411 protein-coding genes, 7 tRNA genes, 1 rRNA gene, 2 other RNA genes and 3 pseudogenes (1 of these 424 only partly in view) are annotated in these 461,373 nt (G+C 53.7%); 247 read left to right on the forward strand and 177 right to left on the reverse strand.

Annotated elements, in window-relative coordinates; all coding sequences use genetic code 11:
• Window positions 1–162: 162 nt before the first annotated feature.
• Together rrf and ACQE3Y_RS00010 are read left to right on the forward strand one after the other, a co-directional pair.
• A 5S ribosomal RNA gene (gene rrf / locus ACQE3Y_RS00005) occupies window positions 163–278 on the forward strand.
• A 265-nt stretch (window positions 279–543) separates the two neighbouring features.
• Window positions 544–1,848 carry an MFS family transporter gene (locus ACQE3Y_RS00010; RefSeq protein WP_426980599.1) on the forward strand — a complete coding sequence of 435 codons (1,305 nt, stop codon included), beginning with the start codon at window positions 544–546 and terminating at the stop codon, window positions 1,846–1,848.
• A gap of 1 nt (window position 1,849) precedes the next feature.
• Here the strand turns inward: ACQE3Y_RS00010 and ACQE3Y_RS00015 are convergent, their stop codons facing one another.
• The 5 genes from ACQE3Y_RS00015 to trxC all read right to left on the reverse strand — a co-directional run bounded on the left by ACQE3Y_RS00015 (window position 1,850) and on the right by trxC (window position 7,582).
• Window positions 1,850–2,170, reverse strand: coding sequence for a YfiM family lipoprotein (locus tag ACQE3Y_RS00015; protein WP_426980600.1), 321 nt, complete (start codon window positions 2,168–2,170; stop codon window positions 1,850–1,852).
• A 53-nt stretch (window positions 2,171–2,223) separates the two neighbouring features.
• Window positions 2,224–3,579: a CDP-diacylglycerol--serine O-phosphatidyltransferase gene (gene pssA / locus ACQE3Y_RS00020; protein WP_426980601.1), complete on the reverse strand. Its 1,356-nt coding sequence runs from the start codon at window positions 3,577–3,579 to the stop codon at window positions 2,224–2,226.
• A 105-nt stretch (window positions 3,580–3,684) separates the two neighbouring features.
• Window positions 3,685–6,348 carry a bifunctional acetate--CoA ligase family protein/GNAT family N-acetyltransferase gene (locus ACQE3Y_RS00025; RefSeq protein ID WP_426980602.1) on the reverse strand — a complete coding sequence of 888 codons (2,664 nt, stop codon included), beginning with the start codon at window positions 6,346–6,348 and terminating at the stop codon, window positions 3,685–3,687.
• A gap of 32 nt (window positions 6,349–6,380) precedes the next feature.
• Window positions 6,381–7,082, reverse strand: a complete 702-nt coding sequence (locus ACQE3Y_RS00030; RefSeq protein ID WP_426980603.1) for a tRNA-uridine aminocarboxypropyltransferase — start codon at window positions 7,080–7,082, stop codon at window positions 6,381–6,383.
• Window positions 7,083–7,162: 80 nt separating this feature from the next.
• Complete coding sequence (gene trxC / locus ACQE3Y_RS00035; RefSeq protein ID WP_250650708.1) at window positions 7,163–7,582, reverse strand: thioredoxin TrxC; 420 nt, start codon at window positions 7,580–7,582, stop codon at window positions 7,163–7,165.
• Window positions 7,583–7,784: 202 nt separating this feature from the next.
• On the opposite strand from trxC, the gene ACQE3Y_RS00040 reads away from it, so the two are divergent.
• Window positions 7,785–8,858: a tRNA/rRNA methyltransferase gene (locus ACQE3Y_RS00040; RefSeq protein WP_250650707.1), complete on the forward strand. Its 1,074-nt coding sequence runs from the start codon at window positions 7,785–7,787 to the stop codon at window positions 8,856–8,858.
• Window positions 8,859–9,128: 270 nt separating this feature from the next.
• On the opposite strand, the gene ACQE3Y_RS00045 is transcribed toward ACQE3Y_RS00040, so the two are convergent.
• Complete coding sequence (locus ACQE3Y_RS00045) at window positions 9,129–10,067, reverse strand: LysR family transcriptional regulator (RefSeq protein WP_426980604.1); 939 nt, start codon at window positions 10,065–10,067, stop codon at window positions 9,129–9,131.
• Between the two features lie 80 nt (window positions 10,068–10,147).
• Here ACQE3Y_RS00045 and ACQE3Y_RS00050 point away from each other — a divergent pair, with 80 nt between their 5' ends.
• A complete protein-coding gene (locus tag ACQE3Y_RS00050) occupies window positions 10,148–11,101 on the forward strand; it encodes an MBL fold metallo-hydrolase (RefSeq protein WP_426971512.1) in 954 nt (317 codons plus the stop codon).
• Window positions 11,102–11,436: 335 nt separating this feature from the next.
• On the opposite strand, the gene ACQE3Y_RS00055 is transcribed toward ACQE3Y_RS00050, so the two are convergent.
• Window positions 11,437–11,766, reverse strand: a complete 330-nt coding sequence (locus tag ACQE3Y_RS00055) for a hypothetical protein (protein WP_426980605.1) — start codon at window positions 11,764–11,766, stop codon at window positions 11,437–11,439.
• A 272-nt stretch (window positions 11,767–12,038) separates the two neighbouring features.
• Here ACQE3Y_RS00055 and ACQE3Y_RS00060 point away from each other — a divergent pair, with 272 nt between their 5' ends.
• Window positions 12,039–12,722: an O-methyltransferase gene (locus tag ACQE3Y_RS00060; protein ID WP_426980606.1), complete on the forward strand. Its 684-nt coding sequence runs from the start codon at window positions 12,039–12,041 to the stop codon at window positions 12,720–12,722.
• Between the two features lie 160 nt (window positions 12,723–12,882).
• Here ACQE3Y_RS00060 and emrB read toward each other — a convergent pair whose 3' ends face one another.
• The 12 genes from emrB to ACQE3Y_RS00120 form a co-directional block, all read right to left on the reverse strand.
• Window positions 12,883–14,418 carry a multidrug efflux MFS transporter permease subunit EmrB gene (emrB, locus tag ACQE3Y_RS00065; RefSeq protein ID WP_426971515.1) on the reverse strand — a complete coding sequence of 512 codons (1,536 nt, stop codon included), beginning with the start codon at window positions 14,416–14,418 and terminating at the stop codon, window positions 12,883–12,885.
• A gap of 14 nt (window positions 14,419–14,432) precedes the next feature.
• Entirely contained in the window at window positions 14,433–15,608 is a 1,176-nt protein-coding gene (gene emrA / locus ACQE3Y_RS00070) for a multidrug efflux MFS transporter periplasmic adaptor subunit EmrA (RefSeq protein WP_426980607.1), read from the reverse strand.
• A gap of 153 nt (window positions 15,609–15,761) precedes the next feature.
• A complete protein-coding gene (gene mprA, locus ACQE3Y_RS00075; RefSeq protein ID WP_426980609.1) occupies window positions 15,762–16,295 on the reverse strand; it encodes a transcriptional repressor MprA in 534 nt (177 codons plus the stop codon).
• A gap of 439 nt (window positions 16,296–16,734) precedes the next feature.
• Window positions 16,735–17,919 (reverse strand): MFS transporter, encoded by a 1,185-nt coding sequence (locus tag ACQE3Y_RS00080; protein ID WP_426980610.1) that lies wholly within the window; start codon window positions 17,917–17,919, stop codon window positions 16,735–16,737.
• A 252-nt stretch (window positions 17,920–18,171) separates the two neighbouring features.
• Window positions 18,172–19,167: a glycine betaine/L-proline ABC transporter substrate-binding protein ProX gene (gene proX / locus ACQE3Y_RS00085; RefSeq protein WP_426971520.1), complete on the reverse strand. Its 996-nt coding sequence runs from the start codon at window positions 19,165–19,167 to the stop codon at window positions 18,172–18,174.
• Window positions 19,168–19,231: 64 nt separating this feature from the next.
• A complete protein-coding gene (gene proW / locus ACQE3Y_RS00090) occupies window positions 19,232–20,404 on the reverse strand; it encodes a glycine betaine/L-proline ABC transporter permease ProW (RefSeq protein ID WP_426980611.1) in 1,173 nt (390 codons plus the stop codon).
• Window positions 20,401–21,597 carry a glycine betaine/L-proline ABC transporter ATP-binding protein ProV gene (gene proV / locus ACQE3Y_RS00095; protein WP_426980613.1) on the reverse strand — a complete coding sequence of 399 codons (1,197 nt, stop codon included), beginning with the start codon at window positions 21,595–21,597 and terminating at the stop codon, window positions 20,401–20,403. Before proV ends, proW begins: the two co-directional genes overlap by 4 nt.
• 382 nt (window positions 21,598–21,979) lie before the next feature.
• Window positions 21,980–22,942: a class 1b ribonucleoside-diphosphate reductase subunit beta gene (nrdF, locus tag ACQE3Y_RS00100; protein ID WP_426971522.1), complete on the reverse strand. Its 963-nt coding sequence runs from the start codon at window positions 22,940–22,942 to the stop codon at window positions 21,980–21,982.
• A 21-nt stretch (window positions 22,943–22,963) separates the two neighbouring features.
• The gene (nrdE, locus tag ACQE3Y_RS00105) at window positions 22,964–25,099 is read right to left on the reverse strand and encodes a class 1b ribonucleoside-diphosphate reductase subunit alpha (protein ID WP_426980614.1); all 2,136 of its coding nucleotides are present in this window, start codon (window positions 25,097–25,099) and stop codon (window positions 22,964–22,966) included.
• Window positions 25,072–25,476, reverse strand: a complete 405-nt coding sequence (gene nrdI, locus ACQE3Y_RS00110; RefSeq protein WP_426971525.1) for a class Ib ribonucleoside-diphosphate reductase assembly flavoprotein NrdI — start codon at window positions 25,474–25,476, stop codon at window positions 25,072–25,074. The genes nrdE and nrdI overlap by 28 nt, the downstream gene beginning before the upstream one ends.
• A 4-nt stretch (window positions 25,477–25,480) precedes the next feature.
• Window positions 25,481–25,723 (reverse strand): glutaredoxin-like protein NrdH, encoded by a 243-nt coding sequence (gene nrdH / locus ACQE3Y_RS00115; RefSeq protein WP_426971527.1) that lies wholly within the window; start codon window positions 25,721–25,723, stop codon window positions 25,481–25,483.
• 252 nt (window positions 25,724–25,975) lie between these two features.
• Window positions 25,976–26,290: a DUF883 family protein gene (locus ACQE3Y_RS00120; protein ID WP_085070566.1), complete on the reverse strand. Its 315-nt coding sequence runs from the start codon at window positions 26,288–26,290 to the stop codon at window positions 25,976–25,978.
• Window positions 26,291–26,454: 164 nt separating this feature from the next.
• On the opposite strand from ACQE3Y_RS00120, the gene ACQE3Y_RS00125 reads away from it, so the two are divergent.
• The 4 genes from ACQE3Y_RS00125 to ACQE3Y_RS00140 all read left to right on the forward strand — a co-directional run bounded on the left by ACQE3Y_RS00125 (window position 26,455) and on the right by ACQE3Y_RS00140 (window position 29,765).
• Complete coding sequence (locus tag ACQE3Y_RS00125) at window positions 26,455–26,790, forward strand: DUF2002 family protein (protein WP_085070567.1); 336 nt, start codon at window positions 26,455–26,457, stop codon at window positions 26,788–26,790.
• A gap of 114 nt (window positions 26,791–26,904) precedes the next feature.
• Window positions 26,905–28,314 (forward strand): S-methylmethionine permease, encoded by a 1,410-nt coding sequence (gene mmuP, locus ACQE3Y_RS00130; RefSeq protein WP_085070568.1) that lies wholly within the window; start codon window positions 26,905–26,907, stop codon window positions 28,312–28,314.
• Window positions 28,304–29,239, forward strand: coding sequence for a homocysteine S-methyltransferase (gene mmuM / locus ACQE3Y_RS00135; RefSeq protein ID WP_426980615.1), 936 nt, complete (start codon window positions 28,304–28,306; stop codon window positions 29,237–29,239). The genes mmuP and mmuM overlap by 11 nt, the downstream gene beginning before the upstream one ends.
• A gap of 103 nt (window positions 29,240–29,342) precedes the next feature.
• Window positions 29,343–29,765, forward strand: a complete 423-nt coding sequence (locus ACQE3Y_RS00140; RefSeq protein ID WP_426971529.1) for a hypothetical protein — start codon at window positions 29,343–29,345, stop codon at window positions 29,763–29,765.
• 52 nt (window positions 29,766–29,817) lie between these two features.
• On the opposite strand, the gene speG is transcribed toward ACQE3Y_RS00140, so the two are convergent.
• Window positions 29,818–30,366: a spermidine N1-acetyltransferase gene (speG, locus tag ACQE3Y_RS00145; protein WP_085070574.1), complete on the reverse strand. Its 549-nt coding sequence runs from the start codon at window positions 30,364–30,366 to the stop codon at window positions 29,818–29,820.
• A gap of 89 nt (window positions 30,367–30,455) precedes the next feature.
• Window positions 30,456–30,635 carry a DUF2158 domain-containing protein gene (locus ACQE3Y_RS00150; protein WP_426971530.1) on the reverse strand — a complete coding sequence of 60 codons (180 nt, stop codon included), beginning with the start codon at window positions 30,633–30,635 and terminating at the stop codon, window positions 30,456–30,458.
• A gap of 164 nt (window positions 30,636–30,799) precedes the next feature.
• Between ACQE3Y_RS00150 and ACQE3Y_RS00155 the strand changes: the two genes are divergently transcribed.
• The 6 genes from ACQE3Y_RS00155 (at window position 30,800) to ACQE3Y_RS00180 (ending at window position 36,495) form a co-directional block, all read left to right on the forward strand.
• Window positions 30,800–31,231: an OsmC family protein gene (locus ACQE3Y_RS00155; protein WP_250650686.1), complete on the forward strand. Its 432-nt coding sequence runs from the start codon at window positions 30,800–30,802 to the stop codon at window positions 31,229–31,231.
• A gap of 177 nt (window positions 31,232–31,408) precedes the next feature.
• Entirely contained in the window at window positions 31,409–31,885 is a 477-nt protein-coding gene (locus ACQE3Y_RS00160) for a DUF1456 family protein (protein WP_426971531.1), read from the forward strand.
• A 399-nt stretch (window positions 31,886–32,284) separates the two neighbouring features.
• The gene (gene fhuE / locus ACQE3Y_RS00165) at window positions 32,285–34,447 is read left to right on the forward strand and encodes a ferric-rhodotorulic acid/ferric-coprogen receptor FhuE (protein WP_426980922.1); all 2,163 of its coding nucleotides are present in this window, start codon (window positions 32,285–32,287) and stop codon (window positions 34,445–34,447) included.
• Between the two features lie 204 nt (window positions 34,448–34,651).
• A complete protein-coding gene (locus ACQE3Y_RS00170; protein ID WP_426980616.1) occupies window positions 34,652–35,002 on the forward strand; it encodes an antibiotic biosynthesis monooxygenase family protein in 351 nt (116 codons plus the stop codon).
• On the forward strand, window positions 34,992–35,735 hold the full coding sequence (locus ACQE3Y_RS00175) for a sulfite exporter TauE/SafE family protein (protein ID WP_426971534.1): 744 nt from the start codon (window positions 34,992–34,994) through the stop codon (window positions 35,733–35,735). Before ACQE3Y_RS00170 ends, ACQE3Y_RS00175 begins: the two co-directional genes overlap by 11 nt.
• 43 nt (window positions 35,736–35,778) lie before the next feature.
• Window positions 35,779–36,495 (forward strand): ArsR/SmtB family transcription factor, encoded by a 717-nt coding sequence (locus tag ACQE3Y_RS00180; protein ID WP_426980617.1) that lies wholly within the window; start codon window positions 35,779–35,781, stop codon window positions 36,493–36,495.
• A gap of 40 nt (window positions 36,496–36,535) precedes the next feature.
• On the opposite strand, the gene ACQE3Y_RS00185 is transcribed toward ACQE3Y_RS00180, so the two are convergent.
• The 5 genes from ACQE3Y_RS00185 to ACQE3Y_RS00205 all read right to left on the reverse strand — a co-directional run bounded on the left by ACQE3Y_RS00185 (window position 36,536) and on the right by ACQE3Y_RS00205 (window position 40,814).
• A complete protein-coding gene (locus tag ACQE3Y_RS00185; protein ID WP_426971536.1) occupies window positions 36,536–37,273 on the reverse strand; it encodes a CDP-diacylglycerol diphosphatase in 738 nt (245 codons plus the stop codon).
• 240 nt (window positions 37,274–37,513) lie between these two features.
• Window positions 37,514–38,269 (reverse strand): alpha/beta fold hydrolase, encoded by a 756-nt coding sequence (locus ACQE3Y_RS00190; protein ID WP_426980619.1) that lies wholly within the window; start codon window positions 38,267–38,269, stop codon window positions 37,514–37,516.
• Window positions 38,270–38,545: 276 nt separating this feature from the next.
• On the reverse strand, window positions 38,546–39,226 hold the full coding sequence (locus ACQE3Y_RS00195; RefSeq protein ID WP_426980620.1) for a type 1 glutamine amidotransferase domain-containing protein: 681 nt from the start codon (window positions 39,224–39,226) through the stop codon (window positions 38,546–38,548).
• Between the two features lie 112 nt (window positions 39,227–39,338).
• Window positions 39,339–39,944, reverse strand: coding sequence for a TetR/AcrR family transcriptional regulator (locus ACQE3Y_RS00200; RefSeq protein WP_426971537.1), 606 nt, complete (start codon window positions 39,942–39,944; stop codon window positions 39,339–39,341).
• Between the two features lie 114 nt (window positions 39,945–40,058).
• Window positions 40,059–40,814 (reverse strand): DeoR/GlpR family DNA-binding transcription regulator, encoded by a 756-nt coding sequence (locus ACQE3Y_RS00205; protein WP_426971538.1) that lies wholly within the window; start codon window positions 40,812–40,814, stop codon window positions 40,059–40,061.
• A gap of 87 nt (window positions 40,815–40,901) precedes the next feature.
• Here ACQE3Y_RS00205 and ACQE3Y_RS00210 point away from each other — a divergent pair, with 87 nt between their 5' ends.
• Window positions 40,902–41,486 carry an NUDIX domain-containing protein gene (locus tag ACQE3Y_RS00210; protein ID WP_426980621.1) on the forward strand — a complete coding sequence of 195 codons (585 nt, stop codon included), beginning with the start codon at window positions 40,902–40,904 and terminating at the stop codon, window positions 41,484–41,486.
• 7 nt (window positions 41,487–41,493) lie between these two features.
• Window positions 41,494–41,856, forward strand: a complete 363-nt coding sequence (locus ACQE3Y_RS00215) for an NUDIX hydrolase (protein WP_426971540.1) — start codon at window positions 41,494–41,496, stop codon at window positions 41,854–41,856.
• Window positions 41,857–42,024: 168 nt separating this feature from the next.
• Here the strand turns inward: ACQE3Y_RS00215 and ACQE3Y_RS00220 are convergent, their stop codons facing one another.
• Complete coding sequence (locus ACQE3Y_RS00220) at window positions 42,025–42,846, reverse strand: alpha/beta fold hydrolase (protein WP_426980623.1); 822 nt, start codon at window positions 42,844–42,846, stop codon at window positions 42,025–42,027.
• A 702-nt stretch (window positions 42,847–43,548) separates the two neighbouring features.
• Here ACQE3Y_RS00220 and ycgZ point away from each other — a divergent pair.
• The 4 genes and pseudogenes from ycgZ (at window position 43,549) to ACQE3Y_RS00240 (ending at window position 45,466) form a co-directional block, all read left to right on the forward strand.
• Window positions 43,549–43,800: a regulatory protein YcgZ gene (gene ycgZ / locus ACQE3Y_RS00225; RefSeq protein WP_426980624.1), complete on the forward strand. Its 252-nt coding sequence runs from the start codon at window positions 43,549–43,551 to the stop codon at window positions 43,798–43,800.
• A gap of 198 nt (window positions 43,801–43,998) precedes the next feature.
• Complete coding sequence (locus tag ACQE3Y_RS00230; RefSeq protein ID WP_426980625.1) at window positions 43,999–44,310, forward strand: hypothetical protein; 312 nt, start codon at window positions 43,999–44,001, stop codon at window positions 44,308–44,310.
• A 184-nt stretch (window positions 44,311–44,494) separates the two neighbouring features.
• Window positions 44,495–44,939: pseudogene (locus ACQE3Y_RS00235) on the forward strand (AraC family transcriptional regulator); the annotation flags it as partial.
• Between the two features lie 119 nt (window positions 44,940–45,058).
• Entirely contained in the window at window positions 45,059–45,466 is a 408-nt protein-coding gene (locus ACQE3Y_RS00240; RefSeq protein ID WP_426971547.1) for a DUF2000 family protein, read from the forward strand.
• Window positions 45,467–45,586: 120 nt separating this feature from the next.
• On the opposite strand, the gene ACQE3Y_RS00245 is transcribed toward ACQE3Y_RS00240, so the two are convergent.
• Together ACQE3Y_RS00245 and ACQE3Y_RS00250 are read right to left on the reverse strand one after the other, a co-directional pair.
• Window positions 45,587–45,943, reverse strand: a complete 357-nt coding sequence (locus tag ACQE3Y_RS00245; protein WP_426971548.1) for a hypothetical protein — start codon at window positions 45,941–45,943, stop codon at window positions 45,587–45,589.
• A 168-nt stretch (window positions 45,944–46,111) separates the two neighbouring features.
• Window positions 46,112–46,621 (reverse strand): MarR family winged helix-turn-helix transcriptional regulator, encoded by a 510-nt coding sequence (locus ACQE3Y_RS00250; protein WP_426980626.1) that lies wholly within the window; start codon window positions 46,619–46,621, stop codon window positions 46,112–46,114.
• A gap of 147 nt (window positions 46,622–46,768) precedes the next feature.
• On the opposite strand from ACQE3Y_RS00250, the gene ACQE3Y_RS00255 reads away from it, so the two are divergent.
• The 3 genes from ACQE3Y_RS00255 (at window position 46,769) to ACQE3Y_RS00265 (ending at window position 50,453) form a co-directional block, all read left to right on the forward strand.
• On the forward strand, window positions 46,769–47,932 hold the full coding sequence (locus ACQE3Y_RS00255; protein WP_426971551.1) for an MFS transporter: 1,164 nt from the start codon (window positions 46,769–46,771) through the stop codon (window positions 47,930–47,932).
• A 612-nt stretch (window positions 47,933–48,544) separates the two neighbouring features.
• Window positions 48,545–49,555 (forward strand): AI-2E family transporter, encoded by a 1,011-nt coding sequence (locus ACQE3Y_RS00260; RefSeq protein ID WP_426980628.1) that lies wholly within the window; start codon window positions 48,545–48,547, stop codon window positions 49,553–49,555.
• A 319-nt stretch (window positions 49,556–49,874) separates the two neighbouring features.
• Window positions 49,875–50,453, forward strand: a complete 579-nt coding sequence (locus ACQE3Y_RS00265) for a GNAT family N-acetyltransferase (protein WP_426980629.1) — start codon at window positions 49,875–49,877, stop codon at window positions 50,451–50,453.
• Between the two features lie 107 nt (window positions 50,454–50,560).
• Here the strand turns inward: ACQE3Y_RS00265 and arnF are convergent, their stop codons facing one another.
• The 8 genes from arnF to ACQE3Y_RS00305 all read right to left on the reverse strand — a co-directional run bounded on the left by arnF (window position 50,561) and on the right by ACQE3Y_RS00305 (window position 59,877).
• Window positions 50,561–50,941, reverse strand: coding sequence for a 4-amino-4-deoxy-L-arabinose-phosphoundecaprenol flippase subunit ArnF (arnF, locus tag ACQE3Y_RS00270; protein WP_426971554.1), 381 nt, complete (start codon window positions 50,939–50,941; stop codon window positions 50,561–50,563).
• Window positions 50,938–51,270 carry a 4-amino-4-deoxy-L-arabinose-phosphoundecaprenol flippase subunit ArnE gene (gene arnE / locus ACQE3Y_RS00275; RefSeq protein WP_426980630.1) on the reverse strand — a complete coding sequence of 111 codons (333 nt, stop codon included), beginning with the start codon at window positions 51,268–51,270 and terminating at the stop codon, window positions 50,938–50,940. Before arnE ends, arnF begins: the two co-directional genes overlap by 4 nt.
• Entirely contained in the window at window positions 51,267–52,937 is a 1,671-nt protein-coding gene (gene arnT, locus ACQE3Y_RS00280) for a lipid IV(A) 4-amino-4-deoxy-L-arabinosyltransferase (protein ID WP_426980631.1), read from the reverse strand. Before arnT ends, arnE begins: the two co-directional genes overlap by 4 nt.
• Before the next feature lie 19 nt (window positions 52,938–52,956).
• On the reverse strand, window positions 52,957–53,841 hold the full coding sequence (gene arnD / locus ACQE3Y_RS00285; protein WP_426971559.1) for a 4-deoxy-4-formamido-L-arabinose-phosphoundecaprenol deformylase: 885 nt from the start codon (window positions 53,839–53,841) through the stop codon (window positions 52,957–52,959).
• Window positions 53,838–55,817 (reverse strand): bifunctional UDP-4-amino-4-deoxy-L-arabinose formyltransferase/UDP-glucuronic acid oxidase ArnA, encoded by a 1,980-nt coding sequence (gene arnA, locus ACQE3Y_RS00290; RefSeq protein WP_426971561.1) that lies wholly within the window; start codon window positions 55,815–55,817, stop codon window positions 53,838–53,840. The genes arnD and arnA overlap by 4 nt, the downstream gene beginning before the upstream one ends.
• The gene (gene arnC / locus ACQE3Y_RS00295; RefSeq protein WP_426971563.1) at window positions 55,814–56,800 is read right to left on the reverse strand and encodes an undecaprenyl-phosphate 4-deoxy-4-formamido-L-arabinose transferase; all 987 of its coding nucleotides are present in this window, start codon (window positions 56,798–56,800) and stop codon (window positions 55,814–55,816) included. The genes arnA and arnC overlap by 4 nt, the downstream gene beginning before the upstream one ends.
• A gap of 1 nt (window position 56,801) precedes the next feature.
• Window positions 56,802–57,938: a UDP-4-amino-4-deoxy-L-arabinose aminotransferase gene (arnB, locus tag ACQE3Y_RS00300; protein WP_426971564.1), complete on the reverse strand. Its 1,137-nt coding sequence runs from the start codon at window positions 57,936–57,938 to the stop codon at window positions 56,802–56,804.
• Between the two features lie 256 nt (window positions 57,939–58,194).
• Window positions 58,195–59,877 (reverse strand): ArnT family glycosyltransferase, encoded by a 1,683-nt coding sequence (locus ACQE3Y_RS00305; RefSeq protein ID WP_426971565.1) that lies wholly within the window; start codon window positions 59,875–59,877, stop codon window positions 58,195–58,197.
• A gap of 278 nt (window positions 59,878–60,155) precedes the next feature.
• Here ACQE3Y_RS00305 and ACQE3Y_RS00310 point away from each other — a divergent pair, with 278 nt between their 5' ends.
• Both ACQE3Y_RS00310 and ACQE3Y_RS00315 read left to right on the forward strand, forming a co-directional pair.
• The gene (locus ACQE3Y_RS00310) at window positions 60,156–61,100 is read left to right on the forward strand and encodes a formyltransferase family protein (protein ID WP_426980632.1); all 945 of its coding nucleotides are present in this window, start codon (window positions 60,156–60,158) and stop codon (window positions 61,098–61,100) included.
• 602 nt (window positions 61,101–61,702) lie between these two features.
• Complete coding sequence (locus ACQE3Y_RS00315) at window positions 61,703–62,404, forward strand: response regulator (protein WP_426971567.1); 702 nt, start codon at window positions 61,703–61,705, stop codon at window positions 62,402–62,404.
• A gap of 147 nt (window positions 62,405–62,551) precedes the next feature.
• Here ACQE3Y_RS00315 and ACQE3Y_RS00320 read toward each other — a convergent pair whose 3' ends face one another.
• Window positions 62,552–62,710: a hypothetical protein gene (locus ACQE3Y_RS00320; protein WP_426973092.1), complete on the reverse strand. Its 159-nt coding sequence runs from the start codon at window positions 62,708–62,710 to the stop codon at window positions 62,552–62,554.
• Here ACQE3Y_RS00320 and ACQE3Y_RS00325 point away from each other — a divergent pair.
• On the forward strand, window positions 62,670–63,443 hold the full coding sequence (locus ACQE3Y_RS00325; protein ID WP_426973019.1) for an ATP-binding protein: 774 nt from the start codon (window positions 62,670–62,672) through the stop codon (window positions 63,441–63,443). The genes ACQE3Y_RS00320 and ACQE3Y_RS00325 overlap by 41 nt on opposite strands.
• A 30-nt stretch (window positions 63,444–63,473) precedes the next feature.
• Here the strand turns inward: ACQE3Y_RS00325 and ACQE3Y_RS00330 are convergent, their stop codons facing one another.
• The 5 genes from ACQE3Y_RS00330 to smpB form a co-directional block, all read right to left on the reverse strand.
• Window positions 63,474–64,550 carry a porin gene (locus tag ACQE3Y_RS00330; RefSeq protein ID WP_426971569.1) on the reverse strand — a complete coding sequence of 359 codons (1,077 nt, stop codon included), beginning with the start codon at window positions 64,548–64,550 and terminating at the stop codon, window positions 63,474–63,476.
• Between the two features lie 1,336 nt (window positions 64,551–65,886).
• A complete protein-coding gene (locus ACQE3Y_RS00335; RefSeq protein ID WP_426980634.1) occupies window positions 65,887–66,405 on the reverse strand; it encodes a hypothetical protein in 519 nt (172 codons plus the stop codon).
• A 2-nt stretch (window positions 66,406–66,407) separates the two neighbouring features.
• Window positions 66,408–66,845: a hypothetical protein gene (locus tag ACQE3Y_RS00340; RefSeq protein WP_426980635.1), complete on the reverse strand. Its 438-nt coding sequence runs from the start codon at window positions 66,843–66,845 to the stop codon at window positions 66,408–66,410.
• A 367-nt stretch (window positions 66,846–67,212) separates the two neighbouring features.
• Window positions 67,213–67,576: a transfer-messenger RNA gene (ssrA, locus tag ACQE3Y_RS00345) on the reverse strand.
• 44 nt (window positions 67,577–67,620) lie between these two features.
• On the reverse strand, window positions 67,621–68,103 hold the full coding sequence (smpB, locus tag ACQE3Y_RS00350; protein ID WP_085070628.1) for an SsrA-binding protein SmpB: 483 nt from the start codon (window positions 68,101–68,103) through the stop codon (window positions 67,621–67,623).
• Between the two features lie 159 nt (window positions 68,104–68,262).
• Here smpB and ACQE3Y_RS00355 point away from each other — a divergent pair, with 159 nt between their 5' ends.
• Window positions 68,263–68,697: a type II toxin-antitoxin system RatA family toxin gene (locus tag ACQE3Y_RS00355; protein WP_085070630.1), complete on the forward strand. Its 435-nt coding sequence runs from the start codon at window positions 68,263–68,265 to the stop codon at window positions 68,695–68,697.
• Window positions 68,690–68,977 (forward strand): RnfH family protein, encoded by a 288-nt coding sequence (locus ACQE3Y_RS00360; RefSeq protein ID WP_426971602.1) that lies wholly within the window; start codon window positions 68,690–68,692, stop codon window positions 68,975–68,977. Before ACQE3Y_RS00355 ends, ACQE3Y_RS00360 begins: the two co-directional genes overlap by 8 nt.
• A 38-nt stretch (window positions 68,978–69,015) precedes the next feature.
• On the opposite strand, the gene bamE is transcribed toward ACQE3Y_RS00360, so the two are convergent.
• The 3 genes from bamE to nadK form a co-directional block, all read right to left on the reverse strand.
• Window positions 69,016–69,369 carry an outer membrane protein assembly factor BamE gene (bamE, locus tag ACQE3Y_RS00365; RefSeq protein WP_426971604.1) on the reverse strand — a complete coding sequence of 118 codons (354 nt, stop codon included), beginning with the start codon at window positions 69,367–69,369 and terminating at the stop codon, window positions 69,016–69,018.
• 186 nt (window positions 69,370–69,555) lie between these two features.
• Window positions 69,556–71,217 (reverse strand): DNA repair protein RecN, encoded by a 1,662-nt coding sequence (gene recN, locus ACQE3Y_RS00370; protein WP_426971605.1) that lies wholly within the window; start codon window positions 71,215–71,217, stop codon window positions 69,556–69,558.
• Between the two features lie 87 nt (window positions 71,218–71,304).
• Window positions 71,305–72,183 carry an NAD(+) kinase gene (gene nadK, locus ACQE3Y_RS00375; RefSeq protein ID WP_085070638.1) on the reverse strand — a complete coding sequence of 293 codons (879 nt, stop codon included), beginning with the start codon at window positions 72,181–72,183 and terminating at the stop codon, window positions 71,305–71,307.
• Window positions 72,184–72,306: 123 nt separating this feature from the next.
• Here nadK and grpE point away from each other — a divergent pair, with 123 nt between their 5' ends.
• On the forward strand, window positions 72,307–72,900 hold the full coding sequence (gene grpE, locus ACQE3Y_RS00380) for a nucleotide exchange factor GrpE (RefSeq protein WP_426980636.1): 594 nt from the start codon (window positions 72,307–72,309) through the stop codon (window positions 72,898–72,900).
• A 38-nt stretch (window positions 72,901–72,938) separates the two neighbouring features.
• Here grpE and ung read toward each other — a convergent pair whose 3' ends face one another.
• A complete protein-coding gene (gene ung, locus ACQE3Y_RS00385) occupies window positions 72,939–73,616 on the reverse strand; it encodes a uracil-DNA glycosylase (RefSeq protein WP_250650628.1) in 678 nt (225 codons plus the stop codon).
• Between the two features lie 272 nt (window positions 73,617–73,888).
• Here ung and grcA point away from each other — a divergent pair, with 272 nt between their 5' ends.
• On the forward strand, window positions 73,889–74,272 hold the full coding sequence (gene grcA / locus ACQE3Y_RS00390; protein WP_250650627.1) for an autonomous glycyl radical cofactor GrcA: 384 nt from the start codon (window positions 73,889–73,891) through the stop codon (window positions 74,270–74,272).
• Window positions 74,273–74,496: 224 nt separating this feature from the next.
• Here grcA and srmB read toward each other — a convergent pair whose 3' ends face one another.
• Entirely contained in the window at window positions 74,497–75,840 is a 1,344-nt protein-coding gene (gene srmB / locus ACQE3Y_RS00395; RefSeq protein WP_250650626.1) for an ATP-dependent RNA helicase SrmB, read from the reverse strand.
• 99 nt (window positions 75,841–75,939) lie between these two features.
• Here srmB and trmN point away from each other — a divergent pair, with 99 nt between their 5' ends.
• Window positions 75,940–76,710, forward strand: coding sequence for a tRNA(1)(Val) (adenine(37)-N(6))-methyltransferase TrmN (gene trmN / locus ACQE3Y_RS00400; protein WP_426980637.1), 771 nt, complete (start codon window positions 75,940–75,942; stop codon window positions 76,708–76,710).
• Here the strand turns inward: trmN and nadB are convergent.
• Complete coding sequence (gene nadB, locus ACQE3Y_RS00405) at window positions 76,695–78,314, reverse strand: L-aspartate oxidase (protein WP_426980638.1); 1,620 nt, start codon at window positions 78,312–78,314, stop codon at window positions 76,695–76,697. The genes trmN and nadB overlap by 16 nt on opposite strands.
• 474 nt (window positions 78,315–78,788) lie before the next feature.
• Between nadB and rpoE the strand changes: the two genes are divergently transcribed.
• The 11 genes from rpoE (at window position 78,789) to acpS (ending at window position 88,112) form a co-directional block, all read left to right on the forward strand.
• On the forward strand, window positions 78,789–79,364 hold the full coding sequence (gene rpoE, locus ACQE3Y_RS00410; RefSeq protein WP_085070649.1) for an RNA polymerase sigma factor RpoE: 576 nt from the start codon (window positions 78,789–78,791) through the stop codon (window positions 79,362–79,364).
• A gap of 30 nt (window positions 79,365–79,394) precedes the next feature.
• A complete protein-coding gene (rseA, locus tag ACQE3Y_RS00415) occupies window positions 79,395–80,045 on the forward strand; it encodes an anti-sigma-E factor RseA (RefSeq protein ID WP_426980639.1) in 651 nt (216 codons plus the stop codon).
• Complete coding sequence (gene rseB / locus ACQE3Y_RS00420; RefSeq protein ID WP_426971617.1) at window positions 80,045–81,001, forward strand: sigma-E factor regulatory protein RseB; 957 nt, start codon at window positions 80,045–80,047, stop codon at window positions 80,999–81,001. Before rseA ends, rseB begins: the two co-directional genes overlap by 1 nt.
• Window positions 80,998–81,465, forward strand: coding sequence for a SoxR-reducing system protein RseC (rseC, locus tag ACQE3Y_RS00425; RefSeq protein WP_426971619.1), 468 nt, complete (start codon window positions 80,998–81,000; stop codon window positions 81,463–81,465). The genes rseB and rseC overlap by 4 nt, the downstream gene beginning before the upstream one ends.
• A 237-nt stretch (window positions 81,466–81,702) precedes the next feature.
• Complete coding sequence (gene lepA / locus ACQE3Y_RS00430) at window positions 81,703–83,502, forward strand: translation elongation factor 4 (RefSeq protein ID WP_426971621.1); 1,800 nt, start codon at window positions 81,703–81,705, stop codon at window positions 83,500–83,502.
• A gap of 9 nt (window positions 83,503–83,511) precedes the next feature.
• Window positions 83,512–84,486 (forward strand): signal peptidase I, encoded by a 975-nt coding sequence (gene lepB / locus ACQE3Y_RS00435; protein WP_085070657.1) that lies wholly within the window; start codon window positions 83,512–83,514, stop codon window positions 84,484–84,486.
• Window positions 84,487–84,616: 130 nt separating this feature from the next.
• On the forward strand, window positions 84,617–85,297 hold the full coding sequence (rnc, locus tag ACQE3Y_RS00440; RefSeq protein ID WP_085070659.1) for a ribonuclease III: 681 nt from the start codon (window positions 84,617–84,619) through the stop codon (window positions 85,295–85,297).
• Window positions 85,294–86,199, forward strand: coding sequence for a GTPase Era (gene era, locus ACQE3Y_RS00445; RefSeq protein WP_426980641.1), 906 nt, complete (start codon window positions 85,294–85,296; stop codon window positions 86,197–86,199). The genes rnc and era overlap by 4 nt, the downstream gene beginning before the upstream one ends.
• Window positions 86,200–86,206: 7 nt before the next feature.
• Window positions 86,207–86,941, forward strand: coding sequence for a DNA repair protein RecO (gene recO / locus ACQE3Y_RS00450; protein ID WP_250650621.1), 735 nt, complete (start codon window positions 86,207–86,209; stop codon window positions 86,939–86,941).
• 59 nt (window positions 86,942–87,000) lie between these two features.
• Complete coding sequence (pdxJ, locus tag ACQE3Y_RS00455) at window positions 87,001–87,732, forward strand: pyridoxine 5'-phosphate synthase (protein ID WP_426980642.1); 732 nt, start codon at window positions 87,001–87,003, stop codon at window positions 87,730–87,732.
• Complete coding sequence (acpS, locus tag ACQE3Y_RS00460; protein WP_085070666.1) at window positions 87,732–88,112, forward strand: holo-ACP synthase; 381 nt, start codon at window positions 87,732–87,734, stop codon at window positions 88,110–88,112. The genes pdxJ and acpS overlap by 1 nt, the downstream gene beginning before the upstream one ends.
• Before the next feature lie 12 nt (window positions 88,113–88,124).
• Here acpS and ACQE3Y_RS00465 read toward each other — a convergent pair whose 3' ends face one another.
• Complete coding sequence (locus ACQE3Y_RS00465) at window positions 88,125–88,379, reverse strand: YfhL family 4Fe-4S dicluster ferredoxin (RefSeq protein WP_250650618.1); 255 nt, start codon at window positions 88,377–88,379, stop codon at window positions 88,125–88,127.
• 59 nt (window positions 88,380–88,438) lie between these two features.
• Window positions 88,439–89,278 (reverse strand): MurR/RpiR family transcriptional regulator, encoded by an 840-nt coding sequence (locus tag ACQE3Y_RS00470; protein WP_085070670.1) that lies wholly within the window; start codon window positions 89,276–89,278, stop codon window positions 88,439–88,441.
• A gap of 231 nt (window positions 89,279–89,509) precedes the next feature.
• On the opposite strand from ACQE3Y_RS00470, the gene yfhb reads away from it, so the two are divergent.
• The gene (gene yfhb / locus ACQE3Y_RS00475; protein ID WP_426980644.1) at window positions 89,510–90,145 is read left to right on the forward strand and encodes a phosphatidylglycerophosphatase C; all 636 of its coding nucleotides are present in this window, start codon (window positions 89,510–89,512) and stop codon (window positions 90,143–90,145) included.
• Window positions 90,146–90,204: 59 nt separating this feature from the next.
• On the forward strand, window positions 90,205–90,714 hold the full coding sequence (tadA, locus tag ACQE3Y_RS00480) for a tRNA adenosine(34) deaminase TadA (RefSeq protein ID WP_426971626.1): 510 nt from the start codon (window positions 90,205–90,207) through the stop codon (window positions 90,712–90,714).
• Window positions 90,715–90,721: 7 nt separating this feature from the next.
• Here the strand turns inward: tadA and mltF are convergent, their stop codons facing one another.
• Window positions 90,722–92,179: a membrane-bound lytic murein transglycosylase MltF gene (gene mltF, locus ACQE3Y_RS00485; protein ID WP_426980645.1), complete on the reverse strand. Its 1,458-nt coding sequence runs from the start codon at window positions 92,177–92,179 to the stop codon at window positions 90,722–90,724.
• A gap of 267 nt (window positions 92,180–92,446) precedes the next feature.
• Here mltF and purL point away from each other — a divergent pair, with 267 nt between their 5' ends.
• The 5 genes from purL (at window position 92,447) to glnB (ending at window position 100,909) form a co-directional block, all read left to right on the forward strand.
• On the forward strand, window positions 92,447–96,337 hold the full coding sequence (purL, locus tag ACQE3Y_RS00490; protein ID WP_426980646.1) for a phosphoribosylformylglycinamidine synthase: 3,891 nt from the start codon (window positions 92,447–92,449) through the stop codon (window positions 96,335–96,337).
• 623 nt (window positions 96,338–96,960) lie between these two features.
• Complete coding sequence (locus tag ACQE3Y_RS00495) at window positions 96,961–98,385, forward strand: sensor histidine kinase (RefSeq protein WP_426971631.1); 1,425 nt, start codon at window positions 96,961–96,963, stop codon at window positions 98,383–98,385.
• Window positions 98,386–98,391: 6 nt separating this feature from the next.
• Window positions 98,392–99,111: a two-component system QseEF-associated lipoprotein QseG gene (gene qseG / locus ACQE3Y_RS00500; protein ID WP_426980648.1), complete on the forward strand. Its 720-nt coding sequence runs from the start codon at window positions 98,392–98,394 to the stop codon at window positions 99,109–99,111.
• Complete coding sequence (gene glrR, locus ACQE3Y_RS00505; protein WP_426980649.1) at window positions 99,111–100,448, forward strand: two-component system response regulator GlrR; 1,338 nt, start codon at window positions 99,111–99,113, stop codon at window positions 100,446–100,448. The genes qseG and glrR overlap by 1 nt, the downstream gene beginning before the upstream one ends.
• Window positions 100,449–100,570: 122 nt before the next feature.
• Complete coding sequence (gene glnB, locus ACQE3Y_RS00510; protein ID WP_038624670.1) at window positions 100,571–100,909, forward strand: nitrogen regulatory protein P-II; 339 nt, start codon at window positions 100,571–100,573, stop codon at window positions 100,907–100,909.
• 111 nt (window positions 100,910–101,020) lie between these two features.
• On the opposite strand, the gene ACQE3Y_RS00515 is transcribed toward glnB, so the two are convergent.
• Window positions 101,021–101,713: an aspartate/glutamate racemase family protein gene (locus tag ACQE3Y_RS00515; RefSeq protein WP_426971634.1), complete on the reverse strand. Its 693-nt coding sequence runs from the start codon at window positions 101,711–101,713 to the stop codon at window positions 101,021–101,023.
• A 37-nt stretch (window positions 101,714–101,750) separates the two neighbouring features.
• Window positions 101,751–102,935 carry an NO-inducible flavohemoprotein gene (gene hmpA, locus ACQE3Y_RS00520; protein WP_426971635.1) on the reverse strand — a complete coding sequence of 395 codons (1,185 nt, stop codon included), beginning with the start codon at window positions 102,933–102,935 and terminating at the stop codon, window positions 101,751–101,753.
• Between the two features lie 320 nt (window positions 102,936–103,255).
• Between hmpA and glyA the strand changes: the two genes are divergently transcribed.
• Window positions 103,256–104,509: a serine hydroxymethyltransferase gene (gene glyA / locus ACQE3Y_RS00525; RefSeq protein ID WP_426971636.1), complete on the forward strand. Its 1,254-nt coding sequence runs from the start codon at window positions 103,256–103,258 to the stop codon at window positions 104,507–104,509.
• A gap of 127 nt (window positions 104,510–104,636) precedes the next feature.
• A complete protein-coding gene (locus ACQE3Y_RS00530) occupies window positions 104,637–105,791 on the forward strand; it encodes a 3-phenylpropionate MFS transporter (RefSeq protein WP_426980650.1) in 1,155 nt (384 codons plus the stop codon).
• Here ACQE3Y_RS00530 and csiE read toward each other — a convergent pair.
• Window positions 105,774–107,042: a stationary phase inducible protein CsiE gene (gene csiE, locus ACQE3Y_RS00535; protein ID WP_426980923.1), complete on the reverse strand. Its 1,269-nt coding sequence runs from the start codon at window positions 107,040–107,042 to the stop codon at window positions 105,774–105,776. The genes ACQE3Y_RS00530 and csiE overlap by 18 nt on opposite strands.
• A gap of 124 nt (window positions 107,043–107,166) precedes the next feature.
• Between csiE and ACQE3Y_RS00540 the strand changes: the two genes are divergently transcribed.
• On the forward strand, window positions 107,167–107,814 hold the full coding sequence (locus ACQE3Y_RS00540; RefSeq protein WP_426980651.1) for a DUF1007 family protein: 648 nt from the start codon (window positions 107,167–107,169) through the stop codon (window positions 107,812–107,814).
• Window positions 107,805–108,785: a nickel/cobalt transporter gene (locus ACQE3Y_RS00545; RefSeq protein ID WP_426980652.1), complete on the forward strand. Its 981-nt coding sequence runs from the start codon at window positions 107,805–107,807 to the stop codon at window positions 108,783–108,785. Before ACQE3Y_RS00540 ends, ACQE3Y_RS00545 begins: the two co-directional genes overlap by 10 nt.
• 63 nt (window positions 108,786–108,848) lie before the next feature.
• Here ACQE3Y_RS00545 and suhB read toward each other — a convergent pair whose 3' ends face one another.
• On the reverse strand, window positions 108,849–109,652 hold the full coding sequence (suhB, locus tag ACQE3Y_RS00550; protein WP_085070691.1) for an inositol-1-monophosphatase: 804 nt from the start codon (window positions 109,650–109,652) through the stop codon (window positions 108,849–108,851).
• A 122-nt stretch (window positions 109,653–109,774) separates the two neighbouring features.
• Between suhB and trmJ the strand changes: the two genes are divergently transcribed.
• From trmJ to sseB, 11 genes are all read left to right on the forward strand, one after another.
• Window positions 109,775–110,503: a tRNA (cytosine(32)/uridine(32)-2'-O)-methyltransferase TrmJ gene (gene trmJ / locus ACQE3Y_RS00555; RefSeq protein WP_085070692.1), complete on the forward strand. Its 729-nt coding sequence runs from the start codon at window positions 109,775–109,777 to the stop codon at window positions 110,501–110,503.
• A gap of 140 nt (window positions 110,504–110,643) precedes the next feature.
• The gene (gene iscR, locus ACQE3Y_RS00560; protein WP_103060084.1) at window positions 110,644–111,138 is read left to right on the forward strand and encodes a Fe-S cluster assembly transcriptional regulator IscR; all 495 of its coding nucleotides are present in this window, start codon (window positions 110,644–110,646) and stop codon (window positions 111,136–111,138) included.
• Between the two features lie 39 nt (window positions 111,139–111,177).
• The gene (locus ACQE3Y_RS00565; RefSeq protein WP_426980654.1) at window positions 111,178–112,392 is read left to right on the forward strand and encodes an IscS subfamily cysteine desulfurase; all 1,215 of its coding nucleotides are present in this window, start codon (window positions 111,178–111,180) and stop codon (window positions 112,390–112,392) included.
• A 24-nt stretch (window positions 112,393–112,416) separates the two neighbouring features.
• Window positions 112,417–112,803, forward strand: a complete 387-nt coding sequence (iscU, locus tag ACQE3Y_RS00570; protein WP_103060082.1) for a Fe-S cluster assembly scaffold IscU — start codon at window positions 112,417–112,419, stop codon at window positions 112,801–112,803.
• Window positions 112,804–112,812: 9 nt separating this feature from the next.
• Complete coding sequence (iscA, locus tag ACQE3Y_RS00575; RefSeq protein ID WP_085070700.1) at window positions 112,813–113,136, forward strand: iron-sulfur cluster assembly protein IscA; 324 nt, start codon at window positions 112,813–112,815, stop codon at window positions 113,134–113,136.
• Window positions 113,137–113,218: 82 nt separating this feature from the next.
• The gene (hscB, locus tag ACQE3Y_RS00580) at window positions 113,219–113,737 is read left to right on the forward strand and encodes a co-chaperone HscB (RefSeq protein WP_426971644.1); all 519 of its coding nucleotides are present in this window, start codon (window positions 113,219–113,221) and stop codon (window positions 113,735–113,737) included.
• A gap of 14 nt (window positions 113,738–113,751) precedes the next feature.
• On the forward strand, window positions 113,752–115,602 hold the full coding sequence (hscA, locus tag ACQE3Y_RS00585) for a Fe-S protein assembly chaperone HscA (protein WP_426980655.1): 1,851 nt from the start codon (window positions 113,752–113,754) through the stop codon (window positions 115,600–115,602).
• 3 nt (window positions 115,603–115,605) lie between these two features.
• Window positions 115,606–115,941 carry an ISC system 2Fe-2S type ferredoxin gene (gene fdx, locus ACQE3Y_RS00590; protein ID WP_085070706.1) on the forward strand — a complete coding sequence of 112 codons (336 nt, stop codon included), beginning with the start codon at window positions 115,606–115,608 and terminating at the stop codon, window positions 115,939–115,941.
• Between the two features lie 52 nt (window positions 115,942–115,993).
• The gene (gene iscX / locus ACQE3Y_RS00595) at window positions 115,994–116,194 is read left to right on the forward strand and encodes a Fe-S cluster assembly protein IscX (RefSeq protein WP_085070708.1); all 201 of its coding nucleotides are present in this window, start codon (window positions 115,994–115,996) and stop codon (window positions 116,192–116,194) included.
• A 48-nt stretch (window positions 116,195–116,242) separates the two neighbouring features.
• Window positions 116,243–117,529: an aminopeptidase PepB gene (gene pepB, locus ACQE3Y_RS00600; RefSeq protein WP_426971646.1), complete on the forward strand. Its 1,287-nt coding sequence runs from the start codon at window positions 116,243–116,245 to the stop codon at window positions 117,527–117,529.
• 59 nt (window positions 117,530–117,588) lie between these two features.
• Window positions 117,589–118,368, forward strand: a complete 780-nt coding sequence (sseB, locus tag ACQE3Y_RS00605; RefSeq protein WP_426980657.1) for an enhanced serine sensitivity protein SseB — start codon at window positions 117,589–117,591, stop codon at window positions 118,366–118,368.
• Window positions 118,369–118,463: 95 nt separating this feature from the next.
• On the opposite strand, the gene sseA is transcribed toward sseB, so the two are convergent.
• Both sseA and ACQE3Y_RS00615 read right to left on the reverse strand, forming a co-directional pair.
• Window positions 118,464–119,312 carry a 3-mercaptopyruvate sulfurtransferase gene (gene sseA, locus ACQE3Y_RS00610; protein ID WP_426971650.1) on the reverse strand — a complete coding sequence of 283 codons (849 nt, stop codon included), beginning with the start codon at window positions 119,310–119,312 and terminating at the stop codon, window positions 118,464–118,466.
• A gap of 55 nt (window positions 119,313–119,367) precedes the next feature.
• Entirely contained in the window at window positions 119,368–119,622 is a 255-nt protein-coding gene (locus tag ACQE3Y_RS00615) for a hypothetical protein (protein WP_250650597.1), read from the reverse strand.
• Window positions 119,623–119,631: 9 nt separating this feature from the next.
• Between ACQE3Y_RS00615 and ACQE3Y_RS00620 the strand changes: the two genes are divergently transcribed.
• From ACQE3Y_RS00620 to der, 11 genes are all read left to right on the forward strand, one after another.
• Entirely contained in the window at window positions 119,632–124,602 is a 4,971-nt protein-coding gene (locus tag ACQE3Y_RS00620) for an alpha-2-macroglobulin family protein (protein ID WP_426980658.1), read from the forward strand.
• Between the two features lie 34 nt (window positions 124,603–124,636).
• A complete protein-coding gene (gene pbpC, locus ACQE3Y_RS00625) occupies window positions 124,637–126,961 on the forward strand; it encodes a peptidoglycan glycosyltransferase PbpC (protein WP_426980659.1) in 2,325 nt (774 codons plus the stop codon).
• 185 nt (window positions 126,962–127,146) lie between these two features.
• Window positions 127,147–127,578 carry a nucleoside-diphosphate kinase gene (ndk, locus tag ACQE3Y_RS00630; protein ID WP_038624703.1) on the forward strand — a complete coding sequence of 144 codons (432 nt, stop codon included), beginning with the start codon at window positions 127,147–127,149 and terminating at the stop codon, window positions 127,576–127,578.
• A 184-nt stretch (window positions 127,579–127,762) separates the two neighbouring features.
• A complete protein-coding gene (locus ACQE3Y_RS00635) occupies window positions 127,763–128,932 on the forward strand; it encodes a bifunctional tRNA (adenosine(37)-C2)-methyltransferase TrmG/ribosomal RNA large subunit methyltransferase RlmN (protein WP_085070716.1) in 1,170 nt (389 codons plus the stop codon).
• A gap of 94 nt (window positions 128,933–129,026) precedes the next feature.
• Complete coding sequence (pilW, locus tag ACQE3Y_RS00640) at window positions 129,027–129,764, forward strand: type IV pilus biogenesis/stability protein PilW (RefSeq protein ID WP_426971655.1); 738 nt, start codon at window positions 129,027–129,029, stop codon at window positions 129,762–129,764.
• Window positions 129,754–130,800: a cytoskeleton protein RodZ gene (gene rodZ / locus ACQE3Y_RS00645; RefSeq protein WP_426980661.1), complete on the forward strand. Its 1,047-nt coding sequence runs from the start codon at window positions 129,754–129,756 to the stop codon at window positions 130,798–130,800. Before pilW ends, rodZ begins: the two co-directional genes overlap by 11 nt.
• A gap of 39 nt (window positions 130,801–130,839) precedes the next feature.
• Window positions 130,840–131,961, forward strand: a complete 1,122-nt coding sequence (gene ispG, locus ACQE3Y_RS00650) for a flavodoxin-dependent (E)-4-hydroxy-3-methylbut-2-enyl-diphosphate synthase (RefSeq protein ID WP_085070722.1) — start codon at window positions 130,840–130,842, stop codon at window positions 131,959–131,961.
• 141 nt (window positions 131,962–132,102) lie between these two features.
• Window positions 132,103–133,377: a histidine--tRNA ligase gene (hisS, locus tag ACQE3Y_RS00655; RefSeq protein WP_085070724.1), complete on the forward strand. Its 1,275-nt coding sequence runs from the start codon at window positions 132,103–132,105 to the stop codon at window positions 133,375–133,377.
• Between the two features lie 36 nt (window positions 133,378–133,413).
• Window positions 133,414–134,031, forward strand: a complete 618-nt coding sequence (locus tag ACQE3Y_RS00660; RefSeq protein ID WP_250650591.1) for a YfgM family protein — start codon at window positions 133,414–133,416, stop codon at window positions 134,029–134,031.
• A gap of 19 nt (window positions 134,032–134,050) precedes the next feature.
• Window positions 134,051–135,232 (forward strand): outer membrane protein assembly factor BamB, encoded by a 1,182-nt coding sequence (gene bamB / locus ACQE3Y_RS00665; RefSeq protein WP_085070728.1) that lies wholly within the window; start codon window positions 134,051–134,053, stop codon window positions 135,230–135,232.
• 170 nt (window positions 135,233–135,402) lie between these two features.
• Complete coding sequence (gene der, locus ACQE3Y_RS00670; RefSeq protein WP_426980662.1) at window positions 135,403–136,890, forward strand: ribosome biogenesis GTPase Der; 1,488 nt, start codon at window positions 135,403–135,405, stop codon at window positions 136,888–136,890.
• A gap of 36 nt (window positions 136,891–136,926) precedes the next feature.
• Here the strand turns inward: der and ACQE3Y_RS00675 are convergent, their stop codons facing one another.
• Entirely contained in the window at window positions 136,927–137,109 is a 183-nt protein-coding gene (locus tag ACQE3Y_RS00675; RefSeq protein ID WP_426971661.1) for a hypothetical protein, read from the reverse strand.
• Between the two features lie 300 nt (window positions 137,110–137,409).
• Here ACQE3Y_RS00675 and ACQE3Y_RS00680 point away from each other — a divergent pair, with 300 nt between their 5' ends.
• Both ACQE3Y_RS00680 and ACQE3Y_RS00685 read left to right on the forward strand, forming a co-directional pair.
• Window positions 137,410–137,622, forward strand: a complete 213-nt coding sequence (locus ACQE3Y_RS00680; protein ID WP_426971663.1) for a zinc ribbon domain-containing protein — start codon at window positions 137,410–137,412, stop codon at window positions 137,620–137,622.
• A 357-nt stretch (window positions 137,623–137,979) separates the two neighbouring features.
• Window positions 137,980–140,430 carry a glucose/quinate/shikimate family membrane-bound PQQ-dependent dehydrogenase gene (locus ACQE3Y_RS00685; RefSeq protein ID WP_426980663.1) on the forward strand — a complete coding sequence of 817 codons (2,451 nt, stop codon included), beginning with the start codon at window positions 137,980–137,982 and terminating at the stop codon, window positions 140,428–140,430.
• Window positions 140,431–140,464: 34 nt separating this feature from the next.
• On the opposite strand, the gene ACQE3Y_RS00690 is transcribed toward ACQE3Y_RS00685, so the two are convergent.
• The 3 genes from ACQE3Y_RS00690 to ACQE3Y_RS00700 form a co-directional block, all read right to left on the reverse strand.
• On the reverse strand, window positions 140,465–140,797 hold the full coding sequence (locus tag ACQE3Y_RS00690; RefSeq protein WP_085070736.1) for a protealysin inhibitor emfourin: 333 nt from the start codon (window positions 140,795–140,797) through the stop codon (window positions 140,465–140,467).
• Entirely contained in the window at window positions 140,794–141,822 is a 1,029-nt protein-coding gene (locus ACQE3Y_RS00695) for a M4 family metallopeptidase (protein WP_426971666.1), read from the reverse strand. Before ACQE3Y_RS00695 ends, ACQE3Y_RS00690 begins: the two co-directional genes overlap by 4 nt.
• A gap of 119 nt (window positions 141,823–141,941) precedes the next feature.
• Entirely contained in the window at window positions 141,942–143,030 is a 1,089-nt protein-coding gene (locus ACQE3Y_RS00700) for a LacI family DNA-binding transcriptional regulator (RefSeq protein WP_426980664.1), read from the reverse strand.
• A 356-nt stretch (window positions 143,031–143,386) separates the two neighbouring features.
• On the opposite strand from ACQE3Y_RS00700, the gene ACQE3Y_RS00705 reads away from it, so the two are divergent.
• Both ACQE3Y_RS00705 and ACQE3Y_RS00710 read left to right on the forward strand, forming a co-directional pair.
• Window positions 143,387–144,685, forward strand: coding sequence for an MFS transporter (locus ACQE3Y_RS00705; RefSeq protein ID WP_426980665.1), 1,299 nt, complete (start codon window positions 143,387–143,389; stop codon window positions 144,683–144,685).
• Between the two features lie 14 nt (window positions 144,686–144,699).
• Window positions 144,700–147,060 (forward strand): TIM-barrel domain-containing protein, encoded by a 2,361-nt coding sequence (locus ACQE3Y_RS00710; RefSeq protein WP_426980667.1) that lies wholly within the window; start codon window positions 144,700–144,702, stop codon window positions 147,058–147,060.
• 38 nt (window positions 147,061–147,098) lie between these two features.
• Here ACQE3Y_RS00710 and xseA read toward each other — a convergent pair whose 3' ends face one another.
• The gene (gene xseA / locus ACQE3Y_RS00715) at window positions 147,099–148,469 is read right to left on the reverse strand and encodes an exodeoxyribonuclease VII large subunit (RefSeq protein WP_426980669.1); all 1,371 of its coding nucleotides are present in this window, start codon (window positions 148,467–148,469) and stop codon (window positions 147,099–147,101) included.
• Between the two features lie 169 nt (window positions 148,470–148,638).
• On the opposite strand from xseA, the gene guaB reads away from it, so the two are divergent.
• Both guaB and guaA read left to right on the forward strand, forming a co-directional pair.
• Window positions 148,639–150,105: an IMP dehydrogenase gene (gene guaB / locus ACQE3Y_RS00720; protein ID WP_426980671.1), complete on the forward strand. Its 1,467-nt coding sequence runs from the start codon at window positions 148,639–148,641 to the stop codon at window positions 150,103–150,105.
• Between the two features lie 68 nt (window positions 150,106–150,173).
• Window positions 150,174–151,754, forward strand: a complete 1,581-nt coding sequence (gene guaA, locus ACQE3Y_RS00725) for a glutamine-hydrolyzing GMP synthase (RefSeq protein ID WP_085070750.1) — start codon at window positions 150,174–150,176, stop codon at window positions 151,752–151,754.
• A gap of 447 nt (window positions 151,755–152,201) precedes the next feature.
• On the opposite strand, the gene tnaA is transcribed toward guaA, so the two are convergent.
• From tnaA to ACQE3Y_RS00740, 3 genes are all read right to left on the reverse strand, one after another.
• On the reverse strand, window positions 152,202–153,617 hold the full coding sequence (gene tnaA, locus ACQE3Y_RS00730; RefSeq protein ID WP_426971676.1) for a tryptophanase: 1,416 nt from the start codon (window positions 153,615–153,617) through the stop codon (window positions 152,202–152,204).
• A 225-nt stretch (window positions 153,618–153,842) separates the two neighbouring features.
• The gene (gene tnaC, locus ACQE3Y_RS00735) at window positions 153,843–153,917 is read right to left on the reverse strand and encodes a tryptophanase leader peptide (protein ID WP_032257250.1); all 75 of its coding nucleotides are present in this window, start codon (window positions 153,915–153,917) and stop codon (window positions 153,843–153,845) included.
• Between the two features lie 209 nt (window positions 153,918–154,126).
• Window positions 154,127–155,020 carry a LysR substrate-binding domain-containing protein gene (locus tag ACQE3Y_RS00740; RefSeq protein WP_426980672.1) on the reverse strand — a complete coding sequence of 298 codons (894 nt, stop codon included), beginning with the start codon at window positions 155,018–155,020 and terminating at the stop codon, window positions 154,127–154,129.
• 151 nt (window positions 155,021–155,171) lie between these two features.
• On the opposite strand from ACQE3Y_RS00740, the gene ACQE3Y_RS00745 reads away from it, so the two are divergent.
• The 3 genes from ACQE3Y_RS00745 (at window position 155,172) to ACQE3Y_RS00755 (ending at window position 159,769) form a co-directional block, all read left to right on the forward strand.
• Window positions 155,172–156,362, forward strand: coding sequence for an MFS transporter (locus ACQE3Y_RS00745; RefSeq protein ID WP_426980673.1), 1,191 nt, complete (start codon window positions 155,172–155,174; stop codon window positions 156,360–156,362).
• Between the two features lie 220 nt (window positions 156,363–156,582).
• Window positions 156,583–157,650, forward strand: coding sequence for a glycosyltransferase family 4 protein (locus ACQE3Y_RS00750; RefSeq protein WP_426980674.1), 1,068 nt, complete (start codon window positions 156,583–156,585; stop codon window positions 157,648–157,650).
• 16 nt (window positions 157,651–157,666) lie between these two features.
• Entirely contained in the window at window positions 157,667–159,769 is a 2,103-nt protein-coding gene (locus tag ACQE3Y_RS00755; RefSeq protein ID WP_426980676.1) for a glycogen debranching N-terminal domain-containing protein, read from the forward strand.
• Window positions 159,770–159,887: 118 nt separating this feature from the next.
• On the opposite strand, the gene ACQE3Y_RS00760 is transcribed toward ACQE3Y_RS00755, so the two are convergent.
• Window positions 159,888–160,787 (reverse strand): LysR family transcriptional regulator, encoded by a 900-nt coding sequence (locus tag ACQE3Y_RS00760; protein WP_426971684.1) that lies wholly within the window; start codon window positions 160,785–160,787, stop codon window positions 159,888–159,890.
• A gap of 100 nt (window positions 160,788–160,887) precedes the next feature.
• Between ACQE3Y_RS00760 and ACQE3Y_RS00765 the strand changes: the two genes are divergently transcribed.
• Window positions 160,888–161,484, forward strand: a complete 597-nt coding sequence (locus ACQE3Y_RS00765; protein WP_426971685.1) for a short chain dehydrogenase — start codon at window positions 160,888–160,890, stop codon at window positions 161,482–161,484.
• A 36-nt stretch (window positions 161,485–161,520) separates the two neighbouring features.
• Here ACQE3Y_RS00765 and ACQE3Y_RS00770 read toward each other — a convergent pair whose 3' ends face one another.
• Genes ACQE3Y_RS00770 through ACQE3Y_RS00780 form a run of 3 tightly spaced genes read right to left on the reverse strand, consistent with a single transcriptional unit; the run spans window position 161,521 to window position 165,691 of the window.
• On the reverse strand, window positions 161,521–162,816 hold the full coding sequence (locus ACQE3Y_RS00770) for a D-amino acid dehydrogenase (RefSeq protein WP_426971686.1): 1,296 nt from the start codon (window positions 162,814–162,816) through the stop codon (window positions 161,521–161,523).
• Between the two features lie 36 nt (window positions 162,817–162,852).
• The gene (locus ACQE3Y_RS00775; RefSeq protein WP_426971687.1) at window positions 162,853–164,349 is read right to left on the reverse strand and encodes a CoA-acylating methylmalonate-semialdehyde dehydrogenase; all 1,497 of its coding nucleotides are present in this window, start codon (window positions 164,347–164,349) and stop codon (window positions 162,853–162,855) included.
• 10 nt (window positions 164,350–164,359) lie between these two features.
• Window positions 164,360–165,691 carry an aspartate aminotransferase family protein gene (locus tag ACQE3Y_RS00780; protein ID WP_426971689.1) on the reverse strand — a complete coding sequence of 444 codons (1,332 nt, stop codon included), beginning with the start codon at window positions 165,689–165,691 and terminating at the stop codon, window positions 164,360–164,362.
• Between the two features lie 99 nt (window positions 165,692–165,790).
• Here ACQE3Y_RS00780 and ACQE3Y_RS00785 point away from each other — a divergent pair, with 99 nt between their 5' ends.
• The 12 genes from ACQE3Y_RS00785 to ACQE3Y_RS00840 all read left to right on the forward strand — a co-directional run bounded on the left by ACQE3Y_RS00785 (window position 165,791) and on the right by ACQE3Y_RS00840 (window position 179,430).
• On the forward strand, window positions 165,791–166,693 hold the full coding sequence (locus tag ACQE3Y_RS00785; RefSeq protein WP_426971690.1) for a LysR family transcriptional regulator: 903 nt from the start codon (window positions 165,791–165,793) through the stop codon (window positions 166,691–166,693).
• Window positions 166,694–166,904: 211 nt separating this feature from the next.
• Complete coding sequence (locus tag ACQE3Y_RS00790) at window positions 166,905–167,750, forward strand: transporter substrate-binding domain-containing protein (protein ID WP_426971691.1); 846 nt, start codon at window positions 166,905–166,907, stop codon at window positions 167,748–167,750.
• A gap of 185 nt (window positions 167,751–167,935) precedes the next feature.
• A complete protein-coding gene (locus ACQE3Y_RS00795; protein WP_426980924.1) occupies window positions 167,936–168,637 on the forward strand; it encodes an amino acid ABC transporter ATP-binding protein in 702 nt (233 codons plus the stop codon).
• 11 nt (window positions 168,638–168,648) lie between these two features.
• On the forward strand, window positions 168,649–169,320 hold the full coding sequence (locus ACQE3Y_RS00800; protein WP_426971692.1) for an amino acid ABC transporter permease: 672 nt from the start codon (window positions 168,649–168,651) through the stop codon (window positions 169,318–169,320).
• Window positions 169,321–169,330: 10 nt separating this feature from the next.
• Entirely contained in the window at window positions 169,331–169,996 is a 666-nt protein-coding gene (locus ACQE3Y_RS00805) for an amino acid ABC transporter permease (RefSeq protein ID WP_426971693.1), read from the forward strand.
• 23 nt (window positions 169,997–170,019) lie between these two features.
• Window positions 170,020–170,898: a 4-hydroxy-tetrahydrodipicolinate synthase gene (dapA, locus tag ACQE3Y_RS00810; RefSeq protein ID WP_426971694.1), complete on the forward strand. Its 879-nt coding sequence runs from the start codon at window positions 170,020–170,022 to the stop codon at window positions 170,896–170,898.
• Window positions 170,899–170,999: 101 nt separating this feature from the next.
• A complete protein-coding gene (locus ACQE3Y_RS00815) occupies window positions 171,000–172,274 on the forward strand; it encodes an NAD(P)/FAD-dependent oxidoreductase (protein WP_426980677.1) in 1,275 nt (424 codons plus the stop codon).
• Window positions 172,271–173,752, forward strand: a complete 1,482-nt coding sequence (locus tag ACQE3Y_RS00820) for an aldehyde dehydrogenase family protein (RefSeq protein ID WP_426971696.1) — start codon at window positions 172,271–172,273, stop codon at window positions 173,750–173,752. The genes ACQE3Y_RS00815 and ACQE3Y_RS00820 overlap by 4 nt, the downstream gene beginning before the upstream one ends.
• Before the next feature lie 11 nt (window positions 173,753–173,763).
• Window positions 173,764–174,789 carry a proline racemase family protein gene (locus tag ACQE3Y_RS00825; protein WP_426971697.1) on the forward strand — a complete coding sequence of 342 codons (1,026 nt, stop codon included), beginning with the start codon at window positions 173,764–173,766 and terminating at the stop codon, window positions 174,787–174,789.
• Between the two features lie 48 nt (window positions 174,790–174,837).
• A complete protein-coding gene (locus tag ACQE3Y_RS00830) occupies window positions 174,838–175,551 on the forward strand; it encodes a GntR family transcriptional regulator (protein WP_426971699.1) in 714 nt (237 codons plus the stop codon).
• Between the two features lie 150 nt (window positions 175,552–175,701).
• Window positions 175,702–176,454 carry an SDR family NAD(P)-dependent oxidoreductase gene (locus ACQE3Y_RS00835; RefSeq protein WP_426971701.1) on the forward strand — a complete coding sequence of 251 codons (753 nt, stop codon included), beginning with the start codon at window positions 175,702–175,704 and terminating at the stop codon, window positions 176,452–176,454.
• 588 nt (window positions 176,455–177,042) lie between these two features.
• A complete protein-coding gene (locus ACQE3Y_RS00840) occupies window positions 177,043–179,430 on the forward strand; it encodes a membrane-bound PQQ-dependent dehydrogenase, glucose/quinate/shikimate family (RefSeq protein ID WP_426971702.1) in 2,388 nt (795 codons plus the stop codon).
• Between the two features lie 422 nt (window positions 179,431–179,852).
• On the opposite strand, the gene ACQE3Y_RS00845 is transcribed toward ACQE3Y_RS00840, so the two are convergent.
• From ACQE3Y_RS00845 to ACQE3Y_RS00880, 8 genes are all read right to left on the reverse strand, one after another.
• Window positions 179,853–181,238 (reverse strand): amino acid permease, encoded by a 1,386-nt coding sequence (locus ACQE3Y_RS00845; RefSeq protein ID WP_426971704.1) that lies wholly within the window; start codon window positions 181,236–181,238, stop codon window positions 179,853–179,855.
• Between the two features lie 73 nt (window positions 181,239–181,311).
• Window positions 181,312–182,841, reverse strand: coding sequence for a histidine ammonia-lyase (gene hutH, locus ACQE3Y_RS00850; RefSeq protein WP_426971706.1), 1,530 nt, complete (start codon window positions 182,839–182,841; stop codon window positions 181,312–181,314).
• 1 nt (window position 182,842) lies between these two features.
• A complete protein-coding gene (gene hutU / locus ACQE3Y_RS00855; protein WP_426980678.1) occupies window positions 182,843–184,528 on the reverse strand; it encodes a urocanate hydratase in 1,686 nt (561 codons plus the stop codon).
• A gap of 310 nt (window positions 184,529–184,838) precedes the next feature.
• A complete protein-coding gene (locus tag ACQE3Y_RS00860) occupies window positions 184,839–185,576 on the reverse strand; it encodes a histidine utilization repressor (protein WP_426971708.1) in 738 nt (245 codons plus the stop codon).
• Between the two features lie 68 nt (window positions 185,577–185,644).
• Entirely contained in the window at window positions 185,645–186,598 is a 954-nt protein-coding gene (hutG, locus tag ACQE3Y_RS00865) for a formimidoylglutamase (protein WP_426980679.1), read from the reverse strand.
• Entirely contained in the window at window positions 186,595–187,824 is a 1,230-nt protein-coding gene (gene hutI, locus ACQE3Y_RS00870; RefSeq protein ID WP_426980680.1) for an imidazolonepropionase, read from the reverse strand. The genes hutG and hutI overlap by 4 nt, the downstream gene beginning before the upstream one ends.
• A 196-nt stretch (window positions 187,825–188,020) precedes the next feature.
• Complete coding sequence (gene mgtE, locus ACQE3Y_RS00875; protein WP_426980681.1) at window positions 188,021–189,457, reverse strand: magnesium transporter; 1,437 nt, start codon at window positions 189,455–189,457, stop codon at window positions 188,021–188,023.
• A 104-nt stretch (window positions 189,458–189,561) separates the two neighbouring features.
• Window positions 189,562–189,750 (reverse strand): YfgG family protein, encoded by a 189-nt coding sequence (locus ACQE3Y_RS00880; RefSeq protein WP_426971714.1) that lies wholly within the window; start codon window positions 189,748–189,750, stop codon window positions 189,562–189,564.
• A 261-nt stretch (window positions 189,751–190,011) separates the two neighbouring features.
• Between ACQE3Y_RS00880 and ACQE3Y_RS00885 the strand changes: the two genes are divergently transcribed.
• Window positions 190,012–192,222 (forward strand): EAL domain-containing protein, encoded by a 2,211-nt coding sequence (locus tag ACQE3Y_RS00885; protein ID WP_426971715.1) that lies wholly within the window; start codon window positions 190,012–190,014, stop codon window positions 192,220–192,222.
• Here the strand turns inward: ACQE3Y_RS00885 and tehB are convergent, their stop codons facing one another.
• The 3 genes from tehB to ppk1 are packed head-to-tail and all read right to left on the reverse strand — an operon-like array spanning window position 192,223 to window position 196,477.
• Window positions 192,223–192,825 carry a tellurite resistance methyltransferase TehB gene (gene tehB, locus ACQE3Y_RS00890; protein ID WP_426980682.1) on the reverse strand — a complete coding sequence of 201 codons (603 nt, stop codon included), beginning with the start codon at window positions 192,823–192,825 and terminating at the stop codon, window positions 192,223–192,225.
• 58 nt (window positions 192,826–192,883) lie between these two features.
• Window positions 192,884–194,410: an exopolyphosphatase gene (gene ppx, locus ACQE3Y_RS00895; protein WP_426971718.1), complete on the reverse strand. Its 1,527-nt coding sequence runs from the start codon at window positions 194,408–194,410 to the stop codon at window positions 192,884–192,886.
• Window positions 194,411–194,416: 6 nt separating this feature from the next.
• Window positions 194,417–196,477 carry a polyphosphate kinase 1 gene (gene ppk1 / locus ACQE3Y_RS00900; protein WP_085070783.1) on the reverse strand — a complete coding sequence of 687 codons (2,061 nt, stop codon included), beginning with the start codon at window positions 196,475–196,477 and terminating at the stop codon, window positions 194,417–194,419.
• Window positions 196,478–196,628: 151 nt separating this feature from the next.
• Between ppk1 and ACQE3Y_RS00905 the strand changes: the two genes are divergently transcribed.
• From ACQE3Y_RS00905 to pstB, 3 genes are read left to right on the forward strand one after another with little or no spacing between them, the layout of a single operon-like run.
• Window positions 196,629–198,761 (forward strand): ABC transporter permease subunit, encoded by a 2,133-nt coding sequence (locus tag ACQE3Y_RS00905; RefSeq protein WP_426980683.1) that lies wholly within the window; start codon window positions 196,629–196,631, stop codon window positions 198,759–198,761.
• Window positions 198,758–200,407, forward strand: coding sequence for a phosphate ABC transporter permease PstA (gene pstA / locus ACQE3Y_RS00910; RefSeq protein WP_426971720.1), 1,650 nt, complete (start codon window positions 198,758–198,760; stop codon window positions 200,405–200,407). The genes ACQE3Y_RS00905 and pstA overlap by 4 nt, the downstream gene beginning before the upstream one ends.
• Window positions 200,408–200,418: 11 nt before the next feature.
• Entirely contained in the window at window positions 200,419–201,186 is a 768-nt protein-coding gene (gene pstB, locus ACQE3Y_RS00915) for a phosphate ABC transporter ATP-binding protein PstB (protein ID WP_250650565.1), read from the forward strand.
• Window positions 201,187–201,247: 61 nt separating this feature from the next.
• Here pstB and purN read toward each other — a convergent pair whose 3' ends face one another.
• Together purN and purM are read right to left on the reverse strand one after the other, a co-directional pair.
• On the reverse strand, window positions 201,248–201,886 hold the full coding sequence (gene purN / locus ACQE3Y_RS00920) for a phosphoribosylglycinamide formyltransferase (protein WP_426980684.1): 639 nt from the start codon (window positions 201,884–201,886) through the stop codon (window positions 201,248–201,250).
• On the reverse strand, window positions 201,883–202,920 hold the full coding sequence (gene purM / locus ACQE3Y_RS00925) for a phosphoribosylformylglycinamidine cyclo-ligase (RefSeq protein ID WP_250650563.1): 1,038 nt from the start codon (window positions 202,918–202,920) through the stop codon (window positions 201,883–201,885). The genes purN and purM overlap by 4 nt, the downstream gene beginning before the upstream one ends.
• Before the next feature lie 223 nt (window positions 202,921–203,143).
• On the opposite strand from purM, the gene upp reads away from it, so the two are divergent.
• Complete coding sequence (gene upp, locus ACQE3Y_RS00930) at window positions 203,144–203,770, forward strand: uracil phosphoribosyltransferase (RefSeq protein WP_085070795.1); 627 nt, start codon at window positions 203,144–203,146, stop codon at window positions 203,768–203,770.
• 61 nt (window positions 203,771–203,831) lie between these two features.
• Window positions 203,832–205,115 carry a uracil permease gene (gene uraA / locus ACQE3Y_RS00935; RefSeq protein WP_426971722.1) on the forward strand — a complete coding sequence of 428 codons (1,284 nt, stop codon included), beginning with the start codon at window positions 203,832–203,834 and terminating at the stop codon, window positions 205,113–205,115.
• 190 nt (window positions 205,116–205,305) lie between these two features.
• Here the strand turns inward: uraA and ACQE3Y_RS00940 are convergent.
• Together ACQE3Y_RS00940 and ACQE3Y_RS00945 are read right to left on the reverse strand one after the other, a co-directional pair.
• Window positions 205,306–205,658 (reverse strand): annotated as a pseudogene (locus tag ACQE3Y_RS00940) (helix-turn-helix transcriptional regulator); the annotation flags it as partial.
• Window positions 205,659–205,679: 21 nt separating this feature from the next.
• A pseudogene (locus tag ACQE3Y_RS00945) lies at window positions 205,680–205,778 on the reverse strand (GNAT family N-acetyltransferase); the annotation flags it as partial.
• A gap of 222 nt (window positions 205,779–206,000) precedes the next feature.
• On the opposite strand from ACQE3Y_RS00945, the gene hda reads away from it, so the two are divergent.
• A complete protein-coding gene (hda, locus tag ACQE3Y_RS00950) occupies window positions 206,001–206,702 on the forward strand; it encodes a DnaA inactivator Hda (RefSeq protein ID WP_237172496.1) in 702 nt (233 codons plus the stop codon).
• 5 nt (window positions 206,703–206,707) lie between these two features.
• Here the strand turns inward: hda and ACQE3Y_RS00955 are convergent, their stop codons facing one another.
• Window positions 206,708–208,174: a M48 family metalloprotease gene (locus tag ACQE3Y_RS00955; RefSeq protein WP_426980686.1), complete on the reverse strand. Its 1,467-nt coding sequence runs from the start codon at window positions 208,172–208,174 to the stop codon at window positions 206,708–206,710.
• Between the two features lie 966 nt (window positions 208,175–209,140).
• On the opposite strand from ACQE3Y_RS00955, the gene ACQE3Y_RS00960 reads away from it, so the two are divergent.
• Window positions 209,141–209,749, forward strand: coding sequence for a DsrE family protein (locus ACQE3Y_RS00960; RefSeq protein WP_085070808.1), 609 nt, complete (start codon window positions 209,141–209,143; stop codon window positions 209,747–209,749).
• Here ACQE3Y_RS00960 and ACQE3Y_RS00965 read toward each other — a convergent pair whose 3' ends face one another.
• Window positions 209,750–209,941 (reverse strand): hypothetical protein, encoded by a 192-nt coding sequence (locus ACQE3Y_RS00965; protein WP_426971725.1) that lies wholly within the window; start codon window positions 209,939–209,941, stop codon window positions 209,750–209,752. It lies immediately after the preceding gene.
• 89 nt (window positions 209,942–210,030) lie between these two features.
• On the opposite strand from ACQE3Y_RS00965, the gene ACQE3Y_RS00970 reads away from it, so the two are divergent.
• Together ACQE3Y_RS00970 and ACQE3Y_RS00975 are read left to right on the forward strand one after the other, a co-directional pair.
• Complete coding sequence (locus ACQE3Y_RS00970; RefSeq protein WP_426971726.1) at window positions 210,031–211,632, forward strand: sensor domain-containing diguanylate cyclase; 1,602 nt, start codon at window positions 210,031–210,033, stop codon at window positions 211,630–211,632.
• Between the two features lie 75 nt (window positions 211,633–211,707).
• A complete protein-coding gene (locus tag ACQE3Y_RS00975) occupies window positions 211,708–212,775 on the forward strand; it encodes an AI-2E family transporter (protein WP_426971727.1) in 1,068 nt (355 codons plus the stop codon).
• Window positions 212,776–212,808: 33 nt separating this feature from the next.
• On the opposite strand, the gene bcp is transcribed toward ACQE3Y_RS00975, so the two are convergent.
• Both bcp and ACQE3Y_RS00985 read right to left on the reverse strand, forming a co-directional pair.
• Complete coding sequence (bcp, locus tag ACQE3Y_RS00980) at window positions 212,809–213,276, reverse strand: thioredoxin-dependent thiol peroxidase (RefSeq protein ID WP_426971728.1); 468 nt, start codon at window positions 213,274–213,276, stop codon at window positions 212,809–212,811.
• Window positions 213,254–213,847 carry a glycine cleavage system transcriptional repressor gene (locus ACQE3Y_RS00985; RefSeq protein WP_085070818.1) on the reverse strand — a complete coding sequence of 198 codons (594 nt, stop codon included), beginning with the start codon at window positions 213,845–213,847 and terminating at the stop codon, window positions 213,254–213,256. Before ACQE3Y_RS00985 ends, bcp begins: the two co-directional genes overlap by 23 nt.
• Window positions 213,848–214,004: 157 nt before the next feature.
• Here ACQE3Y_RS00985 and dapA (ACQE3Y_RS00990) point away from each other — a divergent pair, with 157 nt between their 5' ends.
• The 6 genes from dapA (ACQE3Y_RS00990) to ypfH all read left to right on the forward strand — a co-directional run bounded on the left by dapA (ACQE3Y_RS00990) (window position 214,005) and on the right by ypfH (window position 220,554).
• Window positions 214,005–214,883, forward strand: coding sequence for a 4-hydroxy-tetrahydrodipicolinate synthase (gene dapA / locus ACQE3Y_RS00990; RefSeq protein ID WP_250650555.1), 879 nt, complete (start codon window positions 214,005–214,007; stop codon window positions 214,881–214,883).
• 14 nt (window positions 214,884–214,897) lie between these two features.
• Window positions 214,898–215,932, forward strand: a complete 1,035-nt coding sequence (gene bamC / locus ACQE3Y_RS00995; protein ID WP_085070822.1) for an outer membrane protein assembly factor BamC — start codon at window positions 214,898–214,900, stop codon at window positions 215,930–215,932.
• Between the two features lie 123 nt (window positions 215,933–216,055).
• The gene (gene purC, locus ACQE3Y_RS01000) at window positions 216,056–216,769 is read left to right on the forward strand and encodes a phosphoribosylaminoimidazolesuccinocarboxamide synthase (RefSeq protein WP_426971729.1); all 714 of its coding nucleotides are present in this window, start codon (window positions 216,056–216,058) and stop codon (window positions 216,767–216,769) included.
• Window positions 216,770–216,937: 168 nt separating this feature from the next.
• Entirely contained in the window at window positions 216,938–217,798 is an 861-nt protein-coding gene (ypfJ, locus tag ACQE3Y_RS01005; protein WP_426971730.1) for a KPN_02809 family neutral zinc metallopeptidase, read from the forward strand.
• 2 nt (window positions 217,799–217,800) lie between these two features.
• Complete coding sequence (locus ACQE3Y_RS01010) at window positions 217,801–219,786, forward strand: tRNA(Met) cytidine acetyltransferase TmcA (RefSeq protein WP_426980687.1); 1,986 nt, start codon at window positions 217,801–217,803, stop codon at window positions 219,784–219,786.
• 72 nt (window positions 219,787–219,858) lie between these two features.
• Complete coding sequence (gene ypfH, locus ACQE3Y_RS01015) at window positions 219,859–220,554, forward strand: esterase (RefSeq protein ID WP_426980688.1); 696 nt, start codon at window positions 219,859–219,861, stop codon at window positions 220,552–220,554.
• 42 nt (window positions 220,555–220,596) lie between these two features.
• Here the strand turns inward: ypfH and ACQE3Y_RS01020 are convergent, their stop codons facing one another.
• The 4 genes from ACQE3Y_RS01020 to ACQE3Y_RS01035 form a co-directional block, all read right to left on the reverse strand.
• Window positions 220,597–220,785, reverse strand: a complete 189-nt coding sequence (locus ACQE3Y_RS01020) for a YpfN family protein (RefSeq protein ID WP_085070830.1) — start codon at window positions 220,783–220,785, stop codon at window positions 220,597–220,599.
• Window positions 220,786–220,807: 22 nt separating this feature from the next.
• Window positions 220,808–221,935, reverse strand: a complete 1,128-nt coding sequence (dapE, locus tag ACQE3Y_RS01025; RefSeq protein WP_426980689.1) for a succinyl-diaminopimelate desuccinylase — start codon at window positions 221,933–221,935, stop codon at window positions 220,808–220,810.
• Between the two features lies 1 nt (window position 221,936).
• Window positions 221,937–222,296 carry an ArsC family reductase gene (locus ACQE3Y_RS01030; protein ID WP_426980690.1) on the reverse strand — a complete coding sequence of 120 codons (360 nt, stop codon included), beginning with the start codon at window positions 222,294–222,296 and terminating at the stop codon, window positions 221,937–221,939.
• A 232-nt stretch (window positions 222,297–222,528) separates the two neighbouring features.
• The gene (locus ACQE3Y_RS01035) at window positions 222,529–223,704 is read right to left on the reverse strand and encodes an MFS transporter (protein WP_426980691.1); all 1,176 of its coding nucleotides are present in this window, start codon (window positions 223,702–223,704) and stop codon (window positions 222,529–222,531) included.
• A gap of 124 nt (window positions 223,705–223,828) precedes the next feature.
• On the opposite strand from ACQE3Y_RS01035, the gene ACQE3Y_RS01040 reads away from it, so the two are divergent.
• Complete coding sequence (locus tag ACQE3Y_RS01040; RefSeq protein ID WP_250650549.1) at window positions 223,829–224,281, forward strand: winged helix-turn-helix transcriptional regulator; 453 nt, start codon at window positions 223,829–223,831, stop codon at window positions 224,279–224,281.
• 135 nt (window positions 224,282–224,416) lie between these two features.
• On the opposite strand, the gene ACQE3Y_RS01045 is transcribed toward ACQE3Y_RS01040, so the two are convergent.
• Window positions 224,417–224,878, reverse strand: a complete 462-nt coding sequence (locus tag ACQE3Y_RS01045; protein WP_426980692.1) for a YlaC family protein — start codon at window positions 224,876–224,878, stop codon at window positions 224,417–224,419.
• Between the two features lie 125 nt (window positions 224,879–225,003).
• The gene (locus ACQE3Y_RS01050; RefSeq protein ID WP_426971736.1) at window positions 225,004–226,407 is read right to left on the reverse strand and encodes a PLP-dependent aminotransferase family protein; all 1,404 of its coding nucleotides are present in this window, start codon (window positions 226,405–226,407) and stop codon (window positions 225,004–225,006) included.
• Between the two features lie 555 nt (window positions 226,408–226,962).
• On the opposite strand from ACQE3Y_RS01050, the gene ACQE3Y_RS01055 reads away from it, so the two are divergent.
• Window positions 226,963–227,976, forward strand: coding sequence for a zinc-dependent alcohol dehydrogenase family protein (locus ACQE3Y_RS01055; RefSeq protein ID WP_426971737.1), 1,014 nt, complete (start codon window positions 226,963–226,965; stop codon window positions 227,974–227,976).
• Between the two features lie 29 nt (window positions 227,977–228,005).
• Here the strand turns inward: ACQE3Y_RS01055 and ACQE3Y_RS01060 are convergent, their stop codons facing one another.
• Window positions 228,006–228,293, reverse strand: coding sequence for a hypothetical protein (locus ACQE3Y_RS01060; protein ID WP_426980694.1), 288 nt, complete (start codon window positions 228,291–228,293; stop codon window positions 228,006–228,008).
• Between the two features lie 386 nt (window positions 228,294–228,679).
• Here ACQE3Y_RS01060 and ypfM point away from each other — a divergent pair, with 386 nt between their 5' ends.
• Window positions 228,680–228,739 (forward strand): protein YpfM, encoded by a 60-nt coding sequence (ypfM, locus tag ACQE3Y_RS01065; protein WP_157130239.1) that lies wholly within the window; start codon window positions 228,680–228,682, stop codon window positions 228,737–228,739.
• Window positions 228,740–228,870: 131 nt separating this feature from the next.
• Here ypfM and acrD read toward each other — a convergent pair whose 3' ends face one another.
• The 5 genes from acrD to ACQE3Y_RS01090 form a co-directional block, all read right to left on the reverse strand.
• A complete protein-coding gene (gene acrD, locus ACQE3Y_RS01070; protein WP_426980695.1) occupies window positions 228,871–231,990 on the reverse strand; it encodes a multidrug efflux RND transporter permease AcrD in 3,120 nt (1,039 codons plus the stop codon).
• A gap of 209 nt (window positions 231,991–232,199) precedes the next feature.
• Window positions 232,200–232,832, reverse strand: coding sequence for a response regulator (locus tag ACQE3Y_RS01075; protein ID WP_250650543.1), 633 nt, complete (start codon window positions 232,830–232,832; stop codon window positions 232,200–232,202).
• A 62-nt stretch (window positions 232,833–232,894) separates the two neighbouring features.
• Window positions 232,895–234,589 (reverse strand): nitrate/nitrite two-component system sensor histidine kinase NarQ, encoded by a 1,695-nt coding sequence (narQ, locus tag ACQE3Y_RS01080; protein WP_426980696.1) that lies wholly within the window; start codon window positions 234,587–234,589, stop codon window positions 232,895–232,897.
• A 94-nt stretch (window positions 234,590–234,683) separates the two neighbouring features.
• Window positions 234,684–235,664: a GlxA family transcriptional regulator gene (locus ACQE3Y_RS01085; RefSeq protein WP_426971743.1), complete on the reverse strand. Its 981-nt coding sequence runs from the start codon at window positions 235,662–235,664 to the stop codon at window positions 234,684–234,686.
• Window positions 235,665–235,781: 117 nt separating this feature from the next.
• A complete protein-coding gene (locus ACQE3Y_RS01090) occupies window positions 235,782–236,558 on the reverse strand; it encodes an MBL fold metallo-hydrolase (protein WP_426980697.1) in 777 nt (258 codons plus the stop codon).
• Window positions 236,559–236,982: 424 nt separating this feature from the next.
• Between ACQE3Y_RS01090 and ansP the strand changes: the two genes are divergently transcribed.
• Window positions 236,983–238,482: an L-asparagine permease gene (gene ansP, locus ACQE3Y_RS01095; RefSeq protein WP_426971745.1), complete on the forward strand. Its 1,500-nt coding sequence runs from the start codon at window positions 236,983–236,985 to the stop codon at window positions 238,480–238,482.
• A 40-nt stretch (window positions 238,483–238,522) separates the two neighbouring features.
• Here the strand turns inward: ansP and narL are convergent, their stop codons facing one another.
• On the reverse strand, window positions 238,523–239,179 hold the full coding sequence (gene narL / locus ACQE3Y_RS01100; protein WP_426971747.1) for a two-component system response regulator NarL: 657 nt from the start codon (window positions 239,177–239,179) through the stop codon (window positions 238,523–238,525).
• A 364-nt stretch (window positions 239,180–239,543) separates the two neighbouring features.
• On the opposite strand from narL, the gene ACQE3Y_RS01105 reads away from it, so the two are divergent.
• The 7 genes from ACQE3Y_RS01105 to ACQE3Y_RS01135 all read left to right on the forward strand — a co-directional run bounded on the left by ACQE3Y_RS01105 (window position 239,544) and on the right by ACQE3Y_RS01135 (window position 250,631).
• Window positions 239,544–240,938, forward strand: a complete 1,395-nt coding sequence (locus ACQE3Y_RS01105; RefSeq protein ID WP_250650539.1) for a NarK family nitrate/nitrite MFS transporter — start codon at window positions 239,544–239,546, stop codon at window positions 240,936–240,938.
• Between the two features lie 323 nt (window positions 240,939–241,261).
• Complete coding sequence (locus tag ACQE3Y_RS01110) at window positions 241,262–245,023, forward strand: nitrate reductase subunit alpha (protein WP_250650538.1); 3,762 nt, start codon at window positions 241,262–241,264, stop codon at window positions 245,021–245,023.
• Window positions 245,020–246,564 carry a nitrate reductase subunit beta gene (gene narH / locus ACQE3Y_RS01115; protein ID WP_085070862.1) on the forward strand — a complete coding sequence of 515 codons (1,545 nt, stop codon included), beginning with the start codon at window positions 245,020–245,022 and terminating at the stop codon, window positions 246,562–246,564. The genes ACQE3Y_RS01110 and narH overlap by 4 nt, the downstream gene beginning before the upstream one ends.
• Window positions 246,561–247,283: a nitrate reductase molybdenum cofactor assembly chaperone gene (gene narJ / locus ACQE3Y_RS01120; RefSeq protein WP_426980698.1), complete on the forward strand. Its 723-nt coding sequence runs from the start codon at window positions 246,561–246,563 to the stop codon at window positions 247,281–247,283. The genes narH and narJ overlap by 4 nt, the downstream gene beginning before the upstream one ends.
• A 2-nt stretch (window positions 247,284–247,285) precedes the next feature.
• The gene (gene narI / locus ACQE3Y_RS01125; RefSeq protein ID WP_250650536.1) at window positions 247,286–247,963 is read left to right on the forward strand and encodes a respiratory nitrate reductase subunit gamma; all 678 of its coding nucleotides are present in this window, start codon (window positions 247,286–247,288) and stop codon (window positions 247,961–247,963) included.
• A 149-nt stretch (window positions 247,964–248,112) separates the two neighbouring features.
• A complete protein-coding gene (nudK, locus tag ACQE3Y_RS01130; protein WP_085072307.1) occupies window positions 248,113–248,691 on the forward strand; it encodes a GDP-mannose pyrophosphatase NudK in 579 nt (192 codons plus the stop codon).
• A gap of 878 nt (window positions 248,692–249,569) precedes the next feature.
• The gene (locus ACQE3Y_RS01135) at window positions 249,570–250,631 is read left to right on the forward strand and encodes a DUF1176 domain-containing protein (RefSeq protein ID WP_426971752.1); all 1,062 of its coding nucleotides are present in this window, start codon (window positions 249,570–249,572) and stop codon (window positions 250,629–250,631) included.
• 27 nt (window positions 250,632–250,658) lie between these two features.
• Here the strand turns inward: ACQE3Y_RS01135 and ampH are convergent, their stop codons facing one another.
• From ampH to ACQE3Y_RS01190, 11 genes are all read right to left on the reverse strand, one after another.
• Window positions 250,659–251,840 carry a D-alanyl-D-alanine-carboxypeptidase/endopeptidase AmpH gene (gene ampH / locus ACQE3Y_RS01140; RefSeq protein WP_426973026.1) on the reverse strand — a complete coding sequence of 394 codons (1,182 nt, stop codon included), beginning with the start codon at window positions 251,838–251,840 and terminating at the stop codon, window positions 250,659–250,661.
• Window positions 251,841–252,167: 327 nt separating this feature from the next.
• Window positions 252,168–252,578 carry a DUF943 family protein gene (locus ACQE3Y_RS01145; RefSeq protein WP_426971754.1) on the reverse strand — a complete coding sequence of 137 codons (411 nt, stop codon included), beginning with the start codon at window positions 252,576–252,578 and terminating at the stop codon, window positions 252,168–252,170.
• On the reverse strand, window positions 252,575–253,480 hold the full coding sequence (locus tag ACQE3Y_RS01150) for a DUF3289 family protein (RefSeq protein ID WP_426980699.1): 906 nt from the start codon (window positions 253,478–253,480) through the stop codon (window positions 252,575–252,577). The genes ACQE3Y_RS01145 and ACQE3Y_RS01150 overlap by 4 nt, the downstream gene beginning before the upstream one ends.
• A 39-nt stretch (window positions 253,481–253,519) precedes the next feature.
• The gene (locus ACQE3Y_RS01155; protein ID WP_426971757.1) at window positions 253,520–253,939 is read right to left on the reverse strand and encodes a DUF943 family protein; all 420 of its coding nucleotides are present in this window, start codon (window positions 253,937–253,939) and stop codon (window positions 253,520–253,522) included.
• Window positions 253,857–254,714, reverse strand: a complete 858-nt coding sequence (locus tag ACQE3Y_RS01160; RefSeq protein WP_426980925.1) for a DUF3289 family protein — start codon at window positions 254,712–254,714, stop codon at window positions 253,857–253,859. Before ACQE3Y_RS01160 ends, ACQE3Y_RS01155 begins: the two co-directional genes overlap by 83 nt.
• Before the next feature lie 67 nt (window positions 254,715–254,781).
• Entirely contained in the window at window positions 254,782–255,264 is a 483-nt protein-coding gene (locus tag ACQE3Y_RS01165) for an Hcp family type VI secretion system effector (protein ID WP_426971758.1), read from the reverse strand.
• A 63-nt stretch (window positions 255,265–255,327) separates the two neighbouring features.
• Entirely contained in the window at window positions 255,328–255,759 is a 432-nt protein-coding gene (locus ACQE3Y_RS01170; protein ID WP_426971759.1) for a DUF943 family protein, read from the reverse strand.
• Window positions 255,746–256,531: a DUF3289 family protein gene (locus tag ACQE3Y_RS01175; RefSeq protein ID WP_426971760.1), complete on the reverse strand. Its 786-nt coding sequence runs from the start codon at window positions 256,529–256,531 to the stop codon at window positions 255,746–255,748. Before ACQE3Y_RS01175 ends, ACQE3Y_RS01170 begins: the two co-directional genes overlap by 14 nt.
• Window positions 256,532–256,893: 362 nt before the next feature.
• Window positions 256,894–258,894, reverse strand: coding sequence for a transketolase (gene tkt, locus ACQE3Y_RS01180; protein WP_426971761.1), 2,001 nt, complete (start codon window positions 258,892–258,894; stop codon window positions 256,894–256,896).
• 79 nt (window positions 258,895–258,973) lie between these two features.
• Window positions 258,974–259,924, reverse strand: coding sequence for a transaldolase (gene tal, locus ACQE3Y_RS01185; protein ID WP_250650530.1), 951 nt, complete (start codon window positions 259,922–259,924; stop codon window positions 258,974–258,976).
• Between the two features lie 77 nt (window positions 259,925–260,001).
• The gene (locus tag ACQE3Y_RS01190) at window positions 260,002–260,316 is read right to left on the reverse strand and encodes a hypothetical protein (RefSeq protein WP_426980700.1); all 315 of its coding nucleotides are present in this window, start codon (window positions 260,314–260,316) and stop codon (window positions 260,002–260,004) included.
• Between the two features lie 118 nt (window positions 260,317–260,434).
• On the opposite strand from ACQE3Y_RS01190, the gene maeB reads away from it, so the two are divergent.
• Complete coding sequence (maeB, locus tag ACQE3Y_RS01195) at window positions 260,435–262,714, forward strand: NADP-dependent oxaloacetate-decarboxylating malate dehydrogenase (RefSeq protein WP_250650529.1); 2,280 nt, start codon at window positions 260,435–260,437, stop codon at window positions 262,712–262,714.
• A gap of 372 nt (window positions 262,715–263,086) precedes the next feature.
• Here maeB and hemF read toward each other — a convergent pair whose 3' ends face one another.
• Both hemF and amiA read right to left on the reverse strand, forming a co-directional pair.
• Complete coding sequence (hemF, locus tag ACQE3Y_RS01200) at window positions 263,087–264,001, reverse strand: oxygen-dependent coproporphyrinogen oxidase (protein WP_426971763.1); 915 nt, start codon at window positions 263,999–264,001, stop codon at window positions 263,087–263,089.
• Window positions 264,002–264,065: 64 nt separating this feature from the next.
• Window positions 264,066–264,926 (reverse strand): N-acetylmuramoyl-L-alanine amidase AmiA, encoded by an 861-nt coding sequence (gene amiA / locus ACQE3Y_RS01205; protein WP_426971764.1) that lies wholly within the window; start codon window positions 264,924–264,926, stop codon window positions 264,066–264,068.
• A 201-nt stretch (window positions 264,927–265,127) separates the two neighbouring features.
• Between amiA and ACQE3Y_RS01210 the strand changes: the two genes are divergently transcribed.
• From ACQE3Y_RS01210 to cysM, 9 genes are all read left to right on the forward strand, one after another.
• Complete coding sequence (locus ACQE3Y_RS01210; protein ID WP_085070892.1) at window positions 265,128–265,553, forward strand: GNAT family acetyltransferase; 426 nt, start codon at window positions 265,128–265,130, stop codon at window positions 265,551–265,553.
• 42 nt (window positions 265,554–265,595) lie between these two features.
• Window positions 265,596–266,048: a DUF2919 domain-containing protein gene (locus ACQE3Y_RS01215; protein WP_426973029.1), complete on the forward strand. Its 453-nt coding sequence runs from the start codon at window positions 265,596–265,598 to the stop codon at window positions 266,046–266,048.
• 66 nt (window positions 266,049–266,114) lie between these two features.
• On the forward strand, window positions 266,115–266,723 hold the full coding sequence (locus tag ACQE3Y_RS01220; RefSeq protein ID WP_426971765.1) for an RpoE-regulated lipoprotein: 609 nt from the start codon (window positions 266,115–266,117) through the stop codon (window positions 266,721–266,723).
• A 240-nt stretch (window positions 266,724–266,963) separates the two neighbouring features.
• Window positions 266,964–267,860 (forward strand): Dyp-type peroxidase, encoded by an 897-nt coding sequence (locus tag ACQE3Y_RS01225; RefSeq protein WP_426971767.1) that lies wholly within the window; start codon window positions 266,964–266,966, stop codon window positions 267,858–267,860.
• A 214-nt stretch (window positions 267,861–268,074) separates the two neighbouring features.
• Complete coding sequence (gene cysP, locus ACQE3Y_RS01230; RefSeq protein ID WP_426971768.1) at window positions 268,075–269,085, forward strand: thiosulfate ABC transporter substrate-binding protein CysP; 1,011 nt, start codon at window positions 268,075–268,077, stop codon at window positions 269,083–269,085.
• Window positions 269,085–269,918: a sulfate/thiosulfate ABC transporter permease CysT gene (gene cysT / locus ACQE3Y_RS01235; protein WP_085070902.1), complete on the forward strand. Its 834-nt coding sequence runs from the start codon at window positions 269,085–269,087 to the stop codon at window positions 269,916–269,918. Before cysP ends, cysT begins: the two co-directional genes overlap by 1 nt.
• A complete protein-coding gene (gene cysW, locus ACQE3Y_RS01240; RefSeq protein ID WP_426971771.1) occupies window positions 269,918–270,793 on the forward strand; it encodes a sulfate/thiosulfate ABC transporter permease CysW in 876 nt (291 codons plus the stop codon). The genes cysT and cysW overlap by 1 nt, the downstream gene beginning before the upstream one ends.
• Complete coding sequence (gene cysA, locus ACQE3Y_RS01245) at window positions 270,783–271,871, forward strand: sulfate/thiosulfate ABC transporter ATP-binding protein CysA (RefSeq protein ID WP_085070906.1); 1,089 nt, start codon at window positions 270,783–270,785, stop codon at window positions 271,869–271,871. The genes cysW and cysA overlap by 11 nt, the downstream gene beginning before the upstream one ends.
• Before the next feature lie 73 nt (window positions 271,872–271,944).
• Window positions 271,945–272,826, forward strand: a complete 882-nt coding sequence (cysM, locus tag ACQE3Y_RS01250; RefSeq protein WP_426971773.1) for a cysteine synthase CysM — start codon at window positions 271,945–271,947, stop codon at window positions 272,824–272,826.
• Window positions 272,827–272,894: 68 nt separating this feature from the next.
• Here cysM and ACQE3Y_RS01255 read toward each other — a convergent pair whose 3' ends face one another.
• Window positions 272,895–274,832 (reverse strand): MacB family efflux pump subunit, encoded by a 1,938-nt coding sequence (locus ACQE3Y_RS01255; RefSeq protein WP_426980701.1) that lies wholly within the window; start codon window positions 274,830–274,832, stop codon window positions 272,895–272,897.
• Window positions 274,832–276,028 (reverse strand): efflux RND transporter periplasmic adaptor subunit, encoded by a 1,197-nt coding sequence (locus tag ACQE3Y_RS01260; protein WP_426980703.1) that lies wholly within the window; start codon window positions 276,026–276,028, stop codon window positions 274,832–274,834. Before ACQE3Y_RS01260 ends, ACQE3Y_RS01255 begins: the two co-directional genes overlap by 1 nt.
• Before the next feature lie 170 nt (window positions 276,029–276,198).
• Between ACQE3Y_RS01260 and ACQE3Y_RS01265 the strand changes: the two genes are divergently transcribed.
• Both ACQE3Y_RS01265 and ACQE3Y_RS01270 read left to right on the forward strand, forming a co-directional pair.
• Entirely contained in the window at window positions 276,199–276,879 is a 681-nt protein-coding gene (locus tag ACQE3Y_RS01265; RefSeq protein ID WP_426971776.1) for a response regulator transcription factor, read from the forward strand.
• Window positions 276,876–278,225, forward strand: coding sequence for an ATP-binding protein (locus ACQE3Y_RS01270; protein ID WP_426971777.1), 1,350 nt, complete (start codon window positions 276,876–276,878; stop codon window positions 278,223–278,225). Before ACQE3Y_RS01265 ends, ACQE3Y_RS01270 begins: the two co-directional genes overlap by 4 nt.
• 65 nt (window positions 278,226–278,290) lie before the next feature.
• Here ACQE3Y_RS01270 and crr read toward each other — a convergent pair whose 3' ends face one another.
• From crr to cysZ, 5 genes are all read right to left on the reverse strand, one after another.
• Window positions 278,291–278,794, reverse strand: coding sequence for a PTS glucose transporter subunit IIA (gene crr, locus ACQE3Y_RS01275; protein WP_250650519.1), 504 nt, complete (start codon window positions 278,792–278,794; stop codon window positions 278,291–278,293).
• 43 nt (window positions 278,795–278,837) lie between these two features.
• Window positions 278,838–280,565, reverse strand: a complete 1,728-nt coding sequence (ptsI, locus tag ACQE3Y_RS01280; protein WP_426971778.1) for a phosphoenolpyruvate-protein phosphotransferase PtsI — start codon at window positions 280,563–280,565, stop codon at window positions 278,838–278,840.
• A gap of 157 nt (window positions 280,566–280,722) precedes the next feature.
• Window positions 280,723–280,980, reverse strand: a complete 258-nt coding sequence (gene ptsH / locus ACQE3Y_RS01285) for a phosphocarrier protein Hpr (RefSeq protein ID WP_038624898.1) — start codon at window positions 280,978–280,980, stop codon at window positions 280,723–280,725.
• A 397-nt stretch (window positions 280,981–281,377) separates the two neighbouring features.
• Entirely contained in the window at window positions 281,378–282,346 is a 969-nt protein-coding gene (cysK, locus tag ACQE3Y_RS01290) for a cysteine synthase A (RefSeq protein WP_085070919.1), read from the reverse strand.
• Between the two features lie 174 nt (window positions 282,347–282,520).
• The gene (cysZ, locus tag ACQE3Y_RS01295) at window positions 282,521–283,285 is read right to left on the reverse strand and encodes a sulfate transporter CysZ (protein ID WP_426980705.1); all 765 of its coding nucleotides are present in this window, start codon (window positions 283,283–283,285) and stop codon (window positions 282,521–282,523) included.
• 218 nt (window positions 283,286–283,503) lie between these two features.
• Here cysZ and zipA point away from each other — a divergent pair, with 218 nt between their 5' ends.
• From zipA to ACQE3Y_RS01310, 3 genes are all read left to right on the forward strand, one after another.
• Window positions 283,504–284,529, forward strand: coding sequence for a cell division protein ZipA (gene zipA, locus ACQE3Y_RS01300; RefSeq protein ID WP_426971782.1), 1,026 nt, complete (start codon window positions 283,504–283,506; stop codon window positions 284,527–284,529).
• Window positions 284,530–284,597: 68 nt separating this feature from the next.
• Window positions 284,598–286,625, forward strand: a complete 2,028-nt coding sequence (gene ligA, locus ACQE3Y_RS01305) for an NAD-dependent DNA ligase LigA (RefSeq protein ID WP_426971784.1) — start codon at window positions 284,598–284,600, stop codon at window positions 286,623–286,625.
• On the forward strand, window positions 286,618–286,830 hold the full coding sequence (locus tag ACQE3Y_RS01310; protein ID WP_085070923.1) for a DUF3820 family protein: 213 nt from the start codon (window positions 286,618–286,620) through the stop codon (window positions 286,828–286,830). Before ligA ends, ACQE3Y_RS01310 begins: the two co-directional genes overlap by 8 nt.
• Window positions 286,831–286,865: 35 nt before the next feature.
• Here the strand turns inward: ACQE3Y_RS01310 and ACQE3Y_RS01315 are convergent, their stop codons facing one another.
• Window positions 286,866–287,882 carry a bile acid:sodium symporter family protein gene (locus tag ACQE3Y_RS01315; RefSeq protein ID WP_426980706.1) on the reverse strand — a complete coding sequence of 339 codons (1,017 nt, stop codon included), beginning with the start codon at window positions 287,880–287,882 and terminating at the stop codon, window positions 286,866–286,868.
• A 93-nt stretch (window positions 287,883–287,975) separates the two neighbouring features.
• Between ACQE3Y_RS01315 and ACQE3Y_RS01320 the strand changes: the two genes are divergently transcribed.
• Window positions 287,976–288,896, forward strand: coding sequence for a LysR family transcriptional regulator (locus tag ACQE3Y_RS01320; RefSeq protein WP_426971788.1), 921 nt, complete (start codon window positions 287,976–287,978; stop codon window positions 288,894–288,896).
• On the opposite strand, the gene ACQE3Y_RS01325 is transcribed toward ACQE3Y_RS01320, so the two are convergent.
• The 6 genes from ACQE3Y_RS01325 to ACQE3Y_RS01350 all read right to left on the reverse strand — a co-directional run bounded on the left by ACQE3Y_RS01325 (window position 288,893) and on the right by ACQE3Y_RS01350 (window position 289,934).
• Window positions 288,893–289,258 (reverse strand): FlxA-like family protein, encoded by a 366-nt coding sequence (locus tag ACQE3Y_RS01325; protein ID WP_426980707.1) that lies wholly within the window; start codon window positions 289,256–289,258, stop codon window positions 288,893–288,895. The two genes, ACQE3Y_RS01320 and ACQE3Y_RS01325, sit on opposite strands and share 4 nt — an antisense overlap.
• 147 nt (window positions 289,259–289,405) lie before the next feature.
• Window positions 289,406–289,531, reverse strand: a non-coding RNA gene (locus ACQE3Y_RS01330) — RtT sRNA.
• A 29-nt stretch (window positions 289,532–289,560) separates the two neighbouring features.
• Window positions 289,561–289,636, reverse strand: a tRNA-Lys gene (locus ACQE3Y_RS01335).
• A 2-nt stretch (window positions 289,637–289,638) separates the two neighbouring features.
• Window positions 289,639–289,714, reverse strand: a tRNA-Val gene (locus tag ACQE3Y_RS01340).
• 27 nt (window positions 289,715–289,741) lie between these two features.
• A tRNA-Val gene (locus tag ACQE3Y_RS01345) sits at window positions 289,742–289,817 on the reverse strand.
• Between the two features lie 41 nt (window positions 289,818–289,858).
• A tRNA-Val gene (locus ACQE3Y_RS01350) sits at window positions 289,859–289,934 on the reverse strand.
• A gap of 271 nt (window positions 289,935–290,205) precedes the next feature.
• Here ACQE3Y_RS01350 and gltX point away from each other — a divergent pair.
• Window positions 290,206–291,621, forward strand: a complete 1,416-nt coding sequence (gene gltX, locus ACQE3Y_RS01355) for a glutamate--tRNA ligase (protein WP_250650513.1) — start codon at window positions 290,206–290,208, stop codon at window positions 291,619–291,621.
• Window positions 291,622–291,670: 49 nt separating this feature from the next.
• Here gltX and ACQE3Y_RS01360 read toward each other — a convergent pair whose 3' ends face one another.
• Both ACQE3Y_RS01360 and ACQE3Y_RS01365 read right to left on the reverse strand, forming a co-directional pair.
• Window positions 291,671–292,024, reverse strand: a complete 354-nt coding sequence (locus ACQE3Y_RS01360) for a YfeC-like transcriptional regulator (RefSeq protein ID WP_426971790.1) — start codon at window positions 292,022–292,024, stop codon at window positions 291,671–291,673.
• A 125-nt stretch (window positions 292,025–292,149) separates the two neighbouring features.
• Window positions 292,150–292,938 (reverse strand): formate/nitrite transporter family protein, encoded by a 789-nt coding sequence (locus ACQE3Y_RS01365; RefSeq protein ID WP_085070928.1) that lies wholly within the window; start codon window positions 292,936–292,938, stop codon window positions 292,150–292,152.
• 418 nt (window positions 292,939–293,356) lie between these two features.
• Between ACQE3Y_RS01365 and ACQE3Y_RS01370 the strand changes: the two genes are divergently transcribed.
• Window positions 293,357–293,432, forward strand: a tRNA-Ala gene (locus ACQE3Y_RS01370).
• A gap of 42 nt (window positions 293,433–293,474) precedes the next feature.
• Window positions 293,475–293,550: transfer RNA gene (locus ACQE3Y_RS01375), tRNA-Ala, on the forward strand.
• 235 nt (window positions 293,551–293,785) lie between these two features.
• Here ACQE3Y_RS01375 and ACQE3Y_RS01380 read toward each other — a convergent pair.
• Window positions 293,786–294,973 (reverse strand): NupC/NupG family nucleoside CNT transporter, encoded by a 1,188-nt coding sequence (locus ACQE3Y_RS01380; RefSeq protein ID WP_085070929.1) that lies wholly within the window; start codon window positions 294,971–294,973, stop codon window positions 293,786–293,788.
• 360 nt (window positions 294,974–295,333) lie between these two features.
• Between ACQE3Y_RS01380 and ACQE3Y_RS01385 the strand changes: the two genes are divergently transcribed.
• Entirely contained in the window at window positions 295,334–296,578 is a 1,245-nt protein-coding gene (locus ACQE3Y_RS01385; protein ID WP_426971791.1) for an Nramp family divalent metal transporter, read from the forward strand.
• Window positions 296,579–296,671: 93 nt separating this feature from the next.
• On the opposite strand, the gene ACQE3Y_RS01390 is transcribed toward ACQE3Y_RS01385, so the two are convergent.
• Together ACQE3Y_RS01390 and mgrA are read right to left on the reverse strand one after the other, a co-directional pair.
• Window positions 296,672–297,082, reverse strand: coding sequence for a DUF2502 domain-containing protein (locus ACQE3Y_RS01390; protein WP_426980708.1), 411 nt, complete (start codon window positions 297,080–297,082; stop codon window positions 296,672–296,674).
• A 146-nt stretch (window positions 297,083–297,228) separates the two neighbouring features.
• Window positions 297,229–298,218, reverse strand: a complete 990-nt coding sequence (mgrA, locus tag ACQE3Y_RS01395; protein ID WP_426971795.1) for an L-glyceraldehyde 3-phosphate reductase — start codon at window positions 298,216–298,218, stop codon at window positions 297,229–297,231.
• A gap of 213 nt (window positions 298,219–298,431) precedes the next feature.
• Between mgrA and ACQE3Y_RS01400 the strand changes: the two genes are divergently transcribed.
• Together ACQE3Y_RS01400 and glk are read left to right on the forward strand one after the other, a co-directional pair.
• Window positions 298,432–300,087: an alpha-keto acid decarboxylase family protein gene (locus ACQE3Y_RS01400; protein WP_426980709.1), complete on the forward strand. Its 1,656-nt coding sequence runs from the start codon at window positions 298,432–298,434 to the stop codon at window positions 300,085–300,087.
• A 152-nt stretch (window positions 300,088–300,239) separates the two neighbouring features.
• Window positions 300,240–301,205, forward strand: a complete 966-nt coding sequence (gene glk / locus ACQE3Y_RS01405; RefSeq protein ID WP_085070934.1) for a glucokinase — start codon at window positions 300,240–300,242, stop codon at window positions 301,203–301,205.
• 73 nt (window positions 301,206–301,278) lie between these two features.
• Here glk and ACQE3Y_RS01410 read toward each other — a convergent pair whose 3' ends face one another.
• Together ACQE3Y_RS01410 and ACQE3Y_RS01415 are read right to left on the reverse strand one after the other, a co-directional pair.
• Entirely contained in the window at window positions 301,279–302,013 is a 735-nt protein-coding gene (locus tag ACQE3Y_RS01410; protein WP_426980710.1) for a LytR/AlgR family response regulator transcription factor, read from the reverse strand.
• A 13-nt stretch (window positions 302,014–302,026) separates the two neighbouring features.
• Entirely contained in the window at window positions 302,027–303,709 is a 1,683-nt protein-coding gene (locus tag ACQE3Y_RS01415) for a LytS/YhcK type 5TM receptor domain-containing protein (protein WP_426980926.1), read from the reverse strand.
• 234 nt (window positions 303,710–303,943) lie between these two features.
• Between ACQE3Y_RS01415 and alaC the strand changes: the two genes are divergently transcribed.
• Window positions 303,944–305,170 carry an alanine transaminase gene (gene alaC, locus ACQE3Y_RS01420; RefSeq protein WP_250650506.1) on the forward strand — a complete coding sequence of 409 codons (1,227 nt, stop codon included), beginning with the start codon at window positions 303,944–303,946 and terminating at the stop codon, window positions 305,168–305,170.
• Window positions 305,171–305,214: 44 nt separating this feature from the next.
• Here alaC and ypdK read toward each other — a convergent pair whose 3' ends face one another.
• The 3 genes from ypdK to ACQE3Y_RS01435 form a co-directional block, all read right to left on the reverse strand.
• Complete coding sequence (gene ypdK, locus ACQE3Y_RS01425; RefSeq protein ID WP_103061073.1) at window positions 305,215–305,286, reverse strand: membrane protein YpdK; 72 nt, start codon at window positions 305,284–305,286, stop codon at window positions 305,215–305,217.
• A gap of 207 nt (window positions 305,287–305,493) precedes the next feature.
• Window positions 305,494–306,522, reverse strand: a complete 1,029-nt coding sequence (locus ACQE3Y_RS01430; protein WP_426980712.1) for an HlyD family secretion protein — start codon at window positions 306,520–306,522, stop codon at window positions 305,494–305,496.
• Between the two features lie 2 nt (window positions 306,523–306,524).
• Entirely contained in the window at window positions 306,525–308,132 is a 1,608-nt protein-coding gene (locus tag ACQE3Y_RS01435) for an MFS transporter (protein ID WP_426980713.1), read from the reverse strand.
• A 169-nt stretch (window positions 308,133–308,301) separates the two neighbouring features.
• On the opposite strand from ACQE3Y_RS01435, the gene ACQE3Y_RS01440 reads away from it, so the two are divergent.
• The 3 genes from ACQE3Y_RS01440 to ACQE3Y_RS01450 all read left to right on the forward strand — a co-directional run bounded on the left by ACQE3Y_RS01440 (window position 308,302) and on the right by ACQE3Y_RS01450 (window position 310,215).
• Entirely contained in the window at window positions 308,302–309,084 is a 783-nt protein-coding gene (locus ACQE3Y_RS01440) for an IclR family transcriptional regulator (protein ID WP_250650503.1), read from the forward strand.
• A gap of 12 nt (window positions 309,085–309,096) precedes the next feature.
• Window positions 309,097–309,549, forward strand: coding sequence for a universal stress protein (locus ACQE3Y_RS01445; protein WP_426971805.1), 453 nt, complete (start codon window positions 309,097–309,099; stop codon window positions 309,547–309,549).
• A gap of 384 nt (window positions 309,550–309,933) precedes the next feature.
• On the forward strand, window positions 309,934–310,215 hold the full coding sequence (locus tag ACQE3Y_RS01450; RefSeq protein ID WP_426971806.1) for a hypothetical protein: 282 nt from the start codon (window positions 309,934–309,936) through the stop codon (window positions 310,213–310,215).
• A gap of 118 nt (window positions 310,216–310,333) precedes the next feature.
• On the opposite strand, the gene ACQE3Y_RS01455 is transcribed toward ACQE3Y_RS01450, so the two are convergent.
• Together ACQE3Y_RS01455 and ACQE3Y_RS01460 are read right to left on the reverse strand one after the other, a co-directional pair.
• Complete coding sequence (locus ACQE3Y_RS01455) at window positions 310,334–310,483, reverse strand: hypothetical protein (RefSeq protein WP_426971807.1); 150 nt, start codon at window positions 310,481–310,483, stop codon at window positions 310,334–310,336.
• 277 nt (window positions 310,484–310,760) lie between these two features.
• Window positions 310,761–310,985, reverse strand: a complete 225-nt coding sequence (locus tag ACQE3Y_RS01460; RefSeq protein ID WP_426980714.1) for a hypothetical protein — start codon at window positions 310,983–310,985, stop codon at window positions 310,761–310,763.
• Window positions 310,986–311,087: 102 nt separating this feature from the next.
• Here ACQE3Y_RS01460 and ACQE3Y_RS01465 point away from each other — a divergent pair, with 102 nt between their 5' ends.
• Entirely contained in the window at window positions 311,088–311,960 is an 873-nt protein-coding gene (locus ACQE3Y_RS01465) for an SMP-30/gluconolactonase/LRE family protein (protein ID WP_426971809.1), read from the forward strand.
• An 81-nt stretch (window positions 311,961–312,041) separates the two neighbouring features.
• Here ACQE3Y_RS01465 and ACQE3Y_RS01470 read toward each other — a convergent pair whose 3' ends face one another.
• Together ACQE3Y_RS01470 and ACQE3Y_RS01475 are read right to left on the reverse strand one after the other, a co-directional pair.
• Window positions 312,042–313,271: an L-lactate MFS transporter gene (locus ACQE3Y_RS01470; protein WP_426980716.1), complete on the reverse strand. Its 1,230-nt coding sequence runs from the start codon at window positions 313,269–313,271 to the stop codon at window positions 312,042–312,044.
• A gap of 264 nt (window positions 313,272–313,535) precedes the next feature.
• Entirely contained in the window at window positions 313,536–313,841 is a 306-nt protein-coding gene (locus ACQE3Y_RS01475; protein WP_426980717.1) for a hypothetical protein, read from the reverse strand.
• Between the two features lie 151 nt (window positions 313,842–313,992).
• On the opposite strand from ACQE3Y_RS01475, the gene ACQE3Y_RS01480 reads away from it, so the two are divergent.
• A complete protein-coding gene (locus ACQE3Y_RS01480; RefSeq protein ID WP_426971814.1) occupies window positions 313,993–314,238 on the forward strand; it encodes a hypothetical protein in 246 nt (81 codons plus the stop codon).
• 527 nt (window positions 314,239–314,765) lie between these two features.
• Here the strand turns inward: ACQE3Y_RS01480 and ACQE3Y_RS01485 are convergent.
• Both ACQE3Y_RS01485 and ACQE3Y_RS01490 read right to left on the reverse strand, forming a co-directional pair.
• Window positions 314,766–314,840, reverse strand: a tRNA-Arg gene (locus tag ACQE3Y_RS01485).
• A gap of 79 nt (window positions 314,841–314,919) precedes the next feature.
• Entirely contained in the window at window positions 314,920–315,849 is a 930-nt protein-coding gene (locus ACQE3Y_RS01490; protein ID WP_426971816.1) for a formate/nitrite transporter family protein, read from the reverse strand.
• Window positions 315,850–316,091: 242 nt separating this feature from the next.
• On the opposite strand from ACQE3Y_RS01490, the gene ccmA reads away from it, so the two are divergent.
• Genes ccmA through mlaA form a run of 10 tightly spaced genes read left to right on the forward strand, consistent with a single transcriptional unit; the run spans window position 316,092 to window position 323,834 of the window.
• Window positions 316,092–316,709 (forward strand): cytochrome c biogenesis heme-transporting ATPase CcmA, encoded by a 618-nt coding sequence (gene ccmA / locus ACQE3Y_RS01495; RefSeq protein WP_426971817.1) that lies wholly within the window; start codon window positions 316,092–316,094, stop codon window positions 316,707–316,709.
• A complete protein-coding gene (gene ccmB, locus ACQE3Y_RS01500; RefSeq protein WP_250650494.1) occupies window positions 316,709–317,368 on the forward strand; it encodes a heme exporter protein CcmB in 660 nt (219 codons plus the stop codon). The genes ccmA and ccmB overlap by 1 nt, the downstream gene beginning before the upstream one ends.
• Window positions 317,369–317,408: 40 nt before the next feature.
• Entirely contained in the window at window positions 317,409–318,152 is a 744-nt protein-coding gene (locus tag ACQE3Y_RS01505; protein WP_085070953.1) for a heme ABC transporter permease, read from the forward strand.
• On the forward strand, window positions 318,149–318,376 hold the full coding sequence (ccmD, locus tag ACQE3Y_RS01510; protein WP_426971819.1) for a heme exporter protein CcmD: 228 nt from the start codon (window positions 318,149–318,151) through the stop codon (window positions 318,374–318,376). Before ACQE3Y_RS01505 ends, ccmD begins: the two co-directional genes overlap by 4 nt.
• 1 nt (window position 318,377) lies before the next feature.
• A complete protein-coding gene (gene ccmE / locus ACQE3Y_RS01515; protein WP_426980719.1) occupies window positions 318,378–318,863 on the forward strand; it encodes a cytochrome c maturation protein CcmE in 486 nt (161 codons plus the stop codon).
• Window positions 318,860–320,815, forward strand: a complete 1,956-nt coding sequence (locus ACQE3Y_RS01520) for a heme lyase CcmF/NrfE family subunit (RefSeq protein ID WP_426971821.1) — start codon at window positions 318,860–318,862, stop codon at window positions 320,813–320,815. The genes ccmE and ACQE3Y_RS01520 overlap by 4 nt, the downstream gene beginning before the upstream one ends.
• Window positions 320,812–321,369, forward strand: coding sequence for a DsbE family thiol:disulfide interchange protein (locus ACQE3Y_RS01525; RefSeq protein ID WP_426980720.1), 558 nt, complete (start codon window positions 320,812–320,814; stop codon window positions 321,367–321,369). Before ACQE3Y_RS01520 ends, ACQE3Y_RS01525 begins: the two co-directional genes overlap by 4 nt.
• Complete coding sequence (locus ACQE3Y_RS01530) at window positions 321,366–321,827, forward strand: cytochrome c-type biogenesis protein (protein WP_426971823.1); 462 nt, start codon at window positions 321,366–321,368, stop codon at window positions 321,825–321,827. The genes ACQE3Y_RS01525 and ACQE3Y_RS01530 overlap by 4 nt, the downstream gene beginning before the upstream one ends.
• Complete coding sequence (ccmI, locus tag ACQE3Y_RS01535; RefSeq protein WP_426971824.1) at window positions 321,824–323,038, forward strand: c-type cytochrome biogenesis protein CcmI; 1,215 nt, start codon at window positions 321,824–321,826, stop codon at window positions 323,036–323,038. The genes ACQE3Y_RS01530 and ccmI overlap by 4 nt, the downstream gene beginning before the upstream one ends.
• 34 nt (window positions 323,039–323,072) lie before the next feature.
• Complete coding sequence (gene mlaA / locus ACQE3Y_RS01540; protein WP_426980721.1) at window positions 323,073–323,834, forward strand: phospholipid-binding lipoprotein MlaA; 762 nt, start codon at window positions 323,073–323,075, stop codon at window positions 323,832–323,834.
• A 154-nt stretch (window positions 323,835–323,988) separates the two neighbouring features.
• Here mlaA and fadL read toward each other — a convergent pair whose 3' ends face one another.
• Window positions 323,989–325,329 (reverse strand): long-chain fatty acid transporter FadL, encoded by a 1,341-nt coding sequence (gene fadL / locus ACQE3Y_RS01545; protein WP_426980723.1) that lies wholly within the window; start codon window positions 325,327–325,329, stop codon window positions 323,989–323,991.
• Between the two features lie 345 nt (window positions 325,330–325,674).
• Between fadL and ACQE3Y_RS01550 the strand changes: the two genes are divergently transcribed.
• From ACQE3Y_RS01550 to sixA, 4 genes are all read left to right on the forward strand, one after another.
• A complete protein-coding gene (locus ACQE3Y_RS01550; RefSeq protein WP_426971827.1) occupies window positions 325,675–325,971 on the forward strand; it encodes a YfcZ/YiiS family protein in 297 nt (98 codons plus the stop codon).
• Between the two features lie 202 nt (window positions 325,972–326,173).
• Complete coding sequence (fadI, locus tag ACQE3Y_RS01555; RefSeq protein ID WP_426971828.1) at window positions 326,174–327,484, forward strand: acetyl-CoA C-acyltransferase FadI; 1,311 nt, start codon at window positions 326,174–326,176, stop codon at window positions 327,482–327,484.
• 4 nt (window positions 327,485–327,488) lie between these two features.
• Window positions 327,489–329,630 carry a fatty acid oxidation complex subunit alpha FadJ gene (gene fadJ / locus ACQE3Y_RS01560; RefSeq protein WP_426971829.1) on the forward strand — a complete coding sequence of 714 codons (2,142 nt, stop codon included), beginning with the start codon at window positions 327,489–327,491 and terminating at the stop codon, window positions 329,628–329,630.
• Window positions 329,631–329,800: 170 nt separating this feature from the next.
• Complete coding sequence (gene sixA / locus ACQE3Y_RS01565; RefSeq protein ID WP_426971831.1) at window positions 329,801–330,283, forward strand: phosphohistidine phosphatase SixA; 483 nt, start codon at window positions 329,801–329,803, stop codon at window positions 330,281–330,283.
• A 12-nt stretch (window positions 330,284–330,295) separates the two neighbouring features.
• On the opposite strand, the gene smrB is transcribed toward sixA, so the two are convergent.
• Complete coding sequence (smrB, locus tag ACQE3Y_RS01570; RefSeq protein WP_250650483.1) at window positions 330,296–330,844, reverse strand: endonuclease SmrB; 549 nt, start codon at window positions 330,842–330,844, stop codon at window positions 330,296–330,298.
• A gap of 166 nt (window positions 330,845–331,010) precedes the next feature.
• Here smrB and prmB point away from each other — a divergent pair, with 166 nt between their 5' ends.
• The 6 genes from prmB (at window position 331,011) to ACQE3Y_RS01600 (ending at window position 335,613) form a co-directional block, all read left to right on the forward strand.
• A complete protein-coding gene (gene prmB, locus ACQE3Y_RS01575; protein WP_085072313.1) occupies window positions 331,011–331,943 on the forward strand; it encodes a 50S ribosomal protein L3 N(5)-glutamine methyltransferase in 933 nt (310 codons plus the stop codon).
• A 21-nt stretch (window positions 331,944–331,964) separates the two neighbouring features.
• Window positions 331,965–333,050 carry a chorismate synthase gene (aroC, locus tag ACQE3Y_RS01580; RefSeq protein WP_426980724.1) on the forward strand — a complete coding sequence of 362 codons (1,086 nt, stop codon included), beginning with the start codon at window positions 331,965–331,967 and terminating at the stop codon, window positions 333,048–333,050.
• 2 nt (window positions 333,051–333,052) lie between these two features.
• Window positions 333,053–333,877 (forward strand): penicillin-insensitive murein endopeptidase, encoded by an 825-nt coding sequence (mepA, locus tag ACQE3Y_RS01585; RefSeq protein WP_426971833.1) that lies wholly within the window; start codon window positions 333,053–333,055, stop codon window positions 333,875–333,877.
• An 8-nt stretch (window positions 333,878–333,885) separates the two neighbouring features.
• Window positions 333,886–334,689, forward strand: a complete 804-nt coding sequence (locus ACQE3Y_RS01590) for a sulfite exporter TauE/SafE family protein (protein ID WP_426971834.1) — start codon at window positions 333,886–333,888, stop codon at window positions 334,687–334,689.
• Window positions 334,690–334,753: 64 nt separating this feature from the next.
• Window positions 334,754–335,302 carry an elongation factor P hydroxylase gene (locus ACQE3Y_RS01595; protein WP_085070970.1) on the forward strand — a complete coding sequence of 183 codons (549 nt, stop codon included), beginning with the start codon at window positions 334,754–334,756 and terminating at the stop codon, window positions 335,300–335,302.
• 29 nt (window positions 335,303–335,331) lie between these two features.
• Entirely contained in the window at window positions 335,332–335,613 is a 282-nt protein-coding gene (locus tag ACQE3Y_RS01600; RefSeq protein ID WP_085070971.1) for a YfcL family protein, read from the forward strand.
• 230 nt (window positions 335,614–335,843) lie between these two features.
• On the opposite strand, the gene mnmC is transcribed toward ACQE3Y_RS01600, so the two are convergent.
• Window positions 335,844–337,853, reverse strand: a complete 2,010-nt coding sequence (mnmC, locus tag ACQE3Y_RS01605; RefSeq protein WP_426980726.1) for a bifunctional tRNA (5-methylaminomethyl-2-thiouridine)(34)-methyltransferase MnmD/FAD-dependent 5-carboxymethylaminomethyl-2-thiouridine(34) oxidoreductase MnmC — start codon at window positions 337,851–337,853, stop codon at window positions 335,844–335,846.
• A gap of 158 nt (window positions 337,854–338,011) precedes the next feature.
• On the opposite strand from mnmC, the gene fabB reads away from it, so the two are divergent.
• Both fabB and ACQE3Y_RS01615 read left to right on the forward strand, forming a co-directional pair.
• Window positions 338,012–339,229: a beta-ketoacyl-ACP synthase I gene (gene fabB, locus ACQE3Y_RS01610; RefSeq protein WP_426973031.1), complete on the forward strand. Its 1,218-nt coding sequence runs from the start codon at window positions 338,012–338,014 to the stop codon at window positions 339,227–339,229.
• Between the two features lie 170 nt (window positions 339,230–339,399).
• Window positions 339,400–340,593 (forward strand): arabinose transporter, encoded by a 1,194-nt coding sequence (locus ACQE3Y_RS01615; RefSeq protein WP_426980727.1) that lies wholly within the window; start codon window positions 339,400–339,402, stop codon window positions 340,591–340,593.
• A 30-nt stretch (window positions 340,594–340,623) separates the two neighbouring features.
• Here the strand turns inward: ACQE3Y_RS01615 and ACQE3Y_RS01620 are convergent, their stop codons facing one another.
• A complete protein-coding gene (locus ACQE3Y_RS01620; protein ID WP_426980928.1) occupies window positions 340,624–342,048 on the reverse strand; it encodes a PLP-dependent aminotransferase family protein in 1,425 nt (474 codons plus the stop codon).
• 87 nt (window positions 342,049–342,135) lie between these two features.
• Between ACQE3Y_RS01620 and ACQE3Y_RS01625 the strand changes: the two genes are divergently transcribed.
• On the forward strand, window positions 342,136–342,588 hold the full coding sequence (locus ACQE3Y_RS01625) for a rhodanese-like domain-containing protein (RefSeq protein WP_426980728.1): 453 nt from the start codon (window positions 342,136–342,138) through the stop codon (window positions 342,586–342,588).
• Here the strand turns inward: ACQE3Y_RS01625 and flk are convergent, their stop codons facing one another.
• Both flk and ACQE3Y_RS01635 read right to left on the reverse strand, forming a co-directional pair.
• Window positions 342,589–343,635 (reverse strand): flagella biosynthesis regulator Flk, encoded by a 1,047-nt coding sequence (gene flk, locus ACQE3Y_RS01630; protein WP_426980729.1) that lies wholly within the window; start codon window positions 343,633–343,635, stop codon window positions 342,589–342,591.
• Window positions 343,636–343,836: 201 nt separating this feature from the next.
• Complete coding sequence (locus ACQE3Y_RS01635; protein ID WP_426971839.1) at window positions 343,837–344,739, reverse strand: DMT family transporter; 903 nt, start codon at window positions 344,737–344,739, stop codon at window positions 343,837–343,839.
• A gap of 128 nt (window positions 344,740–344,867) precedes the next feature.
• On the opposite strand from ACQE3Y_RS01635, the gene ACQE3Y_RS01640 reads away from it, so the two are divergent.
• The 11 genes from ACQE3Y_RS01640 to ACQE3Y_RS01690 all read left to right on the forward strand — a co-directional run bounded on the left by ACQE3Y_RS01640 (window position 344,868) and on the right by ACQE3Y_RS01690 (window position 357,853).
• Entirely contained in the window at window positions 344,868–345,656 is a 789-nt protein-coding gene (locus tag ACQE3Y_RS01640; protein WP_426980730.1) for an AraC family transcriptional regulator, read from the forward strand.
• A gap of 61 nt (window positions 345,657–345,717) precedes the next feature.
• Entirely contained in the window at window positions 345,718–346,851 is a 1,134-nt protein-coding gene (gene pdxB, locus ACQE3Y_RS01645; protein WP_426980731.1) for a 4-phosphoerythronate dehydrogenase PdxB, read from the forward strand.
• Window positions 346,852–346,955: 104 nt separating this feature from the next.
• On the forward strand, window positions 346,956–347,966 hold the full coding sequence (locus tag ACQE3Y_RS01650; RefSeq protein WP_426980732.1) for an aspartate-semialdehyde dehydrogenase: 1,011 nt from the start codon (window positions 346,956–346,958) through the stop codon (window positions 347,964–347,966).
• Window positions 347,966–348,778, forward strand: a complete 813-nt coding sequence (gene truA, locus ACQE3Y_RS01655) for a tRNA pseudouridine(38-40) synthase TruA (protein WP_426971843.1) — start codon at window positions 347,966–347,968, stop codon at window positions 348,776–348,778. Before ACQE3Y_RS01650 ends, truA begins: the two co-directional genes overlap by 1 nt.
• Window positions 348,779–348,811: 33 nt before the next feature.
• Complete coding sequence (locus ACQE3Y_RS01660; protein ID WP_250650471.1) at window positions 348,812–349,474, forward strand: DedA family protein; 663 nt, start codon at window positions 348,812–348,814, stop codon at window positions 349,472–349,474.
• Window positions 349,475–349,621: 147 nt separating this feature from the next.
• Window positions 349,622–350,533: an acetyl-CoA carboxylase, carboxyltransferase subunit beta gene (gene accD, locus ACQE3Y_RS01665; RefSeq protein ID WP_426971844.1), complete on the forward strand. Its 912-nt coding sequence runs from the start codon at window positions 349,622–349,624 to the stop codon at window positions 350,531–350,533.
• Window positions 350,534–350,600: 67 nt separating this feature from the next.
• Complete coding sequence (gene folC / locus ACQE3Y_RS01670) at window positions 350,601–351,875, forward strand: bifunctional tetrahydrofolate synthase/dihydrofolate synthase (RefSeq protein ID WP_426971845.1); 1,275 nt, start codon at window positions 350,601–350,603, stop codon at window positions 351,873–351,875.
• A complete protein-coding gene (gene dedD, locus ACQE3Y_RS01675) occupies window positions 351,865–352,581 on the forward strand; it encodes a cell division protein DedD (RefSeq protein WP_426971846.1) in 717 nt (238 codons plus the stop codon). The genes folC and dedD overlap by 11 nt, the downstream gene beginning before the upstream one ends.
• 177 nt (window positions 352,582–352,758) lie before the next feature.
• Entirely contained in the window at window positions 352,759–353,244 is a 486-nt protein-coding gene (gene cvpA, locus ACQE3Y_RS01680; protein ID WP_085072315.1) for a colicin V production protein, read from the forward strand.
• 36 nt (window positions 353,245–353,280) lie between these two features.
• Entirely contained in the window at window positions 353,281–354,798 is a 1,518-nt protein-coding gene (gene purF, locus ACQE3Y_RS01685) for an amidophosphoribosyltransferase (RefSeq protein WP_426971847.1), read from the forward strand.
• A 1,330-nt stretch (window positions 354,799–356,128) separates the two neighbouring features.
• The gene (locus tag ACQE3Y_RS01690; RefSeq protein ID WP_426980733.1) at window positions 356,129–357,853 is read left to right on the forward strand and encodes an HD domain-containing phosphohydrolase; all 1,725 of its coding nucleotides are present in this window, start codon (window positions 356,129–356,131) and stop codon (window positions 357,851–357,853) included.
• A gap of 187 nt (window positions 357,854–358,040) precedes the next feature.
• Here ACQE3Y_RS01690 and ACQE3Y_RS01695 read toward each other — a convergent pair whose 3' ends face one another.
• Together ACQE3Y_RS01695 and ACQE3Y_RS01700 are read right to left on the reverse strand one after the other, a co-directional pair.
• Window positions 358,041–358,559: an AAA family ATPase gene (locus tag ACQE3Y_RS01695; protein ID WP_426980929.1), complete on the reverse strand. Its 519-nt coding sequence runs from the start codon at window positions 358,557–358,559 to the stop codon at window positions 358,041–358,043.
• Window positions 358,544–358,957: a helix-turn-helix domain-containing protein gene (locus ACQE3Y_RS01700; protein ID WP_426980734.1), complete on the reverse strand. Its 414-nt coding sequence runs from the start codon at window positions 358,955–358,957 to the stop codon at window positions 358,544–358,546. The genes ACQE3Y_RS01695 and ACQE3Y_RS01700 overlap by 16 nt, the downstream gene beginning before the upstream one ends.
• 92 nt (window positions 358,958–359,049) lie before the next feature.
• Between ACQE3Y_RS01700 and ACQE3Y_RS01705 the strand changes: the two genes are divergently transcribed.
• The 3 genes from ACQE3Y_RS01705 to ACQE3Y_RS01715 all read left to right on the forward strand — a co-directional run bounded on the left by ACQE3Y_RS01705 (window position 359,050) and on the right by ACQE3Y_RS01715 (window position 361,112).
• Window positions 359,050–359,538 (forward strand): DUF2938 domain-containing protein, encoded by a 489-nt coding sequence (locus ACQE3Y_RS01705; protein ID WP_426971853.1) that lies wholly within the window; start codon window positions 359,050–359,052, stop codon window positions 359,536–359,538.
• A gap of 156 nt (window positions 359,539–359,694) precedes the next feature.
• Window positions 359,695–360,837, forward strand: a complete 1,143-nt coding sequence (locus tag ACQE3Y_RS01710; RefSeq protein ID WP_426971854.1) for a hypothetical protein — start codon at window positions 359,695–359,697, stop codon at window positions 360,835–360,837.
• Window positions 360,834–361,112: a DUF6966 domain-containing protein gene (locus ACQE3Y_RS01715; RefSeq protein WP_426971855.1), complete on the forward strand. Its 279-nt coding sequence runs from the start codon at window positions 360,834–360,836 to the stop codon at window positions 361,110–361,112. Before ACQE3Y_RS01710 ends, ACQE3Y_RS01715 begins: the two co-directional genes overlap by 4 nt.
• A 56-nt stretch (window positions 361,113–361,168) precedes the next feature.
• On the opposite strand, the gene ACQE3Y_RS01720 is transcribed toward ACQE3Y_RS01715, so the two are convergent.
• Both ACQE3Y_RS01720 and ACQE3Y_RS01725 read right to left on the reverse strand, forming a co-directional pair.
• Complete coding sequence (locus tag ACQE3Y_RS01720; protein WP_426980735.1) at window positions 361,169–362,362, reverse strand: MFS transporter; 1,194 nt, start codon at window positions 362,360–362,362, stop codon at window positions 361,169–361,171.
• Between the two features lie 24 nt (window positions 362,363–362,386).
• On the reverse strand, window positions 362,387–363,370 hold the full coding sequence (locus ACQE3Y_RS01725; protein ID WP_426971857.1) for an aldo/keto reductase: 984 nt from the start codon (window positions 363,368–363,370) through the stop codon (window positions 362,387–362,389).
• A gap of 97 nt (window positions 363,371–363,467) precedes the next feature.
• Between ACQE3Y_RS01725 and ACQE3Y_RS01730 the strand changes: the two genes are divergently transcribed.
• From ACQE3Y_RS01730 to hisP, 6 genes are all read left to right on the forward strand, one after another.
• Window positions 363,468–364,373 (forward strand): LysR family transcriptional regulator, encoded by a 906-nt coding sequence (locus tag ACQE3Y_RS01730; protein ID WP_426980736.1) that lies wholly within the window; start codon window positions 363,468–363,470, stop codon window positions 364,371–364,373.
• A gap of 59 nt (window positions 364,374–364,432) precedes the next feature.
• Window positions 364,433–365,002, forward strand: coding sequence for a UbiX family flavin prenyltransferase (locus ACQE3Y_RS01735; RefSeq protein ID WP_250650458.1), 570 nt, complete (start codon window positions 364,433–364,435; stop codon window positions 365,000–365,002).
• A 273-nt stretch (window positions 365,003–365,275) separates the two neighbouring features.
• The gene (gene argT / locus ACQE3Y_RS01740; RefSeq protein WP_250650457.1) at window positions 365,276–366,052 is read left to right on the forward strand and encodes a lysine/arginine/ornithine ABC transporter substrate-binding protein ArgT; all 777 of its coding nucleotides are present in this window, start codon (window positions 365,276–365,278) and stop codon (window positions 366,050–366,052) included.
• A 72-nt stretch (window positions 366,053–366,124) separates the two neighbouring features.
• Entirely contained in the window at window positions 366,125–366,811 is a 687-nt protein-coding gene (locus ACQE3Y_RS01745; protein ID WP_250650456.1) for a histidine ABC transporter permease HisQ, read from the forward strand.
• Complete coding sequence (locus tag ACQE3Y_RS01750) at window positions 366,808–367,524, forward strand: ABC transporter permease (protein WP_250650455.1); 717 nt, start codon at window positions 366,808–366,810, stop codon at window positions 367,522–367,524. Before ACQE3Y_RS01745 ends, ACQE3Y_RS01750 begins: the two co-directional genes overlap by 4 nt.
• Window positions 367,525–367,532: 8 nt before the next feature.
• A complete protein-coding gene (hisP, locus tag ACQE3Y_RS01755; RefSeq protein WP_426971859.1) occupies window positions 367,533–368,306 on the forward strand; it encodes a histidine ABC transporter ATP-binding protein HisP in 774 nt (257 codons plus the stop codon).
• Between the two features lie 61 nt (window positions 368,307–368,367).
• Here the strand turns inward: hisP and ACQE3Y_RS01760 are convergent, their stop codons facing one another.
• Entirely contained in the window at window positions 368,368–369,258 is an 891-nt protein-coding gene (locus ACQE3Y_RS01760; RefSeq protein ID WP_426971860.1) for a TIGR01777 family oxidoreductase, read from the reverse strand.
• 115 nt (window positions 369,259–369,373) lie between these two features.
• Between ACQE3Y_RS01760 and yfcF the strand changes: the two genes are divergently transcribed.
• Together yfcF and yfcD are read left to right on the forward strand one after the other, a co-directional pair.
• Window positions 369,374–370,015, forward strand: coding sequence for a glutathione transferase (gene yfcF / locus ACQE3Y_RS01765; RefSeq protein ID WP_426971861.1), 642 nt, complete (start codon window positions 369,374–369,376; stop codon window positions 370,013–370,015).
• A gap of 118 nt (window positions 370,016–370,133) precedes the next feature.
• Window positions 370,134–370,688 (forward strand): NUDIX hydrolase YfcD, encoded by a 555-nt coding sequence (yfcD, locus tag ACQE3Y_RS01770; RefSeq protein WP_426971862.1) that lies wholly within the window; start codon window positions 370,134–370,136, stop codon window positions 370,686–370,688.
• A gap of 4 nt (window positions 370,689–370,692) precedes the next feature.
• Here the strand turns inward: yfcD and ACQE3Y_RS01775 are convergent, their stop codons facing one another.
• Window positions 370,693–371,712 carry a LacI family DNA-binding transcriptional regulator gene (locus tag ACQE3Y_RS01775; RefSeq protein ID WP_426971863.1) on the reverse strand — a complete coding sequence of 340 codons (1,020 nt, stop codon included), beginning with the start codon at window positions 371,710–371,712 and terminating at the stop codon, window positions 370,693–370,695.
• A 234-nt stretch (window positions 371,713–371,946) separates the two neighbouring features.
• On the opposite strand from ACQE3Y_RS01775, the gene ACQE3Y_RS01780 reads away from it, so the two are divergent.
• From ACQE3Y_RS01780 to ACQE3Y_RS01800, 5 genes are all read left to right on the forward strand, one after another.
• Window positions 371,947–372,390 carry a PTS sugar transporter subunit IIA gene (locus ACQE3Y_RS01780; RefSeq protein WP_426971864.1) on the forward strand — a complete coding sequence of 148 codons (444 nt, stop codon included), beginning with the start codon at window positions 371,947–371,949 and terminating at the stop codon, window positions 372,388–372,390.
• Between the two features lie 77 nt (window positions 372,391–372,467).
• A complete protein-coding gene (locus ACQE3Y_RS01785) occupies window positions 372,468–372,740 on the forward strand; it encodes a PTS sugar transporter subunit IIB (protein ID WP_250650450.1) in 273 nt (90 codons plus the stop codon).
• A gap of 127 nt (window positions 372,741–372,867) precedes the next feature.
• Window positions 372,868–374,259 (forward strand): PTS ascorbate transporter subunit IIC, encoded by a 1,392-nt coding sequence (locus tag ACQE3Y_RS01790; RefSeq protein WP_426980737.1) that lies wholly within the window; start codon window positions 372,868–372,870, stop codon window positions 374,257–374,259.
• Window positions 374,256–375,086 (forward strand): transketolase, encoded by an 831-nt coding sequence (locus tag ACQE3Y_RS01795; RefSeq protein WP_426971866.1) that lies wholly within the window; start codon window positions 374,256–374,258, stop codon window positions 375,084–375,086. Before ACQE3Y_RS01790 ends, ACQE3Y_RS01795 begins: the two co-directional genes overlap by 4 nt.
• Window positions 375,079–376,032, forward strand: a complete 954-nt coding sequence (locus tag ACQE3Y_RS01800; RefSeq protein ID WP_426971868.1) for a transketolase family protein — start codon at window positions 375,079–375,081, stop codon at window positions 376,030–376,032. Before ACQE3Y_RS01795 ends, ACQE3Y_RS01800 begins: the two co-directional genes overlap by 8 nt.
• Window positions 376,033–376,078: 46 nt before the next feature.
• Here the strand turns inward: ACQE3Y_RS01800 and ACQE3Y_RS01805 are convergent, their stop codons facing one another.
• From ACQE3Y_RS01805 to ackA, 3 genes are all read right to left on the reverse strand, one after another.
• On the reverse strand, window positions 376,079–377,110 hold the full coding sequence (locus tag ACQE3Y_RS01805; protein WP_426971870.1) for a hypothetical protein: 1,032 nt from the start codon (window positions 377,108–377,110) through the stop codon (window positions 376,079–376,081).
• A gap of 407 nt (window positions 377,111–377,517) precedes the next feature.
• A complete protein-coding gene (pta, locus tag ACQE3Y_RS01810; RefSeq protein ID WP_426971871.1) occupies window positions 377,518–379,671 on the reverse strand; it encodes a phosphate acetyltransferase in 2,154 nt (717 codons plus the stop codon).
• Window positions 379,672–379,737: 66 nt separating this feature from the next.
• The gene (gene ackA, locus ACQE3Y_RS01815) at window positions 379,738–380,940 is read right to left on the reverse strand and encodes an acetate kinase (protein WP_426980739.1); all 1,203 of its coding nucleotides are present in this window, start codon (window positions 380,938–380,940) and stop codon (window positions 379,738–379,740) included.
• 334 nt (window positions 380,941–381,274) lie between these two features.
• On the opposite strand from ackA, the gene yfbV reads away from it, so the two are divergent.
• The 4 genes from yfbV to ACQE3Y_RS01835 all read left to right on the forward strand — a co-directional run bounded on the left by yfbV (window position 381,275) and on the right by ACQE3Y_RS01835 (window position 384,942).
• Entirely contained in the window at window positions 381,275–381,724 is a 450-nt protein-coding gene (gene yfbV, locus ACQE3Y_RS01820) for a terminus macrodomain insulation protein YfbV (protein ID WP_426971873.1), read from the forward strand.
• 137 nt (window positions 381,725–381,861) lie between these two features.
• Window positions 381,862–382,356 carry a YfbU family protein gene (locus ACQE3Y_RS01825; protein ID WP_085071013.1) on the forward strand — a complete coding sequence of 165 codons (495 nt, stop codon included), beginning with the start codon at window positions 381,862–381,864 and terminating at the stop codon, window positions 382,354–382,356.
• Window positions 382,357–382,369: 13 nt separating this feature from the next.
• Window positions 382,370–383,029 (forward strand): sugar phosphatase, encoded by a 660-nt coding sequence (locus ACQE3Y_RS01830; RefSeq protein WP_426980740.1) that lies wholly within the window; start codon window positions 382,370–382,372, stop codon window positions 383,027–383,029.
• Between the two features lie 77 nt (window positions 383,030–383,106).
• On the forward strand, window positions 383,107–384,942 hold the full coding sequence (locus ACQE3Y_RS01835) for an SLC13 family permease (protein WP_426980741.1): 1,836 nt from the start codon (window positions 383,107–383,109) through the stop codon (window positions 384,940–384,942).
• A gap of 1 nt (window position 384,943) precedes the next feature.
• On the opposite strand, the gene yfbR is transcribed toward ACQE3Y_RS01835, so the two are convergent.
• Entirely contained in the window at window positions 384,944–385,543 is a 600-nt protein-coding gene (yfbR, locus tag ACQE3Y_RS01840; protein ID WP_426971877.1) for a 5'-deoxynucleotidase, read from the reverse strand.
• A 107-nt stretch (window positions 385,544–385,650) separates the two neighbouring features.
• Window positions 385,651–386,868 carry a pyridoxal phosphate-dependent aminotransferase gene (locus ACQE3Y_RS01845; protein WP_426971878.1) on the reverse strand — a complete coding sequence of 406 codons (1,218 nt, stop codon included), beginning with the start codon at window positions 386,866–386,868 and terminating at the stop codon, window positions 385,651–385,653.
• Here ACQE3Y_RS01845 and ACQE3Y_RS01850 point away from each other — a divergent pair.
• The 15 genes from ACQE3Y_RS01850 (at window position 386,856) to nuoN (ending at window position 404,630) form a co-directional block, all read left to right on the forward strand.
• Window positions 386,856–387,068 (forward strand): hypothetical protein, encoded by a 213-nt coding sequence (locus tag ACQE3Y_RS01850; protein ID WP_426971879.1) that lies wholly within the window; start codon window positions 386,856–386,858, stop codon window positions 387,066–387,068. The genes ACQE3Y_RS01845 and ACQE3Y_RS01850 overlap by 13 nt on opposite strands.
• Window positions 387,069–387,861: 793 nt before the next feature.
• The gene (gene lrhA, locus ACQE3Y_RS01855) at window positions 387,862–388,788 is read left to right on the forward strand and encodes a transcriptional regulator LrhA (RefSeq protein WP_085071017.1); all 927 of its coding nucleotides are present in this window, start codon (window positions 387,862–387,864) and stop codon (window positions 388,786–388,788) included.
• A gap of 661 nt (window positions 388,789–389,449) precedes the next feature.
• Window positions 389,450–389,887: an NADH-quinone oxidoreductase subunit A gene (locus tag ACQE3Y_RS01860; protein WP_085071018.1), complete on the forward strand. Its 438-nt coding sequence runs from the start codon at window positions 389,450–389,452 to the stop codon at window positions 389,885–389,887.
• A gap of 15 nt (window positions 389,888–389,902) precedes the next feature.
• Window positions 389,903–390,577: a NuoB/complex I 20 kDa subunit family protein gene (locus ACQE3Y_RS01865; RefSeq protein ID WP_085071019.1), complete on the forward strand. Its 675-nt coding sequence runs from the start codon at window positions 389,903–389,905 to the stop codon at window positions 390,575–390,577.
• A 118-nt stretch (window positions 390,578–390,695) separates the two neighbouring features.
• Complete coding sequence (nuoC, locus tag ACQE3Y_RS01870; RefSeq protein WP_426971881.1) at window positions 390,696–392,495, forward strand: NADH-quinone oxidoreductase subunit C/D; 1,800 nt, start codon at window positions 390,696–390,698, stop codon at window positions 392,493–392,495.
• A gap of 2 nt (window positions 392,496–392,497) precedes the next feature.
• The gene (gene nuoE, locus ACQE3Y_RS01875) at window positions 392,498–393,013 is read left to right on the forward strand and encodes an NADH-quinone oxidoreductase subunit NuoE (RefSeq protein ID WP_085071021.1); all 516 of its coding nucleotides are present in this window, start codon (window positions 392,498–392,500) and stop codon (window positions 393,011–393,013) included.
• A gap of 2 nt (window positions 393,014–393,015) precedes the next feature.
• The gene (gene nuoF, locus ACQE3Y_RS01880; RefSeq protein ID WP_208615357.1) at window positions 393,016–394,356 is read left to right on the forward strand and encodes an NADH-quinone oxidoreductase subunit NuoF; all 1,341 of its coding nucleotides are present in this window, start codon (window positions 393,016–393,018) and stop codon (window positions 394,354–394,356) included.
• A 210-nt stretch (window positions 394,357–394,566) separates the two neighbouring features.
• The gene (gene nuoG / locus ACQE3Y_RS01885) at window positions 394,567–397,290 is read left to right on the forward strand and encodes an NADH-quinone oxidoreductase subunit NuoG (protein ID WP_426980742.1); all 2,724 of its coding nucleotides are present in this window, start codon (window positions 394,567–394,569) and stop codon (window positions 397,288–397,290) included.
• Window positions 397,287–398,264, forward strand: a complete 978-nt coding sequence (gene nuoH / locus ACQE3Y_RS01890; protein ID WP_426971885.1) for an NADH-quinone oxidoreductase subunit NuoH — start codon at window positions 397,287–397,289, stop codon at window positions 398,262–398,264. Before nuoG ends, nuoH begins: the two co-directional genes overlap by 4 nt.
• Window positions 398,265–398,277: 13 nt before the next feature.
• A complete protein-coding gene (nuoI, locus tag ACQE3Y_RS01895; RefSeq protein WP_426971887.1) occupies window positions 398,278–398,820 on the forward strand; it encodes an NADH-quinone oxidoreductase subunit NuoI in 543 nt (180 codons plus the stop codon).
• A 10-nt stretch (window positions 398,821–398,830) separates the two neighbouring features.
• Complete coding sequence (gene nuoJ / locus ACQE3Y_RS01900; RefSeq protein WP_426971888.1) at window positions 398,831–399,388, forward strand: NADH-quinone oxidoreductase subunit J; 558 nt, start codon at window positions 398,831–398,833, stop codon at window positions 399,386–399,388.
• Window positions 399,385–399,687, forward strand: a complete 303-nt coding sequence (gene nuoK, locus ACQE3Y_RS01905; RefSeq protein ID WP_085071027.1) for an NADH-quinone oxidoreductase subunit NuoK — start codon at window positions 399,385–399,387, stop codon at window positions 399,685–399,687. Before nuoJ ends, nuoK begins: the two co-directional genes overlap by 4 nt.
• Window positions 399,684–401,519, forward strand: coding sequence for an NADH-quinone oxidoreductase subunit L (gene nuoL, locus ACQE3Y_RS01910; protein WP_426971890.1), 1,836 nt, complete (start codon window positions 399,684–399,686; stop codon window positions 401,517–401,519). Before nuoK ends, nuoL begins: the two co-directional genes overlap by 4 nt.
• 126 nt (window positions 401,520–401,645) lie before the next feature.
• Window positions 401,646–403,166 (forward strand): NADH-quinone oxidoreductase subunit M, encoded by a 1,521-nt coding sequence (gene nuoM / locus ACQE3Y_RS01915; RefSeq protein ID WP_085071029.1) that lies wholly within the window; start codon window positions 401,646–401,648, stop codon window positions 403,164–403,166.
• A gap of 6 nt (window positions 403,167–403,172) precedes the next feature.
• Entirely contained in the window at window positions 403,173–404,630 is a 1,458-nt protein-coding gene (gene nuoN / locus ACQE3Y_RS01920) for an NADH-quinone oxidoreductase subunit NuoN (protein WP_426971893.1), read from the forward strand.
• A 51-nt stretch (window positions 404,631–404,681) separates the two neighbouring features.
• Here nuoN and ACQE3Y_RS01925 read toward each other — a convergent pair whose 3' ends face one another.
• Complete coding sequence (locus ACQE3Y_RS01925) at window positions 404,682–405,611, reverse strand: omptin family outer membrane protease (protein ID WP_426980743.1); 930 nt, start codon at window positions 405,609–405,611, stop codon at window positions 404,682–404,684.
• A gap of 173 nt (window positions 405,612–405,784) precedes the next feature.
• On the opposite strand from ACQE3Y_RS01925, the gene ACQE3Y_RS01930 reads away from it, so the two are divergent.
• Window positions 405,785–406,234, forward strand: a complete 450-nt coding sequence (locus ACQE3Y_RS01930; RefSeq protein ID WP_426971897.1) for a GNAT family N-acetyltransferase — start codon at window positions 405,785–405,787, stop codon at window positions 406,232–406,234.
• Window positions 406,235–406,270: 36 nt separating this feature from the next.
• Here ACQE3Y_RS01930 and ACQE3Y_RS01935 read toward each other — a convergent pair whose 3' ends face one another.
• Complete coding sequence (locus ACQE3Y_RS01935; protein WP_426971898.1) at window positions 406,271–407,929, reverse strand: glucan biosynthesis protein D; 1,659 nt, start codon at window positions 407,927–407,929, stop codon at window positions 406,271–406,273.
• Window positions 407,930–408,195: 266 nt separating this feature from the next.
• Here ACQE3Y_RS01935 and elaB point away from each other — a divergent pair, with 266 nt between their 5' ends.
• From elaB to ACQE3Y_RS01975, 8 genes are all read left to right on the forward strand, one after another.
• Window positions 408,196–408,561, forward strand: coding sequence for a stress response protein ElaB (elaB, locus tag ACQE3Y_RS01940; protein WP_250650432.1), 366 nt, complete (start codon window positions 408,196–408,198; stop codon window positions 408,559–408,561).
• Window positions 408,562–408,757: 196 nt separating this feature from the next.
• Window positions 408,758–410,095: an isochorismate synthase gene (locus ACQE3Y_RS01945; protein ID WP_426980745.1), complete on the forward strand. Its 1,338-nt coding sequence runs from the start codon at window positions 408,758–408,760 to the stop codon at window positions 410,093–410,095.
• Window positions 410,096–410,162: 67 nt separating this feature from the next.
• Entirely contained in the window at window positions 410,163–411,827 is a 1,665-nt protein-coding gene (gene menD / locus ACQE3Y_RS01950) for a 2-succinyl-5-enolpyruvyl-6-hydroxy-3-cyclohexene-1-carboxylic-acid synthase (RefSeq protein ID WP_426980746.1), read from the forward strand.
• Window positions 411,824–412,594 carry a 2-succinyl-6-hydroxy-2,4-cyclohexadiene-1-carboxylate synthase gene (gene menH / locus ACQE3Y_RS01955; protein ID WP_426980747.1) on the forward strand — a complete coding sequence of 257 codons (771 nt, stop codon included), beginning with the start codon at window positions 411,824–411,826 and terminating at the stop codon, window positions 412,592–412,594. Before menD ends, menH begins: the two co-directional genes overlap by 4 nt.
• Before the next feature lie 15 nt (window positions 412,595–412,609).
• A complete protein-coding gene (menB, locus tag ACQE3Y_RS01960) occupies window positions 412,610–413,467 on the forward strand; it encodes a 1,4-dihydroxy-2-naphthoyl-CoA synthase (RefSeq protein WP_085071038.1) in 858 nt (285 codons plus the stop codon).
• Window positions 413,467–414,429: an o-succinylbenzoate synthase gene (gene menC, locus ACQE3Y_RS01965; RefSeq protein WP_426980748.1), complete on the forward strand. Its 963-nt coding sequence runs from the start codon at window positions 413,467–413,469 to the stop codon at window positions 414,427–414,429. Before menB ends, menC begins: the two co-directional genes overlap by 1 nt.
• Entirely contained in the window at window positions 414,411–415,814 is a 1,404-nt protein-coding gene (gene menE, locus ACQE3Y_RS01970; RefSeq protein WP_426980750.1) for an o-succinylbenzoate--CoA ligase, read from the forward strand. Before menC ends, menE begins: the two co-directional genes overlap by 19 nt.
• 91 nt (window positions 415,815–415,905) lie before the next feature.
• On the forward strand, window positions 415,906–416,301 hold the full coding sequence (locus ACQE3Y_RS01975; RefSeq protein ID WP_426971905.1) for a VOC family protein: 396 nt from the start codon (window positions 415,906–415,908) through the stop codon (window positions 416,299–416,301).
• 19 nt (window positions 416,302–416,320) lie between these two features.
• On the opposite strand, the gene ACQE3Y_RS01980 is transcribed toward ACQE3Y_RS01975, so the two are convergent.
• Together ACQE3Y_RS01980 and ACQE3Y_RS01985 are read right to left on the reverse strand one after the other, a co-directional pair.
• Window positions 416,321–416,920 carry a LysE family translocator gene (locus tag ACQE3Y_RS01980; protein WP_426980751.1) on the reverse strand — a complete coding sequence of 200 codons (600 nt, stop codon included), beginning with the start codon at window positions 416,918–416,920 and terminating at the stop codon, window positions 416,321–416,323.
• A gap of 116 nt (window positions 416,921–417,036) precedes the next feature.
• Window positions 417,037–418,479, reverse strand: coding sequence for a catalase (locus ACQE3Y_RS01985; RefSeq protein ID WP_426971908.1), 1,443 nt, complete (start codon window positions 418,477–418,479; stop codon window positions 417,037–417,039).
• Window positions 418,480–418,705: 226 nt separating this feature from the next.
• Between ACQE3Y_RS01985 and ACQE3Y_RS01990 the strand changes: the two genes are divergently transcribed.
• Window positions 418,706–419,902 carry a nicotinamide mononucleotide deamidase-related protein YfaY gene (locus ACQE3Y_RS01990; protein ID WP_426980752.1) on the forward strand — a complete coding sequence of 399 codons (1,197 nt, stop codon included), beginning with the start codon at window positions 418,706–418,708 and terminating at the stop codon, window positions 419,900–419,902.
• 48 nt (window positions 419,903–419,950) lie between these two features.
• Here ACQE3Y_RS01990 and yfaE read toward each other — a convergent pair whose 3' ends face one another.
• The 3 genes from yfaE to nrdA all read right to left on the reverse strand — a co-directional run bounded on the left by yfaE (window position 419,951) and on the right by nrdA (window position 423,790).
• Window positions 419,951–420,211 (reverse strand): class I ribonucleotide reductase maintenance protein YfaE, encoded by a 261-nt coding sequence (gene yfaE / locus ACQE3Y_RS01995; protein ID WP_426980754.1) that lies wholly within the window; start codon window positions 420,209–420,211, stop codon window positions 419,951–419,953.
• A gap of 2 nt (window positions 420,212–420,213) precedes the next feature.
• Entirely contained in the window at window positions 420,214–421,344 is a 1,131-nt protein-coding gene (gene nrdB, locus ACQE3Y_RS02000) for a class Ia ribonucleoside-diphosphate reductase subunit beta (RefSeq protein ID WP_085071046.1), read from the reverse strand.
• 160 nt (window positions 421,345–421,504) lie between these two features.
• Window positions 421,505–423,790, reverse strand: a complete 2,286-nt coding sequence (gene nrdA, locus ACQE3Y_RS02005) for a class 1a ribonucleoside-diphosphate reductase subunit alpha (protein ID WP_085071047.1) — start codon at window positions 423,788–423,790, stop codon at window positions 421,505–421,507.
• A 747-nt stretch (window positions 423,791–424,537) separates the two neighbouring features.
• On the opposite strand from nrdA, the gene ACQE3Y_RS02010 reads away from it, so the two are divergent.
• The 3 genes from ACQE3Y_RS02010 (at window position 424,538) to ACQE3Y_RS02020 (ending at window position 428,981) form a co-directional block, all read left to right on the forward strand.
• Entirely contained in the window at window positions 424,538–426,115 is a 1,578-nt protein-coding gene (locus tag ACQE3Y_RS02010) for an MFS transporter (RefSeq protein WP_426971914.1), read from the forward strand.
• A gap of 74 nt (window positions 426,116–426,189) precedes the next feature.
• Entirely contained in the window at window positions 426,190–428,241 is a 2,052-nt protein-coding gene (locus ACQE3Y_RS02015) for a right-handed parallel beta-helix repeat-containing protein (RefSeq protein WP_426980755.1), read from the forward strand.
• A 59-nt stretch (window positions 428,242–428,300) separates the two neighbouring features.
• Window positions 428,301–428,981, forward strand: coding sequence for an oligogalacturonate-specific porin KdgM family protein (locus ACQE3Y_RS02020; protein ID WP_426971916.1), 681 nt, complete (start codon window positions 428,301–428,303; stop codon window positions 428,979–428,981).
• Window positions 428,982–429,030: 49 nt separating this feature from the next.
• On the opposite strand, the gene ACQE3Y_RS02025 is transcribed toward ACQE3Y_RS02020, so the two are convergent.
• From ACQE3Y_RS02025 to ACQE3Y_RS02040, 4 genes are read right to left on the reverse strand one after another with little or no spacing between them, the layout of a single operon-like run.
• The gene (locus ACQE3Y_RS02025; RefSeq protein WP_250650421.1) at window positions 429,031–430,029 is read right to left on the reverse strand and encodes a transketolase family protein; all 999 of its coding nucleotides are present in this window, start codon (window positions 430,027–430,029) and stop codon (window positions 429,031–429,033) included.
• A complete protein-coding gene (locus tag ACQE3Y_RS02030; protein WP_426971919.1) occupies window positions 430,029–430,871 on the reverse strand; it encodes a transketolase in 843 nt (280 codons plus the stop codon). The genes ACQE3Y_RS02025 and ACQE3Y_RS02030 overlap by 1 nt, the downstream gene beginning before the upstream one ends.
• A gap of 21 nt (window positions 430,872–430,892) precedes the next feature.
• On the reverse strand, window positions 430,893–431,642 hold the full coding sequence (locus ACQE3Y_RS02035) for an SDR family NAD(P)-dependent oxidoreductase (protein ID WP_426971921.1): 750 nt from the start codon (window positions 431,640–431,642) through the stop codon (window positions 430,893–430,895).
• Between the two features lie 35 nt (window positions 431,643–431,677).
• The gene (locus ACQE3Y_RS02040) at window positions 431,678–433,006 is read right to left on the reverse strand and encodes an MFS transporter (protein WP_426971922.1); all 1,329 of its coding nucleotides are present in this window, start codon (window positions 433,004–433,006) and stop codon (window positions 431,678–431,680) included.
• Between the two features lie 357 nt (window positions 433,007–433,363).
• On the opposite strand from ACQE3Y_RS02040, the gene ACQE3Y_RS02045 reads away from it, so the two are divergent.
• On the forward strand, window positions 433,364–434,284 hold the full coding sequence (locus tag ACQE3Y_RS02045) for a LysR substrate-binding domain-containing protein (protein ID WP_426971923.1): 921 nt from the start codon (window positions 433,364–433,366) through the stop codon (window positions 434,282–434,284).
• 72 nt (window positions 434,285–434,356) lie between these two features.
• Here ACQE3Y_RS02045 and ubiG read toward each other — a convergent pair whose 3' ends face one another.
• Entirely contained in the window at window positions 434,357–435,079 is a 723-nt protein-coding gene (gene ubiG, locus ACQE3Y_RS02050; protein ID WP_426971924.1) for a bifunctional 2-polyprenyl-6-hydroxyphenol methylase/3-demethylubiquinol 3-O-methyltransferase UbiG, read from the reverse strand.
• A 174-nt stretch (window positions 435,080–435,253) separates the two neighbouring features.
• Between ubiG and gyrA the strand changes: the two genes are divergently transcribed.
• A complete protein-coding gene (gene gyrA, locus ACQE3Y_RS02055; RefSeq protein ID WP_426971925.1) occupies window positions 435,254–437,890 on the forward strand; it encodes a DNA topoisomerase (ATP-hydrolyzing) subunit A in 2,637 nt (878 codons plus the stop codon).
• A 495-nt stretch (window positions 437,891–438,385) separates the two neighbouring features.
• On the forward strand, window positions 438,386–441,238 hold the full coding sequence (gene rcsC / locus ACQE3Y_RS02060) for a two-component system sensor histidine kinase RcsC (RefSeq protein ID WP_426971926.1): 2,853 nt from the start codon (window positions 438,386–438,388) through the stop codon (window positions 441,236–441,238).
• 175 nt (window positions 441,239–441,413) lie between these two features.
• On the opposite strand, the gene rcsB is transcribed toward rcsC, so the two are convergent.
• The 3 genes from rcsB to ACQE3Y_RS02075 are packed head-to-tail and all read right to left on the reverse strand — an operon-like array spanning window position 441,414 to window position 445,904.
• Window positions 441,414–442,067, reverse strand: a complete 654-nt coding sequence (rcsB, locus tag ACQE3Y_RS02065) for a response regulator transcription factor RcsB (RefSeq protein ID WP_085071058.1) — start codon at window positions 442,065–442,067, stop codon at window positions 441,414–441,416.
• Window position 442,068: 1 nt separating this feature from the next.
• Window positions 442,069–444,726 (reverse strand): phosphotransferase RcsD, encoded by a 2,658-nt coding sequence (rcsD, locus tag ACQE3Y_RS02070; protein ID WP_426980756.1) that lies wholly within the window; start codon window positions 444,724–444,726, stop codon window positions 442,069–442,071.
• 23 nt (window positions 444,727–444,749) lie between these two features.
• On the reverse strand, window positions 444,750–445,904 hold the full coding sequence (locus ACQE3Y_RS02075; protein ID WP_426971928.1) for an MFS transporter: 1,155 nt from the start codon (window positions 445,902–445,904) through the stop codon (window positions 444,750–444,752).
• A 986-nt stretch (window positions 445,905–446,890) separates the two neighbouring features.
• Between ACQE3Y_RS02075 and ACQE3Y_RS02080 the strand changes: the two genes are divergently transcribed.
• The 9 genes from ACQE3Y_RS02080 to ACQE3Y_RS02120 all read left to right on the forward strand — a co-directional run.
• The gene (locus ACQE3Y_RS02080) at window positions 446,891–450,187 is read left to right on the forward strand and encodes an Ig-like domain-containing protein (RefSeq protein ID WP_426980757.1); all 3,297 of its coding nucleotides are present in this window, start codon (window positions 446,891–446,893) and stop codon (window positions 450,185–450,187) included.
• A gap of 285 nt (window positions 450,188–450,472) precedes the next feature.
• The gene (locus tag ACQE3Y_RS02085; protein WP_426980759.1) at window positions 450,473–451,828 is read left to right on the forward strand and encodes a TolC family outer membrane protein; all 1,356 of its coding nucleotides are present in this window, start codon (window positions 450,473–450,475) and stop codon (window positions 451,826–451,828) included.
• Between the two features lie 16 nt (window positions 451,829–451,844).
• Window positions 451,845–453,995 carry a type I secretion system permease/ATPase gene (locus ACQE3Y_RS02090; protein ID WP_426971934.1) on the forward strand — a complete coding sequence of 717 codons (2,151 nt, stop codon included), beginning with the start codon at window positions 451,845–451,847 and terminating at the stop codon, window positions 453,993–453,995.
• Window positions 453,992–455,161, forward strand: a complete 1,170-nt coding sequence (locus ACQE3Y_RS02095; protein ID WP_426971936.1) for an HlyD family efflux transporter periplasmic adaptor subunit — start codon at window positions 453,992–453,994, stop codon at window positions 455,159–455,161. The genes ACQE3Y_RS02090 and ACQE3Y_RS02095 overlap by 4 nt, the downstream gene beginning before the upstream one ends.
• Before the next feature lie 162 nt (window positions 455,162–455,323).
• Window positions 455,324–456,184 (forward strand): UilS family quorum-quenching N-acyl-homoserine lactonase, encoded by an 861-nt coding sequence (uilS, locus tag ACQE3Y_RS02100; protein ID WP_426971937.1) that lies wholly within the window; start codon window positions 455,324–455,326, stop codon window positions 456,182–456,184.
• Window positions 456,185–456,673: 489 nt separating this feature from the next.
• Window positions 456,674–457,777, forward strand: a complete 1,104-nt coding sequence (gene ompC, locus ACQE3Y_RS02105; RefSeq protein ID WP_426971938.1) for a porin OmpC — start codon at window positions 456,674–456,676, stop codon at window positions 457,775–457,777.
• A 400-nt stretch (window positions 457,778–458,177) separates the two neighbouring features.
• Window positions 458,178–459,227: an FAD:protein FMN transferase ApbE gene (gene apbE / locus ACQE3Y_RS02110; RefSeq protein WP_426971940.1), complete on the forward strand. Its 1,050-nt coding sequence runs from the start codon at window positions 458,178–458,180 to the stop codon at window positions 459,225–459,227.
• A gap of 36 nt (window positions 459,228–459,263) precedes the next feature.
• The gene (gene alkB / locus ACQE3Y_RS02115) at window positions 459,264–459,905 is read left to right on the forward strand and encodes a DNA oxidative demethylase AlkB (RefSeq protein WP_426971941.1); all 642 of its coding nucleotides are present in this window, start codon (window positions 459,264–459,266) and stop codon (window positions 459,903–459,905) included.
• Between the two features lie 96 nt (window positions 459,906–460,001).
• Window positions 460,002–461,373: the 5' portion of a multidrug ABC transporter permease/ATP-binding protein gene (locus ACQE3Y_RS02120; RefSeq protein WP_426971942.1), read on the forward strand. Its footprint extends 275 nt past the window's final position; the window shows 1,372 of its 1,647 coding nt (coding positions 1–1,372); it begins with the start codon at window positions 460,002–460,004; its stop codon lies off the right edge, out of view.

The following is a 461,373-nucleotide window of genomic DNA, read 5'->3' on the forward strand; positions in this document are numbered from 1 at the left end:
CCGGGTGTGTAAGCGCAGCGATGCGTTGAGCTAACCGGTACTAATGACCCGTGAGGCTTAACCTTACAACGCCGGAAGCGTTTTGGGGAATTGAGAATTTTCAGTGTTGTTGACGGATATGCGTGCGTGGCCCCTGCGGGCGGCGTGCGGAAACAGAATTTGCCTGGCGGCGAGAGCGCGATGGTCCCACCTGACCCCATGCCGAACTCAGAAGTGAAACGCCGCAGCGCCGATGGTAGTGTGGGGCCTCCCCATGCGAGAGTAGGGAACTGCCAGGCATCAGATAACGACGGAGCCTCAGCGAAAGCTGAGGCTTTTTCGTGTCTGCAGTTTACCGCCACTCTGCGACTTTACGCTGCTTTTCATCACTATAGTTCCGAAAACTATCCGTTTCCTTTACTATTTCAGCCTGCCGGGAAGCAATAATATCTGCTACTTCACAAAACCGATCCTTGAAAACAAAACATTTTATTAACATCGCCCTTTAATGCTTTACTGTTTTTTTAGCCTTTTAGGCAGCAAGGAACTACAGTGAGGCACAATATGGCTGATGTTATAACCACCAGTAAGCAAACCGAAGAGCTGGCAGCGGGATCCCACAAAGCCCGTATTCGCGCAATCATCGGTGCATCGTCAGGCAATCTTGTCGAATGGTTTGATTTCTACGTTTACTCTTTTTGCTCCCTCTATTTCGCGCATATTTTTTTCCCAACGGGAAACCCTACCACGCAACTGGTACAAACTGCCGGCGTTTTCGCTGCGGGTTTTTTAATGCGTCCGATTGGTGGATGGCTTTTTGGCTGGATTGGCGATCGTCATGGACGTAAAACCTCCATGCTGATCTCTGTCTGCATGATGTGTTTCGGCTCCCTGGTTATCGCCTGTTTACCTGGCTACGCCACCTTAGGAGTCTGGGCGCCGATACTGCTGCTGCTGGCACGTCTGTTTCAGGGATTATCGGTAGGCGGAGAATATGGCACCAGCGCGACCTATATGAGCGAGGTCGCGATAGAAGGGCGCAAAGGTTATTACGCATCCTTTCAGTATGTTACCCTGATCGGTGGCCAACTGCTGGCACTGCTTACCGTGGTGGTATTACAGCATGTGCTGGAACCGGAAGCGCTGCGTAGCTGGGGATGGCGTATTCCTTTTGCGCTGGGGGCGGTGCTGGCGATCGTTGCGCTCTTTCTGCGGCGTTCGCTAAACGAAACAACCAGCGATAAAACACGACAGCATCAGGATGCCGGTCGGCTACGAGGTTTATGGAAACATCGGCGCGCTTTTTTAATGGTGCTGGGTTTTACCGCTGGCGGCTCCCTGAGTTTCTACACCTTCACCACCTATATGCAAAAATATTTGGTCAATACCGCCGGTATGGATGCCAAAAGCGCCAGTGCATTGATGACCCTGGCGCTGTTTATTTTTATGCTTATTCAGCCGCTGATGGGCGCGTTATCCGACCGAATCGGGCGTCGTAACTCCATGTTGATGTTTGGTGCCGGTGCGACGCTGTGCACGGTGCCGATCCTGACGCTGCTTCAGAATAGCAAAAGCAGCTGGCTGATATTTATATTGGTTATGCTAGCGCTTCTGATTACCAGCTTTTATACCTCTATCAGTGGCATAGTTAAAGCCGAGATGTTTCCACCGGAAGTACGCGCGCTGGGCGTTGGTCTTTCATATGCGGTGGCGAATGCTATTTTTGGCGGCTCGGCGGAATATGTCGCGCTGTCGCTCAAGGCTGCGGGAAACGAGACCTGGTTTTTTTGGTATGTTTCGGTGATGGGCGCGCTGGCGTTGCTGGTATCGCTGATGCTACACCGTAAAGGGCAGGGCATGAAACTCTAAATTACTGACCCGTATTCCACAGCGCAAAGCCGGCCGCTGCGCCGGCAATATCCCAGCTCATGTCCTTCCAGCTCCAGCCGCTTCCTTCCGGGCGGCTGTCATAAAATTCTTTGGCTGCGCCAAGACCAAAGGCAAACATCAATCCGAAACTGTTGCTGTGATGCTGCGACCAGTTTTGCTGCTGCCCATATTCGTTGCCAGCGGCAGAGAGAAGCGCAGAACCAATAAAATGCTGGACTTTATCCTGACCGGTCCAGCGATCCTGCGCCATGTGGCTACATCCCGTACAGCATAAGCATATTAAGATCATTGCTATTCTCATTGCCGCTCCTGAATCAGAAAGAGACATTAAGGCGGGATATCACATCCTGTGGTTTACAGAATACGGCTTATCAGTCGGTCAATTCTGATTCGGCGCAGCCGTCTGATTAGCTTGCGTACCTTTACCGGATAGTCGGCAATACTGTCGAGATCGCGAAAATGTTTGACCACGCTGGTATGCTGGCGAATTAGCGACAGCTCACGCTCGCGCTGCTCCGCCAGCTGCTGTAGAGGATCATGGATCAACACCGCATTTTCCAGATCCAGGCGCCAGGCGCGCGGGTTAAGGTTGTTGCCGGTAATCAGCATCCACTCCTCGTCCACCCACATTCCCTTGAGGTGATAGCTGTTTTCACCATCTTTCCACAGGCGCACGGTCAGCTGACCATTACTCACGTAGTATTGCAGCCTGCTCAGGAAACGTCGCAGATTAATCTCATACAAATAGGGCAGCGCGCCGATAATTTTAAACGGTTGATCTTCGGGAATATAAAAATCATTTGCCGTTTTATCGCCAACGATAATTTCCACTTCTTTCCCCTGACGCAACAGCCAGATAATATTGCGCACCAGAATCGCCGGCAGATTGAAATAAGGCGTACAGAGCGTCAGCTTATGTTCCGTACAGGGCATCAAATGATAGATGGTTTTATTCAGCAGGCTACGCTTTCCCAGCCCAACCAGCGGCGTTACCGCCAGCTCTTCGTTACCGGCATTCGGGGTAAAAATGTAATCAAAACCGCGCAGATCCTGGCGGAACTGGCGGGTTTCATTTTTGATTTCCGGGCTTTTGGGCCGCTCATGACGATCGAGCCGATGGACCGCGACAGCACTTTTCAGGTTGCGATCGATCCATTCAAACATAGTATTGGCTAATTGCGGATTACGAATCAGCTGATAGCGATCGTAGCGATATTTGTCATGTTGGTGCAGATAGACGTCATTGATACTGGCACCGCTGTAGAGCAGCGTATCGTCAATGATAAAGCCTTTCAGATGCAGCACGCCCAACGCTTCCCGGGTATTAACCGGGATCCCGTATACCGGAATAGCAATATCCGGATGCTGGCTGGCCATATCGCAATACCAGTCGGCGTTCGTCACGCCTTTAGCATCACCGATACGGCCACGCTGTGCCCGATGCCAGTCAACCAGGACACTGATATCCAGTTCCGGGCGCGCGCGTCTGGCAGCGTAAAGCGCGGACAGAACGGCGCGTCCGGCATCATCATTTTCCAGATAGAGCGCGACAATGCAGATGCGTTTTGTTGCACTGGCGATTTTTTCCAGCAGCGTAGCGCGGAACTCGGATGGCGAGTAAAGCGTGGTTACATCAGCAACTGACTGAGACAGTTTGGGCAGCTGTGCAAGGTGTTGTTGGTGTTTATTGCGCTTAAATTTGGACAACATCACAGTGCGCTTCTTCTCTATTCATTGAGTGGTCTTCTGCCATAACATCATGGTTCTAACCGACAATATTAACATTAACACGGCGCAAAGGGCGATCTTCACAAGTTAATGTTGCTCGCCAGCGTGAGTAAGAGGCAGATGCAGACTAACGATACCATCCTCCAGCTGCACATCTACGCTGAATCCCAGCTTTTTCGCCAGGGTAATCATGCCCTGGTTATTGGGCATGGTAATACCATTTAACTGCAACAGGCCATGACTACGGGTATAAGCCAGCATTTTTTCCAGCAGGCGTCTGCCAAGCCCCAGACCTTTTAAATCCGAGCGTACCAGGATAGAAAACTCCGCATCAATATTGTCCGCATCAGAAATGGCCCGGGTCACGCCGATAATTGCCTTCTCGCCCTGCTGTTCACGCACGGCAACAAAAGCCATTTCTCGATCGTAGTCGATTTGCGTCATATTGGCTAAATCCTCATGGGTAAACTCATTGATCTCGCTAAAGTAGCGATAGTAGAGATCTTCTTTGGTTACCTGAGCAATAAAGCGCTGCAATAACGGCTCATCTTCCGGCAGGATGGGGCGGAGCAGACAACGTTCACCGTTTTTCATGGTGATCCACTCCTCCAGGGTATGCGGATAAGGGCGAATAGCGAGCCGCGATTCATTGACGCCATTAAATCTGGCCAGCGTCAGGGTGACATCCAGCAGGGTAAACTCATCACCAGCGGCCAGGAGAGGATGTATATCAAGCCGCTGGATCTCCGGGCAATCTACGATCAGGTTAGAAACCTGTACCAGTACCTGGCTTAACGCCGCGATATCCAGCGGTCGCAGTGCGCTGCGACCGCGAATCTTACCCTTCTTAATCGCCTGAATAACCAGATAGCGCGCCAGGGTCATATTAAGCGGCGGCAGCGCCACAGAAGCGTGCCGATCCGCCTGCCACTCTACGCCCCCTTCGCCCAGCATAATCACCGGGCCGAACAGCGGATCCTGTTCAACCACGATCCGCAGCTCCTGAGCTCCGGCGCGATTTGCCATGCTCTGTACCAGCAACCCATGGATCCTTGCCTGCGGCCAGGCCAGCTTCACCCGATCGATAATGGCATTGGCCGCCTGCTGAACCTCACCTGGAGTGCGCAGATAAAGCATAACGCCCTGAACATCAGATTTATGGGGGATATCCGGCGACCGCAGCTTCAGCGCGACGGGATAACCGATTTGACCGGCAATATGCACGGCTTCAGCGCTGTCGCCAGCGATCCAGGTCGGCAGCGTAGTCAGGCCATAAGCCTGCATAATAGCCTGCACCTCATGGGTATCCAGCTGCGTGGCCCCTTCGTCTAACGCCTGCTGAATCAGCTGGTGAGCGTAAGCGGTATCCTGTTTCAGCGTGATCGGCAGGGCAGGAGTTTCACGCAGTTGTTTTTGGTTACGACGGTACTCCACCATATGCATAAAGGCGGTTACCGTACCCTCGGGCGTACGATAGGTGGGGATTGCCGCATCGCTGAACGCCCGACGCGCTTCCAGTGAAGAGTATTCGCCGCACCAGTTGGTCAATAGTGTCAGGCTTTTGCCGCGCGGGTGCTGTTTAATCAGCTCTATCAGCCGAAGTGCGGTTTCGGTAGCGGGCGCGACAGCGCTGGGAGCATGAATAATCATCAGCGCATCCAGCTCATGACAGTCAAGCAGGGCGGCAACCGCCTGCAGATAGCGTTCCGGCGTGGCATCATCTTTCAAATCGAGCGGATTATCCGGGACGATTTCCACAGGAAGCTGAGCGCGTAGCGTTGCCTGCGTCGCGTTATCAAGCTGGGCCAGTTTGCCGCTACGCAGCTGTAACGCATCCAACGCCAGCGCAGCGGGTGCCGCACCATTGCTCACGATCATTAACCGCTCGCCGCGTAGCGGACGCATATGACTTAAGGTTTCCACCGCTGAGAACAGCTCATGCGTATCCTGCACCCGTAGCAGACCCGCTCGCTGAATAGCCGCGTCCCAGGCGGCATCCAGCCCGGCATGCGTTTTCAGTAACGCCTGCGCCTGCGGGCTACGACCACTTTTAATCACCAGAATGGGTTTATTGCGCGAGGCGCTACGGGCGGCGGAAACAAACCGGCGCGCATCGCTGAGATGCTCCAGATAAAGCAGAATTGCGCTGGTTTTGCCGTCACGCGCCAGGAAGTCGAGCAGATCGTCAATATCAGTATCCAGGCTATCCCCCAGGGCGATAAACCAGGAGAAGCCGAGCTGACGCTGCTGCGCCCAGTCAAGAATGGTATTGGAAACGGCCGCCGACTGGGAAACAAAGGCCAGCTTGCCTTTTAAGATGGGAACCGGGGAGAAACTGGCATTCAGTCCCTGCCACGGGGCAAGCAGGCCAAGACTGTTGGGGCCAAGCAGACGAATTTGCCAGCGGCTGGCGCAGGCTTTCAGTTCCGGCTGCTGGCTTTCCGGGGCGGAAAGAATAATACAGGCTTTGCAGCCTTTTTCACCCAGCTGCTGTAGCAGGGCAAGATTACGGCTGGCATTGGTACAGATCACCGCCAGCTCAGGCGCAAAGGGCAAACTGGCAACATCTGGCCAGGCGAGCACACCCGATACTGCCTTATATTTCGGCGTAACGGGCAGAACCGGGCCGCTAAAACCGCCGGCCAGCAGGTTACGCATCATCAGATAACCTGCCCGCCCGGGCTTTATTGAGGCGCCAATAACGGCAATAGATTTAGGGCGTAACAGCGCTTCCAGTCCACGTTGACTCATTTCCTGTCCCTCAGGCGATAGTTAAGCTGAGTCTAAACGCTTTCTGTTTCATCTGCCGTGAGATGAACCGGATGATGAGGTTTTCCTGCCAGATAGCGCTGGCGAAACAGCGTAAAGTGGGCGCTGAGCGCCTGAGCGGCAGCTTCATCGCCTGCCTGGCGCAGCAGTTCAGCTGCCACCTCGGCGGTACAGTGTTGTCCCGCACCGTGGGCCTCACGCAGCGTATAGCCGGAAGGCGTAGTCAGGCGTAACGACATCACCGGCAAGGCATCCAGCCAGGGGCTTTTGCGAAACATTTTCCGCGCCTCGGTCCAGGTGCCGTCCAGCATAATAAACAGCGGCGGCTTGCCGCTTAACGGCGGACTATTTAACACCAGGCGATCGCTATCGGCATAGGATTCGGGAAACACCACCATCGGCTGATAGTCACTATTTGCTACAGCAGCCAGCAATGCCGGATCAGGTTCAATGCGTGACCAGCCGAAAGCCTGTGTATCAGGAAGAATATCGGCAATCAGACGGCCAGTATTGCTTGGCTTCATGGGCTCGGTATCAAACATGACCAGGCAGAAACGGCTGCGTGCGGACTGCACGACAATTTCACTGCACAGACAGAGCTTTTGCGGCAACAGGCAGCCCTGGCAGCGTTGAACACGATTGCCACGAGCGAGAAAAGGACGGGTAGCGCGCGCCAGGCGCTCGGCGCGCAGGCGTAAAACGGCGTTATGGGTCATTACATTGAACTGGCAAAAACGCCATTGTAGCGGGAAGTGGGCAGGAAGCGTAGCGCGGCTGACAGGGCCAGCCGCTATTATTACAGCGCTTCGTCCAGCCACTCATTAAATGGCGCTTTCGGCATCGCGCCGTTCAGCATGTCGGCCAGTTCGCCCTGCTTGAACAGCATAATGGTAGGAATGCTGCGAATGCGGAAACGAGCGCTGAGCGCGGGCTCAGCTTCGGTATTTACTTTTAAAAAGCGCACCTTACCGCTGCGTTCGCTGGCCACATCTTCATAAATGGGGGCGAAGTTAACGCAGGGACCGCACCACGGCGCCCAGAAATCAACCACTACCGGCAGGTCGTCCTGCAGATATTTATCCAGCGTGTTGGCGGTGGCATTGATGACTTCACCATCAAACAGCTCGTTACCGCAGCGACCACACCTGGCTCCATCGGCAATGCGCTCTTCCGGAACGCGGTTCGTTGCCTGACAGGATGCACATACCGTATTCATTTATCACCTCAGGGTTTAATCGTTAACAACGCATTAAACTGCTAATTTTATGCGTAAGCTTAATTATCAGTCGGCTGCTATCGGGCAACAACATGGAATAGTCAATGAATATAATAGTTGGCGACTTTTAGCGGAAGTTGATGGCATACAACCTGTGCTTCAGGTAATCTTCGCGCTTCGCGCTCAGCAGGTGGAGGAACAGATGAACGACGAATTCAAAGGTAAAAGCGGCAAAGTCAAAGTGATGTATGTTCGCGGTGATGATAACAATGATAAACGCGGACAAAATCCCCGTACGGGCAAAGGCAGTAGGCCCGGCGCTGACCGTCAGGAAGGAAGCCGTCGTCCATCGCGTCAGTCTGAAAGCCCGGCACGCGGCGGACGCGACGGTAAGTTCCGTGGCGACCGCGAGCGCGATCGTGATGAGCTGCCGCGTGGCGAGTCGCCGTGGCGCACCGTTTCTCGCGCGCCGAATGAAGAGGCTAAACCCGATCATGGCGGCATCAGCGGCAAAAGTTTTATCGATCCGGGTCAGCTGCGTCGTCAGCGTCTGGAAGAGACTCGCGTCTACGGTGAAAACGCCTGTCAGGCGCTGTTTCTGAGCCGTCCGGAATGCATCGTGCGTGCCTGGTTCGTTCAGAGCGTTACGCCGCGTTTCCGCGAGGCGCTGCGTTGGCTGGCAGCTAACCGCAAAGCCTATCATGTAGTGGATGAAGCCGAACTGGAGAAAGCCTCCGGGACTGAGCATCATGGTGGCGTCTGCTTCCTGATTAAAAAACGCGTTGGCACACCGGTCAGCGACTGGCTGGCAACGGATCGTGAGCAGGATTGCGTTCTGGCGCTGGAAAATGTCGGCAACCCGCACAATATCGGCGGCATTATGCGCAGCAGCGCGCATTTTGGCGTGAAGGGTTTGCTGGTGGATGATGCGGCAGTGCTGGAGTCGGGCGCGGCGGTACGTACCGCTGAAGGCGGCGCCGAGCATGTACAGGCATTGAGCGCGAAGAGCTTTGTTGCGGGTCTGGAAGCATTCCGCAATGCGGGTTACACCATTGTCACCACCTCCAGCCACAAAGGCAGCACGCCGTTAACGCAGGCAAAACTGCCGGCGAAAATGGTGCTGGTGCTGGGGCAGGAGAGCGATGGCCTGACTGAGTCTGCGCTGCAGCAGGGTGATCTGAGCGTGTCGATTGACGGTACCGGCAAAGTAGAAAGCCTGAACGTGTCGGTTGCGACCGGCATTCTGCTGGCGGAGTGGTGGCGTCAGAACCACTAAGCCGCACGCGGGCAGGTAATCAAAAAAAACGGACATTAGGCCCGTAATGCCAGGCAGTTAAGGATCGGTTGAACGATCCCGTGGCTGTATATGAATCCGGAGACATTTCTGTTTCCGGATTTTTTTATACATTTTTTCAGGATAGACGTTGTTCACTGGTACGCTCCGTTTCGTAATCTTCCCGTTTCTCTAAGCGGCTTTAACCCTGAATCATCAACCGCTTTCTTGCCAGGCCTGGCGCCGTGATGCTTAAAACCGTTGCCTGTGCCGTCACTCAGGCCCGAAAGGTAGCGCTTTTATTACTCGCTCTAATACAGTCCGCAGCCACTTCAGCGGCATATCGTTATCGGAACATTTATGCCACAGCAGCGAGAGCGTAATCTCCGGCGTCTCTACCGGAACGGGGCTACAACGTAATCCGTAATGAGAAACCCAATCGGCAGCCAGCCCAGAGGGCACGGTCGCCAACGCGGGTATGCGTTTCAAAAGAGGGGGTAAAGAGGAAAAGTGCGGCGTAACGTAACGAACCCTGCGTGATTTTCCCTGCAATGCTAATTGCTCATCCACAGCGCTCCACGTTGATCCGCGATACGAAACCAGTACGTGATCATGTTCTACATAATTTCCCACTGTCAGCGGCGCTTCCAGCGAAAGCTGTGCAGGGTGCCAGAGCGTACAAAAATTGAGTGAACGGATATTTTCACGCCTTAACGTGGCGGCAGCGCTCTGACCAACCGAAATAGCCAGATCTATCTCCCTTTGGAGAACGTGCTCACTGTCACGGAAAGGATCGCTGGCCTTCACCTGCAGAATTATTCCCGGCGCCTCACGTATTACACATGCCTGCAATTCTGGCATCAGCCAACGCTCAACCCAGTCGCTCATACCAAGACGAAAAACATGGGTTGCATTCGCAGGCGTAAATGAGGGGGGTTGAAACAGAATATGCTGCATCTGTTCCATTAATGGTCCGAGTGCAGCAATAAGCGCTTCGGCACGCGGCGTGGGGATCATCCCTCCTGCGGTGCGAACAAACAGAGGATCGTCAAACATTTCACGCAATCTGGCCAGCGCATTACTGACCGCTGGCTGCCCGAGATGCAGTTTTTCAGCTGTACGTGACACGCTGCCTTCCCGCTGCAGTACGAACAGCACCGTCAGCAAATTTAGATCGATACGATGAAAATCATTTTCTCTGATAGTGAACATTATATTAATCAATTTGAATGATAGTGGTTTGCTGAGGATACTGCCGATCACCTTCAAATGACATTTTAGTGGGGACTTTAATGAAAATTATACTGACGCTGATCGCGACACTTATCTTTTCCAGCCAACTCCTGGCTGCCGAACAGACCAGTGCACTGAATGAACAGGCTCCCGGTTACTATCGTATGAAACTGGGAAAACTGCGCATTACCGCCGTATCTGACGGCACGGTGACGATACCGTTGAATACATTGCTGACTAACATTTCACCAGAAAAATTACGTCAGGCGATGGCCAGAGATGCAATGACGCCGCAAGCAGAGACGTCGATTAATGCCTATGTAATAGACGATGGCAAAAAGCGCATTTTAGTGGATACAGGTGCAGGAGAGCTGTTCGGAAACAGGGGAGGGCATCTGTTGGCAAACCTTGCAGCAGCAGGTTATCCATCTGAATCAATAGATGCCGTCTTGCTTACTCATATTCACGCAGATCACTCCGCTGGCGTGTCACGCTCGGGCAAGCTCGCATTTCCAAATGCTGACGTGTATGTGGATAAACGAGATGTAGATTTCTGGCTTAACCCCTCTAATGTCAATCAGGTAGAGGCGGGTGAGGCACACACTTTTGCTGAAAGTGAACGAACCCTTCGCCCGGTTATCAATGCCGGCCGGTTAAAAACATTTCTGGCACCTGCAACACTGGTAAACGGAATACGTGCTGAGCCCGCTGCTGGTCATACACCAGGAAGTGTGCTGTATCGTGTGGAAAGTGAAGGTCAGACACTGGTGTTATGGGGAGATATTATCCACGCCAGGGCGGTACAGATGTCAGATCCGCACGTTGCAATCCATTTTGACGTAAACCGCCAGCAGGCAATTAAAACGCGGGAACGGATACTCAAACAGGCTGCGGAACAGGGTTATTGGGTAGCTGCCGCACATATTTCGTTTCCGGGACTTGGTCACGTAAAACGTGAGGGTAGCGGTTATCGCTGGGTGGAAAGTAACTATACGACCCAGTTAGGACAATAGCGTTTCAGTTCCGTTTCGAATACTTACGCATTCTGAATACCTGTATCAAGCCGGGCCTCAACCACGGCGTCAGAATTTGCAGCGGTGCGGCTGTTATGAGAATTATCAATGGCCGTAGTTATGCCTGCGTGAATATTTGAGTCAATTGAGCTCTGAATGTATTAGGGCTGTAACAGCAGCCCTGTGCCGGCGAAGACGATTTACACACTGGCGTTTATTTCGATACCTGCACGCCGATTATTACCGGAAAATAAGTACTATGAGCCATCCAAAGCTCACAATGAAAATTGTGGGTTACGATGTTAACGCTAAGGTCATATTTGACCTTATGTCAGTTACTGACTCAGTTCAGAATTAGTTATTAATCTGCGATAGCGCCATGATTTGTAGGCGAGTATAGGCGATTGTATGAATACGACAACCGCAATACCACAAAGTAGACCTATTGAGCCTGCAAATACGCTTTCATCTGAGCCGAAAATAATAAGCAAACCCCAAATGGCTAAACAGCACAATACAACGCTACTGGCTAGAATGAAGCGGTTAGCCAGATCTTGTATGGCTTCAGCTAGTGAGCCACCATAACTCTGGGTATTGGTTTTAATTTTTAGAAGATCAGCGTTGCTAAAACCCGACTTCAATAGATCTGCCTCGCTTACTTTCATAACGTTCTCACCCTTCATCATTAAAATTTTACAAAAAGCACATGGCGAGTAGATATGAAACTTGCCGACAAACTGACCCGCGGCAGGTGGAGCTTTACCCTCCACTTTAATACGTTATGTAACAAACCACACAAACAACCGAGGGCCGCATTACGGCCCTGAACAGAAAGAACCAGGCCCGCTTTTCGCTCATATGAAAGTTAACGTACCATGGGCTGTAACAAACAGCATCCATACTCCTTATAAGGCCACCAAAGGAGAAGAAATTTCGTATGCGAACCCCTGATTATCCTTCCCGGGACTCTGATAAATGGGCACAGGTTGATACCTGGTTTGCTGAAAAGCTCGCCCCTGAAGGAGCAGATTTAAAATACACTCTTATTAATAACGCAGAGCAAGGATTACCTTCGCACGATGTGTCTGCTTTACAGGGAAAAATGCTGGCGCTCTTCATTCAAATGACACGCGCTGTCCGCGTTCTTGAAATAGGAACCCTTGGAGGTTACAGCACGATTTGGATGGCCAAAGCTTTACCCCAACATGGAAGCGTAACAACCATTGAATTCAATAAGCATCATGCAGAGGTTGCCCGCCAGAATATAAACAATGCAGGATTAACTGAGCGCGTTGAGCTTTATACCGGTGCTGCACTTGATGTCTTACCCACGCTTAAAGCCCCCTTTGACCTTATTTTTATCGATGCTGATAAAGTGAATAATCCACGCTATCTGGAATGGGCAATAAAACTGTCCCAACAAAATACGGTTATCGTCGGGGATAATTCAGTACGCGGCGGTAGTGTGATTGAATCCGATAGTGAGGATCCTAATGTACGGGGGCTGAGAGAATTTGTTCAGATGATTTCAGAAGACGAGCGCCTTGAAGCTACAGCAATCCAGACCGTCGGTGAAAAGGGATGGGATGGTTTCGTCATGGCGATAGTTAAAGACAGATAATTATCCAACTGACCAAAACAGGTTCGCTCCTCGCTCAAAGCAGCAGACGAACGCATTCCACGTTCCAATAAAAAAGGCTGCTATCTCAGGTGAGATAGCAGCCTTGAACCATTGTTAATCTTAACTCACCAGCATTAAGCCCATTTTTTATGGCTGAATATCAGTGCGCGCCGCCACCACCGCCGCCAGAGGTGAAAGGCGGACGGGCAAACCAAATCAGCGCCAGCAGAATCAGGAAGATCCCGGCAGAGGCCCAGAATATCTCGTTAGCAGAAATAATCAGCCCCTGATTAGTGATCTGCTGAGCGATATAGCCAGAGGCCTGCTGCTGCGTCATGCCCAGCTGTTCCAGCTGGCGATAGGTTTCCTGCGCATTAGGGTTATAAGGATTAACCGACTCGGCGAGATAGCTGTGATGCATCGATTCGCGATTGGTCCACATAGTGGTGGTAATCGACGTACCAATCGAACCGGCCAGGGTACGCAAAAAGTTCGACAGGCTGGATGCGGCAGCCAGACGTTCCGGCGGCAGTCCCGATAGCGTAATGGTGGTCAGCGGCATAAAGAAGCAGGCTACCGCCAGCCCCTGGATAAACTGCGGCCAGGCAGCTGCGCCGAAATCCATTCCCGGCTCGAAAGTGTAGGCGCGCCAGTAAAAACAGACGGCATACATAATAAAGCTGAAGGCAACCAGGCGGCGCATATCGATCTTATGGGCAAAGCGGCCGATAATCGGCGACAGAAGCACCGGGAAGATGCCCACCGGCGCAGAAGCCAGCCCGGCCCAGGTTGCCGTATAGCCATACACTTCCTGCAGCAGCTGCGGCAGCAGCACGATAGAGCCAAAATAGAGCATATAGGCCAGGCTTATCGACAAACAGCCAATGGTGAAGTTACGCGATTTAAACAGCGTCAGATCCACCACAGGATGATCGTCAGTCATCTCCCAGACAAACAGTACCGCCAGCGCCACCACCGCCACTACCGTAAGCACGATAATTTCAGTAGAGCTAAACCAGTCCAGCTCACGCCCGCGATCCAGCATGATTTGCAGCGCACCGATACCCACCACCAGTAAAACCAGGCCCACCGTATCGATTGGCCTAATTTCAGTTTTGGTTTCACGGTGACGCAGGGTTTGCAGCGTCAGGATCGTGACCACAATGCCGATGGGCACGTTAATAAAGAAGATCCATCCCCAGTGGTAGTTATCGCTGATCCAGCCGCCAAGGATGGGACCGCAGATCGGCGCCACCACCACTGTCATTGCCCACAATGACAGAGCGATACTGCGCTTAGCGGGCGGATAGTTGCTTAGCAGCAAACTCTGCGACAGTGGGATCAGCGGGCCGGCAACCAGCCCCTGAAGCACGCGGAACAGGATCAGCATCGTCAGGCTATCCGCCACTCCGCACAGAAAGGAGGCGGCGGCAAAGGCCACGGTTGACCAGAGAAACAGTTTTACCTCGCCGATGCGTTTCGCCAGCCAGCCGGTAATCGGAATGGAGATCGCATTCGCCACGCCAAACGAAGTAATAACCCAGGTTCCCTGGGAGTTCGACGCGCCGAGGTTACCGGCGATGGTTGGAATGGCAACGTTGGCGATGGTGGAATCCAGCACCTGCATAAAGGTCGCCAGCGACAGCGCGATGGTCATCAGAACCAGCGGAGCGCCTTCAAGCGGCTTTTGCGCCATAACTGCCTCCCGGATTATTCGCCCGCATTGGCGCGAATAATCTCGCTGATTAACTGATTCACCGGCGCCAGATCGATCGCCAGCGCATCGCTCTGATAAGCGGGCGTCTGACGCACCTGGGAAGCCAGCATGCTGCCTTCTTTACTGGAGGTATCCACTTTCACCAGCGTGGAAAGGCCAATGCGCAGCGGATGCTCGGCCACTTCTTTGGTATCCAGCTCAATGCGTACCGGTAAACGCTGAACCACTTTAATCCAGTTACCGGTGGCGTTCTGCGCAGGCAGCAGCGAGAAGGCGCTGCCGGTGCCCATATCCAGGCCCACCACTTTGCCGTGATAGACCACGTCGTCGCCATAAATATCGCTGACCACCGTAGCAGGCTGACCAATGCGCACGCCTGCCAGCTGCGTTTCTTTGAAGTTGGCATCAACCCAAATCCCGGTAGCCGGCACAACGGCCATCAGTGGTGTAGAGGTGGAGATTTGTGCGCCAACCTGCACGCTGCGGCGAGAGACATAACCATCGATAGGGCTGCGGATTTCGGTGCGTTGTAAGGCCAGCCAGGCATCACGCAGCGCGGCGGCGTTCTGCTTCACCGCCGGCTGGTTTTCCAGCGAGGTATTCAGAATCGCGGCCTGGTTTGCATTATATTGCTGTACCGCCACATCCAGTTGCGCTTTTGCGGTAGCGACCGCATCGCGCGCATGTTGCAGCTCTTCGCGACCAATCAGGTTAGAGGCACCCAGCGGCTCGCGGCGTTTTAGATCCGCTTCGGCCTGCGCCAGCGCGGTTTTTTGCAGCTCGATAGTTGCCTGATACTGTTTACTGTTGATCATCTGCTGATGCGTTTGACGCACGCTGGTGGCCAGAGCGGTCTGTGCTTTTTCAAACGCCTGTTCGGCATCGGTTTTATCCAGCGTTACCAGCACATCGCCTTTCTTTACAAAGTCGGTGTTATCAAAGCCAATTTTGTTCACGCTGCCAGCGACCTGAGCCATGATCTGCACCTGATTGCCTGCCACATAGGCATCATCGGTCTCTTCAAAATGGCGCAGTACCAGGGCCCAGTAAATCAAATAAGCAACGCCAACCAGAACAAACAAAACAGCCAGAAAAATCAACGCGCCTTTACGCTTTTTCTTTTTATTGGCTGGCTGTTGCGGTTGTTGCGTTTCCGCATTCGCACTCATGCTTCTCTCCACATTTTCCACGTATACACGTATTTCGGGGTGCGCCTTTCCATGTGTGCAGGGACCCGAGCCTAAAATGCCAGCGTTAGCGCTGGCATGGATAAAAGGGGATCAAAATAACGGTTTCTGAGAGTGATTGTGTCGCAGGAATTGCTATTGGTGGGAGAGGGAAGAAATAACTTCCTCTTCATCCATCTGGTCAAGACGGTTCAATAACTTACGCGTCAGGCTTTCCAGCTGCGCTTTTTCACTGCTGCTCAGTGAGGACCACAGATATTGCAGGCTCTGATGCTGCGGAGGAAGAACCTGACGCAGGAAAGCGTTGCCTTTTTCTGTGAGATGCAGGTGCAGGCAGCGGCGATCGTTATCGCTTTCACGGCGTTCAATCCAGCCGCGTTTTTCCAGCTCATCGGCGATGCGCGTGGCATTGGTACGGGAAGAACCCAGCGCGGCGCTCAGTTCAGAAGGCTGAATGCTCTGGGTTTCCTGCGCATCCAGCGTAATCAATGCCATAAACAGTGTCTCGTTAATCCCCTGAGCTTTCAGCATCTTGTTGCGATTATCCAGCAACTTGCTCTGCATGTGCATACACAGACGCGTCAGTACGATTTCCTGGAGCGGAAAATCTTTATGACGTGTAGCACGAATATTCAGCATCTGTTCAATGGGAGTAAACGAACTTTCCATCTTAAAGGAACCTCATTAGTTGCAACTGGTAGAGTAGTGGTGATGACGAAACAGACATGAACATCTTTACCAGTAGCGATGGCTCATACGATCGCAACGTCATCATCTAAAGTTTCGGCTCACTCCATAAGCCGAAGGTTGGGCAGCATGGCTGGTTCAGCAGATCGTACAGAATCTGTCGAACCAGCCGGGCAAAATAAACCTTAAACGCACCGCTTTTAACGAATAAACATGCTTGTTGCTAATGTAACAAGCGCATGTCAGGCGCCAGTTTTGCGTAGGCTTAATGCCATCTGACAGCGATATTCTTTCCCTGGGCTGAATAATTTCTTACGAAAAAATAACTAACATGAATAAATTTACCGCTAACCATACCAGAGTGGGTTACGGCTTTATAGCCTGCCGGCACTGAAAAAAATGGCTCTTTACACTTTAATGGTTAATTATTGTGATCTTCGTAGCGGTAGCCTTGCCACCAGCTCAACAGATTAAGCAAAGTTAATAACAACCCGGCGATACAGACACCGTACCAGCCAGCAAAATGATAAGCGCTGGCAGAGATAAGCGAACCGGCGGCACCGCCGATAAAATAGCTGGTCATGTAGCCAGCCGTGAGCCGGTTGCGCGCTTCGGGCATGCGCCGATAGATGACGCTCTGGTTAGTGATATGAACGCCCTGTACCGCCAGATCCAGCAGGATAATGCCGGCAATCAGGGCCAGCAGTGAATGCGCGCCCAGGGCGGTCAGGCCCCATGATCCCAGCATTATCAGCAGCCCCAGCGTGGTGGTCAGGCGCGCTTTGCCCTGATCCGCCAGTGAACCAGCCTGACGCGCAGCCAGCGCCCCCGCCGCGCCTGCCAGGCCCAGCAGGCCGATTTCGCCTTCCGAATAGCCATAGGGCGGAGCAGCAAGTAAAAAGGCCATCGAGGTCCAGAGCACGCTGAAGTTGGCGAAGGAGAGACAACCAATAATGGCGCGCGTGCGGATAACGCGTGACTGAGCATAGAGACGGAAAATAGAACCAAGCAGCTGGGGATAGCTAAGCTCTACCGTTTGACGATAGCGTGGCAACCCGCGCCACAGCGCCAGCGCCATCAATACCATGAGCAGGCTGGCGACCCAGAATACGGCGCGCCAGCCGCCCAGTTGTGCCAGCGCACCGGCAACGGTACGTGCCAGCAGAATCCCTAGCAGCAGGCCGCTCATGACGGTACCCACCACTTTGCCTCGCTTTTCCGGCGCGGCGAGCGTGGCGGCCAGTGGCACCAGCAACTGAGCAACAACCGAAAACAGGCCGGTCAGCGCAGTACCAAGCAGCATCATGCCGAGATTATCAGAGAGCGCGGTAATCACCATGCCGCCCGCCGCCAACAGGCTCATGCCAACAATCAGTCCGCGTCGTTCCAGTCGATCGCCAAGCGGCACCAGTAGCAACAGACCGGCGGCATAGCCGAGCTGAGCAGTGGTGATAATGAAACCGGCCTGATTAACCGACAGACTAAAGCTGCGGGCAATAGTATCCAGCAGAGGCTGCGCGTAATAGTTACTGGCCACCGCCAGCCCCGTGGCGATAGACATCAGGGCCACCAGCGTTGGACTAAGCCCCTGGGATGTTGAATTCATAAGCAATAAGCATGGTTGATAAATCGTCGTCGCTAATAGTAACCCAAAAAACTATTTCATTGTTGGTTGTGTTTAACAGGACATACCAGTTTTGTTTACGTTAAACAGCGTTATCGTAACCTTTAACCGATGAAATGAAAGGATAAATAAAAAACGGGCAACATTTGTTGCCCGTCAGACCGCTGACTAGTGGCCAGTGCCGGAAGCCGAAACAATCACGCTAGCGGATCGCACCGGTATCCTGATGTGCTCTTATTTTGCTGCAGCTTTTGCACTGTCTATCCAGCGATCGAACTGCGCCTGATGCGCTTTAATCCAGCCATCAACATGCGCGTTAATCGCCTGTTCAGAAGACTGCCCCTGATGCATACGCGAGTTTTGTGCGTTGATATCGGCAATCGGCAGTTTCATCTCAGCAAACAGTCGCGCCGCCGCCGGGTTTTTCACGGCCCAGGCTTTATTGGCGACAATATGCATGGTGTTAACCGGGAAACCGTAGTTAGCGCCGTTCGGCAATTGGGTGTTCACCTCTTTCTGCGCGCCCGGCATGGAAGAGAAGGGAACCTGCAGCCAAACTACGTCGCGTCCCGGTACCAGAACATCGCTGATCCAGTAAGGGGTCCAGGTATAATAAAGGATCGGTTTGCCTTGCTTATAGCGGGCGAGGGTATCAGCCATCATCGCAGCATAATTTCCCATATTGGGCTCAACGGTCTTGCTCAGGTCAAAGGCCTGGTTCTGATGCAGGATCACCGCCTCGCAACCCCAGCCAGGCGCACAGCCGGTCATATCCGCTTTGCCGTCACCGTTGGTATCAAACAGCCGCGCCAGCTTCTCATCTTTTAGCTGATCGATGCGGGTAATATGATACTTCTCGGCGGTTTTCTTATCGATCAGGTAGCCCTGTGCGGCACCGGTAACGTAGGTTCCCTGACGATAAAACACCTTATCGCCGCCAGCGGCGCGATACATATCATCATGCAGCGGTTGCCAGTTGACGGCGGTAAAGGTGGCGTCGCCGGATGCGATCGAGGTATAACCCACGTTGTAATCTACTTCGCTCGGCTTCTCAACGCGGTAACCCAGCTTTTCCAGCGCGCGGCTAACCAGCAGCGTTTGAAAGCTCTCTTCAGAAATAGTGCTTTGGATCGGTTTAACGGTGATCCCTTTACCCGGTAAATCGGCAGCGAAAGTCGGCAGGGTAGCCAGCGAGGTCAAAGCGGTGGCCAGAAGGGCTATTTTGCGCATAGTGATTCCTTATTAATTGTTATCAGGCAGTAACGTGACGGCGTACAGCGACGCCGTCAGCGCGTTACTTGATCAGGCGGGTCAGTAAACCCAGCGGACCGGTGGCGTACCAGCGTTGGTTGCCACGGCTTCGGCTGTTGCGGCCAAAGGATTGCGTCAGGCGATCGAGGATAATAGCGAGAATAACAATACCGACGCCGCCTACGGTGGCCAGCCCCATATCAAGACGGCCAATACCGCGTAACACCATCTGCCCCAGGCCGCCGACCGCTATCATCGAAGCGATAACCACCATCGACAGCGCCAGCATCAGCGTCTGATTCACGCCAGCCATGATGGTTGGCATCGCCAGCGGCAGCTGAACCTTAAACAGCATTTGCCGTGGGTTCGCGCCAAACGACTCTGCCGCCTCGATCAGATCCGCCGGTACCTGTTTAATGCCAAGAACGGTCAGACGTACAATCGGCGGCAGGGCAAAGATAATGGTCACCACCACGCCCGGCACATTGCCGATACCAAACAGCATCACAATCGGTACCAGATAGACGAAGGCGGGCGTAGTTTGCATGGCATCCAGCAGCGGGCGAATAATACGTCCGGCGCGTTCGCTGCGCGCCAGCCAGATCCCCAGCGGCAGGCCAATAACAATACAGAACAGCAGGGCGGTTAAGACCAACGCCAGCGTAACCATCGCCTGCGACCAGGCACCGATAGCACCAATCAACACCAGGGAAATCAGGGTTGCGATGCCCATGCTGACGCTGGAGAGCTGCCAGGCGATAAGCGCAAACAGCACGATTGCAACCGGCGCAGGCATGCCCAGCAGCAGTTGCTGAAAAGCGCTCAGGATATAATCTACCGGAATGCGGATCCCCTGAAACAGCGGTCGGAAATGGCTGACGATCCAGTCGATCCCATGCGTAACCCAGCTATCAAGCGGGATCAGCGTGTGATGAAAAGGATCCAGTATATTGAAGTGTTCCGCCTGCGGCGCGGGCGCGCTGTTCAGCCAGTCGCTGTTGCTGACAACGGCGTCGTGGCCTTCAGCCGCTCCGGAAGGCGAACCCCAGGCGTCGCCGCTGCTGGGCTGGGCTGCGCCGTTGTCAACAGACGCGCCGCCGCTGGGCTGGACTGCGCCGTTATCAGCAGGCGTGCCGCCCCAGGGATCGCTGGCTGTATCGGTTGCCGCTGGCTGTGATGATGCATTTTCCCACGGATTGTTGTTTGGCTGACTCATTGCTGGCTCCCCTCGCGATCTAATGCCTGTAACAGCGTGCCTTTGGAAATAACCCCGATATACTGATCTTCGTCGCCGATAATCGGCACGGCGCACGGCGCCTGCGCCACATACGACAGCAGCTCATTCAGGGACATATCGCCAGGCACAGCGGCGGGCGCAGCAAGGATCGCGGCGTCAATGCCTGCTCCAGCCGCCAGCGCCGCCTTCAGCGAATCGGTGGAAACCACGCCAACAAACTTTTGTTTTTCCAGCACGTAGCCATATTCCCGATCTTCATCCTGCAGCAGCTTGATTGCCGAGCGTGGACCAAAGCCGGGAGATTTGCGGATCAGCGCGCTGGCGCCGCGACGGGCAATATCTTTGGCGCTAAACACATGGCTAATATCAACGCCACGGAAAAAGGTGCGCACATAGTCATTAGCGGGATTATTTAAAATTTCATCCGGCGTTCCGACCTGCACCACTTCACCGCCCTGCATAATGGCAATGCGATCGCCAATGCGCATCGCTTCATCAAGATCATGGGAAATAAAAATAATGGTGCGCTGATGTTTCGCCTGCAGTTTTACCAGCTCATCCTGCATTTCCGTACGAATTAAGGGATCGAGCGCGGAAAAAGCCTCGTCCATTAATAAAATATCAGGATTAATCGCCAGCGCGCGTGCTAATCCAACGCGCTGTCGCATACCGCCAGATAATTCATCGGGCCAGGCATGCGCATAATTTTCCAGACCGACCTGACGCAGCGCTTCCAGCGCTTTTTCCTGACGCTCCTGCTGTGGAACGCCCGCTAATTCCATACCAAAGGCGGTGTTATTCAGCACATTCATATGCGGCATCAGGGCGAATGACTGAAATACCATACTGATTTTATTTCGTCGTACTTCACGCAGCTCACTGTCAGATATTTTGGCAATATCGACTCCGTCAATGATTACCTGGCCGCGTGTCGGCTCTATCAGACGATTGAGAAGGCGAACCATAGTGGATTTTCCTGAACCGGAAAGCCCCATGATGACAAATATCTCGCCTTCTTCAATGGCCAGACTGGCATTCTTAACGCCTAAAGAGAGTCCGGTTTTTTCCAGTAACGCTTCTTTACTGATGCCCTTATCAATATATTTAAAAGCACGATCGGGATTCTCGCCGAATACTTTATAAAGATTCTTTGCTTCTAATTTAACTGCCATGCAATTTGAATATCCTGGTTGGTTAATTATTTTCGCTAATACTTGTCCTGGTGAAATTAAAGCGGCCTATACCCTAACATACTTAGAATCTCAGGCAACCCTTTGCGCGGCGCTGGGTGTCATGCTTTGAGATACGGATCTCGCGTCAGGTCAGAAGGCTCAGGGGCTACGGGGAAATAATTGCAGGCTAAAAAAAGATGAAATAAGTGAGCAGGGATGCGCGGTTTTGCCATTATTTTCTGCTGGATGCCGGTGATAAATTACAGGCGCAGAAATGGAAAAAAGCCATTATTTATAGCGAAAGTTCGCAGAGAAATAACCGTTATTTTAATGGCTGACGCGTTAGAGAGGAAAAGGGCGCGGAGGTGCGCCCAAACGTTATTTAAAAGTCCCAGTCTTCATCTTCGGTATCCACCGCTTTGCCCATTACATATGAGGAGCCGGAGCCGGAAAAGAAATCGTGATTCTCATCAGCATTTGGTGACAGCGCGCTTAAAATCGCCGGGTTAACCTGGGTCATTTCTGCCGGGAACAGCGCCTCATAACCCAAATTCATTAGCGCCTTATTGGCGTTATAGTGCAGGAAGGCTTTGACCTCCTCCAGCCACGGCGTTTCGCCATATAACGCCTCGGTGTACGCCATCTCGTTGTCATACAGCGCCATCAGCAGCTCAACGGCAAACTGCTGCAGCGCATCACGACGCACCGGATCGGCTTTTTCCAGTGCTTTCTGATATTTATAGCCTATATAGTAACCATGCACCGCTTCATCACGAATAATCAGGCGGATAAGGTCGGCGGTATTCGTAAGCTTGCCACGGCTTGACCAGTACATCGGCAGCCAGAAACCGGAATAGAAAAGAAACGACTCAAGAAAGACGCTGGCGATTTTCTTTTTCAGCGGATCGTCGGCGCAGTAGTGCTGGTGGATCAGATCGGCTTTATTCTGCAACGGGCCGCAGCTTTCGCTCCAGCTATAGGCAGCATCCACTTCGTTAACCGGACAAAGCGTAGAGAAAATCGAGCTGTAAGAGCGCGCATGTACCGCTTCCATAAAGCTGATATTGGACATCACCGCCTCTTCGTGCGGCGTTAGCGCATCAACCATCAGCGCAGGCGCGCCGACGCTGTTTTGCAAGGTGTCCAGTAGCGTCAGGCCGGTAAAAACGCGGATAGTTAACTGCTGCTCTGTTTTGCTCAGGCTATTCCATGCCGGTAAGTCGTTAGAAAGCGGCACCTTCTCCGGCAGCCAGAAATTAGTGGTCAGGCGGTTCCAGACCTCCAAATCTTTCTCATCGTCGATGCGGTTCCAGTTTATCGCCTGGATGCGCTTAAGGTTTTGCATAACTCGATCCATCAATTCAGTTTATAGCGAGCAGGAAACGCAACCCTGCACCTCAGTGCCTTCCAGCGCCATCTGCCGCAGGCGAATGTAATAAAGGGTTTTGATCCCTTTCTTCCATGCGTAGATCTGAGCGCGGTTAATATCGCGCGTGGTGACGTTATCGCGGAAGAATAGCGTCAGCGACAGCCCCTGATCGACATGGCGGGTCGCTTCCGCATAGGTATCGATAATCGCCTCCGGGCCAATCTCATACGCATCCTGCCATTGCGCGAAATTCTCATTGGTCAGGAAGGGAGCCGGATAGTAAACGCGTCCGGTCTTGCCCTCCTTACGGATTTCGATGCGCGAGACGATAGGATGAATGCTCGACGTGGCGTGATTGATATAAGAGATCGATCCGGTTGGCGGAATCGCCTGCAGATTTTGGTTGTAGAGGCCGTCGCGCATCACCGCTTCCCGCAATGCTATCCAGTCCGCCTGGGTCGGCAGGGCGATGCCTGCCCCGGCAAACAGTTGGGCAATGCGCCCGGTACGTGGTAGCCAGGCCTGCTCAATGTAGCGGGTAAAATAGTCGCCGCTGGCGTAGCGCGACTGTTCAAAACCGGCAAAGCGCTGCTTTCTCTCTCGCGCCAGCTGGTTTGACGTGCGCAGCGCATGGTAAGTGATGCAGTAAAAATAGAGGTTGGTAAAATCCAGCGCCTCCGGCGAACCGTAAGCGATCCCTTCCCGCGCCAGATAACCGTGCAGGTTCATCTGTCCAAGGCCAATGGCATGTGATTGCGCGTTGCCATGCTCTATTGAAGGCACCGAGTGAATATGGCTCATATCGGATACGGCGCTCAGGCCGCGCACCGCGATCTCAACGGTACGCGCCAGATTGCCGGAATCCATCGTGTGGGCAATATTTAACGAGCCGAGATTACAGGAGATATCCTTCCCGATATGGCGATAGCTGAGATCGTCATGGTAGCTGGAAGGGCTATTCACCTGCAGGATCTCCGAGCAGAGATTGCTCATATTGATGCGGCCCTGCACCGGGTTGGCGCGGTTAACCGTATCCTCGAACATCAGATAGGGATAACCCGATTCGAACTGGATCTCCGCCAGCGTCTGGAAGAACTCGCGCGCATCGATAAAGGTTTTACGGATACGCTCGTCCACCAGCATCTCATCATATTTTTCGCTGACGCTGATGTCGGCAAACGCCTGGCCATACAGGCGCTCTACGTCATACGGCGAGAAAAGGGCCATGGGCTGATTCTCTTTCGCCAGACGGAAAGTAACATCCGGGATCACCACGCCGAGCGACAACGTTTTGATACGGATTTTCTCATCCGCATTTTCCCGTTTGGTATCAAGAAAGCGCAAAATATCGGGATGATGGGCGTGCAGATAAACTGCGCCTGCACCCTGGCGCGCCCCAAGCTGATTGGCGTAGGAAAAGGCGTCTTCCAGCATTTTCATTACCGGGATCACGCCGGAAGACTGATTTTCAATACGCTTAATCGGTGCGCCCGCTTCACGCAGGTTAGAGAGCAGGAAGGCCACACCGCCGCCGCGTTTTGACAGCTGCAGCGCGGAATTTACCGCGCGACCAATCGACTCCATATTGTCTTCGATACGCAATAAAAAGCAGGAGACCAGCTCGCCGCGCTGCTGCTTGCCGCAGTTAAGAAACGTTGGCGTTGCCGGCTGGAAGCGGCCGGAAAGCATCTCTTCCATCAGCGCCGTGGCTAATTTGCTGTCGCCCTGCGCCAGCGTCAGCGCCACCATACAGACGCGGTCGGGAAAATCTTCGAGGTAGCGTTTGCCGTCGAACGTCTTGAGCGCATAGCTGGTAAAAAATTTCCAGGCGCCTAAAAAGGTGTCAAAGCGAAAACCCCAACCCGCCGCCCGCTCAAACAGCTGGCAGACAAATTCAAAGGGATAAGCGTTCAACACGTCCGCTTCGTAGTAGCCTTCCGCTACCAGATACTGCAGCCGCGCCGTGAGCGAGTCGAAAGACACGCTGTTGGGGATCACCTGCTGCAGCCAGAACTGGCGCGCCGCCTCACGATCTTTATCAAACTGGATATTCCCCTGCTCATCATAAAGATTGAGCATGGCGTTCAGCGCATGATAATCGGGCGCTAGCTGTGGGCTGTCTGTTGTTGCCAAAATTGGGTCACTCCCGCTTTAACGTTGGCGATATCGTCAGGGGTTCCCATTAGCTCGAAGCGGTAAAGGTAGGGAACCTGACATTTTTGCGCAATGATGTCGCCGGCCAGGCAAAAGCCTGCGCCGAAGTTGCGGTTGCCTGCGGCAATCACGCCGCGCAACAGCCGACGATTGGCTGCATCATTAAGAAACTGAATAACCTGAGCGGGTACCGCGCCGCGCACGCTACCACCGCCGTAGCTGGGTACCACCAGAATAAAAGGCCGATCTACCTGCAGGCGTTGCGCTTTATCTAACGGAATGCGGCGCGACGGCAGGCCGAGCCGGGTAACGAACCGGTGGGTGTTTTCCGACTGGCTGGAGAAGTAGACCAGCATGCGATCACCCCAGCGCCCGCTGCGGCTGCGCCAGACGCATCAACTTATCGGGGCGGAAACCGCTCCAGTGTTCACCATCGACCATCACAACCGGTAGCTGACGGTAGCCCAACGCCTTCAGGTTCTCGATAGCGTCAGGCTCGTCGTCCAGATTAATCAACTGCCAGGTCAATCCCAGTTTATCCATCATGTTTTTGGTGGCGGTGCACTGCATACAGTTGTTTTTAGTGTAAATAGTAATGAGCATGATTCGTATTTCCTTTAGGCGTCCTGAAACCCTGTGCTACATTATGCGCCACACGACACGCCTGCCACGTGGTAATTACAAGGTGTTGTGTGGTCTTGATGATTTGAATACTAGATGTAGCGTTTTGGATTTTCAACCATGGAGATTTCAGGCCTAACGGCAAATCATGGCGCAGGGCGCGCCAGCGCTGGAAAAAATTTTCAGACAAAAAAATCCCCGCACGTGGCGGGGAGAGAATGCAGAGCGGGGTGATTAGCGACGAGAAGCCAGCAGCGCGCCGATAAAGATACCGATAGCAGCACCAACGCCTGCGCCGTGCCAGGGCTTATCATGAATCCAGGTATCAACCTGCTGGCCTGCGTCGCGCGCAGCCTGACGTACGCGGCTACGCCCATGAATTTTAGCGCGGGTCTCTTTCAGCAGCGCTTCTGCTTTGCTACGCGCCTCCTCAATATCCTCTTTGGTTTTGCTGCCGTAGGATTTGAGTAAATCGTCCAGCGCATCCGCCAGTACAGAAACGTCCTGATGCACGTCTAATTCGTCATTTTTTACCGTTTGTTTAGACATTTTTCCTCTCCCTTTGCTGAATAACGTAATACTTAGTGTAGACCATTCCCTGTAAGCGCAGCGCTAAAGGTCTCCGGCAGCGGACTTTCTGGATAATTCTGAATGTCCCTGGCTGCTGCGCTGATGTAAGGTTGCGAAGCTTTATAAGATTGAGAGGATCAAGCATGTATTTACGACCAGATGAGGTGGCACGCGTTCTGGAAAAAGCTGGCTTTGAAATGGATACCGTGACGCCGAAAACCTATGGCTACCGCCGTGGCGAAAACTATGTTTACGTCAACCGCGAAGCGCGCCTGGGGCGAACCGCACTGGTCATTCATCCGACGCTGAAAGAAAAAAGCCTGAATTATGCGGACCCGGCGTCAGATATCAAGACCTGCGATCACTACACGCGCTTCCCGATGTACCTTGTGGGTGATACTCAGGATCACTACGGCATTCCGCACGGTTTTAGCTCGCGCGCCGCGCTGGAACGCTATTTACAGAGTATGTTCGATTAACGTCTTTCCCACAGGGCGTTAAGCTATCGCGTTTGCTACGTTGCATTCTGCTGCATGGACAGGTATAAACTTTGCCACATTTAGAAGTTTAGACGTCCATACGGATAAGAAACCATGCAGTCAGAACAGCCGCAAGGCGGACAATTTAAACGCAGTATGAAAGCGCGCCATTTGGTGATGCTTTCCCTGGGCGGTGTGATTGGCACCGGTCTGTTTTTCAATACCGGCTATATCATTTCCACTACCGGTGCGGCAGGAACGCTACTGGCGTACCTGATCGGTGCGCTGGTGGTCTGGCTGGTGATGCAGTCGCTGGGCGAGTTGTCGGTGGCGATGCCGGAAACCGGTGCTTTCCACGTGTATGCTTCCCGCTACCTGAGTCCTGCTACCGGTTATACCGTCGCCTGGCTCTACTGGCTGACCTGGACCGTCGCGCTGGGTTCCAGCCTGACGGCGGCCGGCTTCTGTATGCAGTACTGGTTTCCACAAACGCCGGTCTGGCTCTGGTGCCTGGTTTTTTGTCTGGCGATCTTTCTGCTGAATGTCATTTCTACCCGCTTCTTCGCTGAAGGGGAGTTCTGGTTCTCGCTGATCAAAGTGATCACCATTCTGGCATTTATTGTTCTTGGCGGCGGCGCGGTATTTGGCCTGATCCCGCTAAAAGATGGCACGCCCGCGCCGTTTTTCCATAATCTCACCGCCTCCGGCTGGCTGCCGCACGGCGCGTTGCCGATCCTGATGACCATGGTGGCGGTTAACTTCGCCTTCTCCGGCACCGAGCTGATTGGCATTGCCGCCGGTGAAACGGAAAATCCGCAAAAAGTGCTGCCGCTGGCGATTCGCACTACCGTTGCGCGGCTGATTATTTTCTTTATCGGTACCGTACTGATTCTGGCGGCGCTGATCCCGATGGAGCAGGCGGGCATCGTGAAAAGCCCGTTTGTTCTGGTGTTTGAAAAGATTGGTCTCCCCTGGGCGGCGGATATTTTTAACTTTGTTATCCTGACGGCCATCCTCTCGGCGGCTAATTCCGGTCTCTATGCCTCAGGGCGCATGCTGTGGTCATTGTCTAATGAAGGCACGCTGCCGCGCTGTTTTTCGCGCCTGACGCGGCGGGGTATTCCGCTGGTAGCGATTAGCGCCAGTATGCTGGGCGGTCTGCTGGCGCTGTTCTCCAGCGTGGTGGCGGCCGATACCGTTTATGTGGCGCTTTCCGCTATCTCCGGCTTTGCCGTGGTAGCGGTCTGGCTCAGCATCTGCGCATCCCATTACGCTTTCCGGCGTCAATACCTGCGCGAAGGGCGACCGCTCTCCGGGCTGCAATTTCGCGCGCCCTGGTTTCCGCTGACGCCGATTCTGGGTTTTGCGCTCTGTCTGCTGGCCTGTGTCGGGCTGGCTTTCGATCCGGAACAGCGCATCGCGCTATGGTGTGGTTTGCCTTTTGTGGCGATCTGCTATGGTGCTTACTGGCTAACAAAACGTAACAAGCGGGAAAGCGCTAAGGAAACGGAACATGCTATTTGATCCCATTGCCGATCTTCTCCAGCGTCGCGATACGCTGATTCTGGATGGCGCGCTGGCAACGGAGCTGGAGGCGCGTGGATGCCAGCTGGCCGATGCGCTGTGGTCAGCCAAAGTGCTAATGGAAGATCCGCAGTTGATTTATCAGGTGCACTACGACTATTTTGCCGCCGGGGCGCAGTGCGCCATTACCGCCAGCTATCAGGCGACGCCGCAGGGCTTTGCCGCCCGCGGCCTGAGCGAGCTACAGTCACGCGAGCTGATTATCCGCAGCGCTGAGCTGGCGTTGCGTGCGCGCAACGACTACCTGGCGCAGCAATCGCAGGCGGCACCGCTGCTGGTGGCGGGATCGGTAGGGCCTTACGGCGCTTTCCTCGCCAACGGCGCGGAATATCGCGGCGACTATGCGTTGCCGCAAGAAGAGATGATGGCGTTTCATCGCCCGCGCGTCGAGGCGTTGGCCGGTTCCGGCATCGACCTGCTGGCCTGTGAAACGCTGCCTTCTTATGCCGAGCTTGAGGCGCTGGTGACGCTGCTGGCGGAATTCCCCACCATGCCTGCCTGGTTCTCGTTTACCCTGCGCGACAGTGAACATCTGTCCGACGGTACGCCGTTAACGGCGGTGTCAGCATTACTCAATGATTGTCCGCAGGCGGTGGCGCTGGGCATTAACTGCATCGCACTGGAAAAGGTGACGCCAGCGCTCGTTACGCTGCGCCGTTTAACGTCGAAGCCGCTACTGGTTTATCCCAATTCCGGCGAGCAGTACGATGCGGTCAGCAAAAGCTGGCACAGCGCCCCTGCGGGCTGTTCGTTGCAGGATAAGATGAGTGAATGGCTGCACGCAGGCGCGCAGATTATCGGCGGCTGCTGCCGTACCACGCCGCAGGATATCGCCGCGCTGGCGCGTGGCTGCCTCCATCAATAACGCTTTTTTCCCCTTCTGGTGCCTGGAAAGGAATTCGGGCACTAAGGAAAAGTGACGCGTTGCCGATTAAACTAGTACCAAACCGTAAAATTCAGGAAAGCGTATGAAACGCCTGTTACTGGCGCTGGCGGCGGCAACGCTGCTCAGCGGCTGCGCCACTATTGTCGGCTCGGAAACGCAAAGTGTGCGAATCGATTCGATTCCGCAGGGTGCAACCTTTGTCGTACAGGATGAAACCGGACGTGCGGTGGCGGAGGGGGTGACCCCAAAAACCGTGGTGCTGGAGAAGTCTAACGGCCGCTATTTCGGTAAGAAGAGCTATCTGGTGATGATGGAGCGTCCCGGTTACGTTCCGCTAACGCTGCCGTTAAGAGAGAAGGCGAACCTGTGGTATATCCTGGGTAATATTCCGTTGGGTGGCTTCCCTGGCTGGCTGCTGGTGGATCCGTTTTACGGCGGCATGTATAACATCGTCCCCGACCAGATCCAGCCGGTGATCAACCCGGTCGGCGCACGCGCCGGCTGATAAATCGCTAACGGTTGCAGCGTGCAGGTTTAACCCGCACGCTGCTTATCTTTTACTGGGCGGTGGGTTTTACCATCGCACCGGGATGGGTTTTATGCCTCTCCAGATACTGATGCTGGAAAATACACATGCGAATAGTGTTACGGTATTCACCATTAATAAAAAATTCGTGCCGCAGTACGCCTTCGATCTCAAAGCCCAGCTTGCTGTAAATATGGATCGCCTTTTCATTCTCCTGATCAACAATCAGGTAGAGTTTATACAGGTTCAGCACAGAAAAGCCGTAGTCCATTGCCAGCTTCGCCGCCTGACTCGCCAGCCCTTTGCCCTGGTGCAGGGGATCGATAATGATCTGGAACTCGGCGCGCCGATGCACATGATTGATCTCTACCAGCTCAACCAGTCCCACTTTTTCGCCGCCGTTTTCCACCACAAAGCGGCGCTCGCTCTGATCGTGAATATGTTTGTTATAGAGATCGGACAACTCAACAAACGCCTCGTACGGCTCCTCGAACCAGTAACGCATCACGCTGGCGTTGTTATCCAGCTGATGTACAAAGTGCAGATCCTCCCGCTCAAGCGGACGTAATTTCACGCTCATACCCACATCCTGGTAAAAAAGTTTTTTTATTTTAACGTCGCGGCACGGCGCTAAGAAGGCAGCCCGTTATCATTCAGGCTGCCGGATAGTCAGCACACGCCAAAGTCGCCATCTTCATGATAAGGATTAACCGAACTGGCTGGTATCTCGATCTCTTTTTTATCCGCATCGTCAAGGCGGGCGCACCAGAGCATTTCGCCTTCGACGCGCATTACCTGCATTTTGGGGCCGCCGGTTTTGGCCTGGACGAAATCATCTTTCTGAAACATGTTGTCCCTCCCTCATTCTTTGTTAGTTACATTTTTTCTGCCGCCCGTCAGGCCCGCTGCACGTGGGTTAGCCCTGCATGACAAGGCAATAGCGCCGCCGCCAACAGGCGATACGCAGCGGGTTAACTATACTGATAGTACATTTCAGTAAAACCGGAGGAAAAATGACGATTCATAAGAAGGGTCAGGCACACTGGGAAGGCGATCTAAAACGCGGTAAAGGCACAGTCTCTACTGAAAGCGGCGCGCTGAGCCAGCAACCGTACGGTTTTAATACCCGCTTTGAAGATCAACCGGGCACTAACCCGGAAGAGCTGATTGGCGCAGCGCATGCCGCGTGCTTCTCAATGGCGCTCTCGATGATGCTGGGTCAGGCAGGCCATACGCCGCAGAGTATTGATACCACGGCGGATGTTTCGCTGGATAAGCAGGGCGAAGGCTTTGCTATCACCAAAATTGCTCTCGACAGCCATATTAAGCTACCAGGAATTGATAACGCCGCCTTTGATGAAATCATCAATAAGGCCAAAGCGGGCTGCCCGGTTTCACAGGTGCTGAACGCCGAAATCACCCTGAACTACAAGCTGGAAAACTAATCCTTTTCCCTGGCCGCGCCTGTATCCGCAGGGCGGCTGTTTTACCCTGCCATCCTGCACCAATCCCTGCTGTTACCCACGTTCTTTGAGAGCAAAAGCGTGTAGTTTTACTCGTCATCAGCGCAGAGATCGCTATACTGCCCGCTTTAAATGCCGCAAGGGTAAGGAATCATCGCGATGATAAATAATGACGTACTGCGTAGCCTGCGCTACATGCTAAAGCTCAACAATAATGACATGGTCGCGATCCTGGCGCTGGCCGATATGGCGATTCCCGTTGAGCAGATGGCCAGCTATATGCTGAAAGAGGAAGAAGAGGGCTTTGTTGTGTGTCCCGACGTGCTGATGAGCGGCTTCCTGAACGGCCTGATTTATCATAAGCGCGGCAAAGATGAGAGTATGACGCCGCTGAAAGTTGATCGCCGCATAAATAACAACATTATTCTTAAAAAGCTGCGCATCGCCTTCGCGTTGAAAACTGACGATATTCTGGACATTCTCACTTCTCAGCAATTCCGTATCTCTATGCCGGAAATTACCGCCATGATGCGGGCGCCGGATCACAAAAACTACCGCGAATGCGGCGATCAGTTTCTGCGTTATTTCCTGCGCGGCTTAACCGCACGCCAGCGTCCGGCTTCAGACGCCCGGTAAAAAGCGGCTCCAGCCCAGTTTCTTAAGGTTTCCCCGGTGATGATCGGGGAACAACGTTTTCCCCTCACTAAATCCGCCTCTTTACCTTTTACTGTCACTCATCCGCTTCTCTCCAGACAATTCTGTAATACGCATTTACATCCGTAATGAAAATGATTAAATTTCTCATTCTCATTGTTGGCGGTGAAATGATTTTTTACGTATCCATTGGATCCGCTAAGCCGACAGGGATTGATATTGCGCCAGACATTTACTGGCTCAGGGAAAACTGCCTTAGCGTAGGCCTTATTCAGATTGAGAAAGCGCATACGGTCGGGCAAACGGAAAAATAAAAACTCTCGAAGGTAAAAAATGCGTCTGATTTCAGTTAATACCGGGGAAATCCGCCTTAGCGGAAACATGAAAGCCAAACGGACTATCACTTCTCTGGCCGCGTTGATCGCTATCGCGCTGCACGGCCACGCGGCGTATGCGGCTGTGCAGGAAGAGACGCTGGTGGTGGATGCCGCTGCCGAAAGCGAAGATAACCCAACGCAAAACGATTACAGCGTGCCGGTCACCCAGGCGGGCACCAAAATGACCTTAACCGCGCGTGATATTCCGCAATCGGTTAGCATTGTCAGCAAACAGCGCATGCAGGATCAGCAGATGCAGTCGCTGGGCGACGTATTAAAAAGCACCACCGGCGTATCGGAGAAAGTAGCCGATCTCGATCGCAAAACTTTCTATTCACGCGGGTTTATGATTGATAACTACCTGGTTGATGACATTCCAACCGTGTTTGAAGAGCGCTGGAACCTGAACGACGCCTCTTCCGATACCGCTATGTATGACCGTATCGAAGTAGTACGCGGCGCGACCGGCCTGATGAGCGGCACCGGCAACCCGTCAGCGTCGGTGAATATGATCCGTAAGCATGCCGACAGCCGTGAGTTTGTCGGCAATGTCTCCGCCAGCTACGGCAGCTGGGACAAACAGCGCTACGTGGTTGATCTCTCTGCGCCGTTAACCGAATCAGGCAACGTACGTGGACGCGTGGTGGCCGGTTATCAGGACAGAAACAGTTATATCGATAACTACAGCAACAACAGAAAATTCATTTATGGCGTGGTGGATGCGGATCTTACCGATTCCACCACCTTATCGGTGGGTTACGATTATCAGGAAGATAATGCCGACCGCCCAACCTGGGGCGGCTTACCGCGCTGGTATAGCGATGGCAGCCTGGTCAGCTACGATCGCAGCGACAATACCGCGCCTGACTGGGCCTATCGTAATACCGAATCCCGACGCGTATTCGCCACGCTGAAACAGCGCTTCGACAACGGCTGGCAGTTCACCCTGAACGGCACCCATGCGGAAACCAAACTCGACAGCAAGATGCTCTATCTTGATGGCTTCGTTGATAAAAACAGCGGACGTTTGGTCAGCCCTTACGCGAGTTATCCTGGCTATGACGATCTTGTCGGCGGCACCGGCTATAACACCGGTACGCGCAAAGTGCATGCGCTTGACGCTTTTACCAGCGGCCCTTATCAGCTGTTTGGCCGTCAGCATGAGCTGATGACGGGCATAAGCTACAGCCGTCAAAACAACCGCTATTACAATGCCTACGATAACCTCTCACCGGAGGAAGTCGGCGATTACAACAACTGGAACAGCGGTTTCTCTGAAACTAACTGGGGTGCGCTAAGCCTGGCGCAGGCTGATACGGTGCATCAGAAGTCAGCCTATCTGGCGACGCGCATTTCGCTGGCCGATCCGCTGAACCTGATTGTGGGCGCGCGCTATACCAAGTGGAGCACCAGCACGCTGACCCAGGAGCTGGCGAAGAATCGCGTTACGCCATATGCAGGCCTGGTGTATGACATCAATGATACCTGGTCCGCTTACGCCAGCTATACCTCGATCTTTAATCCGCAGACCAATCGCGATATTAACGGCAGCTATCTGAATCCGGTCACCGGCAAAAACTATGAAACCGGGATCAAAGCGGACTGGCTGAACAGCCGTCTGACCACCTCGCTGGCGCTGTTCCGCATTGAGCAGGATAACGTCGCGCAGACTACCAATCAGATAATCCCGAACACCGCCAACGAGCAGGCTTATTACGCCGCGCAGGGCACGGTCAGCAAAGGCATTGAGTTTGAGATTAACGGCGCGGTCACCGATAACCTGCAAATGACTTTCGGCGCAACGCGCTACGTGGCGGAAGATGGCGACGGCAAAGCCGTGAATCCGATGCTGCCGCGTACCAGCCTGAAGCTGTTTGCCGCTTACAATGTGCCAGCCTTAAGAGAGTTAACGCTGGGCGGCGGCGTTAACTGGCAGACGCATGTCTGGCAGGATGTTGCCGCGCCGCAGGGCAACGGTAACTGGCGGGCAGAGCAGGGCAGCTATGCGCTGGTGGATCTGTTTGGTCGCTACCAGTTCACCAAACAGTTCTCGGTGCAGGCGAACCTGAATAACCTGTTTGATAAATCCTACGATACCAGCGTAAGCCAGTATCAGGTTTACGGCGCGCCGCGTAACTTCTCCGTTACTGCCAACTATAACTTCTAACCCATACTGATGGCTTCGTACAGGAGCTATCGCTTTTCTGCCGCTCCTGAGCCAGGCCGATTCTGGCTCAGGAGCGGCTATTTATCCCTTCTGTGTTGCATCTCTCTACGCTGGCGGCAGCTCAACGTGCATACTTCGTTATCCGGCGAAGCATTCGCTCCGCGCCTGCGGCAAGCTGGCGTTTTCAATCAGAAGGAGCCGACCATGTTTGCCGTGATTTTTGAAGCCGAACCTTATCCATCCCAAAGACAGCGCTATCTTGATCTGGCAGCCGATCTTAAGCCGCGGCTCATGCATATCGATGGATTCATCGCTATCGAACGTTTTCAAAGCCTGACCCGGCCAGAGAGGATCTTATCTCTCTCCTGGTGGCGGGATGAGGAGGCGATTCTCGCCTGGCGGCGTCAGGAAGAACACCGGGCGGCGCAGCAGGCGGGGCGCGTTGATATTTTCAGCCATTACCGACTGCGGGTTGCGGCTGTAATGCGTGATTATGGTAAAAACGAGCGCGGGCAGGCGCCACAGCCGGAGAAGGAACCGCATAATGGAGCTTGATTTCGCCACGCTGCTGCTGGCTGGTACAACCTTTCTGTTAGCTGGTCTGGTTAAGGGCGTAACCGGTATGGGCCTGCCGACGGTAGCGATGGGCGTGCTGGGATCGTTGCTTTCTCCGGCCACTGCCGCCGCGATGCTGCTGTTACCTTCATTTGTCACCAATATTTTCCAGCTAAGCGGCGGCGGTCATTGCGGCGCGCTTATCCGGCGACTGTGGCCAATGCAGTTAGCGATCGTTAGCGCCACACTGTTGAGTTGCGGATGGCTGGCTAAAGGGCAGAGTGATTATACGCAACTGGCATTAGGCGTGGCGCTGATGGTTTATGCGCTCTGGACGCTGACCGGGCGCAGCCTTACCGTTTCGCCGCGCGGTGAATCTCTTTTTTCGCTGCCGGTGGGCATCATGACCGGTCTGTTGACCGGTGCTACCGGCGTTTTTGTTATGCCCGCCGTGCCCTGGCTACAGGCGCTGGGGCTGGAAAAAGATGAGCTGGTGCAGGCGCTGGGGATCTCTTTCACCAGTTCGACGCTGGCTCTGGCCGCCGGGCTATGGTGGCATGGGGCATTGCCCTCTGCCTCTCTGGGCATATCAGGATTAGCGGTGATCCCGGCGCTGATCGGGTTGTTTGCCGGGCAGCGTTTGCGTCGCTTTATTTCTCCGGCAGTGTTTAAACGCTATTTTTTGATTTGCCTGCTGGCGTTGGGGCTTGAGATGGTGGTTCGGATCCTCTGAAATTAATGTATCAGCTCGCGTCACGGTAAAAGGTGAAAACAATATGGCATTACGCAGCGAAAAGAGTACGGACACGCAGGATCTCTGTCAGCCGGAAGATCTGTTGGCAGCAACGGCGGCCATTATGGCAGATAAGTCGCGCGCCCGTATGCTGTGCGTATTGATGGATGGACGCGCCTGGACGGCAACGGAACTGAGCGCCGCGGCGGATATCTCCCCCTCAACGGCCAGCGCTCATCTGGCGAAACTCACCGCGCAACGGTTTGTGGTTTGCCTGGCACAGGGAAGGCATCGCTATTACCGTTTAAGCAGCGTGGCCGTGGCCGATCTGTTAGAAAGGTTGATGGAAATCTCCTGGAGCGGCCAGGCAGCGCCGCGTATTACCACGCCCGATTATCTGCGCCGTGCCCGAACCTGTTATGACCATCTGGCCGGTGAGGTGGCGGTTAACCTGTACCAGGGGCTAACCGAGCGCGGCTGGCTCAGGGTAGATGGCAACAGACTCACCGGGACAGGGAATAGAGAGCTGACAACATTGGGAGTGGCGATGCCGCCCTCTGGTTTGCGCCGAAAATTCAGCTGTGCCTGTCTGGACTGGAGCGAACGCCGTTACCATCTCGGCGGGGCGCTGGGCGCTGCCTTGCTCAGCTGGTTTGAACAGCAGCGCTGGATAGAAAAGGATGTTGGCAGCCGCTGCGTACATATCACTGCCAAAGGCGCAGCGGGCTTAAAGCGGCATTTCGGCGTTAATGCTGTTTAGCGCCGCAACTGCTGAGCGTTATGCTAACCTCGCCCCACGGTTACTTGCCTGCAAGCTGGCATCCATGATCCTGAATCTCTTCCGCTGAGACCCCAGTCGTCTGGGTTCCTGCACCAGCTAACAGGATGAAATCCCCCGGTCCCCGGTTTACCAGCGCCGCTCCCGTATATGCCAGGCTTCCTTTTTCCTGCGCCACTTTGTCTGCTATCGATTTAAAAAGATTTTTACTGCTCAGCTCATTCAGGGTTACTTTTCTGTAATAGTAAGAATAAGGCGGGATAGTTAACTTTTTATCAGACCAGTCGCTGTTTATTTTACCCGGCGCTATATTTGAAAGGATCTCATTTGCCGCGTTGGATAAACAAGATATATGAATGTGAAGCTGGTCCTGGCTGCGGGCGTTGCTGGGGTTTATGGCTAAAGAAATAAAACGTTCCTGAACAGGTTGACCAAGACGCTCTGTTAAGAAGGTTCTGGCCTGCCATGCGTCATAAAGGTAATTTTGCTGGTTATCCTGTTGTAATTTAACATCCTCAATGCCACTAATCTTATCAGTTGGCAACAGAAGGTATTGATATTTATCACTATCCACCTTGTAGATGACAATTTTTTCATTCATGTCCACCAGGCTACATGGCTGGTAAGTATCGTTATTAAGATAGCCCGGTACGCAATGCTCATTCACCTTATTCCATAAAGCATTTCTGTCAGCGTAGGCGGCATGGGCAGTGAGCAGTAACGTCATCAGCGAAATCGATAAAGATATTAAACGTTTCATTGATTATTCACCCTGTATTTACTGACGTTAAGGTGGTCAGGCGGAACTACTCGCCTGGAATAACCCACATTTAATAAATTAACAGTACGATATGGCAACTATTTTTTGATAGGGCAGGGCGGCTCATTAGCGCGATGGAGGGTTATTATCAAACGTTGCAGCAATACCGTTACTTTTTCAAACGCCACCCGGCGCTTTCACCAGGAAAGCGACCGGGACAGGCCAGAGGCCAGACACTGGTTAATGCGATAAACTTTGTGCCGCCTCCTTAATCAGGGCTGCCACCTTCTCCGGCTGTGATGCATAGATGGCATGGCTGCCCTTTATTTCAACAAGGGTACTGTGAGCCCGTTTAGCCATATAACGCTCCAGTTCAGGATTAATGGCCCGATCCTCGGTAGCAACAACCGCCCAGCTTGGTTTGGTTCGCCAGGCCGGCGAGCCTGCCGGGGCGCTGAAGGCCGCCGCTGCAGGCATAACCTGAGATCGCGCCATCATGTCGGTCTGTTTTTTAGGTAAGTCAGCGGTAAAATCTGCCTGAAAATTTTCCGGTTTCAGATAGAGAAAGTGATCCGCTGTTTCAGCGACGGACTTACTGGCTGGCGGAATTTTACCGGCCAGGCTCAGCAGCGTCTCTCCTGTATCCGGCTCGAAGGCGGCTACATAAACCAGGCCTGCAACCGCAGGATCATTTCCCGCATCGCTGATGGTCATTCCTCCATAGCTGTGTCCCACCAGCAGCGTTTTACCGTGCTGCTGAGCCAGAATGCGCCGGGTTGCAGCCACATCATCAGCCAGAGAGGTTTGCGGTTCCTGCACGATGGAAACCTTATAGCCAGCGTTATCAAGAATGGTGGCCACCGGCCCCCAGCTAGAGCCATCAGCAAAAGCGCCATGCACCAGAACCACATTTTTTACCTGCTCAGCCAAAGCGTTCTGCGCGGAGACAGAGAGAACAACACTTAATGCCAGAGCAGCATAGGTTTTCTTCATCATAATCTTCTTCCTTAATCGCCTGATTTTTGAAAAATGGTGGTGACAGCACTGGCCTGTTGATCAGGCTGTGCTGCAGAGTGGGCATTCAGCTGCCCGCATGTTTATCAGCACGTCATAAAATCTGCTCTGACCGCTGCGGCAATCCTGGCTTAGGGCCGCGTAGTTCCTGCCCTGGGGTGAAAGGGCAGGTGGCTCTCTCTTATGAACAGGGAGGACGCCTCAACTTCAACAAGGAGGAAAAAATGCAGAAAGCTGTCACAGCAACGATATTGTCGGTTAGCGAGTAAACTGCCCGATAAGCAGGGCAGCCGTCTCTGCTGAGGATGTTGGATTCTGGCCGGTAATCAGCAGGCCATCGCTGACCACATAAGAGCTCCAGTCTTCACCTTTAGAGTAAATACCGCCTTTAGCGATCAGCTCATCTTCAACCAGGAAAGGAACAACATTCGTCAGCCCTACCGCCTCTTCCTCACTATTGGTAAATCCTGTGACTTTTTTCCCTTCCACCAGCGGCCTGCCGGCAGGCGTTTTCACATGACGCAGCACGCCTGGCGCATGACAGACAAGGGCAACCGGCTTGTTTGCGGCGATAAATGATTCAATCAGAGCGATTGAATGAGCATCCTCCGCCAGATCCCACAGCGGGCCGTGGCCTCCCGGATAAAAAACGGTGTCGTAATCCGCTTGCGATACGCTGTCAAGACGGATCGTCCCGGCCAGTTGGGCGGTAGCGTCTGCATCGGCTTCAAAGCGGCGGGTGATTTCCGTCTGAAACATAGGCTCGTTGCTTTTTGGATCCAGCGGCGGGTTACCACCTTTTGGTGAGGCCAGAGTGATATCGGCACCGGCCTCTTTAAAGGCGTAGTAAGGCGCCGCCAGCTCTTCCAGCCAGAAACCTGTTTTACGTCCGGTATTGCCCAGTTGGTCATGTGAAGTCAGTACGATTAATACTTTCATGGTGTATCTCCTGATTTAGGATGGATAAGCTAACGTGTGTTAAGTAGACCGGTCGTCTTAAAAACTGACCTGAAAAAACGCCACGAAGGCGCTTTTTATCTGCCTGCCCGGGTTAAAGGGCAGGGTGAAGCAATTTCTGCGTGGCTGACAGGGCTGCATCAAACGGCTGTACATCACGCATAATTTTTACCATGACGCTGCTCCCGAGCCAGAGTTGATAGAGGCTTTGGGCCAGCTCTGCAGGATCGCCTTTTGTATCAAGCGAACCGTCAGCAAGACCTGCTTTTATCGCTCCCGCCAGATGCTGCGTAATGGCAGCAGTACCGCGCCTGAGCGATTCGCGCATCGCTTCCGATAAATCGGCAACCTCGGCACCAAGCTTGACCGCCAGACACTTTCCCTGACAATCTTCAAATGACTGGTTATTGCGCCACTGATGAAAATATTCCATTAACCGTTGCGCTGCCGTAAGGTCCTGTCGGGAAAAAAGCACGCTCATCTCCGACAAGTAGTCTTCAAAATAGTAGTCAAGCAACGCTTCACCAAAAGCTTCTTTTGAACTGAAATAGTTATAGAAAGAGCCTTTCGGGACAGAAGCCGCCGTCAGGATTTCATTCAATCCTACGGCAGAAAAACCTTTTGCGGCCATAATACGGTAGCCGGCATCAAGAATATTCTGTCGGGTTCCTGCATTTTTTTGTGCTGTGGTTTTGTTCATGAATTAACCTTAGACCTAATTAGACCGGTCGTCTACATAAATTTTACTTTTTTATTTTTAGCAGGCGAAAAGCTGGCACGCCAGCATGAGTATCAGGCATTCCGGCGCGTTCGGTCAGGCTTTGATTACCGTAACGCCTTTCGCGATAAAGGGCGACAGCAAATGCTCTGCGGTATTCTCTTCCACCACCATGGTATTAATCAGTGAAATATCGCCGATAACCCAGGCGGAAGCACTGTTCAATTTTTCCGGCGAGGCCAGCACGATGGTTTCCGCCGCCTTCTGTGAAAACGCGCGCTTGATGCATGACTCTTCATAGTCGCCGGTACTCAGTCCGGCATCGGCATGAATGCCGGTTACGCCCATAAAGAAAATATCCGCGCGCACGTTAGCGACATTTTCAATGGCTGCCGCGCCTACGGCAACCAGCGAATGTTTAAACAGCCGCCCGCCGATCATAATGACATCAATGAGCGGATGATCCGCCAGGCCAAGCGCAATGCTGGGGCTATGGGTAACCACGGTAATTTGCAGGCTGTGCGGTAAAAAAGTAATCAGCTCGGCGGTGGTGGTACCGCCGTCAATCATCACGACCTGCCCCGGCTCAATCAGCTCCGCTCCCCTTTTCGCAATAACACGCTTCGCATCCAGCCGCAGATTTTTACGTTCGGCAAAGGTTACGGTTGCGGCGGAGGCGGGCAGTGCCCCGCCGTGAACCCGCTGTAGCAGGCCTTCGGCAGAAAGCTCGCGTAAATCACGGCGGATGGTGTCCTCTGACACATTGAAGGCTTCGCTAAGATCTTTAGAGAGCACCTGTCCCTCAGCGGCGAGTTTTTGCAGGATAAGTTGTTTACGTTGCGACGTGAGCATCTGGCCTTTTTCCTGGTTGCACGAATTAACTTGAACATGCATATTTGTGCACGCTAATATGCCGATCTTACCGACGGAGGAGCAATTATGCCAGCTAAACATGCAGAAGTGCGCATTCTTGACAGCAAAATCTTATCGGATGACTGGTATTTACTGAAAAAATATACCTTTGAGCTACAGCGCCGTGACGGCGAGTGGCAGCGGCAAAGCCGTGAGGTTTACGACCGGGGCAACGGAGCGGTGATCCTGCTTTATAACCGCAGTAGGCAAACCGTTATTTTGACGCGTCAGTTTCGTTTTCCCGTTTACGTTAACGATCATCCCGGCCTGTTGCTGGAAGCGCCAGCAGGATTACTGGATAACCTCGATCCTGAAAAGCGTATTAAAGCCGAAGCGGAAGAAGAGACCGGTTATAAAGTTGAACAGGTGCAAAAGGTATTTGAAGCCTTTATGAGTCCAGGGTCGGTCACGGAAAAACTTTATTTCTTTATCGCCGAGTATAACGCCGGGCAGCTTTCCGGCGCAGGCGGCGGCATTAAAGAGGAGGGCGAAGATATTGAAGTGATCGAAATGAATTTTCAGCAGGCAATGAAAGCAATTGATAACGGTGAAATAACAGATGCCAAAACCATTATGTTACTCCAGTATCTTGCCCTGAAGGGCATCATGTGAGGTGAATATGGCTGCAGAATTAATCCTTATTGCCGGACCGTACCGTAGCGGCACGCAGGGCGATGAAACCCTGATCGCCAGGAATCTTCATCGGCTGGAAGCGGCAGCGTTGCAGGTTTATCAACGTGGGCATGTTCCTGTTATTGGCGAGTGGCTTGCGCTTCCTTTAGCCAAAGCGGCGGGTTCAGAATATCTGGGTGATGAAATTAGTGAATCAATGCTTTATCCGGTAGCTCACCGCTTAATTGCACAATGCGATGCGATATATCGTATTGAAGGAGAGTCAAAGGGGGCGGATAAAGATATTGAAGTAGCAGAACAACGGGGCTTAAAGATCTATCGCTCCCTTGCAGAAATAGAACCGGTATAAAAACGTGCGCTGTTACCAACAGATCTCTCAGCCCTGCGCCGGGAAGGTACGTTTTTAAAAAAGCCGGTCTGTCAGGAAAGACTTTTTTACCCGGCTACCATCAGCCTCTATTTCGGATACAAACAGGTTTTTTATTTAAAGAGGATGCCACGCATCCTCTTTTTCCGCTTAGTGCGCCTGCAGGAACGCCAGCAGATCGTTGTTCAGCTGATCCTGATGCGTCACAGCAAAGCCATGCGGCCCATTCTCATAGACTTTCAGTTCGGCATTCGCGATCATTTCTGCCGCTACTTTACCGGTGGTTTCAAACGGCACCACCTGATCGTTGCTGCCGTGGATCACCAGTGTTGGCACATCAATTTTCGCCATATCTGGCCGGAAATCCGTTTCTGAGAAGGCGGTTACGCAGTCCAGCGTGCCTTTCAGCGATGCCAGCAGCGCAATATTCAATGTCTGTGTCAGCACGCCGTCTGAAACCGTTTGTCCGGCATTAATACCATAGAAAGTTGGGGAGAACTCGCTAATGAACTGGGCACGATCTTTAAGCAATGCGCCACGAATTTCGCTGAAAAGACTTAGATCAACGCCCTGCGGATAATCCTCCGCTTTCCCAAAAATTGGCGTAACCGCGCCCAGAAGCACCAGTCCCGCTACGCGTGAAGTGCCGTAACGGCTGATATAACGCGCCACATCGCCGCCGCCCATTGAGAAACCAACCAGCGTTACCTCTTGCAGATCGAGGCTGGTAATTAAATCGTTAATATCAGAGGCAAAGGTATCGTAATCGTAGCCCTGCCACGGTTGATCCGAGCGGCCAAAGCCCCGACGGTCAAAGGCAATAACGCGATAGCCGCGTTCGGCAAGAAAATTGAGCTGGCTATCCCACATATCCGCATCCAGCGGCCAACCGTGACTGAACAGTACCGGCTTACCTGTACCCCAGTCTTTGTAATAGATCCGGGTGCCATCCTGGGTTCTGAAAGTGCTCATAACAATCCTCATTTTGGTTATTTAACAAAAACGGACTCATGATCGTTTGCCAGGCGCGACCAGGTAACGAACGACGGGCAGCTTTCGCCGCGACAAGGCAGCTGGCTTACCTTCTGAATAGAAACGGTAAAGGCATGGGCGTCAACAGAATTGATGTAATAATCATCAGTCCGGAATAGATAACCAATTGATTTTAAGTGTTTACTTTACCGGGATGGCCGTGAATTTTCAGGAAAATGCGTGATAAACAGTGGGAGTAACGCAAAATTGATCGCCGCAGCTTATCCATTTTCATCATGAAACAGGTTTAATTGATCTGCCGCAAGTTCAGTCTTTTCTTACTCTGCCAAATTATGGCGCAGAGGATGTTAAAAACCTTAGCAAGCGTGAGGAAATATTATGACAATGAAAATGGGCTTAGGTGGATTGTTGTTGGTGTGGTTGGTCTACGTAGGTTGGATGGTCAGTTATTACAGCAGCACCTTCAGTCTGTTCCAGTACTAAGGCAACAATGGCCTGCGCAAACAGGCCGTTTTGCTATTCCTTCCTCCCGGGCAGATGCGCATGTATCTCTTCTTCTGTTTCGGATCAAGAACGATCCGTAATACATTCAGCAAAAAATACCTGTACAGCTTTTGTTTTTTTGTATAGTTTAGCCTGCATCAACGCTAGCTTATTTTATAATCTGACCATGAGGCGCCAATGATGCCGCAGCAACGATGGACACCTGAAATCAACAAGGCACTTGCTCCGCGTTTTGAAATGGCAGATATGGATATCCCTACTCAGCAGGAAACGCTGGGACAGATCGTCGCTGATATTTTAAGAGCGGGACAGAGTGTTAATCGCAAAGCGATTTGCGCCAGGCTGCTAACGAAACTGGATGGCGTATCCAGCAAGGAAATGGAAATGCACTATCATGGGCTGTTGGCTCTGGTGCTGGGGCGAGAGTAATGTTCCGACTTAAGTGCGCTCTCCAGTCTGTTTTTTTGTATCAATAATCTGTTTTCACGCTATGTATAGCTGCAATAAAACTCTCCTGATTCTGACGTAGTTGTTGCCGTAAGGAACAGCTGGCGTCTGAAAAGCGCACCCGGTTATTCCGTATCGCCTGAATAACCGGTTTCCTTTAACATCAGCACAGGAGAGAGTTTGGATAAAGACGATTTTAAGAATGTGCATGTAGCCCTTGGCGAAGCGGTGATGTCGATTCTGGACAGCCAGAGTGCTTTAAGTAATCACGCCATCATGGATAAATTACAGCAGCTTGCCAAAAGCGAGACTGATGAAGAAAAAGTCATGTCTTACCGGGAGGCAAGAAAAGCATTCAGACACATCCCGCGGTCAGTGACGGGGCTCCGTCGAAAAGACGCCGGCAACACTGACGCAAAAATGGTTAAAATTCCGCAGAACCGCCTGGTGCTCCGAAGAGCGCGTAGCGAGAATCGCGAGGATAGAGACTAAATAAAATACCGGCAGGCTGCATAGTAGCCTGCCGGTATTTTTTATTAACCGATTGGCTTTTTCCCTGCTGCCAGCGGCACCGCTGAATTTCCTGACAAAGATTTCCTGCTGGCGAAAAATGGATAAGGTGAATATCGGGCCTGGCACTCAGCCAGACGATTTAATCCTCCTGGCGGAATGAAAAATGCCAAAATCCGTAAACAGCGACTGGATAAATTTGCAGCGGGAGCCTGAAACCAGCATCGAAAGCGTACATGCGCATTTCTATGGTCATGCTTATGATCCGCACGATCATGATGAGATGCTGGTGGGCGTGACGCAAACGGGACTGCAGCGCTTTAACTGTCATCGTACGCTGCATACCAGCCGTCCCGGTCGGGTGATCCTGATTGAGCCGGGCGCGGTGCATGACGGCTACGCGCCAGTTTCAGAAGGCATTTGGTCAGTCACCCCATGCTTATCTGGTGCGGCTAGGTACCGCCCGCATGCTGTTAACGCAGGGATTCAATCCGGCAGAGGTGGCAGCTCAGGTAGGCTTTGCCGATCAACGCCACTTTGGCCGCTGGTTCCGGCGCGCCTACCGCATCACTCCAGCCCAGTATCAGCATCAGTGCACAAACGTTCTATATGCGCGGGCACCACGCCGATTCTTTACCGAAAAGCCATTGCATAGCCCAAACGTTCTATACGCGCGGGCACCACTTCTCTGATGATGGCTTCTGTTGCTAATCACCGGAGAGCCTGATTGATGTTTGATACCAAAGTCGCACTTATTGTTCGTCACGATCTGGCGATATGGCAGCGCCTGAACGTGGTGGCATTCCTTGCCAGCGGCGTGGCGTCTGCCGCGCCGGAGATGATGGGTGAACCCTATATTGATGCGCACGGCAATCGCTACGGCAATATGCTGGGCCAGCCGATGCTGATTTTTGAAGCCGATCTTAACGGCCTGCAGAGTGCCCATCGTAAAGGGCTGGAAAAAGAGCTAACGCTGATCCCCTATGTACATGCGATGTTTTCCACCGGGCATGATCATGCTAACCGCGAGGTTTTTCTGGCGGAGGATGCGGATAACCTGGATCTGGTTGGCCTGGCGCTACGCGGCCCTAAAAAGGCGGTAGATAAAGCGATAAAAGGGCTGGCGCTGCATAAGTAAGCCTGACGCGCAGACGGGTTAAAGCATCGCGGCGTTATCGCTGTTGGCAAACACTTATCGACAGCAGCCTAAAAATCAAAAGGCCGCAAAGGCGGCCTTTTATTAACAGGGATTAGGGCGTTATTCGCTGACTTTGTTTTTCAGATCGCTGGCGCCTTCTTTGGTCTTATTCCAGCCTTTCTCGGTGCCTTCTTTGGTAGCGTTCCAGCCTTTTTCGGTGCCTTCTTTGGTTTTATCCCATGCTTTCTGCGTACCTTCGCTGGCTTTGCTGCTCAGGTTATCGCTTTTCCCTTCTGCCGCATGCTCTGACTTCAGCTTCATCTCTTCGCCCTGATGCTGCGTCTGATGCAGCTTTTCTTTTGCGGTATGCGCGCCTTCATGCGCGGTAGCAACGGTGTCATCCGTAGCGTGGGTGGTTGCCGCAAAAACCGGAGAAGCCAGCAGCAGTGCAGATAGTGCCATGATTGTTTTTTTCATCTTTCCCTCACCAAATAAAGGTTATCAATCTAAAAGTATAGTTAACAATGGCACGATAAAGCGGTTTTCGCCTTCAGAATAACCTGTAAAAAACAGATCGCTGTTTCCTCGACGGTCATAAAAACAGGCACTGTTTACGCTGATCATCGCTTGCTGCTGACGTCTTCTTTACCGTCCGACATCGCTTTGCTCATCCGGACATGCCACCAGCAGTTTCCGCAGCAGCGTTTCCAGCACTTTTTGCTGCTCAGGGTTTAGCGTTGCAAGCAGCGTCTGCTGCGTGGCGGTATGTACATAAAGCGCCTGCTCAATCTGGTCTGCGCCATGCCGGGTAAGGCCCACCAGCATGCTTCTGCCATCGGCTGGATCGGCGATGCGCTCGATTAATCCCTCCTGTTCCAGCCTGCTCAGCCGGTTAGTCATGGCACCAGAGGTCACCAGCAATGATTTATACAGCTGCGTTGGTGTAAGGCGGTAAGGTTCCCCGGCTCGCCTGAGCGTGGCCAGCACGTCAAATTCGCCTTCACGGAAGCCGAACGATTCCAGCGCGTTGGCCCGAGCCTTGCTGAGATGCTTTAACAGACGGAGCATACGGCCAAAAATCTTCATCGAAGAGGTATCCAGCTCCGGCATTGTTTCTTCCCACTGCCTGATTACAAAATCAATATGGTCCTGCATTTCTCACCTGCTGATAGTAAAGAGTATTTGTCGATGAATGCGGCGCGGCTTTTATTATTTGCGTATCTATCTTAACGTTAAGATAAATGTCCGGCGCGCTTTCTGCCGGGTTGGCACCTTCCCATAAGCCCTGTAGAGAGGCCCGCTATGAAAAAATCATTATCACTTCCCGTTATATTTGCTCTGACCGCTTTTCTTGTCGGGCTGAATCTGCGACCTGTCCTCTCCGCCGTTGGGCCGCTTTTTTCCCAGCTAAATAGCGCATCCGGGCTATCGGGCATCCAGTTTAGTTTACTCACCACTTTGCCCGTTATCATGATGGGGCTGGCTGCGCTTGGCGGCCCCGAGCTGTTACGACGAACCGGTAGCGTGCGCGGCGTCGCCGCCGGGCTGGCACTGCTGGCATTGGCCTGCCTGTTGAGAAAGTTCAGTCTCTCCTCATCATGGCTAATCGCCACCGCCTTACTGGCTGGCAGCGGCATCGGCATCGTCCAGTCATTACTGCCTGCGCTGATTAAGCAGAATTATGCCAGGTATTCCGCTACGTTAATGTCGTTATTTTCAACCGGCATTATGGCCGGTGCCGCCGTCGCCGCAGCCACCGCAGCGCCAATGTCCAGCGCGATCGGTACGGCAAACACTTTTGCCGCTGCCGGCTTGCCGGTGCTGCTGGCGCTGGGCGTTTGGACGCTGCAGACCAGACGTTCCGCCGCGCTACCGATGATGCAAGGCTATCACGTTCGTCTGACAGGACGCGCATGGCTGTTAATGTTCTTTTTTGGCATCGGAACCGGTGCCTATACGCTGGTGCTGGCCTGGCTGCCGCCTCTTTATATTCAGGCTGGCTGGAGCGCCCGCAGCAGCGGTTATATCCTGGCAGGATTAACGCTGACGGAAGTTGTGGCAGGTTTTATGGTAACGGCGGTTGTCCACCGTTTCCCGGATCGGCGCGGGCTGCTGATTATGGTTCTGCTGTTACTGTTAGCCGGGCTGGTCAGTTTGATCGTTGCGCCTGGCACTACGCCGATTCTTTCAACGTTACTTCTTGGCGCAGGTATTGGCGCACTGTTTCCACTTTCGTTAACAGTTACGCTGGACCACGCCGCTACTCCGTCGGAAGCGGGACGTCTACTGGCCTTCGTGCAGGGCGGCGGCTATCTGCTGGCCGCTCTGATGCCTTTGATCGCGGGAGTGGTGCAGGATCATACTGATTCTTTGGCTACCGCCTGGGTCATTATGAGTGTCGGCGTTATCCTGTTGATCTTTATCGTATCTCATCTTCGTCCAGTTCTTCGTCCAGTGAGGAAATAACAACCTTGTCAGGAGATAAAGCAGAGCTGCCTCCGTCTGCCGGCAGGCCAAATATATAGTCATTGTGCTCGAGGGGCGACGAGCAGGCAGCTCTGCGATTAGCTGATTTATCAAGGCTATTAAACCGACGGCTAATGTTTCAGGAAAAAGCGAGTTTTTTATGAAGCGTTACAGACGGTCATTAATAAAATCGACACGGTACCATAACATTCTGGATAAAATAGAGACGCACTGGGTGAGTGTTTCAGGATACTCAATAATAACCGGCACTTTGTGGTAGCTTAATCATAATAAAATTCAGCATAAAACTCTATTGCAAGTACAATATTGGTGCCTGTTTTTTAAGATAGATAATCATGAGTGTTTTTTACGTTAGCCGTGGTTAGATCATTGATTATAAGGGGAATCCTGCGAAAACAGCTTGTTTAATTTATGTATGAGAGCACGCCCGTGCACTCAACCTGCACATTAGACATATGAAATTACGTTAAATATTTTTTACTGGCTTGACCTTGATAGATATTGCAAACATATTGAACTACTGAGTATTGTTCCTGATTTATATGAATATATAAGGTTAATTTTTAAAACCCCTAAAACATGAAAATGATATTGTCTCTTCCTCAAAATCAAGCCTGTACACTGGCAAGTTTTGCTATGTCAGCAGCAACTCTGATGTTTATAATGCATTTTCATCTGCTCGCTGGCGTTTTTTTTAGTTTTTTTATCTACAGCCTGCTTAGCTATAGTTCTAAAAAGCTAAAGAAATTTTTGCCTGAATCACTGGCTAAGCTTCTGGCGGTTTTAATTGTACTTTGTCTGTTAGGTATTGGTTTTTTTTACCTTTTGACTAAAGGGGTAAACTTTTTTTCATCGGGATTTCCATCCAGCAGTGAACTTATCAACTCTTTTTCAGAAATTTTGAAAAGCGCCGGGAGTACATTTCATCTTTTCTCTGATATGGATATCCCTGAGTCATTTGATGAGTTTAAATATGCTGCAATTAAATTAATAAAGTATCATATTTCTACTTTTGCACTGGTAGGAAAAAATGCATTGCATCTTGCTGCAACAGTGGTGATAGGTTTAATTATCGCTTTAATGATTTTTTTGCAGCATGATTCACCCCCGTATTTCCAGGCACCTTTAACTCAACAGCTATCAAATCGAGTAAGTAATTTTTACCTGGCGTTTAAGGATTTTTTCCATGCTCAGATCAAGATTTCCCTGTTAAATACTTTTTTTACAACCATATTTCTTTTCCTTGTTTTACCTGTTGTAGACATTGCTCTCCCCTATAAAAAAACCATTATTCTGGCCACCTTCTTTTTGGGCTTGCTCCCGGTAGTTGGCAACCTGATATCCAATACCATTATTACCTTTATTGCTTTATCAATATCATTGAAAGCGGCTCTGTTAAGTATTCTTTTTCTTATCATTATTCATAAGCTGGAATACCTTTTTAATGCTAATTTCCTGGGAAAGTCTTCAAAAGTTAACGTGTGGGAAATCATCCTTGCTATGGTTGTCCTGGAAACTGTATGGGGCATAGCGGGGGTTGTGGCAGCACCAGTTTTTTACTCTTACATCAAAACAGAACTTGCCCAACTAAAATTAGTTTAGAGTGTTTTATACAGCTAATGATGTAATGTGGCTAAAATGGCATTAATTAAATTTTGCTTTGGTACACTGCCATACAGGTTACATGGCAGTGTAAACCACAAAATGCCAGTTTGTTAAAACCTGAGCGCAAGTAAAGATATGTCAGTAGTGCTCTGTTTGTAATTAACGAAAATTACAAATATGATCATGCATTCTGCACAATGTAAAAAATCTTATAAGTTATTTTATCTGTTTCTTCCACATACTATTATAATTAGCATTCGTACAAAATAATGTGTTATGAGTAATTTTTTATTAACTAAATATTAAAAGGTGAAAAATGAGTATTTACGCGGTTAAAATCGATGATAACTTCCCTGATTTAAGTATTGTTAGAGAGATTAATGAAGAGGCATTTCCTGTCGATGAGCGTGTTCCTTTTGATAAGTTGATTTTAATGGCTCAGGAAGAGGGCATTAGCTTGTCTGCAGTTTATGATGGGAGTGATTTTATTGGATTTTATATGGTAATCTTTAATGAGGTGAACGCTTATCTGGCCTTTATTGCAATACGGAAGTCACAACGTTCAAAAGGCTACGGTGGCAAATTACTTCAATTCATTGCGTCGCAATACCCTGATAAAAAAATAATTTTGGATATTGAACGTGAGGATCCTCAGGCTACTAATTATGATCAAAGGCTTGCCCGGCAAAAGTTTTATTTAAATAATGGATTTTCCCTGACTGGATTTTTCTTTGATTATGCCAATGTAGAGTTTGAAATACTTGCTAATAAACCACTTTATGACCTGGATGATGCAGTACCATTACTGAATCACATGCGTTTGCTTACACTTAAATATGATATTGAAGAGTTCAAACCTGAAATTTATTCTATGCGTAATGCAAAGAAAAGCTGAGTGTAATTTTCCTGGGCATCTGAATGATGCCCTTTTCCTTATTTTTGTTAATCGTTAATACGATTTCATGAAGTGAATCGCTTTCTTTAACATGTCTGACACAATAGCTATCTTGATTTTTTTGTGGGTAGTGATACACATAATAATCCGATAGCTATCAGCAATACGCCAGTAAAGCTGCTCCACCGAAAGGGCTCGTTAAATGATGGCAATAATATTGCTGCCAGCCAGACCAGAATGTAACTCAGGCTGAGTAACGGATAGAGCCGATTAAGTGGTAGATAGCGCATCGCCATCATCCAGGAAAGCATTGACATTGCATAAGCGCTCAGCCCGATGAACAGCAATAGCAACGGCTTAAGATGCGACAGCGTATCTAAATTTAGCAGCTCAATCAGAGATGGAATATCCTGCATCGCTGCGCGAAATAGCAGTTGTGCCAGTGAAACCAGCAGCACACTGAAAAGCGCAAGAACAATCCCTTTCATAAATGACTTCCCATCATCGCTACGCCCACGACGATAGCAAATGTGCCCATCCATTGCAGTAACGTATAGGTTTCGCGCCAGATTAACCGCGCGGCAATAGCCACCAGCACAAAGTTCAGGCTTAGCATCGGATAAGCGATGCTGACTGGCACCACGCGCAGTACCGCCAGCCATAGTAACATTGCAATGCCGAGCAGGAGAATGCTTGATACCAGCCACAGCATGAACCTTTTCTTATCGCGCTTTATACCGATGTGCGCTGCCTGTTTTTGGCATAACTGAGCAGCGCAGCTCAGGAAGCTAACCAGAAAAATAAGTATAAAATTCATGGTAACGAGTTATATCCATAATAGACCAGACGCCCCTGCTGATAGATATTATCTGGTGTCGGTAGATCCACATTCAGACCATCTTCACTTGCATTAAGCATCATTACCAGAGCAACCGGCCCGTGACGACGATGAGTACGCAACCAGTCAGTAAGTGCCTCTTTGGGGATATAGCGCTGTTGTGCATCGGGGTAGCTAAGGCCATACCTTATCTCCCCTTTATTATCATAAAAAGTGATGTCGCTACGTTGTAATTCCCATGCTATAGCACTGCCTATCCCAGGATTATCGGCTAACAGATAACGGCTTTGCGCGAGTTGATCGTGTATTGCGCTGATAAAGCTCTGTGGTTGCTTCGAATCGCGGATTTTTTGGGGAATGGCAAAACCGATTAAAAGCGCCAACATGAGTGGACAAAGTGCCGCCAATTGCCAACGATATTTACCCGGCCTGAGGCTAAGCCAGCCTGATACGGCCCAGAAGCCAAATGCCAAAACGCCGCATATTACGCGTAACGTTTCGCCACTGGCGTATATTTTTCGATGCACCAGTCCCCAGGGGGCAATAACTATCAGCAATACAACACTAGCAACCACACCAAAAAGAATATTAATCCAGCCATTCGCTTTGAAAGCTTTTATTACCTCTGTACTACCGCTGTGTGCATAATGCGACATCAGCAAGGCCAGCGGTGCGAAACACGGTAAAATATAGGTTGGTAATTTACCTTTAGCGATGCTGAAAAATAGCAATGGCAGCAGTACCCAGCTCAGCAGATAGACTGCGCCCGCCTGCTGATCACGTTTGTCCCAGGCGCACTTCAGTGCGCCTGGCAACAGTGCCAGCCATGGCAAGCAACCGGCCAGCAATACAGGGAAATAATACCAAAAAGGCGCTTTGTGCTGCGCATCCTGATCAGCAAAACGCTGGATATGCTCTACCCAGAAAAAATAGTGCCAGAAATCCCCTTCCTGACGGTTAATCGCCATTGCCCAGGGCGCGCTCAAGAGGATTGCCACCGCGATTGTGAAGGGCCCCCAGCGCAGTAGTTCGCCAAATCGGCGCTGCCAGATTGCCCAGGGCATAATTGCCAGCACCGGCACTACAAGCGCCAGGAAACCTTTGGTCATAAAACCCAGGCCACATGCTGCTCCAAGCAGCAGGTAACCACATAAACGTTGCTGCACACTGATGGCCTGCGCTGCAAACCAATAGCTGCACATGGCCAGCACCAGCCACAGCAGCAGGATAGGATCAAGGACCGCATAAGTGCCGATGCCATATACCAGCAACGAAGTCAGAAAAATCACGCTGCCGGTTAGCGCGATTCTCCGACTGGCAAATATCTCTCTGCCAAGCCAGTAGATCAGGGCAGCGCTTAACAAAGTGCAGAAGATCGATCCTGCACGCACGCCAAAGTTAGTATGACCAAATAGCAACTGACCGATGTTATTAACCCAGTAGCCCAGAATGGGTTTTTCAAAATAACGCAGCTCGAAAAAATGCGGAACCGCCCAGTTTCCACTGCTAATCATTTCACGACTAATTTCCGCATAACGAATTTCGTCAGGCTGCCACAAGGCACGAAGTTCAATGGGAATGAGATAATAAAGCGCAAAAAGCGCAAAAAGCGCAAAAAAAAGCGTAGTTCTGGTACCTATACGCATCCAAAATTCCTTATTAAAATTAGCTCTGGCAGCCTAACCAGCCCTCTCGTCCCGGAATGTTTCCGCGCACGATGTTTCCTTCAGGAAGGGTGCTTAAATCGTTTGGCAGTAACTCGCTTAATGGACAGAAGCAAATGCCTAGCTTTTCTGCCCGCGTTAATAAATCGGCGAACGCAGGCAGGCCGATAATTCCTTCAACTTCGGCATGGATGGTGTATACCGGTAAGCCGTTTGCGGCCTGCATTTTTTCAAGGATAAAGTCGTTGAATCCGGCCGCGCTCACAGTCTGCCCTACAACTTCATCCCAGGTCGGCAACGTGACAGGAATCTGTACCGTACCCTGGCGGCCATCTGGTAGCCGTGGTAAAAACGGTCCAGTGCCGCGACAATCACTGTTATACCGGAAGTTAAATTGTTCTTTTGCTGCCAGTACACGCTCATCTGCTCGCCATCCTGCCACTGCTGAGCAAGTAATCTCTTCCCCAAGAAGATGTTCCAGAGCCTCTTTACCCAGTGCAATCTGTTCCAACATTTTTTTTTCTGACCAGACGCCCGCCCAGGTCTGCCAGGCGAAATGATCCCAGGCGTGTAGCCCGACTTCATGCTCTATTGCCGTAGCTCTGATGATATCGCTAAGGCCCTTACCGATTCTTCGTCCGGGCCAGGCGGTGCCTGCCAGTAAAATATCCCAGCCATAGAGTGATGCCGCGCGTGAGCGCAGCATTTTCCATAAGAAGCGCGGCTTCATGAGACGCCATAAATGACGCCCCATGTTGTCGGGCCCGACACTAAAAAAGAAACTGGCTTGTATCTGATGCTGACTAAACTGCTCCAGTAACGCCGCTACTCCATGTCTGGTTCCACGCCACGTATCCACATCTACGCGCAACCCAATTTTCTTCATGATTTATCCTGCTGCTCAACGGTGCGCAGGAAAAAATCCAGCGTATTATCGATAGTGGTATCCATCTTCACTGTCGGCACCCAATTTAGCAGGCGGAAGGCATTTTTAATGGACGGCTTGCGATGTTCTACGTCCTGATAGCCTTTGCCATAATAACTACTGCTCTCTACTTCACTGAAGCCAGCAAAAGGCGGAAAGCGATCTCGCAACGGATGGCGCTCAAAGCTCGCAAGCAGGCGTTCAGCCAGTTCTTTGATACTGGCTTCGTTTTCAGGGTTACCAATATTAACGATTTGACCGTCGCAGTTATTATGTTTGTTCTCAATAATGCGGAACAGCGCTTCAATACCGTCCTGGATATCAGTAAAGCAACGTTTCTGCGCGCCTCCATCAATCAACTTGATCGGCGTACCTTCCACCAGGTTGAGAATGAGCTGGGTAATGGCGCGCGAGCTACCGATACGTGCGGCATCCAGGGAATCAAGACGCGGTCCCATCCAGTTGAACGGACGGAACAGCGTGAAACGTAAGCCTTCTTTTTCACCGTAAGCCCAGATCACGCGGTCCAGAAGCTGTTTAGACACGGAATAGATCCAGCGCTGTTTATTAATCGGGCCGACCACGAGATTAGAGTGGTCTTCATCAAAATGTTTGTCGGTGCACATGCCGTACACTTCAGAAGTTGATGGAAAAATAATACGTTTTTTATATTTCACACAGTTACGTATGATTTTGAGGTTTTCTTCAAAATCCAGCTCAAACACGCGCAATGGATTACGGGTATATTCAATCGGCGTTGCAATTGCTACCAGCGGTAATATCACATCGCATTTCTTGATGTGATATTCGAGCCATTCAGAGTGAATGCTGATATCGCCCTCAACGAAGTGGAAGCGTGGTTGATCAAGGAAACGGCTAATAGCATCAGAACCGATATCAAGACCATAGACTTCAAAATTGTCATCCTGAAGCAGACGTTCGGTAAGATGATTACCAATGAAACCATTCACACCAAGAATCAACACGCGGGTACGACGTTGCACAGCTGATACCGGCTTTGAGTAAAGCAGCACACCCGGTACCATGCCCAGGCTTTGCGCCAGCTGACTGCCATTCATATATACGCCGTTTTCGATCTGGCCCGTGACGATTTCGAGGGCTCCTTCACCGCATGCGATGATAAAAGGATCAACGGACAGAACGGTGCCCGGTTTGGCCTGTTGCGGATTGCTGTGCACGCGCCCCTGCCAAACAACAAATTTTACTGAACCTACGAAAGCGAATGCACCCGGCCATGGGTCGGTGACAGCACGCACCAGATTATTAATTGACTGCGCTGATTGCTCCCATTCGATGCGGCCATCTTCAGGCGTACGACGTCCTACTACTGAAGCCTGGCTTTCATCCTGTGGCGTGGTGGAAATCTCACCGCGTTTCATTGCAGGTAAACTGTCATTAAGCAGCGTTTCTGCGCACCGCAGCATTTTGCGGTGTAACGTTAATGCATTGTCCTGCTGATCAATTGCAACACGCATCTGCGAGACAATCTCGCCTGCGTCGGCACGTTTTATCATGCGATGCAGCGTCACGCCGGTCTCGGTTTCTCCATTCACCAACGCCCAGTTGAGTGGTGCGCGTCCACGATATTTCGGTAGCAGTGAGCCGTGCAGATTAAAAGCACCAAATCGCGCGCTATTAAGAATTTCGTCGCTCAGCAGATTGCGATAATAGAATGAGAAAATATAATCTGGATTCATCTGCTTAATGCGATCTACCCACAGCGGGTGGTTTGCATCTTCCGGTGCATATACAGGTATGCCTTGCTCGGCAGCTAAACGCGCCACTGAACCAAAAAAATGATTCTCGGCCACTGTATCGGCGTGAGTGTAAATAGCTGTGATTTCAAAGCCAGCGGCTAACAGTGCGTTAATACCTACACAGCCCATGTCATGATAGGCAAAGACGATCGTTTTCATTGTTCAATTTCCTGTACAGAAGAAGCTTTTTGGTGCGGGTGGACAACACGTTGAATGAAGTAGCGTGGACGGGCGCGTACATCGTTATAGATTCGGCCAATGTATTCGCCGAGTAAGCCCATACCGATAAACTGAGCGCCGATAAAAATAAACAGCACTGCAAACAGCATAAAAACCCCGTCGCCGGCCCAGTCAGCCCCAAATAACAAACGCAACACAATCAGCACCAGCGAGAAAGCAAAACCGGACAGGGCAATCAGGCTGCCTACAATGCTTAACAGGCGCAACGGTGTGGTGGTCAGGCAAGTAACCAGGTCATACATCAGGTTAATCAGCTTCATAAAGCTGTACTTTGAATCACCATGCTCTCGCTCTGCATGCGCAACTGGAAGCTCAATGGTACGGCGTGCAAAGGTATTCGCGAGGATAGGGATAAAGGTGCTGCGTTCATGGCAATTAAGCATTGCATCAACGATATGACGACGATAGGCGCGTAACATACAGCCGTAGTCGCCCATCGCTTTGCCGGTGACGCGCTGAATTAATTGATTGATGGTGCGTGAGGCGCGGCGGCGGAACCATTTGTCCTGGCGATTCTGACGAACAGTGCCGACCACATCGTAGCCCTGTTGCGCGGCCTTAACCAAATTGGGAATCTCTTCCGGGGGATTTTGCAGATCGGCATCCAGGGTAATAATCAAATCACCAGAGGCATGACTAAAGCCAGCCATGATCGCTGAATGCTGACCGTAGTTGCGATTCAACAGAACACCCAGAATATGACTACCGGGCATATCAGCGGCATCGGCGATCATTTCGCCTGAGCGATCGCTACTGCCGTCATCAACCAGTAGGATTTCATAATCCAGCTTCAGTACAGCGCAGGCTTCATTCGTACGGCGTACCAGCTCAGGTAGGCTTTCCTGTTCGTTATATACAGGGATCACCACAGAAATTTTACGAATAGCTTTTTCTTCCAGCATTTCAGGCTCCAGCTAAAAGACGCAATGCACGGATAACGCGTTCAACATCTTCATCGTGCATATCCGGGAAAAGGGGGATTGAGCAGATGCGATCGCTATTCCATTCCGTATTAGGAAGGGAAAGATGCGGATAGCGTTCGCGGTAGTATTTGTGTGTATGGGCTGCACGGAAATGCAGGCCTGTGCCGATATCCTGTGCTTTTAGTGCTTCCATCAATGCATCACGGCTCAGGCCACACTGTGCTTCGTCAACCCGAATAATGAAAAGATGCCATGCGTGCTGATGCGGCCATGCAGGCTGCTCCAGCGGTAAGAATGGCGTATCGGCCAATTCAGTCAGATAGCGTTGGGCAATTTCAGCACGACGTGCGTTGAAAGCAGGCAGTTTCTGCAGTTGGACCAGCGCGATCGCCGCACTAATATCCGGCAAATTGTATTTAAATCCCGGCATGACGACTTCAGCTTGCGGCTTGCGGCCGTGAGTATGGCGATCATAGGCGTCTACACCCAACCCATGAAACTTTAGGCTGCGCATACGATCTGCCAGTTCAGCATCATCTGTAACAATCAGGCCACCTTCGGCACAGCTCATGTTTTTGATGGCGTGAAAAGAGAAGATTGCCGTTCCCTGATTGCCAATATGTTGTCCTTTGTAATAACAACCTGCTGCATGAGCTGCATCTTCAATCACTGGAATGCCGTGACGTGTGCCGACTGCACGGACTCCGTCCAGATCAGCGGGTGCGCCCGCATAATGCACCGGAATAATGGCGCGAGTGCGTGGTGTTATTGCTGCTTCAATCTGCTCTGGCGTCACCATTAAAGTGTGCCGATCAACATCAATCATTACCGGAGTGGCTCCGAGCAACGTGATGATATTAATCGTGGACACCCAAGTGAGAGAGGGCGTAATGACTTCATCGCCAGGTTTAATGCCTAGTGCGAGTAACGCAACATGCATACCTGCCGTAGCTGAGCTAACAGCAATAGCATGTTGATTGCCTGTCAACTCACAAAAAGCCTGCTCGAGTGCTGCATTTTTGGGTCCGGTTGTTATCCAGCCAGAATCAAAAACATCACGCACGGCAGCAATCTCACTTTCTCCAAACGAGGGACGTGAAAAAGGTAAAAAAGCCATATTATCCTTACCATTAATACAGAAGGTTGAGTGCGTTAAGTTAAATTTAATGCTAAAAAATAATATATTTACCTAACGTCACAACTGACGGCCGATATAGTGGGCTACAAAAAATAAACGCTAAATAAACAATTTATAAGAAAGATAGAAAGGGCACGCAAGGTGCCATTTAATTTTCATTTTGTAACATTTACACCGCGCTGGTAGTTACATTTTGCCGTCCCCTTTACGGGGTTTTATAAATACCCAATGGCAATCAATTGAGGTAACCCTTCGTTTTTGCCGTGAGTTTATAAAGTATATAAAATTCGTCGTCGTCTGCTGGCCGATGACCTTTCCAAAGAATATCTTCATTATTTTCGCTCGGAGAGGAGATAGAGGTCTGTAGCAATAACAGGCTGCAATTATGTTCCATACCATGCATCTCAACTCGCTTGGTTTTTATTCCCGTATAGTATTCAACCATGGCTCGCTGCGGCTCTCCCAGCCCTTTACTAACCAGGCATTCATTACCTTTAAGATAAGGCTTAAGGCTGAGGAAAACGTCAGAGTACCGTTTTGAGTAATCGATAGCCGGAAGACCGAGAGTCATAATGCAAGACCAGACCAGTGTAATTATGCAGAAAAAATAATAAGCATCAGGCATGTTCTTTTTTAGTCCTTGCATAAGTGCAAGACAAATAAACAACGTGGCAGCAAGAGCAGAAAAAATGAGGTTTGGATTAAACTCTGCGTTAAAACCCGGAAGATAATGGGTGACTACTTCTATAAACCAGGGGCAAGCCGACCCAAAAGCAAAGAGCAAGCCGATGGCCCATAAAACAAGCGCAAAAAAAACTGTCAGAATAATCACTGACGTGGATACTTTTTTCATGCGAAGATTTTTAGCTATGCCGGAAGCGATAATGGCAAGCGGAGGCAACATTGGAAGGGCATAAAGCTCTCGGGCGTCACTGGATGCTGAAAGTACGAAAAAGGTGATGATAAAATAAAGCAATGATGCTTTTAACCCGAATGAGTACATCTCATTCTTTTTTTTATACAAATAGTAAAATACTAAAGGAAGTGCAGGGAAAGCGTACCAGGGGAGGGTATACAGATAAAAGAAATGCCCCTTTTTAGGGCCAAGGTCGTTAGCGCCAAAGAAACGGCCAAGATTGTTATCCCATAACCAGGTAAGGAAAAGTTCTGGGGAACGTTGCCACAATGCATATAACCAAGGGGTAACTGCGCTTATGAAGATCAGAGAAGCCACAATAATCGCGATAAAGAAATCCTTTTTCCTGCATTGCTTAAATAAAAGCACAGCAAAAAAAACCGTTAACCCAAGGATCCCTGGTCCTAACAAGCCTTTGGCCAGAAAAGCAAACGCAGCGCCAATAGCAAGATATACTCCCCCAATTAAGCAACGTTTTTCTGAAGCAATTAATCCGAACAGCCCCAGGCTACAGCCGGCCAGCAGTGCAGTGTCGGTTATCATTTGATGAGAGCGAACGCATAGACCCAGACATGACAAAAATACAACTGCCGCCCATCTACCGTACCCTTTCTCAAATGTTAGCCTGGCTGCCCCGGTAATTGCTGAACATGTGATTATCATAAAAATTCCGGATGCCAGACGGGCAGCATCGGGAAGAGATAACAGAGGAGATAACAAATGAACCATTAACGCTGATATCACATAGTAAATGGGGGGCTTTTCCATGAATGGCTCCCCTGCGAGAGTGGGTACAACCCAGTCTCCAGTTTGATATATATGTAATATCAGGCCAAAAGAGTAGGCTTCGTCAGGTTTCCATGGCTCATGTCCAATAAGGCCGGGTAACATCCAGCAAATAAACAGGCCAATAAAATAAATAAGGTCAACATTACCAGAGGTTAATAACGATTTTTTATTTTCGTAGGTTTTTGTGAGTTTATTAAAGTTCTCAGTTATCATCAAAATAAGCTTATAAAATGGCAATGAGTTATACGCAAACCTGAGCTAAATGTAACCAACGCGGGTTCCAGCAGTTTTGCACGGACGTTAACGGGGTTTATAAAAACTAATCGTGCAAAAAAAAATACACAAATATTCTCTATAAATAATGTGTATCAGACGGTGTTTTTTGTTGCGTTTTAGTGTAATCGTGTAAATAAACAGTTGTTGTTTGGCATTCATTTATATAACTATTGGTATGTATATACTTCAACACATACATGTATAACGTAGGTCATATGAGGCTTGAACGATATTTTAAAAAACCTGTGGCTATCCTTTTTGGCTATCACGATATGGGCTGTGCCGGTTTGCAATCGCTGCTTGAAGCCGAATACAATGTTGTTGCTGTTTTTACGCATAGAAACAGTGATTCTGAAGAGATTTTTTTTGATTCAGTTGCCGGGCAAGCTGAAAAACTCAGTATCCCTGTTTTTTTTCCCGACAACGTTAATGAATCACAGTGCGTTGAATTAATAAAGCAACTTAAACCGGATTACCTGTTTACTTTATCTTACCGGCAAGAACTGACTGAAGAAATAACACAGGCTGCGACGTTTGGTGCTCATAATATCCATGCCTCGCTTTTACCTGCTTACCGAGGCCGCTCGCACTTGAACTGGGTCATCATTAATGGTGAGAAACATACCGGAGTAACCCTTCACAGGGTCACCCGTCAGAAAGACGCAGGTCCAATTTTAGCTCAAGCCAAAGTTACGATTGAAAAACATGATAATGCTTTGAGCTTGCATAAAAAACTTGTTCAGATGACCCGCGCACGATTACCTGAATGGTTACGGGGCTTGCAGCAGGGAACACTTATTGAGCGGATTCAGGATGAAAGGCTCGCCAGTTGTCCCGGAGCAAGGCAACCGGATGATGGCCTTATAAACTGGAAAAAATCTGCCATTGAAATCCATAATCTGATCCGTGGGATCACATATCCCTGGCCCGGTGCGTATACGATGGCGGGGAAAAAAAAGCTGATTATATGGGAAAGCTGTATTAAGGAATCTTTTTCTGAAAGTCAGCCAGGAACGATAATTTCTCTTGATCCGCTGTTAATAGCTTGTGGTGTAGGCGTGCTTGAAGTGAAACGAGGAATGTGTGGCGAAGTAAGGGACAGTGAGGCTGGCGCTATTGTCAGAGAGTTAAAAGCACACTGCGGTATGCTGCTTGTATAAGAGTCTTATGCCTCGTTAAGAATGAAAGTGTTTGCACTGCTCCCAAATATGCCTGTAAAATTTTTGCTTAACAGCCGCATCCAGGGTGCGGCATAAGATTCAGTTTGCTGCGGGTTGCGGTAAATTTAATGTAGCAGGCAATACTGTACACTCATTCTATTAAGTGTCTTATCCTGTGTTGGGTGCTGGCCAATAATAATGTAAGTTCTTTGATTTTAATTGTTTCATCATAGATGATGCAAACGATAATAATAATGGCTTAACGGGTTATCAAAATTAGACATCGATAGCTTTATTAAAACCTGGATTATATTAAATGCACGGCATAAGGGAATAATGTAGTGCAACGTAATATCCATCTATTTTACATGTAGAAATAAATTAGTAAGCGCTGCTTTAATAAAGCGATGCTTGTTTTTTTAATTAATCTATTGTTCATTAATGGAAAAGAATATAAAATGCCACCAGAATTTTCTTTTTTATAGGTGACGCATTATCAGCAAGGCGTTGTCTCAGAGTAATATAAATCAGAAAGATAGGTGCTTTTTGCTGAGGTTATTATGTGCTTTTTCAAAATTAAATGACTGGTCCTGGAGTTCGTTATGAGCAGGAATAAAAAACGAGTATTACTTGCGGAAGACGATACTGGCATTGCAACGATAGTAGAAGCTTATCTCCGGCGTGAGGGTTTTGACGTCATCCATGCAATTGATGGCGAAGTCGCTGTGAAAATAGCGCAGCAAACTCTCCCTGATTTTGTGATACTTGATATAAAAATGCCCAAAAAAGATGGTTGGCATGTGCTGAAAGAAATCAGAAGCTTTAGCAACGCACCGATAATGATGCTGACTGCGCTGGATGCCGATATTGATAAGGTTTTGGCTCTGAAGACGGGAGCCGACGATTATCTGGTTAAACCGTTCAGCCCGGTAGAGCTTGTCGCGCGCGTACATGTGATTCTTAAGCGAATGACTTACCACAGCCACAGTGACGAATTAAAAGTTTATCGCTCTCAACATCTGACTATTAATCAGGCGACACATCAACTCTGGACAAATGAAGGACATAAAGAAATTTCAAAACTTATCACTTATACGGAGTTTAGAATTCTCCTGCATTTGATGCGTAATCCTAGTCGGGTCTTTACTCGTTACGAATTGATTGAGGCTTGTTTCTCTGACTCCGATGTCAGCGACAGAACGGTTGATAGTCATATCAGCAAGCTCAGAAAAAAACTTGAAACGGTAGGCATATCTCATGTTCCGGAAGGAATACGAGGTGTGGGTTATCGTCTGGGGGATTAAGCATGCATAAAAATTCATTGCAACACCGTATTTTCCAACTGCTTGCTATGCTCACTGTAATTGCAACAATATTACCTATCCCCGTGTATTATCTTTACGCTTTTTTTTTATCCATGATCCAATAGAAATCATTCCCGAACCCAGTGATTATTTGCCGATATTAATATCTACTTTATTAACGGTTTTTTTATCTTTTTTTATTTCGCTTAAATTTGCAAAAAAGCTATTGCCTCCTATTACATCCATTGCAGCCTCTGCAAGGCAAATTGCCCAGGGAAACCTTACCACAAGAGCTAAGGCAGGCACGTTCTGCCTTAATGAACTTGATCTATTGGTGCAGGATTTTAATCTGATGGCTGAACGTATGGAGATCATGACGAACGATATGAAGCTCTGGAACGCAGCTATTGCTCATGAGCTGAGAACCCCTGTGACGGTTCTTAAAGGCGGGCTTCAGGGAATAGCTGACGGAGTACTTAGCGCCGATCCTGATGTCATTGCTGCATTTATGAAAAATATTGATGGCCTGTCACGCTTAATTGATGATTTGCGGACGGTGAGTTTAGCAGATTCTAATCAGCTTACACTCTACAGAGAATGGGGCGATCTCAGTCAGGAAATAAATACTATCTTACAATCACTTGAGCCAAATTTTGCTAAGCGTGGGAAAAAGCTGGTTTACAAAATTTTGGTTAACAACTGTTACGCAGATCATGTACGACTCAGGCAGGCGATACTTGCATTACTCCATAATGCGCTTGATTACGCCAATGAAGGTGTTATCAGCATTCATTGTTGGATGGGTGGCGACAAGCTTTATATTACTGTCGAAGACGAGGGGCCAGGTATAGAAGCGGAATTGCGGCATACTATTTTTGAATCGTTTTATCGAATAGATCCTCTAAAACAAACTGCTCATGGTTCATCAGGCCTGGGGCTGTCAGTGGTACGGGCAATTGCCCAGGCTCATGGCGGGACGGTGAAATGTGAAGATAGTACACTTGGTGGAGCCCGATTTGTTTTGATCATTCCAACATAAAGATAAGGCCTGCAAAGCAGGCCTTTATTATCAGAATTGATAAGTGAGGCCCAGACCCGTTTGGTCATCGTGGGCGAGTCCAAGTTGGTTGTTGCTGCTGATGCGGTTAAGCTTATAGTCAGCATAAATGGACATGTTTTTGTTGAAATAATAGCTGATAGAAAAATCCCAGTAATGCAACAGATCCTGGTCCGCAGCTGGCCCTAAATCTTTTCCTTTGGAACGGAAATAACCTACGCCAGGCACGAAGCCGTTGTCAAAGGTATATTTAGCCACCAGCTCAAGGTTTTCTGACTTATTAGCATAACCGAGTGAACGGATCGGTGTAAGATTACGCGCCTGCGCATATGTACCTGCCAGGTAAGCGTGACCGTCATCGTATTTCAGGCCTACAGCCCAGATATCAGCATGTTTACCTTCACCCAGTAAAAGATTGTTCTGGGCTTCAGTGCGGCGTGAAGATGAATATGCGCCAAGAGCAGTGATATCGTATCCGAAATCATAACTTACAGATGCACCGTAGCCATCTCCATTTGAGCGCATAGGATCGCGGGAGTTGTTTGTGCTATCATTGTTCGCGCCCTGATACTGAAGAGCAAAATTCAGGCCATCAACCAAACCAAAGAAATTGTTATTCCGATAAGTTAAGAAACCATTACCACGGCCTGTCATAAAGTTATCGGTATAGCTGAAAGTCTCGTCATCAAAAATCACTGGCGTATCTGTAATCGCTGCGACGTCATAAATCACACCGTAGTTACGTCCATAATCCAGTGAGCCCCAGTTACCAAACTTCAGACCAGCAAAACCTAAACGCGTTTTGTTTCCATTCTGTGCATCGCGACCACTTTCTGAGTGATTAGCCTGAATATTGTACTCCCACTGACCATAGCCAGTAAGTTCATTGGTGATCTGGGTCTCACCCTTAAATCCAAAACGGATGTAGGTATTGTCACCATCAATAGATGAGTTTTTGCTAAAATAATGACGAGCAACGGCCTTGCCGTAAACGTCAAGTTTATTGCCATCTTTATTATAGACTTCAGCAGCGTGTGCAACGGGCGCTAAAGCTGTACCAATGAATAACGCAACAATTGTTTTTTTCATAATTATGTCTCTGTGTAATTAAGCATCTGTCTGCCTTGTAATAAAATACTTCAAGGCTGGATGTTATGTAACAGAGCTTTTTTAAGGGCTCAACTGAATTTTTTTAAGATGTTGCTGTCGTTGGCGCTAAATCATAAGGTTTAAGCTGTATATTTACATTTTCCGACATAAAAACTCGATTTGTGTTTTAAATGTAGATTTTTATTCTGATTAAGGGGTGTTTTTAGATTTTTATCTTGCCATTGCTGAATTGTAATTTTTTGAAATAACTGTTGTGATTGCGTGTAAATCAAAAGTATTGACTTCAAATAGTCTTCAAAAAAACTATAATCAATATTATTTATATGAGCATAGTTTCTTTAATTGGGTAGTCAAAACGATGTCAAACACAATAGAGCAACAAATTGCCCAGCATTTTGAACAGCTTGGTGAAGTAAAATGCTATGATATTACTCAACTCACTATTCTGGGGAGGGTGACAATGGATTCGTTATTGAATGGCGAATTACCTGATCACAGGCAAATTCTAAATCGGCTTGATGAATTAAAGTATACTTGTAGTTCTGCCTCTTTTAAAAAAAAGTGCGCTGAACTAATTGAGGAAATTGAATATCTCTGCCCTGGTATTGAATGTGAGTATTAGTCTGGGTTGGCGAAACACCTTCTGAGGTACCAATAATTTTCTTAAACTGAAGCGGCGCGATACGCCGCGAAAATCAGGCATTTTAAATTTCAATGAGAGATGTCTCATGGTTTTTCTACTCATTCTGGCGCTCCCGGACCGCACATTAAACCAGCCATCGCTCCGCCAGCAGCTCCTCCGGTAATGCCTGCCCCGTTAATAGCCAGCTGTCTCTTGGTTTTTGGAATCTTATAGCTCATTTATCGTTTTGCCAGATGATTTCATCTGCTCTGCTATTGCACGGCTCAGCGGGGTACTTCGCGATCGGACCATATCCATTATCAGGTTGCGAGTTTCCTGTGCCTCACGTGCAGCCTGTTCCCATGTGATGAGGCCGAGATTAGCCCGTGGTCTAAGGTCTTCAGCCATTTCTTTAATACGCTTCGAATATTCAAGACGTAAACGAGGATCTACTGAAAGCCGGGCCGCTGCCGCTGAAACATTCCCCGCCCACTTTATAGCGTGTACCTAAATGTGTACCAATTATCTTTGGATTCAGGCGGATCGGCTCGGAAGCTTACAGACACAAAAAAGCCCGCAGGGCTTGTGCCATGCGGGCTTTCAGGACTTCGTTAAATGGCTCTGGAACCATCAAAAACTGGCGGAATCTGAATTATTTACATATCTACTTGATTTTATTTATTTTTTCGTAATTTATATTTTATTGGTATACTTAAGCGTATACCAATAACGTAAAGCGTTACCATTATTTGGGGGGGCTGGAATGGGTTCTGCCATGATTGTCATATAGGTTTTTAAGCCTGATGTTCGCTTAACACCGCGTGGATCTGAGAAGAAAGGGAGGCGCAAAAGCGGTGAATCGGCAACCTTTATCGTCCAGACTGCATCACCAATAAAGTGAAAGTGAACGCTTTCATGGCTTGTACTGAGCTTTTCAAAAACACCGGAGGAATATTCGTTTCCTAAGTGCAAAGATTCAAGAACGCCATCATTGAGACTAATCAGCGTTACCGTAAGGAACTCTTCATAAATCACATCATCCGTGGTGAAAATAAGGTAGCGGTCATCATCAACCTGAACTGCCGCCTCCAGTACATGGCCGGAAACAATAACGCCGGTTGCTTTCCCTGCAACAATCACTTCTGACTTCGCTTGTTTAAATTCAGTCGCCGGACTGTTTTCAATCAAAGCCACCGTATTAACCGGCTGCATATTTATCTCCATATACGTCCCATCTCCCACGCGGCGAGTGCGCCTCCGACAAATCCACCGATGACAACACAGACAGGCGCGCCCGGCCCACACATTAACCCAGCCATCGCTCCGCCAGCAGCTCCTCCGGCAATGCCCGCACCATTAATAGCCAGCTGTCTCCCCGTTTCTGAAACCTTGTTCTCAGCCGTATAGATTTCATAAAAAGAGATGGCAATAGAAAGTACTATCAGCCCTTTTCCTGCGCGGGAAAGCCGCATCATCCTCAGATTAACTTGCGGGTTGGATTTACCAACGGATTCAACAATGCTGGCATAAACCTGATTTTTTTGCGTTTCAGACAGGCTGTTAAAATTAACTCTGGGGCCGAAAAGTGAAGTTGCTTTTTTGGCTACTAACTCATTCAGCGTTTTGCCAGATGATTTCATCTGCTCTGCCATTGCACGGCCCAGCGGGGTACTTCGCGATCGGACCCTATCCATTATCAGGTTGCGAGTTTCCTGTGCCTCACGTGCAGCCTGCTCCCATGTAATGAGGCCGAGATTAGCCCGTGATCTAAGGTCCTCAGCCATTTCTTTAATACGCTTTGAATATTCAAGGCGTAAACGAGGATCTACTGAAAGCCGGGCCGCTGCCGCTGAAACATTCCCCGCCCACTTTATAGCATGTACCTAAATGTGTACCAATTATCTTTGGATTCAGGCGGATCGGCTCGGAAGCTTACAGACACAAAAAAGCCCGCAGGGCTTGTGCCATGCGGGCTTTCAGGACTTCGTTAAATGGCTCTGGAACCATCAACCAAGAATTTGGTGGAGCTGGCGGGAGTTGAACCCGCGTCCGAAATTCCTACATCCTCGGTACTACATGCTTAGTCCAGTCTTTACATTCGCTTGTTAGCTGCGGACGGACACGCCACTAACAAACTAGCCTGATTAGTTTTAACGCTTCAACCCCAGGCAGGGTATCCACGCGATCTCTTTTAGGTTTGACCTCTCTTGATCCCCGTCCTAAGAGCGGAGGCTAGGGAGAGAGGGCTCTAAGCAGGTTATTAAGCTGCTAGTGCGTAGTTTTCGTCGTTTGCGACTATTTTTTTGCGGCTTTTAACGAGGCCAACCGCCCCTCGGCATGCACCTTGGGTTTCGCGAATCCCGTCGAATCCAGAATCAGCCCCAAGAATTAAAGAGTATAGCAAAAAACGTTTGGTCAATCCAGCGCTTAGCGATGGGCATTCTTCATAATGCGTGCTTTATCCAGCTGCCATTCGCGGCTTTTTACATCTTCACGCTTGTCATGCTGTTTCTTACCGCGCGCAACGCCAATTTTAATCTTGCACCAGGCGTTTTTCCAGTAGAGCGACAGCGCAACAACCGTATAGCCTTCGCGATTAACGCGGCCGTACAAGCTGTCCAGCTCGCGCTGATTTAGCAGCAGCTTACGGTTACGCGTAGGATCGCAGACAACATGGCTGGATGCGACCGACAACGGCTGAAAGGTGGCACCGAACAGATAAGCTTCACCGTCGCGCAGCAGAATATAGCTGTCGCTGATGTTGGCCTTACCGGCGCGTAGCGATTTAACTTCCCATCCTTGTAGCGCCATTCCCGCTTCGAACTCCTCTTCAATGAAGTATTCATGGCGGGCGCGTTTGTTAAGGGCAATAGTGGCAGAACCAGGTTTATGTGCTTTTTTCTTTGTCATAGTGCAACTTAGTTTACATCAGACCAGTGTTAATCGCATCCCCGGTCCCAAATTCGCCGGGAAAAAAAGCTATTCTAGCACGCCTTGCGACTTAGAGAATTTCTGTTTGGCTGTTGAAAATGCTATTATTTGTACGTTTTAGGAATCACAGGAAACGATATGGCCCAGATTAGCCGTTCTGCACTCGTGCCTTACAGTGCTGAACAAATGTACCAGTTAGTTAACGATGTTGATGCCTATCCGGAATTTTTGCCTGGTTGTTCGGGAAGCCGTGTGCTGTCCGCTTCCGAACAGGAGATGACGGCGTCGGTCGATGTTTCTAAAGCTGGTATCAGCAAAACGTTCGTGACGCATAACATGCTCACCAGTAATCAAAGCATCCGCATGCAGCTGGTGGATGGTCCGTTCCGTAAGCTAACCGGCGGCTGGACTTTTACCTCACTGGGTGACGATGCCTGTAAAGTTGAGCTCAATCTGGAGTTCGAATTTACTAACATGCTGGTTGAGCTGGCGTTTGGCCGTATCTTTAAAGAGCTGGCAAACAGTATGGTTCAGGCCTTTACCCAGCGTGCAAAAGAGGTTTACCGTGCCTGAGCTCACTGTTGAGGTAGTCTATGCGCTGCCGGAAAAACAGTATGTGCGCCAGGTAACGCTGGCAGAAGGCAGCAGCGTTGAACAGGCTATCCGCGCGTCCGGCTTACTGGAGTTGCGTCATGATATTGACCTGACGCAGAATAAAATTGGCATCTATAGCCGACCAGTAAAACTGCAGGACGAGGTTAACGATGGCGATCGCGTGGAAATTTATCGTCCGCTTATCGCCGATCCGAAAGAGCTGCGACGGCAGCGTGCTGAACGTTCGGCAAAAAAATAAAGGCGCTTTCAGCGCCTTTTTTTATGCCCGACAACAGGTTAGTTGTTAGCTTTGTTGCCGCTCAGGTTCGGTTTATTATCGATATTGGTCAGAACGCCGCTACTGTCGAAAGTCAGCGTCAGCGTTTGCTGGGTTACTTTTTCATGGCCAGGCTGCTGGCGGAATACGTAATACCAGGTATTGTTGCTGAATGGATCGCTCATCATCGGCGTACCCAGCGTATAGGCAACCTGCTGTTTGTTCATGCCCACGCGCAGCTTGGCAACGTCAGTGGTTGTGAGATAGTTACCCTGATTGATATCAGGACGGTAAACCACGCGCTCCAGAGTGGAACAGCCAGCAGTCATCATGAGAAGTAACACTGCAGCAGCAGTCAGCGTTTTACAGCGCATTTATACATTCCTTTTTTAGGCTCAACGCCTTTTAAACAGGCGAGTTTGGTGCCAGCACGGTCTGAACACAGCCTGCGATCAATGTGTTTCATTCAGGCGACAAGCTGTCGATGATAATAAACCTGACCGCAGTTGGAAACCTTTACAGAGCAAGCATATGACCGCAGGAATGTAAAAAAGTGCATATCAGGCCGCTAAAAGCTCTTTCGCATTCGCCAGCGTATTCCGCGTCACTTCGCTGCCGCCCAGCAAACGCGCCAGTTCCTGCAGGCGTGCACGCTTATCCAGCGGCTGCATGTGGGTTTCAGTCATCGCGCCGTCAGTCTCTTTGCTGACGAAGAAATGATGATGACCACAACCCGCCACCTGCGGCAGGTGCGTGACGCACATAACCTGCGTTGATTCGCCCAACTGACGCAACAGCTTGCCAACCACTGCGGCCGTCGGCCCGCTGATACCCACATCCACCTCATCGAAAATCAGCGCTGGCGTATCCATCTTACGGGCGGTGATAACCTGAATCGCCAGAGCAATACGTGACAACTCACCACCGGAAGCCACTTTAGCCAACGGCTGTAACGGCTGACCCGGGTTAGTGCTAACGCGAAAATCGATGCGATCCGCGCCCTCAGCGGTGAGTTGCTCAGGGTTGAACTGTACGGCAATAGTAAACTGACCGTGCGGCATTGAGAGCGCATGCATGCTCTCGGTAATCAGCTGAGTTAACTCTTGCGCGTAATGCGCGCGTTGCTCATGCAGCTTCTGTGCGCTGGCAAGTGCCGCCTGATGATGCTGCGTTACCGCCATGCTCAGCGTTTCCTGATCGCTCTCCTGCTGCGACAGCAGTTGTTCTTCGTCCAACAGTTGCTGATGGAAGGCCGGTAACGCCTCTGGTGCAACGTGATGCTTACGCGCCAGGCTTATCTGACGTGACAGACGCTGCTCCAGCTCATACAGCCGGTTGGGATCGAGATCAAGACGATCGCAGTAATGACGAAGCTCATCGCTTGCTTCACTAATCTGGATGGAGGCTTCTTCCAGCATGTTCAGCACGCCGCTCAGTTTTTCATCCATCGTGACCAGTTCGCCCATCATCTGACGTGCGGTATAGAGCAGGCTTTGCAAATTACTGTCGTCGCCATCGGCCAGCAAGTGAAGCGCCTGCTGGCTGGTGGAAAGCAGCTGCCCGCTGTTGGCGAGGCGTTTGTATTCCTCGTCAATCTGTTCGAACTCACCGGCGACTGGGGCAAACTCATTCAGCTCTTTTAGCTGATATTGCAACAGCTCGCGTCTTGCTTCGCGTTCCTGCATCTGCTGTTGATGCTGTGCCAGTGCGCGACAGCTCTGATGCCACTGACGGTAGTTGGCCGCCATGCTCTGCATCAGCAGCGGCTGATCGGCATAGGCGTCCAACAAAGATTTTTGATGTTCCGGTTTTAACAGCAGCTGGTGCGCATGCTGCCCATGAATCTGAATTAGCAGCTGGCCTAAATCGCGCAGCTGAGAGAGAGGCACTGCGGTGCCGTTGATAAAACCACGGGAGCGGCCATCGCTGCTGATTACGCGGCGCAGCAGGCACTCCTGGCCATCGTCCAGCTGATTTTCTTCCAGCCAGCGCAGGGCTGAAGGCGTATCTTTCAGATTAAAGCGGGCGCAGAGATCGGCACGATTAGCGCCCTGGCGCACCATATCCACTTCAGCACGGCCGCCCAGACAGAGGCCCAGCGCATCGATAGCAATGGATTTACCAGCACCGGTCTCCCCGGTAATCGCGGTCATGCCACGTTGAAAATCAATTTCCAGCTCGCGAACAATTGCAAAATTACTGATGGTGAGTTGGGCCAGCATATGTGCCTTCCTGTACATAAACACAGACATGGTTTTTCGTACAGTATAACCTGGTTTTATATACAGTAAAGCGGCACGTTGCGCTTTTTAAAATAATTTTTTCGACCAGCCGAGTTTAGAACTTAGCGTATTGAAATAGCTGTAGTTTTTTGGGTGGATCAGGTTGAGGTGATAGTCGCTACGGCGTACCAGCACATCTTCGCCTTCCTGGATAGGCAGCGCGATTTGACTGTCACAGCTGATCTCCAGATCGTTGCGCAGGTCGGAAAAACGCAGGCGGATGGTGCTGCTGCTGTTAATGACCAGCGGACGGGCGGAAAGGGTATGCGGAAACATTGGCACCAGTGCGATGGCATCCAGCGATGGCGTTAAAATTGGGCCGCCAGCCGAAAGAGAGTAGGCGGTAGAGCCGGTAGGCGTAGAGATAATCAGCCCGTCAGAGCGCTGCGAGAACGCGAAGTTCTCATCGATATAAACCTCAAACTCAATCATATGCGCCACTTTGCCCGGATGCAGCACCACCTCATTAATTGCGGTGCCAATACGCGGCGCGCCTTCGCCACGACACACGCGCGCTTCCAGCAGAAAACGTTTTTCTGTGATGTATTCGCCGCGCAGCACATCATCCAGCTGCTGTTGCGCGTTATCGGGGTCCAGATCGGTGAGAAAGCCCAGATTGCCACGGTTGATGCCGATAACTTTTATATCGTAACGCGCCAGTACGCGCGCCGCGCCCAGCATATTGCCATCGCCGCCGACCACCACCGCCAGATCGGCGCGTTGACCAATTTCCGCCAGCGAGCCGGTTTGCACATGTTCCAGCGACAGCTCACGCGCAATTTGTTGTTCAACAATAACTTCGTAGCCTTTCTCGCTAAGCCAGCGCCAGAGCATTTCGTGAGTGGTCAGGGCGGTAGGATGACGGGGATGTCCGACGATGCCGATGCACTGGAAATGTTTGTTCATTATGCTGGTCTTCCTCATGAGGCAATTCTGCCCTGACATTGTGACTGGTTCCCTTGAAACCATTAATCTGATCCCCATAATAAGCGAACCAGCGAGATGAATGTGCAAAACGCGGAGAAATTCATGAGTAGTAAAGATCAGAAAGCACCAAACGAGCAAGTCTCAGACGAGATTGAAATGGAACAGCAGCAAAACGAGAGCGTGGAGACGGCAGAGTCTGAAGCAGACGTGGTGGATCCGCGTGATGAACGTATTGCTCAGCTTGAAGAGCAGCTGGCCGGATTACAGAACGGCGTACGTGATGCTCAGCTGCGTGCGCAGGCAGAGATTGAAAATATCCGCCGCCGTACCGAACTGGATGTGGAAAAAGCGCATAAGTTTGCGCTGGAAAAATTCGCTAATGAGCTGCTTCCGGTGATCGATAGCCTGGAGCGTGCGCTGGAAGTGGCGGATAAAACCAATCCAGACCTGAATGCGATGATCGAAGGTATCGAGCTGACGCTGAAGTCTCTGCTGGCTGCGGTACGTAAATTCGGCGTTGAGGTGGTAGGTGAAACCAATGTGCCGTTTAATCCCGATGTTCATCAGGCGATGTCGATGATGGAATCGGACGAGGTTGCGCCGAACCACGTTATGATGGTAATGCAGCGCGGATATACCCTGAATGGTCGTTTGCTGCGCCCGGCGATGGTTGCCGTGGCGAAAGCCAAAGACTAATTCTGCTCGCGCCGTGGCTCAGTCACGGCGCGGTTGTTTCAGGGAAGATGTGGCGTCCAGTCAATTGGCTTGTCGCCCTGCTGCGCCAGAATCTCATTGGTGCGGGAAAAGTGCCTGCAGCCAAAAAATCCCCGATGGGCAGAAAGCGGGGAGGGATGCGGTGCCTTCAGCACATGATGCCGTTGCGTATCAATAATACTGCCTTTCTTCTGCGCATGTGAGCCCCAGAGTAAAAACACCACGTTTTCACGCGTCTCGTTAATAACGGCAATCACCCGATCGGTAAAGGTTTCCCAGCCAAAACGCGCATGGGAATGCGCTTTGCCCGCCTCGACGGTTAATACCGTATTCAACAACAGCACGCCTTGCTTTGCCCAGCTCTCTAAAAAACCATGATTCGGACGCGTAAAGCCGGGAATATCCTGCTCCAGTTCTTTATACATATTCATTAACGAAGGCGGAACCGCAACGCCAGGCCTGACGCTAAATGCCAGACCGTGCGCCTGGTTAGGGCCGTGATAGGGATCCTGCCCTAAAATAACAACTTTTACATCGTTGAGTTCGGTCAGACGAAACGCGTTAAACACATCTTCTTTCGGCGGATAAACCGTAACGCCTGCCGCGCGCTCCTGTGCCACCATCTTCAGCGTTTCAATAAAATAGGGCTGCTCTTTTTCCGTTGCCAGCACATCATGCCAGGTTACTGCTTTATCCATGACGTTCTTCCTTCTTAAAGTAAAACAACAGAGTAGCGACTCTGCGCGCATGAGCAACCCCCAAAATAAATTGAAAATTTACAAAAATAATTTATTCAGGAAAATTGATTCAAAACAAAAATTTAGCTTTATGCCAATCCTGGCACCAGGCATTTAATTGATTTGTATCAAAGTTGGTCGGGCAATGCATTGGTATATAAACAGACGGATGTTTTTTAAACGCAAATCTGACGCCGTCATGGCGTTGGCGTCATTACGCCTGGGAGGCAAATATGATTACAGGTATTCAAATTACAAAAACCAATAACAACGCACTGCTTAACTCGTTCTGGCTGCTGGATGATGAAAAGGCTGAAGCGCGTTGCGTCTGTGCAAAAGGCGATTACACCGAAGATCAGATTGTCCCGGTAAGCGATCTCGGACAGTTCGAGTATCGCGAAGTCCCGCTGGAAATGAAACCGCAGGTACGCGTGGAAGGCGGTCAGCATCTGAACGTTAACGTGCTGCGTCGTGAAACGCTGGAAGATGCGGTTAAGCATCCGGAAAAATATCCGCAGCTGACCATCCGCGTATCAGGTTATGCCGTACGTTTTAATTCTCTGACTCCTGAACAGCAACGTGATGTCATTACTCGTACTTTTACTGAGAGCCTGTAAGCTAAAAAGGTTCTGAAGGTTGCAGGCGCGTTGAAAAAAGCAGCGCGCCAGAAAGGGGAAAAGAGATTCAGAAACAATAGTCTGTAAACGCTTATCGTTTAACGCCTGACAATCTTTAAGCTTTTTAACGGGTTGGCGTCAAAACTTGCAGACAGGCCCCGATTCCCTCGCTCAGCCTGAAAAAAAACCGCCAATTATCGGCGGTTTTTTGTTGCCCGGTGCAATTATTCAGCACCATCTTTATTCGTATCGCTACCGTTAGCGGCGGCAGGTTTGCGTCGCTTCCCGATATTTTTGCGGTCGCGGTGACGTACTTTAACGCGTGGCTTGTTCTCTTCTTCTTTTTTCTTCTCTTTCTCTTTACGCTTCGCCAGCACTTTCTTCGACGGCTTGCCTTTTAATTTCTGGCTGGGCGCGCGCGTGGCCGGGCGCAGCTCATCAATAGTGCGCGCTTTCAGCGGCTCACTGATGTAGCGGCTGATTTTCTCCAGCAGCAGATAATCGTGCGCTTCGACCAGCGACAGCGCCGTGCCTTTACGACCCGCGCGGCCGGTGCGACCAATACGGTGCAAATAGACATCCGCCGTGCGAGGCAGATCGAAGTTAAACACATGGCTAACGTCATCCACATCGATGCCGCGTGCGGCTATATCGGTGGCTACCAGTACATTAACCCGACCATCCATCAGACGCTTCAGCGCTTCGTTACGCTTTGCCTGCACCATCTCGCCTTCCAGATAGCTGGTCTGAATACCGGCTTCATGCAGCCAGCCGACCAGTTCATGCACACGCTCGCGCTTACGCACAAAGACGATAGAGCGGGTGGCTTCCGGCTGTTTCAGCAGATGCACCAGCAATTTGGTCTTATGGGCAACATCGTCTGCGCGGTAATACCATTGTTGGATCTTTTTACGTTCACGACGTGAAGGATCCGAATCGATTTCCACCGGCTCTTTGAGCAGACGTTCGGCGAAATCTTTAATGCCGTCGCCTTCCAGCGTGGCAGAAAAGAGCATGGTTTGCTTGCGCCAGCGCGTTTCCGCCGCGATAGTCTCGATGTCCTGCGCAAAACCCATGTCCAGCATGCGGTCCGCTTCGTCGAGGATCAGGATCTCTACCGCCCGACAGTCGAAGTTTTCTTCTTTAATGTATTGCAGCAGGCGTCCCGTGGTGGCTACCACGATATCCTGGTTTTCGCTGAACACTTCAGCGTGGTTCATATAGGCCACGCCGCCGGTAATGGTGGCGATGTCCAGCTGAGTATGCTTAGCCAGCTCCTGCGCCTGATCGGCAACCTGCATCGCCAGTTCGCGCGTCGGCGTCAGGATCAATACCCGTGGCGGACCAGATTTTTTACGCGGGAAATCCAGCAGATGTTGCAGCGCAGGCAAAAGATAAGCCGCCGTTTTCCCGGTCCCGGTTGGTGCTGAACCCAACACGTCGCGACCATCCAGCGCAGGGGGAATCGCTTCTGCCTGAATAGCGGTAGGGCGGGAAAAGCCTTTGTCCTGCAGGGCATCCAGCAGGCTTTCGTCAAGTTCGAGTTCGGAGAATGTGGTTGCGGTCATGTTCTACCTCAGTTTGGGGCGCTGATTATAGACAGATTAGCGACGATCTTCATCTGTTTGTCGGCAGTTTATCGCTTTTAACCCTTTCTTATTTCCCCTATGCTGGCACCGTTTTTGTCTTTGGTCCTGATTATGTCGCAATCAAAACGCCAGTTACGTGGCAACGGTTTTACTTTTAAACGCTTTTTTATCGCACACGATCGCTGTGCAATGAAAGTTGGCACCGACAGCATTTTGCTGGGCGCGTGGGCTCCGGTGGCGCAGGCTGCGCGTGTTCTGGATATCGGCAGCGGCAGCGGTCTGTTGGCATTAATGCTGGCGCAGCGCACCGCCGAAGCAGTAGCGATTGATGCTGTAGAGCTGGAGCCAGAGGCGGCAGCGCAGGCAGCCGAAAATGCTGCGCGTTCGCCCTGGGCGCAGCGTATTCATATCCATCAGGCTGATATTATTGATTGGGCAAAACGTCAGGAACAACGTTATTCGCTGATTGTCAGCAATCCGCCCTATTTTACGCCGGGGCCAGCCTGTGCTTCATCCGCACGGGATAAGGCGCGCGCCACGCATACCCTGAACCATGAAAGTTTATTGCAGTGCGCGGAAACGCTGATTGGCGAAGAGGGCTTCTTTTGCCTGGTATTGCCGGAAGAAGAGGGCAAGCGGTTCGTCAGCATGGCGCTGGCGCGTGGCTGGCATCTGCGTTTCCGTAATGATGTGGCGGAAAACAGCACACGACTGCCGCATCGCGTGCTGCTGGGGTTTTCGCCGGTTGCGGGAGAGCTGTTACAAGAGCACATGGTCATTCGCGGGCCAGACCAGCGTTACTCCCCGGCTTTCTGCAGCCTGACGCAGGACTTTTATCTGTTTATGTAACCCGGCGGCGTCAGGATCGTTGGGCCTGAATCCGGCAGTGTGGCGGGATAGTCGAGCGTAAAGTGCAGGCCCCGGCTCTCTTTACGCAGCATGGCGCTCTGGATAATCAGTTCGGCAACCTGCGCCAGGTTCCTTAGCTCCAGCAGGTTGTTCGAGATACGGAAATGGCGGTAATACTCTTCTATTTCCTGCTGGAGCAGAGCAATGCGGCGGCTGGCGCGCTCCAGGCGTTTGGTGGTGCGCACAATACCAACGTAATCCCACATAAACAGCCGCAGCTCATGCCAGTTGTGCTGGATCACGACCCGTTCGTCCGAATCGTCTACCTGGCTCTCATCCCATGCCGGTAGCCTGTCGATACGCGCAATATGCGACAGCGTACGCCCCATCTCTTCTGCGGCAGACCAGCCATATACCAGACACTCCAGCAGTGAGTTCGACGCCATGCGGTTAGCGCCATGTAAACCGGTATAGCTCACTTCTCCGATGGCGTAGAGGCCCGCCACATCGGTACGACCATGATGATCAACCATAACGCCGCCACAGGTGTAATGGGCCGCCGGCACAATCGGTATCGGCTCGCGGGTTAAATCAAAACCCAGCGAGCGGAGCTTCTCATCAATCATCGGAAAGTGAGCGCGAATAAAATCAGCGGGCTGATGGCTGATATCCAGATACATACATTCGGCACCAAGCCGTTTCATTTCATGATCGATCGCGCGCGCGACAATATCGCGCGGTGCCAGCTCGGCGCGCTCATCAAAATCAGGCATAAAACGGCTGCCGTCAGGACGGCGCAAATAAGCGCCTTCGCCACGCAGCGCCTCGGTTAATAAGAAATTGCGCGCCTGAGGATGATAGAGACAGGTCGGATGAAACTGGTTGAATTCCATATTGGCCACGCGGCAGCCGGCACGCCACGCCATAGCAACCCCATCGCCGGAGGCGACGTCAGGATTGGTGGTGTACTGGTAAACTTTGGCCGCGCCACCGGTGGCCAGCACCACGGCACGTGCGCTACAGGTTTCCACCTGCTCCCGATTACGATTCCAAATCCAGGCCCCCAGCACACGGCGTGGCCCGGACATGCCCAGCCGGTCAGAAAGAATAAGATCGACGGCATTGGTACGTTCCAGAATGCGAATATTGGGATGACTTAGCGCCTGGCTCACCAGCGTGGTCACCACTTCGCGCCCGGTGGCGTCCGCGCTGTGTAAAATGCGACGATGACTGTGACCGCCTTCGCGTGTCAGGTGATAACGTTCCTCGCCGTCAGGCTGGGTTTCTTTATCGAAGGCGACGCCATGTTTTATGAGCCACTCGACGCAGTGGCGCGCATTGCTGGCGATAAAATCCACCGCTTCGCGCTCGCACAGCCCGGCTCCGGCAATCAGCGTATCCTCTACGTGAGATTCGATGCTGTCCATCTCATCAAAAACGGCGGCAATACCGCCCTGTGCATAGAGACTTGAACCTTCGCTGACCGGCCCTTTACTTAACACGGTAACCTGTTGCGTCTCTGCCAGCCGCAGCGCCAATGACAAACCTGCCGCGCCGCTGCCAATAATCAACACATCGCACTGGTAATCAGAAATATCGCTCATGGTGTTTATTTTACTAAACAAGTGGTCATGCGAGCATAAGCGGAAAAAGCAGATTAAAAAAGAGATTAAACATGATGAAAGCACGATCTAAAGCAAAGTAACATTTGTTTTACCACTGGCCTTATCGCTCTTTGCTTTGAAAAGTCTGAGAAATGGCTGTTTTAACGGTGATTTGTTTATTATGGCGAACAAGGTGCAATAATTATGCGTTATTGATGAAAATGTCATGCGCATCGGGTACTCTGCGGCTTACGTCAGATAGCCGGTTAATGATGAAAAACAGGTCGGCGCCGTGCGTTTCCTCAGCATATTTAAATGTTTTGTTAGGTAAAAGTACCCGGTGACGCAACAAAAAAGTGGCTTAACTGAACTATTGTCTTATGACCGGCTCTAACGAAAGCTTGCTCATAAAGTTGAGTGATTGCTGGTGGTTCATTTATGCGTGGAGAATGATTTGAGGAGATATTACCTCGGATGAGCGAGCAATTAACGGATCAGATTCTCGTTGAACGGGTACAGAAAGGAGATCAGAAGTCATTCAATTTACTGGTCGTACGTTACCAGCATAAAGTGGCGAGCCTGGTTTCGCGCTACGTACCGTCAGGCGATGTACCCGATGTGGTACAAGAATCTTTTATTAAGGCTTATCGTGCGCTTGATTCATTTCGCGGCGATAGCGCGTTTTATACCTGGTTATACCGTATTGCCGTTAACACCGCGAAAAACTATCTGGTTGCTCAGGGGAGACGCCCGCCATCCAGCGATGTGGATGCGATGGAGGCTGAAAATTTTGAAAGCGCCGGGGCGCTGAAAGAAATTTCGAACCCTGAGAATCTAATGTTGTCTGATGAACTGAAACAGGTAGTGTTCCGTACCATTGAATCGCTCCCGGAAGATCTGCGTATGGCGATCACGCTGCGGGAGCTGGATGGTCTAAGCTATGAAGAGATAGCTGCCATCATGGATTGTCCGGTCGGCACCGTCCGCTCGCGTATTTTTCGCGCACGAGAGGCCATCGATAACAAAGTTCAACCACTTATCCAACGTTAGAAATAACGGATACAGGAAGGGTACTAAGGCATGCAGAAAGAAAAACTTTCCGCTTTAATGGATGGCGAAACTTTGGACAACGAAGTGATTTCCGCATTGTCTAAAGACGCTACGCTGCAACAAAGATGGGAAAGCTATCATCTTATCCGCGATACGTTGCGTGGTGACGTGGGCGAAACCGTGCATTTCGATATTGCCGCGCGCGTTGCCGCTGCTATCGAACAAGAGCCGGTGCGTAATATCACTACGCTTATCCCGGAAGCGCAGCCAGAACCTGCGCGCTGGGAAAAAATGCCTTTCTGGAAAAAAATGGGCCCGTGGGCTGCGCAAATTACCCAGGTTGGCATGGCGGCCTGTGTCTCTCTGGCGGTTATTGTTGGCGTACAGCATTATAACCAGCCGCAGGATGCCAGCCAGGGCTCAGAAGCGCCCGTATTTAATACGCTTCCAATGATGGGCAAGGCTTCACCGGTTAGCCTGGGCGTGCCTTCTGAAAGCTTTGACACCAACAGCGCCAGCCAGCAAGTGCAGGAGCAGCGTCGTCGGGTAAATGCCATGCTGCAGGATTACGAACTACAGCGTCGTTTACATACCGAACAGATGCAGTTTGATGCGAACGGCCCACAACAGGCGCAGGTTCAGGTTCCAGGAAATCAGTCGTTAGGAATACAGCAGCAGTAATGAAGCAGCTCTGGTGTGTCGTTAGCCTTTTGGCTGGCGGCCTGTTTTATCCGTCCGTCGCCCCGGCGCAGGAAACTGCATCCGGGGCGTTGTTACAACAGATGGAACAGGCCAGCCAATCTCTCAATTATGAACTCGCCTACATCACTGTCTCCCGGTTGGGTATTGAATCGTTACGCTATCGCCATGCGGTAATTGATAACAAGATTTATGCCCAGCTGTTGCAGATGGATGGGCCGCGTCGGGAAGTGATTCAGCGTGGCAAGGATATCAGCTACTTTGAACCGGGGCTGGAGCCTTTCTCGCTGCCCGGCTCGCATATCGTTGATGCGCTTCCCTCAGTGGTTTACGCCGATTTCAAACACTTAACCACCAGCTATGATTTTGTGCCCGTTGGGCGCACGCGTATTGCCGATCAGCTGTGCGAAGTGGTGCGCATTGTGGCGCGCGACGGTACGCGTTACAGCTACATTGTGTGGCTGGATAGCGAAACCCGGCTGCCGTTGCGTATCGATCTGCTCGATCGCGATGGTGAAACGCTGGAACAGTATCGCGTGGTCAGCTTTGCCGTTGATGAAGGCGTGCGCAATTTAATGCAGGGGCTGGAGAAGGCAGATTTGCCGCCGTCGCTCTCGGTGCCTGAAGCGCAAAAAGTCTCTTTCAACTGGCAGCCCGTCTGGTTGCCTGCTGGTATGAAAGAGGTGGCGCAAAGCCGACGTTCGCTGCCATCTATCAATAAGCTTGTGGAATCAAGGTTCTATTCAGACGGGCTATTTAGTTTTTCAATTAACGTCAGCCCGGCGGATAAAAACAGCACGACGCAGCTATTGCGTACTGGTCGTCGCACGGTGCAAACTGCTACCCGCAACAATACTGAAATTACCATTGTTGGCGAATTGCCGCCCTCTACGGCGAAGCGTATCGCCGACAGTATCAACTTAGGTACACAACGATGATGAGAGAATGGGCCACCGTAGTTGCGTGGCAGGATGGCATCGCCACGCTCCACTCGGAAGTGAAAACCACCTGTAACAGTTGTTCAGCGCGCAAAGGCTGCGGCAGCGCAATGCTGAACAAGCTGGGGCCAAAAAATGCGCACGTGATGCAGATTGCCAGTGAACAGCCGCTGCAGCCCGGTCAACGGGTTGAGTTAGGCATTCGTGAAAGCAGCCTGTTAAGCTCTGCGCTATTGGTTTATATGACGCCGTTGTTAGGGCTGTTTTTGCTGGCCGGGCTGTTTCAGATGCTGTTTCATACCGATCTGGCCGCAGCCTGTGGCGCGCTGTTAGGCGGAATCGGCGGCTTTATCGTAGCCAAAGGCGTTTCGATGCGCTTTGGCGAGGGCGAAGCTTTCCAGCCGGTGATCCTGAATATTATGTTGCCGCCCGATGCGCTTCGGGTTGAGCCAGAATCCCACTAAATGTCAGCCGGACGATGCATCTCGTTCGGCCAATGTTTTGCGCTTTTTTACACCTCCCTTACAGCAAATAGGCTATCATCCCGTTTTCCTTGCTTTATCTCCCGGCGCGATGATTCCACCACCCTGATATGTCGTGTACAATGCGCCATTCGGGCTGTCTCCGCCTGTGATATTCCACGCTCTCCTGAGGTTGCATCGCGAGAGTTTCAGCATTTGTAAGGCAGAATAACCTCCATAATGAAGCATATAAGAAACTTTTCGATCATCGCGCACATTGACCACGGTAAATCGACCTTATCAGATCGTTTGATCCAGATTTGCGGCGGCCTGGCCGATCGTGAAATGGCTGCGCAGGTTCTGGACTCAATGGATCTGGAGCGGGAACGCGGCATCACTATTAAAGCGCAGAGCGTGACGCTCGATTACAAAGCGCAAAACGGTGAAACTTACCAGCTCAATTTTATCGACACGCCAGGCCACGTTGACTTCTCCTATGAGGTCTCGCGTTCTCTTGCTGCCTGTGAAGGTGCGCTGCTGGTGGTTGATGCAGGGCAGGGCGTAGAAGCGCAAACGCTGGCTAACTGCTATACCGCCATCGAAATGGATCTGGAAGTGGTGCCGGTACTGAACAAAATTGACCTGCCAGCGGCCGACCCCGATCGCGCGGCGCAGGAAATTGAAGATATTGTTGGTATCGACGCCACGGATGCGGTGCGTTGCTCGGCCAAAACCGGCGTGGGCGTGCCGGAAGTGCTGGAGCGGCTGGTACGTGATATTCCGCCGCCGGAAGGCGACCCAAGCGCGCCGCTGCAGGCGCTGATCATCGACTCCTGGTTTGATAACTATCTGGGCGTTGTGTCGCTGGTGCGTATTAAAAACGGCACCCTGCGCAAGGGCGAGAAAATCAAGGTGATGAGTACCGGGCAGGTCTACAACGCTGACCGTCTGGGGATCTTTACGCCGAAGCGGGTGGATCGCGATGTGCTGAACTGCGGTGAAGTAGGCTGGCTGGTTTGCGCGATTAAAGATATCCTCGGTGCGCCGGTAGGCGATACCTTAACCGGTGCGAAACATACCGCGGAAAAAGCGCTGCCGGGCTTTAAAAAAGTGAAGCCGCAGGTTTATGCCGGTCTGTTCCCGATCAGCTCAGACGATTATGAAGCCTTCCGCGATGCGCTGGGCAAACTGAGTCTGAACGATGCCTCGCTGTTTTATGAGCCGGAAAGCTCAACGGCGCTCGGTTTTGGTTTCCGCTGCGGCTTCCTTGGCCTGCTGCATATGGAGATCATTCAGGAGCGTCTGGAGCGTGAATACGATCTTGACCTGATCACCACCGCGCCGACCGTGGTGTATGAGGTAGAAACCACCGGTGGTGAAACCGTTTATGTCGATAGCCCTTCCAAGCTGCCGCCGTTGAATAATATTAGCGAGCTGCGCGAGCCGATCGCCGAATGTCACATGCTGATGCCGCAGGAATATCTGGGCAACGTGATTACGCTGTGCGTTGAAAAACGCGGCGTACAAACCAATATGGTCTATCACGGTAATCAGGTTGCGCTGACCTATGAGATTCCGATGGCGGAAGTGGTGCTGGACTTTTTCGATCGTCTGAAATCCACTTCGCGCGGTTATGCGTCACTGGATTATAACTTCAAACGCTTCCAGGCCTCTGACATGGTGCGTGTAGACGTATTAATCAACGCCGAACGCGTTGATGCGCTGGCGCTGATTACCCACCGCGACAACTCGCAGTATCGTGGTCGTGAGCTGGTAGAAAAGATGAAAGATCTGATCCCGCGTCAGCAGTTTGATATTGCGATTCAGGCGGCGATCGGTAACCACATTATTGCCCGTTCGACAGTGAAACAGCTGCGTAAAAACGTTATCGCTAAATGCTACGGCGGCGACGTAAGTCGTAAGAAAAAGCTGTTGCAGAAGCAGAAAGAAGGCAAGAAACGCATGAAGCAGGTCGGTAACGTTGAGCTGCCGCAGGAAGCGTTCCTGGCCATTCTGCACGTGGGCAAAGACAGTAAATAAGGATATCTGATGGCTAATATGTTTGCCCTGATTCTGGCGATTGCGACGCTGGTTACCGGCATTATCTGGTGTATCGACAGGTTTAAGTGGGCACCAGCCCGCCGCGCGCAGCAGGCCCAGGCCCAGGCGCAAACCGGCAGTTCGCTGGATGATAAAACGCTGGCGAAAGTAGCGAAGCAGCCTGGCTGGGTAGAAACGGCAGCATCGGTGTTCCCGGTGCTGGCGGTGGTATTCGTGGTGCGCTCGTTTATTTACGAGCCGTTCCAGATCCCTTCCGGTTCAATGATGCCGACGCTGCTGATTGGCGATTTTATCGTGGTAGAGAAATTTGCCTACGGCATTAAAGATCCTATTACCCAAACCACGCTGATCCCGACCGGGCATCCAAAACGCGGTGATATCGCTGTGTTTAAATACCCTAAAGATCCGAGCCTGGATTACATCAAGCGCGTTATCGGCCTGCCTGGCGATCGCGTGACGTATGACGCTCTGAATAAAACGCTGACGGTGAACCCGGCTTGCGACAGCGGTAAATCGTGCGATAAAGCGCTGCCGGTTACCTACTCGGACGTAGCGCCCAGCAACTTTATCCAGACTTTCAGCGGCTTTGATGGTAATGAATCCGGTAACGGTTTCTGGCAGGTGCCGCAGGGCGAAACCATGCCCGGCGGCCTGCGTCTGGCGGCCCGTAAAGAGACATTGGGTGACGTAACCCACAATATTTTACTGGTAACAGAAGCGCAAAGTCAGGCCAGCATGTATTATCAGCAGCCGGGACAGCCGCAGGCGAGCTGGGTTGTGCCGGCAGGCCACTATTTTATGATGGGCGATAACCGTGATAACAGCGCTGACAGCCGTTACTGGGGGTTCGTACCAGAGAAAAACCTGGTTGGCAAAGCGACCGCGATCTGGATGAGCTTTGAAAAACAGGAGGGTGAATGGCCAACCGGCGTTCGCCTGAGTCGTATTGGCGGCATCCACTAAGGTTGTCGTGAGTAAAATGGATGGCTTCCCGCCTGCGGGAAGCCACTGCAAACGAAACTGTTTAGCGTTGACCGCTGTCAGCCCTGTTTCGTATGCAGCATAATTGACGCATTATTGAAATTGGTATCGCATGAATCCCATCCTCATTAACAAGCTCCAGCGAAAGCTGGGCTACACTTTTACTCATCAGGATCTACTGCAACAGGCATTAACCCACCGGAGTGCCAGCAGTAAGCACAACGAGCGTCTTGAGTTTCTTGGCGATTCCATCCTGAGCTTTGTTATTGCTAATGCGCTTTATCACCGCTTTCCCCGCGTGGATGAGGGCGATATGAGCCGCATGCGCGCAACGCTGGTAAGGGGAAACACCCTGGCGGAGATGGCGCGCGAATTTGATTTAGGCGAATGCCTGCGTCTGGGGCCTGGCGAGCTGAAAAGCGGCGGATTCCGTCGTGAATCGATCCTTGCCGATACCGTTGAAGCATTAATCGGCGGCGTGTTTCTCGACAGCGACATTCAGACCGTCGAACAGCTGATTCTGAACTGGTATCAAAGCCGTCTGGATCAGATTAGCCCCGGCGACAAACAGAAAGATCCAAAAACGCGTCTGCAGGAGTATCTGCAGGGTCGTCATCTGCCGCTGCCCTCCTATCTGGTGGTGCAGGTGCGTGGCGAAGCGCACGATCAGGAATTTACCATTCACTGTCAGGTGAGCGGCATGGCGGATCCGGTGGTAGGCACCGGTTCCAGCCGTCGTAAAGCTGAACAGGCAGCGGCCGAACAGGCGCTGATTAAGTTAGGACTCGAATGAGCGAACAACAGATGCACTGCGGCTTTATTGCGATTGTCGGCCGCCCCAACGTTGGAAAATCCACGCTGCTGAACCAGTTACTGGGGCAGAAGGTTTCCATTACCTCGCGTAAACCGCAAACCACGCGCCATCGTATTATGGGCATCCATACCGAAGGCGCGTATCAGGCGATTTATGTGGATACGCCCGGCCTGCACATTGAAGAGAAGCGGGCTATCAACCGCCTGATGAACCGCGCCGCCAGTAGCTCAATTGGCGACGTAGAGCTGATCATCTTTGTGGTGGAAGGCACCCGCTGGACAGCGGATGATGAAATGGTTCTCAACAAGCTGAAAGAGAACAAAGTGCCGGTGCTGCTGGCCATCAATAAAGTCGATAACATTACCGATAAATCTATCCTGCTGCCGCACCTGAAATTCCTGAGCGAGCAGATGGAATTTATGGATATGGTGCCGATCTCCGCAGAAAGTGGTAAAAATGTCGATACCATTGCCAGCATCGTGCGCAAGCGCCTGCCGGTAGCCGATCATCACTTCCCGGAAGATTACATCACTGACCGCTCACAGCGTTTTATGGCGTCGGAAATTATCCGTGAAAAACTGATGCGTTTTTTGGGGGCCGAGCTGCCCTATTCGGTCACGGTTGAGATTGAGCGCTTTATCACCAACGAACGCGGCGGTTATGATATCAACGGCCTGATCCTGGTGGAGCGTGAAGGCCAGAAAAAGATGGTGATCGGTAATAAAGGCACCAAAATCAAAACCATCGGTATTGAAGCGCGCAAGGATATGGAAGAGCTGTTCGAGATGAAAGTGCATCTTGAACTGTGGGTTAAAGTGAAGTCTGGCTGGGCAGATGACGAACGTGCGCTGCGTAGTCTGGGCTATGTTGACGACCTTTAATCACTGAATGGAAGGCTGGCAACGCGCTTTTGTCCTGCATGGGCGGCCCTGGAGCGAAACCAGCCTGATGCTGGATCTGTTTACCGAAAATCATGGTCGGGTGCGCGTTATTTCCAAAGGCGCGCGCTCTAAGCGCTCCCATCTCAAAGGGGCGCTACAGCCTTTCACGCCGCTGCTGGTTCGCTGGGGCGGTCGTGGTGAAGTGAAAACGCTGCGCAATGTAGAGGCGGTCTCGCTGGCTTTGCCCTTAAGCGGCACTACCCTGTACTGCGGCCTGTATGTTAACGAGCTGGTTGCGCGCGTGCTGGAGCATGAAACCCCCTTTCCCGAACTCTTCTTTGATTATCTCTACTGTATCCAGTCTCTGGCACAGGCCAACGGCAGCCCGGAACCGGCATTGCGTCAGTTTGAACTGGCGCTGCTCGGTCATTTAGGTTATGGCGTCGATTTTTTGCACTGTGCTGGCACAGGAGAAGAGATTGAAGATGGCATGACCTATAGCTATCGTGAAGAAAAAGGCTTTATTGCCAGCCTGGTCATTAATCAGCGCAGCTTTACCGGACGGCAGCTGCGCGCGCTCGCCGAGCGAGATTTTCCTGATGGCGATACGTTGCGAGCCGCAAAACGCTTTACGCGAATGGCGTTAAAACCCTGGCTGGGCGGCAAGCCGTTAAAAAGCCAGGAACTGTTCCGCCAGTTTATTCCCAAAAAGCGTGCTGAAACGCCGGATCGCCAGGAGTAAATACAGCGAGCGCCAGCGCGTTTCGCTGCCTGAATAACCGCAACATTCTGAGGATTGTCATGGCTGAGTTGTTATTAGGCGTCAATATTGACCATATCGCTACCGTGCGTAACGCCCGCGGCACCCAATATCCCGATCCGGTTCAGGCAGCTTTTGTTGCCGAGCAGGCAGGCGCCGACGGCATTACTGTGCATCTGCGTGAGGACCGCCGCCATATTACCGATCGCGACGTGCGTCTGCTGCGACAGACCATTGAAACGCGCATGAACCTGGAGATGGCGGTCACGGAAGAGATGTTAGCCATCGCCTGTGAGCTAAAACCGCATTTCTGCTGTCTGGTGCCGGAAAAGCGTCAGGAAGTGACCACCGAAGGCGGTCTGGACGTGGCAGGTCAGCAGGCGAACGTTAGCGCGGCGGTAGAGCGTCTGAGCGCGGCGGGCATTCTGGTTTCCCTGTTTATTGATGCCGACGAGCGTCAGATTGATGCCGCTGTGGCGGCAGGCGCGCCTTATATCGAAATCCACACCGGCGCTTACGCCGAAGCGGAAGAGGGCAGCGCGCGTGATGCAGAACTGGCGCGGATTCGTCATGCGGCCAGCTATGCGGCGTCGAAAGGGTTGAAAGTCAACGCCGGTCATGGCTTAACCTACCATAACGTGCAGCCGATCGCCGCGCTGCCGGAAATGCATGAGCTGAATATCGGCCACGCTATTATTGGCCGTGCGCTGATGAGCGGCCTGGCAGATGCGGTAAAAGAGATGAAACAGCTGATGCGGGAAGCGCGCCGCTAATGGCTATTCTTGGACTGGGCACCGATATTGTTGAAATTGAGCGCATCGAAGGGGTCATCAGCCGTTCGGGCGATCGCCTGGCGCGCCGCGTGCTGAGTGAAAACGAGTGGCAGCAGTATCAGACGCACCAGCAGCCGGTGCGTTTTCTGGCTAAACGCTTTGCGGTAAAAGAAGCGGCGGCAAAAGCATTCGGCACCGGTATTCGCGGCGGCCTGGCGTTTAATCAGTTTGAAGTTTATAACGATGCGCTGGGTAAGCCGGAGCTACGCTTTTTTCAGCAGGCGGCTGAGCTGGCAACCCGGCTGGGGGTGCAAAACGTTCACGTCACGCTGGCTGATGAACGTCATTACGCCTGTGCAACGGTGATTATTGAAGGTTGAGGCGGCAACGCCTCATACTGCGTGGTGGATCAGCACAAATTTTTCCCACAGCTGCTCACGATTTTCCTGATGTGCCGGATCGGTCACGATAGTGTTATCGATCGGGCACACGCTCATGCAGGTCGGCGTATCGTAATGTCCTACGCACTCTGTGCAGAGCCAGGGATCAATCACATAAATTTCATCGCCCATCGAAATCGCCTGGTTAGGGCACTCCGGTTCGCACATATCGCAATTGATGCATTTTTTAGTAATCAGTAACGCCATGATGCTCCCGGTCCTGCCTGAATAACGTAAAGCGCGGTCATTATACGCTCGCTAACAGATCATACCAGTTTTTTTACCAGCGACTCGCTGTGACGAATATAGTCAGAGGCGCGTTCGGCATCCTGCTGTACCAGCGCCATAAACAGCAGATCGGTCAGCGCCAGCTGGGCCGAGGTAGAGGAGATTGCGGCGCTGCGCGTGCTCTGCTCTTCCGCCACGGTATATAAACAGTGGGTAGCGCACTGCTGCAACGTATTTGGCGTAAAACCGGTAAAGGCCAGCACATAAGCGCCCACGCGCACCGCCTCCTGCGCGGCGAGATTGATCTCACGTCGCTCTCCACTGTATGAGATAGCCAACAGCAAATCCCCGGCGCGTAGCGCCTGTACGCTGGCCAGCAGCGCATGCATATCCTGTTCGGCTACTGCGCTGATGCCGATTTTCATTAACTTCCATGAAAAATCTTTCGCCACCAGGCCCGATGCGCCCATGCCGACCAGCACAATGCGATCGGCGCGCTTGATAAGCGCCAGCGTTTCCAGCAGCTTATCTTCGCTGTTGATATCCAGCGTAGCGCGAATAGCGGAAACCTTTTCCGTAAACAGCTTTTCACCCACAACCTTCAGCGGATCGCCGCTCAGAATATGGTTATGTACCGTAATTGACTCTTTGGCCTGTAGCGATGCGCTTAGCGCCAGCTTAAGCGCCGGAAAACCTTTATAGCCCAGCTTTTGCGCAAATTTAACTACGCTGGACTGACTCACACCCGCTTCCTGCGCCAGTCGTGGCGAGCTGAGTTGGCAGGCATGTGCGGGCTGCGCCAGAAGATAATCGGCCAGCCGACGCTCATTCAACGCCAGCCCGGAATAGAGTTGACGGATGCGTAACAGGGCACTCATGGCAGACTCCTTCAGATTGATATTGCCAGCTAACAGAAGCAGGCCTGCACGCCGCCTTAGCTACTTACTTGCTGATGAATAAGCATAAAGCATTGTTTATGTAATTTTATAACGCGGATCAAAGCGGAAGCCAAATTACATTGCAATAGCGCTGCCGTTAGTCAGCGATGGCTGCTACTGTCTACACTAATGAATGCTGAAGCAAAAGGTTTATCGAAGGAGAGCGGTGTAATGGCGGATTCGCAACGACGGGTGGTATTTTTTGATCTGGATGGCACCTTACATCAACAGGATATGTTTGGCACCTTTATGCGTTATCTGCTGTGGCGACAACCGCTTAATTTGCTGTTGGTGGTACCGCTGCTGCCGGTGGTAGGTGCCGGTATGTTGCTAAAGGGGCGTGCGGCGCGCTGGCCAATGAGCCTGCTGCTATGGTCTATCACTTTTGGACACAGCGAAGCGGCGTTACAGCGTCGTGAGGAGAGCTTTGCCCACTGGTTCCGTCAGCGGGTGGTGGCGTTTCCGGTAGTGCAGCAGCGATTAACCGATTATCTCAGCAGTGAGGATGCCGATGTCTGGCTGATCACCGGGTCGCCGCAGCCGCTGGTGGAAAAGGTCTATTACGACTCTGCCTTTCTGCCGCGCGTGAAGCTGATCGCCAGTCAAATGAAGCGAGGCTGGGGCGGACGTATTCTCAGCCTGCGCTGCCTGGGGCATGAGAAGGTTGTGCAGCTGGAAGAGCAGATCGGCACGCCGTTGCAGCTCTACAGCGGCTATAGCGACAGCAAGCAGGACAACCCACTGCTCTATTTTTGCCAGCACCGCTGGCGCGTGACGCCGCATGGCGAACTGCAACAGTTGGAATAATTTGGTCTGCTATCAGGTTTGGTTATAATGCCAGCCGCATTTTTCCGCTGGAGAGTACTGTGAGCGAAACAAGTGATGAATACTGGATGCGCTATGCGTTACAGCTGGCGCATCGGGCGCGTGAGCAGGGCGAAGTTCCGGTGGGAGCGGTGCTGGTACAGCATGATCAGGTGATTGGCGAAGGCTGGAACCGACCCATCGAACAGCACGATCCTACAGCGCACGCTGAAATGATGGCGTTGCGTCAGGGAGGTAAAGTGCTGGAAAACTATCGCCTGCTGGATACCACGCTATACGTCACGCTGGAGCCATGCATCATGTGTGCGGGCGCGATTGTTCATAGCCGCATTAGCCGACTGGTCTTTGGCGCCAGAGATGAAAAAACCGGCGCGGCCGGGTCGCTGGTAGATATATTGGGGCATCCGGGCATGAACCACCAGGTTAAGGTGGAGCATGGCGTACTGGCAGAGGAATGCGCCGCCACGCTCAGCGATTTTTTCCGCATGCGCCGTGCACAAAAACGTGCGCAGCGGCAGGCGCTGCGGGCAGCGCAGGCGAATCAGCCCTGAGACCGCTTTAATTCATGGCGATATCGGGCGCAACGGCCGGATAACCCGCACCCAAAGCCGCTTCCGCTGCTTTACGCTGGGCCAGCTTTTTCTCCTGCTCCTGCAGATAGCCTACCAGGCTAAGCTGATACTTGCGGATATTCTCCACGTAGTTATAGGCTTCGTGACCGCGTGCATAGCCGTAGGTGGTCTGACTGTAATAGCGTTTCTGGCTCAGCATCGGCAGCCGTAGCTTAACGTCTGCCCAGCTGTCAGGATTGCCGCCCTGTTTTTCAGTCAGCTTGCGCACATCCAGTATATGCGCGTAACCCATATTATAGGCTGCCAGCGCAAACCAGATACGCTCATCCTCCGGCACGGTAGAAGGAACTTTTTCCATCATGCGTTGCAGATATTCACTGCCGCCGCGAATGCTCTGTTCTGGATCGAGACGATCGCTCACCGCCAGGCTGTCAGCGGTGTTGCGGGTCAGCATCATCAGGCCGCGCACGCCGGTTGGCGAGGTCGCCTGCGGATTCCAGTGCGACTCCTGATAAGAGATTGCCGCCAGCAGCCGCCAGTCTATTTCTTTCGCATAGCGTTCAAACAACGGGCGGATACCGGGCAGAGTATCGTCAATCGCGCGCAGGAAGGTACGGGTATCCACATAGTCAAAAGCGCCAACGTGACCAAGATATTTCTCTTCCAGCCGCGCCATTGCGCCTTCCTCTTCCATCTGGCTAAAGAAGTCGAGCATCGCCGCATAGAGGCTGTCATCTTCTTCACGCTGCATATACCAGGTGACAGGCTCTTCATCGGTAATATCAAACGCCACCGCCAGCTGCGGATGAATACGTTGCAGCAGGCCGATAGTCACGGAATCGCCGATGGTATAATCCAGCTCGCCATCCGCTACTGCCTCCAGTAGCGCTTTCGGTCCCTGATCGGTGGAGATCGCCCAGTCCAGATCGGGATACTGGTTCTCTTTGACATTGCGCAGCGTGGACATATAGGCAGAGCCGGAAGCGACCGTGAGCCGCCCCTTCAGGTTGCCAAGGTTTTTCGGGCGCGGCGTGCCGATGCGGTAAACCAGCTGCTGCGAGACGGAATAATAGCTGGGGCCGGTACGAAAGCGTGCCAGCCGTTCGCTGTTATAAATCAGCCCGGCAGCCAGCATATCGGCCTCCCCGTCATCAAGGTCATCGAACAGGTCGTTCAGGTTTTGCCGAACGGTAACCTGCAACGTCACCCCCAGATAATCGGCGAATCGCTTCGCCAGCTCATAATCCATTCCGGCCGGTGCGTTATTGACGGTGTAGTAAGTCAGCGGAGAATTAATGGTACTAATTCGTAACACTCCCCGCGATTTTATCTGCGCAATTTTATCCTGCGTCCCGCCGTACCACGGGATGGTTGGCCAAAGCGCTACTGCCAGCAGCACGGTGATCAACCCGATAAGCAGATAATTAATTTTCAGGCGTTTCAAATAGTTATCTCTCGGTGGCTCTAAGGCCTCTGTCTCTTTGGGCAGCGTTTGTTATCTATTAAATCCCAGAGCGTGGGGCATTTTGCGCAACAAAGCCGCACAGAGCAACTTTAATAGCAGGAATCGTGCAATTTTCAGGCTATTTCGCAGCGCGGAAATTTCAACGCAAACGGTTTCGTTACCGGCCCCGTTTCTTTATAATATCGCCCGTTTTCCCTGTTGCGCCCAAAGAAGCGCCCTCCGGCACTTCGAAGACGAGAGATCTTAATGATGGAAATTCTGCGTGGTTCGCCCGCTCTGTCGGCATTTCGTGTAAACAAACTGCTGACCCGTTTTCAGGACGCTCACCTGCCGGTGAGTGATATTTACGCCGAGTATGTCCATTTTGCCGATGTCAGCGCACCGCTGAACGCAGAAGAAAAATCCCGCCTGCAACGTCTGCTGAAATACGGTCCCTCTCTCGCTGAACATGCGCCACAAGGGCGTCTGCTGCTGGTAACGCCCCGTCCGGGCACCATTTCTCCCTGGTCTTCTAAAGCCACCGATATTGCCCATAATTGTGATTTACCGCAGGTGCGCCGTCTTGAGCGTGGGCTGGCCTTTTATGTGCAGGCGCCACAGCTAACGGAAGCACAGTGGCCACAGCTGGCCGCGCTGCTGCATGACCGCATGATGGAAACGGTGTTTAGCGAGCTACAGGAAGCGGAAAAACTCTTTGTGCAGCAACAGCCGCAGCCGCTGCAAAGCGTTGATATTCTGACGCAAGGGCGTGCCGCGCTGGAGACGGCGAATCAGAAGCTGGGTCTGGCGTTAGCCGATGATGAAATCGACTATCTGCTGGCCGCGTTTAAAAAACTGGGGCGCAACCCGAACGATATCGAGCTTTATATGTTTGCTCAGGCTAACTCTGAGCATTGCCGCCATAAAATTTTCAATGCGGACTGGGTAATCGATGGCGTATCACAGCCGAAATCCCTGTTCAGGATGATCAAAAACACCTTCGCCGCCACGCCAGACTATGTGCTGTCAGCCTATAAAGATAACGCGGCGGTAATGGAAGGCTCGGCGGTGGGGCGCTTCTATGCGGATGCGCAGCAGGGCGTTTACGATTTCCATCAGGAGCCGACCCATATTCTGATGAAGGTAGAGACCCATAATCATCCCACGGCGATCTCGCCATGGCCGGGCGCGGCAACCGGCTCCGGCGGCGAAATTCGTGACGAAGGTGCCACAGGCCGGGGCGCTAAGCCAAAGGCGGGGCTGGTGGGCTTCTCGGTTTCTAACCTGCGTATTCCCGGCTTTGAACAGCCGTGGGAACAAGATTTCGGCAAGCCGGATCGCATCGTTAGCGCGCTGGATATTATGACCGAAGGCCCGTTGGGCGGCGCGGCGTTCAATAATGAATTTGGTCGTCCGGCGCTGAACGGTTATTTCCGTACCTATGAAGAGCGCGTAAACAGCCATAACGGCACCGAGCTGCGTGGCTACCATAAGCCAATTATGCTGGCGGGCGGTATCGGTAATATCCGCGCCGATCACGTGCAGAAAGGCGAAATTACGGTTGGCGCGAAGCTGATCGTGCTGGGCGGGCCTGCGATGAATATTGGTCTGGGGGGCGGCGCGGCCTCGTCGATGACTTCCGGCCAGTCCGACGCCGATCTCGATTTTGCATCAGTGCAACGCGATAATCCGGAGATGGAGCGTCGCTGTCAGGAAGTTATTGACCGCTGCTGGCAGCTGGGCGAAGAGAACCCGATTCTGTTTATTCACGATGTCGGCGCGGGCGGCCTGTCGAACGCGATGCCGGAACTGGTCAGCGATGGCGGACGCGGCGGACGTTTCAACCTGCGTGATATTCTCAATGATGAGCCAGGCATGAGTCCGCTTGAAGTCTGGTGTAATGAATCGCAGGAGCGCTACGTGCTGGCGGTGGCGCCAGACAAGCTGGCGCTGTTCGATCGGTTGTGTCAGCGTGAACGCGCCCCTTACGCGGTGATTGGCGAAGCGACGGAAGAGCAGCATTTAACCCTTTCCGATAGCCACTTCGACAATCAGCCGATCGACATGCCGCTGGACGTCCTGCTGGGCAAAACGCCGAAGATGACGCGCGATGTCAGTCGTCAGCAGGCGCAGGGAGAAGCGCTGGTACGCGATGGCGTTACGCTGGAAGAGGCGGTTAAACGTGTTTTACATCTGCCGACCGTAGCGGAAAAAACCTTCCTGATTACCATTGGCGATCGCAGCGTAACCGGCATGGTGGCGCGCGACCAAATGGTAGGGCCGTGGCAGATCCCGGTCGCTAACTGTGCGGTTACTACCGCCAGCCTCGACAGCTATCATGGCGAAGCTTTCTCTATTGGCGAACGTGCGCCGGTCGCACTGCTGGACTTTGCTGCCTCGGCCCGTCTGGCGGTGGGAGAGGCGTTAACTAACCTGGCGGCAACTGACATTGGCGCGCTGAAACGCGTGAAGCTCTCGGCTAACTGGATGGCCGCAGCCGGGCACCCGGGCGAAGATGCAGGCCTCTACGATGCGGTAAAAGCTATCGGCGAAGAGCTTTGTCCGGCGCTGGAGCTGACGATCCCGGTAGGGAAAGACTCAATGTCGATGAAAACCCGCTGGCAGCAGGAAAATGAGCAGCGTGAAATGACCGCGCCGCTGTCGCTGGTGATCACCGCTTTTGCTCGCGTGGAAGATGTGCGCCGCACGGTAACGCCGCAGCTGCAGACGGCGGAAGATAACGCGCTGCTGCTTATCGATTTGGGTAAAGGGCAAAATGCTCTGGGCGCAACCGCTCTGGCGCAGGTGTATCGTCAGCTGGGCGATAAACCGGCCGACGTACGTGATGTTCGGCAGCTGGCAGGCTTTTTCAGTGCCATACAGGCGCTGGTGCAGGCCGGGAAACTGTTGGCTTATCATGACCGTTCTGACGGCGGCCTGCTGGTCACGCTGGCAGAGATGGCGTTTGCCGGCCACTGCGGGATCGAAGCGGATATCGCCACGCTGGGCGCGGATGCGCTGGCGGCGCTGTTTAATGAAGAGCTGGGCGCTGTGATTCAGGTCAGCGCGCAGGATCGCGCAGTGGTAGAAGCGCTGCTGAGCGAGCATGGCCTGAGCGACTGCGTTCACTATCTTGGCAAGGCGCTGCCGGGCGATCGTTTCGTGATCCACGCGGGCGATAAAGTGGTCTACAGCGAAAGCCGCTCTACGCTACGCGTCTGGTGGGCGGAAACCACCTGGCAGATGCAGCGTCTGCGTGATAACCCCAACTGTGCCGATCAGGAACATGAAGCGAAAAAGGATGATAACGATCCGGGCCTGAACGTTCATCTCACCTTTAAGCCACAGGAAGATATCGCGGCTCCCTTTATTGCCCGCGGTGCCCGGCCAAAAGTGGCCGTGCTGCGTGAGCAGGGCGTCAACTCGCATGTTGAGATGGCGGCAGCTTTCCATCGCGCCGGCTTTGATGCGGTGGATGTGCATATGAGCGATCTGCTGGCTGGCCGTATCGGCCTGGAAGAGATGCAGGCGCTGGTTGCCTGCGGCGGTTTCTCCTATGGCGACGTGCTGGGCGCTGGCGAAGGCTGGGCGAAATCAATTTTGTTCAACAGCCGCGTTCGCGATCAGTTCGAAACCTTCTTCCATCGCCCGCAAACGCTGGCGCTGGGGGTTTGTAACGGCTGTCAGATGATGTCTAACCTGCGTGAGCTGATCCCCGGCAGCGATCTCTGGCCGCGTTTTGTACGCAACCAGTCCGAGCGTTTTGAAGCGCGCTTCAGCCTGGTTGAAGTAGCAGCCAGCCCATCGCTGTTGCTGGAAGGTATGACTGGCTCGCGTATGCCGATTGCCGTATCGCACGGTGAAGGCTTTGTCGAAGTGCGTGACGCTGCCCATCTTGCTGCACTGGAGGCAAAAGGCATCGTGGCGCTGCGTTTTGTCGATAACTATGGCAAGGTAACCGAAAACTATCCTGCTAACCCTAACGGCTCGCCAAACGGCATAACTGCAGTGACCAGTGAAAACGGCCGCGTCACTATTATGATGCCGCATCCGGAGCGCGTGTTCCGTACCGTGAGCAACTCCTGGCATCCAGCCGAATGGCATGAGGATGGCCCGTGGATGCGCATTTTCCGCAATGCGCGTAAACAGCTGGGATAATTTCTCATCCTGCTATCAACCGCACCGTTATCGGTGCGGTTTTTTTGTTTTTAAGGGAGCGTAGCTAATCTGCGACAGTGAAGGGGATCGGGTGTCTCCAAAAGGAGACATTTAAATCTATGATATTTATAAAGTATTAATAATGATACTCAGGCTGTTGCCAATAAGCGACAGAGGCGAGGGTCGATATTTAGGTTAAGTCGCTTTTCACCAATAGCTGCCACGGCAATCCCTTAATAATTAGCCAGTTATATAGATATTTCAAAGTTGGCACATTGTTTGCTAATATATCCGCAGTGGCTCATTCACCTCCTTATGACAGCCCTGCTAACGCGGTCAAGCGCTTCATAAAACGCCGAATGACGCACAAAACGGTGCCTGCCGTCCACGTACCGATAATAGTTCGCTTGCGACTTTATCAAACACCGGGCGCAACGTTGAGTTAGGCACCACCTAATTTTAATGCGATGAATGTTCATCGCATCTGGAACGGCAGGGCTTCGGCTCTGCCGTTTTTATTTCTGCGGCCATTGCCGCGTTCCCGCTGGCTGCTTTTTGCTTCAGACTTTCCTCCCGCCGCGTTGTTGGTTAGCATCATTCTCACTTCAATAAGGATAATGCATGTGAAAACCTGGCGACTGTTTCCGCGTTCCCTGCGTCAGCTGGTGCTGATGGCGTTTTTACTGGTCTTGCTGCCGCTGCTGGTACTGGCATGGCAAGCCTGGGAAAGCCTTTCGGCGCTCAGCCAGCAGGCTGCCGATACTAATCGCACCACGCTAACCGACATCCGGCGCAGTGAGGCTATGGCACGCACCGCGCTGGAGCTGGAGCGCAGCTATCGTCAATATTGTGTTCTTGGCGATCCGATGCTGGCGCGGCTCTATCAAACCCAGCGCGTACGCTATTCTCAGATGCTGGATGCCCACGCTCAGGTGCTGCCCGACCTGCGCGCCTGGCACAGCCTGCGTCAGGCATTGTCCCGGCTGGAGCAATTGCACTGTCTGAACAGTAACCCGATCAGCGCTGCCACGGAGAGCCTGACAAGCTTTTCCAGCGCGAACGCGCAAATGGTACAGGCCACGCGTGAAACCGCTTTTTCGCGTGGCTTACAGCTGCAACGGGAGATCGCCGAGCGCGGACAGTTCTTTGGCTGGCAGGCGCTGCTGCTGTTTATGGTAACGCTGGGGCTGGTACTGTTGTTTACCCGCATGATTATCGGACCGGTAAAAAGAGTTGAAAGGATGATCAACCGGCTGGGCGAAGGCCGGCCGCTGGGCAATATGGTCGGCTTTAAAGGCCCGCGTGAAATCCGGGCGCTGGGCCAGCGCATTATGTGGCTGAGCGAACGGCTGGCATGGCTGGAATCACAGCGCCATGAGTTTTTACGCCATATCTCCCATGAGCTAAAAACGCCTCTGGCCAGCATGCGCGAAGGCACCGAGCTGTTGGCGGATGAGGTAGCGGGGCCGCTGACCGCCGATCAGAAAGAGGTGGTCGCCATTCTGGACGGCAGCAGCCGTCATTTGCAGCGCTTGATCGAGCAGCTGCTTGACTACAACCGCAAGCTGGCAGACAGTCCGCAGCCGCTGGAAACGGTAAACCTGGCGGAAATTATTCATAGCGTGGTTGACGCGCACGCGCTTCCGGCGCGCAGTAAACTGATGCAAACCGAGGTAGACCTGCAGGTTGCCACCTGTCGCGCGGAACCGATGCTGTTGATGCGGGTGATCGATAATCTCTATTCTAACGCTGTATATTACGGCAGTGAATCCGGTACCATTTGGCTGCGCAGCCAGAAGCACGGCAACCGGGTATGGATTGATGTTGCTAACACCGGCACGCCGATTCCGGTTGCAGAACAGGCAATGATCTTTGAGCCTTTTTTCCAGGGAAGCCAGCAGCGTAAGGGCGCGGTTAAAGGCAGCGGTCTGGGGTTGAGCATTGCCAAAGATTGCCTGCGGCGTATGCAGGGCGATCTGCAGCTAATCACCACGGATCAGGCTGATGTTTGCTTCCGTATTGAACTTAATTTGAGCGCCGGGAAATGATAGCCAATGACCATATTTACATTCTCTGCCGCACAAAGTTTTGGCCGTCCTCTGCTGTTGATGTCGGCCTTACTGGTTACTGCCTGTCAGCAGCCCACACACAGCGTTTTACCTAATCAGGCTGCGACGCCGCCTGAACCAAAAATCAATATCGTTGATTATCTGGCGGTGGATTGCGCTCGCGTCTGGCACATTGATGACAGCAGCAGTATTAAAAATCCGCTCTACTGGATACGCGCCATTGATTGCGCAGCCAGGCTGTCGCCGGTACAGGCGCGGGCGGAGGCGCACGGCTGGCCCGCCACTAACTGGCAAAACAGCTTTAAGCAGGGGATCCTGCTGGATAACGGCAACGTTACGCCGGTTGAACGGCGTCAGTACGTAGAGCAGTTGGACAGTTTCAGCGTGGCTTATCCCGCCTCGGTTCGCCCGCTACTGCAGCTGTGGCGTAATAACCAGGCGTCCCAGCTGGATTTATCAGAAAGCCGGACGCGCTACCATCATCTGCAGCAGAGCAGCGACAGTCAGCTTGATGCGCTGCGGCAAAAGCAGCGCAGCCTGAATCGGGAGTTGATGGAGACGCGTCGCAAGCTGGAGACGCTGACCGATATTGAACGGCAGCTCTCGTCGCGTAAGTCGCCTGATGTCTCAGATAATAGTCATTCTGATGAGAGCGTGACATCTGCGCCGTCAGGTGAAAACAGCCATGAAAAAGAGGCGCAATAATGCCACGTAACTCTGCCCGTTTGCTGCTGGTTGATGACGATCCCGCGCTGCTAAAGCTATTGGGAATGCGTCTGACCAGCGAAGGTTTTCAGGTCACGACGGCCAGCAGCGGGCCAGACGCGCTGCGTCAGCTGAATAAAGAGAAGGTCGATCTGGTGATCAGCGACCTGCGTATGGATGAAATGGATGGTCTGGCGCTGTTTGGCGAAATTCAGAAGCTCCATCCTGGCCTGCCGGTGATTATCCTGACGGCGCACGGCTCGATACCTGAAGCGGTTTCAGCCACGCGCCAGGGCGTTTTCAGCTTTCTTACCAAGCCTGTGGATCGGGATGCGCTCTATAAGGCGATTGATGAAGCGATGTCCCATAGCGCGCCAGCCAGCAATGATGCCTGGCGCGAAGCGATCGTTACCCGCAGCCCGCTGATGCAGCGCCTGCTGGAACAGGCGCATATGGTGGCGCAATCTGACGTCAGCGTGCTGATTAACGGGCAAAGCGGTACCGGTAAAGAGGTGCTGGCGAAGGCGATTCATGCTGCCAGCCCGCGAGCCGGTAAACCTTTTATTGCCATTAACTGCGGCGCTTTGCCGGAACAGCTGCTGGAATCGGAGCTGTTTGGCCATGCCCGGGGCGCCTTTACCGGGGCGGTAAGCGCGCGTGAAGGATTGTTCCAGGCGGCTGAAGGCGGCACGCTATTTTTAGATGAAATCGGCGATATGCCGCAAACGTTGCAGGTTAAGCTGCTGCGCGTGCTGCAGGAACGGAAAGTACGGCCTTTGGGCAGCAACCGCGACCTGGACATTAACGTGCGCATTCTTTCCGCCACCCATCGTGATTTGCCGAAAGCGATGGAGAAGCAGGAGTTTCGCGAGGATCTGTTTTACCGCCTGAATGTGGTAAGCCTGAAAATCCCGGCGTTACATGAGCGTGCCGAGGATATTCCGCTGCTGGCGAATCATCTGTTGCGCCAGGCGGCAGAACGGCATAAACCCTTTGTCCGCAGCTTCTCAACCGATGCCATGAAGCGTCTGATGAGCGCCAGCTGGCCCGGCAACGTGCGTCAGCTGGTTAACGTTATTGAGCAGTGCGTGGCGTTGACCTCCGCGCCGATAATTAGCGAGGCGCTGGTGGAGCAGGCGCTGGCGGGCGAAAACACGGTGCTGCCGACCTTTGTCGAGGCGCGTAATCAGTTTGAACTCAACTATCTGCGTAAGCTGCTGCAGATGACCAGAGGCAACGTTACCAACGCGGCGAGGCTGGCAGGACGCAATCGCACCGAGTTTTATAAGCTGCTGGCGCGTCACGAGCTGGATGCTAACGACTTCAAAGAGTTGTAGTTTTTAGTGCCGTTCACGCGGTCAGATATGTTAGCTTAGCCTGCGGAAACAGAGATCGTATCTACCGCACACAGTCTGAGTATTACCCGTCCGGCCACGGAGGGAGAGAAAAAGGGTCCGTTATGAAAAAGATTGACGCAATTATCAAACCGTTCAAGCTCGACGATGTTCGCGAGGCGCTGGCTGAAGTGGGCATTACCGGGATGACCGTGACTGAAGTAAAAGGCTTTGGTCGCCAGAAAGGGCATACGGAGCTTTATCGCGGCGCGGAGTATATGGTCGACTTTCTGCCGAAGGTAAAGATTGAAATCGTAGTGGCTGACGACATTGTCGATACCTGCGTCGATACCATTATGCAGACGGCGCAAACAGGCAAAATCGGCGACGGCAAAATCTTTGTCTACGATGTGGCGCGCGTGGTGCGTATTCGTACCGGTGAAGAAGATGAAGAGGCGATCTGATTCCACTGGCTGCTAACGTCCAGGCGAGCTGATTGCTTTCGCGCCTGGACGCCAGTGGAGTTTAAATCCGAACGCACTCTTTGCCAGCGCCTGGTCGGGGCTGGCTTTTCATCAGGCTAATGCCAGCGCGACGGCCGCTTCAGCATGAATTTGCGTGGTGTCGAACAGCGGAACCGTCGCATCCTGTTGATCGATAAGCAGCGTAATTTCCGTACAGCCCATAATAATGGCTTCCGCTCCCTGCGCGACCAGCTCTTCCATCACCGCGCGATATTTCTCTCGGGAAGCGGCATTAATATGGCCCAGGCACAGCTCCTGATAGATAACCTGATGCACGGTTTCGCGTCCGGCTTCATCCGGGATCACTACTTCAATGCCATAGTCGTTCTGCAGCCGCTGTTTATAAAATGCCTGCTCCATCGTAAAGCGGGTGCCTAACAGCCCGACTTTACCCATCCCGGCCGTTTTAATCGCTTCCGCCGTGGCGTCGGCAATATGCAGCAGCGGAAGAGTGCACGCCGAGGCGATTGCAGGTGCCACTTTATGCATGGTATTGGTACAGAGCACGATAAAATCAGCGCCCGCCGTCTGCAAAGCGTGGGCTGCTGCCGCAAGCTTTTCTCCTGCTTCCTGCCAGTTACCGGCCGCCTGCAGCTGCTCTATTTCATAAAAATCCACGCTATACATCACCAGCCTGGCAGAGTGCAAACCACCAAGCTGCGCGTTGATGCCTTCGTTGATAATTTTGTAATAGAGCGCCGTTGACTCCCAGCTCATCCCGCCCAACAAACCGATCGTTTTCATGCGTCACCTGCGTAAATACCCGGAATCAGCAATGAGCTTAAACCACTTTGTGCGGGCCAAACACCTCATAATGAATATGCTGATGGGGAACGCCGGCATCCAGCAGCTGACGCGCAATAAATTGCATAAAGCTTACCGGACCGCAAAGATAGTAGTGGCGATCTGTTTCAGCCAGCTCGGCGGCAACGGCAGAGAGATCTATTTTGCCCTGCGCGCTAAAGCGTCCGGCATCTTGCTCACGCGGTTTGCTGTACCAGACATGGCTGTTGAAATGCGGAAGCAACGCGCCGGTTTGCGCGACTTCATCAGCAAACGCATGGCGGGCACCGTTCTCTGCTGCATGAAGCCAGCTTACCGGTGCCTGGTGAGGCTGTTTGGCAAGGGCATGCAGCATCGCCAGCATCGGCGTTAAGCCGACGCCAGCTGAAATCAGGGTCACAGGTGTTGTCGCCTCGACCTGCAGGAAAAAGTCGCCGGCCGGCGCTGCCAGATTAACCACGTCGCCAACTTTTGCTTTCGCATGCAGCCAGCCGGAAACCGTACCCAGCGCTTCATGTTTTACGGCGATGCGATAGTCGCGACCATTTGGCGCATGGGTCAGAGAGTATTGCCGGATTTCATGGTTAGCGAAGTCAGGATCCTGCACATGCACGCCCAGATACTGGCCTGGGTTAAAATCCGCCACCGGTTCGCCATCTACCGGCGTCAGGGTAAAGCTTTTAATGACCTCGCTCTGCTGCTGAATAGCGCTGATACGGAAAGGCCGTGTGCCGCGCCAGCCGCCCGGTTTTTCCTCGTGCTCATGATAAATTTCCTCTTCGCGCTGGATAAACACATTGGCCAGCACGCCATAGGCTTTGGCCCAGGCGTCCAGCACTTCCGGGCCAGGATTGAGCATTTCATCAATGGTGGCCAGCAGGTGTTTGCCCACAATCTGATACTGTTCCGGCTTAACGGAAAAACTGGTGTGTTTTTGCGCGATACGCTCTACGGCAGGCAGCAGAGCCGCCAGATTTTCAAGGTTAGCGCCATAAGCACAGATAGCGTCAAAAAGGGCCTGACGTTGATCGCCATTGCGCTGATTGCTCATATTAAACACATCTTTCAGTTCCGGGTTATGGGTAAACATCCGGTCATAAAAGTAAGCGGTTAGCGCAGGACCCGTTGCTGCCACAGCGGGCAGGGTGGATTTAACGGTGGCGATGGTTTGGGCATCAAGCATAATCACTCTCCAGTGAAATTTATAAATTGCATTTTAAATGCATGTTAATTGCTTTTGTCGTTATTTGTAAATAATCCTGGAAAAATAAAGGATGCTAACGTTAGCAATAATGAAAAACAGACAGGCGGCGACTGAATAACTGTCATGATAAAAGCAGGAAGGCAATCGGGCTGCAAACCTTGCCAGTGCTCAAGCCAATCGTTTGCGTAAAAAGCCGTTCACGAGGCTATGCTTCTACCTGCAAAACGGTTTACACTGTTGGCCTTCGCCCGTCAGGGCCATATAGTGCCGTTAAAAGTTAGCTGAGTCAGGAGATGCGGATGTTAAAGCGTGATATGAACATTGCCGATTACGATGCCGAGTTGTGGCAAGCAATGGAGCAAGAAAAGGTTCGTCAGGAAGAGCATATTGAACTGATTGCTTCAGAAAACTACACCAGCCCGCGCGTGATGCAGGCCCAAGGTTCACAGCTGACCAATAAATATGCCGAAGGCTATCCGGGCAAACGTTATTACGGCGGTTGTGAATATGTAGATATCGTTGAGCAACTGGCCATCGATCGCGCCAAAGCGCTGTTCGGCGCAGATTATGCCAACGTCCAGCCGCATTCTGGTTCACAGGCAAACTTTGCAGTCTATACTGCGCTGCTGCAGCCGGGCGATACCATTTTAGGTATGAACCTTGCACACGGCGGTCACCTGACGCACGGCTCTCCGGTAAACCTCTCTGGCAAACTGTATAACGTTGTACCTTACGGTATCGACGAAACGGGCAAAATCGATTATGACGAGCTGGCTTCGCTGGCACAGCAGCATAAGCCGAAGATGATCATTGGCGGCTTCTCCGCCTACTCTGGCGTATGCGACTGGGCAAAAATGCGTGAAATCGCCGACAGCGTTGGCGCTTACCTGTTTGTTGATATGGCACACGTTGCGGGTCTGATTGCCGCAGACGTTTATCCGAACCCGGTTCCGCATGCGCATATCGTTACCACCACCACTCATAAAACGCTGGCGGGTCCGCGCGGCGGCCTGATTCTGGCGAAGGGCGGCAACGAAGAACTGTATAAAAAGCTTAACTCTGCCGTTTTCCCAGGCGGACAGGGCGGCCCGCTGATGCACGTTATCGCGGGTAAAGCGGTGGCGCTGAAAGAAGCGATGGAGCCGGAGTTCCGGGTTTATCAGCAGCAGGTGGCGAAGAACGCCAAGGCGATGGTCGAAGTCTTCCTGGAACGTGGCTACAACGTGGTTTCCGGCGGCACCTACAACCATCTGTTCCTGCTGGATCTGGTGGATAAAAACCTTACCGGTAAAGAAGCCGATGCCGCGCTGGGCCGTGCGAACATCACCGTGAACAAAAACAGCGTGCCGAACGATCCCAAGAGCCCGTTTGTCACCTCTGGTATCCGTATCGGCACGCCGGCGGTCACCCGTCGCGGCTTTAAAGAAGCTGAAGTTCGCGAGCTGGCTGGCTGGATTGTGGATGTGCTGGATAACATCAACGATGAAGCGACCATCGAGCGCGTGAAGCAGAAAGTGCTGGAAGTTTGCGCTCGCTTCCCGGTTTACGCCTGAGAGTTTTCCTCTCGCTTTAGCTAAAAGCCCCGCCCCGTTGGCCGGGGCTTTTTTATCCCCGCAGAAACCCTTAATTGCTTATCCTTCCATGATTTGCCAAAGTAAGCGCCTTATTGTCGGGGGATATATGACGGTCCGTTCAACATACTGGTTAGCACTCGGTTACTTCACCTACTTTTTTTGTTATGGCATCTATCTGCCTTTCTGGGCCGTATGGTTAAAAGGCAGCGGGCTGGATGCGGAAAAAATCGGTCTGCTGCTGGGGGCCGGAATGATTGCCCGCTTTGTTGGCAGCCTGCTTATCGCCTCACGAGTGCGCGATCCCTCACAGCTGGTGCTGGCGCTGCGTCTGCTGGCGCTGTTAACGCTGTTGTGCGCCGCCGGGTTCTGGCTGGGACAGCAGTGGCTGTGGCTGCTGCTGGTAATGATCGGCTTCAATCTGTTTTTCTCGCCGCTGGTGCCGCTCAGCGATGCGCTGGCCGCCACCTGGACGCGCCAAATCGCGCTGCCTTACGGGCCGGTAAGACTGTGGGGTTCGCTGGCGTTTGTCATCAGCTCGGCGCTGACCGGCGTGCTGATTACCGCCTGGAACAGCCAGGCGATCCTGGCGCTGTTAAGCGTGGGCATTGTGATGATGCTGGGTGGGATGTTACTGCGACCGGCAATAATGCCAGTGGGAGAAACTCGCGCCACGGAGAGCGCCGGGTGGATCGAATGGAAATCTCTGCTGCAGGAAAACAGCGTATGGCGTTTCCTGCTCTGCGTGACGCTGATGCAGGGCGCGCACGCCGCCTATTATGGCTTTAGCGCTATCTGGTGGCAGGAGGCGGGCTATTCCGCCAGCGTGGTTGGCTATTTGTGGTCGCTGGGCGTAGTGGCGGAAATTATCATTTTTGCGCTGAGCAATCGTCTGTTCCGCCGCTGGAGCGCGCGCGATCTGCTGCTGCTCTCCGGCATCTGCGCGCTGGTGCGCTGGAGCCTGATGGCCACGACCACCCAACTGCCATGGTTGATTGTCGCCCAGATCCTGCACTGCGGCAGTTTTACCGTTTGCCATCTGGCGGCAATGCGTTTTATCGCGGCGCGTCAGGGTGGGGAAGTGATTCGTCTGCAATCGGTTTATTCGGCGCTGGCGATGGGCGGCGGTATTGCGGTGATGACCATGGTGTGCGGCGTACTATTCCGCCATCTGCACGGTAATATCTTTTGGTTAATGGCGCTGCTGGTGCTGCCAGCGCTGTTTCTGCGTCCGCGCGTACAGGCCTCAGGATTCCAGCAATAGACGAATTCGCTGCTGCTGGTGAGCGGTTAACGGCAGCTCAGCATGAATGAAGGGCGGCGAATAGAGCGGTAGCGGGGCGGCATAAGGCGAGACCACCAGCGTCACGCCTTTCGGCGCTCCGTAACGCTGAAAGTCGCATGTTGATAAATATTTAATATTCAACGGCAACAGCGTGAGTTCCCGCAGCTGTTGCTCTAACTCCTTTTCCAGCGCAGCCTTATCGCCCGTCAACAGCAGCACCTGTTTCTCCTGCAAAGCACTCTCCTGCATTAGCCAGGATCCGAAAATAACGGCGATCAGGCCCATCTCTTCTGTGGAAAAGCGGATGCCATAATGATTTTCAAAGGTTTCAACAGCGCTTTGCGTGGTACGCAGCAGGCGTGGATAGAGGCGGATAACCTCCTCAGAGAGGCTGTTATCGATACCGATCAAGAAATGGCAGCGGTCCAGCGCTTGAGCCAGATGCGTGTAGAGCTGGCTGCACAGCCCCTGTTCATTGCTGAAGCGCATGCCGGAAAGAGACTGAAAGCGCGCCATCAGCCGTTGGGTTTGCTCCATGAGTTCCCGTTCGCCCTGATGCGATAATCGCCCGGGGGAGGGCGCGTGGATCATACTGAACAGCAATGTATAGAAATCGATTTCGCTGGCGTCGGGTGCAAAGCGGCAGCGCCGCTGCCAGTGCTGAATCACCTCCTGTGCCGCCAGCCGCTCGGCTTTATTTACCAGCCAAAGCTGCTGACGGGCCGAAAAACTAGCCTGGCGCGCATGGCACAGCGAATATTGCATAAACAGCTGAAGAAACAGCCGATCGCGTGGGCTAAAGTTGCGTTGCAGGCGACCTGCACAGTGTTCAATCAGGGCCTGCAGGTTGCGCTCGTTATATAAAAGCTTTTCAATCTGACGCGCCTGCAGATGCTGGCGCAGTGCAGGCGTAAAATGACCTTCGATAAATACCGGAGAAACGCGCAGCGCCCGACGCAGCCAGTGCAGCAGGCAGAGGCGTTTGTCCAGCTCTTCGCCCTGCAGCAAAAATGTGCCGTCCTGCTGCTGTAAAATGGCGAGGCGGTGATAACGCTGGATCTCTTCATCGACCTCCGCTATATCTTGCCGGGCAAGCGGAGGATCTACATGATTGAGTTGGCACAGGCTATCCAGGGTCAGCAAGGGCTCGGGCAAATAGAGCATCAGCAGGAGATGACAACGACGCTGGGAACTGGAGAAGAGTGGTGCTGTAGTTGTAGCAGAACTCATCATGAATTTTCCGGTCAGTCATACCAAAAATAAGCATAGACAACCGGCGTGACAACAGATGCATGCCGACATATTTTTATCCAGACGTTAACCTGGCTCACAGAATTGCCGTACAGGAAGATGAATGACAGCGACCACCCTGATTAAACGCGCCGGTATTGGCTGCCTGACGCTACTCCTTTCGCCTTTAGCCTGGTCTCATCCGCACAGCTTTATTGCCATGCAAACCATGCCGGTGGTCAGTAATGATGCGCTGACCGGTTTAAAGATGGTCTGGACGATGGATGAGATCACCTCAGCGGATCTGCTATATGATGCCGGCGACGCCGAGCCCGGTTCACCGGTATGGAAAAAACTGGCGGCGGAAGTAATGGCTAACGTACTGGCACAGCACTATTTCACCGAGTTCTGGCATCGGGGCAAAGCGGTAAAGTTTGATAATCTGCCGCCATCTTACGCGCTGGCTCGCAACGGGGCGCAGGCGGTGCTGACATTTGTTTTGCCGCTGGCGCAGCCGCAGCCGTTGAAAGGCCAGATCTATACTTTTAGCTCTTTTGATCCCACCTATTTTGTCGATATGACCTGGAAGAATGCTCAGGCGTTAAGCCTGCCGGAACCGCTGGCGTCCCGCTGCAAAATGACGCTGCAAACGCCACAGCCGGACGCTGCGATGAAAAATTTCGCCCTGTCGCTGGATAAAGCCGATGCGCCGCCGGAAAGCATGGACCTGGGCCGTCAGTTCGCTCAAACGGTAACGCTCTCATGTCAATGATTCTGCAACGCGATAACGCGCGCTGGCGCAGCCTGTGGCCGCTGTGGAGCGTACTGATGCTGGCGCTGCTGGGCGCGCTGGCCGCCTGGTGGTATTGGCCGCAGCTGCTGTGGCAAAGCGTTATCTGGCAAAAGGGTCTGCATCAGCAGATGATTGCTCTGTTGCAGCGAACGGCAGCGCATCCGCATCAGGCTGGGCTGGCCCTGCTGGGCTTTAGCCTGCTGTATGGCATTCTTCATGCCCTGGGGCCGGGACACGGTAAAGTGGTGATCGCCACCTTTCTCGCCACGCATCCTGTGCGCCTGAAAACCAGCCTGCGCCTGACGCTGGCCGCCGCGCTGGTGCAGGGGTTTGTGGCGGTAGCGCTGGTGACGTTGGTGTTAGTGATTCTGCAGGCCTCTTCCCGCCAGCTTCATCTCAGCAGCTACTGGCTGGAGAAGGGCAGCTATCTGCTGGTGGTCGGGCTTGGCGTCTGGCTGTGCTGGCGCGCGCTGCGTCAGTTGCGGCGTAACGGCGCGCTGCGCATTCAGCAGCTGCGTCCGCTTGATCATCAGCACGATGCGCACTGCGGCTGCGGTCACCAGCATCTGCCTGACGATCAGCAGCTGGCCCAGGCAACCAGCTGGAAAACGTCACTGCTGGTGGTACTGTCGATGGGGCTGCGCCCCTGTTCCGGTGCGATCATGATGCTGCTTTTTTCCCGGGTGATTGGCGTCTATGCATGGGGCGTGTTTAGCGCACTGGCGATGGCGCTGGGCACAGCGCTGACGGTCTCAATGATGGCGCTTTTGGTACACAGCTCGCGTACGCTGGCGATACGGCTGAACCGGCGCACTGCGCCTGCGCCCTGGCAACGCGTGGCGTTACAGAGCCTGGCGCTGGCAGGCGGTTTGCTGTTGATGACTGGCGGCGTCGTGCTGTGGCTCAGCGCGCAACCGGCGATTTCAGGCGGCCTGCGCGCGCTGCGCTGAAAAAAGATAAAAAAATGCCGCACCTTCCAGAAGAAGCGTGCGGCATTTCTCGCCAGCGTGAGATTAACGCTTCAGCGCATCGCTCAGCTCATCGCGCATGGAAGCCAGCATCGCTTTCACTACGCGCGGATTACCGGCAACGATATTACCAGAGGTCATAAAGCCATGATTACCGGTAAAGTCAGTTACCAGCGCGCCCGCTTCACGAGCAATCAGTTCGCCACCGGCGAAATCCCACGGCTTCAGGCCAATTTCAAAATAACCGTCAACGCGACCGGCAGCGACATAGCAGAGATCCAGCGCCGCTGAACCGGTACGACGGAAGTCCGCGCACTGGGTAAACAGCTTGCCAACCAGTTTCATATAGGTCGCAGCGTGCTGCTTCTGTTTGAACGGGAAGCCGGTTGCCAGAATGGTGCCGTCCAGATCGCGGGCATTGCTGCCACGCAGACGATAGCCGTTCAGCTGAGCGCCCTGGCCACGTACGGCGGAGAAGAGTTCGTTACGCATCGGATCGTAAACCACAGCCACTTCGGTGCGGCCTTTGATGCGCACAGCGATAGAGACCGCGAAATGCGGTAAGCGTTTAATAAAGTTGGTGGTGCCATCCAGCGGATCGATAATCCATTGTACATCCTGATCTTCTGCCGTCAGTTCACCACTCTCTTCACCGATAATAGTGTGCTGCGGATAAGATTTGCGAATCACCTCAATAATCAGGCGCTCGGCGTCGCGGTCAACATTGGTCACGAAATCGTTGCTGCCTTTCTGGCTAGCTTCAACGGCGTCCGGAGTTTCGTAATTTTTGGCGATTAAATTGCCGGCCTTGCGCGCAGCGCGCACGGCGATGTTGAGCATCGGATGCATCAGTATCTCTCACTGGATGTTAAAGAACGAGGAAAACGGCGCGGAGTATAGCAGGGAGATCGGAAAATGTCCTGCATTTATGTTAGCATCAACAAATTATCTCACCGACCTCCTTGAGTTATATGCTGCAAAATATTCGTATTGTGCTGGTGGAAACCTCTCACACTGGCAATATGGGTTCCGTCGCCCGCGCGATGAAAACCATGGGGCTGACTAACCTTTATCTGGTTAATCCGCTGGTTAAGCCTGATTCGCAGGCCATCTCGCTCGCCGCAGGGGCCAGCGATGTGATTGGCGATGCGGTAATTGTCGAATCGCTGGATGAAGCGATTGCCGGCTGTAGTCTGGTGGTCGGCACCAGCGCCCGTTCGCGTACGCTGCCCTGGCCGATGCTGGATGCGCGCGAGTGCGGCGTCAAATGTGTGGAAGAGGGCGCGCAGGCGCCGGTTGCCATCGTATTTGGTCGTGAACGCGTCGGCCTGACCAATGACGAACTGCAAAAATGTCACTATCACGTAGCGATCCCGGCTAACCCCGACTACAGCTCACTGAATCTGGCGATGGCCGTACAGATCCTGGCGTATGAAGTGCGCATGGCTTTCCTGCAAAGCGATCGTGTAGAGCAGCCGCAGTATGAAGAGAGCCCCTATCCGCTTGTCGACGATCTGGAGCGCTTTTATCAGCATATGGAGCAGATGATGGTGACCAGCGGCTTTATTCGCCCGTCGAATCCGGGGCAGGTAATGAGCAAGCTGCGCCGCCTTTATACGCGTGCCCGCCCGGAGCGTGACGAGCTAAATATTCTGCGCGGCATGCTTGCCTCTTTTGAGAAAAAGCGCGGCGAAAATTAAGCATTGCCAGAGTACAAACGCAGCGGCTAATACTTGAGTGTTTTACCAGGTTAAATAGTTGACCAAAACACTCGGGAATGTCAGACTTGCGACCATCATATATCACTCCGAAACAGGGTATAACTGAGGGTCGCCAAGCTATGAGACTGACATCAAAAGGCCGTTACGCCGTTACTGCGATGCTTGACGTTGCACTGCACTCACATGAAGGGCCGGTGCCGCTGGCCGATATTTCAGAGCGACAGGGGATCTCTCTCTCTTACCTTGAGCAGCTCTTTTCGCGCCTGCGTAAAAATGGCCTGGTGGCCAGCGTACGCGGACCGGGCGGTGGATATCTGCTGGGCAAAAGCGCGGCTGAAATCGCCGTTGGCGCGGTGATCACCGCTGTCGATGAGTCGGTTGACGCGACGCGCTGCCAGGGGAAAGAGGGCTGCCAGGGCGGCGAGCGCTGCCTGACTCACGTCCTGTGGCACGATTTAAGCGAGCGTATCAGCGATTTTCTCAACAACATTACGCTGGCTGAGCTGGTGAATAATAAAGAGATCCTTGATATAGCCGATCGTCAGAATAACGAAACGCGCCGTATGGCGAATGGCCGCACGCAGGAGACCATTAATATAAATCTGCGGGCCTGATAATTTTTGATTTGAAGCGATGTACGGAGCTTAAGAGCAATGAAATTACCGATTTACCTGGATTATTCCGCTACCACGCCGGCCGATCCGCGTGTGGCGGAAAAGATGATGCAGTATCTTACTCTGGACGGCACCTTCGGTAACCCGGCCTCCCGTTCCCACCGTTTTGGCTGGCAGTCGGAAGAGGCGGTTGATATTGCGCGCAACCAGGTCGCCGAGCTGGTAGGGGCTGACCCGCGTGAAATCGTGTTTACCTCTGGCGCGACCGAGTCTGACAACCTGGCTATCAAAGGCGCCGCCCAGTTTTATCAGAAAAAAGGCAAGCACATCATTACCAGCAAAACCGAACATAAAGCGGTGCTGGATACCTGTCGCCAGTTAGAGCGCGAAGGCTTTGAAGTGACTTATCTCGCGCCGCAGAGCAATGGCATTATCGATCTGCAGCAACTGGAAGCGGCGATGCGTGACGATACCGTTCTGGTTTCCATCATGCATGTTAATAACGAAATCGGCGTGGTGCAGGATATCGCGACCATCGGTGAAATGTGCCGTGCGCGCGGGATCATTTACCACGTTGATGCCACGCAAAGCGTTGGCAAACTGCCGATCGACCTCAGCCAGCTGAAAGTGGATCTGATGTCGTTCTCCGCGCACAAAATCTACGGTCCGAAAGGCATCGGCGCGCTTTACGTACGTCGCAAGCCGCGTATTCGTCTGGAAGCGCAAATCCACGGCGGCGGTCACGAACGCGGTATGCGTTCCGGTACTCTGCCGGTGCATCAGATTGTCGGCATGGGCGAAGCTTACCGTATCGCGAAACAAGAGATGGAAAGCGAAATGGCGCGCCTGCGCACGCTGCGTAACCGTCTGTGGGATGGCCTGAAAGATATCGAAGAAGTCTATCTTAACGGCGATCTGGAGCAGGGCGTACCGAACATTCTGAACGTCAGCTTCAACTATGTAGAAGGCGAGTCGCTGATCATGGCGCTGAAAGATCTGGCGGTTTCCTCTGGCTCCGCCTGTACTTCCGCCAGCCTGGAACCTTCTTACGTGCTGCGCGCGCTCGGTATGAGCGACGAGCTGGCACACAGTTCAATCCGTTTCTCCCTTGGCCGCTTCACGACTGAAGAAGAGATTGATTACACCATTGCGCTGGTGCGCAAATCCATTGGCCGACTGCGCGAGCTTTCTCCACTGTGGGAAATGTTTAAAGCGGGCGTGGATTTGAACAGCATCGAATGGGCGCATCATTAATTTCAGGTTTCAGGAGAACAGATCATGGCTTACAGCGAAAAAGTAATCGATCATTACGAAAATCCACGCAACGTGGGATCTTTTGACAACAGCGATCCCTCTATCGGCAGCGGCATGGTCGGCGCACCGGCGTGCGGCGACGTTATGAAGCTGCAAATCAAGGTAAGCGACAGCGGCATTATTGAAGATGCGCGTTTCAAAACCTACGGCTGCGGTTCCGCTATCGCTTCCAGCTCGCTGATTACCGAATGGGTAAAAGGCAAGTCGCTTGATGAAGCCGCTGCGATTAAAAATACTCAGATCGCCGAAGAGCTGGAACTGCCGCCGGTGAAAATTCACTGCTCAATCCTGGCTGAAGACGCCATCAAGGCCGCCATCGCGGATTACAAGAGCAAGAAAGACGCACAGTAAGGGGGATTTATGTCTATTACCCTGAGCGACAGCGCGGCTTCCCGCGTAAGCAACTTTTTGCATAACCGTGGTAAAGGCTTTGGCTTACGTCTTGGCGTACGTACCTCTGGCTGTTCCGGCATGGCCTACGTGCTGGAATTTGTTGATGCGCCCCAGCCCGAAGATACCGTTTTCGAAGATAAAGGCGTTAACGTGGTTATCGATGCGAAAAGCCTGGTTTATCTCGATGGGACCGAGCTTGATTTCGTGAAGGAAGGCCTGAACGAAGGGTTCAGGTTCAATAACCCGAACATGAAAGATGAATGCGGCTGCGGAGAAAGCTTCAACGTTTAGCGTTGGCGCAGCAGCAGAATAAATCGCTCCGGGAACGGGGCGATTCTTTTTATGCATCCCTCTGTTATCAACTGAGTCTGCTATGGATTACTTCACTCTTTTTGGCCTGCCGCCCTCTTTTGAGATTGACACGGCAGAGCTCACCGCTCGTTTTCAGGCGCTGCAACGTCAGTTCCACCCCGATCGCTTCGCGTCACAGCCGGAGCGTGAACGCCTTCAGGCCTTACAGCAGGCCGCCACCATCAATCAAGGCTATCAGGCTCTGCGCCAGCCGCTGCCGCGCGCGGAATATCTGCTGTCGCTGCACGGTTTCGATATCAATAATGAACAGCATACGATGCGCGATACCGCCTTTCTGATGGAGCAGCTGGCGTTGCGGGAAGAGCTGGACGCGATAGAACAGGCGCCCGACGCCGAAGCGAAACTGCAAGCCTTTATGCAGCGGCTGGCAGCAATGATGCAGCAGCGCAGTCAGCAAATGCAGCAGGAACTGGCCGCTGCCCAGTGGGACGCGGCGGCAGATACGGTGCGCAAGCTGCGTTTTCTCGCTAAACTGCGCAGCCAGACAGAACAGCTGGAAGAGAAGCTGCTCGATTTCTAACCGGGAAAACTAACATGGCGTTATTACAAATTAGCGAGCCGGGTCTGAGTGCTGCCCCGCACCAGCGTCGTCTGGCCGTGGGAATCGATCTGGGCACCACTAACTCTTTGGTCGCCACCGTGCGCAGCGGACAGGCAGAAACCCTGCCCGATGCGCAGGGTCGTCACCTTTTGCCTTCGGTGGTGTGGTATCAGGCGCAGCAAAATTGCGTAGGATGGGAAGCGCGCCAGCAGGCGGCAACCGATCCGGTGAATACCATTAGTTCGGTTAAGCGTTTGATGGGCCGTTCGCTGGCCGATATTCAACAGCGTTATCCTCATCTTCCCTATCAACTGCTGCCCAGTGAAAACGGTCTGCCGATGATCCAGACGGCAGCGGGCATAGTGAATCCGGTACGCGTTTCTGCCGATATTCTGCAGGCGCTGGCCGAGCGTGCGCGTGAAAGCCTGCAGGGCGAGCTGGACGGCGTGGTAATTACCGTTCCCGCCTATTTCGATGATGCACAGCGTCAGGGGACCAAAGACGCCGCTCGTCTGGCGGGGTTAAAGGTGCTGCGTCTGCTGAACGAACCCACTGCGGCAGCGATCGCCTATGGCCTGGATTCAGGTCAGGAAGGGGTGATTGCGGTTTACGATCTCGGCGGCGGCACTTTCGATATTTCCGTGCTGCGCCTGAGCCGTGGCGTGTTTGAGGTGCTGGCGACCGGCGGCGATTCAGCGCTGGGCGGCGATGATTTCGACCATCTGCTGGCCGACTGGCTGCGTGAGCAGGCCGGGCTGCACGATCGTGGCGATCACAGCGTACAGCGGCAGCTGCTGGATAAGGCCATCGCCGCCAAAATCGCGCTGAGCGAACATGAGAGCGTTGCCGTAACGCTGGGCGAGTGGCAGGGCACGGTTACGCGCGCTGATTTCGATAACCTGATCGCCGGGCTGGTGAAGCGGACGCTGCTCTCCTGCCGCCGGGCGCTGAAAGATGCTGATGTCACGCCGGAAGAGGTGCTGGAAGTGGTGATGGTGGGCGGCTCGACGCGTGTCCCGCTGGTGCGTGAAAAGGTTGGCGAATTTTTTGGTCGTCAGCCGTTAACCACCATCGATCCGGATAAAGTGGTGGCCATCGGGGCGGCGATTCAGGCTGATATTCTGGCAGGTAACAAACCGGACAGCGATATGCTGCTGCTGGATGTGATCCCGCTCTCTTTAGGGCTGGAAACCATGGGCGGCCTGGTTGAGAAAATCATTCCGCGTAACACCACCATTCCGGTCGCGCGCGCCCAGGAATTTACCACCTTTAAAGATGGTCAAACGGCGATGAGCATGCATGTGCTGCAGGGCGAGCGTGAGCTGGTTGCCGATTGTCGTTCGCTGGCGCGTTTCGCGCTGCGCAATATTCCGGCCATGCCCGCTGGTGGTGCGCATATTCGTGTAACCTTTCAGGTGGATGCGGATGGGCTGCTGAGCGTGACGGCGATGGAAAAATCCACCGGCGTAGAAGCTTCGATTCAGGTTAAGCCCTCGTATGGACTGACCGAAAACGAAATTGCCAGCATGATTACCGACTCTATGGCCTATGCGCAGCAGGATGTGGCGGCGCGTAAGCTGGCCGAGCAGAAGGTTGAAGGCCTGCGGGTGCTGGAAAGCCTGGCCGGCGCGCTGGCGGAAGATGCCGCATTGCTGAGCGCAGATGAGTTACAGAAGATTCAACAGGCGCAGCAGCAGCTGCAGGAAACACTCCGCGCCGAAGAGGCCGATGCCATCAGCGCGGCGGTAAAACAACTTGATAAAGTAACCCAGGATTTTGCCGCCCGTCGTATGGACAACTCAGTCCGTCGCGCGCTGGCCGGTCATTCTGTGGATGAGGTTTGATCAATGCCGAAGATTGTCTTTTTACCCCATAAGGACCTGCTGCCGGAAGGTGGCGTATTTGACGCCGCACAGGGCGATACTATTCTTGACGTCGCGCTGCGCAACGGCATTGAGCTTGAGCATGCCTGTGAAAAATCCTGTGCCTGCACCACCTGCCACTGCATCGTGCGTGAAGGATTCGATTCACTGCCGGAAAGCAGCGAAGATGAAGATGATATGCTGGATAAAGCCTGGGGACTGGAGCCGGAAAGCCGTCTCAGCTGCCAGGCGCGCGTAACGGATGAAGACCTGGTAGTGGAGCTTCCACGCTATACCATCAACCACGCACGCGAACATTAATCATTACGCGGGCCGGCCTTAAAGCCGGCCCGTTTTCGTCTGAGGAGAAATTGTGGGACTGAAATGGACCGACAGCCGTGAAATCGGCGAAGCCTTGTACGATGCTTATCCTGATACCGACCCAAAAACGGTACGCTTTACCGATATGCATCAATGGATTTGTCAGCTGGAAGGGTTTGATGATAATCCTGATGCATCCAGTGAAAAAATTCTTGAAGCGATACTGCTGGTTTGGCTGGATGAGTTTGAGTAACTCCGGCAGCTTCATTCTCGTTTCAGAAAAATATAAAGGGACACAAAAATGACCACTGAAAAGATGAATATCGCGCTGTCGACCACGGCTGCGGATGCACGTTGGGGCGAAAAAGCGATCCTCAGCAGCAACCAGGAAGGGATGACAATCCACCTGAACGGCAGCGATGCGCTGGCAACCATTCAGCGCGCCGCGCGTAAAATTGACGGTCAGGGCATTCGCCATGTGACGTTGAGCGGCGACGGCTGGGATTTGGAAAAAAGCTGGGCGTTTTGGCAAGGCTATCGCGGGCCAAAAGGCGAACGCAGCGTTGACTGGGCACCGCTCAGCGACAGCGATCGCCAGGAGCTGGAGCGCCGTCTGAACATCATCGACTGGGTGCGCAATGTGATTAACCAGCCGGCTGAAGAGCTGGGCCCGGAGCAACTGGCGCGGCGCGCGGTTGATCTGATCAGCAAATATGCTGGCGATGCGGTGAGTTACCGTATCACCAAGGGTGAAGATCTGCGCGAGCAAAACTATATGGGTTTGCATACCGTGGGCCGTGGCTCGTCGCGCAGTCCGGTCCTGCTGGCGCTCGATTATAATCCGGGCGGTGACGAAAATACCCCGGTTTACGCCTGTCTGGTAGGCAAAGGCATTACCTTTGATACCGGCGGCTACAGCCTGAAGCAAAGCGCCTTTATGGACTCCATGAAGTCCGATATGGGCGGCGCAGCAACCGTTACCGGCGCGTTAGGGCTGGCGATTGCGCGCGGCCTGAAAAAACGCGTAAAACTCTATCTTTGCTGTGCAGACAATATGGTGAGCGGCAACGCTTTCCGCCTGGGCGATATTATTCGCTACCGCAACGGCAAAACCGTTGAGGTCATGAATACCGATGCGGAAGGGCGTCTGGTTCTGGCGGATGGCCTGATTGATGCCAGCCAGCAGCAGCCGGAGCTGCTTATTGATGCGGCTACGCTGACCGGCGCTGCAAAAACCGCACTGGGCAACGATTATCACGCGCTGTTTACCTTTGACGATCGGCTGGCGCAGGAGCTGTTAAACAGCGCCGCCAGCGAAAACGAAGCGTTCTGGCGTCTGCCGCTGGCGGAGTTCCATCGGACTCATCTGTCATCCAACTTTGCCGATCTGAACAATATTGCCGGTGCGGCACATACCGCAGGCGCAAGTACGGCCGCTGCGTTCCTGTCGCATTTTGTCAGTAACTATCAGCAGGGCTGGCTGCATATTGATTGTTCCGCTACCTATCGTAAAGGCGCGGTTGAACAGTGGGCAGCCGGTGCGACCGGGCTTGGCGTGCGCACCATCGCTAATCTGCTGCTGAAATAAGCGCCTGGGGCCAGCCTGGTTCTGGCCCCGTTAAACAAGACAGAAAGAGCATGAATCACATGGAAACAAACGCTAACGCACGTCTGGAAAAGGTGCTGGAACTGGCGGCGATCGAGCCTGCGCATCGGCCAGAGTTTTTTACCCTGCTGATGGAAGCCAGCGTTTGGGTGCCGGGCAGCAGCACTGATGAAAAGCTGGATGCCAGCACGCCGGTAGAGCTACAGCACTGGGAAAAGGAAGATGGCACCAGCGTGATTCCTTTTTTTACCTCCGAAGCGGCGATGGCGGAAGCGACAGAGGGCGAACAGTCTTATGTCATGCTGCCGGTACGCACGCTGTTTGAGATGACGCAGGGCGAAACGCTGTTTCTTAATCCCAAACTGCCAGCGGGGAAAGAGTTCTCTCCACGCGAGATTGCTCATCTGCTGGGGGAAGAGGGCGATGCGCTAAGCCAGCAAACGGTGCTGGAGGGCGGTACGCCGCTGCTGCTATCGGAAGTTGCCGAGCCGCCTGCGCAGATGATCGATTCTTTAACGCAGCTGTTAAGCAAATATAAGCAGGTGCGCCGGGCGTTTATTGCGCATATCAAAGAGCAGGCAGACGATCGACCTAATCTGCTGATCGCTATTGAGGCGGATGAGGATATCGATAAGATCATTCGCGCTGTGGGGGCGGTCGCCACCGATACGTTGCTGGATGATGAACCGGTGGATATCTGCCAAATCGTCGAAGGCGAGAAGGGCATCAGCCATTTCTTCACGGCGCACATTACGCCGTTTTATGAACGACGCTGGGGAAGTTTCCTGCGTGAGTTCAAAGGCGGCCAGCGCATTATCTAAGTTGGCTTCGCCGCCGCGCAGAGCGTATGAATGATTAAAGGGTCGCCTGGCGACCCTTCTTTATTGTGGCGATGCCTTACCCCAGGCCGCGGCGCTTAGTGCGACGTGGCAACAGGCAGATCGTCGCGGCTGCCCCATTCGCTCCATGAACCGTCATACAGTTTAACCTCTTTGATACCCAGCGCTGCTAGCGCCAGGATAGCGACCGCCGCCGTGACGCCAGAACCGCAGCTGGCTACGATAGGCTGGGTTAAGTCTACGCCCTGACGCTGAAAAATGGCGCGTAGCTCCGCTTCCGGCTTCAGTTGACCGTTCATCACCAACTCACCCCAGGGGACATTCCTGCTGCCGGGGATATGGCCGCGACGCAGGCCTGGACGCGGCTCGTCAACTTCGCCTGCGAAGCGATTGGCCGGGCGCGCATCAATCAGCTGCGCGGTGCCTTCATGGCTGATCAACAGCACGTCAGTAACGCTTTTCACCAACTGCGGATCGTAGTGTGCTTCAAACTCCGCTTCCGGCAGATCGACATCGCCGGTTTGCAGCGCATAGCCAGCCTGCTTCCAGCCTGCCAGGCCGCCCGCCAGCAGTGAAACCCGTTCAACGCCGAAGGCGCGCAGCATCCACCAGGCGCGTGGCGCTGAAAACAGATTGCCCTCATCATATACCACCAGATGTTTTGTGCTGTCGATGCCCAGCTCTCGCATCGCCACCGCAAAAGTTTCCGGACGCGGCATCATATGTGGATAAGGGCTGTTACGATCGGAGAGCTGCTCAATATCAAAAAAAGGCGCATTGGGCAGGTGTCCCGCCGCGTATTCGGCATGCATATCCCGTAAGTGCTCCTGACCCGCAGGCGCCATACGCGCGTCGATAATCTGCAAATCTGCATCGTTCTGATGTTCAGCTAACCACTGAGCGGTTACAAAGAGAGCGGATGTCATAACAACCTCAATATCCAATGATGTGCTGTGAGTGTCGACGATCTCGCAGCCCAGCTCAAGGCCCAATCTTTGATGCTGCGTTCATGATTACAGATTCGGAAAAGCAGCCGCAAAAAGCGAAATATTTTTCCTCAGGGTTACATTTGTTTTGCGGCACTCGCCGCAATAACCTCTCTTCGTCACGATAAGCGCTTGCCAGAATTTGTAAACAGAGCAATAAGGTGCTGCGCAGGAAATTATTCAGGCTTGTTAAATTTTCTCTCTGTTCAGGCGATAATGCCGCTCTGATTTTACAAGGCACTTTTGCCATGGAGTAACTATGTCCCGGTTAAGGTATAAAGCTGGCGCCGCCTGGCTGCTGTCGCTAATGCTGCTGAGCGGCTGTGATGATAACAATTCCGATACGCCGTTGAAGGCCGCCGCCAGTCAACCAACGGCCACAGCCAGGAGCAGCGCAACTGAGCTCAGCGCTGAACAGCGGGCCGCACAGCAGGCGCGAGAGCAGGGCAAGCCGCTGCAGGTTATCGATATTTCAGAAGTGCAGCTCGACGGCGCCGGCACGCTGGTGGTGACCTTTTCCGTTTCGTTGAATGAGCAGCAAAACTTTAATCAATATGCTCATATCGCAGACAGCAAAAGCGGCGCACTGGAGGGCGGCTGGGAGCTTTCACCTAACCGTAAAGAGCTGCGTTTTCGTCATCTGGAACCAGCAAGAGAACTCAAGGTGCGTGTTGATAGCGGGCTGAAAGCCGCTAACGGCGCCACGCTGGAAAAAGCGGCGGAACAGATGCTGACCACGCGTGATATACAGCCGATGGTAGGGTTCGCCAGCCGTGGATCGCTGTTGCCGACGCGCATCACAACGGGGCTGCCGGTAATGGCGCTTAACGTCAATCAGGTGGATGTTGATTTCTTCCGCATTAAAATGGCCTCCCTGCCGGCGTTTATTGCCGACTGGCAGTATGGCAACAGCCTGCAAACCTGGCAGTCTGAATCGCTGCTGCAAAAGGCGGATCTGGTTTATACCGGACGTTTTGATTTGAACCCGGCACGCAATACGCGCGAACAGCTCCAGTTGCCGCTGGGGGATATTAAGCCGCTGTCGCAGCCAGGCGTCTATCTGGCCGTTATGAAGCAGGCGGGAACTTACAGCTACACCAATGCCGCTACGCTCTTCACGCTCAGCGATATTGGCCTCTCGCTGCATCAGTTCCCACAGCGAGTAGATCTCTTTAGCCAGCGGCTGGAGGATGGCGCGTCGCTGGATGGCGTGGCTCTGAGCATGCTGGATGAAAAAGGGCATATCTTAAGCCAGGCCACCACCGATGATCAGGGGCATGCGACACTGCCCTGGCAGGCCAAAGCGAAGTTGATCCTCGCAACCAAAAACGATCAAACGTCGCTGATCGATCTTAGTCGCCCGGCGCTGGATCTGGCGGAGTTTGCCGTTGCCGGACCTGAAGGCTATGACAAACAGCTGTTTATTTTCGGGCCGCGCGATCTCTACCGCCCAGGCGAGACGCTGATCGCTAATGCGCTGATGCGCGACGCGGATGGCAAACCGCTGCCACCGCAGCCGGTAAAGTTAGATATTGTGAAGCCGGATGGTGACACGGCACGCACCCTGACCTGGCAGCCGGAAAACGGCCTGTGGCAGCTGCGTTATCCGTTACCAAAAGATGCGCCGACCGGGCGCTGGATGCTACGGGTGGATGCGGGCGATGGCCGTCCGCGTCAGTGGCCGTTTAGCGTCGAAGATTTTATGCCGGAGCGCATGGCGCTCAGCCTGACAGCCAGCGATCGGCCTGTATCACCAACCAGCGATATCAACTTTCACGTCAGCGGACGTTATCTGTATGGCGCGCCGGCTGCAGGCAATCGCCTGCAGGGGCAGCTGTTTTTGCGTCCCGATCGCGAAGCGGTGAAAAGCCTGCCTGGCTATCAGTTCGGCGATATTAATGAGCAGGGGCTGAAGCGCAATCTGGATGAAATCGATTTGACGCTGGATACGCAGGGCAAGGCGTCGGTCGCCGCGCCTGCCTCCTGGCAGGAAATAGCTTCGCCAGCTCGTCTTATTCTGCAGGCCAGCCTGCTGGAAAGCGGTGGGCGTCCGGTTACACGTCGCGTTAGCCAGGCGATCTGGCCTGCCGAGGTGCTGCCGGGCATCCGCCCATTATTTGCCAGTAAAGAGGTTTATGATTACCGCAACGACACCACCCTCATGCAGCCGGTTGTCGATGAGAACAGCAGCGCAGAATTCAGCATTGTGCTGGCTAATGCGCGCGGCGAAAAAATAACCGATCAGCAGGTTGAAGTACGGCTGATCCGTGAACGACGTGACTATTACTGGAGTTTCGCCGAAGGCGATGGCTGGCAGTCACGTTATGATCAAAAAGATCTGGTTGAAGAGACGCGCCAGATAACGCTTAGCGCTGAAGGCGAGGCCAGAGTCGCTTTCCCGGTAGAGTGGGGCTCATATCGAATCGAAGCGGTTGCGCCTGACAGTGAGCGCCGCAGTAGCATACGTTTTTGGGCAGGCTACAGCTGGCAGGATAATACTGATGGCACCGGCGCGGTGCGGCCCGATCAGGTGAAACTCAAGCTGGATAAAGCCAACTATCAGCCGGGCGACAGGGCGATGGTACAGATAGAAGCGCCTGCTGCAGGCAAAGGCTATCTGCTGGTGGAGTCAAGTGGCGGTCCGCTCTGGTGGCAAACAGTCGATGTACCTGCCGGGGGCATCCAGGTGGCGGTTCCTGTCGATAAGGCGTGGCGTCGTCACGACCTTTACTTCAGCGCGCTGGTTATTCGTCCCGGAGATAAAGCGCAGGGCATTACGCCGAAGCGCGCCGTAGGAATTTTACATTTACCGATGCAGGACGAGGCGCGCCGACTGAATCTGACGCTAACGGCGCCGCAAAAAATACGACCAAACCAAAACCTCACGATAAAGGTAAAGGCATCGAGCGCAGGCGGTGATATGCCGAAGCAGGTGCAGGTGCTGTTGTCGGCTGTTGATAGCGGTGTATTGAACATTACTGACTATAAAACGCCCGATCCTTATGCTGCTTTTTTTGGACGTAAGCGCTATAACGCCGATCAGTATGATGTCTATGGACAGCTAATCGAAGGGCAGGGGCGGCTGGCCGCGTTGCGCTTCGGTGGAGATGGCGATGAAGGCGATCCTTTAAAGCGCGGCGGGCAACAGCCGGTTAATCATGTCAATATTCTGGCTACACAGCTTCAGCCGGTTACGCTGGATGCCAACGGCGAGGGCACCATTACGCTGCCGATACCGGAGTTTAACGGGGAGATGCGGCTGATGGCGCAGGCATGGAGCGAGGATCGCTTCGGCCAGAGTGAAAGCACCGTGGTGGTTGCCGCGCCGTTAATTACTCAAATGGCATCGCCGCGCTTTCTGGCTGGCGGAGACAGCAGCCGTCTGGCGCTGGATATCACCAACCTCACAGAAAGGCCGCAAACATTGACAGTTAACCTGCAGGCCAGTGGTCTGGTAACGCTGATGGATCCGTCGCCGCGCCAGATAAGCCTGCGTCCGGGAGAGCGCACCACGCTATTGGTGCCGGTCAGTGCCGCAATGGGTTATGGCGAAGGCAGTATTGAGGCTCTTATTACAGGCGTGGAAATTCCGGGCGAAAATGTGGCACCGGGTAAAGGCCGCTGGGTCCTTGGCGTACGGCCCGCCTGGCCCGCAGAGACGCGCAGTTTTAACGCTGTTATACGCCCCGGGACGCCGTGGCAGTTGCCTGCTGAAAACTTCAGCGGGCTGGAGCCTGCGACAGTACAGAGCCAGTTGGCGCTGAGTGGCCGTCCGCCACTTAACATTGCACGTTATATCAGCGAGCTTTATGCCTGGCCTTACGGTTGCCTGGAGCAAACTATTAGCGGTTTGTGGCCCTCGCTATACACCAATCATAAAGAGTTGACGGCCTTGGGCATTAAAAGCGGTAGCGATAGCGAGCGACACGCGGCGATTGAAACCGGGATTGATCGTATCGGCCAGATGCAGCGCTATAACGGCGGCTTTGGTTTATGGGGTAAGGAGAGCGCCGAAGAATTCTGGCTTACAGCCTATGCGATGGATTTCCTGACGCGCGCAGGCGAGCAGGGCTATCATCCTGATAAGACGATCCTGGCCAAAGGCAATGAGCGTCTGCTGCGCTACCTGCAGGATGGCAATCAAATAGAGGTGTATTACAGCAATGATGCTGCGGCAACGCGCTTTAACGTGCAGTCTTACGCTGCGCTGGTTCTGGCACGTCAGCAAAAAGCGCCGCTGGGGGCATTGCGTGCGCTGTATGAACAGCGAGCACAGGCAAAATCGGGCCTGGCGCTGGTGCAGCTGGGCGTGGCGCTGAAGCTGATGGGCGATACGCCACGCGCCAACGCGCTGCTGGACCAGGGCATACATAGCGTGCGTCCCGCCCATTTTTACTGGCTGGAAGATTACGGCAGCCCGTTGCGTGACAGTGCGCAAATTCTCACCCTGCTGCGCGAGTATCAGTTACTGCCGGAAGCGCAGGACGATTTAATTATTGCTCTGGCGCAACAGCTTAACGGGAAGCAGTGGCTATCGACGCAGGAAAACAATGCGCTATTTCTTGCAGCACATACGCTGGAGCAAGATGAAAGCACGGCGTGGCAGGTAAGGCTCAATGAGCAGGAGGCGCTGATTAGCGGCAATAAAACCCGCATTCTGCCGCCTGGCGAGTCGCTGCTTGATGCTGGGATAACGGTAAACAGCCTGAGCGAGGCCCCGGTATATGGCCGCCTGGAGGTAGTCGGCTACCCGCAGACTCCGCCGCCGGCGTCCAGTCATAACCTTGCTGTGCGTCGTGAATATCTTGATCTCAATGGCAACCCCTTGTCTCTGACAGCAGTGAAAAGTGGCCAACTGATGTTGGTGCATCTCACCGTCTCGGCTACCGACCGTGTGCCGGATGCGCTGGTTACCGATCTGCTTCCTGCGGGGCTGGAGCTGGAGAATCAGAACCTTGCCAGCGCCAGCGCCAGTCTGGGCGAAAGCGCGGCGAACGTGCAGGAGTTGATGAATGATATGCAGCAGGTCAGCATTAAGCACATGGAGTTTCGTGACGATCGCTTTGTTGCCGCTATTGATGTGGACAACTACCGGCCCGCTCAACTGCTCTATTTAGCGCGAGCGGTTACGCCAGGTAACTATCAGGTTCCGGCGCCGCAGGTGGAATCGATGTATGTGCCGCAGTGGCGCGCAACCGGTGAAACGCCGGCGCGGCTGACGGTTCGCTAACTGAGCGCCCGGGTAAAACCGGGCGTTATTTTTTATGAAATCTCTTTTACGCCCCGTAAAAATTGTGCTGGCAGGTCTGTTTTTTCTGCTGGCCCTGCTGTGGATGGCGGATCGTTTGTTTCCTTTACCGTTGCAGCAGGCCGCACCTGCCCGCCTGGTGGTAGCAGAAGATGGCACCCCGCTATGGCGCTTCGCTGATAAAAACGGCATTTGGCGTTATCCGGTCACGCCGGAAGAAGTCTCGCCCTGGTATCTGCAGGCGCTGCTGACTTATGAAGATCGCTGGTTCTGGCATCATCCGGGCATCAATCCATTAGCGCTTTTACGGGCAGCCTGGCAGGATCTACGCGGTGGTGAGATCGTCTCTGGCGGCAGCACCCTTACCATGCAGGTTGCGCGGTTGATCGATCCACAGCCGCGAACCTTTGCTGGCAAACTGCATCAGGCCTGGCGTGCATTGCAGCTGGAATGGCATCTCTCCAAGCGCGAAATATTAACGCTCTATTTGAACCGCGCGCCCTTTGGTGGAACGCTGGAGGGCGTGGGAGCAGCCAGCTGGAGCTGGTTGGGTAAGTCGCCTGCAGCGCTCACGCGCGGCGAAGCGGCGCTGTTGGCGGTATTGCCACAGGCGCCAAGCCGTTTACGCCCCGACCGCTGGCCTGAACGGGCACAGGCAGCACGCGATAAAGTGTTGTTACGTCTGGCAGACTATGGCGTTTGGCCACGGGCGGACGTTGAGGAAATAATGCAGGAGCCGGTGTGGCTTGCGCCGCGCCAGATGCCGCAGTTAGCGCCTTTGTTGGCGCGGCGGGTGTTGGCGTTATCAAAGCAGGGCAAAATCACCACCACCATCAATGCCTCGCTACAGCGGCAGATCGAAGCGTTAGCGCAGGGCTGGAAAGGATCGTTGCCGCCGCGTACCTCTATGGCGGTGCTGGTAGTGGATCATACTACGATGCAGGTGCGCGCCTGGATGGGTTCGGTCGATCTTAACGATGAGAGCCGCTTCGGTCATGTCGATATGATCGGCAGCGTACGATCGCCGGGATCGGTGCTGAAACCCTTTTTGTATGGGCTGGCGCTGGATGGTGGCTTGATCGCCGCAGAGTCTTTGCTACAGGATGTGCCGCGCCGCTTTGGCGATTATCGACCCGGTAATTTTGATACCGGCTTTCATGGCCCGGTTAGCGCCAGCGAAGCGCTGGTTCGTTCGCTAAACCTGCCTGCGGTGCAGCTTCTGGAGGCTTATGGTCCGAAACGTCTGACTGCGGCGCTGCGTAATGCGGGCTTAACCCTGCGTTTTCCCGCTGCGGCAGAACCTAATCTGTCGCTGATTCTTGGCGGCACAGGTGCGCGCATGGAAGAGATTGTGGCGGCATATGGCGCTTTTGCCCGGCATGGCCAGGCGGCCCGTTTGCGTATGCTGGCCAGCGATCCCTTAATCGAACGGCCTTTGTTATCCCCTGGCGCGGCCTGGATTATACGACGCATTCTGGCGGGCGAAGCCCAGCCTCAGCCTGACGCCGCGTTGCCTGCGATAGCGCCGTTAGCCTGGAAAACCGGCACCAGCTATGGCTATCGTGACGCCTGGGCTATCGGGATCAATGCGCGTTATCTGATCGGGGTATGGGTTGGACGGCCTGATGGCACGCCGGTAGCCGGTCAGTTTGGTGCAGCAAGCGCTATTCCGGTTCTTAATCAGGTGCATCATCTGCTGATGGCCTCGCCGCAGCTGCGTGGGGCTGTGCTGCCTGCCGATCCGCGTCCCGCCAGCGTGAGTGCGTTAACGTTATGTTGGCCGGGCGGACAACCGTTGCCTGCAGGCGACAGCAACTGCCGTCAGCGACGACAAAGCTGGGTATTAAACGGCACCACGCCACCCACCCTGCTTGCCGACGGTCAGGAAGGGCTTTTCGGCCTGCAGCAAACCGTTTGGCTCAATGCGCAAGGAGAGCGGGTTGCAGCGGATTGCAGTGGCGCGCGGGCCCGGCGGGTAGCGCTTTGGCCCATGCCGCTGGAGCCGTGGCTGCTGCCCAACGAGCGGCGCGCGCAGCGTCTGCCGTTGCCCTCGGCCAGCTGTGCGCCAGCCCTGCAAAGTATCGCGCCGCCGCTACTCTTAACCGGCATACGGGATGGGCAGATTCTGCATCGTCTGCCGGGAAAATCTGAATTATCGCTGAGCGTAACCACACAGGGAGGAGAAGGTACGGCGCGATGGTGGTTTCTTAATGGTGAAGTACTGAGCGCTGCCGACGGCAGTTTGACGCAGCGGTTGGTATTTAATCGTACGGGGCAATATCAGCTCAGCGTGCTGGATGCTGCTGGCCAGGTCGCCGCCGTCTCTTTTACCGTGGAATAAATTACGGTAGGGTCAGAATGAGCATTAATGAAGCAGCAACGCGAAAAGGATCATACTTTTTCTATAAATTGCTGATTCTGAGATAGGCAAGCTGGCTCTGCGCCCCTATAATCGGCGCCGTTTTCACAGGCCGGTATCAATATATTCACAACCGGCTTAACCTGGAAGTTAAGACAGAGGTCAAAATGACAGTAGAACGTACCTTTTCCATCGTAAAACCCAACGCGGTGGCAAAAAACGTAATTGGTGCAATTTATAACCGTTTCGAAGCCGCTGGTTTCAAAATTGTTGCTGCAAAAATGCTGCACCTGACCAAGGAGCAGGCGGAAGGTTTTTATGCCGAGCATAAAGGCAAACCTTTCTTCGACGGTCTGGTTGAGTTCATGACCTCCGGTCCGATCGTTGTTTCCGTACTGGAAGGCGAAAACGCCGTTCAGCGTCACCGCGATCTGATGGGTGCAACCAACCCGGCTAACGCGCTGGCTGGTACGCTGCGTGCTGATTACGCTGACAGCTTCACTGAAAACGCCACGCACGGTTCTGACTCTCTGGAGTCTGCTGCACGTGAAATCGCGTTCTTTTTCGGTGAAAACGAGATTTGCCCGCGTACCCGTTAATCACGGATGCGCCTGACCGCACAATGACAGTTACAAATTAATTGTCAGGTTAACCGGTCGTGCAATAGCTTCACGCTACAGTTATTTGTACAATAATGCGCCCTCATGAGTTTACTCAGCGAGGGCGCTTCTTTTTTATCCCTAACCAGGGCCATAACGTGTAATAACGAGGCCAGAGAAAATTATGTCCGAACACATTGTGACGCCGTCGTCCGCATCTCCCGTTGTTGTTTCCCCCAAAAGCGAAAAAATCAATCTGCTCGATCTTAATCGTCAGCAGATGCGCGAGTTTTTCCTTTCCCTTGGCGAAAAACCTTTCCGTGCCGATCAGGTTATGAAATGGATGTATCACTACTGCTGTGATGATTTCGATGAAATGACCGACATCAATAAGGTGCTGCGCAATAAGCTCAAGCAGTTAACCGAAATCCGTGCGCCGGAAGTCGCTGAAGAAAAACGCTCTGCCGATGGCACGATTAAATGGGCGATTCGCGTTGGCGATCAGCTGGTGGAAACGGTCTATATCCCGGAAGACGACCGCGCTACGCTGTGCGTTTCTTCCCAGGTTGGTTGTGCGCTGGAGTGTAAATTCTGTTCAACCGCACAGCAGGGCTTTAACCGCAACCTGCGCGTTTCTGAAATCATTGGCCAGGTATGGCGCGCCGCGAAAATTATTGGTGCCGCTAAAGTCACCGGCCAGCGGCCGATTACTAACGTCGTGATGATGGGCATGGGCGAGCCGCTGCTTAACCTGAATAATGTTGTCCCGGCGATGGAAATTATGCTGGATGATTTCGGCTTTGGCCTCTCCAAGCGTCGTGTCACGCTCTCCACTTCTGGCGTAGTGCCTGCGCTGGATAAGCTGGGCGATGTGATCGACGTCGCGCTGGCGATTTCGCTGCATGCGCCGAACGATACCATTCGTGACGAGATCGTGCCGATCAATAAAAAATATAATATTGAGACCTTCCTGGCTGCGGTGCGCCGTTACCTGGAAAAATCCAATGCTAATCAGGGTCGCGTTACGATTGAATATGTCATGCTGGATCATATTAACGACAGCACCGATAACGCCCATGAGCTGGCAGAGCTGCTGAAGGATACTCCATGTAAGATTAACCTGATCCCATGGAACCCCTTCCCGGGCGCGCCTTATGGCCGTAGTTCGAATAGCCGCGTCGATCGCTTTGCGAAAGTGCTGATGGGCTATGGTTTTACCACCATCGTTCGTAAAACCCGTGGTGACGATATTGATGCCGCCTGTGGTCAGCTGGCCGGTGATGTTATTGACCGCACCAAGCGTACGCTGCGCAAGAAAATGGCCGGTGAACAAATATCTGTGAAGGCGCTCTGAAACCGGACAAGTAAAGCCTTTTTCAGGCGTTACAGGCTGCCTGCCTTGCTGAGTTTGGCGTAACATACCAGACTTCATCACACAGGGAGGCGGTATGCGTAAAGGATTACCCTGCCTGATAGTATTAGCGACGCTGATGCTGACGGGCTGCAACGGACAAAAACAGCCCGGCACCAGCGGACAAATTCGCCTGCAGTTGGGGCTGATTTACCTCTCGCAGGGGGAATTGTCGGCGGCGCGGCGCAATTTGCAGCGGGCGTTGCAGGATGCGCCAAAAGATTATCGGGTACTGCTGGCGATGGCGCGTCTCTGTCAGCAGGAAAATGATAGTGCAATGGCGCACCATTATTTCCGAATGGCGCTGAAAAACGCACCAAAAAATGGTTATGTGCTTAACAATTACGGTGCGTTTCTTTGCGGTTTAGGGCAGTATGATGCGGCGCATCAACAATTTACTCTGGCTGCGGTGCAGGATTCTGCCGTAGCGAGGGCTGACAGTCAGGAACGCGCCGGTTATTGCTGGTTGCAGCAGAAGGAGTATGCATCTGCACGACAGATGCTCCTCCAGGCGCTGCAGAACGATCGGCACAAGGTGGATGCGTTACTGACTGAAGCTAAAAAGCATCTTGAAAAACATGAGCTTGAGCAAGCGCGGCTTTTGTTAGAGGTATATCATCACAGCGTGCCTGCGACAGCAGAAAGCCTGTGGTTGGAGATTCGTTTCGCTGCGCTGGAACAGCGGACCGTAGATAAAGCACGTTACGGTCAGCAACTGGCGCAAAATTTTCCACAATCGATACAGTACCAGCATTTTCTAGCTAATGAATACTGAAGCCACTCAAGATACAACAGCAGCAGCAAATTCCACAGGCACCCGCCTGCGCGCAGCCCGTGAGCAAATGGGGCTGACACAGCAAAACGTAGCTGAGCGCCTGTGCCTGAAACTTTCCACCGTGCGAAACATTGAAGAGGATAAAGCCCCCGCTGATTTAGCCTCAACCTTTTTACGTGGTTACATTCGCTCTTATGCGCGTCTGGTTCACGTCCCTGAAGAGGAGCTGCTGCCGATGATGGCGAAGCAGGCTCCGGTGCGTGCGGCAAAGGTCGAGCCGATGCAGAGCTTCTCGTTGGGCAAACGGCGTAAAAAACGTGACGGCTGGTTAATGATTTTTACCTGGCTGGTGGTTTTTGTCGTGGTGGGTTTGACCGGCGCCTGGTGGTGGCAGAACCATAAAGCCGCCCAGGACGATCTGGTCTCGCTCTCCGATCAGAGCAGTACCGCTGACGATAATAGCCAGTCGATTCCTTTAACCGACAGCGGCAGCATCGATAGTACGTCTCAGACAGCAACGCAACCTGAAAACCAGGGGACCAGCGTGCCGTTAAATGACGCCAACAATACCAGCAGCGCTGCGGCTAACACCGCCGCGCCCGGTACCAGCGCGCCAGCGCCGAATACCGCTGCGCCAGCTGCCGCAGCGCCTACGGCAACCGCCAGCGCTGATAACGCGAATGCTGTCGTTTCCCCAAGTCAGGCGCCAGTTACCGAGCCCGCGCCTGTAACGCATAACGCTTCCCCTTTACCAACCAGTAGCGCCAGCGTTAGCCCGCCCGCCGCTGATGCAAATACGGTCGTACTGGATTTTAATGCCGACTGCTGGCTGGAAGTGACCGATGCGGCAGGTAAAAAACTGTTCAGCGGAATGCAACGTAGTGGTGGTAAACTCAGCCTCTCCGGTACGGCGCCTTATCGTCTGAAAATTGGCGCACCGGCAGCGGTACAGGTTCACTACCAGGGCCAGCCCGTTGATTTAAGTCGTTTTATTCGTACCAACCAGGTTGCCCGCTTGACGCTTGGGGCGCAGTAAGCCCCGAGCGCTGCTTCGCGGCGATTATGGAGAAACAACATGCATAACGAAGCACCCATTATCCGTCGCAAATCAACGCGTATTTACGTCGGCAAGGTGCCAGTGGGTGACGGCGCACCTATCGCCGTACAATCCATGACCAATACGCGTACCACGGATGTGGAAGCGACGGTTAAACAAATTAAAGCGCTGGAGCGCGTTGGCGTTGATATCGTGCGGGTCTCAGTGCCCACGATGGACGCCGCAGAAGCCTTTAAGCTTATCAAGCAGCAGGTCAATGTTCCGCTGGTGGCGGATATTCACTTTGATTACCGTATTGCGCTGAAAGTAGCGGAGTATGGCGTTGACTGCCTGCGTATTAATCCCGGTAATATCGGCAACAATGAGCGTATCCGCCAGGTAGTGGAGTGCGCGCGCGATCGTAATATCCCTATTCGTATCGGCGTGAATGCCGGCTCGCTGGAAAAAGATCTGCAGGAAAAGTATGGCGAGCCGACGCCTCAGGCGCTGCTTGAGTCAGCGATGCGTCATGTGGATCACCTTGATCGACTGAACTTCGATCAGTTTAAGGTGAGCGTTAAAGCCTCTGATGTTTTCCTGGCCGTCGAATCCTACCGTCTGCTGGCGAAGCAGATCGATCAGCCTTTGCATCTGGGTATCACCGAAGCGGGTGGCGCACGCGCTGGTGCAGTGAAATCAGCCATTGGCTTAGGGCTGCTGCTTTCAGAAGGCATCGGCGATACGCTGCGCATTTCGCTGGCGGCCGATCCGGTAGAAGAAGTTAAAGTTGGCTTCGATATTCTGAAGTCGCTACGCATTCGTACGCGCGGCATTAACTTTATCGCCTGCCCAACCTGTTCCCGCCAGGAGTTCGATGTTATCGGCACCGTTAACGCGCTGGAACAGCGGCTGGAAGATATTATCACGCCGATGGATGTATCGATTATCGGCTGTGTGGTAAATGGACCAGGCGAAGCGTTGGTTTCAACGCTGGGCGTAACCGGCAGCAACAAGAAAAGCGGCTTTTATGAAGATGGTGTGCGTCAGCGCGACCGTCTCGACAATGATGATATGATCGATCAGCTTGAGGCGCGAATTCGTGCCAAAGCAGCAATGCTTGATGAAACCCGCCGCATTAATGTGCAGCAGGTAGAAAAGTAACTGGCGGCGTCACGCTGGTGGCGCGCTGAATGAACCTGAACGGCTGCGCCGTACAGGTTTTTTCTGTTTTACGTTTTTGGTGTTATTACCAGAACGGCCAGGCAATATGTCTGGTGTAATTTACATATAGAGAGAAATGACGTGGCGAAGAACATCCAGGCCATCCGCGGCATGAACGACTATTTGCCGACAGACACCGTTGTCTGGCAGCGTATCGAAGGGATCCTTAAACAGGTGCTGGCCAGCTATGGCTACAGCGAAATTCGCCTGCCGATCGTAGAACATACGCCGTTGTTTAAGCGCGCTATCGGCGAAGTGACCGACGTGGTGGAAAAAGAGATGTACACCTTCGACGATCGCAACGGCGAAAGCCTGACGCTGCGCCCGGAAGGGACCGCAGGCTGCGTGCGAGCGGGTATTGAGCATGGCCTGCTCTATAACCAGGAGCAGCGTCTGTGGTACATGGGTCCCATGTTCCGCTATGAACGTCCGCAAAAAGGCCGCTATCGTCAGTTCCACCAGATCGGTGCTGAAGTCTTTGGCCTGCAGGGGCCGGATATTGATGCTGAACTGATTATGATGACCGCTCGCTGGTGGAAAGCGCTGGGAATTGCCGACCACGTCGCACTGGAGCTGAACTCTATTGGCTCGCTGGAAGCGCGCGCCAACTATCGCGAAGCGCTGGTAGCGTTCCTGGAGCAGCATAAAGAAAAGCTGGATGAAGATTGCAAACGTCGTATGTACAGCAATCCACTGCGCGTACTGGACAGTAAAAATCCAGAGGTGCAGGCGCTGTTAAACGATGCGCCTACGCTTGGCGATTATCTGGATGAAGAGTCGCGCGAGCATTTCACCGGCTTGTGTGCGCTGCTGGACAGCGTTGGTATCGCGTATACCGTCAACCAGCGTCTGGTGCGCGGCCTCGACTACTATAACCGCACAGTGTTTGAATGGGTAACCACCAGCCTGGGCGCGCAGGGCACGGTTTGTGCCGGTGGCCGTTATGACGGTTTGGTAGAGCAGCTGGGCGGTCGTGCTACGCCGGGCGTGGGTTTCGCCATGGGTATGGAACGTCTGGTGCTGCTGGTGCAGGCGGTAAACCCCGATTTTGAACCGTCTCGTATTGTTGATGTCTATGTTATCGCTTCAGGTCAGGGCGTGCAGTCTGCCGCCATGCAACTGGCTGAGCAGGTGCGTGATGCCGCACCAGCGCTGAAACTCATGACCAACTTCGGCGGCGGTAATTTTAAGAAGCAGTTTGCCCGTGCCGATAAGTGGGGCGCTCGCGTTGCGCTGGTGCTGGGTGAAGACGAAGTAAAAGCCGGGCAGGTAGTGGTGAAAGACCTGCGCAGCGGCGAGCAACAAACGCTGGCGCAAAACGATGTCGCGGCGGCGTTAGTGACGCTGTTGTCATAAGCGCTTACGGCAGGAACAGTTAAGGAGAAGGATGGCGTGGAAGTTTACAGCAACGAAAACGAACAGGTGGACGCGCTCCGTCGTTTTTTTGCCAATAACGGCAAAGCATTAGCGGTTGGCGTGGTGCTGGGCATCGGTGCCCTGGCTGGCTGGCGTTACTGGAGCGGTCATGAAGATACCTCCGCACGTGAGGTGTCAGCGCATTACCAGCAGCTGACCAGCGCGCTGGATGGCAGCAAGCCGCAGACGTTGGAAGCGGTGGCAAAGTTTGCTAACGATAACAGCAATACCTATGGCGCACTGGCTTCGCTCGATTTAGCGAAGCAATACGTTGATAAAAATGAGCTGGCTAAAGCGGCTACGCAGCTTCAGAGTGGCATAAAACATACGCAGAACGCTAACCTGCAGGCGGTAATGAATCTGCGTCTGGCGCGAATTCAGCTGCAGCAAAAGCAGGCTGACGAGGCGCTGAAAACCCTGGACAGCATAAAAGGCGAAGGCTGGACGGCTATCATCGCGGATATTCGCGGTGAAGCGCTGCTAAGCAAGGGCGATAAACAAGGTGCCCGTGATGCCTGGAGTAAGGGGATCGATTCCGAAGCGTCACCGGCGCTGAAAGAAATGATGCAGATGAAAATGAATAACTTAGGTTAAGCCATTCAAGAGAGAGCGCATGGAATTACGTAAATACCTGCTGCCAGGGCTGATTTCAGTCACTTTACTCAGCGGTTGCTCGCTGTTTAGCGGCGAAGAAGATGTCGTCAAAATGGCCCCGTTGCCGAAAGTTGAAAACCAATTTGAGCCGCAGGAAGCGTGGAGCACCTCTGTCGGCGACGGCATTGGCGATTATTACTCAAACCTGCATCCCGCCTGGCAGGAAGGCACCGTTTATGCTGCCGACCGTTTTGGTATCGTTAAGGCGATGGATGCCAGTGACGGTAAAGAAAAATGGAAGATCAACCTTTCTACCGATAATGGTTTCTTCTCGAAGAATACGCCAGCCTTGCTGTCAGGCGGTATTACCGCAGCCGGCGAGCATATCTATATTGGCAGCGAACGCGCTCAGGTTTATGCGCTCAACAGCAGTGATGGTTCCATAGCCTGGCAGACAAAAGTCGCAGGCGAGGCGCTTTCTCGTCCGGTGGTGAGCGACGGTCTGGTATTGGTTCATACCAGTAACGGCATGCTGCAGGGGCTGGATCAGAGCAGCGGCGTGGTAAAATGGACTGTTAACCTGGACATGCCAGCGCTGTCGCTGCGCGGCGAGTCTGCGCCAGCAACCGCCTTTGGCGGCGCGATTGTAGGCGGCGATAATGGTCGCGTTAGTGCCGTGATCCTTAATCAGGGTCAGATTATTTGGCAGCAGCGTATTTCTCAGCCGAGCGGCGCCACTGAAATCGATCGTCTGAGCGATGTTGATACGACGCCAGTGATCGTTAACGGTGTGGTGTATGCGCTTGCTTACAACGGCAACCTGACGGCGCTGGACCTGCGCTCCGGTCAGATCTTATGGAAACGTGAGATCGGCTCGGTGAAAGATTTCATTGTTGATGCAGGCCGTATCTATCTTGTCGATCAGGATGACCGCGTCGTGGCGCTTAACGCCGACGGCGGTGTCGCCATCTGGCGTCAGAGCGATCTACTGCACCGCAACCTGACTTCGCCGGTGCTCTATAACGGCTATATCGTGGTAGGGGACAGCGAAGGTTATCTGCACTGGCTGAATACTGATGATGGTCGTTTTGTGGCACAGCAGAAAGTTGACGGCTCCGGCTTCCAGACTGAGCCAGTAGTGGCCAGCGATAAGCTGCTGATCCAGGCCAAAAACGGAGAGGTTTATTCCATCACCCGTTAACCCCTGGCGGCTAACGTAACGCTGATTAACGGCTCCTGGCTTACAGGGGCCGTTTCGTTTTTTTGATGGCGTGTTATCCTTAGCGCCTTCAGCCTGATCGGGGCGGTTCTGACCGTATATACTAACCTGTTCAGGCTTCTGATTTTTCGTTTCGTAATGAGGCTTTATTTATGATACCTGTGGTCGCGCTGGTTGGGCGTCCTAACGTGGGCAAATCCACCCTGTTTAACCGTTTAACGCGCACCCGCGATGCGCTGGTGGCAGATTTCCCCGGTCTGACGCGCGATCGTAAATACGGGCGCGCCGAGGTAGAAGGACGTGAGTTCATCGTCATCGATACCGGCGGTATTGACGGCACCGAGGATGGCGTGGAAACGCGGATGGCGGAACAGTCGCTGTTAGCGATTGAAGAGGCGGACGTGGTGCTGTTCATGGTTGACGCCCGTGCTGGCCTGATGCCAGCCGATCAGGCTATTGCCAAACATCTGCGCTCGCGTGAGAAAGCAACCTTTCTGGTCGCCAACAAAACCGATGGGATGGATGCTGACAGCGCCGTGGTTGATTTTTATGCGCTGGGGCTGGGCGAGATTCACTCTATCGCTGCATCGCACGGACGCGGCGTCACCACGCTGCTGGAAACGGCGCTGCTGCCGTGGATGGACGAGGTCGTGCCGGCCGAACCGCTGACTGAAGAGCAAGAAAACGAAGCCTACTGGGCGGCGTTAGCGACTAAAGAGAGCGGCGAAGATGAGGAAGAGGAAGAAGAGTTCGACCCAACGGGCCTGCCGGTAAAAATTGCCATTGTAGGTCGTCCCAACGTTGGTAAGTCAACGCTTACTAACCGCATCCTTGGCGAAGATCGCGTCGTGGTATATGACATGCCGGGCACCACGCGTGACAGTATCTATATTCCTATGGAACGTGACGATCGGGAATATATTCTGATCGACACCGCTGGCGTGCGTAAGCGCGGTAAAGTAACCGAGACGGTTGAAAAATTCTCGGTTATCAAGACGCTGCAGGCGATTGAAGATGCGAACGTTGTCTTGCTGGTTATTGACGCCCGTCAGGGGATTTCCGATCAGGATCTCTCACTGCTTGGCTTCATCCTGAATAGTGGGCGCTCACTGGTTATTGTGGTTAACAAGTGGGATGGCCTGTCGCAGGAGATCCGGGACGAAGTGAAAGAGACGCTCGACTTCCGTCTGGGCTTCATTGACTTCGCACGGGTTCACTTTATTTCTGCCCTGCACGGTAGTGGCGTTGGCAATCTGTTTGAATCCATCAATGAAGCCTACGATTGTTCTACGCGCCGCGTTGGTACCTCTATGCTGACGCGCATTATGAACATGGCTTCAGAAGATCATCAGCCGCCGCTGGTGCGTGGCCGTCGCGTTAAGCTGAAGTATGCGCATGCCGGTGGTTATAATCCGCCGATCGTGGTTATTCACGGTAACCAGGTGAAGGATTTGCCTGACTCCTATAAGCGTTACCTGATGAACTATTTCCGCCGTTCGCTGAACGTGATGGGAACGCCGATCCGTATTCAGTTTAAAGAGGGCGATAACCCCTTCGCCGGTAAACGTAACTTGCTGACGCCAAATCAGCAGCGTAAACGTAAGCGTCTGCTTTCGCACCTGAAAAAGAACAAGCGTTAATTGATACGGGGCTGCAAATGCAGCCCCGTATCATATTTATGACCTGTTCCAGGGATAATCTCTCTCTCCCCGGTTGTTCCAGGCATCGCGACCCGCATCATGCCACTGATTAGCCCAGGCGCTGTGCTGGTCGTAGTCCCAGTAATCATTTTCCCAGTAGCCGCCAGGACGGTTAGCGCCAGAAATCTGTTTTAGCTGTGCATTATTTAAGCACTTCATTTCAATTATCCTCTAATAGAATAGCTAGTTGAACTTTATTTTTTGTATCTCCCGATAAGCAATTAATTAATAAATCTGCGGTTAGTTTTTACTATTATTATTTTTTTAATGAGTTATTAAAAATAAACCATATTGCTCATTATTTGTTTTTTATCATTGATTTACTTATATTTTATCCAGCTATCACTGACGCCATGCAAATCTCACTGAAAAAGATTATTCTGGCATTAAGGCCTTGTGGTTTTTTCCCGACGGCAAAAAGTCGGATGCTTAATTTATATTCATTGTTAAGGAAAGGTTATGAAGCAACACTGTGACGCATGTGATTTCCCGCTAACCCTGACCGATAGCGATTTCTGCTGTGAGCGGTGCGGTGCGCACTATGTTCGCCAGGCACACTGTCCTGAATGCCATCAGCCGCTTCAGGTGTTGAAAGCCTGCGGTGCGACCGATTATTTCTGCACGCATGGGCACGGGCTTATTTCAAAGAAACGGGTCGAATTTTCCCGCTGAGTCGGTAAAGCTTTCACCGCTTTTACTCTGGCTGGCGGCCAGATGCGCAACTCTTCTTTTCCCTCCCGCTTTTCTCTCCGTCTGTTTGCAGTAAAAGTGCGAATTTTCGCACTATTGTTAAATATTTGTTTAAATCATTATGAACCAATTGGTACAATCCGCGCCGTTGGTCTATTTTCTTTTGAGTCGCGCAGTAAGCGTTGATGGTTAAGGAAGAAGATCTACTGGCGGGCGGATCGCCCGTTTCGGATTAACTCATTGTTATGGCTGCATAATAAATCACCGCGCCGGTCCGCATGCCGGGCAGATGACTTAATCATTATTGCTAAGCCTTGGTTCCACCAGGAGAGTTCTACTATGGTTCAAACAACTGCCCGCTCATCGAAAGGGCTGGGTATATGGTGCATTTTGCTGGGGCTGGTACTGCTGGCTACCGGGGGATTCTTTGCTATCGGCGGCGGTAAACTCGCCGTACTTGGCGGTAGCAAGTACTTCCTTATTGCTGGCATTGTCACCATTCTCTCTGCAATTCAGTTTTTCCGTCGCAAAACGTCAGCGGTGCTGCTGTTCGCGCTGGTGTTTGTCGGATCCTTGATTTGGGCACCGATTGATGGTGGCTTTGATTTCTGGCCGCTGGTTTCGCGCCTGATGGTGCCGACCGGCTTTATGATCCTTGCGTTGCTGACGTTACCGGCACTGCGCAAACATGAGAATAAACCCTCAGCCGCGAAAGCCGCTTATGGTGCCAGTGCCGTGCTGGTCGTTGCTATGCTGGCAACGCTGGTGCAGATGTTTCAGCCTCACCCTACGGTAGCTTTTGAAGGTCAACAGCTGCCGCTGGTGCCAGTCGATCAAAGTAAAGCGCAGAAAAACTGGGAGAACTACGGCAACACAGCGGGCGGAAGCCGCTTTGTGGCGCTGGATCAGATTACGCGTGACAACGTGAAAGATTTAAAAGTTGCCTGGACCTTCCACACCGGTGATGTACCGGATAGTCCGACCGGCAACGGCGCGGAAGATCAGCAAACGCCGCTGCAGGTAGGCAACCGTCTTTACATGTGTACGCCGCACAACAATGTGATTGCGGTCGATGCCGACAGCGGCAAGCAAATCTGGAAACATGAGGTTAATGCACAGGCCGAGGTGTGGAACCGCTGCCGTGGCCTGGCCTATTTTGATATTAATAAGCCTTTGCCTCAGCCAACAATGCCTGGCTCAACGCCGGTTACGCCGGTCTCTTTGCCAGCGGGTGATAGCTGCCAGCGCCGTATTTTGATGAACACCATCGACGCGCGCCTGATCGCGATCAACGCTGATAATGGCGAGCTTTGCCAGCAGTTTGGTGACAACGGCAGCGTTAATCTTAAAGCAGGACTTGGCGATGCGCAGGATCCTAAATATCAGCTGACCTCTGCGCCTACTCTGGCAGGGACTACCGTGGTTGTGGGCGGCCGCGTAGCGGATAACGTGCAGACCGATATGCCGGGCGGCGTACTGCGCGGTTTCGATGTGGTTAGCGGTCAGATGCGTTGGGCATTCGATCCAGGCAATGAGCAGCCGAATGCGCCGCTGCAGCCGGGCCAGTCTTATGCCCGCAGCACGCCAAACTCCTGGGCGCCAATGTCATGGGATGCCGCGACCAATACCGTATTTATTCCAATGGGCAGCTCCTCCGTTGACCTGTGGGGTGCTAATCGTACGCCGCTGGATCATAAATATGGCGCGTCGATTCTGGCGCTTGATGCCACTACCGGCAAAGAGAAGTGGGTTTATCAAACGGTACATAACGACCTGTGGGATTTTGATATCCCCATGCAGCCGAGCCTGATTGATTTCCCGCAAAAAGATGGCAGCACCAAACCGGCGGTGGTTTTTGGCACCAAGGCCGGGCAGATTTTTGTGCTGGATCGCCTCACCGGTCAGCCGCTGACGAAAGTCGAAGAGCTGCCGATGAAGCAGGGCAATATCCCGAACGAGCAGTACACCAAAACGCAGCCGCACTCTACAGGCATGCCGCAAATCGGTGCGCAAACGCTGAAAGAGTCTGATATGTGGGGCGCAACGCCGTTCGATCAGCTGGTATGTCGTATCGCCTTTAAATCGATGCGTTATGACGGATTGTTCACCGTACCGGGTACCGATAAGTCACTCAGTTTCCCTGGCTCGCTGGGCGGCATGAACTGGGGCAGCCTCTCTACCGATCCCAACAATCACTATATCTTTGTTAATGATATGCGTTTGGGTCTGTGGGTACAGATGATCCCGGCCAACACCGATAAAATTGCACGCGGCAGCAACGGCGGCGAAGCAATCAATACCGGCATGGGTGCAGTACCGCTGAAAGGCACGCCGTATGCGGTTAATAAAAACCGCTTTATGTCGCCGCTGGGCATTCCCTGCCAGGCACCGCCGTTCGGTACGCTCTCTGCAATTGACCTGAAAACGCAGAAAATCGTTTGGCAGGTTCCGGTAGGCACCGTGCAGGATACCGGTCCGTTTGGCGTGAAAATGCGTATGCAGATGCCGATTGGTATGCCGACGCTGGGCGGTACGCTGGCCACGCAGGGCGGGTTAGTGTTTATCGCCGGTACGCAGGATTATTATCTGCGCGCCTTCGACAGCTCCACCGGTAAAGAGGTATGGAAAGCACGTCTGCCGGTCGGCAGTCAGGGCGGCCCCATGAGCTATGTCTCGCCGACTACCGGTAAGCAGTACATCCTGATTTCTGCGGGCGGCGCACGTCAGTCGCCGGATCGCGGCGATTATGTGATTGCTTACGCGCTGGATGACCAGATCGAGAAGAAATAATAAAAAGGCCCCGTAAGGGGCCTTTTTTATGGTCTTACTCGCCTTCTTTCCACAGCGCCTTGAGTTCCGGCGGCGCGAGGCTGTCAGGAATCACAATCACAATATCAGCAGAGTGATGCTGCGTATCGTAGCTGATTTGAATACGGTAATAATATTGATCGCCACGCCCGGCCTGTTGCTGCTTATCGGCCGGTTCCCCTAATGGTAAAGAGTGCCGCAAAATTTCGCAGACGCGCTCTTTTTGCGGATTGGCCAATTGCCCCAGCGCAATGCGCCGCTGACCGGCCAGTTTCGGTATATAAGCAAAACCGCCTTCGCGCGCCAGATCGATCACGGCGTCGTCGGTCAGTTCCGGTAACTCTTTCATGATAAAACGCCCGTTTCTTTCCACGCGTTCTCAATTGCCTGCGCCGTTGCCTTGTTAAAACGGTTTTGCGCATGGCGAATCGTGAACTGCGCAAAGGTGTTAAAATCAGCATCCTGCGGCAACTCTTTGTCGCAAACCGTATCGTACCAGGCGTGTCCCGCCAGCTCCCAGGCGTAGCCGCCCAGCGCTTTGGCTGCCAGATAAAATGCACGGTTTGGGATGCCAGAGTTAAGATGAACCCCGCCATTGTCTTCACGGGTTTTAATATAGTCGCGCATATGGCCCGGCTGCGGATCTTTGCCTAGCATGGGATCATCATAGGCGGTGCCCGGCTCGGCCATTGAGCGCAGCCCGCGTCCATTAATGCCCTCCGCCAGTAAACCTTCGCCAATAATCCAGTCGGCCTGATCCGCAGTTTGCTTGCGATGGAACTGTTTAACCAGCGATCCAAATACATCGGAGAGCGATTCATTCAGCGCGCCTGCCTGTTCGAAATAAATCAGACCCGCTTCGGTTTCTGTCACGCCATGCGCTAACTCATGCGCCACCACATCAATAGCAATGGTGAAGCGGTTAAAAATCTCGCCGTCGCCGTCGCCAAACACCATCTGCTGTCCGTTCCAGAAGGCGTTTTGATACTCTTTACCATAGTGCACCGTGCCCATCAGCGTTAGCCCCTGGTTATCCAGCGAGTTACGCTGATATGCCTGCCAGAAGAAATCATAGGTTACGCCCAAATAGTCCCAGGCTTCGGTAACAGCAATATCGTTATTGTCAGGCTGGCCTTCCTTACGCACCAGCGTACCGGGCAAGCTTTCTGTATTTTGCGCATCATAAATTTCACGATCCACATGACCGCCGACGGCGTTTTGCGGCGCTGTTGGCTTATGCCAGTTATGCGCCATCAGATGCTGAACATGCGTTAAGGTACGGCGGGCATAATCCTGCTGATGCCCCGATCCGTTATCAATAATTTTACGCAGAATATAGGGAGGAATAACTGAGCAAGCTGACGTACGAGGCATAATGGCTCTCCTTAGGCTGAAATAACCCTTATTGATTAAAGCGGTCCAGCTAAGTGTAGCTCAGATATGAAACGGATCTGCTTCTCGCTCCGACTGTTTATTTATTAAAAAATTTAATGTTATAAGCGATCGTCATAGAGCTGCGGATGATGGGTACTCAGCGCCGGTTCTATTTTATGTGCACTGAAACGCCGCACCGATTCTCGTACCGCCAGTTTTCCCTGTAATAACAGGTTGCAGGATGGAGCAGCGGGCCGCAGCAGTCGGCGCTGCAATAGCTGGATCGCCTCAAATCCCAGTTCATCGCGCGGTACCTGTACTGAGGTTAAAGGAACGTCATGGATCTCTGCCAGATTCGAACTGTCGGTGCTCATTACGGAGATATCGCCAGGCACTGACAGACCCAGTTTTTTTATCGCCGCCACTGCGCCCATCGCCATAAAATCGCCGCCGGCAAGGATTGCGCTGGGCCGATGGGTGCGATTGGGCAGGGTGCTGAGCCAGCTGGTGACCGCCAGCTCCGCTTCCTCTGCGCCGAAACCGGCGGTAGTAACCAGATGCTGACCTGCGTCAAAAGTGAGATTTTGCCGCATCCATGCCTGACGAATCCCTGCCAGACGCAGCTCCATGGTAGCGCGCCGCAAACACTGCAAATTAAGGATATTGCGGTGCCCCTGTCGGAACAGATAACTGGCGGAAAATTCCCCGATGAGATGATGATCGGGGGAAACGCTGTCGAGGCGCATTTCACGATCGCTGCAGTTAATTAATACGCAGGGTTTATTCAGATCCGCCGCCAGCGAATGAATATGGGGATCGTCAATGCCAATAATCAGCGCCGCCTGCGTTTGCGCATGATTCATCCTTGCAACAAACAGCGCACTATCGCTCTGTTCTTCAGCCAGGCCGCAGGAGCTGATGCGCACCTCATACGGCCTCAGCGCTTCAATCACGCTCTGGATCACCTTGTAGTAAAAAATGTCCGTACGCACGGAAAACGCGCGCGGCGGCGCGAAGATGATCAGGTTGTTCAGCATCAGTCTTCCCTGCGACAAATCCTGCAAAATGCCGTACTGGCGGGCACAGGTCATGACCTTCTGGCGAGCACTATCGCTGGTATTGGCTTTTCCCGCCAGCACGCGTGAAACCGTGCTGATCGACAGTCCGGTTTGTCGGGCGATCAGGCTGATTTTTAACTTTCCATTCATTTTGTGATCCCCTTCAAATCAAGTGATGAAAATTTTTTCATGACGGGCAAATGGCGGATAGCTGCGGGCACAGGGGCGATCTCCATCAACAGACTGCTATCAATGAAAATCCTTGCAAAAAACATAGTTTCGCCCGGTAAACCTGCTGGTTAGTCTGCAACGGTATCCCTGTTGGTCAGGCGCGGAGCTTTACTATGCTGACGGTGCGCCAGGGAAATCAACTAATAATCATAGGGTTATGCGTTCTATGCGGCCATTTTGTGAAAGCCGTCGCATTGCACCGCTGTTGTAGCCTTCGATACCACAACTGAAGCGCCTGCGGGCGAGCCGCATAACAGGCGGCGAGGGAGAAACAGATGAGTATTGAAACAGAACAGGCAACCGCAACCCGTTCCGCCCCTAAATTCAAATCGCTGCGCTGGTGGATGCTGGCGCTATTTCTGCTGGGCATCACCATTAACTACATCACCCGTAATTCGCTGGGCATTCTGGCGCCGGAGCTGAAAGCCAGCCTGAATATGTCCACCGAACAGTACTCGTGGGTGGTGGCGGCATTCCAGCTCGCTTATACCCTGTTCCAGCCATTTTGCGGCTGGCTGATCGATGTGATTGGCCTGAAAACCGGCTTTATGATCTGCGCCATTATCTGGGCGCTGGTCTGTATGCTGCACGCCGGTGCGGGAAGCTGGGTACAGCTGGCGCTGCTGCGCTTTTTTATGGGCGGCGCTGAGGCGGCCGCTACGCCCGCTAACGCCCGTGCCATCGCCGACTGGTTTCCAAAAAAAGAGCGTCCCGTTGCAGCCGGTTGGGCTGGCGTCGGCTTTTCGATCGGCGCGATGCTGGCCCCGCCGATTATTGTTGTGACCCATCTGACGCTGGGCTGGCAGGGGGCTTTTCTGTTTTCCGGTGCGCTGGGCCTGGTATGGGTCGTGCTGTGGTGGCGCTTTTATCATGCGCCGCAGCAGCACCCGAATTTGAGCCAGCAGGAGCGGGATCTGATTCGCGAGGATAATGAGCCGGATCTGCCGAAGCTGCCATTTTTCACCTCGTTGGGCCGGCTCTGTCGCGATAAGAAATTTTATGGCATCGCGATCCCGGCCTTTCTTGCCGAGCCAGCCTGGGCGGTCTTTAGTTTTTGGGTGCCGCTCTATCTCGCCACCGAGCGCGGCATGGATCTCAAACAGATTGCATTGTTCGCCTGGCTGCCTTTTCTGGCGGCCGATATCGGCAGCGTCGCCAGCGGCTATCTCACCAGCCTGTATCGCAAATGGTTCGGTTTCCGGCGCATTAACTCAGTGATCGCCAGCTCCGTAACCGGCGCTTTTCTGATGCTCTCGCTGACGCTGGTTGCGGTAACCAAAGATCCGTTTCTGGCCATCGCGCTGATCTCGGTGGGCGGCTTCGGCCACCAGGTGATCTCCTGCATGCTGAGCGCCTTGGTGGTGGAATCCTTCGATAAAAATCAGATGGCCACGGTTAACGGCATGCGTGGTTCCTGTGCCTGGATCGCCAGCTTCCTCTTTTCTCTGCTCATTGGTGCCGTTTCCGATACCGTCGGCTTCGGCCCGCTGTTTGTGGCGATGGGCTTTTTCGACCTGATTGGCGCGCTGTTCCTGATCGCTCTGCTGGCGGAGCGCAGCGCTAAAAAACGTTAAATGCTGGGGTGGATATGAAAACGTTAAAAAACTGGACGCTGGTGGGGGAGTATGCCGACAGGATCGAACTGCGGGTAGATGAACAGCATCTGTTCTGCCTCTACGTGCTGGAAGAGTCGCTGTTTCGCATCCTGATCAAACGCCGTGGCGAGCTGGCGCTGGATCGTACCTGGAGTATCGCGCCGGAAGAGGATGTGCCCTGGGAGGGACGCGATCGCCTGAGCGTGGAAGGTTTTAGCCTGCCGGGCTATCATCTGCAAATTCAGGATGAGCAGCTGCTTATCAGCAGCCAGAACCTGCGCGTGACGATCCATCAGCCGCTCTGGCTGCAGTGGGAATATCTTGATGCGGATAATCAGTGGCAATTACTCACCGAAGATCGCCGCACCAGTGCCTACTTATTAAACATGCATGGCGATGGCATTGCGCACTATCAACGCCGTTTCGCCGACGATCGTTACTATGGGCTGGGTGAGAAGTCAGGCGATCTTGAGCGTAGCGGACGCCGCTTTGAGATGCGCAACCTTGATGCCATGGGCTATAACGCCGCCAGCACCGATCCGCTCTATAAACATATTCCCTTTACCATTACCCGTCATGGCGAGGTCAGCTTCGGGCTGTTTTACGATAATCTGAGTAGCTGCTGGATCGATCTTGGTAATGAGCTGGACAACTACCATCAGCCGTATCGACGTTATCAGGCAGAGGCGGGCGATCTCGATTATTACCTGTTTTTTGGCCCGCGGGTGCTGGATGTCACGAAAGCTTTTGTGCGGCTCACCGGGAAAACCTGTTTTGGCCCCAGGTGGAGCCTGGGTTACAGTGGCTCAACCATGCACTACACCGATGCGCCTGATGCGCAGCAGCAGCTACAGCAGTTTATCCAGCTCTGCCGTCAGCATGCGATTCCCTGCGACGCCTTTCAGCTCTCTTCCGGCTACACATCCATTGGCAACAAGCGTTACGTGTTTAACTGGAATCATGAAAAAGTGCCGCAGCCGCGTGCGCTGAGCCAGGCGTTTCATGATGCCGGGCTGCGTCTGGCAGCCAATATCAAGCCCTGCCTGCTGCAGGATCATCCGCTCTACGAAGACGTGGCGCAGCAGGGGCTGTTTATACACGATTCAGAAAGCGCTGCGCCAGAGCGATCCTGCTTCTGGGATGATGAAGGTTCCCATCTTGATTTCACCAATCCGGCAACGATTCGCTGGTGGCAACAGGGTGTCACCAGCCAGCTGCTGGAGATGGGCATCGATGCTACCTGGAACGATAACAATGAATATGAGATTTGGGACGGCGAGGCGCGTTGTCACGGCTTTGGTCGTGCCGTGGCGATTAAACATATTCGCCCGGTGATGCCATTGCTGATGATGCGCGCCTCGCTGGAAGCGCAGCAGCGTTTTGCCCCGCAGCGACGGCCTTATCTGATTTCGCGCTCCGGCTGCGCCGGAATGCAGCGTTACGTGCAAACCTGGAGCGGCGACAACTGCACCAGCTGGCAGACGCTGCGTTACAACATCCGCATGGGATTAGGGATGAGCCTTTCCGGATTATATAACGTAGGGCACGATGTCGGCGGCTTTGCCGGCGACAGACCGGATGCGGAACTGTTTGTTCGCTGGGTACAAAACGGCGTGATGCATCCGCGCTTTACCATTCACTCCTGGAACGATGACGGCACGGTTAATGAGCCGTGGATGTATCCCGGCGTGACGGCGATAGTGCGTGAAGCGATCCGCCTGCGCTATCGCCTGTTACCTTACTTTTACACGCTGTTGTGGCAGGCCTGCGACTGCGACGAGCCGATGCTGCGGCCTGCCTTTCTCGATCATGAGCATGACGCACAAACCTGGCAGGAAAGTGATGATTTTCTTATCGGACGCGACCTGCTGGTGGCCAGCGTAGTAGAGCCTGGCCAGCGTCAGCGCGCAGTCTGGCTACCGGATAACCATGCGGGCTGGTACTGCTTCTGGAGTGGACAACGGTATGGCGGCGGGCAGTGGATCACGCTGGATGCGCCGCTGGAACGGCTGCCGCTGTTGGTGCGCGCCGGAGCAGGGTTGCCGTTGTCGCAGCGGATGGCGCACGTGGACGCGGCGGCGGATGACTGGCGCGAGCTGCGGCTGTTCCCGTTACTGGAAGGGCAGAGCGAAGGAATGATTTTCGAGGATGACGGCGAAAGCCATGGCTGGCGTCAGGGCAATGCGCTTTGGCTGCGCTGGCGCATCAGTTGTAGCACAACGCGCATTGAGCTGAATGTGGAGCGGGAGGGACACTATCAGCCCGCCTGGCGACGTTTAACTATTACGCTGCCGCCCGGTGAGCAGCGCCAGCTTTGGATTAACGGCGAGCTCACTTCAGCCTATCGTCTGTAGCAGACGGGTAATAGGGCATTCAGGCGCGTAATGGAGCGTTAGGCTTGCTTCTTACGCGCTTTTTTCAACGGCCTAATCGCTTTCACTTCGCTCTCTACCCATCCATCCTGCAGTCGGGTTTGCAACGTTTCGCCAGGCTGTATCTGTCGGGTCTTTTTAAGCACTTCGCCTTGTGGCGTTTGCGTCACGCTAAAGCCGCGCGCCAGCGTCGCCAGCGGGCTAGCGCCTTCCAGATGCGCCACCAGCACACCAAAATGTTGTTTCTCTGCACTCAGCCGCTGCTGCATCGCCTGCGTCAGGCGATAATGCCATTGCTGAAGCTGCTGCTGCGCCCGGTTGATATTGCGCTGTGGCTGCTGGGCCGTCAGGCGCTGCGTCAGACGATCCTGCTGACGCGAGGCGTTACGCAACTGTAGCTGCATCGCTTCGTCCAGCCGACGCTGCAGGCGGAACAGCGTGGTTTGCTGGCGCGCCAGCCGCAGCTGCGGATGCTGTTGCTGCAGACGATGCTGCAAGCGGGTAAAGGTGCGTTGCTGCTGGGCAAGATAGTAATCCATCGCCATCTCCAGCCGCGTCTGCTGCGACTGAAGCTGACGCAGCAACTCCACCTGATTGCGGCTAACGATTTCCGCCGCAGCAGAAGGAGTGGGCGCGCGCAGGTCGGCGACAAAATCGGCAATGGTCACGTCTGTTTCATGGCCTACGGCGCTGACAACTGGAATACCACTGGCAAAGATAGCGCGCGCCACACGCTCATCATTAAAGCACCATAAATCTTCCAGCGAGCCGCCGCCACGTCCCACAATCAGCACGTCACACTCATTACGCAGGTTTGCCAGCTCAATGGCACGCACAATGGCGGCAGGCGCCTCGTTACCCTGTACCACCGTTGGATAGATGATTACCGGTAGCGAAGGATCGCGACGATGCAGCACACGCAGCACATCGTGCAGCGCCGCGCCGGTGGCAGAGGTTATCACTCCAACCTGTCGCGCCGGATCGGGCAGCGGTTGTTTATGCTGCTGCTCAAACAGGCCTTCTGCCGCCAGCCGCTGCTTTAACTGCTCAAATTGCTGTTGCAGCACTCCTTCACCAGCCGGATGCATGCTCTCCACAATCAGCTGATAATCTCCGCGTGGCTCATAGAGCGTGACCGTCGCGCGCACTAACACCTGTTGACCATGCTGCGGACGAAAGGTCACGCGCCGGTTGCTGTTGCGGAACATCGCGCTGCGCACCTGAGCGGTATCGTCTTTGAGCGTAAAGTACCAGTGACCGGAAGCGGGCTGGGTAAAGTTGGAGATTTCTGCGCTGAGCCAGATATGCCCCATCTCGCCTTCCAGCAGCTGACGCACCGTGGTGTTAAGGCGGCTAACGGTAAAAATATTGGCGGAAGGAGGTAGCGACATGTGATAGGGATCAAATAATAAATCAGCGAGTTAATTAGCCGATACTACATGGCTGATACAGAGGATCAAGACATTTTCTGAAAAAAAGCTGGAGGCAACCGATTACGCCCTGTATAATGCCGCGGCAATATTTTATCTGTTCTCATTCACCCCAGGTTGAGATATTGCCATGCTACGAATCGCTAAAGAAGCACTCACTTTTGACGACGTTTTGCTCGTTCCTGCTCACTCTACTGTCCTGCCTAACACGGCCGATCTCAGTACCCAACTGACCAAAAAAATTCGTCTGAACATTCCAATGCTCTCTGCCGCTATGGATACCGTGACCGAAGCCGGTCTGGCTATCGCACTGGCGCAAGAAGGCGGGCTGGGCTTTATCCACAAAAATATGTCCATCGAGCGCCAGGCGGAAGAAGTGCGCAAGGTGAAGAAACATGAAAGCGGCGTGGTGACCGATCCACAAACCGTGCTGCCGACCACCACGCTGCGCGAAGTAAAAGAGCTGACCGAGCGTAATGGCTTTGCAGGTTATCCGGTGGTGAGTGATGATAACCGACTGGTTGGCATTATTACCGGTCGTGATGTGCGCTTCGTGACCGATCTGAACCTGCCGGTAACGGCGGTGATGACGCCGAAAGAGCGCCTGGTTACGGTGAAAGAGGGCGAGGCGCGTGAAGTCGTGCTGCAGAAAATGCACGAGAAGCGTGTCGAAAAAGCGCTGGTGGTGGATGAGAGTTTCCGTCTGCTGGGCATGATTACCGTAAAAGATTTTCAGAAGGCCGAGCGTAAGCCACTGGCCTGTAAAGATGAGCATGGTCGCCTGCGCGTTGGCGCGGCGGTAGGTGCCGGTGCCGGTAACGAAGAGCGCGTGGATGCGCTGGTTGCCGCAGGCGTTGACGTGCTGCTGATTGACTCTTCTCATGGTCATTCCGAAGGCGTGCTGCAGCGCATTCGCGAAACCCGCGCTAAATATCCCGATCTGCAAATCATCGGCGGCAACGTAGCCACCGGCGCGGGCGCCCGTGCGCTGGCTGAGGCGGGCGTAAGCGCGGTGAAAGTTGGTATCGGTCCGGGCTCTATCTGCACCACCCGTATCGTGACCGGCGTCGGCGTACCGCAGATCACCGCGGTTTCTGACGCGGTCGAAGCGCTGGAAGGCACCGGCGTGCCGGTTATTGCCGATGGCGGCATCCGTTTCTCCGGCGATATCGCCAAGGCGATCGCGGCTGGCGCCGCCTGCGTAATGGTGGGTTCTATGCTGGCCGGTACGGAAGAATCACCGGGCGAAATCGAACTTTATCAGGGCCGCGCGTTTAAATCCTATCGCGGCATGGGCTCGCTGGGCGCGATGTCCAAAGGCTCCTCTGACCGTTACTTCCAGAGCGACAACGCGGCGGATAAACTGGTGCCGGAAGGGATCGAAGGCCGCGTGGCTTATAAAGGTCGCCTGAAAGAGATCGTTCATCAGCAGATGGGTGGCCTGCGCTCCTGCATGGGGCTGACCGGCTGCGCCACCATTGAAGAGCTGCGTACCAAAGCTGAATTTGTTCGTATCAGCGGCGCGGGCATTTCGGAAAGTCACGTGCATGACGTGACCATTACGAAAGAGTCCCCGAACTACCGCATGGGATCGTAATCCCGAACTTTTCTCGCCCGGCCTCAGCCGGGCGCTTTTATTAAGTCTATCGCCCTGGAATTGCCTTAATGACGACGGAAAATATTCATAAGCACCGTATTCTCATCCTCGATTTTGGTTCACAGTACACCCAGTTGGTTGCACGCCGTGTGCGTGAGCTGGGCGTTTACTGTGAGCTTTGGGCGTGGGATGTTACTGAAGAGCAGATCCGTGGATTTAAGCCGAGCGGTATCATCCTCTCCGGCGGCCCGGAAAGCACTACCGAACTTAACAGCCCGCGCGCGCCGGAATATGTCTTCAACGCGGGCGTGCCAGTGTTGGGCGTTTGCTATGGCATGCAGACCATGGCAATGCAGCTGGGCGGTAAAGTAGAAGGCTCCAGCGAGCGTGAGTTCGGCTATGCGCAGGTGGAAGTCAGAACCGACAGTGCGCTGGTACGCGGCATTGAAGATTCCGTCAGCGCTGCTGGCCTGCCGCTGCTGGATGTCTGGATGAGCCACGGTGATAAGGTTACCGCGATCCCTTCTGACTTCGTGACCGTTGCCAGCACTGAGACCTGCCCGTTTGCCATTATGGCGAACGAAGAGAAGCGCTTTTATGGCGTGCAGTTCCATCCGGAAGTGACGCATACCCGCCAGGGCCTGCGCATGCTGGAACGCTTTGTGCGTGACATTTGCGAATGTGAAGCGCTGTGGACGCCGGCAAAAATCATTGAAGATATCGTTGAGCGTCTGCGCGAGCAGGTAGGCAACGATAAAGTTATCCTTGGCCTTTCCGGCGGTGTTGATTCTTCCGTGACGGCGATGCTGTTGCACCGCGCCATTGGCGATCGTCTGACCTGCGTATTTGTCGATAACGGTTTGCTGCGTCTGAACGAGGCGGAGCAGGTAATGGACATGTTCGGCGATCATTTCGGCCTGAACATCATCCACGTACCGGCAGAAGCGCGCTTCCTGGATGCGCTGGCAGGCATTGATGAGCCGGAAGCCAAACGTAAAACCATCGGGCGCGTGTTTGTTGAAGTGTTTGATGAGCAGGCTACCCATCTTACCGACGTGAAATGGCTGGCGCAGGGCACCATCTACCCGGACGTAATCGAATCTGCCGCCTCTGCTACCGGCAAAGCGCATGTGATTAAATCGCACCACAACGTGGGTGGCCTGCCGAAAGAGATGAAGCTGGGGCTGGTTGAGCCGCTGAAAGAGCTGTTCAAAGATGAGGTGCGTAAGATTGGTCTGGAGCTGGGCCTGCCTTACGATATGCTTTATCGCCATCCGTTCCCGGGCCCGGGTCTGGGCGTGCGCGTGCTGGGCGAAGTGAAAAAAGAGTATTGCGATCTGCTGCGCCGCGCTGACGCCATCTTTATTGACGAGCTGCGTAAAGCCGACCTCTACAACAAGGTGAGCCAGGCCTTTACCGTGTTCCTGCCGGTACGCTCGGTAGGCGTGATGGGCGACGGTCGTAAATATGACTGGGTGGTATCACTGCGCGCAGTAGAAACCATCGATTTCATGACGGCCCACTGGGCGCATCTGCCGTATGAATTCCTTGGCCGCGTCTCTAACCGCATCATCAATGAAGTGAACGGTATTTCCCGTGTGGTTTACGATATTTCGGGTAAACCACCGGCTACGATCGAGTGGGAATGATTTAGTAGTGAGCAACCGGCACGACTAACCATTCAATATTATTTAAGCCCGCTTACTTGCGGGCTTTTTTATTGCCAATATTAAACCTGATGTTATGCAAGCAGATGCTCAGCTTGCTGAAGAGTTGAGTAAATTTTACCGTAAAACTTTGACGTCATAGAAGCTGAAGTTCAGAGCCGCTCCAGTAATGAGAGGTAAAAATGAAGGAAGATTGAAAACGGCGAAGTTTGTTTGCTCTTTTGGCAAGTTAGTTAGCCGCATACACTACAGGCCCAGGAATTTATAAATCATGCAAATGGCATTAGCCGAAAAAAGTGACCCAACTGAATTTTGCTAACACATTGAAGAGATTATTAAACCAGCAAAGGATCACCGTCACACTAAAAACAGTGACCCTTGTCAGGATAATATTACCGCCCTATATGCGTAAGGCCACGCTGACGACAATTAAACCTCTTTCAATTTTGCCGTGAAGTGACGCAACACTTTAGGCTCGTAGGTAAAGGTTAAACCTTTGATATTTTCTGCGTTTGCCTTTACCTGCTGAAAGGCTTCAATAATGAAATCCATGTGAGTTTGCGTGTAGGTAGCGCGCGGGATCGTTAAACGCAGCAATTCGGCCGGGCAAGGGAGTTGTTTGCCGGTTTTCGGATCGCGGCCTAACAGGAAAGAACCAATCTCAACCGCCCTGATGCCCGCAACCTTATAAAGCTCACACGCCAGGGCCTGCGCCGGGAATTGCTCAGCCGGAATATGCGGTAATAATTTTCCTGCATCTACAAAGGCTGCGTGGCCGCCCGCCTGCTGGCAAACAACCCCAATCTCTTCCAGGCCATCGACTAAATACTGAACTTGCGCAATGCGGTAAGCCAGCCAGTCCTGGTTCATGCCATCATACAAACCCACCGCCAAACGCTCCATGGCGCCGCCTTCTAAGCCGCCGTAGGTCGGGAAGCCTTCCTGTACCACGCAAAGCGTTCTGCACTCGGTATAAACATCGAAATAGCTGTCATCTTTGACGCACAGCAAGCCGCCCATAGGCACCATCGCATCTTTTTTGGCCGACATGGCCAACATATCCGCATATTGATAAGTTTCACGGGTGATCTGTTCGATGCTCCAGTCTTTATATTGCGCTTCGCGCTGTTTGATAAAATAAGCATTCTCAGCAAAGCGTGCAGAGTCCATGACCACCGGAATATCATATTTCTTTGCAATGCTGTACATCGCTTTTAAATTTGCAAGGGAGACCGGTTGACCACCAGCGGAATTGCTGGTGATGGTCGCAACAATATAAGGCACGTTATTGGCACCGACTTCTTCAATGCCTGTTTCCAGCCCTTCAAGATCAAAGTTGCCTTTAAAATCGTAACGTATCGCGGTATCGAAAGCTTCTTTGATATATACGTTGCGAACGGTACAGCCATTAATTTGGCTATGGCCTTGTGTGGTATCAAAAAAATAGTTTGAGAACGCCACCATTTTGCTACGGTCCAGACCTTTTTCCTGCTCGCGTTTTTTAATCAGTACCGGAATATAGATCTGTTCAGCGCCACGCCCCTGATGGGTCGGAATAGTATGTTGATAACCAAAAATAGTTTTCACCGCCTCAGCTAATGCATAATAACTGCGGCTGCCGCTGTAGGCCTCATCACCGCGCAACATCGCCGCTTGCATATTTTGGGTAACCGCACCGGTACCGCTGTCAGTCAGTAAGTCGATAAAGACATCTTCGCTATCAAGCAGAAAAGGGTTCATGCCCGATTTAATAATGGCTTCTTCACGGTATGCTTTTGTTGTACGTTTTACCGGTTCGATAACTCTGATGCGAAACGGTTCAGGCAGGTGTTTGAAATTTTCCATGACATCGTCCTCTAATATATTTAATTACAACGATCCCTGTGAAACGTCAGTTTGCTCTAGCCGTTGATTTGCCATATTTATACAGGCAGGCGCAACCATTAACTCAAATGAGAAAATAGTGATAATGGCCGGGCCGCTATAAACGACAAAATTCAGGCGGATCAAACAAAAAGATCACATGGAATCTGATTGATTTGTCTTTGCTGGAGATAAATGCAGAGGGAACTAAGGACGATGCTCGACAATTTTGTTGTCGATGTTAAACCACTTTGAGGTTACACATATATGTAAGATATTCATAATGTACTTATCCTCGGAAGACACAATGCTACAATATGGCACCAAAAAATTTTGTCTATTCGTCAATCAACTTAATGTGAATCGAATCACAACTAATTATTTCGAATCGTCACGTTTACAGCTAATCCCCAGAGTCATCCGGCAGAACATCGATCGCTCTGGAAAGTGCTCCTGACGACGCGTGTGTCAGCCAGGAGACTTGCCGTATATTAGGCGTTTTTCTGCAAAAGCTCTGTGACCATAAAGTCGATGAAAACGCGTAGCTTCGGTGCCAGGTGCTTGCTTGATGGCCAAAGCAGCCGAAAGGTGCCTTGATGCTCGATATGCTTGTCCAGTACCGAAACCAGCAGGCCTTGTTCGATAGCCTGCTGCACCATAAAGTCCGGCAGGCACGCGATTCCCAGACCTGCCACCGCCACGTCAATTAAGGCGGAGCAGGTGTTGCATACCATGGTTGTCGGTAGCATGAGTTCCGGTGCGTTTTCAGCGCGCTTCAGTGGCCAGGGTTCTCGTTTTCCACTGCTGGGAAACTTGTGATGCAAACAGGCGTGGCGTGTCAAATCGCAGGGAACTTGGGGTATGCCATGCTTTGCCAGATAGTCGGGCGAGGCGACCAGCATCAACCGGTAGCTGCCTACCGGGCGAGACATAAGGCGTGAATCGGCCGGGTCGCCGGTACGCATTACCACATCGAAGCCTTCTTCAATTACATCCACCAAACGATCGGAAAAATCCACGTCCAGCTCAATAGCCGGATAGCGATGCATGAAAGCAGTAAGCGCGGGCATAACCAGCATTCCAACCAGCGGCAGACTAATGCGTAACCGACCCCGAGGCGCTTGCTGTGTCTCAGAGAGTTCCAGCTCGGCCGCTTCAACCTCGCACAGGATGCGTCGGCAGCGTTCAAGGAACAGCGTACCCTCGGCGGTCAGCGTAATACTACGGGTGTTACGGTGAAACAGGCGCACGCCCAGGCGCTCTTCCAGCCGGGATACGCTTTTGCCTACAGCTGATGACGATACGCCGAGGAGGCGCCCGGCTTCAGAAAAACTACGCGTTTCTGCCGCCTGTACAAAGAATGAAATGCCACTTAGAGGTTCCATTGTTGCGTCTGCCCAGGAATATTTGTCCGATATGTTTGGAACATTAGCATTATTGTCGTTAATCGGGAACGCCTGCACTATGCGGCTTACGTTCAACCGGTGTCGGTTCCGTGCTATTTGCGCCTGGCCGGTACCCTTTACAGGCAGATTTATGACAACTTCAACTGCAACCATCAACGTGCCCGCCGCACGGCTTCCCATCGCATCGCTACTGGCGCTGGCGCTGGCGGGCTTTATCACCATCCTGACCGAAGCTTTGCCTGCGGGGCTGCTGCCGCAGATCGGCGCTGGACTGAAAATCTCCCAGGCGCTGGCCGGGCAACTTGTCACCGTTTACGCCATTGGTTCGCTGATGGCGGCCATTCCACTGATCGCGGTTACTCAGGGCGTACGCCGCCGCCCGCTGCTGCTGTCGGCGATAGCGGGGTTTGTTGTTGCCAATACCGTGACGATGGTTTCCGACAGCTATTTCCTGACGATGGTGGCCCGTTTTCTGGCTGGCGTATCGGCCGGACTGTTATGGGCGCTACTGGCGGGTTATGCCGCGCGCATGGTGCCAGAGCACCAGAAGGGCCGAGCTATCGCCATTGCGATGGTGGGCGCGCCATTGGCGCTGTCGCTTGGCGTACCTGTGGGCACTTTCATCGGTAGCCTGGTTGACTGGCGCATGTGCTTCGGCATGATGAGCGGGCTGGCGCTGGCGTTGATGGTATGGGTACGCCTCAAGGTGCCGGATTTCGCCGGGCAGGCCGTGGGTAAGCGGCTCTCGCTAAGGCTTGTGTTTACCGTAGCCGGCGTGCGTCCGGTGCTTTTGGCGGTGCTGGCCTTCGTGCTGGCTCACAATATTCTCTATACCTACATCGCGCCGTTTTTAACGTCGGCAGGCATGGCAGAGCGGACGGATATGGTGCTGCTGGTGTTCGGCATTACCGCTTTGCTGGGCATCTGGATGATCGGCGTGCTGATTGATCGCTATCTGCGCGCGTTAACGCTGTGCAGTACCATTCTGTTCGGGCTATCCGCACTGGCTCTGGGTATAGCAAGCAATATCCCCGGCGTTGTGTATGCCGCTACGGCCGCCTGGGGCCTGGCTTTCGGCGGGGCAGGGGCTCTGTTCCAGACTGCGCTCGCAAAGACCGCTGGGGAAGCAGCCGATGTGGCGCAATCGATGCTGGTTACGGCGTGGAACATAGCGATTGCGGGCGGCGGCATTATCGGGGGAGTTTTACTGGATCGCATCGGCGTCCCGGCATTCCCGCCTGCGCTGCTGGTGTTGCTGATCTTAACGCTGGCCGTCGTCTGGGCGAGTAAGCGCCACGGCTTCACGCCTGCACAAAGATAAAATGCGCCAGAATTTTAACGCTGCGCCGCCAGTGCCGCCAGGCTCCCAAATATTCTCTGAGCCCGCATGAAGTGGGCTTTTTCGTCTGCTGTCAGCACGCTGCGTCAGCTTGAAAACGCCCGTGATCGTCCTAATATAGTTTCTGGTTTTTACGCCAATCCTTTATCCCTGATTTTTTCGCTTTGTTTGCATTTTCTGGAACCTTGTGGAGATTTCTACGATGAAGATTGCTCAGGTTGCTCCTTTGTATGAAGCTGTTCCGCCCAGACTGTACGGCGGCACCGAGCGGGTGGTGGCTCATCTGGCCAATGCGCTGGTGGCAGAGGGCCATGAAGTGACCTTATTCGCCTCCGCCGATACGCAAACCAGCGCCAGGCTGGTGCCCTGTCGGGATCAGGCGCTGCGTCTGGATCCGGCACCGCTAAAGTCCGATCTCGCCTGTCATCTGAGTATGTTGCATGACGTGTCCCGCCGCCGGGACGAATTCGATGTCATCCACTTCCATACCGACCTGCTTCACTTTCCTCTGTTTGAAGAGATGGCCGGACGCACTTTAACGACGCTGCACGGGCGGCTCGATCTGAAAGATCTTCCGGAAGCCTATCGACGCTGGCATCGTTATCCGCTGGTTTCTATTTCCCAGCATCAGCGTACACCGCTGCCTTTCGCCAACTGGTTCGCTACCGTACATCATGGCATGGATATCCCGTCGGTTACGCCAGGCGATGGCGGCTATCTGGCATTCCTTGGCCGTATCTCTCCTGAAAAAGGACCAGAGCGGGCTATCGCCATCGCAAGGCGCGCCGGGCTGCCGCTCAGGATCGCTGCCAAAGTTGATAACGCCGATCGGGAATATTTCGAGGGGTGCGTGAAGCCGATGCTGAACGATCCGCTGATCGAGTTTATTGGCGAAATCAACGATGCAGAGAAGGGCCGCTTCCTCGCTGACGCGAAGGCGTTGTTGTTCCCGGTGGACTGGCCGGAGCCGTTCGGTCTGGTAATGATCGAAGCGATGGCCAGCGGCACGCCGGTTATTGCCTGGCGTTGCGGTTCGGTGCCGGAGGTAATTGAGCATGGCGTTACCGGACTGATTGTTGATAACGAAGATGATGCTGTGGCGGCAATACGGGTGGCGGAGACACTCGATCGTGCGCGTATCCGCACGGTATATGAACAGCGTTTTTCAGCACGGGTGATGGCGCGTCGCTACCTGACACTGTATGAACAGCTGCTGGCTGCCACCGTGCCGGCTGCTGCTACTGCACAGAGGGCGGCGAATCATGGATGAGAGGGAGACAACCAGTATGCAGCATCATACCTCGGCCAGTTTGTTTGTACTTAAAGAGGGCGACCTTTTCCTGGTGGCGGACGCCCGGGGCGATATACTCGGCCAGCAGGACGGGTTATTTCACCATGACACGCGCATGTTGTCTGAGCTGCGGCTGACGCTGGGGGGAGTGCAGCCATCGCTGTTGTCCAGCGCCGTCAGTCAGGACAACGTATTCTTTACCGCCCATTTAACCAATCACCCGTTGCCGCAGGGCGTGGTGCATATTGAGCGCAAGCGTTTTCTGTGGCATGACAGGGTGTACGAGCGCATCCTGCTGAACAATCACAGCGATACGCCGGTGCAGGTGCCGCTAATGCTGACCTTCGCCGCTGATTTTCGCGATATGTTCGAGGTGCGCGGCCAGCAGCGCGAACAGCGAGGTCAACTGCGGCCGCTGCGGGTAGAGCAGCAGCGTGTGGAGATGGCCTATGAGGGACTGGACCATCAGTTGCGTACTACCTCGCTGAATTTCTCCCTGCCGCCGCGCCGTCTGGATGCGCACCGTGCCGAGTTTTTAATTGATATTGCCGGACATGGTTATCAGGAAGTCTATCTTGAAATCGGACCTGAACGCAGCACGCCCAGTCGGGAGCGTTACCGTCGCGCAGCCGCAGCCGCGCGACGCATGATGCGCCGCCGAAGCCGACGCGGCGCCCGTCTGCAGGCGTCGGGCCGGTTGTTCCAGGCCTGGCTGGACAAATCACGTATGGACCTGGCGCTGCTGACCACGGAACTGGAGGAGGGGCCTTATCCCTATGCCGGTATCCCGTGGTTTTCTACGCCGTTCGGGCGAGACGCTATCATCACGGCATTGCAGACGCTGTGGCTCGATCCGGAGCTGGCGCGTGGTGTGCTGGCCTTTCTTGCCAAAAATCAGGCCGAGGAGGATTCCACCTTCCGCGATGCGCAGCCGGGTAAAATCATGCATGAAACCCGTAAAGGCGAAATGTCCGCCATTAACGAGCTGCCGTTTGGTCGCTATTACGGCGGGGTGGATACCACACCACTGTTTCTCATGCTGGCCGGGGCTTATGTCCAACGTACCGGTAATGATGCTTTTATCACCACCATCTGGCCTGCACTGATGCGCGCTGCCAGCTGGCTGGAGCGGATGGTGGAAACCAGCCCGCGTGAGCTGGTGGAATATGCGCGCGGCGAAGTCAGCGGATTGCTTAATCAGGGCTGGAAGGACAGCCATGACTCGGTGTTTGATGAACAGGGCAATATGGTGCAGGGGCCGATAGCTCTGATTGAAGTACAGGGATACGCTTACCGCGCCTGGCTTGAAATGGCCGGGCTGGCGCGGCGGCGCGGGCTGGCTGAGCAGGCCGAGAAATGGGAACAGCGTGCTGATAAGCTGCGTCAGGCTGTGGAAACACGTTTCTGGCTTGAGGAGCGTCAGTTCTATGCGCTGGCGCTGGATGGCCAGGGCAATCCCTGTGGGGTTCGTGCTTCCAATGCCGGGCATTTGCTCTACTGCGGATTGCCAGCACCAGAGCGGGCGCAGGCCACAGGCAAACAACTGCTGTCGCGTGCCTTTAACAGCGGCTGGGGGATCCGCACGCTGGCAGTAGAGGCAGCGCGTTATAACCCGATGTCGTATCACAATGGTTCGGTGTGGCCGCACGACGTGGCGCTATGCGCTGCGGGGCTGGCACGTTATGGCGAGCGGGACGGCGTGATGCACTTGCTTTCCAGCCTGTTTGAAGCCGCCGTTTACTTTGATATGCGCTTGCCTGAGCTGTTTTGCGGTTTTGAACGCGATCCCGGCGAAGCGCCGATCGCCTATCCGGTCGCCTGCCTGCCGCAGGCGTGGGCGTCAGGTTCCGTGTTTATGCTGATGCAGGCCTGTCTGGGCATAACGATTGATGGCCGCCGTGAAACGGTAACCGTTGAGCAGCCGAGGCTGCCGGTAGGCATTGATTGTTTGCAAATCAGGCGGCTGGCTGTCGGCGATTCGCTGTTGGATCTGACATTTCAGCGTCTTGGCGCGCAGGTGGTGGTTTCCGTGGAACAGCGACAGGGCAAGGCGGTGGTTAACGTCTCCCTGGGAGGTGAGGGCCAGCGATTAACCTGACAAATTGAAAACCTTACGGACCAGCCATTATTTCTGATATAACCTGGCGGAACGCTGGCTCAGCCACAGCCCGCGTTCCGCAAGGAGAAGCATTATATAGTGCTGGCCTGGCTTCAGGTTATTCCTCATAAGTACGCAACATTTCTGGTCCCCGTTTCGCTATCCACTCGATAAAGCTGCGATGTTTGACGCCTGCATGGTGATCCTGACGCCAAAGCAGGTGAACCGGTCGTGGCGAGGGCAAAGTATGTTCCAGTAATGAGATGAGCCTCCCGGCGGCAATATCTTCAGCCAGCAGCAGCCGCGGCTGAAAAATCATGCCAGCACCAGAAAGCGCTGCGCGTCTGAGCGCCTGGCCATCATTGCAGCTGAATGTGGCACTCTCTGGCCAGATTACGCTATCGCCGCTGCGCCAGGCGTTGCGTTTATTCCAGCTGGTGTAGCGCAGGCATCGATGCGACGCCAGGTCTTCCAGACTTTGTGGCGTGCCATATCGGGCCAGATACGCTGGCGCGGCGGCAATCACCATGTGGTAAACGCCAATGTGCTGGGCAACCAATGGCGTATCGCTCGACAAATTGCCAATGCGGAAAACAAAATCGAATCCTTCAGCGATTACATCAACAAAGCGGTCGCTCAGTTCCAGTTCAATATGTACATCGGGAAACTGCAGTTGGTATTCGCTACATAAAGAGGCGATGACGCAAGCACCCAGCGTGGTTGCCACGCTAATGCGCAAGCTTCCAGCCGGAAAACGGCGCAAACTTTCAATACGACTTTCAGCATTGTGCAAGGCGGCCATTACCTGCAGGCTCTCCTGATACCAGGCTTTACCGGCTTCCGTCAGGGTTTGACGCCGGGTATTGCGTTGCAGCAGTCTGGTTTGAAAGTACGCTTCCATCTGTGCGACCGCTTTGCCGGTCATTACGGCGGATATATCCAGTTGTTTTGCCGCTTCACTGAAGCTGCCGCTTTCAACAACCGCCACGAAAATTTCCATCCAGCGTAATTTATTCATGATTACTAACTTTTAGTTTTTAATGATTAAATTTTTGGCCCATTTTTCCCGTGATTGCAATCTATCAGTATGGAATCAGGCTAACTGTCGGGAGGATAAAATGAAAGTAATGGTAATTGGTGCCAGCGGTACCGTTGGACGGGCGGTGGTTGAAAATCTTGCACGGGATCATGACATCATTCGCGTTGGTAAAACCCAAGGCGATTACCGGGTAGATCTGACAGATGAGGCCAGCGTAGAGCGGTTATTTGCGCAGTGCGGCAAAGTTGACAGTGTGATCTCGGCAACCGGCGGCGTACATTTTGGTCCATTGAGTGATATGAGTAGTACGCAGTTTAATTCCGGGTTGCAGGATAAACTGATGGGACAAGTGCGGCTGGTACTGATTGGGCAGAATCATCTTAACCCCGGCGGATCCTTTACCCTGACAACCGGTATTCTTACCCAGCACCCTATTCGCACTGGCGTTAACGCGACGGCGGTTAATGCCGCGCTGGAAGGGTTTGTGCTTGCTGCGGCTAATGAACTGCAGGGATTACGGATCAACGCCGTCAGCCCAACAGTGCTAACCGAGGCGCTGGATAAATATGGGCCTTTCTTTCCTGGTTTTGAAAGCGCTGCTGCCAGTCGGGTGGCACTGGCTTATCGCCGCAGTCTGGAAGGCATTGATACCGGTAAAGTCTACCGCGTATGGTAAGAGACAAACGCGCCGCAGGGCGGTGCGTTTTTTTACTTAGCGTATTTCGGTGATGGCAGGATGAAAGCGTGGCGTAGATTTGTTGGCATAGCGCATAACGGAAAGATCGCTGAAAGGAATAGCCGGTGCTCTGCCAGATATCAGGTCTGCAAGCAATTGTCCCGAGCCGCACGCCATGGTCCAGCCCAGGGTACCATGACCCGTATTTAAAAAGAGATTTTCAAAACGCGTAGCGCCAACAACAGGTGTGCCATCCGGTGTCATAGGACGCAAACCTGTCCAGAAGGAGGCTCTGGAGAGATCCCCGCCATTAGGATAGAGATCGTTAACCACCATTTTCAGCGTTTCACGCCGTGCTTCCTTTAATTGAGTGTTAAAACCCACCACTTCCGCCATGCCGCCGACACGAATCCGGTCGTTAAAACGTGTCACTGCTATTTTATAGGTTTCATCCAGAATGGTTGAAGCTGGCGCGGCGGCTGGATCGGTCACAGGAATGGTCAGCGAATACCCCTTTAACGGATAAACTGGAATTGATACCAGTCCGTGCAACAACTGCGTAGAGTAAGAACCGCAAGCCACAATATAGCGATCGGCGCTCATTACCTGATTACCGCACCGTACGCCGAGAAGGCGATCGCTGTCTGTCAGAAGCTTATCAACGGTACAGTTATAAACAAAAGTCACGCCTGCCTCTTCAGCCATCTTCGCCAGCTGCTTTGTAAACATCTGGCAGTCGCCGGTTTCATCATTTGGCAGACGCAGGCCGCCAGTGAGTTTATGCGCCACGCTGGCCAACGCAGGCTCCACCTGCGCCAGCTGGCGTGATTCCAGCAATTGATAGGGGACGCCCGCGTCTTTCAGCACCGCAATATCCTGCGCGGCATGATCAAATTGCGCGGCGGTGCGAAACAGTTGTAGCGTGCCCCCCTGGCGTTCATCGTAGGCGATACCGGTTTCACGCCTTAGCGCACGCAGGCAGTCACGGCTGTATTCAGCAATACGCACCATGCGGGCTTTATTTTCCGCATAATTCTCATGGTTGCAGTTTTTTAGCATTTGCCACATCCAGCGCAGCTGGAACCGCGATCCATCCGGACGAATAGCCAGCGGCGCATGCCGCTGAAACATCCATTTTATCGCTTTGAGTGGGATACCGGGCGCAGCCCATGGCGTGGCATAGCCTGGAGAAATCTGTCCTGCGTTGCCTGCACTGGTTTCTTCTGCGGCGGCAGGCTGGCGATCGACTACGGTGACCTCATGTCCGGCTTTAGCGAGATACCAGGCGCTGGTAACGCCCACCACGCCGCCGCCCAAAATCAACACTTTCATTAGCGATTCTCCAAAACAGAAAGTCTGGCCTGCAGATTAGTGGTTACTGGGAAAAGCAAACTGTGCTGCTTCCGGGCTTTGTTGTTTAGGCCAGCGCTGAGTAATGGTTTTACGCCGCGTATAGAAGCGTACGCCGTCAGGGCCATAAGCGTGCAGATCGCCAAACAATGAACGCTTCCAGCCGCCAAAGCTGTGAAAAGCCATCGGTACCGGTAACGGCACGTTAACGCCAACCATCCCTGCTTCAATCTCATTACCGAAGCGACGAGCCGCTTCACCGTCGCGGGTAAAGATGCAGGTGCCGTTGCCATATTCATGTTCGTTGATCAATGCGATGGCCTGTTCAAGAGAGGGAACGCGCACGACGCAAAGCACCGGCCCAAAAATCTCTTCCTGATAAATGCGCATCTCCGGCGTTACGTAGTCGAAAAGACAACCGCCAAAAAAGAAGCCGTTTTCATGATCTTTTATCCGTAATGCGCGACCATCCACAACTAATGTTGCACCTGCTGAAATCCCCTCTTCAACATAGCTTGCAACTTTATCGCGGTGCGCCGCGGTTACCAGCGGCCCCATGTCCAGGCCGCACTGCGTACCGGCACCTATTTTCAGTGCTGAGACTTTGGGGGCCAGTTTGCCAATCAATGCTTCCGCGACAGCATCGCCGATGCAAACCGCAACGGAAATCGCCATACAACGTTCACCGCAGGAGCCATAGGCCGCGCCCATTAACGCGCTGACAGCATTATCCAGATCGGCATCCGGCATTATAACCGCATGGTTTTTCGCACCACCCAGCGCCTGTACACGTTTTCCGCGTCGGGTTCCCTCGTGATAAATATATTCCGCGACTGGCGTAGAGCCAACGAAGCTGATGGCTTTTACATCCGGGCTGTCGAGCAGCGCATCAACGGCTTCTTTATCGCCATTAACGACATTGAGTACGCCAGCCGGCAAGCCTGCCTGTTGAAACAACGAAGCGATCAGCAACGTAGAACTGGGATCGCGCTCGGAAGGCTTCAGGACAAAGGTATTGCCGCAGGCAATGGCCAGTGGATACATCCACAGCGGTACCATCGCCGGGAAATTGAAAGGAGTGATGCCTGCCACCACGCCGACGGCGTGGAAATCGCTCCATGTATCAATACCTGAACCGGCGTTACGGTTATATTCGCCTTTTAACAGTTCAGGCGCAGCGCAGGCATATTCGACGTTTTCAATACCACGTTTCAGCTCACCGGCGGCATCTTCCAGGGTTTTTCCGTGCTCTTCGCTAATCAGCGCCACAATCTCCTTTTCATGGGCTTCCAGCAATTGCCTGAAGCGGAATAACACCAGAGTGCGTTTCGCTGGAGGAAGATCGCGCCATGCAGGCAGAGCGGCTTTCGCAGCGGCAATCGCTGCCTGCACGGTAGCCGTGCTGGCCAGCTCTACCTGACGAATCGCTTCACCGGTAGCGGGATTAAAAACCTGGGCGGTACGGCCGTCAGGCTTACGTACCTCTCCATTAATCAAATGAGTAACTGTATTCATATAATGCTCCTTAATTAATGTGATGCAGCGCTTCGCCCACGGCGTCAAACAGGCGATCCAGCTCGGCTGGCTGCGTATTGAACATCGGACCAAATTGCAAGGTATCGCCGCCAAAACGGACATAGAACCCCGCTTTCCACAGCGCCATGCCAGCATCAAAAGGACGCACAGTGGCATCACCTTCGCGCGATGCCAGTTGAATAGCGCCAACCAGTCCGCAATTGCGAATATCAAGAACGTGCGGGCAGCCGCGCAGGCCGTGTAGGGTACGTTCAAAATGGGGAGCAAGTTCAGCAGACTGCGCAATCAGTGATTCGCTTTCCAGCAGATCGAGCGTGGCCAGCCCGGCGGCACAGGCGACCGGATGCGCGGAGTAGGTATAACCGTGACTAAATTCCACGGCATGTTCCGGCAGCGGCTGAGACATGAAAGTGTTATAGATTTCACTGCTGGCGACCACGCCACCAAGCGGGATCGCGCCATTGGTAACCTGTTTAGCGAAATTGAGAATATCAGGCGTGACGCCGAAATATTCTGCACCGGTCCACCGTCCCATGCGACCAAAACCCGTAATCACCTCATCAAATATCAGCAGAATGTTGTGCTGAGTACAGATCTCGCGCAGTCGTTGCAGATAGCCCTGCGGTGGAATAAGAGCACCTGCTGAGCCAGAAAGCGGCTCAACAATCAGGGCGGCAATGTTGGAGGCGTCATGCAGTTCAATCAGCTTGAGCATCTCGTCGGCCAGTGCCACTCCGCCTGTTTCCGCCATGCCCGCGGTGAATGCCATATTGGGCTGCAATGTATGGGGGAGGTGGTCAACATCCATAAATTGACCGAACATTTTACGGTTGCCGCCAATGCCGCCGAGACTGGTGCCTGCAATATTTACTCCATGGTAACCACGCGCGCGGCCAATCAGTTTGGTTTTTGTCGGTTGACCTTTGGCTCGCCAGTAGGCGCGCGCCATTTTCACTGCCGTATCCGCCGATTCCGAGCCAGAACCGGTAAAAAAGACGTGATTCAAATCGCCCGGCATGCGTTGCGCAATGTTATCGGCCAGCTGGAAAGAGAGCGGATGACCGTACTGAAAACCGGGTGAGTAATCCAGCGTACCCAACTGCTTCGCTACCGCCGTCTGGATTTCGCTGCGTGTATGGCCTGCGCCGCAGGTCCATAGTCCTGACAGACTGTCAAAAATCTGACGTCCGGTATCATCGGTCAGCCAACGGCCTTGCGCGGCAACAATAAAACGTGGATCCCGATGAAAATTGCGATTAGCGCTAAAAGGCATCCAGTGCGCTTTTAAATTCAGTGCGGCGGTATTAACGGCTTCAGACATATTTTTTCCTCCCGACAGGTTCAGAAGGAGTGTGCATTTAAGTTATGGTTAAGTTAAATCTATTTAAACTAACCTTTAGTTACGGAATTGCTCACCTATATGAAAACTAAATCTCTGGCCCAGGTAACGGATTTTGATATCAAACTGCTGCGCATTTTTAAAACGGTAAGCGAATGCGGCAGCTTTTCGGCAGCGGAAGGTTTGTTGGGGATTACGCGATCGGCGGTCAGCCTGCATATGAGCGATCTGGAAAAACGACTGGGAATGCGCCTCTGTCAGCGCGGACGTGTCGGCTTTGCCTTAACCGATGAAGGTCGGGAAATATTGCGTCACAGCGAAACGCTGTTGGCAGCAATTGAGACATTCAGGCAGCAGGTCAATCAGTTACACAAGCAGCTGCGCGGGGAATTTAACATTGGCATTATCAACAATCTGGTAACGCAGCCGATGATGCAAATTACCCAGGCGCTGGCTTTGCTGCGGGAAAAAGGGCCGGAAATTCGTATTAACCTCAGCATGTGTACCGCAGCTGAAATTGAACGCGGCCTAATGGATGGACGGCTGCATGTGGGCGCGCTGCCGCTGACGTCACCCATATCCGGGCTAGACTATACGCAGCTTTATGATGAAAAATCATACCTTTATTGCAGCAGCCAGCATCCGTTGTTTGCTTTGCAGGAAACGCCTGATGACAAGGAACTGGCACAATACGATGCCATTGCACCCAGTTTTCGCATGACGGCTGAAACTATTGGCATGCATCAAAGACTCAACTGTACCGCTACTGCCTCAGATCGAGAAGGTATCGCTTTCCTTATTCTTACCGGCCGTTTTATTGGTTTTCTGCCCGATCACTATGCGGCGCAGTGGGTTGGGAAAAATTTGATGCGCGCTATCAAACCGGAATTTTTTAACTTCAGCAGTAAAATTGCCATTGTCACCCGAAAGGGGCGACGTCCAAATACTATTCTCGACGTTTTCCTGCAGAACCTTGCTCGCTAAACCTGTTGAATTTGATTCTTTGAAACCGATCACATCAGGCAAGCGATCGGCTTCAAACTTTAACGATAAGTAAACCATATTGGTTGACTTTGTTAATTTTGTGCTTCTATTCTCCCTGTTATCACTGCATACAAATTTGTATACATGTGACGATGTATAAGCACCACCTAACTGTTCCTGTTCGCAACACTCACGCCTGAACGAGGTCTTTATGGTCCGTGTTTGTCTGTCAAATATTCAAAAGTTTTCCTGTCGTCTGGCGCTTGGTGCCTTGCTTTTTAGCACGATAACCGCAGCCCATTCCGCTGCCAATTACTGGCAGACTATCCAGAAAAAAGGCGTATTACGCTGTGGAGCCGCATCGGCTGCGCCTTATGTTATGCGCGACCCGAAAACGGGTCAGTACAGCGGTTATTTCGCTGAACTGTGTCGCGATTTCGGCCAGGATGTGTTGAAAGTAAAAGTGCAATTTGTTGATGCCAACTGGGATACGTTGGTTGCAGGATTACAGAGCGATAAATGGGATATGGCGATGGCGTTAAATCAGACGCCTGAAAGGGCGCTGGCAGTAGGCTTTTCCGCACCCGCGCAAGATTATCAGATATCGCTGCTGGTCAATAAAGACAACCCCAAACTCACTGGGGCAGGCGATAAAATCGCTGATTATGATAAGCCGGGCGTAATTTTCGCCGTTATGTCAGGAACGGCGCAAGATAAAGCGATTAGCGCCGTAGTTAAACAAGGCAAAATTATGCGTTTGCCGGGCAATGATGAAACACGACTGGCACTGATGGCGCGCCGGGCTGATGTGTTGGTGGATGCCAGCGATACCAACCACCTGTTTGCGCTGGCCAATCCCGGCTGGGCCAAAGAAGTTTTACCGAAGCCGGCATTGGCTAAACAGGGTGTCTCTTTTGCTTTACCCCGCACCGTAACAGAAGCGGATATGAACGTTCTTAATATTTATCTGACGCAACGGCGTGCCACTGGTGAAATCGACGCACTGGTAAATAAAGCCTCAATGGAAGCAAACGCCGGTAAAACAGGCGCTAATTAAACCTGAAATTTATAACCCGTGTGCATTACGCACGCAGCGGAGGAATAACCATGAGTGCCTCAACCCATTTCGCGGCGGCGTCCGCTCGTCTGCAAGATGAGCAACCAATTTATATTAATGAATATCATAAAGGCAGCTTTATTCAGTTGGATAAAGTTTATAAGTCTTATGGTGAGCTGGTAGTGATGGATAATTTTGAGCTCACCATGAAAAATGACGATCGGCTGGTAATAATTGGCCCAAGCGGGAGTGGTAAGAGTTCTTTGCTGCGTGTGTTAATGGGACTGGAAGGCATTCAGGGTGGAGAAATAAATTTTCAAAAACAGAGTTATATCATTGGTGATAAAAGCAAGCATGCCAAAATAGTTAATGCCGACATTCAGAAGAAAATTGGTATGGTGTTCCAACACTATACGCTATTTCCGCACCTCTCTATATTACAGAATCTTATTTTGGCACCGGTAAAAGTGCATAAAATAGAAAAGAAAACGGCGATTGAAAGGGCGCGTGCACTACTGGCTCGTTTTGGGCTGGAAAGTAAGCTCAACGCTTATCCCAGCCAGCTTTCCGGAGGGCAGAAGCAACGCGTGGCTATTGCACGCGCCCTGATGTTGGAGCCGGAACTGATGCTTTTCGATGAGGTCACTTCCGCGCTCGATCCTGAAATGGTGGTAGAAGTACAAAGCGTCATGATGCAGTTGGCAGAACAAAAAATGGCTATGATTATCGTCACACACGATATGCATTTTGCCCGTCACATTGCTTCTCGCGTCGTATTTTGTGCTAATGGGAAAATCGTTGAGCAAGGTCATCCCGATACGCTGTTTACCCGCCCAAAAGAAAAACGCACTCGTGAGTTTTTAGAAAAAGTGCTGCATTTAGATTAAAGAGGTGAAATATGGATTATCAGTTTGATTTTCATTTCTTACAAGGTAATGCAGGTGCGCTGTGGGACGGGTTAAAAGTAACGCTGGAATTAGCGTTAATTGCCAATGTTTTGGGGCTGGTATTAGGTTTTATTCTCTGTCTCATGGCAATGAGCCCTGTTGCATTATTACGCTGGCCAACAAAGCTTTTTATTGAGTTTTTCCGCTGTACGCCAGTGTTACTGCAAATTGTCTGGTTTTATTACTGCGTCCCTATGCTATTTAACCTGTTTATTGATCCAATATATATGGGCTTTTTAGCGCTCGGCCTGAATCTAGCTGCTTTTAACGCTGAAGCCTATCGGGCGGGTGTGCAGGCGGTGCCGCGTGAGCATCATGACGCCAGCGTGGCGCTGGGGTTAAACCGGTTGCAGCAAACGCTGTATGTCGTGCTGCCGCAGGCGATCCGTAGCGCGCTGCCGGTACTGATGACCAACGGCATCTCGATTCTTCAGCAGAGTGCGCTGGTCGCCATCGTTGCCATCTCCGACCTGATGTACGTCGGCAAAAATATTGCCACGGAAACGTACCGTCCTCTGGAGATCTATTCGCTAATTGCGCTGATCTATTTCGCGTTATCGCTACCTATCTCGCGGCTGGTTTCCTTTATCGAGCGTCGTCAGGACGCAGTTACTGAACGTTAAGGGGCTGATTATGACGCTTGATTTCTCACAAGTTTTTTCTTACTGGCAGGTCCTGTTGCAGGGGCTGGGGCTTACGCTGGCTTTTACCCTAAGCTGCGCACTGTTAGGAAGCACGGCTGGTTTTGTTGTCAGCCTGCTGCGTATGTCGCCGCTGCGTCCCTTACGCTGGCTTATTACGCTCTATGTTGAATTTTTTCGCGGCACGCCGCTGCTGATACAGCTTTTCTGGGTCTTTTTCTGTTTTCCGGTGGTGTTTCACATCAATATCGCGCCCTGGGTGTGTGTGACCCTTTCGCTGGTGCTGTATATGACGGCAATAACCAGCGAAACCTTCCGTGGTGCATTGAAATCAATCGCTGGCGAACAACATGATGCCTGCGTGGCCCTGAGCCTGACTCCGGTGGTTAAGACTTTTTATGTCATCTTCCCCCAGGCCATGCTGCGCGCAATACCCACACTGCTCTCGAACGTTGTCAGTTTGTTTAAAGAGAGCGCGCTGATTTCATCGGTCGGCGTCGCGGATCTGATGTTTGTCGGTCAGAACATTTCCAACAGTACCGCGCGTCCGGTTGAGTTTTTGAGCGCCGTTGCGGTGATCTATTTCGTTGTGGCATTCCCCTTAACGCGCCTGGTTGGCGTGGTCGAGTCGCGTTTGTTACGGCGTTATGCCCTTTGAACAAAGAATAAATGGAGAAAAATATGCAACTGAAAGGTATTTTACCGGCCCTGGTGACACCGTTTAACGATGCTGGTGCGGTCGATCATGAGCAATTAGCCAATATTCTGGAGTATCAGTTGAACGCCGGTGTTAACGGCTTTGTGCCGCTGGGCTCAACGGGAGAGTATTATGCGCTGACTAATGAAGAGCGTCGTCAGGTATTGAAAACGGTGAAAACCGTAGTGGGCGATCGCGGCACCCTGATTGCCGGCGCAAACGGATCCTGTACACGCGAAGTCATGGAACAGGTAAAGCAGACGCTGGATGCAGGTTACAACAACCTGCTGATTGCGCCGCCCTATTATGCGCTGCCCTCACAGGAAGAACTGATTGGCCATTACCGCGCCATTCTTGATGAATTCAGTGATATTAATCTGGTGCTTTATAACTACCCGGTCCGCACCAATGTTGAAGTGGGTTTCAAAGTACTGGACGCATTTAAAGATCATCCTCGGGTTGTAGGTATCAAAGAAAGTAGTGGTAGCGTACTGCGTGCTGTTGAAATTGGCGACGCTTATAAAGAGCACTATCAACTTTCCTGTGGTTCAGATGATGTTGCCTTTGACTTTTTTATCTGGGGTGCCAGCAGTTGGATTTGCGGGCCGGCTAACTGCTTCCCTAATCAAATTGTTGATTTTTATCGTAAGTTTAGCAGCGGCGATCTCAGCGGAGCCCAGAATGTCATGCGTTCTTTGTTCCCGGTTATGGCCAGTATGGAAGCGGGAAAATTTATTCAGAAGGTAAAGTATGGCTGTGAGTTGGCTGGCTTTAAGGCGGGTAATGCACGTATGCCGCTACAGCCGTTGACCACGGAAGAGAAAGCAGAGTTTCGTAAGGTTTTTGAAGCTTCTCAGGGATAAAACCAACAGTACATGCAGGTTTCAGGCGTCAGGGACGACGGCACAGACTATTTAGCATTGAATCGCGCCGCTTTGTCGGCCGTCTACATTGAGTGACAACTATGTCAAAACAGCAGATTCAGCAGAATTCAGTCGTTATTGGCGGCGGTATCGTTGGCGTCTGTTGCGCCCTCTATCTGCAAAAAGAGGGACACCAGGTCTGGCTTATCGATCCGGCTAAGCCGGGCGACAGTACGGCAAAGTGGAGCTGTGGTCAGATGGCGGTTAGTGAAATTATTCCCCTGTCAAAACCTGGTATTTTAAAACGTATTCCGGGCTGGCTGCTGGATCAAAAGGGACCGTTGGCGTTACGTCCTGCCGCCGTTCCGACCATTTTACCCTGGTTTTTACGCTTTGTTGCAAATGCCCGCCACAGCCGGATCGATGCTATCGCGCAGGCGATGGCGACTCTGACGCACGAAGTTTACCGCGATTATGCGCCATTACTGGCAATGTGCCCGGATAAAAGTTTGATGGGGCAGCGTCCGGTGATAGAAGTATTCGATACGCTGCGTGGACTGGAAGCTGAGCGCAAGCATCTGCAACTGCGTGAAACATTAGGCTTTTATACTGAAAACCTGAATGCCTCTGATATTGCGGAGCTTGAACCGGCGCTGGCCGGGAAGTTTTCCCATGGTCTGCTGTTTCCTGACTGGCGCGCCGTTAGCGATACCAGAGGCTTTATCGCGGCGCTAACCGAAGCTTTTATTCGCCAGGGCGGCATACGAATTGAGACTGAAGCCGCCTCGCTGCTTGAAACAGAACAGCAGGCGAACGGCGTTAAGCTGCGTGATGGCCGTATCCTGCCAGCGCAACATGTGGTGATTGCCGCGGGAACCGGCTCGCGTCATTTTTTTCGTCAGTTGGGCGTTCGTGTTCCGCTTACCGGTATTTCAGGCTATCAAACCCTGCTGCCACAGCCGGATGTCGAGTTTCGTCATTCGGTGATTTATGCTGATGGCGGCTTCTGCTTTACACCAATGACGCGCGGGCTGCAAATCGGCGGCACGATTGAATTCGCCGGACCGAATGCTAAACCGGACTTCCGCCGCGCTGACATCATCCTGCAGAAAGCGCGCCAGCTGGTACCGCAACTGAATATCGCGGCAAAAGAGGTTGGCGTCGGCCATCGTCCCTTCCTGCCCGATACCAAACCCATTATTGATCGTTCGCGCCGTCTGAAAAATGTGCTGATGGCCTTTGGTCACGGCCAGTTGGGGCTGACTCTGGGGGCCACCACCGGTCGGCTTATTGCTGACCTCGCCGTACAACGTCCTACTGCTCAGGATCTGAGCCCGTTCAGCGCTTACCGTTTTATGGAAGGAGAACATGCATGAATTTTACCAACCGTTTGTTTATCAATGGAGAATGGGTGATACCGGTTAAAGGTGGCAGCTTCGATACCATCGATCCGGCACACGAAGTGGCAATTGCCCAGGTGGCTGCTGCCACGAAAGAAGATGTGGAGCTTGCGGTACAGGCAGCGCGTCGGGCTTTTGACGAAGGCGAATGGCCCAGTCTGAGCGGTAAATCTCGGGCCGATTATCTTCGCCGTATAGCCAGTCTGATTCGGGATAAACAGCAGATGCTGGCAGAGTTGGAAGTGCGTGATAACGGTAAACCACTGCCGGAAGCGCTCTGGGATATTGGCGATGCCGCCGGTTGTTTCGATTTTTACGCCGACCTGGCGGAAAAGCTGGACGAGTGTCAGGAGGAAACCGTAGCGCTTTCTGACGATCGTTTTAGTTCTGTGGCGCGTAAAGAACCGGTTGGAGTGTGTGGCGCGATTATTCCCTGGAACTTCCCTATGCTGATGGCGGCATGGAAAGTCGCGCCGGCATTGGCAGCGGGCTGTACGGTCGTGCTGAAACCTTCTGAGGTAACGCCGTTAACTGCTTTGCAACTGGCGGATATTGCGCGTGAGGCGGAGCTGCCGCCTGGCGTACTGAATGTGATTACCGGCTTTGGTGCCGAGGCGGGCGCGCCGTTAACTGAACATCCCGGCGTTGATAAGCTGGCGTTTACCGGCAGCGTACCAACCGGTCGCAGGATTATGCAGGCGGCAGCGGCAGAGATTAAAAATGTTAGCCTTGAGCTCGGTGGTAAATCTGCATTTATCGTGTTTGATGATAGCGATATTGAGAAGGCGGTAGAGTGGATACTGTTCGGCATTTTCTGGAATAAAGGCGAAGTCTGTTCCGCAACATCACGCGTGCTGGTACAGCGCGGCCTGTATAATGCGCTATTGCTCCGACTGGTGCAGGAAGCTGAAAAAATTCGCATTGGCAACGGTATGGAACAGGATGTACTGCTTGGGCCATTAGTTAATGCGGCGCAGTATGAAAAGGTACAGCAGGCTATTAACCGGGGCCTGGAGCAGGGCGCAACGCTGCTGAGCGGTGGGAAACGCCCGAAAGAAAAGAAAAAAGGCTTTTTCCTTCAGCCGACCATTTTTACTGATGTAGCGGAAGAGAGCGATCTCTGGCGCGAAGAGATTTTCGGCCCGGTAGTATGTATACGTCCGTTTGATGATGAAGCGGAGGCGCTGGCTTCAGCCAACCGTTCACGCTTTGGGCTGGCTGCTGCCGTAATGTCTTCCGACCTGGTGCGCGCTGAACGCGTCGCACGCAAATTGCGTGCCGGCATCGTCTGGATCAATTGTTCACAGCCCACTTTTACTGAAGCACCATGGGGCGGTTACAAGCAGAGCGGCATTGGACGCGAGCTGGGTGAGTGGGGGCTTAATAACTATTTAGAGATCAAACAGATCACTCGCTATGATAGTCAGGAGCCCTGGGGCTGGTATTTGAAATAAGAGAGAATGCGATGCGCTGGAAAAAAACGTTACAGCTGATTGATGTCCATTGCGAAGGCGAAATCGGCAAAGTCATTACCTCGGGCGTGATTGATATCCAGGGCGCGACCATGCTCGATAAAATGAATTACATCAACGAAGTTGATGACAGCCTGCGGCGTATGGTTACTCTGGAACCACGCGGTTGTTTGCAGATGTCCGTAAATTTGCTTCTGCCCCCGACCGTACCGGGCGCTCATGCCGGTTTTATTGTATTACAGGCAGATAAGGCGCATCCCATGTCTGGCAGCAACTGTATCTGCGTGGTGACCGCACTGCTTGAAACCGGCATGATCGCTATGCAGGAACCTGAAACAACCGTGGTACTGGATACGCCCGCCGGTCTGGTAACCGCTGTGGCGACATGTTCAGACGGACGCTGCCTTAGCGTTTCCCTGGATATGGTGCCTGCCTTTGTGGAGCAACTGGACCATGAATTTACAATTCCTGGTTTCGGCACCATTACGGCGGACATCGCTTTTGGCGGGGTTTACTACGCTCTGATCGACGTCGAGCAAATTCAGCTATCGATATCGCCCGATAATGCACGTGCGCTGGCCAGCTATGGCGTGGAGTTCCGGCATTATATCAATCAACAGATTCAGGTTCGTCATCCTTTATTGCCTTTAATCAATGAGATAGCCTATGTAATGTTTCGTCATCGTGTTGATGAAAAGACCTGGCAGACCTGTACTACCTTACCACCGGGGCGCGTTGATCGTTCGCCATGCGGGACCGGCAGCTCAGCTAACCTTTCAACGCTCGATGCTCGTGGCCAGGTTGAAATAGGCGATCAGCTGACTTCCCGTTCCACTATTAATGGTGAATTCAGGGTGGAGCTGCGAGGCCGCACGCAGGTCGGCGATAAGCTGGCCGTGTTACCGCGTGTGACGGGGCGCGCCTGGGTTTATGGCATTCAACAACTGGGTATCGATCCTGACGATCCGCTATCCGCTGGCTTTATGCTAAGCGATACCTGGGGTCCTGCGTTATGCTGATAAGTCTGTAATATCATAGCGCTCACCAGGCGTGATACAGGGAATTTAATGATGAGCAAACAAAACAGTAGCGAAGAAAGTACCGGACGTCGTCATGCCGGGCGCTATATTTATGAAGAGCTGCGCAAACAAATTTTGACGCTGCAACTTAAACATGGCGAGCAGCTGGATGAAATTTCGCTGGCGACGACGTTTGGCCTGTCGCGCTCTCCGGTGCGCGATGCCATGGCGCGGCTGGTTAGCGAAGGGCTGGTAACCATTCTTCCAAACCGTACAGCCATTGTTACGCCGTTTGAAATTGAAGAGTTTCCTCATTACATCACCGCATTAGATCTGATGCAGCGTGCGGTAACGCGGCTGGCCGCGACACATCGTAATGATGAAGATATAGCCAGAATCGAGGCGGCCAATGAAATATACATGGAGAAAGTCTACAAGGGCGAATTCAGCGCGATGGCTGAAAAAAATAAGGAGTTTCATCTGGCTATTGCCGCTGCAGCGCGTAACAGTTATCTGGCCAACTACTATGAAAAACTGCTCTCTGAAGGCCAGCGGATTCAGCATCTGCAGTTCGACTTTATGACACGTCAGGATACACCGCTAAAGCTGGGACGCGATCATGATGAGTTGATTGCCGCAATCAAAGCCGGAGATGCTGAAACTGCCGATCGGGTTGCTCATGAGCATACCATGCTGTTTCAGAACCGCTTCCTGACCTTTATGCAGCGTAACTTACTGAGCGATATGGAACTACAATATTAATCCCGATGTTGGTGCCCTATTAGCTGAGCGCCGCGACGATCCAAAAATTTTATCGCGCTGGCTTTCGACCCAGATGTTGCGCCTTATTGATAACGTAGATTGTTGTGATTAACGCATTATGGGTCGTTACCTGACAACAAGGAGATGAATATGCACCACCTGTCCGGGAAAGTCATTCTGGTTACTGGCGCCACGAAAGGCATAGGCCGTGAAATTGTCAAAGCGCTACATGCTGAAGGCGCGATGGTGATTGGCCATTACGGTCACGATCGCCAGAGCGCAGTGCAGCTGGCTGAACAGTACCCTCAACGTCTCCAGTTTGTACAACAGGATCTGTCGCAGCCCGATGCCGCAGAGAAACTCTGGAATGAAGCACTGAAATGCTGCGAAAAGATCGATGTTCTGGTGAATAACGCGGGAGTATATAGCGCATCCCCGCTTGCAGACGCCGCTGCCTGGGACGACGGCTGGCAGGTGAATCTACAAGTAAATTTGCGTACGCCTGCGGATCTATGCCGACTGGCGATTGAACACTACTCCCAACGCGGCGGTGGCATCATTATTAATATGGCCAGCCGCTCTTCTCACCGTGGTGACGGACCAGACCATCTGGCTTATGGTGCAGCAAAAGGCGGTCTGTTGGCGCTAACCAAAGGTATTGCGCGAGGGTACGGTCAGCAGAACGTTTTGGCCTATGCGCTGGCACCGGGATGGGTACGCACCGCCATGGCAGAAGAACATATTGCGCAAATAGGAGAGGAAGCGGCTACCGCCAACCTGCCTTTGGGAGAAGTGACGCCGCCCTCCGATGTCGCAGCGATGATCGCTTTTCTGGCGAGCGGACGATGCCGACATGCCACCGGTTCGACCATTGACATTACCGGGGCTGACTATGTGCGCTAACATACCGAACTGGCGAGTCGCGCGTTACCTGCCATTGAAATGAAGCCTGTGCATTAAGCGCAAAATTTCCCTGCCATCATCTCTCGCGCCGATATAATTACAATCGGCGCTTTTCCCATGCCTGAATAATGTCCTTATTTTTCTACCCACCGTGTGCCCGTCTGCCGATATTTTCACCGGATTGAGACGAAAATTAACCTTTGCATAATAATACTCAGAATCATTTTAACAAATACACGTATGTGTTCACGATTGTTAACTTTTTGTTGACTTCCCAAAGTTGGGATCTTTATCATCCCACCCGCTGTTGTGTACAAGATTGAATACATAAGTAGGGTTTTCTTTTTGGCTCTATTCAACGTTTCAATCGTTACGGTACACAACGGAAACCATGCAGAAAGCAGCGGTTTGATAGATACGTTCCTGGCTGCTTCTAATCGTCTGTTTAGCCTGCAGGCTGGTGTAAGGAATTTATTGAAGCGGCTTTATGTATGGGCAAGGGAATGGTTCAGGTGGTTTGGAAATGATTGGTTAATACCAATTTTCGAAATCGGAAGAGAAAAATTTTAATTTGATTGGGAAGATGTTGTGAATACAGGCAACCCGGGGAAAGCGGGGCAAAGGTGGCTGGCTATTGTAGGAATTATTTCCGCCTTAGCCGGGATCTATTTTGTAGTAGGTGGTATCTGGTTGGCATGGCTTGGAGGAAGCTGGTACTTCCTGTTAGCCGGGCTGATGTTGCTGGGAAGTGGTGTAGCCATTTTCCGTCGGAAATTAGCCGGTGCCGTATTATTCGCGCTGACTCTACTGTTTACCGCGGTATGGGCGTTATGGGATGTCGGTCTGGCGTTTTGGCCGCTCTTCTCGCGTCTGTTTGCATTAAGTGCTGGCGCGGTAGTTATTGCTTTTAGCGTGGTGCCTTTGCTTACCGACAACCGCAAGGTGAAGTTGTGGGCACGCAGCCTGGGCTCGGTTATGCTGGTAGGTGTTGTCTGGACCTTTATCAGTTCGTTTCAACCCAAGAACATTATCAGGAATGCAGACGAGATCGCGTCACTGCCTGTGCCAGATGATGCGAGCACGGATAAAGAGCCGGCGAACTGGAACACCTGGTCCGGTGACAATCACGGCTCCCGTTTTTCAGCGCTCAGTGATATCACGCCAGAAAACGTCAAGGATCTGAAGGTCGCCTGGACTGCCCATACGGGCGAGGCTGTGGTTCCCGGCACCGGTGATGCTGCCGATCAGAATACGCCGCTGCAAATCGGCGACAGTCTTTACGTCTGTACCGCCTATACCTCGTTGATCTCTTATGACATCGATAGCGGCAAAGAAAAGTGGCGTTATACCGCAGGCCGCGGTAATTCAAAGTATCAGCGCTGCCGTGGCGTTGCATATTTTGATGCGACTACTTCGAAAGATGTAACCAGCACAACCGGTGAGCCGCTTGATGCTTCCATCAGCCCGCAGCGTATCTTCTTCCCAACCGGCGATGGCCGACTGGTTGCCATTGATGCGCACACAGGCAAACCCGCAGCGAACTTTGGCGATAACGGCGTTATCGACCTCAAAGTCGGTATGGGCGAAGTTAAGCCGGGATATTACCAGCAGTCTTCAGCACCACTGGTTGCCGGGAATCTGGTTATTGTCGGCGGTCGTGTTATCGACAACTTCGAAACGGGCGAACCGCCTGGCGTAGTACGTGCCTATGACGCGGTCACCGGTAAACTGGTTTGGGCATGGGATCCGGGCAATCCGGCAGTTACGCGTGAGCCGCTTTCACCGGAAGGCTATACTCGCGGCACGCCGAACGTTTGGGTAGCCATGTCGTATGACGCTGAACTGGGAATGGTTTATTTACCTACCGGCAATGCGACGCCAGATTTCTATGCTGGCGAGCGAACCGCGCTGGATGACAAATATGGTTCATCTGTTGTGGCATTGAATGTGGCCACCGGCCGTCCAGTCTGGTCATTCCAGACAGTGCATCATGATCTATGGGACTTTGATGTTACGGGACAGCCTCTGCTGTACGACATTCCTAACGATGACGGTTCAGTAACACCTGCGCTGGCGGAAGTCTCTAAAACCGGCATGATCTATCTGTTGGATCGTCGTAACGGTAAACCTCTCGCCGACATTAAAGAACTTCCTGTACCGCAAGGAAATGCACCCGGCGAGCGTTATTCACCTACACAGCCTTACTCCACCGGTATGCCGGGCATCGGCAATGAGGTGTTGACTGAGTCTGATATGTGGGGCGCTACCCCGTTTGACCAGTTGATTTGCCGCATTCGCTTCAAATCAAGCCGTTATGACGGCATTTTCACGCCACCGGGATTAGATACTGCGATTCAATATCCGGGCTCGCTGGGTGGCATGAACTGGGGCGGTGTCTCGGTTGATCCCACGACCAACCTGATGTACGTGAACGATCTACGTTTAGGCTTGTATCACTATCTGGTGCCGGCTAAAGATATTCCGCCGGGGCTGGGTAGCAGTGAAGAAATGGGTATCGTAGTGCAAAAAGGTTTGCCATACGGCTCTATGCGTCAGCGCTTCATGTCGCCTTTGGGCGTACCTTGCCAGGCACCACCTTTTGGTACACTTTCGGCGATCAATCTTAAAACGCACAAGCTGGTCTGGCAGGTTCCTGTTGGCACGGTACAAGACACCGGCCCGTTGGGGATCCCTGTCGGCCTGAAAATGCCGCTTGGCATGCCGACCCTTGGCCCATCGCTGGCAACACGTTCAGGATTGATTTTCTTCGCCGGAACCCAGGATTTCTATCTGCGCGCCTTCAACAGCCGCACCGGCGAAGAGGTTTGGAAATCAAGGCTGCCTGTAGGTACGCAGAGCGGTCCTATTACCTATCGCTCGAAGAAAACCGGCAAGCAATATGTGGTTATCTTTGCTGGCGGTTCGCCGCATTCACCGAAAACCGGGGATGATATTATCGCCTATAGTCTGCCTTGATCTGCATGCTCGTTAGCTTTTGTCGGTGACTGAGCAGGATAAACCCGCTTTAGGCATCGGCTTTAATTAACGCTAAAAAGCTAAGCCCGCATTATGCGGGCTTTTTTTTGTCCCTCGTTCACCGGCCCGGTGTCCTTGTTAATCCAGGGCAAGAGCATTTCACCTTTATCCGTGCCTGTTGATTAATACACCGGCTGCGACGCCACTGTTGTCAGTGTTTTTCGCACAAAGCGAGCTTGTGTCGTGCCGGATTTCATTACAGAAATATTAAGCAAATCAGCCAGTGCAGGACACTGGCTTTATAATTAAGCGCTGAAGAAGCTTATTATCTACGCTTCCGGTTCGGCGTTAGTTCAGCAGGCAACAGCTAATTTGCGAATCTTACCTAACTGGCGCGTCTGGGAAAACTGAGTGCACAACGGTCATTCAGGCTGCTCCAGCACCATCGGCCTGAGCCGTTTTTTAATCCGCCAAAAGTAAAATGCGGTCAGGATCGCCAGCCATACCAGCCCGGCGATCAGTGCCAGGCGGGTTTCCGCCACCGCACCCAGCACGCCAATGACCAGCAGCATAAACAGCAGCGTGATCGCGGGTGCGACCGGCCAGAACGGCACAGGAAAGCGAATCTCCTGTCGCTGCTGCGCGGATAAGCTGCGGCGCATGGCAAAGTGGGAAAGCAGAATCATCAGCCATACCCAAATTGTGGCGAAGGCCGCCAGCGAGGCGATCAGCACGAACACCTGTTCAGGGATTAAGTAGTTAAGTACTACCGCAGCCAGCAACGCTACCGTCAACACCACCACCGTCATCCAGGGCACGCCGTTACTGGCGATACGCAGAAAGCTTTTTGGCGCCATGCCTTCTTTCGCCATACCGTACATCATGCGCCCGGCACCAAAAATATCGCTGTTAATCGCCGAGATGGTAGCGCTAATCACAATGATGTTCAGCACGCTGGCAGCGGCAGGCAGCCCCAGACCATCAAAAATCAATACAAACGGGCTGCCCTGTTGCCCGATGCTGTTCCACGGGAAAATCGCCATCAGGATAAACAGCGTGCAGACGTAAAACAGGATGATGCGTAAGGGAATGGTATTAATCGCCTGGGGAATGACTTTTTGCGGATCGCGTGCCTCCGCTGCGGTAATACCGATGATTTCGATGCCGCCAAAAGCAAACATTACGATACCAAGCGAGGCGATGACGCCGCCCAATCCATCCGGCGCAAAGCCGCCGTGCGACCAGAGATTTTCCACGCCGGTAGCGGGAAAACTGTGGCCGAAACCAAACAGGATCACACCTGCGCCAGCGATAATCATGGCAAAGATAGCGGCGACTTTAATCAGCGACAGCCAAAACTCCATCTCTCCAAATACCCGTACGTGGCACAGGTTCAGGGCACCGATAAAGCAGATAATGCTCAATACCCAGATCCAGCGCGGCACGTCAGGATACCAAAGCCCCATGTAGACGCCGAATGCGGTTACATCCGCCAGGCAAACGATGATCATCTCAAAGGTATAGGTCCAGCCGGTGATAAAGCCCGCCAGCGGCCCTAAATAGTGACGCGCATAGCTGCTAAAAGAACCGGAGATAGGATGGCGCACCGCCATTTCACCCAGCGCACGCATAACGATAAATACCGCCGCGCCGCCAGCCAGGTAGGCCAGCAGCACGGCAGGCCCCGCCAGTTGAATAGCGGCGGCGGAACCATAAAACAGCCCGGTTCCAATAGCGGAACCCAGCGCAATAAAGCGGATGTGGCGCGCACTGAGTCCGCGCAGCAGATGTGTCGTAGGTTGTTGCATATCAAGGCCCTGAAAAGAGTGGAATATGCGCATGGCTGCCGGGAGCGTTTCCCGGCAGAGCAGAGAACAACAATTACTGATAGCTGGGCAGTACGGCAGGCAGCAGCGTCGTCAGATGACGAGCGCTCAACAGCTCAGCGGCGCGCTCGATATCCGGCGCAAAGAAACGGTCCTGGGTATAGTGAGTAACCTGCTCGCGCAGGATATGACGCGCTTTCTCCAGCGCAGGGCTGGTTTTTAGCCCCTCACGTAAGTCAACGCCCTGGCAGGCGGCGAGCCACTCCACGGCAATCACGCCGCGCGTATTGGCAGCCATTTCCCACAGTCGCCGTCCGGCGGCGGGTGCCATAGAGACGTGATCTTCCTGATTGGCGGAGGTGGGCAGGCTGTCCACGCTGTGCGGGTGCGCCAGCGCTTTGTTCTCGCTGGCCAGCGCAGCGGCGGTCACCTGCGCAATCATAAAGCCTGAATTAACACCGCCGTTTTTAACCAGGAAAGGCGGCAGCTGCGACATGTGTTTATCCATCATCAGCGCCACGCGCCGCTCGGCAAGCGAACCTATCTCGGCGATCGCCAGCGCAATATTATCCGCCGCCATTGCCACCGGCTCGGCGTGGAAATTGCCGCCCGATATCACTTCGTTTTCATCAGCGAACACCAGCGGGTTATCAGATACCGCGTTAGCCTCGATCAATAACACCTCCGCCGCCTGGCGAAGCTGCGTCAGACAGGCACCCATCACCTGCGGCTGACAGCGCAGCGAATAGGGATCCTGAACCTTGTCGCAGTTTTGATGCGATTTAGCGATCTCGCTGCTGTCGGTTAACAGATGACGGAACAGCGCCGCCGTATCAATTTGCCCCCGCTGGCCGCGCGCTTCATGAATGCGTGCATCGAACGGACGGCGCGAGCCAAGCACCGCCTCGGTGGTTAACGCGCCGCATACCACCGCAGATGCGAACAGATCTTCCGCTTCAAACAGACCGCGCAATGCAAAGGCGGTAGAGGTCTGGGTGCCGTTAAGCAGCGCCAGCCCCTCTTTAGCGGCCAGTGTAATCGGCTCCAGCCCGGCCTTTTTCAACGCTTCTGCCGCCGGTAACCACTCTCCCTGATAACGCGCTTTGCCTTCGCCAAGCAGCGTCAGCGACATATGTGCCAGCGGCGCGAGGTCGCCCGATGCGCCCACCGACCCTTTGGCCGGGATTAATGGAAAAACCTGCGCATTCACCAGCGCTATCAGCGCCTGAATCACACTGAGACGAATGCCGGAAAAACCGCGTGCCAGGCTGTTAATTTTCAGCACCATCATCAGGCGAACCAGACTATCGTCCAGCGGTTCGCCAATGCCTGCCGCATGGGAAAGCACCAGCGAGCGCTGAAGATTTTCCAGATCTTCCGCCGGGATGCGGGTCTGGGCCAGCAGGCCAAAACCGGTATTGATGCCGTAGGCGGTGCGGCCTTCAGCCAGAATGGTGTTAACGCTGTTTACGCTGTTATTGATAGCCGGAATAGCGCGCTCATCCAGTTCGATATGGACGGGATGGCTGTATATCTCACGTAACTGAGCAAGCGTAAGCGTGCCGGGATGAAGAGTGAGGTTCATATCAGCGTTTCTCCTGAGTAGCGGCGATCATCGGCAGGTTAAGGTGTTGTTCTACCGCGCAGTTGATAGCGATGTCATAACCGGCATCGGCATGGCGCATCACGCCGGTCGCCGGATCGTTATGCAGCACGCGAGCGATGCGGGCCGCCGCGTCGTCGCTGCCGTCGCACACAATCACCATCCCGGCATGCTGAGAAAAGCCCATGCCCACGCCGCCGCCATGATGCAGAGAAACCCAGGTCGCGCCGCTGGCGGTATTAAGCAGCGCATTCAGCAGCGGCCAGTCAGAGACGGCGTCTGAACCATCGCGCATCGCTTCGGTTTCGCGGTTAGGGCTGGCTACCGATCCCGAATCCAGATGGTCGCGGCCGATAACGATGGGCGCAGAAACCTCACCGCTGCGTACCATTTCGTTAAACGCCAGGCCCAGCTTCTGTCGCCACTCCAGGCCTACCCAGCAAATGCGCGCGGGCAGTCCCTGGAAGCTGATGCGCTCGCGCGCCATATCCAGCCAGTGGTGCAGATGTTTATCATCTTTAATAAGCTCTTTAACTTTAGCGTCGGTTTTATAGATATCCTGCGGATCGCCGGAAAGCGCCGCCCAGCGGAAGGGACCAATGCCACGGCAGAACAGCGGACGAATATAGGCAGGCACAAAACCAGGAAAATCAAAAGCGTTTGCCACACCCATCTCTTTTGCCATCTGGCGAATGTTATTGCCGTAATCGAAAACCGGAACGCCCATCTCTTTAAACGCCAGCATCGCGCGGACATGGTCGGCCATAGAACGTTTCGCCGACTCGGTCACCGCCTGCGGCTCGGTCTGCGCCCGACGCTGGTACTCTTCCCAGTGCCAGCCCTTCGGCAGGTAACCGTGCAGCGGATCGTGCGCGCTGGTCTGGTCGGTAACCATATCCGGACGCACGCCGCGTTTCACCAGCTCCGGCAGGATCTCCGCCGCGTTAGCGCACAGCGCAACAGAAACCGCCCGGCCTTCCGCAGTGTATTTCCTGATACGGTTGAGCGCGTCATCAAGTGAATCGGCCTGCTCATCGACATAACGCGTACGCAGGCGGAAATCGATACGGCTTTGCTGGCATTCAATATTCAGCGAGCAGGCGCCTGCCAGCGTCGCCGCCATCGGCTGCGCGCCGCCCATTCCGCCCAGACCGGCGGTCAGGATCCAGCGTCCTTTCAGATCGCCGTTGTAATGCTGACGTCCCGCTTCAACAAAGGTTTCATAGGTGCCCTGAACGATGCCCTGACTGCCGATATAGATCCAGCTTCCGGCGGTCATCTGGCCATACATGGCTAGCCCTTTGGCATCCAGCTCATTGAAATGCTCCCAGGTGGCCCAGTGTGGCACCAGGTTGGAGTTGGCAATCAATACGCGCGGGGCATTTTCGTGCGTTTTAAAAACCCCGACCGGCTTACCGGACTGAATCAACAGCGTTTCGTCGTCTTCCAGCTTTTTAAGCGCGGCGACAATGGCATCAAAGCACTCCCAGTCGCGTGCCGCACGGCCAATGCCGCCATATACCACCAGCTCATGCGGATTTTCCGCCACATCCGGATCGAGGTTATTCATCAACATACGTAGCGGCGCTTCGGTGAACCAGCTTTTGGCATTAAGCGTGGTTCCGCGTGGGGCGCGAATTTCCTGCGCGCGGTATTTGCTTTGCGACATCGCGGTTAACTCCTGATGGTTGCATGAAAAAATTATCTGCTTCGGCGAAGCGAATCAGAGAGAGAATGCAAACACATATACTTGTATATACAAATGCGCGCAAGCCGATATTTAACAATTAAGACACAATTAAAACTTTTTAAAATCAAACGGATATGAATAAGAGGAAAGGGCGCCCGCCAGCAGTTAATGATTTTTTCTGTTATTTATCAATGGGTAAATGAGGTAGGATATTTTAGAAAAATTTGCGTTAGCTATCACGGATTTCACAGCGCTTTTACATAAATTTCGCCGGCAACGTTGACCGGCATTAGGACATAAAGTGACCCTGTAAACGATAGCGTGAACCGGGGAATAAAAGGCGGGCATGGGAAACAATGTGCTGCGTTGACCAGGTGCGACGATGGATCAGCAGGCAAGGTTCGCTATCGTCAATCTGCAGCAGCATCTGCTCTTCAGGCGTTGATTTTACCGCCTCGACAATATGCTCACCTTCGGTAAGCGGCGCGACCAGAGAGAGATAAGCATGCGGGGTGGTGGCGGTAAAATCCTGTTGCAGGTAATGCGGGGCAACCATTGCGTTAACGCAACGATCTTCAATCTGCACTGGCACGTCGTTTTCAAAATGAACCATCACTGAATGGAAAACCGGCGTGCCTTCCTCCACGTCCAGCGCGGCTGCCTGGGTAAAATCAGCCTTGATCTGTTCAAGTTTCAGCACCTCACAGCGGTGCTGATGATGACGTGCGGTAATTTCATCAGCGATGCTACGAATTTCAAACAGCGCCGACTGGCCTTTGGGTTCCGCCACAAAGGTGCCAACGCCCTGCAGACGCACCAGCAGGCCTTCATCGGTGAGTTCCCGCAGCGCGCGGTTGATTGTCATTCGGCTGAAGCCAAACTGCGCCACCAGTTCCGCTTCCGACGGGATGCGATCGTGAGGACGCCAGACGCCAGCGCTGATTTGTTTACTGATGGCCTGTTTGACCTTCGCGTACAAGGGCACGGGCGCGCTGGCGGCGGTAGACCGGGATCGGGATAAAAACATGCGATATTCCTTGCGGCTGCCTGGCTGATGGCAATAAGTATACCCAATTCCATCCCGAATTCAGTAATTTATCCCCACCAGCGCGCGACCTGCCAGGCGATGCGCGCCGCCACGCTTGCCCCTTGCCCGTCCCGATCGCGCGCAGGGTTAAACTCCACCAGATCCACCGCCTGGAGTTTGCCGCTGCGGCAAATGGCTGCCAGCAACTGCAACAATATCGCGCAGGGAACGCCGAGCGCGGCAGGGGCAGAGACCGCCGGCATTTCCCAGGCGGGCAGCACATCTAAATCGATGGTGAGATAGATGCGATCGAGATCCGCCATAAACTGCTCAAGCTGCGCAATGGCCTCTGTCGGCGCGCTCAGACAGTGTAAATCCTCTACGATCGTCACATGACGACAGGCTGCCTCATCAAGCAACGCCTGCGTATTGGCTGCCATGCTTAAGCCGCAGCAGGCGTAACGAAAGTCGCGCTGTTGCGTTTCGCAATAGCGCGCCAGCTGACGAAACGGTGTGCCTGAGGTGGCCTGCGGCGCATGGCGTAAATCCAGATGCGCATCCAGATTGATTATGCCCACCTTTTCCTGCGGGAAGGCATCCAGCACTCCCAGGCCATGCCCCAGAGCGGTTTCATGGCCGCCGCCCAGCACCAACGTGCGTTTCCCGGCGCGTTGACAGGCGAGTACCGCTTCGCGCAACGCCTGCTGCGCCTGTTCCAGGTTATCCTGTTCGACAAAAATATCGCCGCAGTCTGCCAGTCGCGAATGTTCCGCATGGCTGGCCAGATTGGCCAGGGCGCGACGCAGTATGGCGGGTGCCTGAGCAGCGCCGGTTCGTCCGTGGTTGCGTCTTACCCCTTCATCGCAGGCGAATCCCAGCAGCGCAATATCGCCGGGTAGCTGTTCAGGGCAAAACGTTGTGCTGCAGATAATGGTCTGGAACAGACGCAGGGCGTTAGCTGCCTCTCCGCTATCGTCGCGACCCTGCCAGACCTCAGCAGAGGTGGGACGCCACTGTTTCATAATGCGCTCCCGTGCGTAATTTGACCGCGAAAGACCCGTGCATAAAGCGGATTGCGGCCCGGCTCGTAAACCATTTCCACCGGCTGCTCCGCCTCCCAGATGGCAAGATCGGCGATAAAGCCCGCTTTAAGCTGACCGTGCGTATGCTGTCGGCCCAGCGCCTGAGCCGCATGACGCGTTACGCCCGACCAGGCTTCTTCCGGCGTCAGGCCGAACTGAACGCAGGCCATGTTCATAGATAAATGCAGACTGGCGAAAGGGCTGGTGCCAGGATTGTAATCGGTGGCTACCGCGATCGGCACCTGATGGCGGCGCAGTATTTCTACCGGCGGACGCTGGCTTTCCCGCAGGAAATAAAATGCGCCTGGTAACAGTACCGCTACCGTATTACTGGCGCGCATCGCCCGCACGCCTTGCTCATCCAGATATTCCAGATGATCTGCCGACAGCCCCTGATAGCGGCTCACCAGCTGCGCGCCATCCAGCAACGAGAGCTGCTCAACGTGGCCTTTAACCGGAATACCGTAACGCTGTGCGGCAGCAAATACCCGCTCGCACTGTTGCGGCGTGAAGCCCACGCTTTCACAAAACACATCGACCGCTTCAAACAGGCCTTCTTGCCACAGCTGTGGCAGCAGGGTTTCACAAATCAGGCTGATCCAGGCATCTTTATCGTGACGATATTCAGCGGGCGCCGCATGGGCGGCGAGCAGCGTCGGGCTGATGTCCACCGGATGCTGAGCCGCCAGCTGGCGCGCCACCCGCAGCATTTTCGCTTCATCTTCCAGCGTAAGCCCGTAGCCAGATTTAATTTCCAGCGTGGTTACCCCTTCATTCATCAGCCGCTGCAGCCGTGCGGTAGCCAGCTTCAGCAGCTCACTTTCCGGGGCCTGACGGGTTGCGGCAACCGTGGCGTTAATTCCTCCGCCCTGGGCGCTGATTTGTTGATAGGAGACGCCGTTCATCCGCTGTTCCCATTCAGCGGCGCGGTTGCCGGCAAACACTAAATGGGTATGGCAGTCGATTAAGCCTGGGGTGACCAGCCGCCCCTGAAGGTCGTGAACCGTACCACCAGAGGCGGTGGACGCCGGTAAAATAGCCAAAATATGGCCGTCGCGAATAACCAGATCGTGATTATCCAGCAATCCATAAGGCGTTTGACGATCGGGATCGAACGTTGCCAGACGGGCATTGCGCCAGACAACATCGTGAGCAGCAAGAAGCACGGTTTACCTTCCACTTGTCATGGGTTGTCTATACATTTATTTTCACCTACAACAAATTGTCAACAAAACCCGGCGATAATGTTGGCGATTTGTGAGGGGCAGCGGCCAATGCTCTTATGACTGAAAGGAAGAGGAGGCAGAAAAAAGGCCTGCGGTAAACCGAAGGCCTGTCAGTGAGAAGTGATGCCGGGCTGTTTCAGTGCAGCAAAAACAGCGTTGCCAGACCGAGGAAAATAAAGAAGCCGCCGGTGTCGGTCAGCGCGGTAATCATCACGCTGGAGCCAATGGCCGGATCGCGGTTGAGTTTGGTCATGACCAACGGGATCAGCACGCCGACTATCGCCGCCAGCAGCAGGTTAAGGACCATCGCCAGCATCATCACGCCGCCCAGCGCCAGGTTGTCATACATCAGCCAGGTGATGCCGCCCATGATGCTGCCCCAGAAGAGGCCATTGATGAGCGCCACGCCCAGCTCACGCATAAAAAGAAAATTAAAGTTCCCAGGCTCGACCTGATGCAGCGCCAGCGCGCGCACGATCATGGTAATCGTCTGGTTGCCGGTATTACCACCGATACCCGCCACAATCGGCATCAGCGTCGCCAGCGCCACCAGTTGCGAAATTGTCTCTTCGAACAGGCCAATCACCCGGGAAGCGATGAACGCCGTGCAAAGATTCACCGCCAGCCAGGTCCAGCGGGTGCGCACCGCCTTTTTTACCGGCGCAAAAACCTCCTCTTCCTGACTCAGGCCGCCCATTTTACGGATATTGCTTTCGTTCTCTTCATTTACCAGGTCGATAATATCTTCAATTGTCACGCGGCCAATCAGCTTGCCCTGCGCATCAATCACCGCGGCGGAAATCAGGTTATAGCGTTCAAAAGCGCCAGCGGCATCTTCCGCCTTATCATCCAGACGAAAAGTATTGGGGCGATCGTTCATCACTGAAGATACCGGCGTGTCGGGCTGGTTCAGCAAAATATCGGTAAGCGGCAGCTCACCCAGTAGCACATTGTTTTTATCGGTGATAAACAGCTTATCGGTGCCTTCCGGGATGGCGCGCCGGCGTCGTAAAAAGCGCTGCACCGTCGCCAGATCGACATCGGCGCGTACGGTAATGAAGTTAAAGTCCATGATGCGGCCAACGCGATCGCGGTCGAAATGCACCACGTTCAGTACGCGGGCGCGCAGCGTTGGGTCCAGCGTGGTAAGCAGCCGTCCGGTGAGATCGCGCGGCAGATATTTCGCCAGATAAGCCTGATCGTCAATATCCAGCGGCGCAATGGCCTGCAGAATATCTTTATCGCTCATGACTTCAGTCAGGCTTTCCCAGACGGTTTCCGACGCCTCTACCAGCACCTGACCGCGACGGTCGTTATCCACCAGCTGCCACAGCGCCTGGCGCTCCTCTTCCGGCAGGGCTTCAAGAATATCGGCAATATCCGCCGCATGCAGCAGGGCAAGATCCTGGCGCAGGCTGTCAATATGCCTCGACAGTTCTGCCGACAACGGTGAGTGCTCCTGCGGCTGCAGCAGGCTTTCTACCAGTTCCGGCTCATTAAGTAAAAGTGTCAGAATACGGCTGCGGGTATCGGCGAGCTGCCGGGCTTGAGATTGGGCTTGGGATACAGACATAAAAATTCCCTTGTGTCCGGAAGCATGGGCATAAGCCCGCTGTTTTCTACAGGCATGAAGAGAGGGTAAGTTGTCTCAGTTAAGGCAACTTAACGCTCGCGTCATTACTCTTTATTGACGGGCTGAATTGTCATGGGCACCCCGGCATTGGTTTTTTTATCCTGATGATGCTGAAACGCGCCGGGCAAAACAAACAACAAACGACCAATCAATATGATAAAGCTGATTAACAACACAATGCGGGTCATGCGGCCAGTTTTACGCCGTTTTCGCAATGAGGTAATGCTGTTCACGCAGGGACTCCTGTAGCTGGCCCGGAGGCGGTGAGACAATTTAGGCACAGCGTTACCGTCAGGTCAATGTCGTGCTATCAGCCGGTTCAGGAAAACTAACCGATATAATCGGTCTGTGAGCTAAACAACGGGCAGACTAAAGCGGTTTTAATAAGAATGTTTGACGTATATCAAGCCTGAAAGCCTGCCGGAACTTAGTATGAGAGCGGTTTTGCTTGAGGCAGCATTCGCTGCACGCTTTATCATTCCGAAGGGGCCGTTTTGTTTACCGGATATAACCTGTCATCGCTTAGTCAATTCCGACGCTGCTGGTGGGGCGTCCCGTTATGGCTGGCATTATTGCTGATGCCGCTTTCCAGCGCTTTATCGGTCAAGCTGCTGCTGCCAGACGGTCCGGTTTATCTGCTGTTTTTACCGGTGACGTTAACGGTGGCGTTGCTGATGGTGTTTGACTGGGCGGCACTGCCCGGCATTGCGCTGGCGCTTTTATGGCATTATTTAATGATTTTTTCGCCAGGGCCCGCGCTGATCACCTGCATCCTGTTTGTTAGCGCAATCAGCATCTGCTGGCTGGGCTACCGCATCTGGGCTGGACGCAGATGGGGGGCGACGCCCGGTACGCAAGGGCTGGGCATAATGCGGCTGTTCTGGATCGGCTTTCTTCTGCCGACGCTGCTGGTATTTTTGCTGCAAACGATGGTAACGATGAAAGTTATCCCCGTGGCCCTCTCGATTTTTAACCGCAATCCGTTGACGTTACGCACGCTGATCAACTATCAGGCCATCCTGATATCCTGTGTGGCGATCCTGCCGCTTTACTATATGGCGATCCGCTGTTTTCGCCATACGCGCTACTTTTCCCGTCAGGTTAACCTGTTGCGCCAGCAGATCGCGGAAAGCGTGAGCGCTGTAGAAATCAGGGGCTGGCTGATTTTGCTGACGTCGCTGCTTATCCTGTTGATGTTAATGAATCGCGAGCTGCATAACCAGGCAATCAGAGACTTTGCCTTGCTGCTGCTGCTGCCCGTCATGCTATGGGCATCGGCGCGCTTCGGCTATCTCATCTCCGCGCTGGCATGGTCGCTGGTGCTGATTTTACTCTATCAATTTCGTACCCAGCCCGAACTGTCGCTGCACCTGGCCCTCAATACCACTAATCTGCTGATATGGTCGTTAATTCTGTACTTTATTGGCGTCAACGGCGTGCGCCAGCGCAGGCTGATTAAGAAATCACGCGAGGCGGCGCTGGTGGATCCGGTGGTGGATCTGCCGAATCTGCGTGCGCTCAAAGCGATGCTGGCGCAGCAGGCTTCCTCCACGCTCTGTTTTTTACGCATTCCCGATCTCGATCGCCTTAGCCGAACCTGGGGGTTGGATCTGCGCGTTGAATATAAGCGTCGGCTGGCGGCATACCTACAGCCATTGTTGCAGCCCAAAGAGGTAATTTACCATTTGCCTGGCTTTGCGCTGGCGCTGCGTCTGGACAAAGCCACCTATGAGACGCGTATCGAACAGATAAGCAGCCGCATCGAACGCTACAGTTTGCGCTGGCAGGGATTGCCGTTACAGCCCGATATCGGCATCAGCTTTTGTCATATAGTGCCGCCGGTAAGTAATTTACCAGGGCTGCTGGGACAGCTTAGTGAAATGGCTGAAATTTCTCTGCGTAGCCATCAGCCGGAAAGCTTGCAGCAGGACAACATTACCGCTCAGCGCCTGGTGAAAGAAAAGCTGGCGCTGCTGGATGAAGTTCAGCAGGCGCTGGATAACGAGCGCTTTGTGATGATGGCGCAGCGTATTGAGGGCTTACGCGGCGATGATTACCATGAGCTGCTGCTGAGGCTGGTGAATACGCAGGGAGAACAGCTGGCGCCTGAGCATTTTTTACCGATAGTGCAGGAGTTTGGTCTGACATGGGAAATGGATCGCTGGGTATTAAATCATGCGCTGAGCTTTATCGATAGCAGCCGGACGCGTTTGCCGGCGATGCGTTTTGCTATCAATATTCATGCCGCCAGCCTTTATCGTCCGCACTTTGTCAGCGAGCTGGAGCAGTTGCTTAAGCAGCATCAGGTTGAGCCGTGGCAACTGATTCTGGAAATCAGCGAGGCCGCCGGAAACAGGCACTTTTCAGCAGGCTATCGCACCATTAATTCCCTGCGTCGGTTGGGATGCCGCATTGCGATTGATAACTTCGGCGCGGGCTATGCCAGCTACCTGCAGTTGAAAACCCTGCAGGCTGATATGCTGAAAATTGACGGTAGCTTTATCCAGAATATGCTGCACAGCCCGCTGGACTATCAAATTATTGAATCTATCTGCCGCGTCGCCCGGCTGAAGCGGATGCAGATCGTGGCGGAGTGCGTTGAATCAGATGCGGTCGCGGCTGCGCTGCGCGGGCTGGGCATCGACTATTTACAGGGCTTCGCCATCAGCGAGCCGCAGCCGCTAACCACGCTGATAGAGAGCTGATTATTCTGCCGGCGCCTTTTTTGCCAGCAGCGTGGCGAATCGCAGGCTAATGCGGTTGCCGTTCTCATCCGTTCTGTGCAGCTGACCAACATGCTCGTTATATTTAATAATCTGCCATTGGCGGTAGTAGTGGCTCAATTCACCTGATTTAAAGGTGAAAGGGAAGGGGATCGGGCAGGGATAATCGTCTGTATCCATCGCGGCGACAATCAGGTTATAGCCGTTTTTGACGGTGCTGGCCTGCATATCGGCAATCAGCTGCGGAATGGTTTCCGGCTGTAAAAACATCATCACGACGGTGGAAAGAATAAAATCATACGCGCCGTTAAAACGTACGCTGTTGAGATCGGTAACCTGCGTTTCAATGCCGCCGATCGCTTCGGCAACAATGATCTGGTTCAGCCGCTCAATGCTTTGCGGATTTTTATCCCAGGCGGTGACCTCAAACCCTTTCATATTCAGCCACAGGCTGTTGCGTCCGCTGCCGCAGCCTACATCCAGCGCTTTGCCTGGCGTCAGGAAAGGTAACGCCGCCACCACTTCGGAGTGCGTGGCGGTAAGCTGATATTTTTCAGTAAAATAGTTATCCGGACGTATCGTCATCTTCTTTTTTCTGGTTGATGCGGGCGGAGGAAGCGCCGCCCGAATTCGCCGGCGTGCGTTACGCCTCTTCTTCTATCACTAGCTTCCAGCCGGTAACATCCTCCCAGTACGCCTGCTCACGCTCTAAATCGAGCTGGACCAGCGTATTCTGGCTGAAGTATCCGGCCGGGAAGCGCAGCGTCCAGTGCCCTTCGTTGGTGGTCAATGTCAGCCGCTCCGGGCGATTGGTCGCCTGGCGCTGATTATTCAGCAGCGTGCCAAGACGCAGCAAAAACACCAGCGGCAGGATCTGTTTCTTTTTAAACAGCGTAAAACGCGGCAGATCGTCACTCTTGATCGCTTTACGGTGATAGCGTACCAGCGTAGCCAGCAGCAACTGTTGATCCTGATTAAAACCGGGCAGGTTGGTGTTTTGCAGGATATAGGCCGAGTGGCGCTGCATACCGCTGTGGTTGATGGTTAAGCCAACTTCGTGCAGCAGTGCCGCCCACTGCAGCAGCGATGCGAGCTGAGGATTAGCCAGTCGGGGATTTTGATCGCGCCACTGTTGCCAGAGTTCATCGGTGGTTTCCAGCACGCGTCGCGCCTGATCGCTGTCGATATTGTAATGATTCGCCAGGCTCTGTGCGGTACGGCTACGAATATCCTGATGGCGGAAGCGGCCTTCCATCTCATACAGCACCCCTTCGCGCAGGGCGCCGTCGGAAAGACGCAGCTCGCGGATCGCCAGCGCATCAAATACGCCGCAAAGGATGGCCAGACCCGGCACAAATACCGCTTTCCGCTCTTCCGACAGGCCAGGCAGGCTCAGCGCGGCGAAGGATTTGTGCTTCATCACTTCGTCATACAGCCTTTCCAGCCGCTCCGGCGTCACCTGTTTCTCTTTTTCGCCCATCGCCTGCAGCACTTCGCAAGCAGCCTTGATGGTGCCGGAAGCGCCCAGCGCGTATTGCCAGCCGAGCAGCCGATATTGCCAGGCCAGCGTTTCCAGTTTTTGCGCCGCAGCCAGACGCGCGCGGCGGAAATTTTCCTGACTAATCACACCGCCGGGAAAATAGAGATTGGCGAAGCTGACGCAGCCCATACGGCGGCTCTCTACCAGCTTGGGTTCAAAATCTTCCCCGATTACCAGCTCGGTAGAGCCGCCGCCGATATCAATCACCAGCTTGCGGCCTTTTTCCGGCTGCGTATGCTCAACGCCCATAAAAATCAGGCGCGCCTCTTCATGACCAGAGATCACTTCAATCGGGTAGGGGATCACTTCCGCCGCGCGCCGCAGAAAATCTTCTGCATTAACCGCCTGGCGTAGCGTATGCGTACCGACAATGGTCACGTTCGAGGCGCTGAAGCCTTGCAGACGCTCGGCAAACAGCGCCAGACAGCTAAGTCCGCGCTGGATAGCCTCTTCGCTCAGCACGTTATCCGCGCCCAGCCCGTCCGCCAGGTGCACGCGCTGTTTCAGACGGCCCAGCACCTGCATTGCGCCATCCACCACGCGGGCAATGACCATGTGAAAGCTATTGGAACCGAGGTCAATAGCGGCAAATTCTTGCGGTCGTGGCATATTCTTATGGGATATCGGCATAGTGAGTTATTCAGGTTGTTCCAGAGATTTGATGTATTCGTAAATGGCCTGCTGCGCTCGCACCTTACGGCGGTTTCCACGCGGCACATAACGGTTACTCAGTTCTTTATCAATAATGCGGGCTTTTACAGTATCACTTAACAGGATGGCAATAATATCCAGCACGCGCTGTTTCAGAACAGGATCAAGGATGGCCACCGCCACTTCAATGCGGTAATCGATATTGCGCGTCATCCAGTCGGCGGAAGAGAGAAAGACTTTTTTATCACCGCCGTTATCAAAAATATAAACGCGATCGTGCTCCAGATAGCGGTCAACAATGCTGGTTACGCGAATATTGTCGCTGATCCCGTCAAGATTAGGGATCAGTGAACACATGCCGCGCACCAGCAGATTCACTTTCACGCCCACGCTGGAAGCGGTATACAAACGATCCACCAGACCTTTATCAACCAGGTTATTCACTTTCAGTGTAATCCCTGCCGGGATACCCTGCTGCGCGTTGGCAATTTCTTCATCAATCAGTTGATAGAGCATGCGGCGCGAGTTCTGCGGCGACACCATCAGATAATCAAAGCTTACCGGGCGATAGGGGTTTTCAATAAAGTTAAATACCCGGCGTACCTCATTGGTGATACGCGCATCGGCGGTAAGCAGGGAGTAGTCGGTATAAATGCGCGCGGTTTTTTCATTGAAATTACCGGTGCCGATATGGGCATAGCGCACAATTTCATCGCCTTCACGGCGCGAAATCAGGAACAGCTTGGCGTGAATTTTCAGGCCCGGCGCCGAGAAGATCACATGCACGCCCGCTTCGGTGAGGCGCTTGGCCCAGTGAATATTGGCCTCTTCATCAAAACGCGCCTGCAGCTCTACCACCACCGTCACTTTTTTGCCGTTATAGGCGGCGTGGATCATCGCATCAATAATGCGTGAGTTCTTCGCTACGCGATAAATATTGATCTTAATCGCCAGCACACTGGGATCGAATGACGCCTGACGCAGCAGCTCCAGCACATGTTCAAAGGTGTGGTAAGGATAATAAAGCAGCACGTCATGATTACGGATCGCATCGAAACCGTTGCGAAAGCCGTCGAACCAGATATGCCGTAGCTGCGGCATCGGCTTGTTCACCAGATTGGTTTTGCCCACGTTCGGAAAGCTGATGAAATCTTTGAAATTATGATAACGCCCACCCGGGACGATAGAGTCGTAATTAGAAATATTCAGCTTATTACGCAGCAGCTCAACCATCGCATTGGGCATATCGCGCTGATAAACAAAGCGCACAGGCTCGGCGGTAAGACGCTGTTTGAGGCTGGAGGACATCAGTTCCAGCAGGCTCGATTCCATTTCGGTAACCAGATCGTACTCGGCGTCACGCGTCATTTTCATGGAGTAGGCGTTAAGCGCGTCGTAGTCAAAAAAGCCTTTGAAAATATCGTCCAGGCAGTAACGCAAAATGTTATCCAACAGGATCATCGGCTTGCGGCGGCGTGGCGACTCTGCAGGCAGATTAACAAAGCGCGGCACTTTATCAGAGGGGATTTCCAGCAGGGCATAGCGGATATCTTCGCCGCGAATAATCTCCACCGCCAGATAGGTGTAATCATCCTTCAGGAACTCAATCAGATCGGTATCGTGATTTATCAGAATCGGCGTCACATGCTGGCGCAGCTCATGCTTAAAGTAGTGACGCAGCCAGCTTTGCTGATTAGGCGACAGCTGCCGTTCGTTAATCAGGAAGATCTGATTACGCGCCATCTCCAGCAGCAGATCGTTATATAAACCATCGAACTCCTGATCGGCCCGCAGGACGCGCTGCTGAATTTTCTTTAGCAGATGACGCGGCGTGTTGGGTGACCCCTGTTCCTCGCCAATCAAAATGCGCCGCTTCAGGTCGGCAAAGCGCACCTTATAAAACTCTTCCAGGTTATTCGAATAAATGCCCAGAAAGCGCATGCGCTCGATCAGCGGGTTAGTCTTGTCTGCGGCTTCCTGCAGTACGCGTTCATTAAAGGATAACCAGCTCAGTTCTTTTTCTATGTAAAGCTTTTCCTGACCCATTATGGCTCCGTTGTGCTGATTTGAGACGAGGGTATCCAGTTTCCGATTTCATTATGGCGAGAGTATGGCAGCAATGTCTAACCTCAATGGTTGTCATATCAGAGAGCTACGGGCAACATAGCGGCTTCAATACAAGGAATCCGCAGGCACGATGATCGATAACCATATTCCCGTCAACTACAGCAACCGTACCCGGCGTTATGTTGACCGCCTGACCGCGCGTGCGATCGCTGCCTGTGGCGTCAGCGTGCTGCTGGTCATGATGCTGCTGTTTGTCTGGCTGCTGTGGGTAGTAATGCCACTGTTTGCCACGCCGTCCATGCAGGCGGGGCCGTCGCAGCCCGTGCTTTCGGCACAGCCTGCCGTCGCGCTGGGTGTTAATCAGGGCTGGGGCTGGCGTATCGATAGCCAGGGCGAAGGCCGCTTTTTTCCGCTGAACGGCGCTGCGCCTGAGCCATCTTTACAGCTGGCACGCGGGCCGGTAGTAAGCGCGGCGACCGCCGATAACAGCAGCCTACTGCTGTTACAGCCCGATGGCAATTTCCGACTGGTCCAACCTGACTTTAGCGCGGCGGACGCGATGCCGAACTGGATGTTTCCGCTGGGCGATGGCGTTTTTGACAGCGGCGGCAGTGGCTTTACCCTGGCGGCCCTGGCAGCCAGCGGCGCGCAGCAGTGGCTGGCGGCGCTCAGCGATGGGCAGCATATCCGGCTGCTGCGCTTACAGGCCGGGCAGCCGATGCAGAGCGATATGCTGGCCAGCGGGCCAGTTAATCAGCTGTTACTGACGCCCAACGGCTCGTTGCTGTTTGCCACCAGCGAGCACAGCTTACGCGTCTGGCAGATAAACGGCCAACAGGTCACGCTACGCGATACCTTTCCGCTGACGCATCCACCACGCCAGATGGCTTTGCTGAGCGGCGGGCGTTCGCTGTTGCTGGCTGACGAACGCGGCATCAGCCAGTGGTTTGATGTTGCCGATGAGCGAGGTGTACATCTGCATCGTATCCGCGATTTTGCTGGCGCGCGCGCGCAGCAACAGCTGATTACCGAGCCACAGCGCCGGGTGTTTGCCACCATCAGCGCCGCTGGCGAACTTCAGATGTTCGCCAGCAAGCGAGAGGGCGTTTTTTTTCGCCACGCGCTGGGCGAGGGCGTACAGCAGGCGCAATTTGCGCCGTCGGGCGATGGGTTGCTGATCGAACGCACTGACGGCTGGCAATACTGGCGCATCGACAATCCCTGGCCCGATATCAGCCTGAAAAACCTGTGGCAAAAAGTCTGGTATGAAAACTATCCGCAGCCGGACTGGGTCTGGCAATCGACGGCGGTTGACGATCCTTATCAGGCGAAATTCAGTCTGGTGCCGATGGTGGCGGGTACGCTGAAGGCGGCTGCGTTGGCGATGCTGTTTGCCACGCCGCTGGCGCTGGCCGCGGCTATCTACACCGCCTGGTTTATGTCGCCGGCGCTACGTCGCTGGATCAAACCGGCGATGGAGATGATGGGCGCGCTGCCCAGCGTGGTGGTTGGCCTGTTCGCCAGCCTGTGGCTGGCGCCGCAGATTGCCGCCCGGCTTTCCGGCGTGCTGCTATTGCCTATTGCCCTGGCGGCGACATTGCTGCTGTGTGGGCCATTACTGAAGCGTCTGCCGTCGCGCTGGCGGCTGCTGGATGCGCCGGGGCGCGAGGTTTGGCTGCTGGTGCCGCTGCTGCTGCTGGTAAGTGCGCTCTCGCTGTGGCTGATGCCGCTGGCTGATACCGCGCTATGGGGCAAACCGCTGGCGGAGCGGCTGCCGGGCGGCTACGAGCAGCGTAACCTCCTGATCGCCGCGTTGGCGATGGGCTTTGCACTGGTGCCGCTGATTTTTACCCTGGCGGAAGATGCCATTTTCAGCGTTCCGGCTGCGCTGGGGCAGGGGTCGCTGGCGCTGGGTGCCACGGCGTGGCAAACCCTGTCACGCGTGATTTTGCCCAGCGCTGCCTCGGGAATTTTTGCCGCATTGATGATTGGCTTTGGTCGGGCGGTAGGAGAAACCATGATTGTATTGATGGCCACCGGCAATACGCCGGTGACCGAAGGCGGCCTGTTTCACGGCGTGCGTGCGCTTTCCGCCAATATTGCCGTTGAGATGCCGGAAGCGGCGGCAGGCAGCGCGCATTATCGCATCCTGTTTCTCAGCGCGCTGGTGCTGTTGGTGTTTACGCTGATATTGAATACGCTGGCGGAAGTGGTGCGACAGCGCTTGCGTCGTCGTTATGGTCAGCATGAGGGGCAGGGATGAGTGCGCTAACGCAAAACGATCGCTGGCGCTGGCTGACGGCAGGCGCAGTAACCTTTAGCCTGCTGGCGTTTCTGCTGCTGTTACTGCTGCTGGCCTGGCAGGGGCTGCGCCATTTTTGGCCGCAGCCGGTTACACTGTTTACGCTGGCCCAGCCCGCCGCCGGAGAGGCGCAGCTGTTGGGCGAAGTGGTGAGTACCCAGCGCCTGTCGCGTCAGCAGCTGATTGATGCCGGTCTGCCGCAGGCGCAGCAGTTGCCGGAGCAGGTTACGCGCTACTTAATTAAAACCGGTAACCGCGACGTCTCCGCCTCTGATTTCCGCACGCTGCTGGAAAGTGATATTCAGCGCCGCGAACAGCCGCCGGAGGTGCTGGTGCTACAGCGGCGCGTGGGCGGCGATGCGCTGGGCTGGTTTGCCGGTCTCTATGAGAATCAGCAGCCGCTTACGGCGCAGAATATGCAACGCGCCCTGCAGGAGCGCCTGCAGCAAACGCATCAGTTGCTGGAGCAGGCTGAGCGCATCCGCCGTCATGAAATGGCGCATATCACGGCGCAGCTTGAGGCACTGGAAACCGAAGCGTTAGAGCTGAAGGCCAGCGGCAATGATAATGAGCAGAAAAGATCGATGCTGATGGCGAATCGTGTGGAACTGCAGCGGCAGTTTGTGGGGCAGGCGGAGCGGCGTGCTTCACTGTTACAGGAGAGCGCGCGTAATACGCTGATGCTGCGTGATGCGAACGGCCAGCTGCACCGCATTCCCCTGGCGCAAATCCGTGACGCCTGGTATCCCAACGCCATGACGCTTGTTCAAAAATGGCAGCACTTTTTGCAGCAGCTGTGGCATTTCGTTGCCGTTTCGTCGGATGATTCCCCGGGCGAGGGCAGTGCTTTCCCGGCTATTTTCGGCACTGTGCTGATGGTGTTGTTGATGTCGGTGGTGGTGATGCCGCTGGGGGTGGTGGCCGCCGTCTGGCTGCATGAGTATGCCGATCGGCATGCGTTAACCCGGCTGGTGCGTATTGCGGTGGTTAACCTGGCGGGCGTACCGTCGATTGTTTATGGCGTGTTTGGTCTTGGGTTTTACGTCTGGCTGATTGGCGGCACGATTGATCAGCTTTTTTACGCGACATCACTGCCTAATCCGACCTTTGGTACGCCGGGTCTGCTGTGGGCGTCGCTAACGCTGGCATTGTTGACCTTGCCGGTGGTGATTGTTGCGACCGAAGAGGGACTGTCGCGCATTCCTGCCAGCCTGCGCCACGGCTCGCTGGCGCTGGGCGCGACCCGCGCGGAAACGCTGTGGCACGTTACCCTGCCGCTGGCGCTGCCCGCCATGCTAACCGGATTGATTCTCGCCGTGGCACGTGCGGCGGGCGAAACGGCACCGCTGATGCTGGTGGGCGTGGTGAAAATGGCCCCGGAACTACCGGTAGACGGCGTTTTCCCTTACCTGCATCTTGATCGTAAGTTTATGCATCTGGGCTTTCAGATTTACGATCTGGCATTTCAAAGCCCCAACGCCGAGGCCGATCGTCCGTTGGTATATGCCACGGCGTTGCTGCTGGTGACCATTATTCTTGGCTTAAATCTTACGGCGATGGCCTTACGCCATCGTCTGCGCGAGCGTTACCGCTCGCTGGTGCAATAACGGTGAGGACCATGACCGCTGAAATCGACACTGCGCTAACCATCAATAATCTTTCGCTGTGGTATGGCGACAAACAGGCGCTGGATAGCGTTAGCCTGCAGATCCCGAAAAATCGCATTACCGCTCTTATTGGCCCTTCTGGCTGTGGTAAATCCACGCTGCTGCGCTGCCTTAACCGCATGAACGATGTGATTGATAACTGTCGCGTTGAGGGCGAGGTTCTGCTCGATCGGCGCAATATTCTCGAGCGCGGCGGCGATCTCTCGGCGCTGCGGCGGCGCGTCGGCATGGTTTTTCAGCGACCCAATCCGTTCCCCAAATCGATTTATGAAAATGTGGTTTACGGTTTACGTCTGCAAGGCGTGCGCGATCGACGTATTTTAAACGAGGCGGTGGAGCGGGCGCTGCGCGCGGCGGCGCTGTGGCCTGAGGTGAAGGATAGCCTGCGGCAAAATGCGCTGACGCTCTCCAGCGGCCAGCAGCAGCGGCTGGTGATTGCGCGCGCCATTGCTATTGAGCCGGAAGTGCTGCTGCTGGACGAGCCGACGTCTGCGCTGGACCCGATCTCCACGCTGGTGATTGAAGAGCTAATGACCACGCTGAAGCAGCATTTCACGCTGATTCTGGTAACGCATAATATGCAGCAGGCGGCACGCGTCTCTGACTACACCGCTTTTATGCATCAGGGAAAGATGGTGGAGTTTGCTGATACCGATACGCTGTTTACCACGCCGCGACAGCGACGCACCGAGGATTATATAACCGGGCGTTTTGGCTGAAAAAGAACAGAGCCAGCAGGCTGGCTCTGGAAGATGATTTACGCACGCAAGGCGCAAGAAACTAATCGCCCGCGTAGCCCTGGGGCGGAAGTGGGTTGCCATCAAGCCAGGCGGCGTTATCACGCATCACTAAGCGGCCCTCAACGAACCAGTTAATTACCAGCGGATAGATCGCATGTTCCTGATGCTGTACGCGCGCGGTGACCTCTTCTTCGCTGTCGCCGCTGAACACCGGCACGCTGGCCTGTAGAATCACCGGGCCGCCGTCCAGCTGGTCAGTAACAAAATGCACCGAAGTACCATGTTCGCTGTCGCCGTTGGCGATGGCCTGGCGGTGCGTATGCAAGCCCGGATATTTTGGCAGCAGAGAAGGGTGGATATTCAGCAGTCGATCCTGATAGCGCGCGACAAAAAACGGGCTAAGGATACGCATATAGCCCGCCAGCACGACCAGATCGGGCGCATATGCATCGATTTCGCGGATCAGCTGGCGATCAAAATCTTCACGGCTTTCATAAGCGGATGCGGAAAGCGCATGGGCGGCAACGCCCGCGCTGCGGGCGCGCTCAAGGCCAAACGCGTTGGCCTTATTACTGAAAACCGCCGCCACGCGAGCGTTGATCCGGCCCTGCTGACAGGCATCGAGAATCGCCTGCAAATTACTGCCGTTACCCGATATCAGCACGACCAGCCGTTTCATTTGATAACCACACGCTCTTCTGCGTCAGAGGCGCTAATCACGCCAATTTTCCACGCCTGTTCGCCTGCGGCGTTCATCAGCTCAACCGCTTTATCCGCTTCAGCAGCGCTTACCGCAATCACCATGCCGACGCCGCAGTTAAAGGTGCGGTACATCTCATGACGACTGACGTTGCCCGCCTGCTGCAGCCAGTTAAAGACTGCCGGCCATTGCCAGCTGGCTTCATCAATCACTGCCTGAGTGTTTTCCGGCAGCACGCGCGGAATATTTTCCCAGAAGCCGCCACCGGTGAGGTGGGCGATGGCATGCACATCGATCTGCTCAATCAGGTTAAGAATATTTTTAACGTAGATGCGCGTCGGTGCCAGCAGATGATCGGCCAGCGGCTTGCCGTCGAGCTGTTTGCTTAACGGATCGGTCTGGCTGACTTCAAGAATTTTGCGTACCAGGGAGTAGCCGTTAGAGTGCGGGCCGCTGGAAGCGAGGGCGATCAGCACGTCGCCATCCTGCACTTTGCTGCCGTCAATGATTTCTGACTTTTCCACCACGCCGACGCAAAAACCTGCCACATCGTAATCTTCACCGTGGTACATGCCTGGCATCTCTGCGGTTTCACCGCCAACCAGCGCGCAGCCCGACTGTAGACACCCTTCAGCGATCCCGCTGATAACGGCGGAAGCGGTATCGACATCCAGCTTGCCGGTGGCGTAGTAATCAAGGAAGAACAGCGGTTCAGCGCCCTGGACCACCAGATCGTTAACGCACATGGCGACCAGATCGATGCCGATGGTGTCGTGGCGCTGCAGATCCATCGCCAGACGCAGCTTGGTGCCGACGCCGTCAGTGCCGGAAACCAGCACCGGCTCGCGATATTTTTGCGGCAGCGCACAAAGCGCGCCGAAACCGCCGAGGCCACCCATTACTTCCGGACGACGGGTCTTTTTCACCACGCCTTTAATACGATCGACTAACGCGTTGCCTGCATCAATATCAACGCCGGCGTCTTTATAGCTGAGAGAGGTCTTGTCGGTCAAAGCGGTTTCCCCACGCGGTTTTGCGGTTTGAATTAAAGCGGCGCAATTCTAACAGCGCAGGCAAACGTTTGCGAGACCAGCGTTGCAGATTCTTTATTTTAGATGATGCTTAACAGAGCGCGGAGGTTTTGCTGTTTATTGCCCGATCGCATATGGTGCAGCAGGCAAAAGGCGGTATAATCCGGCGATTTTTTTTTCCGCTCAACACTCCGGGAGTACAACAATGAAGATCGTGGAAGTCAAACACCCGCTCGTCAAACATAAACTGGGCCTGATGCGTGAGCAAGACATTAGCACCAAGCGCTTTCGCGAACTGGCATCTGAAGTGGGGAGTTTGCTGACCTACGAAGCCACCGCCGATCTGGAAACAGAGAAAGTAACCATTGAAGGCTGGAATGGTCCGGTAGAAATCGACCAGATCAAAGGCAAGAAAATCACCGTTGTCCCGATTCTGCGTGCCGGTCTCGGCATGATGGAAGGGGTGCTGGAGCATGTGCCAAGCGCGCGCATCAGCGTGGTAGGCGTTTATCGTGATGAAGAGACGCTGGAGCCGGTACCTTATTTCCAGAAGCTGGTTTCTAACATCGAAGAGCGCATGGCGTTGGTAGTCGATCCCATGCTGGCCACCGGTGGCTCAATGATTGCGACGATCGATCTGCTGAAAAAAGCGGGCTGTAACTCAATCAAGGTGCTGGTATTAGTGGCTGCGCCGGAAGGTATCGCCGCGCTGGAAAAAGCGCACCCGGACGTTGAGCTCTATACCGCCTCTATCGATCGCGGCCTGAACGAGAAAGGCTACATTATCCCCGGTCTTGGTGACGCGGGCGATAAGATTTTCGGAACCAAATAACGATTCAGCCGACCGCAGAGTCGGCTTTTTTCTGCCAAAAAACAGCCCAGAGGGATACTCCATGACTCGTCGCGCGATTGGCGTTAGCGAACGCCCACCGCTACTGCAAACGATACCGCTCAGTTTTCAGCATCTGTTCGCGATGTTTGGCGCTACGGTGCTGGTGCCGGTTCTGTTTCATATCAATCCGGCTACGGTGTTGTTGTTTAACGGCGTCGGTACCTTGCTCTACCTCTTTATCTGTAAAGGAAAAATTCCCGCCTACTTAGGCTCCAGCTTTGCTTTTATCTCGCCGGTGCTGCTACTGCTGCCGCTTGGTTATGAGGTGGCGCTGGGCGGTTTTATCCTGTGCGGCGTGCTGTTTTGTCTGGTGGCGCTGATTGTGAAAAAAGCCGGCACCGGCTGGCTGGATGTGATGTTTCCTCCGGCAGCGATGGGCGCGATTGTCGCCGTTATCGGGCTTGAGCTGGCGGGTGTTGCAGCAAATATGGCCGGCCTGCTACCTGCCAGCGGCGCGACGGTCGATAGCACTGCGGTAACCATTTCGCTGGTGACGCTGGCGGTCACCGTGTTTGGTTCGGTGCTGTTTCGCGGTTTTCTCGCCATCATTCCAATTCTGATCGGCGTACTGGCAGGCTATCTGCTGTCGTGGGCGATGGGCATTGTAGACTGGAGCGGAGTAGAGGCTGCTCCGTGGTTCGCGCTGCCGACTTTTTATACGCCGCGCTTCGAATGGTATGCGATGCTGACGATTATCCCGGCTGCGCTGGTGGTTATCGCCGAGCATATCGGGCATCTGGTGGTCACGGCGAATATCGTGAAAAAAGATCTGATTCGCGATCCAGGGCTGCATCGCTCAATGTTCGCCAACGGTTTCTCAACCATTATTTCCGGCTTTTTCGGCTCAACGCCGAACACCACTTACGGTGAGAATATCGGGGTGATGGCAATTACCCGCGTGTACAGTACCTGGGTTATCGGCGGCGCGGCGATTATCGCTATTCTGCTCTCCTGCATCGGCAAGCTGGCAGCGGCAATTCAGGCGATTCCGGTGCCGGTAATGGGTGGGGTTTCGCTACTGCTGTATGGCGTAATCGGCGCATCCGGTATTCGCGTACTGATTGAATCAAAAGTGGACTATAACAAGGCGCAGAACCTGATCCTGACCTCGGTGATTTTGATTATCGGCGTTAGCGGGGCGAAGGTACATATCGGCGCGGCTGAACTGAAAGGTATGGCGCTGGCAACGATAGTTGGCGTGGCGCTGAGCCTGATTTTTAAAGTGATTAACGTGCTGCGCCCGGAAGAAGTCATTCTGGACGCGCCGGATAAATCGCCGGAGTAAAATCCACAAGCAGAAAAGGCGCCTCAGGGCGCCTTTTTTATCGCTGCTGCCGATGCCACGGCTCTCATTCAGCGACCTGGAAAAAATCGCATTCTGAATGCCAAACCAGCCCAGCAGACTGATAGCGATAATCAGACCTGTCAGCACTGAACCCAGACGGCCTTTATCATGAAAAGGGGCCGTGAGAGTTTCAGATAAACTGAATGCTTTTTTCAGGCAGGTGATAAGGAATATAACTATCAAGCTGTGTATGAGAACAATATTCTTCTAACTGAGCAAGAGAATGTACATCCGCTTTTTGATAGATGTTATAAATACGTTTTTGAATGGTTTTACGGTTGGCATTATATATTTTGGCTATCTCCTTAACGGAAAGTCGCTGCAGCATAAAAAAATAATATCCAGCTCCGACTGGTTAAATAAGTCACTGGAAACGTCGGTGATTAATACGCTGGGTTTCTGCTGATTAATATATTTATGTGGCGTCAGGTAAACTTTACCTAACCAGTAATGGGTTTCGATTACTGTGGTTTGGCCGCGCGCTCTCGCCTCTTTTTCCGCCTACAACATCAGCTGACGGCCAAAGCCACGGGCGCGATAATCATCACTCACCCAGAGATATTGCACCTCCAGTCCGCCCCACCAGGTGCAGGCGACCAGCCCGCCGGCATTATCGTTCAGTTCAATGCATGAACCGCCAAATAAAATAAAGATTTTTTAGTGAGTAAGACATTTTACTGATTGCCAACATCAGGAAATTGCATTTTCTTTTACCGCAGAGACGGCCCGCAATGCTGTGGGGCAGCCTAATGCTGCGATTTCATTTCATGTGAAAAGATGTGTTAAACTACTGCGGTTTTTAGCCCGTTCACGCTTGAGGTGCTTCTGAACACGCCGGCACAACTTTCACTGCCACTCTATTTACCGGATGACGAAACTTTCGCCAGTTTCTGGCCGGGAGAAAATTCGTCCCTGCTGGCTGCACTGAAAGGCGCTTTAGCGCAGGAACATGGCAGTTATCTCTATTTCTGGTCACGTCAGGGCGGCGGACGCAGCCATCTGCTACATGCCGCCTGTGCTGAAATGTCAACGCGCGGCGATGCCGTTGGCTATGTTCCGCTTGATAAACGTACCTGGTTCGTGCCGGAAGTCCTGGATGGCATGGAACAGCTTGCGCTGGTTTGCATCGATAATATCGAATGCATTGCCGGAGAAGATGAGTGGGAGATGGCGATCTTCGATCTCTATAACCGCATTCTGGAAACCGGAAAAACGCGTCTGCTGATCACCGGCGATCGCCCGCCGCGCCAGCTTAATCTTAAGCTGCCAGATCTCGCTTCACGCCTCGACTGGGGCCAAATCTATAAATTACAGCCGCTCTCGGATGAGGATAAGTTGCAGGCGCTACAGCTACGCGCCAGCCTGCGAGGTTTCGAGCTGCCGGAAGATGTGGGGCGTTTTCTGCTAAAGCGACTGGATCGTGAGATGCGTACGCTGTTTACCACGCTGGATCGTCTCGATCGGGCTTCCATTAGCGCCCAGCGTAAGCTCACTATTCCGTTTGTGAAGGAAATTCTGGCGCTGTAGGATGATTAACGCCCTTTTTGATATTGCCGGAAGCGCAGCTGTAGCTGACGCAGCTGATCGATACGGGCGTCATAGCGCGCCTGCGTCAAACTGCCCAGCGTCACCTGCGCGCTGGCGCTGCTCAGCGTGGTGATCGCCTGATCTAACTGACCGGTTAATGCCAGCCCCTCTGCACGCGCCGACAGCTCCTCATCACGTCGGTTTTGTGCCGCCGACGCCTGCGCCAGCAGATCCCAACCGTTAGTATCGTCAGGATGCGCCCAGGTATAGCGATTCAGGATGCGGCTGGCTGCCACAGGCTGTTTGGCCTCCAGGAGCGCATTCGCCAGGTTAAGCTGTAACACCGGGTCGTTACTGCTGGCTTTCTGCGCCATCAGACGCTTTACTGCCGCTTGCGGCTGATTCAGGCCTAAATCAATATCGGTCATGATATCCAGATACCAGACGTTGCCAGGATCTTTTGCCAGTAGCGGCTCGATAATCTTCTTTGCATTAGCAAAGCTTTTGGCTTCCAGGAACAACAGCGCTCTGCCGTATTGCGCAGCCTGCTGCTGACGTGCATTGCCTTTCGACCACTCTTCCAGCAAATCTTCGCCCAGCTGATTCTGCCCGGTAGCATACATGCCCAGCGCGCGGGCTTTCGCCATGTAGTAATCCTGCGAAGACTGCACCACTACCGGACGCATCTGGCTGGCCCGATTACGGGCATCGGCCAGACGGCTGTCCGGCAGCGGGTGCGTCAGCAGAATTTCCGGCGGCTTAAAGGCGAAACGGGACTGATCCGCCAGCTTCTGTAAAAAATTGGGCATCGCCTGCGGATCGAAACCAGCACGCTGCAAAACCTGAATACCGATCCGATCCGCTTCCTGTTCGTTGTTCTGCGTAAATGAGATCACCCCCTGCCGCGTGCCCGCCAGAGTACCGGCTAAACCCGCCATACCCGCCTGTGGATTAGCCATTGCCAGCAGAATTGAACCCAGCGCACCCACCCAGGTGAGCGGGGCGTTACGCTGCTGCTCTTCCATCGCACGCGCCAGATGACGCTGAGTCACGTGCGAAATTTCGTGCGCCAATACCGAGGCGAGCTGACTTTCATTGTCGCTGGTACGGAACAGGGCTGAATGCAGCACAACGTTACCGCCAAAGAAGGCGAAGGCGTTTATTTCATCATTGCGGATCAGGTAGAAATAAAAAGGCGTGCGCACTGAATTGGCGTGCGCGACCAGCCGCACGCCAAGCTGATTAATGTACTGGTTAAGCAGGGGATCGTTGATCAGCGGTGCGCTGGCCCGCAGCTGGCGGACGTAAAAATCGCCCATTTGCAGTTCCTGATTGATCGATAACGTACCGCCTGCGGTGGTGCCAATATCGGGAAGCGTATCAGCGACGTCGGCCTGGGAAGGGAGCACGTTGCCAGCCAGCAGCGTGATCATGAGTGAAGCGATCACAGTTTTCTTCAAGCGATTAAACATACATCTTCCCCAGGGCAAAGAGTAACGTTTCGACCGATCCCGGTCCTGATAGTTCATATACCAGCGCAGCAGCCACGCTCAGGGCGTTATCTTAGCGAGGTAAACTGCATAATGAAATGGCTGTTTAAGCCTGATGCCATAAAGGAAAAACAGTGAGTCAGGTCACGGCGGAAGTTCAAAGTTGTGTAAACTTATTCAGAGAAACTGAAAGTGGCATGAGATTTGATTAAGCATCTTCTGAAAATCAGCTGTTGATAATGTAGAGGGATTTTTAAAATCGTTAATAACACTGATGGTATGGTTAAAAACGGTCTCTGCTGTGGATTTTAGAATGGTCTTGTTGATAGGTTTATTTCAAAAAAAAAGGATGAGATTAAGGTCCAGGGATAATTAAAGAAAGCGCACCATTACCTGTTTTTCTTTGTTTGTTTTCTGTTTTGTATCGGATCGCTTTGAGGGGGCTTCTTGTAAGGTAATTCTTAAGACTCCGTTCCGGGGATTAAATGGCATTAATTAACGAAAAATAAAGAAAACAACGATGATTGTTGTGGGTTATTTTTTCTTGTTGAAAGTACTTCGATAATGTCGCTGCATAACCTGTATTTCCCTGCTAAGACTCTGTGATATAGATAAAAAAGGCCGCTAAGAGATAGAGGTGGAGATTCCCTCCTGGCGCCGCTGAATATTCATCGGAGAGCAAAAAAAATGCGTTATGCAGTTAAGGTTTTTTTGTTGGCTTCTCTGCCAGACGCAGGCGGGGCGGGAGTTTATTTAGCGGCAGGGTTCAGCAATAAAATTATGTGGCAAATAAAACGCAGTAACAGATCGCGAGCGTCTCTCGGATGAGATATTTCTTATCTTATCGAAGGGCGCTTGTTCGCCTGAAAATCGGGAAAAGGTTCTGCTGCAAATATAATACTTTCAGTTTTCTATGACTAACATCCTCTTTTAAAGGAGTGCTTTTTTATGCGTCCCGTAACTTATATCGTCGTGGCGGCTCTGGCCGGTTTTGTCGGCGGTAATGTGCTTCAGGCACCACAGCTCTATGACAAAGTCACTAACCATATCGCTAACAGCAAAAGCGAGCCGGAAGGCTTCTGGTCAACGCCAGCTATCGCTAACTATGGCAAAATTCATTACGTGGATACGCCCGCTTATAATCCGCGTAATGATGCTAACCTCAGCAATAAGATCGTCTTTCAGCTTAATAAAAACGACGGTGACATCAAGGATCCGCACCTGGGCCTGGAGCGCGTCGCGCGCGTTGTTAACCTCTATTATGCGGCAGGTATTCCGCTGAATAAGCTTAACTTTGTGGTATCAATGAACGGCGATGCCGTGATTGCCGGGCTGAATAATGAAGAATTCCATAAAGCTTACGGTATCGATAACCCCAATCTTAAGTTGATCAGCGAGCTGGAAAAGGCGGGCGTAAAAGTCACGGTTTGCGATCAGTCGGTGGCCTTCCATCATATTGATCGTGAGTGGATTGATAAATCAGTGACCCATACTATTTCCAGCGGGACAACCGTTGCCACGCTGCAAAATCAGGGTTATGCGCTGTTAATGCTCTGATTATATATCTTTTTCTCTCTCTGTTGCGCTATCCAAAATGACACCGCCAGTGGCGGTGTCATTTTTTGCATTTTCACCCAGCTTATTCCTTTCCTGCTGCTCAGGCTTACTTACCAAACTAAGAAAAATCTTAATAAACTGCGCTGAGTCGTTTTTCTGTCTGCTCAATCCATGTACAATTGAGACGTGCATCTCACCAGGGCACCTGTAGCACGGTAAGTATTGATAATAAAAGCACCACAAGGCGCAAAAGAAATGATAAACACAATGGAGGCGAATCCATGTTAAGGCTGCCAAGGCCGAAAACGGATTTGCGGACGCTTATTACCCTGCTGGCCGTGGCCAGTATCGTTATTACCCTTGCTAATTCCTTGTACGCCGCCTGGCGCGTTCAGCGTGAACAACTGATCACTAATACGCTGGAGGCGAACCGGGTTTATGCTGCCAAACTGGCTGCCTCGACCGGGCAGTTTTTTCAGCAGGCTCAGTCACAGCTGGCCTGGAGCGCTACCGAGCTTAGCGAGCGCTTTGATGATGAAGCGCTGTTACAGAAAGAGGTTGAGCGTCTTCGGCAGCAAACCAACAGCTTTAATTCGGTGGTGGTTGTTGATGCCGCCGGTTGGGTGCGCGCAATCTCACCTGAGTCGTTGACGTTGAAGGGCACGCAGTTGCATACCGACAGCGCGCGTGAAGCGCTGGCGCGGCGCACCGCGTTGATTGGGCAGCCCAGCCTTTCGGCGGCAAATAACCTGATCGTGTTTGTTTCCCGCCCGGTTTGGTCTGCGGCCGGCAGCTACCTTGGGTACATTGGCGGCACCATTTACCTGAAGCGTAAAAGCATTCTGCATGAACTGCTGCTTAGTCAGTTTTACCGTGACGGAACGCAACTTTATGTGCTGGATCGCAATAACCGCGTGCTTTATCACCAGAATGGTCAGATGGTTGGGAAGAAAATTGCGCCGCTGCTGCATCAGGATGCGATCGCCTATGCCAGCAGCGGCTATCAGGAAGTTACCGATGAGCGGGGCGTGCCAATGCTGGCGGGCTACGCGCACGTGCCGGACTCCGACTGGACTATTCTGGTGCTCAAGCAAACCAGCGTGACGCTGGCACCGCTTAGCAGCCTGTTGTTTCAGGTCATACAGCATTCGCTGCCGCTGGCGCTGATAACCCTGGCAGCAGCCTGGCTGCTGGCGCGGCTGATCGCCATGCCGCTGTGGCAGCTGGCGCGTAAAGCGGGCCAAATGGATGAGCAGGATGCCGCCATGGAAATTAGCCGTATCCGCTCCTGGTATTTTGAAGCATCGCAAATCAAGCGGGCACTGCTTTCCGGTATCGGGCTAATGCAAACCAAGATCGGCCAGCTGAAATCTGAGGCGCAAACCGATCCGCTGACGCAGTTGCTTAACCGCCGTGGCCTGCAGGCGGTGCTGGACTACCTTGCCACCACGCGCCAGCCTTTTGCCGTGCTGGCGCTCGACATCGATCATTTCAAGCAGGTTAATGATACCTGGGGACATGGTGCTGGCGACCGGGTTATCCAGCAGGTGGCGCAACAACTGAAAAGCTATGCACGGCAAACGGACGTAGCCTGCCGCAGCGGCGGTGAAGAGTTTTTAATGATCCTGCCGGGAGTCGATCATGACACGGCGATGAAGATGGCGGAACGCTTACGCCAGGCGACGCAGCGTCAGGCGATCGATCCGGTTGGTGAGGTGACGCTGTCGATTGGGGTCAGCTGCTGGTTATCCGATCGCGAGGCGATTTCATCCTGTTTCCGGCGCGCCGATGAGGCGTTGTATCGCGCTAAGCGCGGCGGTAGAAACCGTGTGATTGCCGCAGCGGCGCAATCAGAGAACGAGACGCCGCTCTATGAAAGCTAACGCTTAAGGTTGTTCTGTTTTCTGTCGCGCATTTCAGTACAATCGTCAGCCTTGTTGATACGGGAAGGATACGCCGTGCTGGCTCTTTTGATTCAATGGTATCGCCGTCGCTTTAGCGATCCGGAGGCGATTGCCCTGCTGGTAATATTGCTGGCAGCTTTTTTTATCCTGTTTTTTTTCAGTGACTTGCTGGCGCCGCTGCTGGTGGCGCTGGTAATGGCTTATCTGCTGGAGTGGCCTACAGTGCGTCTGGAGCGGCTGGGCTGTTCCCGCAGCTGGGCCACCACCATTGTGCTGGCGTTCTTTGTAGGCATTCTGTTGCTTTTTGTGCTGGTGGTCGCGCCGGTTGCCTGGCAGCAGGGCATCCATTTAGTGCGTGACATGCCGAATATGCTGAATAAGCTTTATACCTTCTCTGCCGGACTGCCGGCACGGTTTCCGGCGCTGGCCGATGCCGGTATCGTTGATATTGTGATCGAGAATTTGCGAAGCCGACTGTCAGGCGTTGGCGAGTCAGTAGTGAAATATTCGCTGGCTTCGCTGGTGGGCTTGATGACGCTGGCAATCTATCTGGTGCTGGTGCCGCTAATGCTCTTTTTCCTGCTAAAGGATAAGCAGCAGATGCTGAATGCGGTGCGCCGTGTGCTGCCGCGCAATCGCGGTCTGGCGGGGCAGGTCTGGAGCGAGATGAATCAGCAGATCACCAACTATATTCGCGGCAAAGTGCTGGAAATGGTGGTGGTCGGTGTCGCGACCTGGATCGCTTTTCTGGTGCTGGGGCTGAATTACGCGCTGCTGCTGGCGGTATTGGTTGGGCTGTCGGTGCTGATCCCTTATATCGGTGCGCTGGCGGTTACCCTGCCGGTGATCTGCGTGGGGCTTTTTCAGTGGGGGCTGGGCAGCGATTTCTGGACGATGATCATTGTCTATCTGGTTATCCAGGCGCTGGATGGCAACGTGCTGGTGCCGGTGCTCTTCTCCGAAGCGGTAAATTTACATCCGCTGGTGATTATTCTTGCGGTGGTGATTTTCGGCGGGCTGTGGGGCTTCTGGGGCGTGTTTTTTGCCATTCCGCTGGCGACGCTTATCAAAGCGGTGGTCCATGCCTGGCCTGAGGATACTTCAGGCGGTGAGTTTCAGTAAGGTTGTGTGGCGTCGTTGACGCCACGCGTTTTCTCAGACTGATTTCAGATATGCCATCACAATATCGTAGTGATTGCTGGTTTTAAAATCATCGAAAACCTTCTCAACATAGCCGTTGGCATCAATCAAAAAGCTGATGCGGTGAATGCCGTCGTAGGTTTTCCCCATAAAGGTTTTCTCTCCCCAGACGCCAAACTGTTGGCTGACTTCATGGTTTTCATCCGAGAGCAGCGTAAAATTTAACAGCTCTTTTTCGGCGAAACGAGACAGCTTTTCCGGCTTATCGGTACTGATACCCAAAACCTCTACGCCCGCTTTTTTAAATTCATCCATATTGTCACGCAGGCCGCACGCCTGAATGGTGCAACCGGGCGTCATCGCTTTGGGATAGAAATAGACCAAAACGCGCTGTCCCTGGAAGTCGGTTAAATTTACTTGTTCGCCGTCCTGATCGGGCAAACTAAATTTCGGTGCGATATCACCGGCTTTCAGTGGATTCATCACTCATCTCCATTTTTTCATCATGCTGCGGATAATTGACCACGCTAATAGTGCCTTGCGCATGAAGTTCTGTACATAGGGCGTGAAACGCCTGCTCGATTAATGTCGCGTCCCGGTGCGCCGGGCTGTGAGCCGTAATTTGAATATAGAGCAAGGGTGGCTGATGTTCTTGCGTTAACTGAGTGCGCGAAACCAGTTCTGCGATATTCATCTGGTGTGAATCAAAGAGATCGGTAAAGCGTTCGATAATATGCGGCGAGTCGTTGACTTCCACCTGCACCCAAACGGTTTCCGGCATCGGCGGTCGGCGGCTGGCATTGGTGCGCTTCATTACAATCAGCAGCTCCATCTCGGCACCTTTCAGCGGCAGCGTAGACTCAATTAAGGTAATCGCGTTCCAACTGCCGGAAAGCAGCATGATAAAGGTAAACTCTTCACCCAGCATGGCCAGGCGGCTGTCTTCGATATTACAGCCGCAGCTGCTGACGTGACGAGTAATGGCATTGACGATCCCAGGACGATCGACGCCCAACGCCGTAATAACTAAAAAGTGTTGCGGTGTTTGCGGCAAAATAACTTTTCCTGTGGGGTAAGCTGATAAGTAATGGTAATAACCCGTAGGTAAACATAAAAAATACCCTCTGCCAAGCGCTCCCGGCCCCTGGTCGCTTGCTTTTCCCCGCCGGTCAAACGTACCATGAAGTACTTGTTTGTCGAGGGGATGGCCAATGTTCACGGGAAGTATTGTTGCGCTCGTTACGCCAATGGATGACAAAGGTAATGTCTGCCGTGCGAGCCTGAAAAAACTGATTGATTATCATGTCGAGAGCGGAACATCCGCCATCGTTTCTGTGGGAACCACCGGCGAATCCGCGACGCTTAGCCATGATGAGCACGGCGATGTGGTGATGATGACGCTTGACCTGGCCGACGGTCGTATTCCGGTGATTGCCGGAACCGGCGCGAATGCTACCGCAGAAGGCATCTCTCTGACTAAACGCTTTGAAAATAGTGGCGTTATCGGCTGTCTTACCGTAACGCCTTATTACAACCGCCCAACGCAGGAAGGGCTGTATCAGCACTTTAAAGCGATCGCAGAAAGTACCGATCTGCCACAAATGCTGTATAACGTACCCTCGCGCACCGGTTGCGATATGCTGCCCGAAACGGTGGCGCGCCTGGCGAAAATCAAAAATATTATCGGGATCAAAGAGGCAACCGGGAACTTATCCCGCGTCAGCCAGATCCAAGAGCTGGTTGATGATGAGTTCGTGCTGGTTAGCGGCGATGACGCTACCGCACTGGACTTTATGCAGCTGGGCGGCCACGGTGTGATTTCCGTTACGGCAAATATCGCCGCACGTGAAATGGTTGAACTGTGTCGGCTGGCGCGCGAAGGCAACTTCGCCGAGGCGCGTCATCTAAACCAGCGCCTGATGCATCTGCATCAGAAATTGTTTGTTGAATCTAATCCTGTTCCGGTGAAATGGGCCGCGAAAAAACTGGGATTAATCGCGACCGATACCCTGCGCCTGCCAATGGTTCCGTTATCCGCGGCGGCGTGTCCGGTTGTGGAGCAGGCGCTGAAAAATGCGGGTCTGCTGTAATTTAGGGAGAGTTAATGGCTTATTCAGTAAAAAAGTCCACGGTTGCGACTATCGTTGGGCTATCCACGGTGATGCTGCTGGCAGGATGTTCCAACGATCAGCGCTATAAGCGTCAGGTCAGCGGAGATGAAACTTACCTGCAGGCGGCTGAGCTGCAGGATTTACGCGCGCCGGCAGGAATGATTCTGCCGCTGCAAAATGGAGATTACGACGTGCCGCGCGCCAACGCGAACGGCGCGATGGGCAAACAGCTGGACATTCGTCCGCCCGCTCAGCCGCTGGCGCTGATGAACGGCGCACGTGCGCAGTTTAGCGGTAATACCGGCGTGTTGATGATGGAGAACAGCCGCAGCGGTTCAATCTGGTCACAGGTGGTCAATGTGGTGCAGTCTTACCACTTCCCGATCGCCGCGCGTCAGGATGCCAGCCAGCAACTGACCACCGACTGGGTGGAGTGGAACCGTGCGGATGAAGACAACCAGTACCGTGGCCGCTATCAGATCAGTGTGCAGCAGCAAGGGTATCAGCAGGCGCTGACCGTAAAACTGCTGCAGCTGCAGCAGGCGGGTAAAGATATTACTTCGCCAACGCAGATCCAGCGTTATACCGCGCAGATGCTGAACGACATCAGCACCGGTCTGGATAAGATGGATACTGCCGCACAGGATGCTGCAGCTAACCGCAGCGCCGCACAGATTGATGTGCAGAGCGGCGCGGATGATACCGGCTTGCCGAACCTGATTCTGCGTGCGCCGTTTAATGTCACCTGGCAGCGTTTGCCGGCGGCGTTGAAGCGTATCGGCATGGAAGTGACCGACAGCAACCGTTCGCAGGGCAGCATGGCGGTTACCTATAACGCGCCGGGCGACAGCACCTGGGATGAAATCGGTGCTAAAGATCCGCAGTTGCCGAACGGCGATTATAAGCTGCAGGTCGGCGACCTCGATAACCGCAGCAGTCTGCAGTTTATCGATCCGAAAGGCCACGTACTGACGCAGTCGCAAAACGACGCGCTGGTGGCGGTCTTTCAGGCAGCCCTGAGCCAGTAAAAAAAAGGCCGGAAAACTCCGGCCTTTTTTATTGAATTTTGGCATAATGTCGCGCCACGACGTAAACGATTGCGTCGTGTGGTTATGACCATTCACACTTTTCCCAGTTTGGAGTTTATCAAGATGCAAAAGCTAGCTGAGTTGTATCGCGGCAAAGCGAAAACCGTTTACAGCACCGAAAACCCGGATCTGTTGGTACTCGAATTCCGCAATGATACGTCAGCAGGAGACGGCGCACGTATTGAACAGTTTGATCGCAAAGGAATGGTAAACAACAAGTTTAACTATTTCATCATGCGTAAGCTGGAAGAGGCGGGCATTCCAACCCAGATGGAAGCGCTGCTCTCAGATAACGAAGCGCTGGTAAAAAAACTGGAGATGGTGCCGGTTGAATGCGTTATCCGTAACCGCGCGGCAGGTTCGCTGGTGAAACGTTTGGGCGTGGAGGAGGGGATCGTCCTCAATCCCCCGCTGTTCGATCTGTTTTTGAAAGATGATGCCAAACACGATCCGATGGTCAACGAATCCTACTGCGAGACTTTTGGCTGGGTAAATAAAGAGAATCTGGTGCGCATGCGTGAGCTGACCTACAAGGCTAACGAGGTGCTCAGCAAACTGTTTGACGATGCCGGTCTGATCCTGGTGGACTTCAAGCTGGAGTTCGGTCTCTACAAAGGCGAAGTCACGCTGGGCGATGAATTTTCACCAGACGGCGCCCGCCTGTGGGACAAGCAGACCATGAACAAAATGGATAAAGATCGCTTTCGCCAGAGCCTGGGCGGCGTGATCGAAGCTTACGAAGAAGTGGCACAGCGTCTGGGCGTTAAGCTCGACTAAACTTCCTGCCCGTGGCCGACGCGCATGTGCCGTCGGCCTGGTTCCCCAACATTGTTCCCCTCCGCTTTTTCCGTTACCCTTCCATTCCGCGTGCCGCCTGCTGGTTATTCAGCGCCGTCGCGACTAGAATTTGCCGTATTCGCCAGGAATCAGTAACAGGGGAAAGTCATGCGTTGGCAAGGGCGTCGCGAAAGCGACAATGTAGAAGATCGTCGGAATCAGTCTCCCACCGTGGGCTTCGGACGCATGCGCATTCCGCGTGGTAAAGGCGGGGTTATCCTGCTGGTGGTGGTGATAATTGCCAGTTATTACGGCTATGATTTGTCCCCATTGCTTACCGGCGGCGGGTCGGTTACTCAGCAAAGCCAAACGCAGCGTATCAGTCCGCAGGATGATGAAGCGGCAAAGTTTACCTCGGTGATCCTCGCCACAACGGAAGATACCTGGCAAAAACTCTTTACCCAGATGGGCAAAGAGTATCAGCCGCCGCATCTGGTTATGTACCGCAACGCTACGCGTACCGGCTGTGGCACCGGACAATCGGTGATGGGCCCGTTTTATTGCCCGGCGGATAGCACCGTTTATATCGATCTCTCTTTTTATGATGAACTGAAAAACAAGCTGGGTGCCGGGGGCGACTTCGCGCAGGGCTATGTTATTGCGCATGAGGTAGGTCATCACGTGCAGAAACTGTTGGGTATTGAACCGAAAGTACGCCAGATGCAGCAGGGCGCCTCACAAAGCCAGGTGAATCAGCTGTCGGTGAAACTGGAGCTACAGGCGGATTGCTTTGCAGGCGTCTGGGGCCACTATATGCAGCAGCAGCAGATTCTGGAGCCGGGCGACCTGCAGGAAGCGCTGAATGCGGCCGAAGCGATTGGCGACGATCGGCTCCAGCAGCAGAGCCAGGGACGCGTCACCCCGGACAGCTTTACCCACGGCACCTCGGAACAGCGTTACAGCTGGTTTAAACAAGGCTTTGATTCTGGCAATCCGGGCCGATGCGATACGTTCGCCGCCGCTAAATAAAGATGCTGTTATCCGTTACCGCTGAGATGCAGCGTACCGGCATTCGGCGGCTGGCGGTGCTTGCTGGCGATCCTGACTGGTGTGACGAGCAGGCGCAGCAATGGCAACAGGCGCTGGCGGGAGACTGGCTTTTTCTTAGTGACGATCCGCAGTTGCCCAACAGCGTTGCGCCTTCAGCGCTGCGCAATCTTTTAGGGCAAGAATTCCGCCATGCCATCTTTGATGCCCGTCAGGGATTTCACAGTGAATCCTTTGCTGCGCTGGCGGGCACGCTCAGCGCCGGGAGCTGGCTGCTGCTGCTGACGCCGCCCTGGAAGACGTGGTCCCTGCATCCTGACAGCGACTCGCTACGCTGGAGCGAAAGCGACATACCCATTGCCACGCCCCATTTTATTCATCATTTACAGCGCCAGCTTTATGCGGATCAACAGGTGTTGCTGCATCAGCAGCATCAGCCCTGCCGCATGCCAACCTCTTTATCGCTATCTTCGTGGCAGCCCGCCGGGTTAGAGCAGCAGCAGCGGCTGCTCAGCCACCTTTTGCAGGCGCCGCCCGGCATCTCTGTGTTGACTGCCGCCCGAGGACGCGGGAAGTCGGCGCTGGCTGGCATGCTGATGCAGCGTTGGCCGGGACGTTGTCTGGTTACCGCGCCAGCGAAAGTCTCGACAGAGGTGCTGGCCCGTTTTGCCGGTGAACGTTTCGCCTTTATCGCACCCGATGCGCTGCTGGCCAGCGCGGAGCCGCAGCAGGCTGACTGGCTGATTATTGACGAGGCGGCGGCTATTCCGGCACCGTTGCTGCAGCGTCTGATAACGCGCTTTCCGCGCGTATTATTAACCACCACCGTACAGGGCTATGAAGGCACCGGACGCGGCTTTTTGCTGAAATTCTGCGCCGCATTGCCGCAGGCGCGTTTTTATCAGCTGGATGAGCCGCTACGCTGGCGTCAGGGCGATCCGCTGGAAAGCCTGGTCAATGCTGCGCTGCTGCTGGATGAGGCGCAAGGCACGACGCACAGCGCGACAGATAAGGGATTAACGATCGCCGGGTGTGAACAGCAGGATGGGCCGCGTCTGCTGGCGCTCTATCGGCTGTTAACCAGCGCGCATTATCGCACCACGCCGCTTGATTTACGCCGCCTGATGGATGCGCCAGGGCAACAATTTATTGCTGCGGAAAGCGCTTGCAGAGAGGTCTGCGGAGCGGCATGGCTGGTGGCGGAAGGAGGGCTTACCGCTGCGCTGGCCTGGCAGGTATGGGCCGGGCTGCGGCGTCCGCGTGGCAATCTGGTCGCGCAGTCTCTGGCCGCTCATGCCGGTTTTCCGCAGGCCGCACAGCTGCGATCGCAGCGCATCAGCCGTATTGCCGTTGCGCCGGGCCTGCGACGGCAGCAGGTGGGCAGCCGAATGGTTGAGTTTGCCCGCCAGCAGGCGCAGGGGCTGGACTATCTTTCAGTGAGTTTTGGTTTTACTGAGGAGCTGTGGCACTTTTGGCAGCGCTGCGGTTTTACCCTGGCGCGTATCGCTACGCAGCGCGAGGCGAGCAGCGGCTGCTATAGCGTAATGGCTATTCTGCCGTTGAGCGAGGCTGGGGAGCTGCTGAGCCAGCAGGCGGAGCAGCAGCTGGCGCGCGATCTTTTCTGGCTGCAGCCGTTAATTGATGAGCCGATTCCGCTGGCAATCGCAAGTCAGCCGTCGTTGAATGAGGCGGACTGGCTGGCGCTGGCTGGTTTTGCTTTTGCCCATCGGCCTTTCGAGGTTAGCCTGCCGGCGCTGGGGCGTCTGCTGCTGGCTGGCGAAAGCAGCGAGCTGGCGCTCTGGCACGCCATTATCCAGCGCAGGCCGCTGGGCGACATCTGCCGCGATCTGGGCCTGAGCGGACGCAAGGCGCTGCTGGGCAGATGGCGCGTTGAGGCTCAACAGCTGATGCGGCAGCTGGATGCTGAACGCTGTAAAAATGCCCAGCGCACGCTTTCCACACTGAGATAAATCCACGCTAATTTTCCTTTCCAGACCTGCTTTCGCTGTAAACGTCTTATAGTTAATAGCGAGGAGGATGTTATGAAACTTAACCATTTTGTTGTGCAAAGTCCGTCTGCTCCCCCAACGCAGCTGTTTCTGCTTTATCATGCCGCTGGCGATAACCCGGTCTCAATGGGACAGATTGGCAGTTGGTTTGCAGAAGTCTTTCCGCAGGCGCTGGTGGTGAGTATTGGCGGGCCTGAAGCAGGTGGTCCCGCGCCAGGCCGCCAGTGGTACAGTGAAAGCGCGTTGCAGGATGTCAGCCTGCAGCAACAGGTCGATGAGGTCATGCCCCAGTTTTTGCAGTCGGTGCAAGAGTGGCAGCAGCTTAGCGGCGTACAGCCTGAGGCGACGGCGCTGATCGGTTTTTCGCAGGGCAGCGTAATGGTGCTGGAGAGCAGCAAGGTGCAGCCAGCGATGGCGGGCAGGATCGTGGCCTTTAGCGGTCGTTATGCCAGCCTGCCGGAACAGGCCAGCGTCAAGACCACGATTCATTTGATTCATGGCGAAAATGATGAGGTTTATCAGGCTGAACTGGCGCAGCAGGCGGCGGAGCGTCTGACCTCGCTGGGTGGAGATGTGACGCTGGATATTGTGGAAGATCTACCGCACGCCATCGATCAGCGCAGCATGAACCTGGCATTGGATCATCTGCGTTATACCGTGCCGCGCCGCTATTTTGAAGAGGCGCTCAGCAGCGGTAAGCCTGGCGATGACGTGGTAACTTTTATGTAATCATGCAACAGCAAAAGGGCAGCGCTCGCTGCTGCCCCCGGACTATTTCTTTTTCGGCCAGTCGTCTTCATCATCCCACTTATCGTTAAAGTCACGATGTGGCGGCAGATCGGGCTTATTCGCCATAAATTTTTTGTGGTCGATGCGCTTCAGATCTTTATAAACGTTGACCATGACGCCAACCAGCAACAGGATCACAATGATCCACCAGTAATCTTTTACCCATTCCATGATGTTTCCTCCTGAAGAACGCTTATGCGATCAGCTGCTCCATGATGCGTTGATACATACGGCTCAGCAGTTGCAGATCGGATGCCTTCACGCACTCATTGATTTTATGAATGGTGGCATTAACCGGTCCCAGTTCCACTACCTGAGCGCCCATACGGGCAATAAAACGCCCATCGGACGTACCGCCGGTGGTCTGTAGCTCAGGCCTGGTTTCAGTATAGTGTTCAACTGCGTTGATTACCGCATCCACCAACTGGCCGCGTGTGGTCAAGAACGGTTGCCCGGAGAGTTTCCATTCAAGGGAATAGCGCAGCTGATGGCGATCCAGCAGGTCGGCAACGCGCTGGCGAATATCTGCATCGGTCAGTTCGGTGCTGAAGCGGAAGTTAAACTGCACAAACAGCTCGCCGGGGATCACGTTATTGCTGCCGGTTCCGGCCTGGACGTTGGCGATCTGCATACTGGTTGGCGGGAAAAATTCGTTGCCCCGATCCCATTCGGTGGCGACAAGTTCATTCAGTGCGGGCAGGGCGCGATGTACCGGATTATCCGCCAGATGGGGATAGGCAACGTGTCCTTGTACGCCATGAAGGGTCAGGTTAGCGGTTATTGAGCCGCGACGGCCGTTTTTCACCACGTCGCCCACCTGGACCGTACTGGAGGGCTCGCCAACCAGACAGTAATCCAGGCGCTCATTACGCGCCATCAGGTGTTCAACCACCTTTACCGTACCGTGGGTAGCGTTGGCTTCCTCATCGGAGGTGATCAGAAACGCCAGACGCCCGCGATGCTGAGGGTGGGCGGCGACAAAACGCTCCGCAGCCACCACCATGGCCGCCAGCGAGCCTTTCATATCGGCAGCGCCGCGACCAAACAGCATGCCATCGCGAATGGTGGGTTCAAACGGCGGATTGATCCAGCGGCTGGTATCGCCGGGCGGCACCACATCAGTATGACCGGCAAAGGCCAGCGTTTCGCCCTGACCGCGCCAGGCCCAGAAATTCTGCGTATCGGCAATATTGATGGGTTCAACGGTGAAGCCAATCGCCTGCAGACGCTCAATCATTAGCGCCTGACATCCGGCATCATCAGGACTCAGCGAAGGGCGACGAATAAGCTGCTGCGCCAGCTCAATAACCGGACAAAACATACTATGACTTCTCCTGAATAAACTGCTGGTAGTGATTTTCATTAAAACCCAGCAGCATAGATCCGTCTGCCGCAGTGAGCAATGGACGTTTGATCAGCGCCGGTTGCTCCAGCATTAACGCTTTTGCCGCTTCCGCGTTATCGATCGTTGCTTTTTCCTCTGCAGAGAGTTTGCGCCAGGTGGTACCGCGCGTATTTAACAGCGCCTGCCAGCCGAGCGTATCGATAAAACTTTGTAACAGGTCGCTGTTTAATCCATCCACCCGATAGTCATGGTAATGATAATCAACGGGCTGGCTGTCGAGAAAGCGACGCGCTTTTTTGATAGTGTCGCAGTTTTTGATGCCGTAAATCTTAAACATAATTTTTGGTGCTCTTAAATGCTGTCTGTATTGCAGAATAGGTAGCAGGTCTCAAAGCAGTAACGACAACCGGACCGCCAAAAAAAATGCTTTATCCGATCAGCTACAGATTTTTGTCATAAACATGATTGTAACGATAAAGTCAGAATCATTCAGCCGTTACGCACTCGTCATGCTTTTTCATACCTGACTGGACGCCCTGACAGTAAAGGCCGAAACGGCTCAGAGTGTCTTACTGTTTTTGTAACCATCGCCATAATATCAAAGCCATAGCGCTGACTGCTGCACCGGCCAGGCATACTGCATGCCAGCCCCAGAGGGCATAAAATTGCGTAGCGATGATCGCCCCTGATGCGCTGCCCAGAGAATAAAAACACATATAGGCACCGACAACGCGGCTTTGTGCATCAGGCCTGGCGGCAAATATCAGGCTCTGGTTAGTTACGTGAACTGCCTGGACCGCGAAGTCCAGCAGGATGACTCCCAGCACCAGTAGTACCAGGGAAGTTTCGGCAAAAGCGATGGGCAGCCAGGAAAACGTTAACAGTGCCAGCGCTATGCCAGTGGTGCGATGCCCCATGCCCCGGTCAGCCCACAAGCCGGCTTTAGAGGCAGCCAGGGCACCCGCGATGCCAGCCAGTCCAAAGAGGCCAATTTGGGTATGAGAAAGCGAACGCTCACTTAGCGGCAATACCATTGATGTCCAGAACATACTGAAGGCAGCAAAAATAAGCAGGGCAAAAACGCTTCTGACTCTCAGCGTGGCGTCAGCGACAAATAGCCTGATTAGCGACAGCATGAGTGTACGATAAGATGCTTTAAGTGGCGCAAGCGGGGTAGCAGGAATCGCTTTACCAAGCACGGCGGCCATGATCAGCATCAGACATGCTGAACTAAGGTAGACGGCTCGCCATCCGGAAAAATCAGCAATAAGCCCGGCAATAAAACGCGCCAGCAGGATCCCCAGAACCACACCACTGGTTACGGTGCCAACGGCTTTACCCTGCCACTGTGGCGCAGCAAGCAGAGCCGTATAGGCCACGATGACCTGAACCACCACGGCCATCAGACCAACAAAAAACATCGCGGCCAGAAGCGAGGCCCAGTGCCAGGAAAAGCCAGCAATGATCAGGGCCAGAGCTGAAAGCAGAACCTGAGTAATAATGAGCTTTTTTCGATTAAGCAGATCGCCAAGTGGTACCAAAAAGAGTAATCCCACCGCATATCCCGTCTGAGTAACGGTAACCACCATGCCGATTAAACCGGGCTGCACATTGAGGCTGTCAGCCATCGACTCAAGAAGTGGCTGAGCAAAATAAACGTTTGCAACAGAGCAAGCGCAGGCCACAGAAAAGAGAAAAGTCAGCCAGGGCGTTAATATCGGTTTTATAGCCATCATCCTTTCCATTGTGAATGTGGTTTCTTTTTAAAACCACCTGGTCTTGTTTATCAGTTGCGGTTTTTTTTTGCAACTACCTTTGTTTGCGATTAAGCTGAGCGCATATGAGAACACAGAGAAAAGAAGAGCTGTGATGGCTAAACAGGAATCACTCAGTAACGGGGAATGCCCTGTCGGCAGGACATTAGAGGCGATCGGTGAGCGCTGGTGCCTGATGATAATTCGGGAAGCCTTTGATGATGTGCGCAGGTTTAGTGAATTTCAAAAAAATCTGGGGCTTGCCAGAAATATTCTGGCTGCAAGACTTAAAAAGCTGGTTGAAACAGGCATTTTTACCGTCTCTCCTGCTTCAGACGGCAGCGCCTATAAAGAATATGTCCTGACTGAAAAAGGTCGTTCTGTATTTCCAATAGTGATAGCGATGCGGCAGTGGGGAGAGCGATACCTGTTTGAGAAAGGTGAAATGCATTCGGTACTGCTCGACAATGAGCATAAACAGGCCATTCTGCCACTGGAGGTGCGTTCAGCCAGCGGAGATAAACTGAGGCCAGAGCAATGTCATCGCCAGCGGGTCATTAAGCAATAAAGGTATTGCTCAGGTGGCTGACTTTGATTTTACTCTGCTGTGTAATGAACAGATTATTCCCGCAGATAAATAAAAAGGCCTCTGCTGGTAAAAGGCCTTTACTATATTCTTCACCGGCTAAGGAACAGGGCGGCTTTACTTTCTCAGGCGGTAAATATCTGAAAAGTATAAATAGCCTTTCTTATCATATTGCTCTGTAAGGCGTTTTTTCTCCGAGTCAGTTAACACATTACCCTCGAGAAGTGCCTTAATAAAGGCTTCCCGTACATGGACTTCCATATACCAGTCGCCCGTGTAGCAATTCTTCCAGGCTCCTTTGTCAATATCTGTCACTTTGTAGGAGGGGTTAATATGAAAAAAGAAAAAGAAATTGCAAATAATAAAGATGATACAGCAGACGCTATATTCGATATTTCCGAATGAATCAGAATAGAGTAACAGGCTCATGGTTAACACGAACAGAAAACACATTAACCCATAAAGGCCCGGATAGAGTTTGATAAAGGAAACGTCAAAGTAGGGCCGATCGTTTCGGTTTTCTTCCCGGTTGATTTTGTCTAACTCTTCCTGCAAAAGAGTGTTAAGTTCATTGTTCATCGCTTAAGCCTTGTAAATATCGTCGTATTAATGATTAATTATTTCAGTGCGTTAACATCTAAACTTATATTAAATGGGTTACAGCAATATCTTTTTCGCGTTTTAAACGCCTCTTGATGCTCATACTAAATGGCCATACTGGCGAAATGGAGTGGATCTGAGAGCATTTCAGCCAGCGTTTTAAGATTATCTTCACATTGCAGACGGGTTTTAGCGCCGCCAAGACATAAGCGCAGCGCCTCAGGAGGATTATTGTCGGTGCAAAAGGCAACGCCAGAGACAACGCTCATTCCCTGCTCGCGTAATTTAGCGGCCACGTCTGAAGAGTGAGAATTAATCATTTTTGGCAGTGGCAACCACAGATGATAACCATTTATATCAGCACGGTAGTTCAGGCCCGCAAGATAAACCGCCGCCATTTTTTGACGTACCTTCGCTTCTGCCCGTATTGCCGCTAACATTCGCTCAGCCGTGCCGTCATTGATCCACTGACGTGCCAGCGCATTGGTCAGCGGACTCGACATGACCGTTAAAGCCCGAAGCACACCGGAGAGCAACTGTGTTGATTGCTTATCGGGCCCTTTGACGAAGGCAATGCGCAGACCGGGTCCAAAACATTTAGACATGCCGGTAATGTACCAGGTTAATTCCGGCATCAGTTCAGCAAAGGCTGGAATACGATTTTCCATCAGAGCGGCATAGGCATCGTCTTCAATCACTGAAATATTGTAACGGCGACAAATTTCAGCCAGCGCCATTCTGCGTCCGGCAGGAATGGTAATGGTCGTGGGGTTATGGAGCGTTGGATTAACGTAAAAAGCACTGATACCGCCTGTTTTACACAGCGCTTCAAAAGCGAAAGGATCGGGGCCTTCACTGTCACAGACTACCGCTTTTAATCTAACGTTAAGCTGGCTGGCGATCGCTTTTATTCCCGGATAAACCAGATTGCTTACGCAAACAGCGCCATTTTTACGCTTAAAAAGCGTAAGCAGGCCCACAAGAACGCTGTGTATACCCGGACAAACCAGGATTTCCGCCTCATTTTTTAATTTTAGTTGATGGCCTATCCAGTGCATCGCGGCTGCTTTGTCTTCAGCGGTGCCGCCAAAATCCTGATAACGCATCAGGCTCATCATATCGCTGCTATTGAAAAGAGTGAGCGCGCCGTTTCGTATCGCCTCCTCAATAGCGGGTCCTTCCGGCTCTACGGGCGCATTCATAGTCATTTCATAGATGCTGACCGCTGTGGGTGAAGACGGCGAGGCTTTACTGCGAATAAAGCTGCCTAAGCCAGGGCGGGAATCTATCAGCCCCCGGCGGCGCGCTTCAGCATAGGCGCGCGTCACGGTTGTATAGTTAAGGCCAAGGACAGGAGCCAGTTCACGCAGCGGCGGTAACCGACAGCCTGACGGTAATTCGCCACTGTTAATCCCTTCCGCAATAAAATCAGCGATAAGCAGGTAAGCCGGACGTTGAGAGTGCTGCTGAAGCTGGGATGACCAGCGAGTAAAAAGTGAGGTAATCATCTTCCTGCTTATATGGATAGTGAGTGCACCTGTATTGATACCATAAAGAAAATCAATATGAAACTTGATTGCATCATTGATTGCATGGTTTTATGCACAGTGCATTGAGGTGAGAACGTGGAAAGAGCTTGTTACTGTGAAAACTTTTTTATATCAGGTAACTAGCAGCAGCTGCTTGGTCTGATAAAAGTATGCGTCTGAAAAGAGTTCAATAACAATCTGATTGATTGCATCAGAGTTATGACTATCAGGCAACGTAATGGAAGGGCAGCAAATGCAAATGATTAACGGCCACGAATTTGTCAGCAGATGCGCTTCAAATTAAAGCGTATGGCAAATAACGGTGGCTGGTTTAATTGAATCCGCCCCAAATTACGCAGGGGCTGTTTGTCGTTTACTCATCGCTGCTCTTTAAGGTACTTGCAGAGCACAGATCATGAATCCAAAAAAGTTAACAAGTTGCAAAATGTACCTGTGTCATAAAAAAGACTCTGTTTTATAAAGTACATGTATGATTATTCTGAGCATAAAGCCAATCATGATAATGGAGATCAAATGAAAGCATTAACTCTTAGAGCGCCTGGTGGGCTGGAAAATATTACCGTATCGGATATCCCGGACCCAGGTAAACCCGGTAAAGGTGAAATCCGGGTCGCTATCATGGCCGGATCTCTGAATTTTCACGATTTAGCGGTTGCTGGCGGACAATGGCCCACAGCGGATGGAAGAATATTGCTTTCTGACGGCGCAGGGATCGTAGAAGAAGTGGGAGAGGGCGTGGAAGCGTTTAACGTTGGCGATCATGTTGTCTCAACATTTTTCCCGCTCTGGTCAGCAGGCAAACCTGTGCCGGCAGTTGGCGGCTTCGCCCATACGCCAGGTGACGGTATTGATGGCATGGCCTGTGAATATGTGGTCCGTGCGGAGGGGGCATTTACCCGTGCTCCAGCAGGCTGGAGTCATATTGAGTCAGCAACCATCACCACTTCTGGCCTGACCGCCTGGAGAGCGCTGATTACCGATGGCAATCTTAAGGCGGGAGAAACCGTCCTGGTTCAGGGAACCGGCGGGGTATCTATCGCGGCGCTGCAGATTGCTAAAGCAATGGGCGCAAAAGTCATTGCCACCTCATCATCTGATGAGAAGCTTGCCCGGGTAAAACAGCTCGGCGCTGATGAAACCATTAACTACAGAACCACGCCCGAGTGGGGAGATAAAGTGCTGGAACTGACCAATGGTTTTGGTGTGGACCATGTGGTTGAAGTGGGCGGACCGGCAACCCTTAATGAATCGCTTAAGTCAGTGAAGGTGGGCGGCCATATTGCACAAATTGGCATTCTCTCCGGGAATGAAGCTGCAGTGCCTGTGGTTACTCTGCTGAGTAAACAGGTTCACCTTAAAGGTCTGATTGTGGCCAGCCGTCAGGATCAGCTGGATTTTGTCAGGGCGCTGGAAGTTATGGAGCAGAAGCCGGTTATTGACCGCATCTTCAAATATGAAGAGCTCAGCAAAGCCTTTGCCTGGCAACAGAGCGGTGCTCATTTGGGTAAAATTTGTCTTGAGTGGTGATAAACCATAAGGCGCTGGTGACAGCGCCTTCACCCTGAAACGCCGAGGATAAATGATGGCGCTGGCTGAACTCTTGATTCTCCCCAGTTGTGATAAATCATAGAGCCTGAAATATATTTATTCTGTGCAGGTAAGATTGTAATGTAAATATGCTTTACTGCTGCTGATAAATTATTGCCGGATCCTTGATAGTTAACAAATATATTTCCATAAAGTTTAGCCTGCCTGAAAAATAAAAGCTGCGCTTCATAGGGTAAAAGCTGGCTTCTCTGGCAGACCGGCACCGCGTTCAGGCAGTTTTCTGGACAATCTGACATCGACTACCCGCGATAAGCCTGATCATGACAACGCGAAAGTGAAACCTGTCAGCCAACCGCTCTGGCGTTGCGCTTTAACCTCCTCTGACCATCGCAAGTTTTTCCAGGCTCTTTTTCTCTCGCCTTACAATTAATAGCTATATATAACAATTACCTGGATGCTGGTGGCGACTTCAAAGACCTACCTTGATGAAAGCGATGAAACCTCAGGAACGATATTATTAATTATTGCAGGACGTTATTAATTTTGCTGAAGTGTGAGTCAGCTATCATTTTTTGAAATTGATTGGGTTTTTAGGAGCTATTCCCATAGTAATTTTGAAAACATCGATTCCTTTGCTGCAAAAACGAGCGTAATATAGACTTTAATAAGAAGAGAGGTAGATATGATTGACACTGAACTGGGGAACTGGAAAGACTTTATTGACGCGATGTTACGCAAGTAATAATGCCTGATAAAGAGAAGCGTAACGAACTCACTATTCGTTTTAGCATCTGAAATTCCATAAAAATAAATAAGGCAGCCGGTTTACCGGCTGCCTTTATTATTTATGCGTGTTTAATGCATAATTACTGTTTACTTTTTTTCAGCGGTGCGGGTGATTAATGGAAAACGCCGTCTGATTAATACAAAAAACAACGGCACAAAGAAGATCGCCAGCAGCGTCGCAGAAATCATACCGCCCATTACGCCGGTGCCTACCGCATGCTGACTGCCGGAGCCGGCACCGTTGCTGATCGCCATTGGCAATACGCCAAAAACAAATGCCAGCGAGGTCATCAGAATCGGCCGCAGACGCTGACGGCACGCTTCCAGCGTTGATTCAATCAGATCGCCGCCACGGCTGTTGATGTCATTGGCAAACTCCACGATCAAAATGGCGTTTTTTGCCGACAGACCAATCACCGTCAATAGCCCCACCTGAAAATAGACATCATTTTCCAGCCCGCGCGCCCATGTGGCCACCAGCGCGCCTACCACGCCAAGCGGCACCACCAGCATTACGGCAAACGGAATCGACCAGCTCTCATACAGAGCCGCCAGGCAGAGGAACACCACCAGCAGAGAAATCGCATACAGCGCCGGCGCCTGCGAACCCGATAGCCGCTCCTGTAGCGATGCGCCGGTCCACTGCAAACCCACGCCGAGCGGCAGTTGTTTCACCAACTCTTCCATTGCATCCATCGCCGTACCGGTACTAACGCCAGGCGCGGCTTCACCTACAATCTCCAGCGACGAATAGCCGTTATAGCGTTCCAGACGCGGCGAACCGGTTTCCCATGCGGTTTTCGCAAAGGCGCTAAACGGCACCATGCCGCCCTCGCTGTTGCGTACATACCATTTATTAATATCATCCGGCAGCATGCGATATTTTGCCGCCGCCTGAACATAAACTTTTTTCACTCGCCCGCGATCAAGGAAGTCATTGACATAGGTTGAGCCCCAGCCGGTGGTCAGCGTGCTGTTAATATCATCAATGGAGACGCCCAGCGCCTGCGCTTTGCGCTGATCGATATCGATACGCAGCTGCGGACTGTCGTCGAGGCCGTTATGCCGCACGCGCGCCAGGCGCGGATCGCGGTCAGCCTTCGCCAGCAGCTGATCACGCATCTCCATCAGCTTAGCGTGACCAATACCGGCGTGATCCTGCAGTTCCATATCAAAACCGGCGGCGCTACCCATCCCGGTAATCGCTGGCGGACTGCTGGCGATGACCCTCGCTTCCTGAATTTTGCGGAAAGCTTTTGTCGCCCTTTCAATAATGGCGAAAGAGGAGCGATCGGCATCTGAGCGTTCTTCCCAGTTCTTCAGGCGTACAAACAGGCGCGCTACGTTCTGCCCGTTGCCGCCTGGCCCTGAACCAACGGTGGCAAATACCGATTCGATATTCTCTTTCTCATGGGTCAGATAGTAGTTTTCGACTTTTTCCACCACCTTCAGCGTTTGCTGCTGAGTCGAGCCCGGCGGTAGCTGAACCTGAGTGGTAAAAATGCCGCGATCTTCCAGCGGCAGGAAAGAGGAGGGCAGACGTAAAAAAAGCAGGGCCATCACGGCAATAATCGCCAGATAGAGCAGCAGCCAGCGTCCTGCCTGGCGCAGCAGCTTTGCCACGCCGCGCTCATAACGGTCGGTATTGCGCGTAAACATACGATTAAACCAGCCGAAAAAGCCGCGCCGCTGTTGATGTCCAGCCGCTATCGGCTTCAGCAGCGAGGCGCAAAGCGCAGGCGTAAGAATCATCGCCACCAGCACCGACAGTACCATTGCCGAAACCACGGTAATAGAGAACTGCCGATAAATAGCGCCTACGGTGCCGCCAAAAAATGCCATCGGCACAAACACCGCAGAGAGCACCAGGGTGATACCCACCAGCGCGCCCTGAATTTGCCCCATCGATTTACGCGTCGCGTCGCGTGGCGATAACCCTTCCTCAATCATGATGCGCTCGACGTTTTCCACCACCACAATCGCATCATCCACCAGCAGCCCGATCGCCAGTACCATCGCGAACATAGTGAGCGTATTAATACTGAACCCGCAGGCGTACAGAACGGAGAACGTGCCCAGCAATACCACCGGCACCGCAATGGTGGGAATAAGCGTGGCGCGGAAGTTCTGCATAAACAGATACATTACTAAAAATACCAGCAGCACCGCTTCCAGCAGAGTTTTCACCACATCACGAATCGAAGCGGTAACAAACGGCGTGGTCTCATAGGCGATTTTCGCTTCCAGGCCATGCGGGAAATAAGGGGAAAGCTCAGCAATACGCGCCCGTACCAGCTGGTCGGTTTCCAGTTCATTGGCACCGGAAGCAAGCTTAATGCCGAGCCCTGACGCAGGCATACCGTTATAGCGGCTGAGGTAATCATATTTTTCTGCCCCCAGCGCCACCTCGGCGACATCGCCCAGCGTGACCACCGAGCCATCATGATTGGTGCGCAGCGTAATGGCTTTAAATTGCTCTGGTGTTTGCAGCAGAGACTGGGAATTCACCGTGGCGTTTAACGCCTGATTATCCACCGACGGGGTGCCGCCGACCTGACCCACGGCAACCTGACTATTTTGCGATTCAATGGCGCTCACCACGTCGCTGGTGGTTAACGCATAGTTAATCAGCTTGTTCGGATCGAGCCAGATACGCATCGCATACTGTGTGCCGTAGGCATCCACCTGACCCACGCCGCTAATACGGCTGAGCGGATCCTGAATATTACTCGCTACATAGTCCGCTATATCCTGCTTATCCATGCTGCCGTCGGTAGAGACAAAAGCAAACATCAGGATATTACTGTCGCCGGTTTTGTTTACCGTCACGCCCTGCTGCTGGACATCCTGCGGCAGCTTACGCAGCGCGGATTGCAGCTGGTTTTGCACCTGCTGGCGCGCTTCGTCAGGATCGGTACCGGCGGAAAAGGTCAGCGTAATGGTGGCCTGGCCGGTGTTGCTGCTTTGCGATGACATATACATCAGGTTATCGATGCCGGTCATGCTTTGTTCGATAATCTGCGTTACCGTATTTTCCAGCGTTTCTGCTGATGCGCCGGGATAGTTAGCGGTAATACGCACGTTGGGCGGCGCCAGGTCAGGGTATTGTTCTATCGGCAATGATTTTATTGCCAGCGCGCCGGTCAGGCAGATCATTATCGCCAACACCCAGGCAAAGATTGGGCGGTCAATGAAAAAATTCGCCATTGAAGCGGCACTCCTCAATACGATGTCATCAATTGGGAAAAGCAGCCGGTCGCGTTGGCGTCGCAACCAGCAACAGGGCACGCTTTGTATATCGATTCAGTGCGGTTGCATGCCAAATCACTTTACGCGCCCACCCACAGAGAAACGTGGAGGAAAAGAGAAGAAAGTGTAAATTATCGTGCCGAAAAGCGCCTTTGATGAAAAAAAGCCTAGCTATGTTTATTTTCCAGCCACAGCACGGTGGCGGCGACGCGTGAGCGCACATCCAGCTTACGCAGGAAATTACGGATATGCACCTTTACCGTCTCCTCGGAAATATGCAGGGCGAGGGCGATCTCTTTATTCGAGAGCCCGCGTGCCACCTCCTGCAAAACATCCAGCTCACGTTCTGTTAACGTCTGGAACGGATTGGCGCTGTGGCCGCGCGTCGCCAGATAGTCGCGCACGATGCGGCTGTAGACGTTTTGACCCTGCGCGCCTTCGGTAATTTGCTGTAACAGCAGTTCCGGTTCGCTGTCTTTAAGCAGATAGCCGTCTGCGCCCGCATCCAGCATAGCGTAAATATCGCTGCGGGCATCAGAAACGGTTAACACCAGAATACGCGCTGCGACCCCTTCATTGCGCAGCGCCTTCAGGGTATCAAGGCCGGACATGCCCTTCATATGTAAATCCAGCAGGATCACATCGGGAGAGAGGCGGCGAGCTTCAGCCAGCGCTTCGGTGCCATTATTGGCTTCGGCTACCACGTCAAAACTGCTGTTTAACTCCAGCAACTGACGAATTCCCCGGCGCATCAGTGGATGATCGTCGACCAGCATCACGGTAAAATGTCGGTTGTTCATAATACTCCCCGGACCAGACCGCCAGCAGTGGCTGGCTGAGTAAAAAAGAATAACGAGGGCGATTAATTCGCCACCGTTTCAGTTGTTTGTGAAGGAAAAAGTAACAGCAACCGCGTTCCCTGCTGCGGCGTGGTATCCAGCTGTAAGCTACCGCCCAGGCGCTGTGCCCGTTCATGCATAATCGTCAGTCCATAATGACCCGCTGGCTCCTCAACGGTGCTCAGCCCGCAGCCATCGTCACTAATAACAATTTGATATTCGCCGTTTTCCTGCGTGTCGCAGCTTACCTTAATCTGTCTGGCGTTCGCATGGCGGATGGCATTCAACACCGCCTCGCGGACAATCTGTAATACATGCACCTGCTGCTGAGCCGTAAGCGCATCAAAGCCAGAGGAACAGTGCAGATCGATCTCAGCGCTGGTTTGCTGTTTTAGCGGAGTCAGCATCGCCTGCAACGCGGCAGGCAGACAGGCTTCGTCCACCGACAGGCGAAAGGTATTCAGTAGTTCGCGGAGTTGGCGATAGGCTTCTGCCAGCCCTTGATCGACGTCGCTGACAATCTGCTGCGCTGGCTGCTGATCGGCGTTCATGTTGCGCTTCAGTAAGGTTAGCTGAATACGCAGGTAGGAGAGCGCCTGCGCCAGCGAATCGTGCAGCTCGCGGGCGATAGTGGCGCGCTCTTCCATCAACAGCAGCTGCTGCTGCTGTTTCTGCGCCTGATGGATCCAGATAGCGCGCGACAGCAAATTGCCAACGCTTTGCATCAGCGGCGCAGAGGTTTCCCTGGTGCCTTCCTGCCAGCGCATCTCGCCGCCCGGTTGATTTTCCTGTTGTAGCGTCAGTCGCTGCCAGTTTTTATCCGGTTGCGGCGTTCCCAGCGCAATCTGCCAGTTTTCCCCGGCATCTAATGTCAGCGCGTTCAGGCCGGCACGGGTAAAAACGATCTCCATGACCTGTGTAATGGTTGGATGACCAAGACTGCTTACGGCCAGCGCCTGTGACGCCTCGTATAAAATGGTCATGGTCTGGTGCGCAGCCATCAGATCCGCCGTGCGCGCCTTAACGGTGTTTTCCAGCTCGCTGTAATGACGCTCCAGCTCGCCGGACATGCGATTAAAGGTATTTGCCAGCAGGCCCAGTTCATTTGCTAATGTTGTATCCAGCGTTGGGTAGTTAAAATTACCCTGTTGGATATAGCGGCTGGCGGTGACCAGTTGGTTCAGTGGTTTGACGACCTGTCGGCGCGTCAGGCGGATAGTCCAGAATGCCAGCGCTACGATGGCGATAAAACCCAGCGCGCTGGTCAACGCCACCAGCTGCATTTTACGTTCCGCATAGCGTTGCAGATCGTAAACAAAGCGATCGATTTCACTGACATAATGCGCCACATGTTGCGAATAGCGGGTAGGATCGCTGCTGGTTAAATCTGCCCGCAGCAGGGGCCAGGATAACTGGAGCTGCTGATAACGATTACGCACGTTTTGCGGCACGTAGAACCGGTTCAGATGTTGCAGTACCGGCGCATTCAACGACTGCTGATAGTAACGCAGATGCGCTTCCAGTTCGGGAGAGCGCCTGTCAAGATCCCAGGCAAGGCGATAGCTTTGCATTCGCAGTGAGCCAGCAATATTAATCATTTCCGCATCGCGCAGGCTGCCGGACAGGGTCAGTAACGCCAGGCTGGTGGAGAGCACCGAAAGAATAACGATGCCGGCCAGCGCACGCGCAATAGAACTGGTAACGGAGCGTTTCAGCATAAGAAAACTTAACCCAGAAAAGAGGGGGGCAATAATAGCCCGAAACCTGCGCGTGCGCAGCGGTGTTAAGTCAAATTAAGCGCAGGTAGTGCGGTTATCCATTCTGTTTATTCACCAGCTGGCTGTCAGGCCCGCGGAAAGTGCGCCGCCATTCACTTGGGCTGATAGCAAATTTAGCTTTAAAACGCTGACGAAAGGAAACCGGCGACTGAAAGCCTGCCATGGAGGCAATTTTTTCCACGCTGTGATCGGTGGACTCCAGCAACTCCTGACTGCGCTGAAGGCGCTCTCTGTTAAGCCAGTCGCCAGGGGTTAATCCGGTAGCAGAAAAGAAATGCCGGGTAAGGGTGCGACGGCTCATATTGGCGAACCTGGCCAGAGCATCAAGTTTATGCGGTTTATCCAGATGACGGCGCAGGTGATCTATCAGTTCATTAATGGTGTTATCGCGCGTGGTTTCGGGTACCGGACGGGCAATATATTGCGCCTGGCCGCCTTCGCGGTAGGGCGGCGTCACCATCCTGCGCGCAATTTTGTTAGCCAGAGCGCTGCCATAACGCTCGCGGACAATATACAGACAGCAGTCGATGCCGGCGGCCGTCCCCGCAGAGGTAATCAAACGCCGATCGTTAATATAAAGCGCATTGGTATCAAGATATACATTTGGAAAGCGCTGCGTAAAGTCGCGTTCATATTCCCAATGGGTCGCAGCCCGCCGATTTTCCAGCAGGCCGGCGTAGGCAAGAACATAGGTTCCCAGACATAATCCCACTATCTCAGCGCCCCGGAGCCAGGCGGCCGTTAACGCATCAAGTAACACTTGCGCAGGCTTTTCTTCGGGATGGCTCCAGAAAGGAACGATGATAATATCTGCCGTTTCTAGCAATTCCAGCCCGTTTTTCACCCTGATCATCAGGCCGCTATCTGACGGCAGCATACCGGGCCTTTCAGCACAGATCTGCAAATCAAAGCGATCCGGCTCAGGCATTGCCTGACCGAAAATAATACACGGAACGGAAAAGTGAAATGAACTGACGCCAGCGGTGGCAATAACGGCAACTGTTGGAGTGGTCAAAAATTACCTCCCGATTCAAACAAAGAGGATATGCCGTAGCCATTACGGCTATCCCTGTTTTATGATGCGGCGTCAGGCCATTGTCCGGTATGTTTTAATAGGCCGGATGGGCTGGATTCAGAACACCAGCGTTTCGCCATCTTCCGGGATCCGTACGCTCTGCTCAATGCTCTGCTGATGCGCATATTCACGTATCTCAGCACGTGTCAGTACACAGTGATTAATCGCCTCCAGATGCGAAGCGACGATCGTCGCATGGGGCAGAATCTGATGGGTACGCAGAACGTCCTCTTTCCCCATGATAATAGCGCCGTAGCCATCCACCTGCGCAAAGCCAGCGTTGAGAACCACGACATCAGGCTGCCACGTCTGCAACGTATCCACATAAGGCTTAACCCAAATGGTATCACCCGCAATATAGAGCGTTTTTTCGCTATTGTGACGCAACACCAGGCCGCAGGCATCGCCGAGCATAGCCGCCATTTCAGGATTAGCATAGGCTTCATCGCTGCCATGCTGACCATCGGTTTTAATGATAGTGATGTCAGCAAAGCTATTCTCATCCTGCAATACGCGAACTTCAGTGAACCCCTGCGAACGGATAAGCGCGGCATCATTTTCATGCTGAACGAAGATCGGCATGTCGTTGGGTATAGCGTGTTGAGCTGCCTCATCCCAGTGATCCAGATGAGTATGGGTAACGATAACGGCGTCAACCTTCAACAGTTCATCAATGGCGACCGGTAGCTCAACAAGCGGATTACGTAGATGTGAGCGCGCTGTGCCGGGAAAACCAGGCCAGGCTTCCTTGTCAGCTAAAACCGGATCGATAAGAAAGCGGCTTCCTGCGTAATCAAGGCGTAATGTTGCGTTGCGTATTTGGGTCAGTTTCATGTTTTGCTCCAGATGATTTTGCACTCGCGGTATCGGTAGCGCCCGCCGAATAAGGCATGCATGCCTGAAATGCTAACGTGCCATCACTATAAGAGCAGGGCGCTCAGCCAGGTGAGTAGCCTGAATGTCAAATATCGATGGAATTGGGTCAATTACCGTTTTCTGCCTCTTCACGCCGATACTTTTATCCGTGTTACAAAAATGACAAAAAGGGTAAAAATTTTCACCATGGGAGTTTTGCTTCCCATTAACAGAAAGGTTAGGATTCATCGCCGTAAATTCGCTGTGTCGCCACATTAAAAGACCCAGATCTATAGCGGATTTATTCCTTCAGCTCTTTATAACGCAATCGTTTGTTTATTAAGGGGCGAAGAGAGCTGAGCGGACAGGCGCTCCTTTATCGGACAGGACAACAGGATAGGCAATGAAAGCAACCAAGAAAACGGCGGCGGATCAACGCGCTGCCAGAAGACGCTGGCTGAATTCACATGATGCTGGTTACGACAAGGCGATGGGTAACCGTCAGGTACAGATGATCGCCATCGGCGGCGCAATAGGAACCGGTCTGTTTCTCGGCGCGGGCGCGCGCTTACAGGCTGCAGGTCCGGCGCTGGCGCTGGTTTATCTCGTTTGCGGTATTTTTTCCTTCTTTATTTTGCGTGCGCTTGGCGAACTGGTGCTGCATCGTCCCTCCAGCGGCAGCTTTGTTTCCTATGCGCGCGAGTTTTTAGGTGAAAAGGCTTCTTACGTTGCTGGCTGGATGTACTTTGTTAACTGGGCGATGACCGGTATCGTGGACATTACCGCCGTAGCACTCTATATGCACTACTGGGGCGCGTTTGGTGATGTGCCGCAGTGGATGTTTGCGCTGGGTGCATTGGTTATTGTCGGCTCGATGAATCTGATCGGCGTGAAATGGTTTGCTGAGATGGAGTTCTGGTTTGCGCTGGTAAAAGTGCTGGCCATTATGATTTTCCTGGTGGTGGGCGTGGTGTTCCTGGGCAGCGGTAAACCGCTGGATGGCAATACCACTGGCTTCCATTTGATCACAGATAACGGCGGCATGTTCCCACATGGGCTGTTGCCAGCACTGGTTCTGGTGCAGGGCGTGGTTTTCGCTTTTGCCTCGATAGAGCTGGTGGGGATTGCGGCAGGGGAATGTAAAGAGCCGAAGAAGGTGCTGCCGAAAGCGATTAACAGCGTGATCTGGCGTATTGGCCTGTTTTATGTCGGCTCCGTGACGCTGCTGGTGCTGCTGCTGCCGTGGAATGCTTATCAGGCCGGACAAAGCCCGTTTGTGACTTTCTTCTCAAAGCTGGGCGTGCCTTATATCGGCAGTATCATGAATATTGTGGTACTGAGTGCGGCGCTTTCCAGCCTGAACTCTGGCCTTTATGCCACCGGACGCGTTTTGCGTTCAATGGCGATGGGCGGTTCTGCGCCGCAGGTTCTGTCAAAAATGAGCGGCCAGCAGGTGCCTTACGCCGGTATTCTGGTTACCATCGGCGTTTATATAGTGGGCGTTGCGCTGAACTATTATGTTCCGTCACAGGTGTTTGAAATCGTACTTAACATCGCCTCGCTGGGTATTCTTTCGACCTGGGCATTTATTATTGTCTGCCAGATGCGTCTGCGTAAGGCGATCAAGGAAGGCAGGGCCGATGACGTTAGCTTTAAGCTACCAGGCGCGCCGGTGACATCATGGCTGACGCTGCTGTTTCTGGTGAGTGTGCTGGTGCTGATGGCGTTTGACTACCCTAACGGAACCTATACCGTGGCTTCTCTGCCGCTGCTCGCCGTGGTGCTGGTTTTGGGGTGGTTTGGCGTGCGTAAGCGCGTCCATGCGGTTGCCATGACCGAGCATGAGCAGGCTCATGACGATGCGCAGCCAGCCGCGCCGTTAAAAGAAAACCCTTCTAAATAAGAGTCTGGCGGCGGACGATCAACCAGTCGTCCGCCGCGTCTTAACTTCCCATCTTATGTTGTAAATACCAGACCGCCGCTTCTACCCGCGACTTTAGCTGCAGCTTCTTTAACAGATGTTTAACATGCACTTTTACCGTGCTCTCGGTGATATTGAGTTTACGGGCGATAGTTTTATTCGGGAGCCCACGCGCGATTTGTCGCAAAATATCCTGCTCCCTTCGGGTAAGCTGCTGCAGATCGCGTCGAGTCGCAGGCGGCGTTTCGCGCAGACTGCTAATCAGAACCGAAGTCAGAGTCTCGCTTAAGACCAGTTGGCCCGCAGCGGCCTGATGCAGTGAGGTCAGCAGCGCTTCGGGTTCCATATCTTTCAGCAGATAACCATCTGCGCCACGCTTTAGCGCGCTAACCACATCTTCTTCATCGTTTGAAACGGTAAACACGACGATCCGGCCCGAAAGATCGATACGGCGCAAGAGATCGAGCGTTTCCAACCCGTTAATCCCCGGCATATTCAAATCAAGTAAAATTAAATCAGGATCGAGCTGCTCGGCCAGTGCCAGACCCTGTTCGCCATTGCCTGCTTCGGCGATCACCTTTAACTGCGAATCCAGGCTAATCAGCTGTTTAACGCCGTTACGCAACATCGGATGATCGTCGATCAACAGGATAGTGGCGGCGTCATCGTGGATAGTCATACAGGCTCCGGTTAATCATGGTGTTGTCAGCATCTGCAACGCTGCATAAGACATAACGAAAGCCGGTTTCAGTGAAAACAGCACTGTCGCCAGCTATTTTTCATTATTCTTAAAAGATGTTTTATACCTATAAATAGGTAGCAAAAGTAAATGCAAAGGAGATTAAAATCTTTAACGGTAGCGATTCTTGTTTTTTAATTATCTGTTTTTATTAAAGTTGTTTTCAGGGCAAACACTACTCATTTAGTGGTTAAGACACAATTGCTGCCTGAAATTAATTGCCGCCCCGTTGATTTATGTCAACTCCGCACCGCTAACGACCAGGCAGGATGTGCGCAGTTCTCATTTCATCATCGGGGTTATTATGTCAAATTTAGCCACGCCGTCAGAAAAAAAAGCATCAGGTGCCGTTATCCAAAACTGGCAGCCGGAAGATGCAGAATTCTGGCAGCAGAGCGGTAAACGTATTGCAAGCCGTAACTTATGGATTTCTGTTTTTTGCCTGTTGTTGGCATTCTGCGTCTGGATGCTGTTTAGCACCGTTGCCGTTAACTTAAATAAAGTTGGCTTTAACTTTACAACCGATCAGCTTTTTCTGTTGACTGCTTTACCTTCCGTTTCTGGCGCGCTGCTGCGTGTGCCTTACTCTTTCGTTATTCCTCTGTTTGGCGGTCGCCGCTGGACTGCTTTCAGCACCGGCTTTCTGCTGATCCCCTGTTTGTGGCTCGGTTTTGCCGTACAAAATCCACAAACGCCTTTTGCGGTGTTTGTTCTGATCTCCCTGCTTTGCGGCTTTGCCGGCGCAAACTTCGCTTCAAGTATGGGCAATATCAGTTTCTTTTATCCAAAAGCGCAGCAGGGCGGCGCGCTGGGCATTAACGGCGGCCTGGGCAATCTGGGCGTAAGCGTCATGCAGCTGCTGGCGCCTCTGGCCATCTCAATGGCGATTTTTGGCTATTTTGGCCAGGGACAGGTGACCAGCGACGGCGACCATATGTGGTTGGAAAATGCCGCCTGGATTTGGGTGCCGCTGTTGTTTATCGCCACGCTTGCCGCCTGGTTCGGTATGAACGATCTCGCCGCGTCTAAAGCCTCTCTGCGTCAACAGCTGCCGGTATTAAAACGCGCGCACCTGTGGGGGCTGAGCCTGCTTTATCTGGCTACCTTCGGTTCATTTATCGGGTTCTCCGCTGGTTTCGCCATGCTGTCAAAAACGCAGTTTCCAGAGATCGTGATCATGAAGTACGCCTTCTTTGGTCCGCTGCTGGGCGCGCTGGCTCGTTCTGCGGGCGGGGTGATTTCTGACCGCTTTGGCGGCGTTCGCGTCACGCTAATTAACTTTATCGTGATGGCGTTATTTACCGGATTGCTGTTTCTGTCGCTGCCAGTAGAGGGAGAGGGCGGTTCGTTCCCGCTGTTCTTCGGCATCTTTATGGTGCTGTTCTTAACCGCAGGTTTGGGTAGCGGTTCCACCTATCAAATGATAGCGGTGATCTTCCGTAAAATTACCTGGGATAGCGTAAAAGCACGCGGCGGTAGCGATCAGCAGGCGCAGCAGGAAGCGGTGACCGATACGGCAGCCGCGCTGGGCTTTATTTCCGCCATCGGCGCGGCAGGCGGCTTCTTTATTCCGCAAACCTTCGGTATTTCACTGGCGATGACCGGTTCACCGGCTGGCGCGATGAAAATCTTCCTGGCGTTCTATGTGGTTTGCATTTTGATCACCTGGTTAGTCTACGGTCGCAAGGCTGCGCGCTAATCGCCAAAACCGGCTTTTGTCATACCGACAAAGCCGGTTTTTTTCATTGTTCCTTACGCGCCGTACTCCTAAATAGCTGGTAGCCGCAGAAACCCGAAGTACTGGCTATGCCGCATGAAATTTATCCATTCAAATTATGAGGTTAGCACTGGGCAGGAGTTACTACTTAAGGAGTAAAGAGGGCGCAGGCGGGAACCGCTTCGCCGTGCTGACTTGATCGCAATCAAGCGGCCAGCGTTATCAGCTCAGTAGGCTGATACCCACACCATACGCAATGTCGTTTAGCCATTTATAACAACACCGAGCCTTCAGGAGAATTCCGGATGAGCAAATTTCTGGATCGGTTTCGCTATTTTAAACAACTAGCCGAACCCTTTGCTGGTCAACACGGCCAGACACTTAATACTAACCGGGACTGGGAAGATGGTTACCGCAGCCGCTGGCAGCATGACAAAATCGTGCGTTCTACGCACGGCGTCAACTGCACCGGTTCATGTAGCTGGAAGATCTATGTCAAAAACGGACTGGTCACCTGGGAAACGCAGCAGACTGACTATCCGCGCACTCGTCCGGATCTGCCTAACCATGAGCCACGCGGTTGCCCACGCGGCGCCAGCTACTCATGGTATTTATATAGTGCCAATCGCCTGAAATATCCACTTATGCGCAAGCGGTTAGTGAAATTATGGCGTGAAGCCAAAGCGCGGCACAGCGATCCGGTTGATGCCTGGGGCTCTATCATCAACGATCCTGAAAAAGCGAAAAGTTATAAAGTGGCGCGTGGACGCGGTGGATTTGTGCGTTCCAGCTGGCAGGAAGTCAATGAGCTTATCGCCGCTGCGAATGTGTACACCGCAAAAACCTTTGGGCCAGACCGTATTATTGGTTTCTCGCCGATCCCGGCAATGTCGATGGTCTCTTACGCCGCCGGCGCGCGTTATCTGTCGCTGATTGGCGGTACCTGCCTGAGCTTTTACGACTGGTACTGCGACTTGCCGCCCGCTTCGCCGATGACCTGGGGCGAGCAGACCGACGTACCAGAATCCGCCGACTGGTATAACTCTTCCTATATTATCGCCTGGGGTTCCAACGTACCGCAGACGCGTACGCCGGATGCCCACTTCTTCACTGAAGTACGCTACAAAGGCACCAAAACCGTGGCGGTGACGCCGGACTATGCGGAAGTCGCCAAGCTGTGCGATCTCTGGCTAAACCCGAAACAGGGCACCGACAGCGCAATGGCGCTGGCGATGGGCCATGTGATGCTGAAAGAGTTCCATCTCGATCGCGAAGTGCCCTATTTCCGTGATTATGTGCGTCGCTATACCGATATGCCGATGCTGGTGATGCTGGAACCACGTGAAGGCGGCTATTACGCGGCGGGTCGTATGCTGCGCGCCAGCGATCTGGTGGATAACCTCGGCCAGGAAAATAACCCGGAATGGAAAACCATCGCGCTTGATAGCCTGAGCGGTGAACTGGTAGCGCCGCTGGGCTCTATCGGCTATCGCTGGGGCGAAGAGGGCAAATGGAACCTTGAAGCGCGTGAAGGCGGTTCGCAGCGGGATGTTGAGCTACAGCTGAGCCTGCTGGGTAGCCACGATGAGGTGGCGGAGGTCGGCTTCCCTTACTTCGGCGGTATCGAAAGCGAACATTTCAACAGCGTGGCGCTGGATGAAATCCTGCTGCATAAACTGCCGGTTAAACGCCTGAAACTGGCCGACGGCAGCGAAGCGCTGGTGACCAGCGTTTACGATCTGACGCTGGCTAACTATGGCCTTGATCGTGGTCTGGATGATGCTAACTGCGCCACCAGTTACGATGAGATCAAAGCTTATACTCCGGGCTGGGCAGAGAAAATCACCGGCGTATCCCGCGAGCAGATTATCCGTATCGCACGCGAGTTCGCGCAAAACGCGGAAAAAACCCATGGTCGTTCCATGATCATTGTCGGTGCCGGTATGAATCACTGGTTCCATATGGATATGAACTATCGCGGGCTGATCAATATGCTGGTGTTCTGCGGCTGCGTCGGACAGAGCGGCGGCGGCTGGGCGCACTATGTGGGCCAGGAAAAACTGCGTCCGCAAACCGGCTGGACACCGCTGGCATTTGGTCTGGACTGGCAACGTCCGCCACGCCATATGAACGGCACCTCTTTCTTCTATAACCACTCCAGCCAGTGGCGTCATGAAACGGTGGAAACCGCCACTCTGCTCTCACCGCTGGCGGATAAATCGCGTTTCCAGGGCAGCCTGATCGATTTTAACGTGCGCGCCGAACGTATGGGCTGGCTGCCGTCTGCGCCGCAGCTCTCTGTTAACCCGCTGCATATCGCGGCCAAAGCGCAGGCTGCTGGTCAGACGCCGATCGACTATACCGTTGACAGCCTGAAACAGGGCTCGTTGCGCTTTGCGGCAGAGCAGCCGGATAATCCACAGAACTTCCCGCGTAACCTGTTTGTCTGGCGTTCCAACCTGTTGGGCTCTTCCGGTAAAGGCCATGAATACATGCTGAAGTACCTGCTGGGTACGGAAAATGGCATTCAGGGCAAAGACCTGGGCGAGCAGGGCAGCGTCAAGCCGCAGGAAGTGGAATGGCAGGATAACGGTGGTGAAGGCAAACTGGATCTGGTGGTAACGCTCGATTTCCGTATGTCCAGCACCTGCCTCTACTCCGATATCGTGCTGCCGACGGCAACCTGGTATGAAAAAGACGACATGAATACCTCGGATATGCATCCGTTTATTCATCCGCTTTCGGCCGCTGTCGATCCCGCCTGGGAAGCGAAGAGCGACTGGGAAATTTACAAAGGCATTGCCAAAAGCTTCTCGGAAGTTTGTCACGGCCACCTTGGCAAAGAAACCGATGTGGTGACCCTGCCAATGCAGCATGACTCTGCCGCAGAACTGGCGCAGCCGTTCGGCGTGAAAGAGTGGAAAAAAGGCGAGTGCGATCTTATCCCGGGTAAAACCGCGCCGCATATCATCACCGTTGAACGTGATTATCCGGCCACCTGGGAACGCTTCACCTCCATTGGACCCTTGATGGATAAGCTGGGCAACGGCGGTAAAGGCATCAGCTGGAACACCGATACAGAAATCGAGCTGCTGAAAAAGCTCAATTACGTTAAGCATGAAGGGCCGGCAGCGGGCCGTCCGATGATTGACAGCGCAATTGACGCGGCGGAAATGATTCTGACACTGGCGCCGGAAACCAACGGACAGGTCGCGGTAAAAGCCTGGGGCGCGCTGAGCAAAATCACCGGTCGTGACCATACGCATCTGGCGCTGAATAAGGAAGATGAAAAAATCCGCTTCCGCGATATTCAGGCGCAGCCGCGTAAAATCATCTCCAGCCCAACCTGGTCTGGTCTGGAAGATGAGCATGTCTCTTATAACGCCTGTTACACCAATATCCATGAGCTGATTCCGTTCCGTACGCTGAGCGGTCGTCAACAGCTCTATCAGGATCATGAATGGATGCGCGCTTTCGGCGAAAGCCTGCTGGTTTACCGTCCGCCGGTAGATACGCGAGCCGTGCAGCCGTTGCTGAATAAAAAGCCGAACGGCAACCCGGAAAAAGCGCTGAATTTCCTGACGCCACACCAGAAATGGGGCATTCACTCAACCTACAGCGACAATCTGTTGATGCTGACGCTGTCGCGCGGTGGGCCGATTGTCTGGATGAGCGAGGAAGATGCCAAAGACCTGGGTATTGAAGACAACGACTGGATCGAAGCCTTTAACGCCAACGGCTCTCTGACCGCGCGTGCCGTGGTCAGCCAGCGCGTCCCTGCCGGTATGACCATGATGTATCACGCGCAGGAACGTATCGTGAATATTCCGGGGGCGGAAATCACCGGTCAGCGCGGTGGTATTCATAACTCAGTAACGCGCGTTTACCCGAAACCGACCCATATGATTGGCGGTTATGCGCAGCTGGCCTACGGCTTCAACTATTACGGTACCGTAGGTTCGAATCGTGATGAGTTTGTGGTGGTAAGAAAAATGAACAATGTCAATTGGTTAGATGGCGAAGGCAACGACGAGTGCCAGGGTTCCCGCCAGGAGGCTCAGCAATGAAAATTCGTTCGCAAGTCGGTATGGTGTTAAACCTCGACAAATGCATCGGCTGCCATACCTGTTCGGTAACCTGTAAAAACGTCTGGACCAGCCGCGAAGGCATGGAGTATGCCTGGTTTAACAACGTAGAAAGCAAACCGGGCGTTGGCTATCCCCGCGCCTGGGAAGATCAGGAAAAATGGAAAGGCGGCTGGATCCGTAAAATCAACGGTCAGCTACAGCCGCGCATGGGCAGCCGCGTCGGCCTGTTGTCTAAAATTTTCGCCAACCCGGATGTCCCGGCGCTGGATGATTACTACGAGCCGTTCGATTTTGATTATCAGCATCTGCACAATGCCCCTGCTGGCAAGCATCAGCCGATCGCGCGTCCGCGCTCGCTGATTACCGGCCAGCGCATGAAAAAAATCGAAGGTGGCCCGAACTGGGAAGAGATCCTTGGCGGCGAATTTTCTAAACGCTCCCAGGATAAAAACTTCGATAACATCCAGAAAGAGATGTACGGACAGTTCGAAAACACCTTCATGATGTATCTGCCGCGCCTGTGCGAACACTGCCTGAATCCGGCCTGTGTCGCCACCTGCCCAAGCGGCGCCATCTATAAGCGTGGGGAAGATGGCATTGTGCTGATCGATCAGGACAAATGCCGCGGCTGGCGTATGTGTCTGACCGGCTGCCCATATAAAAAAATCTACTTCAACTGGAAAAGCGGCAAATCAGAAAAATGTATTTTCTGCTATCCGCGTATCGAAGCGGGCCAGCCGACCGTGTGCTCCGAAACCTGCGTGGGCCGCATTCGCTATTTAGGCGTGCTGCTGTATGACGCAGATCGTATCGAGCAGGCAGCAGCAGTGGAGAACGAGCAGGATCTCTACCAAAGCCAGCTGGACGTTTTCCTCGATCCGCACGATCCGGCTGTTATCGCACAGGCGCTAAAAGATGGCATCCCGCAAAGTGTGATCGACGCAGCGCAGAAATCGCCGGTTTATAAAATGGCCATGGACTGGAAGCTGGCGCTGCCGCTGCATCCTGAATACCGCACGCTGCCGATGGTGTGGTATGTGCCGCCTTTATCGCCGATTCAGTCAGCTGCCGATGCGGGCGTGCTGGATCAACAGGGCGTGCTGCCAAACGTAGAAAGCCTGCGTATTCCGGTGCAGTATCTGGCTAATCTGCTGACCGCAGGCGATACCGCGCCGGTGCTGCTGGCGCTGAAACGTATGCTGGCGATGCGTCACTACAAGCGTGCGGAAAGCGTGGACGGCGTGGTGGATACCAGCGCGCTGGAGCAGGTAGGTCTCACAGAGGCGCAGGCTCAGGAAATGTACCGCTATCTGGCGATCGCCAACTATGAAGATCGCTTTGTAGTGCCTTCCAGCCACCGCGAGCTGGCGCGTGAGGCCTTCCCGGAAAGCAAAGGCTGCGGCTTTAGCTTCGGTGATGGCTGCCACGGCAGCGACAGCAAATTTAACCTGTTTAATACCCGTCGCATTGATGCGGTTGATATTACACGCAAAACCGGGAATCGGGAGGATGCCTCATGATGGCGCTAAGAATTATTGGTCGCCTGTTGGATTATCCCGATCGGGCGTTATTCGAGCATCAGCAGGAGCTGGAGGAGGCGCTGGCCTCCGCCAGCGAGCTAAATGAGCAACTGCGTGCGCAACTGCTGGCCGTGGTGTGCGATTTCAGCGCCCGACCGCTGCTCGATCTGCAGGCTGACTACTGTGAACTGTTCGATCGTGGACGCGCTACCTCACTGCTGCTGTTTGAGCATGTTCACGGCGAATCCCGCGATCGCGGTCAGGCGATGGTCGATTTGATGGAACAGTATCGTGCTGCCGGACTGGCGCTGGACAGTCGTGAACTGCCAGATTTCCTGCCGCTTTACCTGGAATATCTCAGCAGCCGTAGCCCTGAGGAGGCGCGTGAAGGATTAGTGGACGTTGCGCCGATTCTGGCATTGCTGAGTGCGCGACTGCGCCAGCGCAATAGCCGCTGGGCCGATCTGCTTGACGTGCTGCTGGCGCTCTCTGACAGCGGCGTCGCTGCCGATGCGCTGGAGACACAGGTGGCACAGGAGGCGCGCGACGATACGCCGCAGGCGCTGGATGCGGTCTGGGAAGAGGAACAAATCCGCTTCCTGGGTGAACAGGGCTGCGCCTCAGCACAGCAGGAAGCGCATCAGCGCCGCTTTGCCGGTGCCGTTGCGCCACAGTATCTGGACGTGGCGCAAGCCACCACAGGAATGACAGGACGCTGATCATGCAATTCTTGAATCTGTTTTTCTTTAATATCTATCCTTATCTGGCCGGGACGGTTTTTCTGGTCGGCAGTTGGTTGCGTTACGACTACGGGCAATACAGCTGGCGCGCAGGCTCCAGCCAGATGCTGGATAAAAAGGGGATGCGCCTGGCATCTAACCTGTTTCATATCGGCATTATCGGCATCTTCTTTGGTCATCTGGTCGGCATGTTGACGCCGCACTGGATGTACGAATCTTTCCTGCCGATCGCCGTGAAGCAGCAACTGGCGATGGTGGCTGGCGGCATCTGCGGCGCGATGACGCTGATAGGCGGCGGTCTGCTGCTGAAACGCCGTCTGACCAATCCGCGCGTGCGCGCTACCAGCAGCACCGGCGATATTCTGATCCTGACGTTGCTGGTAGCTCAGGCAACGCTTGGCCTGCTGACGATTCCTTTCTCTGCTCACCATATGGATGGCAGCGAAATGATGAAGCTGGTTGGCTGGGCACAGGCCATAGTCACGTTCCATGCGGGTGCGGCAGCGCATCTGGAAGGCGTGGCGCTGATCTATAAAGTTCATATGGTGCTGGGCATGACGCTGTTCCTGTTGTTCCCGTTCTGCCGTCTGGTGCATATCTGGAGCGCGCCGGTAGAGTATCTGACCCGTCGTTATCAGCTGGTGCGTAACCGCCACTGATGGCTTCAGCCGCAGGTCTTCTGGCCTGCGGCATCTTCTCCATTCCCCAGTACAGAGACAGTTTCCCGTTATCCCTGACGCAATTCGGATAGTTTTCTCGTTGCGGCAGTTTTATGATTGCAGGCTCCCTGTTTATTTTCGGAGCCGCTATGCCTGCCCATATCAAGCTGATCAAAGATAAGCTGCTGTCAGAAAATTGGTTTGTCCTGCGTAACTATACCTATGAACTCACTACCAGCAGCGGTGAGACGATACGCCACAAGCGGGAAGTCTACGATCGCGGCAATGGCGCCACCATTCTGCTTTATAACCGCGAAAAGAACAGCGTGGTTCTGATCCGACAGTTCCGTATGGCTACTTTTGTTAATGGCAATGAGAATGGCATGCTGATCGAAACCTGCGCCGGGCTGCTTGATGATGATTCGCCGGAAGACTGCATTCGCAAAGAAGCAATTGAAGAGACCGGCTACGCCGTTGGCAAAGTAGAGAAGCTGTTTGAGGCTTATATGTCGCCGGGCGGCGTAACAGAGCTACTACATTTTTTTGCCGCTGAGTATGATGAATCACAGCGGGATAATGCGGGTGGCGGCGTGGAAGATGAATCAATTGAAGTGCTGGAGCTGCCTTTTCCACAGGCGCTGGCAATGATTAAAAACGGTGAAATTCGCGACGGCAAAACCATCATGCTGTTGCAGTACGCGCAGCAGGCTGGCTGGCTGCACGCCTGAGGCGCCGATGCTTACCAGGCGAGGGTTTTGCCCTGGCCTTGCAAAATTTTCTGGCTCAATTCGTTCCGTTTTCTATGCCGAATGTGCCTGTAGCCAGGCCAGCGCATCGCTACAGAGCCGCTGCGTCTGGCTTCAGCATATAATTAAACAGAGGAGGTGCTGCTCGTTCTCATTGTTCGCTGGCGAAAAGTGACTTCATATTCTAAATGCGGCACGGCGGTAATTTTGACTCCCTGATGAGGACTGGTTAATAACCGCGTCGCCATGGCGACGTTGTAAATTCCTTTTTTCATCTGCGTCAGATTGCGAAGAATAGTTTCCTGTGACCTCCGGCATAATTTAACCAGCCTGGCATCCAGCTATTGAGATTTAATTCCTCAATATTTGCCGCTGGCGCTCAGCAGGTAAAAAAATGCCTGCGGTGTAATAAAAACCCAAGAAATCGGGATCGCAAAATATACCCTGAGAAAAAATTAAGGGTATACAAAAACGTAACGGCCAAATAACGGATATGATGCTTAATTGCTATGTAAATAAAATATGGCATATCATTTTTATGTGACATGCATCACAAAAACTCTTGTTCTTTCACTCTTCCGGCATTCAGTGATGCCATACCCGCGTTTCTTGCCAGCAAAATCAGTGTGACTGATGATGACCGCTTGTGAGGATATGACCGTTTGCAGAGATGATTAAAGAGTCCGAGAAATCCGATTGAGATAAACAGAGCGGCACAGGATGATAAATTGTAACGTTAGGTTATCACCCTGGTTTGTTCCCGGTTGCAGACCTGTTTTCTTGTATAACCAGAGAAAGGCATGTTGAACCGCTGTCGTTGCGCTATCATCAATGAACTAATTTAGGGATTGGGTTATTAAATGCCTTACTGGATGAAATCGCTGTTGTTGCCTTTCCTTTTCATTGCCAGCGTGCAGGCGACTCCGTTACAGAAAATATTTACCGACTGGCAGATTACCTGTAATAACCTTAATTATTGTGTGGCACGAAATATCACCGGCGAAAATGGACTGGTAATGACGCTCTCTCGCTATGCGGGCGTCAACGATCGTCCCATATTGCGTATTGATTATGGTAATCGTTATACCGGTGATTTAAAGGGCGCGGCGTTGCAGGATAACCTGCTGCTCGATCAGAAGCGTCTGCGTCCTGATTTTAAACACTGGGCGGTGGAACCGCATCACCTGGTAACCAGCCATCCCATCGCTATCGATGAGTTTCTCACGCAAATCATGGATGCTGATAATATCCAGCTTACATGGCGACCCCAGTCCACAATTTCACTGCATGGACTTAAGGCGGCGCTGCTGCTGATGGATGATGTCCAGGGGCGTGTCGGTAGCCTGAGCGCCTGGGTAAAGCGCGGCAGCCGCAGCGTGTGGGATGTGCCGCCGGAACCGGCAGCGCCAGTAATGCGTCTTTCGGAGCGTCCCGCGACGCCCTTAACGCGTGAGGAAACCACCGGCCTGATCGATTACGGAACCTGGCGTGTAAGTGCCGATGAGTGTTCGCTGGACCCGATGCGCCGCGAAGTCAGCGTGGCCCCACTCACTGACAGCAAGGCTCTGCTGCTGGTGAGCTGTGAAATGGGGGCCTACAACATGATTGATTTGGCCTTTGAAGTCACCCGCACCCAGCCCTGGCTATCACGTCGCCTGACGCTGTCGTTGCCTTTTGTACCGCCGGGCCGCAGTGACAGGCTGCTGGAGATAATTAATGCAGAGTATGATGCGGCTAATGCACAACTTTTTACCTATGCAAAAGGGCGTGGGCTGGGCGATTGCGGTATTGCTACCCGCTGGCAGTTTAACGGTCAGGAATTTGCGCTGGCTGAGTATGCCGAAGAGGGAACCTGTGACGCCTGGCATGGCAGTGACGAATGGCCCACCCTGTGGGTGAGCCAGCGTCCGTCACCGCCCTGAGCGGCGGCGCTATTATCCGCCGCTACCTTAACGAATTTCCTGCACCCTGATTGGCGAGCCTTGCTGGTTGCCTGCCAGTTCAGTCAATAGATCATTTACCCCATCGCTCATGGCGCGGAAGCGCGTCAAACTGGTACGGGTCACTACCACAAATACGCCAACATTGTACTGCGGGATCATCGCCATATAGGTGATAAAGCCGCCGCCGCCGCCGGTTTTTTGCATAATGCCGGGATGACCGTTTTCAGGTGCCATATAGACCCAGCCCATACCCAGCGCCGCAGCTTTACCTGGCACATCCATACCTTCTACTTTAGTTAACTGGCTGCGCTGATAGATCAGCGTTTGCAGACGATCGGTTTGTGGCGTGCGCGTATTAATATCGGAGTTCAAAAATTGCTGCATCCAGCGGCCTATATCCTCCGGCGTTGAATAGACACCGCCGCTGCCAATGGCTGCCAGCGTATTGATGCAGGGGCTGGCGCCGCGCTCCGGCACCATCAGACGTTTGCACTGGTCTGGTGAAGGAGTGAACGTGGTGTCTTTCATGCCTAATGGTCGGGTAATCAACTGACGAAACAGCGCCGGATAAGGCGTGCCTGCCGCGCGGGAGAGCGCATCCGCCAGTAAATCATAGGCGATGTTAGAGTAGGCGGCGCGTACGCCTGGCGGTGTATTCAGCTGCGCCTGCCGTAGCCAGCTCCAGCGATCGGCTTTTGTCGGCCAGACAAATACCGGGCGCCCCGCTTTGCCGCCGGGCTGTTCACGCGGCAGCCCGCTGGTATGGGTAGCAAGATGGATCAGACGCATCGGCTGTCCGGCATAGTCAGGCACGCGCGAGCCGGGCGGTGCATACTTAGCCAAAGGATCGTCAAGCCTAACCTGTCCCCGTTCCGCCATTTTAAGCATCACTTCACTGGTCATCAGTTTGCTTATCGAGGCGATACGGATTAACGAATCTTTTTGCGGGCGCGTCTCGTTGCCGGGGCGGGTCTCGCCGAAGCTGGCAAAAACTCGCTGATTACCATCAATAGCGACCAGCGCCATGCCGGTAGCGGCGCTGCCATAAAAAATATGCTCAGCATAACGATCGACAATTTGTGAAGCCAGAAGCGGGTCGGGCGAAGACTGCGCCTGGCCGCGCAGCGGCAGCGTGGCAAACAGTGCAGCCAGCAAATAAAAACGAGTTTTCAACGGAGGCAGATCCATCAAGGTTTAGCGGAAGGTAAATGATATTACCCTAAATAATCCGGGTTGCAGCAAGGCGGCGACACAGTGAATCCCGGATGTTTACATCAGTAAATGACCGGGGGAGTGAAGAAAACCAGCGCATCTGCAACCTGAAATATGACGGGTATAGTAATCGTTTTCTCAATAACGGAAAGGGGGAAGCAAAGAAATTTTTCCTCTCTGCGAAGCGTCAGGAGCGTGGCGATAGCAGCAGGAGCGCAGGCAACAGAGAGCTTTGCAACCAGGAGATCGCAAGCTGCATCCGCATTAACGGCTTCATGCAGCCGCCTCGCTGTTTTTGAACCGTTAATAGAAACGGCGGAAGATGCTTTCCGTTGTGTACTCGGTATGGCCATCTCGATAGCGCCTGATTATCAACGGGCGATTCTCTTTGGATATACAGTTGGCTGCGGTATTCATCTTTTCAAAACATCGCAGATCGCTGTCTTGATCGGTGCCGGAATCTTTTTTGTAATGGGTGTTGTAAATATATATAGAGTAAACATTTTCTTTGAAGTTTACCTGATTGAATATGTCGTTACGATGCCTCTCCCACCATCTTATTTTTCCTTTTTTAGTCCAGGGGAAATGTTCAACAACTATTACTAGTATATGTTCAGAAGTATGATGGATGCCAATAACTCTGGTTGGGTAATACAGGTGGTAACCAGCAGTTATAAAAAGCAATGACAGGAAAAAAATAATAATTTTTTTCATTTTTTTAAGGTGCCTTGAATTTTTGTGACAGAACTAGTTTCAGTAAAAAACGGATGGAAACCATACCCTTCCCACCGTTGCAATACAAACCAAATGCGGAATATACGGAAGTTACGGTAGAATGTATTGCTTATATCTGCGGTATCTAAACCAAAATGGTCCTGAAAATTAAATCTTATTTTTGCTGTAAAATTATGCCCTTTAGATTCAATCGAATCAAGATAAATGTGTGTAGACCAGATGTCATGAACGGTAATGCCTAAACTATTGAACCTATCTAAAAACCCATTAAATTTTGGAAGTCTTATTTCATTAATATCTTTTTTTATCCCATCAAAAGATATATTAACTGTGCCGTTTTTGGTTGCCACACTATATTGAGATAATATAGTACTAATTAATTCAACGGCTTGCTTCATAGAACTATGTTCCGCCATCGCCTGGTCCAGCAGCGGGTCACTGAAAACCGCGCCGTTGCCATACTGCATATGCGTAATCATGGTGCGCGCCAGGCTTTTATAATCACCATAAAATGAAAACATATCTGACAGATCGCGAAACTCATCAAACAGAATGCGGGCGCTTTCTTTACGGTTAGGGTGGTTAAAGGGATCGATACGCGTAGAGATATCACGCAGATGATATTGCTGGCGCAGCACCTCAGCGGAGAGATCGCCATACAGCATATCAGGCGCACCGTAGTCGTCCATTTTATGCTGGGTGGCAAAAAGCAGGCAGGGCAGTTTTATGGCTGGTGATAATAAATTATCTGTCATTGCCAAGTTCCTTTTAACAACCTTACCAAACAAGCCGCCGCAAAAAGGCGGCGGCAGATAATTAACGCTACAGTTCTTTATTTTCTTTGATATTCCAGCCGGCCGCGATTTCTGCGTCTCTGCCACCTTTTTCCGTCTGTTCCCAGTACGTCATATTTGTAGTGATTAAAAATGCTGAAGAAAACGCTGAAAGAAGTTTTCGGTTTGATATTCGGTATGGCCGTCACGATAATGGTGAATAACCAAGGGTTGATTCTCTTTTGATATGCAATTAGCTTCGGTATTCATATCATCAAAACAGAGCAGATCACTGTCCTGATCAGTGCCGGAATCCTTTTTATAATGGGTGTTATAAATATATATTGAATAAATGCTTTCATTAAATTTTAACTGTTTGAAAATTTCTTCACGATGCTTCTCCCACCACCTTATTTTTCCTTTTTTAGTCCAGGGGAAATATTCAACAACTAATGCTATTGAATGTTTTGAAGTGTGGTGAATGTCAATAATTCTTGCTGGATAGCAGAGTCGATAAAAAATGACGGCGAACGCCAGGGAAATAAGAAGAAAAGCAATTTTTCTCATTTTTTAAATCACCTTGAAATTTTGCAACGAAATTGAACTCTGTAAGGAATGGACGGAAGCCATAGCCTTGCCATCTTTGCAAGATAAACCAAATGCGGAATATACGGAAATTACGGTAAAAAGTATTGCTGATATCCGTAGTGTCTAAGCCAAAATGGTCCTGGAATTTAAACCTTACGGTGGCAAAAAAACGATTTCCTTCGACTTTGAATGAGTCAAGATAAATATGCGTTGCCCATATATCATGAACAGTGATCCCCAGGCTGTTAAAACTATCCTGAAGATTATTAAATTTAGGTAACTTAGTTTGACTAATTTGCTTTAATATATCCTCAACGGGGATATCTATAATACCTTCTTTCGTGACCATATTATATTGTGTGAACCGTTCAGACAAAAAATTAAGAAACGTTTTCATAGAACTATGTTCCGCCATCGCCTGGTCCAGTAGCGGATCACTGAAAACCGCGCCGTTGCCATACTGCATATGCGTAATCATGGTGCGCGCCAGGCTTTTATAATCACCATAAAATGAAAACATATCTGACAGATCGCGAAACTCCTTAAACAGAATGCGGGCGCTTTCTTTACGGTTAGGGTGGTTAAAGGGATCGATACGCGTAGAGATATCACGCAGATGATATTGCTGGCGCAGCACCTCAGCGGAGAGATCGCCATACAGCATATCGGGCGCACCGTAGTCGTCCATTTTATGCTGGGTGGCAAAAAGCAGGCAGGGCAGTTTTATGGCTGGTGATAATAAATTATCTGTCATTGCCAAGTTCCTTTTAACAACCTTACCAAACAAGCCGCCGCAAAAAGGCGGCGGCAGATAATTAACGCTACAGTTCTTTATTTTCTTTGATATTCCAGCCGGCCGCGATTTCTGCGCCTCTGCCACCTTTTTCCGTCTGTTCCCAGTACTGCTGGCGCACCCTGGCTGACTGGAAACTATAGGTCATGCCAACCTGTTCATTGCCGCTGGTGCCGTTGTAAGTGAGGTTAGTTAACAGCACTTCCTCCAGGGTAATGCGCATATATTCAATCTGCGGATCGCCGGCTTTGCAGGCAGAAAGCTCGACCTTATTGATATGTCTGCCGCTGGAAAGGTAGCGTAAAATCGCTGGCGTCGACCGATCAATCAACGCATTAGCCGTGAGGTCGCGCCAGGTAACCTTACCAGCGCCACCCCCCCCACCCGTTTGCATATTGCCCGGCTGACTGGCCCCCCAGTTGAAACCAGAGAGCGTGATCCACCCTTTATGATTGGCATCCTTTGCTTCTCCCTCTATACCTTCGATTTTTAAAAAAAGATCGATGCTCATCCTTAACTCCTGTGTTTGTGGTTAGTAATGGTTAATCACTTCCTGACCTCATATTTGTAGTGATTAAAAATGACGAAGAAAACGCTGAAAGAAGTTTTCGGTTTCATACTCGGTATGCCCATCAGGATAGTGCCATATCAGTAGTGGGCGGTTTTCTTTGGATACGCAGTTAACGTCGCCGGGCATATCTTTAAAACAGAGCAGATCGCTATCCTGGTCGGTGCCGGAATGTTTTTTATACTCCGCTTCAAAGAATACAATTCTGTGGTTTTGTGGAGAGTTAATAAATGGAAATTCTTTACTAATCTGATTATGATTTTTCCTCCACCAGGAGATTTTCCCAGCTCTTGTTATAGGGAAATTTTTTACAATAACCACGGTTGAGGTTTTCCCTGGCTTATGAATGCCAATGATTTTTACGGGAAATAGTATTTGATATGTTAAAAGTAGTAGGGTCGCTACTATAGTAAATATAAAAAATTTATATCTTATCATAGCGGCCTACTCGTATTTCTTTCGTTAAAAAAATGTCGCTGATGAATGGTTTGAAAGAATAGTTATTTATGTGTTGAAGATAGAACCATATCCTGAAAATGCGAAACTGCCGATAAAAATTATTGCTTATATCTTCTGCATCCAAACCAAAGTGATCCTGGATATGGTATTTTATTATGGCAGTAAAAGAGTCCTTTTTAATTAACAAGCTCTCCAGAATAATATGGGTTGCCCAGGTATCATGTATTGTGATGCCTAAACCATTAAACCGATCGGTAAAGTTGTCAAATCTGGGTAAATAACTTTCCCCTATCGAATCTGTTAAATCTTGAATAGCTGACTCTGGCAAGGTTTTTATTTCCCAGTCAATATAGGTTTGAATATTTTTTAAAATAGCATTAAGAGAGCTTTCCATAGAACTATGCTCCGCCATTGCCTGATCCAGCAGCGGATCACTGAAAACCGCGCCGTTGCCATACTGCATATGCGTGATCATGGTGCGCGCCAGGCTTTTATAATCACCATAAAATGAAAACATATCTGACAGATCGCGAAACTCATCAAACAGAATGCGGGCGCACTCTTCACGGTTAGGGTGGGTATAGGGATCGATGCGCGTGGAGATATCGCGCAGATGATATTGCTGGCGCAGCACCTCAGCGGAGAGGTCGCCATACAGCATATCAGGCGCACCGTAATCATCCATTTTATGTTGGGTGGCGAAAAGCAGGCAGGGCAGTTTTATGGCTGGAAATATCATGCTCTCGGCCATCGCTAAGCTCCTTCTAATTACGATCCTTAGCGGGAAGGGTAGTGCAGTCCTAAAAATGAAAGAAGATGAAATAAAGAAATTTGTGAGGTGTGCTGGGTTATTTTAATGGTTAGAAAGCCAGAAAGTTATATTAATAGTTAAGCAATTAACGCGTTATAATTAAATGCTCGATTTATTCTTGTGGAGTTGTTTTATTCTGTGTGCCGCTATTATTAATAGCTCAATGCGGTGCTGCATAAATAATGTTATTAACTTATCCAGAGCGCGCATCAGGAAAGTGGTGGCCGGAGTTCCTTATTCTCAGAGAAATGACATGCATAAAAAAGCACGCCCGATGGCGTGCTTTTTTCTCTCTTTACCTGTTAATGCGGTTTCAACAGTGCTTCGGCATGGCTAACGATGTTTTCAACGGTAAAGCCGAACTCAGCGAACAGCTTATCGGCTGGCGCGGATTCACCGAAGGTGGTCATGCCAACAATCGCTCCGTTCAGGCCAACATACTTGTACCAGTAATCAGCGATGCCTGCCTCTACCGCCACGCGAGCGGTAACGGTGGAAGGCAGCACCGATTCACGGTAAGCCACATCCTGTTTATCAAACAGGTCGGTTGATGGCATAGAAACCACACGTACTTTATGTCCGGCACGCGTCAATTTCTCGGCCGCGCCCAGGGTAATCTCCACTTCAGAACCGGTGGCGATCAGGATCACTTCTGGCGTGCCTTCGCTGTCGCGCAGAATATAGCCGCCACGAGAGATATCTGCCAGCTGCTGCGGCGTGCGCTCCGGCTGCATCAGGTTCTGACGCGACAGAATCAGCGCGGTCGGGCCGTTATGACGCTCAATCGCATGTTTCCACGCCACGGCAGTTTCTACCTGATCGCAAGGACGCCAGGTGCTCATATTCGGTGTCAGACGCAGGCTGGCTAACTGCTCAACTGGCTGATGGGTTGGGCCATCTTCACCCAGTCCGATAGAGTCATGGGTATAAACCATGATCTGGCGTGCTTTCATCAGCGCTGCCATACGTGCCGCGTTACGCGCATATTCCACAAACATCAGGAAGGTGGCGGTATAAGGTACAAAACCGCCATGATGCGCGATGCCGTTGGCAATCGCTGTCATGCCAAATTCACGAACGCCGTAGTGAATATAGTTACCCGCCGGATCGTCTTTAATCGATTTCGAGCCTGACCAAATTGTCAGGTTGCTGGGTGCCAGATCCGCAGAGCCGCCAAGGAATTCCGGCAGCAGTTTACCGTAGGCTTCCAGCGCATTCTGTGATGCTTTACGGCTGGCGATTTTATTGGCATTAGCCTGCAGCTGTTCGATAAACTTCTGTGTTTCCTGCTGCCAGTTTTCCGGCATGCCACCGGTCATACGGCGTGTATATTCCGCAGCCAGCTCCGGGAAGGCGGCTTTATAAGCGGCAAATTTCTCGTTCCAGGCTTTTTCATGCTGTTCGCCTGTCTGTCGGGCATCCCACTGCTGATAAATATCCTGTGGAATTTCAAACGGCGCATGATTCCAGCCCAGCTGTTTACGCGTTAGCGCGATCTCGTCATCGCCCAGCGGCGCGCCGTGCGCATCTTCTTTACCCGCTTTGTTCGGCGAACCGAAACCGATAATGGTACGGCAAATAATCAGAGAGGGCTTATCGGTAACGCTCTGCGCCTCTTTGATCGCTGCAGCAACCGCGTCAGGATCGTGACCGTCAATGTCGCCAACCACATGCCAGTTGTAGGCTTCAAAGCGTTTTGCCGTATCATCGGTAAACCAGCCTTCGGTTTCACCATCAATAGAAATGCCGTTATGGTCATAGAAACCGATCAGCTTGCCAAGGCCCAGGGTTCCCGCCAGTGAACAAACCTCATGCGAAATACCTTCCATCAGACAGCCGTCGCCCATAAAAACATAGGTGAAGTGATCGACAATCTCATGCTGAGGGCGGTTAAACTGCGCAGCCAGCGTGCGCTCGGCAATTGCCAGACCTACCGCGTTAGCCAGCCCCTGGCCCAGCGGACCGGTAGTGGTTTCCACGCCAGGCGTATACCCAATCTCCGGGTGGCCCGGGGTTTTGGAATGCAGCTGACGGAAGTTTTTCAATTCCTCAATCGGCAGATCGTAGCCGCTCAGATGCAGCAGACTATATAACAGCATAGAGCCGTGACCGTTAGAGAGAATAAAGCGGTCGCGGTCAGCCCAGGCGGGGTTGGTCGGATTATGCTTCAGGAAATCGCGCCACAGCACTTCGGCAATATCCGCCATGCCCATCGGCGCACCTGGATGGCCTGATTTTGCTTTTTGTACCGCGTCCATGCTGAGCGCACGAATCGCATTCGCCAGTTCTCTACGTGAGGACATGTTTTTCTCCCTTGAAGGAAAGTAGAGGGGATGAAAATGGGGCGAAAATTCGCCCCTGAATCAAACCGTTATGCGGCTGTTACAGCCGTGCGGCCAGCGTCTCTTCCAGCTTAATCTGGTCAGCGGCAAACTGACGGATGCCTTCAGACAGTTTTTCCACTGCCATCGGATCCTGGTTATGTTCCCAACGGAACTCTGTTTCAGTAAGCGGTGACGGCTCGTGGAAGCCCTGCGTTGATGGCGTCAGCTTGCGTTCTACCGGCGCGTCGCTGGACTGCAGCTCTTGCAGCAGGTTCGGAGAAATAGTCAGGCGATCGCAGCCCGCCAGCGCCAGAATCTGCTCGGTTTTACGGAAGCTTGCGCCCATGATGATGGTTTTATAACGATGCGATTTATAATATTCGTAAATCGCCCGTACCGATTTCACGCCTGGATCTTCATCCACATTGTAAGGGTCCAGCGGCTGGCGGCTGTTATACCAGTCATAAATACGGCCCACGAACGGGGAGATCAGGAAAACGCCTGCTTCGGCACAGGCGCGCGCCTGGGCAAAAGAGAACAGCAGCGTCAGGTTACAGTTGATGCCGTTTTTCTCCAGCTCTTCCGCTGCACGGATACCTTCCCAGGTGGAAGCCAGCTTGATCAGAATGCGTGAGCGGTCGATGCCGTGATCTTCATACATTCTTACCAGCTTTTCCGCTTTGGTGACGCACATGCCACGATCGAAGGAGAGGCGCGCATCCACTTCGGTCGAAACACGGCCCGGCACGCTTTTCAAAATTTCCATGCCGAGGTTCACAGCAACTTTGTCGCTGGCGTTGATAATCTGGGTTTCTTTGCTGCCGCCCTGTTTTTTCGCGTAGTCGATCGCGTCATCAATCAGGTGCTTATAGGATTCGAGGCCAGCGGCTTTCAGGATCAGAGACGGATTGGTGGTAGCGTCTTCAGGGTGATAATTACGAATGGATTCAATATCGCCGCTGTCCGCCACAACGGTAGTGAATTGTTTCAGTGCATCTAGCTGATTCATCTCTTAGCTCCTTGATAACCGAAGGGTAGTGCAAATTTAATCATGGCTGTCAGGCCTTGCCTGCCAGGCCCGGTCCTTTAATACAGACGAACCACATTGCACCAGCCGCTCTCATGTGGAAATGCGTTTTCTCTGATTGTTGCAATGGGCTCATTCAATAGCGAGAGCCGCGCCAGTCGTGATGCGGTCTGGCGGTGCGTAAGACCATGCCGATGCTTGATCGCCACGGGCAGAATGCCACGACAATAAAGCATGAACTTGATAACCCGTGCCTGTTGCGTCAGGTAAGACATCGTCGGGAACGCTTCTGCTGCCCAGGCTAAAACAGCATGCAGGCCACTAAAAAGCATAGCAGAAGTAAAAAATATCGTGTCTGAGTCCAATTCTTCCACTATACGTTCAGGCGCAGATAGTCATTCTTTGGCGCACCTCAAGTTTTTTCGCCGCAGCACGCTCCTATACTGCTCAGCTGATGCTTTTTCACGCGTTATCAACCCGAAGGAACCGATGATGGACGATCAACTCAAGCAGAGCGCGCTCGATTTTCACCAATATCCGCAGCCAGGAAAAATACAGGTTTCTCCCACCAAGCCGCTGGCAACGCAGCGCGATCTGGCGCTGGCCTATTCACCGGGCGTGGCCGCACCCTGTCTGGAAATTGCGCAAGATCCGCTGGCCGCGCATAAATATACCGCACGCGGCAACCTGGTTGCTGTGATCTCTAACGGCACGGCGGTACTCGGGCTGGGCAATATCGGTGCGCTGGCAGGTAAGCCGGTGATGGAGGGCAAAGGCGTCCTGTTTAAGAAGTTCGCTGGCATTGATGTGTTTGATATTGAAGTCGATGAACAGGATCCCGATCGGTTGATTAATGTCATTGCCGCGCTTGAACCGACTTTCGGCGGCATCAATCTGGAGGATATCAAGGCACCTGAATGCTTTTATATTGAGAAAGCGCTGCGCGAACGCATGAAGATACCGGTGTTTCATGACGATCAGCACGGTACGGCGATTATCTGTACCGCTGCGGTGCTGAACGGGCTGCGCATCGTGAAGAAAAATATTTCCGATGTGCGGCTGGTGGTTTCCGGTGCGGGTGCTTCCGCTATCGCCTGTATGAATTTGCTGGTGGAGCTGGGGCTGCAGCGACGTAATATCATTGTGTGTGATTCAAAAGGGGTGATCTACCAGGGCCGCGACGAGAAGATGGCGGAAACCAAAGCGGCCTATGCCATTGCCGATAACGGGATGCGTCGGCTGGATGAGGCGATTGCTGGTGCCGATATTTTCCTGGGTTGCTCCGGACCGAAGGTGCTGACGCCCGAGATGGTTAAAGAGATGGCGCCTGATCCGCTGATTCTGGCGTTGGCCAACCCGGAACCGGAAATTCTGCCGCCGCTGGCGAAAGCGGTGCGTCCGGATGCGATTATCTGTACTGGCCGCTCCGATTACCCTAATCAGGTAAACAATGTTCTCTGCTTTCCGTTTATTTTTCGCGGCGCGCTGGACGTGGGCGCGACGGCCATTAATGAAGCAATGAAGCTGGCGGCGGTGCATGCCATAGCCGAACTGGCGCTGGCGGAGCAGAGCGAGGTGGTGGCGTCCGCCTATGGCGATGAGGAGCTGTCGTTCGGCCCCGACTATTTGATCCCTAAACCTTTTGATCCGCGCCTTATTGTGCAGATTGCGCCTGCGGTAGCGAAAGCGGCAATGGAATCGGGTGTGGCGACCCGGCCCATTAACGACTTCGATGCCTATCGTGAAAAGCTGACCGAATTTGTTTATAAAACCAATCTGTTTATGAAGCCGGTGTTTGCCCAGGCGCGTAAAGAGCCGAAGCGGGTGGTGCTGGCGGAGGGCGAAGAGGCGCGCGTACTGCATGCCACCCAGGAGCTGGTCACGCTGGGGCTGGCAAAGCCGATTCTTATCGGCCGGCCCAACGTTATTGAGATGCGCCTGCAAAAGCTGGGTTTAAAAATCGAGGCGGGTAAAGATTTTGAAGTGGTGAACAATGAGTCCGATCCACGCTTTAAAGCCTACTGGAGCGAATACCATCAGATGATGAAGCGGCGCGGCGTCTCGCCCGAACAGGCGCAGCGCGCGGTTATCGGCAATCCCACGCTGATCGGGGCGATTATGGTGCACCGTGGCGAAGCGGACGCCATGATCTGCGGCACCATCGGCGATTATCAGGAGCACTATACGATCGTTGAGCGGGTGTTTGGTTTTCGACCCGGTATTAACGTGGCGGGAGCAATGAATGCGCTGCTGCTGCCCAGCGGTAATACCTTTATTGCCGATACCTACGTTAACGAAGATCCCACACCGGAACAGCTGGCTGAGTTAACCATTATGGCGGCGGAAACGGTGCGGCGCTTTGGTATCGAGCCGAAAGTGGCGCTGCTGTCGCACTCCAGTTTTGGCACCTCCGACGCACCTGCGGCGCGTAAAATGCGTGAGACGCTGGCGCTGGTTAATGCACGCGTGCCGGAGCTGGAAATTGATGGCGAAATGCACGGTGATGCCGCGCTGGTGGAAAGCATTCGCCAGGATTTAATGCCGGACAGCCCGTTAAAAGGTTCTGCTAACGTGTTGATTATGCCAAACGTTGAGGCGGCGCGTATCAGCTATAACCTGCTGCGCGTTTCCTGTTCGGAAGGGGTAACCGTTGGACCGGTACTCATGGGTATCGCAAAGCCGGTTCATGTGCTGACGCGCATCTCATCGGTGCGGCGCATCGTGAATATGGTGGCGCTGGCGGTAGTAGAAGCGCAAACGCAGCCGCTATAGCTGTAGCTATGGGCAGTTACTCTACAGACGTTTTCTAAACCGGAAGCACAGGGAGTACAGGCGAACTGCCAACGCTCACTTCGCACATGACCAATAACGTGTCTGCACAGAATGGTTAAAAACGCCGATAAGGTGTAAGTCACCACTGTACAGCGACACCTGAGCCTGAAGCACAGGGAGTGCAGGCAGAAGAGTAAAGCGTCCCGCGCCAGGGATGGCGCGGGCCGAGCTGTCAGGGATGACGTTTTTTGCGTCTTTACGATCGGCCTGCACTCCCTGTGCAGGCACCGCGCTACCAGCCCGGTGTGCTTCAGCGGGCACCGCACTACCAGTGCGGTTTAATCCTGCAACTCCCGCTCCCTTGCCGCTGCTTTACTCCGGCAGCCACGCCTTTACCGGCAGAAAATCACTGTACAGCGCTGCCTCCGGCGAGCCAGGCTGTGGCTGATAATCATATTCCCAGCGCACCAGCGGCGGCATAGACATCAGAATCGATTCGGTACGGCCACCGGTCTGCAAACCAAACAGCGTGCCGCGATCCCAAACCAGGTTAAATTCCACATAGCGCCCACGACGATAAAGCTGAAACTCACGCTCACGCTCGCCCCACGGCATGCCTTTGCGACGCTGCACAATAGGCAAATAGCCATCAAGAAAACCCCGGCCCACCGCCTGCGTAAAGGCGAAGCTGCGTTCAAAATCAGGCGTGTTCAGATCATCAAAAAACAGCCCGCCGATACCACGCTGCTCATTGCGATGCTTCAGGTAAAAATAGTCATCACACCATTTCTTATAACGGGCATAAACATCCCCACCAAACGGCTGACACAGATCGAAAGCGGTTTGATGCCAGTGAATCGCATCCTCTTCAAAGCCATAAAACGGCGTTAAATCAAAGCCGCCGCCAAACCACCAGACCGGATCGGCCCCCGGTTTTTCCGCAATAAAAAAGCGCACGTTGGCATGGCTGGTCGGGATATAGGGGTTTTCCGGATGGATCACCAGAGAAACGCCCAGCGCCTCAAAGCTGCGTCCAGCCAGTTCGGGACGATGCGCAGTGGCGGAGGCGGGCATCTGGTCGCCATGCACATGGGAAAAATTCACCCCCGCCTGCTCAAACACTGCGCCCTGACGCAGCACGCGGCTCCGGCCGCCGCCGCCGCCAACGCGCGTCCAGCTATCCTCCTGAAACTGCGCGCCGCCGTCTGCCAGTTCCAGTTGTTGACAGATCTCATCCTGTAACGCCTGCAGAAAGGCTTTTACCTGTTCAATATTGGGAGCATTCATATTCGCTTCGCTATGTCATAAAAAGGCCATCTTCTGGCCTTTTGCTTCAGGGTGAAGAGTATACCTAACCCGGTCGTTGATTGCGGCGGTCAAATTCCACAAAAAAGCTAACGATGCCGTCGGCAATGGCGCGGGCAATCTTTTGCCGAAAAGCCGTGGTGCCCAGCAGACGCTCTTCCGCCGGATTGGTAATAAAAGAGGTTTCAACCAGCACTGAGGGGATCGACGGGGATTTCAACACGGCAAAGGCGGCCTGCTCGGTGTGCTGGCTGTGCAAATGATGAACCGGACGAATCTGCTGAAGAATATGGCTGCCAAGCGTCAGGCTGTTCTTGATGGTATCTGTCTGAACCAGATCAAACAGGACCTGTTGCAGATAAGGATTGTCGCTTTGTACCTTAACGCCGCCCACTTTATCCGCCGCATTCTCTTTTTCCGACAGATAACGCGCCATCGCGCTGCTCGCCCCACGGTTCGACAGGGCAAACACCGATGCGCCGTTAGCGGTTGGGCTGGTAAAACCGTCGGCGTGAATAGACATAAAGAGATCGGCCCCATGCTGATGCGCGATCTCTACCCGCTCGGCCAGCGGAATAAAATGGTCGCTGTCGCGCGTCAGACGCACCTCAATATGATTGTGCTGGCTCAGCTGCTCGCGCACGTGATGCGCAATCTCCAACACAATATGTTTCTCTTCGCTGCCTTCCTGACCCACCGCGCCGGAATCAATGCCGCCATGACCGGGATCGAGCATCACGATTTTTTTGCCGCTGGCCGGGCGAGACGCTTTGGCCTCAGGGCGCGGCATTGTCGACAGCGTGGCCTGTTCGCTTTTCGCCAGCGCCCGCACGGAGGGTAACAGGGCCAGAGCGGCTCCGGAAAACAGCAGCTTGCGGCGGGAAGTTAACGGTGAGAATTTTTTCATGGCGGCGTCCAGTGTTAAAATAACGTTATAACATGACAGCCCAGGGGCTTCGACAGGCAAGCTGTTTCAGCCTTTTACTATTTATTTCAGCTAAATAAGCAGCAGCCGTGAATTTTTTTGCCGCCTGAGGCGCTACGAGGGTTGCGCCAGGGAAAGAATGCGTGATAATCAGCGAATTGTAAGTAACTCTGAGAAAATTCCATGGAAATCCGCGCATTCCGCCAGGAAGACTTTGAAGAAGTCATTACGCTTTGGGAGCGATGCGATCTGCTTCGCCCCTGGAACGATCCGGAAATGGACATTGAGCGTAAGCTAAATCACGATCCCGATCTCTTTCTGGTGGCGGTGGTCGGCGGTGAAATTGTCGGCACCTTGATGGGCGGCTACGACGGCCATCGCGGCTCCGTCTATTATCTTGGCGTGCATCCTGATTATCGTGGACGCGGCTTTGCCAACGCGTTGCTTAACCGGCTGGAGAAAAAACTGATTGCGCGCGGCTGTCCGAAAATCAATCTCATCGTACGTGAAGAGAACGACGCGGTTATTGGCTTTTATGAAAAGCTCGATTATGAAATGCAAGACGCTGTCTGCCTGGGCAAACGACTGATTGAAGATCGTGAGTATTAACCTTGCCGGGCCGCATGGTTGCGGCTGTAGACTGTGTGCATGATGCTTTTCACCCCTGATGACTACGACAGTAAAGGTCAGCTGCGTCTGCCGCTGACCTTTTGGCTTATTCTGCTGTTACAGGCGCGTACCTGGGCGCTGTTTATTATGGCTGGCGCATCACGTCAGCAGGGTGCCGAACTGCTGGAGCTCTTTTATCCTGACAGAAACATCTTCTGGATGGGCATGGCGCTGGGGATCCCCGCCGCCGTCGGGCTACTGCTTACCGGCTATCGACAACGCTGGCCTAAGCTCTGGCGAGCCTGGCGTTGGGCACTGTGCGCTACCTTGCTGCTGAACCTGCTGCTGGTGCTGTGGCAGAGTGGGCAGGAGAGCGATATCTCGCTGTTCGCGCTGTGGCTGCCGGCGCTGTTTGACCTGTCAGCGCTGCTCTGGCTACTGCTTAGTCGTCGCCTGAAAGCCTGCTTTAATGTGCAGCTCAATCAGACGGAATAAAACTTTTTGCGCTTATGCGACTCCAACCCCACTGAAAAAGGTTGCGTAATCACTACAGGAGCTGCAATGAAATCACTACGTCCGGCATTGATCGTCGCTACGTTACTACTGGCGGGCTGTGCCAGTCACGGCTCGAACAGCAACGAAGCAAGCTGGTGGAATCCAATCGACTGGTCATGGTCTACGCTATGGCCCGGCAACTGGTTTGGCTCCTCGCTGACGGTAACCGAACAGGGCGTTGGCGCAATCAATGGCGCTACGCCACTGCAGGAAAGCGCCCTTAACGCGGGCCTGAATGGTGACTATCGGTTGCGGCAGGGCATGCGTAGCGAGCAGGGCAGCGTGGTCAGTTTCTGGCAGGCGCTGACCGATAACGAGGTGAAGTTGACGTTCAGCGGCAAAGATACAGTGAGCCGCATAGAGGTAACGGATCGCGATATCGCCAGCGCCGACGGCACCCGCATTGGCGATGTATTCAGCGATCATTATCAAAAAGCCTTTGGCCATTGTCAGGCCGCCAGTGGGGAAACGGCTCCCGCAGTGCTGTGCCAGGCACCGGGCAACCAGCATATCAGCTATATCTATCAGGGAAAATGGGCGGGTCCACAGGGGCTGATCCCGCCGGATGATGTGCTAAAAAGCTGGCAGGTGAGTAAAATTATCTGGCAACGTTAAGTAAACCCAGAACGGCGGGCGCAACGCCCGCCAGGGGAATCACTGAACCGGGATCAACAATGGTACAGAACGCTAACTGAAAGAACTGTGCAACAGGTTATGCGCGATGGTTTTTGCATGCTGTTTTCAGCGATTTATTCATCAGTCAGCGTGAATATATGTACAAGCTCAACCCCTGCCGCTATTTTCCGGTATGATAATTGCCCTGTTTCGACCCGTTTCATTCCGGAGTAGCACTGCATGTCCCCGCATCAGAGCGGCATTTTGCCCGAAAATAATCGTTTTGCCATTTGGCTGGAAGCCGTGGTTCAGGACGACCTGAACAGGATTCGCCAGGGGGTAAAAACCTTCCATCATCAGTTAATCCAGCTGCAGGCGCGCTATCCCGATGCGGCGCTGGGCGCGACCCTTGCTTTTGGCAACGCGCTCTGGCGCGATCTACAGCCTGGAGACAGTGCGCCGGAGCTGAAGGATTTTCAGCCGCTGGGCAAAAATATGGCACCTGCGACTCAACGCGACCTGCTGGTTCATATTCAATCCCTGCGTCATGATATTAACTTTACCCTGGCCCAGGCGGCCCTGACGGCTTTTGGCCCGGCGGTACGCATTGAAGAAGAGACGCACGGTTTCCGCTGGACGGAAGATCGCGATCTTTCTGGCTTCGTTGATGGCACTGAAAACCCGAAGGGAGAGATGCGTCAACAGGTAGCGATTATCGCCAACGGGGCTGACGCCGGTGGCAGCTATGTGTTTACCCAGCGCTGGGAGCATAATTTATCGCAGTTGCAACGTCTGCCGGTTGCAAAACAGGAGCAAATCATTGGGCGTACCAGGCTGAGCAATGAAGAGCTGGAAGGCGATGCGCGTCCTGCAACATCGCACGTTAGCCGCGTTGACTTGAAAGAAAACGGGCAGGGATTAAAAATCCTGCGCCAGAGCCTGCCTTACGGCACCGCCAGCGGCACTAACGGCCTCTATTTTATCGCTTACTGCGCCACGCTCTACAATATTGAACAGCAGCTGTTAAGTATGTTTGGCGAGCGTGACGGCAAGTATGACGCCATGCTGCGCTTTACTAAACCGGTCAGCGGCGCGTGGTGGTTTGCGCCTTCTCTTGAGACGCTACTGGCGCTGTAAATAACGGACGATACCGGCCTGGTATCGCCCGATCTACTCTGCCGTACCGCTGTTTTTCAGCTTTGCTGTATTGCCGTTAAGCTTTGCCGTGCGCTTATGCTTTTTTCTACTTTTAAAGCAGCAAAAGATATATAAAACCGTTACAGCTTTGCCCTGAGTTATAAATACACTGAGCATACGGTGATGTGAGCCGGATCAATACTCAGGGTGTGAAATGACCTTTCCCGTAGCGAAAAAGTTACTCGGCGGCGCGGCGCTCTCTTTGCTGTTGGCCGCGAACGTGCAGGCAACCGAGCTGTTAAACAGCTCTTATGATGTGTCACGTGAACTCTTTACGGCGCTGAATGCTCCTTTTATCCAGCAGTGGGATGAAAAGCACCCGAACGATAAGCTTACTATTCGCCAGTCACATGCCGGATCGTCGAAACAGGCGTTGGCGATCCTTCAGGGCCTGAAGGCGGATGTGGTCACTTATAACCAGGTCACCGATGTACAAATCCTGCACGATCGCGGTCGTTTGCTGCCTGCCGACTGGCAATCGCGTCTGCCGAACCACAGCTCGCCATTCTATTCCACCATGGCGTTTCTGGTGCGCAAGGGCAATCCAAAGCAAATTCATGACTGGAACGATCTGATCCGCAGCGACGTTAAGCTGATTTTCCCTAATCCAAAAACGTCCGGCAACGGCCGCTATACCTGGCTGGCGGCATGGGGAGCGGCAGATAAAGCCAACAATGGCGACCGCGCTAAAACCACCCAGTTTATGACTCAACTGCTGAAAAATGTCGAAGTGATGGATACCGGCGGACGTGGCGCAACCACCACGTTCGTTGAGCGTGGCCTGGGCGACGTACTGATCAGCTTTGAATCAGAAGTGAACAATATTCGTAACCAGTATGCGCAAGCAGGTTACGAAGTAGTGGTGCCGAAAACCGATATTCTCGCCGAGTTCCCGGTGGCGTGGCTGGATAAAAACGTGGCTCAGAATCATAGCGAGGCAGCGGCGAAAGCCTACCTCAATTATCTCTACACGCCAGCGGCGCAGCAGATAATGACCAAATTCTATTATCGGGTGAATAACCCTCAAATGATGCAGCAGGCGAACTTCCCGCAAACCGAGCTGTTCCGTGTGGAAGATCGCTTTGGCAGCTGGGAAAAGATCATGAAAACCCACTTCGCCAGCGGTGGCGAGCTGGATAAGCTGTTAGCGGCGGGGCGTGGTTAATGTTTGTAGCAAGTAGTAAACGCGTACTTCCTGGCTTTGGCATTAGCCTCGGCAGCAGCCTGTTTTTCACCTGCCTGATCCTGCTGTTGCCGATGAGCGCCTTGATTATGCAACTGGCGCAAATGTCGCTGGCGCAATACTGGGAAGTCATTACTAATCCGCAGGTGGTAGCGGCTTACAAAATAACGCTGATCTCGGCGGCGGTGGCCTCGCTGTTTAATGCCTTCTTCGGCATGCTGATGGCCTGGATTTTAACCCGCTACCGCTTTCCCGGCCGCAGTGTGTTGGATGGGTTAATGGATCTGCCTTTCGCGCTGCCAACGGCCGTAGCGGGACTGACGCTGGCCGGGCTGTTTTCGGTGAACGGCTGGTATGGTCAGTGGCTGGCGCAGTTTGATATCAAGGTTTCCTATACCTGGCTGGGAATTGCCGTGGCGATGGCTTTTACCAGCATCCCCTTTGTGGTGCGTACCGTTCAGCCGGTACTGGAAGAGCTGGGTCCGGAATATGAAGAGGCGGCGCAAACCCTGGGCGCGACGCCCTGGCAAAGTTTCCGCCGCGTGGTGCTGCCGGAAGTAGCACCGGCGTTAATGGCCGGTACGGCGCTCTCCTTTACCCGCAGTCTGGGTGAGTTTGGCGCGATTATTTTTATTGCCGGTAATATCGCCTGGAAGACGGAAGTCACTTCGCTGATGATTTTTATTCGTCTGCAGGAGTTCGATTACCCCGCAGCCAGTGCGATTGCTTCCGTTATTCTGGCCGCTTCGCTGCTGCTGCTGTTCGCTATCAATACGTTACAGAGCCGCTTTGGCCGTCGTCTTGGAGGTCATTAATGGCTGATATCACCCAACTGAATGGCGTTGAGCGTCCGCGCATTAACTGGGGTAAATGGCTGCTGATTGCTGTTGGCGTGCTGGTCTCTTTTCTGTTGCTGGTGGTGCCGCTGATCGCCATTTTTACCGAGGCGCTGGCACAGGGGCTGGGCGCGGTGCTGAGTAACCTCAGCGATAGCGATATGCTGCATGCTATCTGGCTCACAGTGCTGGTGGCATTGATTACCGTACCGGTTAACCTGGTTTTCGGTACGCTGCTTGCCTGGCTGGTGACCCGTTTTACCTTCCCGGGGCGCCAGTTACTGCTGACGCTGTTCGATATTCCGTTTGCGGTCTCGCCGGTGGTGGCTGGCCTGATTTATTTGCTGTTCTGGGGCGTAAACGGGCCCGCGGGCGGCTGGCTGGATGAACACCATATACAGCTGATGTTCTCCTGGCCGGGCATCGTGATGGCAACAATCTTTGTCACTTGCCCATTTGTGGTGCGTGAGCTGGTACCGGTGATGCTTAGTCAGGGCAGTCATGAAGATGAAGCCGCAGTACTGCTGGGCGCTTCCGGCTGGCAGATGTTTCGCCGCGTGACGTTGCCCAATATCCGCTGGGCGCTGTTGTATGGCGTGGTGCTGACCAATGCCCGCGCGATCGGTGAATTTGGTGCGGTCTCGGTGGTTTCGGGAGCGATTCGCGGCGAGACCTATACCTTGCCGCTACAGGTTGAGTTACTGCATCAGGATTACAACAGCGTGGGCGCGTTTACCGCCGCCGCGCTGCTGACTCTGATGGCGATAGTGACGCTGTTTCTGAAAAGCGCGCTGCAATGGCGATTAGAGAACCAGCAGAAGCGTTTACAGCAGGAGGAAAATCATGAGCATTGAGATTAAGCAGATTAATAAATCGTTTGGCCGTACGCGGGTGCTCAATGACATCTCGCTGGATATCTCTTCTGGTCAAATGGTGGCGCTGCTGGGGCCGTCAGGCTCCGGGAAAACCACGCTGCTGCGCATTATCGCCGGTCTGGAACATCAAAACAGCGGACAGATCCGCTTTCATGATAAAGATGTCAGCCATGTACATGCGCGCGATCGCCAGGTTGGATTTGTTTTTCAGCACTATGCGCTGTTCCGTCACATGACCGTGTTCGACAACATTGCTTTTGGCCTGACGGTGCTGCCACGTCGCGAACGTCCGTCAGCGGCGGCGATCAAGCAGAAGGTCACGCAGCTGCTGGAAATGGTGCAGCTGGGACATCTGGCAACCCGTTTTCCGGCCCAGCTTTCCGGCGGTCAGAAACAGCGTGTGGCGCTAGCGCGCGCGCTGGCGGTCGAGCCGCAGATTCTGTTGCTGGATGAACCTTTTGGCGCGCTGGACGCGCAGGTGCGTAAAGAACTGCGTCGCTGGCTGCGTCAGCTGCATGAAGAACTGAAATTTACCAGCGTGTTTGTGACTCACGATCAGGAAGAGGCGATGGAAGTTGCCGATCGGGTGGTGGTCATGAGCCAGGGTAATATCGAGCAGGTCGGTACGCCGGATGATGTGTGGCGCGAACCGGCCAACCGTTTTGTACTGGAGTTCCTTGGCGAAGTGAACCGCTTTGATGCTGAGGTTCATGGCTCTCATTTCCATGTGGGCGCGCATCACTGGCCGCTGGGCTATACGCCAGCGCATCAGGGTGCGGTTGAGCTGTTCCTGCGTCCCTGGGAAATTGATGCGGCGCGCCAGAGTAGCCTGGAAACCCCTTTGCCGGTTCAGATTCTGGAAGTCAGCCCGCGTGGGCACTTCTGGCAGTTGCTGGTCCAACCCGCTGGCTGGCAGGCTGAGCCTTTTAGCCTGGTGTTTGATGGTGAACAGGCGGCCCCGCAGCGCGGCGAGCGCCTCTACGTTGGCCTGCAGCAGGCGCGTCTCTATCAGGGCAACACGCCGCTGCGTGCGGTTGCCTTTGCCGAAAGCGCCTGATATTTTCTAACTCCACATATTTTATTTGGGCGGGATTTTCCCGCCCTGTTATTTTGCCTGCCGGGAAAACATCGTGACGACTCTGGAAACCACCATCGGCAATACGCCGCTGATTAAACTGCAGCGCCTGACGCCTGCCAACGGCAGCGAAATCTGGCTGAAGCTGGAGGGCAACAACCCTGCCGGATCTGTGAAGGATCGTGCCGCGCTGTCGATGATCCAGCGCGCTGAGCAACGTGGTGAAATCGCTCCCGGCGATCAATTGATCGAAGCGACCAGCGGCAATACCGGTATTGCGCTGGCGATGATCGCTGCGATGAAAGGTTACCGTCTGAAGCTGCTCATGCCGGATAATATGAGCCAGGAACGGCAGGCAGCGATGCGCGCCTACGGGGCTGAACTGGTGTTGGTTAGCCGTGAACAGGGCATGGAAGGGGCACGCGATCTGGCTCTGGCAATGGCGGAACGTGGTGAGGGCAAAGTACTGGATCAGTTTAATAATCCTGATAATCCACTGGGTCACTATGCCACTACCGGCCCGGAAATCTGGCAGCAGAGCGGCGGACGCATCACGCATTTTGTTTCCAGTATGGGCACCACCGGCACGATAACCGGCGTTGGCCGTTACCTGAAAGAGCAAAATCCACAGGTACAAATTGTGGGGCTGCAGCCGCAGGAGGGCAGCAGTATTCCCGGCATTCGCCGCTGGCCTGCTGCCTATATGCCGGGTATCTGGCGCCCGGAGTTGATTGACCGCATTATCGATATGGGGCAGGGCGAAGCGGAAGAGACCATGCGCCAACTGGCGCGGCGTGAAGGAATTTTCTGCGGCGTTAGCTCTGGCGGCGCGGCGGCGGGCGCGATTCGCATCGCTACGGAAAATCCAGGTAGCATAGTGGTCGCGATCGTTTGCGATCGCGGCGACCGTTACCTCTCGACCGGCGTTTATCAATAACGCGCCCCGCAAAGAGCGACAGGCCCACGGCGCGGGCCTCTCCTGCGGTTTTGTAACAAAAGGGTCAGCTATTCGCGCTCCAGCGCATGAATTGGGTCGAGCCGGGCAGCCCGCCTTGCCGGGAAAAAGCCGAAGATCACACCGATCAGACTGGAGCAGATAAAAGCCGCCACGATTGAGAAGGGCGAGTAGATCATGCTGAAACTGCTGGTGGTCTGCGCCAGAATGATGCCTGGCACCAGCGACAATAGCACGCCGATAATACCGCCGGTCAGGCAGACCAGCACCGCTTCAATCAAAAACTGCTGCATAATATCGCTGGCGCGCGCGCCTACCGCCATGCGCACGCCGATTTCACGGGTACGCTCAGTCACTGAAACCAGCATAATATTCATCACCCCGATGCCGCCCACCAGCAGTGAAATCAGCGCAATCATCGCTACCAGCAGCGTCATGGTATCGGTGGTGCGCTCAATGGTTTGCCGAATGCTGTCGGTATTAAGGATGAAAAAATCTTTGCCATTGTGGCGCTGCGTCAGCAGGCGGGTAACGCCCTGTTCCGCCAGATCCAGATCAACGTTATCACGCACTCGTACGGTAATGCCGCTGAGCCACGTCTGCCCAACCATGCGCTTCATCACCGTGGTGTAGGGCACCCACAGATTCAGATTGCTGTCATTGCCGAAACTGCTTTGATGGGTAGCGACGCCGATAATGCGCACCGGCATATTGCCGAGGATCACAACCTGGCCCAGCGGATTTTCACCGTGAGGGAAGAGCCTTTTTAGGGTATTTTCATCAATCACCGCATCCTGCGCCAGGCTGTCTACACCCTGACGATCGAAGGCCATTCCCTGCGTCACATGATAGCCACGTACAGCAAAAAACTGTTCGCCAACGCCGTTTACCATTACCGATAGCGCCTGATTGCGATATTTCAGCGTGGTACTGGTTGAAAGCGAAGGGGTCACGCTGTGCACATAAGGCTGGTAAGCCAGCGCATCGGCATCGCTGGCGCGCAGCGTCTGAATGGCGGAGGAGTTCATATCGCCAAAATCATTGCCGGGAAAAATATCCAGCGTGCTGGTGCCCATTAAGCTGATTTCTTGCAGGATTTTTTGCTGCGATCCTTTACCCAACGCCACAACCGCCACCACCGAGGCGATACCGATAATTATGCCCAGCATCGTCAGGAACGTGCGTAAGCGCTGCGACATCATGGAGACCAGCGCCATACGAAATGCTTCGGTCAGCCGATCGCGCGCGGCGCGCCAGGCGTTACCCTCTGCGCGCCGGGTCATTTGCCGTGAGCCAGCGTCAGGCGCCTGACGCTGGCTGTCGCTGAGAATTTCGCCATCGCGTATTTCAATAATCCGCTGTGCGTGCTGTGCAATCTGCATATCGTGCGTCACGATAACAATGGTATGCCCTTGCTGATGCAGGTCATGCAGGATGCGCATTACCTCTTCGCCGCTGTGGCTATCAAGCGCCCCGGTCGGCTCATCGGCCAGGATCACTTCGCCGCCGTTCATCAGGGCGCGCGCAATACTGACACGCTGCTGCTGTCCGCCCGAAAGCTGACCCGGTCGATAATGCAGACGCTCGCCAAGGCCAAGACGCGTCAGCAGAGCAGCGGCCCGTTCACGCCGCGCCTGCACCGCCTGACCGGCGTAGATAGCGGGCATCTCGGCATTACCCAGTGCCGTGAGTTCGCTTAGCAGGTGATAGCGCTGGAAGATAAAGCCGAAATGCTCGCGCCGCAGCGCCGCCAGCGCATCATTATCCAGCGCCGAAACGGCGCGATTGGCAATCAGATATTCACCGGCGCTGGCTTTATCCAGGCAGCCGAGAATATTCATTAACGTTGATTTGCCAGAGCCGGACTGCCCTACAATGGCAACAAATTCGCCTGAATCGATGGACAGATTAATATTACGCAGCACCTGCACCTGCTGTTCGCCATTCTGAAAAGAACGGCAGATATCATTAAGCTGTAGCAGCGCCATTATTGTGGCCCCATTTCGCCCGAGGGCGCGTCAGCCGTGTTGCGCTGGCCCAGTATCACTTTCTCGCCGGGCTTCAGGCCGGAAACAATTTCCGCTTCGACATTATCATTCAACCCCACCTCAACCTGTCGGCGCGTGACCTGCTGACCGGCATCCAGTACCTGTACCGATGTTTTACCGTCAATGTTATCCAGCGCGGTCGCGGGGATCACCACGGCATTTTTGCGCTCGCCCAGCACAATATGCACCTCCGCCGACATAGAGATGCGCAGGCGATGCTGCGGATTGGGCACGTCAAACAGACCATAATAATAGATGGCGGTTTTATTGCTGGAGCTACTGGAAGAGCTGGTCAGGCTACTGCTGGAGCTGTCGTTATTAATCGAGTCTGGTGCCGGTTCGATGGCGCGCAGCGTGCCCTCATAGCGTTTATGCGGCTCGCCGAGAATGGTAAACCAGACTTTCATGCCCGGTTCCACCTTGATAACGTCCGCTTCAGAAATTTGCGCCTTTACCGTCATGGTGTCGAGGTTGGCGACTTTGATTAGCGTTGGCGCGCTTTGTACGGCGTTAACCGTTTGTCCTTCTTCAACCGGTACCGAAACAACCGTGCCGTCTATCGGTGAAACGATACGGGTATAGCCAAGGTTCACCTGGGCGGTATTCACTTCAATTTGCGCCTGAACGATCTGTGCATCCAGCGCGCGGATCTCCGCTTCGGTAGCGATCAGCCTGGCCTGCGCATCGTCATACTCCGCTTTCGCCGTAAGGTTTCTGGCCAGCATCGCCTGCTGACGGGCAAAGGTTGCCCGATAGTTGCTGAGCTGGGCCTGCTTAGCTGCTCGCTGCGCTTCAATATTTTTTAAGGCCGCCTGCGCGTTTTGTAGCGCGTTTTGCTGCGTCATACTGTCAATTTCCGCCACCAGCTGCCCCTGTTTGACCTGATCGCCCAGTTCGACCCGCAACCGTTTGATCTGACCTGAAGCCTGCGCGCCGACGCTAACCAGTTTGCTGGCGGTGAGCGTGCCGTCTGCCAGCACCGCCTGTTGCAGCGGGCGCTGTTCCGCCGTAGCGGTCAAAAATTCTGCGGGTTTCTGCCGCTGATGCAGTAACGCCCAGGTGATAACAACAGCAATGATGATAAATAACAGCAGTAAAAATCCTTTACGGCTGAACAAAGTGCGACTTAATGCCATGACCAATATCCCTGGTACGAAGAAAACACTGGTATAGCCTAAAAGGCTGCCACAATAAAGTGAAACAGCAGCGCAATCAGGCAAGAATATCTGTAAGGATTGAGTAAATTCTGCTGCGTACTGTTCCGCTTGAGGTCAAAATAACGCCAACCGATTATGAGAGTGTATGCATGAAAATTCTGTTAGTTGACGATGACCTGGAGCTGGGCACGATGCTCAGTGAATATTTAATGGGCGAGGGCTTTCATGCCTCGCTGGTGCTTACCGGTCAGGCCGGAATTAATAGTGCGCTGTCCGGTGACTTTCAGGCGATGATTTTAGATATCATGCTGCCAGATATGAGTGGTATTGACGTGCTGCGTCAGGTACGACAAAGCAGTCGTATCCCGGTGATTATGCTAACGGCAAAAGGGGATAATATCGATCGGGTTATCGGGCTTGAAATGGGCGCAGATGACTATGTTCCCAAGCCCTGCTATCCCCGTGAGCTGGTGGCACGCCTGCGGGCCGTGCTGCGTCGCTTTGATGAGCTGCCTGCCCAGCAGGAGAAAAAAGAGGTGGTACGCTGGGGCGATCTGACGCTTAATCCGGCTACGCGTATCAGCGAATGGAAAAACAAGCCTTTCGACCTGACCGCTTCCGAATTCAATCTGCTTGATTTGCTGCTGCGATCGCCCGATCGGGTAGTGACAAAAGATGAATTGTCGGAGAAAGGGCTGGGGCGTCCGCGCGAAGCCTACGATCGCAGCGTGGATGTGCATATCAGCAATATCCGGCAAAAACTATCCAGCCTGGCTGGCGAGGCGATCAATATTGAAACCGTACGCAGCATCGGTTATCGCATTCGATGAGGAACCGTTTTCGCGGCCGTCTGTTCTGGAAAATCCTGTTTGGTTTCCTGCTGGTGTTTTTTCTGATTAGCCAACTACTGTGGCTGGGGTTTACCCTGTATGGCAAGCATCGCGAGCCGCCAGAACATATTGCTACGCGGCGTATTGTTAATCTTCAGATGGCTTCAGCCGTTTCGGTATTGCAGCACGGCGGTCTGCCAGCGCTGGATAATATGATGTCGGACTGGTCGCCCGGCGATCGTCGTTTTTTCTCCGTCACGCTTATGCCGACGCCGCCGCAGGAGATTTCGCGTCATCAGCTCAATCTTTCACTGCCGGGTAGCGGCTTCCCCGATCAGGTTATTGAGTGGGTGACCGGCGCAGATGGCCAGCAGTACCAGCTACGCTATGACGTAAAAGGGCTACGCGAAGACAGCGAGATGGGCAGACCGCCGCGTAAGATCCTGAATATTCCAGAGCCGGTGTTCTGGTTTGCCGGGGTAATGGGGCTGCTGTTCAGCTCTTTGCTGGCATGGAACCTGACGCGGCCGATGCGTCAACTACGTCTGGGTTTTACCCGCGTATCCAATGGCGATCTTTCCGTACGTCTTTACCCACAGATGCGTCGTCGCCACGACGAGTTTTCCGTTGTCGCCCGTGATTTCGATGCGATGGTTGAACGCCTTGCTGTGCTGGTGAAGGCGCGTGAAGAGCTACTGCATGATATTTCGCATGAGCTGCGCTCGCCGCTGGCACGGCTGCAACTGGCGACCGGCCTGGCACGTCAGACGCCGGAGTCGGTTAACACCTCTCTCGATCGCATTGATGAAGAGGCGCGGCGGCTGGATAAGATGATTGGCGAGCTGCTGACGCTGTCCCGGGCCGAAAATGAAAAGATGCCTGATGAGCAATATTTCGATCTACACGGTCTGCTGGAAACGGTCGTTAATGATGCGCGCTATGAGGCGCAGTTGCCTGGCGTAGATATTACGCTGGAAGTTGGGGAAAACGTCGACTATACGGTGAAGGGCAATGCCGAACTGATACGCCGTGCGGTAGAAAATGTGGTGCGTAACGCGCTGCGCTATTCGGTGCGAGGGCAGGTGGTCAAAGTGAGCCTGCGGCCTGACGGCCACTGGCTAAGCATTCGTGTGAGCGATAGCGGACCTGGCGTGGATGCCGATAAGCTCTCCAGTATTTTTGATCCCTTTGTGCGTGTCAATTCCCCTATGCAGGGCAAAGGTTACGGTTTGGGGTTATCTATCGTACGTAAGGTGGTGCTGGCGCATTATGGTGAGGTACAGGCATTCAACGGGCGTAACGGTGGATTAGAAATGATTATTCGTCTGCCGCACTGGGAAAACTAGCTTAGCACTGCATTATGATATAAAAACGGCACCCGCAGGTGCCGTTTTAGTCAGCATGAAAACCGTTATTTTTTAATACGAATCACCGGTGTTTCGCCAACAATAACCTGACCGGTCAGCTTGGTCAGCTCTTTGATCTCATCCATATTGGAGATCACGACTGGCGTCAGGGTCGATTTCGCTTTCTCTTCCAGCAGCGGCAGGTCAAACTCAATAACCACATCGCCTTTCTTCACTTTCTGGCCTTCTTCCGCGATGCGTTTAAAGCCTTCGCCTTTTAGCTCCACGGTATCGATACCGAAGTGAACGAACAGCTCAATGCCACTATCGGATTCGATAGAGAACGCATGGTTGGTTTCGAAAATTTTGCCGATAGTGCCATCAACCGGAGCAACCATTTTATTGCCTGCCGGTTTAATCGCGATGCCATCGCCGACAATTTTCTCCGCAAATACTACGTCTGGCACGTCTTCGATATTTACGATCTCACCAGACAGCGGGGCGACGATCTCAATGGTGCCAGATGCGCTTTCTGTTTTATCGCCAAAAAGTTTGGATAAAAAACCCATGATCTTCTCCTAAGCAGTAATGTTGGGCCAGCGTATCGCGGAATCAGCAGAGTGTTTTTTCTTCAATGAACTTGTTGACCAGGTTCATCAACTCTTCCGCGGTCGGTTGAGCCAGAGCCTGCTCTGCTAATGCCTTCGCATCTTCGAAGTTCGTGTTACGAATGATCTTCTTGATGCGCGGGATAGAAATGGCACTCATGCTGAATTCATCCAGCCCCATTCCCAATAACAGTAGTGTAGCACGTTCATCACCGGCCAGCTCACCACACATGCCGGTCCACTTGCCTTCGGCGTGAGAAGCATCGATAACCTGCTTAATCAGGCCAAGCACTGACGGCGTCATTGGGTTATAAAGATGCGAAATCAGTTCGTTACCGCGATCGACCGCCAGAGTATACTGCGTCAGATCGTTTGTCCCAATACTAAAGAAGTCGACCTCTTTCGCCAGGTGGCGAGCGATAACGGCTGAGGCTGGCGTTTCCACCATAATACCGACTTCAATGGTTTCGTCGAAAGCTTTGCCTTCTTCACGCAGCTGGGCTTTTAACATCTCCAGCTCTGCTTTCAGGAAGCGCACTTCTTCCACGGAAATGATCATCGGGAACATAATGCGCAGCTTGCCGAACGCGGAGGCGCGCAGAATCGCACGCAGCTGTGCATGCAGAATTTCTTTGCGATCCATAGCGATACGGATAGCACGCCAGCCAAGGAACGGGTTCTCTTCTTTCGGCAGGTTCATGTACGGCAGATCTTTATCACCGCCAATGTCCATGGTACGGACAATCACTGCCTGAGAGCCCATGGCTTCGGCAACGGCTTTGTAAGCCTGGAACTGCTCTTCTTCAGTGGGCAGCGCATCGCGATCCATAAACAGGAACTCGGTACGATACAGGCCAACACACTCTGCGCCGTTACGCTCAGCGCCCGGAATATCACGCACGGTGCCGATGTTGGCACCCACTTCTACCTGATGTCCATCCAGCGTGATCGCTGGCAGATCTTTCAGTTTAGCGAGTTCATTTTTCTCGCTCAGATATTGATGCTGTACTGCCTTCAGCTCTTCGATGACTTCAGCAGTCGGGTTAACATAAACTTTATTGTTAACACCATCCAGAATCACATAATCATCGTTCTTAACGCGACTGGTGACGTCACCGGTGCCGACAATGGCAGGCAGCTCAAGGGAGCGCGCCATAATAGACGTATGTGAAGTACGACCGCCAAGATCGGTAATGAAGCCCAGCACTTTTTTCAAATTCAGTTGTGCGGTTTCGGACGGCGTCAAATCTTTAGCAACCAGAATCACTTCGTCTTTGATCGCGCTCAGATCCACAATGTGCAGACCAAGAATATTCTGCAGCAGACGCTTACCGATATCGCGTACGTCGGCAGCACGTTCTTTCAGATATTCATCATCCAGCTCTTCCAGTGCTTTAGCCTGACCTTCAATGACGCTATGAGTTGCGGCATCGGCCGTGGCCATTTCATCTTTAATCAGGCTGATGATGTCCTGTTCCAGCTCTTCATCTTCCAGCAACATAATGTGGCCTTCGAAGATGGCTTCTTTTTCTTCGCCAAAAGTCTCGCCAGCTTTAATTTTTATAGCTTCAAGCTGTGTAGCGGCTTTACCACGACCTTCAAGAAAGCGAGCAACTTCCTGATCAACCTGATCGGCAGAAATTTTCTTCCGGTTGATAACGATTTCATCTTCCTTCAGCAAAAGTGCTTTGCCGAAAGCGATACCCGGTGATGCTAAAATGCCTGAAATCATAACCCTACCTTTATTATAACGATGCCTACCAGGCGAAACGAGGTGCCAGGATCCTGCGGAACCGTACTTTACGGATGCAACAACGCGGACATAATGTCCGCGATCAATATGTTTGCACTCAGTTGCCTGATGAAACGGTTTTTCGTCGGCTGGACGATTACTCGAGTTCAGCCATCAGTTTAACCAGATGCTCAACAGCCTGCTGTTCATCTTCACCTTCAGCGGACAGCGTCACCACGGTGCCCTGAGTCAGGCCCAGAGTCTGCAGCTTGAACAGGCTTTTCGCACTGGCAGATTTACCATTAGACGTCACGGTGATTTCTGAGGCAAAAGCTTTTGCTTCTTTAACAAACTGAGCAGCCGGACGAGTATGCAGGCCATTAGGTGCGGTGATGGTAACTTCTTGCTGGAACATTATATTTCCCCAACTTAATTAGGTTTGGTGTTTTGTCTCTAAAGTCTAGCCTGGCGGCGAAACTTTAGCCTGTGTAGGTCGCGCTGGTTCGAGTACGGGACTCACCAAAAAATGCGCAATTAAGGCATGAGAGCGGACGGGGCAAAAAAACGGGGGTTTTCGCTTCGCTGCTCTACTCCTCATTATGCCGCGTGTTGCGCTATTCCGCCAAATCAGTAAATCGATTCAGCTTGATCCAGTTCAAAGCGCTATTAATTTTGCGCTTCGAAATAATTGTCAGCTTAAATACCAGAGCTACCAGAGTGAATCAATGACAGGGGTGGTAAAAATTTGAAGTGGTCCACAAAAAAGCACCCCGAAAGGCGCTTTTTGCAACAATGCCGGCACTCTGGCACTACTATTGCAGTTCTTTTTCCGTAAAAAGATCGGCAAACAGGGCGGTACTCAGATAACGCTCGCCGGAAGAGGGCAGGATTACCACAATATTTTTATTGGCGTAAGCTTCGTCTTCCTGCAACTTAAGCGCGGCGGCCACGGCTGCGCCGGAAGAGATGCCGGCCAAAATGCCTTCTTCATCCATCAGACGTCGGGCAGTGGAAATTGCCTCTTCATTTGTGATGGCCACAACCTGATCCACCAGACTGAGATCCAGGTTACCCGGAATAAAGCCAGCGCCGATGCCCTGAATTTTATGCGGACCGGGTTTAACTTCTTGCCCGGCCAACGTTTGAGCGATAACCGGTGAGTCGGTGGGTTCAACCGCCACGGCGATCAGATCTTTTTTGCCTTTGGTATTTTTGATGAAGCGGGTAACGCCGGTCAGCGTGCCGCCGGTGCCAACGCCGGAAATAAAGACATCAATCTGGCCATCGGTATCTTCCCAGATTTCAGGACCGGTGGTTTTCTCATGAATTTCCGGGTTAGCCGGATTGCTAAACTGCTGCAGCATCAGGAACTTGTCTGGATTGCTGGCTACGATCTCTTCTGCTTTAGCGATAGCGCCTTTCATGCCTTTTGCGCCTTCGGTTAATACCAGGCTGGCACCCAGCGCTTTCAGCAGCTTACGGCGTTCAACGGACATGGTTTCCGGCATGGTCAGCGTCAGCTTATAGCCGCGTGCGGCCGCAACGTAGGCCAGAGCGATCCCGGTATTGCCGCTGGTAGGCTCCACCAGCTCCACGCCGGGTTTCAGGATCCCGCGCTTTTCAGCGTCCCATATCATATTGGCACCGATACGGCATTTGACGCTAAAGCTGGGATTGCGCGACTCAACCTTCGCCAGAATGCGTCCATTGCCGATGCGGTTCAGACGAACCAGCGGCGTATGACCGATTGTCAAAGAGTTGTCTTCATAAATCTTACTCATAGCCCGTCCTTAACTGTATGAATTTCAGGGAACCGTCAGAGCATACCTTTTCCAGTTTCGCAAGGAAGGAAGGAAATAGTATATGTATATGTTTAGCTGAAATAAGCCCTGACGAAAATGCATAAGATGGGTTTTATGCAACGATCAGCGGTTCTTAACCTGCTTAATCTTTGCTTAACGACGCTCATGTATACCTAACTGGTTACGATAACGATCAACCCACATCGCCGTCGCACCACAGACCGCGACGGGCATAATCGCCAGGTTAAGTAGCGGGATCATGGTAAACAGGCTTACCAGCGCGCCAAACTGCATATTAGCGGTTTTGTGCTGGCGCAGCGCACCAAGCATGCTCTGAAAACTGACCTTATGATTATCAAAAGGATAGTCACAGTACTGAATAGCCAGCATCCAGGCGCTGAACAGAAACCACAATACCGGCGCAACGGTTTGGCCGAAACCAGGAATAAAGTAAAGCATCAGCAATCCCAACGCGCGCGGCAAATACCAGGCAAACTTCTGCCATTCGCGTTTCATGATGCGCGGAATATCTTTTACCAGCGCCAGCCAGCCGCTGTCGGGCAGCGGGTGTCCGGTAAGTCGGCCTTCAAGCTGTTCCGCCAGCAGACCGCAAAAGGGCGCGGCGACCCAGTTCGCAATAGTAGAAAAAAAGTAGCTAAACACCAGCACGATCGAGAGCACCGTAAGCGGCCAGAGCAGATAGCTTAACCATTGCAGCCAGTCAGGCACATGCGACATCAGCCGGGGGATCCATTCATTAAGCCGATAAAACAGCCAGGTAAAAGCGCCGCCGAGCAGAATAATATTGATCAGTAAGGGGATAACAACGAAACGGCGAATGCCCGGCAGGCGGATCAATTTCCAGCCCTGAGCGAAGTAGTGAATACCATTGTAAGACGTGGGTTGAACCGTAGCCATCGACAGTTTTTCTCCTCTGTTTGGCAGGCCAGGCTATCATAACCTGGGTTTTTTCTCTTACCAGCCGCCTTTTGGCTGAAAAAACAGCAAAAAATCGGGATGGCTCTATCTTATTTGTCAGAAAAGCCGGTGCAGACTTGCACTTGTTTAGCGGGACAAATACAGTTAGAGGATAAAGTTTGCCGTGGTGGCAAGGTATTGGAACAACAGAGAATACAATGATGCAGGATTTGCGTCTGATATTAATCGTTGTTGGTGCGATCGCCATAATAGCGCTGCTGCTTCACGGGCTGTGGACCAGCCGTAAAGAGCGCTCATCTGTGTTTCGCGATCGCCCGCACAAGCGTTTAAAGCAGGATCAAGAAGATAACCTGACCGAAGAGGACACCCAGGGTGTAGGTGACGTTCGGGTCCGACGAACGCCGACAAAATCTTCACATAATGAACCTTCTTTTGATGGGTTTACCGCAGAAGACGAAGAGCCTGCGCCACGTCCTGCTGCGCGTAAGCCGCAACCGACGCCTACGGCGGTGCCTGTTGTTCCCCAGCCGGAACGCGATCCGCTGTTTGATGCCGAGCCTTCCGCTACGGTTGACGATGACGCTTTCGAGCCGCGTCCGCAAAGCGAGCGGCAGCCTGCCGTTTCACGTACGCAACAGCCCGTGCCTGCGCGTCCGGTTGAAACGCCGTTACAGCAGCCTGCCGATCCTTTACTGGATGATGAACCGCAGTGGCAGGATGATAATGAACCGGTAATGAATGTTGAAAGCGATGCGCCTGCAGCCGCAGAGCCTGTGTCGCAATCGCGTGAAGAAGCGCGTCGCAAAGAGACGGTGCTGGTGCTGCATGTCGCTGCTCATGCTGGCGGCGAGCTGAACGGCGAAAGCCTGCTGCAGGGCATTTTGCAGGCCGGGTTCCAGTTTGGCGAAATGAACATCTTCCATCGTCATTTAAGTCCGGCCGGAAGCGGCCCGGTGCTGTTCAGTCTGGCCAATATGGTGAAGCCGGGATCGTTCAATCCTGATGCCATGTCAGACTTTTCAACGCCAGGCGTTTCTATGTTTATGATGGTGCCTTCCTATGGCGATCCGCATCAAAACTTTAAGTTAATGCTGCAGTCAGCGCAGCGCATCGCTGACGATGTTGGCGGCGTAGTGCTGGATGATGAGCGTCGGATGATGACGCCGCAAAAACTGGAAACCTATAAGGCGCGTATTCGCGACGTAGTTGAGGCGAACGCCTGATAGCCGGTTCCCGCTTTGTTCCCCTGAACCCCCGCTTGCCGGGGGTTTTCTTTCTCTGATGGTGCGTTATGGAATCCGTACAAGAAAAAATCACCGAGCTGCGAACCACGCTTCGTCATCATGAATATCTCTATCATGTTCTGGATGCGCCGGAAGTTCCCGATGCGGAATATGACCGCCTGATGCGCGAGCTGCGGGCGCTGGAAGAGCAGCATCCCGATTTAATCACGCCTGATTCACCCACCCAACGCGTGGGCGCCGCGCCGTTAACCGCTTTTGAACAGGTACGTCATGAAGTGCCGATGCTGTCGCTGGATAACGTTTTCGACGAGGCGGGCTATCTGGCGTTCAATAAGCGCGTGCAGGATCGGCTGAAGAGCAGCGATGATATTACTTTTTGCTGCGAGCTAAAGCTGGATGGCCTTGCCGTGAGTTTGCTGTATGAAAATGGCCTGCTGGTGCGTGCCGCTACGCGTGGTGATGGAACGACCGGTGAAAATATCACGGCCAATGTGCGCACCATCCGCGCCATTCCGCTGCGTCTTAAAGGCGATAATATTCCGGCACGGCTGGAAGTGCGTGGCGAAGTGTTTATGAATCAGGTGGGATTCGAGAAGCTAAACGATGAAGCGCGCCGCACCGGCGGCAAAATTTTTGCTAACCCGCGTAATGCGGCAGCGGGCTCGCTGCGCCAGCTTGATCCCCGGATTACCGCCAGGCGTCCGCTGACCTTCTTCTGCTACGGCATTGGTCTGGTAGAAGGTGGAGAGTTGCCGCACAGCCACTGGGAACGCTTGCAGCAGTTTAAAGCCTGGGGACTCCCGGTCAGCGATCGTATTCGTCTTCATCACCGCGCTGATGAAGTACTGGATTTTTATCATCAGGTAGAGCGCGATCGTCCTCAACTTGGCTTTGATATTGATGGCGTGGTTATCAAGGTGGATTCGCAGGAGCTACAGGAACGTCTGGGCTTTGTGGCGCGCGCGCCACGCTGGGCGATTGCGTTTAAATTCCCGGCGCAGGAGCAACTTACCCGCGTACGTGACGTGGAGTTTCAGGTGGGTCGTACCGGCGCGATTACGCCGGTAGCGCGTCTGGAGCCGGTACAGGTTGCAGGCGTTATGGTTAGCAACGCAACGTTGCATAATGCCGATGAGATCGCGCGTCTTGGCCTGCGAATTGGCGATCGCGTGGTTATTCGCCGTGCGGGTGATGTGATACCGCAGGTGGTTAATGTGGTGGAGTCAGAGCGCCCTGACGATACGCGAGAAATTACTTTCCCCAGTCACTGCCCGGTTTGCGGTTCGGACGTAGAGCGAGTGGAAGGCGAGGCGGTAACGCGCTGTACCGGCGGCCTGATTTGCGGCGCGCAGCGTAAAGAGGCGCTGAAGCATTTTGTCTCGCGTCGTGCGATGGATGTCGAGGGCATGGGCGATAAAATCATCGATCAGCTGGTGGAAAAAGAGTATGTGAAAACGCCCGCCGATCTGTTCCGCCTCAGCGCCGGTCTGCTGACCGGTCTGGAGCGCATGGGACCGAAATCGGCGCAAAATATTGTCGATGCGCTTAATAAGGCGAAAGCCACGACCTTGCCGCGTTTTCTTTATGCGTTAGGCATTCGTGAAGTTGGCGAAGCGACGGCGGTGAACCTGGCGAATCATTTCGGCTCGCTGGAAAAGATTATGGATGCCGATCTGGATGCGCTGATTGCCGTGCAGGATGTGGGCAAGATTGTCGCTTCCCACGTGCGGAACTTTATGGAAGAAGAGAGCAACCGTGAAGTTATCCGCCAGCTGGTTGAGGATATTGGCATCCACTGGCCAGAAATTACCCTGGTGAATGTCGAAGCGCTGGACAATCCATTTGCCGGTAAAACCCTGGTGCTAACTGGCTCGCTGAGTATTATGTCGCGCGATGAGGCGAAAGAGCGTTTAACGGCGCTGGGCGCCAAAGTCAGCGGCAGCGTATCAAAGAAAACCGATTTGGTGATCGCGGGCGAAGCGGCAGGTTCCAAGCTGGCTAAGGCACAGGAGTTGGGAATCGAGGTCATTGATGAAGCGGAAATGATCCGTCTGCTGGACAGCCAGAATGGATAAACAGCAGTTGATCGATATCGCCAATACCGTGATGCCTTTCGGTAAATATCAGGGACGCGTATTGATCGATCTGCCTGAACCTTATCTGCTGTGGTTCGCCCGCAAGGGCGAATTTCCGGCAGGGCAGTTGGGTGAGCTGATGCAGCTGACGCTGGCGATCAAGATTGAAGGACTGGAAGGGCTGGTGAAGCCGCTTAAGCGTTAAGCCTGAGACGCGCCGTCAGCGACGGCGCGTCTGGTTTACTTTTGAGATCCCATCATGTCTTTGCCCGTTGGCTCGCTGGCCTGAAGCTCGGCTTCGTTTTTCTTTTTATAGCGCTGGGCGATAAACGAACACACCATAAGCTGTACCTGATGAAACACCATCAGCGGCAACACGATAATACCCACGGCGGCGGCAGGAAACAGAATATTTGCCATAGGTACGCCGTTCGCCAGGCTCTTTTTCGAGCCGCAGAACAGAATAGTAATCTCATCCGCCCGCTTAAAGCCGAACAGCCGCGCCGCCAGCAAATTTACTATTAGCACAATCGCCAACAGCAGTACGCTTCCCGCCAGGATCCATAGCAGAGTGATTACGCCCACCCGATGCCAGATTCCGTTAACCACCGCTTCACTAAAGGCAGAATAGACCACCAGCAAAATTGAAGCCTGATCGGTTTTGCCAATCAGGCTGCGATGGCGTTCAACCCAGCCGCCAATCCAGCGACGCGACAGGTGTCCCAGCACAAAAGGCACCAGCAGCTGCAGCATGATGCGACCAATTTGCTCCAGGCCGTTGCCCGGCATCTCGCTATGAATATTCATTACCAGATTGACTAACAGCGGGGAGATAAACACGCCGAGCAGGCTGGAAGCAGAGGCGCTGCAGACGGCAGCCGCAACGTTGCCGCCCGCCATTGAAGTAAAGGCGATAGCGGACTGAACCGTGGCCGGCAAAATACAAAGATAAATGAAGCCGGTATAAATTTCGTTGCTGAGATTAACTGGATGCCACCACACCAGCAGCAGGCCCAGAATCGGAAAGAGCACAAAGGTGCTGAACATAATCCACAGATGCAGCCGCCAGTGGCTGCTGCCGGCAATGATCTTTTCCCGCGAAAGTTTGGCGCCGTGCATAAAAAACAGCAGCGCAATCGCGGCGGTAGTCAGCCATTCAAAAAAAGCAACAAAGCCGCCTTTTGCCGGTAAAAAGGTTGCCAGTAATACGACAATCAGCAATTTGACCATCATCGGGTCGAGACGCAAAACTCGCATTGTTAAATCCAGATTAAAATTCGATGGTCTATTGTGGGCTAGCCGGGTTTAGAAATAAAATTGATTTATTGCATCTATTGATGAATAAAACAGATGAATTATACGTTACGTCAACTGCGGGTGTTTGTGGCCGTCGCGCAGCATGGCAGCTTTAGCCAGGCAGGGCAGGTGATCGGTCTTAGCCAGTCGGCAGTGAGCCATAGCATTAAAGAGCTGGAAGCGGAGATGGGGATTCGTCTGCTGGACCGTACCACACGCGAAGTGCTCCTTACCAGCGCCGGACAGCTTCTGGCTAATCGCCTTGAACGTCTGCTGGAAGAGCTGAATACCACGTTGCTTGATGCGCGCAGCTTTGGGCAACAGCGCAGCGGCACGGTGCGGGTAGCAGCCAGCCAGACTATTTCTGCCCACTTGATGCCGCAGTGTCTGGCCGCCAGTCAGCTTAATTATCCTGAAATCAAGGTCATGTTACGTGACCGGCCACAGCAGTGGGTTATTCAAAGCGTGCGTGATGCTGAAGTGGATTTCGGCATTGTGGTTGGCCCGTTGACCGCAGGCGAGTTTACATCGCAGCCCATTCTTGATGAGCCTTTCCTGCTGCTGTGCCGACAGGATGATAAACTGGCGCAGGTTAAAGAGCTTCACTGGCGAATGCTGAGCGGGCGTCCCCTGGTGTTGCAGGATTATGCTTCCGGCAGCCGGGTATTGATTGATGAAGCGCTCAGGCAACAGCAAGTGCAGGCAGAGATTGTTCAGGAAATTGGTCACCCTACCACGCTTTATCCCATGGTTGAGGCGGGGATCGGGATCAGTATTCTGCCAGCGCTGGCGCTGCCCTTGCCTGCGGGACGACCATTGATGGTCCGCAGACTCCTGCCGGAGATTAATCGTACGCTGATGCTGATTCGGCGGAAAAACCGCTCTCTGACACCCGCCGCCGAAGCTATCTGGCAGGAAGTGCGTCAGCAGGCGATGCTGCTGACGCAACAGCGGCAAAGCATGCCCGCTTTTTAGATATAGACGTTAATTTGATTCTCTGCGGTAGGGCGATTCACCCCATCAGCCACTTTCGGGTCGCTCGGGTTGCCTGAGCTGTTGCTGTTCTGCTGTTTCTTTGCCGCTTCTTCAGCCTGTTGACGCTGTAGCTGAGCCAGCTGAGCTTGCAGCATTTCTATCTGACCCTGGATCTGCTCCTGCTGTTTCTGTTTTTCTTCTGCGGAAGAGTCTGAGTTAGTCACATCTTTCAGCTGCTGCTGCAACTTAGTAATCTGGTTAGTCAGACGAGAAATTTGCGATGATACATCGCTACCGCTGCTGGAACTGCTGGCGCCGCTGCTCTGGCTAACGCCTGGCGTGGAAATAGCAATAGTTGTCACGATCCTCTCCTTTTTAATAGATCAATATATCTATCGGTCAATTTTTGGAATGACTTAACCTAAAAGAGCGTAAAAAAATCGTTAAGAAAGTGAAAAGGTTGCCGATTTTGCATAGCAAAAAGGCGCCTTTAGGGCGCCTTTCTACATTGGTGGGTCGTGCAGGATAACTCGGCTTACGCCTCGCCCTTCGGGCCGTTGCCGCTGGCAACGTTTTCTCGCTTCGCTCGGCCCGAACCTGCTGCAGGTTCTCATCCTGCCGATTTTGCATAGCAAAAAGGCGCCTTTAGGGCGCCTTTCTACATTGGTGGGTCGTGCAGGATTCGAACCTGCGACCAATTGATTAAAAGTCAACTGCTCTACCAACTGAGCTAACGACCCGATGGTGGGTGATGACGGGCTCGAACCGCCGACCCCCTCCTTGTAAGGGAGGTGCTCTACCAACTGAGCTAATCACCCATTTTCGGTGCGACAAAGTATAAAAGATGGTGGGTGATGACGGGCTCGAACCGCCGACCCCCTCCTTGTAAGGGAGGTGCTCTACCAACTGAGCTAATCACCCATCTTTTATCATCTGTCTTACACTGCGGGCCATCTTAGAGATGGTGGGTGATGACGGGTTCGAACCGCCGACCCCCTCCTTGTAAGGGAGGTGCTCTACCAACTGAGCTAATCACCCCCGCTGTGTGGAGTCGCATTATAGGGAGAGTTCGCAACGAGTCAACGCTTTTTAAAACGAAAATGTTTGTTCGTCTTAAAATTAGGCAGCGTGTCGCGCTTTTAGCCGAAACCGCCTTCCGGATGCATGAAAATTCAGCAGCATGCCGCATCAACGCCGGGTTAGCCGTTGAGGAATCAGGGGCAGGTGATAGAATATGCGCACTTAAACACTGCATGAAAATCATCTTTTCTGTCATTCCGCAGAAAATCTGCGCACTAAGGCAAGCTCAATGAAAATCAAAACCCGTTTCGCGCCCAGTCCGACCGGCTATTTGCACGTTGGCGGCGCTCGTACCGCACTCTACTCCTGGCTGTTTGCTCGTAATCACGGCGGTGAATTTGTCCTGCGCATTGAAGATACCGATCTGGAGCGCTCCACGCAGCAGGCGATCGATGCCATTATGGATGGCATGAACTGGCTGAATCTGGACTGGGATGAGGGTCCGTATTATCAGACCAAACGTTTCGATCGCTACAATGCAGTGATTGACGAGATGCTGGAAGCGGGGACGGCCTATAAATGCTATTGCTCTAAAGAACGCCTGGAGCAGCTGCGCGAAACGCAAATGGCGAATGGCGAAAAGCCACGCTACGATGGCCGCTGCCGTGACAGCCATGAACATCATGCTGATAATGAACCGCATGTGGTGCGCTTCCGTAACCCACAGGAAGGTTCTGTGGTGTTTGACGATCAGATCCGTGGTCCGATTGAGTTCAGTAACCAGGAGTTGGACGATCTGATTATCCGTCGTACCGATGGGTCGCCGACCTACAACTTCTGTGTTGTGATTGATGACTGGGATATGGGCATCACCCACGTCATCCGTGGTGAAGACCATATCAATAACACGCCGCGTCAGATTAATATCCTGCAGGCGATCGGCGCGCAGGTGCCGGTTTACGCGCACGTCTCCATGATCCTCGGCGACGATGGTAAAAAACTCTCCAAGCGTCACGGCGCGGTAGGCGTAATGCAGTACCGTGACGACGGTTATCTGCCGGAAGCGCTACTCAACTATCTGGTGCGTCTGGGCTGGTCCCACGGCGATCAGGAGATCTTCTCGATTGAAGAGATGAAACAGCTGTTTTCACTGGATGCGGTAAGCAAGTCCGCCAGCGCTTTCAATACTGAGAAGCTGCAGTGGCTAAACCACCACTATATTAATAGCCTGGCACCGGAATATGTCGCTACGCATTTACAATGGCACATTGAGCAGGCGCAAATTGATACCCGTACCGGTCCTGAACTGGCGCAGCTGGTGAAATTACTGGGCGAACGTTGTAAGACACTGAAAGAAATGGCTGCCAGCTGCCGCTATTTCTATGAAGAGTTCGAGACCTTTGATGCCGATGCGGCGAAAAAGCATCTGCGTCCGGTTGCGCGTCAGCCGCTGGAAGTGGTGCGTGATAAACTGGCAGCAATCAGCGACTGGACGGCAGAAAACGTTCACCATGCTATTCAGTCCACGGCGGACGAGCTGGAAGTAGGCATGGGGAAAGTGGGCATGCCGCTGCGCGTAGCGGTAACCGGAGCAGGGCAGTCACCGGCGCTGGACGTGACGGTGCAGGCGATTGGCCGCTCGCGTGCGGTAGCGCGTATTGAAAAAGCGCTGGCCTTTATCAGCGAACGTGAAGCGCAGGGCTAAATCCTCCTTGCGGCAGATAAAAAAACCGGAAGCATGCTTCCGGTTTTTTTTACTTGCTTTCAATCCCCAGCCGTTGAAGAAGCCCTGTGACGCCTTCACGCAGCAACAATTTCTGCAGGTTTTCCTGTTCCTGCGGAGTCATCTGCTGAACAAAAGAAGTCAGCAGCGCGGGCAGCGTATTGGATCTTACCAGGTAAGTCCCGGCCGGCTCCGCAGCGTGGCGGGTATCATCCAAAAAGGCCGTTACCCTTTCGTCAATTTTAACCACGCGCGCTTTACCACCTTGTACGCCGGGCTTGGGTTTCGTTATCCAGTGCTCGCGCTTAATCCATTTATTGATTGTCTGACGCGTATAGCCTGTCCGTTGGGCAAGCTCTTCCGGCGTTAACCATTCCTCTTTCACGTTTCATTCCCTGTAAACTTAAGCAACAGGCGAATATATTACATGAAAACGTCATGCGATTAACTAACGAGGATCACTAACAGGGAAGGTTATATCCTCTGCCCGCAGGCAGAGGACAAACAAGATTAGCGCGGGGTAGTGGCGCTTTCTACAGCTGGACGGAAGGCGAGGAAATAGGCGAGGCCGACAAAAATCGCACCGCCAACGCCATTGCCAAGAAAGACCGCAATAAAGTTCGGCAGGTATTCAGCCCAGCTAAGATGACCCGCGAAGATTGCCGCAGGAATAATAAACATGTTGGCAACCACGTGCTGAAAGCCGATAGCAACAAAAGCCATTACCGGGAACCAGGCACCAAAGATTTTACCCACCATATCTTTACTGGCGAAGGCCAGCCAGACGGCAAGACAAACCAACCAGTTACAACCGATGCCAGAGATAAAGGCGTGCATGAAATCGGCATTGACTTTTGCCGTGGCGATCGCAACGGTTTTATTCAGGTAATCGCCTTCTGTCATGCCAAGCAGATGACCAAAGAACCAGGCAACGGCCACGCTGCCGATGAAGTTAGCGATGGTGATCCAGAACCAGTTACGCAGCACGCTGAGGCCGCTTACCTGACGGGCAAACCAGGCAATAGGCATCGTCATCATGTTGCCGGTCAGCAGTTCGCCGCCCGCAAGAATAGTGAGGATCAGGCCAACCGGAAAGACCGCAGCGCCAAGGAAGCCGCCGAAGGAGCCCCAGTCTGCTGGCAGTTTATTAATCACATGGAGATCAAGCAGAAAGCCGGTGGCAATAAATGCACCAGCCATAAAGCCTAGGATCAACAGCGACGGAATAGAAAGACGACTTTTTGCCACGCCAGACTGAATAGCAATGGCAGCGATTTCTTTAGGTGAATGCAAGGACATAGTAGCTCTGGTGTTAGTCAAAGAATAATGATGGTTTTCGCTTCTCGTCGGCGGCAGAAGGCAGCCAGAGCGGACTCGATAAACCAATAAATTAATTAGCGCGCGAAGTTTTGCATAGCAAATTAACAATAACAAGTACCTTTTCATAAAGACATTAACGCAAAATTAACAACAAAACGGGCGTGATCAGGACCAGCCAGTAATAAATCTTTCCCCAACGCCAACCTGCGCGATAGCTCACAGCCAGAAGCGTGTTTTAAGGGAGATTATCTGGTAGCTGACACACCTGATGCTGACGAGGTTTAATTTCGTTTGACGTCTTTTTCAGCGATCAAACACAGATTTTGAATTTGCCGTTGACACCCTGGAGGCGGTTTCATATCATGCGCTCCGTCAACACGACACGATTATCCGGTATGGGGCTATAGCTCAGCTGGGAGAGCGCTTGCATGGCATGCAAGAGGTCAGCGGTTCGATCCCGCTTAGCTCCACCAAATCTTATCCCAACAGGTTTGGTAACGGTAATCATTTGATGTGGGGGTATAGCTCAGCTGGGAGAGCGCTTGCATGGCATGCAAGAGGTCAGCGGTTCGATCCCGCTTATCTCCACCATTTTCCTTTCGGTTTTATCTTCTTATTATTTCCCGTTAGTTACTGTCTGCTTATCTGCTTATCTGCTTATCTGCTTATCTGCTTATCTGCTTATCTGCTTATCTGCTTATCTGCTTATCTGCTTATCTGCTTATCTGCTTATCTGCTTATCTGCCCAGAAGTACATTATTAAGCCTGTTATCCACGGGTATAAAAAAACCGGGCCAGGCCCGGTTTTTTAACGTAACGGCGGCGATCAGGAGAGCACCAGACCCGCAATAGACGCTGACAGCACGCTGACCAGCGTAGAGCCATACAGCAGCTTTAGGCCGAAGCGGGAAACCACGTTGCCCTGTTCTTCATGCAAACCCTTGATCGCACCGGCAACGATGCCGATAGATGAGAAGTTAGCAAAAGAGACCAGGAACACGGAAAGGATGCCTTCACCGCGCGGAGAGAGCTGTCCGGCGATTTTTTGCAGATCCATCATGGCCACGAACTCATTGGAAACCAGCTTGGTCGCCATGATGCTGCCAACCTGCAGCGCTTCGCTGGAAGGTACGCCCATCACCCAGGCGAAGGGGAAGAACACATAGCCCAGCACGCCCTGGAAACTGATGCCGAAAATCGCATCAAACAGTGCGTTAATCCCGGCAATAATGGCAATAAAGCCAATCAGCATCGCCGCAACGATAATCGCCACGCGGAAACCAGCAAGGATATATTCGCCCAGCATTTCAAAGAAGCTCTGGCCTTTATGCAGATCGCTTAGCTGTAAATCTTCTTCGCTATCAACGCGATAGGGGTTGATCAATGACAGCACAATAAAGGTACTGAACATATTCAGCACCAGCGCGGCCACCACATACTGCGGCTGCAGCATGGTCATATACGCCCCCACGATAGACATGGAGACGGTAGACATCGCGGTTGCGGCCATGGTGTACATCCGGCGCTGCGACATCTGCCCAAGGATATCCTTATAGGCGATAAAGTTTTCTGACTGTCCCAAAATCAGTGAGCTCACCGCGTTAAAGGATTCCAGCTTGCCCATGCCGTTGACTTTCGACAGTACCGTGCCGATAGCGCGAATAACGATGGGCAGAATGCGGAAGTGCTGCAGGATACCAATCAGGGCGGAGATAAAGACGATAGGGCAGAGAACATTAAGGAAGAAGAACGCCAGACCTTTATCATTCATCCCACCGAATACGAAGTTGGTCCCTTCAGCAGCGTATTTCAGCAGATAATCAAACAGGCCGGCAAAGCCTTTCACGAATCCCAGGCCAGCTTCTGAATTGAGGAAGAACCAGGCAAGCAGAACCTCAATTACCAGTAGCTGTATGATAAAACGGACGCGGATATTTTTACGATCGCGGCTAACCAGCAAGGCCAGTAACGCAACCACCACCAGCGCCAGAACAAAATGCAAAATGCGGGACATGTATGCTCCAAATTTGAGGCAGATTATATTTCGCTGCGTATTCTATGTAACACCGGGCGTAAAAACGAGATCAACTCCACAATATAACAATTGCCTATAGCAACTTGCGTCAGAAAAGGCATCCCGATCACAACTGTAACACCGATTAAAAAAACCACATCTGCATTGTTAACATTTTTGGGATGACCTACAGTTAGTGGGTTGATGCTTGTTAAACAGTCGGCTATTGTGAATACAGATATAGCATTTGCTATACTTTATAGCGCGAGCTATCACAGCGATAACGACAACCTTGTTTTACCTTGCCTTACGTCCCTTTACGCTGTAAGGGTGACATAACTTTTAGACAGGATAATGACTATGTTAGAAAGCCGCACCGCGGAACGAGCAGCACGCGGAGCCCGTAAGATAAAGCTGGCTTTGCTGGGGCCGGCCTTTATTGCGGCCATTGGTTATATCGATCCTGGTAACTTTGCCACTAATATTCAGGCGGGCGCTTCTTACGGCTATAAGCTGCTGTGGGTAGTGGTCTGGGCCAATATTATGGCGACCATTATTCAGCTGATGTCCGCCAAGCTGGGCATCGCCACCGGCAAAAATCTTGCTGAGCATATCCGCGATCGCTTTCCGCGTCCGGCGGTATGGTTTTATTGGGTGCAGGCGGAAATTATCGCTATGGCCACCGATCTGGCTGAGTTTATCGGCGCTGCGCTCGGCTTTAAGATGCTGCTGGGGATCTCGCTGTTGCAGGGAGCAGTGCTTACCGGCGTCGCGACCTTTTTGATTTTAATGCTGCAAAGCCGTGGTCAAAAGCCGCTGGAGCTGGTTATTGGTGGGCTGCTGCTGTTTGTTGCTGCGGCTTATATTGTTGAGCTGTTCTTCTCCCAGCCGCAAATGAGCGAGCTGGCGCGCGGAATGGCCGTGCCTTCGCTGCCCACGGCTGATGCGGTATTTCTTGCGGCGGGCGTGCTGGGCGCAACCATTATGCCGCACGTGATTTATCTGCACTCTTCACTGACGCAAAACGGCGGACGCGGCAGCTCGCGCAGCGAACGTTACTCTTCCACCAAGCTGGATGTGGCGATCGCCATGACCATTGCTGGCTTTGTGAATCTGGCAATGATGGCCACGGCGGCGGCGGCTTTCCATTTTAATGGGCATGCCGGCGTAGCGGATCTCGATCAGGCCTATCTGACGCTGAAGCCGTTGTTAAGCGATGCTGCTGCATTCGTCTTCGGCCTAAGCCTGGTGGCGGCGGGGCTCTCCTCCACGGTTGTCGGCACGCTGGCGGGGCAGGTGGTGATGCAGGGCTTTATTCACTTTTATATCCCGCTGTGGCTGCGCCGGACGATAACTATGCTGCCCTCTTTTGTGGTCATCATGGCGGGCTGGGATCCTACACGTATTCTGGTAATGAGTCAGGTGCTGTTAAGCTTTGGTATCGCGCTGGCGCTGGTACCGCTGCTGGTGTTTACCGGCAAGAAAGAGCTGATGGGAGATATGACTAATTCACGTATCATGCAAACCGTGGGCTGGGTGATTGTCGCGCTGGTGGTTACGCTGAATATTTACCTACTGGTCGGAGAAGCGTTGGGTCTTGGTTGAAACTAAGCGCCGTTAATATGGCGCCTGGTATTTTCTGGATCGGACATCGACTTTACCGCACAGCCACGGCCAGCGGCTTAAGCGCACGGGCGCTTAATCGCGATGATGTTTTTCCCACTGGCGATACTCGTGCTCACGATGTTTTTCCCACCGTCGGTGATCGCGTTCACGGTGTTTTTCCCATTTACGGTGTTCGCGTTCACGAGCGCGCTCATGATGTCGCCATTCCCGTTCCCGCTGCCATTGCTGGCGCTCCCATTCGCGATGACGTCGCCATTGCTCATGACGCCACCAGCGGCCCTGCTGCCACTCATAACGGTCATGCCACCAGCGACCGTCGCGCCAGTGTCCGCCATCCCAGTATTGACCCTGGCGATCGCGATCGCCCAATTGCAACGTCACGCCCGGAGCCAGAGTAATTGTGGCGCCATCTGCCTGTGCTGTGTGTGTAGCTAAAGGGGACAAGGTTGCCAACAAAGCGGCAAAAATAATGGCACGTTTCATGTTTCTCCTTATCAGTGCGCAAGCAGCAGCACTGTGGTGCCAGCATATAAAGAAAGCTCAGGCATAACATCGGCGCATTTCTGAAAAAGTTAAGGATAATCTGAATTGAGATTTTTCTGGCTGCGCCGGGGCAGCCAGAGGAGGGTCTAACGCAGCACGCGCTCGATATCCTGCAGGTCCTCTGCGCTCAGAGGGCTTTGCTGTAGCATCTGTACCGCATCGTCGATTTGGCTGGTTTTGCTGGCGCCAATCAATACGCTGGTCATGGCTGGCTGACGCAGTACCCAGGCCAGCGCCATTTGCGCCAGTTTCTGTCCACGGCGCTGCGCAATAGCGTTGAGCTGCTGCACCTTTTCCATTTTATCTGTGGTCAGCTGTTCAGCATTCAAAAAGCGGCTGCCGCTGGCGGCACGGGAATCTTCCGGTACGCCTTGCAGATAACGATCGGTCAGCACGCCGCCCGCCAGCGGTGAAAAGGCGATACAGCCTACGCCCTCGCGCTGTAGCGTATCCAGCAGACCTTCTTCCGGCTTACGCTCAAACATCGAATACTTTGGCTGATGAATCAGGCACGGCGTCCCCAGCTCGCGCAAAATTTTAATCGCTTCTGCCGCCCGCTCGGCGGGATAGTTAGAGATCGCGGCATACAGCGCTTTGCCCTGACGCACCACTTGATCCAGCGCCATCATAGTCTCTTCCAGCGGCGTTTCCGGATCGGGACGGTGGTGATAAAAAATATCGACATACTCCAGTCCCATACGCTTCAGGCTTTGATCAAGGCTGGCGATCAGATATTTACGCGAACCCCAGTCGCCGTATGGCCCATCCCACATGGTGTAGCCTGCTTTGGTCGAGATAATCAGCTCATCGCGCCAGGCGTGAAAATCTTCCCGCAGGATGCGGCCAAAATTTTCCTCGGCGGAACCCGGCGGCGGACCGTAATTATTGGCGAGGTCAAAATGTGTAATGCCGGCGTCAAAAGCGTGACGCAGCAGAGCACGGCTATTGTCCACGCGCGTGCTGTCGCCAAAGTTATGCCACAGGCCGAGGGAAATAGCGGGCAGCTTAAGACCGCTGCGGCCAGAACGGCGATATTCCATCTGCTGATAGCGCTCAGCGGCGGGTTGATAGTACATGGCGATTCCCTGAAGAAAGCAGAGGTTAAACAGGAAGCTTAGTAGTGTATACGTTTACACAAAGCGAAAGCCGCGGGGCGGATCGCAATTACAGAAAAATTTGCAGGCGTAACGCCCGCTTGCCACGCCGCGCCTGAAGATAACAATATCGTATGTCGACGTGGCAGCAGAATAATCGATACTGAAATGACCTGATTACGCAAGGAGTCTGCTATGTCTGGCTTAACGGTAAGTGATTATCTGCTACAGCGTCTGAATGAAATCGGTATCGATCACCTGTTTGGCGTGCCGGGAGATTTTAACCTGGCGTTTCTCGATCGGGTTATCGCCCATCCACGGCTGGCATGGGTGGGCTGCGCCAATGAGCTGAACGCGGCTTACGCCGCAGACGGCTATGCCCGCAGTCGTCGCGCAGGTGCATTGCTGACAACCTTTGGCGTCGGTGAACTTAGCGCCATTAACGGCATTGCGGGCAGCTACGCGGAATATGTGCCGGTGATCCATATTGTTGGTGCGCCTTCTTTATCGGCGCAGCAGCGCGGCGATCTTATTCATCATTCACTGGGCGACGGCGATTTCAGCCATTTTTTGCGTATGCAGCGCGAGGTAACGGTAGCACAGGCGACGCTTACCGCCGAGAACGCCTGCGCGGAGATCGATCGGGTTATGCGCGAAGCGCTGACGCAACGACGACCAGGCTATTTACTGTTGCCGGTCGATGTCGCAGGCGCGCCGGCTTGCGCGCCCGGGCAGCCGTTAACTCTTCAGACGCAGCCCGATGACCAGGCGCTGCAGGCTTTTCGCTGTGCGGCGGAAACGCTGCTTTCAGGCGCGCGCAGCGTATCGCTGCTGGCAGATTTTTTGGCCGACCGTTTTGGCGTACAGCAGCAGCTGGCGTACTGGCTGGAGGCGGTTCCGCTGCCGCACGCCACGCTGCTGATGGGAAAAGGGGTACTGGATGAGCAGCGTGCAGGCTTTGCCGGAACCTACGCCGGGGAGGGGTGCGCTGACGGGACGCGGCGGGTGATTGAGCAGGCGGATGTTATTATTACTGTCGGCGTACGCTTCACGGATACCATTACGGTTGGCTTTACCCAGCAAATCGGGACGGCAAAAAACATCGACGTACAGCCTTTTAGCGTCACGGTCGCCGGGCAGAGATTCGATTCGCTGCCGATGTCTACGGTCATTGAAGAACTCCGGCTGCTCTGCCAGCGTTACGCCGCACGCTGGACGCTGGATCATTGTCAGCCCGCGCCGCTGGCAGCAAGTGACCAGCCGGGTCTGACGCAAAATGCGTTCTGGCAGGCGATACAGGCATTTCTGCAGCCGGGAGATCTACTGGTGGCGGAGCAGGGCACCGCGGCGTTTGGCGCAGCGGCGTTGCGTCTGCCTACGGGTGCGAAGCTGGTGGTGCAGCCGCTCTGGGGATCTATCGGCTATACTTTGCCAGCGGCCTTTGGCGCCCAGACCGCAGAGCCTGAGCGGCGAGTCATCCTGCTTATTGGCGATGGGTCGGCGCAGTTAACGGTACAGGAGCTGAGCTCGATGATGCGCGATAACCTGAAGCCGCTGATTTTTGTATTAAATAATGGCGGCTATACCGTTGAGCGTGCCATTAACGGCGCCAGTCAGCGCTATAACGATATTGCCGACTGGAACTGGACGCAAATACCGCAGGCGTTGAGCACCGCGTGTCCGGCGCAAAGCTGGCGCGTACTGGAGACGGTACAGCTTACCGAAGTCCTGAAGCTGATTGCCGACGCGCGCCGACTTTCCCTGGTTGAAGTGGTGCTGCCACGTCTGGATATGCCGCCTTTACTGCAGCAGGTCTCCGCCTCGCTGCATCAGCGTAATTCAGCACAGTGATTTCAGAAAGATGGTGCTGTTCAGCACGGACTTTCACGGTTATGGTAACGGGCAATTTGGCAAAGCGCTTTCGTTTTGATGAGCGTTGTTGTTTTACCGGGGGAAATTTATAGTGTCCCGTAGTGAATTGACATAAGCGGAGCAGCAGAATAATGACTAAATACGCTTTGGTGGGTGACGTTGGCGGTACCAACGCGCGCCTGGCGCTGTGTGAAGTAGAAACCGGCCTGATTTCTCAGGTAACGACATATTCCACTTCAGAGCATCATGGTCTGGAAGAGGTGATTCGTCTGTTTCTGGAAGAGCAGCAGCAGGATGTAAAAGATGGTTGTATCGCCATCGCCTGCCCGATTACCGAAGACTGGGTAGAAATGACCAATCACGACTGGGCGTTCTCTACCAAAGCGCTGAAAGCCAACCTGGCATTTGATCATCTGGAAATCATTAACGATTTTACCGCAGTCTCTATGGCGATCCCGATGCTGACTGAAGAGGATGTTATTCAGTTTGGCGGCGGCGCAGCGGTAAAAGATAAGCCTATCGCCGTGTATGGCGCGGGCACCGGGCTGGGCGTGGCGCATCTGGTGCATGTCGATCGCCGCTGGGTTAGCCTGCCAGGCGAGGGCGGACACGTTGATTTCGCTCCAAACAGCGTGGAAGAAGATCTGATCCTGCGCGTGCTGCGTGAAGAGCTGGGCCACGTTTCAGCTGAGCGCGTATTGTCTGGTGCCGGTCTGGTTAACCTCTATCGCGCCATTGTTAAATCTGATAAGCGCGAGCCGGAAAACCTGAAGCCAAAAGATGTTTCCGAGCGAGCGCTGGCCGATAGCTGTATCGACTGTCGACGCGCACTGTCGCTGTTCTGCGTCATTATGGGACGCTTCGGCGGTAATCTGGCGCTTACCCTGGGGACTTTCGGCGGCGTGTATATTGCTGGCGGTATCGTGCCGCGCTTCCTTGAGTTCTTTAAAGCCTCCGGCTTCCGCGCCGCGTTTGAAGACAAGGGCCGCTTCCGTGATTACGTGCATGATATTCCGGTCTATATGATCAAGCACGATCAGCCAGGACTGCTGGGCGCAGGCGCGCATCTGCGCCAGACGCTGGGACGCGTACTCTAATTTCACAACATTCATGGTTAGCCTGCATGTGCGCAGGCTAATCATCCGCGCGCTGATCCTACCCCGAACATGCTTACAAACGCATTAGCTGGCGAAAGGCTTTTACTTTGCTGCGGCTCACCGGCACCTGAAAATCCAGATCGCGCAGTCGCAAAAGATAGGTGTTATTAAACCAGGGTTCGATTTCACGGATCTTGTTCAGATTTACGCAGTAGGAGCGATGGCAGCGGAAAAACTGGCTTTCCGGCAGTCGGTTACAAAACTCGCTAATCGCCACCGACATCACATACTCCTCGCGACGCGTATAGACGAAAGTCAGCTTTTCATGCGCTTCCAGATAGTAGATTTCATTGATATCCGTAACGATAATCCGTTCATCCCTGATCAGATTGACGGTTTGCGCCACCGGGCGCAGCGATGAGGTTTCCGGTGCGGCGGGCTGCTGCTGTTGCCAGTGCGCTTCCAGCTTTTGCAGCATGCTGACAATGCGCGATTCGTGGTAGGGTTTAAGAATGTAGTCAAACGCGTCCAGCTCAAACGCCTGTACCGCATGCTCTTTCCAGGCGGTAATAAAAACAATTTGCGGTTTATGGGCAAACTTGCTGATGTTCTGCGCCAGCAGAACGCCATCCAGCGAGGGGATATTGATATCCAGAAAGATCACGTCCACTTCGTTGTGCTGCAGAAATTTCAGCACGTCGAGGCCGTCATCAAAGCAGGCTGCAATATCGATATGGCTGTGCTGCTTAATCATCCAGCTCAGCTCCTGCTGCGCCAAAAACTCATCTTCCACAATGATGGCTTTCACTTACTACTCTCCTTCAGGCCGTCAGCGACAGCGTTTTTTCCGGCAGTTTTTCACCGTTCTTGCTGATGAAAAACACGATTTCCGTGCCCGGATGCAGCTGTGTAATCTGTAGCCCGCCGCCGTACAGCAGCTTAACGCGATGATGTACGTTCAGCAGGCCAATCTTATTGCCCGGCATTTCATTACGCTGCACGCGCGCGATAACCTCATCGCTGATGCCGTTTCCGGTATCGCGTACCGCAATCCGCACCCGATCGCCAACATCTTCTACCGACAGCGTCACCACGCCCTTACCACGGCAGGGCTGAATGCCATGTACGATAGCGTTTTCCACCAGCGGCTGGATCAGCAGGCTGGGAAGGGTACAGTTTATCTCTTCGTCGATGTGATAAATCATCGTCAGCTTATCGCCAAAGCGCGCCTGTTCAATGGCGATATAATCCTTCACCTGATACAGCTCTTTTTTAATATCGATGGGCTCGTCATCATTCAGCTCAAGGTTGTAACGCAAATAGCGCGACAGATTAATAATCAGCTGGCGCGCAGTATCGGGATTAAGCCGGATAGAAGAGGAGATCGCGTTCAGCGCGTTAAACAGGAAATGCGGATTAATTTTGCTTTGCAGCGCGCGCAGTTCCGCCTTGTTCGCCATTTCACGCAACTGCTCGGTGCGCGACACCTCCAGTTGAGTAGAGATAATTTGCGACAGGCCGACCGCCATCTCCTTAAGTGACCAGGTAATGCGATGCGCATGACGATAATAGATTTTCAGCGTGCCGGTGACTTCACCTTTCTCCCACAGCGGGATCACAATCATTGAGTGAATATCGCGCGTGCGATAGGCCTCATCGTTGTTTTTAATAATGATTTTACCGTAGTTAATCGCCTGGCGCGTGGTGGGGCTCAGGCCATCATCGCCCTGACGATAGTGCTGTTCGCCGTAGCCGACATAGGCCAGGATTTGATGCTTATTGGTCATCGCGACGGCATCGGCGTTGATATCGTTGCGGATGATCTCACAGACCTGACGCAGCGAGTCGCTGTTTACCTGGCGGAACAGCGGCAGAGTTTTATTGGCAATATCCAGCGCCAGCTTGGCGTGACGTGCGGCAACCGCCTCTTTCTCTCCCTCAACGCTTTGTACCAGCAGCACAATCAGGCCGATACTGACCGCGCCCAGAATCATCGGAATTGAAATCTCAGAGACGATCTCCAGGCCCAGCGCTGACGGCTTCGCCCAGAGAATAATCAGCAGCATGGTCAGCGATTCGCACAGCATGCCGCCAAGAATACCGAGCCGCCAGCGCTGCGCTTTCGGCACTTTCAGGTTAATCCAGCCGGAGACCATGCCAGCAATAATGCTGGTAATCAAACAGGGCACCGAAGAGACGCCGTGAATATCGATTAAAAAACGATGCAGCCCGGCGATAATCCCGGTGGCGATGCCCACCCATGGGCCAAATAGTATGCCGCCGGACATCACGGCGATAGTACGCACGTTCAGCAGGGAACCTTCAACATTCACCGCCGACCAGGTACTGAACAGGGCAAACAGCGAGAAGATCGCGGTGACCGCCAGCAGCTCCTGGCGAGAGTGCTCATCTTTCTGCAAAAGCTGGCGGAAATGGCGCGTGCGCGTCAAAAAGAACAGGCAAATCAGCATTAAAGCGGCGCGGTCGAACACCGCAAGCAGCATATCGAATATAGATTGCACAGGCATCTCGTGGCGTAATGAAGAAGTAACATCATAAAAAATGTGGCCATACGGCGCCACGATCTTCGCATGTTCCGCCAGCCGGCTCGACAAAAAGTTTATTTTTGCTGGCCTGTCGACAAGGGGAGCGCAGCCAGGCTATGTTCATTATTCGACCACATCAGTGGTCAGCGTCGCTCGGACGGTCCGGGCGCTTACGTATATTCTGAGGATGCTATGGCTGATAACAGCTCGTCTCGTCGTTTTTCGCGTATCGAACGTCTCCCCCCTTACGTTTTTAACATTACCGCTGAGCTGAAAATGGCTGCGCGTCGGCGCGGCGAAGATATTATCGATTTCAGCATGGGCAACCCCGATGGCGCGACGCCGCCGCACATCGTCGAAAAGCTATGTCAGGTGGCACAGCGTGACGATACGCACGGCTACTCCACCTCGCGCGGTATTCCGCGTCTGCGTCGGGCGATCTCTCGCTGGTACGCTGACCGTTATGAGGTGGAGATCGATCCCGAATCGGAAGCGATTGTTACCATCGGTTCGAAAGAGGGGCTGGCGCATCTGATGCTGGCGACGCTTGATCATGGCGATACCGTACTGGTGCCCAACCCCAGCTACCCCATTCATATTTACGGCGCGGTGATCGCTGGCGCGCAGGTGCGCTCGGTGCCGCTGGTGGCTGGCGTGGACTTTTTTAACGAGCTGGAAAGGGCGATCCGCGAAAGTTATCCCAAGCCGAAAATGATGATCCTCGGTTTCCCATCAAATCCTACCGCGCAGTGCGTCGAGCTTGATTTCTTTGAGCGGGTGATTGCGCTGGCGAAGCAGTACAACGTACTGGTGATCCACGATCTGGCCTACGCCGACATCGTTTACGACGGCTGGAAAGCGCCCTCTATTATGCAGGTACCAGGTGCGCGCGACGTGGCGGTTGAGTTTTTTACGCTGTCAAAAAGCTACAACATGGCGGGCTGGCGCATCGGTTTTATGGTGGGTAATAAAGAGCTGGTGAACGCGCTGGCGCGTATCAAAAGCTATCACGATTACGGCACCTTTACGCCGCTGCAGGTGGCGGCCATCGCCGCGCTGGAAGGCGATCAGCAGTGCGTGCGCGATATTGCGCAGCAGTATAAACGCCGCCGCGACGTGCTGGTAAAAGGGCTGCATGAGGCAGGCTGGATGGTTGAGATGCCCAGGGCTTCCATGTACGTCTGGGCCAAAATTCCCGATCGCTATGCGGAGCTGGGATCGCTGGAGTTTGCCAAACGGCTATTGCAGGAGGCGAAAGTTTGCGTCTCGCCGGGTATTGGTTTCGGCGACTATGGCGATACGCATGTGCGCTTTGCGCTGATTGAGAATTGCGATCGTATTCGTCAGGCGGTGCGGGGAATTAAAGCGATGTTTCGTGCCGATGGCATTTTGCCGGGCAATGGAAAAAGCGACCTCTGAAAGCAAATCGGGCGACGCATAACGTCGCCCCTATTTTCGCACGCTTACAGCATTAGCATGAAGGTACCAACCCAGACTAACAGGAAAAAAGAGATTCCCATCAACGCGTATTTCACCTGACAACTCCTCTGAGCGGTTATGTCGGTGGCGATCCCAGACCTGCATAACGCGAACAGAATAAAAACAAGGCGCGCTTTCTTTAGTACGACGCCTTTGCTCCGGTTAGTTCTGAATAACTCAGAACGGGATCGCGCGCTAATTTACGCGGATTCGATCACAAAATAAATAGGCATGCTCCGAGCCGTAGCCCGAAAAGCTTGCCGCTACTTCACTTTAATTTCCGGGATCACCGACATGCCTACCCGCAGATGCGCCAGGTTAGGCTGATCGGCATCCAGAACGATTTTAACCGGCAGACGCTGGACCACCTTGGTGAAATTTCCCGTGGCGTTATCTGCGGCAATGGCGGAAAAAGTCGCGCCGGTTGCGGGCGCGATGCTGTCGACGTGACCATGGAACTGCTGGCCGGGCAGCGCATCAACGGTAATCTCTACCGGCTGGCCGGGTTGCACCTTATCCAGCTGGGTTTCCAGATAATTCGCGACAATATAGCTTTGCTCCAGCGGCACCAGCGCCAGCAGGCGACTGCCGGCAGAAACATACGCGCCCTGACGCAGCGCGCGCTGACCCACCATGCCGCTTACCGGCGCTACAATACGTGTATAAGAGAGATTCAGCTGCGCCTGATCGACTGCCGCCTGAGCGGCAGCAATATCGGCCTCCGCCTGTTTCTGGCTGGCCAGTAAAATTGCCGTTTCTTTCTCCGCTGCCACTACCGCAGCCCGATTTTGCTCAACCTGAGCGGCGGCAGATCGCATGGTAGAGCTGGCCTTCTGTTGCTCGTCGGCGGTGGCGGTGCCGCTTTGCAACAGACGACGATAGCGCTCGGCGTTTTGCCCGGCGTAGCTTAAGGTCGCCTGGCTGGCGTTCACCGCCGCCTTTTGCTGGGCAATCACCGCCTGCTGCTGCTCCCGCTGGGCAACAATACTGGCAAGCTTCGCCTCGCTTAGCTGTAGGTTCGCTCTGGCGCTCTCCAGCGCAACGCGGTAGTCGCGGTCATCCAGCGTGGCGAGCAGTTCGCCCGCTTTCACCCGCTGATTATCACGCACCATCACCTGACTGATATAGCCAGAAATTTTCGGCGCAACTAACGTATAGTCCGCGGTGACCCATGCGTCATCAGTGCGATAGTCGGCCCGCATCATGCTGGACCAGATAAAGAAGGCAATAGCCAGTAAGACAATCAACAGTACCGCCAACAGGCCGGTACGTTTAGCAGGTGTTAAAGACATCGTTAAATTCCCGGTTTTGTTATAACAGGTTGTTGTAATAGCGTTTGCGGCGGCCAGACACGCTTCGGCAGCCAGGCGGTCAGCAGGATCAGCAGCAGCGCAAAAGCGATCAGCAACAGATAGCTGTCGCTGATGCTTAATATCTGCGCCTGATGCTTAACCAGCGTGGAGAAGTGGGCGATATTTTCCGTGGAGCTGATGCTGCCGTCCGGCAATAGCGGTACGGAGGCGCTGGCTTCTGCAGACGAACCGGCACGCAGCAGCCAGCTGCGGTTGGCAGCGCCGTCCAGTAAAATATGTGAATGAAACTGCTCGCGATGGCTGAGAAACCACTCCACCAGCGTACCGGCCGCGATGCTGGAAAATCCGCGCACGGTATTAAACATTGCTGAAGCAAACGGGCCTTCCGGCGGCAGCACCACCGATGTGGCGCTCATTAACACCGGCAAAATCATCATGGGCTGGCCAAAGGCCTGCATCATCTGGATCAGCCAAAAGTTCTGGCGCGCCCAGTCACCGGTAAGCTGCGAGCCCATCACACAGGAGCCTGCCATCAGCAGGGCGCCGCATGAGAGCACCCAGCGGCAGTCGATCCAGCGCAGATTAAGCAGCATGGCGATAAACGGAGCGATCAGCAGCTGCGGCGCGCCAATCATCAGCGCTAACGGCGCAAACTGTGCGGTGCGAAAACCGTCTACCTGAGAAAAGTATGCCGAAGGCAGCGCCGATCCGGAGAGGGCCAGCAGCAGCACGCCCGTCAGCGTAAGCAAACCGTGCGTCAGATTAGGACGTGACAGCATTTGCAGGCGGAACAGCGGCAGCGGATGAAACCACTCATTAATCAGAAAAACCGTCAGCAGCGCCACGCTCGCCAGCAACATAGCGCAGATCAGCGGCGAGCTGAGCCAGTCGAGACGTTCTCCGTGGCTTAACGCCAGGATTAGCAGCGCAATGCCGCTACAGCCGGTGAGCATGCCAAACAGATCCATCTGTCGAAAACGCTCAACCCGCACAGGATCCTGCGGGAGCCCCCAGCCAATCAGCACCATAGCGATCAGCATAGCCGGAATAATTTGCCAGAAAACAAAGGCCCAGCCCACGCTGTCGGTCCAGAAAGCGGCCAGGGTAGCGGCCATATTGGGGCCAAAGGTGGCGGTTAATGCATAGGCGCTCAGTCCGTAAAGCTTTAGCGGCGGCGGCAGAAAGCGCAGCGCGACCGTCATCAGCAATGGCGGCAATGCGCCACCAAATATTCCCTGCAGCACGCGCAGCGTCAGGAACAGCGGATAGTGCGTGACAAAAGGCAGCAGCGCCGCCATCAGCCCAAAACCGAACGCTACGCCAAGCGCGAAGCGACGCAGCGATAACGTAACGGCAAACCAGGGCGCGATCATCATTGCGGCGACTTCTGCCGCCTGATAGCCAGCAATAAGCCAGCTTCCCCGATCGTAACTGATGCCCAGCGCGGCGCGAATATCGGCCAGAGCCATATCGGTGACGCGATCGTTAAGCCCGGAAGCAAGGGCAGCAATCAGCACCCCGACCAGCCCCAGCGCCAGACGCAGGGTAAAAGGATGGGGAGCCGGTGCAGCGGCAGGCTGACCGTTCATAGCAGGTACTCCATAGCGTTTTTATTATGGTGTGGTGTATTGTGATGCGATACAGCGAGCGCGCATCTTACATGCCGATTAGATGTATTGCAATGTGATACAGGCTGGGAAGGTGGCATGAAATGCGCTACAGTATCGATGCCCTTCATGGAAAGAGAACAGCATGTTCATGTCTGAAAAACCGTACCATCGTGATGATGAGAAAACGGGCGGCATCCAGGTGATTGCACGCGCAGCGAAAATCCTTAACGCTCTGGGAGAACAGCCGGGCGGTATGAGTTTGGGAGAAATTGCTCAGGCGGTGGATCTCCCTCGTTCAACGGTACAGCGTATTGTGGCGGCGCTGGATGCGGCCCAAATGGTACGCAGCCACGGCGCAGGCGGCGTGCGGCTCGGGCCAGCGCTGCTGCGTTTGATCTCCAGCGTTCATACGGATGTCGTGGAAGTGGCGCGTCCTTTGCTGCAGGCGCTGAGCGATGCCACCGGAGAAACCGTTTCGCTGGCGCGCGCCAGCGGCACCCAGCTGGCAATCGTGCATTTTATCGTTGCCGATCGTGAACTGCGCGTTGTACCAAGGATGGGGCTTAATCTGCCTCTGTACAGTACTTCGGGCGGCCGCGCCCTGCTGGCGCTGGAGAGCGATGAAGATGTCCGGGCGCTGGTTGGCGATTCCTGGGATGCTATTACCGAAAACACCATTAAAACCTTGCCAGAGCTGCTGCGGCAGTTAAAAGAGATCCGCCAGAGCGGCGTCTCTTTCGATCGTGGTGAAACCCTGGAAGGGATCTCTACGATGGGCGTTGCGCTGGATACCTTGCTGGGACGCTTTGCCGTTTCGCTGCTGGTGCCGGCGGCGCGCTTTCACAGGAATGAGGCGTTCTATCGTGATGAAATACTAAGATGTAAGGAAGCGATGACGCGTGAAATTGGCAAACATCTGGCGCATGACTGAGGAATAAACAGAATGACAACCTTGCTGGTCGCAATAGATAACTCGGATCACTCACGTAAAGTCGTCTCTCTGGCAACGGAGCAGGCGCGAGCGTTAAAAGCGCAGGTGATGGTGCTGTGCTGCATCGATCCGGCCTATGCCACCTGCGGCGAGCCGCTGGATATTACGGCTGGCGAAGATCCGGCTGACTTCGGCGCGGCGCTGGATGAGCAAAACACCGCAGAGCTGGTGATTCGCCATGCGCTGGCACAGCTGCTGGGAGCAGGAATCGTTGCGCGCGGTCGCGTGGTGGCGGGCGAATCGGCGGAGACCATTGTGGCGCAGGCCGCCGTGCTGGATGCCCAAATGATTATTATGGGGCGTCGCCATCTTTCGCCGTTTAATCGTCTGCTGAAAGGTTCCGTGAGCGCAGCGGTTATTGAGCGTGCGCCTTGTCCGGTACTGGTAGACGTTCGCGCGCAGTAACGGGATCGGTAGAAAACTTTGCAGCATTCTCTTTCTGTGCGCGTTCTGTTGCTGGCGAGGGTGCCATCGCACTTCCTGACAGGTAAACGCTCAGCGTTGTGCGTATGATGCTCAGCGCTAACGCCGGATAATCCACAAAAAAAAGCCCGCTTCAGGCGGGCATTCGTAGTTAACTTATTATTATCTATCGTAAAAAACCTGGTGTGTAGCACAGATATCATGGCATCTGTAGAGATAATCGCATTTAACAGTCAGCAGCTCTAAACGTTAAATTGAATCGATTCAATAGGTAAAACCATCAATCCACCGCTGCGCTTTAAGCAGCATTCCGATTGTGCCTTTATGGCTGCCTGTTAAGATGCCGCACCAGCATAAGGAAGAATTATGAAAAGCAAAATTTACGGCGTTTTGGCGCTGTTTTTATTAGCAGGCTGTACGGCCAGCAAACCAGGCGCGTTCGAACGAGTGGATGAAGATCTTGTTTCACATACGGTGCAGTATCGCTATCACCCGAAAAAAGTGGATAAAGATGCGTTGAAGCTTGATGTGACCAACTATTGCCACGCTCAGGGCTTTGATTTGGTTGAATCATTACCTCCGCAGGATAGCCATGTGCCGGGATTAACCACGGTCTGGTATCAATGTAATTTCGCTTTAAAAAGCTAAAAAAGAAAAGGGCGAGAATATTCTCGCCCAACTTTTCCTACCTTATTTTTATTATATTGCTGTGTGCAGGCTTTGCCCGCCAGGTATGTTGCTGTGACCTACCCGTTTAGAATTTTTTTTACCATCCTCGATGATGATGGCGCCAGCCCTTATGATGGCCGTTATCGTGCTGCCAGCCCTTATGATGCCCGCGATCGTGAGCAATGATACATCCGCTTAGCATGCTGACAATCGCCAGTACAGAAGCGCTTTTTATCATTATTTGCATGATCAATTCTCTTATTGCCTTTAATGCCGTTCACTATAAAAGCTAAAAGTGAAGGAATAACGGCACTAATGTAGAGTTTAATATTTAAATATTTATAAATGTTTCAATGCAATTAAGAGTAGAGTAAAAGGGCCGCGCAAAAATATAGGAATGGGCTGAATGGAAAGCAATAATAGCAGGAATTATCCTAAACGCAACCCCTCATCTATATTCTCATTCTCATTTGCCGTCCAGGTGATTAGTTTTTCCCTGGCCATTTTTTCAAAGGGAGAAATATTTACCTTGCCGGGCCGATAACAAGTGAAAATATTAAAGCATTGCCCAGGAAATAACTGGCGATCCTGAAGAAGGATTCTGGATAAATATACAGGTAAATAATTAATAAAGTGCTTAATCCGGGCGCTATAGCTTTATCTGTATGGATCGCCATGATAAGAGCGGAGGCAGTCCGGCGCGTAGCTGCAAAATGTTTTACTGATATCCACAGGTGATGACCACGCATGGCAAAGCCTGAAATCGTGATTATTTTGCCTGGCGGGTAAACCCCGACACGGCAATTTCCGCTACAGTTTATGCACCAAATGCGTAGCGAAAAGGAGCCATAATGAACTGGCAGGTAGAGCGCGTTTTACCCATTGAGGCCGAACTGGGCGAATGCCCGCTCTGGTCAACCGCAGAGCAGGCGCTGTGGTTTGTTGATATTCTGGCCCCGGCGATTCATCGCTTTGATCCAAAAAGCGGCGAACACCGGGTATTCCCACAGCAGGAAGAGGTGGGCTGTATCGGTTTGCGCCGTGAAGGCGGCCTGGTAGCGGCGTTGCGCAGCGGCGTCTGGTTTATTGACGCACAGGGAAAGCCGGAGCGTAAAATAGCTGATAATCCAGGTGAAGCGAGTAAAAGCCGCTTTAATGACGGGCGCGTCGATCCCTTTGGCCGTTTCTGGTGCGGCAGTCTGTGGGAGCCTCAGGATCGTAACGGCGCGAAGCTCTGCCGTCTCGATAAAGATCTACAGCTGCATGTGATCGATGAGGATATCAAAGTCTCTAACGGTCTGGCTTTCTCCCCCGATCGTCGCTGGATGTATCACAGCGACACGGCGAACCATGTGATCTGGCGCTATTCGCTTGATGCTGAAACCGGCGAGAACGGCAAGCGCGAGCTGTTCCGGCGTTTTAGCGATGGGCTAATGCCGGATGGGGCGGCGGTAGATGAAGAAGGTTTTTACTGGTCGGCGATGTTTGATGGCGGACGTATCGTGCGCATCGATCCAAATACCGCAGAGATGGTAGATGAAATTCCACTACCGGTGCGCTGGCCGACGATGGTCGCCTTTGGCGGCGAGGATTTGAAAACGCTCTATATCACATCCAGTCGGGAAAATCGTAGCGCAGAAGAACTGGCGCAGTACCCATGGTCCGGAAGCCTATTCGCGGTACGGATGCCGGTTGCTGGTCTGCCTGAACCCTCGTTTGGTTAAAAGAAACCGGACGGCCTGTAGCGCGTCCGGTGTCTGAATAACAGCCTGCCGGGTGCCCTGATGGCTTACCCGGCAGCAGTATCAACCGCGTTGCAAAACCTGCTGCATGCTGCGCTCCCGATGCGGTATACGAATCATCAACGACATCACCAGTGAAATAACCAGCAGCGTCATAATCAGGCTGAACGTCACGGTAAAGCCGCCAAACAGCGAAGCGATAAGCGAACCCAGCACGCTGCCGATACCAAAACCCAGGTAAATAACGCCGTAATTTTTCGTCAAATTATTAAGACCAAAGAAATCACTGACCAGGGAAGGGTACACGGTAATGGTGCCGCCGAAGCTAAAGGCGATGCAGGCAACGGAAATAAAGAAAGTGGTTTCGTTCATCTGAGTAAACAGCAGGATAGCCATGCCTGCCAGTGAAACGACCTGCGCCAGTGTAATAACCCGGATGCGGGCAATTTTATCTGACAGCACGCCTAAGATCAGACGACCGCTCAGGTTGGCGATAGCGATAATCGTCACCGCACTGGCTGCGGTTTGCGTACTGAGATGCACCATACCCTCGCCGATATCTTTCGCTACGCCAATCACATACAGGCCGCTCATGCAGGCCGTCAAAAACATCAGCGCCAGCATCCAGTACTGCGGCATACGCATTGATTGCGCCAGGCTGAAATCGCGCGCGGCGGCCTCGCCGTTCTTGTTTTGAGAAACCTGCTGCTGCGGCGCATCCTTCATCAGCAATGCGCCTAAAATCACCATGCTCATGGCGAGGGCACCCCAGATTAAAAAGGTATTTTCCAGCGTGAAATGCGCCAGCAGGCTGCTGCAGATAAATTTAAAGCCGAGGCTGCCCAGTCCGTAAGCGCCGATAGCGCAGGCGGAGATAACGCCTTTGCGTTCCGGGAACCATTTTACGCAGTTCGATAATGTCATCAGATAGCCTGCGCCATCCGCCAGACCAACCAGCACGCCTGCGCTCAGCCACAGCATCAGCAGAGAATTGGCCTGCGCCGTAAGATAAAAGCCCAATGCCAACAGCAGACCGGCGCCGATAGCAACATTGCGCACGCCAAAACGCTCCTGTAGCTTGCCGGCTACCGATGACGAGAGCGCCAGCCCGAGACTGAGTAAACCAAACGAGAAGGCGACCTGGCTAACCGGCGCATCCAGTTTTTGCGATAGCTGACCGTTAAACAGGCTCCAGGTATAAACAGAGCCGAGTGCAAATTGAGTAATGATGGTACCGAGTAGCGTTAGCCAGCGAACTGAATCTGGAACGGACGAGAGGTTTGCTCTGCTCATTATCTTCTCCCTGAGAGAATGCCTTAATTAGCCTGATAATAGAGCCGGTGCATCTTACTACGGGGAAAATTGCCGTGAACAGCCATGCGTAAGGAATAAAGTGCCTGTTTCACGGCATGAACGGCATTGCATTAATTAATAAGAAGAAGGCTGACGAGCGAAGGGAGGTTAAAACCAGGGCTCAAAGGTGAAACTTTGGTAAACATTTTGCTAAACAAGGAAAATATATTATTGCAATCGCGATCGTATCGCAATTTGTTTGGTTTATCTGACCGATCTGTTTAACGCAGCATTAAGCCGGTCCAGATAAAACTGTCGCAGCGCCTGACCTAACTGCTGGCGACGTGCATCCGGATAAGAAGCGAGCCAGCTATCAACAAAAGGCTTACAGAGAAGAAAAGCATGATTAACGATCGCCTCTGGCGCTTCGTTGCTGCCCATCTGCGGCAAAATATGGCCATTAAGGCAGTCGGTCATCGGATTAACATGCGTTAGCGGGTTAGCTAAGGTTGCCGGCATAACGTTAACCAGCAGACTAAATAACAGCGCGCCACGGGCAATAAACCGCATAATTTCTCTCCTGACAGGCATTTTTTCCGTGAAGATATCGCTAAATCGCAAGCAAACTTCAATAAGCGTTGCAATATATTTCCTCTCGGGAAAATTTATACCGGAAACTATTATTTGTGCCAGACTTAGTTTTTACATAAAAGGAGGAAATATGAAAGACCGAGCATATGAATCCACTGCCAAAGAGGACGAAGTCTGTTGTCTTATCGGTCGTGCTGTTATTGAACTGAGTGACGCCAGTCAGCCATTAAACAAATCGACCCTCTCGCTCAAGCTGCTCTCTATGGCAGACAGTGAAAGCGATGATGACCGGGTTCTACTCTACTGGCTGGCAAGGAAAGCGCTCAACCAGCCGCATCAGGTAGTAAACCTGAGCGCCTTCCGTCAGGCGCGTTAAGCTAAACCGGCAGGCATGGAGGCCTGCCATGGGTTCAGAGGTATAAGAAAGGCGCTCATCTGTCCGGCTCTGTTTATTGTGCGGTGAAAAGCGCTGGGATTGTTTTTATTTAGTGTTAATTAGACTCATCAGGCGATAGTGGTTTTTATTGCGAATCTACACCAGCAACATGTGAAATATCTTCAGACTAATAATTTTTTTATATAATTTATTAAAATGGATATGTTTAACTTCAAGGCTGTGCTGATATCTGAGATGTTTATAATAGGCACTTCTCTTATTTTACTGCCACGAAAATTTATAATTTATCTTCAGCGAAAACGGTACGCCGCTAAACACTTAGTGTGGCTGAGCGCTTAATGCCTGCAGTGCCCAATAGTTGAACATCTAAAATAGCTGGCGACTTACCATGATTGCGGTAGCAAAACAAAAAACAGATGGGTAATAAGTGATGGTGAATCAAACGGGAGTTCTGGTTGCGCCTGCCAGGATTTGGCGAGCGTAAGTGAAGTTAACAAACGCTGAGATGGCGTCCCCTGCAGGAATCGAACCTACAACTAGCCCTTAGGAGGGGCTCGTTATATCCATTTAACTAAGGGGACAGCGGCGGGCAGTATAGCGCAATTTGTTCACCAGATTAACCACTTACCCGCCTGACTGCTTATTCTGTCAGCAATTTTGTCATTTACGCTGGTTTTTCTGCGCTTTCTCCCCCTGCTGCGCCTGCTTTTTCTGTTTCGCTTTTGCCTGCGCTTTTTGTTCAGCGCTCATATCGTTGCGGATTTGCGCATGACTGATCAGCGCGAAAATGAAGGTGCCGCCGATAATATTGCCTGCCAGCGTCGGTATCGCGAAGGGCCAGATAAACGCCTGCCACGGCAGCTCGCCGGTAAACACCAGATAGCAAACCTCTACCGAACCCACCACAATATGCGCAAGGTCCCCCAGCGCCACCAGCCAGGTCATCAGAATAATCACCAGGATCTTGGCGGCGCCTGCGGAAGGGAACATCCAGACCATGGTGGCGATAATCCAGCCGGCAATAATGGCGTTAGCGAACATCGCTGTTGGCGAATTCTCCATCACTTTTTCACTGATATGCGTAAAGGCAAGACGCGTGGCATCATCAAAAATTGGCATATGGGCAAAGGCCAATGCAACCAAACCCGTGCCGATCAGGTTCCCCAGCAGCACCATGCCCCAAAGACGTAGCAGCAGTAGAAAATTACTGCCGCTCGGTTTATGCATTATTGGCAGTACGGCAGTAACGGTGTTTTCCGTAAACAGTTGCTGGCGCGCCATAATGACAATAATAAAGCCGAAGGTATAACCCAGGTTCTCCAGCAAAAATCCCCCTGGAATATCGCCCAGGTGTACCTGAAAAATACCTTTGGCCATTAGCGAAGCGCCCATGGAAAGGCCGGCGGCGATGGCAGACCACAGCAGCGCTATGCTGTCGCGTTCCAGCTCTTTCTCACCCTCCTGACGGATCTGTTCATGAATCGCCGCCGCGCCTGAAGGCAGTTGCTCTTCATCAACCTCAATCTCTTCTCCCTGATCCTTTTCCTCGCTTTCCACTTCCGGTTCATCGTTCTTATGTTGTGACGTCATAATTCACCCTGCGTTATTAACCAGTGATTTAAGCGTAGCCAGTTTTCAGGTAAGTAAAATGTGACCTGATTTTAGAATAAAAGTAACAAACCTTTAATATCGTGTTTTTTTTCAACAAAAGAGCTATCTTCTGCAGCTTATCTATTCATATCAGTACTTTCTAAACGCAAGCACGGACTTCGGCCGAATACTGACTTATGTTATTATCGCGGCCCGATTCAATAGCGCGAACGATTCCTTTTATGTTGGAAGTCACCAGCCTGACCTGCATTCGCGATGACCGTATTTTATTCAGCGACCTTAATTTCACGGTGAATAGCGGCGACATCGTGCAGATTGAAGGGCCTAACGGCGCGGGTAAGACCTCACTGTTACGTTTACTGGCGGGCTTGAGCCGTGCAGAAGAGGGCGAGGTGCGTTGGCAGGGAGAGCGTCTTCAGCAGCAGCGCGAGCAATGGCAACGCGATCTGTTGTTCCTTGGGCATCAGCCTGGCGTGAAAAATGTTCTGTCGCCGCTGGAAAATCTCACCTTTTATCATGCCGAATGTGATGACGAGCAGTGTTTCGCCGCGCTTGAAGCAGTAGATCTGACGGGATTTGAAGAGATAGCAGTAGCGCAGCTGTCGGCGGGCCAGCAGCGGCGCGTTGCGCTGGCGCGGCTGTGGTTAAGTCAGGCGCCGGTGTGGATTTTGGATGAGCCTTTAACGGCGATTGATGTTAATGGCGTCGAAAAGTTAATGACGCTGTTTGTGCAGCATGCGCAACGGGGCGGCATGGTGATTCTTACCACCCATCAGCCGCTGCCTGATGCAGCCTGGCCACTAAGAAAAATTAGCCTGACGGCAGGAGAACGCATCTGATGTTATGGCGCGTGATAAGCCGCGAGCTGCGCATCGCCTTTCGCAGCGGGGCGGAAATCATTAACCCGCTGTGGTTCTTTTTGATTGTGATTACGCTATTCCCGTTGGGGATTGGGCCTGAGCCGCAGCTGCTGGCGCGTATTGCGCCGGGCGTGGCGTGGGTCGCCGCCTTGCTCTCATCGCTGCTGGCTCTGGAGCGGCTGTTCCGGGATGACTTTAACGATGGCTCTCTGGAACAGCTGTTGCTGCTGCCGACGCCGCTGCCAGTGACGGTGCTGGGAAAAGTGATCGCGCACTGGCTGATCACCGGCCTGCCGCTGTTGCTGTTGTCGCCGCTGGCCGCGCTGCTGCTGTCGCTTGATTTTAACGGCTGGCGTGCGCTGGCACTGACATTGTTACTCGGTACCCCGGTGTTGAGCCTGCTTGGGGCGATCGGCGTGGCGTTAACCGTGGGCCTGCGCCGGGGAGGCGTACTGCTTAGCCTGTTGGTATTGCCACTGGCGGTGCCGGTGCTGATTTTCGCCAGTGCCGCCATTGATGCCGCCAGCATGGGGCTGCCCATCAGTGGTTATCTGGCGATTCTGGGGGCCATGCTGGCGGCCAGTCTCTGCCTGGCACCGTTTGCGACAGCGGCCGCGTTACGTATCAGCCTGCACTAAGACAGGCTATGAATTTATATTTTTACCGTGAGCAATAACAATGTGGAAATGGATACATCAGCTGGCGAAGCCCGAACGGCTTTATCAGTTTAGTGGTCGCTTAGTGCCGGGATTTGCACTGCTGGCGACCGTGGCGCTATTTATTGGCTGGAGCTGGGGATTTGGTTTCGCGCCGGCAGATTATCAGCAGGGAGAGAGCTATCGCATTATCTATATCCATGTGCCTGCCGCTATCTGGTCGATGGGCATCTACAGCGCAATGGCCGTTGCCGCTTTTACCGGTCTGGTATGGCAGATGAAGATGGCTGATTTAGCCGCAGCCGCTATGGCGCCGGTTGGTGCAATTTTTACCTTTATCGCGCTGATTACCGGAGCGGCCTGGGGGAAACCAATGTGGGGCACCTGGTGGATCTGGGACGCGCGACTAACGTCAGAGCTGGTGCTGCTGTTCCTCTATATGGGCGTTATCGCACTGTATAACGCTTTTGATGACCGGCGTCTTGCCGGACGCGCCGCCAGTATTTTGATTCTGGTGGGCGTAGTAAATATCCCCATTATTCATTTCTCCGTACAGTGGTGGAATACCCTGCATCAGGGTTCCTCAGGCATGTTACAGCAGGCGATTGCGCCTGAGATGCGCGTGCCGCTGCGCTGGTCGATTATCGGTTATCTGCTGCTGTTTATTACCCTGACGCTGATGCGGCTGCGCAATTTGATCTTACTGACCGAACGTCATCGTCCCTGGGTCGCCGCACTGGTGAATAAGGGAGGGCGATCCGCATGAAGCCTGCATTTTCTTCCTGGCACGCTTTCCTGGCTATGGGCGGCTACGGCTTTTATGTCTGGCTGGCGGTGAGCGTCACGCTACTGTCACTGGCCGCGCTGGCAGGACATACCTTATGGCAACGTCGTCAGCTGTTAAAAAGCGTCCGACAGTATCAGGCGCGTGAACGCCGCATCAGGGCGGCAAAAATGAAACGGGCCGCCAGCGAAGCGGCAGGAGAGTGATGTGAATACCCGTCGTAAAAACCGCCTTTATGTGGTCGTGGCGATTCTGACTGGCCTGGGCCTGGCAACGGCATTAGTGATGTATGCGCTGCGCGCTAATATTGACCTGTTCTATACCCCCAGCGAAATTCTCTATGGCAAAGGCGAAGCGCATACGCTGCCTGAACCCGGTCAGCGGCTGCGCGTTGGCGGTATGGTGATGCCCGGCAGCGTTAAGCGGGATGAAAAAACGCTGCGCGTCTCTTTTAAGCTGTATGACGCCAACGGCGTGGTTAACGTTAGCTATGAAGGCATCCTGCCCGATCTGTTCCGCGAAGGGCAGGGCGTGGTGGCGCAGGGCGAATTGCAGGTGGGCAATTTGATCCAGGCAAAAGAAGTGCTGGCGAAGCATGATGAAAAATATACTCCGCCGGAAATCAGCGATGCGATGAAGAAAAACCATCACGGAACCGTGGCGGCAGCGCAGCCGCAAGGTGATCGCTCATGATGCCAGAAATCGGTCATTTCTTGCTCTGTCTGGGGCTGGCGCTGGCGCTGCTGTTGAGTCTCTATCCGCTATGGGGCGCAGCGCGCCAGGACAGCAGGTTAATGGGGCTGGCGCGACCGCTCGCCGTTGGCCTGTTCTTCTGCGTGGCTGGCAGCTTTCTGCTGCTGGTGCATGCCTTTGTGGCTAATGACTTTACTGTTGCCTATGTGGTCAGCAATTCTAATAGCCAGTTACCGCTGTATTACCGCATCGCTGCCACCTGGGGAGCGCATGAGGGATCGCTGCTGCTGTGGGTATTGATGCTTAGCGGCTGGACGCTGGCGGTGGCGATATTTAGCCGCGCCATGCCACAGGATGCAATCGCGCGCGTGCTGGCGGTTATGGGCATGATTAACTTCGGCTTTTTGCTGTTTATCATTTTTACGTCCAACCCATTTGCCCGTACCTTGCCGGACTATCCCATTGACGGCCACGATCTGAATCCGATGCTGCAGGATATCGGTCTGATTTTCCATCCGCCGCTGCTCTATATGGGGTACGTTGGCTTTTCAGTGGCCTTTGCGTTCGCTATCGCTTCGCTGATGGCGGGGCGGCTGGATACGGCCTGGGCGCGCTGGTCGCGGCCCTGGACACTGGCGGCCTGGCTGTTCCTGACCATCGGTATCGTGTTGGGTTCCGCCTGGGCCTACTACGAACTGGGCTGGGGCGGCTGGTGGTTTTGGGATCCGGTGGAAAACGCCTCCGTTATGCCGTGGCTGGTGGGCACCGCATTGATCCACTCGCTGGCGGTAACGGAAAAGCGCGGTGCCTTTAAAGCCTGGACCGTACTGCTGGCGATCGCAGCCTTCTCCCTCAGCCTGCTGGGAACATTTCTGGTGCGCTCCGGCGTGCTGGTTTCGGTGCATGCTTTTGCCTCCGATCCGGCTCGCGGCATGTTTATCCTCGCGTTTCTGGTGATCGTTATCGGCAGTTCGCTGTTGCTGTATGCGGTAAAAGGCGGGCAGGTGCGCAGCAGGGTGCAAAACGATTTCTGGTCACGCGAGTCATTCCTGTTGGGCAACAACGTATTGTTGATGGCTGGCATGCTGGTGGTGCTGCTGGGAACCCTGCTGCCGCTAGTGCACAAGCAACTGGGGCTGGGCACTATCTCGGTGGGCGAACCCTTTTTTAATACCATGTTCACCTGGCTGATGGCGCCTTTTGCGCTGTTGCTGGGCATCGGCCCGCTGGTACGCTGGCGACGCGATGAACCGCAAAAGCTCTGGAAGCGGCTGGCGCTGGCGCTGTTGATCACGCTGCTGCTGTCAATCATCCTGCCGTGGCGGATGCAGGATCGTATCGAGGCGATGACGGTAGTAGGCCTGATCATGGCGCTGTGGGTGATTATTCTCACGCTGCTGGAGCTGCACGAGCGCGCCACGCATCGTCATACTCTGCTACGTGGCATCCGGCATCTCTCCCGCAGCCACTGGGGCATGGTGCTGGGGCATCTGGGCGTTGCGGTTACGGTGATCGGCATCGCCTTTAGCCAGAATTACAGCATTGAGCGCGACGTACGCATGAAGGCGGGCGACAGCGTGGATATTCATCATTATCACTTTGTTTTTCGCGACGTACGTGAACTCAACGGCCCTAACTACAGCGGCGGAGCGGCAATCATTGAGGTGACGCGTGACGGCAGGCCGGAAGCGACGCTGCGGGCGGAAAAGCGCTACTACAGCGTGGCGCGCAGCATGATGACCGAAGCGGCGATTGATGGCGGCCTGACGCGCGATCTCTACGCCGCGCTTGGCGAGGAGCTGGATGACGGCTCCTGGGCGGTGCGTATTTATTACAAACCTTTTGTGCGCTGGATATGGTACGGCGGCCTGTTTATGGCCTTCGGCGGCCTGCTTTGCCTGCTGGATCCGCGTTATCGCAGCCGTAAAAAAGCGCAGCGGGAGGAGGCATGAACAAGAAACTTTTTTATATTCCGCTGATCCTGTTTTTGCTGCTGGCGCTGGCGCTAATGTGGCAGCTAACGCGCAACGCTGAAGGCGACGATCCGACGCGGCTGGAGTCGGCGCTGATCGGTAAGCCGGTGCCGTTGTTTAAGCTGGAGTCGCTTGAGCGTCCGGGACAGGTTTACGATCAGGCGGCACTGGCGGACGGCAAACCGCTGCTGCTGAACGTCTGGGCAACCTGGTGTCCTACCTGCCGCGCCGAGCATCAGTATCTGAACAGGCTGGCAGAGCAGGGCGTGCGGGTGGTCGGTCTGAATTACAAGGATGACCGCGCAAAAGCGGTGAACTGGTTAAACACGCTGGGAAATCCTTATGCGCTGAGCCTGTATGACGGCAGCGGCATGCTTGGGCTGGATCTGGGGGTATATGGCGCGCCGGAAACCTTCCTGATTGATGGTCAGGGCATTATTCGCTATCGCCATGCGGGCGATCTCAACGCACAGATCTGGCAGCGGGAAGTCGCGCCGCTGTGGCAAAAATATAGCAGGGAGGCGGTACAATGAAGCAGCTATTCATGTTGCTGGCGGGGCTGTTGTTCAGCCTGAACGCGCTGGCAGCGATTGAAACCTGGCAATTTGATTCTGCCGCGCAGGAGCAGCAGTACCGTGAGCTGACCGCCTCGCTGCGTTGCCCAAAATGCCAAAATAATAGCATTGCCGATTCGAATGCGATGATCGCAGCAGATATGCGCCTGAAGGTCTATCAGCTGTTGAAGCAGGGCCAGGATAAGCATCAGATTACGCAGTATATGATCGACCGCTACGGCAATTTCGTTACCTACCAACCGCCGGTTACGCCATCAACGCTGATCCTGTGGGCCGGTCCATTGCTGTTTATTATCGCGGGGGCGCTGGTGATTTTTCTACGCAGCCGTCGTCAGCCGGACGCCGACGAGCAACTGAATGCGGGCGATCAACAGCGCCTTGACGCGCTGCTGAAAGATCACAGGAAATCGTCATGACTCTTTTCTGGATAGTGCTTACCGCTCTGCTACTGGCTGGGTTGCTATTACTGTTAACCGCTGGCTGGCGCGGTGACCGTCAGTCGCCGGTGGACCGCGATACGTTAAATAAAATGTTCTACCAGCAGCGCCTGAATGAGCTGGAGCAGGATGAGGCACAGGGCGTGATCGCCGCCCGTCAGCCGATGGTGCAGGAGCTACAGCAAACGTTGCTGACCGATATTCCTTGCTCTTCTTTATGCACACCGGCGCGTCCGCTAAGTCGCTGGGTGCTGCTGCCCGGCGCACTGTTGCTGGTGGTGGTTAGCCTGGGATGTTATCTGAAAACCGGCGATCTGCCGGGCCTGATCGTCTGGCATCAGGTGCAGGATGATTATCCCGCGCTGCGCGCGCGTTTGCTGGATCCGCAGGCGCAGCCGCTAACGCCGGAGGAGCTGGCGCGTCTGGGGCTGGGGTTGCGCACGGCGCTGCAGCAGGATGGCAGTAAGCTGCATGACTGGCTTATGCTGGGGCGCATCGGCATGGTGTTGAATAATCGCGATACGGCCGTTGAGGCGTTTCAGCGCGCATTACAGCTGGCGCCGAATAACGAAGAGGTAAAACTCAGCTATGCTGAAGTGCTGACCCGCTCCAGCGATCCGCAGGATAACCGTGAAGCGCAGGCGATGCTCAACGTTATGCAACAGCAGGATCCGGCGAATATGCGTCTGCTGAGTCTGATCGCCTTTAATGCTTTTCAGCAGCAAGAGTACACACAGGCAATTAACGCCTGGCAAACCATGCTGAGGCAGTTACCGGCCAGCGATCCACGTACAGAACAGGTGCAGCGAAGTATCCAGCAGGCGAAAACGGCCGCCGGACTGCAAACCAGCCAGCTTTCGCTCACTATCACGCTGGCAGATGCTGTAGAAAAAATGTTACCGCCGGGCGGAGTCATGTATATTTCTGTTTCCGACGGTGTTTCACCGGTTCCGGTGGCAGTGAAAAAGCTGCCGCTGAGTCATTTTCCGCTATCGCTGACGCTGGATGACAGCAATGCCATGATGCCGGAACGTCTGCTTTCGGCGCTGCATCAGGTGCAAGTTCGCGTGCGTATCGCGCGTGACGGCAGCGCAACTCCCCGGCCAGGCGACTGGTTCGGCGAGAGTGCGTTAACGCCTTTTGATGGTCATCAGCATCTTGCTGTTGAGATTAATCAGCAGCAGCCCTGAAGCGGTAAGCAATTAATTATACAGGGAGAAAATTATGAACTTCCGCCTGACGGGGTTGGCGCTGGCCAGCATTTTGTTAGCAGGCTGCGCCAGTTCACAGCATAACGACGAACCGCAGGGGCGTTCCGATCCGCTGGAAGGTTTTAACCGCACGATGTTTGATTTCAACTACAACGTGCTGGATCCTTATGTGCTGCGCCCGGTAGCGGTCGCCTGGCGCGACTATGTGCCGGTTCCGGCGCGTACCGGCGTCAGTAATTTCCTTGGTAACCTGAGTGAGCCGGCAGCAATGGTGAACTCATTCCTGCGCGGCGATCCCTATCGCGGTATGGTGCACTTTAACCGCTTCTTCCTGAATACCGTGCTGGGTCTGGGGGGCTTTATCGATGTTGCCGGCATGGCGAATGATAAGCTGACGCGTGAAGAGCCGCCGCGCTTTGGCGGTACGCTGGGTACCTGGGGCGTCGGCTACGGGCCATATGTGGTGCTGCCTGGCTATGGCAGTTTTACGCCGCGTGAGAATGGCGGTGATTATCTTGATACGCTTTATCCGGTATTGAGCTGGCTGAGTTGGCCGATGACTGCCGGAAAATGGGTGCTGGAAGGGGTAGAAACGCGGGCACAGCTGCTGGATTCTGATGCGATTTTGCGTAATACCCGCGATCCTTACGCATTCGTGCGTAACGCTTACTTCCAGCGTCACGACTTCCTTGCCCACGGTGGCAAGCTGAAGCCGCAGGAGAACCCTAACGCGCAGGCGATTCAGGGCGATCTGGATGAGATCGACGCTGAGTAAAGATAAATAAAAAAGCGGGGTGAACCCCGCTTTTTTATGGCGTGACTGGCGCAGGCCGCTTTACTTTTCTGCCCGGACGCCCTGCGCCTTGATACAGGTGCATCAATAAGGCGGGAGACCCCCGCCTTTTCGCCTTGATTAAATCAATAAGCAATCAGAAGCGATAGTTAAAGCTGGCGCCGTACAGCCATGCCTTGCCTTCTGAGCTAAATTCGTAAGGCGTGATCGTACCGTTGCGTGCGGTCGCCACTGGATCGATGCCTTCACGCACGGTAACTTTCTGTCCGTGCATATAAGAAACGCCCACATCTACCGACGCGTTCTCATTAAAGGCGTATGAGGCACCCGCGCTCAGCCACAGGCGATCCTGATCCGGAATCGAGATAGAACGCTTATCAGCCGGAACCGGGCTGTCATCAAAGGCGATACCGGTGCGGAACGTCCAGTGCTCGTCATAGAACCAGGTGGTACCGAGCGCAATACGGTAAGCATCGCGATAGCTTTCATCTTTATAGAAAAGCTGCTGACCATTGTTGCCGGTGGCCCTCAGCTCCTGGAACTGACTCCAGCTGGTGTAGGCCAGGCTATAGTGCACCGCCCACTGCGGAGCAACTTTATGATAGCCTGAGACTTCCCACATTTCTGGCAGGTTCAGGGTCAGCGCACCCGGAATGGTGCTGCCGCTGGTGCCGTAAGGCAGATCCAGTCCTGCTCCACCGATAATGGGGTTTAACTGCGAAGGAATGGCGCTTTTGTAATCGCCGTTAAAATCGATTTTTACTTCGGAACGGTAGGTCAGGCCGAAGCGGTTATCATCATCCACTTCATATAAAATACCGGCGTTCCAGCCATAGCCCCATTCATCGCCTTTCAGGTGCGCAATTTGCGTATCCGCCGCGGCGGCTGGCAAACCCACAGCCGGGAGCAGGCCGCCAAGTTCGCCCATATAGCGTTCGATTTTCGCCCGCGCATAAACCGCATTGAATCCCACGCCGAAGCTGAAATGCTCATCCATGCGCCATGCGGTGCTGAGATTAAGATTCGTGGTCAGCAAATCGGTTTTACCGCCGAATGCGCCGCCCGCGTAATCATTATTAAATTCGGTAGCCAGACCGTAATTTGTGGTTGCGGAAGCGCCCACCCACCACTGGTCATTAATGGGTTGCACATAATGAATATTGGGCACCCATTGCGTTGGGGCAATATTATTCGCACGCAGGCTATTACCCGCGCCGCTATCGCCATCAATATTAACATCGGGATCGATAAATACCGCGCCAACAGAAAACATTGGGCGATCCATTAATGCCATCGTCGCTGGGTTACGGCTGGCAGAGGCTGCCGTGTCGCCCATTGCCCCTTCGCCTGAATAAGAGCGACCCAAACCGATTGAAGAAAATTCATTGAGCTGAAAGCCCGCTGCATAAAGATTTGAGGAAGCGATTGCGACTGCTACTGCTAAAGCTGACTTTGCACACAGGTTTTTATGGTTCATGACCACAACCTCATTATGTGATTTTTATAAAATCTGTTACATCAAGTAACAAGGAGCCGGGGATTTTAGGGGCTGAAATACAACGGACAAATCAGACCAGTGCGCACAGTATAGGTCTGACCTGTGTCTATGTTGCAATCTTGTTCTTTAAATATTTCAAATGTGATCGATAAAATAAGATCTCCTTAACAAAAAAAGGCGTTTTCCTGAATCGAAGTGCGCTTAATCCTGCGTCAGATCAATATTATTCGTGATTGCGTTCACACAAGTTAGTGCAGATAAAAAGGCGGGGTAAAATAACCTGCAGTTAAAATTGACTGTATAAAAGCATGCCAGGAGAGAGCGATGAGTGATGCTTTAAATAAATGTAGCGCTAACGAAACAGCAGCCTGCTGCTGCGTTGATGTCGGCACCGTAATGGATAACAGCGATTGTACCGCCTCGTGGTCACGCCTGTTTGAGAATCGTCAGCAGGCCGAAGCGATGCTGGCTTCGCTTACAGAAAAAGCGCGTGGCGTTGAATCTGAACCTTGTGTTATCACCCCGATCTTCACTGAGCAGCCTGATGGTGTGCGTCTGGATGTGGATTTTACCTTTAGCTGCCAGGCGGAAACCCTCATCTTCCAGCTCGGCCTGCGCTAACTCCTGCCTGTCGGCGCAGGAAACGGCGCCGATTTTCCTTGCCCGCAATGCCGGTGCTCGTGCCGGTTTCATCTTTTCGGCAACTGTGTTGCTGCTCTCATTTTCTCGCCGCGCCGCTGGCACGCTTAAACAAACTGTTTACACTGTGCAGGTCTGACCTCTTTGGCAATGATGCTGCGGTCGCGGTTAACAGGTGAGAATAATGAGCAGAGCGCTTCCTTTGCTGACGCGTCAGGGCGATCGCATCGCCATTACCCACGGACTTCGCACCCCCTTTGCCCGACAGGCGACGGCGCTGCACGGCATTCCGGCAGTTGAGCTGGGAAGGATGGTGATCAGCGAACTCATGGCCCGGAGCGAAATCCCGGCGGAGATCATTGAACAGCTGGTTTTCGGACAGGTCATTCAGATGCCTGAAGCGCCCAATATTGCGCGCGAAATTGTATTAAGCAGCGGTCTCAACGTTCAGACCGACGCCTACAGCGTCAGCCGCGCCTGCGCCACCAGTTTTCAGGCGGTGGCTAACCTGGCGGAAAGCCTGCTGGCCGGTAGCGTCAGCGCCGGTATCGCCGGCGGAGCCGACTCCTCATCGGTTTTACCGATTGGCGTCAGTAAAAAACTGGGCAGGACGCTGGTCGACCTCACTAAAGCCCGCACCCTGAGCAAAAAACTCAGGCTGTTTAGCCAGCTGCGTCCGCGAGACCTGTTACCGGTGCCACCTGCGGTAGCGGAGTATTCTACCGGCCTACGCATGGGCGATACCGCTGAACAGATGGCGAAAACGCATGGCATCAGCCGCGAGCAGCAGGATGCGCTGGCGCACCGTTCCCATCAGCGCGCAGCGCAGGCCTGGCGGGAAGGTAAGTTAACGGATGAAGTGATGACAACCTGGGTGCCGCCATGGCGCGCAGCGCTTCAGCAGGACAATAACGTACGTGAAAACAGCGCCGTTGAGGATTATGCCCGGCTGCGTCCCGCCTTTGACCGTCAGCATGGCAGCGTGACGGCGGCCAACAGCACACCGCTTACCGACGGCGCCGCTGCGGTGATCCTGATGACCGAATCGCGCGCGCGCGAACTGGGGATAACGCCGCTGGGTTATCTGCGTAGCTATGCCTTTACCGCTACCGATGTCTGGCAGGATATGCTGCTGGGGCCTTCATATGCCTCGCCGCTGGCACTGGATCGTGCGGGCGTCGCGCTAAACGATCTTACGCTGATTGATATGCATGAGGCATTTGCTGCGCAAACGCTGGCTAATCTGAAAGTATTTCGCGACGAGCGTTTTGCCCGCGAGGTGCTTAATCGTCCCCAGGCGCTGGGGGAAGTGGACCAGGAGAAATTTAATGTTCTCGGTGGCTCTATCGCCTATGGACATCCTTTTGCCGCAACCGGCGCGCGTATGATTACGCAAACGCTGAACGAACTGCGGCGGCGCGGTGGCGGTCTCGGTCTGGTTACCGCCTGTGCGGCTGGCGGGCTGGGTGCGGCAATGGTACTGGAGGTTGAATAAGGTCATGGAACAACAATCCGCATTTCATCTGAGCATGCGCAGCGACAATATCGGCATCATCGTTATTGATGTCCCCGATGAAAAAATGAATACCCTGAAGGCAGCGTTTATTGAACAAATTCGGGCGGTGATAACTCAGGCGCGGCAAAACCCGACGCTGGCCGGACTGGTGTTTATTTCCGGCAAGCCGGATTCCTTTATTGCCGGCGCGGATATCAGCATGATCGATCGGTGCCACAGCGCCGATGAGGCACGCAAACTGGCCGAGCAGGGGCAGCGTGTAATGTCAGAGATTGCCGCGCTGCCGGTGCCGGTTGTGGCCGCGATCCACGGCGCCTGCCTTGGCGGCGGGCTGGAACTGGCGCTGGCGTGCGATCGGCGCGTTTGTACGCTGGATGATAAAACCCGGCTTGGATTACCGGAAATACAGCTGGGCCTGCTGCCTGGTAGCGGCGGCACGCAACGCCTGCCGCGTTTGATTGGCGCATCCCAGGCGTTGAATTTGATTCTTACCGGTAAAACCCTGCGGGCAAAGCAGGCGCTGAAGCTGGGGCTGGTTGATGAGGCGGTACCGCACAGCATTCTGCTGGAAACGGCAGTTAAGCTGGCGCTGAAAGGCAAAAGCGCGCGTCGTCAGTTGCCACTGCGTGAGCGTTTACTGAACGGACCGGCGGGGCGCGCCATTCTGTTTCAGCTGGCGGCACGCCAGAGCGAGGCGAAAACGCACGGTAACTATCCGGCTACGCGACGTATCCTGGAAGCGGTAAGAACCGGGCTGGAGCAGGGGATGCGGGCCGGTCATGAAACCGAAGCGCTTGCCTTTGGCGAACTCACCATGACCGCGCAGTCCGCCGCGTTGCGCCAGTTGTTTTTTGCCAACACCGCGCTGAAAAAAGAGTATGACGCCGAATCCGTCACGTTACGCAGTATTGGCGTACTGGGCGGCGGGTTGATGGGCGGCGGTATCGCCGCCGTTACCGCAACCAAAGCGAAACTGCCGGTGCGTATTAAAGATGTCAGCGTGGAGGGAATTAACCATGCGATGAAATATAGCTGGGAGCTGCTGAGTAAAAAGGTCCGGCGGCGCCAAATTAACGCCGCCGAACGCCAACGTCAGATGGCGCTGATTACCGGCAGCATCGACTATCGCGGCTTTAGTCAGCGCGATCTGATTATCGAAGCGGTGTTTGAAGATCTCAGCTTAAAGCAGCAGATGGTGGCGGAAGTAGAACAGCATTGCGCGCCTGATACGGTTTTCGCCTCGAACACCTCCTCTTTGCCGATAGCCCGCATCGCCGCGCTGGCGCAGCGTCCGGAAAATGTTATCGGCCTGCACTACTTCAGCCCGGTAGAAAAAATGCCGCTGGTGGAAGTGATACCGCATCAAACCACCTCCGCCCGTACCATTGCCACCACCGTGGCGCTGGCAAAGCGGCAGGGAAAAACAGCGATTGTGGTAGCCGACCGCCCTGGTTTTTACGTTAACCGCATTCTGGCGCCCTATATAAATGAAGCCATGCGCTGTGTGCTGGAAGGCGAGCCTATTGAAGCGGTAGACAAGGCGCTGATTAAATTTGGCTTCCCGGTGGGGCCGGTACAGCTGCTGGATGAGGTCGGTATCGATGTCGGCACTAAAATCCTGCCGATTCTGGAACAGGAATATGGCATGCGTTTCGCCGCGCCGGAAGCCTTCGCCGCCGTGCTCAATGATAACCGCAAAGGGCGTAAGAACGGGCGCGGTTTCTATCGTTATCAGGGCGGAAAAAAACGCCCCGATAAAACCATTTACTCTCTGCTGCATATTCAGCCGCAGCATCGGCTGGACGGTGCGCTGATTGCTCAGCGCTGCGTAATGATGATGTTGAATGAGGCGGCACGCTGTCTGGAAGAGGGGATCATCCGCAGCCCGCGCGACGGCGATCTGGGCGCGGTGTTCGGCATCGGCTTTCCTCCTTTCCTGGGCGGTCCTTACCGCTATATGGATAGCCTGGGGATCGCCAATGTGGTTAATACATTAGCCAGCCTGATGCATCAGTACGGCGATCGTTTTTCTCCCTGCGAAGCGCTTCGCCAACGCGCCGAGCGCGGGGAACACTTTTACAATTCATTACCAGAAGTTAATACCCACAATGATTCAGCGGCTTAGGCAGGGTGCAATTTCATTGTGTTGAGTGGCAGATCCCGACAATAGCTCGTTTAATAAACAATCGGTTGACTATACTCAAGGCATTAGGTTACAACACAGCGTTCATTCGCAGAATGAAGCGTCGGACAGCCTGATGATCTGACGATTTTGTTAAACAACAGCGGTGCTTTATGCAAGTTTTTATCATGCGTCACGGCGACGCTGCACTTGAGGCAGCCAGTGATTCGGTTAGGCCTCTTACCCATTGTGGTTGTGATGAATCACGCCAGATGGCGAGCTGGCTAAACAGCCAGACTCTGGATATTGAACGGGTGCTGGTCAGTCCCTACCTGCGGGCAGAGCAGACGCTGGCAACAGTACGTGAAGCCCTGCGGCTGCCGCAGGAGCAGGAAGTCTTACCTGAGCTGACGCCGGGCGGCGATCCGGCGCTGGTGGCCTGCTATCTACAGACTCTGGCGAAAGAGGGCGTGAAATCGGTGCTGGTTATTTCGCATCTTCCCCTGGTGGGCTATCTGGTCTCGGAGCTTTGTCCGCAGGAGCCACCGCCGATGTTTGCTACCTCGGCCATTGCCTGCATCGATTTTGATGCCGAAAAAAGCGAAGGCATTTTAAAGTGGCAGGTTAGCCCCTCTAAGCTGGCAAAAGCGATGTAATCCTCTCGGCCGTCAGGGTAACTCTGGCGGTTGCCACTCTTCTACTTCAATCAGCACCAGCAAGGCCGCATCGCCCCCAAAGGCTTTAGGTGCCTGATGAAACGCCATCACAAAAGGATGCTGTGCCAGCCACAGCGGTGTTTGCTGCTTCAGGACATGCTTGCCGTGACCGTGCATCACGCTGGCGCAAAAGATATGTTCGCGCCGGCAGGCGGCGATCAGCGCGCCCAGTTCCTGTTTGGCCTGCTGCTGCGTTAACCCATGCAGATCGAGAAAAATTTCCGGCGTATAGTCGCCGCGCCGCAGTTTTTTTAATTCATAGTGGCTGACATCACTGCGCACATAGCGTACCGGACCTTGCTCTGCCAGCAGCGGCTGAAACTCATCTGAGAAATAGTGGCTGTTATCCGCCTGTTCCGACAGCTGACGCTTCAGCGAAACTTCTGCTTTTTTACGCACCGGCTTATGCACCAGGGTATCCTGCTTTAGCTTGCGGGTGCCGGTCATCAGCTGACGAAACAGCGCTTTATCATCATCGCTGAGCTGCTCTTTTTTCTTCATAATCTTCAATTATCTGCTGGTTGAAAGTCGCAGGCTGCACGGCCTGTGGGCTACGATAACCCGCATTGTAAACAAAAGTCAGCTTTTTCACCTCGCCGCGCTGAATTCTTGCCCGCTTCATGGCAAACTACCCGCCGTAATTACGGAACGGCCTGTGGAGGGCAACGTGGACAAAATTTTCGTCGATGAGGCAGTGAATGAACTGCATACCATTCAGGACATGCTGCGCTGGGCGGTAAGCCGTTTTGCCGCCGCCAATATCTGGTACGGCCACGGCACGGATAATCCCTGGGACGAAGCTGTTCAGCTGGTTCTGCCTACCCTTTACCTGCCGCTGGATATTCCTGAGGAGATGCGCAACGCGCGCCTGACCTCCAGTGAGCGCCACCGTATCGTTGAGCGCGTTATCCGCCGTGTTAACGAACGGATACCGGTGGCCTACCTCACCAATAAATCCTGGTTTTGCGGTCATGAGTTTTATGTTGATGAGCGCGTGCTGGTGCCGCGTTCGCCAATTGGTGAGCTGATCAATAGCCGTTTCGCCGGACTGGTAAATCGCGCGCCGCAGCATATTCTGGATATGTGTACCGGCAGCGGCTGTATCGCTATCGCCTGCGCCTACGCTTTTCCGGAGGCGGAAGTGGATGCAGTGGATCTCTCAATCGATGCGCTGGCGGTTGCCGAGCAGAATATTGACGAGCACGGTATGATTCATCAGGTTACGCCAATCCGCTCCGACCTGTTCCGCGACCTGCCCAGGCTGCAGTACGATCTGATTGTCACCAATCCGCCCTATGTTGATGCGGATGATATGGATGACCTGCCCAACGAGTATCGGCATGAGCCGGAGCTGGGGCTGGCAGCAGGCAGCGATGGCCTGAAGCTGGTGCGGCGCATCCTCGCCTGCGCGCCGGACTATTTACAGGAGGATGGCGTGCTGATTTGCGAAGTAGGCAACAGCATGGTGCATATGATGGAGCAGTATCCTGACGTGCCCTTTACCTGGCTGGAGTTTGATAACGGCGGCGACGGTGTGTTTATGCTGACCCGTCAGCAAATTATCGACGCACAGCATCATTTCAAATTCTTCAAAGATTAATCGCACAATAACGGAGCCGAGATGGCAGGCAACACGATTGGACAGATTTTTCGCGTCACCACCTTTGGTGAGTCGCATGGCATTGCGCTGGGCTGTATCGTTGACGGCGTACCGCCAGGTATTCCGCTAACCGAAGCGGATTTACAGCGGGATCTTGACCGGCGACGCCCGGGCACCTCGCGTTATACCACCCAGCGGCGTGAACCGGATCAGGTACGCATTCTGTCCGGCGTGTTTGAAGGCGTCACCACCGGCACCAGTATTGGGTTACTGATTGAAAATACCGATCAGCGTTCGCAGGATTACGGCGCAATCAAAGATCTGTTTCGTCCGGGCCATGCCGATTACACCTACGAGCAAAAGTATGGCCTGCGTGACTATCGCGGCGGCGGGCGCTCTTCCGCACGCGAAACGGCGATGCGCGTTGCAGCCGGTGCTATTGCGAAAAAATATTTGCAGATGAAGTTTGGCGTTCAGGTGCGGGGCTATCTGGCGCAGATTGGCGATGTTGCCTGCGAGCTGAAAGACTGGGATCAGGTTGAGCAAAACCCCTTCTTCTGTCCCGATCCCGACAAGCTGGAAGCACTGGACGAGCTGATGCGGGCGCTGAAGAAAGAGGGCGACTCGATTGGCGCGAAAGTGACAGTCGTGGCGGAAAATGTGCCGGTCGGCCTTGGCGAGCCGGTATTTGACCGTCTGGATGCGGATCTGGCCCACGCGCTGATGAGCATCAATGCGGTGAAAGGGATTGAGATCGGCGACGGTTTTGCCGTGGTGAATCAGCGTGGCAGTCAGCATCGCGATGAGATCCGCGCCAGCGGCTTCCAGAGCAACCACGCGGGCGGCATTCTCGGCGGCATCAGCAGCGGCCAGGCGGTGATTGCCCATCTGGCGATGAAGCCCACCTCCAGCATTACCGTGCCGGGTAAAACCATCACCCGCACGGGTGATGAGGTGGAGATGATCACCAAAGGGCGTCACGATCCCTGCGTAGGGATCCGTGCGGTGCCGATCGCGGAAGCAATGATGGCGATCGTGCTGATGGATCATCTGCTGCGCCACCGTGCGCAGTGCGCTGACGTTTCTACCACCATTCCTCGCTGGTAATGATGAAAAAAACGCTTCTTATGCTGGGCGCGCTGCTGTTCAGCGCGTCGACGCTGGCGGCCACGCCGTGGCAGCGCATTACTTCGCCGATCCCCGGCTCGCCGCAGGCGATTGGCGCATTCGCCAACGGATGTGTTATCGGCGCACAGCCGCTGCCGCTGAATAATCCCGCTTATCAGGTAATGCGCCCGGATCAGCGACGCTATTTTGGTCATCCTGACCTGATCCTGTTTATCCAGCGCCTGACGACTCAGGTCCATAATCTGGGGCTGGGGCAGGTGCTGATTGGCGATATGGGCATGGCGGCGGGCGGGCGCTTCAGCAGCGGTCATGCCAGCCATCAGAGCGGGCTGGATGTTGATATCTGGCTGCAGCTACCGAAAAAACGCTGGACGCCGCAGATGCTATTGAAGCCGCAACCGCTTGATTTGGTGAGCGCCGACGGTAAGCGCGTCGTGGCGCGTCACTGGAAGCCGGAGATCGGTAGCCTGATTAAACTGGCAGCGAAAGATGAGCAGGTCACGCGCATTTTTGTCAATCCGGCGATCAAAAAGCAGCTCTGCGCTGATGCCGGTAGCGATCGCGACTGGCTGCGCAAGGTGCGCCCGTGGTTTGCCCACCGTGCCCATATGCATGTCCGCCTGCGTTGTCCGCCGGATAGCCTGGAGTGTCAGGATCAGGCGCCGCCGCCGCCGGGCGATGGCTGCGATGCCGAGCTGGAAAGCTGGTTTTTGCCGAAAAAACCAGGCAGCGGAGCGCCAGTGAAGCGTGAACCGCCGCCGCTGCCGCCATCCTGTCAGGCGCTGCTGGATAAACATTTACTTTAGGACCTTACATGGACTGGTTGGTTGTCACGCCGCAGATGATAGCGGTGCTGTTTTTTGTCGCTATGCTGGCTTCGTTTATCGATTCAATTGCTGGCGGCGGCGGCCTGCTTACCGTGCCTGCGCTGCTGTCAGCCGGGCTAACGCCTGCTCAGGTGCTGGCGACCAACAAACTGCAGGCGGTTGGCGGTTCTTTCTCCGCCAGCCTCTATTTTGTCCGACGCGGCGCGGTATTGCTGCGTGAGCACCGTCTGAATATCGCGATGACCTTTATCGGCGCGGTCTGCGGCACGCTGCTGGTGCAGCATGTGCGCTCCGACTTTTTGCGTCAGGTATTGCCGCTGCTGATTATCGGTATTGGCCTTTACTTTCTGCTAATGCCGCGCTTAGGCGAAGAAGATCGGCAGCGCCGCCTGTACGGCCTACCGTTTGCGCTGGTGGCGGGCGGCACGGTTGGTTTTTACGATGGCTTTTTCGGGCCGGGGGCCGGCTCTTTTTATGCGTTGGCTTTCGTGACGCTGGCCGGTTTCAATCTGGCCAAATCCACCGCGCATGCCAAAGTCCTCAATTTCACCTCTAACTTCGCCAGCCTGCTGTTTTTTATCATGGGCGGCAAAGTGGTGTGGGGTGTGGGGCTGGTGATGCTGCTGGGTTCAATTTGCGGCGCGCGTCTGGGCGCGCGGATGGTGCTGTCGCGCGGACAGAAGCTGATCCGTCCGATGGTAGTAATTGTTTCGGTGGTGATGAGCAGCAAGCTGCTGTATGAAGATTACGGCGCTGCCATTGGTCGCTGGCTCACGCACCTTTTTGGATAATGCTCGTCAATGCGCATGCATAATGCGACAATTTGCGCGTTTTTTTTAGCAGACATATAAGTATATGAACACAACGCACCACTATCAGGACCTGATTAGCGTATTCGATCGTTGTTTCCAGGATGATTTTCAGACGCGTCTAATTAAAGGCGACGATGAACCGATTTATCTTCCGGCGGATGAAACGTCACCCTGGCATCGCGTGGTGTTTGCGCATGGTTATTACGCCAGCGCGCTGCATGAGATATCTCACTGGTGTATTGCCGGTGCCGAGCGTCGCAAGCTGGTTGATTTTGGTTACTGGTATTGCCCCGATGGACGTGACGCCGCCACGCAAAATCAGTTTGAATCCGTTGAGATTAAACCGCAGGCGCTGGAGTGGATGTTCAGCGTCGCGGCGGGCTTTCCCTTCAACGTAAGTTGTGACAATCTCAATGGCGATCATGAGCCGGATCGCATTGCGTTTCAGCGTAAGGTTTATGCTCAGGTAATGCACTATCTTGAAAACGGTATTCCGGCGCGCCCGGCCCGTTTTATCGCTGAACTACAGCGTTTTTATCACACGCCCCCGCTGACGGCGGCGCAGTTTCCCTGGCCGGAAGATCTGCGCTGAACGGAGGCGCGACATAATGAGGAATTGAGATGATCGCAGAATTTGAAACGCGTATTTTGGCCCTGATTGACGATATGGTCGAGCATGCCAGCGATGATGAGCTATTTGCCAGTGGCTACCTGCGCGGTCACCTCACTCTGGCGGTAGTGGAGCTGGAAAAGAGCGGCGAACATACTGCAGAGGCGCTACAGATCCAGGTGCAAAACAGCCTGCAAAACGCTATTGCCGCCGGTGAACTCTCGCCGCGCGATCAGGCGCTGGTGATCGGCATGTGGGATAATCTGTTTTTGCAGGCGCGCCAGCCCGCCTAGTTTTATTAAAAAAACGGCGAAGAGTAACTGACCTTATACCGTGACTGCACGGGGAGGCCAGGCCGATCGTAAAGACGTAAAAAACGTCATCCCTGACAGCTCGGCCCGCGCCTTCCCTGGCGTGGGACGCTTTACTCTTCTGCCGGGCCTCCCCGCGCTGTGGGTGCGGAGTGAGAGTAAAAAGCGGCCCGCAGGCCGCTTTTTACATTTCCTGTACGTACAAACTGCCGTCAGCTCACCGGCTTGCCTTTCAGTAGTTTTCGCACCCAGTAACGATTGGGGTTAAGGGCCGCCAGCGTATCGCGATCCAGCGGTATCGGCTCATCGCACAACTGCGCCGCCAGCACTTCAGCCGCCAGCGGGCCGCTGCATAAACCGCGTGAGCCCAGCGCGCCCAGCACAAACAATCCCGACCATGTTGGAGCAGGCGTTATCTCTGCCAGCGCGTCGCGCTGCTGCGGCAGATTGGCATAGCACGCTAAAAGCGACTCGTAATCCGGCAGATTGCCCGCCATCGGTAAGTGATCGCGTGTTGCGCAGCGCACGCCGTTGCGGGCCTCACCGGCGCTCACGTCCACCGCTTCCGTCCACTCACTTGCGGGCAGACAGTGCCGTAGCCGCTGACGGTTCTCCTGCTGATCCTCTTCACGATAATGCACCGAGGTATCGCCACGATGATAGCTGGCACCAATGCAGTGGGTATTAAACTGCGGGCTGACCGGCGTCAGATAACCTTCATAACACAACACCTGCCTGAGTTCGGTTAAACCGGGCGCGGTTGGAATATGGCTCACCTGGCCGCTAACCGGATAGACCGGCAGCTTAGCGCTTTGCGCCAGCGCGCTAATGGCATGACCATTCGCCAGCACCAGGTTCTGATGCTGCTGATCCGGCGCGTCGGCAAACCGTAGCCGCCAGCCGTTATCCGTTTTTTCCAGCTGCTCTAAGCGATGTTGCCAGTGAACCTGTAGTCCCTGCTGCTGAGCCAGCGTAAACAGCGCCGTGGTGAGCTCTGCCGGGGCCAGCCAGCCGCCAGCAGGATAATGAATGCCGCCGCAGCCGAGCGACACGCCTGCAAGCTGTTCGGCTTGCCCGACATCCACGCCCTGCGCCAGAGCTTCAGGCAGCCCCATTGCCAGCATATGCTGAATTTTATCGTGACTCTTTTGATCCCACGCCAGCTGCGTTACGCCGCACCAGTCATGGGCAAAAGCCACCGGCAGGCTGTCATAGAGCCGCCGCGCAAAGCTGAAGGCGGCGGGGAAAAACTGAGCCAGCGCCGGATCGTGCTGGTTAAGCAGTGGATAGAGCGCGCCCTGACGGTTGCCGGAGGCGTTTTGCGCCGGCGCATCGTCAGCACAGTAGAGCGTAACCCGTTTGCCACGGCGCAGCAGCGCCAGCGCCAGCAGTATGCTGGCGATACCGCCGCCGATAAGAGCAATCTCCTCGCCAGTGGCAGGAGTGCGCGCATACCAGGGAGCGGAACGGGGCAGAGCAGGCGCATCAGCCAGCGTACCGCACAGCATTTCACGTTTATGACCAAAACCTTTACGCCTGGTCACTGCAAAGCCCGCTTGTTGCAGTCCACGCCGCACAAAACCAGCGGCGGTAAAGGTGGCGAAGCTGCCGTCAGCGCGCGCCAGTCGCGCCATCGCCTCAAACAGCGCGGGCGTCCACATCTCTGGGTTTTTAGAGGGCGCAAAGCCATCAAGAAACCAGGCATCCACGCTACGCAGCAGGCTGTCATCAAAATGATGAATAAGCGTATTAACATCGCCGAACCAGAGATCCAGCGTGACGCGTCCGCCATCCAACAGCAAACGATGGCATCCAGGTAGCGCCAATGGCCACTGCTGACGCAGTTGTGCAGCATATGGCTCCAGTTCTGGCCAGCTTCTGTGGGCGGCCGCGAGGTCCTGCTGAGTCAGCGGAAACTTCTCCATGCTGATAAAGTGCAGGCGCTGCAAAGTTGCCTGCGGGCGCGCCTGATGAAAGCGATCAAAAGCGCGCCACAGCGTCAAAAAATTAAGGCCGGTGCCAAAACCGGTCTCTGCGGCAATAAATAAGGCGCGTGAATGCGTGGCAAAGCGGGCGGGCAGATTATTGCCGCCCAGAAAGACATACTGGGTCTCTTCCAGACCGTTCTGGTTAGAAAAATAGACGTCGTCAAATTCTCGGGATACAGGTGTACCCTGATCGTTCCAGTCCAGTTTTGCATGTTCTATCGGAATGTTTTTCAACGGGAATGGCTCACTTATCAGGCAGTGCCGCGATTTTAGCGAGAGCGGTCACATCACGCAAATTTACACAACTATTTTGCTGATCGGACTTGTTCGGCGTACAAGTGTAAGCTAGAGTGCCTGCTAAAACCTAATTATGATGATGGAAGAGGTATTTGATGAAACGTGCAGTGATTACTGGCCTGGGAATCGTTTCCAGCATTGGCAACAACCAGGAAGAAGTCCTGGCATCTCTGCGTGAAGGTCGCTCTGGCATTACCTTCTCTCAAGAGATGAAAGATTCCGGCATGCGTAGTCACGTCTGGGGTAACGTTAAGCTTGATACCACCGGCCTCATCGATCGCAAAATCGTGCGTTTTATGAGTGATGCGTCCATTTATGCCTATCTTTCAATGGCTGAAGCGATTAAAGACGCTGGGCTGAGCGACGAAACCTACCAAAATAATCCGCGTGTGGGCCTGATTGCCGGTTCCGGCGGCGGTTCTCCGCGTTTCCAGGTGTTTGGCGCTGATGCTATGCGTAGCCCGCGCGGCCTGAAAGCAGTGGGTCCATATGTAGTAACCAAAGCGATGGCCTCTGGCGTTTCTGCCTGCCTGGCGACGCCGTTCAAAATCCACGGCGTTAACTACTCCATTAGCTCCGCCTGCGCCACTTCCGCGCACTGTATCGGTAACGCGGTAGAGCAGATCCAGTTGGGTAAACAGGATATCGTTTTTGCCGGCGGCGGCGAAGAGCTGTGCTGGGAAATGGCCTGTGAGTTTGATGCCATGGGCGCGCTTTCTACCCGTTATAACGACACGCCAGAAAAAGCGTCCCGTACTTATGATGCCAACCGTGACGGCTTTGTTATCGCTGGCGGCGGCGGTATGGTTGTAGTTGAAGAGCTGGAACATGCGCTGGCGCGTGGCGCGCATATCTACGCAGAGATCGTGGGCTACGGCGCAACCTCCGACGGCGCTGATATGGTTGCCCCGTCAGGCGAAGGCGCAGTGCGCTGCATGAAAATGGCGACGCAGGGCGTGGATACCCCTATCGACTATATCAATACCCACGGCACCTCAACGCCGGTTGGCGATGCGAAAGAACTGGGTGCGATTCGTGAAGTGTTTGGCGAGAACCAGCCGGCCATTTCCGCAACCAAAGCCATGACCGGTCACTCGCTGGGTGCCGCAGGCGTACAGGAAGCGATCTACACCCTGCTGATGCTGGAGCACGGTTTTATCGCGCCAAGCATTAACGTGGAAGAGCTGGATCCGGTGGCGGAAGGAATGAACATCGTTACCACGCCAACCGAACGTCAACTGACCACGGTGATGTCCAACAGCTTCGGCTTTGGCGGCACCAACGCAACGCTGACGCTGCGTAAATATCAGTAATCGTTTAATGAAAAGCCCGGCGAAAGCCGGGCTTTTTTGTATCTGCAATCTGCTATCGTCATGATATTGCGTAAACTCTCACGTTACCAACGCATTCAGACCAGTGCTCTGCTGGCGTGATGGACGCGGTAACTGACCTGCGTCCGCAATATTCAGGAGATACATGACGAATGTCCGAGACGACAATCAATTCATCTTCCCGGAGTACGGCTTTAGTTGCCTGCACCTCCTTCGCGGTATTTTTAACCTATTTGACCGCAGGCCTGGCGCTGCCGGTTATTCCGCTGTTTGTACATCAGGAGCTGGGTTACAGCAATCTCATGGTCGGCGTGGCGGTGGGTATCCAGTTTTTCGCCACGCTGTTGACGCGTGGACTGGCCGGCAAGCGGGCCGATCGCCACGGCGCAAAAATCACTACCCAGCAGGGCATGATGGCAATCGCGTTGGTTGGCGTCGCCTATTTGCTGGCGGCTCAGCTGGCGCTGCCAGCGGCAGGGAAATTCGCGCTGCTGGCGCTGGGACGACTGCTGTTAGGGTTTGGCGAAAGCCTGCTGTTGACCGGCAACATGACCTGGGGACTGGGGCTGGTCGGGCCGAAGCGCTCCGGCCTTGTAATGTCCTGGAACGGCATGGCCATCTATGGCGCGCTGGCGGCTGGCGCGCCGCTGGGGCTGTGGATCCATGCGCACTGGGGGTTTAGCGGGCTGGGCATCGTTGCGCTTGTCCTGCCGCTGCTGGCACTGGGGTTGAACAGCAGGATCCGGACGGTTCCAACCCAGAGCGGCGAACGCCCATCGCTGTGGCGCGTGGTGGGGCAAATTCTGTCACCGGGCAGCGCGCTGGCGCTGCAGGGCGTGGGTTTTGCAGTCATTGGCACCTTTACTTCGCTATGGTTTGCAGAGCGTCACTGGGGCAATGCGGGTTTTGCCCTGAGCGCCTTTGGCGGTGCTTTTGTATTGATGCGCATCTTTTTTGGCAACTTGCCTGACCGTTTGGGCGGCGTGCGCGTTGCGGTAGCTTCACTGGCCATTGAGGCGGCTGGACTGGTGCTGCTGGGATTTTCATTCAACGGCTGGATGGCGCTGGCGGGCGCGGCGCTGACCGGCTGCGGCTGTTCGCTGGTCTTCCCGGCATTGGGCGTGGAAGTGGTGAAACGCGTAGCGCCGCAGGTGCGAGGCACGGCGCTGGGCGGATTCGCTGCCTTTCAGGATGTGGCCTACGGCATCAGCGGACCGCTGACCGGCCTGCTGGCGACCTCGCTGGGGTATGGCTCGGTTTATTTTGCCGCTGCCGCATGTGCTTTGCTTGGCCTGCTGCTGTCGCTGTTAATGGTGCGTCAGGTAAAAACACCATCCGCACCATAATAGCGCTTATCATTACTGGCGGGCATAGATTCAGAACAGGCCCGCCAGCCGGTTCACGCCGCTGATGATTTCCGCGCGCTCCAGCGCGGAAAACCCCAGCAGCCAGCCCTGCTGTTCCGGCATATCGTTGAGCCAGCAGGGTGCCAGACGCGGCAACAGCAGCTGTTGCGCCGCCGCTCGTGCGGTCAGCTCAGCTTCATTCCCTTTACGCAGTAAAACCGTCATCTGCAGTCCGCCACGGCAGGGCAGCACCTCCAGCTGGTCGGGCAACAGCTCGGCAAGCCGTTCCTGCAGCAGATCACGCCGGCTGTGATAAAGCTGGCGCATCAGCCGCAGATGCGCTGCGTAATGGCCCTGCTCAATAAAGGCTGCGGTCACCGCCTGCGGCAGCTGTGCGCTGTGCCCATCCATCACGCTTCGTAAACGGATCAGCGGCGTCACCAGCGGCTCAGGCACCACCATCCATGCCAGACGCAGCGAAGGGAACAGCGATTTGGAAAAGGTGCCAAGATAGATGGTGCGCTGTGGCGCCAGTCCCTGCATGGCGGGCATCGGCTGCGCGTCGTACCAGAATTCGCTGTCGTAATCATCTTCGATAATCCAGCTTTGCCGCTTTTCCGCCAGCGCCAGCCACGCCAGCCGACGTTCAAGGCTAAGCGCCGGGCCAATGGGATATTGATGCGAGGGCGTCAGATAGATAAGCCGTGGCGTACCGTCGCCGGGTATGGCTCCCTGCTCATCAACCGCTATGCCAGTCACGCGCGCGCCTGCACTATGAAAAGCGTGGCGTGCCCCGGGATAGCCCGGATTTTCCATCCACACCTCTTCGCCGCTGTCGAGCAGTAGCAGCGCCAGCATCTGTAATGCCTGCTGTGAGCTGGTTAACACCAGCAGCTGCTCAGGCTCACAGCGCACGCCGCGCGCCTGAGCCAGCCAGGTGCTTAATGCCTGACGCAGCGGCAGCCAGCCTTGTGGATCGCCATAACGCATCAGGGTGTTGCCATGCACTCTTTGCTGGCGAGCGGTGAGCCTGCGCCACAGCTCGTGAGGAAATGCGCGCAGTTCCGGCGAGCCAGCGGCAAAAGCGTGAGGAAAGGGCGGATCCTGGCAGCCTCCGCTGGCGATGACCGTTGCCGCTCGTGCTGAAGGGGTAAAGGGCAACGCGGCGGCGGATCTGCTGGCAGCGGGAGCGCGCACCGTAATAGCGACAAACGTTCCCTGGCCGGTTTTGCGATGCAGATAGCCTTCGCTTTCCAGTTGGCCGTAGGCGGCCTCTGTCGTTACCCGTGACAGTTTTAGCTCAGCGGCCAATAAACGCGAAGAGGGCAGACGGCTTCCTGCTGGCAGACTGCCTTCGCTAATGGTCTGACGCAGCGCGCCGCAGAGCCGGTCACGCCGGGTCGCGCCCGTTTGGGTAGCATAAAGCATGGAGATACGTGCGCTAAGCGAGGCCATAATGGGTCTTATCAGCAAAGAATAATCGGTATCAGTCATCATACCGAAGAGCCGCTATGATGGCAGAAAAACCAACGGAGAAAAAACATGTCAATCACTTCCAGCGTTCTGGCTTTCCCCCCACCTGAAGCGGAGGCCAGCGCAGCCTGGCTGGCGCATAAACTGGCGCATTATGCGGATGCATGGGACGTAGCTGAAGACTTAGCCAATGGTGTAACGGAGATCGTGGTAATAGATGCGCGTTCAGCGCAGGCGTGGCAGGCCGGGCATATCTGCGGCGCAGTGAATTTTCCCCATCGCGATATGACGCCGGAGAGTCTGGCGCGCCTCGATCGCAGCAAGGTCTATATCACCTACTGCGATGGCATCGGCTGCAATGGTTCGACTAAGGCGGCGTGGAAACTGGCCAGCGCCGGGCTGCGGGTAAAGGAGCTGATCGGCGGACTCGATTTTTGGCGTCGCGACCAGCATCCGGTTGTTACAGGAGATAGCCCTGGCGAATGGCCGCAGCAGGCTACGGCGCGTGACTGCGGCTGTTAATTAAAACAGCAGCCAAAGCAGGCCAATAACCAGCAGCACTATCAGCGCAGCCAGAGCAGGCCGGTTCGCCAGCGGCTGCAGCGGCGCCGGAAGCCAGGGAACCAGCGGGTTATAGATGGGTTGCGGATTAATATCGCTGGCTACGCGCGGCGTCTCGCTGTCGCTAATGCGCTCGGCGCGACGGGAAAACAGCAGGTTCAGCAGATCCTGCGCCTGCGCGGTAGTCAGAATGGTCTGCGGCGTCGCCTGGAAATTTTGCAGGCTGTACGTTTCTAACATCTGCTGTTCAGCGTTATCCAGCGGATGCTTCAGCGCGGCCTCCAGCATATGCAGCGTCGGGGCATGCTGCTGGCTCAGTGTCTGACGAACCTGCAAATATTGCGTCAGCAGCGGAAAGTGGCGTAACGGGATAGGATCGCCGCTTTTCAGACCGACCAGCTTCAGGGTCGATGACCAGACCGTTGAGGGCTGCTCGCCGGTTGCGGCCGCCAGTTTGACCACTTGTTGATTCAGCGTCTGATGTTCTGCAGGCAGCAGCGAGCGATCGCTGTTGCGCGTTAATTGCGGCTGCGGAATGGTCATTTGACCGTTCTGCAACATGGTCAGCACCTGACGTAGCTGATCCTGCGACAGCGAACTGAGCACCGTATGACCAAAATGCTGGCGGATAAAATCGCTAACGGCCTGGCGATTATTGCCCTGCGGCAGCAGCTCGGTCAGCTGGTGTAACAGTTGGCGGGTCGCGTGATTATTTTGTACCTGCGTAAGCCTGCCATTAAGGAAGTTTTCCGCAGCGGGGAAGTGGCGCGACTGCAACTCGGCATCGTTTTTCACTCCCACCTCGCGGCGTAATCCCGCCCACAGCTCAGGCGCTTTCAGGGTACTGAGCGACATAATGCGCACCACCAGCCTTTCCAGCGTAGTGCGCTGGCCAGGAGAAAGCGGTTGCTCGCCGGGCGTGCCGCCGCTGCGCGGGGCCTGGCCGGATACGCCGGGTACAGTAGTACGATCGCCCTGGGGCGCGCCGGGGCCAGTAAGAGGTTGCATGGCGGAATCCTTAAAACGGCAGGTCAATATCCGGGGCGCGCCGGAAAAGTAGAATAGTCGGCTATGATACCAATCCTGGCGCGGAAAATGTAGGGAATCAGGTGGGATAATTCATTACCGGCGGCGTTTATTACGGGCAGATGCGGGGAAGTCGCAGCACCGGCCCGATTCAGCGCGGAAAAAGCGTACAATCTTAGCGCGTCAGGCCGCTGGATCGTTAGCCGCACGCTGAGCGGCAGTCAGCGGTATGCGCAGGCGCTGCGCCACAATCACGCCAAGCAGCGTAATGCCGCCGCCGATAAAATGATAGCTTTGCAGGGTTTCATGCAAAAACAGCACGGCAATTATCGCAGTAAATATCGGCACCAGATTCATGAAAATGCTGGTGGTGCTGGCACCCATGCGCAGTACACCCTGGATCCAGAGGAACGGCGCGATAATCGAGGCGGGAATACCGGCAAACAGCACCAGCGGGATATTCTGGGCGTTCAGGCTGATATCCGGCGCACGTAAAAAACCGGGAAGTAGCAACAGTACACCGAAGAAAATCTGCATATAGAGGCTTTGCCAGCCCGGCAGGGTAAGCGCCCAGCGCCGGGTCAGGACACCATAGAGTGCGTACGAGGTTGAGGCGGCAAACATCATGAGTTCGCCTTTGCCCATGCCGTGCGTCAGCAGCTGAGCCGGGTTCCCCTGGCTTACCAGCCAGGTCAGCCCGCCGAATGAAAGCAGGCTTCCCAGCAGAATTCCCAGCGTCGGCGCAACACGCAGAATAACCACGCTTAACAGTACCGTCAGCAGCGGGATCAGCGCGTTCAGGATGCCCATAAACAGAGCAGTCACGCTGTGCGCTGCGTAATAGGTCAGACACTGGTACAGCACCATACCCAACAGGCCAAGCACCAGCAGCTTCCACCATACCTGCGCCACCTCACGACGGTTGCGCCAGACGGCAGGCAGCACAAAGGGCGTTAGCGCCAGCAGCGCCAGCAGCCAGCGATAAAGGGAGATGGCCGCCGGATCGATAGCGCCAGCGGAAAGCTTGCTGACAATGGCGTTAACCGACCAGATCAGCACCGCAAACAGGGGAAATAAAAAGCTCATAATGGTTTCAACGTCTTTGAATCAATAGTGGACAGTGTACGCTTGTCCGTTTTCAGACAGATAGTTAATATCAGACAAAATGTATCACTGACCGGACAGACAGGCGTTCGGCGCAGCCGGGAGAAAAGATGGTTCAGCTTGTTTATCAGGAACCCGCCTTTGCCAGCGATTTCCGTTTCTTCCTGCGTTATGAGCAAACCAATGCCCGTACGGAATATTTGCCGCACGCGCACCGCTGGGGGCAACTAATTTTTGTCGAAGGGAACGTATTGCAGATAGAGGTGGAGGGCAAACGTCTGCTGACACCCGCCGCGTTCCCGGTCTGGATCCCGCCTGAGCATCAACATGCCAGCTATAACCATAAGCATACCCGGCTACTGACCTTTAATATCGCTGTGGAACGCTGCGTCGGCATGCCGCAGCAGGCTTGTCTGATCCAAAGCGGTCCGATCGTTAAGGCGATTATGGCCGATTTTGCCGCGCGGCAGCTGCATATACCGCAGATCACGGCTGATTTACGCCTCTGCGAAGTGGTGCTGGATCAACTGTTGCAGGCGCCAGTGCAGGAGAGCTATCTGCCGCGCTCCGATGATAAATATCTGGCGCCGGTGCTGCAGGCGCTGGAAAACTATCCCGGTGATAACCGTACGCTGGCGCAGTGGGCGAAGCAGGTCTATACCACCGAGCGTACGCTGGCGCGGCGCTGCCAGGCTCAGTTGGGGATGACTTTTAGCGAGTGGCGACAGCGGCTGCGATTCCTGCAGGCAATTTCGCTGCTGGAGCAGGGGATGCAGGTGCAGGATATTGCGCTGGAACTGGGCTACAGTTCCTCTTCCGCGCTGATCGTTATGTTTCAGCAGCAGGCGGGCACCACGCCGGAACGCTACCGGGCGCGTGGACGGCACGTCGCGGCATGAATTCCCTGTCTGGATATGGCAACATAACCGCCAATTTTTCAGCTGATGCAGGAAAGCCGTTGTGAAAATTCTGGTAGATGAAAATATGCCTTATGCCCGTGAGCTATTTAGCCGCACCGGGGAAGTGGTTGCGGTACCTGGTCGGCCCGTTCCCACCGAGGCACTGAACGATGCGGATGCGCTGATGGTACGCTCGGTCACCAAGGTGAATGAGGCGCTGCTGGGCGGCAAAGGGATAAAGTTTGTTGGCACCGCCACGGCGGGCACCGATCATGTCGATGAGGATTTTCTGGCGCGCGCCGGGATTGGCTTTTCCGCTGCGCCCGGCTGCAACGCCATCGCCGTAGTGGAATACGTTTTTTCTGCGCTGCTGATGCTGGCGGAACGCGATGGCTTTCAGCTAAGCGATCGCACCGTGGGGATTGTGGGCGTCGGCAACGTTGGCGGGCGTCTGCAAAAACGGCTCGAAGCGCTGGGCATTAAGACGCTGCTGTGCGATCCGCCACGTGCCGATCGCGGCGACGCGGGTGAGTTTCATTCACTGGAGAAGCTGGTGGCGGAAGCGGATGTGCTGACCTTCCATACGCCGCTGCATAAAGCGGGGCCTTATCAGACGCTGCACCTGGCCGATGAAACGCTGCTGCAGGCGTTGCAGCCGGACTCGATTTTAATCAATGCCTGCCGTGGATCGGTGGTGGATAACGCCGCCTTGCTGCGGGTGCTGCAGCAGCGTCGCGATTTAAGCGTGGTGCTGGATGTGTGGGAACCGGAGCCGGATCTGAACGTGGCGCTGCTGGAGCGGGTAGATATCGGCACCCCGCATATTGCTGGCTATACGCTGGAAGGAAAAGCGCGCGGCACCACGCAGGTATTTGAAGCCTGGACGCGCTTTATCGGTCAGGCGCAGCAGGTGGCGCTGGAGACGCTGCTGCCTGCGCCGGAGTTTGACCGCATTACGCTGCGCGGCCCGCTGGATCAGCCAACGCTAAAACGTCTGGCGCATCTGGTGTATGATGTGCGCCGCGATGATGCGCCGCTGAGAAAAGTCGCAGGCCAGCCCGGTGAATTTGATCGCCTGCGCAAGCAATATCTGGAACGACGCGAATGGTCATCGCTGCGGGTTGAGTGTGATAACGCTGACGCGGCGGCGCTGCTGCAAAAGCTGGGCTTTAATGCGGTCCATCAGCCAGCATAACCCTTATTATTTCGCCTGCGCTTATCGCAGGGGAATAATCTGAATCAACGGGCGGTGAATATCACCGCCTTCTGTTTTTATGTCATTGTCTGGAGTAAACCAACATGTCTGACGGCTGGAATATTGCGCTTTTAGGCGCGACAGGCGCAGTAGGGAACGCTTTACTGGAGTTGCTGGCCGAACGCCAGTTCCCGGTTGGTGAAATGTATTTGTTGGCAAGCGAGCGTAGCGCTGGAGAAAGCGTACGGTTTGCCGGGCACTCTTTGCGCGTTCAGGACGCCAGTGAATTTGACTGGTCGCAGGCGCAGCTGGCCTTTTTTGTGGCCGGTCGCGATGCGTCGGCGCGCTACGCAGAGGAAGCGGCCAGCGCAGGTTGTCTGGTGATTGACAGCAGCGATCTGTTTGCGCTGGAACCGGATGTGCCGCTGGTGGTGCCGGATGTGAATCCTCAGGTGCTGGCGGACTACCGTAACCGCAATATCATTAGCGTTGCGGACAGCCTGACCAGTCAGCTGCTGAGCGCCATCAAGCCGCTTACCGATCAGGCCGGTCTGGGCCGTCTGCAGGTGACTAATCTGCTGTCGGTATCGGCGCACGGCAAGGCGGCGGTAGATTCGCTGGCGGGCGAAAGTGCGCGTCTGCTGAACGGCCTGCCAGCCGAAGAGCATCACTTTGGCCGTCAGTTAGCGTTTAACCTGTTACCGCAGTTGCCGGACAACACCGGCAGCGTGGAAAGCGAACGTCGTCTGGTTGAGCAGGTGCGTAAAGTGCTGCAGGACGAAGGATTACCGATCGCGGTCAGCAGCGTGCAGGCGCCGGTGTTTTACGGCAATGCGCAGATTGTGCATCTGGAAAGCCTGCGTCCGCTTTCAGCGGAAGAGGCGCGCGATGAGCTGTCGCGCATCGATGAGATTGTGTTGTCGGATGAAAACAACTATCCGACTCAGGTAACGGATGCCTCAGATAATGCCAATCTCAATGTGGGTTGTCTGCGTAACGATTACGGTATCCCGGAACTGCTGCAGTTCTGGTCGGTGGCCGATAACGTGCGCTTCGGCGGCGCGCTGATGGCGATAAAAACTGCTGAAAAGCTGGTACAGGAGTATCTGTACTAATGACGCAGGCGGTTAACCCGGGCGTCAGTAAACTGGCGCTCGGTATTGAATATGACGGCAGCCGTTATTATGGCTGGCAGCGACAGCAGGAAGTGCGCAGCGTGCAGGCACGTCTGGAGCAGGCACTGTCGCAGGTGGCAAACCATGACGTTACGGTATTTTGTGCCGGACGTACCGATGCGGGCGTACACGGCACCGGCCAGGTGGTGCATTTTGAAACCACGTCGGTACGGAAAGACGCCGCCTGGACGTTGGGCGTCAACGCTAATTTGCCGGACGATATTGCTGTGCGTTGGGTAAAAGCGGTGCCGGACGAATTTCATGCGCGCTTTAGCGCAACGGCGCGGCGTTATCGCTATGTGATTTATAATCACCGGCTGCGTCCGGCGATTTTGCACGGTGGCGTAACGCATTTTCATCTGCCGCTGGATGTGGAAAAAATGCACCGCGCCGGGCAGTGTTTGTTGGGCGAAAACGACTTTACCTCGTTTCGTGCGGTGCAGTGCCAGTCGCGCACGCCCTGGCGTAATGTGATGCACCTTAACGTCAGCCGCCACGGCGGTTATGTGGTGGTAGATATCAAGGCCAACGCGTTTGTCCATCATATGGTGCGCAATATCGTTGGCAGTTTGCTGGAGATCGGCTGCGGCAATCAGCCTGAAGGCTGGATGGCTGAGCTGCTGGCGGCCAAAGATCGTAAGCTGGCCGCCGCAACGGCCAAAGCGGAGGGACTTTATCTGGTCGCCGTTGATTACCCGGCGCATTTTGCTTTACCCCGGCCCCCGATGGGGCCGCTGTTTCTCGAAGATTAACTTTCAGGCGCTGCCGCTCACTAAGGAAGAGTTATGGATCTAATCCATTTTGTTGTTGATTTTATCCTGCATATTGATGTCCATATGGCCGAGCTGGTGGCGCAGTATGGCATGTGGGTATACGCCATTCTGTTTCTGATTTTGTTTTGCGAAACCGGACTGGTGGTGACGCCGTTTTTACCCGGCGATTCGCTGCTGTTTGTTGCAGGCGCGCTGGCGGCGCTGCCGGATAACGATCTCAACGTGCATGTTATGGTAACGCTGCTGGTGATCGCTGCGGTGCTGGGCGATGCGGTTAACTACACTATTGGGCGGCTGTTTGGCGCACGGCTCTTCAGCAATCCCAACTCGCGTATTTTCCGCCGCAGCTATCTGGATAAAACCCACGCTTTTTACGAGCGTCACGGCGGAAAAACCATTATTCTTGCGCGCTTCGTGCCGATCGTCCGCACCTTTGCGCCGTTCGTCGCGGGCATGGGACATATGTCTTATCGCCATTTCGCGCTGTTTAACGTAGCCGGCGCGCTGCTGTGGGTGCTGTTGTTCTCTTATGCGGGCTACTTCTTTGGCGCGCTGCCGATGGTTCAGGAAAATCTGAAGCTGTTGATTGTGGCGATCATCGTGGTATCGATACTGCCGGGCGTGGTGGAAGTGTGGCGTCATCGCCGTGCGGCCCGCCAGCAAAAACAGCCTTAAGCTATCGGCGCTAACGGGTATGACCAGATTTTTATCCACAGCGCGTAATGGTTATGGTTTAATGAGCGACATTTATGGTCTGCTGAAGACGGCTTCAGCAGCAACAAGAAAAACTGGTCTCACCAGGTTCAAACAGAAAGGTCATCAATGAGCTGGATTGAACGAATTCTCAATAAGAGCACAATTACCCCGTCGCGCAGAGCAAACATTCCTGAAGGGGTCTGGACAAAATGCGACAGCTGCGGGCAGGTGCTTTACCGTGCCGAGCTGGAGCGCAACCTGGAAGTTTGCCCAAAATGCGACCATCACATGCGTATGCATGCGCGCGAGCGCCTGCACAGCCTGTTAGATCAGGGCACGCTGGTTGAGTTGGGTAGCGAACTGGAACCGAAAGACGTTCTCAAGTTCCGCGACTCCAAAAAGTATAAGGATCGCCTGGCTGCGGCGCAGAAAGAAACTGAAGAGAAAGACGCGCTGATCGTCATGAAGGGCACGCTGCACAGCATGCCAATTGTGGCCGCTGCGTTTGAATTCTCCTTTATGGGCGGCTCAATGGGCTCCGTCGTCGGCGCGCGCTTTGTCCGTGCCGTAGAGCAGGCGCTGGAAGATAACTGCCCGCTGATCTGTTTCTCCGCCAGTGGCGGCGCCCGTATGCAGGAAGCGCTGATGTCGCTGATGCAGATGGCGAAAACCAGTGCAGCGCTGGCGAAAATGCGTGAGCGCGGTCTGCCTTATATTTCTGTATTAACCGACCCGACCATGGGCGGCGTTTCCGCCAGTTTCGCCATGCTGGGCGACCTGAACGTGGCGGAGCCGAAAGCGCTGATTGGTTTTGCCGGCCCGCGCGTGATTGAGCAGACGGTACGTGAAAAACTGCCGCCGGGCTTCCAGCGCAGCGAGTTCCTGATTGAAAAAGGCGCGATCGATATGATTATCCGCCGTCCGGAAATGCGCTATAAACTGGCGAGCCTGCTGGCGAAAATGCAGAATCTGCCTGCGCCGCTGCCCGATCACGTTGATCAGCCGGACGAGCCGAAATCGGAAAGCCAAGAGGCCTGACAGATGATGGAAAGGCGTCTTTCACGACGCCTTTCACCAATGAACCGTAACCTTGTGAACGGGATCCATGGAAAATCTTCACCTTCCTCAAGCCACGTCGCCTCTGGCCGCGTGGCTTTATTATCTTGAGCGTCTGCATACGCAGGCCATCGATCTCGGTCTGACGCGCGTTGAACGCGTAGCCCGTACGCTCGATCTGTTAAAACCCGCCCCCTGTGTGTTTACCGTTGCCGGCACTAACGGCAAAGGCACCACCTGCCGCACCCTGGAGACGCTGCTGATAGCCGCCGGTTATCGCGTTGGCGTTTACAGCTCGCCGCATCTGCTGCGCTATACCGAGCGGGTGCGTATTCAGGGCGATGAACTGCCGGAAACGGCGCATACCGCCAGCTTTGCGGCGATTGAAGCAGGGCGCGGCGAAACCTCGCTGACCTATTTTGAGTTCAGTACGCTCTCGGCGCTGCAGCTGTTTAAACAGGCGGCGCTGGACGTGGTGATTCTGGAAGTGGGGCTGGGTGGTCGTCTTGATGCCACCAATATCGTGGATGCGGACGTGGCGGTGATCACCAGTATCGCGCTGGACCATACCGACTGGCTGGGACCGGATCGTGAAAGCATTGGCCGTGAAAAGGCGGGCGTTTTCCGCGCAGGCAAACCTGCCGTGGTCGGCGAGCCTGACATGCCGCAGAGTATCGCCCAGGTGGCGCAGGAAAAAGGCGCGCAGCTGCTGCAGCTGGACCGCGACTGGCGCTGGCAATCGCAGGAGAGCGGCTGGCGTTTTTGCAATGCCAGCATAACGCTGGAAAATCTGCCACTGCCGCAGGTGCCGCTGCCTAACGCGGCCACCGCACTGGCGGCACTGAGCGCCTCTGGCCTGCACGTCAGCGAAGCGATTATTCGTCAGCATCTGGATAAAGCGGTGCTGCCGGGACGCTTCCAGACCGTGGCACAGCAGCCGCAGGTGATTCTGGACGTGGCGCACAATCCACATGCAGCAGGTTATCTGGCCGCACGACTGGCGCAGCTGCCAAAAGCGGGGCAGGTGCATGCGGTAGTGGGCATGCTGCATGATAAAGATATTGCCGGTACGTTGGCATCTCTGGCACCGCAGGTTGATTGCTGGTATTTAGCGCCGCTGGAAGGCCCGCGCGGTGCCAGCGCAGAGCAGCTAATGGCCGAGCTACAAACGGATCGGGCAATCGCCTTTGGTTCTGTTACCGAAGCATGGCAGGCCGCCATGCAGCAGGCAGCTGTACAGGATATTGTGCTGGTATGTGGATCATTCCATACCGTGGCACAGGTCATGGAAGCGATGGAAACGGAGAAGGGCAGTGGCAAGTAAGTTTCAGAACCGTTTAGTCGGCACGGTTATTCTGGTCGCCGTTGGCGTCATTGTATTGCCGGGCCTGCTTGACGGGAAAAAAAAGCATTATAAAGAGGAATTTGCAGCGATCCCGCTGGTGCCGAAACCGGACGATCAGCAGGATAGCGATATGGTGCCGCCGGTCACGCAGTCGCTGCCATCCCAGCCGCCAGAAGGCGCTGGCGCGGCGATCGGAGGCGACAGTAATCGTCCGCAGCAGACGGGCGATAACGGCGCTGCGATACCGCAGCCCAACAGCGAACCATCGGTAGTCGCGCCGCCGCCGGTGGTGCAGTCGCCGCCACAAGTGAAAACAGAGCGACCGAAGCCGGTTGAGCAACCGAAACCGAAGCCTAAGCCAGTAGAAACGCCGAAGCCGAAACCGGTAGAGACGCCAAAGCCGGTGGAAACGCCGAAACCGGCAGAGCAAACGGCCCCGACAGGGCAAGCCTGGATGGTACAGCTGGGCGCGCTGAAAAATGCTGCCAAGGTGAATGAGATTGTGGCGCAGCTGCGTCTCTCCGGCTATCGTGCCTGGACCGTGCCGTCAACGCCGGTACAGGGGCAGATTACCCGCATCTACGTTGGTCCGGATGCCTCAAAGGCTAAAATGCAGGCTGCGGTAGGCGAACTGAAAAGTATCTCTGGCCTGAGCGGCGTGGTTAAACCTTACAGCGCACGCTAAAGAGCCCGCGCAGCAGTGGATCCCCGCACGGGGATTGCCGCTGCGCCTGCTCCCGCTGCGGTTTTTTTATTCGCTTTTTTATTTTTATGGGATGGGGAAAACGCTACGCAAACGTTTTCTTTTTCTGTTAGAATGCGCCCCGAACTGGATGCAGGGGCACTGTCGCTGGAAGAGTTCATGGTCTGGATAGATTACGTCATCATTGGGATTGTTGGTTTTTCTGCTCTTGTCAGCCTGATTCGTGGGTTTGTTCGGGAAGCTTTATCTCTTATCACCTGGGGATGCGCATTCTTTGTTGCCAGTCATTACTATCCCTTCCTTGCTGTCTGGTTCACCGGATTTGACGATCAGCTGGTGCGCAACGGTATTGCCATCGCCGTTCTCTTTATTGCTACCCTGATTGTCGGAGCAATAGTGAACTATGTGATTGGCTCGCTGGTCGAAAAAACGGGTTTGTCGGGAACCGACAGAGTACTGGGGGTCTGCTTCGGGGCACTGCGTGGCGTGCTGATCGTTTCAGCGATGCTGTTCTTCCTCGATACCTTTACCGGCTTTTCCAAAAGCCCGGACTGGCAGCAGTCTCAGCTGATCCCTGAGTTCAGTTACATCATCAGATGGTTTTTTGACTATCTGCAAAGCACGTCGAGTTTTTTACCCCGGTAATCGCGCCGGGTGTGCGGCCAATGAGGATATGACAACATGTGCGGTATTGTCGGTATCACCGGTTTTATGCCGGTCAACCAGTCGATTTATGACGCGTTAACGGTGCTCCAGCACCGTGGGCAGGATGCCGCAGGCATTTGTACCATCGATGCGCTGAACTGTTTCCGTCTGCGCAAAGCCAACGGGCTGGTCAACGATGTGTTCGAAGCTCGCCATATGCAGCGTTTGCAGGGCAATATGGGCATCGGTCATGTGCGTTATCCTACCGCCGGTAGCTCCAGCGCGTCCGAAGCGCAGCCTTTCTACGTCAACTCCCCGTACGGTATTACCCTGGCCCACAACGGTAACCTGACCAATGCGCACGAGCTGCGTAAGCAACTGTTTGAAAGCGGCCGCCGTCATGTGAATACCACCTCGGATTCAGAAATTCTGCTGAATATTTTTGCGCAGGAGCTGGATCGCTGCCCGCATCACCCGCTGGAAGCAGATGATATTTTCTCTGCCGTTGCCGCCGTACATCAGCATGTGCGCGGTGCCTACGCCTGCGTGGCAATGATTATCGGTCACGGCATGGTCGCCTTCCGCGATCCTAACGGTATCCGTCCGCTGGTGATGGGCAAGCGTGAGCTGGCTGAAGGTCGCACTGAATATATGGTGGCTTCGGAAAGCGTGGCGCTGGATACGCTGGGCTTTGAGTTTCTGCGCGACGTCGCGCCGGGCGAAGCGGTGTATATCACCGTTAACGGTCAGCTCTATACCCGCCAGTGTGCTGAAAATCCGTGTAATAACCCATGCCTGTTTGAATATGTCTATTTTGCTCGCCCGGACTCTTTCCTGGATAAGATTTCGGTCTACAGCGCCCGTGTACGCATGGGCACCAAGCTTGGTGCGAAAATCGCCCGCGAATGGGAAGACCTGGATATTGACGTGGTGATCCCAATACCGGAAACCTCCACTGACGTGGCGCTGGAAATCGCTCGCATCCTTGATAAGCCTTACCGTCAGGGCTTTGTAAAAAACCGCTATGTTGGCCGTACCTTTATCATGCCGGGTCAGCAGCTGCGTCGTAACGCGGTGCGCCGTAAACTGAATGCCAACCGTGCTGAGTTCCGCGATAAGAATGTGCTGTTGGTGGATGATTCCATTGTGCGCGGCACCACGTCAGAACAGATCATTGAGATGGCGCGTGAAGCGGGCGCGAAAAAGGTCTATCTGGCCTCTGCCGCACCGGAAATCCGTTTTCCGAACGTTTATGGCATCGATATGCCGAGCGCTACGGAACTGATTGCACACGGTCGTGAGGTGGAAGAGATCCGCCAACTGATTAAAGCCGATGCGCTGATTTTCCAGGATCTTGATGATTTGATCGAAGCGGTACGTGAAGAAAACCCGGATATTGAGCAGTTTGAATGCTCGGTCTTTAACGGTATCTACGTCACGAAAGATGTCGATCTGCAATATCTGGAGTATCTGCAATCGCTACGTAATGACGATGCCAAAGCGCTGGCGCGTCAGAACGAGGTGGAAAGCCTCGAAATGCACAACGAAGGTTAAACTTCTTTGCGGGCCGGTTCTCCGGCCCGCAGCTTTTCTGTTACAGACGACAATGCTCGTCAACAGCCCGATTGCTGCCTCCATCTGTACCTCATTGTTGTTTATCTCCTGCTTGTTTATCGCTTTCGCCGGTTTTTAGGGCAGGTTGAGCCGTATCGTTAAAGGCGACAGGCAGCAAACCTGAGCTGTTGAGCCTGCCTCTGATTTCCACTATTCCTTTCTTTAACCGTGATTACGAGCCGGGATACTCGCTCCGTTAAGAAAATACACATAGATTTTATTAATTAGTTTTGTGGGTTACATTACCTTGCTGGATATTCCTGCATGGTAGTATTAGTCTGTAGATAAAACATAATTACAGCCACTGCGTAAACCCATTGTCAATAACAGCAGTTAGCTAACCATATTGAGTTATTAAAACTCAAAGCGGCTTTTTTTAATAATAAAATATCCATTTAATAACTTAAGGTAAATTTTAATTCCAGGTCTATTTTTAATGTGTTTTTCCGAGCAAATAAAAAGAGACGAATATCTCTAAATGGCACAGCAGTCTTTTATTTAAATGTGCTCAGTCACAGGCCAGGAAATTTCAAACTATAAGAAAAAGATATGGGTTAAATAAATATGGTGCCGTCAGGCTGTAATTTTTCTTACCTGAGTCATAAAATTAAAATTTTTAATTACAAAGTGAAAGTATTACTTTTGCTAATATTGATAACATCATAATAATAAAAATGTTATTTAGTTAACTGCTTGATATTTACAGTTAAAAGATAAAGTGACGCCTCATTTAGCTAATGAGTTTGCTGATTTGAATACCTGTCCAGATAATAAGGGCTTTGATTTAACTTATTGTTATATATATGCTTTATATATTATGCTTGTTAACTTTAGTTTAAAGTAAAATAAAGTAAAGCAAAGTAAGTATCCAGCAATGATCCGAAGCTTTCTATCATAACTTACTGTATTATATTGCTTTATTACAATATGCAGTAAATCAGCCATTTTATTAAAACTATTGCGCCTCATGTAAAAAGAATATATATATTTCCCGTCGAATAAATTTGTTTATTCAGACTTGATTATGTTTTTTAAAGGGAACTACATTCTTAACATTACTGTTCTTTGACTTCGGCTTTTCCGGGTCGATTATTTTTGAGCAAGCAGTCTTAAAAAAGAATGTACCAGGGAATTGATAGTAGAAGCGCCTTGCACCTGATAACAGGTATCAAAGTACCATCTACCTAATAATAGGTATAAACCATATCTGATGCCAGATAACTGGCATTTCGGGCAACTCCTTTTAAATTTAATGCCAGGTGTTTATATTATGACTCAATATGCTTCTCCTTCATCAAATATCATTCGTTCACTACTTCAGCATACACATTCTCTGTCTGTTTATGCCGAGGACATGCCCTATGCGTTAAAGGCTGAAATCTCTGAGCTCAACCTGAATACCGGTAACATGAGCCTGGAAGTGGAGTATGGCGGCTCGAATATTGAAAAATATCTGACCAGTGACGGATTGATCTTTGATATCGAAACGTTGAAAGGGTCTCCCACCACTGAACGGGAAACCTATAGTCTTAGTAATATCCCTGCCAAACTGCACAAGACGAACAGCATGTTGTATCGTCTTGATTTTCAACTCCCTGATACCATTTTCGCTAATGATGACGAAGGCACCCTTCGTGTGCCCTTTATTCTTGGTATGCAGGCCCGTGCCCATGTTGAAGTTTATCCGCATGAACTTAACGTCCCAGGCAGGCTGCGTGAGTTATCCGTCAACTGCTGTATGGTTGAGGTGGATCTGGTCGACAGTATTGCGCTTGACGTAGGCCTGGAGATCCCCGGCATTACGCTGGAGTTTCCCAATGGCGAAAGCTTTTTTGCCGAAGGCAGGGTTCGTCATATCCGACCCTTCGGCAATCACGGTTATGCTGCGGTTTATTTTAACTTTATCAATCTTTCATCGTCTCAGTTACAGACGCTGTTTCACTTTGTAAATGAAGCAGAGAGAGAAGCTTCTTACCGCATCGGTATGAGCGGTAAATTGATTTTCAAGTCTCCTCTGTTTATTCCCGGTCATAAGGAATTAAAGATGTTAAAACTGGCAGCGATAGAGCGTGAGAAACGCGCGCGCCATATTCCGATGGAGAGTGATGTCATTAACGTGGCGCACCAGCTCCAGGCCGGGTTGATGTATCTTAAGTCCCGGAGTCAGTTCTCAATTGATGTCTTTTATGGCTGTGCCGATAGCATACTCAGCCTGGTGAGACGAGACCGTAAAGCTTTTCTCTATGCCCTGTCGGTATTATGGAATAAGCCAGAATGGGTCAGACATGCTGTGCAGGTTGCCGGTAAACTGGCTGATATGCTGCTGCTGCGTAACCCGCATCATCCCCAGGTGCGCGAAGCTGTGCTGGGTGCGCTCATGCACACTATGGGCAAACCCCTGTTAATGAGCGCCAGTCTGCCGTCCCTGAAACTGTCGATGAATCCCGCTCAGAAGGAAATTCTTCGCGGGCATGTGCAAGAGCTTATCAGAAAACTGCCGGAATCAGGTTGGATGCCCGGCCCGGTTTGCCGCGATGTGATTGAAAATGCTAATGAACGTCTGGACGGCACGGGTTATCCGGCAGGCAAACGTGGGGAGCAGCTTTCGGAGCTATCGCGACTGGTCTCGGTGATTAAGGCGATCAACAAGTTAGAGCACGCGCGTAATGATATTCCGGCTCACTCACCGCTGGAGGCTTACCGCCAGATAAATGAAGCGGGAAGCGCCTATGAAAAAGCCGCGCTTATTGAATATGTTCAACTCTACGGACCATCGCCGATTGGAAGCCTGGCCAAATACGCTGGGGGTTTTCTGGCATGGGTGATGGATACTGACAGTAAGGGCGCTCCTGCTAAAATACATGTTATCAAGGATCTCCGTTTTCCTGATTCCAATATCAGCAGTGTGATTTCGCAAAGTGATATTTCACAAATTGGTAAGTTGGAAAAAATCGTTACGCCTGCAGATTCTGGTGTCACGCCGCCGGTTTACTAATGATGCTGCTTTATCGCGATTATTGATTGATGGGCTGCCAGAGAGTTATGTATATCGAAGCAGCCTGTGTAAATTATCGCTGGCAAAAAGATTTTGCCATTTTCTCCAGCAATGGGGTTTGCCAGCAAGTTAACTCACGCCCTGTAAAGCAATACCGTCTGACGCGGTTTACCTCACAGCATTGGCTTTAAGGGTGTTCAATTACATGAAAACCTTCGTCTGCGCCGGGTTCGACAAAATAACGCGTTATCTGGTGAAACTGTTCATCCGTTGCTGAAAAATCATGCGAACCTGCAGCGTTGCGTGCGTGTAAGCGGGACTTACAGACTTCGTCAGCAACTTTGAGATAGTGCAGACAATGCTCAGCACCAGATTCTGTAATGATACTCATCATCCAGTCACGGTTTGCCAGCGTATTTGCCGGAAAATCTAAAACAACGCTTACTCCCGCCTCAAGTAATGAAACCAGGTGTGGTTTCATTGCATTTCTGAGTTTTAGTGAATACTGAACATAATCTGCTACAGAGTGCATTTCATCAGCATAGAGTGCCGCCAACCATCGATCTTCGCTAATCAACACTGTACCGGGCGAAGCTGCTAATTTTGCCGAAAGCGTGGATTTACCTGACGCGATCTTGCCACATAAAAGATGTAGCGTCGCTTTTTTGGGCGGGTAACGGTGGTCATGCTTTACCTCACTGGACAGGGATGTGTTGTAGAACGCTGAGCAGCTTTGATGATTTTCTGAAACTGCGGACACTGCATATGGCTGGGCGCGCTACAGTTCGCCACGTGACGTAGCCCGTCGCGTACTTTTGCCAGACGCTTAATCGTGTTATCAATTTCCTCTGCTTTCGCCATCAGCTGTTCGCGCTGGATTGCATAGCCTTTAGGGTTAACAACCTCAGCTATTTCATCCAGCGTAAAACCTGCCAGTCTTCCTAAAGCCACCAACGCCAGCGTCTGTATGACTTCTGCCTGGTACTGTCGCCGTAATCCTTTTCTGCCTGTCGGCGTAATGAGTCCTTTCTTTTCATAAAACCGCAGCGCAGAAGGTGATACGCCCGATATTTTTACCACCTCTGCAATATCTAACGCTTTCATTTCAGGTCCTGTTTTTCTGTTGACTTGAAGTCAGCTTCAGGTTGCACAATGCCGCACAGCTTAACATTTCAACATAAAAGGGGGCGGTAAAGATGGAAAATCTCGTATTAGATGTCATCGCTACAGGGATTGGCGCGACAGCAGTAATGGATGTATGGGGATTTTCGCAGCGGCGTTTTTTTTCTGTCCCGTCGCTGGATTATGCGCTGGTGGGCAGGGCTTTGCTGTGGCTGCGGCACGGAAAATGGGTTCACTGTCCGATTATGTCGACGCCACCGCATAAGGGAGAAAAATTAGTTGGCTGGCTGATTCACTACGTTACGGGAATCGTGTTTGCGGCGCTGTTGATAATGCTAACGGGCAAAACGTGGCTGTATCAGCCGACGCTTGCGCCTGCATTGTTGACCGGCATGCTGACGCTTTGTTTTCCGTTTTTTATTATGCAACCAATGTTGGGTTTTGGCATTGCCGCCGCGAAAACAGCTTCGCCAGCCAGGGCGCGCCTGCGCAGCCTGATGACCCACCTGGTGTTTGGCATGGGCCTCTATTTTACGGCGCTGGTTCTAAGCTGGCTGAAGTGAAAACGTTATTCTCAGCCAATAAATCTTTCCAGCGATAATCACAGGAACCGTTGTAGTTGATTTATTAATTTCATGAAAATCATAGGTTTTTATGGTTGAAGCTGCTGACAGGATGTGCGATTTTTATCCTGTGTTTCCATCATAAGGATATGATGCATGAGCTTCAGCCTGCCTGGAACCGATCTTTATTACCTGCCACGTGACGATTTGGCCCCGGAAAAATATGAGGAAATTATTTCTCCTTATTCCGCCTGGTGGCATATCGACAGCAAATACGTTTTTGATGACCGTCCAACGTTGGGATTTCAGCTGATTAATATGTATCAGCGCGACGTTAACGGTTATACCAACCAGCTGCCGCCGCACGGGCCGCGGGAGCGGGAAAAGCTACGAAGAATGCTCTTCAGCGGCGAGGTGGTGATGCTCGGCGGGTCTTCTGTCACAAAGGGGGAGTTGTTTTATATTGATGAGCATGGCGAACTGATTTGCCGCAACCCTCTGGCGTATAAGTTTGACGGGGCGCGGGATATTATCCGTGAGTATAAGCGGTCGGTTGCCCGCCGCGACTACAGCAGGAGGGGCGGAAAACCACGTCCCACGGTGTTACCTGCCCGGCAGGCGAAGGTAAAGCAGTCCGCGCCGTTGAACATCATCAACAGCAAAACCGCCGGACGGCTGCTGGCGGCAGGCGGGATGTATAACGGTAATCCCGACGGTTTCAGACAGACCGCAGAACAGCTCGGAGGCGATGCGCTCGCCGGTTATCAGCAGATGATGTCTGACGAGGTCAAAGGCCTGCTTATCGCAGGCGCTTCTGTTGCAGCTGCTTTCGGTATGGGTCATTTAGGTGCAAGCAGTAAAATTTTTGAACTAAGAAGCTTACATGTTCTTGGAAAGGTTGAGGGAGAATACTCAATGATAAAGCCAGGACCGTTACCTAATGATATCGCCGGGACATTTTCTGGTGGCATATACAAAGAAATAATATTATCAACCGATACGACATTCTTTCGGGGTGGCGTAGCCAATAGGCCATTGGGCCAGTTTTTCGGATATGAACAACCTCAAGGCATACTACAAACCCGCATAGATAAAGCCTTGTTACCCAGGTGGCCTAACGGTAATAAATCACCCCTTGATAGCTATCATAAAATACAAATCCCTGCGGGAACCAGGGTGTATGTGGGTGAGGTTGGATATCAGAATGCCCTTTATTCGGGCGGTACGGAACAAGTGTTAATAATGGAGCCGTGGGAAATTCCTGGCGTTAAAGTACTGAGCAGCGGAGGTTTAAAATGAAGCATGAGATACGAAAAATCATTACTGATATTGCCTGTATACTCTCATCCAATGATGAGCTTTCATGGGCGAAAGAATTTGAAAATTTAGGCTCGGCGCTTGATATGGACTACGAGTCATCGCTTAGATCGCTGAAGGCGCTATATGGCGGCATGGGATCATTTAACGATCTTGTTCTTCATAAAGAGGGTATACCTTTGCTTTATGAAAATAGAAAGCTTAATAACTTACGCCGCAAACTCTACAATCAGCTTGAATTAGCTACCGCATCATGACGTTGCTTAGCATAAAACTAACAGGGGTTCCCATAGCGGCAAGCCCCGTCAAAAACTTAATGCTCTACCGGCGGAGGCAACAGCAGGATCGGGAGCAGTCCGAGCAGAATCGCCACCGATGCCGTCAGCAGCACACCATTAATTGATGTGAAGCGCAGGAGCAGGCTTCCCGCCAGCGCACCTGAGCCAATCGCCACATTGAAAATAGCGACATAAATTGCCGAAGCGGCCTGTGCGGCAGCGCCAGCCAGCCGTAACAGCCACGTTTGAAAGCCGACAAAAATCACCGCAATGCCTGTTCCCCAGCCCAACAGCAGTAATCCAGTCACAGCCGGATGCCGCTGTAAAGGCAATATGGCTAACAGCGCAACGGCAGCCGCCGCCATGATTAGTGCTGCAATCGCCAGACCTTTCAAATGACGATCAATAAGCTTACCCGCCAGCACATTGCCAACAATACCCGCCAGTCCGAATACCAACAGCAGCATGCTTACCAGCGGGGCAGGCAACCGTAAGGTTTCTGACAACAAGGGTTCTATCCAGGTAAAGGCTGCAAAATGCGCGGTAATCACACAGGCAGTGGCGAGATAAAGCTGTAAAAAAGAGCGCTGCGTTAAGAGCGCTGACAGTGCACGCAGCCCGATCGGAGATGTCGCCCGCAGAGGTGGAACGCTGCAGGCGATAACGCAGGCGGTTAACAGAGCAATCACGGCAACAATAATAAAGGCGCTACGCCATCCCGCCACGTTCGCCAGAAAATTAGCCAGTGGCACGCTTGCCACACTGGCAGCGGAAACCCCGCCAAAAATAATTGCGGTCGCTAATCCAAAGCGGGCAGGCGGAACCAACTGGGCGGCAACGGTGCCGATCAATGCCCAAAAAGCACCATGAGCCAGCGCGCCAGTGATGCGTGCCGCCAGCAGCAGATTGAAAGAACTGGCCCAGGCGACGGCAAGGCAGGATGCTGCCAATACCAGCATCATGCCGGTCAGCAGCATGTGGCGCGGAACGCGCTGCGGCAAAGCCCCGGAAAGCAGTGCGGCCACCGCTGCTACCCAGGCATAGGCCGTGACGATGATCCCGGTCCCGGCCTGAGACTGGTTAAAATCCTGCGCCAGTGCCGAGAGCAGGCCGATCGGGGCCAGTTCGCTGGTCACAATAGTAAAAGCGCTAATGCCCAGCGCCACCACGGCCAGCCAGCTACGCCAGCTCTGAATAGCTGGCTTCTCAAGAATTGCGGTTCTGCTCATATCTGGTTCCTTGTCTTAAGTTGCTTACGCATCAAGACCTTTCATGCCTTCTGCGGTATAACGTTCGCCAGCTACCGGTAATGCCGTCACCGCCTCCCGTAATGCTGTTAGCTCTTGCGGGCTTAACGTTACCTTGAGCGCCGCCGCATTCTCCTGCAAATGCAGGCGATTACAGGTGCCGGGAATGGGAATAATGTCTTCTCCCTGCGCCAGCAGCCAGGCAAGGGTAATCTGGGCGGCGGTACACGCTTTTTCTGTCGCCAACGCAGCGATCACTTCAGCAAGCGGCTGGTTCCTGGCGATATTTTCCGGCTGAAAACGGGGCAGGCTGGCGCGGAAATCGCCGGGCACAAAGGTTGTCGTTGGCTGAAAGCGACCGGTTAAAAAGCCGCGCCCAAGCGGAGAGTAGGCCACCAGTCCGATACCCAGCTCCCGGCAGGTCGGCAGCACTGCGTTTTCTACCTCGCGTGTCCAGAGTGAATATTCCGTTTGAAGTGCCGCCACCGGATGAACTGCATGCGCCCGTTTTAGCGTGGCTGCACTAACTTCGCACAGGCCGATATGGGCAATTTTTCCTTCACGTACCAGCTGTGCCAGCGTTTCCATTGTCTCTTCCACCGGCGTTGCGCTATCCAGACGGTGAACGTAATAGAGATCGATCTGCTCAATGCCCAAACGTCGCAGCGAAGCTTCACAGCTGCGGCGGGCATAGTCCGCGCTGTTATCGATATGGCGACGGTATTCCCCCGGCTGGCGCACAATGCCGAACTTGGTCGCAATTTTTATCTGTTGCCGCCGGGAGGCCAGAAAGCGACCAATGATCTCTTCGTTGTGATAAGGACCATACATATCTGCCGTATCAAAGAAGTTAATTCCGCTATCCAGCGCCTGTTCCAGTACGCGCAGCGAGGCAGCGTCATCGCGCGGCCCGTAGAATTCGCTCATTCCCATGCAGCCCAGGCCCAGTGCAGAAACCTGCAGATTTTTTGTCAGCTGTCGTTGTTGCATTTTTGCTCCTCCTGTTGGTTGCAGGAAGTATCTGCTTTTCTCTATTGGCGAAGTAGCGTTAAAATCGGCGTTCCGTTTTCCATTTTTGAAAAACAAAATGTACGCCTCTATTCACTGGGATGATGCCCGGATATTTCTTGCCGTTGCCCGCTGCGGCACCTTAAGTCGTGCTGCAGATGAACTGCGCATCGGGATCGCCACGCTGTCGCGCCGTCTGGATCGGCTTGAAACCGCGCTGGGCGTACCGCTTTTCAGCCGCCATCAGACCGGCTATCGGCTGACCGATGATGGCGAAGCGCTGCTGGAACGGGCTGAAGCGCTGGAACATGCCGCGCTTGCTTTTGGCGAGGCGGCGCAAACCCAGGGCAAGGTGGCGGGAGTGGTAAGGCTGGCGACAGCGGAAAATCTGGCAAACCCGCTGATTATCCCTTCGCTGGGGGCGCTTTTCTCGCAGCATCCTGAACTGCGGGTAGAGGTCATCAGCGGCCTGGAAACGGTAAATCTGCACCGCCGCGATGCCGATTTGGCAGTACGCATGGTGCGCCCTGAAGCAGGTAATTTAACGATAAAACGCGTAGGCACGCTGGGCTTCGGCCTGTACGGGTCAGCCTCTTATCTGACCACCCGGCGCTTCGATAAAGAGAACGCCGCTTTCGAGCATGATGATTTTATTGGCTGGGCGGAAACGCATCATCATCTGCCTGCAGCAAAATGGCTTTTACGTACCTTGCGCGGGCGTCCCTGTCGGCTGGAAACCAATACGCTGGCGGCACAGCTTTCCGCCGCCGTTGCCGGGATGGGTTTAGCGCTGCTGCCTCATTTTCTGGCGCAGCGGGCAGGGTTGCATTGTCTGCTGGCGGAGCCGGGCGTTGAGCAGCCGGTGTGGCTGGTAATGCATGCCGATCTGGCGCATTCGCGTCGGGTCAGGGTGGTAGCCGATCACCTTATTCATCTTTTTGCTGCACAGGCAGAGGTGCTAAAGGGCGTCGCGTTAACGGTTTGATTGTAATCTTGTGGGCGGGCGTCCAAACTTAACCTCCCACCAATAAGGAAAGTATTTTCATGAAAAGAGTGATCGTTGGCATTTCCGGCGCCAGCGGCGTCATTTACGGCGTTCGCATGTTACAGCTTTTAAAGCCGCTGCCGGAAATTGAAACGCACCTGGTGATGAGCAATGCCGCCCGCCAAACGCTGGCGCTGGAGACAGATTTTACCCTGCGCGAAGTTCAGGGATTTGCCGATGTGGTGCATGATGTGCGTGATATCGCTGCCAGCATCTCTTCCGGTTCGTTTAAAACCGCAGGGATGGCAATTTTACCCTGTTCGATGAAAACGCTCTCCGGCATCGTTAACAGCTATAGCGATGGGCTGCTGACGCGAGCCGCCGACGTGGTACTGAAAGAGCGCCGACGCCTTGTGTTGTGTGTGCGGGAAACGCCGCTGCATCTGGGACATCTGCGGATGATGACCGCTGCCGCCGAGCTGGGCGCCGTTGTGATGCCGCCAGTGCCAGCCTTTTATCATCGCCCGCAGAGCCTGATGGAGGTAGTCGATCAAACGCTGAATCGCGTACTCGATCAGTTTGATATTACTCTGCCGGAAGATCTGTTCACGCGCTGGCAGGGTGCATAACCTCACATAAAATGTTCTGTTTTGGTGCATTAATCCGGCCTGGATCACTTTTCGTGCAGGTCATGCACCAAAACGTAACAATGTCGCTTTTTCCTCTTTTCAAGCCTGCTATATTTCATTCACAAACGAAGCGCTTATGTCCGTTTTTTGCTGCCGTGAAGGCCAGACGTCATTCATGCCGCAGCATTGTAAACTGGCATGAAAAGTGCAGTTTCCTGAAAGCAAACCTGTCACATCTCACATAACTATAAGCTCTTCACTTGAGGATAACCCATGAAAAAGCGAGTTTTGGCTCTCTCTTTGCTGCTGGCTTTCGCAGGCACTGTCGGCGCTGCCGTACCGAAAACGCTGCGTATCGGTAACGATCCCACCTATCCGCCGTTTGAATCGAAAAATGCGCAGGGCGAGCTGGTCGGTTTTGATATCGATCTGGCCAATGAGATCTGCAAACGTATTGAGGCTCGCTGTACCTATGTGGAGAGCGATTTTGATGCGCTGATCCCCTCGCTGAAGGCGAAGAAAATTGATTTTATTATCTCTTCGCTCTCTATCACTGAAAAGCGTCAGCAGGAGATCGCCTTCTCTGACAAGCTTTATGCCGCTAACTCGCGGCTGGTAGCGCCAAAAGGCGCAAAACTGGAGCCAACGCCGGAGTCGTTAAAAGGGAAAAATATCGGCCTGCTGCAGGGCACCACCCAGGAAACCTATGCGAATCAGTACTGGCGTCCGAAAGGCGTTACCATCACGCCTTACGCTAATCAGGATCTGGTCTATCAGGATCTGAATGCGGGCCGCATCGATGCCGCTTTCCAGGATGAAGTGCAGGCGAGCGAAGGCTTTCTGAAACAGCCGGTGGGCAAAGATTACGCCTTTGCCGGTCCGGCAGTAAAAGATGACAAAATCTTTGGCGTCGGCACCGGTATCGGGCTGCGCAAAGAAGATAGCGAACTGAAGGCGGCCATTGATAAAGCCTTTGCTGAAATGCGCAAAGATGGCACCTATGACAAGATCGCGAAAAAGTATTTTGATTTTAACGTTTACGGTAATTAATCGCCGACCGTTATGGCCGCTTGCTTAGCGCGAGCGGCATTTTGTTTCTTCTGTTACGCCAGGATTTCGTTGATGCTGTATGGCTATTCTGAAGTTATCTTGCGCGGCGCGCTGGTGACGCTGGAGCTGGCGCTCAGCTCGGTATTGCTCGCGGTGATTTTAGGTCTGGTGGGCGCTGGCGCACGCCTGTCGCGCCATCGTCCGCTGGCGCTGCTGTCTGAGGCTTATACCACGCTGATACGCGGCGTGCCCGATCTGGTGTTGATGCTGCTGATCTTTTATGGTCTGCAGATCGCACTCAACCAAATTACCACCATGCTGGGGATCGCGCAGTTTGATATCGATCCGATGGCGGCCGGGGTGATCACTCTCGGCTTCATCTATGGTGCCTATTTTACCGAAACCTTCCGTGGCGCTTTTATGGCGGTACCGAAAGGGCAGATAGAAGCGGCAACCGCCTTTGGCTTTACCGGCTCGCAGGTATTTCGCCGCATTCTTTTCCCTTCCATGATGCGTTTTGCGCTGCCCGGCATCGGCAACAACTGGCAGGTGGTGCTGAAAGCCACGGCGCTGGTTTCGCTGCTGGGGCTGGAGGATGTGGTAAAAGCGACCCAGCTGGCTGGCAAAAGCACCTGGCAGCCGTTCTGGTTCGCCCTTGTCGCCGGCATTATCTATCTGCTGTTCACTACCTTATCAAACGGCGTACTGTGGTGGCTGGAGCGTCGCTATTCCGTTGGCGTGAAGAAGGCCGAGCTATGATCGAGATTTTACAGGAATACTGGAAAGCGCTGCTCTGGACCGACGGCTATCGCTTCACCGGCGTGGCAATTACGCTGTGGCTGTTAATCCTTTCGGTGACCGTCGGCGGTGCCCTGGCGGTGCTGCTGGCTATCGCGCGCGTTTCGCCAAACAGAGCGGTGCGCGCGCCGGTATGGTTTTTTACGTATATTTTTCGCGGCACGCCGCTCTATGTGCAACTGCTGATCATCTATTCCGGCATGTATACGCTGGAAGTGGTCAAGGGATCGGAGCTGCTCAGCGCCTTTTTCCGCAGCGGTCTGAACTGTACGCTGCTGGCTTTTACGCTGAATACCTGCGCTTACACCACCGAGATTTTTGCTGGTGCGATTCGCTCCGTCCCGCATGGAGAAATTGAGGCGGCGCGCGCCTATGGTTTCTCTACTTTTAAGCTCTATCGCTGCATTATTCTGCCTGCGGCGCTGCGTATCGCACTGCCTGCCTACAGCAATGAAGTGATCTTAATGCTGCACTCAACGGCGCTGGCCTTTACCGCCACCGTTCCCGATCTGCTGAAAATCGCGCGTGATATCAATGCCGCAACCTATCAGCCGTTTACCGCCTTTGGCATTGCGGCAGTGATCTATTTAGTGATTTCGTACGTGCTGATTAGCCTGTTCCGCAAGGCGGAAAAACGCTGGCTGGCGCACCTTAAACCTTCATCGTCCCACTGAGTACGACTATGGCTGAAAATAAACTCAACGTTACCGAACTGCACAAACGCTATGGTGAGCATGAGGTGTTAAAAGGCGTATCGCTCCAGGCAAACGCCGGTGATGTGATTACCATTATCGGATCGTCCGGCTCCGGGAAAAGCACCTTCCTGCGCTGTATAAACTTTCTGGAAAAGCCCAGCGAAGGATCGATTGCGGTCAATAACCAGCCTATAAAGCTGGTGCGTGACGGTGACGGGCAGCTGAAAGTCGCCAATAAAGAGCAGCTGCGCCTGCTGCGTACGCGTCTCACCATGGTATTTCAGCACTTTAATCTCTGGAACCATATGACGGTGCTGGAGAATGTCATGGAAGCGCCGATTCAGGTGCTGGGATTGAGCAAGACCGAGGCGCGGGAACGCGCGCTGCGCTATCTCAATAAGGTGGGCATTGACGAGCGCGCTCAGGCGAAGTATCCGGTCAACCTCTCCGGCGGTCAGCAACAGCGCGTTTCCATTGCCCGTGCGCTGGCGATGGAGCCGGATGTGCTGCTGTTTGATGAGCCAACCTCAGCGCTTGATCCTGAACTGGTGGGCGAAGTGCTGCGCATTATGCAGAAGCTGGCGGAAGAGGGGAAAACCATGGTAGTGGTCACGCACGAAATGGAGTTTGCCCGCCATGTCTCCAGCCACGTTATTTTTCTGCATCAGGGCAAAATAGAAGAGGAAGGGCCGCCAGAGACGCTTTTCAGCCAACCGAAAAGCGCGCGTCTCCAGCAGTTTCTTTCCGGCGTGCTGAAATAGCCTGGCAGGGGCGTTATAAGCGGATAGCTCTGCGCCGGTCAGCCGTTTTTTATCAGGGTGTTTATATGACGTCGGCCAGCGCCTTATCCAGCTCATACCAGCGGAAGCGGAAGCCGGATGCCTCCAGCCGCTGGGGCAACACATGCTGTCCGCCCAGCACCAGCACCGAGGATTCCCCCATCAGCAGCTTTATTGCGCTGGCCGGCGTGCGTATCAGCGCCGGGCGATGCATCACCTTACCCAGCGTGGCGGCAAACTGTTCGTTGCGTACCGCATACGGCGCAACCATATTGAAAGGCCCCTGCAACGGATGGTCCAGCAGCCAGAGAATGCCGCTCAGCATATCCTCCAGGTGGATCCACGGCAGAAACTGACGTCCGTTGCCGATGGGACCGCCGAGGCCCAGCAGAAAGGGTTTTTTCATCTGCGCCAGCGCGCCGCCCTCTTTTGCCAGTACGACGCCCGTGCGCAGCAGGCAAACGCGGGTACGATCGCTGGCGGCGGTCATCGCCAGCGCTTCCCAGCGGGCGCAAAGCTGATGGGTAAACTCATCGTGACCGCTATCCTCTTCGGTTAATACTGACTCGCCAGCATTGCCATAATAACCGGTGGCCGAACCGGAAATCAGTACTGCAGGCGGCTCGCTGCTGGCGTTGATTAATGAGGCCAGCCGCTCGGTGATTTGCCAGCGGCTTTCACACAGCAGCTGCTTGTGCTGTGGCGTCCAGCGTTTGCTGGCAATGGGCTCGCCGGCAAGGTTGATCACCGCATCGATGCCGTTGAGATCGCGCTGTTGATTAAGCCCGGACCAGATACTGACCTGCGGGCCAAGCAGATCGCGCGCCGCCTCGACGTTACGCGTTACTACGCTGACGCGATCGCCACGCGCCAGCAGATGCGTCACCAGATGACGCCCAATCAGGCCGGTAGCGCCGGTAATTAATATTTGCATGCCAGGCCTCATCCCTGTTTTATCACTCTTTATTCAGCATAGAAGAGAACCTTTACAGTGGTGCTATTATCGATTGGCCAAATATACCGATCGTTAACTCGCAGGAGAGAACCGCATGCAATACCCTACAATTAAGCTGTGGTCAGATGCTCATTGCTACAGTCCCTGGGTGATGTCCGTTTATGTCGCCCTGAGGGAAAAAGCACTACCTTTTACGCTACAGCGAGTCGATCTGGCACATGCCGCACATCTGACCAAAGAGTATGCGGCCATTTCGCTGACCCGCCGCGTTCCTGCGTTGGCGCTGGATAGTCTGTATCTCAGCGAATCCTCAGCGATTATTGAATATCTGGAAGAGTGTTTTCCTGCGCCCGACTATGAACGTCTCTATCCACACGATCGCGAGAAACGCGCCCGTGCGCGCGAACTGCAGGCGTGGCTGCGCAGCGATTTTATGCCGCTCCGTCAGGAACGCCCTACAGAAGTTATCTTTGCCGGTGAAAAATATTCACCGCTTAGCGAGGAAGCGCGCCAGAGCGCCGCTAAACTTATCGAAGGCGCGCAACGTTTGCTGAGCGCAGGGCAACAGAACCTGTTTGGCGAATGGTCTATTGCTGATACCGACCTGGCTATTATGCTGAATCGTCTGGCTTTGCATGGTGATGAATTGCCGGAAAATCTGGCGCAATACGCCTGGTTTCAGTGGCAGCGCGCCTCGGTTCAGCTGTGGCTGGGAGAGTCGGTTAAAAAAGGCTAATCGCCCGGCTTGCGTCCGGCAGGCGAAGCCTTTAAGTTATGGCGGTTTGCGTCAACGTAACGCAAAACCTGTGGGAAATATCATCGCGCAATGGGCGCCAGAACGAAAAGGGTTACTGATGGTGGAGCAAGGTCAGGATGCCGGCACTGAATGGGTAGATATCGTTAACGAAGATAACGAAGTTATCGCTCAGTCCAGCCGTGCCCAGATGCGGGCACAACATTTGCGTCATCGCGCTACCTATATAGTGGTGCACGACGGCATGGGTAATATTCTGGTGCAGCGCCGAACGGAAACGAAAGATTTTCTGCCCGGCATGCTGGATGCGTGCGCAGGCGGCGTGGTGCAAAGCGGGGAAGGGTATCTGGAGTCTGCACGTCGTGAGGCAGAAGAGGAGTTGGGTATCGCTGCCGTGCCGTTCGCCGAACATGGTCAGTTCTATTTTGAAGATGAACACTGCCGCGTCTGGGGCGCGCTGTTCAGCTGCGTTTCTCACGGCCCGTTTGCCATGCAGCCGGAAGAAGTGGTTGAGGTTTTCTGGCTGACCCCGGAAGAGATCACCGCCCGCTGTGATGAATTCACCTCCGATTCGCTGAAGGCGCTATCGCTGTGGCTCAGCCGCAACGCCAATAACGAACCGGCCAGGCAGGAAAAACAGGTCAAGGCGGAATAATTCCTCAGCAGCTATCCCGCAAACATAAACTGGAAGCGATCGGTTGCCGATCGCTCCACTCCTCATGGTTTAAACGCGCCAGCAGTACGCGTCCCGCCTCGATACCAATTTTGCGATGCGGCACCGCGATGGTGGTTAACGGCGGCTGACAAACGCGGCTGACATCGCTGTCGCCAAAACCCACCACCGCCAGCTCGTCCGGCACTTTGATCCGTCGGCGCTGGCATTCATACAGCGCACCGCAGGCCAACTCGTCGGAAACGCAGACCAGCGCGTCCAGTTCTGGCCACGCCAGTAAAAATTCCGGTAGCTGAGAGGCGCCGGTGGAAAAATTAGGCGGAAGCGCCGCGTTGATCACGCGATGGGGCGATAAATGATGGCGCAGCATCGCTTTATACCAGCCCTGCAGATGCTGCTGAAAAATCCACTGTTCCTGATTAGCGCAGAGCATGCCGATATTCTGGTAACCGCGCTGGATAAGCATGTCGGTGAGTTCGTACATTGCGGCAACGTTATCAATGCCAATATTCATATCAACAGGATCGGCGCGTATTGCGCCTATTTCCATCACCGGGATCGCGGCGTTGTGCAGCCAGTGGCGCACGGTATCGCTGTGCTCAACGCTCAACAAAACTGCGGCGGCAATATTGGAAGCGAGTAGCGTTTCCAGCAGCTTCTCTTCCTGTTCAAGACGATGGCGCGATTCCGCCAGCATAATCTGATATCCGGCAGGCTGTAGCGCCTGTTGCAGCCCGGCAAACATCTCCGGGCAGCCCGCCTCGGCAAGGTTGGGCACCACCATGGCGATGGTTCTGGATGAGGCTGATGCCAACGCGCTGGCGGCAAGATTGGGCATATATCCCAGCGTCTGCACCGCAGCGTCAATTTTTTCACGTAATTTATCGGAAACCTGTTCAGGCGTACGTAACGCACGGGATACGGTCATGGTGCCCACACCGGCAAGCTGAGCCACATCAGCAAGCGTGACTTTACCGGTACTGCGCCGTTTTCGGGTTAGAGACATACACATTCCTGCTGACCAGACGCTGAGTGTCTTCCTTCGCTTCACATAGCAGAGAGTATACGCCTTAAGCCTCTTTGCTTACTGTGAATTCCTGCCAGGATTACGCTTTGATAGCGCTATCACAATTTTGCATGATACTTTTTGGTAGCGCTATCTTTGTGATTATTATCACGGTTAACAATTGTTGCCTTGCATAAAGTTTGTTCATCTTGTGCTAAACGGCGGAACAGAAAAGTGCTTAAACAATGGCTGCATGACGCCACCATCAGGCTACAGGAGAGCGTAGAAGCATGGCCGCAGGCGCTGGAACTCGCGGCCAGGCCGTTGCTGGAGGCCGGAGTCATCACACCCAATTACGTTACGGCAATGATTGAGCAGCATCGCCAGCTGGGACCTTATTATGTGCTGGCACCCGGGCTGGCGATGCCGCATGCCAGACCGGAAGAGGGAGCAAAAGGATTAGGGCTATCGCTGCTCAAGCTAAAACGCGGCGTAGCCTTTAAGTCTGAAGCCTTTGACCCGGTAGATCTGATAGTAATGCTCGCGGCGCCTGATAAACATAGCCATATTGAAATGATATCTGCGCTGGCGGAATTGTTTTCCAGCGATAAGGATATGGAACAATTACATCAGGCGAAAAGCGTGGAGGATATTAAAAAGATTATCGAACGCTTCTGAATTCACTTCGCATTTCGATTTTAAATACATTACGCGCCAGCGTGGTGGGGGCCTCTCTACTCAAAAAGGTGGTAAACATGAAAATCATGGCTATTTGCGGTTCCGGTCTTGGCAGCAGTTTTATGATCGAAATGAATATTAAAAAAGTACTGAAAAAACTAAGCAGAGAGGCGGAGGTAGAGCATGCCGATCTCTCTTCCGCAACGCCTGACGCGGCAGACCTGTTTGTTATGGCAAAGGATATCGCCGCCAGCGCCAGCGTGCCGGAAAGCAAGCTGGTGGTGATTAAGAACATTATCGATATCAATGAACTGGAAACGCAGCTGCGCGCCTGGTTCGACAAACAATAATCACAAAACATCAAAATTCAGGGTGCAGCAAGGCGGCAACCGAACGCTTCTTATGTTTTTAATCGGGTATATAACGCCAGCCAGGAAAAAGCAGCCTGAAAAATAAAATCTCTATAGCGAGGTGGATATGTTTATCCGGGAAACGCTGAATTTTATCGTTGATATTCTTAAAGTGCCCTCGGTGCTGGTGGGTTTAATTGCCTTAATTGGTTTGGTGGCACAGAAAAAGTCTTTTTCTGACGTTGTTAAGGGCACAATTAAAACTATTCTCGGCTTTATTGTGTTGGGCGGCGGCGCAACGGTGCTGGTCGGGTCATTAAATCCGCTGGGCGGTATGTTTGAACACGCCTTTAATATCCAGGGTATTATTCCCAATAACGAGGCCATTGTCTCTATTGCACTGGAAAAATATGGTGCCTCTACCGCGCTGATCATGGCATTCGGGATGGTGGCGAATATTATTGTCGCGCGCTTTACACGGCTGAAATATATTTTCCTGACCGGACATCACACTTTTTATATGGCCTGTATGATCAGCGTGATCCTGACCGTAGCCGGGTTCGGAGACGTTGGCCTGGTGTTTACCGGCTCGTTGATTTTAGGCCTGGTTATGGCCTTTTTCCCGGCGCTGGCGCAGCGTTATATGAAACGTATTACCGGCAGTGATGATATTGCGTTCGGTCATTTCGGCACGCTTGGCTACGTGCTTTCCGGCTGGATCGGCAGCAAGTGCGGTAAAGGCTCCCGATCCACCGAAGAGATGAACCTGCCGAAAAACCTCAGCTTCCTGCGCGATAGCTCAATTTCCATCTCTCTGACCATGATGATTATTTATCTGATTATGGCGGTAAGCGCGGGCAGAGAATATGTTGAAAGCCAGTTCAGCGGCGGTCAGCACTATCTGGTGTACGCCATTATCATGGCGATTACCTTCGCGGCGGGCGTGTTTATCATCCTGCAGGGCGTGCGTCTGATCCTGGCGGAAATCGTTCCGGCTTTTACCGGATTTTCGGAAAAGCTGGTGCCGAATGCGCGTCCTGCGCTGGACTGTCCGGTTGTCTATCCCTACGCCCCTAATGCGGTACTGATTGGCTTTCTGTTCAGCTTCCTTGGCGGTTTGGTGGGGTTATTTCTGTTGGGGCAGCTCAAACTGGTACTGATCTTACCAGGCGTGGTGCCGCACTTCTTTACCGGCGCGACGGCTGGCGTGTTTGGTAACGCCACCGGCGGACGGCGCGGGGCAATGGTTGGCGCATTCGCTAACGGGCTGCTGATTACCTTTCTGCCGGTTTTGCTGCTGCCGGTACTGGGCGCGATAGGCTTTGCCAATACCACCTTCTCAGACGCTGATTTTGGCGTAATCGGGATTGTGCTGGGTAATCTGGCGCGCTATCTGCCGCCGTTGGCCATTACGGGACTGGTAGTGGCGTTGTTCGTGCTGCTGGTGGCCTACAACCTGATGGCAAAAAACAGATCTGCGGACGGTAAGCCGCAGGAAAATAGCGGGGCTAAATCATGAATGTACAGGAAGTCACACAGCTGGCGCGCAATATTCGCATCGCCACGCTTAAATCTCTGACGCAGCTGGGTTTCGGTCATTATGGCGGCAGTATGTCGGTAGTGGAAACGCTGGCGGTATTGTACGGCGCGGTAATGAAAATCGACCCGGCAGATCCAGACTGGCCGGAGCGGGACTATTTTGTTCTGTCGAAAGGGCACGCCGGCCCGGCGTTATACAGCACATTAGCCATTAAAGGTTATTTTCCTGTTGAAGCGTTAAACACGCTAAACCAGAACGGCACCCGGCTTCCCAGTCACCCGGACCGACTGAAAACGCGCGGCGTTGATGCTACAACCGGCTCGCTGGGACAGGGGATCTCCATTGCCGGTGGCATGGCGCTGTCGCATAAGCTGGCGGGACGGTCAAATCGGGTGTTTTGCATCGTTGGTGACGGTGAGCTGAATGAAGGCCAGTGCTGGGAGGCATTTCAGTTTATCGCCCATCACCGCCTGAATAACCTGACGATATTTATCGACTGGAACAAACAGCAACTTGACGGCGAGCTGGACGAGATCATTTGCGCGTTTGACCTTGAAGGAAAATTCCGTGCCTTTGGCTTTGATGTGGTAACGGTAAAAGGCGATGACGTCGCCGGATTGCTGGAGCAGGTTCAGCCAGTTCCGGCTGCGGATGCCCGCCCACGCGTGGTGATCCTCGACAGTATTAAAGGGCAGGGCGTGCCCTGCCTTGAGCAGTTAAGTAACTCTCATCATCTGCGGCTGACGGATGAGATGAAACAGACGCTCCGGGAAACTATTCACCAACTGGAGGCGGCACATGATTAAGATTGCACCTGCAGGACAAAACGACGCGCCCGAGATGCGTAAGGTATATGCCAGCTTCGTAACGAAACAGATTGCGGCGGGAAGCTCTATTATCGCCCTTGAGGCGGATCTGATGAGTTCAATGGCGATGGATAGCGTGGCGCGGGCCTGGCCGCAGCAGGTTATCAACTGCGGCATCATGGAGGCCAATGTTATAGGCATTGCCGCAGGGCTGTCGCTGACGGGACGAAAGCCTTTCGTACACACTTTTACTGCTTTTGCCAGCCGTCGCTGCTTTGACCAGTTATTTATGGCGCTGGATTACGCACGTAATAATGTGAAGGTCATTGCATCGGATGCCGGCATCACCGCCTGCCACAACGGCGGTACGCATATGTCGTTTGAGGATATGGGCATTGTGCGCGGGCTGGCCCATTCGGTGGTGCTGGAGGTCACAGACGCAGTAATGTTTGACGATCTGCTGCATCAGCTTATCGATTTGGACGGTTTTTATTGGGTGCGTACCATCCGCAAACAGGCACCCGCCGTATATGCGCCAGGCTCAACGTTTACTATCGGCAAGGGCAATGTGTTACGTGATGGCGAAGATATTACCCTGATCGCCAACGGTATTATGGTAACAGAAGCGCTGGAGGCGGCGCGGCAGCTGGAGCAGGAAGGCATCAGCGCCGCAGTGATCGATATGTTTACTCTAAAACCTGTGGATCGCATGCTGATAAAAAACTATGCCGGTAAAACCGGGCGTATTGTGACCTGTGAAAACCACAGTATCCATAACGGGCTGGGTTCGGCAGTAGCGGAAGTGCTGGTAGAAACCTGTCCGGTGCCGATGCGGCGCGTTGGCGTGAAGGAGCGCTACGGTCAGGTAGGCACGCAGGCGTTTTTACAACAGGAATATGGCCTGACGGCGCAGGATATTGTTTTAGCCGCGCGTGAACTGCTCTAATAAAAAAGGCGGGAGAGTCTCCCGCCTTTTTACTCACTGAGGGTATTTAATCGCGTTTTGTAGGGCGCTGATTGCTCAGTACCTGACGCGGCTGAGTACGACGACCGACCATACCCATGACGCCTGCCAGAATCGCTTCGATAATCAGCATAAAGAAGGCGAACCAGCTGGCTTTAGCGGTTGCTTCTGCAGCTTTGTCCGCAGTTTCACGCGCTTTCTGTTCTGCCTGCTGTTTTAGCTCATTATATTTCTGACGCGCCTGCTGATAGGTTTGTTCCGTTTGAGTAACAATCTGTTCAGCTTCGGCATCAGATTTACCGGTACGTGCCTGAATAATATTTTTCAGTGCCTCACGGTCGGCAGCCTGTAACGTGTCCTGATTACTGTTAATTACGCCTTTAATCCAGTTAGCAATATCCGTATCGGCATTCTGTGGATTATTTGCCGTGGCCTGCGCCTGATTCTGCGCACTGTTTGCCGCATTTTGCGCATCGTTTTGCAGGTTTTCCGGCTGCAGCTCAGGTTTACCCGTCTGACGCAGCGTGGTTTCTAATTCATTCTGCAAGTCATCGAGATTAATACCGCTTTCCTGCAGCTTATCACGCGCCATTTGCGTTGCCTGTGGAGCGACAGCGCTAATGCTGCTGCCGATCGCGCTCAGGCCGGCACCCATCACGTTCATGGCGCCGCTCATAGCGGAGTTAACCAGCATAATAGCCAGCCACAGACTAAACAGGGTATTCACGCCGAACATTAACAGACCATGCAGCATGCCTTCACGCTGCGCCAGACGTCCGCTAACCCAGGCACCCACGGCGATGGATACCAGCATGCTAAGGCCGGTCCAGATGGCCGCGCCGGTGCCGATGCCGTCCATCGGATTTTGCTCTTTCATCGGATCGATACTGGATGTGCCGATCGCCATTCCCAACAGCGATAATAATAAATGGACTAATACCGCAGCGATAACGCCGGCAAAGATAGCGCTCCATGAAATGCGCTTCAGCGGTACACCATTCACCGGTTCCACCCAGGCCGTATCGTGCCGGTTGCGGAGATGCTCAGGATGTTCACTCATAATATTTACTCCCTATGTTTATCTTTTAACCCGTTGCCACAGTATTAATTTTTCAACGTGCGTGAAAAATTTCGACACCTCTGTTTCAGGTAATTTAAGGCTAGTTAGGGAATGGGGATTTGACCAAAATAATTTCACAAATTGCGTAGAAAAATAAACGCGTCGGTTGCCGCTTCGCTTATTTTTTGTGGCGTCTCGCTTGTTATTTTATAATTCACGCGTTTGTCAATGCGCTTATTTATTGCGTTTTTAACGGGCGCATCCAGTCACAACAAACATTGTGTCGGCAGGGCCTTTTATTAAGAGAAAAAAGAAAGAAAGGAGGGCAGAGAATTTGCAAAGATAGCCGTGTCAACAGCGGGAAATAAAAAGGCGGCCCGCAGGCCGCCTGTAATCAGCAGGCAAAATTAGTTTTGCTGTGCTTCCGCCTGTGCAGCCTGGATCGCGGTCAGAGCGATGGTATAAACAATATCATCAACCAGTGCGCCACGTGACAGATCGTTAACCGGCTTACGCATGCCTTGCAGCATCGGTCCGATGGAGATCAGATCTGCTGAACGCTGTACCGCTTTATAAGTGGTATTACCGGTGTTCAGATCCGGGAAAATAAATACCGTAGCACGACCCGCTACCTGAGAGTTTGGCGCTTTTGATTTCGCTACATCTTCCATAATTGCTGCGTCATACTGTAGCGGGCCATCGATCACCAGATCGGGACGTTTTTCCTGCGCAATACGCGTTGCTTCGCGTACTTTTTCCACGTCGCTACCCGCACCAGAGTTGCCGGTAGAGTAGGAGATCATTGCGACGCGCGGCTCAATGCCGAATGCCGCTGCGGAATCCGCCGACTGGATAGCAATTTCCGCCAGCTGTTCAGAGGTTGGATCCGGGTTGATGGCACAGTCGCCATAAACCAGAACCTGTTCCGGCAGCAGCATAAAGAACACGGAAGAGACCAGCGAGCTGTTAGGGGCGGTTTTAATCAGCTGCAGCGGCGGACGAATGGTGTTGGCGGTAGTATGTACCGCGCCGGAAACCAGACCATCCACTTCGTCACGTTCCAGCATCATGGTGCCCAGCACCACGTTATCTTCCAGCTGCTCCTGCGCAACAACTTCGGTCATGCCTTTGTTTTTACGCAGTTCAACCAGGCGCGCCACGTAATTGGCACGGGCCACTTCCGGATCGATAATCTCAATACCTTTGCCCAGTTCGACGCCCTGCGCCGCGGCGACACGCTGAATTTCATCCGGGTTGCCTAACAGCACGCAATGCGCAATGCCGCGCTCGGCGCAAATGGCGGCAGCCTTAACGGTACGCGGTTCATCGCCTTCCGGCAGCACAATGCGTTTGCCCGCTTTACGCGCCAGCTCGGTGAGCTGATAACGGAAGGCTGGCGGCGAAAGACGACGGCTGCGCTCGGAGGTGGCGGTCAGAGATTCAATCCAGTCGCTGCTGATATGGCTGGCAACGTACTCCTGAACTTTTTCGATGCGCTGCGTATCGTCGCTGGGCACTTCCAGATTAAAGCTTTGCAGGCTAAGAGAGGTTTGCCAGGTATTGGTTTCAACCATAAACACCGGCAGGCCGGTCTGGAAGGCGCGTGCGCAGAGTTTGTAAATACGGTCATCAATTTCATAACCGCCGGTCAGCAGGATCGCACCGATTTCAACGCCGTTCATGGCAGCCAGACAGGCTGCAACCAGCACATCAGGACGATCGGCGGAGGTCACCAGCAGCGAGCCTGGGCGGAAATGTTCCAGCATATGCGGCAGGCTACGGGCGCAGAACGTCACTGATTTTACGCGACGCGTCTGAATTTCACCTTCATTGACTACGCGCGCGTTCAGGTGACGGCACATATCAATCGCGCGGGTGGCGATCAGATCGAAACTCCAGGGAATGCAGCCCAGCACCGGCAGCGGGCTGTTGGCAAACAGCTGGCTCGGATCGATATTCGCGACGCTGGCTTTCGTGGAGTCATCAAAAATTTCTGACAGGTCCGGGCGAGTACGGCCCTGTTCATCGACCGGCGCGTTGAGTTTGTTGATGATGACGCCGGTAATGTTTTTGTTCTTACTGCCGCCAAAGCTGCTTTGCGTAACTTCGATACGCTCTTTCAGCTGTGCCGGTGAATCGTTGCCCAGCGCGGTTACAAAGATAATTTCCGCATTCAGGGTTTTTGCGATCTCATAGTTAAGCGCGCTGGCGAACTGATGTTTACGCGTTGGCACCAGGCCTTCCACCAGCACCACTTCCGCGTCCTGGGTATTGGCGTGGTAGCGAGCGATGATCTCTTCCATCAGCACGTCCTGCTGGTTAGAACCCAGCAGCGATTCCACGCGTGACATCTGCAGCGGCTCAGCGGCAGGAATGGAGGAGTTTTTACGAATAATGGTGGTGGTCTGGTCAGGCGTATTGCCACCGGCGCGGGGCTGCGCGATGGGTTTGAACACGCTGAGGCGAACCCCTTTGCGTTCCATCGCACGAATAACGCCGAGGCTGACGCTGGTCAACCCGACGCTGGTGCCGGTAGGGATAAGCATTATGGTACGTGACACAGTAAACCTCTCAGGTATTTCAGGCTGTCAAAACAACTCCGCCAGCCTGAGCTGACGGAGAAAGTCTTATGCGGTAAGGCGCGCAGCGTCGCGGGCGATAACCAACTCTTCATTGGTGGGGATAACCAATGCCGGACGGGTGCCTTCTTTGTTAATAAAGCCTTCCTGCCCGAAGCGCGCCGCCAGGTTGCGCTCGTGATCCACCTCGAAGCCCAGCAGCGCCAGTTTTGCCAGCGACAGCTCGCGTACCATGGCCGCATTCTCACCGATACCGCCGGTAAACACCACGGCATCCAGGCGGCCATCAATCATCGCGCTGTAGGAACCGATATATTTAGCCAGACGATGACAGAAAACGTTCATCGCGCGTTTCGCATCTTCTTTGGTGGTGTAATTTTCTTCTACGTAGCGGCAGTCGCTGGTTACGCCGGTCAGACCCAGCAGGCCGGACTCTTTGGTCAGCAGCTTATTGATGGCATCAATATTCATGCCCAGCGTATCGTGCAGGAAGAAAATAATCGCCGGATCGATATCGCCGCTGCGTGTACCCATTACCAGGCCTTCCAGCGGGGTCAGACCCATAGAGGTATCCACGCACTTGCCGTTGCGGATCGCGGAGACGGAAGCGCCGTTGCCGAGGTGACAGGTAATGACATTCAGCTCTTCCACCGGCTTATTCAGCATGCGGGCAGCTTCAATCGACACATAATAGTGGCTGGTGCCATGAGCGCCATAGCGACGAACGCCATGTTCTTTATAAAGATTATAGGGCAGGGCATAGAGGTAAGACTCTTCCGGCATTGTCTGATGGAAAGCAGTATCAAAAACCGCTACGTTTTTATCAGAAAGGTGCGGGAAGTTTTTCAGCGCTTCATCAATGCCGATCAGGTGCGCCGGGTTATGCAGCGGAGCAAAAGAGGAGGCGTCTTTAATGCTTTGCACCACTTTATCGTCAATCAGCACTGACTGGGTCAGTTTTTCCCCGCCATGAACAATACGATGACCGATTGCAGCAATTTGTGCCGATAGCTCTGGTTTTTGTGCCAGAATGTTTTTAACAATGAAGTTCAGGGCTTCGCTGTGGGCTGCGCCCGCACCCAGCTCAGCTTCCTGTTTAGCGCCGTCCAGTTTCCATTTAATGCGCGCTTCAGGCAAATGGAAGCATTCGGCCAGACCTGACAGATACTCTTTACCGTCCGCCGGGTTGAGGATGGCAAACTTAAGAGATGAGCTACCGCAGTTCAGAACCAGTACTAACTTACTCGACATGGAAGTACCTATTTGTCAAAAGTGGCTAAAAAAAAAGCAATCAGCCTATCATCGTAGTGTATGAAAGCTGGTACATTAATGATTATCATCATACTGCCAGCAAAAAGTTATCCGACAGCAAAAAAAGACGGTAATTTTACGTAAAATTTTGAAATTTGTGTCGCCTTCGATGGCTTCACCTCAAAATAATAAAGATTATTGCCTTTGGCGGCGCTGATAACGCGCTCAGAATAACGGCAGTCTCTGGTAAAAACAAAATTTTTTGAAGGTTGTCACACAAAGTTGTTTCGTTGTTTAAATTTTTTAAATCTTGCAAAAGAAGTTGAGGTGAGCCATGGCAAATGAATCCAGCGTCGGTTGGTTTAAAACATTCCAGCTTGGACAGCACTACATGAAAACATGGCCGAACGATAAACGCCTCGCGCCGGTTTTTCCGGAGAACCGTATCAGCAGCGCCACGCGCTTTGCGATCCGCTTTATGCCACCGCTGGCGATTTTCACGCTCAGCTGGCAAATTGCCCTGGGTGGACAGCTGGGACCGGCGGTCGCGACCGCACTGTTTGCCTGTAGCCTGCCGATGCAGGGGCTGTGGTGGTTAGGACGCCGTTCTGTAACACCGCTGCCGCCCACGCTGCTGAACTGGTTTCATGAGGTGCGTGAGAAATTGCAGCAGGCCGGGCAGTCGATCGCGCCTGTGGAAGGAAAACCCACCTATCAGGCGCTGGCAGATCTGCTTAAACGCGCTTTCCGTCAGTTGGATAACACTTTCCTTGACGATCTCTGAATAAGTTTCGGGTTGCCAGAGAATTTTTCAATGGCAACCCGGCTTAAATCAAAGAAAGGCTGGCTTGTGATACCGCCTTTTTATGTGTCGTGCGATTCTTGAACATCCTTTTACTGTGCCTGATACAGGAGATGACGATGGACATGACGCATGCGCAGCGCTTAATTCTTTCTAACCAATACAAACTGATGACCCTGCTCGATCCTGATAACGGCGAGCGCTATCGCCGCCTGCAAACTATCATTGAACGCGGTTACAGCCTGCAGATGCGTGAGTTAGATCGCGAATTTGGCGAACTGGGCGAAGCGGTTTGCCGCACCATCATCAATATTATGGAAATGCATCATGCACTGCGGGTATCCTGGGAAAACCTGAAGGAGCGCGCTGCTATTGACGAGCGTCGGTTACAGTTTTTGGGGTTCGATGCGGCAACCGAAGCGCGCTATCTGGGATATGTGCGTTTTATGGTTAACGTAGAAGGACGCTATACCCATTTCGATGCCGGTACGCACGGCTTTAATGCCCAGACGCCCATGTGGGACAAATATCAACGCATGCTGGCCGTCTGGCAAACCTGCCCGCGCCAGTATCATCTCTGCGCCACAGAGATTGCGCAAATCATCAACGCCTGAGAAGGAAACGCGAGTGAAGTGTAAAGGTTTTTTGTTTGATTTAGACGGCACGCTGGTCGATTCTTTGCCGGCGGTGGAACGCGCCTGGAGTAACTGGGGCAAGCGTCACGGCATCGACGCGGATGAGATCCTCGATTTTATCCACGGCAAACAGGCTATCACTTCACTGCGTCACTTTATGCGCGGCTGCAGCGAAGAGGAAATCCAGCAGGAATTTCAGCTACTGGAAAAAACCGAAGCTGAAGATACGGAAGGCGTAACGGCGCTGCCGGGCGCCCGTGAACTGCTGGAGCATTTAAACGCGCTGGCCATTCCCTGGGCGATCGTGACTTCTGGGTCGGTACCGGTCGCCTCCGCGCGGCGGCAGGCGGCAGGACTGCCGTTGCCAACCCATTTTGTCACCGCCGAGCGGGTTAAAAACGGCAAGCCTGAACCAGATGCTTACCTGTTAGGCGCAGAGCTGCTAGGCCTGGCGCCTGCTGACTGCGTGGTGGTGGAGGATGCTCCCGCCGGTATTCTTTCCGGCCTTGCCGCCGGCTGTGCGGTGATTGCCGTGAACGCGCCTGCCGATACGCCGCGCCTGGCGGAAACCGCTCTGCAGTTGACCACGCTCACGGCGCTGCGCATCACCAAAGAGGATGACGGAACAATCACGGTGCTAACCCAGGCTTGATTGATTTAACCCCGCTACCGCGGGGTTTATTTTATGGCATGCTGCGCGCATTCAGGATTGGTGACACGGAAAGGGCTGTGAATAGTCAACTTCTTTGGGTGATTAGCCTGCTGGCAATAACCGTCTGGCTGTTTGCGTCCGGCAGGCTGCGTATGGATGTCGTTGCGCTGCTGGTGATTATCGCTTTTGTGCTTAGCGGTACGTTGACGCTGCAGGAAGCGACCATCGGCTTTAGCGATCCCAACGTGATTTTAATTGCCGCGCTGTTTGTCATTGGTGAAGGGCTGGTGCGCACCGGCGTAGCGCTGCAGACCGGTGAATGGCTGATGAAAATTGCCGGCAACAGCGAAAGTAAAATGATTTTCTGGCTGATGCTGACCGTGGCGGCGTTAGGCGCGTTTATGAGTTCTACCGGCGTGGTGGCTATCTTTATTCCCGTGGTGCTGAGCGTAGCGGCGAAGATTGGTTCATCGCCCGCGCGGCTTATGATGCAGCTTAGCGTGGCGGGGTTGATTAGCGGCATGATGACGTTGGTGGCTACACCGCCCAATCTGGTGGTGAATAGTGAACTTCAACGTGAAGGGCTGGAGGGCTTTAGCTTTTTTGCCGTTACGCCTGTGGGGATAACGGTGCTGGCGCTGGGCATCGGCTATATGCTGATAGCTCGCTACTGGCTGGCCGATTCATCTGCGGAATCATCCTCATCTGCCGCACCGCGCCGCCGCAATTTCCGCGATCTGATTCGGGAATATCGGCTTAGCGGTCGCGCCCGTCGTCTGGCAATCCGCACCGGTTCGCCGCTGGTGGGCTATCGCCTTGACGATCTCAGACTGCGAGAAAAATATGGCGCAAATGTGGTTGGCCTGGAGCGCTGGCGCAAGTTTCGACGCGTGATGGTTACGGTAACGGGCGAAACAACCTTTCGCAGCGGAGACGTCTTGCTGATTGATATGTCGGCAGCCGAGATCGATCTACGGCAGTTTTGCAGTGAACAGTTGCTGGAACCGTTAATTTTACGCGGCGACTATTTTTCCGATCGCGCGCGTGATGTCGGTATGGCTGAGGCCGCCCTGGTTCCCGATTCAGAACTGGCAGGCAAAAGCGTACGCGAGCTGGGTTTCCGTCAGCGCTATGGGCTAAGCGTGATCGGTATTCGGCGTCGCAACAGCCTGGTGGAAGGCACGCTGGCGGATACTGTGCTGGAGGTGGGGGATATTTTGCTGGTTATCGGTGACTGGCGGCGTATTCAGCAGCTACAGCAGCAGAAACGGGATCTGTTGCTGCTGGCGCTGCCTGCAGAGATTGATGAGGCGGTCCCGGCGCACAGTCAGGCACCGCATGCGTTATTCTCCCTGGCGCTGATGGTGGCGATGATGATTACCGATGTGATTCCCGGCCCGATTGCGGCAATTATCGCCTGTTTACTGATGGGGAAATTTCGCTGCATCGATATGGAGAGCGCCTATAAAGCCATTCACTGGCCGGGACTCATTCTGATTGCCGGCATGATGCCTTTTGCGCTGGCGTTGCAAAAAACCGGTGGCGTGGCGCTGATTGTGCAGGGATTGATGGATATTGCTGGCGGCAGAAGCCCGCATATTATGCTGCTCTGCCTGTTTATACTCTGTGCCAGCATTGGACTGTTTATCTCCAATACGGCCACCGCCGTGCTGATGGCGCCGATTGGCGTAGCGGCGGCGCAGCAGATGGGCGTATCGCCTTATCCTTTCACGATGATTATCGCTATCGCTGCCTCCGCCGCCTTTATGACGCCGGTCTCTTCCCCGGTTAATACGCTGGTTTTAGGGCCGGGCGGTTATCGCTTCGCTGATTTCGTTAAAATTGGCGTTCCCTTTACCCTGGTAGTGATGGTGGTTAGCGTCCTGCTGGTTCCCTTGCTGTTTCCGTTCTGATTTACAGCGGCGTATCCTGCGATATTTCATCCAGCGAAAGGTTAAAACTGGGCACAAACACGGCGATAAAATAGTCCATTTCTTCGCTGCGACGCCGCTCAAGCGTTTTTTCCAGGCGCGACAAGGCCCGGCGGAACTCATTATTTCCGGCTGAAAGCTCTTCAAGGCATTTCAGATAGGCGCATAGCGCATCGGCCTGCTTGATTATGGCCGTTTCCTCTTCGCTCTGCTGCTGTTCATCCAGCAGCGGACGCCACGCATTCTGCAGCTCGGCAGGAAGCATTTCAATCAGCTTCTGGCGGGCGATCTCTTCAATTTTTTTATATTCATGGGCAATCTGCGCATTGTAATACTTAACCGGCGTCGGCAAATCGCCGGTCAGCACCTCGCTGGCATCATGATAGAGCGCAATCAGCGCAATGCGTTCCGCGTTAAGATTACCGTTGAACATGCTGTTTTTTATCAGCGCCAGCGCATGCGCAACCATCGCGACCTGTAGGCTATGCTCAGAGACATTTTCCGTTCGCACGTTGCGCATCAACGGCCAGCGATTGATCAGTTTAAGGCGGGAAAGATGGGCAAAGAAATGGCTCTGCTTCATTGAAAAGGTTTCTCCTCTGTACACTGCGGAAACCGGCATTTCCGGTCTCCACAGCAACAGTATCGCCTTTTCATTCTCTGCGCTACAGCAGGCAGAGCTGAGGGCGGTTACTGGCGATAGCCCTCCAGGAAACGGCCAAATTTGCCGATGGCCATCTCCAGATCGTCAACGCGCGGCAGAGTCACGATGCGGACATGATCCGGCCACGGCCAGTTGAAAGCCGATCCCTGTACCAGTAGCACTTTTTCCTGTAGCAGAAAATCCAGCACCATTTTTTGGTCGTCGTGCAGGTTGAATTTTTTCGCATCGATACGCGGGAACATATAGAGCGCGCCCTGCGGCTTGACGCAGGTTACGCCAGGGATGTCATTAATCAGTTCCCAGGCGCGCTGGCGCTGCTCGTAGAGACGTCCGCCCGGCATGATAAATTCGCTGATGCTCTGGTAGCCGCCCAGCGCTGTCTGAATAGCGTGTTGCGCCGGGACGTTGGCGCAAAGGCGCATAGACGCCAGCATCTCCAGCCCTTCAATATAGCCTTTGGCATGTTTTTTCGGGCCGTTAAGCACCATCCAACCCTGACGGAATCCCGCAACGCGATAGGTTTTTGACAGACCGTTAAAGGTTACGGTAAGCAAGTCGGGCGCCAGTGCGGCGATAGAGTGATGCTGCGCGGCGTCATAAAGGATTTTGTCGTAAATTTCATCGGCAAAAATAATCAGATTATGTTCGCGGGCAATTTCCACAATCTCCAGCAGCAGCTCTTTGCTGTAGACGGCGCCGGTAGGGTTATTCGGGTTGATAATCACAATACCGCGGGTACGCGGCGTAATTTTGCTGCGAATATCGGCCAGATCCGGAAACCAACCGGCGGATTCATCGCACAGATAATGAACCGCTTTACCGCTGGAAAGGGAAACCGCAGCGGTCCACAGCGGATAGTCCGGCGCAGGCACCAGCATCTCATCGCCGCTGTTTAACAACGCCTGCATTGACTGAACAATCAATTCAGATACGCCGTTACCGATATAAATATCTTCTACGGTAACGTCGCGCATATTGCGCGCCTGGTAATGTTGCATAATAGCTTTGCGCGCCGAATAGAGCCCTTTTGAATCACAATATCCCTGAGCGCCAGGCAGGTTACGAATAACATCGACCAGAATCTCATCCGGGGCTTCAAAGCCAAACGGAGCGGGATTGCCAATATTTAATTTCAGAACCTTGTTGCCTTCTTCTTCAAGGCGTTTGGCCTCTTTTAACACCGGACCGCGGATGTCATAACAAACATTATCCAGCTTTGACGATTTTTCGATTGTTGAATTCATTACATGCGCCTTTACTGACAGAACTGCGTTCCTGCCGTGGAAATAAACCCGCTCAATTTACTCTTCTGCTCCTGCGATTTGAAGGGCAAGGCTGGCTTTTGGCGCAACTGAAAGGCAATAAGGAGCTGGCTGGTATGCAACGTCAGGCAACCTTGATTAGCTGGATTAAAAAACCAAAATTTTGCTTAAATCCAGCATAAAGCACCAGGGTGCTCTTCTGACTGTAAAAATCTCTTCACGGTATGCGAGCTGGATCAGAAAAAGAAACAAATTAAGATAAAAAAAGTAGATTGATGCGGAGTGAAACAGTTAAATTTTACTACTTAAAGTGCCGATAACCTGAAAGGGGTATAATGATTAAACGGGTTGGATACTTTTCTGCTGTTTTGCCATCAAGCACCCCATTGCGCTTCAGGATGCTTTTCAGCCAGCGAGCCGTTAAAAACAATCGTTAAAAAAAAGCTCAATAATGCTAAAACCGCGCTTTATTGATAAGAAAAATGCGATTGGGGCTTAAAAATTAGACGTCGTTGTGGCAGGATATCCATCAACGGGCTTTGTGATAAAACAAACACGCCTGACTGTAGCCAGAATTAAAACGGCGGCAGTAAAGGTTAAGTCCGGCGATTTATTGGTTTTTTTGCGTTGCGCAGTTTTGCAAACGCAGTATGTAGAAATTATGAACCAGCGGCCCCGTAGTTAACTTGCCTGAAGTTGGCGCGGTTTCCATCACTAAGCAGGGCGCATTTTGCGTCTACTGTTGCAGCGCTCCGGCGCTGAGTATTTGGTCATTAAATACCGGCGGCACTGGCTGGTCTGTATGCATTCCTCCAGCGGTATTATGAAAAGCAGCTTTTCTTTTTGCAGTGTTGAGCTGTCGCTTCCGGCTTATCGGAGACGTCATTGTTGCCATCTTAAATCTCCGTTTGACATTTGATCGGCGGGAGTAACACCAGGGTAGTTGTTCTTAAAAACTTATAAGTGAAGAAAAATATGACTAATGCAAATCGTCCGATACTTAATCTCGATCTCGATCTGCTGAGAACTTTCGTTGCAGTAGCAGATCTCAACACCTTCGCCGCCGCCGCCGCTGCCGTATGCAGAACGCAATCAGCTGTTAGCCAGCAGATGCAGCGTCTGGAGCAGCTGGTAGGCAAAGAACTTTTTGCCCGTCATGGCCGTAATAAGCTGCTGACCGAGCATGGCATTCAGCTGCTCGGCTATGCCCGTAAAATTTTACGTTTCAACGATGAAGCCTGTACCTCGCTGATGTACAGCAACGTCCAGGGCGTACTGACTATCGGCGCGTCGGACGATACGTCAGATACCATTCTGCCGTTCTTGCTGAACCGCGTGACCTCTGTCTACCCGAAACTGGCGATTGATGTACGCGTGAAGCGCAATCCGTTTATGATGGAAATGCTCAACCAGGGCGAAGTTGACCTGGTAGTGACCACCTCCAGTCCGGGTTCCTTTACTCATCAGGTGCTGCGCACTTCGCCAACACTGTGGTACTGCGCTGCGGATTATATTTTCCAGCGCGGCGAAGCGATCCCATTGGTGCTGCTGGACGAGCCAAGTCCGTATCGCGATATGGCGATCGACCATCTGAATGAAGCTGGCATTCCGTGGCGCATCTCTTACGTGGCCTCTACGCTGGCTGCGGTTCGCGCCGCCGTGAAAGCGGGCCTGGGCGTGACCGCACGTCCGGTAGAAATGATGAGCCCGGAACTGCGCGTAATGGGCGCGGCTGAAGGCCTGCCAGTGCTGCCGGATACGCAATACCTGCTGTGCCGCAATCCGGACAGTGAAAACGAACTGGCGTTGGCTATTTTCAACGCCATGGAATCCAGCAACGACCCATACAATCTGTCCTTAACAGGGCAGGGTGATGCAATGTTGCTGGATGATGAAGAATAAGTATAAAAATGAGACGTTTTCTCATTTAGAATGTGATTTCTGATTCTAAACTGTTAAAAAAAGGCCTCTTAGCTCGGTAACGATCTAAGAGGCCTTTTTGTTGTTCTTTTTGCTGCTATTTTTGCCCTTTCCTGGCAACTTTCTTTGTGATGCTTCCTGCCATAATGAAACGCGATTTTAAAACGTAATGTTTCTTGTTGTAATCAGCCTTTGTTGCGCATTTGCCTAAAAATTACCCACCTGAATTGTCTGTTATTTTATCAAAAAGGGCAAAAGTGTGTCCTCGATCAAAAAAATAACCCCGCAAAGGGGCAGGAAATCTGCCGTTTTCCTGTCAAAATATGTTTGTTAAATGCACGATCCAACCGTGCAAATACCCACTACACTTAATTTACATTCTCAAACTGACACGATTTAGCTTAATTATTACGCATCATATGTTAATAAAATGCTGCAGCTGTAAATTAACGTGTGGATACTTTTGCCAAAGTTGACAAAAGGTTATAGAAAGGGGTAAAAAACCCCATTAAATTGCTGCTTATAGGTTAATGACAGCATAATTTATAAGGTTTTTCATCCTTCCCTTGAATTAATGTGGTGTGTTCTTCGCTATCGGCATCGCAGGACGCTAAACGCCACTTTTGATGAGTAAGCAGAGAGTATGTCAACAACCACAGAAGTTATCGCTCATCACTGGGCATTCGCTGTTTTTATCGTTGTCGCTTTTGGGCTATGTCTCTTTATGCTGGCTGGTGGCTGGCTGTTAGGCGGTCGCGCCCGCGCACGTAATAAAAACACTCCCTTTGAATCAGGTATCGATCCGGTTGGCAGCACGCATTTGCGCCTTTCTGCCAAGTTCTACCTGGTGGCTATGTTCTTCGTTATCTTCGACGTAGAAGCCCTGTTTTTATATGCATGGGCGACTTCTATCCGCGAAAGCGGGTGGGTCGGCTTTGTTGAAGCCACAATTTTCATTTTGGTGCTATTGGCTGGTCTGGTTTATCTGGTGCGTATTGGTGCGCTGGATTGGGCGCCTGCGCGTCGTCGCGTAGACGTTGACACTGGTAAGGTCACTAACACCAACCCTCAAAAGCAGTAACAGCGAGGCATTAAGATGGACTATACGCTCACCCGCATAGACCCCAACGGTGAGAACGACCGTTATCCCCTGCAGAAACAGGAGATCGTTTCCGACCCTCTGGAGCAGCATGTCCACCGCAGCGTTTATATGGGCAAGTTGGAAAACGCACTGCATGACATGGTGAACTGGGGTCGTAAGAACTCTCTGTGGCCGTTTAACTTCGGCCTCTCCTGTTGTTATGTCGAAATGACCACCTCTTTTACCTCGGTGCATGACGTCGCCCGCTTTGGTTCCGAAGTTATTCGAGCCTCTCCGCGTCAGGCTGACTTCATGGTGGTAGCCGGTACGCCATTTACCAAAATGGCCCCGGTTATTCAGCGTTTGTACGATCAGATGCTGGAGCCGAAATGGGTGATTTCCATGGGGGCTTGCGCTAACTCAGGCGGTATGTATGACATCTATTCAGTGGTGCAGGGCGTTGATAAGTTCCTGCCGGTGGATGTGTATATCCCTGGCTGCCCGCCGCGCCCGGAAGCCTATATGCAGGCGCTGCTGCTGTTGCAGGAATCCATTGGTAAAGAACGTCGTCCGCTCTCCTGGGTCGTTGGCGATCAGGGCGTTTATCGCGCCAATATGCAGTCCGAGCGTGAAAGGAAGCGCGGCGATCGCATTGCGGTAACGAACCTGCGTACCCCGGACGAAATTTAAATCAACAATTTATGGATGGGGCCTGACACGCAGCGCAATAATACGACCAACCAACGCGCGCACCTCATCCTGACACCAACGACTTCGTGCCTGTTTTCAGGCCAATGGTGAGTAACGTATGACAGATTTGACCACGCAAGATTTCGCTCAGCCTGCATGGCAAACCCGGGATCACCTGGATGATCCGGTGATCGGCGAGTTGCGTAACCGTTTTGGGCCGGATGCCTTTACCGTTCAGGCGACGCGTACCGGCATTCCTGTGGTTTGGGTGAAGCGTGAACAGCTGCTGGAGATTACGGAATTCCTGCGCAAGCTGCCAAAGCCCTATGTGATGCTGTATGACCTGCATGGCATGGATGAGCGCCTGCGTACCCACCGTAACGGGCTGCCCGCTGCGGATTTTTCCGTTTTCTACCATCTGCTTTCTATTGAGCGCAACAGCGACATTATGCTCAAGGTGGCCTTGTCTGAAAATGACATGCATCTGCCAACCATCACTAAAATTTTTCCTAACGCCAACTGGTATGAGCGTGAAACCTGGGAAATGTTTGGCGTCACCTTTGACGGGCATCCTCATCTGACGCGCATCATGATGCCGTCGACCTGGGAAGGGCACCCGCTGCGCAAAGACTATCCGGCGCGCGCGACAGAATTCAATCCTTTTGAGCTGACTAAACAGAAAGAGGATCTGGAGATGGAAGCGCTGCGTTTCAAGCCGGAAGATTGGGGCATGAAGCGTGGCACCGAAAACGAGGACTTTATGTTCCTCAACCTCGGTCCGAACCACCCATCGGCGCACGGTGCATTCCGCATCGTCATGCAGCTGGATGGTGAAGAGATCGTCGACTGTGTGCCTGATATCGGTTACCACCATCGCGGCGCAGAAAAAATGGGTGAGCGCCAGTCCTGGCACAGCTACATCCCTTACACCGACCGCGTGGAATATCTGGGCGGCTGCGTTAACGAAATGCCTTACGTGCTGGCGGTTGAAAAGCTGGCGGGCATCGTGGTGCCGGATCGCGTTAATGTCATTCGCGTGATGCTCTCTGAGTTGTTCCGCATCAACAGCCATCTGCTTTATATCTCTACGTTTATTCAGGACGTCGGTGCCATGTCACCGGTGTTCTTTGCTTTTACCGACCGCCAGAAAATTTATGACGTTGTGGAGGCTATTACTGGCTTCCGTATGCATCCCGCCTGGTTCCGTATCGGCGGCGTCGCACACGATCTTCCGAAAGGCTGGGAACGTCTGCTGCGTGAATTCCTCGACTGGATGCCGAAGCGCCTGAAGGAATATGAAACCGTGGCGCTGAAAAACAGCGTGCTGGTAGGTCGTGCTAAAGGCGTTGCCGCTTATGGTAAAGATGAAGCGCTGGCCTGGGGCACCACCGGTGCTGGTCTGCGCGCTACCGGCATCGACTTTGACGTGCGTAAATGGCGTCCCTATTCCGGCTATGAGAATTTCGATTTCGAAATTCCGGTAGGTGATGGCGTCAGCGATGCTTATACCCGTGTGATGCTGAAGATGGAAGAGATGCGTCAGAGCCTGCGTATTCTGGAGCAGTGCCTGAACAACATGCCGGCCGGGCCGTTTAAAGCCGATCATCCGCTGACCACGCCGCCGCCGAAAGAGCGTACGCTGCAGCATATTGAAACCCTGATTACCCACTTCCTGCAGGTCTCCTGGGGACCGGTAATGCCTGCGAACGAATCGTTCCAGATGATCGAAGCGACCAAGGGGATCAACAGCTACTACCTGACCAGCGACGGCAGTACCGTAAGCTATCGCACGCGTATTCGTACGCCAAGCTTCCCGCACCTGCAGCAGATCCCATCAGTGATCCGCGGCAGCCTGGTATCCGATCTGGTCGTTTACCTGGGTAGTATCGATTTTGTTATGTCAGACGTGGACCGCTAATTATGCACGATCAAAAAATTGCTATCGAAACGATCGACCCGACCGAGGTCTTTGAGCTGAGTGCAGCAGAACGCGACGCGATTGAGCATGAAAAACACCATTATGAAGATGCACGCGCAGCCTCAATTGAAGCGCTGAAAATCGTGCAGAAACAACGCGGCTGGGTGCCGGATGGTGCCATTAATGCCATTGCTGAAGTGTTAGGTATTCCCGCCAGCGATGTTGAAGGGGTTGCTACCTTTTACAGCCAGATTTTCCGTCAGCCGGTTGGCCGCCACGTGATCCGCTATTGCGACAGCGTGGTTTGTCATATCACCGGTTATCAGGGCATTCAGGCGGCGCTGGAACAGTCGCTGAACATCAAACCGGGCCAGACCACCACGGATGGCCGCTTTACGCTGCTGCCAACCTGTTGCCTGGGTAACTGTGATAAAGGCCCGACCATGATGGTGGATGAAGATACGCACGTTCACCTGACGCCGGAAAACATTCCATCGTTACTGGAGCAGTATCAATGACAATAAAAGAGATCATTCGTACTGCGGAAACCCATCCGCTGACCTGGCGTATGCGTGACGACAAGCAGCCGGTGTGGTTTGACGAATACCGTAGCAAAAATGGCTATGCCGGTGCGGAAAAAGCGCTGAAAGGCCTGGCACCTGACGAAATCGTCGCGATAGTTAAAGACTCCGGCCTGAAAGGGCGCGGCGGCGCAGGCTTCTCCACCGGTCTGAAATGGAGCCTGATGCCGAAAGATGAGTCGATGAATATCCGTTACCTGCTCTGTAACGCCGATGAGATGGAGCCGGGTACCTATAAAGACCGCCTGCTGATGGAGCAAATGCCGCACCAGCTGGTGGAGGGGATGCTGATCAGCGCTTTTGCGCTGAAAGCGTACCGTGGATATATCTTCCTGCGCGGTGAATATATTGAGGCGGCGGTACATCTGCGTCGCGCCATCGCCGAGGCTACCGAAGCGGGCTTCCTGGGTAAAAATATTCTTGGCACCGGCTTTGATTTCGAACTGATCGTTCATACCGGCGCTGGCCGCTATATCTGCGGCGAAGAGACGGCGTTGATTAACTCACTGGAAGGACGTCGCGCCAACCCGCGTTCCAAGCCGCCATTCCCGGCCTCTGCCGGTGCCTGGGGCAAGCCGACCTGCGTTAATAACGTGGAAACCCTCTCTAACGTGCCGGCCATTCTGGCTAACGGCGTGGAGTGGTACAAGGGGCTGTCGAAGAGTGAAGATGCCGGTACCAAAATGATGGGCTTCTCCGGTCGGGTAAAAAACCCGGGCGTCTGGGAGCTGCCTTTCGGCATCACGGCGCGTGAAATTCTGGAAGATTATGCGGGCGGCATGCGTGACGGGCTGAAGTTTAAAGCCTGGCAGCCGGGCGGCGCAGGCACAGACTTCCTGACCGAACAGCACCTGGATCTGCCAATGGAATTTGCCAGCATCGGCAAAGCAGGCAGCCGTCTGGGTACCGCGCTGGCGATGGCAGTGGATCACGAAATCAATATGGTTTCGCTGGTGCGCAACCTGGAAGAGTTTTTTGCCCGTGAGTCGTGCGGCTGGTGTACGCCATGTCGCGACGGCCTGCCGTGGAGCGTGAAAATTCTGCGCGCCCTGGAGCAGGGCAAAGGGCAGCCGGGAGATATCGAAACGCTGCTGCAACTTTGTCGTCAGCTGGGCCCAGGTAAAACATTTTGTGCGCATGCACCCGGCGCCGTAGAGCCATTACAAAGCGCGATCAAATACTTCCGTGAAGAGTTTGAAGCCGGTATCGCGCCGCAGGTGTTTGGTAATACGCGTGCCATTAACGGCATTCAGCCAAACCTGCTGAAAGCGCGCTGGTAAAACAGAGCAGCAACGGAAAAGGTGCGCACCGCTTACCCAAAGCATTTCGGATTGCGGCAAGGCGACAACTGAATGAATCCCGCGAGCTTACGCAAGTAAGTGAGCGCGGTGAGTGAAGGCAGCCAACACCGCTGCGGCCTGAAAGGTGAAGGGTAAGAAGAATTGTGTTTAACGCTCGGTGATGCCGAGCCTTACGGAAGCATGTTCACTATGGCTACAATTCATGTAGACGGTAAAGAATATGAGGTAGATGGAGCGGACAACCTGCTACAGGCGTGTCTCTCTCTTGGCCTGGATATTCCTTATTTTTGCTGGCATCCGGCGCTGGGAAGCGTGGGTGCCTGCCGCCAGTGCGCGGTAAAGCAATACCAAAACGCTGAAGATACGCGCGGTCGCCTCGTCATGTCCTGCATGACGCCTGCTGCCGACGGTACCTTTATTTCTATCGACGATGGCGAAGCGAAAGAGTTCCGTGAAAGCGTGGTCGAATGGCTGATGACCAACCACCCACACGATTGTCCGGTATGTGAGGAGGGCGGCAACTGTCATCTGCAGGATATGACGGTGATGACCGGCCACAGCTTCCGTCGCTATCGTTTCACCAAGCGTACCCATCGCAATCAGGATTTGGGGCCGTTTATCTCTCATGAGATGAACCGCTGTATCGCCTGTTACCGCTGCGTGCGTTACTACAAAGATTATGCAGACGGCAAAGATCTGGGCGTATATGGCGCGCATGACAACGTCTATTTTGGTCGCCCGGAAGATGGCACGCTGGAAAGCGAATTCTCTGGTAACCTGGTAGAGATCTGCCCGACCGGCGTGTTCACTGATAAAACCCACTCCGAACGCTATAACCGTAAATGGGATATGCAGTTTGCGCCCAGCATCTGCCAGCAGTGCAGCGTCGGCTGTAACACCAGCCCGGGCGAGCGCTATGGTGAGCTGCGCCGTATTGAAAACCGTTATAACGGCAGCGTGAATCACTATTTCCTTTGTGACCGTGGCCGTTTTGGCTATGGCTACGTTAATCGCAAAGATCGCCCGCGTCAGCCGATGCAGCGTCGCGGCAACGACTGGGTAGCGCTGAATGCTGAGCAGGCGATGCAGGGCGCGGCGGATATTCTGCGTCAGGCGAAAAAAGTGATCGGTATTGGCTCACCGCGTGCCAGCGTAGAAAGCAACTTTGCGCTGCGTGAACTGGTTGGCGCGGCTAACTTCTCAACCGGCATGCCCGCTGGCGAGCAGGCGCGTCTGGAGCTGATGTTGAAAGTGCTGCGTGAAGGCGGTATCCATACGCCCGCGCTACGTGAGATTGAAAGCTACGATGCGGTGCTGGTGCTGGGCGAAGATCTGACCCAAACCGGCGCGCGCGTAGCGCTCTCCGTACGTCAGGCGGTGAAAGGCAAAGCTCGCGAAATGGCGGCGGCGCAGAAAGTAGCCGACTGGCAAATCGCGGCGATCATGAACATTGGTCAGCACGCGAAACATCCGCTGTTTGTCACCAACGTTGATGAAACCCGTCTGGATGATATCGCTGCCTGGAGCTACCGCGCGCCGGTGGAAGATCAGGCGCGTCTCGGTTTCGCTATCGCCCACGCGCTGGACGCAAGTGCGCCGGCAGTAAGCGATTTCGACAGCAGCCTGAACGGTAAACTTGACGTTATTGTCCAGGCGCTGGCCGGGGCGAAGAAACCGCTGATTATCTCTGGTACACATTCTGGCAGTGAGGCGATGATCGAGGCGGCGGCTAACGTCGCTAAAGCGCTGAAAGGGCGCGGTGCCGATGTCGGCATTACGCTGCTGGCTTCCGCAGCGAACAGCGTGGGCCTTGGCATGATCGGTGGCAATACGCTGGAGGATGCGCTGGCGCAGCTGGAAAACGGCAGCGCCGACGCGGTGGTGATTCTGGAAAACGATCTTTATCGTCATGCGCCGAAAGCGAAAGTGGATGCCGCACTGCGCAACGCCGACAGCATTATCGTGGTCGATCATCAGCGCACGGCAACCATGGAAAAAGCAGGTCTGATTCTGTCAGGCGCCAGCTTTGCTGAGAGCGATGGCACGCTGATAAACCAGGAGGGCCGCGCTCAGCGCTTCTTCCAGGTTTACGATCCCTCTTACTACGACTCAACGGTAGTGATGCTGGAAAGCTGGCGCTGGCTGCACTCGCTGCACAGCGCGCTGGAAAGCCGTCACGTCGACTGGACGCAGCTGGATCATGTGATTGATGCCGTGGTTGTGGCGCTGCCGCAGCTGAAAGGCATTAAAGATGCCGCGCCAGATGCCTCATTCCGTATTCGTGGTCAGAAACTGTCGCGTTCGCCACATCGTTCCAGCGGACGTACCGCCGCGCGCGCTAATATCAGCGTGCATGAGCCGCGTCAGCCGCAGGATATGGACACCATGTTCTCCTTCTCTATGGAAGGGAACAACCAGCCCAGCGCGCCGCGCTCTGAGATTCCTTTCGCCTGGGCGCCAGGCTGGAACTCACCGCAGGCGTGGAACAAGTTCCAGGATGAAGTGGGCGGCAAACTGCGTAACGGCGATCCTGGCGTGCGTCTGTTTGAAGCCACGACAGAACAACTGGAGTGGTTTACCCAGGTGCCAACCGCCTTTGCCCGCAACGGCGGCTGGCGTGTTGCGCCTTACTACAATCTGTTCGGCAGCGAAGAGATGACGCAGCGCGCGCCGGTTATTCAGCAGCGTATGCCGCAGGCCGCTCTGGTGATTAACCCGGCCGATGCCGCTCAGCTTGGCGTTAACGTCGGTACAGCAGTGGAGTTCAACTGCTCCGGTGAAACGCTGCGCCTGCCTGTGCGCTTTTCTGACGCACTGCAGGCAGGGCAGGTAGGTTTACCGTTGGGCATGCCGGGCGTACCGCCGTTCCTGTCGGGCGCGACTATTGAGACTCTGCGGGAGGCGGCACAATGAGCTGGTTGACGCCGGACGTTATCGATATCTTGCTGGGCATTCTCAAGGCGATTGTCATCCTGCTGGTGGTGGTCTCCTGCGGTGCCTTTATGAGCTTCGCCGAGCGCCGTCTGCTGGGCCTGTTCCAGAACCGCTACGGGCCTAACCGTGTCGGCTGGGGCGGCTCGCTGCAGTTGGTGGCGGATATGATCAAAATGTTCTTTAAAGAGGACTGGATCCCGCCGTTCACGGATCGCTTTATTTTTACGCTGGCTCCGGTCATCGCCTTCGTTTCACTGCTGTTAGCATTCGCCATTGTGCCGGTCAGTCCGACATGGATGGTGACCGACCTTAACATCGGGCTGCTGTTCTTCCTGATGATGGCGGGTCTGGCGGTTTACGCGGTGCTGTTCGCCGGTTGGGCGAGTAACAACAAATACTCCCTGCTGGGCGCAATGCGTGCCTCTGCACAGACGCTGAGCTACGAGGTGTTTCTCGGGTTGTCGCTGATGGGCGTGGTGGCGCAGGCCGGTTCGTTCAATATGAACGACATCGTTAATAACCAGGCGCATCTGTGGAACATTATTCCGCAGTTCTTTGGCTTCCTGACCTTCTGTATTGCTGGCGTAGCGGTGTGCCACCGTCATCCGTTTGACCAGCCGGAAGCGGAGCAGGAGCTGGCAGATGGTTACCACATCGAATATTCCGGTATGAAATTCGGTCTGTTCTTCGTGGGCGAATATGTGGCGATTACCACGGTTTCCGCGCTGATTGTTACGCTGTTTTTTGGCGGCTGGCACGGACCATGGCTGCCGCCCTTCATCTGGTTCGCCATTAAAACCGCGTTCTTTATGATGATGTTTATTCTGATTCGTGCTGCGCTGCCGCGTCCGCGCTATGACCAGGTAATGTCCTTCGGCTGGAAAGTATGTCTGCCGTTGACGCTGTTGAACCTGCTGGCTACCGCCGCAGTGATTCTGTACAACGCGCAGTAAAGGGGTTGTAACCATGACATTAAAAGACATTATTGTCGGTTTCGGCACCCAGGTACGCAGTATCTGGTTGATGGGCCTGCATGCCTTCGCGAAGCGTGAAACGCAGATGTATCCGGAGGAGCCGGTTTATCTGCCGCCCCGCTATCGTGGCCGTATTGTACTGACGCGCGATCCCGATGGGGCAGAGCGTTGCGTTGCGTGCAACCTGTGCGCCGTCGCCTGTCCGGTCAGCTGTATTTCGCTGCAGAAAGCGGAGACGGTGGATGGTCGCTGGTATCCGGAATTTTTCCGCATCAACTTTTCACGCTGCATTTTCTGCGGCATGTGCGAAGAGGCTTGCCCGACCACGGCGATTCAGCTCACGCCCGATTTCGAGCTGGGCGAGTTCAAGCGTCAGGATCTGGTGTACGAGAAAGAAGACCTGCTGATTTCAGGGCCGGGCAAATACCCGGAATACAACTTCTACCGTATGGCAGGCATGGCGATCGAAGGGAAAGACAAGGGCGAAGCGGAAAACGAAGCCAAACCCATCGACGTCAAAGGCTTGTTACCTTAAGGAGCCCGGCATGGAATTTGCGTTTTATCTTTGTGGTCTGGTGGCGGTGTTAACCACGCTACGCGTGATTACCCACACCAACCCGGTACATGCGTTGCTGTACCTGATTGTTTCGCTGCTGGCGGTTGCTGGCGTCTTCTTTTCGCTTGGCGCCTACTTTGCTGGCGCGCTGGAGATCATCGTTTACGCCGGGGCCATTATGGTGCTGTTCGTCTTCGTGGTGATGATGCTTAACCTTGGCAAGTCGGTTGAGGAGCAGGAGCGCCAGTGGCTGCAGCCTTCGCTGTGGATTGGTCCAGGGCTGGTGTCGCTGCTGCTGTTGGCGGTAATGGTGTACGCCATTATGAGCGCCAATGACCAGGGCATCGACGGCACGGTAATCGATGCGAAAGCGGTCGGTATCAGCCTGTTCGGCCCTTATGTACTGGCCGTTGAGCTGGCCTCTATGCTGCTACTGGCAGGTCTGGTGGTTGCGTTCCATATCGGACGTGAAGATCGTCAGGGCGAAGTGCTTAGCAACCGCGTCAGCGATGCAGCGGTTGCGAAAACAAAGGAGGAACGCGCATGATCCCTCTACAACATGGACTGATTCTGGCAGCCATATTGTTTGTCCTCGGACTCACGTCGCTGGTGCTGCGTCGTAATCTGCTGTTTATGTTAATCGGTCTGGAAATCATGATTAACGCCTCGGCTCTGGCGTTAGTGGTGGCGGGAAGCTACTGGGGGCAAGCAGATGGTCAGGTGATGTATATCCTGGCGATCAGCCTTGCCGCAGCGGAGGCCAGCATTGGTCTGGCGCTGTTGCTGCAGCTCTACCGCCGTCGTCAAACCCTGAACATTGACACAGTGAGCGAGATGCGCGGATGAATCTTCTTTACTTAACCATACTGCTTCCGCTGATCGGCTTTTTGCTGCTGGCGTTCTCTCGTGGCCGCTGGTCAGAAAACCTGTCTGCTACCGTTGGCGTGGGTTCAATCGGACTGACCGCGCTGGTCACTGCCTGGGTCGGCATCGATTTCTTTAACCATGATCGTACGCTGTTTACCCAGGCGTTATGGACCTGGATGCATGTCGGTAACTTTAATATCGGCGTAACCCTGACGCTGGATGGCCTCTCCCTGACCATGCTGTCGGTGGTAACCGGCGTCGGCTTCTTTATTCACATGTTCGCCTCCTGGTATATGCGTGGGGAAGAGGGCTATTCGCGCTTCTTCGCCTATACCAACCTGTTTATCGCCAGCATGGTGGTTCTGGTGCTGGCCGATAACCTGTTGCTGATGTATCTCGGCTGGGAAGGCGTGGGCCTCTGTTCTTATCTGCTGATTGGTTTCTATTACACCAATCCGGATAACGGCAAGGCGGCGATGAAGGCGTTTATCATTACCCGCGTGGGTGATGTGTTCCTCGCCTTTGCGCTGTTCATTCTCTATAACGAGCTGGGCACGCTGAACTTCCGCGAAATGGTCGAGCTGGCACCAGCGCACTTCGCTGCTGATAACCATATGCTGCAGTGGGCAACGCTGATGTTGTTGGGCGGCGCGGTCGGTAAATCGGCGCAGCTGCCGTTGCAGACCTGGCTTGCTGATGCGATGGCGGGTCCGACGCCGGTTTCGGCGTTGATCCACGCGGCGACCATGGTGACCGCGGGCGTTTATCTGATCGCCCGTACGCATGGGCTGTTCCTGATGACGCCGGAAGTACTGCATCTGGTGGGTATCGTTGGTGCGGTGACGCTGGTGCTGGCAGGTTTTGCGGCGCTGGTACAGACCGATATCAAACGCGTCCTGGCCTATTCCACCATGAGCCAGATCGGTTATATGTTCCTGGCGTTGGGCGTTCAGGCATGGGATGCCGCTATTTTCCACCTGATGACCCACGCCTTCTTTAAAGCGCTGCTGTTCCTTTCTTCTGGTTCGGTAATTCTGGCCTGCCACCATGAGCAGAACATTTTCAAAATGGGCGGCCTGCGTAAAAGCATTCCGCTGGTTTATGTCTGCTTCCTGGTGGGTGGTGCGGCACTGGCTGCGCTGCCGCTGGTTACCGCTGGCTTCTACAGTAAGGATGAGATCCTGTTCGGCGCACTGGCGAACGGTCATGTCAATCTGATGGTTGCCGGTTTAGTTGGTGCTTTCCTGACCTCGATTTACACCTTCCGCATGATCTTTATCGTGTTTCACGGTGAAGAGAAAATTCATGCGCATGCAGGCAAAGGGATCACGCATCATCTGCCTCTTATCGTGCTGCTGGTTCTTTCCACCTTTATTGGCGCGCTGATTACGCCGCCGCTGGCTGGCGTACTGCCTGCCAGCGAACATGGCGAAGCGGGTAAAATGGGGCTGGAAATTGCTTCGGGCGTGGTGGCCATCGTCGGCATTCTGATTGCCGCCTGGCTCTGGCTCGGCAAGCGTACGCTGGTTACCAGCGTGGCGCGCAGCGCTCCGGGGCGTTTCTTCGGCACCTGGTGGTTCGCCGCATGGGGCTTCGACTGGCTGTATGACAAAATTTTCGTTAAGCCGTATTTAGGCATCGCCTGGCTGCTGTCACGCGATCCGCTGAATATGCTGCTGAATACGCCGGCTCTGGTATCACGCCTGGCGAATAAAGGGCTGGCGGTAAGCGAAAATGGTTATCTGCGCTGGTACGTCGCTTCCATGAGCATCGGTGCCGTTGTGGTGCTGGCGTTGCTGCTGGTGATGTAAGGTTAGTGAGCGGGAGGCGGCGTTGCTGCCTTCCACCCGATAAGCTTGTGAAAAAACCTGAGGTTGGGCTGACCGGTTATCTTTGTCGGCGGCTCATGCAGGACTAGAAAAGGGACCGTAACCGCCATGTTATTACCTTGGCTAATTGTTATCCCATTTGTTGGCGGCTTTCTGTGCTGGCTCGCTGAGCGCTTAGGCGCGAAGACGCCGCGCTGGATCGCGCTGATTACAATGGGCTTGACGCTGGCGCTTTCACTGCAGCTCTGGTTGCAGGGAGGCTATTCACTGACCCAGGCAGCAGGTTTGCCGCAGTGGCAATCTGAGTTCTCCGTTCCCTGGATCCCGCGCTTCGGCATCGCTTTCCACCTTGCACTGGATGGCCTGTCGCTGCTGATGGTGGTGCTGACTGGCCTGCTGGGCCTGATGGCAGTGCTCTGTTCCTGGAATGAAATTGAGAAATATCAGGGCTTTTTCCACCTCAATCTGATGTGGATCCTCGGTGGCGTTATTGGCGTATTCCTTGCCATCGATATGTTCCTGTTCTTCTTTTTCTGGGAAATGATGCTGGTGCCGATGTACTTCCTCATCGCGCTCTGGGGTCATAAGGCATCAGACGGGAAAACCCGTATCACTGCCGCCACCAAATTCTTCATTTATACCCAGTCCTCTGGCCTGGTAATGTTGATTGCGATTCTTGGCCTGGTGTTTGTGCATTACCGCGCGACCGGCGTCTGGACATTCAACTATGAAGAGTTGCTGCACACTCCGATGTCACGTGGCGTGGAATATCTGCTGATGCTCGGCTTCTTTATCGCCTTTGCGGTAAAAATGCCGGTGGTGCCGCTACACGGCTGGTTGCCGGATGCGCACAGCCAGGCGCCAACTGCCGGTTCCGTGGACCTGGCCGGGATCCTGCTCAAAACCGCCGCTTACGGTCTGCTGCGCTTTAGCCTGCCGCTGTTCCCGAACGCGTCGGCGGAGTTTGCGCCTGTTGCAATGTGGCTGGGGATTATCGGTATTTTCTATGGCGCATGGATGGCGTTCTCGCAAACCGATATCAAACGTCTGATCGCCTACACCTCGATTTCCCATATGGGCTTCGTGCTGATCGCCATCTATACCGGCAACCAGCTCGCTTTCCAGGGCGCGGTGGTGCAGATGATTGCGCATGGCCTGTCAGCTGCGGCGCTGTTTATCCTGTGCGGCCAGCTTTATGAGCGCCTGCATACGCGTGATATGCGTGAGATGGGCGGCCTGTGGTCACGCCTGAAGTGGATACCGGGTCTGTCGCTGTTCTTTGCAGTGGCCAACCTTGGCATGCCGGGCACCGGTAACTTTGCTGGCGAATTTATGATTCTGACCGGCAGTTTCCAGGTGGTGCCGACGATTATCGTTATCGCGACTTTTGGTCTGGTGTTTGCTTCTGTTTACTCGCTGATCATGATGCAACGCGCCTATTATGGTGCGCCAAAGTCGGAAACGCCGCTGCGCGGCATGTCCGCACGTGAGTTCATCATGATTATGGTGTTGGTGGTTCTGCTGGTGCTGCTTGGAGTCTATCCACAGCCGATCCTGGACACCTCACACGCTGCAATGAGCAACATTCAGCAGTGGTTTACCGCTTCAATTTCAACTACAAGGCCGTAATTCGCCATGACAATAACTCCTCAACAACTGATCGCGCTGTTGCCGCTGTTGATCGTCGGATTGACGGTGGTGGTTGTGATGCTGTCCATTGCGTGGCGACGCAACCATTTTGCCAATGCGACGCTGACCGTGATTGGCCTTAACCTGGCGCTGTTGTCACTTTGGTTTGTGGGCCAGGCAGGACCGATGGACGTCACGCCGCTGCTGCGCGTTGATGGTTTCTCGATGTTCTATACCGGGATGGTGATGCTGGCGAGTCTGGCCACCTGTACCTTCGCCTATCCGTGGCTGCAGGGCTTCAGCGATAACTGCGACGAGTTCTATCTGCTGGTGCTGATTGCCGCGCTGGGCGGCGTGGTGCTGGCAAGCGCTAACCATATGGCTTCGCTGTTTATCGGCGTGGAACTGCTGTCGTTGCCGCTGTTTGGCCTGATTGGCTACGCTTTCCGTCAGAAACGTTCGCTGGAAGCGGCGCTGAAATATACCATCCTGTCGGCAGCGGCCTCATCCTTCCTGCTGTTTGGTATTGCGCTGGTGTATGCCGATGCCGGTAGCCTGAGCTTTGTGGAACTGGGTAAAAACCTGAGTGACACCGTGCTGCATCAGCCGCTGCTGCTGCTGGGTCTTGGCATGATGATTGTCGGTCTGGGCTTTAAACTGTCGCTGGTGCCGTTCCATCTCTGGACGCCAGACGTGTATCAGGGCGCGCCTGCTCCGGTCTCCACTTTCCTGGCGACCGCCAGCAAGATCGCCATTTTTGGCGCGCTGATGCGTCTGTTTATGTATGCTCCGGCTACCGATAGCGAAGCGGTGCGCAACGTGCTGGCGATTATCGCTGTGGTTTCCATCCTGTTTGGTAACCTGCTGGCGATCAGTCAGAGTAATATCAAGCGTCTGTTGGGTTACTCCTCTATCTCGCATCTGGGTTATTTACTGGTTGCGCTGATTGCGGTGCAGTCTCATCAGATGTCACTGGAAACCGCCGGTGTTTATCTGGCTGGCTACCTGTTCAGCAGCATCGGTGCCTTTGGCGTAGTGAGCCTGATGTCCAGCCCGTATCGTGGTCCGGATGCCGACTCGCTTTACTCCTATCGCGGCCTGTTCTGGCATCGTCCGGTACTGTCAGCAGTGATGACAGTAATGATGCTGTCGCTGGCCGGTATTCCAATGACGTTGGGCTTTATTGGTAAGTTCTATGTGATTGCGCTGGGCGTTAGCGCCTCGCTGTGGTGGCTGACCGGTGCGGTGGTATTAGGCAGCGCCATTGGCCTTTATTACTATCTGCGCGTTACCGTTAGCCTCTATCTTAGCCCGCCTGAGCTGCATACGCGCGATACGCCAGCTAACTGGGCGTTTACCGCGGGCGGCATTGTGGTGCTGATTTCCGCCATTCTGGTTCTGCTGCTGGGCGTTTACCCACAGCCGCTTATCAGCCTGGTACAGATGGCGCAGCCGCTGATGTAAGTCAGCCGATAAAGAGAAAGCCCTGTAGCGATACAGGGCTTTTTTTTGGCATCAGAAATGATATTGCAGGCCAGCGGTCAGGCTGTAATTTTTATGACTCACGCCGCCGCCTCCCTTCTCGCTATAATCATAGGTCTGTTGGTCATAATCAATTATCTGCATTTGCCCGCGACTTTGCCGGTAATCTTCCCAACTTAGCGCTGCCAGCACTTTTAACTGTGGTGAAAGATAATAGCCTGCATCCATGCTGGCGGCCCAGTAATCACTACGGCGGGTTTTGACGCGAAAGGTATTATAATCGGTGTAATGCTCGTCATTATCGTGTGCGTTGGTAAAAGGGGAATATTTAATCAGCGCGTTAAGCTCCAGTTTTTTATAACGATACTGTCCGGCGATGCCGAGCCAGGGCGCGGAAAAACGCTGCTGGTAAGCGGCGGCACGCTCATCACGGGAAAAACGGCCGATATCGGCACCGTTATCATAGATATAACTGCCGCCCTGTGCCTGCCAGCTGATCCGTGTCTGCTGATAACCCAACGCTGCGCCAAGCTTATATTCCGGTTGCTGTAGCAGCCAGCCGGTAATGCTGACGGCAAACTGATTAGCATAGTTAAGACGGGCAGCAGGCCAGGTAGACCAGTCGCTCCAGTGCGACTGGTTATCAACCATCCAGTCATAGTCATCCATCTGTGCGCTGCCCCGCGCCAGGGTTGTCCAGCCGCTAAGCGCCAGGCTAAGTTGCGGCGCAATCTCCCAGTCGAGATGGCCACGAATAACCGCTGCGTTCTTTATTTTCCAGTCCAGCTCGCTATTTTTATGCCCTTCGTCGTAAACGTATTCGTTGGATTTGCCACCGAGCCAGCCAGTCGCCAGTGTAAATGTTACCGGATAAGAGGGGAGACTGTTGGCGATCGCCAGCGGGCTCATTAGCCACAGCGTCAAAGGGAGCGTTCCGTTGCAAAGCGCTTTTATCGATTTCATCTTCAACCTCCTGTTGATATAAAAGCGCAGGCATTTTTCCATGATTTTTAAAACGATACCGGTTTTTTAAGCATCGATTGAGGTTATATTAAACCGGCATAACGCGCATTATTAGCAGGCAAAATTGATGTTCGATGGCGACATGTGGCTAAAACCAAGGGGAAAGCAGGCGTATGGAGTTAACCTGGTACGATTTGCATCATAGCGAACTAAACGTTCAGCAACTGCATGACATTCTGGCTCTGCGTAATCGCGTTTTTATCGTCGAGCAGCAGTGCGCGTATGAAGATATCGATGGGCAGGATTTAGCACGTGATAACCGCCATATTTTTGCGCTGGGCGAAGGAAGAATACTGGCTTGCGCACGTATTCTGGCGCCAGAAAATGCCGACAGCCCGGTAAAGATTGGGCGCGTGATTGTTACCAGCGAAGCGCGGGGATTACAGCTCGGCTATCGCCTGATGGAAAGGGTTCTGGAAAGCTGTGAGCAGTACTGGCCTGAACGTCAGCAGTTTCTTTCGGCGCAGGCGCATCTACAGCGCTTTTACGCATGCATGGGTTTTAAGCCGCAGGGCGAGGTCTATCTGGAAGATAATATTCCGCACATCGATATGATGAAGTAATACGTAACAGGCGGAGCGCAATGCTCCGCCTGTTATTTAGCCTACCGTCATCTGGCGGTCATCAACATATTTCCGCTGGTCCGGCGGTGGCGGGAAATATTGATAAAGCCAGGTTTCACTCAGCGTTTCATCGTTGGTGCGCAGGAACATGCGCATATCGACCGGATCAACAGCATCGCTGGTGGGATACCAGTCAAACAGGATGCGATAGCCGTTTAGCGGCTCAACATACAGAATCTCTACCTGCTTAATGGTGCCGGCAGAGACGGTAATCACCGGCTCGATGCCTTTTGCCGCGGCATTTTTCAGATCGCCATCAACAAAATCAACGGCAAAACGACGACACCAGACATCCGGGAAATGCTCGCCAGGTGCCCAGCCTTCGGGGAAGCCGCCAATGCCGGAACGGGTTGCCTCTACGCGCGCCAGTTCGCTGCGTACCGGCGGCAGGCCGCTCCAGTAAAGCTTGTACTGGAAAGAGAGTTCGCTACCGGCTTTAACCGGCTGCTCCGGCTGCCAGAAACAGACCACGTTATCCAGCGTTTCGCCGGTGGTAGGGATCTCCATCAAATTGATGGCGCCCTTGCCCCATTTGCCGATCGGCTCCACCCACAGGCTGGGGCGCTTGTCATACCAGCCAATCACATCCTGATAATCTTCAAAATCATGATTCAACTGCAACAGGCCAAAGCCCCGCGGGTTCTCATCATCGTAAGCGTTAAACTGCAGCTTGCGCGGGTTATTCAGCGGACGGGCAATCCATTCCCCTTTACCGGTCCACATCGCCAGACGGTCGGAATCATGGATTTGCGGATGATAGGTGTTGCACATACGACGTTCGCTGTTGCCGCAGCTGAACATACTGGTCATTGGGGAGATCCCCAGTTGACGAATATCTTTGCGGGCATACAGGTGGTTTTCCACCTCCATCACCACGCGCTTCGGCTCACAGTGGATAACAAACTTATAGGCACCGGTCAGGCTGGCACCATCAAGCAGGGCGTAAACGGTAAAGGTGGTGTCATCCGCTTTTGGCGTTTCAAACCAGAAGGCGACGAAATCGGGAAACTCTTCCTGTCCGTTGCTAAAGGTGTTTACCGCCACGCCGCGCGCCGACAGGCCATACTGGTAGGTTTCATCCACCGCACGGAAATAGCTGGCTCCCAGGAAAGAGACGATATCGCGCCGCGCCAGCTCCGGCTTTTTAAACGCGCGGAAACCGGCAAAGCCAAGATCGGTTTTACCTTCCAGCTGTTTGGTATCGACACTGGTGTTCTGGTAGTTAAACAGCTCCGGGCGGAAGTGAATCTCACGCGCTTCGCGGCTGCTTTTATCGACAGAGAACATGCGAATACGGCGTTTAAAACCCATGCCGACGTGGAAAAACTGCACGTCCAGCTGCCGGTTATCGATATCGTTCCAGAGAGAGTGATTCGCATCATACTGGATGGCGTTATAAGCCTGCGGCGTCATGGTCGCCAGCGTATCCGGCAACGGGCCTGGCGCGCCGCCCCAGGGCTTTTGCGCCAGCGCGGCGGCTTTTTTCTTTAGCACCTCAAAGTCAAAGCGCGTCGCAGTGCCGTCAGCGATGCCATCTTCTGCCCAGGCGGACTGTGCAAATAGCGTGGATAAGCCAGACATGCCGCTAACCGCAGCGAATGCCATTGAGGTTTTCATAAACATTCTTCGATTCATGCCAGAAACGCTTTCCTTATGCTGAACGAGTTTGTAGTGATCGAGCTTCTGCACCCATTTGCTTTCCCAGGATAAGTCTGGGGTACAGTCAGCTACGACAGACGCAGGCGGCAAAAATTCGGTTAACAGGAATTTATCAGATTAATCATATAAACCAACGAATTTCCGCCAGCCCTGTCAGTAAATTCCTAAACGTCTGTTCAGGCAGGGATGTAAAAAGTGTCTATAGTTAGTGGACATTCATGTGTTTTACACGGAGGAAGAAAATGGCTGTATCAACTGACTCGCAAGAAAAGCGCGATCCGCAAGTAACGGATAAGCCTCAGGTAGCCGGTGAACCACAGGAAACGCGCCTGGATGATGATCTCACGCTGCTTACCGAAACGCTGGAAGAGGTACTGAAATCCTCCGGCGATCCGGCCGATCAGAAATACCTTGAGCTAAAAGAGAAGGCGGAACAGGCGTTGCACGGAGTGAAAACGCGCGTCAGCGCGGCGTCCGATTCCTACTACTACCGTGCCAAACAGGTAGCCTGTCGTGCCGATGGCTACGTTCATGAAAAACCCTGGCAGGGTATTGGTATCGGCGCAGCTGCGGGCCTGATCCTCGGCCTGCTGCTGGCGCGTCGCTAAGCGTTCTGTAGCAAACAGCCTCTGACCAACCGGGAAGAGGCTGGTTTTTCCTCTTTTCCGCCGTGCAATCCTCTGCGTTTACCCGACTCTTCTCAGCCTGAACCGCGACAAAACGTGGTGCGAACTGTTCTGCATCAAAATCCCCTGTCACTCTCCCTTTTACACTAGCTACCTCTTTATGATTATGGAGGTGTTCGTGTATTCGCTTCCTGCCGCGTATAGCGCGTTGCTCACTGAGCTGGCAAAAATCAACAGCAGAGGAGCGGGCTGTCGCGCGTTAACCGTTTCCCTTGCGTCCGGCGAGGATTCCCTGTCCTGGCTTTGTGCCCAGCCGTACCGGCCCCAGCTCTGGTGGCAGCACCGCAACGGCCATGAGCAGGTTGCGCTTTGCGGAGCCATCCGCTGTTACCAGACGCTGTATCAGGCTGAACAGGCGTGTCGCGCTTTGCCCGGGAACTGGCGGATCTGGGGCAGCAACCGTTTTGCCGCCACTGACAGCTTTTTCTTTCTACCGCGGCTAATGTGGCAGCAGGACAGCCGTGGTGAACGGCTGACGCTGTTTGTTCAAAACGATCATAACCTGCAGGAGGATGCGCAGGTTGCCGTACGCTTCCTGCATGGGTTGCGCGTGCCGCAGCCGCTGCCATTAATACGTGGGCAGCTGCAACAGAGCCAGTGTGAGCCGGAACAGGCGGAGTGGAGCCAGCGAGTAAACTCGGCGTTAGCGACAATTGCCGCCGGAGAGCTGGAAAAAGTGGTGCTGGCACGCACGATGGACCTGCTATGGGATCGTCCGTTGCCGCCGGAGGCATTGCTGGCGGCCAGCCGGCGCGCCAATCCGCACTGTTATCAGTTTATGCTGCGCTTTGCAGACGACAGCGCGCTGGTCTGCGCCTCGCCGGAGCGGCTCTGGCTGCGGCAGCAAAATACGCTGCTGACTGAGGCGCTGGCGGGCACGGTGGCGCGCGATATCGATCCCATACTTGCCCTGCAGCAGGCGCAGTGGCTGCTGCAGGACGCCAAAAATCAGCATGAAAACGCACTGGTCATGGAAGATATCTGTTCCCGGCTACAGGAAATAGTCAGCGAACTGGAGGTCATGCCGGTAGAGCTGGTACGCCTGCGCAATCTTCAGCATTTACGACGACGCATCCACGGCAAATTACGCAGCCGCAGCGACGCGCGCATTTTACAGCGCCTGCAACCCACGGCGGCGGTAGCTGGCCTGCCGCGCACGGCGGCATACGCTTTTCTGCAGCGCCATGAAGCGCTGAATCGTGACTGGTACGCCGGTTCCACTGGTTTTATCTCCCGACAAAAAAGCGAATTCTGCGTCACGCTGCGCTGTGCGCTGGTCCAGGGGCCGCGAGTGCGACTGTATGGCGGCGCGGGGATCGTCGCCGGTTCCGATGCGCAACAGGAATGGCAGGAAACAGAAAACAAAATGGCGGCGCTGGCAGCACTGCTGCCCACCCGCGCGGCACCACTACAACCCCGCCTGACCGGGAAGCCGCCAGTGGCGCATTCCGCCTGAATTCATCCGCATGGCGAAGGAAAGCTCGCTTCATCGTCGGACGACGTCATGATACTAAGGGGAGAGTATGTCTGACAGTAGCTTTAACCGCCGTTGGGCGCAGGTGATTATTGAGGTATTGGCGCGTCATCAGGTGCGTCATATCTGTATCGCGCCAGGCTCACGTTCTGCGCCGCTCACGCTGGCGGCAGCCAAATCTGCATTGACCTGCCATACCCATTTTGATGAACGCGGGTTGGGCTTTTTAGCACTTGGCCTGGCGAAAGGCTCGCGTACCCCCGTGGCGCTGATAGTGACCTCGGGCACTGCCGTAGCGAATCTGCTGCCCGCCGTTATTGAGGCGCAGTTAACCGGTGAGCGGCTGATTGTACTGAGCGCCGATCGACCACCGGAATTGATTAACTGCGGCGCTAATCAGGCGATTACCCAGCCAGGCATATTTTCTCATTTTGCCCACCGCTGCGATTTACCGCGGCCAACGCCTGAAATTGACGCCCGTTGGCTGGCGGCGGCGCTGGATGAAGCGATTGCCGCAGCCGGGACGGGCGCGCTGCACGTTAACTGTCCCTTTGCTGAGCCGCTCTATGGCACAGAGGATAACGCCTGGCGTGAATGGCTGGCGTCGCTGGATGCATGGATACAGCAATCGATCCCGTGGGTGACCCACAGCGCGCCGGAAAACCATACGCAGCAGAGCGACTGGCCAGCCTGGCGACAAAAACGCGGCGTGGTTATCGCAGGCAAAATGCGCCCGGAACAGGGCGCGGCGGTGGCGCGGTGGGCGGCCACGCTGGGCTGGCCGCTGCTGGCAGATATTCAATCGCAAACCGGCCAGCCGCTGCCCTGTGCGGATTTGTGGCTGAGCAGCCCGCAGGCGCAGCAGCAATTAAATCAGGCGGAGCTGGTAGTGCAGTTTGGCACCAGTCTGATTAGCAAGCGGCTCTTGCAGTGGCAGCAGCAGGCGCGCCCGCAGCAGTGGTGGCTTATCGATGCGCTGCCGGGGCGGCGCGATCCAGCCAGCCAGCCGGGGCGACGTATCGTCAGTGAGATCGGCGGCTGGATTAATGCGCATCCGGCAGTGGCCGCTACGCCCTGGGCACCTGAGCTGGCCATGCTGGCCGCATCCATCCAGCGCCAGGCCAGCGCGGTCGTAGGAAATACGCCAGAGGCTCTGCTGGCGCACCGGCTGACGGAATTACTGCCGCCGGATGGCGCGCTGTTTCTTGGTAACAGCCTGCTGATACGGCTGACAGATGCGTTAGCGCAGTTGCCGGTTGGCTACCCGGTTTACTGCAATCGCGGCGCCAGCGGGATCGATGGCCTGATAGCAACCTTAAGCGGCATCCAGCGCGCTCAGGCGCGTCCGGTGCTGGCACTGCTGGGCGATATCTCCGCCCTGTATGATTTGAACAGTCTGGCGCTGCTGCGTCAGCTTGCCGCGCCGCTGGTGCTGGTGGTGGTTAACAACAACGGCGGCCGCATTTTCTCTCTGTTGCCGACGCCGGTCAGCGAGCGCGAGCGTTTTTTCACTTTGCCGCAGTCGGTCAGCTTTGCTCCGGCAGCGCAGATGTTCGGCCTTGATTATCAGCATGTTGCCGCCTGGGCGCCGCTACAACAGGCCGTTAAACAGGGTTTTATGCAGCAGGGCGGCACGCTGGTGGAGTTCAGCGTAGCGCCCGATAGCGGTGCGGAGACCTTTGCCCGCCTGGTGGCGATGGGAGCAGCGCTATGATCCTGCACGCCCGCTGGCAGGGACATCGGCGCAGCAGCAAGCCAACTCTGGTTTGGCTGCATGGTTTCCTGGGCACCCTGCATGACTGGCTGCCGGTACAGCAGGCGTTTATCGACTGGCCGATGCTGAGCATCGATCTGCCCGGACACGGCGGCTCCTGCGGGCAGCGCGTCAGCGGCTTTGATGAACTCAGCGAGCGCATCGGCGCTACGCTGCGTCATTACCAGATTCAACATTACTGGCTCATCGGCTATTCCCTCGGCGGACGCGTGGCGATGTATTACGCCTGCCGCGCAGCGCTGCCTGGGCTATGCGGGCTGGTGGTGGAGGCGGGGCATCCGGGGCTGACCGATGAACAACAGCGTGGGGCGCGCGCTGCGCGCGATACCTTGTGGATAAGCCGTTTCCGCCAGCTGCCGCTGCCTGACGCGCTACAGGTCTGGTATCGGCAGCCGCTCTTTAACGAGCTGACCGAGCAACAGCGCAACGCGCTGGTCAGGCACCGTAGCACGGGCGACGGCCCTTCGCTGGCGGCAATGCTGCACGCCACTTCATTAAGCAAGCAGCCTGATTTGCTGCCGGAACTTCAGCAGCTGAGCGTGCCTTTCAGCTATCTGTGCGGTGAATGGGACAATAAATTTATTCAGCTCGCCATGCAGGCGCGTCTGCCGCTGCACACCATCCCGGCTGCCGGACACAATGCCCATCGTGCCAGTCCTGCCGCCTTTAGCGATCGGTTGACGCAACTGCTGCGTCAACCTGTCTGAATTCTGGAGAACTTTATGCTTTATCCCGATGAACAACAGCTTACCGCGCCGGTTGAATGGCATGACTGCAGCGGTGAATTCAGCGATATCCGCTATCACAAATCGCCGGAGGGCATAGCCAAAATTACCATTAACCGGCCACAGGTGCGCAATGCCTTTCGACCGCTGACGGTACAGGAGATGATGCTGGCGCTGCAGGATGCGCGTTATGACGAAGGGATCGGCGTCATTATTCTTACCGGCGAAGGTGAACAGGCTTTCTGCGCCGGCGGCGATCAGAAAGTGCGTGGTGATTACGGCGGCTATCAGGATGACGGCGGCGTGCATCATCTTAACGTGCTCGACTTTCAACGCCAGATCCGCAACTGCCCGAAGCCGGTGGTAGCAATGGTGGCGGGTTATGCGGTTGGCGGCGGGCACGTGCTGCATATGCTCTGCGATCTCACCATCGCAGCGGACAATGCGCGCTTCGGACAAACCGGGCCGAAAGTCGGCTCCTTTGATGGCGGCTGGGGCGCATCCTACATGGCGCGCATTGTTGGGCAGAAAAAAGCGCGTGAGATCTGGTTCCTGTGCCGCATGTACGATGCACAGCAGGCGCTGGCGATGGGGCTGGTGAATCATGTGGTGCCGCTGACGCAGTTAGAGCCGGAAACGGTGCGCTGGTGCCGCGAAATGTTGCATAACAGCCCGATGGCGCTGCGCTGTCTGAAAGCGGCGCTGAACGCCGACTGCGATGGTCAGGCAGGGCTGCAGGAACTGGCTGGCAATGCCACCATGCTGTTTTATATGACCGAAGAGGGACAGGAAGGGCGCAACGCTTTTAACCAGAAGCGTCAGCCCGATTTCAGTCAGTTCAGGCGTAACCCCTGATGCGTCAGGCGAAGCTGTGGCGTTATGCCATTCCCATGGAAAGCGGCGTGGTATTGCGCGATCGTCGTTTGACGCAGCGGCAAGGGCTGCTGGTGATGCTGCAACAGCAGGATCGGCAGGGCTGGGGCGAAATCGCGCCGCTGCCGGGATTCAGCCGCGAAACGCTGGAGCAGGCGCAGCAGGCCTGCGTAGCCTGGCTGACGCAGTGGCTTGCCGCACGGCCGGTTGATGAAAGCCTGCTGCCTTCGGTGGCTTTTGGCCTGAGCTGTGCCCGCGCAGAGCTGGCGGAGGAGCTGCCGTTAGCGGGTATCTGGCGCAGCGCGCAGCTGTGTCACGGCGATCCCGATGCGCTGCTGTTACAGCTTGAGGAGCAGGAAACGCCCTGTGCCAAAATGAAAGTCGGGCTGTATGAAGCGGTACGCGACGGCCTGCAGGTCAGCCTGCTGCTGGAAGCGTTGCCCGCTCTGCAGCTGCGCCTGGACGCCAACCGCAGCTGGACGCTGGAAAAAGCGCGGCAGTTTGCCCGCTGCCTGACGCCGTCACAGCGTGCGCGTATCGCCTTTATTGAAGAACCCTGCCGTACACCTGCCGAAAGCCTGGCGTTTGCCGCCGAATGGGGAATAGCGATCGCCTGGGATGAGAGCCTGCGTGAGCCGGGCTTTCAGTTACAGGCTGCGCCGGGGCTGGCTGCGCTGGTGATCAAGCCCACGTTAACCGGCTCGCTGGCGCGTATTCAGCAGCAAATCCACGAGGCTCAGCGGCTGGGGGTACAGGTGATTATCAGCTCGGCGCTGGAGTCCAGCCTGGGACTGACGCAGCTGGCGCGGCTGGCGCACTGGCTAACGCCACAGTCGCTGCCGGGGCTGGATACCTTAACGTTGATGCGTCAGCAGCTGGTGCGATGCTGGCCGGGCTGCATGCTGCCCTTACAGGATCGGGAAACGTGGACGCGCATTTATTAAATGATTTTCCATGGCGCGTGCGGGCGCAAACCATGCCTGCGGCAATCGCGCTGCGGGCAGGCAAAGAGCAGCTAAGCTGGCAGGCGCTGGCAGAGCGGCTGGAGCGGCTCTGTAGCGGTTTTCAGCAGCAGGGCGTGACGTGCGGATCGCTGGTGGCGCTACGTGGTAACAACAGCCTGTCGCTATTGCTGGCCTGGCTGGCATTATTGCAGGCTGGCGCGCGGGTATTACCGCTTAATCCGCAGCTGCCGTCAGTGACGCTGCTGCCGTTGCTGCGCATGTTGCTTCCTGACTTTATGCTGGATCTGGCCGAGCCGTTGTCTGACGTTATGCCGGTTGCAACACAGCCTCTTACTTTTCCGACGGCGCAGTGGTTAAACCAGACGCCGCCGCTGGCGACAACAATGCAGGTTTTATGGCGGCCCGATGCTCTTGCCACGCTGACGCTCACCTCTGGCTCCACTGGCCTGCCGAAGGCGGCAGCACACACGTTTCAGGCGCTGCTGCTCAGCGCGGCGGGGGTGAATCAGCTAATGAATTTCAACGCTGCCGAAAGCTGGCTGCTGTCGCTGCCGCTGTATCATGTCTCCGGGCAGGGGATCGTCTGGCGCTGGCTGCTGGCGGGCGCCTGCCTGGTGCTACCCGTATCGCCTTTGTCGCAGGCGCTCAGCGGATGCAGTTTTGCATCGCTGGTGCCAACCCAGCTATGGCGTCTTCTCCGGCAGCCTGAGCGGCCTGCGGGGTTAAGGGCGGTACTGCTCGGCGGCGCTGCGATCCCTGCTGATTTAGTCACGCGCGCACAAGCCACAGGCATCGGCTGCTGGTGTGGTTATGGCCTGACGGAAAGCGCCGCCACGGTATGTGGCAAGCGGGCGGACAACCGGGCTGGCGTCGGCAGGGCGTTAAACGGGCGTGAGATAGCGATTGTTGATGACGAAATCTGGATCCGTGGCGCAACCTTAGCCAGTGGCTACTGGCGCGATGGACAACTGTGGCCGCTGACAAATGAGCAGGGCTGGTTTGCCACTGGCGATTTGGGGCGCTGGCATCAGGACGAACTGCAGGTGTTGGGCAGAAAAGACAATCTGTTTTTCAGCGGCGGCGAGGCGGTACAGCCGGAAGCGATAGAAAGCCTGCTGATGCAGCATCCCGCCGTGATGCAGGCGGTTATTCTGCCGCAGCCGGATGAAGAGTGGGGCGCAAGGCCGGTTGCGCTGCTGACGCTGGCAACGGATGAAAAGATGGAAAACATCGCCGCCTGGGCACGCACGCAGCTGGCCAGCTTTCAACGCCCCTTCCGCTGGCTGCAGCTACCGGAAGACCTTGCACAGGGCGGTATTAAATTATCACGTCAGCAGCTGGCGCAGTGGCTGCAGGCCCGGTAGCAGGAGAGTGGAAGCTGATGATATGGCTCTCTGTGAAAATGGCCGGGAGTAGTGTTATGGTGTTTTGACCTTTCATTGCAGGCGAAAACAGATGTTATTTCATCACTTACGTATCGCGCGACCGGTAACAGATCTCAGGCAGAGCAGCGACATGTATTGCCGTGGGTTGGGGCTACAGGAAATCGGCGAATTTACCAACCATGAAGGCTTTAGCGGATGTATGCTTGGTCGTTATGACTTGCCCTGGCACCTGGAGTTTACTCTGTGCCATGACCATCCTGTTATGCCTGCGCCCTCGGCAGAGGATCTTCTGGTTTTGTATATTCCGGAAAGGGAAGCGTGGACGGCAGCCTGTAATCAAATGGAGCAGGCGGGTTTTACCCGAACCTGTGCTTTTAACCCGTACTGGAAGAATAAAGGTATCACTTTTCAGGACAAGGATGGCTACCGTGTGGTTTTGCAAAACAGCCGATGGGCGGCTTCCTGAATTGTTATTGATAACAAAATCAGGATAGCAGCGCTTTTAGAGAGAGGGCGATAAGCAGCAGCCCGCCAGTGATATTCACGGATTTTTTCAGCATTAACGGATCGATTTTACGGACAGAAAAAATTAGCGCTCTGCTGACTAGCAGCAGCCAGGCGACCATTACCACAACGTGTAGCGAAGCCAGCACCAGATAATCGCTGATATTCCCCTGTCTGCCGGCAAACTGGGAGACCACCGTCAGATAAAACAGGATGGCCTTGGGATTCAGCACGTTGGCCAGCCAGGCTTTTTTTAACGTCACGGGATTTGCTGCATGATCGAAAGAAAACGTATGCGCTGAAAGGCCGCTACGGATCAGCTGAATGCCCAACCAGAGAAGATAAGCGGTGCCGGCAATTTTCAGCATGTTGAAAAATGCAGGCGAAGCGACCATCGCCGTGATACCCAATCCGATTAAAACGGCGTGCGTATAAATACCCAGTGTCGTTCCGAGCAGAGTAGAGCACAGTCCGCGACGGCCACCTGCCAGCGCACTGTTAATGGCCAGCGTAAAGCTTGCGCCAGGCGAAAGCGCCACGGGTAACAGGGCCGGCAGAAAGCCGATTAGATTGATGTCCATTAACCCTGAATATTAGGTGACGCTCCCATTGCTGACCAGCCGCTAACAGGCAATAAAAAAGCCCAACCTTGCGGTTGGGCTGTAAACGGTTGATTCAGTACCAGGAAAATGCAGGCTTACCCCTGCAGCGCCCGCAGCGCATTTTCCACCCCGGCACCATAGGCTTCGTCTACCTCACGGAACAGCGCAATCTGACGCTGCTGAATAAACTCTGGTATCTGCACCAGTTCACCGGCGATACGCTTAAACATACGCTGATGCTCTTCTTCGCTCAGCAGATTAAACAGCGCGCGCGGCTGGCTAAAGTAGTCATCATCTTCACGGTGGTTCCAGTGATCGGCTGCGCCTTCCAGCGACAGTGGCGGCTCGCTGAAGTCTGGCTGCTCCTGGAACACACCAAAGCTGTTGGGTTCATAGGTCGCCCCATTGCCGCTGTTGCCGTCCACGCGCATTGCGCCGTCGCGGTGATAGCTATGGAACGGGCATTTCGGCGCGTTCACCGGGATCTGGTGGTGGTTCACGCCCAGACGATAGCGATGCGCATCGCCATAGGAGAACAGACGGCCCTGCAGCATGCGGTCCGGCGAGAAGCCGATGCCGGGCACCACGTTAGCCGGGCTCATTGCAACCTGCTCAACCTCGGCGAAATAGTTGTCCGGGTTACGGTTCAGCTCGAACTCGCCCACTTCAATCAGCGGGTAGTCGGCGTGCGGCCAGACCTTGGTTAAATCAAATGGGTTGTACGGTGTCTGTGACGCCTCTTGCTCTGGCATAACCTGTACGTAAAATTTCCAGCGCGGAAAATCACCGCGTTCGATCGATTCAAACAGATCGCGCTGCGAGCTTTCACGATCGCGGGCGATCAGCTGCGCGGCTTCCTCATCCATCAGGTTTTCCACGCCCTGCTGGCAACGCATATGGAATTTCACCCAGAAACGTTCCTGCTGGTCATTGATAAAGCTGTAGGTGTGACTGCCAAAACCATGAATGTGGCGGTAAGAGCGCGGCAGACCACGATCGCTAAAGTCGATAGTCAACTGATGCAGCGCTTCCGGCAGATGCGAGAAAAAGTCCCATTTGTAGGTGGGGTTGCGCAGGTTAGTTCGTGGATCGCGTTTAACCACATGGTTAAGATCCGGGAATTTCAGCGGATCGCGCAGATAGAAAACCGGCGTATTGTTGCCAACCAGATCCCAGTTGCCTTCCTCGGTATAAAATTTCATGGAAAAGCCGCGAATGTCACGCTCGGCATCAGCGCCGCCGCGTTCACCGGCAACCGTAGAGAAACGGATGAAAAGATCGGTTTTTTTACCCACTTCTGAGAAGAGTTTTGCTCGGCTAAAACGGGTAATATCCTGCGTTACGGTAAAGGTGCCGTAAGCGCCTGAGCCTTTGGCATGCATGCGACGTTCCGGGATCACTTCACGATCGAAATGCGCCAGCTTTTCCAGCAGCCAGACATCCTGCAACAGCAGCGGGCCACGACGTCCGGCAGACATAGAGTTATTGTTATGGGCAACCGGCGCGCCTGAAGCGGTAGTAAGACCTTTTTTATTCATATGGCAATTCTCTATCGGTGTGATTGTCAAAGGTTTAACCGAGGTAAAACCCGTTATTAATTGGGTAAACCTATTGTTTCCGCTATTTTGCTGCTAAGCCGCCGTGCTGACAATCAGGCAAAAGCTATCACTGCTATCTCTGAAACGCTCTCATCTGCGATATTTTCGTTGTATTCACTGACGTGCCTTCCTACAGTAAAAGCCTTAACCAAACGAGGGACGTGACGTGATTAGAGTGGAAATGCTCTCAACGGGCGATGAAGTGCTGCACGGCCAGATTATCGATACCAATGCCGCGTGGCTGGCTGATACCCTGTTTCAGCAGGGCTTGCCAATGACCAGCCGCGCCACCGTCGGCGACAGCCTCTCCGCACTGGTGGAAGCACTGACCGAGCGCAGCCGCATTGCGGATGTGCTGATTGTTAATGGCGGCCTCGGCCCGACCAGCGATGATTTAAGCGCGCAGGCGGCAGCAAACGCCTGTGGCGTACAGCTGGAACTGCAGCCAGCCTGGCTGGAAAAAATCGAGGCTTTTTTTGCCAGCCGTGGACGGCCAATGGCAGCCAGCAATCGCAAGCAGGCGGAGATCCCTGCTGGCAGCGAACTGATTGATAACCCGGTAGGCACCGCCTGCGGCTTTGCCGTCACGCTCAATGATTGCTGGATCTTCTTTACGCCCGGCGTGCCGTCAGAATTTAAAGTGATGGTGGAACAGCAAATTCTGCCGCGCCTGAAAGCGCGCTTTGCACTGCCGGAGCCACCGCTCTGTTTACGTCTGACTACCTTTGGGCGCGGCGAGAGCGATCTGGCGGCGGAGCTGGAGCCGCTGCCGCTGCCGAAAGGCGTGGTCATGGGCTATCGCTCCTCTGCGCCGATTATCGAAATCAAACTCACCGGCCCGGCCGCGCAGCGGGTAGCAATGGAGCAGGTTTGGCAGCAGGTGCGTCTGCAACTGGCGGAATGCACCTTGTTTGAAGGCACGCAGGGGCTACCGGCGCTGCTGGCGCAGCAGCTAAACGCGCGGCAGCTGACACTCACCGTCAGCGAACGGTTCAGCGCGGGCCTGCTGCAGTGGCAGCTCCTTTCCGGCGGCGTGGCGTGCCGGGCTGGTGAAGTGCTGCCTGACGGAGAAGAGACGCTTTCACAGCTGGCGCAGCGGGCGCAGGCGCGGGCAAAGGCGCAGCAGGCATCGCTGGCGCTGCTGGTAGGATCGTTGCAGGATGAGCAGCTCGGTTTTGCGCTGCACACGCCGGATGGCACGTATGGTCAGCAGGTGAAGTTTAATAACCAGCGTCACACGGTCAAAACGCGTCAGGAGCTGGTGGCGATGATGGCGATGAATATGCTGCGTCGCTGGCTGCACGGCATGGATGTTTCTACCGGGCATGGCTGGGTTGATGTGGTGGAAACGCTAAAAGCGTAATGGGAAACGCAAAAGCCCAACCGATGGTTGGGCTTGAAGGCAGTAACGCTACAGCTCTATCTCGATATCACCGCTGGCTTTACAACAGCAGGGCAGGATCTCGCCCTGCTGAATAAAGGCCAGCGGCTGACCGGCGTAACTCACTTCTCCTTTAATCAGGCGGGTGCGGCAGGAGCCGCAGTAGCCTTCACGACACTGATATTCCACGCAGATATTATGCGCTTCCAGCGCCGCCAGCAGAGAAGGGTGCTCGTCGGTATATTCAAGCTGCGCACCGGAAATGCACAGCGTGATTCGCTTCCCGGCCATGATTACAGCTGGAAGTCGTCGAAGTCGTTTTCGCCTACTTCGGAGTCAATCTGACCTACCAGGTAGGAGCTGACTTCCACCTCCTGCGGCGCAACCTGTACGTTATCAGAGACCAGCCAGGCGTTAATCCACGGAATCGGGTTTGAACGCGTCTGGAACGGCAGATCCAGGCCCACCGCCTGCATACGAATATTGGTGATGTACTCAATATACTGGCAGAGGATATCTTTATTCAGGCCGATCATCGAGCCGTCACGGAACAGATATTCCGCCCACTCTTTTTCCTGCACGGCGGCCAGCTTAAACAGGTCGTAGCACTCCTGGCGGCACTCCTGCGCAATCTCAGCCATTTCCGGATCGTCTTCGCCGCTGCGCATCAGGTTCAGCATATGCTGGGTGCCGGTCAGGTGCAGCGCTTCATCGCGGGCGATCAGGCGGATAATTTTCGCATTGCCTTCCATCAGCTCGCGCTCGGCAAAGGCAAAAGAGCAGGCAAAGCTGACATAAAAGCGGATCGCTTCCAGCGCGTTAACGCTCATCAGGCAGAGATAAAGCTGCTTTTTCAGCGCGCGCAGGTTAACGGTTACGGTTTTGCCGTTGACCTGATGGGTGCCTTCGCCCAGCAGATGCCAGTAGCTGGTCATCTCGATCAGATCGTCATAGTAGCCGGAAATATCGCTGGCGCGCTTCAGGATCTGTTCGTTGGTGACGATGTCATCAAACACCAGCGCCGGATCGTTAACGATATTACGAATAATATGCGTGTAGGAGCGTGAGTGAATGGTTTCTGAGAAGGCCCAGGTTTCTACCCAGGTTTCCAGTTCCGGGATCGAAATCAGCGGCAGCAGCGCCACGTTCGGGCTACGGCCCTGGATGGAATCCAGCAGCGTCTGATATTTCAGGTTGCTGATGAAGATATGTTTTTCATGATCCGGCAGCGCCTGGAAATCGATGCGGTCGCGTGATACGTCAACCTCTTCCGGACGCCAGAAGAAGGAGAGCTGCTTTTCAATCAGCTTTTCAAAAATGTCATATTTTTGCTGATCGTAGCGCGCAACGTTGACCGACTGGCCGAAAAACATCGGCTCCAGCAGCTGATCGTTTTTATTCTGAGAAAAAGTGGTGTAAGCCATAGTTGATTCCACATGCTAACGGGACAGGCTGGCCTTGCCGCACAGGGCGAGGCGCTGACAGCCGTTTTGACCGTGCATCGCACGGCCTGCCATGTTGCGGCCACGTCGCCAACGTGGCCAAAAGAAGCGTCATGGCCGGAGAGGTGCCGGCCAGACCCGATTAAATTTTACAGGCGCCGCTTTCACAGCCGTCATCCTGAATGGATGGGGCGATGTCGTCCTGCGCATCTTCCGCACCGTCACGGGTGTTCTGATAGTAAAGCGTTTTGACGCCAAACTTATAGGCGGTCAGCAGATCTTTTAACAGCTGCTTCATCGGCACTTTACTGTTGGCAAAGCGTGACGGATCGTAGTTGGTATTGGCAGAAATCGCCTGATCGATAAATTTCTGCATGACGCCGACCAGCTGCAGATAGCCATCATTGTTTGGCATTTCCCACAGCAGTTCATAGCTATCTTTCAGACGCTCGTACTCTGGCACCACCTGACGCAGAATGCCGTCTTTAGAAGCTTTAATGCTGATATGACCGCGCGGCGGCTCGATACCGTTGGTGGCGTTTGAAATCTGCGAAGAGGTTTCAGACGGCATCAGTGCAGAAAGCGTGGAGTTACGCAGGCCGTGCGTTTTGATCGATTCACGCAGCGTATCCCAGTCAAGATGCAGCGGCTCGTTGCAGATGGCATCCAAATCTTTCTTATAGGTATCGATCGGCAGAACACCCTGCGCATAGGTGGTTTCATTGAACCACGGGCAGGCGCCCTGTTCTTTTGCCAGCTCGTTAGAGGCTTTCAGCAGGTAATACTGAATAGCTTCAAAGGTCTGATGCGTCAGGTTGTTGGCGCTGCCGTCGGAATAGCGCACGCCATGCTTCGCCAGATAGTAGGCGAAGTTAATCACGCCAATACCCAACGTACGGCGGCCCATTGCGCCACGCTTCGCGGCCGGAATCGGGTAATCCTGATAGTCCAGCAGGGCGTCCAGCGCGCGTACCGCCAGCGTCGCCAGCTCTTCCAGATCGTCCAGGCTGTTGATGGCGCCCAGGTTAAAGGCCGAAAGCGTACAGAGCGCGATTTCACCATTCTCGTCATTGACATCCAGCAGCGGCTTGGTCGGCAGCGCGATTTCCAGGCACAGGTTGGACTGGCGTACCGGGGCAATCGACGGATCGAACGGACTGTGGGTGTTGCAGTGATCGACGTTCTGAATATAGATACGGCCGGTTGAGGCGCGTTCCTGCATCATCAGCGAGAAGAGATCGACCGCTTTCACGCGTTGCTTGCGGATGCTGTCGTCCTGCTCATATTTAGTGTACAGGCGCTCAAACTCATCCTGATCGGCAAAGAACGCATCATACAGGCCCGGTACGTCAGAAGGGCTGAACAGCGTAATATCCTGACCTTTCAGCAGGCGCTGATACATCAGCTTGTTGATCTGTACGCCGTAGTCCATGTGACGAACGCGGTTGCCTTCCACGCCACGGTTGTTTTTCAGCACCAGCAGGCTTTCTACTTCCAGATGCCACATCGGGTAGAACAGCGTAGCCGCACCGCCGCGCACGCCGCCCTGCGAACAGGATTTCACCGCAGTCTGGAAATGCTTATAGAACGGGATACAACCGGTATGGAACGCCTCGCCGCCGCGAATCGGACTGCCCAACGCGCGAATACGACCCGCATTAATACCGATACCGGCACGCTGGGAAACATATTTCACAATGGCGCTGGAGGTGGCGTTAATGGAATCCAGGCTATCGCCGCACTCGATCAGCACGCAGGAGCTGAACTGACGAGTCGGGGTGCGAACGCCAGACATGATCGGCGTCGGCAATGAAATCTTAAAGGTGGATACCGCGTCATAGAAACGCTTGATGTAATCCAGACGGGTTTCACGCGGATAGTTAGAGAACAGGCAGGCCGCTACCAGAATATAGAGGAACTGGGCGCTCTCATAGATATCGCCGCTGACGCGGTTCTGCACCAGATATTTGCCTTCCAGCTGTTTGACTGCCGCGTAGGAGAAGTTCATATCGCGCCAATGGTCGATAAAGCCGTCCATCTGCTCAAACTCTTCGCGGCTGTAGTCTTCCAGCAGATGACGATCGTATTTGCCCATATCGACCATGCGCACCACCTGGTCGTAGAGCGCTGGCGGCTCAAACTGACCGTAGGCTTTTTTACGCAGGTGGAAAATCGCCAGGCGTGCGGCCATATACTGATAATCTGGCGCGTCACGCGAGATCAGATCGGCGGCGGCTTTGATAACAGTCTCGTGAATATCGGAGGTTTTAATGCCGTCGTAGAACTGGATGTGGGAACGCAGCTCAACCTGAGAAACGGAAACATTTTGCAGGCCTTCCGCAGCCCAGTCGAGAACCCGGTGGATTTTGTCCAGATTGATGCGCTCTTTGCGGCCATCGCGTTTAGTGACGAGCAGACTCTGATTCATGTCGCGTTATACCTGTCCGTGAAAAAATATCCCCCGTTTATACACAGCTTGCTCTTTGTGAGTAACTCTGTGGATAAACACTATATATAGGGGGTGAGGAGTAAATGAACAACAAGATGGTGAGTATTCTAGTAATTAATCGCATCTTAACAAGCCTTGATTTTCGCGTAAAAATCGTGATCGGTGGGTAAGTAATTTCCTAAGTCCACGTTTCATAAGGCGCGCAGCGGATGTCAATCCTTTGAAAAAAAAACGTTAGAATTTGATCGAGCGCCTGGTTCTTGTTCAGCAGGCAAAAATTCCTTTTTTTTTCTGCAAAAAACGTCTACGCGCTGTAGCAAAAACAGTCAAATGCAGAGCAGGCCTGGTCTGCTTTATCTCTGGCGTTTTACGGTTGCCTGAAAAGAGAGAAACCAAATAAAAATTTCAAGTGAAAAGCTGGGCGTTTTTTCAGCATGTGACATATCTCGCTAAATCAAAAATATTTTCTTAACAATACTCATGTTTATCAGCTTTGCCGCCCACTTTTTCCTGTCGTGTTCTTTTCGTAAAATGCTGATTAAAAATAAAAAAATTCCTTAGCCTCCTTTCTGCCCCTCCTGCCATAAGCGTTACGGCGCTTATGAATAGCTCATTAACGTGATTTTAATGCGGCGTTAATCACATTAATCCGCTCGTTATAAATATATAAAAAAGCACTTCATTTAAAATGAAACAGCGGTTTAATAATATAAAGGCCGACATATCATGATAAGAAAATCAATACCTCTGGGAACCAATAAGAAAATCACGCTGGGTCATCAACTGGCCTACGGCGGCGGAAATCTGCTGGGCAGTGGAGCTTTAGCCATCGCGGGCGCCTGGCTACTCTATTTTTACACCACCTTTTGCGGGCTCTCTTTGCTGGAGGCCTCGTTTATTTTTTCCGTCGCCAGCATTATTGATGCCATCAGTAACCCCATAATGGGCTATCTCACCGATAACTTTGGTAATACCTGGCTCGGTAAGCGGTTTGGCCGTCGGCGCTTTTTTCTGTTAATCGGCGCGCCGCTGATGGTGTTTTATCCGCTGCTGTGGGTTGAAGGCTTTGGCTTTTGGTATTACCTGACCACCTACGTTATTTTTGAGCTGATTTATACCTCCGTCATGGTGCCCTATGAAACGCTGGCTACCGAAATGACGGATGACTTTACCCTGCGCTCCAAGCTCACCGGTTATAAAGCCATCTTTGGTAAGATTGCTAATTTCCTCGCGGCGTTAATTCCGGGCCAGTTTATTCTGCTGTATGGCAAAGAATCGGCGCAGCCGTTTCTTTATACCGGTATTACCTACGGCGCTATTCTGTTTATTGCGGTGGGCCTGCTTTATTGGTTTAGCTGGGAGCGCAAAGACAACGGCATAAAAGAGTTACGCCAGAAGCAGTCTCTCTGGAAAACCCTGAGCGCGCTGGCGCGTGATATGCAGTCCACTTTCTATCTGCGCGTATTCCGCAAACATTTAGGCATGTACCTGTTCGGCTTTGGCGCGGAGTGGCTGTTCGCTTCGGTATTTACCTATTATGTGGTGTTTGTGCTGCTGTACGATCCGGCTATCCTTGCCGGGCTGAACAGCCTGAACGCCATTTTGCAGCTCTGTTCCACGGCGATTTTTATCGCGCTCTGCGTGAAGCGCGGTTTCAGTAAGCCTTATATCTGGGCGCTGAGCATTGTGATTTTCGCTGTCTGCTGCTATTCCCTGCTGCACTTTTTCAACCTGCCGCCGCAAACTGCGACCGTGGCTATCATTGCGATCACCGTTATTTTCGGCCTCGGCACCGGCGGCGTCTATTACATTCCGTGGACGGTGTATACCTTCCTGGCGGATGTCGACGAGGTCTTTACCGGCCGCCGTCGTGAAGGCATTTACGCCGGGGCAATGACCTTCTCCGGTAAAATCATGCGCTCAATTATTGTGTTTGTGATGGGGGCAATCCTTAGCTATTACGGCTTTCAGTCTAAATCTCATACCCAGCCAGAAACGGCGATGCATGCCATTTCCTGGGTCTTCTTCGGCGGTGTGATTGGCCTGGCTCTTATCGCCATTATTTTCAGCCGACAGATGCTGCTCAACCGTAAAACGCATCTGGTGGTGCTGGAAGAGGTGGCGCGCATTAAAGCTGGCGGCGCACAGAGCGATATCAAACCGGAAGTACGGGAAGTTATCGAGGCGCTGGTAGGCTATCCCTATGAGCAGTGCTGGGGCCGTAGCGCTATCTGCCAGAAAATGAAACTGGCCCCGCTGGTCACGGAGAATACGCCGGAGCCGAAACAGGCCCCTCAGGCATAAAAACCCCCACGTTAAATGGCTTTTAAGGCCCATCCTTCGGGTGGGCCAGGATACCTGCGCCTCAAGGAAACAAAATGTACAAAGCTTGTTTATGGTTAGTTATTGCCAGCAATGGCGCGGCCGCAGCTTTGCCGCAAACCGCTTCGCTGGAGTGGCACGCGATTACCTTTGGTCAGTCAACCGACGTTAATTTCGCCACCAATGTTCTGCCGGAAAAGGTGGGCCTGAATCAGGTGAGCTTTGCCGATGGCAGCCGCGCAGGCGCAAAAGGCGAAAGATTGCATTTGCCCGCTATCCTGGAAAGTCGCGGCGGTAAAATTGGCAACAGCCATGATGGATTGACCTTCTATTATACCCGCCTGCCAGCCAGCGCCAACATGCAGCTGGAAGCTGAAATCAGCGTTGACCAGTTCGGACCCGAAAACGGCGCGTTACCGGCGGGTCAGGAGGGGGCAGGACTGCTGGTTCGGGATACGCTCGGCAAAGCACGCCGCGATCCGGTACAGGCTGGTTACGAAGAGTTTCCCGCCGCCGCCAATATGGTGATGAATGCGATCGTTGCAGCCCAAAAGCGTTCGCATCACCAGGTAGAGGCGACGCTCATTTCCCGTAATGGCGTCACCCAGCCGTGGGGCAATACCGGCGTAGAGATCAAACGTCAGTCTTACCAGCCCAGGATCGATCTCAGCCAGACGCCGCGTTTTCGACTGCGTCTGGCACGCACTGATACCGGCTTTAGCGCCGCATGGGCACCAGCAGGCAGTGATAACTGGCAAAGCCAACAGACGGGAGATGCGGAGCGGATAAGGGTACTGGAGCCAGACGCCTATTATGTGGGCTTTTTCGCCTCACGTAACGCCCGCATTACCGTACACAGCGCCAGCCTGACGCTTAGCGAGCATCGGGCCCAGACGCATCAGCCGTTTGTCAGTCCACAACCGCCGGTAAGCGTTGAAATAGCCTCAGCGGCTGTTTCTGCCACCGCGCGCTATCAGTTTCAGCTGCGTAGCAGCGATGACGGGCAGTTAACGGTAAGCAGTAATGGCATTGTGCATCTGCAGGATCGCCCGCTAAAAGTGGGAGAAATGGTGAGCCTGCCGCTGTCGCTTAGTGCCAACGCCACCCGTATCGATTACCGGCTGGAAACCCGGCATGGCGAGGTAGTGCAGGATAATCTGACCGTTACGCGGCAGCACGTTGCGGATGCCAGCCGCCTCTACGCTTCCCCGCAGGGTAACGCGCAGAATGACGGCAGCCAGCAGCACCCGCTTGATGTCGCGACGGCGGCAGCACTGTTATCACCCGGCGGTACGCTATGGCTGGCACCGGGCGACTACCCATTAACGACGCTGGCAGCAGCCAGCAGCGGCAGCAGGGATCAACTTAAAAAGCTCAGGCCGCTGACAGGAAAGGTGGTTTTTCATGGATTAAATCTCCCGGCCAGCTATTGGGATATTGAACATATCGAGGTAACCGACAAGAGTTTCAATATATCCGGCAGCCATAATCAGATCCGTCAGGTTATCGCCCATCATGCGGATGATACCGGGATTTGGGTCGCCTCGCCGCCAGGTGTGGGGAGGGCGTTGTGGGCCAGTCATAACCTGATTGCTCACGCAGAATCCTGGGGAAATCAGGATGCTGGCCGCATCAATGCGGATGGATTTGCGGTAAAAATGCGTGTGGGTGAGGGAAACCGGCTGGTAGCCTGCTTTGCGCATGATAATGCTGATGACGGTTTTGATCTGTTCAACAAGATTGAAGATGGTGCCAACGGCGCGGTCAGCATTGAGCATAGCGTGGCGTTACGCAATACCAATAATGGTTTCAAGCTCGGCGGTGAAGGGATCCCGGTTGCGCATCGCATAACCAACAGCGTAGCGATAGAAAATGGCATGGATGGATTCACCGACAATTTTAATCCTGGCATGCTGGTGGTGAAAAATAATATCGCCGTAGATAACCATCGTTTTAATTTTATCTTCCGCGCCGGACCTTATACGCAACCCGAAAAACAGGGTCAGTTCGCCGGAAATCTGTCACTGCGAAATAATGCAGTGAAATATGCCGATGTGGTAACAGGAAGCATTGAAAAAGATAATGATTTTTTATTAAGCGAAAAATAACGCCTCGAACTTAATAAAATAATAAAAAACCTCTGTATCAATACTGATGGGATCAAGCAATGAATAAACAGACTTTAATGTGCTGCGGATTACTGCTGGCTTCAACACAGACCGCGGCGGTAACTATCGATGTACGTCATGAATGGCTGGATGACAGCAAAGCCCATAAGGATCGCATCGCCGTATCGCATCGCTTTGATAATGGTATTGGCTTTGGCCTGGAAGCAAAGTGGAGATCGGGAGGCGATAATAAAAACAAAGCCTTTCGCGATATGGTGAGTAACGGCACTGAAAGTACGCTCAACTATCAGTATCGTCCGATCAAAGAGTGGTTTGTACAGCCGGGCTTTACCCTGGAATCTTCGGAAGAAAGGAGTATTTATAAGCCCTTTTTAATGACCGGCTATGCGTTTGCTAACGGTATTTATATTAACGGCCGCTACCGCTATGAATACACCCGTGAGAGCGAGACTGATAAAGAGGATATGAAAACCAACCGCGGTGAAATATGGTTAGGTTACGACTTTACTGACTGGAAAGTGGAATATAACTATATCTACAAACACAGCGATCAGATCCGTTTTAATAATAAAAAATGGGACTACGAGCAAAACATAAAGGCATTATGGAAATTTAATAAAAGCTGGGCGCCTTATATTGAGGTCGGTGATATCAGCGTGCGTAAAACCACCGATGAACGCCAGACGCGACTGCGTATTGGTCTGCAATATAAGTTCTGATGCAGCGAGAAACCGTGAAAGCGCCGTCGGGCAACCCGACGGCGTATGCTTAACCCAGTCGAGCTTTGATCTTCGCGATCATCGCCGCCGTGGAGATGCCATAGCGATCGTGCAGCGTTGGCAGGGCACCGGCGTCCAGAAACGCATCGGGCAGGTTGATGGTATCGAAGTCCGCATGGACGCCTTTACGCAGCAGCAATGAGGCGACCGCTTCGCTGAGCCCGCCGACGGCGCTGTGGTTTTCGGCAGTCATCACCAGGCGTCCTGGCTTAGCCGCCTGCGCCAGGATCGTTTCTTCATCCAGCGGCTTGATGGTCGGCGAATGCAGCACTGCCACGCTGATATTCTCTTTGCGCAGTTGCTCCGCTACCGCCAGCGCGCGCATCGTCATAATGCCGGAGGTAATCAGCAATACATCGCGACCCTCTTCCAGCAGCCTGGCTTTGCCTATTTCAAACTGATAATCATATTTATCCAGCACTACCGGCACCTTACCGCGCAGCAGCCGCAGATAAACCGGCCCATTATGCGCAGCCATAGCTGGCACCGCCTGCTCTATGTCCAGCGCATCGCAGGGATCAATGATGGTCATGCCGGGCACGCCGCGCATAATCGCCATATCTTCGGTGGCCTGATGGCTGGGTCCGTAGCCGGTGGTCAGGCCAGGCAGGGCAGCGGCGATTTTGACATTAAGATGCTCTTCGGCAATCACCTGATGAATAAAATCGTAGGCGCGACGCGTCGCAAAGACCGCATAAGTCGTAACGAACGGCACAAAGCCCTCTTTCGCCATGCCACCCGCCGCGCCCATCAATAGCTGCTCGGCCATGCCCATTTGAAAGAAGCGCGTCGGAAAGGCCTGAGCGAAAATATGCAAATCAGTATATTTCGCCAGGTCCGCTGTCATTCCAACGATATCCTGACGCTGGCGCGCCAGTTCGACCAGCGCGTGACCAAAAGGCGCTGAACGGGTTTCCTGGCCTTCATCCGCGATAGAGGCGATCATCGCAGAGGTGGTCAAACGGGGTTTGGTTGACGTTTGCGACATTATGCGACTCCTTGTGGTTGCGTATCTAATATGGCCAGCGCTTTTTGCCATTCGTCAGCATCAACGCGGATAAAGTGATTTTTGTCGCGTGCCTCAAGGAAAGGCACGCCTTTGCCCATCAGGGTGTCGCAGATAATGACGCGTGGCACGGCTTCAGAATGATTTTTTGCGTTATCAAATGCGGTGATGACCTGTTTCAGATCGTTGCCATCTACGCGTTGTACATACCAGCCGAAAGATGCCCATTTATCCTGCAGCGGCTCAAAACCGAGGATTTTTTGTGAGTTGCCGTCCGCCTGCTGACGATTGACATCAATCACGTTAATCAGATTAGAGAGCTGATAATGCGCTGCGGACATCGCCGCTTCCCAGGTCGAACCTTCATCCAGTTCGCCATCGGACATGGAATTGATGACCAGAGCAGGATTCTGTTTCTGTTTCAGGCCCAGCGCCATGCCAACGGCAATGCTTAATCCCTGTCCCAACGAGCCGCCGGAGATCTCCATGCCGGGCGTATAGGTCGCCATGCCGGACATCGGCAGACGGCTGTCGTCCGAGCCATAGGTTTCCAGCTCGCTTTCAGGGATGATGCCTGCTTCGATCAGCGCGGCGTAATAGGCGATGGCGTAATGTCCGTGCGAGAGCAGAAAGCGATCGCGGCCTTCCCACTCAGGCTCCTGAGGTCGAATATTCATGGTGTGACAGAAAGCGGTTGCCAGTACGTCTGCAATGCCCAGCGCCTGGCCAATATAGCCCTGACCCTGTACTTCACCCATGCGCAGGGCATAGCGGCGAATACGCCACGCCGCCGCAGCAACTTTTTGTAGTTCAGTTTGTGACATAGTGAATTCCCCTGCGGTGTATTAATGGATCAGCATTCCGCCGTTCACGTCGAGCGTGATACCGGTGGAGTAAGCGGAAAGGGGACTGGCGAGGAACAGCGCTGCGCCAGCGATATCTGCCGCTTCGCCAAGGCGGTTCAGAGGAATACCAGCCAGAATTGACTGGCGCATCTCATCGGAAAGTTTACCAGCGGTGATATCGGTTTGGATCAGGCCGGGCGTGATGGCGTTAACGCGAATATTATCCGGCCCCAGTTCGCGCGCCATTGCTTTCATCAGCCCCAGCACGCCCGCTTTAGCGGCGCTATAGTGCGGCCCACCGAAAATACCGCCACCGCGCTGAGCGGAAACGGAAGAGATACACACAATGCTGCCTGATTGCTGGCTACGCATAGTGGGGATCACCGCCTGCGACATCAGCAGCGTACCGCGCAGGCTGACGTCCAGCACCGCGTCGTAGTTCTCGCGCTTGATATCCATTAACTTAATCGGCTGCGTGATCCCGGCGTTATTGACCAGTATGTCAATACGGCCATAAGCGCCCAGCACCTGCTCAATTGCCGCGTTAACCTGCTGCTCGCAGGCAACGTTGGCGGCAAGGCCAAGATGACCAGCACCCAACTGCCGGGCTGCCGTTGCGCTGGCTTCAGCGTCGAGATCGATAATCACCACTTTTGCGCCCTGGCTGGCAAAAAGTTTGGCGGTGGCAAAACCCAGACCGCGTACCGAGGCCGCGCCGGTAATCACGGCGACTTTATCTTGTAATAACATAATTAACTCCATTCAGAAGCGTAATAACGCGTGAGTTATTCCGGCTCATCCAGCAGGCAAATAAGCACCAGCCCTATCGCCGCACAGATACCGAAATAAGTGAATACCGCATTGAAGCTGCCGGTTTTATCCAGTAAAAATCCGGCCACCATAGGAGAAACAAAACCGCCTAAATTACCGCCGCTGTTAATAATGGAGGCGGCGATGGGGTAAGTTTTACTGTCGGCAACCGCCATGCCGTAGGCGGTAAACGCAGGCCAGCCGATATTAAGGCACAGCCCGACAAAAAACAGGCCGAGGCAAATAGTGAAGGTATCACCGGAAATACGCAGCATCACCAGCATCATAATAACGGTGGTAATAGCGGTGAACATCATGGTGGGTTTACGGCGTTTTCCCAGTAGTTTGTCAGAAATATATCCGCCGCCGATGGCACCAATTAATCCGCCCAGGCAGGGCATGGTGGCGACAAAACCCATATTTAGGAAGGTAAAGCCTTTTTCCTGTACTAAGTAGAGCGGTATCCAGGTCAGTAACCCATAAAGCACGCTGACCATCATAAAATAAGCGAGGAAATCACCGATGATATTTTTAGATTTGAACAGATCTTTAGCGCGGCTAATCGGCTCCAGTTTTTTTACCCGAATAAGGCGATCGAGTAAGGCGAATTTAGGATGCATAACTAAGTTCGTTCGCGCCTGATTACCTTGTTGGTTATCCGCATGGATAATATCCAGCTCGCCCTGTGAAACAAAACGGCTCTCTTCCGGTCGGGTTTTCACCAGCAGATACCAGGCAACAGCGACAAACATACCAGGAATAGCGAAAGAGAAAAATACCCAGCGCCAGCCGTAATCGAGCGCAATCCAGACTGCCAGTGGCGGCACAATAATCGGCGCAAACATCGTGGCGGCAATAAACACGCCGGTAGCCGTAGCCTTCTCTTTGGCGGGAAACCAGTTATTAATGGTAGAGGCGAGGCCAACCGGACAGGGGCCTTCGCTCAGGCCCAGGCCCAGCCGGATCCATTTTAATGCCAATACCGATGAAGCGGTGCCCATCAGCCAGGTAAAAAATGAAAAGCCAAAAATTGATAGCGCTACGACGCCGCGAATGCCTTTTTTCGCCATAAAGAAACCGGCGGGAATCTGGCTTATGGCGTAACCCAGGAAAAACATACTGGCGATTGCGCCAGCCTCGAAATTATTAATGTGGAATTCTTCGATAATAAAAGGCAGCACTGCGCCAATATTGGTTCTGTCTGCATAATTAACGGCATAGACAATAAATATCAGCGCAAGCACAATAAAGCGGTAACGTGTCTGCCGACTTTGCGTCAACGGCACAGCGTCTGTTTTTAACATAGGGTAGCCTCTTAAATAAATGGCGTCGGAAATAGTTTTAAATGCATTTTTTATAGAGCTCGATTAAATAAGATAGGTTGACTATATGCATTAAAAATTAAATGGGAAGTTAAAAAACTTCATTTGTGGATGAGAAAAATTTGATTCGTGAGAGAAGTCATAAAGGAACATCGAATTTTTAGCAGAGAATTCCTGAGGTAAGTCAACAGTAAAAATAGATAATTGCAAACGTTGTCACATTTGTCAGCCAGAAAAAACAACGGGGTCAGTGAGTAAAATGGGGTCTGTTTATTGTTTAACGAGTCGTTGCACGATAAAATTTCCCATTGCGCAAATAATGATCTTCAGGAGCATAACGTGACCGTCAGCAAAAAGAATATTCTGCCGTTACCTTCATTAAAGAATATCCTGGCTTTTATTGAGGTCGCCAATACCGGGAGCCTGAATAGCGCAGCAGAAAATTTAAACGTTACCGCCTCTGCTGTCAGCCATCAGATCGCCGCGCTGGAAAGTTTTTTAGGCAAGAAGTTGTTTACCCGCAACGGCAAAGGCGTGGTGTTGACGCTCACGGGAGAGGTCTATTTGAAAGAGATTGCCGGGCCGCTGACCCTTATCGGGCGGGCCACGGAAAAGGCCATTCATGATATTCATCATGAGCACCTGCGGGTTCACTCTTCGCCCAGCTTTGGGCTGCTCTGGCTGATGAAGCGTCTGGACAAGTTCAGGCAGGCGCATCCTGATATTCAGCTCAACTTGACCTGTTCCTATGAAAACCTGCAGTTTGCGCGCGATAACCTGGATATTGATATTCGTCACGGGCTGGCCGAATGGCCAACGCTTAATGTCAAAACCATTAAAAATGAAAAAATGGTGGTGTTGGCCTCGCCGGAATATCTGGCACGTCATCCGATAACGCACCCCGAACAGCTGGTTGTTAACGAGTTAATTAATTCGGAAATCACCTTAATTGGCTGGGACGTCTGGTTTTCATGGCATGGCGTAGAATATAAAAATAAAAATTTTGTCTTTAGCTTCGACCGCTCCTATATGAGTTTTGAAGCGGCCTGCATGAATATGGGGTTTATTCTGGAGAGCGATCTGCTGGCGCAGGAATATATTCAGGCTGGGAAGCTGAAACCGGTATTTAACGACAGCTTCGCCATGCCGGTAAGTGCGCATCATTTAGTGTTCCCGCACGCCAGTGAAAAAAAGGAAAAAATGCAACGTTTTCTGGGCTGGCTGGAGCATGAGCTGCAGGCCAGCGGTTTTCACCTGTAGCCGCGCGGGCGGCTAACCGGGCGCGGGGGAGCGCCCGGTTACGCTGGCCTGTGTCTCCGGCCAAATGGCCGATCAGTTCTCGCCGTGGCGCGTATGCAGCATGTAATTGACGTCAACGCCAGGGGCAAGACGGAAGCTGTCACGCAGCGGATTATAGTGCAGGCCGATAATGTGTTTTTCGCGCAGTGGGGTTTCATCTACCCAGTGCAGCAGCTCCGCCGGGCGAATAAATTTCTTCGCATCATGCGTGCCGCGCGGCACCATGCGCAGCACATACTCCGCGCCAACCACCGCCATCAGCCAGGATTTTGCATTGCGGTTAATGGTAGAGAAAAATACGTCGCCGCCCGGTTTGACCAGCTGAGCGCAGGCCAGCACCACCGAGCGCGGATCTGGCACATGCTCCAGCATCTCCATGCAGGTAACCACATCATAGTTGCCAGCATACTGGTCTGCGTGATCTTCCACCGTCTGCTGTATGTAATCGACCTTTACGCCGCTCTCCAGCGCATGCAGACGCGCAACTTCCAGCGGCTCCGCACCCATATCCAGGCCGGTCACCTGCGCACCTTCACGCGCCATGCTTTCAGCGAGAATACCGCCGCCGCAGCCCACATCCAGCACTTTTTTGCCGAACAGGCCGCCCGCGTGCTGGGCAATATAGCCAAGGCGCAGCGGATTAATGCGGTGCAGTGGCTTAAATTCACCCTCCAGATCCCACCAGCGTGATGCCACCGCTTCAAATTTGGCGATTTCAGCCTGATCCACATTGTTCATCTGCGCTCTCGCATTCATCTTTTTCTACTCCTGACAAAGTTTCCCGGAGTATACATCTTCTCGCAGCAATCAGCACGGCACGCCAAAGGGGAAAGCGCGCTTAAAACGCTGCTTTCCGTTCACCGACAGGTTGCAATGTGATATACTTTCGCACCTTTAAATCCGGGATAAATGTAGAGGGATAGCGGCTCCATGAGCGACCTTGCCAGAGAAATCACACCGGTTAATATCGAAGAAGAACTGAAGAGCTCTTACCTCGATTACGCCATGTCGGTCATCGTTGGCCGTGCATTACCAGATGTTCGCGATGGCCTGAAACCTGTCCATCGCCGCGTGCTTTTTGCCATGAGCGTGCTGGGGAACGACTGGAACAAACCTTACAAAAAATCTGCCCGTGTCGTTGGCGACGTCATCGGTAAATATCACCCGCACGGCGACTCTGCCGTTTATGACACCATTGTGCGTATGGCACAGCCGTTTTCGCTGCGTTATATGCTGGTGGATGGGCAGGGCAACTTCGGTTCCATTGACGGCGACTCCGCCGCAGCGATGCGTTACACCGAAGTGCGCATGTCAAAAATCGCCCACGAACTGTTGGCGGATCTGGATAAAGAGACCGTGGATTTTGTGCCGAACTACGACGGCACTGAACAGATTCCGGAAGTGTTGCCCACCAAAGTACCTAACCTGCTGGTCAACGGGTCTTCCGGTATCGCGGTTGGTATGGCGACTAACATTCCGCCGCACAACCTTACCGAAGTGATTAACGGCTGTCTGGCCTACATCGACGATGAAAATATCAGCGTCGAAGGGCTGATGGAGCATATCCCGGGACCGGATTTCCCTACTGCCGCCATCATCAACGGTCGTCGCGGTATCGAAGAAGCCTATCGCACGGGTCGCGGCAAAATCTATATCCGCGCCCGTGGTGAGGTGGAAACCGATGCCAAAACCGGACGTGAAACCATCGTGATTCACGAAATTCCCTATCAGGTCAACAAAGCGCGCCTGATCGAGAAAATCGCTGAACTGGTGAAAGACAAGCGTATCGAAGGCATCAGCGCGCTGCGTGACGAGTCTGACAAAGACGGTATGCGTATCGTGGTTGAGGTGAAGCGCGATGCGGTAGCGGAAGTGGTGTTGAATAACCTCTATTCGCTGACGCAGCTGCAGGTCTCTTTTGGCATCAATATGGTGGCGCTGCATCAGGGCCAGCCGAAAATTATGGCGCTGAAGGATATTCTTCAGGCTTTCGTGCGTCATCGCCGTGAAGTCGTCACGCGCCGTACCATTTTCGAACTGCGTAAGGCTCGCGACCGCGCGCATATCCTTGAAGGTCTGGCGATTGCGCTGGCGAATATCGATCCGATTATTGAGCTTATCCGCCGTGCGCCAACGCCGGCCGAAGCGAAAGCCGGGTTGATTGCGCAGGCGTGGGAGCTGGGTCATGTTTCCGCCATGCTGGAGCGTGCGGGCGATAATGCTGCACGTCCGGAGTGGCTGGAAGAGCAGTTTGGTATTCGCGATGGTCGCTACTATCTGACCGAGCAGCAGGCGCAGGCTATTCTGGATTTACGTCTGCAGAAGCTGACCGGTCTGGAACATGAGAAGCTGCTGGACGAATACAAAGAGCTGCTGGAACAGATTGCCGAGCTGATCCACATTCTGGAAAGCGCCGATCGCCTGATGGAAGTGATCCGTGAAGAGCTGGAAGCCATTCGCGATCAGTTTGGTGACCAGCGTCGTACCGAAATCACCGCGAACAGCGCCGATATTAATATCGAAGATCTGATCAATCAGGAAGATGTCGTGGTTACCCTGTCACATCAGGGCTACGTGAAGTATCAGCCGCTTTCCGATTACGAAGCACAGCGTCGCGGCGGCAAAGGTAAATCGGCAGCACGTATCAAGGAAGAGGACTTTATCGATCGCCTGCTGGTGGCGAATACCCACGATACCATTCTCTGCTTCTCCAGCCGTGGCCGACTCTACTGGATGAAAGTCTATCAGCTGCCGGAAGCGAGCCGTGGCGCACGTGGACGTCCTATCGTCAACCTGCTGCCGCTGGAAGCCAACGAGCGTATTACCGCCATTCTGCCGGTGCGTGAATACACCGAAGGCACCAATATCTTTATGGCGACCGCCAGCGGCACCGTGAAGAAAACCTCGCTGACCGAGTTCAGCCGTCCGCGCAGCGCCGGTATTATCGCCGTCAACCTGCGTGAAGATGATGAGCTGATCGGCGTGGCGCTGACCGATGGCAGCAACGAAGCGATGCTGTTCTCTGCCGCCGGTAAAGTGGTGCGCTTCTCCGAGCAGGCCGTGCGCGCCATGGGCCGTACCGCTTCCGGCGTCCGCGGCATCAAGCTGGCGGAAGGGGATCGCGTGGTCTCGCTGATTGTGCCGCGTGAAGAGGGCGCAATTCTGACGGTAACGCAGAACGGCTACGGTAAACGCACCGCAAACAGCGAATACCCGACCAAATCGCGTGCGACGCAGGGCGTTATCTCGATCAAAGTCACCGATCGCAACGGGCCGGTTATCGGCGCGGTGCAGGTCGAAGACAGCGATCAGATCATGATGATCACCGATGCCGGAACCCTGGTGCGCACCCGCGTATCGGAAGTCAGCATTGTTGGTCGTAACACCCAGGGCGTGATCCTGATCCGTACCGCAGCGGATGAAAACGTGGTTGGCCTGCAGCGCGTTGCTGAGCCAGTGGAAGAAGAAGAGCTGGATGCCATCGATGGCAGCGTCGCTGAAGGGGAGGACGATATCGCCCCGGAAGTAGAAAATGATGATGATATTCCGGACGGCGAAGAAGAGTAATCGCCCGCTTGCTGTTTTGTCGTAGTGGGTTAATCCATCACGCGATAAAAATTATCACAGCAAGCGCTACATATAACGGGCCAGGCAGCTGCTGGCCCGTTTTTTTCGCCTTCAATCCTGGCCGGATACGGCTCAAAGACGTAAAAGTTTTCAGGCAATCTTTCTGAAATAGTCAGGCAGCCGGACTCACACTATTGGCGGAGACGCTGCAAGAGCTGGGTGCGTTCGCCACGTAAAAATATGAGAGGAAGAGGCGAGAAGTGCCGTTGGTTATGAGATCGGCACCGCCCTGTAAGCGAGCCTGAGGCGGCCAGTAAATCGGTGAATCAGGTTGCGATTGCCGGTTATGCGATGGCGATACGCGATGAGAGAGGATATTTAGTCTGAACAGCGAGGCGGAATGCGGCTAACGTCTGGCTTTTTTCGCCATCTGCCGCTACTGTAGCGGGATCAAAAAATTTTAATTATTGTCGGCGGTTGCGCCGGGGCTTTCCCTTGAAATATCTCGTTTCGTTTCGCACAACGCTAAGGATTTCCCGCTACCTGTTTCGCGCGCTGGCGCTGATGCTCTGGTCGCTGGGGGCGCTGTTAACGGCGTTCTACGTTATCAGCATTTTGCATGAGCAAGAAGCGCAGGTGCGTCAGGAGTTTACGCTTAACTATGACCAGGCGCAGTGGTACGTGCGTCACTCCGCTGATATTACTCGCCAGCTAAAATATATTGCCGAGAACCGACTGAACAACAGCGCCAACGGCACAGACGTGCTGAACGGCGTTTTTCCTGGCAAAGTCACGCTGCCGCAGTTTTCTCCGCTGGTCGCCAATTCAAACTGTTCCGCCATGAGCAACACCTGGCGCAGCTCGCTGGAATCACTCAGCTATTTTCTGAACTACTGGAAAACTAATTTCGCCTCCGCCTATGAGCTGAACCGGGTGTTTTTTATCGGCGGCGAAGGGCTGTGTATGGCCGATTTTGGTATCGGCAACGGTTCGGTGGATCGCGAGCGCACGGTAAAAACCCTGAACGAGCGCATTTTGCGCTATCGCAACAGCAGCACGGACGAGCGCAAAAGCAGCCTCTATTGGGTAAGCAATAACGGGCAGCCTGGCGTCGGCTATTTCTATATGATTACGCCCATTTATATCGCCAACAAGCTGGAGGCGCTGCTGGGCATTGAGCAAAATATCCGTCTGGATGATTTTGTCACGCCGGGCAGCCTGCCGGTCACCGCCACGCTGGTGAATGAGGCCAATCAGCCGGTGCTCTCCTCCAACCGGGGACGCGTCGCGTTCTCGCTTGATGAGGTGCCTGATAAGAAAGCCTGGTTTGGCTACGTTGATAACTATAAACAGCTGGTGCTGAAGAAGACTCTGCATCCTTCTAATTTAAGCATTATCTATTCAGTGCCTACCGATGTGCTGGTGGATCGGCTTAAGCTGTTAATGATTAATGCCATCCTGTTGAATTTGATCAGCGCGGTTATTCTCTTTACCCTGGCCTGGCTGTTTGAACGCCGGATGTTCCTGCCGGCAGAGGAAAATGCGCACCGGCTGGAAGAGCATGAGCAGTTTAACCGGAAAATTGTGGCTTCTGCGCCGGTTGGCATCTGTATTCTGCGCACCCGTGATGGCACCAATATTCTGAGTAATGAGCTGGCACATAACTATCTCACCATGCTGACGCAGGAAGATCGCCAGAAGCTAACGGAAATCATCAGCGGCCAGCAGGTTAACTTTGTCGATCTGCTCACCGGCAGCAATACCAATCTGCAGATCAGTTTCGTGCATTCACGCTATCGTAATGAAAACGTAGCGATTTGCGTGCTGGTGGACGTTAGCGCGCGCGTGAAAATGGAAGAGTCGCTGCAGGAGATGGCGCAGGCGGCCGAGCAGGCCAGTCAGTCTAAATCAATGTTCCTGGCAACCGTCAGCCATGAGCTGCGTACGCCGCTGTATGGGATTATCGGCAATCTGGATCTGCTGCAAACCAAACAGCTGCCGAAAGGGGTGGATTCGCTGGTGACAGCGATGAACAACTCCTCCAGCCTGCTGCTGAAAATCATTAGCGACATCCTCGACTTCTCTAAAATTGAGTCGGAACAGCTGCAAATCGAGCCGCGTCCTTTTGCGCCACGTGAGATCATTACGCATATCACCGCCAACTATTTATCGTTGGTGGTGAAAAAGCGTCTGACGCTTTACTGCTTTATTGAATATGACGTGCCGGTTGCGCTGGATGGCGATCCGATGCGCCTGCAGCAGGTGATTTCCAACCTGCTCAACAACGCCATTAAATTTACCCATACCGGCTGCATTATTCTCCATGCCTATGTTCGCGAGGGTTACCTGGCGGTGCGCGTACGTGATACCGGTGTCGGCATCGCCAACAAAGAGATCACCCGGCTGTTCGATCCGTTCTTTCAGGTGGGAACCGGGGTGCAGCGTAATTTTCAGGGAACCGGCCTTGGGCTGGCAATCTGTGAAAAGCTGATCAATATGATGGATGGCGACATTGAAGTGGAATCTGAACCGGGCATGGGCAGTCAGTTTATTGTGCGTATCCCGCTCTACAACAGTCAGGTGATGGCGCCGGTGTTGCATGAAGGTCTGGAAGATAAGCAGATCTGGCTGGCGCTGCGTAACGATGCCCTGGCTGCCTTTATGACGCGGCTGTTGCAGGCGCACGGGATTCAGGTGAAGCGCCTTAACGACCAGCAATGGCGGGCGGATGATGTGATTATTACTGATTACGACTTCCAGCCAGAACAGCCGGTGCGCGCGATCATCCTGTTTGACGGCGCGCACATTGACGTGCCGTATGAGGTCAAACCCGGACGCTGGATCCACAGCACCGCGATGCCGCATGAACTGCCAGCGTTGCTGGGCAAAATTTACAGCGTGCTGGTTGAAGTGCCGGATGGTCTGGCATCGTTGCCGGTGCCGGAGCAGCCAGGCGTGGATAATCACGATATCCTGATTCTGGTGGTGGACGACCATCCTATCAACCGTATGCTGCTTTCCGATCAGCTTAGTTCGCTGGGCTATCGGGTGAAAACGGCGCAGGACGGCGTGGATGCGCTTAATGTGATTAGCCGCAGCGAAATCGATATTGTGCTGACCGACGTCAATATGCCGAATATGGATGGTTATCGTCTGACGCAGCGCTTACGCCAGCTGGGACAAACGTTCCCGATTATTGGCGTTACCGCCAACGCGCTGGCGGAAGAGAAGCAGCGCTGTATGGAGGCGGGCATGGATAACTGTTTATCGAAGCCAGTTACGCTCGATACGTTAAAAACCTCGCTGGCGATTTATGCCGAGCGCGTCAGAAAAGTGCGCGGCGTATAGGTCGTGAGGCATTCGCAATGTAAAAATGACGGAATGGATTCACTTGCTGATTTGCGCCATGTACGAATCGTTGGCCCTGGTAACGCAGCCAATAAACAGGAAACGCTGTTGATGTTTACCATGACGGTAGCAGAGCTTCATTCATAACGCGTCTTCCGTGACGCGTTATGGCGGCTTACTCTTTGTCCATCGGGGCGGTAGTGCTGACCGAAGAGAGATAGTTCAGCAGCGCAATATCGTTATCAACGCCCAGTTTCATCATTGCTGATTTTTTCTGGCTGCTGATGGTTTTGATACTGCGGTTCAGCTTCTTGGCGATCTCGGTCACCAGGAAGCCTTCAGCGAACAGGCGCAATACTTCACTCTCTTTCGGCGACAGGCGTTTGTCACCGTAGCCGCCGGCGCTGATTTTCTCCAGCAGCTTGGCCACGCTTTCCGGGGTATATTTCTTCCCTTTCTGCAGTGCTGCCAGCGCTTTCGGCAGGTCGGTCGGCGCACCCTGTTTCAGTACGATGCCTTCGATATCCAGGTCCAGCACGGCGCTGAGAATTGCCGGGTTATTGTTCATGGTCAGAACAATAATCGACAGATCCGGATAGTGACGTTTGATATATTTGATCAGCGTAATGCCGTCGCCATATTTTTCGCCAGGCATGGAGAGATCGGTGATCAGGACGTTGGCGTCCAGTTTGGAAAGGCTGTTAATCAATGCTGTCGAGTCTTCAAACTCACCAACTACGTTGACCCATTCAATCTGTTCAAGAGATTTACGAATGCCAAACAGAACAATTGGATGGTCATCGGCAATAATTACGTTCAAATTATTCATCTTATTGGTTACCTTGCTGCAGCAGTTGATTGACGTAAGCGTCAATGTCACTGGTGGTATTTTTGATGTTTAAATCGTCACTCGCTTTAATGTGCTGTTCCAGCTGTTCACAAAGCTCCTTGCCGGGTACCAGATTAAGCATGGCAAATACCCCTTTCAGGCGATGCGCTGTCTGAGCAAGCGTCGCGTAATCCCTGTTCGACGCCTCAGTATACAGTCTCTGTACATCTTCCGGTACTGTCTCGACAAATAGCTGGTAGTACCCCCCGCTGATAAGCGGAACGGCTTCCTCTTCTTCATCTTCTCCGGCAGGCGACATATCCTGAGATAGCTGTTTCTCAATTAGCTGTAACAGCGCATCCTGCAACGCGCTACTCAGGTTAAAGTTAACCCGATACTGCTGTTCATTCAGGACGGTAAAGCCCAGTTCATTATCCGTCAGCAACAACGACCAGCCGGAAAGCCGCGCCGGATCGTCAGTGATCAGGATATCGTGCGTTTGGCCGGCAAAACGTTCATCCGGCGTAATGCACTTCGCACCCCAGTTTTCTAACTGATGGGTGACGATTTTGCGAATGTCATCGACTGCGATGTCGATAAGCATAATGACATCTTCCAGCAGCTTCTCTTCCTGCTGCTGTTGATGTTCCGGCGGCACATGCAACAAAATGCTGTAGCGCGTGCCGATATCTGGCCGGGCCAGAATCTCCAGATGACCGCCCATCTGTTTGCACAGCTGACGGCACAGGAAAAAGGCGAGGCCGGAAGCCTGCCCAAAACGATCCTCAGTGGTTTCACCAAGGAACGGGAAATCATTATTGCCCAGTTCATCGCGCGTCAGACCCGCGCCGGTATCCACAATCTGAATATTCAAACGATCGGGACGATCGGCAGGGGACTCGACCTCCAGCGTTATCTTGCCCCAGCTGGTGGTGGTAAGCGAATAGTGAAGCAGAGTGGCCAGCACCTTATAAATAGCGCGACTATCGCCAAAGCGCATCTCATCGCTGTTAAGGTGGTTGCGTACCAGCAGCGTCAATCCTTTACGGCGTGACAGCGGCAGCAGTTCCAGCGTCAGTTCATCCAGCAGAGATTGCAGATTAAATGAGGCAGCATCCGGAGCCCAGTCATGGGTTTCCAGTCGGTTCAGCAGCACAATATCATCCACCAGACGGGCCAGCGCCTGGCTATTTTCCAGCGCGTCGTGCGCATGGTCATCGTCGCTGGTTTCGCTGAGCGTTTGCAACTGAGCCACAACCTGCTGCAGCGGACGATGCAGCGCATGTCCAAGATTCTGCATCAGCTGTTGACGCAGTTGATGATTACGATCCAGCACCTGCTGCGCCTTCTGCAATTTTTTATTCACCAGCAGCTCGCGATCCTGATCGCGCATCAGAAACAGCTGCGTATGTGGCGAATGATGGCTGCGGGCATGGCGAATCTCATACACTTCGTTATTAACCGTCGCCTGCAGCACGCCCTGATGCTGATCGGACATATTAACGATCTTCTGCAGGTTTAGATGCGGCAGCAGGTGTTCGGCGATTTTGTTGCTGATAATGGTGCGATTGCTGGCGAAGTCATAAACCAGCAGGCCAACCGGCAGGCTGCTGACAATCTCCTCGTTAAGCATACGCAGCGCATCCAGTTCGGCGCTCTGATTTTCTCCCGGACGCAGCGACTGTTGGCGTAGCAAAAATAAGCCGGCCAGCGACATTAACAGCAACAGCAGGTTGGCCATCAGCGGCCACATCAAATTGCGCAGCGTATCTAAAGCAAGCGTACTCAGCGGGATGCGATAAATCAGCTGCTGCGGCGTGCTGGGCAGCGAAGCTGCAATCTCTATGTTGGGATTATTGAGCGTGATGCGGGTATTTTGTAACTCATCTTCGTTATCCGTGCTGCTGCTCAGAACGACATCCTGCTTAAGCTGGAAATTTTCCAGCGGCATATTATGCGGGATAAGATCGTTAATCGGCATATCGAACGCAACCACGGTAGCCAGATGGCCGGGCTGATTAAAGGTAGTGCGCACGGTAAAATAGTGATCGTTTTGCCAGGCGAAACGGCGCAGCGGCGAGAAGCTTTCGCGTTCATCCAGCGCGTTAGCCTGCTGCAGCATCTCTGCACGCCGCGCATCAACGATATTGCTGATGGCGCTCTCTTTATAGCGCGTCGCCATATCTTTCAGCGGCAGGGTAGAGATCAAAATCAGGCTATTATCCTGCCCATTAAGAAAATACATCGACCAGGTGCTGTTTTCCGCACCCCAAAGGGTATCCAGGTAATTAGACATGCGCAGCGTCATATCCAGCGTGCTGCTGTCGTGCGAGCCGAAGATCAGCGCCTCGGTTTTACGCCGCATCTTTTCCAGATAGTAGACGTCAGGACGCAGCCGGGTTTCCTGCAGGCTGGCAGAGGGAGTACTTCCGGCCGCGCTGGCCGCCAGGTTCTCATAAATCTGCCAGGTCGCAAAGCGATAGGTATCGATGCGTTTTTGCACCGAGCGGGTAATATCCGCCATGGCATAGCGTTTTTCCATCAGCCAGGTATTAACCGCGTTATGGACCATAAAGCCCAGCGCCAGCAACAGCAGCAGAATAAACATCACGAAAAAACGCGTAACGTTGCTGGAAGATAAAGGAAACTTGTACATCATGATGAAAGGGGGTACCTGACCATTTAACGTGTTACCAGCCGTGCGCTGGCAGCAACTGCCACCAAAAGAACCACGATGGCAGCAAACGCGGTCACCAGGCCAAAGCCGTGAGCCACAAAACCGATTAACGCCGGACCTGCCAGAATACCGGCATAACCGATGGTTGTCATGGCGGAAACCGCCATATTTACCGGCATCACAGTTTGACGCCCGGCGGCGCTGAACAGGATCGGTACCGTATTAGCCGCGCCAAAGCCAATCAGTAAAAACGACAGCAGCGCAATTGTCACGTTATCAACGCTAATCAGCAGCAGCACGCCCAGCGCGGCGCAAAGACAGCCGCCCGCCAGTACCAGACGATTACTGAAGCGGTTAACGATCCGGTCGCCGGTCAAACGACCAATACTCATGGCGATGGAAAAGACCGCGTAGCCCAGCCCGGCCTGTGCGGCGGGCATTTTGCGTTCCTGCGTCAGCAGCAGGGCGCTCCAGTCCAGCACTGCGCCTTCGGTAAGAAACAGAATAAAACAGAGCACACCGAGGAACAGCACCCAGCCGCGCGGCACCACAAACAAGGGGGTATCCTGCTGATGCATCCGTTCCGTCAGCATCCCGCGCTGGCTGGCCAGCAGTAGCAGAAGCAGCAACAGCAGCATCGCCAGCACCGCCTGTAGCGGCGACAATCCCAGCCACAGCAGCGCGCTGACCAGCCCCGCGCCTGCGATCCCGCCGATGCTATAAAAACCGTGAAAACCGGACATCATGGTGCGCTCAGCTGCTTTCTCAACTTCTACAGCCTGAATATTCATCGCTACGTCCAGGGTGCCTATTGCGGCACCGAACAGCATCAGCGCCAGCGCCAGCGTGACGGGAGAGGAGAGCGTCGCCATAAAAGGCAACATCAGCATCACAATCAGGGATGAGCAGACGATCACGCGCTTGCAGCCCTGTTTGCCCACCAGCGATCCGGTCAGCGGCATGGCGATCAACGAGCCAAGGCCGAGAAACAGCAGCAGGCCGCCCAGTGCCGCATCGCTAACGTCCAGGCGCGATTTGGCAAATGGCACCAGCGGTGCCCAGGTTGAAACGCCGATGCCCGCAATCAGAAAAATGATCCGCGTGGCCAGCTGCACGGTAGGCTGGCTTTTCCGTGTCTGTTCAACATCCGCTGAGGTCATTGGTCAGTATCCATGATGCGCAAAGGGGTTCCTTTTTAACACAAAATCAACCGGCAGAGCAGCGTTTCATCGGGAGATGGCGGCTACAGCTATTCTGCGCCAGCAAGGTTATTAAACGATAAAATGGAGGTTGTTAATCAGTTTTCGCCGCCGGAGCGCTTTTTCAGGAAAGTTCCTGGCTAAAAGTGGCAAAATCAGGCGCGTCACCTTGCCATAAGTCAAATTAAGGATAATGGCATTTCTGCGAAAACAGCTGTTAAAGATGAAGGAAAACTGCGCCGAGGGTAGCAGAACCCCAGACGGCAGATTGTAGCAGTGTTCCCCCTGTCGCAGGATTTGCCGCATACAGGCACGATCGCTTTCCTCAGGCTGCGCTTGTACTCAACAACGGGGCCGACGCGCCCCGTTTTTTACCGGTCGCCCAACGAAGCCCGCTTATTTCACACGATGTTGCCGATTTATTCAGCGTCGCCGCATTTTTCACCTACAGCTAAAGAGCGCGGGAAGCGCTGATTGAGGTAGTCGGCTACGCCAGAAACTACATTTTAGCCCCTAGGTTAATTCCTAAATATTCCCGCTGCGTAACAGTCAAAGGCGGCACAATGTTAAGCGGCACCTCAGCTTAACAAGGACAGCGGCGCTTCGCGTGCAGACAGCGTGATATCAAGGGATTAGCCAGCACGCATGTAACAAAAATAAAATTGCGTTGCCCCATTTTGGTGCCATCGATTAATTTTATTAATCGATAAGATAAATTGATAAAGATGCTGTTCTTACCTGTTTTCTTTATATCTGGTCGCACATGACGGTAACAAACCGTTTTTAGATAATGTTTCATTGCCTGGTTATTGGGCTGATTCAGCTCTGGTGCGCGCCAACCCTCCCTTTCAGGTTTTGAAAGGATAAATAAAGCTGTGCAATTCATCCCGGCCGCGGGGTGCGTCTGTCCACGGCAATTTTTCATCTGGCGCCACAGGAGATTTATTATGGCCAACACCATCGATCGTCAGCGGCTTGCCGCTGCGCTTCCTTTTTCTGACGCTACCCTGGTGACCAGTCTCGCGGCTGAAACGGATACCGCCTCGCCGCGCGTGGCGACGACATCCTTATCCAGCCATCAACAGGCTGACGCCCCGACGCGCGCGGCGGCGGCGGCGGACGAGACTATCACCATCAACCCGATCTCCATCGATAACACCATCGGCTATTACGAGCATGGCAACGCCACCGTGGTGTCCGGCTATGTGCGCCAGGGCAATCCAGGCGACACCGTTACCGTCACCCTGCATGGCAAAAGCTACAGCGGCACGCTGGGCAATGATGCGATGTGGTACGTTACCGTGCCGGAAAGCGATATCGCGCAAATCCCCAACGGCAAAGTGACCGTTAACGCCTCTCATATCGACAGTACGGGCGTGGCGCACAAGGCCACCAGCCAGATTAACCTGCTGGCGGGCACCGCAAGTCCGTCAGTGCCGACGCTGTTTCTTAACAAGGTGACCGGCGACGATGTGCTGAGCGCCATCGAACGCGGCGGCGATCTGCTGATTTCCGGTTGGGGCCGCAATATCGGCGAAGGGTATGAGGTCACGGTAACGCTGAACGGCCATCAGTATCAAGCCACCACCACCAAAGACAGCCGCTGGACCATCAGCGTGCCGCAGGAAGATGTGCAGGCGCTGCCGGAAGGAAAGATTACGCTGCTGGCTTCGCTCGGCCATGAGGCGCGCGTCGCAGAGGTGGCGAAAACCCTGACGCTGAATAACGAGGGCGCGGGCAAGGCGTCGCCGTCGCTGGAGATTGATACCGTATCCGCAGATGACACCATTAGCCTCTATGAAATCGGCGCCACAACTTTCCTTACCGGCCATGCCAGCAACATACCGGCAGGCAGTCGCATTAAGCTGACCATTGCGGATAAAGTCTTTTATGGCGAAGTGACCAGCGACGGCGTCTGGAGCGTCAAAGTCGGACAGCTGTATAACGCCAAAAACGCCAATTCCACCCATGCGGTCGTCAGCTGGCAGGACAGCGTCGGCAATGAGGTGGCCGCCAGCCGCGAAATCCATCTGGTGCCTTCAAGCTACCCTTATAAATATCCGATGGCGTTTCAGATCGATACCATCAGCATTGACGGCAAGGTCGATGCGCAGGAAGGGCACAGCGATCTGATTATCACCGGCTCGAAATTCTCCGGTGAAAACCTTGGCTTCGGCGAGACGGTTTACGTCACGCTTAACGGCAAAACCTATACCGGCGTGGTGGAAGGCGGCAATTATGATAACCACTGGCAGATTACCGTGCCCGCCAGGGATGTACAGGCGCTGCCGCCCGGCAGCTATACGGTGATCGCCTCGATTAACGCTACGCTGAACACGGGCGAAAGCGTGAACAGCACCCAGACCAAGACTTTTACCGTACTGGACCCTGATCTGGCGTTTAATCCGATCTCAGTCAACAACGCCATCACGAATAATGAGCACGGCAACGCTACGGTCATTTCCGGCTACGCGTATCAGGGAATGCCAGGCGACACCGTGTTGATCACTCTGCATGGGAAAACCTACAGCGGTACGCTGGGTAACGACGGTATGTGGGCCGTCACCGTGCCGGAAAGCGATATCGCTGCCATTCCCGGCGGCAAAGTGACGGTCACCGCCGATCATACCGACAGCGCGGGCGTGGATCATCACGTCAGCACGCAGTTTACGTTGACCAACAGCAGCAATAAGGTACCGACGCTGGCGGTGAATAAAGTCACCGGCGATGACGTGCTGAGCGCCGTCGAGCGCGGCGGCGAACTGCTGATTTCCGGCTGGGGCCGCTATATCGACAGCGGACATGAGGTGCAGGTGATGCTGAACGGCCACACCTACAGCACCAAAACCACCACCGACAGCCGCTGGGTGATTACCGTGCCGAAGGAAGATGTACAGGCGCTGCCGGAGGGCCAGATTACGCTGATCGCCACCGTGTTCTACGGTGGGGCGAAGGAAGTGGCGCAGGTGGCGAAAACCCTGACGCTGAACCATAACGGCGAAGGTAACGAAACGCCGGTGTTAACCATCGATACGATTTCCGGCGACAACAACGTGGATGGCGGTGAAATCGCGGCGCCTTTCTATATTACCGGCCATGCCACCGGCATTCCGGCGGACAGTACGGTGAAATTGACCGCCGGGGACAAGGTGTTTTTCGGCACCGTTACCAGCGAGGGCGTCTGGAGCGTCAATGTTCCCGATCTGTTTAGCGTCAAAAACGGCACCACGACCCATATTACCATCAGCTACCAGGATCAGGACGGCAATCAGTTTGCCGCTACGCGCGCGATTAAAACGGCGGCGGGCAGCTATCCCTATCATTATCCCATGACGTTTGAATTTGATCCGATCAGCGGCGACAACCATCTCAGCGGCGCGGAAAAGCATAGCGATCTGATTATCAGTTCCTCCCGCTCCTCCGGCGAGGGACTGGGCATTGGCTCAACGGTGTACGTTACGCTGAACGGCAAAACCTACACCTCTGTCGTTGAGGCGGGCAAAGATGGGCAGGGCTACGATAACCACTGGCAGGTCACTGTGCCCGCTAGCGACGTAGAGGCGCTTAAGCCCGGCAGTTATACCGTCGTCGCCATGATGAGCGACTGGCTGAGCTGGAGCGGTTCGAATGTGACCCAGGTGCAGGCGAAGATTATTACCGTGGATGCCGATGGCGCGGTGACCTTTAGCGATGTTCAGTCGACGCAGAGTCATGACGCCTCCGACGCGCTGGCCATGCACGCGGCAACGTTGACCGCCACGGAAACCGTGGGCGTTGACGATGGCGCCCAGCCGCTGGATACGGCGTCGCTCGGTCTGCACAGCGCCAGCCAGCCCTCGCTTGCCGCGCTGGTGGATCGCTTAACCGCCACCGATGCTGACGCCCAGACCAGAACAGATACGCAGGCAACCACCGGCGCCGAAACGTCTGTGCACGGCGTGGAATCGGCGAAGCCAGCAGCTCATGTGGAAGCGTCTGCGTATGACGGGCAAACGGCGCAGTCAGTCGCTGACGGCGAAACCGCCGCACAGGGCGTGGGCGTGGCAAAGGCAACCGCTGGCGCAGAAATCTCAGGCCATAATGAGGAAACGGCGCTGCCGCCCGCTCCGGCGGATATGTGGCACGGCGTGACCGCTGTCGGCTACAGCGCGACGCAAAGCGAGGATGCCGCTCACCATGCGCCGACGACGGAAAATGCGCTGGCCGAGCTGCTGCAACAGCAGCATTTACAGCCGGTAGTCTGATAACAATGTTTAGTTCATTTTAATATTCAAGCAATGTTACAAAGTTGTTTTTTAATGACTTAGGCGGCCTTGTGCTGCCTTTGTCCTTTAGCAGGCGCCTTTATACCTGTTAGTGAGAATGTGATTTATACCGCAAAATAGCTGACGGCAAAATTACGCAACTGATTAATAAAATGAATGGAATTCGGTAATGATTCATGATGTTATTTTACCGGATATGAGTATCGCACGAGGGAACGGCTCCTGCCTCACGCGTACGAATAATAAAAAGGTTGATCGAGCTGCATGCGTAAACTCCTTATTTCTCTTTGCCTGAGCGCCGCGTGGGGCTGCGTGGGGCATGTCGCCTGGGCGGCCTCAGAGCCGAAAGCTGAATTTAACTGGCGTGCCGCACCTACCGAGGAGCGCATCGCCACGCTTACGCTACGTGAAGCGATTCTGCGCGCTTTCGCCCGTAATCCACAAATTGCCCAGGCCGCTGCACAGATCAACGTGGGCGAGGCGGAGCTGGACGCCGCCAAAAGCGCCTGGTATCCGCAGATTTCCCTGCAGGCGACCGGCGGACGATCGAATCAGACCAACTCCTCCGGCAGCCTGAACAATACCGCCTCCGGTGGCGTGATGCTTAGCCAGCTACTGTATGACTTTGGGCGCACCGGCGGAGCGATCGATGAGCAGCATGCGCTTTCTGACGCCTACCGTTTTGCCCTGTTCGATACCATGACAACCGTTGCCGCCGATACGCTGCAGACCTACCTGGAGGTGAAGCGCTATCAGGCGCTGGTGGTGTCTGCACGAAAAAATATCGCCTCACTGGAGCATGTGCGCGACATTGCCAGACTGCGTGCCGATGCTGGCCTGAATTCGCAGTCTGACGTGCTGCAGGCGGGCACGCGTCTGGCCGGAATGCGCGCCACGCTGGAGCAGTATCGTGCTCAGCAGCGTTCGGCGCAGGCGCAGCTTACGGTACTCACCGGCGTCATCTCCGATAACCTGCCAGAGCTGCCGGAATCGCTGTTACAGCAGCAGGTAACGCTGGACCGTATCGCCTATGAGAAAAGCGCCGCGGTGCGCAGCGCGCAGGCCAGGCAGCAGGCGGCCCGCGAGCGGGTTAACCAGGCGGCATCGAATCACTGGCCCACGGTTAAAGTGGAGGCGGGACGTACCCGCTATGAAAACGACAACCGATCTTACTGGGATGATGAACTGCAGCTACGGGTAGAAGCGCCTCTTTATCAGGGTGGGCTGGTCGATGCCCGCACCCGCTCCGCTGAGGCGGCGCGTCAGGCGGCGCAGGCGGAAATCCAGCGCGCCAAGCTCGATATTAACCAGAACGCCTCCACCGCCTACGCCGACATGATCGGCGCGCAGCAGCGTCAGCAGGCGGGAGAAGTACAGCTGGAAAGCGCAGAGCACACCCGCTCGGTTTATGCGGACGAGTACCGGCTCAGCAAGCGCAGCCTCAACGATCTGCTCAGCGTCGAGCAGGATGTGTTTCAGGCTGACAGCATGCGCATCACCGCGCTGTATGACGGCTGGAATGCCACGGTGCGCTATGCGGCAGCGGTGGACAATCTGCTGGATATGATGGGCATCGACCGCGAAAAGCAGAGCGGCGAGCGTCTGCCTTCACTGAATTAGCAAGCAGGTAACAGAGATGAATAAGGCAGCGACTATGACCACCTCTACCGATAACTGGATCGCGGCGATGCTGCGGGTTGCCGCCCGCTTCGGCAAGCCCGCCGATGGTAAAACGCTGCGTCAGCAGATGCGCTGGTTTGAGCATCTGCCGTCTGATAAACAGCTGGAGCGTCTGGCAGGGCTGCTGGGCCTGCATCTCAGCATGACGCCGCGTGAAAAGTTACGCTGGCGACAGGAGGTGACGCCGGTGATCCTGCTGCTGGATAACGGCAGCGTGGCAGTGGTCGAGGCGATCGATGCTGAAGGACGCGCGCGCTACTGGCTGAGCGATGGCGGCGATGTGGTGCGTGAAAGCGATCTGACGGAGCTGCTGGCGCAAAGTCAGCAGCAGGTGGCGGTGCCCGGCGTGGCGGCGCGCGCACGCGATGCGCGCATTGATGAGTTTGTGCAGCCGTATGAGGAGCACTGGTTCTGGAAAAACTTTCGCGGCATGGGACGGCGCATCGCTGAAATCTCTCTCGCCTCGGTGGTGGGTAATGTGCTGGCGCTGGCGGGCATCCTGTTTTCGATGCAGGTTTATGACCGCGTGATCCCGGCGCAGTCGGAGCCGACGCTGTGGGTGCTATTTGCCGGCGTGCTGATCGCCGCTGCGATTGAATACCTGATCCGTCTGATGCGTACCCAGGTCTCCGATCTGATGGGCAAACGCATCGACCTCAAGATCTCTTCCATGCTGTTTGCGCGAGCGATGAATATTCGTAACGAAGCGCGTCCGAAATCCACCGGTTCTTTTATCTCGCAGCTGCGTGAGATCGATCAGGTACGCGAGCTGTTGACCTCCACCACCGTTGGCGCGGCGGCGGACCTGCCGTTTGTTATTCTGTTCCTGTTTATCATGGGGTTTATCGGCGGTCCGCTGGTGATCATTCCGCTGCTGGCGATCCCGCTGATTGTGATCCCGGGCCTGCTGGTGCAGATCCCGATGGCAAAACTGGCGAAGGAAGGGATGCGCGAAGGAGCGCTGCGTAATGCGGTGCTGGTGGAAACCATTGAGGGCGTAGAGGATATCAAAGCGCTACAGGCGGAACCCTATTTCCAGCGCCAGTGGGAGCAGACGCATGAAGTGAGCGCCGCTATCGGCATGAAACAGCGACTGTGGGGAGCGAGACTCACCGGCTGGGCCTCATCGGTACAGCAGCTGACCTACGCGAGCATGCTGGTATACGGTACCTATCTGGTGCTGGCGGGCGATATCACCACCGGCACGCTGGTCGCCAGCAGCCTGCTCTCCTCACGCACCATTGCGCCACTGATGCAGCTGACGATGATTTTCTCACGCTGGCAGCATGCCAAAAGCGCGATGAAAGGGTTGGATGAGCTGCTGAAAAAGCCGCTCGATCAGCCGGAAGAGGGCGAGATGGCGCACTGTCCGACACTGGCCGGTCATTACGATCTGCGTAACGTGCAGTACACCTACGATGAAGAAAATGTCAAAAATGTGCTGAACATCGGGCAGCTGCAGATCAAGCCAGGCGAGCGCATCGCGCTGCTGGGCAAAGTTGGCGCCGGAAAATCGACGCTGCTAAAGCTGCTGGCGGGACAGGCGAAAGCGACGCAGGGCAAGGTGATTGTTGATGGCGTGGATATCAGTGGTATCGATCCGGTTGATTTGCGGCGTCAGCTGGGCTGGCTGTCGCAGGACTCCCGGCTGTTTTTTGGCACCCTGCGGCAAAACCTGATGCTGGGCAATCCGCATGCCAGCGAACAGGAGATGCTGCAGGCGCTGCGCGTCAGCGGCGCACTGAGCCTGGTGCAGCAGGATGCCGCCAGCCTGGATCGTATTATTAACGAGGGTGGCCGCGGTCTCTCCGGCGGTCAGCGCCAGATGGTGCTTATCAGCCGTATGATCCTGCGTCAGCCGCAGGTGGTGCTGCTGGATGAACCCACCGCCTCGATGGATGAACAACTGGAAGAACATGTGATCCGGCAAATGAAAAGCTGGCTAAGCGGGCGCACGCTGGTATTGGTAACCCATCGTCCGGCGCTGTTAAAGCTGGTGGACAGGATTGTGGTGATGGACAACGGTCGTATTGTCGCAGATGGCCCGCGCGATGATATTTTGCGTAGCGCCAGCGCGGCGAAGCCAACCAAAGGAGATGCCGCATGACGCAGGTTACGGTTGATCGCCAGTTAAAAACCCATGAACGCCGCACCTCGCTGATTATCTGGCTATGCAGCGCCGCGCTGGTGATCTTTTTGGTCTGGGCGCATTTCGCTATTCTCGATGAAGTCACGGTGGGCACCGGCAAAGTGACGCCCTCCAGCCGGGCGCAGGTAATTGAGAGCCTTGACGGCGGTATCGTTAATCAGCTGAACGTGCATGAAGGGGATATTGTCAGTAAAGGACAGGTTCTGGCGCGGCTTGATCCAACCCGCTTTCAGTCCAATTTTGGCGAGGCGCAGTCGAAAGTACGCACTCTGCGTGCCTCAGCGGAACGATTACGCGCCGAGCTCACCGGCGAGCCGCTGCAGTTTAGCGAGCAAACGCTGCGTGAGCCGGAACTGGTAGCGCGTGAAACGCAGCTCTATGAGTCACGACGCCGTAATTTACTGGAAACCGTCAACAACCTGCAACAGTCGCTGAAGCTGGTGCAGGAAGAGTTACGCATGACCGCGCCGCTGGTGGCGAAGGGCGCGGCGGGCGAGGTGGAAGTGATTCGTCTGCGTCGGCAGGTGAGCGAACTACGCGGCAAAATCGACGAAGCGCGTAACGAATATGCGGTGCGCGCGCGCGAAGAACAGGTCAAAAATAATGCCGAGCTGGACGCCCAGCTACAGGGATTGACCGGCAAAGAGGATCAGCTGACGCGTGCCACGCTGTTATCGCCGGTGCGCGGCATCGTAAAAGATATACAGGTGACCACGGTTGGAGGCGTGTTGCAGCCGGGCGGTAAATTGATGGAGATTGTGCCGCTGGAGGATCAGCTACTGATTGAAACCCGCATTAACCCGCGAGATATCGCCTATATTCGGCCTGGCCTGCCTGCCGTAGTGAAAATTACCGCCTACGATTCTTCAATTTATGGCGATCTGGATGGCGAAGTGGAAACGGTTTCCCCGGATACCCTCCAGGATGAGGTAAAGCGCGATCAGTATTATTATCGCGTTTATGTGCGCACGCAAAAAGCGGAGCTGACTAACCGCGCTGGCCGTAAATTTCCAATTCTGCCAGGCATGGTCGCCAATGTAGAGATAAAAACCGGTCAAAAATCAGTAATGGATTATTTAATTAAACCGCTAAATAAAATTAACGAAGCGATGCGTGAACGCTAAGCGCCGTAGCTTGTTTTTTGTGACAAAAATGCAAAAAATAACAGGTTTAAATAATAACCCAGACGAATCTCTCAAAGTTTACTCTTTTCCCGTTTTATAATATGCGCGCTGTTAAAAAGTAAAGCGTGTGTATCAGGTTAAATAAATACAGGAAACAGGTTAATGGATGTTTTAACGCAAAAAAATGATGACGGTATTGTTATTACGCTGCACAAACCAGGCGGTGAAGGTAAAAAACCGGTTATCGTTTTATGTCATGGGTTCTGCGGCATTCGAGAAATTCTGCTGCCAGCGTTTGCCGAGGCCTTTGTCGGGGCCGGTTTCGCGGCTATTACCTTTGATTACCGTGGATTTGGCGACAGTGACGGTGAGCGGGGCCGCCTGATCCCGGCAATGCAGATTGCCGACATTCTTTCCGTGATGCGCTGGGCTCAGCAGCAGCCAGAGCTTGATGCACAACGCATCGGTCTCTGGGGAACCTCTTTTGGCGGATGCCATGTCTTTGGCGCGGCGGCGGAAGCGTCAGAAATTAAATGTATTGTCAGCCAGTTGGCCTTTGCCGATGGTGAAGCGATCGTTAGCGGCCAAATGGATGAGCAAGAGAAAAACGCCTTTATTGCCACACTGGATAAAATGGCTGAAAAGCAGAAAAATAGCGGTAAAGAGATGATGGTGAGCGTCAACCGCGTATTAAGCGATGCCGAATCCAAAGCCTTTTTTGAAGAGAATCGGGCGCTTTATCCAAAGATGGATATTAAAATCCCGTTCCTGACGGTGCGCGAAACATTACAATATAAACCAGCTCTTTCTGCCGCTCAGGTCACATGCCCTTCGCTGGTGGTGATTGCCGAAAATGATACCGTTAATCCACCAGAGCAGGGCCGCGCTTTATTTGCCGCCATTGGTGCTCAGGAGAAGAAACTGTATGAGCAGGCCGATGCCCGTCATTACGATATCTATACCGGCGCACATTTCCAGCAGGTTATTCGCGTTCAGACAGAGTGGTTTAAAAAATATTTGTAACTGAGCAGGAGGCGGATAACCGCCAATCATCAGCTGGCGCGTTTGCGGTAGGGCGCTGGTTAAAAATTGATAAAAAAAGCCGGACAGTTAATGTCCGGCAGAATATAAGGGTAAAACAGCTCATTCAGGGTGAATGAAGGTAATAATGAAATAAAATGATGATAGCGGGATCTATTTTATAACCATCAATAAGAAATTTTTTATCATTCAGTGCTGATATCATGGTTATTTTTAACTCTCTGATAACCTGTAATAAAGATATTTCTTATCAAATAGTGCTTTATTTTTTAACGCTATGTGCTGTTTAAAAGTTCCACGTAATTTACATTTACCGATAAAAATAAAATATATAGAAACAGTTTTGGAAAATTAGTAGCATTTTCTTTATGGATTATTACTTCTGGCGATTGAACAATGAGCTGTCGACCGAAAAATAAACGCTCGACAAGCAGTGGCAATTATAAGGCACATAACCAGAGGGTAATAAAAATGAAACGTCATATTCTCTCCCTGATGGTCCCGGCGCTGTTAGTAGCAGGCTCCGCAGGCGCAGCAGAGATCTATAATAAAGACGGCAATAAACTTGACCTGTTCGGCAAAGTGGACGGTCTGCACTATTTCTCTGACAACGACGGCAGCGACGGCGACCAATCTTATTTGCGTTTCGGTTTTAAAGGCGAAACCCAAATCTCTGAGCAGCTGACCGGCTATGGTCAGTGGGAGTATCAGGTTGCTCTGAACCATTCCGAAAACGAAGGCACCGAAGATTCTTATACGCGTGTTGGCTTTGCCGGTATCAAATTTGGTGACGCAGGTTCGTTCGACTACGGTCGTAACTACGGCGTGGCTTATGACATCGGCGCATGGACCGATGTCCTGCCGGAGTTCGGCGGCGATACCTACGGCGCAGACAACTTTATGTTCCAGCGCGCTAACGGCGTAGCTACTTACCGTAACAACAACTTCTTCGGCCTGGTTGACGGCTGGAACTTTGCCGTACAGTACCAGGGCAAAAATGACAGCAACCCGGAAGAAGCTGGCAGCCGTAAAGCTGTAGCGCAGAACGGCGATGGCTGGGGCCTGAGCACCACTTACGACCTGGGCAACGGCCTGGGGCTGGGTGCGGCAATGTTCCAGTCTGACCGTACTAACTACCAGAACAGCGGTGCGATTCTGGGCAACGGCGACAAAGCGGAAGCGTATACCGGCGGCCTGAAATATGACGCAAACAACATCTACCTGGCGGCGATGTACACCCGTTCTTATAACGCTACCCGTTTCGGCGACGACGATCAGGCAGCCTACGGTTTTGCTGATAAAGCAGACAACTGGGAACTGGTTGCGCAGTATCAGTTCGACTTCGGTCTGCGTCCGTCCCTGGCTTATGTGACCTCTCGCGGTAAAGATATCCAGGGTTACGGCAAGCAGAACCTGAAAAAGTATATCGACGTAGGCGCGACTTACTACTTCAACAAAAACATGTCTACCTATGTTGATTATCAGATCAACCTGCTGGATGACAACGCGTTTACCGACGCAGCTGGTATCAACACCGATGACGTAGTGGCGCTGGGCCTGGTTTATCAGTTCTAATCATTCCCGCTTTCTGCAAGGCGACGCTCAGCGTCGCCTTTTTTACGCCTCGCTTTAGAGGGGCAGAACCCTCACTGTTTTGCGCGCCGGGCACCATTTTCAGCGCATCTCCCCACATACCTTCAAACCCTGTGCCGCCAGGCGTAAAGCTGCAACAGGCCAGAAGGCAGTATATCCATTGTTGGCGCGAGCCTGCATAGTGCATACGCATTTCCCCTAATAGCGTTAACCTGCCTGAATAAAGCACATCTCGTGCCATCTTTGTTTTGCCCGTTAATCCGGATTTAAGGCACATTTGTCAACATCGCCTGAGCAGAAATGGGGCAAAATGTGCCGCCACGGTGCGTCGTGCGTAGTGCCGCCTCGCCGAACAATACAACGACAGATGAAGATGAAAGCAATGAAAAAAAGAGCGCTGGCAGCGGTAATGCTGCTGGGATTGCTGGCGACGGGCTGTGAACGGCAGCAGACGCCGACGGATAACGGGCTGGTGCTGACAGGTAAAACCATGGGAACCCAATGGCGCGTTAGCCTGGCGGGCGTGTCAGCAGACCGACAAAAGGAGCTGCGTGCGAAAATTCAGCAGCAGCTGGACGAGGATGACCACGAGCTGTCAACGTGGAAAAAGGACTCCGTACTGTCGCGCTTTAACCAATCTCATGACCTCAGTCCGCAACCTATTAGCCAGGAGATGGCCAATATCGTCACAGTGTCGCTGCGTATTGGCAGGTTAACCCAGGGCGCGATGGATATTACCGTGGGGCCGCTGGTTAATCTGTGGGGTTTTGGTCCGGATAAACAGCCATTGCATACGCCGTCGCAGGCGGAGATCAATGCGGCGAAAGCGTTGACCGGCCTGCAACATTTGCAGGTGATTGAACGCGCCGACGGTGCTTATCTGCAGAAAGATTTACCGGGGTTGTATGTCGATCTTTCTACCATGGGAGAGGGCTTTGCTACCGATCATCTGGCGCGCCTGATGGAAAAGGAGGGCATCCATAACTATCTGGTCTCGGTTGGCGGCGCAGTACTGACGCGTGGCCGTAACACTGCGGGCAAAACCTGGCGGGTGGCGATTCAAAAGCCGACCGATCGTGAGAACGCTGTGCAGGCGCTGGTCAATTTACAGGGGCACGGCATCAGCACGTCAGGCAGCTACCGCAACTATTACGAGCTGGACGGCAGACGTATTTCGCACGTCATCGATCCGCAAAGCGGTCAGCCCATTGAACACCGTCTGGTCTCTGCGACCGTTATCGCCACTACCGCGCTGGAAGCGGACGGCTGGGATACCGGCCTGATGGTGCTGGGGACTGAAAAAGCCAAAGCGCTGGCGCTGCGGGAAAAGCTGGCGGTCTATCTGATTACCAAAGATAAAGAGGGTTTCAGCAGCTGGATGTCGCCACAGTTTCGCGCATTTATGTTGCAGGGCGCCTCTGCGTCCCGTTAGCATGCAACAAGGTTTACGGCGGAAAGCGGAGCGGCAATGTTAGATCTGTTTAGTGAAGAAGCCCCCTGGGCTGAGCCTCTGGCAGAGGGTGCGGTTATTCTGCGACGGCGTGCCCGCGAGCAGGCGGCCAGCCTGTTGGCGCAGATTGAAGAGGTAGCGCAGAGTAACCCTTTCCATCATCGCATTACGCCGGGCGGTCACCGCATGTCGGTGGCGATGACCAACTGTGGCGATCTCGGCTGGTCGAGCGATGCGCGCGGCTATCAGTATACCGGTGAAGATAATGAAACCGGACGCCGCTGGCCGCCGATGCCGCAGACGTTTCGTTTGCTGGCACAGGCGTGCGCGCAGGAGGCGGGCTTTAGCCATTTTCAGCCTGACGCCTGCCTGATTAACCGCTATGAACCGGGTGCAAAACTGTCGCTTCATCAGGATAAGGATGAAAAGGATCTGCGACAGCCCATCGTCTCGGTGTCTCTTGGTCTGCCGGCGGTGTTTCAGTTTGGTGGCTTTGAACGCGGCGATGCCGTTCAGCGTGTAATGCTGGAACATGGCGACGTAGTGGTATGGGGCGGCGCCTCACGGCTGCGTTTTCACGGTATCCTGCCGGTAAAAGCGGGCATTCATCCTCTGGCGGGCGCGTTCCGTTACAACCTGACTTTCCGCTGCGCGCGCTGAGGTTAGATCTGTATTATTCTGATTGAGAATTATTATTGCTATCGATTAGCTTCTCATTAAACTGCAGGCTGCTTTGTTTTTTATCAGGATGCAGTTATGGAGTTGCTCTCCGTCGTTTATAAACAGTACCGCTGGCCGTTTATTGCGATAATTGTGCTTAATCTGCTCAGTGCGGCGCTGGGTATCGGCATTATTGCTTACATTAACCGCGAGCTGATTGTCAGTATCAATGCTTCAATGGCGGTTCTGCCAACTTTTCTTGGCCTGTTGCTGCTGCTGATGGCGGTCACGCTGGCCTCACAGCTGGCGCTGACGCTGCTGGGACATCACTTTGTCTGGAAGCTGCGCGGTCAGTTTATCAAGCGTATCCTCGATACGCATATTCAACGTATTGAACAGATCGGCAGCGCACAGTTACTGGCGGGGCTCACCAGCGATGTGCGCAATATCACCATCGCCTTTGTGCGTCTGCCGGAGCTGATCCAGGGGATTATTCTGACCATCGGTTCGGCGGCTTATCTTGCCTGGCTGTCACCGGGGATGCTGGCAGTAACGGCAATCTGGGTTGCGGTGACCATTATCGGCGGCTGGTTGCTGGTTTCGCGTGTTTACAGCCATATGGCGAAGCTGCGCGAGACGGAAGATCGTCTCTATGCCGATTACCAGACAGTGATAGATGGCCGCAAAGAGTTGGCGCTGAACCGCACGCGCGCGCAGCAGATTTATGACACCGTTTATCAGGAAAATGCCAACGCTTACCGGCACCATATCGTGCGTGCCGATACCTTTCATCTCAGCGCGGTTAACTGGTCGAACATTATGATGCTGGGTGCGATCGGTATGGTGTTCTTTATGGCCAACGGTCTGGGATGGGCGAATACCGCCGTCGCCGCGACCTACTCTCTGATGCTGCTGTTTTTACGCACGCCGCTGCTGCAGGCGGTTGGTGCACTGCCAACGCTGTTAAGCGCCCAGGTGGCTTTTAATAAGCTGCGGAGCTTTCAGCTGGCGGAGTGGCACGAGCATTTCTCAACCACCTCCGCTGTCGCCGACTGGCAAACGCTGGAGTTGCGTGACCTGGTTTTCCATTATGGCGATAACGGTTTCAGCGTTGGGCCGATCAACCTGACGCTGAAGCGCGGCGAACTGGTATTTTTGATTGGCGGCAATGGCAGCGGAAAATCGACGCTGGCGATGTTGCTGACCGGTCTCTATCAGCCGGTTTCCGGCACCATTCTGCTTGATGGTGAAGCGGTAACGGATATTGAGCGTTACCGCCATCTCTTCTCTGCGGTTTTCACCGACGTCCATCTGTTTGATCGTCTTATCGGTCCTGACGCGCAGCCGGCCAGCCCGGTGCTGGTGCAACAGTGGCTGGAACGACTGAAAATGCAGGACAAGCTAAAACTGGATGGAAACAGGGTAGTGAACCTGCAGCTGTCGAAAGGGCAGAGCAAGCGTCTGGCGT

This window comes from Pantoea sp. FN0305, assembly GCF_050113845.1.
In the GTDB taxonomy this organism is placed as follows: Bacteria; Pseudomonadota; Gammaproteobacteria; order Enterobacterales; family Enterobacteriaceae; genus Mixta; species Mixta alhagi.

Coding starts and splice junctions, on each gene's coding strand:
- trxC (WP_250650708.1), bottom strand. CDS start 7,582: ATGAATACGGTATGTGCATCCTGTCAGGCAACGAACCGCGTTCCGGAA.
- folC (WP_426971845.1), top strand. CDS start 350,601: ATGGAAAATCTTCACCTTCCTCAAGCCACGTCGCCTCTGGCCGCGTGG.
- ACQE3Y_RS00815 (WP_426980677.1), top strand. CDS start 171,000: ATGTCAAAACAGCAGATTCAGCAGAATTCAGTCGTTATTGGCGGCGGT.
- nuoI (WP_426971887.1), top strand. CDS start 398,278: ATGACATTAAAAGACATTATTGTCGGTTTCGGCACCCAGGTACGCAGT.
- glyA (WP_426971636.1), top strand. CDS start 103,256: ATGTTAAAGCGTGATATGAACATTGCCGATTACGATGCCGAGTTGTGG.
- hutG (WP_426980679.1), bottom strand. CDS start 186,598: ATGAAACAGTGGCGTCCCACCTCTGCTGAGGTCTGGCAGGGTCGCGAC.
- trmN (WP_426980637.1), top strand. CDS start 75,940: ATGCTGGCACCGTTTTTGTCTTTGGTCCTGATTATGTCGCAATCAAAA.
- recO (WP_250650621.1), top strand. CDS start 86,207: ATGGAAGGCTGGCAACGCGCTTTTGTCCTGCATGGGCGGCCCTGGAGC.
- ACQE3Y_RS01040 (WP_250650549.1), top strand. CDS start 223,829: ATGGCTAAACAGGAATCACTCAGTAACGGGGAATGCCCTGTCGGCAGG.
- ACQE3Y_RS00960 (WP_085070808.1), top strand. CDS start 209,141: ATGCGTCCCGTAACTTATATCGTCGTGGCGGCTCTGGCCGGTTTTGTC.
- ACQE3Y_RS01145 (WP_426971754.1), bottom strand. CDS start 252,578: ATGAAAAAAATTATTATTTTTTTCCTGTCATTGCTTTTTATAACTGCT.
- sseA (WP_426971650.1), bottom strand. CDS start 119,312: ATGACATCCGCTCTCTTTGTAACCGCTCAGTGGTTAGCTGAACATCAG.
- recN (WP_426971605.1), bottom strand. CDS start 71,217: ATGCTGGCCCAACTCACCATCAGTAATTTTGCAATTGTTCGCGAGCTG.
- rodZ (WP_426980661.1), top strand. CDS start 129,754: ATGAATACTGAAGCCACTCAAGATACAACAGCAGCAGCAAATTCCACA.
- yfbV (WP_426971873.1), top strand. CDS start 381,275: ATGGCAAATGAATCCAGCGTCGGTTGGTTTAAAACATTCCAGCTTGGA.
- tnaA (WP_426971676.1), bottom strand. CDS start 153,617: ATGGAAAATTTCAAACACCTGCCTGAACCGTTTCGCATCAGAGTTATC.
- ACQE3Y_RS00785 (WP_426971690.1), top strand. CDS start 165,791: ATGAAAACTAAATCTCTGGCCCAGGTAACGGATTTTGATATCAAACTG.
- rpoE (WP_085070649.1), top strand. CDS start 78,789: ATGAGCGAGCAATTAACGGATCAGATTCTCGTTGAACGGGTACAGAAA.
- truA (WP_426971843.1), top strand. CDS start 347,966: ATGACGCAGGCGGTTAACCCGGGCGTCAGTAAACTGGCGCTCGGTATT.
- fadJ (WP_426971829.1), top strand. CDS start 327,489: ATGGAACAACAATCCGCATTTCATCTGAGCATGCGCAGCGACAATATC.
- ACQE3Y_RS00465 (WP_250650618.1), bottom strand. CDS start 88,379: ATGGCGTTACTGATTACTAAAAAATGCATCAATTGCGATATGTGCGAA.
- ACQE3Y_RS00220 (WP_426980623.1), bottom strand. CDS start 42,846: ATGAGCACTTTCAGAACCCAGGATGGCACCCGGATCTATTACAAAGAC.
- ACQE3Y_RS01440 (WP_250650503.1), top strand. CDS start 308,302: ATGTCTGAAAAACCGTACCATCGTGATGATGAGAAAACGGGCGGCATC.
- ccmB (WP_250650494.1), top strand. CDS start 316,709: ATGTTATGGCGCGTGATAAGCCGCGAGCTGCGCATCGCCTTTCGCAGC.
- bamC (WP_085070822.1), top strand. CDS start 214,898: ATGGCTTATTCAGTAAAAAAGTCCACGGTTGCGACTATCGTTGGGCTA.
- uilS (WP_426971937.1), top strand. CDS start 455,324: ATGGATGTTTTAACGCAAAAAAATGATGACGGTATTGTTATTACGCTG.
- ACQE3Y_RS00310 (WP_426980632.1), top strand. CDS start 60,156: ATGAGGCTTGAACGATATTTTAAAAAACCTGTGGCTATCCTTTTTGGC.
- arnC (WP_426971563.1), bottom strand. CDS start 56,800: ATGCTGGAAGAAAAAGCTATTCGTAAAATTTCTGTGGTGATCCCTGTA.
- hscB (WP_426971644.1), top strand. CDS start 113,219: ATGGATTACTTCACTCTTTTTGGCCTGCCGCCCTCTTTTGAGATTGAC.
- ACQE3Y_RS01155 (WP_426971757.1), bottom strand. CDS start 253,939: ATGAGAAAAATTGCTTTTCTTCTTATTTCCCTGGCGTTCGCCGTCATT.
- ACQE3Y_RS01055 (WP_426971737.1), top strand. CDS start 226,963: ATGAAAGCATTAACTCTTAGAGCGCCTGGTGGGCTGGAAAATATTACC.
- arnD (WP_426971559.1), bottom strand. CDS start 53,841: ATGAAGAAAATTGGGTTGCGCGTAGATGTGGATACGTGGCGTGGAACC.
- ubiG (WP_426971924.1), bottom strand. CDS start 435,079: ATGAATGCGAGAGCGCAGATGAACAATGTGGATCAGGCTGAAATCGCC.
- ACQE3Y_RS00050 (WP_426971512.1), top strand. CDS start 10,148: ATGAAAATTATACTGACGCTGATCGCGACACTTATCTTTTCCAGCCAA.
- ACQE3Y_RS01480 (WP_426971814.1), top strand. CDS start 313,993: ATGAAAGACCGAGCATATGAATCCACTGCCAAAGAGGACGAAGTCTGT.
- elaB (WP_250650432.1), top strand. CDS start 408,196: ATGGCTGTATCAACTGACTCGCAAGAAAAGCGCGATCCGCAAGTAACG.
- ACQE3Y_RS00250 (WP_426980626.1), bottom strand. CDS start 46,621: ATGCAGGACCATATTGATTTTGTAATCAGGCAGTGGGAAGAAACAATG.
- ACQE3Y_RS00795 (WP_426980924.1), top strand. CDS start 167,936: ATGGATAATTTTGAGCTCACCATGAAAAATGACGATCGGCTGGTAATA.
- ACQE3Y_RS00955 (WP_426980686.1), bottom strand. CDS start 208,174: ATGTTTAATCGCTTGAAGAAAACTGTGATCGCTTCACTCATGATCACG.
- ACQE3Y_RS00030 (WP_426980603.1), bottom strand. CDS start 7,082: ATGACCCATAACGCCGTTTTACGCCTGCGCGCCGAGCGCCTGGCGCGC.
- flk (WP_426980729.1), bottom strand. CDS start 343,635: ATGCAACCTCTTACTGGCCCCGGCGCGCCCCAGGGCGATCGTACTACT.
- nadK (WP_085070638.1), bottom strand. CDS start 72,183: ATGAACAAACATTTCCAGTGCATCGGCATCGTCGGACATCCCCGTCAT.
- ACQE3Y_RS00780 (WP_426971689.1), bottom strand. CDS start 165,691: ATGTCTGAAGCCGTTAATACCGCCGCACTGAATTTAAAAGCGCACTGG.
- purC (WP_426971729.1), top strand. CDS start 216,056: ATGCAAAAGCTAGCTGAGTTGTATCGCGGCAAAGCGAAAACCGTTTAC.
- ACQE3Y_RS00800 (WP_426971692.1), top strand. CDS start 168,649: ATGGATTATCAGTTTGATTTTCATTTCTTACAAGGTAATGCAGGTGCG.
- ACQE3Y_RS01020 (WP_085070830.1), bottom strand. CDS start 220,785: ATGGAATGGGTAAAAGATTACTGGTGGATCATTGTGATCCTGTTGCTG.
- ACQE3Y_RS00705 (WP_426980665.1), top strand. CDS start 143,387: ATGAGTATTGAAACAGAACAGGCAACCGCAACCCGTTCCGCCCCTAAA.
- ACQE3Y_RS01265 (WP_426971776.1), top strand. CDS start 276,199: ATGAAAATTCTGTTAGTTGACGATGACCTGGAGCTGGGCACGATGCTC.
- ACQE3Y_RS00160 (WP_426971531.1), top strand. CDS start 31,409: ATGATAAATAATGACGTACTGCGTAGCCTGCGCTACATGCTAAAGCTC.
- ACQE3Y_RS02090 (WP_426971934.1), top strand. CDS start 451,845: ATGAATAAGGCAGCGACTATGACCACCTCTACCGATAACTGGATCGCG.
- ACQE3Y_RS01760 (WP_426971860.1), bottom strand. CDS start 369,258: ATGCAAATATTAATTACCGGCGCTACCGGCCTGATTGGGCGTCATCTG.
- dapA (WP_426971694.1), top strand. CDS start 170,020: ATGCAACTGAAAGGTATTTTACCGGCCCTGGTGACACCGTTTAACGAT.
- srmB (WP_250650626.1), bottom strand. CDS start 75,840: ATGACCGCAACCACATTCTCCGAACTCGAACTTGACGAAAGCCTGCTG.
- alkB (WP_426971941.1), top strand. CDS start 459,264: ATGTTAGATCTGTTTAGTGAAGAAGCCCCCTGGGCTGAGCCTCTGGCA.
- nrdF (WP_426971522.1), bottom strand. CDS start 22,942: ATGCAAAACCTTAAGCGCATCCAGGCGATAAACTGGAACCGCATCGAC.
- ligA (WP_426971784.1), top strand. CDS start 284,598: ATGGAATCCGTACAAGAAAAAATCACCGAGCTGCGAACCACGCTTCGT.
- ACQE3Y_RS01975 (WP_426971905.1), top strand. CDS start 415,906: ATGTTATTTCATCACTTACGTATCGCGCGACCGGTAACAGATCTCAGG.
- narL (WP_426971747.1), bottom strand. CDS start 239,179: ATGACTATCCACGATGACGCCGCCACTATCCTGTTGATCGACGATCAT.
- ACQE3Y_RS00140 (WP_426971529.1), top strand. CDS start 29,343: ATGAAACGCCTGTTACTGGCGCTGGCGGCGGCAACGCTGCTCAGCGGC.
- ACQE3Y_RS01930 (WP_426971897.1), top strand. CDS start 405,785: ATGGAGTTAACCTGGTACGATTTGCATCATAGCGAACTAAACGTTCAG.
- ACQE3Y_RS00830 (WP_426971699.1), top strand. CDS start 174,838: ATGATGAGCAAACAAAACAGTAGCGAAGAAAGTACCGGACGTCGTCAT.
- iscA (WP_085070700.1), top strand. CDS start 112,813: ATGTCTATTACCCTGAGCGACAGCGCGGCTTCCCGCGTAAGCAACTTT.
- ACQE3Y_RS00540 (WP_426980651.1), top strand. CDS start 107,167: ATGACAGCGACCACCCTGATTAAACGCGCCGGTATTGGCTGCCTGACG.
- hmpA (WP_426971635.1), bottom strand. CDS start 102,935: ATGCTTGATGCCCAAACCATCGCCACCGTTAAATCCACCCTGCCCGCT.
- nuoM (WP_085071029.1), top strand. CDS start 401,646: ATGTTATTACCTTGGCTAATTGTTATCCCATTTGTTGGCGGCTTTCTG.
- ptsH (WP_038624898.1), bottom strand. CDS start 280,980: ATGTTCCAGCAAGAAGTTACCATCACCGCACCTAATGGCCTGCATACT.
- ACQE3Y_RS00060 (WP_426980606.1), top strand. CDS start 12,039: ATGCGAACCCCTGATTATCCTTCCCGGGACTCTGATAAATGGGCACAG.
- ACQE3Y_RS01775 (WP_426971863.1), bottom strand. CDS start 371,712: ATGTCTCTAACCCGAAAACGGCGCAGTACCGGTAAAGTCACGCTTGCT.
- ACQE3Y_RS01210 (WP_085070892.1), top strand. CDS start 265,128: ATGGAAATCCGCGCATTCCGCCAGGAAGACTTTGAAGAAGTCATTACG.
- ACQE3Y_RS00690 (WP_085070736.1), bottom strand. CDS start 140,797: ATGAAAGAGTTACCGGAACTGACCGACGACGCCGTGATCGATCTGGCG.
- ACQE3Y_RS01030 (WP_426980690.1), bottom strand. CDS start 222,296: ATGTTTAAGATTTACGGCATCAAAAACTGCGACACTATCAAAAAAGCG.
- ACQE3Y_RS01430 (WP_426980712.1), bottom strand. CDS start 306,522: ATGTCTTTAACACCTGCTAAACGTACCGGCCTGTTGGCGGTACTGTTG.
- ACQE3Y_RS01450 (WP_426971806.1), top strand. CDS start 309,934: ATGAAAAGCAAAATTTACGGCGTTTTGGCGCTGTTTTTATTAGCAGGC.
- ampH (WP_426973026.1), bottom strand. CDS start 251,840: ATGGATCTGCCTCCGTTGAAAACTCGTTTTTATTTGCTGGCTGCACTG.
- ACQE3Y_RS01860 (WP_085071018.1), top strand. CDS start 389,450: ATGTCAACAACCACAGAAGTTATCGCTCATCACTGGGCATTCGCTGTT.
- purF (WP_426971847.1), top strand. CDS start 353,281: ATGTGCGGTATTGTCGGTATCACCGGTTTTATGCCGGTCAACCAGTCG.
- ACQE3Y_RS00515 (WP_426971634.1), bottom strand. CDS start 101,713: ATGAAAACGATCGGTTTGTTGGGCGGGATGAGCTGGGAGTCAACGGCG.
- glnB (WP_038624670.1), top strand. CDS start 100,571: ATGAAAAAGATTGACGCAATTATCAAACCGTTCAAGCTCGACGATGTT.
- ACQE3Y_RS01750 (WP_250650455.1), top strand. CDS start 366,808: ATGATCGAGATTTTACAGGAATACTGGAAAGCGCTGCTCTGGACCGAC.
- pepB (WP_426971646.1), top strand. CDS start 116,243: ATGACCACTGAAAAGATGAATATCGCGCTGTCGACCACGGCTGCGGAT.
- ACQE3Y_RS01270 (WP_426971777.1), top strand. CDS start 276,876: ATGAGGAACCGTTTTCGCGGCCGTCTGTTCTGGAAAATCCTGTTTGGT.
- ACQE3Y_RS01455 (WP_426971807.1), bottom strand. CDS start 310,483: ATGCAAATAATGATAAAAAGCGCTTCTGTACTGGCGATTGTCAGCATG.
- mgrA (WP_426971795.1), bottom strand. CDS start 298,218: ATGTACTATCAACCCGCCGCTGAGCGCTATCAGCAGATGGAATATCGC.
- ACQE3Y_RS00150 (WP_426971530.1), bottom strand. CDS start 30,635: ATGTTTCAGAAAGATGATTTCGTCCAGGCCAAAACCGGCGGCCCCAAA.
- ACQE3Y_RS01225 (WP_426971767.1), top strand. CDS start 266,964: ATGTCCCCGCATCAGAGCGGCATTTTGCCCGAAAATAATCGTTTTGCC.
- ACQE3Y_RS00710 (WP_426980667.1), top strand. CDS start 144,700: ATGAAAACGTTAAAAAACTGGACGCTGGTGGGGGAGTATGCCGACAGG.
- ACQE3Y_RS00010 (WP_426980599.1), top strand. CDS start 544: ATGGCTGATGTTATAACCACCAGTAAGCAAACCGAAGAGCTGGCAGCG.
- hscA (WP_426980655.1), top strand. CDS start 113,752: ATGGCGTTATTACAAATTAGCGAGCCGGGTCTGAGTGCTGCCCCGCAC.
- ACQE3Y_RS01390 (WP_426980708.1), bottom strand. CDS start 297,082: ATGAAACGTGCCATTATTTTTGCCGCTTTGTTGGCAACCTTGTCCCCT.
- ACQE3Y_RS00215 (WP_426971540.1), top strand. CDS start 41,494: ATGGCTGCAGAATTAATCCTTATTGCCGGACCGTACCGTAGCGGCACG.
- pssA (WP_426980601.1), bottom strand. CDS start 3,579: ATGTTGTCCAAATTTAAGCGCAATAAACACCAACAACACCTTGCACAG.
- ccmD (WP_426971819.1), top strand. CDS start 318,149: ATGAAGCCTGCATTTTCTTCCTGGCACGCTTTCCTGGCTATGGGCGGC.
- narQ (WP_426980696.1), bottom strand. CDS start 234,589: ATGCTGAAACGCTCCGTTACCAGTTCTATTGCGCGTGCGCTGGCCGGC.
- ACQE3Y_RS01615 (WP_426980727.1), top strand. CDS start 339,400: ATGTCCGAGACGACAATCAATTCATCTTCCCGGAGTACGGCTTTAGTT.
- ACQE3Y_RS01720 (WP_426980735.1), bottom strand. CDS start 362,362: ATGAGCAGAACCGCAATTCTTGAGAAGCCAGCTATTCAGAGCTGGCGT.
- ACQE3Y_RS00845 (WP_426971704.1), bottom strand. CDS start 181,238: ATGCAACAACCTACGACACATCTGCTGCGCGGACTCAGTGCGCGCCAC.
- arnE (WP_426980630.1), bottom strand. CDS start 51,270: ATGAATTTTATACTTATTTTTCTGGTTAGCTTCCTGAGCTGCGCTGCT.
- mlaA (WP_426980721.1), top strand. CDS start 323,073: ATGAACTTCCGCCTGACGGGGTTGGCGCTGGCCAGCATTTTGTTAGCA.
- bamE (WP_426971604.1), bottom strand. CDS start 69,369: ATGCGCTGTAAAACGCTGACTGCTGCTGCAGTGTTACTTCTCATGATG.
- gltX (WP_250650513.1), top strand. CDS start 290,206: ATGAAAATCAAAACCCGTTTCGCGCCCAGTCCGACCGGCTATTTGCAC.
- yfcD (WP_426971862.1), top strand. CDS start 370,134: ATGGTGGAGCAAGGTCAGGATGCCGGCACTGAATGGGTAGATATCGTT.
- ACQE3Y_RS00240 (WP_426971547.1), top strand. CDS start 45,059: ATGTTTGATACCAAAGTCGCACTTATTGTTCGTCACGATCTGGCGATA.
- trmJ (WP_085070692.1), top strand. CDS start 109,775: ATGCTGCAAAATATTCGTATTGTGCTGGTGGAAACCTCTCACACTGGC.
- pstA (WP_426971720.1), top strand. CDS start 198,758: ATGAGTGCGCTAACGCAAAACGATCGCTGGCGCTGGCTGACGGCAGGC.
- ACQE3Y_RS01625 (WP_426980728.1), top strand. CDS start 342,136: ATGTCAATCACTTCCAGCGTTCTGGCTTTCCCCCCACCTGAAGCGGAG.
- ACQE3Y_RS01315 (WP_426980706.1), bottom strand. CDS start 287,882: ATGCGAGTTTTGCGTCTCGACCCGATGATGGTCAAATTGCTGATTGTC.
- ansP (WP_426971745.1), top strand. CDS start 236,983: ATGAAAGCAACCAAGAAAACGGCGGCGGATCAACGCGCTGCCAGAAGA.
- mmuM (WP_426980615.1), top strand. CDS start 28,304: ATGCTATTTGATCCCATTGCCGATCTTCTCCAGCGTCGCGATACGCTG.
- grpE (WP_426980636.1), top strand. CDS start 72,307: ATGAGTAGTAAAGATCAGAAAGCACCAAACGAGCAAGTCTCAGACGAG.
- ACQE3Y_RS01525 (WP_426980720.1), top strand. CDS start 320,812: ATGAACAAGAAACTTTTTTATATTCCGCTGATCCTGTTTTTGCTGCTG.
- ACQE3Y_RS01215 (WP_426973029.1), top strand. CDS start 265,596: ATGCTTTTCACCCCTGATGACTACGACAGTAAAGGTCAGCTGCGTCTG.
- ACQE3Y_RS01490 (WP_426971816.1), bottom strand. CDS start 315,849: ATGACGTCACAACATAAGAACGATGAACCGGAAGTGGAAAGCGAGGAA.
- ACQE3Y_RS00265 (WP_426980629.1), top strand. CDS start 49,875: ATGAGTATTTACGCGGTTAAAATCGATGATAACTTCCCTGATTTAAGT.
- ACQE3Y_RS01050 (WP_426971736.1), bottom strand. CDS start 226,407: ATGATTACCTCACTTTTTACTCGCTGGTCATCCCAGCTTCAGCAGCAC.
- ACQE3Y_RS01800 (WP_426971868.1), top strand. CDS start 375,079: ATGATTAAGATTGCACCTGCAGGACAAAACGACGCGCCCGAGATGCGT.
- nrdH (WP_426971527.1), bottom strand. CDS start 25,723: ATGCTCATTACTATTTACACTAAAAACAACTGTATGCAGTGCACCGCC.
- ACQE3Y_RS00055 (WP_426980605.1), bottom strand. CDS start 11,766: ATGAAAGTAAGCGAGGCAGATCTATTGAAGTCGGGTTTTAGCAACGCT.
- ACQE3Y_RS02085 (WP_426980759.1), top strand. CDS start 450,473: ATGCGTAAACTCCTTATTTCTCTTTGCCTGAGCGCCGCGTGGGGCTGC.
- ACQE3Y_RS01725 (WP_426971857.1), bottom strand. CDS start 363,370: ATGCAACAACGACAGCTGACAAAAAATCTGCAGGTTTCTGCACTGGGC.
- ACQE3Y_RS00470 (WP_085070670.1), bottom strand. CDS start 89,278: ATGAGTGCCCTGTTACGCATCCGTCAACTCTATTCCGGGCTGGCGTTG.
- ispG (WP_085070722.1), top strand. CDS start 130,840: ATGCATAACGAAGCACCCATTATCCGTCGCAAATCAACGCGTATTTAC.
- ACQE3Y_RS01475 (WP_426980717.1), bottom strand. CDS start 313,841: ATGCGGTTTATTGCCCGTGGCGCGCTGTTATTTAGTCTGCTGGTTAAC.
- cvpA (WP_085072315.1), top strand. CDS start 352,759: ATGGTCTGGATAGATTACGTCATCATTGGGATTGTTGGTTTTTCTGCT.
- rseB (WP_426971617.1), top strand. CDS start 80,045: ATGAAGCAGCTCTGGTGTGTCGTTAGCCTTTTGGCTGGCGGCCTGTTT.
- ccmI (WP_426971824.1), top strand. CDS start 321,824: ATGACTCTTTTCTGGATAGTGCTTACCGCTCTGCTACTGGCTGGGTTG.
- rseC (WP_426971619.1), top strand. CDS start 80,998: ATGATGAGAGAATGGGCCACCGTAGTTGCGTGGCAGGATGGCATCGCC.
- yfbR (WP_426971877.1), bottom strand. CDS start 385,543: ATGAAGCAGAGCCATTTCTTTGCCCATCTTTCCCGCCTTAAACTGATC.
- ACQE3Y_RS00565 (WP_426980654.1), top strand. CDS start 111,178: ATGAAATTACCGATTTACCTGGATTATTCCGCTACCACGCCGGCCGAT.
- ACQE3Y_RS01795 (WP_426971866.1), top strand. CDS start 374,256: ATGAATGTACAGGAAGTCACACAGCTGGCGCGCAATATTCGCATCGCC.
- ACQE3Y_RS00620 (WP_426980658.1), top strand. CDS start 119,632: ATGTCCCGGTTAAGGTATAAAGCTGGCGCCGCCTGGCTGCTGTCGCTA.
- ACQE3Y_RS01640 (WP_426980730.1), top strand. CDS start 344,868: ATGGTTCAGCTTGTTTATCAGGAACCCGCCTTTGCCAGCGATTTCCGT.
- ptsI (WP_426971778.1), bottom strand. CDS start 280,565: ATGATTTCAGGCATTTTAGCATCACCGGGTATCGCTTTCGGCAAAGCA.
- ACQE3Y_RS01105 (WP_250650539.1), top strand. CDS start 239,544: ATGTCAAATTTAGCCACGCCGTCAGAAAAAAAAGCATCAGGTGCCGTT.
- ACQE3Y_RS00200 (WP_426971537.1), bottom strand. CDS start 39,944: ATGAACAAAACCACAGCACAAAAAAATGCAGGAACCCGACAGAATATT.
- cysA (WP_085070906.1), top strand. CDS start 270,783: ATGAGCATTGAGATTAAGCAGATTAATAAATCGTTTGGCCGTACGCGG.
- ACQE3Y_RS00745 (WP_426980673.1), top strand. CDS start 155,172: ATGACAACTTCAACTGCAACCATCAACGTGCCCGCCGCACGGCTTCCC.
- ACQE3Y_RS00680 (WP_426971663.1), top strand. CDS start 137,410: ATGAAGCAACACTGTGACGCATGTGATTTCCCGCTAACCCTGACCGAT.
- ACQE3Y_RS01690 (WP_426980733.1), top strand. CDS start 356,129: ATGACTCAATATGCTTCTCCTTCATCAAATATCATTCGTTCACTACTT.
- ACQE3Y_RS00970 (WP_426971726.1), top strand. CDS start 210,031: ATGTTAAGGCTGCCAAGGCCGAAAACGGATTTGCGGACGCTTATTACC.
- ACQE3Y_RS01220 (WP_426971765.1), top strand. CDS start 266,115: ATGAAATCACTACGTCCGGCATTGATCGTCGCTACGTTACTACTGGCG.
- cysW (WP_426971771.1), top strand. CDS start 269,918: ATGGCTGATATCACCCAACTGAATGGCGTTGAGCGTCCGCGCATTAAC.
- ACQE3Y_RS00015 (WP_426980600.1), bottom strand. CDS start 2,170: ATGAGAATAGCAATGATCTTAATATGCTTATGCTGTACGGGATGTAGC.
- xseA (WP_426980669.1), bottom strand. CDS start 148,469: ATGTCGCTACCTCCTTCCGCCAATATTTTTACCGTTAGCCGCCTTAAC.
- ACQE3Y_RS01415 (WP_426980926.1), bottom strand. CDS start 303,709: ATGCTGCTTGCGGTGTTCGACCGCGCCGCTTTAATGCTGATTTGCCTG.
- ACQE3Y_RS01805 (WP_426971870.1), bottom strand. CDS start 377,110: ATGAGTGAACATCCTGAGCATCTCCGCAACCGGCACGATACGGCCTGG.
- ACQE3Y_RS01745 (WP_250650456.1), top strand. CDS start 366,125: ATGCTGTATGGCTATTCTGAAGTTATCTTGCGCGGCGCGCTGGTGACG.
- ACQE3Y_RS00025 (WP_426980602.1), bottom strand. CDS start 6,348: ATGAGTCAACGTGGACTGGAAGCGCTGTTACGCCCTAAATCTATTGCC.
- gyrA (WP_426971925.1), top strand. CDS start 435,254: ATGAGCGACCTTGCCAGAGAAATCACACCGGTTAATATCGAAGAAGAA.
- ACQE3Y_RS01135 (WP_426971752.1), top strand. CDS start 249,570: ATGCCTTACTGGATGAAATCGCTGTTGTTGCCTTTCCTTTTCATTGCC.
- ACQE3Y_RS02020 (WP_426971916.1), top strand. CDS start 428,301: ATGAATAAACAGACTTTAATGTGCTGCGGATTACTGCTGGCTTCAACA.
- ACQE3Y_RS01715 (WP_426971855.1), top strand. CDS start 360,834: ATGAAGCATGAGATACGAAAAATCATTACTGATATTGCCTGTATACTC.
- csiE (WP_426980923.1), bottom strand. CDS start 107,042: ATGAGTTCTGCTACAACTACAGCACCACTCTTCTCCAGTTCCCAGCGT.
- ACQE3Y_RS02040 (WP_426971922.1), bottom strand. CDS start 433,006: ATGTTAAAAACAGACGCTGTGCCGTTGACGCAAAGTCGGCAGACACGT.
- ACQE3Y_RS00835 (WP_426971701.1), top strand. CDS start 175,702: ATGCACCACCTGTCCGGGAAAGTCATTCTGGTTACTGGCGCCACGAAA.
- ACQE3Y_RS00175 (WP_426971534.1), top strand. CDS start 34,992: ATGGAGCTTGATTTCGCCACGCTGCTGCTGGCTGGTACAACCTTTCTG.
- ACQE3Y_RS00695 (WP_426971666.1), bottom strand. CDS start 141,822: ATGCCTCGTACGTCAGCTTGCTCAGTTATTCCTCCCTATATTCTGCGT.
- ccmA (WP_426971817.1), top strand. CDS start 316,092: ATGTTGGAAGTCACCAGCCTGACCTGCATTCGCGATGACCGTATTTTA.
- ACQE3Y_RS00170 (WP_426980616.1), top strand. CDS start 34,652: ATGTTTGCCGTGATTTTTGAAGCCGAACCTTATCCATCCCAAAGACAG.
- grcA (WP_250650627.1), top strand. CDS start 73,889: ATGATTACAGGTATTCAAATTACAAAAACCAATAACAACGCACTGCTT.
- nuoJ (WP_426971888.1), top strand. CDS start 398,831: ATGGAATTTGCGTTTTATCTTTGTGGTCTGGTGGCGGTGTTAACCACG.
- ACQE3Y_RS01825 (WP_085071013.1), top strand. CDS start 381,862: ATGGACATGACGCATGCGCAGCGCTTAATTCTTTCTAACCAATACAAA.
- acpS (WP_085070666.1), top strand. CDS start 87,732: ATGGCTATTCTTGGACTGGGCACCGATATTGTTGAAATTGAGCGCATC.
- glrR (WP_426980649.1), top strand. CDS start 99,111: ATGCCACGTAACTCTGCCCGTTTGCTGCTGGTTGATGACGATCCCGCG.
- mepA (WP_426971833.1), top strand. CDS start 333,053: ATGAAAAAAACGCTTCTTATGCTGGGCGCGCTGCTGTTCAGCGCGTCG.
- mprA (WP_426980609.1), bottom strand. CDS start 16,295: ATGGAAAGTTCGTTTACTCCCATTGAACAGATGCTGAATATTCGTGCT.
- ACQE3Y_RS01385 (WP_426971791.1), top strand. CDS start 295,334: ATGTTAGAAAGCCGCACCGCGGAACGAGCAGCACGCGGAGCCCGTAAG.
- ACQE3Y_RS01660 (WP_250650471.1), top strand. CDS start 348,812: ATGGATCTAATCCATTTTGTTGTTGATTTTATCCTGCATATTGATGTC.
- tehB (WP_426980682.1), bottom strand. CDS start 192,825: ATGACGATACGTCCGGATAACTATTTTACTGAAAAATATCAGCTTACC.
- menH (WP_426980747.1), top strand. CDS start 411,824: ATGATCCTGCACGCCCGCTGGCAGGGACATCGGCGCAGCAGCAAGCCA.
- ACQE3Y_RS00080 (WP_426980610.1), bottom strand. CDS start 17,919: ATGAATTCAACATCCCAGGGGCTTAGTCCAACGCTGGTGGCCCTGATG.
- ACQE3Y_RS01700 (WP_426980734.1), bottom strand. CDS start 358,957: ATGAAAGCGTTAGATATTGCAGAGGTGGTAAAAATATCGGGCGTATCA.
- sseB (WP_426980657.1), top strand. CDS start 117,589: ATGGAAACAAACGCTAACGCACGTCTGGAAAAGGTGCTGGAACTGGCG.
- narI (WP_250650536.1), top strand. CDS start 247,286: ATGCAATTCTTGAATCTGTTTTTCTTTAATATCTATCCTTATCTGGCC.
- arnA (WP_426971561.1), bottom strand. CDS start 55,817: ATGAAAACGATCGTCTTTGCCTATCATGACATGGGCTGTGTAGGTATT.
- ppx (WP_426971718.1), bottom strand. CDS start 194,410: ATGCCGATATCCCATAAGAATATGCCACGACCGCAAGAATTTGCCGCT.
- ACQE3Y_RS01175 (WP_426971760.1), bottom strand. CDS start 256,531: ATGGCCGAGAGCATGATATTTCCAGCCATAAAACTGCCCTGCCTGCTT.
- rnc (WP_085070659.1), top strand. CDS start 84,617: ATGAATCCCATCCTCATTAACAAGCTCCAGCGAAAGCTGGGCTACACT.
- nuoC (WP_426971881.1), top strand. CDS start 390,696: ATGACAGATTTGACCACGCAAGATTTCGCTCAGCCTGCATGGCAAACC.
- yfhb (WP_426980644.1), top strand. CDS start 89,510: ATGGCGGATTCGCAACGACGGGTGGTATTTTTTGATCTGGATGGCACC.
- ppk1 (WP_085070783.1), bottom strand. CDS start 196,477: ATGGGTCAGGAAAAGCTTTACATAGAAAAAGAACTGAGCTGGTTATCC.
- ACQE3Y_RS01010 (WP_426980687.1), top strand. CDS start 217,801: ATGCTGTTATCCGTTACCGCTGAGATGCAGCGTACCGGCATTCGGCGG.
- iscR (WP_103060084.1), top strand. CDS start 110,644: ATGAGACTGACATCAAAAGGCCGTTACGCCGTTACTGCGATGCTTGAC.
- fdx (WP_085070706.1), top strand. CDS start 115,606: ATGCCGAAGATTGTCTTTTTACCCCATAAGGACCTGCTGCCGGAAGGT.
- pbpC (WP_426980659.1), top strand. CDS start 124,637: ATGAAATCTCTTTTACGCCCCGTAAAAATTGTGCTGGCAGGTCTGTTT.
- ACQE3Y_RS00775 (WP_426971687.1), bottom strand. CDS start 164,349: ATGAATACAGTTACTCATTTGATTAATGGAGAGGTACGTAAGCCTGAC.
- ACQE3Y_RS01460 (WP_426980714.1), bottom strand. CDS start 310,985: ATGCGTGGTCATCACCTGTGGATATCAGTAAAACATTTTGCAGCTACG.
- cysP (WP_426971768.1), top strand. CDS start 268,075: ATGACCTTTCCCGTAGCGAAAAAGTTACTCGGCGGCGCGGCGCTCTCT.
- ACQE3Y_RS00125 (WP_085070567.1), top strand. CDS start 26,455: ATGTATTTACGACCAGATGAGGTGGCACGCGTTCTGGAAAAAGCTGGC.
- ACQE3Y_RS01505 (WP_085070953.1), top strand. CDS start 317,409: ATGTGGAAATGGATACATCAGCTGGCGAAGCCCGAACGGCTTTATCAG.
- ACQE3Y_RS00685 (WP_426980663.1), top strand. CDS start 137,980: ATGGTTCAAACAACTGCCCGCTCATCGAAAGGGCTGGGTATATGGTGC.
- ACQE3Y_RS01435 (WP_426980713.1), bottom strand. CDS start 308,132: ATGAACGGTCAGCCTGCCGCTGCACCGGCTCCCCATCCTTTTACCCTG.
- guaA (WP_085070750.1), top strand. CDS start 150,174: ATGACGACGGAAAATATTCATAAGCACCGTATTCTCATCCTCGATTTT.
- ACQE3Y_RS01980 (WP_426980751.1), bottom strand. CDS start 416,920: ATGGACATCAATCTAATCGGCTTTCTGCCGGCCCTGTTACCCGTGGCG.
- ACQE3Y_RS01705 (WP_426971853.1), top strand. CDS start 359,050: ATGGAAAATCTCGTATTAGATGTCATCGCTACAGGGATTGGCGCGACA.
- ACQE3Y_RS01255 (WP_426980701.1), bottom strand. CDS start 274,832: ATGGCGCTGCTACAGCTTAATGATATCTGCCGTTCTTTTCAGAATGGC.
- rcsD (WP_426980756.1), bottom strand. CDS start 444,726: ATGATGTACAAGTTTCCTTTATCTTCCAGCAACGTTACGCGTTTTTTC.
- era (WP_426980641.1), top strand. CDS start 85,294: ATGAGCGAACAACAGATGCACTGCGGCTTTATTGCGATTGTCGGCCGC.
- ACQE3Y_RS00340 (WP_426980635.1), bottom strand. CDS start 66,845: ATGGCAGAGCAGATGAAATCATCTGGCAAAACGCTGAATGAGTTAGTA.
- ACQE3Y_RS01785 (WP_250650450.1), top strand. CDS start 372,468: ATGAAAATCATGGCTATTTGCGGTTCCGGTCTTGGCAGCAGTTTTATG.
- fadI (WP_426971828.1), top strand. CDS start 326,174: ATGAGCAGAGCGCTTCCTTTGCTGACGCGTCAGGGCGATCGCATCGCC.
- dapE (WP_426980689.1), bottom strand. CDS start 221,935: ATGTTTTGTCCGGTTATTGAGCTGGCGCAGCAGCTTATTCGTCGCCCT.
- nuoN (WP_426971893.1), top strand. CDS start 403,173: ATGACAATAACTCCTCAACAACTGATCGCGCTGTTGCCGCTGTTGATC.
- ACQE3Y_RS00755 (WP_426980676.1), top strand. CDS start 157,667: ATGCAGCATCATACCTCGGCCAGTTTGTTTGTACTTAAAGAGGGCGAC.
- acrD (WP_426980695.1), bottom strand. CDS start 231,990: ATGGCGAATTTTTTCATTGACCGCCCAATCTTTGCCTGGGTGTTGGCG.
- ACQE3Y_RS02080 (WP_426980757.1), top strand. CDS start 446,891: ATGGCCAACACCATCGATCGTCAGCGGCTTGCCGCTGCGCTTCCTTTT.
- apbE (WP_426971940.1), top strand. CDS start 458,178: ATGAAAAAAAGAGCGCTGGCAGCGGTAATGCTGCTGGGATTGCTGGCG.
- ACQE3Y_RS00195 (WP_426980620.1), bottom strand. CDS start 39,226: ATGAAAGTATTAATCGTACTGACTTCACATGACCAACTGGGCAATACC.
- ACQE3Y_RS00530 (WP_426980650.1), top strand. CDS start 104,637: ATGACGGTCCGTTCAACATACTGGTTAGCACTCGGTTACTTCACCTAC.
- ACQE3Y_RS02010 (WP_426971914.1), top strand. CDS start 424,538: ATGATAAGAAAATCAATACCTCTGGGAACCAATAAGAAAATCACGCTG.
- maeB (WP_250650529.1), top strand. CDS start 260,435: ATGGACGATCAACTCAAGCAGAGCGCGCTCGATTTTCACCAATATCCG.
- ung (WP_250650628.1), bottom strand. CDS start 73,616: ATGGATAAAGCAGTAACCTGGCATGATGTGCTGGCAACGGAAAAAGAG.
- purL (WP_426980646.1), top strand. CDS start 92,447: ATGATGGAAATTCTGCGTGGTTCGCCCGCTCTGTCGGCATTTCGTGTA.
- nudK (WP_085072307.1), top strand. CDS start 248,113: ATGCCTGCCCATATCAAGCTGATCAAAGATAAGCTGCTGTCAGAAAAT.
- ompC (WP_426971938.1), top strand. CDS start 456,674: ATGAAACGTCATATTCTCTCCCTGATGGTCCCGGCGCTGTTAGTAGCA.
- nuoE (WP_085071021.1), top strand. CDS start 392,498: ATGCACGATCAAAAAATTGCTATCGAAACGATCGACCCGACCGAGGTC.
- ACQE3Y_RS01550 (WP_426971827.1), top strand. CDS start 325,675: ATGAGTGATGCTTTAAATAAATGTAGCGCTAACGAAACAGCAGCCTGC.
- ACQE3Y_RS00635 (WP_085070716.1), top strand. CDS start 127,763: ATGTCCGAACACATTGTGACGCCGTCGTCCGCATCTCCCGTTGTTGTT.
- yfcF (WP_426971861.1), top strand. CDS start 369,374: ATGCAATACCCTACAATTAAGCTGTGGTCAGATGCTCATTGCTACAGT.
- ACQE3Y_RS00760 (WP_426971684.1), bottom strand. CDS start 160,787: ATGAATAAATTACGCTGGATGGAAATTTTCGTGGCGGTTGTTGAAAGC.
- ACQE3Y_RS01465 (WP_426971809.1), top strand. CDS start 311,088: ATGAACTGGCAGGTAGAGCGCGTTTTACCCATTGAGGCCGAACTGGGC.
- aroC (WP_426980724.1), top strand. CDS start 331,965: ATGGCAGGCAACACGATTGGACAGATTTTTCGCGTCACCACCTTTGGT.
- ACQE3Y_RS00190 (WP_426980619.1), bottom strand. CDS start 38,269: ATGATGAAGAAAACCTATGCTGCTCTGGCATTAAGTGTTGTTCTCTCT.
- ACQE3Y_RS01620 (WP_426980928.1), bottom strand. CDS start 342,048: ATGGCCTCGCTTAGCGCACGTATCTCCATGCTTTATGCTACCCAAACG.
- ACQE3Y_RS02030 (WP_426971919.1), bottom strand. CDS start 430,871: ATGTCACAAACTGAACTACAAAAAGTTGCTGCGGCGGCGTGGCGTATT.
- rseA (WP_426980639.1), top strand. CDS start 79,395: ATGCAGAAAGAAAAACTTTCCGCTTTAATGGATGGCGAAACTTTGGAC.
- ACQE3Y_RS00740 (WP_426980672.1), bottom strand. CDS start 155,020: ATGGAACCTCTAAGTGGCATTTCATTCTTTGTACAGGCGGCAGAAACG.
- ACQE3Y_RS02035 (WP_426971921.1), bottom strand. CDS start 431,642: ATGTTATTACAAGATAAAGTCGCCGTGATTACCGGCGCGGCCTCGGTA.
- ACQE3Y_RS00245 (WP_426971548.1), bottom strand. CDS start 45,943: ATGAAAAAAACAATCATGGCACTATCTGCACTGCTGCTGGCTTCTCCG.
- nuoG (WP_426980742.1), top strand. CDS start 394,567: ATGGCTACAATTCATGTAGACGGTAAAGAATATGAGGTAGATGGAGCG.
- ACQE3Y_RS00180 (WP_426980617.1), top strand. CDS start 35,779: ATGGCATTACGCAGCGAAAAGAGTACGGACACGCAGGATCTCTGTCAG.
- upp (WP_085070795.1), top strand. CDS start 203,144: ATGAAGATCGTGGAAGTCAAACACCCGCTCGTCAAACATAAACTGGGC.
- narJ (WP_426980698.1), top strand. CDS start 246,561: ATGATGGCGCTAAGAATTATTGGTCGCCTGTTGGATTATCCCGATCGG.
- smrB (WP_250650483.1), bottom strand. CDS start 330,844: ATGAAGAAAAAAGAGCAGCTCAGCGATGATGATAAAGCGCTGTTTCGT.
- proV (WP_426980613.1), bottom strand. CDS start 21,597: ATGGCAGTTAAATTAGAAGCAAAGAATCTTTATAAAGTATTCGGCGAG.
- ackA (WP_426980739.1), bottom strand. CDS start 380,940: ATGTCGAGTAAGTTAGTACTGGTTCTGAACTGCGGTAGCTCATCTCTT.
- menB (WP_085071038.1), top strand. CDS start 412,610: ATGCTTTATCCCGATGAACAACAGCTTACCGCGCCGGTTGAATGGCAT.
- ACQE3Y_RS01365 (WP_085070928.1), bottom strand. CDS start 292,938: ATGTCCTTGCATTCACCTAAAGAAATCGCTGCCATTGCTATTCAGTCT.
- argT (WP_250650457.1), top strand. CDS start 365,276: ATGAAAAAGCGAGTTTTGGCTCTCTCTTTGCTGCTGGCTTTCGCAGGC.
- tal (WP_250650530.1), bottom strand. CDS start 259,924: ATGAATCAGCTAGATGCACTGAAACAATTCACTACCGTTGTGGCGGAC.
- ACQE3Y_RS00205 (WP_426971538.1), bottom strand. CDS start 40,814: ATGCTCACGTCGCAACGTAAACAACTTATCCTGCAAAAACTCGCCGCT.
- cysK (WP_085070919.1), bottom strand. CDS start 282,346: ATGAGTAAGATTTATGAAGACAACTCTTTGACAATCGGTCATACGCCG.
- fhuE (WP_426980922.1), top strand. CDS start 32,285: ATGAAAGCCAAACGGACTATCACTTCTCTGGCCGCGTTGATCGCTATC.
- sixA (WP_426971831.1), top strand. CDS start 329,801: ATGCAAGTTTTTATCATGCGTCACGGCGACGCTGCACTTGAGGCAGCC.
- yfaE (WP_426980754.1), bottom strand. CDS start 420,211: ATGGCCGGGAAGCGAATCACGCTGTGCATTTCCGGTGCGCAGCTTGAA.
- arnB (WP_426971564.1), bottom strand. CDS start 57,938: ATGGCTTTTTTACCTTTTTCACGTCCCTCGTTTGGAGAAAGTGAGATT.
- ACQE3Y_RS01165 (WP_426971758.1), bottom strand. CDS start 255,264: ATGAGCATCGATCTTTTTTTAAAAATCGAAGGTATAGAGGGAGAAGCA.
- ACQE3Y_RS00545 (WP_426980652.1), top strand. CDS start 107,805: ATGTCAATGATTCTGCAACGCGATAACGCGCGCTGGCGCAGCCTGTGG.
- ACQE3Y_RS00120 (WP_085070566.1), bottom strand. CDS start 26,290: ATGTCTAAACAAACGGTAAAAAATGACGAATTAGACGTGCATCAGGAC.
- bamB (WP_085070728.1), top strand. CDS start 134,051: ATGGAATTACGTAAATACCTGCTGCCAGGGCTGATTTCAGTCACTTTA.
- ACQE3Y_RS01590 (WP_426971834.1), top strand. CDS start 333,886: ATGGACTGGTTGGTTGTCACGCCGCAGATGATAGCGGTGCTGTTTTTT.
- dapA (WP_250650555.1), top strand. CDS start 214,005: ATGTTCACGGGAAGTATTGTTGCGCTCGTTACGCCAATGGATGACAAA.
- nuoL (WP_426971890.1), top strand. CDS start 399,684: ATGAATCTTCTTTACTTAACCATACTGCTTCCGCTGATCGGCTTTTTG.
- menC (WP_426980748.1), top strand. CDS start 413,467: ATGCGTCAGGCGAAGCTGTGGCGTTATGCCATTCCCATGGAAAGCGGC.
- ACQE3Y_RS01470 (WP_426980716.1), bottom strand. CDS start 313,271: ATGAGCAGAGCAAACCTCTCGTCCGTTCCAGATTCAGTTCGCTGGCTA.
- ACQE3Y_RS01530 (WP_426971823.1), top strand. CDS start 321,366: ATGAAGCAGCTATTCATGTTGCTGGCGGGGCTGTTGTTCAGCCTGAAC.
- ACQE3Y_RS02015 (WP_426980755.1), top strand. CDS start 426,190: ATGTACAAAGCTTGTTTATGGTTAGTTATTGCCAGCAATGGCGCGGCC.
- ACQE3Y_RS00185 (WP_426971536.1), bottom strand. CDS start 37,273: ATGAAACGTTTAATATCTTTATCGATTTCGCTGATGACGTTACTGCTC.
- fadL (WP_426980723.1), bottom strand. CDS start 325,329: ATGAACCATAAAAACCTGTGTGCAAAGTCAGCTTTAGCAGTAGCAGTC.
- ACQE3Y_RS00615 (WP_250650597.1), bottom strand. CDS start 119,622: ATGGCAAAAGTGCCTTGTAAAATCAGAGCGGCATTATCGCCTGAACAG.
- pstB (WP_250650565.1), top strand. CDS start 200,419: ATGACCGCTGAAATCGACACTGCGCTAACCATCAATAATCTTTCGCTG.
- lrhA (WP_085071017.1), top strand. CDS start 387,862: ATGACTAATGCAAATCGTCCGATACTTAATCTCGATCTCGATCTGCTG.
- ACQE3Y_RS01170 (WP_426971759.1), bottom strand. CDS start 255,759: ATGATAAGATATAAATTTTTTATATTTACTATAGTAGCGACCCTACTA.
- hisP (WP_426971859.1), top strand. CDS start 367,533: ATGGCTGAAAATAAACTCAACGTTACCGAACTGCACAAACGCTATGGT.
- proX (WP_426971520.1), bottom strand. CDS start 19,167: ATGCGCAAAATAGCCCTTCTGGCCACCGCTTTGACCTCGCTGGCTACC.
- ACQE3Y_RS00765 (WP_426971685.1), top strand. CDS start 160,888: ATGAAAGTAATGGTAATTGGTGCCAGCGGTACCGTTGGACGGGCGGTG.
- lepA (WP_426971621.1), top strand. CDS start 81,703: ATGAAGCATATAAGAAACTTTTCGATCATCGCGCACATTGACCACGGT.
- nrdI (WP_426971525.1), bottom strand. CDS start 25,476: ATGCTGGTCTACTTCTCCAGCCAGTCGGAAAACACCCACCGGTTCGTT.
- ACQE3Y_RS01650 (WP_426980732.1), top strand. CDS start 346,956: ATGTCTGACGGCTGGAATATTGCGCTTTTAGGCGCGACAGGCGCAGTA.
- purN (WP_426980684.1), bottom strand. CDS start 201,886: ATGAAACGGCTGGTCGTGCTGATATCGGGTAACGGCAGTAATTTGCAG.
- cysZ (WP_426980705.1), bottom strand. CDS start 283,285: ATGGCTACGGTTCAACCCACGTCTTACAATGGTATTCACTACTTCGCT.
- ACQE3Y_RS00700 (WP_426980664.1), bottom strand. CDS start 143,030: ATGAATGGAAAGTTAAAAATCAGCCTGATCGCCCGACAAACCGGACTG.
- ACQE3Y_RS01260 (WP_426980703.1), bottom strand. CDS start 276,028: ATGGCATTAAGTCGCACTTTGTTCAGCCGTAAAGGATTTTTACTGCTG.
- rcsB (WP_085071058.1), bottom strand. CDS start 442,067: ATGAATAATTTGAACGTAATTATTGCCGATGACCATCCAATTGTTCTG.
- ypfH (WP_426980688.1), top strand. CDS start 219,859: ATGAAACTTAACCATTTTGTTGTGCAAAGTCCGTCTGCTCCCCCAACG.
- menD (WP_426980746.1), top strand. CDS start 410,163: ATGTCTGACAGTAGCTTTAACCGCCGTTGGGCGCAGGTGATTATTGAG.
- arnF (WP_426971554.1), bottom strand. CDS start 50,941: ATGAAAGGGATTGTTCTTGCGCTTTTCAGTGTGCTGCTGGTTTCACTG.
- hemF (WP_426971763.1), bottom strand. CDS start 264,001: ATGAATGCTCCCAATATTGAACAGGTAAAAGCCTTTCTGCAGGCGTTA.
- ACQE3Y_RS00040 (WP_250650707.1), top strand. CDS start 7,785: ATGAACGACGAATTCAAAGGTAAAAGCGGCAAAGTCAAAGTGATGTAT.
- ACQE3Y_RS01035 (WP_426980691.1), bottom strand. CDS start 223,704: ATGGAAAGGATGATGGCTATAAAACCGATATTAACGCCCTGGCTGACT.
- bcp (WP_426971728.1), bottom strand. CDS start 213,276: ATGAATCCACTGAAAGCCGGTGATATCGCACCGAAATTTAGTTTGCCC.
- iscU (WP_103060082.1), top strand. CDS start 112,417: ATGGCTTACAGCGAAAAAGTAATCGATCATTACGAAAATCCACGCAAC.
- fabB (WP_426973031.1), top strand. CDS start 338,012: ATGAAACGTGCAGTGATTACTGGCCTGGGAATCGTTTCCAGCATTGGC.
- ACQE3Y_RS01160 (WP_426980925.1), bottom strand. CDS start 254,714: ATGACAGATAATTTATTATCACCAGCCATAAAACTGCCCTGCCTGCTT.
- ACQE3Y_RS00155 (WP_250650686.1), top strand. CDS start 30,800: ATGACGATTCATAAGAAGGGTCAGGCACACTGGGAAGGCGATCTAAAA.
- ACQE3Y_RS01865 (WP_085071019.1), top strand. CDS start 389,903: ATGGACTATACGCTCACCCGCATAGACCCCAACGGTGAGAACGACCGT.
- ACQE3Y_RS00770 (WP_426971686.1), bottom strand. CDS start 162,816: ATGAAAGTGTTGATTTTGGGCGGCGGCGTGGTGGGCGTTACCAGCGCC.
- ACQE3Y_RS00825 (WP_426971697.1), top strand. CDS start 173,764: ATGCGCTGGAAAAAAACGTTACAGCTGATTGATGTCCATTGCGAAGGC.
- ACQE3Y_RS01380 (WP_085070929.1), bottom strand. CDS start 294,973: ATGTCCCGCATTTTGCATTTTGTTCTGGCGCTGGTGGTGGTTGCGTTA.
- cysT (WP_085070902.1), top strand. CDS start 269,085: ATGTTTGTAGCAAGTAGTAAACGCGTACTTCCTGGCTTTGGCATTAGC.
- lepB (WP_085070657.1), top strand. CDS start 83,512: ATGGCTAATATGTTTGCCCTGATTCTGGCGATTGCGACGCTGGTTACC.
- ycgZ (WP_426980624.1), top strand. CDS start 43,549: ATGATGCCGCAGCAACGATGGACACCTGAAATCAACAAGGCACTTGCT.
- ACQE3Y_RS00210 (WP_426980621.1), top strand. CDS start 40,902: ATGCCAGCTAAACATGCAGAAGTGCGCATTCTTGACAGCAAAATCTTA.
- ACQE3Y_RS01445 (WP_426971805.1), top strand. CDS start 309,097: ATGACAACCTTGCTGGTCGCAATAGATAACTCGGATCACTCACGTAAA.
- suhB (WP_085070691.1), bottom strand. CDS start 109,652: ATGCATCCGATGCTCAACATCGCCGTGCGCGCTGCGCGCAAGGCCGGC.
- zipA (WP_426971782.1), top strand. CDS start 283,504: ATGATGCAGGATTTGCGTCTGATATTAATCGTTGTTGGTGCGATCGCC.
- ACQE3Y_RS02025 (WP_250650421.1), bottom strand. CDS start 430,029: ATGTCGCAAACGTCAACCAAACCCCGTTTGACCACCTCTGCGATGATC.
- ACQE3Y_RS01635 (WP_426971839.1), bottom strand. CDS start 344,739: ATGAGCTTTTTATTTCCCCTGTTTGCGGTGCTGATCTGGTCGGTTAAC.
- crr (WP_250650519.1), bottom strand. CDS start 278,794: ATGGGTTTTTTATCCAAACTTTTTGGCGATAAAACAGAAAGCGCATCT.
- proW (WP_426980611.1), bottom strand. CDS start 20,404: ATGAGTCAGCCAAACAACAATCCGTGGGAAAATGCATCATCACAGCCA.
- ACQE3Y_RS00905 (WP_426980683.1), top strand. CDS start 196,629: ATGATCGATAACCATATTCCCGTCAACTACAGCAACCGTACCCGGCGT.
- ACQE3Y_RS01595 (WP_085070970.1), top strand. CDS start 334,754: ATGAACACAACGCACCACTATCAGGACCTGATTAGCGTATTCGATCGT.
- guaB (WP_426980671.1), top strand. CDS start 148,639: ATGCTACGAATCGCTAAAGAAGCACTCACTTTTGACGACGTTTTGCTC.
- ACQE3Y_RS01935 (WP_426971898.1), bottom strand. CDS start 407,929: ATGAATCGAAGAATGTTTATGAAAACCTCAATGGCATTCGCTGCGGTT.
- ACQE3Y_RS01060 (WP_426980694.1), bottom strand. CDS start 228,293: ATGTCAGATTGTCCAGAAAACTGCCTGAACGCGGTGCCGGTCTGCCAG.
- ACQE3Y_RS00860 (WP_426971708.1), bottom strand. CDS start 185,576: ATGTTTTTATCCCGATCCCGGTCTACCGCCGCCAGCGCGCCCGTGCCC.
- hutH (WP_426971706.1), bottom strand. CDS start 182,841: ATGAACCTCACTCTTCATCCCGGCACGCTTACGCTTGCTCAGTTACGT.
- hutU (WP_426980678.1), bottom strand. CDS start 184,528: ATGTCGCAAAGCAAATACCGCGCGCAGGAAATTCGCGCCCCACGCGGA.
- ACQE3Y_RS00045 (WP_426980604.1), bottom strand. CDS start 10,067: ATGTTCACTATCAGAGAAAATGATTTTCATCGTATCGATCTAAATTTG.
- ACQE3Y_RS01735 (WP_250650458.1), top strand. CDS start 364,433: ATGAAAAGAGTGATCGTTGGCATTTCCGGCGCCAGCGGCGTCATTTAC.
- ACQE3Y_RS00305 (WP_426971565.1), bottom strand. CDS start 59,877: ATGATAACTGAGAACTTTAATAAACTCACAAAAACCTACGAAAATAAA.
- ACQE3Y_RS00330 (WP_426971569.1), bottom strand. CDS start 64,550: ATGAAAAAAACAATTGTTGCGTTATTCATTGGTACAGCTTTAGCGCCC.
- ACQE3Y_RS01400 (WP_426980709.1), top strand. CDS start 298,432: ATGTCTGGCTTAACGGTAAGTGATTATCTGCTACAGCGTCTGAATGAA.
- ACQE3Y_RS01845 (WP_426971878.1), bottom strand. CDS start 386,868: ATGAATTCAACAATCGAAAAATCGTCAAAGCTGGATAATGTTTGTTAT.
- glk (WP_085070934.1), top strand. CDS start 300,240: ATGACTAAATACGCTTTGGTGGGTGACGTTGGCGGTACCAACGCGCGC.
- ACQE3Y_RS00255 (WP_426971551.1), top strand. CDS start 46,769: ATGAAAAAATCATTATCACTTCCCGTTATATTTGCTCTGACCGCTTTT.
- ACQE3Y_RS01110 (WP_250650538.1), top strand. CDS start 241,262: ATGAGCAAATTTCTGGATCGGTTTCGCTATTTTAAACAACTAGCCGAA.
- uraA (WP_426971722.1), top strand. CDS start 203,832: ATGACTCGTCGCGCGATTGGCGTTAGCGAACGCCCACCGCTACTGCAA.
- ACQE3Y_RS01925 (WP_426980743.1), bottom strand. CDS start 405,611: ATGAAATCGATAAAAGCGCTTTGCAACGGAACGCTCCCTTTGACGCTG.
- ACQE3Y_RS01310 (WP_085070923.1), top strand. CDS start 286,618: ATGGATAAACAGCAGTTGATCGATATCGCCAATACCGTGATGCCTTTC.
- nuoK (WP_085071027.1), top strand. CDS start 399,385: ATGATCCCTCTACAACATGGACTGATTCTGGCAGCCATATTGTTTGTC.
- ACQE3Y_RS01320 (WP_426971788.1), top strand. CDS start 287,976: ATGAATTATACGTTACGTCAACTGCGGGTGTTTGTGGCCGTCGCGCAG.
- ACQE3Y_RS01710 (WP_426971854.1), top strand. CDS start 359,695: ATGAGCTTCAGCCTGCCTGGAACCGATCTTTATTACCTGCCACGTGAC.
- emrA (WP_426980607.1), bottom strand. CDS start 15,608: ATGAGTGCGAATGCGGAAACGCAACAACCGCAACAGCCAGCCAATAAA.
- ACQE3Y_RS01730 (WP_426980736.1), top strand. CDS start 363,468: ATGTACGCCTCTATTCACTGGGATGATGCCCGGATATTTCTTGCCGTT.
- ACQE3Y_RS01045 (WP_426980692.1), bottom strand. CDS start 224,878: ATGAACAATGAACTTAACACTCTTTTGCAGGAAGAGTTAGACAAAATC.
- ACQE3Y_RS02075 (WP_426971928.1), bottom strand. CDS start 445,904: ATGACCTCAGCGGATGTTGAACAGACACGGAAAAGCCAGCCTACCGTG.
- ndk (WP_038624703.1), top strand. CDS start 127,147: ATGACAGTAGAACGTACCTTTTCCATCGTAAAACCCAACGCGGTGGCA.
- nrdA (WP_085071047.1), bottom strand. CDS start 423,790: ATGAATCAGAGTCTGCTCGTCACTAAACGCGATGGCCGCAAAGAGCGC.
- alaC (WP_250650506.1), top strand. CDS start 303,944: ATGGCTGATAACAGCTCGTCTCGTCGTTTTTCGCGTATCGAACGTCTC.
- ACQE3Y_RS01090 (WP_426980697.1), bottom strand. CDS start 236,558: ATGAAACTGACCCAAATACGCAACGCAACATTACGCCTTGATTACGCA.
- ACQE3Y_RS00335 (WP_426980634.1), bottom strand. CDS start 66,405: ATGCAGCCGGTTAATACGGTGGCTTTGATTGAAAACAGTCCGGCGACT.
- ACQE3Y_RS00790 (WP_426971691.1), top strand. CDS start 166,905: ATGGTCCGTGTTTGTCTGTCAAATATTCAAAAGTTTTCCTGTCGTCTG.
- ACQE3Y_RS00750 (WP_426980674.1), top strand. CDS start 156,583: ATGAAGATTGCTCAGGTTGCTCCTTTGTATGAAGCTGTTCCGCCCAGA.
- ACQE3Y_RS02095 (WP_426971936.1), top strand. CDS start 453,992: ATGACGCAGGTTACGGTTGATCGCCAGTTAAAAACCCATGAACGCCGC.
- ACQE3Y_RS00675 (WP_426971661.1), bottom strand. CDS start 137,109: ATGAAGTGCTTAAATAATGCACAGCTAAAACAGATTTCTGGCGCTAAC.
- ACQE3Y_RS01985 (WP_426971908.1), bottom strand. CDS start 418,479: ATGAATAAAAAAGGTCTTACTACCGCTTCAGGCGCGCCGGTTGCCCAT.
- ACQE3Y_RS00965 (WP_426971725.1), bottom strand. CDS start 209,941: ATGCACGTCTCAATTGTACATGGATTGAGCAGACAGAAAAACGACTCA.
- ACQE3Y_RS00355 (WP_085070630.1), top strand. CDS start 68,263: ATGGCCCAGATTAGCCGTTCTGCACTCGTGCCTTACAGTGCTGAACAA.
- ACQE3Y_RS00315 (WP_426971567.1), top strand. CDS start 61,703: ATGAGCAGGAATAAAAAACGAGTATTACTTGCGGAAGACGATACTGGC.
- pilW (WP_426971655.1), top strand. CDS start 129,027: ATGCGTAAAGGATTACCCTGCCTGATAGTATTAGCGACGCTGATGCTG.
- der (WP_426980662.1), top strand. CDS start 135,403: ATGATACCTGTGGTCGCGCTGGTTGGGCGTCCTAACGTGGGCAAATCC.
- amiA (WP_426971764.1), bottom strand. CDS start 264,926: ATGAAAAAATTCTCACCGTTAACTTCCCGCCGCAAGCTGCTGTTTTCC.
- nuoH (WP_426971885.1), top strand. CDS start 397,287: ATGAGCTGGTTGACGCCGGACGTTATCGATATCTTGCTGGGCATTCTC.
- speG (WP_085070574.1), bottom strand. CDS start 30,366: ATGAGCGTGAAATTACGTCCGCTTGAGCGGGAGGATCTGCACTTTGTA.
- ACQE3Y_RS00805 (WP_426971693.1), top strand. CDS start 169,331: ATGACGCTTGATTTCTCACAAGTTTTTTCTTACTGGCAGGTCCTGTTG.
- pdxJ (WP_426980642.1), top strand. CDS start 87,001: ATGGCTGAGTTGTTATTAGGCGTCAATATTGACCATATCGCTACCGTG.
- mmuP (WP_085070568.1), top strand. CDS start 26,905: ATGCAGTCAGAACAGCCGCAAGGCGGACAATTTAAACGCAGTATGAAA.
- nadB (WP_426980638.1), bottom strand. CDS start 78,314: ATGAGCGATATTTCTGATTACCAGTGCGATGTGTTGATTATTGGCAGC.
- ACQE3Y_RS01790 (WP_426980737.1), top strand. CDS start 372,868: ATGTTTATCCGGGAAACGCTGAATTTTATCGTTGATATTCTTAAAGTG.
- accD (WP_426971844.1), top strand. CDS start 349,622: ATGAGCTGGATTGAACGAATTCTCAATAAGAGCACAATTACCCCGTCG.
- ACQE3Y_RS01520 (WP_426971821.1), top strand. CDS start 318,860: ATGATGCCAGAAATCGGTCATTTCTTGCTCTGTCTGGGGCTGGCGCTG.
- narH (WP_085070862.1), top strand. CDS start 245,020: ATGAAAATTCGTTCGCAAGTCGGTATGGTGTTAAACCTCGACAAATGC.
- nrdB (WP_085071046.1), bottom strand. CDS start 421,344: ATGGCTTACACCACTTTTTCTCAGAATAAAAACGATCAGCTGCTGGAG.
- ACQE3Y_RS01075 (WP_250650543.1), bottom strand. CDS start 232,832: ATGAACAACCGACATTTTACCGTGATGCTGGTCGACGATCATCCACTG.
- emrB (WP_426971515.1), bottom strand. CDS start 14,418: ATGGCGCAAAAGCCGCTTGAAGGCGCTCCGCTGGTTCTGATGACCATC.
- ypfJ (WP_426971730.1), top strand. CDS start 216,938: ATGCGTTGGCAAGGGCGTCGCGAAAGCGACAATGTAGAAGATCGTCGG.
- smpB (WP_085070628.1), bottom strand. CDS start 68,103: ATGACAAAGAAAAAAGCACATAAACCTGGTTCTGCCACTATTGCCCTT.
- arnT (WP_426980631.1), bottom strand. CDS start 52,937: ATGCGTATAGGTACCAGAACTACGCTTTTTTTTGCGCTTTTTGCGCTT.
- mgtE (WP_426980681.1), bottom strand. CDS start 189,457: ATGTCTGTATCCCAAGCCCAATCTCAAGCCCGGCAGCTCGCCGATACC.
- ACQE3Y_RS01600 (WP_085070971.1), top strand. CDS start 335,332: ATGATCGCAGAATTTGAAACGCGTATTTTGGCCCTGATTGACGATATG.
- tkt (WP_426971761.1), bottom strand. CDS start 258,894: ATGTCCTCACGTAGAGAACTGGCGAATGCGATTCGTGCGCTCAGCATG.
- qseG (WP_426980648.1), top strand. CDS start 98,392: ATGACCATATTTACATTCTCTGCCGCACAAAGTTTTGGCCGTCCTCTG.
- ACQE3Y_RS00820 (WP_426971696.1), top strand. CDS start 172,271: ATGAATTTTACCAACCGTTTGTTTATCAATGGAGAATGGGTGATACCG.